Origin of the sequence: Paenibacillus sp. FSL M7-1046 (assembly GCF_038007405.1) — a bacterium.
Classification (GTDB): domain Bacteria; phylum Bacillota; class Bacilli; order Paenibacillales; family Paenibacillaceae; genus Paenibacillus_AQ.
Window position 1 is genome coordinate 288,357 of the sequence record NZ_JBBOXB010000001.1, and the last position, 461,373, is coordinate 749,729.

At 49.8% G+C, this 461,373-nt stretch carries 386 protein-coding genes, 1 tRNA gene, 7 pseudogenes and 1 riboswitch (2 of these 395 running past the window's edge); of the genes and pseudogenes, 101 read left to right on the forward strand and 293 right to left on the reverse strand.

Annotated features, from left to right (window positions below; all coding sequences use genetic code 11):
* Nucleotides 1-985, forward strand: the final stretch of a protein-coding gene (locus tag NYE29_RS01055; RefSeq protein ID WP_340893922.1) for a beta-galactosidase trimerization domain-containing protein. 1,001 nt of this gene lie to the left of the window's left edge; 985 of the gene's 1,986 nt are visible here — the last part of the coding sequence; its start codon lies off the left edge, out of view; it ends in the stop codon at nt 983-985.
* Between the two features lie 215 nt (nt 986-1,200).
* On the forward strand, nt 1,201-2,754 hold the full coding sequence (locus NYE29_RS01060; protein ID WP_340893923.1) for a diguanylate cyclase: 1,554 nt from the start codon (nt 1,201-1,203) through the stop codon (nt 2,752-2,754).
* A gap of 121 nt (nt 2,755-2,875) precedes the next feature.
* On the opposite strand, the gene NYE29_RS01065 is transcribed toward NYE29_RS01060, so the two are convergent.
* From NYE29_RS01065 to NYE29_RS01130, 14 genes and pseudogenes are all read right to left on the reverse strand, one after another.
* Nucleotides 2,876-4,267 carry an MATE family efflux transporter gene (locus tag NYE29_RS01065; RefSeq protein ID WP_340893924.1) on the reverse strand — a complete coding sequence of 464 codons (1,392 nt, stop codon included), beginning with the start codon at nt 4,265-4,267 and terminating at the stop codon, nt 2,876-2,878.
* A 199-nt stretch (nt 4,268-4,466) separates the two neighbouring features.
* Entirely contained in the window at nt 4,467-5,627 is a 1,161-nt protein-coding gene (locus NYE29_RS01070) for an amidohydrolase family protein (RefSeq protein WP_340893926.1), read from the reverse strand.
* The gene (locus tag NYE29_RS01075; RefSeq protein WP_038588051.1) at nt 5,617-6,687 is read right to left on the reverse strand and encodes an aminotransferase class V-fold PLP-dependent enzyme; all 1,071 of its coding nucleotides are present in this window, start codon (nt 6,685-6,687) and stop codon (nt 5,617-5,619) included. Before NYE29_RS01075 ends, NYE29_RS01070 begins: the two co-directional genes overlap by 11 nt.
* A pseudogene (locus NYE29_RS01080) lies at nt 6,671-7,366 on the reverse strand (ATP-binding cassette domain-containing protein); the annotation flags it as partial. The pseudogene NYE29_RS01080 and the gene NYE29_RS01075, both read right to left, overlap by 17 nt.
* A gap of 80 nt (nt 7,367-7,446) precedes the next feature.
* A complete protein-coding gene (locus NYE29_RS01085; protein WP_038588045.1) occupies nt 7,447-8,214 on the reverse strand; it encodes an ABC transporter ATP-binding protein in 768 nt (255 codons plus the stop codon).
* Nucleotides 8,211-9,077: an ABC transporter permease subunit gene (locus NYE29_RS01090; protein WP_081965743.1), complete on the reverse strand. Its 867-nt coding sequence runs from the start codon at nt 9,075-9,077 to the stop codon at nt 8,211-8,213. The genes NYE29_RS01085 and NYE29_RS01090 overlap by 4 nt, the downstream gene beginning before the upstream one ends.
* Nucleotides 9,074-10,063 (reverse strand): ABC transporter permease, encoded by a 990-nt coding sequence (locus NYE29_RS01095; protein WP_038588039.1) that lies wholly within the window; start codon nt 10,061-10,063, stop codon nt 9,074-9,076. Before NYE29_RS01095 ends, NYE29_RS01090 begins: the two co-directional genes overlap by 4 nt.
* Nucleotides 10,060-11,676, reverse strand: coding sequence for an ABC transporter substrate-binding protein (locus NYE29_RS01100; protein WP_340893930.1), 1,617 nt, complete (start codon nt 11,674-11,676; stop codon nt 10,060-10,062). The genes NYE29_RS01095 and NYE29_RS01100 overlap by 4 nt, the downstream gene beginning before the upstream one ends.
* Before the next feature lie 198 nt (nt 11,677-11,874).
* Nucleotides 11,875-13,896, reverse strand: a complete 2,022-nt coding sequence (locus tag NYE29_RS01105) for a sucrose-specific PTS transporter subunit IIBC (protein ID WP_340893931.1) — start codon at nt 13,894-13,896, stop codon at nt 11,875-11,877.
* Between the two features lie 4 nt (nt 13,897-13,900).
* Entirely contained in the window at nt 13,901-15,394 is a 1,494-nt protein-coding gene (locus NYE29_RS01110) for a glycoside hydrolase family 32 protein (RefSeq protein WP_340899576.1), read from the reverse strand.
* Nucleotides 15,395-15,515: 121 nt separating this feature from the next.
* Nucleotides 15,516-16,514: a LacI family DNA-binding transcriptional regulator gene (locus NYE29_RS01115; protein ID WP_340893932.1), complete on the reverse strand. Its 999-nt coding sequence runs from the start codon at nt 16,512-16,514 to the stop codon at nt 15,516-15,518.
* A 67-nt stretch (nt 16,515-16,581) separates the two neighbouring features.
* Nucleotides 16,582-18,462, reverse strand: coding sequence for a serine hydrolase domain-containing protein (locus NYE29_RS01120; protein ID WP_340893933.1), 1,881 nt, complete (start codon nt 18,460-18,462; stop codon nt 16,582-16,584).
* 174 nt (nt 18,463-18,636) lie between these two features.
* Nucleotides 18,637-21,021: a phosphoketolase family protein gene (locus NYE29_RS01125; RefSeq protein ID WP_340893934.1), complete on the reverse strand. Its 2,385-nt coding sequence runs from the start codon at nt 21,019-21,021 to the stop codon at nt 18,637-18,639.
* A gap of 264 nt (nt 21,022-21,285) precedes the next feature.
* Nucleotides 21,286-22,008, reverse strand: coding sequence for a GntR family transcriptional regulator (locus NYE29_RS01130; RefSeq protein ID WP_038588026.1), 723 nt, complete (start codon nt 22,006-22,008; stop codon nt 21,286-21,288).
* 235 nt (nt 22,009-22,243) lie between these two features.
* On the opposite strand from NYE29_RS01130, the gene NYE29_RS01135 reads away from it, so the two are divergent.
* Nucleotides 22,244-22,423, forward strand: coding sequence for a hypothetical protein (locus tag NYE29_RS01135; protein ID WP_038588023.1), 180 nt, complete (start codon nt 22,244-22,246; stop codon nt 22,421-22,423).
* A 154-nt stretch (nt 22,424-22,577) separates the two neighbouring features.
* Here the strand turns inward: NYE29_RS01135 and NYE29_RS01140 are convergent, their stop codons facing one another.
* Both NYE29_RS01140 and NYE29_RS01145 read right to left on the reverse strand, forming a co-directional pair.
* Nucleotides 22,578-23,642 (reverse strand): methyl-accepting chemotaxis protein, encoded by a 1,065-nt coding sequence (locus NYE29_RS01140; RefSeq protein ID WP_340893935.1) that lies wholly within the window; start codon nt 23,640-23,642, stop codon nt 22,578-22,580.
* A 12-nt stretch (nt 23,643-23,654) separates the two neighbouring features.
* A complete protein-coding gene (locus NYE29_RS01145) occupies nt 23,655-24,686 on the reverse strand; it encodes an FIST signal transduction protein (protein ID WP_076113611.1) in 1,032 nt (343 codons plus the stop codon).
* A 252-nt stretch (nt 24,687-24,938) separates the two neighbouring features.
* Here NYE29_RS01145 and NYE29_RS01150 point away from each other — a divergent pair, with 252 nt between their 5' ends.
* Nucleotides 24,939-25,229: a hypothetical protein gene (locus tag NYE29_RS01150; protein WP_340893936.1), complete on the forward strand. Its 291-nt coding sequence runs from the start codon at nt 24,939-24,941 to the stop codon at nt 25,227-25,229.
* A 130-nt stretch (nt 25,230-25,359) separates the two neighbouring features.
* Here the strand turns inward: NYE29_RS01150 and tyrS are convergent, their stop codons facing one another.
* The 5 genes from tyrS to NYE29_RS01175 all read right to left on the reverse strand — a co-directional run bounded on the left by tyrS (nt 25,360) and on the right by NYE29_RS01175 (nt 29,129).
* Nucleotides 25,360-26,625 carry a tyrosine--tRNA ligase gene (gene tyrS / locus NYE29_RS01155; protein WP_340899577.1) on the reverse strand — a complete coding sequence of 422 codons (1,266 nt, stop codon included), beginning with the start codon at nt 26,623-26,625 and terminating at the stop codon, nt 25,360-25,362.
* A gap of 490 nt (nt 26,626-27,115) precedes the next feature.
* A complete protein-coding gene (locus NYE29_RS01160) occupies nt 27,116-27,790 on the reverse strand; it encodes an SdpI family protein (protein ID WP_340893939.1) in 675 nt (224 codons plus the stop codon).
* Nucleotides 27,791-27,792: 2 nt separating this feature from the next.
* The gene (locus NYE29_RS01165; RefSeq protein ID WP_076110556.1) at nt 27,793-28,059 is read right to left on the reverse strand and encodes an autorepressor SdpR family transcription factor; all 267 of its coding nucleotides are present in this window, start codon (nt 28,057-28,059) and stop codon (nt 27,793-27,795) included.
* A 187-nt stretch (nt 28,060-28,246) separates the two neighbouring features.
* A complete protein-coding gene (locus NYE29_RS01170) occupies nt 28,247-28,732 on the reverse strand; it encodes a MarR family winged helix-turn-helix transcriptional regulator (protein WP_340893941.1) in 486 nt (161 codons plus the stop codon).
* Nucleotides 28,733-28,763: 31 nt separating this feature from the next.
* Complete coding sequence (locus tag NYE29_RS01175) at nt 28,764-29,129, reverse strand: MarR family winged helix-turn-helix transcriptional regulator (protein WP_339225807.1); 366 nt, start codon at nt 29,127-29,129, stop codon at nt 28,764-28,766.
* 240 nt (nt 29,130-29,369) lie between these two features.
* Here NYE29_RS01175 and NYE29_RS01180 point away from each other — a divergent pair, with 240 nt between their 5' ends.
* A complete protein-coding gene (locus NYE29_RS01180; RefSeq protein WP_340893942.1) occupies nt 29,370-29,825 on the forward strand; it encodes a CBS domain-containing protein in 456 nt (151 codons plus the stop codon).
* A 74-nt stretch (nt 29,826-29,899) separates the two neighbouring features.
* Here NYE29_RS01180 and NYE29_RS01185 read toward each other — a convergent pair whose 3' ends face one another.
* Complete coding sequence (locus NYE29_RS01185) at nt 29,900-30,568, reverse strand: TetR/AcrR family transcriptional regulator (RefSeq protein ID WP_340893944.1); 669 nt, start codon at nt 30,566-30,568, stop codon at nt 29,900-29,902.
* A gap of 99 nt (nt 30,569-30,667) precedes the next feature.
* On the opposite strand from NYE29_RS01185, the gene NYE29_RS01190 reads away from it, so the two are divergent.
* Both NYE29_RS01190 and NYE29_RS01195 read left to right on the forward strand, forming a co-directional pair.
* Nucleotides 30,668-31,555, forward strand: a complete 888-nt coding sequence (locus NYE29_RS01190; protein ID WP_340893946.1) for an ABC transporter ATP-binding protein — start codon at nt 30,668-30,670, stop codon at nt 31,553-31,555.
* Nucleotides 31,552-32,364, forward strand: coding sequence for an ABC transporter permease subunit (locus NYE29_RS01195; protein WP_340893949.1), 813 nt, complete (start codon nt 31,552-31,554; stop codon nt 32,362-32,364). Before NYE29_RS01190 ends, NYE29_RS01195 begins: the two co-directional genes overlap by 4 nt.
* 168 nt (nt 32,365-32,532) lie before the next feature.
* Here NYE29_RS01195 and NYE29_RS01200 read toward each other — a convergent pair whose 3' ends face one another.
* Together NYE29_RS01200 and NYE29_RS01205 are read right to left on the reverse strand one after the other, a co-directional pair.
* Nucleotides 32,533-32,958 (reverse strand): GDSL-type esterase/lipase family protein, encoded by a 426-nt coding sequence (locus NYE29_RS01200; RefSeq protein ID WP_340893951.1) that lies wholly within the window; start codon nt 32,956-32,958, stop codon nt 32,533-32,535.
* 877 nt (nt 32,959-33,835) lie between these two features.
* Nucleotides 33,836-35,122 (reverse strand): Gfo/Idh/MocA family protein, encoded by a 1,287-nt coding sequence (locus tag NYE29_RS01205; protein WP_340893952.1) that lies wholly within the window; start codon nt 35,120-35,122, stop codon nt 33,836-33,838.
* 144 nt (nt 35,123-35,266) lie between these two features.
* Here NYE29_RS01205 and NYE29_RS01210 point away from each other — a divergent pair, with 144 nt between their 5' ends.
* Nucleotides 35,267-35,980 (forward strand): AraC family transcriptional regulator, encoded by a 714-nt coding sequence (locus tag NYE29_RS01210; RefSeq protein ID WP_340893953.1) that lies wholly within the window; start codon nt 35,267-35,269, stop codon nt 35,978-35,980.
* Here the strand turns inward: NYE29_RS01210 and NYE29_RS01215 are convergent.
* From NYE29_RS01215 to NYE29_RS01260, 10 genes are all read right to left on the reverse strand, one after another.
* Nucleotides 35,928-39,095, reverse strand: a complete 3,168-nt coding sequence (locus NYE29_RS01215) for a glycosyl hydrolase (RefSeq protein ID WP_340893954.1) — start codon at nt 39,093-39,095, stop codon at nt 35,928-35,930. The two genes, NYE29_RS01210 and NYE29_RS01215, sit on opposite strands and share 53 nt — an antisense overlap.
* Nucleotides 39,096-39,102: 7 nt before the next feature.
* Complete coding sequence (locus NYE29_RS01220; RefSeq protein ID WP_038587980.1) at nt 39,103-40,104, reverse strand: glycoside hydrolase family 130 protein; 1,002 nt, start codon at nt 40,102-40,104, stop codon at nt 39,103-39,105.
* Between the two features lie 102 nt (nt 40,105-40,206).
* On the reverse strand, nt 40,207-41,043 hold the full coding sequence (locus NYE29_RS01225; RefSeq protein WP_038587977.1) for a carbohydrate ABC transporter permease: 837 nt from the start codon (nt 41,041-41,043) through the stop codon (nt 40,207-40,209).
* Nucleotides 41,044-41,056: 13 nt separating this feature from the next.
* A complete protein-coding gene (locus tag NYE29_RS01230) occupies nt 41,057-41,959 on the reverse strand; it encodes a carbohydrate ABC transporter permease (protein ID WP_038587974.1) in 903 nt (300 codons plus the stop codon).
* Nucleotides 41,960-42,059: 100 nt separating this feature from the next.
* The gene (locus NYE29_RS01235) at nt 42,060-43,433 is read right to left on the reverse strand and encodes an ABC transporter substrate-binding protein (RefSeq protein ID WP_340893956.1); all 1,374 of its coding nucleotides are present in this window, start codon (nt 43,431-43,433) and stop codon (nt 42,060-42,062) included.
* A 222-nt stretch (nt 43,434-43,655) separates the two neighbouring features.
* Nucleotides 43,656-45,284, reverse strand: a complete 1,629-nt coding sequence (locus NYE29_RS01240) for a response regulator (protein ID WP_340893958.1) — start codon at nt 45,282-45,284, stop codon at nt 43,656-43,658.
* The gene (locus NYE29_RS01245; protein ID WP_052091918.1) at nt 45,274-47,100 is read right to left on the reverse strand and encodes a sensor histidine kinase; all 1,827 of its coding nucleotides are present in this window, start codon (nt 47,098-47,100) and stop codon (nt 45,274-45,276) included. The genes NYE29_RS01240 and NYE29_RS01245 overlap by 11 nt, the downstream gene beginning before the upstream one ends.
* Before the next feature lie 18 nt (nt 47,101-47,118).
* Nucleotides 47,119-47,364 (reverse strand): hypothetical protein, encoded by a 246-nt coding sequence (locus NYE29_RS01250; protein WP_052091917.1) that lies wholly within the window; start codon nt 47,362-47,364, stop codon nt 47,119-47,121.
* Nucleotides 47,361-47,504: a hypothetical protein gene (locus tag NYE29_RS01255; RefSeq protein WP_156130836.1), complete on the reverse strand. Its 144-nt coding sequence runs from the start codon at nt 47,502-47,504 to the stop codon at nt 47,361-47,363. Before NYE29_RS01255 ends, NYE29_RS01250 begins: the two co-directional genes overlap by 4 nt.
* 252 nt (nt 47,505-47,756) lie before the next feature.
* Nucleotides 47,757-48,419, reverse strand: coding sequence for an SGNH/GDSL hydrolase family protein (locus NYE29_RS01260; protein ID WP_038587964.1), 663 nt, complete (start codon nt 48,417-48,419; stop codon nt 47,757-47,759).
* 147 nt (nt 48,420-48,566) lie between these two features.
* On the opposite strand from NYE29_RS01260, the gene NYE29_RS01265 reads away from it, so the two are divergent.
* Nucleotides 48,567-49,541 carry an aldo/keto reductase family protein gene (locus NYE29_RS01265; RefSeq protein ID WP_340893960.1) on the forward strand — a complete coding sequence of 325 codons (975 nt, stop codon included), beginning with the start codon at nt 48,567-48,569 and terminating at the stop codon, nt 49,539-49,541.
* 119 nt (nt 49,542-49,660) lie between these two features.
* Here the strand turns inward: NYE29_RS01265 and NYE29_RS01270 are convergent, their stop codons facing one another.
* The gene (locus tag NYE29_RS01270) at nt 49,661-51,058 is read right to left on the reverse strand and encodes a hypothetical protein (protein WP_038587961.1); all 1,398 of its coding nucleotides are present in this window, start codon (nt 51,056-51,058) and stop codon (nt 49,661-49,663) included.
* 151 nt (nt 51,059-51,209) lie between these two features.
* Nucleotides 51,210-53,885, reverse strand: coding sequence for a YhgE/Pip domain-containing protein (locus tag NYE29_RS01275; RefSeq protein ID WP_340893962.1), 2,676 nt, complete (start codon nt 53,883-53,885; stop codon nt 51,210-51,212).
* Nucleotides 53,886-54,128: 243 nt separating this feature from the next.
* Here NYE29_RS01275 and NYE29_RS01280 point away from each other — a divergent pair, with 243 nt between their 5' ends.
* Nucleotides 54,129-54,656 carry a hypothetical protein gene (locus NYE29_RS01280; RefSeq protein WP_038587957.1) on the forward strand — a complete coding sequence of 176 codons (528 nt, stop codon included), beginning with the start codon at nt 54,129-54,131 and terminating at the stop codon, nt 54,654-54,656.
* A gap of 300 nt (nt 54,657-54,956) precedes the next feature.
* Here the strand turns inward: NYE29_RS01280 and NYE29_RS01285 are convergent, their stop codons facing one another.
* From NYE29_RS01285 to NYE29_RS34485, 3 genes are all read right to left on the reverse strand, one after another.
* On the reverse strand, nt 54,957-55,427 hold the full coding sequence (locus tag NYE29_RS01285; RefSeq protein WP_038587954.1) for a hypothetical protein: 471 nt from the start codon (nt 55,425-55,427) through the stop codon (nt 54,957-54,959).
* Nucleotides 55,428-55,671: 244 nt separating this feature from the next.
* Nucleotides 55,672-57,504: a group II intron reverse transcriptase/maturase gene (gene ltrA, locus NYE29_RS01290; RefSeq protein WP_340893965.1), complete on the reverse strand. Its 1,833-nt coding sequence runs from the start codon at nt 57,502-57,504 to the stop codon at nt 55,672-55,674.
* 773 nt (nt 57,505-58,277) lie between these two features.
* Nucleotides 58,278-58,655, reverse strand: a complete 378-nt coding sequence (locus NYE29_RS34485) for a DUF4181 domain-containing protein (RefSeq protein WP_038587941.1) — start codon at nt 58,653-58,655, stop codon at nt 58,278-58,280.
* Between the two features lie 352 nt (nt 58,656-59,007).
* Between NYE29_RS34485 and NYE29_RS01295 the strand changes: the two genes are divergently transcribed.
* Nucleotides 59,008-61,533: a beta-L-arabinofuranosidase domain-containing protein gene (locus NYE29_RS01295; RefSeq protein ID WP_340893967.1), complete on the forward strand. Its 2,526-nt coding sequence runs from the start codon at nt 59,008-59,010 to the stop codon at nt 61,531-61,533.
* A gap of 126 nt (nt 61,534-61,659) precedes the next feature.
* On the opposite strand, the gene NYE29_RS01300 is transcribed toward NYE29_RS01295, so the two are convergent.
* The 3 genes from NYE29_RS01300 to NYE29_RS01310 all read right to left on the reverse strand — a co-directional run bounded on the left by NYE29_RS01300 (nt 61,660) and on the right by NYE29_RS01310 (nt 65,245).
* A complete protein-coding gene (locus NYE29_RS01300; protein WP_038587935.1) occupies nt 61,660-62,562 on the reverse strand; it encodes a carbohydrate ABC transporter permease in 903 nt (300 codons plus the stop codon).
* 28 nt (nt 62,563-62,590) lie between these two features.
* On the reverse strand, nt 62,591-63,514 hold the full coding sequence (locus tag NYE29_RS01305) for an ABC transporter permease (RefSeq protein ID WP_340893969.1): 924 nt from the start codon (nt 63,512-63,514) through the stop codon (nt 62,591-62,593).
* Between the two features lie 102 nt (nt 63,515-63,616).
* Complete coding sequence (locus NYE29_RS01310) at nt 63,617-65,245, reverse strand: extracellular solute-binding protein (RefSeq protein ID WP_340893970.1); 1,629 nt, start codon at nt 65,243-65,245, stop codon at nt 63,617-63,619.
* A gap of 365 nt (nt 65,246-65,610) precedes the next feature.
* Between NYE29_RS01310 and NYE29_RS01315 the strand changes: the two genes are divergently transcribed.
* Nucleotides 65,611-66,498: an AraC family transcriptional regulator gene (locus tag NYE29_RS01315; RefSeq protein ID WP_340893972.1), complete on the forward strand. Its 888-nt coding sequence runs from the start codon at nt 65,611-65,613 to the stop codon at nt 66,496-66,498.
* A gap of 87 nt (nt 66,499-66,585) precedes the next feature.
* Here the strand turns inward: NYE29_RS01315 and NYE29_RS01320 are convergent, their stop codons facing one another.
* The 6 genes from NYE29_RS01320 to arfA all read right to left on the reverse strand — a co-directional run bounded on the left by NYE29_RS01320 (nt 66,586) and on the right by arfA (nt 73,902).
* Nucleotides 66,586-67,548 (reverse strand): glycoside hydrolase family 43 protein, encoded by a 963-nt coding sequence (locus NYE29_RS01320; protein WP_340893973.1) that lies wholly within the window; start codon nt 67,546-67,548, stop codon nt 66,586-66,588.
* Nucleotides 67,549-67,603: 55 nt separating this feature from the next.
* On the reverse strand, nt 67,604-69,082 hold the full coding sequence (locus NYE29_RS01325) for an alpha-N-arabinofuranosidase (protein WP_340893975.1): 1,479 nt from the start codon (nt 69,080-69,082) through the stop codon (nt 67,604-67,606).
* A gap of 32 nt (nt 69,083-69,114) precedes the next feature.
* On the reverse strand, nt 69,115-70,005 hold the full coding sequence (locus NYE29_RS01330) for a carbohydrate ABC transporter permease (RefSeq protein WP_144024305.1): 891 nt from the start codon (nt 70,003-70,005) through the stop codon (nt 69,115-69,117).
* Nucleotides 70,006-70,083: 78 nt separating this feature from the next.
* Entirely contained in the window at nt 70,084-70,962 is an 879-nt protein-coding gene (locus NYE29_RS01335; protein ID WP_038587920.1) for a carbohydrate ABC transporter permease, read from the reverse strand.
* A gap of 82 nt (nt 70,963-71,044) precedes the next feature.
* Nucleotides 71,045-72,292, reverse strand: a complete 1,248-nt coding sequence (locus NYE29_RS01340; RefSeq protein WP_076110525.1) for an extracellular solute-binding protein — start codon at nt 72,290-72,292, stop codon at nt 71,045-71,047.
* Between the two features lie 92 nt (nt 72,293-72,384).
* Nucleotides 72,385-73,902, reverse strand: coding sequence for an arabinosylfuranosidase ArfA (arfA, locus tag NYE29_RS01345; protein ID WP_445322145.1), 1,518 nt, complete (start codon nt 73,900-73,902; stop codon nt 72,385-72,387).
* Nucleotides 73,903-74,261: 359 nt separating this feature from the next.
* On the opposite strand from arfA, the gene NYE29_RS01350 reads away from it, so the two are divergent.
* Together NYE29_RS01350 and NYE29_RS01355 are read left to right on the forward strand one after the other, a co-directional pair.
* Nucleotides 74,262-75,218, forward strand: a complete 957-nt coding sequence (locus NYE29_RS01350; RefSeq protein WP_076110523.1) for an ArsR/SmtB family transcription factor — start codon at nt 74,262-74,264, stop codon at nt 75,216-75,218.
* 144 nt (nt 75,219-75,362) lie between these two features.
* A complete protein-coding gene (locus NYE29_RS01355) occupies nt 75,363-75,521 on the forward strand; it encodes a hypothetical protein (protein ID WP_038587909.1) in 159 nt (52 codons plus the stop codon).
* A gap of 115 nt (nt 75,522-75,636) precedes the next feature.
* Here NYE29_RS01355 and NYE29_RS01360 read toward each other — a convergent pair whose 3' ends face one another.
* The 12 genes from NYE29_RS01360 to NYE29_RS01415 all read right to left on the reverse strand — a co-directional run bounded on the left by NYE29_RS01360 (nt 75,637) and on the right by NYE29_RS01415 (nt 86,379).
* The gene (locus NYE29_RS01360) at nt 75,637-76,407 is read right to left on the reverse strand and encodes a class I SAM-dependent DNA methyltransferase (RefSeq protein WP_038587906.1); all 771 of its coding nucleotides are present in this window, start codon (nt 76,405-76,407) and stop codon (nt 75,637-75,639) included.
* 51 nt (nt 76,408-76,458) lie between these two features.
* Nucleotides 76,459-77,391, reverse strand: coding sequence for a CvfB family protein (locus tag NYE29_RS01365; protein WP_340893978.1), 933 nt, complete (start codon nt 77,389-77,391; stop codon nt 76,459-76,461).
* The gene (gene rsfS / locus NYE29_RS01370) at nt 77,388-77,735 is read right to left on the reverse strand and encodes a ribosome silencing factor (RefSeq protein ID WP_038587902.1); all 348 of its coding nucleotides are present in this window, start codon (nt 77,733-77,735) and stop codon (nt 77,388-77,390) included. The genes NYE29_RS01365 and rsfS overlap by 4 nt, the downstream gene beginning before the upstream one ends.
* Nucleotides 77,735-78,310: a bis(5'-nucleosyl)-tetraphosphatase (symmetrical) YqeK gene (yqeK, locus tag NYE29_RS01375; protein WP_340893979.1), complete on the reverse strand. Its 576-nt coding sequence runs from the start codon at nt 78,308-78,310 to the stop codon at nt 77,735-77,737. The genes rsfS and yqeK overlap by 1 nt, the downstream gene beginning before the upstream one ends.
* On the reverse strand, nt 78,282-78,884 hold the full coding sequence (locus NYE29_RS01380; RefSeq protein ID WP_340893980.1) for a nicotinate-nucleotide adenylyltransferase: 603 nt from the start codon (nt 78,882-78,884) through the stop codon (nt 78,282-78,284). The genes yqeK and NYE29_RS01380 overlap by 29 nt, the downstream gene beginning before the upstream one ends.
* Before the next feature lie 75 nt (nt 78,885-78,959).
* On the reverse strand, nt 78,960-79,253 hold the full coding sequence (gene yhbY, locus NYE29_RS01385; RefSeq protein WP_038587894.1) for a ribosome assembly RNA-binding protein YhbY: 294 nt from the start codon (nt 79,251-79,253) through the stop codon (nt 78,960-78,962).
* 37 nt (nt 79,254-79,290) lie between these two features.
* Nucleotides 79,291-80,181 carry a shikimate dehydrogenase gene (gene aroE / locus NYE29_RS01390; protein ID WP_340893982.1) on the reverse strand — a complete coding sequence of 297 codons (891 nt, stop codon included), beginning with the start codon at nt 80,179-80,181 and terminating at the stop codon, nt 79,291-79,293.
* A gap of 20 nt (nt 80,182-80,201) precedes the next feature.
* Nucleotides 80,202-81,329, reverse strand: a complete 1,128-nt coding sequence (gene yqeH / locus NYE29_RS01395) for a ribosome biogenesis GTPase YqeH (protein ID WP_038587889.1) — start codon at nt 81,327-81,329, stop codon at nt 80,202-80,204.
* Nucleotides 81,326-81,853, reverse strand: a complete 528-nt coding sequence (locus tag NYE29_RS01400) for a YqeG family HAD IIIA-type phosphatase (protein ID WP_038587886.1) — start codon at nt 81,851-81,853, stop codon at nt 81,326-81,328. The genes yqeH and NYE29_RS01400 overlap by 4 nt, the downstream gene beginning before the upstream one ends.
* Nucleotides 81,854-81,941: 88 nt before the next feature.
* Nucleotides 81,942-84,173 carry a DUF4129 domain-containing transglutaminase family protein gene (locus NYE29_RS01405; RefSeq protein WP_340893983.1) on the reverse strand — a complete coding sequence of 744 codons (2,232 nt, stop codon included), beginning with the start codon at nt 84,171-84,173 and terminating at the stop codon, nt 81,942-81,944.
* Complete coding sequence (locus tag NYE29_RS01410) at nt 84,173-85,420, reverse strand: DUF58 domain-containing protein (RefSeq protein ID WP_340893984.1); 1,248 nt, start codon at nt 85,418-85,420, stop codon at nt 84,173-84,175. The genes NYE29_RS01405 and NYE29_RS01410 overlap by 1 nt, the downstream gene beginning before the upstream one ends.
* A 2-nt stretch (nt 85,421-85,422) precedes the next feature.
* Nucleotides 85,423-86,379: an AAA family ATPase gene (locus NYE29_RS01415; protein WP_340893985.1), complete on the reverse strand. Its 957-nt coding sequence runs from the start codon at nt 86,377-86,379 to the stop codon at nt 85,423-85,425.
* A gap of 216 nt (nt 86,380-86,595) precedes the next feature.
* Between NYE29_RS01415 and NYE29_RS01420 the strand changes: the two genes are divergently transcribed.
* Nucleotides 86,596-87,537 carry a hypothetical protein gene (locus tag NYE29_RS01420; RefSeq protein WP_340893986.1) on the forward strand — a complete coding sequence of 314 codons (942 nt, stop codon included), beginning with the start codon at nt 86,596-86,598 and terminating at the stop codon, nt 87,535-87,537.
* 59 nt (nt 87,538-87,596) lie between these two features.
* Here NYE29_RS01420 and spoVAE read toward each other — a convergent pair whose 3' ends face one another.
* The 4 genes from spoVAE to NYE29_RS01440 form a co-directional block, all read right to left on the reverse strand.
* A complete protein-coding gene (spoVAE, locus tag NYE29_RS01425) occupies nt 87,597-87,953 on the reverse strand; it encodes a stage V sporulation protein AE (protein WP_038587876.1) in 357 nt (118 codons plus the stop codon).
* The gene (gene spoVAD / locus NYE29_RS01430; RefSeq protein WP_340893988.1) at nt 87,950-88,984 is read right to left on the reverse strand and encodes a stage V sporulation protein AD; all 1,035 of its coding nucleotides are present in this window, start codon (nt 88,982-88,984) and stop codon (nt 87,950-87,952) included. The genes spoVAE and spoVAD overlap by 4 nt, the downstream gene beginning before the upstream one ends.
* Nucleotides 88,985-88,987: 3 nt before the next feature.
* Nucleotides 88,988-89,485, reverse strand: a complete 498-nt coding sequence (gene spoVAC, locus NYE29_RS01435) for a stage V sporulation protein AC (protein WP_038587871.1) — start codon at nt 89,483-89,485, stop codon at nt 88,988-88,990.
* 134 nt (nt 89,486-89,619) lie between these two features.
* Complete coding sequence (locus tag NYE29_RS01440) at nt 89,620-89,790, reverse strand: hypothetical protein (RefSeq protein WP_340893989.1); 171 nt, start codon at nt 89,788-89,790, stop codon at nt 89,620-89,622.
* 152 nt (nt 89,791-89,942) lie between these two features.
* On the opposite strand from NYE29_RS01440, the gene NYE29_RS01445 reads away from it, so the two are divergent.
* On the forward strand, nt 89,943-91,016 hold the full coding sequence (locus tag NYE29_RS01445; RefSeq protein WP_076110510.1) for a M42 family metallopeptidase: 1,074 nt from the start codon (nt 89,943-89,945) through the stop codon (nt 91,014-91,016).
* A gap of 67 nt (nt 91,017-91,083) precedes the next feature.
* Here the strand turns inward: NYE29_RS01445 and NYE29_RS01450 are convergent, their stop codons facing one another.
* From NYE29_RS01450 to NYE29_RS01525, 16 genes are all read right to left on the reverse strand, one after another.
* A complete protein-coding gene (locus NYE29_RS01450) occupies nt 91,084-92,229 on the reverse strand; it encodes a mannitol-1-phosphate 5-dehydrogenase (protein WP_340899579.1) in 1,146 nt (381 codons plus the stop codon).
* A complete protein-coding gene (locus NYE29_RS01455) occupies nt 92,229-92,663 on the reverse strand; it encodes a PTS sugar transporter subunit IIA (RefSeq protein ID WP_340893991.1) in 435 nt (144 codons plus the stop codon). Before NYE29_RS01455 ends, NYE29_RS01450 begins: the two co-directional genes overlap by 1 nt.
* A gap of 16 nt (nt 92,664-92,679) precedes the next feature.
* The gene (locus tag NYE29_RS01460; protein WP_340893992.1) at nt 92,680-94,746 is read right to left on the reverse strand and encodes a BglG family transcription antiterminator; all 2,067 of its coding nucleotides are present in this window, start codon (nt 94,744-94,746) and stop codon (nt 92,680-92,682) included.
* Between the two features lie 96 nt (nt 94,747-94,842).
* The gene (locus tag NYE29_RS01465) at nt 94,843-96,291 is read right to left on the reverse strand and encodes a PTS mannitol transporter subunit IICB (RefSeq protein ID WP_340893994.1); all 1,449 of its coding nucleotides are present in this window, start codon (nt 96,289-96,291) and stop codon (nt 94,843-94,845) included.
* 351 nt (nt 96,292-96,642) lie between these two features.
* On the reverse strand, nt 96,643-97,986 hold the full coding sequence (locus tag NYE29_RS01470; RefSeq protein ID WP_340893996.1) for a GH1 family beta-glucosidase: 1,344 nt from the start codon (nt 97,984-97,986) through the stop codon (nt 96,643-96,645).
* Between the two features lie 605 nt (nt 97,987-98,591).
* Nucleotides 98,592-99,455 (reverse strand): aldo/keto reductase, encoded by an 864-nt coding sequence (locus tag NYE29_RS01475; protein ID WP_340893998.1) that lies wholly within the window; start codon nt 99,453-99,455, stop codon nt 98,592-98,594.
* A 107-nt stretch (nt 99,456-99,562) separates the two neighbouring features.
* Nucleotides 99,563-99,877 carry a DMT family transporter gene (locus tag NYE29_RS01480; RefSeq protein WP_340894000.1) on the reverse strand — a complete coding sequence of 105 codons (315 nt, stop codon included), beginning with the start codon at nt 99,875-99,877 and terminating at the stop codon, nt 99,563-99,565.
* Nucleotide 99,878: 1 nt separating this feature from the next.
* On the reverse strand, nt 99,879-100,211 hold the full coding sequence (locus tag NYE29_RS01485) for a DMT family transporter (RefSeq protein ID WP_038599007.1): 333 nt from the start codon (nt 100,209-100,211) through the stop codon (nt 99,879-99,881).
* Between the two features lie 107 nt (nt 100,212-100,318).
* A riboswitch (guanidine-I (ykkC/yxkD leader) is annotated at nt 100,319-100,426 on the reverse strand.
* A 79-nt stretch (nt 100,427-100,505) separates the two neighbouring features.
* Entirely contained in the window at nt 100,506-102,518 is a 2,013-nt protein-coding gene (locus NYE29_RS01490; protein ID WP_340894002.1) for a beta-galactosidase, read from the reverse strand.
* Between the two features lie 21 nt (nt 102,519-102,539).
* Entirely contained in the window at nt 102,540-103,367 is an 828-nt protein-coding gene (locus tag NYE29_RS01495; RefSeq protein ID WP_038587845.1) for a carbohydrate ABC transporter permease, read from the reverse strand.
* On the reverse strand, nt 103,364-104,248 hold the full coding sequence (locus NYE29_RS01500) for a carbohydrate ABC transporter permease (RefSeq protein ID WP_076110501.1): 885 nt from the start codon (nt 104,246-104,248) through the stop codon (nt 103,364-103,366). Before NYE29_RS01500 ends, NYE29_RS01495 begins: the two co-directional genes overlap by 4 nt.
* Before the next feature lie 101 nt (nt 104,249-104,349).
* Nucleotides 104,350-105,654, reverse strand: a complete 1,305-nt coding sequence (locus NYE29_RS01505) for an ABC transporter substrate-binding protein (RefSeq protein WP_340894005.1) — start codon at nt 105,652-105,654, stop codon at nt 104,350-104,352.
* A 79-nt stretch (nt 105,655-105,733) separates the two neighbouring features.
* Complete coding sequence (locus NYE29_RS01510) at nt 105,734-106,819, reverse strand: response regulator transcription factor (protein WP_340894006.1); 1,086 nt, start codon at nt 106,817-106,819, stop codon at nt 105,734-105,736.
* A complete protein-coding gene (locus NYE29_RS01515) occupies nt 106,812-108,575 on the reverse strand; it encodes a sensor histidine kinase (protein WP_340894007.1) in 1,764 nt (587 codons plus the stop codon). Before NYE29_RS01515 ends, NYE29_RS01510 begins: the two co-directional genes overlap by 8 nt.
* Before the next feature lie 188 nt (nt 108,576-108,763).
* Nucleotides 108,764-110,113, reverse strand: coding sequence for a glycoside hydrolase family 30 protein (locus NYE29_RS01520; RefSeq protein WP_445322146.1), 1,350 nt, complete (start codon nt 110,111-110,113; stop codon nt 108,764-108,766).
* A 218-nt stretch (nt 110,114-110,331) separates the two neighbouring features.
* Nucleotides 110,332-112,602 (reverse strand): glycoside hydrolase family 3 C-terminal domain-containing protein, encoded by a 2,271-nt coding sequence (locus NYE29_RS01525; protein ID WP_340894009.1) that lies wholly within the window; start codon nt 112,600-112,602, stop codon nt 110,332-110,334.
* Nucleotides 112,603-112,714: 112 nt separating this feature from the next.
* Between NYE29_RS01525 and NYE29_RS01530 the strand changes: the two genes are divergently transcribed.
* Together NYE29_RS01530 and NYE29_RS01535 are read left to right on the forward strand one after the other, a co-directional pair.
* Nucleotides 112,715-113,992 carry a helix-turn-helix domain-containing protein gene (locus NYE29_RS01530; protein WP_340894011.1) on the forward strand — a complete coding sequence of 426 codons (1,278 nt, stop codon included), beginning with the start codon at nt 112,715-112,717 and terminating at the stop codon, nt 113,990-113,992.
* 67 nt (nt 113,993-114,059) lie between these two features.
* Nucleotides 114,060-114,491 (forward strand): hypothetical protein, encoded by a 432-nt coding sequence (locus NYE29_RS01535; protein ID WP_340894012.1) that lies wholly within the window; start codon nt 114,060-114,062, stop codon nt 114,489-114,491.
* A gap of 67 nt (nt 114,492-114,558) precedes the next feature.
* Here the strand turns inward: NYE29_RS01535 and NYE29_RS01540 are convergent, their stop codons facing one another.
* The 3 genes from NYE29_RS01540 to NYE29_RS01550 form a co-directional block, all read right to left on the reverse strand.
* Nucleotides 114,559-114,996: a DUF5680 domain-containing protein gene (locus tag NYE29_RS01540; protein ID WP_076110494.1), complete on the reverse strand. Its 438-nt coding sequence runs from the start codon at nt 114,994-114,996 to the stop codon at nt 114,559-114,561.
* Between the two features lie 204 nt (nt 114,997-115,200).
* Entirely contained in the window at nt 115,201-118,026 is a 2,826-nt protein-coding gene (locus NYE29_RS01545) for a glycoside hydrolase family 3 protein (RefSeq protein ID WP_340894013.1), read from the reverse strand.
* 165 nt (nt 118,027-118,191) lie between these two features.
* Nucleotides 118,192-119,133, reverse strand: coding sequence for an AraC family transcriptional regulator (locus NYE29_RS01550; RefSeq protein WP_340894015.1), 942 nt, complete (start codon nt 119,131-119,133; stop codon nt 118,192-118,194).
* 86 nt (nt 119,134-119,219) lie between these two features.
* Between NYE29_RS01550 and NYE29_RS01555 the strand changes: the two genes are divergently transcribed.
* A complete protein-coding gene (locus tag NYE29_RS01555; protein ID WP_340894016.1) occupies nt 119,220-120,422 on the forward strand; it encodes a sugar efflux transporter in 1,203 nt (400 codons plus the stop codon).
* A gap of 25 nt (nt 120,423-120,447) precedes the next feature.
* Nucleotides 120,448-120,813 carry a response regulator gene (locus NYE29_RS01560; RefSeq protein WP_340894017.1) on the forward strand — a complete coding sequence of 122 codons (366 nt, stop codon included), beginning with the start codon at nt 120,448-120,450 and terminating at the stop codon, nt 120,811-120,813.
* A 78-nt stretch (nt 120,814-120,891) separates the two neighbouring features.
* Here the strand turns inward: NYE29_RS01560 and NYE29_RS01565 are convergent, their stop codons facing one another.
* On the reverse strand, nt 120,892-121,395 hold the full coding sequence (locus NYE29_RS01565; protein WP_340894018.1) for a DUF1036 domain-containing protein: 504 nt from the start codon (nt 121,393-121,395) through the stop codon (nt 120,892-120,894).
* A gap of 243 nt (nt 121,396-121,638) precedes the next feature.
* Here NYE29_RS01565 and NYE29_RS01570 point away from each other — a divergent pair, with 243 nt between their 5' ends.
* Nucleotides 121,639-122,682, forward strand: a complete 1,044-nt coding sequence (locus tag NYE29_RS01570; protein ID WP_340894019.1) for a hypothetical protein — start codon at nt 121,639-121,641, stop codon at nt 122,680-122,682.
* Nucleotides 122,683-122,788: 106 nt separating this feature from the next.
* Nucleotides 122,789-123,133 carry a hypothetical protein gene (locus NYE29_RS01575; RefSeq protein WP_076110488.1) on the forward strand — a complete coding sequence of 115 codons (345 nt, stop codon included), beginning with the start codon at nt 122,789-122,791 and terminating at the stop codon, nt 123,131-123,133.
* A gap of 118 nt (nt 123,134-123,251) precedes the next feature.
* Here NYE29_RS01575 and NYE29_RS01580 read toward each other — a convergent pair whose 3' ends face one another.
* The 5 genes from NYE29_RS01580 to NYE29_RS01600 all read right to left on the reverse strand — a co-directional run bounded on the left by NYE29_RS01580 (nt 123,252) and on the right by NYE29_RS01600 (nt 127,508).
* Nucleotides 123,252-123,929: a sensor domain-containing protein gene (locus tag NYE29_RS01580; protein ID WP_076110487.1), complete on the reverse strand. Its 678-nt coding sequence runs from the start codon at nt 123,927-123,929 to the stop codon at nt 123,252-123,254.
* Between the two features lie 2 nt (nt 123,930-123,931).
* Entirely contained in the window at nt 123,932-124,573 is a 642-nt protein-coding gene (locus NYE29_RS01585; RefSeq protein WP_340894020.1) for a TetR/AcrR family transcriptional regulator, read from the reverse strand.
* Between the two features lie 234 nt (nt 124,574-124,807).
* Nucleotides 124,808-125,968 (reverse strand): serine hydrolase domain-containing protein, encoded by a 1,161-nt coding sequence (locus NYE29_RS01590; RefSeq protein ID WP_076110485.1) that lies wholly within the window; start codon nt 125,966-125,968, stop codon nt 124,808-124,810.
* A 248-nt stretch (nt 125,969-126,216) separates the two neighbouring features.
* The gene (locus tag NYE29_RS01595; RefSeq protein WP_340894021.1) at nt 126,217-126,915 is read right to left on the reverse strand and encodes an SDR family oxidoreductase; all 699 of its coding nucleotides are present in this window, start codon (nt 126,913-126,915) and stop codon (nt 126,217-126,219) included.
* Nucleotides 126,916-127,052: 137 nt separating this feature from the next.
* Nucleotides 127,053-127,508 (reverse strand): VOC family protein, encoded by a 456-nt coding sequence (locus NYE29_RS01600; RefSeq protein WP_038587744.1) that lies wholly within the window; start codon nt 127,506-127,508, stop codon nt 127,053-127,055.
* A 183-nt stretch (nt 127,509-127,691) separates the two neighbouring features.
* Here NYE29_RS01600 and NYE29_RS01605 point away from each other — a divergent pair, with 183 nt between their 5' ends.
* Nucleotides 127,692-127,862: a hypothetical protein gene (locus NYE29_RS01605; RefSeq protein WP_340894023.1), complete on the forward strand. Its 171-nt coding sequence runs from the start codon at nt 127,692-127,694 to the stop codon at nt 127,860-127,862.
* Between the two features lie 265 nt (nt 127,863-128,127).
* Here NYE29_RS01605 and NYE29_RS01610 read toward each other — a convergent pair whose 3' ends face one another.
* Entirely contained in the window at nt 128,128-128,895 is a 768-nt protein-coding gene (locus NYE29_RS01610) for a metallophosphoesterase (RefSeq protein ID WP_340894024.1), read from the reverse strand.
* A gap of 270 nt (nt 128,896-129,165) precedes the next feature.
* On the opposite strand from NYE29_RS01610, the gene NYE29_RS01615 reads away from it, so the two are divergent.
* Entirely contained in the window at nt 129,166-129,990 is an 825-nt protein-coding gene (locus tag NYE29_RS01615) for a carbonic anhydrase (RefSeq protein WP_340894026.1), read from the forward strand.
* An 86-nt stretch (nt 129,991-130,076) separates the two neighbouring features.
* Here NYE29_RS01615 and NYE29_RS01620 read toward each other — a convergent pair whose 3' ends face one another.
* The 4 genes from NYE29_RS01620 to NYE29_RS01635 all read right to left on the reverse strand — a co-directional run bounded on the left by NYE29_RS01620 (nt 130,077) and on the right by NYE29_RS01635 (nt 138,179).
* Entirely contained in the window at nt 130,077-134,639 is a 4,563-nt protein-coding gene (locus tag NYE29_RS01620) for an Ig-like domain-containing protein (protein WP_340894029.1), read from the reverse strand.
* Between the two features lie 63 nt (nt 134,640-134,702).
* Complete coding sequence (locus NYE29_RS01625; RefSeq protein ID WP_076110479.1) at nt 134,703-135,572, reverse strand: carbohydrate ABC transporter permease; 870 nt, start codon at nt 135,570-135,572, stop codon at nt 134,703-134,705.
* Nucleotides 135,573-135,591: 19 nt separating this feature from the next.
* Nucleotides 135,592-136,491 carry an ABC transporter permease gene (locus tag NYE29_RS01630; protein WP_076110478.1) on the reverse strand — a complete coding sequence of 300 codons (900 nt, stop codon included), beginning with the start codon at nt 136,489-136,491 and terminating at the stop codon, nt 135,592-135,594.
* Between the two features lie 83 nt (nt 136,492-136,574).
* Nucleotides 136,575-138,179 (reverse strand): extracellular solute-binding protein, encoded by a 1,605-nt coding sequence (locus NYE29_RS01635; protein WP_340894031.1) that lies wholly within the window; start codon nt 138,177-138,179, stop codon nt 136,575-136,577.
* A gap of 307 nt (nt 138,180-138,486) precedes the next feature.
* Here NYE29_RS01635 and NYE29_RS01640 point away from each other — a divergent pair, with 307 nt between their 5' ends.
* Complete coding sequence (locus NYE29_RS01640; RefSeq protein ID WP_340894032.1) at nt 138,487-140,808, forward strand: helix-turn-helix domain-containing protein; 2,322 nt, start codon at nt 138,487-138,489, stop codon at nt 140,806-140,808.
* Nucleotides 140,809-140,895: 87 nt separating this feature from the next.
* On the opposite strand, the gene NYE29_RS01645 is transcribed toward NYE29_RS01640, so the two are convergent.
* The 3 genes from NYE29_RS01645 to NYE29_RS01655 all read right to left on the reverse strand — a co-directional run bounded on the left by NYE29_RS01645 (nt 140,896) and on the right by NYE29_RS01655 (nt 144,718).
* Nucleotides 140,896-141,387 (reverse strand): pyridoxamine 5'-phosphate oxidase family protein, encoded by a 492-nt coding sequence (locus tag NYE29_RS01645; RefSeq protein ID WP_038587718.1) that lies wholly within the window; start codon nt 141,385-141,387, stop codon nt 140,896-140,898.
* A gap of 125 nt (nt 141,388-141,512) precedes the next feature.
* A complete protein-coding gene (locus NYE29_RS01650; protein ID WP_340894033.1) occupies nt 141,513-142,991 on the reverse strand; it encodes a response regulator transcription factor in 1,479 nt (492 codons plus the stop codon).
* Nucleotides 142,988-144,718, reverse strand: a complete 1,731-nt coding sequence (locus NYE29_RS01655) for a cache domain-containing sensor histidine kinase (RefSeq protein ID WP_340894034.1) — start codon at nt 144,716-144,718, stop codon at nt 142,988-142,990. Before NYE29_RS01655 ends, NYE29_RS01650 begins: the two co-directional genes overlap by 4 nt.
* 162 nt (nt 144,719-144,880) lie before the next feature.
* Between NYE29_RS01655 and NYE29_RS01660 the strand changes: the two genes are divergently transcribed.
* The 5 genes from NYE29_RS01660 (at nt 144,881) to gtfA (ending at nt 151,623) form a co-directional block, all read left to right on the forward strand.
* Nucleotides 144,881-146,149 carry an ABC transporter substrate-binding protein gene (locus NYE29_RS01660; protein WP_340894035.1) on the forward strand — a complete coding sequence of 423 codons (1,269 nt, stop codon included), beginning with the start codon at nt 144,881-144,883 and terminating at the stop codon, nt 146,147-146,149.
* Between the two features lie 97 nt (nt 146,150-146,246).
* Nucleotides 146,247-147,086: a carbohydrate ABC transporter permease gene (locus NYE29_RS01665; protein ID WP_052092475.1), complete on the forward strand. Its 840-nt coding sequence runs from the start codon at nt 146,247-146,249 to the stop codon at nt 147,084-147,086.
* Nucleotides 147,086-147,907: a carbohydrate ABC transporter permease gene (locus NYE29_RS01670; protein WP_340894036.1), complete on the forward strand. Its 822-nt coding sequence runs from the start codon at nt 147,086-147,088 to the stop codon at nt 147,905-147,907. Before NYE29_RS01665 ends, NYE29_RS01670 begins: the two co-directional genes overlap by 1 nt.
* 35 nt (nt 147,908-147,942) lie before the next feature.
* The gene (locus tag NYE29_RS01675; protein ID WP_340894037.1) at nt 147,943-150,144 is read left to right on the forward strand and encodes an alpha-galactosidase; all 2,202 of its coding nucleotides are present in this window, start codon (nt 147,943-147,945) and stop codon (nt 150,142-150,144) included.
* 33 nt (nt 150,145-150,177) lie between these two features.
* A complete protein-coding gene (gtfA, locus tag NYE29_RS01680) occupies nt 150,178-151,623 on the forward strand; it encodes a sucrose phosphorylase (protein WP_340894038.1) in 1,446 nt (481 codons plus the stop codon).
* Nucleotides 151,624-151,700: 77 nt separating this feature from the next.
* Here the strand turns inward: gtfA and NYE29_RS01685 are convergent, their stop codons facing one another.
* A complete protein-coding gene (locus NYE29_RS01685; protein WP_076110468.1) occupies nt 151,701-152,099 on the reverse strand; it encodes a hypothetical protein in 399 nt (132 codons plus the stop codon).
* Nucleotides 152,100-152,417: 318 nt separating this feature from the next.
* On the opposite strand from NYE29_RS01685, the gene NYE29_RS01690 reads away from it, so the two are divergent.
* The 3 genes from NYE29_RS01690 to NYE29_RS01700 are packed head-to-tail and all read left to right on the forward strand — an operon-like array spanning nt 152,418 to nt 158,096.
* Nucleotides 152,418-153,770 (forward strand): outer membrane protein assembly factor BamB family protein, encoded by a 1,353-nt coding sequence (locus tag NYE29_RS01690; protein ID WP_340894039.1) that lies wholly within the window; start codon nt 152,418-152,420, stop codon nt 153,768-153,770.
* A 52-nt stretch (nt 153,771-153,822) separates the two neighbouring features.
* A complete protein-coding gene (locus tag NYE29_RS01695; RefSeq protein ID WP_340894040.1) occupies nt 153,823-156,909 on the forward strand; it encodes an ATP-binding protein in 3,087 nt (1,028 codons plus the stop codon).
* Between the two features lie 44 nt (nt 156,910-156,953).
* The gene (locus NYE29_RS01700; protein ID WP_340894043.1) at nt 156,954-158,096 is read left to right on the forward strand and encodes a response regulator; all 1,143 of its coding nucleotides are present in this window, start codon (nt 156,954-156,956) and stop codon (nt 158,094-158,096) included.
* 77 nt (nt 158,097-158,173) lie between these two features.
* Here the strand turns inward: NYE29_RS01700 and NYE29_RS01705 are convergent, their stop codons facing one another.
* The 3 genes from NYE29_RS01705 to NYE29_RS01715 all read right to left on the reverse strand — a co-directional run bounded on the left by NYE29_RS01705 (nt 158,174) and on the right by NYE29_RS01715 (nt 164,970).
* Nucleotides 158,174-162,292: a collagen binding domain-containing protein gene (locus tag NYE29_RS01705; protein ID WP_340894044.1), complete on the reverse strand. Its 4,119-nt coding sequence runs from the start codon at nt 162,290-162,292 to the stop codon at nt 158,174-158,176.
* A 425-nt stretch (nt 162,293-162,717) separates the two neighbouring features.
* Nucleotides 162,718-163,425, reverse strand: a complete 708-nt coding sequence (locus NYE29_RS01710; RefSeq protein WP_340894046.1) for a DNA alkylation repair protein — start codon at nt 163,423-163,425, stop codon at nt 162,718-162,720.
* Between the two features lie 441 nt (nt 163,426-163,866).
* Nucleotides 163,867-164,970, reverse strand: coding sequence for a discoidin domain-containing protein (locus tag NYE29_RS01715; RefSeq protein WP_340894047.1), 1,104 nt, complete (start codon nt 164,968-164,970; stop codon nt 163,867-163,869).
* 426 nt (nt 164,971-165,396) lie between these two features.
* Here NYE29_RS01715 and NYE29_RS01720 point away from each other — a divergent pair, with 426 nt between their 5' ends.
* Nucleotides 165,397-166,590 (forward strand): transposase, encoded by a 1,194-nt coding sequence (locus tag NYE29_RS01720; RefSeq protein WP_076114670.1) that lies wholly within the window; start codon nt 165,397-165,399, stop codon nt 166,588-166,590.
* Between the two features lie 102 nt (nt 166,591-166,692).
* Nucleotides 166,693-167,523: a spermine/spermidine synthase domain-containing protein gene (locus tag NYE29_RS01725; protein ID WP_340894048.1), complete on the forward strand. Its 831-nt coding sequence runs from the start codon at nt 166,693-166,695 to the stop codon at nt 167,521-167,523.
* Between the two features lie 113 nt (nt 167,524-167,636).
* On the opposite strand, the gene NYE29_RS01730 is transcribed toward NYE29_RS01725, so the two are convergent.
* From NYE29_RS01730 to NYE29_RS01785, 12 genes are all read right to left on the reverse strand, one after another.
* Nucleotides 167,637-168,740, reverse strand: coding sequence for an efflux RND transporter periplasmic adaptor subunit (locus NYE29_RS01730; RefSeq protein ID WP_340894049.1), 1,104 nt, complete (start codon nt 168,738-168,740; stop codon nt 167,637-167,639).
* Between the two features lie 74 nt (nt 168,741-168,814).
* Nucleotides 168,815-171,409 (reverse strand): hypothetical protein, encoded by a 2,595-nt coding sequence (locus NYE29_RS01735; protein ID WP_340894050.1) that lies wholly within the window; start codon nt 171,407-171,409, stop codon nt 168,815-168,817.
* 77 nt (nt 171,410-171,486) lie between these two features.
* Complete coding sequence (locus NYE29_RS01740) at nt 171,487-172,458, reverse strand: polysaccharide deacetylase family protein (RefSeq protein ID WP_340894051.1); 972 nt, start codon at nt 172,456-172,458, stop codon at nt 171,487-171,489.
* Nucleotides 172,459-172,501: 43 nt separating this feature from the next.
* On the reverse strand, nt 172,502-173,872 hold the full coding sequence (locus NYE29_RS01745) for an ABC transporter permease (RefSeq protein WP_340894052.1): 1,371 nt from the start codon (nt 173,870-173,872) through the stop codon (nt 172,502-172,504).
* On the reverse strand, nt 173,872-174,579 hold the full coding sequence (locus NYE29_RS01750; protein WP_038587674.1) for an ABC transporter ATP-binding protein: 708 nt from the start codon (nt 174,577-174,579) through the stop codon (nt 173,872-173,874). The genes NYE29_RS01745 and NYE29_RS01750 overlap by 1 nt, the downstream gene beginning before the upstream one ends.
* A 177-nt stretch (nt 174,580-174,756) precedes the next feature.
* A complete protein-coding gene (locus tag NYE29_RS01755) occupies nt 174,757-175,905 on the reverse strand; it encodes a hypothetical protein (protein WP_340894053.1) in 1,149 nt (382 codons plus the stop codon).
* On the reverse strand, nt 175,902-177,317 hold the full coding sequence (locus NYE29_RS01760) for a sensor histidine kinase (RefSeq protein WP_038587669.1): 1,416 nt from the start codon (nt 177,315-177,317) through the stop codon (nt 175,902-175,904). The genes NYE29_RS01755 and NYE29_RS01760 overlap by 4 nt, the downstream gene beginning before the upstream one ends.
* A 4-nt stretch (nt 177,318-177,321) precedes the next feature.
* A complete protein-coding gene (locus NYE29_RS01765; RefSeq protein WP_340894054.1) occupies nt 177,322-178,023 on the reverse strand; it encodes a response regulator transcription factor in 702 nt (233 codons plus the stop codon).
* 60 nt (nt 178,024-178,083) lie between these two features.
* Complete coding sequence (locus NYE29_RS01770; RefSeq protein WP_340894055.1) at nt 178,084-179,724, reverse strand: polysaccharide deacetylase family protein; 1,641 nt, start codon at nt 179,722-179,724, stop codon at nt 178,084-178,086.
* Between the two features lie 238 nt (nt 179,725-179,962).
* Nucleotides 179,963-180,256 (reverse strand): putative quinol monooxygenase, encoded by a 294-nt coding sequence (locus NYE29_RS01775; RefSeq protein WP_340894056.1) that lies wholly within the window; start codon nt 180,254-180,256, stop codon nt 179,963-179,965.
* A gap of 39 nt (nt 180,257-180,295) precedes the next feature.
* Entirely contained in the window at nt 180,296-181,045 is a 750-nt protein-coding gene (locus NYE29_RS01780) for an SDR family NAD(P)-dependent oxidoreductase (protein ID WP_340894057.1), read from the reverse strand.
* Nucleotides 181,045-181,521 carry a heme-degrading domain-containing protein gene (locus NYE29_RS01785; protein WP_340894058.1) on the reverse strand — a complete coding sequence of 159 codons (477 nt, stop codon included), beginning with the start codon at nt 181,519-181,521 and terminating at the stop codon, nt 181,045-181,047. Before NYE29_RS01785 ends, NYE29_RS01780 begins: the two co-directional genes overlap by 1 nt.
* A 294-nt stretch (nt 181,522-181,815) precedes the next feature.
* On the opposite strand from NYE29_RS01785, the gene NYE29_RS01790 reads away from it, so the two are divergent.
* Complete coding sequence (locus tag NYE29_RS01790) at nt 181,816-182,550, forward strand: IclR family transcriptional regulator (protein WP_340894059.1); 735 nt, start codon at nt 181,816-181,818, stop codon at nt 182,548-182,550.
* 569 nt (nt 182,551-183,119) lie between these two features.
* Here the strand turns inward: NYE29_RS01790 and NYE29_RS01795 are convergent.
* Both NYE29_RS01795 and NYE29_RS01800 read right to left on the reverse strand, forming a co-directional pair.
* Entirely contained in the window at nt 183,120-183,728 is a 609-nt protein-coding gene (locus NYE29_RS01795; protein ID WP_340894060.1) for an ABC transporter ATP-binding protein, read from the reverse strand.
* The gene (locus NYE29_RS01800; RefSeq protein ID WP_340894061.1) at nt 183,725-184,312 is read right to left on the reverse strand and encodes a FecCD family ABC transporter permease; all 588 of its coding nucleotides are present in this window, start codon (nt 184,310-184,312) and stop codon (nt 183,725-183,727) included. Before NYE29_RS01800 ends, NYE29_RS01795 begins: the two co-directional genes overlap by 4 nt.
* 181 nt (nt 184,313-184,493) lie before the next feature.
* Between NYE29_RS01800 and NYE29_RS01805 the strand changes: the two genes are divergently transcribed.
* Complete coding sequence (locus NYE29_RS01805) at nt 184,494-184,967, forward strand: SDR family oxidoreductase (RefSeq protein WP_340894062.1); 474 nt, start codon at nt 184,494-184,496, stop codon at nt 184,965-184,967.
* Nucleotides 184,968-185,051: 84 nt separating this feature from the next.
* Here the strand turns inward: NYE29_RS01805 and NYE29_RS01810 are convergent, their stop codons facing one another.
* Nucleotides 185,052-189,254 (reverse strand): rhamnogalacturonan lyase family protein, encoded by a 4,203-nt coding sequence (locus NYE29_RS01810; RefSeq protein WP_340894064.1) that lies wholly within the window; start codon nt 189,252-189,254, stop codon nt 185,052-185,054.
* A gap of 288 nt (nt 189,255-189,542) precedes the next feature.
* Nucleotides 189,543-190,385 carry an AraC family transcriptional regulator gene (locus NYE29_RS01815; protein WP_340894065.1) on the reverse strand — a complete coding sequence of 281 codons (843 nt, stop codon included), beginning with the start codon at nt 190,383-190,385 and terminating at the stop codon, nt 189,543-189,545.
* Nucleotides 190,386-190,537: 152 nt separating this feature from the next.
* On the opposite strand from NYE29_RS01815, the gene NYE29_RS01820 reads away from it, so the two are divergent.
* The 3 genes from NYE29_RS01820 to NYE29_RS01830 all read left to right on the forward strand — a co-directional run bounded on the left by NYE29_RS01820 (nt 190,538) and on the right by NYE29_RS01830 (nt 193,500).
* Nucleotides 190,538-192,247: a glycoside hydrolase family 2 protein gene (locus NYE29_RS01820; protein WP_340894067.1), complete on the forward strand. Its 1,710-nt coding sequence runs from the start codon at nt 190,538-190,540 to the stop codon at nt 192,245-192,247.
* Nucleotides 192,248-192,380: 133 nt separating this feature from the next.
* Nucleotides 192,381-192,992 carry an SGNH/GDSL hydrolase family protein gene (locus tag NYE29_RS01825; RefSeq protein WP_340894068.1) on the forward strand — a complete coding sequence of 204 codons (612 nt, stop codon included), beginning with the start codon at nt 192,381-192,383 and terminating at the stop codon, nt 192,990-192,992.
* A 310-nt stretch (nt 192,993-193,302) separates the two neighbouring features.
* Nucleotides 193,303-193,500, forward strand: a complete 198-nt coding sequence (locus NYE29_RS01830; RefSeq protein WP_340894070.1) for a hypothetical protein — start codon at nt 193,303-193,305, stop codon at nt 193,498-193,500.
* A 104-nt stretch (nt 193,501-193,604) separates the two neighbouring features.
* Here NYE29_RS01830 and NYE29_RS01835 read toward each other — a convergent pair whose 3' ends face one another.
* From NYE29_RS01835 to NYE29_RS01875, 9 genes are all read right to left on the reverse strand, one after another.
* On the reverse strand, nt 193,605-194,942 hold the full coding sequence (locus tag NYE29_RS01835; RefSeq protein ID WP_340894071.1) for a glycoside hydrolase family 28 protein: 1,338 nt from the start codon (nt 194,940-194,942) through the stop codon (nt 193,605-193,607).
* Between the two features lie 4 nt (nt 194,943-194,946).
* Nucleotides 194,947-196,725, reverse strand: a complete 1,779-nt coding sequence (locus NYE29_RS01840) for a rhamnogalacturonan acetylesterase (RefSeq protein WP_340894072.1) — start codon at nt 196,723-196,725, stop codon at nt 194,947-194,949.
* A 120-nt stretch (nt 196,726-196,845) separates the two neighbouring features.
* Nucleotides 196,846-197,883 carry a glycoside hydrolase family 88/105 protein gene (locus tag NYE29_RS01845; protein WP_340894073.1) on the reverse strand — a complete coding sequence of 346 codons (1,038 nt, stop codon included), beginning with the start codon at nt 197,881-197,883 and terminating at the stop codon, nt 196,846-196,848.
* 71 nt (nt 197,884-197,954) lie between these two features.
* Entirely contained in the window at nt 197,955-199,616 is a 1,662-nt protein-coding gene (locus tag NYE29_RS01850) for an ABC transporter substrate-binding protein (protein ID WP_340894075.1), read from the reverse strand.
* A gap of 30 nt (nt 199,617-199,646) precedes the next feature.
* Nucleotides 199,647-200,546, reverse strand: a complete 900-nt coding sequence (locus NYE29_RS01855) for a carbohydrate ABC transporter permease (RefSeq protein ID WP_340894077.1) — start codon at nt 200,544-200,546, stop codon at nt 199,647-199,649.
* A gap of 9 nt (nt 200,547-200,555) precedes the next feature.
* Complete coding sequence (locus NYE29_RS01860) at nt 200,556-201,509, reverse strand: ABC transporter permease (protein ID WP_445322147.1); 954 nt, start codon at nt 201,507-201,509, stop codon at nt 200,556-200,558.
* A gap of 289 nt (nt 201,510-201,798) precedes the next feature.
* Nucleotides 201,799-204,096, reverse strand: a complete 2,298-nt coding sequence (locus NYE29_RS01865; RefSeq protein WP_340894078.1) for an AraC family transcriptional regulator — start codon at nt 204,094-204,096, stop codon at nt 201,799-201,801.
* Nucleotides 204,097-204,348: 252 nt separating this feature from the next.
* Nucleotides 204,349-205,176 (reverse strand): polysaccharide deacetylase family protein, encoded by an 828-nt coding sequence (locus NYE29_RS01870; protein ID WP_340894079.1) that lies wholly within the window; start codon nt 205,174-205,176, stop codon nt 204,349-204,351.
* An 83-nt stretch (nt 205,177-205,259) separates the two neighbouring features.
* Nucleotides 205,260-208,067, reverse strand: coding sequence for a sugar-binding domain-containing protein (locus NYE29_RS01875; RefSeq protein WP_340894080.1), 2,808 nt, complete (start codon nt 208,065-208,067; stop codon nt 205,260-205,262).
* 209 nt (nt 208,068-208,276) lie between these two features.
* On the opposite strand from NYE29_RS01875, the gene NYE29_RS01880 reads away from it, so the two are divergent.
* Complete coding sequence (locus tag NYE29_RS01880; protein WP_340894081.1) at nt 208,277-209,089, forward strand: AraC family transcriptional regulator; 813 nt, start codon at nt 208,277-208,279, stop codon at nt 209,087-209,089.
* Nucleotides 209,090-209,349: 260 nt separating this feature from the next.
* Here NYE29_RS01880 and NYE29_RS01885 read toward each other — a convergent pair whose 3' ends face one another.
* The 12 genes from NYE29_RS01885 to NYE29_RS01940 are packed head-to-tail and all read right to left on the reverse strand — an operon-like array spanning nt 209,350 to nt 239,516.
* Nucleotides 209,350-215,046: a non-ribosomal peptide synthetase gene (locus NYE29_RS01885; RefSeq protein ID WP_340894082.1), complete on the reverse strand. Its 5,697-nt coding sequence runs from the start codon at nt 215,044-215,046 to the stop codon at nt 209,350-209,352.
* Nucleotides 215,047-215,078: 32 nt separating this feature from the next.
* Entirely contained in the window at nt 215,079-215,825 is a 747-nt protein-coding gene (locus tag NYE29_RS01890) for a VOC family protein (protein WP_340894083.1), read from the reverse strand.
* Complete coding sequence (locus NYE29_RS01895; protein ID WP_340894084.1) at nt 215,788-218,154, reverse strand: bifunctional Gfo/Idh/MocA family oxidoreductase/class I SAM-dependent methyltransferase; 2,367 nt, start codon at nt 218,152-218,154, stop codon at nt 215,788-215,790. Before NYE29_RS01895 ends, NYE29_RS01890 begins: the two co-directional genes overlap by 38 nt.
* The gene (locus NYE29_RS01900; protein ID WP_340894085.1) at nt 218,135-219,274 is read right to left on the reverse strand and encodes a saccharopine dehydrogenase family protein; all 1,140 of its coding nucleotides are present in this window, start codon (nt 219,272-219,274) and stop codon (nt 218,135-218,137) included. The genes NYE29_RS01895 and NYE29_RS01900 overlap by 20 nt, the downstream gene beginning before the upstream one ends.
* 19 nt (nt 219,275-219,293) lie before the next feature.
* Entirely contained in the window at nt 219,294-228,656 is a 9,363-nt protein-coding gene (locus NYE29_RS01905) for an amino acid adenylation domain-containing protein (protein ID WP_340894086.1), read from the reverse strand.
* Between the two features lie 37 nt (nt 228,657-228,693).
* Nucleotides 228,694-231,801, reverse strand: coding sequence for a salicylate synthase (locus tag NYE29_RS01910; RefSeq protein ID WP_445322148.1), 3,108 nt, complete (start codon nt 231,799-231,801; stop codon nt 228,694-228,696).
* Between the two features lie 29 nt (nt 231,802-231,830).
* Complete coding sequence (locus tag NYE29_RS01915; RefSeq protein ID WP_340894087.1) at nt 231,831-233,228, reverse strand: MATE family efflux transporter; 1,398 nt, start codon at nt 233,226-233,228, stop codon at nt 231,831-231,833.
* Nucleotides 233,225-234,982 (reverse strand): ABC transporter ATP-binding protein, encoded by a 1,758-nt coding sequence (locus NYE29_RS01920; protein WP_340894088.1) that lies wholly within the window; start codon nt 234,980-234,982, stop codon nt 233,225-233,227. Before NYE29_RS01920 ends, NYE29_RS01915 begins: the two co-directional genes overlap by 4 nt.
* Entirely contained in the window at nt 234,979-236,688 is a 1,710-nt protein-coding gene (locus NYE29_RS01925) for an ABC transporter ATP-binding protein (protein ID WP_445322195.1), read from the reverse strand. Before NYE29_RS01925 ends, NYE29_RS01920 begins: the two co-directional genes overlap by 4 nt.
* 55 nt (nt 236,689-236,743) lie before the next feature.
* Nucleotides 236,744-238,225 carry an ABC transporter ATP-binding protein gene (locus tag NYE29_RS01930; RefSeq protein ID WP_340894091.1) on the reverse strand — a complete coding sequence of 494 codons (1,482 nt, stop codon included), beginning with the start codon at nt 238,223-238,225 and terminating at the stop codon, nt 236,744-236,746.
* Nucleotides 238,222-238,899 carry an energy-coupling factor transporter transmembrane component T family protein gene (locus NYE29_RS01935; protein WP_340894092.1) on the reverse strand — a complete coding sequence of 226 codons (678 nt, stop codon included), beginning with the start codon at nt 238,897-238,899 and terminating at the stop codon, nt 238,222-238,224. The genes NYE29_RS01930 and NYE29_RS01935 overlap by 4 nt, the downstream gene beginning before the upstream one ends.
* Complete coding sequence (locus NYE29_RS01940) at nt 238,899-239,516, reverse strand: MptD family putative ECF transporter S component (protein WP_340894093.1); 618 nt, start codon at nt 239,514-239,516, stop codon at nt 238,899-238,901. Before NYE29_RS01940 ends, NYE29_RS01935 begins: the two co-directional genes overlap by 1 nt.
* A gap of 256 nt (nt 239,517-239,772) precedes the next feature.
* On the opposite strand from NYE29_RS01940, the gene NYE29_RS01945 reads away from it, so the two are divergent.
* Genes NYE29_RS01945 through NYE29_RS01960 form a run of 4 tightly spaced genes read left to right on the forward strand, consistent with a single transcriptional unit; the run spans nt 239,773 to nt 242,038 of the window.
* Nucleotides 239,773-240,771: a helix-turn-helix transcriptional regulator gene (locus tag NYE29_RS01945; protein ID WP_340894094.1), complete on the forward strand. Its 999-nt coding sequence runs from the start codon at nt 239,773-239,775 to the stop codon at nt 240,769-240,771.
* A gap of 2 nt (nt 240,772-240,773) precedes the next feature.
* Complete coding sequence (locus tag NYE29_RS01950) at nt 240,774-241,541, forward strand: thioesterase II family protein (protein WP_340894095.1); 768 nt, start codon at nt 240,774-240,776, stop codon at nt 241,539-241,541.
* A 19-nt stretch (nt 241,542-241,560) separates the two neighbouring features.
* Nucleotides 241,561-241,788 (forward strand): hypothetical protein, encoded by a 228-nt coding sequence (locus NYE29_RS01955; RefSeq protein WP_340894097.1) that lies wholly within the window; start codon nt 241,561-241,563, stop codon nt 241,786-241,788.
* On the forward strand, nt 241,727-242,038 hold the full coding sequence (locus NYE29_RS01960) for a 4'-phosphopantetheinyl transferase family protein (protein ID WP_340894098.1): 312 nt from the start codon (nt 241,727-241,729) through the stop codon (nt 242,036-242,038). Before NYE29_RS01955 ends, NYE29_RS01960 begins: the two co-directional genes overlap by 62 nt.
* A gap of 19 nt (nt 242,039-242,057) precedes the next feature.
* Here NYE29_RS01960 and NYE29_RS01965 read toward each other — a convergent pair whose 3' ends face one another.
* The 3 genes from NYE29_RS01965 to NYE29_RS01975 are packed head-to-tail and all read right to left on the reverse strand — an operon-like array spanning nt 242,058 to nt 245,581.
* Nucleotides 242,058-242,897, reverse strand: a complete 840-nt coding sequence (locus NYE29_RS01965; RefSeq protein ID WP_052092472.1) for a carbohydrate ABC transporter permease — start codon at nt 242,895-242,897, stop codon at nt 242,058-242,060.
* A 56-nt stretch (nt 242,898-242,953) separates the two neighbouring features.
* Entirely contained in the window at nt 242,954-243,844 is an 891-nt protein-coding gene (locus NYE29_RS01970) for an ABC transporter permease (RefSeq protein ID WP_038587658.1), read from the reverse strand.
* 21 nt (nt 243,845-243,865) lie between these two features.
* The gene (locus NYE29_RS01975) at nt 243,866-245,581 is read right to left on the reverse strand and encodes an extracellular solute-binding protein (protein WP_340894101.1); all 1,716 of its coding nucleotides are present in this window, start codon (nt 245,579-245,581) and stop codon (nt 243,866-243,868) included.
* A 225-nt stretch (nt 245,582-245,806) separates the two neighbouring features.
* Here NYE29_RS01975 and NYE29_RS01980 point away from each other — a divergent pair, with 225 nt between their 5' ends.
* Together NYE29_RS01980 and NYE29_RS01985 are read left to right on the forward strand one after the other, a co-directional pair.
* Nucleotides 245,807-247,327, forward strand: coding sequence for a response regulator transcription factor (locus NYE29_RS01980; protein WP_340894103.1), 1,521 nt, complete (start codon nt 245,807-245,809; stop codon nt 247,325-247,327).
* Nucleotides 247,328-247,350: 23 nt separating this feature from the next.
* Nucleotides 247,351-249,051 (forward strand): sensor histidine kinase, encoded by a 1,701-nt coding sequence (locus NYE29_RS01985; protein WP_340894105.1) that lies wholly within the window; start codon nt 247,351-247,353, stop codon nt 249,049-249,051.
* Nucleotides 249,052-249,088: 37 nt separating this feature from the next.
* Here the strand turns inward: NYE29_RS01985 and NYE29_RS01990 are convergent, their stop codons facing one another.
* The 19 genes and pseudogenes from NYE29_RS01990 to NYE29_RS02075 all read right to left on the reverse strand — a co-directional run bounded on the left by NYE29_RS01990 (nt 249,089) and on the right by NYE29_RS02075 (nt 269,771).
* Nucleotides 249,089-249,568 carry a hypothetical protein gene (locus NYE29_RS01990; RefSeq protein ID WP_340894106.1) on the reverse strand — a complete coding sequence of 160 codons (480 nt, stop codon included), beginning with the start codon at nt 249,566-249,568 and terminating at the stop codon, nt 249,089-249,091.
* On the reverse strand, nt 249,552-250,097 hold the full coding sequence (locus NYE29_RS01995) for a PadR family transcriptional regulator (RefSeq protein WP_340894107.1): 546 nt from the start codon (nt 250,095-250,097) through the stop codon (nt 249,552-249,554). Before NYE29_RS01995 ends, NYE29_RS01990 begins: the two co-directional genes overlap by 17 nt.
* 215 nt (nt 250,098-250,312) lie before the next feature.
* Nucleotides 250,313-250,447 (reverse strand): annotated as a pseudogene (locus NYE29_RS02000) (sigma factor-like helix-turn-helix DNA-binding protein); the annotation flags it as partial.
* 94 nt (nt 250,448-250,541) lie between these two features.
* Nucleotides 250,542-251,096, reverse strand: coding sequence for a TetR/AcrR family transcriptional regulator (locus tag NYE29_RS02005; RefSeq protein ID WP_076110457.1), 555 nt, complete (start codon nt 251,094-251,096; stop codon nt 250,542-250,544).
* An 11-nt stretch (nt 251,097-251,107) separates the two neighbouring features.
* Complete coding sequence (locus tag NYE29_RS02010) at nt 251,108-252,289, reverse strand: MFS transporter (protein WP_340894109.1); 1,182 nt, start codon at nt 252,287-252,289, stop codon at nt 251,108-251,110.
* Nucleotides 252,290-252,466: 177 nt separating this feature from the next.
* A pseudogene (locus NYE29_RS34490) lies at nt 252,467-252,535 on the reverse strand (RNA polymerase subunit sigma); the annotation flags it as partial.
* A 71-nt stretch (nt 252,536-252,606) separates the two neighbouring features.
* Nucleotides 252,607-253,080 carry a hypothetical protein gene (locus NYE29_RS02015; protein ID WP_340894110.1) on the reverse strand — a complete coding sequence of 158 codons (474 nt, stop codon included), beginning with the start codon at nt 253,078-253,080 and terminating at the stop codon, nt 252,607-252,609.
* Between the two features lie 121 nt (nt 253,081-253,201).
* Nucleotides 253,202-254,962, reverse strand: a complete 1,761-nt coding sequence (locus NYE29_RS02020) for a glycoside hydrolase family 2 protein (protein ID WP_340894111.1) — start codon at nt 254,960-254,962, stop codon at nt 253,202-253,204.
* A gap of 44 nt (nt 254,963-255,006) precedes the next feature.
* Complete coding sequence (locus NYE29_RS02025) at nt 255,007-256,692, reverse strand: sensor histidine kinase (RefSeq protein ID WP_340894112.1); 1,686 nt, start codon at nt 256,690-256,692, stop codon at nt 255,007-255,009.
* Nucleotides 256,693-256,856: 164 nt separating this feature from the next.
* A complete protein-coding gene (locus NYE29_RS02030) occupies nt 256,857-258,299 on the reverse strand; it encodes a response regulator transcription factor (protein ID WP_340894114.1) in 1,443 nt (480 codons plus the stop codon).
* A gap of 112 nt (nt 258,300-258,411) precedes the next feature.
* On the reverse strand, nt 258,412-259,974 hold the full coding sequence (locus tag NYE29_RS02035; protein ID WP_340894116.1) for an extracellular solute-binding protein: 1,563 nt from the start codon (nt 259,972-259,974) through the stop codon (nt 258,412-258,414).
* A 166-nt stretch (nt 259,975-260,140) separates the two neighbouring features.
* A complete protein-coding gene (locus NYE29_RS02040; protein WP_340894117.1) occupies nt 260,141-261,016 on the reverse strand; it encodes a carbohydrate ABC transporter permease in 876 nt (291 codons plus the stop codon).
* A gap of 14 nt (nt 261,017-261,030) precedes the next feature.
* On the reverse strand, nt 261,031-261,981 hold the full coding sequence (locus tag NYE29_RS02045; RefSeq protein ID WP_340894118.1) for an ABC transporter permease: 951 nt from the start codon (nt 261,979-261,981) through the stop codon (nt 261,031-261,033).
* Nucleotides 261,982-262,099: 118 nt separating this feature from the next.
* Nucleotides 262,100-262,957 carry a helix-turn-helix domain-containing protein gene (locus NYE29_RS02050; protein ID WP_076110450.1) on the reverse strand — a complete coding sequence of 286 codons (858 nt, stop codon included), beginning with the start codon at nt 262,955-262,957 and terminating at the stop codon, nt 262,100-262,102.
* A gap of 163 nt (nt 262,958-263,120) precedes the next feature.
* Nucleotides 263,121-264,830 (reverse strand): hypothetical protein, encoded by a 1,710-nt coding sequence (locus tag NYE29_RS02055; protein WP_340894119.1) that lies wholly within the window; start codon nt 264,828-264,830, stop codon nt 263,121-263,123.
* 416 nt (nt 264,831-265,246) lie between these two features.
* The gene (locus tag NYE29_RS02060) at nt 265,247-266,305 is read right to left on the reverse strand and encodes a glycoside hydrolase family 130 protein (RefSeq protein WP_076110447.1); all 1,059 of its coding nucleotides are present in this window, start codon (nt 266,303-266,305) and stop codon (nt 265,247-265,249) included.
* 20 nt (nt 266,306-266,325) lie between these two features.
* On the reverse strand, nt 266,326-267,867 hold the full coding sequence (locus NYE29_RS02065; RefSeq protein ID WP_340894120.1) for an extracellular solute-binding protein: 1,542 nt from the start codon (nt 267,865-267,867) through the stop codon (nt 266,326-266,328).
* 74 nt (nt 267,868-267,941) lie between these two features.
* The gene (locus tag NYE29_RS02070; protein ID WP_340894122.1) at nt 267,942-268,820 is read right to left on the reverse strand and encodes a carbohydrate ABC transporter permease; all 879 of its coding nucleotides are present in this window, start codon (nt 268,818-268,820) and stop codon (nt 267,942-267,944) included.
* A 12-nt stretch (nt 268,821-268,832) separates the two neighbouring features.
* On the reverse strand, nt 268,833-269,771 hold the full coding sequence (locus NYE29_RS02075; RefSeq protein ID WP_340894123.1) for an ABC transporter permease: 939 nt from the start codon (nt 269,769-269,771) through the stop codon (nt 268,833-268,835).
* 233 nt (nt 269,772-270,004) lie between these two features.
* Between NYE29_RS02075 and NYE29_RS02080 the strand changes: the two genes are divergently transcribed.
* Nucleotides 270,005-272,332 (forward strand): AraC family transcriptional regulator, encoded by a 2,328-nt coding sequence (locus NYE29_RS02080; protein ID WP_340894124.1) that lies wholly within the window; start codon nt 270,005-270,007, stop codon nt 272,330-272,332.
* Between the two features lie 56 nt (nt 272,333-272,388).
* Here NYE29_RS02080 and NYE29_RS02085 read toward each other — a convergent pair.
* The 4 genes and pseudogenes from NYE29_RS02085 to NYE29_RS02100 all read right to left on the reverse strand — a co-directional run.
* A pseudogene (locus tag NYE29_RS02085) lies at nt 272,389-272,541 on the reverse strand (sigma factor); the annotation flags it as partial.
* A gap of 7 nt (nt 272,542-272,548) precedes the next feature.
* Nucleotides 272,549-272,830, reverse strand: a complete 282-nt coding sequence (locus NYE29_RS02090) for a hypothetical protein (RefSeq protein WP_179091730.1) — start codon at nt 272,828-272,830, stop codon at nt 272,549-272,551.
* 41 nt (nt 272,831-272,871) lie between these two features.
* Nucleotides 272,872-273,144: pseudogene (locus NYE29_RS02095) on the reverse strand (sigma factor-like helix-turn-helix DNA-binding protein); the annotation flags it as partial.
* 52 nt (nt 273,145-273,196) lie between these two features.
* Nucleotides 273,197-274,246 carry an NAD(P)-dependent alcohol dehydrogenase gene (locus NYE29_RS02100; RefSeq protein WP_038587529.1) on the reverse strand — a complete coding sequence of 350 codons (1,050 nt, stop codon included), beginning with the start codon at nt 274,244-274,246 and terminating at the stop codon, nt 273,197-273,199.
* Nucleotides 274,247-274,366: 120 nt separating this feature from the next.
* On the opposite strand from NYE29_RS02100, the gene NYE29_RS02105 reads away from it, so the two are divergent.
* The 5 genes from NYE29_RS02105 to NYE29_RS02125 all read left to right on the forward strand — a co-directional run bounded on the left by NYE29_RS02105 (nt 274,367) and on the right by NYE29_RS02125 (nt 280,028).
* On the forward strand, nt 274,367-274,783 hold the full coding sequence (locus tag NYE29_RS02105; protein WP_038587526.1) for a MerR family transcriptional regulator: 417 nt from the start codon (nt 274,367-274,369) through the stop codon (nt 274,781-274,783).
* Nucleotides 274,784-275,382: 599 nt separating this feature from the next.
* Nucleotides 275,383-276,078 (forward strand): response regulator transcription factor, encoded by a 696-nt coding sequence (locus NYE29_RS02110; RefSeq protein ID WP_340894126.1) that lies wholly within the window; start codon nt 275,383-275,385, stop codon nt 276,076-276,078.
* 1 nt (nt 276,079) lies between these two features.
* Nucleotides 276,080-277,135 (forward strand): HAMP domain-containing sensor histidine kinase, encoded by a 1,056-nt coding sequence (locus tag NYE29_RS02115; protein WP_340894127.1) that lies wholly within the window; start codon nt 276,080-276,082, stop codon nt 277,133-277,135.
* A gap of 158 nt (nt 277,136-277,293) precedes the next feature.
* Nucleotides 277,294-278,645 (forward strand): IS3 family transposase gene (locus NYE29_RS02120; RefSeq protein WP_144024538.1). Its coding sequence is split into 2 segments (ribosomal slippage): nt 277,294-277,681 and nt 277,681-278,645, totalling 1,353 coding nucleotides; the frame shifts between segments, so codons are not numbered across the junction.
* 201 nt (nt 278,646-278,846) lie between these two features.
* Nucleotides 278,847-280,028 (forward strand): alpha/beta hydrolase family protein, encoded by a 1,182-nt coding sequence (locus NYE29_RS02125; RefSeq protein ID WP_076110441.1) that lies wholly within the window; start codon nt 278,847-278,849, stop codon nt 280,026-280,028.
* Nucleotides 280,029-280,073: 45 nt separating this feature from the next.
* Here the strand turns inward: NYE29_RS02125 and NYE29_RS02130 are convergent, their stop codons facing one another.
* From NYE29_RS02130 to NYE29_RS02140, 3 genes are all read right to left on the reverse strand, one after another.
* Nucleotides 280,074-280,307: an S-layer homology domain-containing protein gene (locus NYE29_RS02130; RefSeq protein ID WP_340894133.1), complete on the reverse strand. Its 234-nt coding sequence runs from the start codon at nt 280,305-280,307 to the stop codon at nt 280,074-280,076.
* A gap of 10 nt (nt 280,308-280,317) precedes the next feature.
* Nucleotides 280,318-280,554 (reverse strand): hypothetical protein, encoded by a 237-nt coding sequence (locus tag NYE29_RS02135; RefSeq protein ID WP_340894134.1) that lies wholly within the window; start codon nt 280,552-280,554, stop codon nt 280,318-280,320.
* A gap of 156 nt (nt 280,555-280,710) precedes the next feature.
* Complete coding sequence (locus tag NYE29_RS02140; protein WP_340894137.1) at nt 280,711-283,035, reverse strand: helix-turn-helix domain-containing protein; 2,325 nt, start codon at nt 283,033-283,035, stop codon at nt 280,711-280,713.
* 244 nt (nt 283,036-283,279) lie between these two features.
* Between NYE29_RS02140 and NYE29_RS02145 the strand changes: the two genes are divergently transcribed.
* The 5 genes from NYE29_RS02145 to NYE29_RS02165 are packed head-to-tail and all read left to right on the forward strand — an operon-like array spanning nt 283,280 to nt 288,761.
* The gene (locus NYE29_RS02145) at nt 283,280-284,215 is read left to right on the forward strand and encodes an ABC transporter permease (RefSeq protein WP_340894138.1); all 936 of its coding nucleotides are present in this window, start codon (nt 283,280-283,282) and stop codon (nt 284,213-284,215) included.
* Nucleotides 284,216-284,233: 18 nt separating this feature from the next.
* Nucleotides 284,234-285,106, forward strand: coding sequence for a carbohydrate ABC transporter permease (locus NYE29_RS02150; RefSeq protein WP_340894140.1), 873 nt, complete (start codon nt 284,234-284,236; stop codon nt 285,104-285,106).
* Between the two features lie 58 nt (nt 285,107-285,164).
* Nucleotides 285,165-286,730, forward strand: coding sequence for an extracellular solute-binding protein (locus NYE29_RS02155; RefSeq protein ID WP_340894141.1), 1,566 nt, complete (start codon nt 285,165-285,167; stop codon nt 286,728-286,730).
* Nucleotides 286,731-286,763: 33 nt separating this feature from the next.
* Nucleotides 286,764-287,714, forward strand: coding sequence for an MTP-1 family protein (locus tag NYE29_RS02160; RefSeq protein ID WP_340894144.1), 951 nt, complete (start codon nt 286,764-286,766; stop codon nt 287,712-287,714).
* Between the two features lie 36 nt (nt 287,715-287,750).
* A complete protein-coding gene (locus tag NYE29_RS02165) occupies nt 287,751-288,761 on the forward strand; it encodes a glycoside hydrolase family 130 protein (RefSeq protein ID WP_340894145.1) in 1,011 nt (336 codons plus the stop codon).
* A gap of 437 nt (nt 288,762-289,198) precedes the next feature.
* Here the strand turns inward: NYE29_RS02165 and sigK are convergent, their stop codons facing one another.
* From sigK to NYE29_RS02255, 19 genes are all read right to left on the reverse strand, one after another.
* A complete protein-coding gene (gene sigK, locus NYE29_RS02170) occupies nt 289,199-289,900 on the reverse strand; it encodes an RNA polymerase sporulation sigma factor SigK (protein ID WP_038587424.1) in 702 nt (233 codons plus the stop codon).
* Between the two features lie 279 nt (nt 289,901-290,179).
* Nucleotides 290,180-290,263: a putative holin-like toxin gene (locus NYE29_RS34495; RefSeq protein WP_445322196.1), complete on the reverse strand. Its 84-nt coding sequence runs from the start codon at nt 290,261-290,263 to the stop codon at nt 290,180-290,182.
* 1,073 nt (nt 290,264-291,336) lie between these two features.
* On the reverse strand, nt 291,337-292,116 hold the full coding sequence (locus NYE29_RS02175; protein ID WP_038587416.1) for a DeoR/GlpR family DNA-binding transcription regulator: 780 nt from the start codon (nt 292,114-292,116) through the stop codon (nt 291,337-291,339).
* Between the two features lie 43 nt (nt 292,117-292,159).
* The gene (locus NYE29_RS02180; RefSeq protein WP_038587414.1) at nt 292,160-293,254 is read right to left on the reverse strand and encodes an ABC transporter ATP-binding protein; all 1,095 of its coding nucleotides are present in this window, start codon (nt 293,252-293,254) and stop codon (nt 292,160-292,162) included.
* A complete protein-coding gene (locus NYE29_RS02185) occupies nt 293,251-293,898 on the reverse strand; it encodes a carbohydrate ABC transporter permease (protein WP_340894148.1) in 648 nt (215 codons plus the stop codon). Before NYE29_RS02185 ends, NYE29_RS02180 begins: the two co-directional genes overlap by 4 nt.
* A 217-nt stretch (nt 293,899-294,115) precedes the next feature.
* A complete protein-coding gene (locus NYE29_RS02190) occupies nt 294,116-295,006 on the reverse strand; it encodes a carbohydrate ABC transporter permease (protein WP_179091882.1) in 891 nt (296 codons plus the stop codon).
* 118 nt (nt 295,007-295,124) lie between these two features.
* On the reverse strand, nt 295,125-296,537 hold the full coding sequence (locus NYE29_RS02195) for a hypothetical protein (protein WP_340894150.1): 1,413 nt from the start codon (nt 296,535-296,537) through the stop codon (nt 295,125-295,127).
* A 127-nt stretch (nt 296,538-296,664) separates the two neighbouring features.
* Nucleotides 296,665-298,023 carry an aspartate aminotransferase family protein gene (locus NYE29_RS02200; protein ID WP_340894151.1) on the reverse strand — a complete coding sequence of 453 codons (1,359 nt, stop codon included), beginning with the start codon at nt 298,021-298,023 and terminating at the stop codon, nt 296,665-296,667.
* Entirely contained in the window at nt 298,013-298,825 is an 813-nt protein-coding gene (gene phnX, locus NYE29_RS02205; protein ID WP_340894152.1) for a phosphonoacetaldehyde hydrolase, read from the reverse strand. The genes NYE29_RS02200 and phnX overlap by 11 nt, the downstream gene beginning before the upstream one ends.
* Nucleotides 298,826-298,843: 18 nt before the next feature.
* Nucleotides 298,844-299,947: a 2-aminoethylphosphonate--pyruvate transaminase gene (phnW, locus tag NYE29_RS02210; RefSeq protein ID WP_340894154.1), complete on the reverse strand. Its 1,104-nt coding sequence runs from the start codon at nt 299,945-299,947 to the stop codon at nt 298,844-298,846.
* An 11-nt stretch (nt 299,948-299,958) separates the two neighbouring features.
* Nucleotides 299,959-301,278, reverse strand: a complete 1,320-nt coding sequence (locus tag NYE29_RS02215) for an MATE family efflux transporter (protein ID WP_340894155.1) — start codon at nt 301,276-301,278, stop codon at nt 299,959-299,961.
* 41 nt (nt 301,279-301,319) lie between these two features.
* A complete protein-coding gene (locus NYE29_RS02220; RefSeq protein ID WP_340894156.1) occupies nt 301,320-302,276 on the reverse strand; it encodes a PHP domain-containing protein in 957 nt (318 codons plus the stop codon).
* A gap of 2 nt (nt 302,277-302,278) precedes the next feature.
* Nucleotides 302,279-303,256, reverse strand: coding sequence for a PHP domain-containing protein (locus tag NYE29_RS02225; RefSeq protein ID WP_340894159.1), 978 nt, complete (start codon nt 303,254-303,256; stop codon nt 302,279-302,281).
* A 378-nt stretch (nt 303,257-303,634) separates the two neighbouring features.
* The gene (locus tag NYE29_RS02230; protein ID WP_340894160.1) at nt 303,635-305,047 is read right to left on the reverse strand and encodes an ADP-ribosylglycohydrolase family protein; all 1,413 of its coding nucleotides are present in this window, start codon (nt 305,045-305,047) and stop codon (nt 303,635-303,637) included.
* Nucleotides 305,048-305,130: 83 nt separating this feature from the next.
* The gene (locus NYE29_RS02235; protein ID WP_340894162.1) at nt 305,131-305,997 is read right to left on the reverse strand and encodes an AraC family transcriptional regulator; all 867 of its coding nucleotides are present in this window, start codon (nt 305,995-305,997) and stop codon (nt 305,131-305,133) included.
* 353 nt (nt 305,998-306,350) lie between these two features.
* Nucleotides 306,351-306,857: a chloramphenicol phosphotransferase CPT family protein gene (locus NYE29_RS02240; RefSeq protein WP_340894163.1), complete on the reverse strand. Its 507-nt coding sequence runs from the start codon at nt 306,855-306,857 to the stop codon at nt 306,351-306,353.
* An 18-nt stretch (nt 306,858-306,875) separates the two neighbouring features.
* Nucleotides 306,876-307,634, reverse strand: coding sequence for a methyltransferase domain-containing protein (locus tag NYE29_RS02245; RefSeq protein ID WP_340894165.1), 759 nt, complete (start codon nt 307,632-307,634; stop codon nt 306,876-306,878).
* Nucleotides 307,635-307,708: 74 nt separating this feature from the next.
* Entirely contained in the window at nt 307,709-308,527 is an 819-nt protein-coding gene (locus NYE29_RS02250) for a protein phosphatase 2C domain-containing protein (protein ID WP_340894167.1), read from the reverse strand.
* A gap of 22 nt (nt 308,528-308,549) precedes the next feature.
* Nucleotides 308,550-308,954: a peptidase M56 gene (locus NYE29_RS02255; RefSeq protein WP_340894168.1), complete on the reverse strand. Its 405-nt coding sequence runs from the start codon at nt 308,952-308,954 to the stop codon at nt 308,550-308,552.
* Nucleotides 308,955-309,117: 163 nt separating this feature from the next.
* Between NYE29_RS02255 and NYE29_RS02260 the strand changes: the two genes are divergently transcribed.
* On the forward strand, nt 309,118-309,753 hold the full coding sequence (locus tag NYE29_RS02260; RefSeq protein WP_340899584.1) for a CPBP family intramembrane glutamic endopeptidase: 636 nt from the start codon (nt 309,118-309,120) through the stop codon (nt 309,751-309,753).
* 67 nt (nt 309,754-309,820) lie between these two features.
* On the opposite strand, the gene NYE29_RS02265 is transcribed toward NYE29_RS02260, so the two are convergent.
* On the reverse strand, nt 309,821-310,450 hold the full coding sequence (locus NYE29_RS02265) for a YfbR-like 5'-deoxynucleotidase (RefSeq protein WP_038587382.1): 630 nt from the start codon (nt 310,448-310,450) through the stop codon (nt 309,821-309,823).
* Nucleotides 310,451-310,825: 375 nt separating this feature from the next.
* Between NYE29_RS02265 and NYE29_RS02270 the strand changes: the two genes are divergently transcribed.
* Together NYE29_RS02270 and NYE29_RS02275 are read left to right on the forward strand one after the other, a co-directional pair.
* Entirely contained in the window at nt 310,826-311,044 is a 219-nt protein-coding gene (locus NYE29_RS02270; protein ID WP_038587380.1) for a PspC domain-containing protein, read from the forward strand.
* 60 nt (nt 311,045-311,104) lie between these two features.
* A complete protein-coding gene (locus tag NYE29_RS02275) occupies nt 311,105-311,791 on the forward strand; it encodes a PspA/IM30 family protein (RefSeq protein WP_076114298.1) in 687 nt (228 codons plus the stop codon).
* Between the two features lie 322 nt (nt 311,792-312,113).
* Here the strand turns inward: NYE29_RS02275 and NYE29_RS02280 are convergent, their stop codons facing one another.
* From NYE29_RS02280 to NYE29_RS02330, 11 genes are all read right to left on the reverse strand, one after another.
* Nucleotides 312,114-313,451 carry an LLM class flavin-dependent oxidoreductase gene (locus NYE29_RS02280; protein ID WP_340894170.1) on the reverse strand — a complete coding sequence of 446 codons (1,338 nt, stop codon included), beginning with the start codon at nt 313,449-313,451 and terminating at the stop codon, nt 312,114-312,116.
* A gap of 18 nt (nt 313,452-313,469) precedes the next feature.
* Nucleotides 313,470-313,949, reverse strand: a complete 480-nt coding sequence (locus tag NYE29_RS02285; RefSeq protein WP_340894171.1) for a DinB family protein — start codon at nt 313,947-313,949, stop codon at nt 313,470-313,472.
* Complete coding sequence (gene solA / locus NYE29_RS02290; RefSeq protein WP_340894172.1) at nt 313,949-315,100, reverse strand: N-methyl-L-tryptophan oxidase; 1,152 nt, start codon at nt 315,098-315,100, stop codon at nt 313,949-313,951. The genes NYE29_RS02285 and solA overlap by 1 nt, the downstream gene beginning before the upstream one ends.
* Nucleotides 315,101-315,120: 20 nt before the next feature.
* On the reverse strand, nt 315,121-316,302 hold the full coding sequence (locus NYE29_RS02295) for an amidohydrolase (protein ID WP_340894173.1): 1,182 nt from the start codon (nt 316,300-316,302) through the stop codon (nt 315,121-315,123).
* 48 nt (nt 316,303-316,350) lie between these two features.
* Nucleotides 316,351-317,367: an LLM class flavin-dependent oxidoreductase gene (locus NYE29_RS02300; protein ID WP_340894174.1), complete on the reverse strand. Its 1,017-nt coding sequence runs from the start codon at nt 317,365-317,367 to the stop codon at nt 316,351-316,353.
* Between the two features lie 11 nt (nt 317,368-317,378).
* Entirely contained in the window at nt 317,379-318,131 is a 753-nt protein-coding gene (locus tag NYE29_RS02305; protein ID WP_076114529.1) for an amino acid ABC transporter ATP-binding protein, read from the reverse strand.
* Nucleotides 318,128-318,838: an amino acid ABC transporter permease gene (locus NYE29_RS02310; protein WP_076114528.1), complete on the reverse strand. Its 711-nt coding sequence runs from the start codon at nt 318,836-318,838 to the stop codon at nt 318,128-318,130. Before NYE29_RS02310 ends, NYE29_RS02305 begins: the two co-directional genes overlap by 4 nt.
* A complete protein-coding gene (locus tag NYE29_RS02315) occupies nt 318,838-319,620 on the reverse strand; it encodes an amino acid ABC transporter permease (protein WP_340894176.1) in 783 nt (260 codons plus the stop codon). Before NYE29_RS02315 ends, NYE29_RS02310 begins: the two co-directional genes overlap by 1 nt.
* Nucleotides 319,621-319,653: 33 nt before the next feature.
* Nucleotides 319,654-320,550: a transporter substrate-binding domain-containing protein gene (locus NYE29_RS02320; RefSeq protein WP_076114527.1), complete on the reverse strand. Its 897-nt coding sequence runs from the start codon at nt 320,548-320,550 to the stop codon at nt 319,654-319,656.
* A gap of 4 nt (nt 320,551-320,554) precedes the next feature.
* Entirely contained in the window at nt 320,555-321,070 is a 516-nt protein-coding gene (locus NYE29_RS02325; protein ID WP_076114526.1) for a GNAT family N-acetyltransferase, read from the reverse strand.
* A 123-nt stretch (nt 321,071-321,193) separates the two neighbouring features.
* Nucleotides 321,194-322,087 (reverse strand): LysR family transcriptional regulator, encoded by an 894-nt coding sequence (locus NYE29_RS02330; protein ID WP_340894178.1) that lies wholly within the window; start codon nt 322,085-322,087, stop codon nt 321,194-321,196.
* Between the two features lie 234 nt (nt 322,088-322,321).
* Between NYE29_RS02330 and NYE29_RS02335 the strand changes: the two genes are divergently transcribed.
* Complete coding sequence (locus NYE29_RS02335; RefSeq protein WP_340894179.1) at nt 322,322-322,555, forward strand: hypothetical protein; 234 nt, start codon at nt 322,322-322,324, stop codon at nt 322,553-322,555.
* 999 nt (nt 322,556-323,554) lie between these two features.
* Here NYE29_RS02335 and NYE29_RS02340 read toward each other — a convergent pair.
* Entirely contained in the window at nt 323,555-323,956 is a 402-nt protein-coding gene (locus tag NYE29_RS02340) for a hypothetical protein (RefSeq protein WP_076114672.1), read from the reverse strand.
* A gap of 1,368 nt (nt 323,957-325,324) precedes the next feature.
* Here NYE29_RS02340 and NYE29_RS02345 point away from each other — a divergent pair.
* Nucleotides 325,325-325,888, forward strand: a complete 564-nt coding sequence (locus tag NYE29_RS02345; RefSeq protein WP_340894180.1) for a GNAT family N-acetyltransferase — start codon at nt 325,325-325,327, stop codon at nt 325,886-325,888.
* Between the two features lie 42 nt (nt 325,889-325,930).
* Here the strand turns inward: NYE29_RS02345 and NYE29_RS02350 are convergent, their stop codons facing one another.
* Both NYE29_RS02350 and NYE29_RS34500 read right to left on the reverse strand, forming a co-directional pair.
* Nucleotides 325,931-326,602: a vWA domain-containing protein gene (locus NYE29_RS02350; protein WP_256718270.1), complete on the reverse strand. Its 672-nt coding sequence runs from the start codon at nt 326,600-326,602 to the stop codon at nt 325,931-325,933.
* Nucleotides 326,603-326,803: 201 nt separating this feature from the next.
* Nucleotides 326,804-327,273 (reverse strand): annotated as a pseudogene (locus NYE29_RS34500) (TerD family protein); the annotation flags it as partial.
* 152 nt (nt 327,274-327,425) lie between these two features.
* Here NYE29_RS34500 and NYE29_RS02365 point away from each other — a divergent pair.
* A complete protein-coding gene (locus NYE29_RS02365; RefSeq protein WP_340894183.1) occupies nt 327,426-328,082 on the forward strand; it encodes a 3'-5' exonuclease in 657 nt (218 codons plus the stop codon).
* An 88-nt stretch (nt 328,083-328,170) separates the two neighbouring features.
* Here the strand turns inward: NYE29_RS02365 and NYE29_RS02370 are convergent, their stop codons facing one another.
* Together NYE29_RS02370 and NYE29_RS02375 are read right to left on the reverse strand one after the other, a co-directional pair.
* Complete coding sequence (locus NYE29_RS02370; RefSeq protein WP_076114174.1) at nt 328,171-329,127, reverse strand: 3'-5' exoribonuclease YhaM family protein; 957 nt, start codon at nt 329,125-329,127, stop codon at nt 328,171-328,173.
* Nucleotides 329,128-329,347: 220 nt separating this feature from the next.
* On the reverse strand, nt 329,348-331,594 hold the full coding sequence (locus tag NYE29_RS02375) for an FMN-binding protein (RefSeq protein WP_340894188.1): 2,247 nt from the start codon (nt 331,592-331,594) through the stop codon (nt 329,348-329,350).
* A gap of 487 nt (nt 331,595-332,081) precedes the next feature.
* On the opposite strand from NYE29_RS02375, the gene hemH reads away from it, so the two are divergent.
* Entirely contained in the window at nt 332,082-333,110 is a 1,029-nt protein-coding gene (hemH, locus tag NYE29_RS02380; RefSeq protein WP_340894189.1) for a ferrochelatase, read from the forward strand.
* 308 nt (nt 333,111-333,418) lie between these two features.
* On the opposite strand, the gene NYE29_RS02385 is transcribed toward hemH, so the two are convergent.
* From NYE29_RS02385 to ggt, 22 genes and pseudogenes are all read right to left on the reverse strand, one after another.
* Nucleotides 333,419-333,871 (reverse strand): IDEAL domain-containing protein, encoded by a 453-nt coding sequence (locus tag NYE29_RS02385; protein WP_038587350.1) that lies wholly within the window; start codon nt 333,869-333,871, stop codon nt 333,419-333,421.
* 380 nt (nt 333,872-334,251) lie between these two features.
* Nucleotides 334,252-336,057 (reverse strand): adenine deaminase, encoded by a 1,806-nt coding sequence (locus NYE29_RS02390; RefSeq protein ID WP_340894190.1) that lies wholly within the window; start codon nt 336,055-336,057, stop codon nt 334,252-334,254.
* A gap of 158 nt (nt 336,058-336,215) precedes the next feature.
* The gene (locus NYE29_RS02395) at nt 336,216-337,448 is read right to left on the reverse strand and encodes a pyridoxal-phosphate-dependent aminotransferase family protein (protein WP_340894191.1); all 1,233 of its coding nucleotides are present in this window, start codon (nt 337,446-337,448) and stop codon (nt 336,216-336,218) included.
* A 22-nt stretch (nt 337,449-337,470) separates the two neighbouring features.
* Nucleotides 337,471-338,766, reverse strand: a complete 1,296-nt coding sequence (locus NYE29_RS02400; protein ID WP_340894192.1) for a Zn-dependent hydrolase — start codon at nt 338,764-338,766, stop codon at nt 337,471-337,473.
* A complete protein-coding gene (locus NYE29_RS02405) occupies nt 338,763-340,157 on the reverse strand; it encodes an allantoinase (RefSeq protein WP_340894193.1) in 1,395 nt (464 codons plus the stop codon). The genes NYE29_RS02400 and NYE29_RS02405 overlap by 4 nt, the downstream gene beginning before the upstream one ends.
* A 39-nt stretch (nt 340,158-340,196) precedes the next feature.
* Nucleotides 340,197-340,586 (reverse strand): hydroxyisourate hydrolase, encoded by a 390-nt coding sequence (gene uraH / locus NYE29_RS02410; protein ID WP_340894195.1) that lies wholly within the window; start codon nt 340,584-340,586, stop codon nt 340,197-340,199.
* Nucleotides 340,583-340,909, reverse strand: a complete 327-nt coding sequence (locus NYE29_RS02415) for a hypothetical protein (RefSeq protein ID WP_340894196.1) — start codon at nt 340,907-340,909, stop codon at nt 340,583-340,585. Before NYE29_RS02415 ends, uraH begins: the two co-directional genes overlap by 4 nt.
* A gap of 82 nt (nt 340,910-340,991) precedes the next feature.
* The gene (gene uraD, locus NYE29_RS02420; RefSeq protein ID WP_340894197.1) at nt 340,992-341,513 is read right to left on the reverse strand and encodes a 2-oxo-4-hydroxy-4-carboxy-5-ureidoimidazoline decarboxylase; all 522 of its coding nucleotides are present in this window, start codon (nt 341,511-341,513) and stop codon (nt 340,992-340,994) included.
* Complete coding sequence (locus tag NYE29_RS02425) at nt 341,510-342,058, reverse strand: (2Fe-2S)-binding protein (RefSeq protein ID WP_340894199.1); 549 nt, start codon at nt 342,056-342,058, stop codon at nt 341,510-341,512. The genes uraD and NYE29_RS02425 overlap by 4 nt, the downstream gene beginning before the upstream one ends.
* Nucleotides 342,048-344,369, reverse strand: coding sequence for a xanthine dehydrogenase subunit D (pucD, locus tag NYE29_RS02430; protein ID WP_340899585.1), 2,322 nt, complete (start codon nt 344,367-344,369; stop codon nt 342,048-342,050). Before pucD ends, NYE29_RS02425 begins: the two co-directional genes overlap by 11 nt.
* Nucleotides 344,370-344,405: 36 nt before the next feature.
* On the reverse strand, nt 344,406-345,350 hold the full coding sequence (locus NYE29_RS02435; protein WP_340894200.1) for an FAD binding domain-containing protein: 945 nt from the start codon (nt 345,348-345,350) through the stop codon (nt 344,406-344,408).
* A gap of 40 nt (nt 345,351-345,390) precedes the next feature.
* Complete coding sequence (locus tag NYE29_RS02440; RefSeq protein WP_038587328.1) at nt 345,391-346,320, reverse strand: ABC transporter permease; 930 nt, start codon at nt 346,318-346,320, stop codon at nt 345,391-345,393.
* A gap of 30 nt (nt 346,321-346,350) precedes the next feature.
* Entirely contained in the window at nt 346,351-347,466 is a 1,116-nt protein-coding gene (locus NYE29_RS02445) for an ABC transporter permease (protein ID WP_076114161.1), read from the reverse strand.
* Nucleotides 347,463-348,995, reverse strand: a complete 1,533-nt coding sequence (locus NYE29_RS02450) for an ABC transporter ATP-binding protein (protein ID WP_340894201.1) — start codon at nt 348,993-348,995, stop codon at nt 347,463-347,465. The genes NYE29_RS02445 and NYE29_RS02450 overlap by 4 nt, the downstream gene beginning before the upstream one ends.
* A gap of 107 nt (nt 348,996-349,102) precedes the next feature.
* A complete protein-coding gene (locus tag NYE29_RS02455) occupies nt 349,103-350,266 on the reverse strand; it encodes a BMP family ABC transporter substrate-binding protein (protein ID WP_076114158.1) in 1,164 nt (387 codons plus the stop codon).
* Nucleotides 350,267-350,483: 217 nt separating this feature from the next.
* On the reverse strand, nt 350,484-351,044 hold the full coding sequence (locus NYE29_RS02460) for an NTP transferase domain-containing protein (protein ID WP_256718269.1): 561 nt from the start codon (nt 351,042-351,044) through the stop codon (nt 350,484-350,486).
* Entirely contained in the window at nt 350,992-352,131 is a 1,140-nt protein-coding gene (locus tag NYE29_RS02465; RefSeq protein ID WP_340894203.1) for an XdhC family protein, read from the reverse strand. The genes NYE29_RS02460 and NYE29_RS02465 overlap by 53 nt, the downstream gene beginning before the upstream one ends.
* Before the next feature lie 76 nt (nt 352,132-352,207).
* Entirely contained in the window at nt 352,208-353,785 is a 1,578-nt protein-coding gene (locus tag NYE29_RS02470; RefSeq protein ID WP_340894205.1) for a PucR family transcriptional regulator, read from the reverse strand.
* A gap of 891 nt (nt 353,786-354,676) precedes the next feature.
* Complete coding sequence (locus tag NYE29_RS02475) at nt 354,677-355,897, reverse strand: IS110 family transposase (protein ID WP_340894206.1); 1,221 nt, start codon at nt 355,895-355,897, stop codon at nt 354,677-354,679.
* A gap of 304 nt (nt 355,898-356,201) precedes the next feature.
* Nucleotides 356,202-356,861, reverse strand: a complete 660-nt coding sequence (locus NYE29_RS02480) for an amidase family protein (RefSeq protein WP_340899586.1) — start codon at nt 356,859-356,861, stop codon at nt 356,202-356,204.
* A gap of 513 nt (nt 356,862-357,374) precedes the next feature.
* Nucleotides 357,375-357,956, reverse strand: a pseudogene (locus NYE29_RS02485) (amidase family protein); the annotation flags it as partial.
* A 64-nt stretch (nt 357,957-358,020) separates the two neighbouring features.
* Complete coding sequence (ggt, locus tag NYE29_RS02490) at nt 358,021-359,598, reverse strand: gamma-glutamyltransferase (RefSeq protein WP_340899588.1); 1,578 nt, start codon at nt 359,596-359,598, stop codon at nt 358,021-358,023.
* A 224-nt stretch (nt 359,599-359,822) separates the two neighbouring features.
* On the opposite strand from ggt, the gene NYE29_RS02495 reads away from it, so the two are divergent.
* Nucleotides 359,823-360,401, forward strand: coding sequence for a chromate transporter (locus NYE29_RS02495; protein WP_340894207.1), 579 nt, complete (start codon nt 359,823-359,825; stop codon nt 360,399-360,401).
* Complete coding sequence (locus tag NYE29_RS02500) at nt 360,401-360,940, forward strand: chromate transporter (protein WP_038587315.1); 540 nt, start codon at nt 360,401-360,403, stop codon at nt 360,938-360,940. The genes NYE29_RS02495 and NYE29_RS02500 overlap by 1 nt, the downstream gene beginning before the upstream one ends.
* A 22-nt stretch (nt 360,941-360,962) precedes the next feature.
* On the opposite strand, the gene NYE29_RS02505 is transcribed toward NYE29_RS02500, so the two are convergent.
* A complete protein-coding gene (locus NYE29_RS02505) occupies nt 360,963-361,340 on the reverse strand; it encodes a PH domain-containing protein (protein ID WP_038587313.1) in 378 nt (125 codons plus the stop codon).
* A gap of 168 nt (nt 361,341-361,508) precedes the next feature.
* On the opposite strand from NYE29_RS02505, the gene NYE29_RS02510 reads away from it, so the two are divergent.
* The 3 genes from NYE29_RS02510 (at nt 361,509) to NYE29_RS02520 (ending at nt 364,320) form a co-directional block, all read left to right on the forward strand.
* On the forward strand, nt 361,509-361,676 hold the full coding sequence (locus NYE29_RS02510) for a hypothetical protein (RefSeq protein ID WP_179091806.1): 168 nt from the start codon (nt 361,509-361,511) through the stop codon (nt 361,674-361,676).
* 123 nt (nt 361,677-361,799) lie between these two features.
* The gene (abc-f, locus tag NYE29_RS02515) at nt 361,800-363,812 is read left to right on the forward strand and encodes a ribosomal protection-like ABC-F family protein (RefSeq protein WP_340894209.1); all 2,013 of its coding nucleotides are present in this window, start codon (nt 361,800-361,802) and stop codon (nt 363,810-363,812) included.
* Nucleotides 363,813-363,846: 34 nt separating this feature from the next.
* The gene (locus tag NYE29_RS02520; protein ID WP_340894210.1) at nt 363,847-364,320 is read left to right on the forward strand and encodes an ASCH domain-containing protein; all 474 of its coding nucleotides are present in this window, start codon (nt 363,847-363,849) and stop codon (nt 364,318-364,320) included.
* Between the two features lie 204 nt (nt 364,321-364,524).
* Here the strand turns inward: NYE29_RS02520 and NYE29_RS02525 are convergent, their stop codons facing one another.
* The 4 genes from NYE29_RS02525 to NYE29_RS02540 form a co-directional block, all read right to left on the reverse strand.
* A complete protein-coding gene (locus NYE29_RS02525) occupies nt 364,525-364,677 on the reverse strand; it encodes a hypothetical protein (RefSeq protein WP_179091807.1) in 153 nt (50 codons plus the stop codon).
* 202 nt (nt 364,678-364,879) lie between these two features.
* Nucleotides 364,880-365,497, reverse strand: a complete 618-nt coding sequence (locus tag NYE29_RS02530; RefSeq protein ID WP_340894212.1) for an NUDIX hydrolase — start codon at nt 365,495-365,497, stop codon at nt 364,880-364,882.
* A 34-nt stretch (nt 365,498-365,531) separates the two neighbouring features.
* Entirely contained in the window at nt 365,532-366,485 is a 954-nt protein-coding gene (locus NYE29_RS02535) for an RNA methyltransferase (RefSeq protein WP_340899590.1), read from the reverse strand.
* 43 nt (nt 366,486-366,528) lie between these two features.
* Entirely contained in the window at nt 366,529-366,984 is a 456-nt protein-coding gene (locus tag NYE29_RS02540; protein ID WP_340894213.1) for a winged helix-turn-helix transcriptional regulator, read from the reverse strand.
* Nucleotides 366,985-367,098: 114 nt separating this feature from the next.
* Here NYE29_RS02540 and NYE29_RS02545 point away from each other — a divergent pair, with 114 nt between their 5' ends.
* Entirely contained in the window at nt 367,099-367,779 is a 681-nt protein-coding gene (locus NYE29_RS02545) for an SDR family NAD(P)-dependent oxidoreductase (RefSeq protein ID WP_340894214.1), read from the forward strand.
* A 157-nt stretch (nt 367,780-367,936) separates the two neighbouring features.
* Entirely contained in the window at nt 367,937-369,292 is a 1,356-nt protein-coding gene (locus tag NYE29_RS02550; protein WP_340894215.1) for a dipeptidase, read from the forward strand.
* 421 nt (nt 369,293-369,713) lie between these two features.
* Here the strand turns inward: NYE29_RS02550 and NYE29_RS02555 are convergent, their stop codons facing one another.
* Nucleotides 369,714-370,061 (reverse strand): hypothetical protein, encoded by a 348-nt coding sequence (locus tag NYE29_RS02555; RefSeq protein ID WP_340894216.1) that lies wholly within the window; start codon nt 370,059-370,061, stop codon nt 369,714-369,716.
* Between the two features lie 280 nt (nt 370,062-370,341).
* Here NYE29_RS02555 and NYE29_RS02560 point away from each other — a divergent pair, with 280 nt between their 5' ends.
* Both NYE29_RS02560 and NYE29_RS02565 read left to right on the forward strand, forming a co-directional pair.
* A complete protein-coding gene (locus tag NYE29_RS02560) occupies nt 370,342-370,506 on the forward strand; it encodes a hypothetical protein (protein WP_340894217.1) in 165 nt (54 codons plus the stop codon).
* 469 nt (nt 370,507-370,975) lie between these two features.
* Entirely contained in the window at nt 370,976-371,116 is a 141-nt protein-coding gene (locus tag NYE29_RS02565; RefSeq protein ID WP_340894218.1) for a hypothetical protein, read from the forward strand.
* Nucleotides 371,117-371,191: 75 nt separating this feature from the next.
* On the opposite strand, the gene NYE29_RS02570 is transcribed toward NYE29_RS02565, so the two are convergent.
* From NYE29_RS02570 to NYE29_RS02580, 3 genes are all read right to left on the reverse strand, one after another.
* Nucleotides 371,192-371,265: transfer RNA gene (locus NYE29_RS02570), tRNA-Gly, on the reverse strand.
* 73 nt (nt 371,266-371,338) lie between these two features.
* A complete protein-coding gene (locus tag NYE29_RS02575) occupies nt 371,339-373,465 on the reverse strand; it encodes a putative bifunctional diguanylate cyclase/phosphodiesterase (RefSeq protein ID WP_340894219.1) in 2,127 nt (708 codons plus the stop codon).
* 180 nt (nt 373,466-373,645) lie between these two features.
* Complete coding sequence (locus NYE29_RS02580) at nt 373,646-374,635, reverse strand: aldolase catalytic domain-containing protein (RefSeq protein WP_231578387.1); 990 nt, start codon at nt 374,633-374,635, stop codon at nt 373,646-373,648.
* 211 nt (nt 374,636-374,846) lie between these two features.
* Here NYE29_RS02580 and NYE29_RS02585 point away from each other — a divergent pair, with 211 nt between their 5' ends.
* The 4 genes from NYE29_RS02585 to NYE29_RS02600 all read left to right on the forward strand — a co-directional run bounded on the left by NYE29_RS02585 (nt 374,847) and on the right by NYE29_RS02600 (nt 377,581).
* The gene (locus NYE29_RS02585; RefSeq protein WP_038587302.1) at nt 374,847-375,089 is read left to right on the forward strand and encodes a FeoA family protein; all 243 of its coding nucleotides are present in this window, start codon (nt 374,847-374,849) and stop codon (nt 375,087-375,089) included.
* Nucleotides 375,086-377,098, forward strand: a complete 2,013-nt coding sequence (gene feoB, locus NYE29_RS02590; protein WP_340894223.1) for a ferrous iron transport protein B — start codon at nt 375,086-375,088, stop codon at nt 377,096-377,098. The genes NYE29_RS02585 and feoB overlap by 4 nt, the downstream gene beginning before the upstream one ends.
* A gap of 43 nt (nt 377,099-377,141) precedes the next feature.
* A complete protein-coding gene (locus NYE29_RS02595; RefSeq protein ID WP_052091870.1) occupies nt 377,142-377,324 on the forward strand; it encodes a FeoB-associated Cys-rich membrane protein in 183 nt (60 codons plus the stop codon).
* A gap of 110 nt (nt 377,325-377,434) precedes the next feature.
* Complete coding sequence (locus tag NYE29_RS02600) at nt 377,435-377,581, forward strand: hypothetical protein (RefSeq protein ID WP_340894225.1); 147 nt, start codon at nt 377,435-377,437, stop codon at nt 377,579-377,581.
* A gap of 91 nt (nt 377,582-377,672) precedes the next feature.
* On the opposite strand, the gene NYE29_RS02605 is transcribed toward NYE29_RS02600, so the two are convergent.
* The 6 genes from NYE29_RS02605 to NYE29_RS02630 all read right to left on the reverse strand — a co-directional run bounded on the left by NYE29_RS02605 (nt 377,673) and on the right by NYE29_RS02630 (nt 383,974).
* Entirely contained in the window at nt 377,673-379,178 is a 1,506-nt protein-coding gene (locus NYE29_RS02605) for a leucyl aminopeptidase (protein WP_340894227.1), read from the reverse strand.
* 152 nt (nt 379,179-379,330) lie between these two features.
* A complete protein-coding gene (locus NYE29_RS02610) occupies nt 379,331-380,434 on the reverse strand; it encodes an ATP-binding protein (protein WP_340894229.1) in 1,104 nt (367 codons plus the stop codon).
* A gap of 369 nt (nt 380,435-380,803) precedes the next feature.
* Nucleotides 380,804-381,211, reverse strand: coding sequence for a hypothetical protein (locus tag NYE29_RS02615; protein WP_038587294.1), 408 nt, complete (start codon nt 381,209-381,211; stop codon nt 380,804-380,806).
* A 222-nt stretch (nt 381,212-381,433) separates the two neighbouring features.
* Complete coding sequence (locus tag NYE29_RS02620; protein ID WP_038587292.1) at nt 381,434-381,973, reverse strand: peroxiredoxin; 540 nt, start codon at nt 381,971-381,973, stop codon at nt 381,434-381,436.
* A gap of 248 nt (nt 381,974-382,221) precedes the next feature.
* Nucleotides 382,222-383,304, reverse strand: coding sequence for a 3-isopropylmalate dehydrogenase (gene leuB, locus NYE29_RS02625; protein WP_038587290.1), 1,083 nt, complete (start codon nt 383,302-383,304; stop codon nt 382,222-382,224).
* A 235-nt stretch (nt 383,305-383,539) separates the two neighbouring features.
* A complete protein-coding gene (locus tag NYE29_RS02630) occupies nt 383,540-383,974 on the reverse strand; it encodes a hypothetical protein (RefSeq protein ID WP_038587288.1) in 435 nt (144 codons plus the stop codon).
* A gap of 186 nt (nt 383,975-384,160) precedes the next feature.
* Here NYE29_RS02630 and NYE29_RS02635 point away from each other — a divergent pair, with 186 nt between their 5' ends.
* Nucleotides 384,161-385,141, forward strand: coding sequence for an aldo/keto reductase (locus NYE29_RS02635; RefSeq protein ID WP_340894230.1), 981 nt, complete (start codon nt 384,161-384,163; stop codon nt 385,139-385,141).
* A 122-nt stretch (nt 385,142-385,263) separates the two neighbouring features.
* Here NYE29_RS02635 and NYE29_RS02640 read toward each other — a convergent pair whose 3' ends face one another.
* The 4 genes from NYE29_RS02640 to NYE29_RS02655 are packed head-to-tail and all read right to left on the reverse strand — an operon-like array spanning nt 385,264 to nt 387,916.
* Nucleotides 385,264-386,352: a DUF4097 family beta strand repeat-containing protein gene (locus NYE29_RS02640; protein WP_340894231.1), complete on the reverse strand. Its 1,089-nt coding sequence runs from the start codon at nt 386,350-386,352 to the stop codon at nt 385,264-385,266.
* A gap of 19 nt (nt 386,353-386,371) precedes the next feature.
* Nucleotides 386,372-386,869 (reverse strand): hypothetical protein, encoded by a 498-nt coding sequence (locus tag NYE29_RS02645; protein ID WP_038587282.1) that lies wholly within the window; start codon nt 386,867-386,869, stop codon nt 386,372-386,374.
* A gap of 28 nt (nt 386,870-386,897) precedes the next feature.
* Nucleotides 386,898-387,353, reverse strand: coding sequence for an anti-sigma factor family protein (locus NYE29_RS02650; protein WP_340894233.1), 456 nt, complete (start codon nt 387,351-387,353; stop codon nt 386,898-386,900).
* Nucleotides 387,350-387,916, reverse strand: coding sequence for an RNA polymerase sigma factor (locus NYE29_RS02655; protein WP_052091868.1), 567 nt, complete (start codon nt 387,914-387,916; stop codon nt 387,350-387,352). The genes NYE29_RS02650 and NYE29_RS02655 overlap by 4 nt, the downstream gene beginning before the upstream one ends.
* Before the next feature lie 226 nt (nt 387,917-388,142).
* On the opposite strand from NYE29_RS02655, the gene NYE29_RS02660 reads away from it, so the two are divergent.
* A complete protein-coding gene (locus NYE29_RS02660) occupies nt 388,143-389,276 on the forward strand; it encodes a response regulator (RefSeq protein ID WP_340894236.1) in 1,134 nt (377 codons plus the stop codon).
* Nucleotides 389,277-389,389: 113 nt separating this feature from the next.
* Here NYE29_RS02660 and NYE29_RS02665 read toward each other — a convergent pair whose 3' ends face one another.
* The 4 genes from NYE29_RS02665 to ilvB form a co-directional block, all read right to left on the reverse strand.
* Complete coding sequence (locus NYE29_RS02665; RefSeq protein WP_038587278.1) at nt 389,390-390,931, reverse strand: 2-isopropylmalate synthase; 1,542 nt, start codon at nt 390,929-390,931, stop codon at nt 389,390-389,392.
* Between the two features lie 108 nt (nt 390,932-391,039).
* Nucleotides 391,040-392,032, reverse strand: coding sequence for a ketol-acid reductoisomerase (gene ilvC / locus NYE29_RS02670; RefSeq protein WP_038587276.1), 993 nt, complete (start codon nt 392,030-392,032; stop codon nt 391,040-391,042).
* A gap of 192 nt (nt 392,033-392,224) precedes the next feature.
* Complete coding sequence (gene ilvN / locus NYE29_RS02675; protein WP_038587274.1) at nt 392,225-392,713, reverse strand: acetolactate synthase small subunit; 489 nt, start codon at nt 392,711-392,713, stop codon at nt 392,225-392,227.
* On the reverse strand, nt 392,710-394,458 hold the full coding sequence (ilvB, locus tag NYE29_RS02680; RefSeq protein WP_340894239.1) for a biosynthetic-type acetolactate synthase large subunit: 1,749 nt from the start codon (nt 394,456-394,458) through the stop codon (nt 392,710-392,712). The genes ilvN and ilvB overlap by 4 nt, the downstream gene beginning before the upstream one ends.
* Nucleotides 394,459-395,103: 645 nt before the next feature.
* Between ilvB and NYE29_RS02685 the strand changes: the two genes are divergently transcribed.
* The gene (locus NYE29_RS02685) at nt 395,104-395,550 is read left to right on the forward strand and encodes a GNAT family N-acetyltransferase (RefSeq protein WP_038587271.1); all 447 of its coding nucleotides are present in this window, start codon (nt 395,104-395,106) and stop codon (nt 395,548-395,550) included.
* Between the two features lie 20 nt (nt 395,551-395,570).
* Here the strand turns inward: NYE29_RS02685 and NYE29_RS02690 are convergent, their stop codons facing one another.
* The 5 genes from NYE29_RS02690 to NYE29_RS02710 all read right to left on the reverse strand — a co-directional run bounded on the left by NYE29_RS02690 (nt 395,571) and on the right by NYE29_RS02710 (nt 401,003).
* The gene (locus tag NYE29_RS02690; RefSeq protein ID WP_038587269.1) at nt 395,571-395,921 is read right to left on the reverse strand and encodes a hypothetical protein; all 351 of its coding nucleotides are present in this window, start codon (nt 395,919-395,921) and stop codon (nt 395,571-395,573) included.
* Between the two features lie 346 nt (nt 395,922-396,267).
* Nucleotides 396,268-397,224, reverse strand: a complete 957-nt coding sequence (locus NYE29_RS02695) for an ABC transporter permease (protein WP_038587267.1) — start codon at nt 397,222-397,224, stop codon at nt 396,268-396,270.
* Nucleotides 397,225-398,298, reverse strand: coding sequence for an ABC transporter permease (locus NYE29_RS02700; protein WP_038587265.1), 1,074 nt, complete (start codon nt 398,296-398,298; stop codon nt 397,225-397,227).
* On the reverse strand, nt 398,291-399,829 hold the full coding sequence (locus NYE29_RS02705) for an ABC transporter ATP-binding protein (protein WP_038587263.1): 1,539 nt from the start codon (nt 399,827-399,829) through the stop codon (nt 398,291-398,293). Before NYE29_RS02705 ends, NYE29_RS02700 begins: the two co-directional genes overlap by 8 nt.
* A gap of 172 nt (nt 399,830-400,001) precedes the next feature.
* A complete protein-coding gene (locus NYE29_RS02710; protein WP_038587261.1) occupies nt 400,002-401,003 on the reverse strand; it encodes a BMP family lipoprotein in 1,002 nt (333 codons plus the stop codon).
* 309 nt (nt 401,004-401,312) lie between these two features.
* Between NYE29_RS02710 and NYE29_RS02715 the strand changes: the two genes are divergently transcribed.
* A complete protein-coding gene (locus tag NYE29_RS02715; RefSeq protein ID WP_038587259.1) occupies nt 401,313-401,855 on the forward strand; it encodes an acyl-CoA thioesterase in 543 nt (180 codons plus the stop codon).
* 117 nt (nt 401,856-401,972) lie between these two features.
* On the opposite strand, the gene rplT is transcribed toward NYE29_RS02715, so the two are convergent.
* From rplT to NYE29_RS02735, 4 genes are all read right to left on the reverse strand, one after another.
* Complete coding sequence (gene rplT, locus NYE29_RS02720; RefSeq protein WP_038587257.1) at nt 401,973-402,332, reverse strand: 50S ribosomal protein L20; 360 nt, start codon at nt 402,330-402,332, stop codon at nt 401,973-401,975.
* 32 nt (nt 402,333-402,364) lie between these two features.
* Nucleotides 402,365-402,565 (reverse strand): 50S ribosomal protein L35, encoded by a 201-nt coding sequence (rpmI, locus tag NYE29_RS02725; RefSeq protein WP_036696104.1) that lies wholly within the window; start codon nt 402,563-402,565, stop codon nt 402,365-402,367.
* 56 nt (nt 402,566-402,621) lie between these two features.
* Nucleotides 402,622-403,119 (reverse strand): translation initiation factor IF-3, encoded by a 498-nt coding sequence (gene infC / locus NYE29_RS02730; protein ID WP_038587254.1) that lies wholly within the window; start codon nt 403,117-403,119, stop codon nt 402,622-402,624.
* 281 nt (nt 403,120-403,400) lie between these two features.
* Complete coding sequence (locus tag NYE29_RS02735; protein WP_038587252.1) at nt 403,401-404,639, reverse strand: glycosyltransferase family 2 protein; 1,239 nt, start codon at nt 404,637-404,639, stop codon at nt 403,401-403,403.
* A 414-nt stretch (nt 404,640-405,053) separates the two neighbouring features.
* On the opposite strand from NYE29_RS02735, the gene NYE29_RS02740 reads away from it, so the two are divergent.
* Both NYE29_RS02740 and NYE29_RS02745 read left to right on the forward strand, forming a co-directional pair.
* Nucleotides 405,054-405,581 carry a phosphatase PAP2 family protein gene (locus NYE29_RS02740; RefSeq protein WP_038587250.1) on the forward strand — a complete coding sequence of 176 codons (528 nt, stop codon included), beginning with the start codon at nt 405,054-405,056 and terminating at the stop codon, nt 405,579-405,581.
* A 56-nt stretch (nt 405,582-405,637) separates the two neighbouring features.
* Entirely contained in the window at nt 405,638-406,753 is a 1,116-nt protein-coding gene (locus tag NYE29_RS02745) for an MGDG synthase family glycosyltransferase (RefSeq protein ID WP_340899592.1), read from the forward strand.
* Between the two features lie 111 nt (nt 406,754-406,864).
* Here the strand turns inward: NYE29_RS02745 and trmB are convergent, their stop codons facing one another.
* Together trmB and NYE29_RS02755 are read right to left on the reverse strand one after the other, a co-directional pair.
* On the reverse strand, nt 406,865-407,581 hold the full coding sequence (gene trmB, locus NYE29_RS02750) for a tRNA (guanosine(46)-N7)-methyltransferase TrmB (RefSeq protein ID WP_340894247.1): 717 nt from the start codon (nt 407,579-407,581) through the stop codon (nt 406,865-406,867).
* A gap of 229 nt (nt 407,582-407,810) precedes the next feature.
* A complete protein-coding gene (locus tag NYE29_RS02755) occupies nt 407,811-407,993 on the reverse strand; it encodes a hypothetical protein (protein WP_038587245.1) in 183 nt (60 codons plus the stop codon).
* 353 nt (nt 407,994-408,346) lie between these two features.
* On the opposite strand from NYE29_RS02755, the gene NYE29_RS02760 reads away from it, so the two are divergent.
* The 4 genes from NYE29_RS02760 (at nt 408,347) to NYE29_RS02775 (ending at nt 412,147) form a co-directional block, all read left to right on the forward strand.
* On the forward strand, nt 408,347-409,300 hold the full coding sequence (locus tag NYE29_RS02760) for a TIGR01212 family radical SAM protein (RefSeq protein ID WP_038587243.1): 954 nt from the start codon (nt 408,347-408,349) through the stop codon (nt 409,298-409,300).
* On the forward strand, nt 409,300-409,905 hold the full coding sequence (locus NYE29_RS02765) for a tRNA (mnm(5)s(2)U34)-methyltransferase (RefSeq protein ID WP_076112649.1): 606 nt from the start codon (nt 409,300-409,302) through the stop codon (nt 409,903-409,905). The genes NYE29_RS02760 and NYE29_RS02765 overlap by 1 nt, the downstream gene beginning before the upstream one ends.
* A 105-nt stretch (nt 409,906-410,010) precedes the next feature.
* Nucleotides 410,011-410,979 carry a type I phosphomannose isomerase catalytic subunit gene (locus NYE29_RS02770; protein WP_038587240.1) on the forward strand — a complete coding sequence of 323 codons (969 nt, stop codon included), beginning with the start codon at nt 410,011-410,013 and terminating at the stop codon, nt 410,977-410,979.
* A gap of 208 nt (nt 410,980-411,187) precedes the next feature.
* Nucleotides 411,188-412,147 (forward strand): serine aminopeptidase domain-containing protein, encoded by a 960-nt coding sequence (locus tag NYE29_RS02775; RefSeq protein WP_340894248.1) that lies wholly within the window; start codon nt 411,188-411,190, stop codon nt 412,145-412,147.
* A 160-nt stretch (nt 412,148-412,307) separates the two neighbouring features.
* Here NYE29_RS02775 and NYE29_RS02780 read toward each other — a convergent pair whose 3' ends face one another.
* From NYE29_RS02780 to recQ, 3 genes are read right to left on the reverse strand one after another with little or no spacing between them, the layout of a single operon-like run.
* Nucleotides 412,308-412,856, reverse strand: coding sequence for a GNAT family N-acetyltransferase (locus tag NYE29_RS02780; RefSeq protein WP_340894249.1), 549 nt, complete (start codon nt 412,854-412,856; stop codon nt 412,308-412,310).
* A 19-nt stretch (nt 412,857-412,875) separates the two neighbouring features.
* Nucleotides 412,876-414,777 carry a B12-binding domain-containing radical SAM protein gene (locus NYE29_RS02785; protein WP_038587236.1) on the reverse strand — a complete coding sequence of 634 codons (1,902 nt, stop codon included), beginning with the start codon at nt 414,775-414,777 and terminating at the stop codon, nt 412,876-412,878.
* Between the two features lie 15 nt (nt 414,778-414,792).
* Nucleotides 414,793-416,628 carry a DNA helicase RecQ gene (gene recQ, locus NYE29_RS02790; protein ID WP_038587234.1) on the reverse strand — a complete coding sequence of 612 codons (1,836 nt, stop codon included), beginning with the start codon at nt 416,626-416,628 and terminating at the stop codon, nt 414,793-414,795.
* A 314-nt stretch (nt 416,629-416,942) separates the two neighbouring features.
* Here recQ and NYE29_RS02795 point away from each other — a divergent pair, with 314 nt between their 5' ends.
* Entirely contained in the window at nt 416,943-417,968 is a 1,026-nt protein-coding gene (locus NYE29_RS02795; protein ID WP_340894252.1) for an RluA family pseudouridine synthase, read from the forward strand.
* Nucleotides 417,969-418,069: 101 nt separating this feature from the next.
* On the opposite strand, the gene NYE29_RS02800 is transcribed toward NYE29_RS02795, so the two are convergent.
* From NYE29_RS02800 to NYE29_RS02815, 4 genes are read right to left on the reverse strand one after another with little or no spacing between them, the layout of a single operon-like run.
* The gene (locus NYE29_RS02800) at nt 418,070-418,945 is read right to left on the reverse strand and encodes a cysteine ABC transporter substrate-binding protein (RefSeq protein WP_340894253.1); all 876 of its coding nucleotides are present in this window, start codon (nt 418,943-418,945) and stop codon (nt 418,070-418,072) included.
* 31 nt (nt 418,946-418,976) lie between these two features.
* A complete protein-coding gene (locus tag NYE29_RS02805; RefSeq protein ID WP_038587230.1) occupies nt 418,977-419,723 on the reverse strand; it encodes an amino acid ABC transporter ATP-binding protein in 747 nt (248 codons plus the stop codon).
* Nucleotides 419,724-419,745: 22 nt separating this feature from the next.
* Nucleotides 419,746-420,423, reverse strand: coding sequence for an amino acid ABC transporter permease (locus NYE29_RS02810; protein WP_340894256.1), 678 nt, complete (start codon nt 420,421-420,423; stop codon nt 419,746-419,748).
* Nucleotides 420,404-421,069, reverse strand: a complete 666-nt coding sequence (locus NYE29_RS02815; protein WP_038587225.1) for an amino acid ABC transporter permease — start codon at nt 421,067-421,069, stop codon at nt 420,404-420,406. The genes NYE29_RS02810 and NYE29_RS02815 overlap by 20 nt, the downstream gene beginning before the upstream one ends.
* Before the next feature lie 284 nt (nt 421,070-421,353).
* On the opposite strand from NYE29_RS02815, the gene NYE29_RS02820 reads away from it, so the two are divergent.
* The 5 genes from NYE29_RS02820 to NYE29_RS02840 all read left to right on the forward strand — a co-directional run bounded on the left by NYE29_RS02820 (nt 421,354) and on the right by NYE29_RS02840 (nt 425,224).
* A complete protein-coding gene (locus NYE29_RS02820) occupies nt 421,354-421,869 on the forward strand; it encodes a hypothetical protein (protein ID WP_340894257.1) in 516 nt (171 codons plus the stop codon).
* Nucleotides 421,870-421,889: 20 nt separating this feature from the next.
* On the forward strand, nt 421,890-422,288 hold the full coding sequence (locus tag NYE29_RS02825) for a hypothetical protein (RefSeq protein WP_340894258.1): 399 nt from the start codon (nt 421,890-421,892) through the stop codon (nt 422,286-422,288).
* Between the two features lie 62 nt (nt 422,289-422,350).
* Entirely contained in the window at nt 422,351-422,926 is a 576-nt protein-coding gene (dhaS, locus tag NYE29_RS02830; RefSeq protein WP_038587220.1) for a dihydroxyacetone kinase transcriptional activator DhaS, read from the forward strand.
* A gap of 218 nt (nt 422,927-423,144) precedes the next feature.
* On the forward strand, nt 423,145-423,501 hold the full coding sequence (locus NYE29_RS02835) for an HIT domain-containing protein (protein ID WP_076112659.1): 357 nt from the start codon (nt 423,145-423,147) through the stop codon (nt 423,499-423,501).
* A 142-nt stretch (nt 423,502-423,643) separates the two neighbouring features.
* On the forward strand, nt 423,644-425,224 hold the full coding sequence (locus NYE29_RS02840) for an oleate hydratase (RefSeq protein WP_038587216.1): 1,581 nt from the start codon (nt 423,644-423,646) through the stop codon (nt 425,222-425,224).
* Between the two features lie 103 nt (nt 425,225-425,327).
* Here the strand turns inward: NYE29_RS02840 and NYE29_RS02845 are convergent, their stop codons facing one another.
* On the reverse strand, nt 425,328-426,050 hold the full coding sequence (locus NYE29_RS02845) for a DsbA family oxidoreductase (protein WP_340894261.1): 723 nt from the start codon (nt 426,048-426,050) through the stop codon (nt 425,328-425,330).
* Nucleotides 426,051-426,287: 237 nt separating this feature from the next.
* On the opposite strand from NYE29_RS02845, the gene NYE29_RS02850 reads away from it, so the two are divergent.
* Nucleotides 426,288-427,220: a glycosyltransferase gene (locus NYE29_RS02850; RefSeq protein WP_340894262.1), complete on the forward strand. Its 933-nt coding sequence runs from the start codon at nt 426,288-426,290 to the stop codon at nt 427,218-427,220.
* A 205-nt stretch (nt 427,221-427,425) separates the two neighbouring features.
* Nucleotides 427,426-428,544, forward strand: a complete 1,119-nt coding sequence (locus NYE29_RS02855; RefSeq protein ID WP_340894263.1) for an FAD:protein FMN transferase — start codon at nt 427,426-427,428, stop codon at nt 428,542-428,544.
* A 130-nt stretch (nt 428,545-428,674) separates the two neighbouring features.
* Here the strand turns inward: NYE29_RS02855 and NYE29_RS02860 are convergent, their stop codons facing one another.
* The 8 genes from NYE29_RS02860 to NYE29_RS02895 all read right to left on the reverse strand — a co-directional run bounded on the left by NYE29_RS02860 (nt 428,675) and on the right by NYE29_RS02895 (nt 436,188).
* Complete coding sequence (locus NYE29_RS02860; protein WP_076112663.1) at nt 428,675-429,385, reverse strand: HAD family hydrolase; 711 nt, start codon at nt 429,383-429,385, stop codon at nt 428,675-428,677.
* Between the two features lie 14 nt (nt 429,386-429,399).
* Nucleotides 429,400-429,879 carry a GNAT family N-acetyltransferase gene (locus NYE29_RS02865; protein WP_445322197.1) on the reverse strand — a complete coding sequence of 160 codons (480 nt, stop codon included), beginning with the start codon at nt 429,877-429,879 and terminating at the stop codon, nt 429,400-429,402.
* Between the two features lie 119 nt (nt 429,880-429,998).
* Nucleotides 429,999-430,505, reverse strand: coding sequence for a metallophosphoesterase family protein (locus NYE29_RS02870; RefSeq protein ID WP_340894265.1), 507 nt, complete (start codon nt 430,503-430,505; stop codon nt 429,999-430,001).
* 167 nt (nt 430,506-430,672) lie between these two features.
* Nucleotides 430,673-431,887, reverse strand: coding sequence for an anti-sigma factor (locus tag NYE29_RS02875; RefSeq protein WP_340894266.1), 1,215 nt, complete (start codon nt 431,885-431,887; stop codon nt 430,673-430,675).
* Nucleotides 431,880-432,383, reverse strand: coding sequence for a sigma-70 family RNA polymerase sigma factor (locus NYE29_RS02880; RefSeq protein WP_038587195.1), 504 nt, complete (start codon nt 432,381-432,383; stop codon nt 431,880-431,882). Before NYE29_RS02880 ends, NYE29_RS02875 begins: the two co-directional genes overlap by 8 nt.
* A 272-nt stretch (nt 432,384-432,655) precedes the next feature.
* A complete protein-coding gene (locus NYE29_RS02885; protein WP_340894273.1) occupies nt 432,656-433,942 on the reverse strand; it encodes an AAA family ATPase in 1,287 nt (428 codons plus the stop codon).
* Nucleotide 433,943: 1 nt separating this feature from the next.
* Entirely contained in the window at nt 433,944-435,395 is a 1,452-nt protein-coding gene (locus NYE29_RS02890; RefSeq protein ID WP_038587190.1) for an RtcB family protein, read from the reverse strand.
* 532 nt (nt 435,396-435,927) lie between these two features.
* A complete protein-coding gene (locus tag NYE29_RS02895; RefSeq protein ID WP_038587188.1) occupies nt 435,928-436,188 on the reverse strand; it encodes a YqkE family protein in 261 nt (86 codons plus the stop codon).
* Between the two features lie 90 nt (nt 436,189-436,278).
* On the opposite strand from NYE29_RS02895, the gene NYE29_RS02900 reads away from it, so the two are divergent.
* Nucleotides 436,279-436,623 (forward strand): winged helix-turn-helix transcriptional regulator, encoded by a 345-nt coding sequence (locus NYE29_RS02900; protein ID WP_340894275.1) that lies wholly within the window; start codon nt 436,279-436,281, stop codon nt 436,621-436,623.
* Nucleotides 436,624-436,666: 43 nt separating this feature from the next.
* On the opposite strand, the gene NYE29_RS02905 is transcribed toward NYE29_RS02900, so the two are convergent.
* Nucleotides 436,667-437,170 carry a GNAT family N-acetyltransferase gene (locus tag NYE29_RS02905; RefSeq protein ID WP_340894276.1) on the reverse strand — a complete coding sequence of 168 codons (504 nt, stop codon included), beginning with the start codon at nt 437,168-437,170 and terminating at the stop codon, nt 436,667-436,669.
* A 13-nt stretch (nt 437,171-437,183) separates the two neighbouring features.
* Nucleotides 437,184-438,044, reverse strand: a complete 861-nt coding sequence (locus NYE29_RS02910; protein WP_340894277.1) for an SDR family oxidoreductase — start codon at nt 438,042-438,044, stop codon at nt 437,184-437,186.
* A gap of 918 nt (nt 438,045-438,962) precedes the next feature.
* Here NYE29_RS02910 and NYE29_RS02915 point away from each other — a divergent pair.
* Nucleotides 438,963-439,691 carry an MBL fold metallo-hydrolase gene (locus NYE29_RS02915; protein ID WP_340894278.1) on the forward strand — a complete coding sequence of 243 codons (729 nt, stop codon included), beginning with the start codon at nt 438,963-438,965 and terminating at the stop codon, nt 439,689-439,691.
* Nucleotides 439,692-439,805: 114 nt separating this feature from the next.
* Here the strand turns inward: NYE29_RS02915 and NYE29_RS02920 are convergent, their stop codons facing one another.
* Nucleotides 439,806-441,155, reverse strand: a complete 1,350-nt coding sequence (locus NYE29_RS02920; RefSeq protein ID WP_340894280.1) for a PQQ-dependent sugar dehydrogenase — start codon at nt 441,153-441,155, stop codon at nt 439,806-439,808.
* Between the two features lie 210 nt (nt 441,156-441,365).
* On the opposite strand from NYE29_RS02920, the gene NYE29_RS02925 reads away from it, so the two are divergent.
* The gene (locus NYE29_RS02925; RefSeq protein ID WP_340894282.1) at nt 441,366-442,460 is read left to right on the forward strand and encodes a M24 family metallopeptidase; all 1,095 of its coding nucleotides are present in this window, start codon (nt 441,366-441,368) and stop codon (nt 442,458-442,460) included.
* Between the two features lie 88 nt (nt 442,461-442,548).
* Here NYE29_RS02925 and NYE29_RS02930 read toward each other — a convergent pair whose 3' ends face one another.
* Entirely contained in the window at nt 442,549-443,274 is a 726-nt protein-coding gene (locus NYE29_RS02930; RefSeq protein WP_340894283.1) for a queuosine precursor transporter, read from the reverse strand.
* 388 nt (nt 443,275-443,662) lie between these two features.
* Here NYE29_RS02930 and NYE29_RS02935 point away from each other — a divergent pair, with 388 nt between their 5' ends.
* Entirely contained in the window at nt 443,663-445,351 is a 1,689-nt protein-coding gene (locus NYE29_RS02935; protein ID WP_038587176.1) for a methyl-accepting chemotaxis protein, read from the forward strand.
* A 112-nt stretch (nt 445,352-445,463) separates the two neighbouring features.
* On the opposite strand, the gene NYE29_RS02940 is transcribed toward NYE29_RS02935, so the two are convergent.
* The 13 genes from NYE29_RS02940 to cobD all read right to left on the reverse strand — a co-directional run bounded on the left by NYE29_RS02940 (nt 445,464) and on the right by cobD (nt 459,117).
* Complete coding sequence (locus tag NYE29_RS02940) at nt 445,464-445,790, reverse strand: YnfA family protein (protein ID WP_076112675.1); 327 nt, start codon at nt 445,788-445,790, stop codon at nt 445,464-445,466.
* 2 nt (nt 445,791-445,792) lie between these two features.
* Nucleotides 445,793-447,397, reverse strand: coding sequence for a cobyric acid synthase (locus tag NYE29_RS02945; RefSeq protein WP_340894285.1), 1,605 nt, complete (start codon nt 447,395-447,397; stop codon nt 445,793-445,795).
* A gap of 100 nt (nt 447,398-447,497) precedes the next feature.
* Nucleotides 447,498-448,310, reverse strand: coding sequence for an adenosylcobinamide-GDP ribazoletransferase (gene cobS, locus NYE29_RS02950; protein WP_038587170.1), 813 nt, complete (start codon nt 448,308-448,310; stop codon nt 447,498-447,500).
* Nucleotides 448,307-448,855 carry a bifunctional adenosylcobinamide kinase/adenosylcobinamide-phosphate guanylyltransferase gene (gene cobU / locus NYE29_RS02955; RefSeq protein ID WP_038587167.1) on the reverse strand — a complete coding sequence of 183 codons (549 nt, stop codon included), beginning with the start codon at nt 448,853-448,855 and terminating at the stop codon, nt 448,307-448,309. The genes cobS and cobU overlap by 4 nt, the downstream gene beginning before the upstream one ends.
* A complete protein-coding gene (cobT, locus tag NYE29_RS02960) occupies nt 448,852-449,913 on the reverse strand; it encodes a nicotinate-nucleotide--dimethylbenzimidazole phosphoribosyltransferase (protein ID WP_340894289.1) in 1,062 nt (353 codons plus the stop codon). Before cobT ends, cobU begins: the two co-directional genes overlap by 4 nt.
* A 313-nt stretch (nt 449,914-450,226) precedes the next feature.
* Nucleotides 450,227-451,411, reverse strand: coding sequence for an aminotransferase class I/II-fold pyridoxal phosphate-dependent enzyme (locus NYE29_RS02965; protein ID WP_340894290.1), 1,185 nt, complete (start codon nt 451,409-451,411; stop codon nt 450,227-450,229).
* Nucleotides 451,404-452,393, reverse strand: coding sequence for a D-alanine--D-alanine ligase (locus tag NYE29_RS02970; RefSeq protein ID WP_340894291.1), 990 nt, complete (start codon nt 452,391-452,393; stop codon nt 451,404-451,406). Before NYE29_RS02970 ends, NYE29_RS02965 begins: the two co-directional genes overlap by 8 nt.
* A gap of 15 nt (nt 452,394-452,408) precedes the next feature.
* The gene (locus tag NYE29_RS02975) at nt 452,409-453,863 is read right to left on the reverse strand and encodes an aminotransferase-like domain-containing protein (protein WP_340894294.1); all 1,455 of its coding nucleotides are present in this window, start codon (nt 453,861-453,863) and stop codon (nt 452,409-452,411) included.
* Nucleotides 453,864-454,148: 285 nt separating this feature from the next.
* A complete protein-coding gene (locus tag NYE29_RS02980) occupies nt 454,149-454,871 on the reverse strand; it encodes a histidine phosphatase family protein (RefSeq protein WP_340894296.1) in 723 nt (240 codons plus the stop codon).
* A 59-nt stretch (nt 454,872-454,930) separates the two neighbouring features.
* The gene (locus tag NYE29_RS02985; RefSeq protein ID WP_340894298.1) at nt 454,931-455,119 is read right to left on the reverse strand and encodes a hypothetical protein; all 189 of its coding nucleotides are present in this window, start codon (nt 455,117-455,119) and stop codon (nt 454,931-454,933) included.
* A gap of 25 nt (nt 455,120-455,144) precedes the next feature.
* A complete protein-coding gene (gene cbiB, locus NYE29_RS02990) occupies nt 455,145-456,104 on the reverse strand; it encodes an adenosylcobinamide-phosphate synthase CbiB (RefSeq protein ID WP_340894301.1) in 960 nt (319 codons plus the stop codon).
* 37 nt (nt 456,105-456,141) lie between these two features.
* On the reverse strand, nt 456,142-457,098 hold the full coding sequence (locus NYE29_RS02995; protein ID WP_340894302.1) for an adenosylcobinamide amidohydrolase: 957 nt from the start codon (nt 457,096-457,098) through the stop codon (nt 456,142-456,144).
* Between the two features lie 924 nt (nt 457,099-458,022).
* Nucleotides 458,023-459,117, reverse strand: a complete 1,095-nt coding sequence (gene cobD, locus NYE29_RS03000) for a threonine-phosphate decarboxylase CobD (protein WP_340899593.1) — start codon at nt 459,115-459,117, stop codon at nt 458,023-458,025.
* Between the two features lie 224 nt (nt 459,118-459,341).
* On the opposite strand from cobD, the gene NYE29_RS03005 reads away from it, so the two are divergent.
* The gene (locus NYE29_RS03005; protein WP_038587155.1) at nt 459,342-460,343 is read left to right on the forward strand and encodes a lipoate--protein ligase; all 1,002 of its coding nucleotides are present in this window, start codon (nt 459,342-459,344) and stop codon (nt 460,341-460,343) included.
* A gap of 202 nt (nt 460,344-460,545) precedes the next feature.
* On the opposite strand, the gene NYE29_RS03010 is transcribed toward NYE29_RS03005, so the two are convergent.
* Nucleotides 460,546-461,373, reverse strand: the 3' portion of a protein-coding gene (locus NYE29_RS03010) for an ABC transporter permease (protein WP_340894304.1). The gene runs 315 nt beyond the window's last position; 828 of the gene's 1,143 nt are visible here — the last part of the coding sequence; its start codon lies beyond the right edge, outside the window; the stop codon is at nt 460,546-460,548.

Consider the following 461,373-nt stretch of genomic DNA (forward strand, 5'->3'; position numbering starts at 1 on the left):
GACAGAGTCTGTCGCGGACATTGCTGTCCTATCCCTCGAAGCGGCGCGTGAGGCCTGTCCGGACGGGCAGGAGCTGAAGGGACGGCGCAATCTGGCCGATGCCGGTGTGGTGCGCATGCTGACCGAAGGCCATTATCTGTTCGACATCGTGGATACATTAAGCGATTTTGGCGCTTACAAAGTGCTGATTCTGCCGGACGAAGTGCCGGTATGGCCGGAACTAGCCAGCGCTATAGCGGAATTCACAGCAGGAGGCGGCAAAGTGCTCGCCACCGGGCGTTCGGGCCTGAACGCAGCAGGTGATGCTTTTGTCCTGGATTTGGGTCTGAACTGGAAAGGAACTAATCCGTACCAGCCGGCTTATTTCCGCCCGGACTTCACTCCCGGCGCCTTGCTGCCCGCCTCCTATGTGATGTACGGCGAAGGCCAGCTTGTGGAATTAAACGGCGGACAACCGCTGGGCTGTCTGGAGAACCCGTATTTCAACCGTGATGTCTTCACTTTTTGTTCACATCAGCATACGCCCAGCGCCAAGGAAGATAATGGGCCGGGCATGGTCGAAAGTGAAAACGGCATCTATATCGCCTGGGATGTGTTCAGCGATTACGCGGATGGCGGGCATCTCATCCTGAAGGAGATGGTACTCCATGCGCTATCCCGGCTTCTGCCGGAGCCTGCTCTGCGCACCCGGTTGCCGGCCCGTGGGATAACGACCCTGCAATACCAGCCGGCGGAACGGCGCTATGTCAACCATCTGCTCTATGCCGCCCCCGTGCTGAAGGGACGTATAGAAGTCATCGAAGATATCGTGCCGCTGCGGGACGTTTCCGTCAGCCTGCGCCTCCCGTCTCCCGCTCCTGTCCAGCGGGTCTATCTGGCCCCGTCGATGACAGAGCTGCCGTTTACGGTGGGCCATGGCGGTGAAATCGGCTACACGGTTCCTTATCTGGAGAATCACCAGATGGTAGTGCTAGAACTGGCGTAAGTAGAATTACCGGCCGGGAGGCTGGGTTAGCGGGAACAAGTCAGTGTTATCCTTCGGGACCCAAACGGTGAAACCTTTGATCATACAAGGGTTTCACCGTTTTGTGTTTTTTTTCAAATTCCGAACTGATATTTCTTAAGCCCTATAGACATAGTATAATGGGCATTATGTTTTTATCATTTACGGAAGTGGTGCCTAACCTAATGTTTCGATATATGATTGCAAACTTCGCGTTATTGACCGCGTTTCTCTTTCTCATCAACCTGCTGTTCCGCCATTCCTTAAACAAAGTATCCCATCCCCTGCTGTTCAAAGTGCTGATTGGAGTGCTGCACGGAGTGTGCGCCCTTCTTCTGCTGCTGTTTAGTTTCAAGGTTAACCCCTCTACCTTCATCGACTTCCGGCATATTATTGTGATCTGCTCCGCTTTCTATGGTGGCTTGCCGGCTTCTCTACTGACTGCTCTGTTTGTTATCATTGGCAGACTTACTTTTTTTGGATCGCTTTCCCCTACAGCTGTCGCTGCAAGTGTCAACATGCTATTATTGGGCATCGGCAGCGGTTTAATTATGCAGTATATTGACCAATATTGGCGGCGCTGGCTCCTTTCCCTGCTGCTTAGCGCAACGCTCATTTCCTTTATGTCGCTACTAATGGGCCCTACCATGGATACACTTACTTATTTAGCTCTCATTTGTTCCGGAGGGCTGTTTTCGGCTAAGCTGATTGCGTTTTTTTCTTACTCTAATCAGCTTGCGCAAGAGCTGGAGAACAGTGAGCGAAGATATCGCTCCCTGCATATGCTTCAAGAAGCCATTTTCCAGTCCTCTGTAGGCACGGTAATCACTGTTTTTGATCCTAAAGGGAGAATTACACATATTAACAAGGCCGCGGAAACAATGCTTGGCTATCAACCAAAAGATTTAATCGGCCGGGAAACGCCCCTTATTTTTCATGACCCTGAGGAAGTGGCTGCCTATGCCGAGGAACTGTCCATCATGAAGAGCAAGCCGTTCAAGGAATTGGACGTGTTCTTTTATTGCGCGATGGAAGAACCCCCGGAGGGCCGCGAATGGTCGTATATTCGAAAAGACGGCTCCCGCCTAACCATATCGCTTATCGTGTCCCCGCTTTGGCTGGACGGAGAAATAAGCGGATTCATTGGCACGGCCACAGACATTACAGAGAGAAAAAAGGTGGAGAATACGCTGCAGCAGTTGTCCTTAATGGATGGGCTTACGGAAATAGCCAACCGGCGCAATTTTGATGAAACGCTGATAAGAGAATGGAAAAGGGCTAAACGGAACGGCAGTCAGAACGGATTGTCTCTTATTATGTTTGACATCGATTATTTCAAAGCCTACAACGATTCTTATGGGCATCAGGCTGGAGATGATTGCTTGCGCAAAGTAACGGCCATTGCCAAAGGAACCGCCGGTCGTCCATCAGATACGTTGGCCCGTTACGGCGGCGAAGAATTCGCCATTATCCTGCCGGATACAAACGCCGCGGGAGCGTTGAGGCTGGCGGAAAAACTTCGCTTTGCTGTTGAGAATGAACGGATTCCCCATGTTGGCTCGAAGATTAGTGATATCGTCACCATCAGCATAGGCGTGTCCACTTACGTCCCCAATGCCGCCATTCTTCCGGAGCAGCTAATTGCGGAGGCGGATCAAGCGCTCTACTATTCCAAAGCGAATGGCCGCAACAGCGTGAAGGATTATCATGCGATAATTGATCTAAACCCCAAAGAACAACAATTGAGTTAAAATCGAGGTCAAAGCGTTGAAAACGCAGAAAATACCTTTATGGCGAGGCTTCCGAAATAATACAGTTTTACAGATTTTAAAAAGGCTGTCGGGACGTTCTCGACAGCCTTAACAGGTACATCTAAATCAGCTTATGCGCAAACCACTTCTTGCCCCGGAAGCGCCATAGAAAAACACCCCCGCGAACAGCCCACTCGCAGTTCATCGCCAGCCAGACTCCCATGACGCCATAGCCCAGCACGATCCCGAGGATATAGCCAAATACCACCCGAAACAGCCACATTGTCAGCATCGAGGTGATTGAGGTGAAGCGGGAATCTCCCGCTGCCCGCAGCGCAGACGGCAAAATAAAGCTGACGGCCCACAGCGGAACCTGGGCAATGGAATTCACCAGCAGCACCACAAACAGATCGTCAATGATCTCGGGAGGCGGAGAAAAGATCGACACCAGCGGGTGGAACAGCGGCATCAGGATCAAGGCGATCAATGCCAATGAAGCGGACCCGATCCAGAGGAAGGACTTGATGAACTTTCTGGCATCGGAGACATTCCCCCGCCCGATACATTGGCCGACTACCGTTACAATGGTTAGCGACAGCGCACTGGCTGGAATTTGAAACACCATGGCCAGCGAGCCGGCGATCGCATTGGTCGCAATGGCATAAGTACCAAGGCTGACAATAAACACCTGGGTCAGCAGTTTGCCCCCGTTGAAGAACATCTGCTCCGCTGCGAACGGCACGCCGATGAACATGATTTTCCGCAGCATGGTCAGCGGAATATGGAACAGGTCGCGAAAACGCACACGCAGGGCCGTATCCACCTTGAACAGATACACCAAGGCACAGATCATCCCCGTGTACCGTGCGATATTTACCGCAAGCGTCATCCCCAGCACGCCCATGTGCAGCAGATTAATGAAGACTACGTTCAGGATAACATACAGCAGGTTCATGATGAGCGACAGCATCAGAGAAGCCCGTGTCCTGCCCACTCCCCGCAGAGCTCCGCATACCGCCTGCACCACCGCGATGCCCAGATAAGAGATACTGCTGCCGATCAGATAGATCCGGGCATTGTCCAGCACGTCGGGCGAGGCGGTTCCGAACAGAAGGTTCAATATGGGAGTATGTAAGCCCATCATCAGAAGCCCGATTCCCAAGGCGATCAGCGACACCGAGGTGACCGAACCGGCCGTAGCCTGAGACACCATCTTGTCATTTCCGCTGCCTTTATACTGTGCGACTACCACCGTCCCCCCGGTTGCAACCGCTACAAATACATTGATCAGAAAAATATTCAGCGAGTCCACCATATTCACCGCACTGACCGCCGCCATCCCGGACGAGCTGATCATTGCGGTATTTACCAGATTAAGCCCGATGATGAAGGCCTGGTCAATCAGGATGGGAATAAATAAAGCTATAATTTGCCTATAATCCATACCTTCGCCGGAAAGATATTTCTCCAGCAATTTTTTCTTCGAAAGTCTAGCGCGAAGCTGCATAAACATATCACATCATTTTCTATATAATGGAAAAAACTCTTCATTCGAAGAGCTTTTCTACAAAATATCCCCATTGAATTATGGGCACTTTACATTCAGTTTACTATAAATGCCATCTTAAGTCTTCAATGTTTTCCCCAGCACGCACAAAAATAACCCGCAGGCCTATGCCAACGGGTTGATTATTTATGATCTTGCACAAATGTTACTGAGCCTGAATCAGCTCCGATTCCTCTGCCCCGGTAATGACGGAAACGATGCTCTTCCGCAGCTCTTCTGCATTAGATGCCTGGTACGGATCAGCATTAAAAATAATAGCATCTGCAAGATATCCGCTGGAAATCCGCCCCAGCTCATTGCCGCTTCCCAGAATCTCAGCAGCAGTTAGTGTGGCAGCCTGCCACACTTCCGCCCGGGTCATGCCGTAATCCATCAGCGTATCCAGCTCTTGAAGGTTGTACCCGTGAAGTGCAGGCGTAGCATAATCCGTACCGAATCCTATGCGGACCCCCTCCCTCTTGGCATAACCAATCGCTTTGGAGTGGGCTTCGGCAGCGCGGGCGGCCCGGTCACAAATAACCGGGTTCAGCGCCAGAACGCCTTTCGGATCTGCGGCAATGCTATAAATGGAGGTCGTAGGCACAAAAGCTGTTCCGGACTCAGCAAGTCTGCCGGCCTGATCCCCGGTCAGGAACATCCCGTGCTCTATGGATTCCACACCTGCAGCGATAGACCAGTCTACCGTTACCCCGCCCCAGGTATGCACCAGGACTTTTTTATGATGAGCATGCGCATGGCGGACAATGAAAGAGAATTCTTCCTCTGAAAAAATCGGCTCCAGCACTTTTTCAGTAGGTGCACCAAGGCCGCCTGTTGCCATAATCTTAATCCAGCCTGCTCCTGTATCAAAAATCTCGGCCAGCCGCCCCTCCAGAACCTTAAGTCCGCGGGCATCCGCCGCTCCAAGCATAGCGCTGCTGGTTTGCACCCTTAGCGGCTGCTTATAGCGCTGAACGAGATGCCGTACGGTGCTCGGCAGAATCCCGCCCGCATCACGCGCCGTTGTTACACCGGTCCGCAAAGTGGCTTCGAAGGCCGCAGCCTGCATGACTTCGAGCTCATGGCTGCCGCGTTTCAATTGATCCTCATGGTTAAAGTCCGTCCAAGCCAGATGCGTATGAAGATCAATAACCCCCGGACTGATCCATAAATCTTGGCCTGGATGAGCGGACTGATCCTTAGGCGGCTCCGTTTCAGCTATAGAGGAGAACCGGCCGTCCTTAATGTTAATATCAAAACGTTTTCCTTCGATGCCTGCTATAAAAATATGATTGAAGGCTAACGCCTCAGGATGTTTATTGATCATGTTCATTCCCCCAAAGCAGGCGGATTGCCTTGAGCGCAGGATCAGGGTCCTGATTCAGCAGCCCGGCGAGCGTCGTAATGGCTTCTTCCACGCTTTGACGGGAAGCATTTGTTCCGAAATGATTAATCCGCAGAAGCTGGCCGAAAAGCTCTCCGTCACCGGGAGCTACGATACCGATAGGCTGATTAATACGCAAGCCCGGTTCCCCGGAAATCCGCACCGTCGTAGTCAGCGTAGAATAGTGTTGGCTATCCTTCTGCCAAGGCTCCAGACCCAAGGCCTTGATACCGGCAATGGCCGAGGCCGCAGCCGATTCATGGCGCTTGATGACCTGTTCCAAGCCTTCTTCCTCAATGGCTGTCAATGCCGAGATCAAAGCTCTTGCCTCCAGCGTTGGAATGTTGGGAGGAACACGTAACGGTGTTGTCCCCTTCTGTGAGGGTTTAAGATCCAGTAAGGACAGAATGGAATTGCGCGGAGCATTGCTATTAGATTCGAGGAATTCCCAGCCGCGCGGTGAGATGCTTACGGCGCTGACGCCGTTAGGCCCGGCCAAAGCTTTCTGCGCGCCTATAGCTGCAAAATCAACGCCCCACTCATCCACCGGCAGGGCTTCTCCCCCGACCGCCGAAACGGAGTCTGTCACCGTAACGAGGTTAGCGGCGCGTGCGAGCTTAATTATTTCTTTGGCCGGATTCGATCCGCCTGTCACCACTTCTGCCTGAACAAAGGAAAGCGCACATGGTTTAAACCGTTCAATCGCCGCAGCGACTTCCTGAACAGTAACTACTTCATCAAAGGGGACCTTTACTTCAACAACCGTTGCCCCGCCGCGTTCAAGCCATTGTCCAAACAAACTTCCATAGGGGCCTGTCACTATATTTAGAATCGTACGGCCAGGCGCAGATATCCCCGCCGCTACCGCCTCGATCCCCAGAATTGCCTCTCCGGGAATGATGACCGGGGGATGACCGGTAGACAAAAGCCGGGAGAGCAAGCTTGTAAGTGTGTCAAATTCAGACAATGACAGCGGTATAAATCCTTTATGTTCTCGGCTCATATAAACCTCCTGATGTGATCGACTTCGGCATTTTCGGAACGGCGGATAAGAGCTCACGGCTGTATTCCGTTTCAGGGCGGGCGAAGAATTGATCCTTCGGACTGATCTCAACCAGCTTTCCATGCCGCATGACTGCTACCGTATCGCTGATTGCATGGATAACCCCCAAATCATGGGAGATGAACAGCATGGTAAGATTAAGCTCATCTTTGAGCGTGTTAAACAGTTCGAGCACACTCCGCTGTACAGATACATCCAAGGCGCTGGTCGGTTCATCCGCAATCAGAAGACTCGGCTCAACGCTTAATGCGCGGGCAATCGCGATCCGCTGGCGCTGACCGCCGGAGAATTCGTGAGGATACCGGTCCAATGCCTTGGCTTCCAGCTGAACACGGCTCAACAGCTCTTTACACCGCTGCTCGACCTCCGTGCGGCCGACAATTTTATGAAACAGAAGCGCTTCGGACAGAATCTGCCTGATGGAATGCTTGGGATTCAGCGAAGCGTCCGGATTTTGGAAGATCATCTGGATTCGCTTGCGCTGCTCACGGCTTCTCTTCCTGGTTAATTCTTGTGCACCCAGCAGGATCTGCCCCTCACCCGGGGTGATCAGCCCGGCAATGACCCGTGCCAGCGTGGATTTGCCCGAGCCGGACTCTCCTACAAGGCCAAGGGTGGTATGCTGCTGCAGATTCAGATGGATATGATCGAGCGCAGTAAATCCGCCGTAATGAACCGCCAGATTTTTCACTTGCAAGGCTAGCTCCATGGTTGTCCGCTCCCTTCAAGCTCCGGCAGAGGAAGCACCGAGTTAATCAACATTTGGGTATAAGGATTTTGCGGATTCTGCAAAACGCTGAGGGTATCACCCTGCTCAACAATCCGCCCCTCTTTCATCACACACAGCTTGGAGCACAGGGCAGCTGCAATCGCAAGATTATGCGTAACAAATACCATAGCAAAACCCAGCTCATTCTGCAGGCGGGTGATCGTTTCAATGATTTGCCGCTGAACGGTAACATCCAGCGCCGTTGTCGGCTCATCGCAGAGAAGAATGCCCGGCTTGCATGCCAGTGCAATGGCGATGACTACCCGTTGGCACTGACCACCCGAAAGCTGGCTCGGATAACGGTCTGCCCTCTTTAAAGAATCAGGCAGGCCAAGCATTTCGAGCAGTTCCAGCGCCACGCTGCGGGAAGCCTTCCGGCTTAATTTTTGCCTATAATATACGACTTCCGCAAGCTGCTTAACCACCGGACATAGCGGGTCCAGCGCCCCTCTCGGGTCTTGAAATACCATAGCGCTGCTTACGTCACTCTTAATGACTCCGCCTGTCTGTTCAACCCCTCGTGGAAGCAATCCCAGAATCGAACGCAGGGTCAGCGATTTTCCGGAACCCGATTCGCCTACTAATCCCAGACTCTCCCCTTTGCCCAGTGAGAAGCTTACATTGCTTACTAATTTAGTATTGGACTTGGTTCCCAGCGATAATGCTTCTATTTCCAAAACCGGACTTGTAGAAATCATTTTTTCCTCCATAAGTCTGCCAACCCATCTCCCACAAGAGACAACGCAATTCCCGTATACACCACTGCGAATCCCGGAACCGCCGAGAGCCACCAGGCTGTAGTTATGAAGGATTGTCCATCCGAAATCATGGTTCCCCAATCCGGGGTTGGCGGTGCAATGCCAATGCCAAGATAACCGAGTGTAACAATGGCCACCAGAAGTCCGACCATATCCGTCATAAGGACTACAACCGCTTGAGGCAGTACATTGGGCAGGAGATGACGAAGGATAATTTTCACTCCAGGCAGCCCTAACGTCTGAGCGGACGCCACCCATTCCTGCTCGCGAAACGATGCGCTAATACCTCTGACTACACGGGCAAACACAATCCAGCCTACAAGCATAAAGGTGATATAAATGCCCCGCTCACCTGCTCCGCTGGCAAAAGCCACGATAATCACGATCAGATAAAAAGGAAAAGCGATAAACGTATCCGTGAGCAGCGTAATGACCTTATCGGCCCATTTTCCGTAATACCCTGCAACCATTCCCAGAAATACACCGGTGCAGAATGGAACAATTTCCGCCAGAACCATGATGCTCAAATCGGTTCGCGCCGCATAGATCAGTCTCGTAAACAAATCGCGTCCCAATTGATCCGTCCCCAGCCAATGTTCGGCAGACGGAGGCTGCAAAAAGGCGCTCAAATCTTGCGCAGAAGGGTCATAAGGACTCAGAAACGGTATGAATACAGCCAAGATAATAAGCACTGCAAACATAATGCTCCCCACCAGAAGGGAAGGCGTATTCCTTATTCGATGGAGAACGTTTGTCTTCCTGGCGTCCTCAAGCAACATAGGTTCTGTTATTATACGTTTCATTGTTTTCCTTTCGTTCTGGGATCGAGCCACCACGAAATGATTTCAATCAGGAGGCTGATGATCACAACAGATATCGCACAGTAAAGCGCTATTCCTTGAATGACCGGGAAATCCCGATTCGAAATTGAAGTGAACAGCAAGCTGCCAATTCCCTTGATGCCAAACACCTGTTCAACGACCAGCGTACCACCGATCAGATAAGAAATATTAACGCCAAGCAGCATTAGCGTCGGAAGCGCAGAGTTGCGCAGCACATGCTTAAACAGGATCACCCTGCTTGGCAATCCCGCCGCCTTCAGGGTGACTACAAAATCGGATTCCAATATCTCAAGCATCTGTGCCCTTAACGAACGTACCAGCGTAGGAATCTGCGAAAAGGCGACGGTAATCGCCGGAAGTGTAAGACTGTACAAGGTTCCTAACCACCCTTCGCCTACACCCCCAACGGGAAACCAATGAAGCCGGACACTAAACAGCAGAATCAAAAGCATGCCAACCCAAAAGATTGGCATACCCAGAGTTATTGTAGGAAAAATACGGATCAGATGATCCGGCAGCTTATCCTTATGTGTGGCTGCAACCGTAGCAAGCAGAAGGGCAATAATGACTGCCAAGATACAGGCCATCACAATGAGCAGCAAAGTAACGGGAGCCCGCTCGGCAATCAGCACTCTTGTAGAGGTTCCGGTAATAATAGAATTGCCGGTATCACCATGTGTGAACAGCGTCTTCACAAACCGGACGAATTGTTCCCATAAAGGGAGATCCAGCCCGAGAGTATGATGCATACTCTCGAGGGCCTCAGGTGTGCTGTATTCTCCCAGAATCATTTTTGCGGGATCTCCCGGCACGATTCTGATGATGAAAAAAACTGCGGTCACTACAAAGAGGATCACTGCCAAAGCTCTTAATAGAGCGGTCACAAGCCAGCTGTAAGATGTATTCCTACCTGACGATTGGCTTAACGGCGTGCTACTTTTCATCATTTACCGATACGGACTTCTTCAAAGCGAACGCTGCCGTTAGGTAAAACTACGAGACCATCCACTGAAGATCCTACGCCTTTCAGGATATCCGGATAATATAGAGGAATGTACGGAACTTCATCAGCAAGAGTTTGCAGCAGCTTGGTGTAGGTTGCCTCACGTTCCTTGCCATCCGGCGTTTTTTGGCCTTCATATAGAAGTTTGGTCACTTCATCATTCGTGTAATGGGTCCAGTACGATTTACTGAAGCCTTCCGGGTCGGTCTGGAAAGCGATAATCGAGTTCGCTTCGGGAGAATCGGCTTGACCGCTGTTGAGCATTGCCGCAAAATCATAGGCGAAGAAACGCTCACGGAAAGTGGCCAGTTCAATGGATTCAATCTCAATGTTAATCCCGATCGATTTACCTGCTGCCTGGATAATTTGCGCCTCTTGTGCTCTTGTGCTGTTGCCGGAGGCTACAAGCAATTTTGTATTGAATCCATTAGGGAAGGCAGATTTGGCAAGCTCCGCCTTGGCCGCATCGAGATCGAAGTTCAGTGCCTTGATTGTCTCATTCGCATTATATGGAATGGTTGTCGGCAGCAATGAATTTGCAGTCTGTGCATATCCAAAGGTAAGCGCCTTAGTCAAGCCTTCACGATCCAGTGCCAGAGCGAGCGCACGACGGACATGCACATCAGAGAAATTCTTGTCCAGCGTATTGAAGAACAATTGCTCTGTCACCCAGCTGCCATTGGTTACTACTGTAGTGTCAGGGCCTTTTTTTATTTCATCGGCATTTTGCAACGCCAAAGATTCAATAGCATTCACTTCTCCGGCCTTCAGCTGGTTAATGGCCTGGCTGTCATCTTCAATCAGCTTGTAAACAAGCTTATCAATATAAGGTTTCCCATCTTGCCAATAGTTCGGATTCTTGGTGAACGTCAGATCGCCAGCAGCATCCCACTGTTCAACAACGAAAGGTCCTGTACCTACCGGTTTCTTGAAAAACTCTTCTTCGGATACCCCGCCGAAATTGTTCGGAATAATTCCGTTCGAGAAGTTGGACAGCTCGGAGATGAACGGTGTGTAAGGCTCTTTAAGCGTAATAACAAACGTCTGTTTATCCTTCGCTACAGTGGTATCGACCTTTGCCGCTATCGCCAGCGGTCCGCCAACCTTCAAATGCCGCTGTAAGGAGAATACCGCATCCTCTGCAGTAACTTCAGTACCGTTCGAAAACTTCAAGCCGTCACGCAATACAAACGTATACGTCAAGCCGTCTTCACTGATGCTATGGGACTTGGCGAGCCAGTCCACAATTTCACCCTTGCTGTCAAAAGCAACCAAAGATTCAAATACTTTATCAATGGCAAAGGCGTTATTCGATGTAATCTGATTATGCAAATCAAGTGAGGTTACGGAAGCAGGCCGTCCATAGACGAAGGTTCCTCCCGCCGCAGGCTCCTCCGGAGTTGCGCTCTGGTTTGCCCCTTGATTCGTGTTCTGCTGGGCGTTCTTATTTGACTCAGAATTATTCTTGGAATCAGAGCATCCTGCAACCACCACTAATAATAGAAGTGCTACGGTTCCTATCCAAAATGACTTTCTAAATGCTTTAAGCTGTGACATGTCTGACTCTCCCCTCTTATAAATCATATATGTTTAGTATGGATTGTATTATGGCGTAAACCGCCTTCTCTGTCAAACAAAATATCATGGTTACGGAAGGTCAGCCCCGATTAAAACAAAACGGGACGAAGCCGGAAATCCGCTGCTTCGTCCCGTTTACTATATTGCGATAACGTGCCTAAGTCAAACATTCCGGGATCATAAAATTTCCTGGAGCGCAACTTTCACTTGCATGGCCTTGTCAATGCCGGCGGTTACTGTTCCTGGCGAAGCGGGGTTCACCTCAAGTACGTTGTCAATCCCCCCCGGAACGATAACCGGAGTGACCGTAGACAGCCCGGCAGCGCGGATCACGTCAAGATCGAATTCAATCAGCAATTGCCCGGCCTTCACCTGCTCACCGGTCTCCACATGAAGCACGAAGCCTTCTCCCTTCAGCGAGACTGTGTCAATACCTACATGAATAAGCACCTGTGCTCCACTGGCATGCTCCAGAATGACGGCATGTTTGCTTTTCTTGATCACATGGGCCACGGTACCGCCGAACGGCGCGTAGACCTTGCCTTCGCTGGGTTCAATGGCGATGCCATCTCCCAATTGTTTGCCGGCAAACCCGGGGTCCGGCACCTGATCCAGAGCCACCAGTGTTCCTGTAAGGGGTACCAGGAATGTAAGGGTTCCCGGCTCATCTGACGCCTCAACCAGATTCGGAGCGAAGAACGGGGAGGCCGTGCGTACGCTCACGTCTGCGGTATTCTCCGGCCGTATCTCTTCAGACTGAGGAAGCGCTGACGCTGTTCCCCCTGAGCCTGCCGTCTGCTCTGCCGGACCTGCGGACATCTCATCACGATAGCCGAACAGCCAGGTAAGCACGAAGGCTACAGCCATCGCAACCAGATTGACCAAAATGTACAGCGGAAGTTGGCCGTTCAGATACAGCAGGGTTCCGGGAATCACCGTAATGGCCATGCCGTTGCCGGCCAGTTGGAACAGCGAAGCCAGGAAACCGCCGGCCGCGCCGCCGATGAGCCCCATTACAAAAGGTTTCATATACCGGAGGTTGACCCCGAATATCGCCGGTTCGGTAATACCGAGCAGAGCGGACAGTGAGGACGGCAATGCCAGCGCCTTCAGCTTGGTATTCTTCGTCTTCAGTCCCACAGCGAGACAAGCTGCGCCCTGAGCAGCCATTGCGCAGGTAATAATCGCATTGAACGGGTTGGCACCCGTACGCTCCACCAGCTGAATCTCCAGAAAATTAAAGATGTGATGCACGCCGGTCACGACCACAATCTGGTGCAGCGCCCCGATCAATAGCCCTGCAATGCCCAAGGGCAAATCAAGCACATAAGTGGTTGCATTCAGTACGCCCGTCTCCAAGGAATGGAACAGAGGACCGATGGCGAACAAGCCAAGCGTGATCATGAGCAGCAGAGTCAGGAATGGCGTCAAAATCAAATCAAGCGCTTCTGGAATGCGCTTACGTAATGCCTTTTCCAGCTTCGCCCCGATCAGTCCCATAATAAATGCCGGCAGTACCGACCCCTGATAACCTACAATCGGGATGAATCCGAACATAATCAGCGGCTCCGCCGTCCCTCCGGCAACTGCATAGGCATTGGGCAAAGCCGGATTGACAAGCATCAGCCCAAGCACAATCCCAAGAATGGGACTGCCGCCGAATACCCGGAAGGCCGACCAGGCCACAAGTGCAGGCAGGAAAGCAAAAGCGGTGTCCGTGAGCACTTGGGTGAACAGCAGAAAATTGGCTGAGATATCCTCAGGCACGAGCCCGAACAAAGAAAGAATCTGTGGCTGGGTCAGCAAACCGCGCAGTCCCATAAATAACCCGGTGGCTACCAGGACCGGAATGATAGGAACGAATACGTCCCCGAAAGTGCGAATTGACCGCTGGAACACATTCCCCGCCTTTTTGCCCTGATCTTTCAGATCTTCCTTGGAGGTGCTCTGAAGGCCCAGCTTCTCTACTTCTTCAAAAATACGGTTGACGGTGCCGGTGCCGAAAATAATCTGATACTGTCCGGAGTTAAAAAATGCCCCTTTGACTTTGTCGATGCCTTCGACCTGCTCTTGGTTAATGCTATCCTTGTCCCGCACCATAATACGCAGCCGGGTAGCGCAGTGCGCGAAGGAGATGATGTTGTCTTCTCCTCCTATAGCCTGCACAACCTGCTTGGCGATCATTTGATTTTCATTCATAACGCTATTCCTCCCCGTTGTATTCAATCTCCCATTGGACAACCCGGAACTCCGCGCTGCCGCCTTCGGTATAAAGGCGGATGCCTGTGCTTACCTGTTCAGGAAAAATTCTCGCCGAAAATACCGTTTCTCCGTCATTCACAAACACTTCAACCGATGATGTATCCACAAACAGTTGCAGGGTTAGCATGCGATCCCGAAGATCGGCCGTGCAGCTCCGCTCCCTCCCGAACTCCAGGGCCAGAGCTTGACCTGACTCGGAACGGTCCAGTACCACTTTCCCCGCTGCGGTATCGTAATAGATGACCGTTCTCTCATTGGGGCCGACACGGAACTCAATGCCGAAGCGTTCTGCTCCATCCTCACGGATCTGGGCTAGCAGCTCATAGACGGTGCCCCCAAGCTCCTTCATCTCAGCTGTCCCGCTGTGTATTACCGTGTGGGCCTCTGTCATCCGCCCCCGGTGTTTGACCAGTTCTCTGGCCGGACGCTGGATCAGACGGCCGTTCTCCAAGGTCAGCTCGCGGGGCAAAGTCAGACAATGCGCCCAGCCATGCTGATCCGTAGGATAATCAATCTCCGGCAGCCCCATCCATCCGACCAGCAAACGTCTGCCGTCGGGTGCCTGGGTTGTCTGTGGCGCATAAAAATCAAAGCCATAGTCAAGCTCCCGAAATTCACCATGACGGAAATCCCTGTCCGGCAAGCGCAACGGATCGCCAGTGAGATACCCTGACTGATAGATATTCGGGAATTTGTCGCCCTCCGGCGAAAGACCTTGCGGGGAAAACAGCAGCACCCCTGCTCCGTCCAGTTCAAAGTAATCGGGGCATTCCCACATATATCCAAAATTCATCAACCGGGTGCCCAGCTCCCCTTCAAAACGCCAATTGTGCAAATCCGGCGAGCTGTACAGCACCACGCAGCCGGTATGATCAGTGCGCTGTGCACCGATGACACAGTAGTAGCCCTCCGCTGCCTTCCACACTTTCGGATCACGATAATGATCTGTATAGCCAGGCGGCACATCGAATATCACCGGACGCTCGAGCTTTATAACCGTTCCGTCCCGTTCCATTACAGCCAGGCACTGATAGGGCAGTCTGATCCAGTCCTCGGTGCGGGTATTCCCCGTATACATCAGGAACAGCTTGCCATCCTTCTCAATCGCACTGCCCGAGAACACCCCGTGTGAATCGTATTGCCCGCCCGGAGCAATGCCGATGCCAAGGTTCTTCCAGTGCACCAGATCGGAAGAAGAAGTATGATACCAATATTTCATGCCATGCTGCGTCCCCAAAGGAAACCACTGGTAAAACAAGTGGTATTCGCCTCCGTAGTAGGAGAAGCCGTTAGGGTCATTCAGTAATCCCGCTTCCGGCTGGATATGAAATTGTTGTCTCCATGGGCTGCGTGCGACCAGCCGCTCAAGCGCTTCCCGTTCACCCGGCTCTGCTTCTTCGATAAGACGGTACAGCTGTTTTCTATCCATTTTTATCATCGGACTCTCCACTATCTATTTGGTCTAGTTCTCTTTAACGGAACCGGTTCCAAGTATCTTAAAAAGAAAACCTCTTTCCAACATCGCTGTGAAAAAAGGTCCGGAACCGGTTCCAATATTATTGTATGCTGAGTCCAGTCAAATTGTCAACGCTTTCTCGCTGAATAATTTCGCAGCCGGAGACGGAGACTTTGGCGACCTCTTCTCCATTCACCAAGGCTATGATGTTCTCCGCAGCCAATTGCCCGGCTTCTCTGTAATAAAATCTCATAGTCGTCAACGCCGGATGAACAATCTCAGTAACCTCGTAATCGCCGAATCCCGTCACCGACACTCCGGAAGGAATTAGTATATGTCTGAGCGAGGCTGCTTTCATCACACCGAGTGCAATATTGTCGGTCGCGCACACGATGACTGTAGGCACCCTGTCCTCAAACAGCAAATCGGCCGCCGTCACAGCCTCGTTCATTCTGAATCCAGAGGTATAAAACCTTGCATCGCAATTCCCGTATTCGCGAAGAGCCCTTTGGAAGCCTTGCTTCCGCCTTACACCTACCGCGATGTCCTGTTCCGTAACACCAAGATAAGCGATGTGGCGATGTCCTTTTTCAAGAATGTGCTTGCCCATCAGATAACCGGCCGTTACATCATCATGAATCACGCTATGCAGGTCTGCATGCTGCTGCCCGATCAGTATAACCGGAATTTTGCAGTCCCGGACCGCCTTCAGGTGCCGCTCCGTTACTTGCGCCGCCAGCAGCAGCAGACCGGAAACTTTTTGCCTCGCCATCTCATAAATGAATTCAATTTCCCGCTCCAAGTCCTGATTGGTGTTGGCAATGAGCAGCTGATACTGGCGTCCCCGCAACTCATCGTCTATGCCCATCAAGGTCTGCGAGACTGCATAGGAGTCCAAGCGCGGAACGATTGTGCCGATAATGCTGGTCCGCTTTGCCTTCAGGCTTTGGGCGAATGTGTTGGGCACATACTGGTTCTGTTTGATGATGCGTTCGATTTTCTCTCTCGTCGCATCGCTGACAGAACCGCCGTTCAAATATCTTGAGACCGTACTTTTAGCCACACCCGCCGCCCGGGCGATATCAATGATAGTTTTCATTCTCAGGGCTCCTAGCTGAATTTTTCTTTGCGTATCCCTCTATTTTACCACATGGATACCAGTCAGCTTAATAGAACAAATCCCAGCCCGCTATAATAGCGCTAAATATCAGTGCCGAAACACCAGATAACACGTACATGATTTTCCCCTTTTTACCACTCTGCGTACGCCGCAGCCACATTAGTAACAGAACGATATAACTCCCTGCCAGCAGAACATATAGGAGGTTACCTATAAAATGAATACGAATGGAAGAGTACGTGGTGTAATTTATCAATCTATAGCCTAAAATCGCATTGTTTACTATTAACAAAAGTCCGGCAGTATTCACCCATAGATGATATTTGTAGAATTCGGAGGCCGCCTTCGTCTGCCGCTTGATTCTGCGGAAGATAAATCCGGCAAGACCGCTGATCAGTGCAACGATAGTGAACAATGCAGCGATGCCAAGTAGGGTCAGGGAAATGGTTACGCTGTATGCAGTTAAGCCCGAGACTGGAAAAGCATCATTGTAGACAGTGGACTTTTTGGTAACCGTGCCATGATCGTGTATAAAATACTCCAGTCCCGATTGATGTACCGGAGCATACATATAAGGTGCGATCTGCTTAAAGGGGAGGCCGTTAGCGCTATAAGTGCGGTTGTTAATTGCTGTGATCTTTTCGCCGTTAAGGTAACCCAGGATTTTGGTGAATCCATGGACCCCTCTTCGTGCTGACAGGTATTGGCCCTCCACCTCTGAACTCTCTGGCATATCGCCGCTATAGGCTTCCGGTTTGTATTCGCCAAACACCTTATCGGTCAGACCGGTGGTATACTCCCACTCATTGGCCTGGTTAGTCAACACGACCATCCCAAAGCCGGAAGCCGGATCCAAGGTAAACTTGCTGGAAAAGGCTGCAGTATTGCCGCCATGCTCCAATGCAGGAAGGGTATGGTTGATCTCAAAAAAACCGTGGGCAATCCTTGGAATGGCGGTTCCCTCGTAATTCAGGCTTGGGGACAGCATTTCTTTTAAAGCTGCTTGGCTTTGGAACAGCGGACTGCTGCTGCCGGCTGCCGGCATCAGAGCTGCCAGGAATTTCGTTGCATCTTCTGCGGTTCCCATAGCGCTTCCTGCCGGATAAATTCCCATATACCCTCTATTCTTTTTGATTAGCTTCAGGCTGGTTGTATATCCTTGGATGTTGTTCCTGAGCTGCGCAACAGCCGGATTATCCTGCTGCGCCGGGTGTATGGACGTATTGTCCATGCCCAGCACCTCAAAGATATTTTGTTTCACATATGTATAAAATGGCTCACCGCTCTGCAATTCCACTATATAGGCAGCCAAAGCCGCACCAAAATTGGAATACGCCACCACCGTTCCCGGTTGATAAACCTGCCGCGGTTCAAAAGTCTGCAGCGCCTCCCCCAGCTCAGGAATATCTTCCTCTGCAAAATAGTACAAATCGGTTATCCGATCCTGCCAGCCGGCATTGTGATTCATAAGGTTCAAGAGCGTGACAGGTTTTTCATATTTCAGTTTTTTGAGAAAGCCCTGAGGAAGATATTCACGGATATCTGTCTCCAGATCAAGCTTGCCCTGCTCTGCCAGTTGCATCACACTGGTCCAGACCAGCAGCTTCGTAGTCGAGCCCCATTCAAAAACAGTGTCTGTATCAGCTGCGACCTGGCGCTCGATATCCGCGAAGCCATATGCTTTATCGAAGACGGTCTGGCCGTCCTTGATAACAACAACCGAAACCGCTGCTGTTGTCCGCTGACGGGCAGCGACATAAGTATCTATAATGGTCCCGAGCGAAGACAGCGGTGAGCCTGAGGGAGTCGTATCCCCTTTCCCTCCAGCACCCTGGACTGGAAGAGCCAGTGACAGCAGCAGCAGCATAACAGACAGCATTGCGACACCTAATTTTGTAAACCTATAACTTTCGTGTTGTCTTCTCATGCATTACTTCCTTTTCTCATGTTCTGAAATTCAATATAACAATTCCTTAATATTCCACAAGGTGGCACTTAAATCCTACTATAGAATACGATTCAAAAAAAGTGCCTGCCCCTAATGCACACTGGGACAGGCACTTTCAACTTCATCATACATTTACAAGCGGATTTCTCCAACTTATTTCAAACTCTTCCAGACCCAATTCTCCACTTCAGGCAGGTCAATGCCCTCTTCACGGATATACTCATAATGCTTCTTAACCATAGCATCCATCTCATCCGCGATGGCAGTGTGTTTGTCAGCTGCAGGCAAGCTCAGAACAGCTTCCTTCGTCAGATCGAAACGGTCCATCTGATTCAGTACACGCATATCGAACGGAGTCGTGATGTCGCCGTTCTCACGGTAGCCATGTACATGCAGGTTATGATTGTGGCGGTCGAAGAACAAGTCTTTAATCAGGCCTTCATAACCGTGGAAAGCGAAGATGACCGGTTTATCCTTTGTGAAAAATTGATCAAACTCATCGTCGGATAAACCACGCGGATCAAGTTTCTGGCTTCTCAGCTTAAGCAGATCGACCACGTTGATATAACGGATTTTCAGCTCAGGCAATTTCTCATGCAGGATAGAGATGGCAGCCAAAGCTTCAATCGTAGGTTCGGTACCTGCAGAAGCGAATACAACATCAGGCTCTCCGCCTTTGTCTGTGCTGGCCCAGTCAATGATCTTGAGTCCTTTATCAACCAATTCCTGCGCCTCTTGAGCCGAGAACCACTGTGGACGCGGATGTTTGGACGACACAATCAGGTTGATCTTTTGACGGTCGTTCAGGATGGTGTCAAATACAGCCAGCAGGGAGTTGGCATCAGCCGGCAAATATTCCCGGATGAATTCCGGTTTTTTGTCTGCCAGGTGACCCAGCAAACCCGGATCCTGGTGCGTATAACCGTTATGGTCCTGCTGGAACACGGTTGATGTTGCGACAACATTGAGTGAAGGGATATCAGCGCGCCAGCCTTGATCGGTTGCTTTACGCAGCCATTTGAAGTGCTGGGTAATCATCGAATCCACAACGCGCAGGAAAGCTTCATAACTTGCAAAGAAGCCATGACGTCCGGTTAATACATAACCTTCCAGCAGTCCTTCCGCCTGATGCTCCGATAATTGGGAATCAATTACACGGCCATACGAAGCGAGGAATTCGTCATTAGGTTCATTAATTTGATCCAGCCATTGGCGTTTGGTCACTTCAAACACAGGTCCCAGACGGTTGGACATCGTTTCATCTGGTCCGAAAATCCGGAAATTGCGGTTATCTTCATTGAGCAGGACAACCTCTTTCAGGTATTTTCCGAGAACGGCCATATCCTGGGCTACTACTTTACCTGGAACGGAGTTATCAAGCACATAGTCGCGGAAATCCGGCAGACGCAAATCTTTGATAAGGTTGCCAGCGTTAGTAACAGGATTCATCCCCATACGTCTGTCGCCTGTAGGCAGGATTTCGGCAAGCTCTGCGTTCAAGCGGCCGTTCTCATCAAATAATTCTTCCGGTCTGTAGCTGTTCATCCATTCAAGCAAAGCTGGAGCATGCTTCATATTTTTCTGGTCAACCGGAATTGGAACCTGGTGGGCACGGAACGAACCGGTATTCGGCACACCGTCCCATGCTGCCGGTCCAGTCCAGCCTTTCGGGGAACGGAAGACGAGCATCGGCCATACCGGGCGGGTAAGGTCGTTATTTTCACGCGCATTTTTTTGAATGGCTGCAATTCTTTCGACGATAGTATCGAGTACCTTCGCCATTTCCGGATGCATATGTTCAGGGTCTTCACCTTCAACAAAGAACGGCTCCCAGCCCATGCCTGTAAAGTAAGCGGTGATTTCTTCTTTCGATTGACGGGACAGAATCGTCGGGTTGCTGATTTTAAATCCGTTCAAGTGCAGAATCGGCAAAACAGCGCCATCTGTAACAGGGTTGATGAAGCGGTTGGAGAACCATGATGCGGCCAGTGGTCCGGTTTCAGCCTCACCATCTCCAACGACAACAGCCGAAATCAAATCAGGGTTATCCAGAATAGCGCCAGCGCCGTGGGATAAAGAATAACCCAGCTCGCCGCCTTCATGGATGGATCCCGGAGTTTCAGGTGCAGCATGGGAAGCAACGCCGCCCGGGAACGAGAATTGTTTGAACAGTTTTTTGAGACCCGGGATATCCTGCGTAATTTCCGGATAAATCTCAGTATAGCTTCCGTCCAGATAGGAATTCGAAACCATAACCTGACCGCCATGACCCGGACCTTCAACATAGAACATGTTCAAATCATATTTAGTAATTACACGATTCAAATGGGCATAAATAAAGTTCTGGCCGGGAATGGTACCCCAGTGTCCGATAGGTTTAATCTTAACGTCAGCATCTTTCAAAGGTTCTCTTAACAACGGGTTGTCTTTCAAATACAGCTGACCTACCGAAATGTAGTTGGTTGCACGCCAATAAGCGTCAAGCTTTTCCAGATACGTTTTAGACGAATAATCGACTTTCATGGTTGATAATCCCATTTCATCCACTCCTATATATATATTGTTGCTTATTGCCATCCTTTTTCTCTACAAATACATCATACCTCTGCTCAAAATAAATACAACCTTTTTGACAAGTGATACGGTCCAATTTTGTGAAAATTTGAACATAGTATGAAGAACTCAGGAAAAACGCTGTCAAAACACGGTTATATTGAAATTTATGTAAATACGTTACATCCACAAAAAAGTAAAGTATACAAAAAAATAAGACCGGGAAAGTTCCCGGTCTTATTCTGCTCCTTAATGAACAGATACAAACGTATTAAATTTCAAATATTGATAATGAAACCGCATATGGGAAAATTCAAAGGGAGTACCATTGTCCAAAAAGAAAATCCCCTCCATAATGCCAACAGGTTCATTTTCTTTCAAGTGCAGCAGCTCCTGATCCGTGGACAAGGACGGCTCGGCAAAAATAGATAAAAATGATTTGGTTACGGCCAGGTTGCGCGAGTCTTCCAGATAATTAAAAATGGAGCCCTCGATAATCGTCTGGTTTAAATCCTGGACGATTTTTATCGGGATATAACCCGTCTCTATCATAAAGGGATCATCATCGAACAGGCGCAAGCGGACGATTTTATATACAAAATCATGAGGCCCCAGGAACAAATCCCGCTGCAATTCTTTTGTTGGCGGAATGACCTCGAAATTCAATACTTTGACTTTAGGTTTCTTGCCATGCATCTGGAAATTGTCGGTGACGCCCAGATTAGATCCTTCATAATTAAAAATGGATTCGTTTTTTATGTATAAGGGGTTAATAAAAGTGCCTGAACCTCGTTTTTTGAAAATGATTCCGACGCTTTCCATTTTGGTTAATGCGCGCTTGATGGAGCTGCGGCTAACCTGGTACGTTTCGCTAAGACTGCGTTCATCGGGTAATCTCATATCCGCAAACTGTCCAGCAAAGATTTTCATTTTAAGGTCATCAATTATTTGCTTGTAGACAAATTGTGTCATGGAGTACTCCCTCTCAGGTCTTCTGTAACAATTGTTATGTATTCAAACAACCTCTTCGGTACTAACGAAAGGGTATGGATTAAAAATCAATATTAACTATATCATAATAACGTCATGGTTTATACTTTTCTCCACCCGATTTCTGCTAATTGAGGAAGGTTTATTTCAAAGAAAAACCTGATGATCTGCCGAAATATAAGAATGTGGCTATTTTTCCGGAGAGGGGGAGTTTATTATGCATATTGAAATCGTCAAAAGTCTGATCAGCCAAGTAACTGAAGAAGTCTTCTCAGAGAACAAGGATGCTATTGAGAAGGACGGGATTCAAAAAGAAAGCGTTGAATTAGCCGTTCAGTTATCCGCCTTAACAACAATAAAGATCCTTGAAAAACTTGAACTCATTGATAAAAACTAAACGTCTGTCTATCTATATTACATACACACTGACATAGACAAGAACGCAAGCAACCCGCAGCAAGGGAATAATCCTTACTGCGGGTTTTTTATTGCTCTCTTTTAAGCGGCAGACCTTTTTACTTACCATTAAAGCCGCTCTTTACAAACCGGCCTTATTCACGCCGGGCGGCTGCATCTCCCTCTTCATCAAGCTTCCTTAGCTCGGCTATCTGATGCAAGTGATTCAGCATCTGCTGAAAATGATCAGCTTTTTTCTGAATCGTAAGGACAAGCATCTCAAACTGTTCGGAATCCTGTCCTGATTTCTCTATGACATGCAGCAGATCGGCATTGATGCGTTCCACATCTTCAAGGCTGCTGTCCTGGGAAACCTGTATTTTCTCCAGATGCTGGAATACTTCTTCCTCCGCTTCGACGATCTCGTTCATATAAACGGTCGATTGGCCGATCCGCTCGTTCGTCTCTGCCATGGCCCGTGTTCCATCACTGGACTTGTCGTGTAGCTGTTCTATCACGCCTGTCATCCCCGACAGCGAACCCATAATTTCTTCCACGTGGCTGCGGGTCCGGTCGGCAAGATTGCGGATTTCTGAAGAAACGACCGCGAACCCCCGTCCATGCTCACCAGCCCTTGCCGCCTCGATGGCTGCGTTCAGGGACAGCAGATTGGTCTGCTCGGCGATTTCCGTAATAATGCCCGCCAGCTGCCCAATACTCTGAAAATGCTGGCTTAGCTCTTGATTTAAAGATACAAACTGGGTGAATATCGCCGAGGCTTTTTGCATTTCAGCAGATATCTGTACGTTGGCTTCCTTCGCATATTCAATTTTGTTTGAGGAAAACGCGAGACTGCCATACATTTCATTGATAAGCCTTTCAGTTTGCTCGCTGTTGGCCTTTAAATGCTCCAGCAGCCGCTGCGTTCCGCCGATCTGGCTAATCATCTCTCCGCTTCCCGCGCGCAGAGCTGCGAAATCCTCTACCATCCGTCCCTCTTCCTGGAGGATGAACCCGGTTTCGCGGCTGATCTGCTCCGCCAAGGAATAGGCATGAATGCCATAGGATAATGGCTTGGAGACGGGATTCGAATCATTCCAGGTGCTTGATTGGCCGGGCATACTGTCCTTTTCTGTCTGGATGACGCTGCCATGAGTTTCTATATCCGCGTCACGGCTGCTTTTCCCCCATGAAGCGCGCAGCTTGTTGATCCATTGCATAATGAGTCCCCCTTATCCGACCAGCAGTAATACCATTGTCTGGTTGGCATGCTTTTTGTAATATTGCTCCCCGTAGCTGATGAAGCCGGCGGTGTTCCCGCAGAACCCGATCATCTTGTCGTCAAATCCTGCCCACAAGCCATCCCGGAGGAACAGCCGGTCGCGCAGCGTACAATTGATGTTCAGTACAAAAGCAGGCTTAAACGGAATCTCACGCAGTGTCTGCTCCAGCACCACAAGCGGGTCAGCCGCGCTAAGCACCTCCAGATAAGTGCTCGGCATCAATTGGCTGTAGAAGGTAATAGACTTGTCCGGATTGATGACCATCGGAGATGCGATAATCAGATCGTCTTCGTATCTTTTGCCTAGCGGGTTGCTCAGGAAATGCCCGGCTAACAGGTCTTCCTTCACATCCAGCACACGCGCATATTCCTCTGCCGCCGGGCGGCCGTTAAACGAATATACCGTTCGTCCAAACACATCCGCTTCTGTTACCAGCAGTTTCGTTCCGGTCGGAACGTATATGTTCTCTTTGATCAATGCGGTACGGGCGGTCAAGTTGAAAAAGATTCCCAGGTTGCGCACCCGGCGGCTTCCGATATAAAGATAGGTCTCTCCGCTCTCATCATCCGCTGCGCTTCCGCCAAGCACCTTGAACTCTTGATCGATGAAATAAAGCGAGGAGAGAATCGTCTCCTCCATTGCAGCCCTTCCGTCGCACAGCAGCAGCAGAAACGCATTCACGTTGTCTTTTACTTTATGGTACGAGGCCTTGAGGTTATCGCCGCTGAGCACAGGCGGGTGCAGAATTTCCACAATATCGGCGATATCTGCATCGTATTCAAACCCCGAAACCACGCCGTTCCGGTAACCCTTCGGGGTATATTCACCTTTGGTCGAACATAACACGGCATTTGCAGGCGCATGCGGGGACAGTTCCCTGACAGCACCAGCGGAGGCGAACAGCACGAGACCACGGCTGCTTGGCTTTTCCCCCAGGTAACGTTTGACTTCGTCCAATGTGTCAAAAGATAAAGCTTTCATTATGTATAACAACCTTCTTTCGCGGGAAGCTTCCCTTGTAAACTGTTATTGAAAAATTTAGCTTTTATTTTCAATTCTCTAATGGTAAAACGAGAATGGGGATTGTTGTCTGTGAGCAATGTCGCAGGCAGCTTGAAGAGACCGCAATTCCATGGCTGAAAAGGCATACGCCTATAGGTCAGTTGAGGTCATGCCCGAAAACTTGTATGATGAACATACAGTTACCCGAAAGGACAGGAAAGAAGGTGCATCATGACTTATTCACAGCGTTCAACCCACAGCGCAGCCTCATCTGACTTCACGTATCTGGAGTACCAAATTGGCATTGCCGGGGAAGAATTGAAGCAAGCTGAACATGCCGGAAAAGCTTGTGAGGCAGATTTGAACCGGTTAAGAACCTCTCCGACGTATGACCCGGTGACTGATGCCTCCGAGGAGGAGAAACTGCTGGAGCAGGCAGCCAGACAACATGCCTTAGCCGAAGCTATCCGCACAAGTCTCGCCGGACTTGAGGATGAGCTTGCAAAGCTTGAGGATGAATAATATCTGATCAACCAAGCGGAAACGGATATTTTATAGCGTGAAGCATATAAATACTATATATACAAAAAGCCGCCGAACCTCTCAGGGTTCGGCGGCTTTTGTGTTGAGCATCGCGTAGCGCGATATTAGGTCAGTTTTGGGTCAGTTTTACCAGACTGTAATTTTTCTTGCCCTTGCGGATGATGATGAATCGTCCGCCGATAGCATGATCAGCTGTAATCTCCACTTCAAGCTCACTTACACGTTCACCGTTAATGGAAATTGCCCCTTTGGTGATATCCTCACGCGCCTGGCGTTTGGACGGCTCAATCCCTAAGTCCACCAGCCATTCCACGATATTTTTCGATTCAGCGGCTGCGGTATAGGTCGGCATTTCCTTGAAGCCTTCCTCAATTTCTTCTGCGGTCAGAGAGCGGATATCCCCGCTGAACAGGGCAGCGGTGATACGTTTTGCCTGCTCCAGCAGCTCTTCGCCATGAACAAACCGGGTCATCTCTTCGGCCAGTGCTTTCTGAGCTTCCCGTTTATGCGGTTCGGTTTGTACTTTTTCGGCAAGTGCTTCGATTTCCGTCTTACTCAGGAACGTGAAGTATTTGAGGTATTTCACCACATCGCGGTCATCGGTGTTAGCCCAGAACTGGTAGAACTCATACGGCGTCGTTTTCTTAGGATCAAGCCACACGGCGCCCCCGGCGGTTTTTCCGAATTTGGTGCCGTCCGATTTGAGCATCAGCGGGATGGTAAGGCCGAACACCTTGGCTTCGCTGCCTTCTTTTTTACGGATAAGATCCAGTCCGCTTGTAATATTGCCCCATTGGTCAGAGCCGCCGATCTGCAGCTGCACATCCTCATGCTGGTACAGATGCAGGTAATCAATCGACTGCAGAATCTGGTAGGCGAATTCGGTGAACGAAATCCCGCTGTCGAGCCGGCTGGAAACAACATCTTTGGCCAGCATCGTGTTGATGCTGAAGTTTTTGCCGTAGTCCCGCAGGAATTCGATCACGTTAATGTTCTTCGTCCAGTCGTAGTTGTTGACCATGCGCACCTGGTTGTCACCGTCGGTAACAAACAATCTCTTCATTTGAGCAGTCAGCGCTGCAACATTCTCCTGCACCTGCTCCATCGTCTGCAGCGAACGCTCACTCTGGCGGCCGCTTGGATCGCCGATTGTGCCGGTTGCCCCGCCGATCAGAATTACCGGACGGTGTCCGGCGAGCTGGAAACGCTTCAGCATCATAAAGGGAATCAAATGGCCGATATGCATGCTGTCGCCTGTTGGGTCCACGCCGCAATAGAGCGAAATCGCCTTCGTATTCGTTAGTTCCCGCAGTCCTTCCGCATCCGTCTGCTGATTAATGGCGTCGCGCCATTCCAGTTCATCAATAATGTTCAACATGATACAGCCCCTTTTGTGTGATTATTAGTGTTCTTTAGATTTACGTTGAAGCAAGCACAGCGGCTGGGTTTCGGAGGATTCGGCCAACAAAAAAATCGCCCCCTTGTCTATGAAGACACAGGGACGACTATAATTAACCGTGTTACCACCCAAATTGCACGAACACTTAACAGCTGTGTCCGTACCACTTTCAGCGAGTTATCGTTCGCTTCCTTCCGCTTGGCATTACCCAAGATACTCCGGAGTGTAATTCGCAGTCCATGTGTGTGCCGGGTTCCATCACCCCCGGCTTTCTGTGACAGGGACAAAGGCTGCTACTGTCTCGTTCAACGTATACCAACTATAAGATTACAGAAAGTATAGCCAATTCCAAATTTGTTGTCAATGCAGCGGCTGTGTGTAAACCCAATCTGTGTTTCACTTTTGTTTCATTCATAAGACACGTTGCAGGCTATGACCAATATTCTACCAGTCCTCACAGTTACCCTTACTCTGGTTTCAGCTTTGCTTTCACATAAACGATTGGCACTATATTCACCACTGCGAAAATCGCAATTGCCGCATATAGCGCCCACCAGCCCGGCAGCAGGCAGCCCAGTACCATTGCCGCACCCCCGGTGACGTACCATTTCCCAGCGAAGCGCTGAGCCCTGAACCATGCCTGTTCATCTCTCATTGTCTCTTTGGTCCGCAGGCCCGCCAGGGAATTCCGTCTCAGCTTGGGCATCCGGTTGCCGGTTAGCAGCATAATCAGTCCGAGCATCCCTGCAGCAACCCGCATAAGATCCATTCTTGAAAAATCAAAACTTCCCGCCTGCACAAATAATGCCTGAACCGATATTCCCGCAAACAGCACGGTGCAGCACAAGGTAGTAATATCCAATATTTTGGCGATGGATCTTGCGTTGTCTTCGCCTTTACGTGCGGCGCTTCGAATGATGAAAAAGAATATCAGCTTAAAGAATACGAACCCCATCAGGCCTAAAGCGGCCAGAAAGGGTACCTCCGAGCTGGATTTGGGTACAAAGCGGTCGGCATTCCCTTTGATGTCGAAATGCATCGGTACCATGTCCGGCATTTGCGGGTACAGATAGAGATATAAACCCATCGGAATTAAGGCAACAAGCAGGGCAATGATGCTGGTCATCTTGAATTTGAGCATCTTCATTCCTCCTCTTTGAACGCTAGAATCCACTTCATTACATCGTCAAATACACTGGTGTTCAGTTCATAATAAATAAACTTTCCGTCCCGCTCGGTGCGGACCAGATCGGCCTCCCGGAGTACGGACAGATGATGCGACACGGTCGCCTGCGTCATCTCAAAGCGTTCGCCGATGCTTCCTGCAGTCATCCTTCCGCCCTTCAGCATTTCGAGAATCTCTCTGCGGTATTCATCCGACAGAGCTTTGAACGTATCCTTGATTCCCATGCGCACCTCCCGTTAACATTTAGATCAAAATCATTTCGAAATATTTCTATATGTAGGATATTCCATTTTCACTAAAATTACAATAGGGGAGCTCCCGATTATCCATGAACGTAGAACAAGCCCTGGAAGATATTCCAAGGCCCGTTTTTTTCTATTTTTAAGATTTCCCCATTGGAGCGAGGACGTATTAACTGGACACCAGCTGCTCTCTCACCTCATCCACCACATTCCGCAGGCGTTCACAAGTGTCAATCAACTGGTTGACCTCTTCCCGGCCCACCTTCTCAATAATCTCGTTCATGACGCAGGAATACCGCTCCATCTTCTTGTTGAATTCCGTCTGTCCCTGTTCCGTAAGGCTGATATAGATCACTCTGCGGTCTGTTACAGACATGGCGCGTTCAATGTACCCCTTCTCTTCCAGAGAGCTGACAACCTGCGAGGCGGTGGGTCTGCTGATTTGCAGCAGCTCGCTTAATTTGGAGATCATGACTCCCGGACACTCCGGCGCCTCCGGTTCTCTACTTTCTTTCTTCATCATGACATTGATGGCGAACATCATAAGAAATTCCCCGTGGGGAATCGAATCATTCCATTTGGTGCGGGTGGTCAAGCGTTTGATGTTCTCGAATACCATTAGCAGCTTTTCTTCTTGACTATCCTGGGGATTCATAAGACACCTCCGGTTATAGTAGGCCATACCCTTACATTTCTCGAAAAATAGCGTCGTTCAGCTTCTGCAGCAGCTGCCCGAAATTCTCCCGTTCTTCTTCGGTCCAGTCCTCCAGCATTTTGCCGACCTTATCCTGGCGGATATCCATGTTCTGTTTCAGCATGTTAAGTCCAAGTTCAGAAATCTGCAGCGTATAAGCCCTTCCGTCCTGCGGGTCCGGTTCACGGAACAGATAACCCTTCTGCTCCAGCGTTGACGCCTGTCTGCTGATCGTAGAGATATCCAGCCGGAATTCCTCGGACAGCGCCTTAACACCGGCCGAGCCGTGCGAGGCGATTTGACGCAGCAGCAGATACGCGGAGAAGTCCAGCATACCGAGTTTTTTATAAGTGCTCATTGAAGTCAAACGGCGGCTGAGAATTGACATTTCCAGTTCTATGGTTTCTATCGGACGTTTCTCCATGGCAGGTTGTGACCTCTCTCTCAGCTGAAGCATATTATAGTGATACGAGTAATTTTCATAGGAATACACGGATGATTATTGACATCATCATGGCAACTTGTATAATACAAGTATATAGTTTCATTATACAAGTTATTCTTATAAAAGCTAGTGAATTGTTACTGGGGGAACTTTATGAAAGCTCATGAATTTATGATCACGCAGGTCTACAAGGTCAAAGAATATGATACCGTACAGACCTTTATTGAGAAATGCATCCAGCACCGGATCAGCGGCATGCCGGTCATCAACGACAGAAACGAAATTGTCGCTTATTTAAGCGACGGAGACATTATGCGCTATATCGGCAAACATGATGATGTCATCGTTGATTCCTTTTTCCAATTGAATGTGATTAAAGGCGATGAGGATGAGTACGAAGAACGGACCCGGAAGCTGCTGAATCTAAATGTGATGGCAATTGCCAAAAAGAAAGTCATCACGGTATCCTGGGACGAAGACATCGAACGGATCGCCGCCATTCTGGGCAAAAAACAGATCAAAAAGGTTCCGGTTGAACGCGGACGTGTGCTCGTAGGCATTATCAGCCGCGGCGACGTCATCCGCCATTCCTTCAAATCACTGCTCTAGCCGCACATCGCTTCGAAAAGATAGACATCTTCCGGCTGTCCTCCCCAGTTGCGGACAGGTGACAGGACAGCCGGTTATACCCCGGGAAGCTCCTGCCCGCAAAGCCCATAAAAGAAAAGATGCAGCAGCTCATCCAGAAAAGCAGCTTTATCCTCGTGTTTTTCCATCGCCCCAAGCATTTCCTCGGAACTCTTCATGTAGACTTGAATAAGCATCAGGAACGCCTCTACAGAGACCTTATCCGAAATCTCACCGCTCGCTTTTCCGTCCTCCAGCATTTTGACCATCAGTGGAATTATCTTGGTATCATTCTGCTCCTGAATGTACGCATACATCTCCGGATCATTAAACAAGATCTCCTTGATCAGCGCCGGGGACAGGTTGTAATACGTTTCTTTCTCCTTAAAAATAGTGTAGCTGATCAGTTCCCTCAGCGACTGTTTCTTCAGCATTTCTTCCTCGAATTCACGGATGGCCCGCTGAATAAAATCCTTGAAAGACTCCTTAAGCAGCTCTTCCTTGCTGCCAAAATAATTATAAATCGTGACCTGCGAGACTTCCGCCTCCTTGGCAATATCAGCAATCCGCAGCCGCTTCGGCTCCCAGGTCCTCAGCATGACCATGGTTGTCTTCATAATATTCCCCTTGATCATTGCCTTTCTCTTCTCGAAGCCGTTCATGTCCTTCACCCTAACTTGACGATTTAGTGTACTGTCCGAAAAATAATGAAATATATTATTCATATGAGTTCATAATTATATTGACTTAGGTAATTCCCGGGACTATTATAACATATGAAATATACAGCCACTAATATTTCATTATTACGGCGGGGGTGCAGCATGCTGAAGGTAGAGGGCTTAACCAAACGGTTTTCAAACGGCAGAGGGATTGAAGAAGTAACGTTCACGGTAGCGAGAGGCGAGGTTTTCGGTTTCCTGGGGCCTAACGGAGCAGGGAAATCGACAACGATCCGGCATATTATGGGATTCATGAAGCCGGACCGGGGTTCTGTCACGATTAACGGGCTGGATGTCTGGAAGGGACAGGGAACGGTGCAGAGGTACACCGGGTATTTGCCGGGAGAGATCAACTTTATTGACGGCATGACCGGTAAAGGTTTTCTTGATTTCATGGCTTCGATGCAGGGCGTGAAAAACTCCGCCAAACGTGAACAGCTGATCGACCGGCTGCAATTTGATGCCGCTACCCCGATCCGCAAGATGTCAAAGGGCATGAAGCAGAAGGTTGGAATTGTTGCCGCCTTCATGCACAGCCCCGACGTTATTATTCTCGATGAACCGACCTCAGGCCTGGACCCGCTGATGCAGAAGGTATTTATTGAACTCGTGCTGGAGGAAAAAGCAGCGGGAACCACCTTCCTGATGTCTTCCCACAGCTTCCAGGAGATCGAACGCACCTGTGACCGGGCAGCAATTATCAAGGACGGGAAGATCATCGCTGTCAAAAACATTCATGAGCTGCAGTCGATGCAGCGCAAGCTGTTTGAGATCATTTTCGAAACAGCCGAAGAAGCGGAGCGTTTCGCCCCCTCCGGCCTGCAGGTGCTTACCCGTGAAGGAAACCTGGTGCGGATTGCCGTACAGGGAAATTACAATGAATTCACCCGGGAGATCGCCAATTTCCGGATTCGAAGTCTCGATGTATCGACGCAGAATCTGGAGGATATTTTCATGAATTATTATGATCGTGAGGCGGGTGTCCAATGAATCTTCCACTCTATAAAGAAATGATGCGGGTCAATTTGAAAGGCATTATGAATTACGCCTTTGGTTCCGCCTTCTATATCGTGTTTATGATCTGGCTGTATCCGGGACTTGCGGACAATACGAAAGCCATTGATGATCTTGTAAAAGCCATGCCCGAGGGGGTCAGCAACGCCTTTGGACTAAGCAACGGCTTCGCCAATGCCGAAGCCTTCATTTCGGGAGAATATTACGGGCTTATCCTGGTGCTGATCCTGTCCATCGTTTGTGTGCAGATGTCTACCCAACTGGTAGCAAGGTTAGTGGACCGCGGCTCCATGGCCTATCTGCTGGCCACGCCGACTACACGCCGCAAGGTTGCCTTTACGCAGGCACTCGTGCTGGTCACTTCACTGTTCATTATTATGGCTGTAACCACACTGGCCGGATTCGCCGGCAAGCTCTGGTTTCTTGGTACGGAATATGAATTCGGCATGGGCCGGTTTACCCAGCTTAACACCGTTGCGTTCCTGTTGTTTTTTGCCATTGGCGGCCTTGTCTTTCTGGTCTCCTGTGTATGCAATGACGAGAAGAAAGCGCTCGGGATTTCCGGAAGCATCACCTTCGGTTTCTTCACAATCGATATTCTCGCGAAAATTACAGATAAGCTGGATGTGCTGCGCTACTTCACGTTGTTCAGCTTCTACCGCCCCGGCGATATTGTGCAAGGCACGGCGGATGTCGCCTGGATTTCCTTCTGGCTGCTGCTGACCGGTCTGCTGGCCTTCGCCGCAGGCATACAGATTTTCCGGCAGCGCGACCTGCCGTTGTAAGCCTGGGGAATCAAAGGAGCCTTTGCGAGAGCGCTGCAATTTTTCACATTGCAGCAGCTCTATACAATAAGAAGAACCGACTTTGCCGTCCTTAGCAAAGGACGGCAAAAAGGGCATCCCCGCGGCAGATTATCCTGCCGGCAAGGATGCCCTTTGCTGCTATGCGGATTACCGCAGAATCCGCTCCGCAAACCGGGCGCCGAGCAGCTCATAGCCCTCGGCGTCGGGATGCAGGCCGTCCGGCAGACGTACACTGTCGGACGCGCCGAACCAGGACAGGCCGTCGCGGTAGTGCACACGGCTGTCCCCCCGGGCCCGGAACACTTCGACGGTCCGGGCTATTTCTTCACGCATCATCGGGAGCGTGAAGCCCAGCTTGTTCGGCTCGGTCTCACGCTCCGAGCCGTAGATCGGCGAGATCACGAACAGCTGAGTGAGCGGATGCCGCTCGCGAATCGACAGCAGCATGCCGATGAGCGCCGGAGCGAAGACACGCGGGCTCAGCGTGGCGGCGCCGTAGACGTTCACGCCGACACAGAGCGTGATCAGATCGGCGGGAAGGCTGGCGATCAGCCGACCCGCCATCGAGCGCATTTTTCTCCAGAATCGCCGCCGATATGGAGTAGGACAGTCCTCCGGTCATCAGCACCGACAGCAGGATTACAGCCAGAAATGCGGTTTTGAGCTTGCTGCGGAATGATTGCTTGCGGAAAACTCCCAATTGTCTTCACGCCTTCCTGTAGATTCGTTGCCAGAGTTGTTTCTGTATGCTTTGATTATGTCACCCGGGGCCCTAATTCGACAATGACCGGCCGTTAGAATAGTGACTTTACCGCCTGTCGACAATTGGTTGACCGCCCCTCGCAGAAAGGCGCACAAAAAGCCAGCAGGAAACCGCGTTTCACGCGTTCCTGCTGGCTGTGTTGTTGTTATAGGCGGTTATAGGATCATCTGTGATGCACCTGCGAAAGTCTGGCGGTAAAGCAACATTTCAGTAGCGGGAATTACACCCGGTAAATCACTCTAATTCGATGTTAATATACCATTAAAAGGAAATTATCCCTCTAATTTTTGGCGAATTAGCTTTACTTCTTCTAACGCCAGATTTAGCGGGCGCATTTCCCTATAATGTCTCCCGTTATGTGATGGGCGTAAAATCAGCGGGCGTATTTCCCGTTATGGCTCTTAATACCTATTATATGCGCCAGGATCCAGGAGCCAGCCGCCAGGCGTCAGAGGCCAGAAGTCAGAAGTCAGAAGCCAGGAGCCAATTCGGTGCGATCCCGCAAGCCTCATCAGATTACCAAAGTAGTCGCATTAGAAATCACTAGAGGTTTAAGGTGAACCTGCCATGAACCTACAGCTGAATCAGTTGATCCACCTTCATCCAGCAACCTACAGCTGAATCAGTTGATCTACCTTCACCGGGGAACCTACAGCTTGATCAATTGATCCACCTTCACCGGGGAACCTACAGCTGAATCAATTGATCCACCTTCACTGGCAGCCCGGTGGCCATGGAGCGGTTGGCGGCGATTCCTGTCATGATCGACCAGGCTCCATCCATATGGGAGGCTGCACGCCGAAACCGGTCTTCGGCAGGCCGTTCAAAAATATCCCGCAGCATCACCGGGTCGCCTCCCCCGTGACCGCCGATGCCTTCCTCAATCTCCACTTCATACGGTGCGGCAAATTGCGGATAGACAGTAATCTGCTTATCTTTTACCGCCCCCTCCAGTTCCTTGCCGCCTCCGGCATTGACATAGGATTGTTCTACGACCTTGACCTCCAGCCGCCCCTTGGTGCCGTTGAACACTACATTGAAGCCCTCCCACGGCAGATAAGCATTAAGCGAATAGTTCATAATCGTCTTATTCTTGTATTTGACCATTACACCCATCGTATCCTCAATGCTGATGTTATCGCCGAACACGCTCTGGTCACGCAAATACCCGTCTTCCTGCTCGGTATCCAAATACATCCGTTTCAGCTGCTCGTTATCTTTGAGATGGAGGGCAAACGGATCATTCTGCGCTGCTGCGCTGCCGTGCACCCGCTGATAAAATTCGGTTACTCCCCGGTTCTCGGCATTTTCCCGGCCATAAAAGCGCAAATCGCCCATTGCAAATACTGTATCCGGCTTAGAGTCCAGCCAAAAGTTCATGAGATCGAAATGGTGGGTGGACTTGTGAACCAGCAGGCCTCCGCTGTTGCGCTTATCGCGGTGCCATCTGCGGAAATAGTCCGCACCATGCTGTGTATTCAGCAGCCACTCGAAGTTGACGGACAGCACTTCTCCAATAGTCCCTTCCATCAAGAGCTCGCGGATTTTGGTATTATGCGGTGCATAGCGGTAGTTGAAGGTCACCCGCAGCTTCTGCCCGGTGCGTTCGATCGCCTCAAGAATCTCCTGGCATTTCTCTACGTCCGTCGTCATCGGCTTCTCGGAGATCACATCACAGCCAAGCTCCATCGCCCGGATGATATAGCGGTGATGTGTGCGGTCAATGCTGGTTACAATCACGGCATCGGGCTGCGTTTCCGCAATCATCCGGTCAAAATCATGCGCCTTGTAGACAGGAACCTCATGGTATCCGTATTTCTCCACCAGCAGGGTGTTGGCATAAGCCATTCTTGCTCCATTCACATCACAAAAGCCTACAATTTCAGAGGTTTCACGATAATTCGTGGTGATCTCACCATAAAAAAACTCCGCCCGGCCGCCGGTTCCTACGAAAGCATATTTCTTTTTGGACATAAGGATCACTCCATCACTTATTGATTTAAAAGCGTTTTCTTCTTATAGTGTATAGTATAAAATACATCTATTTCTAAGCATTATTTAGCGTTTTTTAGTGATACTATGCATATTTTAGCTTCTTATAGAGGAGGCGCGTGAAAAATGGAACCCCCGTTCATGATTGAACAAATTAAAAGGGCCGGAACCTTCAGTATGGATTCCGACCATTATCACGACAGCTATGAAATTTATTATCTGCTTGCAGGAGAGCGCAATTATTACATCAACAATCTGGTATATGCGCTGCGCAGCGGCGATCTGATCTTTATTAACCGCAACGAGCTTCACCGGACTGTAGCCAAAGGAACAAGCCGCCATGAGCGGATCCTGATCAATTTCCGGCATGACTTTCTTAACAGGCTGATGGAGCAACTCCCGCTGGAGCTTCCCTTTCTCAGTGGACAATGCCTGCTGCTGCGCCCGGATGCGCATGAACAGGGGATGATCGAGAACCTTCTCTTCGCCATGCTGGAGGAACAGAAGGCGGAGCGGGCGCAGCACATCCCCTTTATGCAGACCCTGCTGGTGCAGTTGCTCATCGGGATGAACCGGATACGGGAAAGGGCTCCGGACAGCATCGTTCCGGTGAACAATGACAAACAGCGCAAAACCTATGAGATTATCGAATATTTACAGACCCATTACGCCGAGAAGCTGACGATAACGGAGCTGTCGGATACCTTTTTTATCAGCAGCACCTATCTCTGCCGCCTATTTAAGCAAACCACCGGCTTTGACAGCATCGCCCATTTTGGACGTGTGTTTAAGGCAATCGCCCGGCGTTCGCCCCTGCAATACCGCAAGCAGAACCGCTGATGTCATTTGCATCCCCAAGAATAGCGGGAGCTGCCGCCAATCCAAAACGCACAAAACAATATCTGTCCTGATACACATGGATGTCCGGTTTCAAATCCTTGTCTGTCCAGCCCGGCTTATCCCTGTAGCTGTCCGGCCCTACCTTGTATACTTCGCCTTTAATATGATGGTGGGGTCCCAGCAGATTGCGGCAGCTGCCGGTCAGCACCAGTACAATTTCATTTACTCCGGGCTGCAAATAAGCGGTAATATCAGCTTCATACGGTTCCCACAGGAAGATTCGCACCTCGGCCCTGTTAATGAACAGCTTGGTTACAACCGCATCCGGTGCAGAGTGAAACTGAAAGGTCCATTGAGCTCCGGTTGTTTCTTCTCCCCCCAGTTCAAACGTCTGAAATAAATGAATGCTTCCCGCGAAGAACGGAAATCCCTGCTGTGCGAGATCGCCGGTGCATGCCCGCTCTGGAGCTTCAGTCAGTGTAAAGGGTCCTCCGGTCCATAGCGACCTGCGTTCGGTCTCTTCAAAAAGCTCCGCAGCTTCCACACCGAAGGAGCCCAGCAGATAGATGCTTTCTATTTCCTGGTCCAGCGTCAGATTGTTCCCTTCGGCTTCAAATTGCTTGGCCCGCTCCAGCTTGTCGTTGAGCTCGGCAGAATGCCTGAACATCCCCTTCAGGGTAATGACATTGCTGCCCCGGATGGCCAACCCTACTATATCAATCTTCTGCAGGGAAGAATCCCTCCACCAGCCGCAGCTTGCACTGGAGACTGCACTTCCGTTCAACAGGATTTCCAGTTCCTCAGGCTGTTCAAGCACCAGATACAGCTCCCGCGGACGCTTAGGATCAAAGGCCACCTGAAAAACAAATTCCAATTCAAACGCAACAGACCGGCCATAAGCCAACAATTGCTCCTGAATGAAAATCACCGGCTGCGTTTTCGACCATGCTCCGCCTTCCACCCGCAGCCGGGCGGAGTCCAGCGTTAAGCTGTTAAGATCCGCATAGGCAATGTCCCACTCCGGGGCGAGTTCCAGCCGTGTGCATGCCTCCACTCTGCTAGGCGGATACGGCAGCTCTGTTTCTTCTGTTATTTCCTCTTCCACCGTTGAACCTAACTTCCCAGCTGCAACAGTTGCTTCCGGCAACGGATCGAGCTTCAGCATGTAGGAACCTCCGGCATACAGCGGTAGCCGCAGCCGGACACCATCCTCCCGGATCTCCTGTCTGAGCGCGTGAAGGCTCCCCGTCTCCAGATCAATCAGTGAAACGGTGCCGGGCCTGGACACTTCCATATGCAACATCGGATAGGACTTCTCACCGGAATTCACGATATAACAGAGCACCGCGCCCTCCAGTTCCAGTGTCCGCACATTAAGCGTATCCTCCGCAATTGCCGTTCCGTCTTCCTCCGTAATGTGCAGGAACGGCCGGGAAGCAGCGGATACGGCGTGGCCTATCTCATCACTGCTCCATTCGGGATGGACCGCAGCCCGCATGAGGTCTGCAAGTCCGCCATCATGCTCCCCGTTCACCAGCACAGGATAGGGGTCGAAGGCTATCAAGTGGCCGCCTTGGGAGACGAACTGCTCCAGCAGCTGAGCAGTTGCCGTATCCAGCGTGAGGCTTGGCGGAACAATAACCACGCGGTATGCTGCCTCACCAACCCACAAACAGCCGCCGCTGACCCGGCCATGGCCGGCAAGGATGCTTTCGCTGCCGTAATCATGCTCGATCAGGCTCTGGCACAGCCACCGGGACAGCTGCGCGAACGCCTCATGAAAGGGAACCACCGCCGAAGAGTCAGCACCGCGCTGCAGGGTCCAGGCTGTGCGCACCGGATGCAGCAGCAGCACCTCCGCCCGGCCTTTGCCCTCCGCCAGCAGCAGGGACAGCCGGGCGAAGTAGTCATTAAAGCCTTTGTAGTCCTCCCACCAGGGCTGCTGGTAGTACAAGGAAGGCGGGTAGTCCCGCTTCCGCAGGCCCCGCAGCGTATAGCCCTGCAAATGCTGGCACATCAGATTGATGCCGTGCACGAACTGCCACTCCCCGATCTTCCGCAGATCGGCGAAGCTGATGTTCCAGCCCGAGCACCCGTAGCTCTCGGTGATCGCGCGTTTCTTGCCCAGCTGGCGGGCCGCCGAGCTCACCTGCTTCGGCACCAGGGCATCACTGCCGACGAACCGGCCCAGCCAGTCGCATCCGGGAATTTGCAAATGCTCATAGAAGGCCATGGGATCGCCGACAGAGGTCACCTGATGCATCAGTTCCTGCTCATCGACAACATGTCCCGTCGCTGACCAGCCTTTATCCGCACACCAATCGCCGATTTGTTTAGCATACGCCTGGGTGAACATAAAGGTCACAGTCTCCCAATAGTCATAGCGGGCTTTGCGGCAGCCTTCCGTTTCCAGGAACAAGGCGGGAAGAATCTCCTTCACATCATAACCCCAGCGGGAGGCGAAGCGCTCCTCCAGCTCGAAGGACCAGGGAAGTCCGCCGCGTCCAAACTGCGGTTCATCGGTGAACACACCGTGTAGCTCCGCCCCGTAATCTGCGCCAAATTGCTCCCAATACCGTTCGTAGGTCGTCGTGATAAATTCCTGTACAGCCATTTCACTAAGCGTATCTGTATAATACGGATTCACCTCATAGCAGATGCGCAGATCGGCATTCGCCTCCTCATCCGCAGCCAGAAGAATGTACCCCTGCCCTTCTGCTCCACGGGCATAGCATGCAATCATCCGCTCCGCCGCACTCTGGAAGGGAGCCTGCTCATAAACCAGCCTCTTCTGCTGGTAAGGCAGTCCCTTAGCTGGAACCTCTCCCCCCGCGAAGCCGCTGGGCCAGCCGTTCTCATCATAGAACCAGGCGTGCATCCCCAGCTCAAGGCTCTTCTCAATGGAGATACGGATGGCGTCCATCCATTCCTCACTCATGTAAGGCGACTGCAGCCCGCCGCGGGCATGCATGAAAAAACCGCCAATGCCGACTTTATGCATCTCTTCAATCTGCCGCTCCAACTCATTCTTCTCCAGCCTGTCATTCCAGGACCAGAGGGGAAGCGGGCGGTACTCCGCCGGCGGATTCTCCAGATGATTCCATATCTTCGTCATCGGACAATCAGCCTTTCAAGCAGAGCGCGATCAGATCATCCACATGCGCGGTTGCCAAACATTCAATCGTGTCCGCTGAGCCGTAGTAGATTTTGACCTCGCCGCTCTCTTCCAGAATCATCCCGCCCGGAAAAATAACATTATTGCGGAAACCTCCGTCGGTTTCATAACTGGCCTCCGGCGCCAGCAAAGGTTCCTTGCTCATGCCGATAATCCGCTTCGGGTTCTCCAGATCAAGCAGCATGATGCCTGCCGTATACCGTTTCTTCCAGGTAGGCTCCCAGCCATGCTTTCCGCGGGAAGGATCTACATCCACCGCATGGAAGGTCGTCAGCCAGCCTTTGTCCGTCTTCACCGGAGGCGCAGCCGGTCCCACCTTGTCATTGGCGAATGGCACATGCTCTACCCCAAAGAGCAGATCGGCATTCCCCCAGTATTTCAAATCGGGGGATTCAGCAATCCAGGTGTCAAAACGATCCTTGCCGCCCCGGCTGTACACGGTGAAGGGGCGTTCCAGACGGACATAGTTTCCGCCGATCTTCTCGGGGAACAGCACCATATTGCGCAAATCCGGCGACGACAGGCTGAGGATCTCAAATTCCTCAAAGTCATCCGTCACCGCAATACCGCCGCGGATGCCATGCTTCGTATCCACTGCAAAACACATATAGCAGCGTCCGTCAATGACGGTTAACCGGGGATCATAGGCCCGGATGATTTCCTCATCATGCAGCCTGAAGCATTTCTTCGGACTGGCCTCCCAGTGGATGCCGTCCTCGCTGAAAGCAATCCCGAGGTCTGTCGTATGATGCGGCTCAATGGTCTGATTGCTCAGGGAACCATAGTCATTTCGGAAGACCATCACATACTTGCCTTTGAATTTGGTCACTCCAGCGTTGAATACAAGTGCGGTAGGATAAGGTACGCGCGCAGCATCGAGCACCGGATTGCCGGGGTAGCGCTGAATCAGCGGACTGGATGTAAGGATTGTTGGTACCTGAACTGTCATAATATAAACCTCCTGGTTGTTGCTTGAAGTATTAAAAGTAGTATCAAACTCATTGTTAGACGTATTTTCGAGATAGTTCCACGCTGTCCGGAAGGAATGCTCCTATCCTTTCAGGGACCCTGCCGTCATCTGCATAAAGGACTTGTTGGCGAACACATAAGCCACCAGAATTGGTAGAATGGACAAGCAGGCCCCCGCCATCATATAGTGGGTCTGCGAAGCGGCGGAAATGCCGTATTTCAGATTAGCCAGGCCGACAGTCAACGTTTGCAGCTCCGGCTTCGTCATCGTGAATACAAGCGGCAGCAGATATTCATTCCAGGCACCGCGGAAGGTGAACAACGCGCCGACGCCGAGGCCGGGGCCAAGCAGCGGCAGGATGATGGTCCAGAAGGTGCGGCCAAGCGAGCTGCCGTCGATCCGCGCGGCCTCATCCAGCTCCCGGGGAATGCCCTTCATAAAGCTGAGCAGGATAAAGAAGATTGAGGCATGCGCGGAAATCAGGATCAGTATGACTCCCCATAAGGAGCTGTGCAGATGCAGCTTCACCATCAGATCGAACTGCGGGCGCAGCACTACCGCGCCGACGGCAACAAACATCGTGAAGGACTGCATACCGATATAGATCCTCTTGCCGAAAAACTCCAGACGGTCCACCACATAAGCTGCCATGGAGGAGACCACCAGAGTGCCCACTACCACCGAGAGGGACACAATTAGACTGTTCATCGTATATGTGGAGAAATTAGCTTGCTTCCAGGCCTCCAGGTAGTTAGAAAACTGCCATTTGCTTGGCAGGAAGGTCGCACCCGTAGTCAGCTCACTGTTCGTTTTGAACGAGCCGAGAATAGTGATTACGACAGGAATTAAAGTAATAAAGGCGAACACCAGCAAAAAGCACCATAATGACGTCTTTCCCAATACCGTTTTGGTTCTCATGTCACATCTCTCCTCAATCGATCCGATTCATTCGCCGGGACGCATAGAAATAAATGATGGAAATCATCCCTACGATAAGCGCAGAAACGAACGCGACCGCACTGCCGTATCCAAACTCCTGCACCTGGGTTGAGGCTGCGCCGCCGCCGACAGGAAAGAACAGCTTATACAAGTACAGGAACATCACTTCCGTCTTGCCCGCAGGTCCGCCTTCCGTCAGCACCATAATGCTCTCATAGCCCTTCAGTGCGTTGATGATTGCCAGCATAATGACCATCTGCAGGACCGGACCGAGCATCGGCAGAGTAATGAACCGGAACTGCTGTATTTTATTGGCTCCATCCAAAGCGGAGCTCTCATAAACATCCTCGGGTATATTCTGCAGTCCGGCTAGAAACAGCAGCATGTAATTGCCCACCGCGCCCCACACAGCGACAAGAATGACCGTAAGCATGGCATGTTTCGGACCGAGCCAGTCAATGCCGGAGGATGTAATGTTAAATTTGATCAGGAACTGGTTAAGAATTCCGTTGTAAGAATTAAATATGGTAAAAAAGACCACGGCCATGACAGCCGTACTGATCACCGTAGGCATGAAAAAGATAGCCCGCAGCACCTGTCTGCCTCTGAGTTTACGGTTCAGAATCGCAGCCAGCAGCAATGAAAGCGGGATGGAGAGCAGTAGCTTGCCTCCCGCATATACAAAAGTGTTGACAACCGAGTCCCAAAACTGGGTATCCTGCAGAATCCGGGTAAAATTATCTAAACCGATGAAGCGGGCCGTTCCATAGCCTTTGTAATTGTAGAACATGTAGCGGAATGCCCAGGCAATCGGATAGATGCCCAGCACCAGTGTGAGCAGTGCGCTGGGCAGCAGATAGCTGTAAGCAAAAACAGCGTTTTTGGTTTTGCGCATAGGATCTCTCCAGACTCCTTTCCTGTCTTGCTGTATATAGATAAGGATGGGGAGAGCCTCCCCCTCCTTATCCGATCTCTACATCATCGTGGCAGTGAACTTACTTGGCGAATTTCCCGCCAAGCTTAGCCGGGTCAAAACCAGCGTCCGGTTCGGCTTTCAGACCGTCGTTCTTCATCGCATCGTCAAGCGCCGCATTGTACCGTTTGTTCAGATCTGTGATGATAGCATCCAGATCGCCGCCGTTTAGCATGTACTTGAAGAACGCGTCATCCGATTTCATACCCTCCGGCGCAACAGTAGGATAGACCGGCCATACGCCGTCATATTTGTTTGGCAGGAAGCCTTCGATTCCGTTGACCTCCGGCGTCTTTGCTGCGGCGCTGATGGAAGGCACCATCGAGATGCCGTAGCCTTTTTCCTGATACGCTGTAAGCATCTGATCGCTGTACATGAATTCCATGAACTTCCATGCGGCATCCTTATGCTCCGATTTGGAGCTCAGCGCAAGCCATTGTCCACCGAGGAAACCGGAAGCCCCCTTCACATTGCCGTCAATCGTTGGAGCGGGAGCCGCAGCCCAGTCGATTTTGGCCGGAAACTGTGTGCTGTATACGCCAGGCTCCGAGGAGAAGCTCAGATACATTCCGATCTTGCCTTCGGCAAACTGTGCCCGCAGCGGGTCAATATCCAGCGACTCAACACCCGGCAGCATGCTCCCGTTATCCTTGATCTGCTTGAAAGCTTCAATGATCGGCTTGAAGCCGCTGAAGTCAAACCTGGCCGTCTTGAAGTCATACCCGAAACCGCCATAACCGCTCATTTCAGCAATGACCCGTGAAGAGCGCCCAAGCGCACTGGGCGGATTCTTAAAGTTCTGGGCGAAGCCATACGCACCATCCGCTTTCCCCGCTTCGGTCAGCTTTTTGGCGGTGTCCACCAATTCCTTCAGGGTCGTTGGCGGGTTCTGGATGCCCGCTTTGGCGAACAGGTCTTTGTTATAGATGAGACGCATCGTCGTTCCATAGTTGGGAAGGCTGTAGCGCTTGCCGTCAAATGTGTTCAGATCGACCATTTCCGGAAATTTCGCTTTCAGCTCCTCACTCAGGTACTCGTCAATCGGAGCCAGATACTCCTTTTTATAAAAGGTGCCAATCGTATTCTCCTTCACCCGGATGATGTCCGGGGCGTCGGAGGTCTGGAATGAAAGATCTAGTGCGGTATCGAAATCATCACCCTTGACGACCAGTTCCACCTCGATGCCGTCGGTGTTCGTTTCATTGAACTCGGCCACCTTTTCTTTCACAAATTCGGCGTCATGGCGGTCTCCCGTCCAATAGCTGATTTTGGTCTTTTCTCCCGGTGCTGATCCGCCTGGCTCTCCGGATTTATCCGTAGTATCGGAATTGCCGCATGCGGTCAGGCCGAATGCCAATACTACGCTTGATGCAGTCAGAAGCAGTTGTTTCCTCATTGCTGTTAGCCCCCTTATATTTCAATACTGATTCCCTACACCTTGATTATAGGGCAGCTCCATAATCTGCATAATGCGGGTAATCCCACATTAAGGGCAGCTTTCTGCTGAAATAATGCCAAACGGGGATGAATCTCCGCTGTATAAGCAGATCGTTCATCCCCGTGGTTTTGACAAATATGTTGAGGCCAGGTTACGCAAGCAGACGCGATTCACCCGGCATCAACCTTTGCCCAGATAAGATATTTTAAACTCCGAAGGTGTCATATCGGTGGACTTCTTGAACACCTCACTGAAATAGCGGCGGTGCTCGTAGCCCAGCTCTATGGCGATTTCCTGCACCTGCATGCCTTCAATCAGCATACTTTTAGCCTTCTCCATCTTTTCATGCGTGACAAACTGCTGAAAGGAAATGCCCGCTACCTTCTTGAACAGGTTAGAGAAATATCCCTGGCTCAAATTGATCTGCTTCGCCACCTGCTCCAGTGTCAGGCTGGTATGGAGATTTGCACAGATATACGCTTTTGCCCGATGAATAATCAGAGTGGACTCCATGGAACGCTCCTCTTCAATCCAGCGGCAGCCTTCCGCACACAACCCTTCCAGCAGCGTGCGTATCTCCTGCAGAGAAGGGGAATGCTGGTTCCTCAGCCGGTTCACCTGCTGCTCTAGTGGCTGAACCTTCTCGTAGGGGAACAATTCCAGCATAACCCGGCAGATTTTGAACGCCAGCTCATAACCGATGTTCTCTACGTACTGCGGCTCGGGCAGCGGGTCCAACTGCAGCAGCTCGTCAAAAATATGCCGCAGCACCTGCTGGCTTTTGTCGCGGTTGCCCGAACGGAGCGCGAACAGAAATTCCTGTTCAGCAGCAACGGAATAATTGTTCACGGACCGGGGTTTATGGACGATACTGGAATAACTGTACACAGCATTTCCGTCTGTATAGAAATGATAAGCCAGCGCGCTGAGCGCCTGTGCGTAGGAATCCGCAAGCTCATGTACCGTTGATACGCAAAGTCCCGTTCCTACCGAGATCGTACACCGGGAATATCGGCTGATATTGGCACAGCAAGCCTCCGCAATCTGCTCGGCAGTACCGGGATGCTCCCCGTTCATCACACAAACGTAACGGTTCGTTGCCTCCCGGAAGATAATCCCCCGCGTCCGGGAGCGTATCGTCTCCTCCAGTATATTTTGCAGGCTGAAGCGGACAAGCTCGATCTCCTGCACCGGCTGGCTGCCGAACTTCTCAGAAAAATGATCAATCTCCGCGATAAATACGATGAAATTCTCCTGATTCAGCGGAATCCCTAAATACTCCCAGCGGGATTTCGCGCTATGTTCCGTGGTCTGATGCTGCATCAGAAAGGTCAGATACTCCTGGCGGAGAATCGGCAGACTTTCTTTGATTTTGGCTTCCATTTCCCTGACTTTCTCCTGCTCCTCACGCTCCTGCAAGCATATCGCCTTGGCCTTCAGCACCACATTCACAATCTCTTCGAGTGAAAACGGCTTTTTGACAAAATCCATCGCCCCGAGGCGGATCGCCTGCTGCGCATAAGAAAACTCTGAATATGCGCTGAGGATAATGATTTTGCACTGGGGCGCAAATTCAAGAATTGCCCGGGTCATCTCAAGCCCGTCCATGCGCGGCATCCGGATGTCCGTAAGCACGATATCAGGCTTGCACCCGCGGATCATCTGCAGTCCTTCTTCGCCATCGAGCGCTGTCCCTGCCACTTCAATGCCGTGCTTTTGCCAGTCCGGCTTGCGGGCAATCATATCCACCACACTTCGGATATCATCGATAACACAAATTTTGAGCAGCCTAGGCACTCTAAATTCCATAGCTTCCTCCCTCCCCCCTCAGCGGGCTGAGCGGTATCCATAAATCAGTGCGGGAGCCAGCGCCCGGTTCACCGGACAGCTCCATCCGCGCCTCACCGCCGTAATATAACATCAGCCTATGCCTGATATTGACCAGTGCATAGCCTTTTTTGGAAACTTCACGTTTGTGCATTCCTTGCTCCACCTTCACAACATCCATTCCCTTGCCGTTGTCCTCCACCACAATATGCAGCATGGAATGCTCCGTGGAAATCCGCACTTGAATGACACCGCCCCTTCGGCGGTCCGCAAAGCCGTGCTGGATGCTGTTCTCCACAATCGGCTGCAGCAGGATCTTGGGGACCGGGAAGGACAACAGCTCTTCTTCTCCGATATCAACATTGTACTGGAACAGATCTTCATAGCACTTTTGCTGGATGGCGCAATACTGCTGCACATGGGAAAGCTCGTCCTCCAGCGGAATCAGATCCTTGCCGCCGCTGAGGCCCAGCTGGAACATTTGCGACAAGGCCAGAATCATCTCGTTTACATCGTCATTTTCACCCATCACCGATTTGCAGTAGATCGTATTCAGCGTATTGTAGAGAAAATGCGGTTCCATCTGGGCTGTCAGCGCCCGGATTTCGGCATGGCGTTTGCCCTCCTCGTTCTGTCGCACATCCTCGATCAGGCTTTTGATTTCGGTCATCATCCGGTTAAACTGGAAGCCAACCTGGGCAATCTCGTCATTATATTTGCTCTCATAAGACACACTTAGCTGGTTCTCCTCCACCCTGCGCATCAGTCTGCTCAGCTTGAAGAGCGGCTTAAGGAGGGCGGCTGTCAGTTTGTTCGAGAAAAACCATGTGGTCAGCAGAAACACCAGAATGACATATAGAATTGTCCGCTGCACACCCTTCAGCTGTCCGAGAAGCTGATCCTTGGACTGTATCCCGGCCAGGATCCAGTTCGGCGCAATTGTCGATTGCTTATAATTGACCAGATAATCTTCTCCGTCAAAAGGGTAAAAGAAATTCCCCTCGCTACCAGTGGTGCTGTCACGCAGAAATGCCGGGTCCTTCGGCGGCTCCTCGCGGGTGAACCCGCCGCTCTGCACCACCGCTTCGCCTTCCTTGTTCAGCAGCAGGTATTCCCGGTCATTGCCGGAGCTGTTCTGATTCAGCAGCGACGTAATCCGGTTCTCCCGGAGGTTGACGACGATGAACACATTCGTAATCGGCGTATGCTCATATATTCCCCGCACCACAAAAGAAACGACACGCTGGTTGCCTGTAAACAGCCGGTCGTAATGGGCTTTGGCCCAATAACCGCCGGGATTTTTTTTACTGTTGTCGTACAGCTCCGAGCCGTAAAATGAATGATCTTGCGCCCGCACCTGCGTTGTCGAGTAGAAATCGCCGATTGGCGTTGCAATAAGAACGTTCTCAATAATCGGTTCATTGAAGGTGGCCTGGGAGAGAACATACTGCATTTCCGACAAATGGACATAGTAATTTTTCACATCATGAGCCTGAACATCGATCATCATCTGCCTGTAGGCATCACTCAGCATCAGCGATTGTACCGACATGGCCACATCATTCAGTCTGTAATCGAGCAGTTGCATGGTCTTGTCCACCGTTTCCCTGCTGGTCTCAAAGGCGTTGTTCTGAATTTCCTTCCCGGCAATCCGGTAGGTTAACAATCCCATCGCACTGATTGATAGCGTTATCAACAGAATGAAAGAGAACAGCACTCTCTGTTTGATGGATATCTGATAAAATCTGTCGCTAAGCTTCTCCCGGATCAGCCCGCCCCACCTTCTCGGGGATTTCATGGAGGCACCCGCCCCTTCCTACAGCAGAAATTTCGCCAGTTCGCCGGCTACCAGCCGGTGCCCCTGTTCATTGGGATGATTCACATAGGACAGCAGATCTTCGAGTTCGCCTCCACCGTCGATGTAGGTCTGGAAGGCGGCGAAGCTGTCACATAATCCGACCTTGTATTCTTCAGCGAGCTGCCGGATCTGCCCGGCGTGCTCCAGCAAGGAATGCCAAGCTTCGTTTCCTGTACCATACGACCGATCCCAGGTAGGTGTCAACAGGATGACTTGGTTCCTTGTTCAAGAGAGGCTTGTCCATGGCATACAATATTTAAAGTCCGGTTCTCCGGCCATTGCCGTTTCAGTTCCTTCTTCAATTCCTTTAAATAGTTGTCCGGGCTAGTAGTGTTACTCTCCACATCTGTTCCTCCTTCAGTAATAACAACCTGGAAAATCAGTGATTTCTCGCATTTCCCATCTTACTCCACATTCTTTTGAAGTCAACATAAAAAGAATACCATTGTTGTTTTCTCTTTATTTCATACAAGTGGAAATTGCTGCGCCTATTGAACGTTGAGCCAAATAAATGTCCAGCTTCCCAAAAAAATAGAGCATACCGTCCTATGCGGACAGCAGCTCTATTTCATGGGCAAAACTTCTTCTGAGCAGCCTTAGCATATCCCGCTCTTCTCCACAACACTCAGCCATTCCTTGGCGATCAGATCATGCCCGGCAGTCGTCGGGTGAACGCCATCCCACAGCCAGTAGGCTGCCTCTGCTCTCTCCACAGCTGCGTTGAAAGCATCCTGCAGCGGAACATGCACGGTGCCGAATTGCTGCGAAAGCTCGCGGACAACCCCCTGATAATGGCTGATCCATTTGGACCATCCACTCCAGTCTTCCGCGGGTGCTCCGGTATTCAGGATAAACGGCTCGACCAGCACCAGCTTCGTATCCGGCAGCACTTCGCGCGTCTCTTCCAGCACATGGCGGTAAGCACGTTCGTAACGGTCGGTGCAGCCGCCCGGCTCGCCCTTCATCATTCTCCAAATATCGTTGACCCCGATCAGGATGCTGAGAATATCCGGCTGCAGATAGATCGCATCCTCATTCCAACGGGCATACAGATCGGAGATCCGGTCACCGCTCACTCCGCGGTTGTAGAACATAGGCTGCTGCTCAGCCAGCTCATTGCCCAGCTTGCCGCCAATGATGTAGGCATAGCCATGCCCCAGAATATGATTGGGATCGTTATCGCGGCCACGGTTGCCGTCGGTGATGGAATCTCCCTGAAACAGAATAACTTTGTTTGGCTTAGCAAATGAAATAGACATCCAGCTCACCCTTCAACTATTATAATTAGATAGATTTGGCACTATCTATAATTTTACCGTAATTGCGGCCGATCCTTCAATGATTTGTGATGCTGCTATGCAATGTGATAGGATTTAGCAAATGACATGGAAGGGAATGGAACAAGAATGAAGTATAGAAGATTAGGCAATACAGGCCTTAAGGTCAGTGAGATCGGCCTGGGCAGCTGGCTTACTTACGGAACAGCCGCAGAGCAGAAAGCAGCGGACGCCTGCGTGGCCAAAGCTTTTGAATGCGGTATCAATTTCTTCGATACCGCCAATGCCTACAACCGCGGGGAAGGCGAGAAGGCGATTGGCGCAGCTCTCCGCTCCTACCAGCGGTCGGATTATGTGCTCAGCACCAAGGTGTTTTTCCCGATGGGAGACGGGGTGAACGACCGGGGGCTTTCCCGCAAGCATATTATGGAGCAATGCGAGGCCAGCCTGAAGCGTCTCGGAACCGATTACATTGATGTGTATTTCTGCCACCGCTTTGACAAGGATACGCCGGTTGAAGAAACCTTGCGCGCGCTGGATGACCTTACAGCCCAAGGTAAAATCCTCTATTCCGCAGTCAGCGAATGGAGCGCGGCGCAAATCGCCCGTGCCGGAGGCACCAGCCGCAGGCTGAATCTCCGCCCGCTGGCCTCCAATCAGCCGATCTACAATATGTTCGAGCGTTATATCGAAGAAGAGGTGCTTGAGGTATCGGGGCAGGAAGGACTGGGACAAGTCGTCTTCTCGCCGCTCGCCCAGGGCATTCTGACCGGCAAATACAAGCCGGGACAACAGCCTCCGGCCGGGACACGCGGCGCAGACGATTCAGTGAACGGCGTTATCCGCAGCTATCTGCGCGACGATGTCCTTGGCGTCGTTGCCCAGTTGGATGACCTGGCGGCCAGCCTCGGCCTGAAGCTCTCACAGCTGGCGCTGGCCTGGGTACTCCGCCAGCCAGGTGTCAGCTCTGCACTGATCGGAGCCAGCAAGCCCGGCCAGGTTGAAGAGAATGCACAGGCCTCCGGCATTCTCCTCCAGCAGGAAACGCTGGAGACCATCGACGGCCTGCTCCGCCAGGTGGCCGATTTCGCACCGGCGAGATAGGGAAGCTGAGCGAGAAAGAGAAGGATCATTTATAGCGTGAAGCATATAAATGCTTATCTTTACAAAAAGGACTGTCTTACCCGCAGAGGTTATCTACGGGTGAGACGGTCCTTTCCATACTAATAATGGCCAGGCATCAGGCTGTCTTTCTTTTCATTCATCCGCCCAGCCCCGCCGATTAGTGTTTTATACTTCTTTTGATCCTCTATAGTGGCCAGATGCCTGCATTCTTCAAATAATCTCACGCACCGGAGTACACATGCATCACCATTTATTTTGGCGGAATACTCCAATGCCTTTAACGTATAATGAATAGCCGCCTCATATCGTTGTGCATTAAAGTAATAGGCGGCCACCTCACAGAGAAGGTCTGTATATTCATCCCAGGTAACCCGGGAATTAATGATGCCGATTCGGCTCCGCTGCTCTTTGAAATCCAGCTGATCCTGAAAACGTTCGATAATTCCATCCACATTGAACTGATAGCGGTTGGCGGCCTGCATAATTTTCATTAAAGCCGGAAGAATTTCATTTTCCCGGGCCGCAATGAACTCGGCATACTCTGTAAGCACATCCATTTGACCGGCCATTAACCGATGGAGATAGGAATTGGCAATCGCCCATTCCTGAAACTGCGCCTTCACCTCCCGGACCTTCTCCGTGTCCTCACGCACCCAGCCGGAGTCCGCGTAGAGTGAAGCATAATGCAAAGCCCGTTCGTATTCGCCACGTTCATGGCATACCGCCGAATGGAGCAGATAAGCGTAAAGGATGTAGAAGCAGATTGGTCTTGCCGGCTCCTTACGCGTCTCACGCTGTTTGGTCACCAGGTACTGATTCTGATATTGGATGGAGGCTTTGCGCTCCATTTCTTCAGCCAGAATATTCACTTTGCTCCAGCGGTGCAGGGAAATATAAATATTCGCCAGCGCGTGCAGCGCATCAAGCTGATCGGCCTCATCCAGCCGTTCGACAAAATATTCAAATTGCGTAGCAGCCTGCAGGTTATTATCCTGATTATCACCCAAAGCGATCGTGAACAAGCGGTATTGGCAGAGCGCCAGCCGTTCGGAATGCTGATACTTCTCGCTCTCCGCTACGCCTTCATACAGCAGCGCCGCAGCTTCTTTTTTGTTATTCCTGTAAAATTCCTCTGCCGTGTCAAACAGCGCTTGAGCATAGGAGATATTATCCATCAGATTATGTACCACTTGCCGGATGCATTCCAGCTTGTCCAGCTCGGCGCAGCGGTGCAGAAACGGGCCCAGCCGCCGCCAGTCCGGCGTGGAATGAATAATGCATTCATCTATATACATTTCATAAAACGCACCTTCAGGCAGACCCATTCCGGCGGTTATCCGGTCCAGCTGCTGCATTGCAATCGGGCGGTTGCCATTGATAATGCTGCTGAGCGTTCCGGAGTTGACAGCGGATATTCCAGCAAATTGATTAATGGTTTTGCCTTCCCTTTTGAGAAAAGCGTCCAGTTCCCCTTGGATCGTAGTCTTAGGCTCCAAACAAACTCCACCTCTCAAATCCAAATATTTGAACAATAATCCAGATATTCCTACATAATAGGTGTAAATATTACACAGGTCAACATCCATTGGCACGTTCAAAAGTGGTTGACAGATGGAAATAAAAGCTCTTATCTTCTAATTCCTTACATCAAGAGATCAGCTTGGACTTCTCAGCCTGTTCTGCGGCTTTGCGGATGAAGCGTTCAAGCGGTTTCTGCAGCGTAAGCCCCAGCAGCAGCGCCAGCACGCCGAAAAGCAGCAGAGCCAACACATCGCGGAAGACCACCTCCGGCAGAATCCCCCCTACCGCTTCCCGTAGCAGACTGATCGCATAGGTAAACGGCATAAAAGGATTCAGGATCTGAAAGAAATGCCCGGTGGTACTGATGGGAAATGTGCCTCCGGAGCTGGAGAACTGCAGCACCATAAATACAATCGCAATTCCTTTTCCCAGATTGCCGAAGACCGAAACGAGGGTGAACACAATCGTCACAAATACGATGCTGATTAACACAGCAAACAGCACAAACCAGCCTTTATCCGCGACATAACAGTTCAGGATATAAATATTGCCAAACACCGCTACCAGTGCCTGAAGGATTCCGATGGTCAGAAAGGTCAGCAGCCGCCCGAAATACAGCTGGTGGCCGGTATATGTGATGCCTCCTGTATCGACTCCCGTTCGCAGCAGGGAGATCATCAGGGTTCCCCCCACCCATAAGGAGAGCACGACATAAAAAGGAGTCATCGCCGAGCCGTAATTCGGAATCGGGTAGAGCGTCTTCTCCTTCAGGACGACCGGACTGGCGAGAAAATCGCTTTTGCTCTTGATATCTCCGCCCAAGAGCTGCGCGATATCTTCCAAATTCACTTCACTTTTGATTTGCCGGATGGTCGCTGCCGCTTTGCGGACTGCGGCTTCAAGCGTGGGAAGATCCTCACGCACCAGCTGTGCAGCGCGCTCCACGCCCTGATCAGCACGCGGAAGTCCGGTGGTGATCAGCGCCGCTGCCCTGCGGAATTTCTCCTCTGCGGCAGGCAGATCATTGCGGGCAAATTCAGCGGCTCCATGGATCGCTACTCCGGCAGCGGGGAGTCCGCTCTCGATCTGCGGAAGAACATCCGTGACGAAATGATTGAACGTAGCCATCTTGTCCTCAAGGCCGCTGGCTGCCGCATGCACATCTTCGCGGATTGCAGGCAGGTTCTGCCGCAGCGAAGCAAGGCCCGACTCTCCGTATCCGATTGCCGCCGCTGCCTCATCCAGAACTGTATTCAGTGCGTCAAGGCGCTGTGGAACATTCTGCAGTGCCTTGGCGGCAGTCCCTGCGGTGCTGGTTAGCTGCTTCATGGAGTCCGTTACCGCCGGCATGCCTTCTGCATTGTAGCGCGCAACAATTCTATTCAGCGCCGTTTGGCTCTGCCCGGCGGCCAGACTAAACTGCTCAAGCGCGCCGGCGTCCGGGCCGCCTCCGGCCTGCAGCGCCGACGCAAGCTTGTCCGCCCGGGAAGCAGCGGATGTGAACTGCTCCTGCACTTCACTTAAAGCATTGATGTCGCCGGTACGCACCGCCCCGGGCGACAGGCTGTTCACCGCGCCAAGCAAAGCCGCGGTGTGGCCCAGTGTCCCGCTTCCGGCCGACAGCCGGGCTGAAGCGAGCTGCAGCTGCCGGGCTGCCGCCGGCTGCTGTTCCTTGCTGTTCTGCAGCTCTTCGGCAAGCTGCACAGCGGCATCCCCGGTCTGCTGCAGCAGATAGAAATTCTGCTGCATAATCAGGGGAATGCTCTCGAAGGCCGCGCCGTTCTGTTCCAGAAACTGCTGCAGCTCCTGCCCAAAGCTGCTTCCGGCCGCAGCCAGCCGGTCCGCCTGAGGCAATGCCTTGGCCGCAGCATTTACCACTGCTCCGGCTTCCGACAACCGCTCGGAAGCCCGGTCCAGCATCTCGTCCACCTTGCCGAAATTGTCATCCAGCCCGGTGACCAGAAGAGCAGCCCGCTCCAGCTCAGGAAGCTTGCTGCTCAGCGTCTGCAGCTGCCCGGCGGCTTCACTGATCTGGGACCAGTGCTCGTCGATCGTCTCCGCCGCCGCTCCAGCCTGTTCCACCTCCGGCAGCTTGCTGGTAAGGGAAGCGATCCTCCCGGCGGAAGAGGAGATCTCCGGCCAGTTCTGCTGCAGCTTGAGCACCAGCTTGCCCGCCTTGTCTATTTCCGGCAAGCTGGCCTCCAGCTTGAACAGCCCCTGCTCCACCTTGCGGATTACCGGCAGCTCGGATTGAAATTCCTCATCAATGTGACGGAGGGCGTTAAGCACCGTGCTGCTGAGTGTTTCGATAAAATGCTCACTGATTTGCGACGTGATCGTCGAAGCACCCTTCGCAGTGATTTTGGGCGCGATGGCATTGATCTTTTCGTTAACGGTATATTCTACCTCGGGCTTCACCAGGTTGCCCTCAACGATTCCGGCCATCCGCTGCGAGAACTCTGCGGGAATGACGATGCTCGCATAATAGTCTCCGCGCCGAACCCCAATTTCAGCGGCCCGGGCATCCGTAAAGGTCCAGCCCAGTGTCTTATTGTTATACAGGCTGTCCAGCACCTGGTCACCGATATTGAAGCTTTTTCCCTGCAGCTCCGCCCCTTTGTCCAGACTGGCCACGGCGATTTTGATGCCGGAGGTGTTGCTGTATGGATCCCATACTGCGGCCACATTTACCCAATCATACACAGAGGGCAGCACAATAAGCGCTGCAATCAGCAGCACCGCCACCGGAATCCTGAACAGGTTGCGCCAATCGTTCAGATAGATCCGCCATATTTCCGCCATCCGCCAGTCACCCCCAAGCCGTTATTTGGATATTTTAATATGCCCCGGCATGAAGCTTTTTACAAATCTGCTGCCGTTTATCACATCTTCGGCAGTTCTGATAGACCTCAGCAAAATTTTTGCAACATTTCTTGCTAATTTACGTTAATAGAGGTACATACCCCGTTTGAGAACTATAGCGAAGGGTAAAGAGGTATATAGGCTATTCACAAGCCATATTTAAGCCAAGGGGGAAATGAAAAGATGTTATTGAAAAACTCCAAGTATGTACTGCCTTTGCTGGTCCTGCTGTTTCTTTCCCTCGCAACAACGGCAAGCACAGCGGGAACACGTGCGGAAGCGCAAAGCGGCGGGCAGATTCAGCATCTCACAGCATATATTCACGATCTACAAATCGTAGACGGCAAGCTGATGCTTAATGCGGACGATATCGAATGGTTTGAAGGCGCGGACGCCAACCGGGTGTTTGCCGAGCGGGAGCCAGATGACGCGGCAGAGCTGGGAGGCGCACCAGACGGATATTATATCGTTAACGACAGCGATTTGCTAACCTCTTATCCGGTTGCCGATAATGCCGGTGTAACCATGCAAATCTATGATCATACTGGAACGATCGAGGATCTGGATATCAACTGGAACGAGGGAATTTCTCTACCACAGTTCCAGAAGGAATTCGCCAAGACCGATATTATCGACTTAAGCCAATTTCCATACCATCTCACGATCGAAGATGGTCAAGTAACTTCAATTGTGCAGCAATACATTCCATAACCATTGTTATAGTCGTACAAATTAAGACGGTGTCTGCCCATCCGGGCAAACACCGTCTTTTTGGTACGCCTTCTTAGCGCGCGCCCCATAGTTTTAAGTTGAGAGTTGCCAAGGGTGGAAAAACTAAAGCATTAGACTAGAAATGCTGCTGCCAAGCGGCTTTCAAAAATAATACCTGCAGTGTCCATGAAATAAGTACTAGACTGGCCCAACAATAAAAACAGCGGTAAGCCTTAAAATATAGTCCTAGTCTGCCGCTGTTTATTGAGCTATCGTTTTCCTTTAGCTGAATTGAAAGACTTATTTAAAGCTTTCTTTAAGCGTCCAAGGAATAATGCCCTCAAACTCTAATTGCAGAGTAGGGTTAGGGAACCCATCAGGGAGTGAACTGACTCCATTGGTGAATCCAAATTTAAAACCATTGATCTCAATCATATTATTCGTGGCTAAATGACTGACTTCTTCACTCGTTTCAATCCAACAATCAGGACCGCTTATTAACTCTCCTACTATATGAAAAAAACCGCCGTATAAATGCATACCATCTTTTATTTCACAATATTCCGAGACCTCACCTTCTTTGGTTGGGTCTATTCCTAAACTTCGAAAAAAATCTAAAACTGGCTTAGGTATTAGTTCAATAGCACTTACAAAATTCTTACAGAAGATACAATCACATCTTTCAGTGATTTGATGATAGGCTTGGTAAAAATCTTTAGTTTTCTCAACATCTACTTCAAGATTCCAATCCCCAATTTTCATCTGCTTCATGGAAATATCCCCTTATAAAGAGTTCTTAAAACAGTCATATACTAAGGGTCGAGTTCCTACACCGTCATGCTCAATAACTTAACGACAGAAGGAGTAGTTGCGGCGGCGGCAAACTGCTCCTGGATCGCTGAACTAACGGTTGCAATAGGTAAGCGTTTGATATAATCTCCGGCTTTTCCCCTGCGCCACACCGGACGTGCCAGTTTCCCGGCATCCGGCGTTCCATCTAATGAAAGCTACTTGATCATTGGTTCCCCGTTACTCTAGGTTCTGGAAAAAAAAAACTGATCGGTTCCAATCCGCATTTAGTGCGGTATTGGTTGATCAGGCTCTGCATGGATTCAGTTATTCCAAGCTTAGCCATGAGCCCGTCAATTGTCTGCTTGCATGTAGAATGGATTAACCGATGAACCTCCTTTTGGAGGATACGAAGATTAGAGAATTTATCGTTGCCGCCCAGATGAAGCGGTACAAAATGATGGCAGTGAACATCTGCCGCAGAAAGATACATGCCTGTAACTTCGCATTTCCCCATTTTCATACTGTAGCGACTGATTCGGTTATCCATGTACTCTACACTTCGACTTGGGATATGGGATTTCATTAATGAAGCAATTTCGTGTTGCAAATCTGACCGTAGCTTTTGGTGGATTTGCTCTCTTCCTTCTGCTGTATAAAGGGTCAGCTGTTGACTGAAGCTCATGGTATTTCTTGTCTTCACATCAGCAAGAGGATATAAATACACGTTTGCCAATTTAAATGTCCTGAAGCCGCGACTGTAGAATTTCTTGTACGTTGGCGGCGGGTTTTCAGGGTGTTCGTATTTCCCAATCTGTTTGAGACGATTGAACATGAAGGCACGTAGATCGTAGGCAAGACGTGAGAACTCGGGGTTGACGTGGGTTGCCCATTTGAAATAGTTATGAATCCCTAGAACAAAGCTATTGAACAGCAGTGCATTCTGTGCGGTTGGGGAAGCTCTAAGTTTCTTGATGCGCGCTTTGGCTTCTTCTTTGATCTTCCGCTTGTTTTTGGCTTTAATGCCGGTATGCGCCACTCGTTTGTTGCCCTTTTTAGTCGCACGGATGGTGAAACCGAGGAATTCGGACTCCCGTTTGCGCAGATTCACAATCTGCGATTTCTCCGGGGAGATGTCCAGTTTCAGGCGTTCCTTCAGGTACAGTTTAACAGCATGATACCACTTGTGGGCAGTTCTCCAGTCTCGGCAGAGAACTTTGAAGTCGTCCGCATAGCGGACAATGTATCCTTCTTTCAGAGTAGATCGCTTTTTCGCGTACAATTCTCCTGTTCTCGTCTTGTATGACTCGTTCATGGGAAACAGTTCCCACTGCCCAGCAATCCATTGATCCAGATCGTTCAAGACAATATTGGATAGAAGAGGAGAGAGGATTCCGCCTTGTGGAACTCCTTTGAAAGGTACACCTTCTCCATCAATTTCTGCCTTTAGCATCTTCGAGATGCATGCTAATGTTCGCCTGTCCTGAATGCCAAGGTTCCATAGCTGCTTGATCAGCAATCCGTGATTTACATTGTCAAAGAAGCCTTGAATATCGATGTCGACAACATAGTGGAGTTGCGAATGATTCACTAGAAATTGCACTCTAGCCATAGCATGGTGAGTTGACCGCAACGGTCTGAAACCATAGCTATGGTTATAAAAGTGAGCTTCCGCGATTGGCTCAAGCACCTGCTTAAAGCACTGCTGAATGATACGGTCCAAAATACACGGAATTCCGAGAGGTCTCCATTTGCCGTTATCCTTTTCAATGCGCTTCCGTCTGACTTTGTTGGGGCGGTAGTTCTTTAACTTGTATTGGATATCAAGGACTAGTTCGTCTTCGGATAGCTTTTGGATATCCGTAATGGTTTTCCCATCGGTTCCAGGTGTCCGCGATCCTTTATTCGATTTCATCATTCGATAGGCGAGGAGGATGTTTTTTCTGGATGTGATGATGTCGTAGAGTTGCGGGAAAACTTCCTTTTTCGAGGCACTATCGTATAACGCTGTGAATGTGTCCGTCATGCCGTAGTAATCCCAGTATCGAAGAGCTTGCACTGTGGCATCCCTCCTTGTAGAGGTGATGTTCCCACGTTCCTACCCGATCGGTGCAATTCACGTTGGAGAATGATCGTTCTTTCCATTAGACTTGGGGCTGTTCCTCCACTCCCATTACAGAAGATTCATCAGTCGTGCCCCTGCCCTCACAAGGCTTAATGCATTTCGGCATGTGCCTTATTGCAACCGTCTTGGGTAACAGCCCTTGTTGCGACGTGCCTTGCTTTCCAAGTCCCTTACAACCTAGCTATCTCAGGACGTAGGTGCTTCCTCTAAGCCTGTGAGCTGGAAGCTGCCATTGTTCAGCATAGCGTATTTCATAGGGAAAATTATTACTTTACGCCACTCACACCATCGCTTGATGGCCCGCATGTTTCCATACGTTCTAACTTTAGACCCGTACATTCGGAAGTTCGTCAGTTCAAAAAAAAAAGAATGAACATTCTCACCATATCCAGTTTTTCAGCCGCGCGGCATATCCATTGGCATACCTTTCCGTGAGGAGGCTTCAGCCTCTGTTCTGCCGACTCCACCTGTACTTCACACCCCATGCTCTGTCAGGCATGATGCATGCAGGAGTATTGGCGGGATGGTTTCGGGAAACATGGTTCCGTCATTCCCATCCTCGGTTATAAAGTTGAGATTCCTAATTTTGAATCTCCTGCTTTTCACACCGCCGGGTGCTTATAGCAGAACTTGTCGTACTTACCCGTTAGTTGAATCAATTTTCACTAAAGTAAGCCATCTTAATAAACGCTAAAAAACCAATAATTTTAGAAAATAAAAATTAAAATGTATATTATTCCGACTGCTAATTTAATAAGTGAAATAACGTATTCTTTTGAGCCTTTCAAATACCTCCATTCGATAAAGGCATGTTGTCCCATGGCAACTATAAAAAATATTAACAAGAACCACTTAAGTGAGTTGATATTTGTTGTATCCAAAATGAAGAAGAAAATACAAAAACTAATGACAGCAAGTAGTCCTTTTACCCACCTATTGATATTCTTTCCAATAGTATCTGAAATTTTATTTAATTCTTCTACAATGAAATACTTCTTTATAGTTAGATCTATTAAGGCTAAAAGTATCACTAATAATGAAATTGATAAACTCGTGGATTGTATATTTGAAATTGAATACGTCATAAACCACCCCTTTTAGTATGCTTAATAAACATTACTCTAAAGCCTTTTAAGACATGAAAATCATACCATTAATTAGGACGTTGAAATAAATGAATATTGCGCTAAACTGCCCGTTAGCTTCATGAAGCAACGACAGTCCAATGCTTTATTCCCCTTAGACATCCAATAAATCCAACCTTTTCACACATATTCGAACGTTGCACTATTTACCCGAAAACACTATACCTATAAGCTTATTTATGAATCAAGCTTCGTGTATCATACTTTATAGATTATAGGATTGGTGATAAATATGACTGTTGGAACAACACCGCACACTGCGGCAAATAAACCTGTACTACACGATTTCCGGATGGATCAGGTCAGCATTACCGATCCCTATTTCATGAATGCGTTCGCTAAAGAAATTCAATATCTCAAAAGCTACGATTCCGACAGGCTGCTCGCAGGCTTCCGGGAGAACAAGGGACTGGCTCCCAAAGCCAATAAATATCCCGGCTGGGAAAATACAGAGATTCGCGGCCACACGCTGGGGCATTACCTAGCCGCCTTGGCCCAGGCCTATCAGAGCACCAAAGATGATGAAATCGGCCTGAGGCTGAAGTATATTGTCTCGGAGCTTGCACTCTGCCAGCTGGAGAGCGGATATCTTTCGGCTTTTTCCGAGCAGCTGTTTGACAATGTGGAGAATAAACAGCCCGCCTGGGTACCCTGGTACACCATGCACAAGATTATCTCCGGTCTGACAGCCGTTTACTCCGCCACCGGAAATGAAACAGCTTATGCCGTTGTAACAAAACTGGGCGAATGGGTGTACCGCCGCACCTCCTCCTGGTCTCCCGGGATCCAGCAGATTGTCTTATCCGTGGAATACGGGGGAATGAACGATTGCCTGTATGAGCTGTACAAAATCACCGGAGATGAGCATCATTTGAACGCAGCCCATCAATTCGATGAGCTGACCTTGTTCACACCGGTCCGTGAAGGCAAGGATATTCTCAAAGGCAAACATGCCAATACTACCATTCCAAAATTCCTCGGGGCCCTGAACCGCTATCTGGCGCTCGGCGCGAGCGAACAGTTTTACCTGGAGGCTGCCGCACAGTTCTGGGAAATGGTTGTGCATCACCATAGCTATATTACCGGAGGCAACAGCGAATGGGAGCATTTCGGCGATCCGGATATGCTGGACCGGGAACGCTCCAATTTCACTGCGGAGACCTGCAACAGCTACAATATGCTGAAGCTCTCGCGCGAGTTGTTCAAGATTACCGGTGACGTCAAATATGCCGATTTTTACGAAAACACCTTTTTAAACGCGATTGTCTCTTCACAGCACCCGCACACCGGGATGACAATGTATTTTCAGCCGATGGCAACAGGCTATTTCAAGGTATATAGCTCACCCTTCGAGGATTTCTGGTGCTGCACCGGAACGGGCATGGAGAGCTTCACCAAGCTGAATGACAGCATTTACTTCCACAATTCCGGCAGCATTTATGTGAACCAATATTTAAGCTCGACGCTGCTTTCTGAAGAACATGGCCTTAAGCTGACGCAAACCGCCGCCCTTCCGTACAGCGATACCGTGCAGTTCACGGTGCAGACCCTGCAGAATAAAGATACCTCTCTATCGCTCAAGCTGCGGCTGCCGGACTGGATTGCCGGTGAACCCGTGCTGAGCCTGAACGGACAATCCGTCAGCTTCGTGACTGAAGAGGGATATGCCGTACTGGACAGGGTTTGGGCGGACGGGGATATCCTGAAGCTTAAAGTGCCCATGAAGCTTAACTATTTCAACCTGCCGGATGCACAGCATGTGGTTGCCTTCAAATATGGCCCGGTGGTGCTGAGCGCCGCCTTGGGACAGGACGATATGTCACAGTCGGCGACAGGAGTAGCCGTCAGTGTGCCGACCCGAAATATGCTGGTCAAGGATTTCATTACTACGGTTAATGCCAGCCCTGAGGAATGGCTGAACGGTTTCACTGACCATTTTGAGACTCTGGAGGATGGCCTGGCCTTTGCCCTGCGTGGTACTGACGAAGACAACCGCCTGGTATTCACTCCTCACTATAAGCAACACAGTGAACGTTACGGAATCTATTGGCGCCTTGTTGAAGCAGACTCTGCGGAGCTGCAGGCCCATATTCTGCAGGCCAAGCTGCATCAGAGAGTGCAGGATGCCACCATCGACAGCCTGCCGGTCGGCAATGACCAGTACGAGCTGGAGCATGGGATACAAGGCGAGAATACCTCTGTAGCCACCTGGGACGGATATAACATCCGCAAATCGGAGAATAACGGCTGGTTCAGCTATAGACTGAAGGTTATGCCGCAGATCGACAACTACTTGTCGGTTACGTATTTCTCCGGCAGCAACGGCAAGGAGATCGCCATTTATGTGGACGGCGAACTGCTGGCCAGCGAGACGCTGCACACGGATAAGCCGCGCAGCTTCTATAACAAGCGGTATCTTATCCCGGCCGCAAGTGTACAGGACAAGACAGAAGCGGAAATCAAGTTCGTGATCCCGGGTCAGGAGAACGGCATCTTCGACCTGCTGCGCATGATGACAGGCTTTGACGCCGATGCCCGGCTGCAGGAACTGAGCTTTAGCAGAGGGGTCTTATCCGATCCGTTCAGCAGCGATATCCTTTCGTACACGCTGACTGTTCCGCAGGGGACAGAGCTTCTTGAGATGAAGGCGGTGCCGAAGCACAAGAACGCTCTGATCTATGTGGGCGATGTTATGGTCGAGGATACGTCACCTAGGGAAATTGCACTGGAAGGCAGCTGTACAGAATTGACCCTCACCGTCAAAGCGGAAGATCATTCCACGGTTCAAGAATACAAGGTTACTGTATTGAAAAAATAATGCTCAACCCCATTCCAAGCAAAAAACCAGCCGCAGAAGCGGCTGGTTTTTTGCTTACACATATAGTCTACCTTGTAATAAGGGGCGGAAGACCGGATGATTCAATCATGTAATTGGACCACATCATTACCCTTTGACAGAACCGATCATGACCCCTTTATCGAAATATTTCTGGATAAACGGATATACAATCAGAATCGGCAGCGTAGAAACGATGATGACCCCATACTTGACCTGATCCGCATACTGCTGGGCATAACCTCCGGCCGAACCACCCGCGCCCGCGCCTTGCGAGAACACCTGATTGGACAGCAGGATATCTCTTAATACAATCTGCAGCGGCTGCAGGTTGTTACTGCGGATGTAAATCAGGCCGGTGAAGAAATCATTCCAGTGTGCAACCAGATAATATAGACCGATGACCGATACTACCGCCTTCGACAAAGGCAGGGCTACCTTAAGAAAAAATTTAAAATGCGTACACCCGTCCATGGAAGCGGCCTCGAACAGCTCCTTGGGGATGGAATTCTCAAAGAATGAACGGGCAATGATCAGATTGTAGACGTTCACGCAAAACGGAAAAATAAAGACCCACATCGTATTGGTCATATGCAGATCCTTCATCAGCAGATAAGTCGGAATCAGTCCGCCGTTAAAAAAGAGGGTGATTACAAACGTCAGCATCAGGAACCGTCTGGCCCGGAATTCCTGTCTGGACAGCACATAAGCCGCAGGCAGCGTGAATAGCAGGTTCACCGCCGTTCCGAGAACCGTATACAGCAGGGTATTTCCGTACCCCGTCCAAATCCGCGAGTCCTTGAAGATTTCACTATAGCCAAAGAAGCTGATATTTTTCGGGAAAATCGTTACCTGCCCTGTCGACACCAGCGTGGAGTCACTGACAGAGGCGATAATTACAAAATACAGCGGGTACACAATGCTCAGAAAGATAAGCAGGCACACTGCATATACGACGGCATCAAAGAGGACATCCGTCAACTTTTTACCCTTTTGGTTAATAAGCTGCATGAACACTTCACTCCTTCCCTAAGTGCTGCTACCACAGGCTGATGTCTGAGGATTTCCGGGCAACCAGATTCATCGCATACAAGAAAATAAAGTTGATCACGGTATTAAACAGGCCAATCGCCGCTGAATAGCTGAACTGATTGCTGATAATCCCGATTTTGTAGACATAGGTGGCAATGACCTCAGATACCGGAAGGTTGAGGGCGTTCTGCATCAGGAAAACCTTCTCGAAGCCGGTACTGAGCACGTTCCCCATACTAAGCACGAACAAAATGATAATCGTAGGGATCAGCGCCGGAATATCGACATGCTTGATCGTCTGCCAGCGGCTGGCTCCATCAATTTTGGAAGAGTCGTAGAGCTGCGGGTCCACCGTGGAAAGTGCGGCCAAATAAATGATGCTGTTCCAGCCGCAATGCTGCCAAATCTCCGATAACACATACACGGGAACAAAGGTTTTGGTTGAGCCCAGCAGATTGATATCACCCAGACCGACCGAACTCAGGATATGGCCGATAACCCCGGAGTTCGGGGAGAGCAGCACATTCAGCAGTCCCACCATCACGACAATGGAGATAAAATGGGGCAGATAAACGGTCGTCTGCAGCGTTTTTTTCGCCCGCTTCCAGCGCACCTGGTTAATCAGAAGGGCAAGAATAACCGGTGCGGGAAAACTCAGGATAACGGTTGCCAGACTGATGGCTATCGTATTCTTCATCAGGTCCGGAAACATATAGCTGTCGAAAAACTGCCGAAAATAAAACAGCCCTCTCCATGCGCCTCCCGTCAAGCCCTTGGAGAAGTCATAGTCACGGAACGCCAGCTGGATGCCGTACATCGGAATGTAGTTGAAAATAAAGATCACAACGATTGCCGGAAAAATCATAATCCACAGCTGATAATCCCGTCTGAAGGTATTCACCACGGTGGGCTTTTTATGAGCCGATTTCATCAGAACCATCACTCCCATTAAGGAGCCGGAAGAACGGATGCCTTAAGTCCCCCGGCACGGCTTCTTCCGGACTCAGTTTCTCTTAGGGTCTGCGCTTGCTGCTTATTGATTGCTCTTGTAATCATCGTAATATTTCTGTATGATCCCAATATTTTTGGAGACACCGGTCTTCTCAATGTTTTTCACATAAGCATCCCATTCCGAATCAATGCCGCCCTTGGTGATCCATTGCGACCACTTCGAGAGGGCCAGAGACATCATGCTCGTATTGTTAAGACTCATCGCGTTGTTGTCCGCTGCACTGTATTTGATAAACATGCTTGGCAGCACATCCGTATCCTTGTTGATGGCGTCTAGAGCCGCCTTAAGCGGTTCGGTCTGTTTACCGACGGACTGCATATCCGTCCCCAGCGTCAGCTTCAGGGAATCCGCAATATACATTGCCCCGTTATCCGCCCAGGATGAGGTCCACTTCCAGGTGCCCGGGTCCATCGCCGTATCTGTTGGAGGCAAAATAGTGTAGGTTCCGTCCCTGTTGTCGCCAATGTTAGTGCCAAGCGAGCCGAACAGTACCTGCATACTTACCGTAGGATCATACAGCTCATTAATGAACTTCATGGCCGCTTCCTTGTGTTTGGATTTGGCGGACATTTGCACAGTGTTGACCCCATAGTTCAGCGAATTATAGTCATAGCTCCAGGAAATCTTGCTGGTTGAACCGGCTGACACTTTCAGAGGTGACATCGAAGTATACTGCGGAGCCAGCGCATTGCCGACTCTGTCGGTCACTTCCCAGCCCCAGGTGAAGCCGACAGCCGCCGTGTCCCCGTTGCCCCGGGCGACGGATTGGAATTTGGTGTAGTCCTGGGTGAACACCTCGGGATTGATAAGTCCTGCGCTGAAGCATTTATTCAGGAAAGTTACCAGCGTTTTGTAGCGTTCATCCGTGAAGAAGTTCTTCACCTGTCCGTCCTCCACAAAATAGCCGAGTCCGCTGTTATCCGTCAGTGTAATACCTTCACTGCCCAGCAGCACCGTAGGCATGAAAGCTCCAAACGCTACAGTTCCTGTAGGCGCAAAGTCCATAGGAATTTCGTCGCCCGGATCGCCGTTTCCGTTGGCGTCTTCATCCTTGAACGCTTTCAATACATCGTATAATTCATCCCAGTTGGTCGGCATTTGCAGGCCCAGGTTATCCAGCCACTTTTGGTTGATGAACTGGCGTGTGGTCGTTTCCGGCCAGAATCTTTGATATTTAGGCAGGCCGTAGATTTTACCATCGAGCTGTGTGGCAATTACCTTGGTCTCCGGCTTGGCGTCGAACATGGCCTGCACGTTAGGGCCGTATTCTTTGATCAGCCCGGTCATGTCCTCGAACAACCCCGGGAACTGCGAGAAATCGGCATCGGTGATGGAGTTGACGCCTACGATCAGGTCGGGAATATCTCCGCTGGCCAGCAGCGTGCCTTTTTTCTGATCCCAGTCCGCCGTGACCTCCTGCCACTCAATTTCAACCCCGGCCCGTTCTTGGGCTTCCTGCAGCCATTTCATTTTGGAGAATTCCTGAGTTAACGGATGTTTGGTCATGATGGCGGTAAGCTTAACCTTCTTGCCTGTGTTGCCTGTACCGGCAGCCTCTGTATTTGTATTTGTATTGTTGCCGCCTGAGCACCCGGACACCGTTGCTGCACTGAACAGCAGCACGAGCAGACCCACTAGAATTTTTTTCATTTTGTATCCTCCCTTTTTCTGTTCGATCATAGCAGGAAAAAGATGATATACTTCATGAATATCTAAAATTAACCAAATGAAACTGAAATCCAAATACACATATCATCATATTGTATCCGCTTTCAAATGCAATTTTAAAAATAGAGATCAGAATCTCCGGGAATCTAAGCAGATTTATGAGACTTTCCATCCCTCTCCTTCCTTTGGAACGTCGTTTTGTTATCTCTAGCTTACGCTTGTTTTAAATTTGGATAAATAGTTTAAAGTTCGAATATGTGTGAAAAGGTTATCAATTATCTAAACATTTTTAAGTGGTAAGCGCTTTACTTCGGGGCAGCTTTCCTTAATAATAAGAGTACGCGAGAGTGTACAAAAGTCAGATTAAAGGGGACAAGCGGATGATTGCTTTCGAGCTGATCGTAGATACGCCGGTCGATTTGGAGATCACAGGCAAATTTATCGCCCCCTCCTCCGATTGGATTCACTTAAGCAGAATTTTGCAGGATTACGAGCTTATCGTCATGACCGAGGGGGTATTGTACCTGGCGGGAGACCAGCAGCATTTTGTTGTCTCCAAGGGAGAGTATCTGCTTCTGCCCCCCTCTACCAAACAGTACGGATATAAGGCTTCGGAATGCAGCTTTTACTGGCTTCACTTCAAGTCCCAGGACGGGATCAGCATTACCGACATCTCCACCCATCCCCGAAACAGGGAGGACAACAAACTGCTGCTTCCCCAGTACGGAACCTTGAAAAGTCTCGAGAAAATCATTGTCATGATGAAGCAGCTTCAGGATTCGGTCCGGGGCTACAATCAAAAGACACTCAATAACTATATGTCCACGGTCATTTTGTGCGAGCTGTACAACCAGGTCTTTCACACTGAACATAATCCCGCCAAAAAAAACAAGCAGGAACAGCTGTACAATGACATCGTGGACTATATCAAGTGGAGCAGAAGTGAGCATATTAAGGTATCGCAGATCGCCACCTACTTCGGTTATAACGAAAAGTATTTATCCCATCTCTTCACCCGGATTTCGGGCATCTCCCTGAAGCAGTATATTTTGCAGCAAAAGATGGAGCTGGCCAAATTCCTCCTGTCGGACACCAACCAGAATGTAAGCGAGGTCTCACAGCAGCTTGGCTACAAGGACTGCCATAACTTCATGAAGTCCTTCAAGAAGATCGTAGGCTTAACGCCCACGGATTTCCGGAACGCCTACGCCAAACGGCTGCTTTTTTATGAGTGAACACACCAACAGCAAAGAGTCCAGGCACCCATGGTTATACGGGATTCCTGGACTCTTTGTTGGTTTGCAGTTGCTCAGTTCAGAACCTTACTTACTGCTGTCCTTCACGGGCAGGCCGAAGTTAGGTGTGCCGTCTTCGTTCCAATACAGCACCTGTGCACGGGTATGACGGTTCGGGTCATAAAGCGGATCGCCGGTAATTTCTTTATAATTGCGGGCATGGTAGATCAGCACATCTTCACCTTGCTCATTCACAGTGAAGCTGTTGTGTCCCGGACCGTATTGTCCGTTCTCTTCACTGGTCTTGAACACAGGCTCGGGATGTTTAGTCCAAGATGCAGCATCCAGCAGATCGCTGTCTTCATCGGCATCCAGCAGGCCCATGCAGTAATTGTAATCGGTAGCACTGGCCGAGAAGCTCATGAATATGCGGCCGTTACGTTTCAGTACCGCTGCGCCTTCATTTACACTGAAGCCAATTTTCTCCCAGGAATACTCAGGTGTCGCAATCATGGTCTGGGGGCCGGTCAAGGTCCAGGGGTTGCTCATTTCGGAAATATACAGGTTGGAGTTCCCTGGAATTTCAGGGTCCTTCTGCGCCCATACATAATACAGCACTCCCTTGTGCTGGAACGTAGTCGCGTCCAGGGCAAAGGACTCCCAGGCTGTTTTCACCTGGCCTTTCTCTACCCATGTGCCTTCGAGCGGATTGGCCGATTCGTTCTCCAGGGCAAACATACGGTGATCGAACAAGCCCTCGTTCGTTTCGGTTGTACGGGCAGCGGCAAAATAAATGTACCATTTCCCGTCAATATAATGAATTTCAGGCGCCCATATATTCGCGCTTAGCGGTCCCGTCTCATATTTCCGCCAGGCTACAACCGGCACGGCTTCAGTAAGTCCTTCAATGGTCTCCGACCGGCGCACCTCGATCCGGTCATATTCCGGCACGGAGGCGGTGAAGTAATAATAGCCATCAGCATGTTTATACACCCATGGATCAGCGCGCTGTTCCACAAGCGGATTGCTGTATTCTCTATTTGTGTTCATAATGGTTTCTCCTTTGATCTGATCAGTAAATATAAAGAATGAATTCGCTGCTTCTCTACTCCAAAGTAAGTACAACTACAGACGCAGGCGGAAGGACACAGTTCAGTACTCCATCCTCCAAAGCTGCAGCTTCATAGACAGACGGCGCTACCTTGTCTGGCGTCTGGAACGTGTTATGTGCACCAAGCTCCGTATGCGTCAGAATTTGCCCGGTTACCCGGGTTGGCGCCGCGCCACCGATACCAAAGCTGAGAGTTGCACCGTCCTCATGGCTCAAGTTGCAGATCGACACATAGATCTTGCCTTCCCCGTCACGTGAAGCAGATACGCTAAGCTGTGAAATAGCAACCCCGCCGCTGGTGTATTGCGGACTCTCAAAGGCAACCTCGAGCAATTCATTATCCTGATGCACCTTATACATCTCAAACACATGATACGTAGGGGTTAGCAGTAATTTATCGCCTTCGGTCAGGACCAGCGCCTGCAGGACATTTACCATCTGTGCAATATTGGCCATCTGCACCCGGCTGCTGTGATTCTGAAAAATATTGAGATGGATGCCTGCTACCAGCGCATCTCTCAAAGTGTTCTGCTGGTACAGGAACCCCGGGTTCGTTCCGGGCTCGCTCAGGAACCAGGTCCCCCACTCATCTATAATTAATCCTACCCGCTTCTCCGGGTCATACTGATCCATAATGGCCGAATGTCGGGTAATGAGCTCATCCATATGAAGTGACTTCTGCATCGTTTCGAACCATTCAGCTTCGTCGAACCCGAGCGCCTGGCGTTTCTCTTCCCAACTGCCGGGGATCGTATAGGAATGCAGGCTGAGGCCATCCATGAAACGGCCGGCTTCCCGCATTAATACTTCCGTCCAGTTGTAGTCGTCCACATTCGCTCCACCGGCAATTTTGTACAGCCGGTTATCCCCGTAATTTCTGGAATAGGTCTGATAGCGCCGGTACAGGTCCGCATAGTATTCGGGACGCATATTGCCGCCGCAGCCCCAATTCTCATTGCCGACGCCGAAGTATTTAAGTTTCCAGGGCTGTTCTCTTCCGTTCTCCCTGCGCCAGTCCGCCATTGGCGATTCGCCGTCAAAGGTCATATACTCGACCCATTCCGACATTTCCTGAACCGTACCGCTGCCTACGTTGCCGCAAATGTACGGTTCGCATTCCAGCAGCTCACACAGGCGGAAAAATTCATGGGTACCGAAATGATTATTCTCCACTACACCGCCCCAGTGCGTATTAACCATCCGCTTGCGGCCTTCCCTCGGTCCAATTCCGTCTTTCCAATGATATTCATCGGCAAAACAGCCACCCGGCCAGCGCAGCACCGGAATGTCCAGTTTCTTCAGCGCTTCGATGACGTCATTGCGGATGCCGTCCGTATTGGGAATCGGCGAATCCTCGCCTACCCACAGACCTTCGTAAATGCATCTGCCCAAATGTTCTGCGAAATGCCCATATATATTTTTGTTGATTTTGCTTTTGGGCAGGTCAGCGTGAATCACAAGCTTTGCAGTCATAGTTTCTCTCTCCTTGGCTAATGTTTTTTTATTTAGCCCTTTATCCCTGAATTCAAATTAATCGATTGTACAAAGTATTTCTGCGCGAACACGAACAGCAGCAGCGTAGGAATGATAGCGAGAATCGCCGAACCCATGAGCTGTCCGATCATCCGGTAATTTCCATAAATATCCTGCAGCAACAACAGTCCGGCAGTAACCGGCATTTTGTCAACATCCGTGAATACGATTACCGGCCACAGGAAGTCATTCCAGGATCCGGTGAACGAGAACAGGGCACACACGATCAATACCGGCTTGATCAGCGGCACGATAATCGACATGTAAATTCTGTAATGGCTCGCACCATCGACATGGGCCGATTCGTCGAGTTCCTTCGGAATGCCGTTCATAAACTGTCTGACCAAAAAGATATTCCCCATACCCGCGAGTCCGGGGATTACCATTGCCCAGGAGGTATTAACCCAGCCCAGAGCATCAATAATTTTGTAGGAAGGAATCAGATTCACGACACCCGGGAAGAACGAAATACCGAGCAGGGTGAAAAAGAGCGTGTCTCTGCCTTTAAATTTCATCCGCGAATAGCCATATCCGGTAATGGAGATTACCACAACCACCAAAAGAGTATGCATTGTGGCAATAAGCAGTGAGTTCATCAGCCAGCGCAAGATTGGTGCGGTAGAGGTGTTTTCCAAAATCGCAATATAGTTGTCAAAAATCCACTCTTTCGGGAACATTCTGAACCCGGAGCTGACCACCTCGGTTTGCGACCGGAAGGAGGTAGTGATTCCGAAAATAACAGGAACGATCCAAATAATGCAGAGAATAATTAAGAAGAGATAGGAGAGATATTTAGAGATACTGATGCCGGAGCCTTTTCTTTTCCCTGCGTTTTGTCCATTAAGAAGCGGACTATTATCCATTTGTTGTGCCGCTTGGTTTGACATACGGGTACACCTGCCTTTTCAATTTCCATTGCTGGTCCATTGTCTTATCGAGTGTTAAGCTGCATTCCGGTTCATCACATAATATTGCAGAGCCGAGATGACCAGGATTATAAGTCCCAGCAACACCGCCATCGCCGATGCCATTCCCGCAATGGATTCCCCGTTGCCGAACGCCAGTTGACGAATATACATCATGAGTACATGCGTGCTCTGCCGTGGTCCGCCGTCGGTCATCATGAGCGGCTGCCCGAATACGTTAAAGGCTCCGGCAGTAGTCATGACAAAGGTATAGATGAGCGGAAAACGAATGGAAGGCAATGTAATACTCGTGAATCTGCGGACGGGTCCTGCCCCGTCTATTTCCGCCGATTCATACAGATCCTGTGCCACACCGCTTATGGAGGCACGGTAAATAATCATATTGCCCCCGACGCCGCCCCAGACTGTAATGATAATAATGATAATCCACGCATATGGCTGATTGGCCGGCCAGGATACGTCTGAGCCGAACACATTCCCCGCCATTCCGAGCTGCTTGTTAAAGAGCAGCAGCCAAATCAGCGCGCCTGCAGATATGGAAATAAGGCCCGGAATGTAGATGATGGACTGGATCAGGCTTTTCCCTTTGACTTTCTTATGTTCCAGTGCAACGGCAACAAGCAGCGGAATCACAATCAACAGCGGAACACTGAGCAGCACAAAAATCAATGTGTTCTTAAGCCCGTTGTTGAATTGGGTATGAAAGGTGGAACTGTTGTCAAACAAAATGGTCTTGTAGTTGTCTAAACCTACCCAGACCGGATCATTCATCAGATTCCATTTAGTAAAGGAAGCGTAAATCCCGTAGATCGTGGGCAGTAAAATAAATACAGCAAATAAGATGACATGTGGACCTACAAAGAAAACAGGCGCCAAATTAAGTTTCTTTTTCATAGGCATTCTTTTCTCCTTTGGCATAAAGCAATGTGCCGTATTCCGGCACATTGCTTTATGCAATCATTTCCGCTTCCTTTTATTACTTCGCTGCTCCGCTTGTGCCCTCAGCGATTTTATCTTCTACAAATTTCTGCATGGTCTGAAGAGTTTCATCAATATCTACGTTGCCGCGGACGATATCTCCGCAATACGTATCCACTGCTTCTGCAATATATGGATAGTATTCATAAGTGTAGATGTAGAGGGATTCAATCTCTTTCTCATTCGAAGTAAAGAAGGACTGCATGTAATCCTTATACTCAGGGCTCTCAATAACTTTTTTACTTGCTACGGTCTGTCCGGCTTTGGCCCATTCAATGGAATTCTGACGGATGAACTCCAGGAAATTACCGATTCCGGCTACCTTTTCTTCAGATCTGTCTTTATTCTTGAACATGGAGAACAAGTGCGAAGAGGATCTGTTCGTGAACTTGTCAGCCGTGTTGGAATATACGTTGGTTACTCCGAAATTGAGGCCTTCAACTCCGGCATGCGCTGTGGAGCTCCATGTGCCGTCTGTGGAGAACAATACATTGCCCGATTGGAACATCAGGTATCCGTCTTCACCAAACGGTGTCATCAGACCGGCATCGTTGATCTTTTTAACATTTTCAAAAGCTTGTTTCATCACCGGTGTGTTTACAGCAGGTTTTCCGTTCTCCTGGATATCTCCGCCAAGGTTCTGAACTTGCCCGAGGATAACCCAGCCCAGCAGGGCATCGTTGACCACAAAGTCGCCTTCAGCCAATTTGCCTTTCAGCGACAGCATTTCATCTATCGTCACCACATTGTCGTCAAGGAAGGATTCCGCACCATATTTCTTAAGCAAATCTTTATTGTAGTACATAACATTACTGTGAATATCGAGAGGCACTGTATATTGAGTTCCATCTATTGTACCTGTTGACCACGCTTGCGGCAGGTAATTGTCTTGTTTAATTTCAGGCTGAGCAGTTGTTACTGCAGTCATTGGCTCAAGTGTTCCTTGCTTCACATAACCCGGTACACGGTCAGCGTGGATAATAGCCAAGTCAGGCACGCCTTTGCCGGAGTTCAGAACCGTCGAAATTTTGGTATACATATCCGCGGTAATTACATGCTTCACCTTTATCTCTGGATTGGTAGCATTGTAATCTTTAACAAGCTGGTCCATATAGGCACCGTCATCACCGGTCAGCGGCGTCCAGAAGGTTATTGTCTTTGAATCATCTTTCCCGCAGCCTGCCAATACCGTCGATAATGATAGAACAAGTGCTAATGCCGAAAAACCCCACTTTTTCTTCAACACTTTCTCCTCCTAATAATTAAATTAGTAAATCATCTACAAAAATGTTTTTGCAAACAATGAACTCAGTTTGTTGCCTGCCAGGGAACCCAAGATCAGTTCACCTTGCCTAAACGAATCACATTCCATGAGGCCTTGGACAGCAGAGTCTCTACAAAACCATCCTTGCATTCGGTTCCGGTTGCTTGTCTTGGTTTCACATGTTCTTCCTTGGCTGTATTAACCGCTTTCAGATCCTCATGCTGGAGCTCAATATGTTCGATTAACCGGTAGCCCTCAAATCCGCGCACATCGCATTTTAAATGCAGTGCTTCTTCCAAATGCCGGTTAATGGCGAAGATCGTTAGCTCATCGGCTTCCTCATTATACACAAGGGCACTGTCGAGATATGGAACATCGGTATAGTCCTGAGCGTCATATTTCGGCGAATTGACAATCGGCTGAAGCGAAACGCCGCGCCCGTATTTGGAGGTATGCAGGTATGGATAGAAGATTGTCTGCTTCCAGGCTGCTCCACCCGCTTCTGTCATAATGGGTGCAATTACGTTTACAAGCTGTGCCAGACAAGCCATCTTCACACGGTCCGCATGTCTGAGGAAGGTAATGAGCATACTGCCGATCAGCAGGGCATCTTCAAAATTATAATGATCCTCAAGCTGCGGCGGACCTACTGTCCAAGGCTCAATCTTCGTATCCGACTCATTGGAGTGGTACCAGACATTCCATTCGTCAAAGCTGAGATACATCGTTTTCTTGCTGCGCTTCTTGGCTTTGATGTAATCGCAGGTGGCCGTTACGGTGCGGATGAAATGCTCCAGGTCCATGCTGCGTGCCAGGAAATTGGCAGAATCGTTGTCCCGGTTTCCATAATATTGATGAAGGGAAACATAATCGGCAACATCATAAGTATGTTCTAGAGTTACCGCTTCCCATTCAGGGAAAGTCGGCATCGCTGAGCTTGAGCTTCCACAGGAAACCAGCTCTATCTCCGGATCAACCAGGCGCATCGCCTTGCCGGTTTCATAAGCCAGTCTGCCATATTCGGCAGCTGTCTTCTGGCCGATCTGCCACGGTCCATCCATTTCATTGCCGAGGCACCAGGTTCTGATCTTATGCGGCTGCTCCACACCATGATTGCGGCGCAAATCACTCCAGTAGGTTCCGCCGGGATGATTGCAGTACTCCAGCAAGTTACGTGCGGCATCAATACCTCTCGTACCCAAATTGACAGCCATCATCACCTCTGAGCCTACTTCCTTGGCCCAGCTCATGAATTCATTCGTACCTACCTCATTAGGTTCAATAGTTCTCCAGGCCAGCTCCAGCCGCTTCGGACGCTGTTCTACCGGACCTACGCCATCTTCCCAATTGTAGCCGGATACAAAATTCCCTCCGGGATAACGGATAATCGGTACACCCAGTTCCTTGACCAGTGATTTCACATCACCTCTGAAGCCAAGCGAATTGGAGCTGGGATGACCAGGCTCATAAATTCCGCCATATACTGCACGGCCTAAATGTTCAATAAAGGAGCCGTAAATCCGTTTATCCACTTCAGCGATAACAAAGGACTTATCGGCGATAAGCGTCGCTCTTAATGTGTCTGCCGACAATCTCATCACTTCCATTTCACATTTTTATTAATTAATTAAAAAACATTTGAATGTATTCGCTTACAGATATAAAATAACATATATAAGCCTTCATGTAAATATAAAAGTATAAACCTTTTTATATGTATTCAAAACAAAATGAATTTAAGGCTGTTTTCAGAAAATAATAGGTCTTTTTCATCTTATTTCACTAAAGTATATTTATAATTATATGAATCAAAGGACTTATTAGCTTAAAAAATGACTTAAATTTAATTGTATTACACAAATAAAGGAAGAAGTCTTTCCTTTTTACCTCAATTAGTTTATAATTTTATAAAACAGTCTTTCATGACGTCCGCGGAGGAAGGTATTGTACAATGATTTATATTAAAGATCTAATGAGTGGCATTGATATTTTCAAGGCACTGAGCTCCGAGATTCGCATCCAGATCCTTGAGCTGCTTGCCACCAATCAGGCACTCAACCTGAATGAAATCGCCAAGAAGCTGAATCTCAGCAATGGCGCCATCACGATGCATATCAAGAAGCTGGAAGAGAGCGGCCTGATCGAAATTAATACTTCTGTAGGCAAACATGGCATTCAGAAAGTCTGTTACCTTAATAAAGATAAGCTGATGGTTGATCTCCGCAGCAAGGATGTCGACAACCTGTATGAAGTTGAGATTCAGGTTGGCCATTACAGCAACTATCAGGCTGTTCCTACCTGCGGGCTGGCCACCAAGGACAGCATTATCGGTGACTTCGACGAGCCGCGCTATTTCGCAGATCCCCAGCGGATTGATTCGGAGATTATCTGGATGGCTGAAGGATTCCTGGAATACCGCATTCCGAACTATCTTAAGGCCAATCAGACCTTCCGTGAAATTCAGTTCTCCATGGAAATTGGCTCAGAGGCTCCCGGTTTCAGCGATAACTATCCTTCAGACCTCTACTTTTATGTAAACGGCATCGAAATCGGTTACTGGACCAGTCCCGGAGACTTTGGGGATCAGCGCGGTACCTTTAATCCAGACTGGTGGCCTCCTCACCTGAATCAATACGGCATGCTCAAACTGATCCGGATCAACAATGAAGGAAGCTTTATCGACGGCTGCCGCATTTCGGACATTACCCTTGATGATATTAAGCTGGACTACAAAAGCGAGCTGACCTTCCGCATTGCCGTTACCGACAAGCCGGTCAACAAACGCGGACTGACCATTTACGGCAAGCATTTCGGCAATTACAGCCAGGATCTGATGGCCCGCGTGCTTTATAATGTACATGAGGTTGAAGAAGTTGGCAGCTGTGTTTCCATGACAATAAGCGAGTAAGCACATAAGGACCATCCCGGGCGGCTAGCCCAGAAGATGGTCTTTTTTTCATGTCTATGTGAAGCATTTCCTGCCTGTATAATTGTTATCGGCTTAACCCACACTAACCGATGTCTCCCATACAACCGAGAAGGAGTGTTTCATATGCGTGAAGGTCTGATCCCTGCCGTTCTTGGTACCGTAGTTTCCGCTTCCGGCGCAGCTTTTCTGGGAAGCAAATACAAGCTGGCCGCAACCGGCGTGCTTGGCTTTGGTCTGGCGCATATTGTCTTAGGCGCGATCGATTTGTTTGAGCACCGGTAAAAGGTTGGAAGATGCCGGCCCTTGCTTAAGTACGGGCCGGTTCCTTATCGGAACAATCGGATTAGACGCAAAAAGGCCCTCACCCTCCAGGCAAGGACCCACATAAGCATATAGTTTATTTCACTGCTACATAAAACAGCCGCTGGGCACTGTCATCCGCCTCTACCCATTCGAAGTCGGCATAGGTCTTCACATCACTGAACCCAGCTTTCAGCAGTTCCGCTGTCATCCACTCCGGATCATAAGCCCGCTGAACATGAGTCTCCTCAAAACGGCGGTACAGATCCCCCCGTTCCTCTTCACGAACAAAGATAGACAGATGATGCTCAATTTCCCGCCGCGGCACATCCAGCTCACTGGTCCAAATATACGATATGGAGGGCTCATTCATGAAAAAGGGCTGCTCTTCCTCGTAACGGATCAATGTATTGGGATGATGCACGTCAAACAGAAAGGTTCCTCCCGGCTTAAGACCGGCAAAGGTGCTGGCGAAAACCGCCTGAACGTCCTGCTCTTCCAGTACATAGTTGAGGCAATCACAGAAAGAAATAACGGAATCCACCGGTTCCGGCAGCTCCCATTCCTTCATATTTTGCCTTACCCAGCGCACACTGCCCTCCCGCAAGAACCTGCGGCCCTGCGGATGCTCCTCCAGCTTCTTTTGCGCCACAGACAGCATGTCGGAAGAGAGATCAATGCCCGTCATATGATACCCTGATGCGGCAAGCGGAATGGTAATGCTGCCGGTTCCGCAGCCGAGTTCCGCCACGGTGAGCGGCTTTCCGTGCAGCTTCCAGGCGGTTTCCGCAAACTCCAGCCAATCCGGATATGGCATATCGGCCATAAGCTCGTCGTATACATATGCAAATTTCCCATAGGAAGACACTGCGCACACCGCTTTCTATAATTACCTGTAATCAAATGCTGTCATAACCGCTTAATTCTCCGTTGTTCCTTCATCGCCCTGATTCTCATCCGGAGCTGTGTCTTCCTTGCCTGCAAGGTAGGTCCAATTCTCCTTCTGGGTAATAAGGCCTTCCTTCATCAGCTTGCCCATCGCCCGTTTGAAGGCTGACTTGCTGATGCCGAAGCGCTGCTTGATAATATCCGGAGGCGTGGCATCCGAATACGGCATGGCACCGCCCGGTCGGGAATTCAGAAAGTCCAGCAAGGCAGCGGAATCCACATCACGTCCCACTTCCTTCCGGTGGGTCATGGAAAGGTTGACCCGGCCATCCTCGCGGATATGTGAGACCCGGGCTTCAAACTGCTCGCCCAGACGCAGCAGACGGCTGCGTTCCGAGGAATGAACCATTCCGATAATGCCGAAGCCCAGCACTCCGCCGTCCACAAGCACGAAGGTGCCCATTTGCAGCGGCTTGTATGCTCTTGCGGTCACCATTTGCCCCATCCATGAGGTTGGCGCAGGAAGCGCCAGCGGAGCAAGCTCCTGTTCACCGGCCAGCTTGGCACGTAGACGCCCCTGCTTATCGTGCTCCATCATGACAAATACTTTGTCACCAACCTGCGGGCGCAGCTCGATCAGTTCAGGAAGCTCGCGGATCGGCAGCAGGAGCTGGCGTCCAAGTCCCATTTCCAGAAAGCAGCCGAGACGGGGATGAATATCGGCGACTTCCAGCAATGCCATTTCACCAAGTGTCAGAAATGGCTTCTTCATTGTTGCCGCGAGCCGGTCTTCCGTATCGAAGAAGATGAATACTTCCACTTTATCGCCCGGCTTGGGCTTGCTGCCAACCAGCTCCGTATAATGCAGCATAACATCCTGATCACCGGCACCCAGGAAGTAGCCGTAAGGCGATACTTCCCGGAGTACATCCAGTTTAACTACAGTTCCGGCAATCAGACTCATACGTTCTCCACAATCTTGGCGTCAGACCACAGGCGCTCAATGTTGTAATATTCGCGTTCATCGCGGTGGAACACATGCACAACAACATCGCCAAGATCCATCAGCACCCAGCGCGCCGCGTCCATGCCTTCGATTCCGCGGATCATACCACCTGCTTCATGAACAACCTTACGTACTTCGGTGGCAATCGCTTGCACCTGGGTATCGGAATTACCGTGACAGATCACGAAATAATCACTGATTGGGGAAACATTGCGCAGATCCAGCGCGACAACATTCATCGCTTTTTTATCTTCCACAGCTTTTAAAGTCAGTTCCAGCAGCTTGCTTGATTGTACACTCATTATTTATCCTCCAGTATTCTTACTAAATCATTACGCGCCAGCACCGTTAACGGAAACACAATCCGGCGCTTCTGCAGCAGCAGGCTGATCGTCGAATCAAATCCGGCTATCAGCCCTTCCTCCAGACTTACTTTGGAAAGCCTGCGTATTTCATCCACACCGGGAAAATCCCGTCCGGGCTCGATATAATCGGCCAGGCAGACAATCTTCTCCAGCAGGCTCATGCCTACACGGCCCGAAGTATGATAGCGTATGGCTCCCAGCACTTCTGCATCGGTAATTTCATAATCCCGTTCCGCTACAAATGCCCCCACTTCCGCATGCCACAGCTGCTTATCGTAGGATAACAGCTCGGAGGGCAGACCATTCTGCTCAATAATTTCCTTCATTCTCTCCACAGGCCAATATTTGGCCACATCATGCAGAATCGCCGCTGTCTCCGCACGGGCAGGATCGGCACCATAGCGCTCAGCCAGCTTCACTGAGGATTCCATTACGCCAAGGGTATGCTGCCAGCGCTTATCAGGCATCTGCGAAGAGACCGCTTCAATCAGCGCTTCCCGGCTGTAGGCCATACAATCCACTCCTTTGCACATAATCGAAAACCTTGTCCGGTACCATATAACGGATCGATTTCCCTTCAGCGGAGCGCGCCCGGAGCATCGTGGACGAAATATCCACCAGCGGCATGTCCGCCAGCAGCACCTTGTCGGCGATATAGCCGGGCAGCGCTGCCAGATCCAGCGGAGTGCCAGGACGGCCCACACCGATAAAGGCCAGACGCTGCACAAGCTCTTCAATCCCCTGCCATTTCGGCAAATATTGCACCATATCCGCACCAATGATGAAATAAAACTCATGGTGCGGGTATTCCTCCTGCAGGCTGCGCACGGTCTCGAGTGTATAGGAAACGCCGCCTCTGAGGACTTCCCAATCCAGCGTGCGGAAAGACTCATTGTCCTCGACCGCACACTGCACCATCGCCAGCCGGTCTGTACCCGAAGCTCCGGCTTCATGCTTATGGGGCGGGATATGCGAAGGCATAAACCAGACCTCTTCCAGCAAATAGGTATCCCTCGCAGTTTCCGCCGCCATCATATGTCCTATGTGAAGAGGATCAAAGGTTCCTCCCATTATTCCAATTTTCAAGAGAGGCCTACCTCCTCTTATCTTCCTGCGAAATGACTCCATGTGACTGCAAGGCAGCCGCAAGGTGCAGCTTTCCTAGCGTGGAAGCTCAATCGTTTTGTTGTCGCGTGACTCTTTGTAAAGAACGATGGTTTTGCCGATAACCTGCACCAGCTCGGAGCCGGACTGCTCAGCCAGAGCTGCACCGATTTCCTTCGGGTCATCCGCATTATTGTTAAGCACGCTGATCTTCATCAGCTCGCGTTTTTCAATAGCTTCTTCAATGTGACGGACCAGGTGGTCGTTCACACCGCCTTTGCCGACCTGAAAGACAGCGTCAAGATGATGAGCCAAAGAGCGGAGATAGCGTTTTTGTTTTCCAGTTAACATAAATGAACAAACCCCTTAATTAACATATATTATTACCCTAAACTTGCGGTTCCATTTCACTGGCACTGCCGCCGAGGCAGTCGATAATCGTCTGCCGCATAATATCCACGGGTGCAGCCTGCCCTGTCCAATACTCCAGCGCATAGGCGCCCTGATATACGAACATTCCCAGACCCCCATGAATTGTGCAGCCCCGCTTCAAGCCCTCGAGCAGCAGCCGGGTACGTAGCGGATTGTAGATAAGATCGCTTACGACCATCCCTTCACGCAGCAGTCCGGGATCCATCGGCAGGCCATCCGGATGGGGAAACATTCCAACAGATGTGGTATTGATTACAATATCCGCATCCTTAGCCGCTTCCGTGATTTCATCCATGCCCACTCCGGCAACCTTGCCCCGGCCCTGGAATAATGCCGCCAGTTCCCCGGCCTTCCCGGCAGTACGGTTAGCGATCTTAACCGAATATGGCTTCTCGGCCAGCAGAGCGCTGACAATTCCTCTAGCCGCGCCCCCGGCACCGATTACCAGAATACGGGTTCCGGACAGATCGGGGACCGCTTCCGCCTTCAGTGAACGGACATAACCGATGCCGTCCGTATTGAATCCTGTGAGTACCCCGTTGTCATTGACAATCGTATTCACTGCACCGACAGCAACCGCACTTTCATCCAGCTTGTCCAGATACTCCATCACCGCAACCTTATGCGGTATGGTTACGTTGACTCCGCGAAAGCCGAGGGTCTTGATGGCCTGCACCGCATCGCCAAGCTGATCTCCGGTAATATGAAGCGGGACATAAGCCCCTTGTATGCCCAGCGCTTTCAGCGCGGCCCCGTGCATGATCGGGGATTTGGACTGGGCAATCGGATCACCCATCACCCCAAGCAGCAGATCCGTATTTCTGTCATTTCCGTTTGCACTTGTCACAGGCAATGTCCCTCCCTTCGTCAGATCAGCGAAGGGCGGGTAACCACCTTCACGCCGCGCGGAACGTGAACTGCCACAACAGCACCTTCGGTTCCGTTCACCTTGATCCAGCCCAAGCCGGAGATGAACAGATCGGTCTGGCTGCCCCGGCTGATCCGGAATTCATGACGCTGCCACTGCGGCAGCTTGTCCATGTCGGCAGTTACCGGTGGAGCCAGCATCACACCGCGGTGATCCTGATACAGGGAATCCGCACGTTCCAGCTTCGTACGGTGAATCTTGAGCGTAGTGCTGATGAAGCAGGTGAAGGATTGCCGGGCACCCTGAATGAAATCAAAACGCCCCAGACCGCCGAAGAACAGCGTCTGGCCTTCATTCAGCTGATATACCGCAGGTTTGAGCGGATTCTCCGGCATAACGGCACCGAGGTCCTTGCGCTCCACCAGTTCACTGTACCGCCAAGGATATACAATTCCCGGAGTATCAATGATATAGTGGCCGTCATCCAGCGGGATTTTGACCGTATCCAGAGTCGTTCCCGGATAACGCGAGGTCGTCAATTCCTGCTCGAGATCGCTGTAATCGGAAATAAGCCGGTTAATCAGCGTGGATTTGCCTACGTTGGTTGCCCCAACGACATAGACATCACGCTGTCCGCGAAGCTCATTCACCGCTTCCAGCAAACGTTCGAACCCTTGATTGCGCTTCGCGCTGCAGAGTATAATCTCCGCAGTCCGCAGTCCATGCTCCTTGCAGCGCTGCTGCATCCAGTTACGCAGCTTGTTCCAGTTCGTTACCTTGGGCAGCAAATCACATTTGTTCACTGCAAGAATAACCGGATTATTGCCGACAAAACGCTGCAGGCCGGAAATCAGGCTGCCTTCGAAATCGAAGAGATCGACAATATGCACAACAAGCGCGTTCTTCTCGCCCACTCCGCTGAGCAGGTGAAGAAATTCATCCTGATCGACGGATACCGAAGAAGCTTCATTATAGTTTTTGATGCGGAAACAGCGCTGGCAGATAACCGGTTCCCGTTCAAATGCAACCTCCGGAATATAACCCGGGAGATCCTTCTTTTCGGTCTGCAGCTTAATACCGCAGCCGCTACATTTTACAGGGCGCTGTGTTTCATTCTGTTGATTCATTGGGGTTTATCCTCCTCATGCCACAATCCTTGCTTGCGAAGCCGTGTCAGGGCAATCTGCTCGATCCGGCGGTTAATTCTTGTTCCAATGCCTTCATCCTTCACGGAGATGGGCAGTACCAGTACCGTATACAGGCCGAGCCGGTTGCCGCCGAATACATCCGTAAGCATCTGATCGCCAACTACGATCGTCTGTTCCGGCTTCAGATCCATCAGCTTCATCGCCTTCACGAAAGGCGTATTGATCGGCTTGCGGGCCTGATGTACAAATTCAATATTAAGCGGCGTTGCAAAGCGTGACACCCGGTCCATGTTATTGTTCGACACAATGATCAGCTTGAAGCCCAGCTCTTTCACCTTCTCGAACCATAACAGCAGCTCCGGAGTGGCCAGAGGCGCTTTGGCGCCGACTAGCGTGTTATCCAGATCCGTAATGATACCGCGGTATCCCCGGCTGTACAGCTCTTCCAGCCCAATATCAAATACCGTATTCACCCGGAGTTTTGGAACCAACCTTTCAAACAATACGTTCACCTCGATTTCATACGAAAAACTATATCATACTCTTTGCGCTTCGCAAATGAATCTGCGACCGATGTTAGGACTGCCACGTTTATTTATCTGATTTCAAGAGACTGTGCAGCCGCAAAGCTTCAGTATACACGCTGCGCCAATCTTTGTCTTCTATAACATCCGGGCTGTATTTCGCCTTCTCGAACATTTGCAGCAGCGACGCCAGACTTTCTGCAGCCGCCGGACGTTCACGGCTCCAGCGGGCCACCGATTCACGAAGCGTTTCGTGCTCTTCTTTAAGCATGCCCTTTCTGCGGGCATACTTTACCCACCGCTCGGTTTCAGCCACAACTTTTTGCACCGGAGACAATGGTTTGCCGTTGCGCAGCCGCCCAAGCAGGAACCGGAGACTGAAGCGGTAATGCCAGAGCAGATAACCTCCCCACAGCAGCAGCACTGCCGCAGCGGCCGATACGGCCCAGACGCCCACATGAAGGCTTCCACCGGTTTTGCCGGGATCTGCCACCTCTTGTTCAGGCTCAGGTTTATCCTTTTCCGGCTGTGTATCTTCCTTACTCTCAGGCTCTTCGCTCTGTGTCAGAAGAGGGACATTAAAGCCCGGGGTCGCTTCCACCGGAATCCAGCCGTATTCACCGAAATAGATTTCCGCCCAGGAATGGGCATCGGCATTCGTAATCGTATAATTATTATTGGATAATCCCTGCTGGGCCAGACTGTCCGGCAGCTGTGCCTGTTCACCGGGTGCATATCCCTTGACCCAGCGTGCCGGAATATCCAGCGAACGCGCCATGGTCACGAGTGCGGTGGAATAGTAGTCGCAGTAGCCTTCCATAATCTCGAACAGGAAACTCTCCACGAAATCCTTGCTTTTGCCGCGTGACAGATCCGGCTGATTCGAGTATGGATAGGTTTGCTGCAGATATTGCTGGAGCAGCACAATTTTGTCATAAGGGGTCTTCGCGCTTGCGGTTATTGTCTCTGCCAGCTCTGTGACCCGCTCTGGAAAATTGTCGGGCAGTTGCAGGTATTGCGTATTATTCTGGCCGGTGTACAGCTGATCGAAAGTCTGTTTGCTCAGCTCCTGCACGGATACGACAGGGACCTCCGAAGTAAGCACGTAAGTCTGGGGATAGTTTCCGCTGTTCCCATCCGTATCCCACAGCATTTCGCTGTCTGCGCTTCTCCATAATAAGCGGCTGCTCTGTTCCTTGCCGTCTATGGAATCGACCTTCGCAATGGAATAGGCTCCGAACAATACCGGATAATCAATGTTCCCAAGCAGCTTTACCGTCTGCTTCAGGGTCTGCGTCTCCACCTTGGAGCCGGGTTCCCTGTCCAGCTCTTTGCCTACCGCTGCCCCGGACAGCGGACCGCGTGTAAGCCGGTCGTCATCACTCCATCCTTTTCCGGAATATACGCTGCGGGTTTCCCCCCGCATGTAGGAACGTATATCCGAGGTCACTGTCATGACTGGCGAATAATCATAGTTAAAGCCCCCGCCCAGATTATCGTCGTTCATACTGTAACCCGAAGTAGTCCTTCCTGCAGAAGAATCACTGGTTCCGGCATTTGTTGTTCCCGATGTGCCGGAGCTTGCCGATAATCCGGTGCCGTTCCATTTATGCCAGGCGGTATAAGGATCTGTCAGTGTCGGCCGCACCTCTGGCATGTTCACACCTGTAATAATGACAAAGGAGAAAATGATGGCGATATTAATAAAGATCTTGAAAGGATATTTCAGCAGATAAGTCCAGCCGCGGGGATAATGCAATTGAAAGCTTCTCAAATGCTGGGTAACAAGCCAGCCCATCCCCGCGAACACCGTCCAGGCGACCTCCTGCCAGAGTACGGCCGAAGTGAAGGAATCCAGTGCCGCAAAGGCTACAATATTCGTGGTGATAAACAGCAGAATCCGCGCCTTGGAGGAGACCCACCACGATGACAGGAGCAGCAAGGCCAGCGCACCCGCTGTAAACCATAGATATGGAGCCATATTTATGGCGATGTCAGGCAGACGGTCGCGCAGTGAAGGCAGCAATGGATCAGGAACATAGAGTTCGTAGCGCAGAATTACCCTGTACACGAAATAAAGCATGGTGCAAACTTCAAGAATCAGCCGGTATCCCCGTTTAACAGGTAAAAGAATTTCAATAACCCCCGCCGCAGCCAAGGTCAGCAGTACGGCGGCAGTGGTCGCCTTCAGCCAGAAGGGCTCTGTATACGTGAGCCATTGCAGGGCGATAATCATCAGCCATAGCAGACTGAAGGAGTAATGCCATGAGGACTTCATCCCGCTCCACCAGCGTCTCATCATACTTTATCACCTCCGAGCACTGAGGGCAGCTCCTGAAGCGAACTTACGCTATAGCCGGTTGCCCCGCGGGATTTCAGCACATCCATCCATTCTCCGCCGCGGTTGACCGCTGCAGGATTGCGCACATGAATATGGGAAGGCGTCATTCCCCGGCTCTCCGCCCAGCGCATCACATCCAGTACAGGCTGTCCGCTCTGCGGACTGATCAATACCAGATAGGAGCCTTTGGGAAACATACGGTGTCCCTTTTCCAGCCTGGGAACCAGCGGCCCCCGGCCTTCCGCATTAATGTCAATCAAATATTGGATCATCTTCTGCCGCTCCGCAGCGCCCTCGGCAGGCATGAATATCTTGGTGTTCTTGTCCAGACAGCATAAACCTATGCCGATCCGGTCGCGGATCCCAAAGCCGAGCAGGGAGGCGGCAATGGACACCGCCAGCTCAAACTGGTTCGAGCCGGCATATACCATGGCGCTGCCGTCCAGCACAATCATCGTCTTGGGTACGGATTCATGCTCAAATTCCTTGGATTTCCAGTTACCTGTCTTGGCGGTGGCATTCCAGTGGATTCGCGTCAACCGGTCGCCATAGACGTAATCGCGGACCCCGTTGATCTGCGTTGTCTCTCTCCGGGAATGGAGCAGCGAGGCTTGCTGCCCCGCCAGCCGTGACTTCCGCTCATAGAGCTGCCAGCGCGGCACGAATACCGCACGGGGCAGTACACGGAATTGTCCTTCGGCCATAAAGGTGCCCTTATGCTCCACCAGGCCAAAGATATCCTCACTCAGGATATCTGTTCCTTCGAACGAATAGCGGCCGCGCTCCAGTGCCGGCGTCTGAAACAGCAGTTCCCCCTGCCCTCTCAGGCTGGGAACCATGCTCTCCTCAAATACCCAGGATTCGCCGTTATGGCGCTTCAGAATTTCTCTCACCACCACATACGGCAGAGGCAAAAAGCCCGGAATCGTAACGTCCAGCTTCACCCGCAGAAAGCCGCCCGCATAGAGCAGATCAGGCTTGTCCAATTCGGAATACAGGCTGCGCGTGCCTTTGGCCCGCCGTACTCCGCCTAAGCCTCCAATCATCAGATATATCATTAGTACCGATACCATTATAAACAGCATGAATGATGTTTTGCCGCCCTGAAACAGTACGTAGAGCAGCGTGATGCCCCAGATCGCAAGGATGCCGGCGAATTTCCCCGGCTGAATGACAGCTGCCGCTCCGGACAAATACCTTTTCATCATTATTGCCTCATCGTCACAGGCACATGTATGCTCTGGAGCAGCTTCTGAAGCAAGGAATCTACACTGATATTATCCAGCCGCGACTCCGGACGCAGCAGAATCCGGTGTCCCAGCGCATACGGGGCAAGAATCTTCACATCATCCGGAAGAACATAATCGCGCTCCTGCAGGAAAGCATAGGCTTTGCAGGCCATCATGAATGAAAGCGAAGCACGGGGGCTGGCACCAAGCAGGACTAGCGGATGCTCTCTGGTCTGGCGGACAACATCCAGCAAATAGTTCAGGACAGGATCGCTGATATAAATCTCGCGGATTTCTTCCTGGATAGCCGCAATTTGTTCCATGCCTGTTACCGGGGTAAGCCTGTCCACCGGTTGTCCCTCCTGATGGCTCATCAGAAGATTCTTCTCGGTAACCGCATCGGGATAGCCAAGGCTGATACGCAGCATGAAACGGTCAAGCTGTGCTTCAGGCAGCGTGTAGGTGCCTTCGAAATCAATCGGGTTCTGCGTCGCACAGAGCATAAACGGATGCGGCAGCGGATACGTCTCTCCGTCGACGGTTACATTCCGTTCTTCCATCACTTCAAGCAGCGCAGATTGCGTCTTGGTTGTCGCACGGTTGATCTCGTCGGCGAGCAGAATATTCGTCATCACGGGACCGGGACGGAAATGGAACATCTCATCGCGCGGATGATAGACCGATACCCCCGTTATATCACTTGGGAGAATATCGGGATTGCACTGAATCCGGCGGTACTCCCCGGACATTGATCTGGAGAGCGCCCGAATGAGCTGGGTTTTGCCCGTTCCCGGAACATCCTCGATCAGGACATGCCCACCGGCCAGCAGCGCCGTAAGCAGCAGCTCTATTTCAAATGTTTTGCCGAGTATACAGGATTCCAAATTATGGCGAACAGCCTTCATGATGTGAATTGATTCTTGACGTACGGGCATATATAGTAAACCTCCTATGTCAGAATAAGCGTAATACTTATATTTTACATGATTATGGGTCCCAAAGTACATTATTGCAGCCCGTGAAATTAAAGATACACCAAACAATGGACAAGGAAATCTCTCTATTATATAGAAGGAAAATTATTGTTCCTATAGAAATGATTATAAAACGAATCCGTTTTTCTATTCTGGCAGGCGAAAAGAGGGTCATCCATGGACAAGTTTTATGCCCTATGTCTTCAAGGAGACATTAACCCGGCAATGGCGTATTTGCGTTCAATCCAGCCCAAAACCGAGCAAATCGAAAAGATTGAGGCATTGTATATCAACAGATTTTTCAACAAGCATAACGAGGTAACACTCAAGGAAGAAGATCCTTGGGTTAGACGGGTAATTTCGGCCTACCACGCCTACTTCCGCATGGTGCTGACCCGTCCCGATGCAGCGGATGATGCTGAGGTTAAGCTCATGGAGGCACTCCGCAATTTGATTGAGATTGAGCAGCCCGCCGCCCTTGATTGCATTGAAGATCATCTGAAGGAAGTATTTGCACAAAAGGGCTATTATTTTTGGGGCGGAGTCACCCCTCCGTACAGAGGACCTTATATATGGCGAAAGATGGAGACGTTAAATTTCACTGTGGAGCTCCCCTCCATCAGCCAGCCCGTAACCGTACATATGATGAAGGACTTTATTCTGGAAAGCTGGATCAGTTTCGCTACGTGTGAACAGAGAAGCGTCGGGGGCTGGGCTGTGAAGGATAGCCTGTATTGCAATGCCAAACGTTATGAAGATATCGAAGGCGCAGAGTTTCGAATTTCTTACCTGAAGCACGAAGCACAGCATTTGTATGACTTCAACCAATTTCCCGGGCTTGAGTCCAGGGATTTGGAATACCGGGCTAAATTAGTTGAGCTTATCTATTACAGCGATCATTCCGTGCTCACCAAATTTTTGCTTCAGGCCAAAAATGCCCCCAAGCTGCCCCATCCGTATGCTTCCTATCACATCATCAGGAATTTATCGGCGCTAATCTTCGAGAAGGATTACGAGCCCGGCATAAAGCAATGGCTTGAACAGGAGTACTCTCTAATTTCCGCTGCGGCGGAGAAACTTCTTGAGCAGAGCACGCAGGAATTAAGGAAGGTTATGTAGACAAAACAATAAAGACCGCCAAGTGGCGGCCGGAAAAGAAACCTATAGTTTTCAGCTGATCAATGCGTTCCCTTAGGCCGTACAAGCAGGGCTGCCAGAAACGAGAATACAATGGCTGACGAGATCCCGGCACTGGTCACGTCGAAAATCCCCGTCACCACGCCGACCCAGCCGTCCCGTTCCAGTTCCGTAAGCGCTCCGTGCACCAGCGAGTTGCCGAAGCTGGTAATCGGGACGCTAGCCCCTGCCCCGGCAAATTTCACCAGCGGGTCATACAGTCCAAACGCGTCAGCGATCGCTCCGGCAACGACAAGCGTGCTCATCGTGTGAGCGGGCGTCAGCTTCAGTACGTCGAACATGAGCTGCCCGATGACACAGATGGCGCCTCCAATCAAAAATGCCCATACATAAATCATGCTCCTTCACCTCCGCTCTCCAGAGCTACAGCATGTGCCACGCACGGTATGCTTTCTCCCTGCTGGTATGACAGCGGTGAAAGCAGCGCTCCGGTTGCCACGATCAGCACCCGCTTCAGCTCGCCTTTTTTCATCCGTTTGAGAATATGTCCATAGGTGACCACAGCCGAGCAGCCGCAGCCGCTCCCTCCGGCGATGACATATTTCTGCTTGTCGAGATTATAAATGAGCATCCCGCAGTCATCGAATGTCGTCTGCTCCATAGGAATGCCTTCTTTGGCCAGGAGATCTTTGGCAATGGGCAGGCCGATGGAAGCCAGATCGCCGGTTACAATTAAATCGTAATGGCCGGGGGACAAGCCCGTATCGCGGAAATGTGCAGTTATCGTATCCGCGGCGGCCGGAGCCATGGCTGTGCCCATATTAAAAGGATCCGTCAGTCCCATATCCATAATGCGTCCGAGGGTTGCCGACACGACATAGGGGCCTGCAGCGGAGCCGTCATTGCGGCCGACAATGGCACAGCCCGAACCGGTTACGGTATACTGGGCAGTCGGCGGCTTTTGGGAGCCGTATTCAACTGGATAGCGGAATTGCTTCTCCACGGTACAGTTATGGCTGGAGGTTCCCGCGAGCGCGTATTTGCCCCCGCCGGAATCCACAATCATCGAAGCGATGGCGAGACTCTCCATGGAAGTGGAACATGCGCCAAAGACGCCAAGATAAGGCACACCAAGCTTTCTCGCCGCGAACGAGCTGCTGATAATCTGATTCATTAAATCCCCGCCGACGAAAAACTCCAGCTTCTCCTGCTCGAGTCCCGCATGCATCAGTGCCAGCTTGGACGATTTCTCGAAAAGGGCCCGTTCTGCCTTCTCCCATGTCTGTTCGCCCATTTTGAGCGAGTCATAGATAAAATCAAAATCGGAAACCAAAGGGCCTTCCCCTTCTTCCGGCCCTACTACTGCGGAAGAACCGAGAATGACAGGACGGGTTGTGAATTGCCAGGTCTGGCTGCCAAGCTGCTTCATAGTTTAGTGAGAACCTCCCCAGCCCATAATGGCATATACTACCCCGACTATAAAGGCCGCGACGACACCGAATACAATGACGGAGCCGGCCAGCTTGAACATATTGCCGCCAACTCCGAGCACAAGACCTTCGGCACGGTGTTCAAGCGCTGCGGAGCACATACTGTTGGCAAAACCCGTGACGGGAACAGCAGTGCCTGCTCCTGACCATTGGGCCAATTTGTCATATACACCGAAGCTGGTCAGGATGACGGAGATAAGGATCAGAACCGCAACGGTAGGGCTTGAGGCTTCCCTGGAGGTCATATCGAATATCGCCATAAATGCCTCCTGGATGCCTTGTCCGATCACGCAGATCAACCCTCCGGACAGAAAAGCCCGGATGCAGTTTTTGAACACAGGGCGGCTGGGCACATAGGGCTTGGACAATTTCTCATAATCCTGTGGGGTCATGGTGTCAAGCCGAAGCTTGACACCGGACTTTCTAGTTTTGGCCGGCAAATGAGGACACCTCCTGGAATGTATGCGAGGGGAGGGCTGGACCAGTGAGTGCGGACATTTCCCCTCGGACTTTTCTTCGCTTAGAAGTTTTTCCTTATTGTTCGCCGTAAGCCGCTTCGTTATGTCTCCCCAGTTCAGGAAAAATACAGCAGTATTACAATCAGCAGTATAAACAGAATCAAAATCAGCACAGCATCGCGCTCCGGCCCATACCGGCGGAGGTATCTTTTTGGCACCCCACGGGCATTCACTTTACCGTAGAAGCCCTGCGGGTTGTCCGCGGACCTGCTTCCAGCCACCCTCATCTTCCTCGCTTCCTTTCCCGGCTCCTGCCTGCAGAGCCACTACTGCATAATATTCGCAAAGGTAGCGCCCAGTGTTCATTTCTCCCTTTGAAGACATGGACAAGTAGCGCGACAATGTTCATACTAGACAATAGTAAAGGAGCGATATGTATATGAATCAAGAAACGACTAATCTGTTCAAAACATTGACTGAATTCCCCGCAGCTCCGGGCTTTGAGCGCGAGTTGCGTGCCTATGTCAAGGATGCTATGACACCGTATACCGAAGAGTTCGTCCAGGACCGGCTAGGCAGCCTGTTCGGAGTACTGCGCGGTGAAGAGAACGGCCCCAAGATTATGGTAGCCGGACACTTTGATGAGGTGGGCTTTATGGTCACCGGCATCACCGACAACGGAATGATCCGCTTTCAGCCGCTCGGCGGCTGGCTGGCTTCGGCTGTAGCCTCACAGCGGCTGCAGATCATTACCCCTAAGGGAACATTAACGGGTGTTGTCGGCAGTACGCCGATCCATCTGCTGAGTGATGACGAACGCAACAAAACCGGTGATATCCGCAGAATGTACATAGATATCGGTGCCGACAGCCGGGAAGAAGCACAGGGCTACGGCGTAGCTCCGGGACAACAGATTCTGCCGATCTGTCCGTTCACCCCGCTGGCCAATCCGAAGAAAATCATGGCCAAAGCGTGGGACAACCGCTATGGCTTAGGCCTTGCCATTGAGCTGGTCAAAGCGCTGCACGGCAAAAAACTGCCAAACACCGTGTTCGCCGGCGCTACGGTACAGGAAGAGGTCGGCCTGCGCGGTGCCCGCACAGCAGCTAACCTGCTGTCGCCGGACATCTTCTTCGGCCTGGACGCCAGTGCCGCCGCCGACATGACCGGCGACCGCCAGGCCTTCGGCCAGTTGGGCCAAGGAGCGCTGCTGCGCATTTACGATCCGACGATGATTACCCACCGCGGCCTGCTCGAATACGTTCAGGATACGGCAGATACCCACCGGATCAAATACCAGTATTTTGTCTCCCAAGGCGGAACCGATGCCGGGCAGGTGCATGTCAGCGGAATTGGCGTGCCGTCCACAGTGATTGGAATCTGCTCGCGCTACATCCACACATCCTCTTCCATCATTCACAGCGATGATTATGATGCCGCCAAAGAGCTGCTGATCAAGCTTGTGGAAGGGCTGGACCGCACGACGCTGCAGACCATTATTGAGAACAGCTAAGCTACGCTATTCGAAGAGCCGCAGGGGACAGAATCTCCCCTGCGGCTCTTTATGATGCCCTGCATCGTTATTTCAGTTTGTCATACTCTGCCATCACCGACCGGTGCACCGCATGATCTGCGGCCAGGCCGCTATATTTCGTAACTGCCGCTGCGGCACCAAGCTCTGCGACAGCCGCCTGAAGCTCAACCGCTTCCGGATCATCGCTCACGTTGAACAGCAGTGCTGCCGCCATGGAGCGGCTCAGGGCCGTGTACCCAAGCCCTCTGTCAAAAGCCTGGAGCGCCGGCGATACCAGCCGGTCATTCGGCGACAGCTTGCGGATCGGTGAACGTCCTACACGGGTAACTTCATCTGTCAGGGCCGGATTGCGAAAGCGCTCCAGTATTTTGTCGATATACTTGCTGTGCTGCTCCGCGTCGAACCCGTGCTTCTGAACCAGCACCGTCCCTGTCTCCTCCAGCACTTCGCGCACAAGCGCGGTCAAACCCTCATCCGCCATGGCCTGCTGGATCGTCCCGTAACCGCGCAGGTACCCTAGATACGCTGCCGAACAGTGCCCGGTATTCACCGTGAACAACTTGCGTTCAATATAAGGTTCAAGATTATCTACATAGTGAACACCTTCTACCGGACGGTAACCCGGAAGCATCTGAGAAGCGTCTACCACCCACTCATAGAATGGCTCTACCATTACCTTGAGGATATCCTCATGCTGCTGCAAGGGAACAATCCGGTCTACAGCCGCGTTCGGAAAAGCTACGGATATATCCGCTTTGGCCCGGACTTCTGAATCCAGCTTGGCATATACGAGCTCTTTCAATTGCGCACTCCCGCCGATGGCATTCTCGCAGGCGATGACATGCAGCGGAGCGGTGGAACCCGCAAGCCGTCTGCCGATCCCCTCAGCCAGCACCCCTGCAATATGCTTCAGGATGGATACACCGACCGCTGTCGTAACAAGATCCGCTCCGGCAATGGCCGCCGCAACTTCTTCGGCATGGGTTACACTGCTTAGTGCAGTCACGTTCTTCACGATCACCGTTTCCTGACCCTCGCTGGCCAGCGTCACCGGATATTCCCCGCGTTTTTGAAGCTGTGTCACGAAGGTTTCATTCACATCGACGAAGGTGACCTCATAGCCCGCCTGCGACAGAAGCAGACCGATAAAACCTCTGCCGATATTGCCGGCACCAAAATGAACAGCCTTCATCATTCCAGGCCTCCTTCGAAGATGGAGATCACATCGGCCGGGGTTGGCGCATTCATAACCCGCTCAATAGCATCCTCTTCCGAGAAGATCATCGCCACATTCGTCAATACTTCCATGTGCCCGTCACCTGCCGCTGCAATGCCAATCACAACAAAGGCCGGTTCATCTCCGCCAAAATCAACACCATCCGGAAAGCGGATAATGGACAATCCGGTAGATTTAATGAAAGGTCTGGCTTCTTTGGTTCCGTGGGGAATGGCCAGTCCTTCGCCCATATAAGTGGAAACGACCTCTTCGCGCTCAAGCATCTTCGGCACATATTCTTCTGTTACATGTCCGGCATCCACAAGCAGCTTTCCGGCCATGGCGATCGCCTCGTATTTATCTTTGGCAGCACCGTTCATAATCACTTTATTCTCTGACAGTATACTCATATGGTTTCTCTCGCTTTCACATTTTATTTTCGAAAAAACGCAGTAGCTCTGACGACAGATATCGCCTGATCTCGGACTCCGTACGCTCCTCAAGCAGCTTCACCAGCTCGGAATTAAGCAGCATTGCACTGATTTCACTCAGCACTTCCAGGCTTTCCTTGGACAGCTTGCGCGGTGCAAGCATCAGCAGGATGACCCTGACCTCGGTATCCCCATCCAGCACAACCGGCTGGCGCAGACGGTACAGCGTCAGGGAAGACATCAGGATGTGGCTGCTTCTTGCATGAAACAGCGCAAGCCCAGTGTCCGGAATGACCTGGCTGGCCATCCTTTCCCGTTCCAGCAGCCGCTCCAGCAGGATATCTGCATCGCCGACCACCCCGCTGCCATCCAGAAAATCGAGCATCGCCGAAATCGTTGCGGGCAGCGTTATCCCGCTGTTATCAAGCGGATAGAAGCGGAACCGCTCCAGCAGGCTGACCGTTTCATCCAACATGCCCTGGTAGCTTTTCAACCGCTCCAGGGAATGCTCTTCACTCGCTGTTCTGTCGTACTCGCCTTGCGGAACGCTCTCCCGTTCTCTCAGCGTGGTGTTCTGGATATAACTCAGCAGTTTATCTATTTCTTCCCCTGTCAACAGAGGACTGATTTTGATATAGCGGTCTTTGTCGAGCGGCAAATCAATCGTTGAAATAATCAGATCGTAGTCAACCGCAGGCAGTCGCGCCGCTTCGTACCAGGAAATATTGCCGAGAATTTCAATCTGCGGCATTTCTTTGGCCAGCCGGGTAGCCAGCAGCCGGGAAGAACTGAGACCGCTGGCGCAGACCAGAATTGCCCGGACGCCCCGCCTGAGCTGATTCAGACGTTCGACAGAAGCGCCGAAATGCATGACCAGAAATCCGATTTCCTCATCGGGGATGTCCAGTTCCAGCTCCAGCTCCTCCACCGCGGCCCTCACAATCTGGAACAAATATTCATAATCCTTACGGATGGGACCCAGCAGCGGATTGCGGATACGGGTTCCCTCCCGGAGCCGCTTGAATGCCGGATCCATATGCTCCAGCAACCCTTCCCGCAGGGAGCGGTCGCTTTGAAACGGAACTCCGGTCCGTTTGACCACGCTTTCCGTCAGCTTATATACAATCTCCATCAGCTCAATGTCACCGGAGGCGAATCCGGCAGAGGAGAATGATTCCTGGACCCTGTCAAACAGACCGGCTATATATAGAATCTCTGCCCGCGGAATCTCAGCTCCCAGCGCCTGGCCCAGCCGCTGCCCAAATTGCTCGGCAGCGGTAATATGGCGGTGATCTGACATTCGGGGATATCCCGCTTCTCCGCCGTTGTCGATACTCCGGCCAATCTCAATCCGTCTGGTGGTTACAGCGAGGCCAAGCAGCATTTCCATATAAACGATCTCCGGCAGTTCCGCCGTCCATTTCCATTCCATATCCCACAGCGTGTTCTCCACGTCCATCAGATTGGTTTTGCCTACCGTATCCAGAAGAATCCGGAAGACCGGACTGCTCGCAGGCTGCGGATTATGACCCACCAGATCTGAAAGATCCAGATGCTCGGCGGCCAGCCGGCCAATCGCCCTGCGCTTGTCAATCTCGCTGCCGGTAATCTCAACGCCGTAACCCCGCCTGCGGACCAGCTGCAGGCCGAACTTGCGGACCCAGGGCTCCAGTTCATCCAAGTCATAGCTCACGGTAGCCACCGTAACTTTGAGCCAGTGGGCCAGTGTGAACAGCTTCACCGGCTCTTCTGCCTCCAGCAAGGAGCAGAGCTCATACACCTTGCGGTCCTCGCTGGAATGTTCCGCTGGCTTCTCTTCCCGCAAAAACAGGCGCAGCTCGGCAAGACCGGCCGCCGGGCCGCTCAGCTGAATCCCTTTTCCTGATTTCCGGATCAAATCCAGACCGAAATCCGCCAGCGTAAGCTCGATGTCCTCCATCTCCCGGTGAACCGTTCTTACACTCACACCGGTGCTCTCGGCGATTTCGGCGGCAGTAATCTCTTCACTGACCCCTAAGAGAAGCCAGATGATTTGACGCTGCCTCGCGGTAACTTTTCTCATAACCGTGTACCCCCGCCCTAAATGGAGACAAACGCCGGCTTTGCGGGCCAGCGTCTCCTGAGTTAGCGTTATACATCATTTCTATGCTTGTTCCACTTACTTTAAACGTTCCACAAGCTCATCATATTTAGGGCTCTTCAGGAAATTGTCGATGGAGATATGCTCTGCTGTCGGATTGCTGGCAATCGCCCGGTCCGTCAGTGTTTTCTGGGTAACCACGATATCAGCATCCGCAGGAATTTCGCTGACTGCGGAATTGACAACCGTAATATTGACTCCGGCAGCCTGCAGTTTTTTTCTGAGCACGGATGCGCCCATCGCGCTGGACCCCATACCTGCATCACAAGCGAAGACGATTTTGTTCACATCAGCCTTGCCGCGGACATTTGCCGCTGTAGTTACAGTTGCGGCAGCAGCAGCGGTTTGCGCTGCAGTCCCTGCCGACTTCATGTCCTTCACTTTTGCCGCAGCTTCTTCCAGATCCATCTCTTCTTCGTTGTTCTTCTTCACGGTCTTAAGGAGCAGTGTAGCCAGCACGAAGGATACGGCTGTGGCAACAATGACTCCGGCAAGCATTGGCACATATCCGCCCTTAGGTGTCATGGCGAAGTAAGCAAAGATACTGCCTGGCGATGGAGAAGCTACCAGACCTGCGCCCAGCAATTGCAATGTGAACGTTCCAGACACGCCGCCGCCGATAACAGCAAGGATCAGACGTGGATTCATCAGAATGTACGGGAAGTAAATTTCATGAATACCCCCCAGGAAGTGAATGATAACCGCACCCGGTGCGGAGGCCTTCGCCGAACCGCGTCCTACCAGCCAGTAAGCAAGCAGGATACCCAGCCCTGGTCCCGGATTCGATTCCAGCATGAACAGTACCGATTGTCCCAATCTCTGTGATTCTTCCAGCGCAATCGGTCCGAGTACGCCGTGGTTGATTGCATTGTTCAGGAACAATACTTTTGCCGGCTCAATGATGATGTTGACAAGCGGCAGCAGGTTATGGTTGACCAGAAACTCCACACCACTCGAAAGGATGTTGGTCAAACCTTCGACCAGAGGTCCGATTCCCTTCAGCGCAGCAATGGACAAGCCGCCGCCGATGATGCCGAGCGAGAAGTTGTTGACAAGCATTTCGAACCCGGCTTTGATCTTGCCGTCAACCGCACGGTCGAATTGCTTCAGAACCCAGCCGGCCAGCGGGCCGACAATCATGGCGCCGAGGAACATCGGAATTGAAGAACCGACGATAACCCCCATCGTGACTACCGCCCCGATAACACCGCCGCGTTTACCGTGTACCATCTGTCCGCCCGTATACCCGATGAGCAGCGGAAGCAGAAATTTGATCATTGGATCTACTAGAGCTGCAAGGCTTTCATTTGGAAACCAGCCTGTTGGAATGAATAAAGCCGTGATTAAACCCCATGCGATAAAAGCGCCGATATTCGGCATAACCATACCGCTGAGCATGCGGCCGAATTGTTGAACTCTCACCCTTGTACCACCGGATGAAGTTTGCGTTGTTGCCGTTGTGGCCATTTAAAATGCCCCCTTAATAAATTAAATGGGATGCCTTTGTTTAAGCTTTCTTTAAAGGATATCCCTTATGCACACAGCGTAAATCAAAGCGCTTTCTTTGTCATCAAATTAAAAACACGGTTTCGTCATGAACGTTGTTGACAACATTTAAGAGCTGTTGCCACAGGCTTTTGGACATGCATCCGGCTTATGGACACAAGAAAAAACGGTCCTGCCATCCCTATGGGATGAGGTCCGTTTCTTTAGCAAAAACAAAAATAATTTATGGCGTGAAGCCTAAACATCCTTATATTTACAAAAAAAACGGAAGTCTGCATTGGCTGCAAGACTCCCGTTTAGGATGTGCTTTATTTAGATTTCCACTCCGTTATTTTCAATCGTATTCTGATACCAATAAAAGCTGTCTTTTTTCGTTCTTGCCAGTGTATTGTAGTCGACATGAATTAATCCGAACCGCATCGTATAGCCGTAAGCCCACTCAAAATTGTCCATCAGCGACCAGGAATAATACCCCTTGACCGGAATGCCCGAAGAGATGCAGCGCTCTAATTGAATCAGGTGCTTATGAATATAGCTGATCCGTTTCTGGTCCGCCACTACACCCTCTATCGGCTCATCGTTATAACAGGCTCCATTCTCCGTGATATAGATCGGAAGATCACCGTACAGTTCATGAATGCGGCTGAGCACATTGTAAAAACCCTGCGGATAGATCGGCCAGCCGATGTCCGTATGCTCATAGCCCACATCGAGGGTTTCGATCTGCATAAGTCCGCCTTCGCTGTTATGGCGGGCCACGCTTCCGTTGTAATAGTTAATGCCTAAGATGTCTATCGGCTCGCTGATCAGTTCCATGTCGCCTTCGGCAATATGCAGCTCCGCACCGGCAGCCTTGAACCACTCTACCAGGAAGGAAGGGTACTGCCCTTTGAACACCGGGTCCATAAACCATTCCAGGAACCAGCCGATCTGCCGTCGGCAGGCATCCACATCCTCCTGCCGGGTGGTGTACGGCTCCATCCAGGTGACGTTCGGCGCATAGCCGATCAGCCCCTCGAACCCAAGCTCCCGGAATTTCCGGACGGCTCGGCCATGGGCAACCATCAGATGATGGGCAACATCAAGTCCGGTCTGGAGATCCTTGTTGCCCGGCGCATGCTCGCCGTAATAGTTGGACAGAAATGAAGCACACCAAGGCTCGTTGATGGTGTACCACTGCTTGATTTTGCCATGGAACTCACGGAACACCGTTTCGCAATATCCGGCAAATGCGTCAATCGTGCTGCGGTTGCTCCAGCCGCCCTGATCCTGCAGCACCTGCGGCAGATCCCAGTGATAGAGTGTACAGACCGGCTCAATGCCGTTCGCAAGCAGCGTGTCCACGAAAGAATGGTAGAATTCCAGACCCTGCGGATTTACAGCTCCGGTTCCTTCCGGATAAATTCGCGGCCAGGCCATCGAGAAGCGGTAGGCTTTAATCCCCAGCTCCTTCATCAGTGCGATATCCTCCGGGTAGCGGTGGTAGCTGTCACAGGCTGTATCTCCGTTGTCGCCATTGATCACTTTGCCCGGGATGCGGGAAAATGTATCCCAGATGGATAAACCCCGCCCGTCCTCCTGATAGGCTCCCTCAATTTGATAGGAGGCTGTGGCAGCGCCCCAAGTGAAATCCTGCGGAAATTGAATCTTAGTCATGTAATGATTTCTCCCCTGCAATTCCTGTTAGTATGTTGTTATCTATATTTTATTTATTATATCAAACTTTACAGTAGTTTTTGATAACAAAAATTCGGACACCTTCCTTAGCGGTGAAAATCCGGAGACCAAGGTGACCGCTGCTGCTTTTCCGCGGGTCTGTCCGTTCTCTCCACTGTTTAAGCGGAAACACACTTACAATCTTTATGAAGCGTCTTCTGAGATGAGCAGTGAAAAACTCGAACAAGTGGTGCGGCAGCTGGAGGCTCAACTGCTGACCCAACCTAAAAATAACTCCTTAAAGAAAGCTGTTCGGAAGCTTCGTAAGGACCTACTTCCCCGGCTATAAAAATACGAGAACTACCAGAAACTGCTAGGGGAGCCCAATTATCTTAGCCTGCAGTTTTCACCATAGACCTAAGGATACCCGCTGCTTGCAGCTGCTACATAGTTCAGTAGATCCTGGCTGTTGACCCAAACGCAAAGCAGCGATCCTCCAATAACAGGAGAATCGCTGCTCTGTTGACTATTACGGTTTTGAGAATGAATGTGGTCTGTCCCCGCTCGTAGAAAATCCACTTTCAGGTCAGCCTCTTTAGATGATTTTAGATCATATCCAGCGGAACTCTCCAGGCGGGCTGCGGAAAAGCCTCATCCAGCTGCCACAGCTCATCGGTACTGAGCTTGATTCCCCCTGCTGCCGCGTTCTCGGCTACATGCCGCGGGGTCGATGCTTTGGGAATAGCGATTACGTCGCCTTCCCGGATGCTCCAGGCCAGCAGAATTTGCAGTGGTGTCGCTCCGTGTCTAAGGGCAACCTCCTGCACCGCAGCATTCTCCGTCAGCCCTTTTCTCAAGGTGCCTGCCTGTGCCAGCGGAGAGTAGGCCATTACAGGTATTTTGTGGCTCCGCTGCCAGGACAGCAGCTCATGCTCAATACCTCTGGAACCCAGGTGGTAGAGGACCTGATTAACAGCGCAGCGGTTGCCTCCGGGGATGCGCAGCAATTCCCGCATATCGTCCGTGTCCAGATTGGACACGCCCCAGCGGGCTATTTTTCCGGCGGCCACCAGTTCCTCCATGCCTTCCACCGTCTCCTCCAGCGGAATCTTCCCCCGCCAGTGCAGCAGATATAGATCCAGATGGTCCGTACGGAGCCGCTTCAGACTGTCCTCACAGCTGCGGGCCAGCTGTTTCTTGCCTGCATTTTGCGGATACACCTTGGAGACCAGGAATACGCTGTCGCGGATTCCCCGGATCGCTTCGCCAACAAGCTCTTCCGAGCGGCCGTCTCCGTACATTTCTGCCGTATCTATCACACTAAGACCCAACTCTACTCCATGCCTCAGGGCAGCTATCTCCTCAGAACGTCTGGAAGCATCATCACCCATACACCAGGTTCCCTGCCCGATTCTCGGCAAGTCTGTTCCGTCCGGAAGTTTAATCCGCTCGGGTATATTTTCATTCATAGTGGAAGTCTCCTTATACGATGGATTAAGTACTACTTACTATACTTACCATGTTACATCATTCGAAACATCGTACAGGTGTCTATTTCTTTAACATCTCAGCGTCGTCAGCCTACCATTCTCAAACCGACGGCAGCTCCGAGAATCACCACAATACAGATGATCCGCCGCAGATCCCGGGCTTCACCATACAGGACCATGCCCAGAATCGCACCTCCGGAAGCACCAATTCCTGTCCATACCGCATAGGAAGTGCCCATCGGGAGACTTTCCATGGCGAGCGACAGCAGCAGAAAGCTGCCTCCGAATCCGAGAACCAGCAGGGCAATCGCCTGCCAATTGCGGTCCCGGTGCAGCTTGCCTATCATCGCCACCCCGAACATTTCACAACAGCCGGCAGCAATCAGCATTAACCAAGCCATTTTAGGACACCTCCTTCTCTTTAGAATCACCAGTCACAAGCTTCAGCCCGATAACACCCGCCAGCAGAACCAAGACCAGCACCAGCTTCAGCGGCTTGAACGGCTCACCGAACCAGAGGATATCCGCCAGGACGGTCCCGGCTGTGCCGAGTCCGACAAATACAGAATAGACTGTACCTACGGGCAGCTTGCTGCTCGCCGAGATGATCGTATAAAAACTGATGATAATGGCCACTACCGTAACGAGCCACTCCCACGGAGCCGAAGCGTGCTTCAGCCCGATGACCCACACGACCTCGAAGCAGGCAGCGCCTGCGATCTTAACCCATGCCATACTGTTATTCACTGCCATTTCCTCCTCTTCCCCTAAATAAGTTATGGTACAAACCTCTTAACCGCGGAAACAAAATAAGCCCGGAAGGCCATCGTCTAATTGACGATACCTCCCGGGCTTTTATCCCTCCGTGTAGACATGTACATCGCAGTACATGCGTTTTCCCTCGGACCAGCCCAGCCTGTAGCAGCTGCGGAACCCTAGAAAACAGAACAACTGATTAAGTTACATTGTATGTTAGCAAATACCGCCGATAAAAGCAACCCTCTATTATTCCTGGGGCTGCTTCCGGTCTCAATGTCCGCTTGAATGCTCCAGCAGGATGCGCACACCCCAAGGCTCAAGTTCAAGTTTTTCCTCAGGCTGAACCTCTCTTCCGGACAACAGCTCTGCTGCCGCGCCATGCCGGTACACCATAGACACCGGTTCATCGCTATAATTAAAATAATAGCGTACCCTCTGCTGCTGCCGGTTCACTCCAGTCTTCACAATCAGCGGAAAAGCCAGCTCCTGATCGTGCCCCCATAACCCGGCCTCCTGCGCAGCGGATTTCAGGATGCTGCCGGCCAGCCCGCTGCTTGTCATGCAGCCGATATAGGTTGCCGTACCGTTTCCGAACCTGTTGCGGGTGACGGCCGCATATTCGCCCCAATGAGGATGCTCATAACGGAACAGCACCTCCGCCGTATCCGGTGTAATCAGCTCCATCCATGTATTCACTGCAGGATCTGCCGCACCGGTATCCAGAGCTTCGCTGCGCAGTGTCACCTCATGCGGAGTCACAAACATGCTGTAGCTGATTCCGCAGGCCTCGCTGATGATCCCCGGCTGCTCTGCCGTGCGCACTTTGAGATCTTCATCCGCGAAGCCGGATTTGAAGGAATAGACGGCGTGGCCTCCCTCGCGCACATATTCATTTAAGCGCAGCAGTGCTTCATCCGGAACGGCATAAAGTGCCGGAACAATAATGAGGTTATATCTCGAAAGCCCGGTACAGCCGGGCTGAATGAAGTCGCATTCGATATTCATCCGGTACAGCTCATCGTAAAGCCAGCGAACCACATCATTGTAGTTCCTGCCATCCGGCAGCTTGAACCATTCCATCGCAGTCAGGGCTTCATTGCTGACCATTACCGCAGCCTTGTTATCCTTGCACAGGTCAACCAGCGCCTGGCTTAAGCGGGCAAAATCCCGGCCGATAGTCTTGGCCTCGTTGTATACCGGATTCGGCTTAAAGTCGTGGCTGAGCAGCCCCTTCCAGTAGGTCTCAAACGAATTATGAATGGAATGCCAATGCCAGTAAGCCACCATATTTGCCCCGGAGGCGAGATGGCTGAAGGCCTGGAGCCGCAGCTGGCCCGGATAGGGTGTCCAGTGGGGAAACGCCTGGGCCTGTGTCTCCAATACAAGATAATTGCTGCGCTTCAGGGAACGGGCGATATCCCCTCCGAAGGAGATTTCCGTTCCGGTCAGCTCATGCTGCGAGGGATGGTAAATATCCACTCCGGCGATGTCGAAGGCTTCAGCTGCGGCAAAATGATCCACGGACGGCTGTACGCCATACGAATAGCCGCGCCATTCAAAATCAAAATTCTGTGTGACGAATTGTCCCGGCTGCTTGTACTCGTTCACCAGCGACACCTGCCAGGCAAGAAATTCCGTCACCAGACCGCGCTGGAAACGGGCGAATTCCGCACCCAGGCTGCCGTTGATCGTGCCGACAGCGGACGGAAAGTCCTCCCAGCTGTTAATCCGGTTGCTCCAGTAATCCAGCCCGAACCGGTCATTGATTTCATCCAGTGTTCCATACTTCTGCCGCATATGCTTAACAAACAGCAGCTGCACATTCTCTCCGGCTGTCCCGTAGTGCTTCGTCTCGTTGTCCGTCTGGTAGCCAATGACCGCCGGATGCTTGCTGACCCTGCCGATCAGCTTGCGGATGATCCGCTCCGCATGGAACAGGTAGACCGGGTTCGTTATATCCATGATCTGCCGTGCGCCATACCGGCCGGGACCGTCCGCCGTTACAGCCAGCACTCCGGGATGCTCTTTGACCAGCCATGTGGGAACGGCATAGGTTGGGGTCCCGACAATCACGGAGATTCCTGCGGCATGCATCGCATCCAGCACCCGGTCGACGGAAGTGAAGTCGAATATCCCGTTCTGCGGCTCATGCGTGCTCCAGGTCGATTCGGCGATGCGGACGGTATTGATCCCGGCCTCCAGCATCATAGCAATATCCTCATTCAGCCTCTCATAAGGCATATATTCATCGTAGTAGGCGACGCCGTAACGTAATTGACTCATTACTCTGTTGCTCCTCTCGCTTTAGCCTTTTATTGCCCCTTCGGCAATGCCCTGCATAATAAACTTTTGGAAGAATCCATAGATAACGATCACAGGAAGCGCAGTCAGCACCAGCGCCGCCAGAATCAGCGACCACTCCTTATTGTACTCTCCGAACAGTGTGTTGGTCGATAGAATCAGCGTATATTTGGTAGAGTCGGTGAGCATCAGCAGCGGCAGCAGGAAGTCATTCCAGATCCACAGGAAGTCCAGAATCGCAATGGTTACCGTAATCGGCAGCAAGAGCGGAAAGATGATGCGGAAGAAGGTCTGGAACTCGCCGCAGCCGTCAATCCGTGCCGCTTCCTCAAGCTCGCGGGGGATCGACTTCACAAAGCCGTGGTACAGGAAGATCGCCATGTTCACTCCAAGACCAATGTAGATCACAGCAAGACCGTAGGTGCTGCCGCTGACATGCAGTGCTTTGGCCATCCGTGTAAGCGGAATCATAATCGAATGAAACGGTACCAGCATGGAAGCAATGAATAGCGAGAAGATCGCCGCGCTAAGTCTGCCGGAGGTCCGGGATAATTTGTAACCGGCCAGGGCAGCACAGAAAATGATGCCTCCAATACCAATGACCGAGACAATAACCGAGTTCAGGGTGCTGCTTAGCAGGTTGATTTTGCTAAAAGCCTGGCTGTAGTTCTCAAAGTGCAGCTTGGTCGGCAGCGCCGTGAAGGAAGCGAACATCTCGCCTTGGGTTTTCACGGAATTGATAATCGCCAGATAAATCGGGAAAAAGGACAGGACAGCACCGATACAGAGAAACAGCGTGATGAATAGGTTGGCTCCCTTTCTCAGTCTCATGCTTCCACCTCTTTTCTCTTCATGACACCGATCTGGATAAAGGTGAAGAGCAGGATAATTACGAACAGAATCACCGATTTGGCGCTGGCATATCCGTAGCGGAAGTTGTTGGAGAACGCCTCCTCGTAGATATTCATCGTAATGACCTGTGTACTGCGTCCCGGACCGCCGCCGGTAAGCCCGTATACCACCTCAAATACCTTGAATGCCCCGTTCAACGTAAGGAAAAAACAGATCGTAACCGCATGCGTAATCATCGGCATCGTCACCTTGCGGAACGTCTGGAACGGGCTGGCCCCGTCAATGACGGCAGCTTCCTTCAGGCTTTGCGGCACCCCCTGCAGGGCGGCCAAATATATAATCATCATATAGCCGACGCCATTCCACAGCGATACGATAATGATCGAATAGAAAGAAACGTTGGGATCTCCGATCCACAGCTGGTCCAGGAACGACGCTGCCGTCTTCTCGGCAAGCTGCGGCAGCACTTGGGAGAACACGAAGGTCCACATAAAAGCGCTGATGATGGTGCTGATCATATTCGGCATGAAGAAGATCGTCCGGAAAAAGCCTTTGGTTCTTGTTTTTGTCTCAATGAACACGGCAAGCACAAGTGCGAATACATTTTGCAATACGATCATGAACAGCACGTATTTCAGTGTAAAGAGCAAGGCGTGCACGAAATCCGGGTCCTCGCGCAGCGCTTCAATGAAATTGCCGAGGCCGATAAAAGAATAGTCGCGGTTCAGCCCGTTCCAGTCCGTGAAGCTGTAGTACATGCCGCCGATGGTCGGAATCAGCAGAAACAATGAATAAATGATAAATGCGGGTGCAACGAAAGCAAGCAGCGAAACAACACTCTTATAGCGCTTGACCGGCATAGTATCCGCCCCTCTCCCTCTGTGGTGTGCAAAGCAAACGGGATGGAGGAAGGAGGGCCAGCGCCCCCGGTTTCTTCCATCCCGGACTGTAAAGCTGTTGCTTATTTGTTTACCTTATTGTAGGATTTCCAGGCTTTGTCGAGCGCCTTGAGCACATCATCCTGGCTCATTTGTCCGGCATAATATGCCTGCAGCCCTTTGCCCACCTCATCCTTGACGGATTGCGGAATGGCCGGGTCCTGCACCGACTTGCCAGCTTTGACATAGGTGGTCGCTTCGGTGATCCAAGGATAGCTCTCATAGGTGTGCACCGTGGACACCGGATTGAATTTCATTGCCTGGAATAAGCCGTTGGAGGCTTGATCATCCAGTACATAATTGAGGAAATCAAGCGCAACCTCCTTGTTCTTGCTGGTCGGGGATACCGCGAGCGAAGTCGAGGCGCTGAGATTGATCAGGGTCGCATCCGCATTGTCGCTGATCGGCAGCGGAGCAACACCAAAATCCAGATCCGGGTTCGACTTCAGAATGGTTTCCGCATACCACGGTCCCATCAGCCACATAGCTCCTTTGCCAGCGGCAAATGCCGCCGCACCGTCATCGCCGCCGACTTCGGTGGCCTTCGCCGTGCCGTTTGCGTTGATGAGATCAAACACACCAAAGATCGCGGATTTCATCTCGGTAAAGGAGCCCTCATCCTTGTTCATCTTGTTGACGAATTCAGGGTCCGCAGTTTTCATCATCCCCCCTACAGCCAGCGGAAGCACCAGCTGCGGAATCCATGATTCCTTATAAGAGAGCACGAACGGCGTTATGTTCTTCGCCTTCAGCTTCTCGGTGACGGCCTTCATCTCTGTCAGCGTTGTCGGCGGGGTCAGGCCATTCTCGGCAAATATGGTCTTGTTATAGAGGTAGCCCCAAGACAGGGTTTCCAGCGGAAGCGCCACAACCTTGCCGTCCGTAGTGGTTACAGAGGGCTTCACGCTGTCCAGCAGCTTGCCGACAAAGGGCTGATCTGTCAGGTCTTCGAGGTATCCGGCCTTGTAATAGGATGGAATTTCGTTCACAGCATGGATAGCGAATATATCCGGTGCATCATTGGAGGCCAGGCGCGTCTTCAGAATTTGCGAGGCATTGTCTGCTGTCGGCATTTCGAGCTGTACGGAAACATCAATATTTTTGTCCGCTTTCTCTTTCTTCACGAACTCGGCAATATAATTATCATATTGTTCCTTAAAGCGCGGCTGCGCGATGAACATCTTCAGGGTAACGCTTTTGGCTGTACCGCTGCCTGTATTTCCTTCTTCCGCAGCATTGCTGTTGTTTGTACCGTTGTTGCTGCCGCAGCCGGCCAGCAGTGTGGCGGTGAGGAATGTACAGAGTACACCTTTGGTCATCTTGTTCATGTTGTAAGACCTCCCAATGTCTATGTTTTGTTTACGCTTTCATTGTATCTTTATTATGAAAGCGGTTAATTGGACGGAATTACCCTTTCGGATTGGACATTTTTAAACCGGCTGCTTGCTTGCGCATTTCACCGGGGGCAACGCCGTAATGCTTCTTGAACACTCTGTAGAAATAGCCGACATCCTCATATCCGGCCAGCTCTGCCACCGTCTTGATCGGAATGCTCTCCTCAGCCAGCCATTCCTTTGCCTTCTCCATCCGCAGCTGTAGGATATAATCCGTAACATTACAGCCATACTCCAGCTTGAACACCTTGCTCAAATATTCCTTGCTGACGAAAAAAGCTCTGGCCAGCCCTTCCAGCGTTACCACTTCGGCAAAGTGGGCATTGATATACTGCCGGACCTCATCCAAGTTCAGCTTATTCTTGAACTTGCGCTGTCCGATCAGCTGCTCCAGACTTGTCCCGTAGAGCTGTTTCAGATACGCTGCGGTGTTGCTCCCGGACATCAAAACCTCACGGGGGATCTCCGCCTTCAGGACATCCTCCTCCAGTGTGTTGCTCCGCATAAGCTCCTTCAGCAGCAGCAGCATTTCACTTGCCGCCTGCCGCAGCATCCCCGGTCTGCCAGAGCCTCCCTGCACCAGTTCCTTCTCTATGCCTTCAAGAACAGCATTGACCCCTTCGGGATTCAGCTCATTGAAATGCACCCTCATCAGCTGCTTGTAAGAAGACAGCGAGAAGGATACCTCAATATCGAGGGCATACGGCTCCCGGGCATGGGAGTTCTCCTCCAGCTCCTTCCGGCATTTGCGCAGCACGTCATTCAGTTCCCCCGGATCAATCGGCTTCAGCAAATAATCCACCGCACCGTAGCGGATGGCATTCTGGGCATATTTGAAATCGTCGTAGCCGCTCACTACAATCACTTTAATCTCTGGATAACACTCATGAAGCTGATTCATCAGCTTGACACCGTCCGCACCAGGCATCCGCATATCGGTAATGACAATCTGCGGGGACAGCTCACCGGCCAGGCGCAACGCCTCGCTCCCGTCCTCTGCTTCTCCGGCAATCTCCATGCCCAGTTCATCCCATAAGCCAAACGTCCGCACAATGTCACGGTTCCAGCTCTCATCATCCACCAGCAGCACTTTAAGCATGGTTCGCACCGTCCCTTTCCAGTGGTATTGTTACAGTCACCTTTGTGCCTTGCCCCTGAATGCTATCTAGACCAATCCCGTATTTCCCGCCAAAATGCATCTGAATCCGTGAAGCAACATTGCTTAGGCCAATCCGCTCCCCATGCGTCCATAAATCGCCGCTGCGCCGCTCCAGTCTTCCCCGCAGCTCCGCCAGCTTATCCGGCTGCAGCCCGATCCCGTTGTCACAGATGGTAATGACCGTGTCCTCCCCTTCACAAGTTACCTTGACCTCCAGCACCCAGGGACCCGACTGCTGTTCCAGCCCATGAAAAAAAGCATTCTCGACAATCGGCTGCAGGCTCAGCTTCGGAATCAGACTGTCCGTCGCCTGCTCATCCACTTCGATCGCATAGCTGAGCCGGGCCGCGAAGCGCTGCTGCTGGATCTGCATATAATTGTTCAGATGGTTCAGCTCCGCCTGCAACGGGGCCAAGTCCTCAGGCTCGCGGATGATGTAGCGGAACATGTCGCTGAGCGATCTCAGCACCCCGTAGCTTTCCGCCGGGCTGTTCTTGAACAGCATGCTGCCGATCATCTGCAAGGTGTTCTGCAGGAAATGCGGATTAATCTGCGCCTGCAGTGCTTTAAGCTCGGCACTCTTTTTCTCCAGGCCGATAACATATTCCGTCCGGATATGCTCGCGGATGCGGTACGACATCTGGTACAGCTTCGTCTCCAGAAGGCCAATTTCATCGACCCGGTTGCTGAGCCGCACTTCACGCTCCTTCATTAAGCCGAAGCCCTGGATGGACCGGGCCAGACTGACGATTGGCGTCGCCAGCCTCCAGGCCAGAATGACGGCGAGCAATATCGCCACGACCACGGTAATGGCGCCTACAATCAATCCAAAGTTCATGGTCGCCAGCGCACTCTGGTTAATGAAGCTGTTCGGAATAACGGTGACCAGCTTGAGACCCACTGGATCAATCGTATTGTAGAACACATAGGCCTGGTCACCGCGGAAAAAGCCCTGTGCCTCACCGGTGCCAGCAACCCGGTCCAGAATGGCTTCCGAAGGAGTCACTCCCCAGGGCTGGTACAGCACCTTGCCGTCGCTACTAGCGATAAATACCGTATGATCGTTGCCCCGGCCTAATAGATTCAGCGTCTGATCCAGTACACCCCAGCGGATTTCCAGGGAGATGCCTCCGAGCTTCTCCTGGTTCTCAAACCGGTTAATGCTGCGGATCAGCTGGAATTTCCCGTTGTCGTTGCCGCCAACGGCTATTGTGAAATCCTTGTTTTGCTCAAAAAGCAGCTTATACGGAGCAGGAATTCCGGCTGTTGAGGCAATGTCACTCTGCGAGGCGTTGATAGTAAACAGCTTGTTATATTCTTTCAGATACAGTTCCACCCCCACCACATGATTGCCCGCAGAGTAGAACAGATTCGTCAGCGTATCAATAATGTTCCGCTGTGCGGCAAATTGGCTGGACAGGCTGGACTCCTCTACATTCGCAAGGTATTCGCTCAGGTGGGGGCTGATCAGCACGGTATAGATCAGATTATTAAGCTGGGCGAACTGGTCACCCAGATAGACACCGGTCCATTTCATATTGGAAAGATTCGTGCTGATGACCTCGGCCTCCATTGACCGGCGGCTGTTCTCGGCTGCCAGTGCTGTAATCGTCACAATCGGCACAACAGCGAGGATAATCATAGTCAGAATAAGCTTATTGCGGATACTGCGGCGGAAAGACTCAGTAAGTTTCATGATCCAACCGGCAACCCTCATTGCTGCACCAACCTCCAAGTTTCACTTGCCATAGTTTGCCCAAGTCAGAATGGAATTTTCTTGGGTTCAACAATTCATGTTAAGTGTTGAATGCTTTAAATTATTTTATCTTAACAAAAAACTAACGCCCCGCGAAGAATGGACGTTAGTTTAAGGAGAATGCCCCGTTAACTAAGGACAAACGTATGGAAGGATTCCGGTTCAAGCTCCAGGGAGTACGACGAGGAACCACTATGCAAGTGCAGCATCCGCCGTTCCTTGAATGGATTGGTCAGAACGAGCGTGATCCCGCCCAGCGGTGTCCGGAAAGCAACGGCATGGCCGCTCCACGGACCTTTAAGCCCTACTCTTACTGAACCAGGGACGGCAAAACGGGAGAAATGCTTCATCACGTAATACTCCGGATTCACGGTCGCTTGTCTTTGGCCGGGGTCAATGGTCAGCAGGGAATTCTGCTCCCAGCCCCAAGTGCTCCTTCCCTTGGGTTCAAGCACCATGTTCCAATAGATATAAGCGTTCACACCGTTCATGAAATAATGCTGGTACAGGTTAAATACATATCTCGCATAAAACCACGTGTTTTTGCCATCGCCGCATTCATTTTCGGTCTGCATATACCGCAGCTCCGGGTAACTCTGCACGGTGCGTTGGATGGCATATTTGCCGGCCCATTGATAACCTACGCCCTTGATATATTTATAGGCTTCGGGATCACCGAGCACCACCCCGGCGAAGGCATCATGATCGCTTGATTTAGCTTTAAGCCACTCATCCCATGGCTCCGGGGCATTGATCGTCCCCAGCCAAATTTCCGTCTCCAGCCCATGCTTCTCGAATGCCGGGCCAAGGTAGTCGCGGATGAAGATCCTCAGCTGCTCCCCGGTCCAGACGCAGGAAGGAAACTTCTGGTCGGCAACCACCTCATTCTGCACATGCACCTGATGAATCGTTATGCCTTCTGCACGGTAGGCTTCCACGAACTTCACGAAATAAAGGGCGTATGCTTCAAGAACTTGCGGCTCCCAGCGTAGTGTTCCATAGTTATACGCTTTGGGGAACTTCATCCATGTCGGCGGGCTCCAGGGGGACGCGAACAGCTTGAGGTCCGGGTTCAGCTGCAGGGCTTCCTTGATGTAGGGAATCAGCATCTGCCGGTCACGCTCAATGGAGAAATGCTCCATGGCGTAGTCTCCGTCATACTCGTTCAGGCTGTACCATTCCAGCGCATAATCGCTGGCTCCAATCGGCAGGCGGCAGATGCTGAACCGCTGCTCCCCTTCGGGATGGAACAACTCATGCATCAGCACCGCCCGTTCTTCCTCCGGCAGATGCCCCAGCGCCACAAAGCCCAATTCGTTAAAGCAGCCGCCGAAGCCTTCCAGCGTCTGGAACGTCTCTGCGGTAACGGTCAGATTCGCGGCCGTCCCGGCTTGTTCTGGACCAGGACCAGGGATGTTTTGGGCCATCCAAGGTGCTTTTTCCGTGCTGGCAAACCATTTCTGAATTGTATCAGCCATATTATAAGTTCCTCCATTGGTGTAGTTTGGAGCTGTATTTGTTTTTAAATGATTACGCTTTCATTATATCTCGGGTCATTCATAATGGAATTGGATAATCCGGCAATCACGGATTGGATTATTTTAACCTGTCAAAAGGCAGCGGCCTCATAACGGGGCGCTGCCTTTTCTATTCCTAACAGGTTATGTCTTCCTGCCAGTGATTCGGCAGGCGGCGATTATTGCTCTGCAACCAGCGCGTTCAATTCCCGCAAATCTTCGGCCAAATCAGCCTCGGTATATTTCCCTTGGCCAAAGCCGATCATCGCACGCAGCGGCATATATTTCATCATGGCAAGGAACATTTCCGGATTATCATCCATTGCATCTTCCAGGCCAAAGATACTGCTGTAATTCTTTGCTTTTTCCGCAGTCAACGGATTTTCCAGCAAATCGCCTACCGTGGTGTTGCGGTGGAAACTTACCGTAATCTTCGTTGTCGAAGTTACCGTAAGTGGAGCGGAGAGCCGGATATCCCGCGATGAAGAGCCTACGGCAATATTGAACGTTCCGCTTTCCACATGCCAGTCCGCCAGCTTCACGTTGTAATAGGCAAAAGCACGCTTATTCAGGGTGAAGGAGACTTCACGCTGTTCCCCCGGCTGCAGCTCCAGCTTCTGGAAGCCTTTAAGCTCCTGCAGCGGGCGGATGACACTGCTCTCCACGTCACTGACATAGAGCTGAACCACCTCTTTGCCTGTCCGGCTGCCTGTATTTTTGACATTGACCGTCACCTGGACAACATCCGTATCCCTGATACTGCTCTTGTCCAGTTTCAGACCGCTGTACTCGAATTGCGTATAGCTGAGTCCAAAGCCGAACGGGAACAGCGGCTCGATTTCTTTTTTATCATAATAGCGGTAGCCGACGAACAGACCTTCCTTATATTCCACCGTATCGCCTTCACCGGGGAAATTGAGGAAGGAAGGATTGTCGCTCAGCTTCTGCGGGAAGGTCTCGGCCAGTTTGCCGCTTGGGCTTACTTCACCGAAGAGCAGATCGGCAATTGCACCGCCAAAAGCCTGCCCGCCCAGATAACCTTCCAGAACGGCCTTCGTATGATTCAGCCAAGGCATCTCAATCGGGGAGCCGTTGCTCAGCACCACGATAATTTGGTCTTGAACTTCAGCCACCGCCTTGATCAGCGCCTTATGGCTCTCAGGCAGCGACAGATGACTGCGGTCATACCCCTCCGATTCATAGCTGTCAGGCAGTCCAAGGAACAACACCGCAGCATCTGCGCCTTGCGCCGTTTCCTGTGCTTCCTTCAGCAGAGCACTATTGATTTCATCGCTGTTCAAATCATATCCCTGTGCATACAGGAAGCTTGCAGAATCGCCCGCCACCGCCTGCATTTCGGCAAAAGCATCATCCAGCCTCGTCGGATTGACATGCGAGCTGCCTCCGCCCTGGTAACGCGGCTTTTTGGCGAATTCGCCGATAATGGCAAGCGTTCCGCTCTTGGCAAGCGGCAGAATATTGTCTTCGTTTCTCAGCAGCACCATACTTTCCCGGGCCACCTTCCGCGCCAGCGCATGATGCTGCTCCAGATCGAACGTTGCATTCTCCTTGCGGTTCTCCACTCTTTTGAAAATAAAGGACAGCAGCCGCTCCACAGCTTTATCCAGCGTTTCCATGGACAGCTCCCCGCTGTTCACTGCGGCCACGATTTTGGCATCACCAATGCCTCCGCTTGACGGCATCTCCAACTCAAGCCCGGCCTGCAGCGCCTTCACCCGTTCATTGACCGCTCCCCAGTCGGACACGACGAAGCCCTCAAAGCCCCATTCCTCTCTAAGCACCTTCGTCAGCAGTGTTTCACTTTCGGAAGCGTATTCACCATTCAGCTGATTATAAGAGCACATTACACTCCATGGCTGACTTTGTGTCACTGCGCCTTCGAAGCTGGCCAGGTAAATTTCCCGCAGCGTCCGCTCATCAATGATGGCATTCGTAGACATTCTGCGGTGCTCCTGATTGTTGGCGGCAAAATACTTCAGCGAGGTGCCCACGCCCTGGCTTTGCACTCCTTGGATATGGCTGGCGCCCATTTCCGATGATAGATAAGGGTCTTCCGAGAAATATTCGAAGTTTCGCCCGTTCAGCGGGGAACGTTTAATATTGGTTCCCGGTCCAAGCAGGACCGCTACATCCTCCGCCTGGCATTCCTCGCCGAGCGCCTTGCCGACCTCATGAATCAGCTCACGGTCCCAGGAAGATGCAAGCCCGGCTGCGGATGGAAAACAGGTTGCCGGTACACTATTATGAAGTCCGAGATGGTCGGCGCTCCCTTGTTGCTTCCGCAGTCCATGGGGACCGTCGGTTAGCATCAAAGAGGGAATGCCCAGCCGCCCGATGCCTTTCGTGTGCCAAAAATCCAGCCCGGAGCAAAGTCCGGCCTTTTCTTCCAGTGTCATTTGCGAAATGAGGTTTGAAATGTGAGTTGTCATCATATGCCTCCTCGAAATAGGTTTTTCTACTCCCATTCTAATATACTTCAACCCGCATTTATGGTATTACTATTGTATTATTGGTATTTTCATTGGATCAGGAGGTGGATGGATGAAGATGTTTGACTACCTGGAGGAAACAGAGGGATTGCAATACATCTGCAAATTAATCTACGAAGCTTACCGGATTCCGGTCTGCTGGCTGGACACTGCAGGCAACCTTCAACTGGCGCTCCCTCCTTCTATGGAAGAACGGCCGGCTGCGCCCACCCACACCGGTATGCTGGCCGAAATTGCGGAGTTCGTCTCTGGACTAGAGCACAACCATCCCCGAAACACCGGGGGGACTTCCTTTTTGCCGTATCTGCACACTACCGGTTTTCTGGAAAATTTCATTATGCTTAAGCTGCCTGCAGAGCTTGGGACTGGCGGAACGATAATACTCGGCCCTTCACTGGCCGCTTCAATGACCGAGGCTACTGTAGCCAGCCTGATGAATGACCACAACCTCCCGCTTAGCCATGTGGAAGAGTGGCTTCAGTATTACCGCGGCCTGCCGGTGCTGAGCCGGACGAGATGGTACCATGCCGCCCTGCTGCTGTACTCACTGGTCAACGGACAAGCCCTTTCGGTCACGGATTTGCTGCTTGCCTCTACTCATCATGAGCCTGTGCAGCATACGGAAAGCCGTTCGGATCTCAATCACTCCTACCGGCGCGAGAACACCTGGCTGCATCATGAGCCGATGCTCGAACAGGAGATGTTCCGCCATATCGCAATCGGAGACAAAGCAGGACTCCTGCGCTCCCAAGCCTCCTTCTCCGAGGAAAGCTTCGGGCGGCTCTCCAAGAAAAGCCAGCTGCGCAGCAAAAAAAATCTGGCCATCTCCTCCATCACACTGGCAACCCGGGCCGCGATCGACGGGGGCCTGTTCTGGGAAATCGCCTATACGCTGAGCGACTTCCACATTCAGCATATCGAAGAACTGAAGGATATTCCCGCCGTTGACAAAGCCCAGCTCGCGGCTCTGTGCGATTTCGCCGATCATGTGCGCGACAACCGCCGATCAAAGCTGTCCCGCACTTCTGCACTATGCCAGAACTATATTTTCAACCACATGTACGAGGAGCTTACTCTGAACAAATTAGCTGAGGTGGCCGGGCTGAATGCCAGCTATCTCTCTCAGCTGTTCAAGAAGGAGAATGGAATTTCTGTCAGCGATTATATCCAGCGGGAGCGGATTGAGGAGGCCAAGCGGCTGATCGAGCTGCCCGGGGTCACGTTGTCGGATATCGCCACCCGGCTTCATTTCAACGACCAGAGCTATTTCACGAAAGTCTTTAAGAAATATACCGGAGTAACACCCAGGCAGTTCCGGCATGACCGCTGAATTATCTACTAGATGTGCCATTCTCTTGTGCAATTAAGGTGCAGAGCTGCAATAATATGGTACAATCTTGGTAAGAAACCTTGAAGGAGCGATTACTTTGGGCATCGGCATTGTTTTTATTGGTGTGTTAGTGTATATCGTCGTCCAGGCGGTTATCCGTGATAACGGCAGGAAACACGGCGGCAGCAACCGGCTGCGGAACCGAAACAACTCGGCTGACAATTATTTCTTCCCCGGCGCGGATCCAAATCTCTTTACGGGCGACAACGACAACAACAATCACACCCGCAATCACCATGACGGAAACAGCGGGAACGGCGGTCATCACGATCGCAGTCATGGCGGCAGCAGCTGGGACAGTCATCATGGCGGGCATGGAGGCTGGGATGGCGGCGGTCATAGTCACGGCGGAGGCTGGGATGGCGGCGGCCATAGCAGCGGTGGCGATTCCGGCGGTGGTGGCGATTCTGGCGGTGGCGGCGGTGGTGGGGGCGATTAAGCTTGCCTCCAACTACATAATGTGCAAAAAGAACCCACAGGCGTTAGCCGTGGGTTCTTTTTTTACCCTATTGAATTACACCGCCATGAAACATACATTCATAGACTTTAATGTCTCCTGCCCATATTTCCTCGTAACCGCTGAACCATCCGAAATCACCATCAACCTTACAGTTATAAGTGAACCTGTCCTTTGAATAACTATCAGGTCCCCTGAAAGGTTTATTCTGGGGTACTTGCAGCAGTGCTTCCTTCAAGAAATCTCCACTAAAGCCCTCAGCGATTATGCGGCCAGCATAATTCATCGCCCAAATAGGAGTGCCGTCTTCCCATAACGCTTCTTCCCCAGCGAACTTTTCGGAACCCAGGTAGGTATCAATATACCGCAAATTCCCTCTAGCAAACTCCAAATCATGTGATTCTGGACGGGACGGGGATAATTCCGGGCCCTTTCCTGCGTACGTTGCTTTCTTAGCCTCCAATAGAAAATCAATCATTCCTGTCATTCAGATCAACCTCCTCCGACTCATTATTCCAACCTCCTCATAATAGAACACAAGTTCCCATTTAACAACCTATATTTTTACACTTACTCAAGCTTAACTTGCCTTCCGCAGCAGTAAAAAGCCCCGAGTTTCTGAAATTCAGAAACTCGGGGCCTTTGCATACCCGATATAAGATTATACCCAATTACGTTTTGTTAGCTGGAGCTACACGGAAAAATGGAAGCGGCTGAGCAGCACCTCGCCTTTAAAGACCAGATACACATCGTTTCCGCCAGCTTCAATTTCAGCTTGCACAGATAATGTTTGCCACTGTTGCAGGCTTTCGCCCGCCGGAACCTCAAGGGTCGCCGCCAGTTGTCCTGCCGGGCCTTCTGTTCTGACCTCAATGCTGCCGCCGGTCACGGAGGATACGAGCGCGTGGAACGTTGCGGTACCTTGACCGAACTCCACATCTTTGAAGGCGATCCATGCTCCTTCACCTGCCGGATGGACAGAAGCGCCGCCCGCCTTGCATTCATCCAGATATACCGCTTCATAGTCGTCATAGTTCTCGGCTTTGACCGTCGCATAGAGATTGCGGGCCGGAATCGTTTCGCCATGCACTTTGATCTGGGCGGTCAATTGAATATCACTTGAAGAGCGGCCGATCATGACGGCATATTCGCCGTTTTCAACACAGTATTGTTCACGCGTTACATCCCAGAAAGCCAGCTCGGCAACCGGCAACGTGAATTCCACTGTTTGCGTATGTCCTGCGGCAAGCCGGATCTTTTGGAACCCCTTCAGCTGCTTCAGTGGACGTTTGACTCTGGAAGACAAGGACTGCACGTATAATTGAACGACCTCGTCGCCATCCACGGAACCGGTATTCTCAAGCTGAACGGACAGGCTGATCGTTCCGTCCTGCTCCACTTCCCTGGCAGCCAGCGACAGGCTGTTATAAGATACCTGTGCGTAGCTCAGGCCATGGCCGAACGGATACAGCGGCTCACCATCGAAGTACATGTACGTTCTTTTGCCTTTAATAATGTCGTAATCCATCAGCGGAGGAAGCTGATCCACCGACCGGTACCAGGTCATATTCAGCTTACCGGACGGGCTGTAGTCGCCGAACAGCACATCGGCTACCGCGTTGCCCAGCTCTTGCCCGCTGTGGGAAGTATAGAGGACCGCCGGGATATGCTCATCAATCCATGTGGAAGTAATCGGATAACTTCCGACAATAACCACCACTGTATTAGGATTGGCTTCATACACAGCCTTAACCAGATTCTCCTGCTCTTCCGGCAGGACGATATCCGGTCTGTCGATCTCTTCCTTGCCGTTCAGGAGCGGATGATTGCCGACGAATACAACGGCAACTTCTGCGGCTTTCGCGGCTTCAACCGCAGCCTCAACTCCGTTTACAACGATATTTTTGCGGAATGTATTGTCCAGCGCTACGGTATCCTGATCGGCCACACGGAGGGTTCCGTCTTCGGCATGGATCGAGATCGGCTTGTCATTCCAGGTCCGCAGGCTGACTGTACCTTCGGCTTCCGGTACAACATTCAGTGCTTCCTTCACATACCAGCCATAGATTTCATCCGCGGAAGCCGTCAGTGTATCGGCGTCGCTAAGGGTGACATATTGTCCCCGGCTTGTAGCTTCAAGAGTGTTGCTCGTCCAGCCCCAGGCCGTATGGCGGAACAATTCTCCGCGCTCCTTAGTCTCATGTTGCACTGCCAGTCTGCCGTCCTCGCCGGTGATTCCTACGGCTTGGCCTGTTGCCGCCGAAGTCAGGATGATCCGGTCATCGCCGCTTTCGAACGATACCTGTTTGCCTGCAAGCTTCTTGGTTACTCCCTGCAGAGGTGTGACAGCATAAGGCTGGGTGCCGGAATACCAGTCTCTGAAAGCTTCGTCCCCGAGCGGACCGATGACCGCAACTTTGGACAACTCTTTCGGGTTCAGCGGAAGCGTACTGTTCTCATTCTTCAGCAGTACAATAGACTGCTTCGCAGCTTCCAGCGACAACTCGCCATGCTCCTTGCTGAGGATGACGGAATCGTCGATTGCCGCATACGGATTGCCTTCTTCAGGATCGAACTCACCCAGAAGGAACCGGACACGGAATGTGTTGAACAGCGCACGGTCCAGATCTTCCTCGGCAAGCAGCCCTTCAGCCAGTGCTTCATGAATAACCTTGATCGTCTCCGCCGTTTCTTCTGTCACGCTGTCGATCCCGTTTTTGATCGATTCAGCCATTGACTGGGCGAATGACTCATAATATTTATGATCCTTCACAATACCGAACAAATCCCCGGCATCGCTTACAATAAAGCCGTCCATTTCCCATTCGCCTTTGACAATATCCATCACCGCAGGATGCAGGATGACCGGTACGCCATTAAGCGAGTTGTAGGCGGTCATCATGGACTTAGCGCCGCCTTCCTTGAAGGCAGGCTTAAAGGCTTCCAGATAATATTCACGCATATTTCTCGGATCAATGCTCGACGAGTCAACGCCGCGGTTGATTTCATTATTATTGCCGAGGAAATGCTTAAGTGTTGCTACCGCTTTCAAATACTTGGGATGATCGCCTTGGATCCCCTGCACCAGTGAGGTACTGAGGCGTCCGGTTAATTCCGGATCTTCTCCGTATGCCTCTTCCGTGCGGCCCCAGCGCGGATCACGTTCCATATCCACCGTAGGTGCCCATAGTGTCAATCCGTTAACGGTCGGATTCTTCTTGTAGAACGCTCTCGCCTCGTCACCGATGGCTGAGCCGATCTTTTTCAAGAGTTCCGGATTCCAGGTGCAGGCCAATCCGCTGACCTGAGGAAAAGCAGTTGCCTTGCCCAGCCACGAAATCCCGTGTGCCCCTTCCGTACCATGTTTATAGGCTCCTACGCCCAAGCGCTCTACAGCGGCTTGATATTGCGGCATCAGGTTTACCTTTTCATCCAGAGTCAATCTGGAGATCAGATCTTGCACGCGTTCATTTACAGGTAAATCCGTCTGCTGATATGGGTATGTAGCTGTTTCCATTAGTAGTTCACTCCTTCAATCTTTGTGATAACGGTTTCATCGTAGCGCATGGATAGCCGATTAAGGCGCTTCCACAGGACTCTCCTTCACCATCATAAAAGATTACCGTGAGCAGCAACACCTTAACAATTATAATAAAAATCAGTTCATAATTAGAGATTCTAATCATGAACTGAGAAAACGCCGGGCATCTGGAGAGATGCCTGACAGATTACCATCCGGGTGATGGATAACAAACCTGCTGTCCTGGTAGTTCAGCTCTGCCGAAGCCGGCCGGCTGCGGATTTCCTTGGGAGAAAGGCCATACCTGGCTTTGAATACCTTGTGAAAATAGGAATACGTCCCGAAGCCGCAGCTCCCGGCAATATTCTCCAGGCTTAAGTCGGTAAACCGGATCCGCTCCAGGGCGTTGGACAGGCGAATCTCCTGTGTATACTGGATAATGGTATAACCTGTCAGCTCTTTAAAAAGATGTACGGCTCTGGATACACTCAGTCCGGCAAACCTGGCAACTTCCTCCACTCTTAGCGGATTCAGCGCATTTTTGTTAATATAGCGTCTCATCCGCAAAACCAGTTCATTCGAGCGTCCCTGCGGGTTATGCCCCGAGACAGCTTCACCCGACAAACGGTCTAAAGATAGGCATAGCGCACACAATAAATGCCGGATCAGCTCGGGGTTACCTTGTGCGATACGGTGCTGCTCGATGCTGAGCTGCTGCCATAACGAGAGCATGCCTTCATCCAGATGAACTCTCTGCTGAGTCAGCCGGGGCTGGGATTCCCACCATTCTTCGATCCAAGAACCTTCACACAGTAAATAATAGTCGCCGCTTTCGATCTTTCCGTCAATTGCATCCACCGCTAAATGATATGGCTCTCCAGGACGATAGATTAATAAGTCGCCTGGCTGGACAAGACTCATTTTGCCGCCTACAAGCGCCCGGCAGCTGCCCACCACCTGCAGCCGGAACAGGAAAAACGGTGGCGGCGTAAAGGAAGATTTAAACGGAAGTGTATGAAAAGAATAGGCGCAGGCATGCAGCCTCAGGTCCATATCGTTCACCGCCTCAGCCAAATAGTAGAGCTTTTCAATCAGATAAAACATTCAATAATCGCAAGCCATTATCTATACTATAACCAAATCAAAGAGAAAGCCGCAAGGCTAGAAAGTGAAGGAGAAACTTTACGTACATGTTGACGCGAACCCGCCAGCTTTTCCTGATTCCAAGCTACTCCCTGTTTATGATCTGCATGATGCTGCAGGGGATGGCCATTTCCATCAGTTCTCCCTTTTTGGCTGTTTATTTCACAACAAAGCTGGGGGTTTCCGCAGGAACCTTCGGAATCTTTACCGCAGTGACCTTAATCAGCGGGGTCTGGCTCAGCTCGATCATCGCCAAACGCTCCGATTCCGGACTGAACCGTAAAACACTCATGGTCACAGCCATGCTGTTCAACGCACTGGCTTTTGCCGGTTATTTATTCATCCACGAATTTTATGCGCTGCTGCTGTACATGACGGTCTTCACTGCCATTGGCGCTCCGGCCATGCCGCAATTGTTCGCCAGTGCGCGGGAAGCGGTAAATGCCAGTCCGTCCGCCGATCATGCCTTTGCCAATTCAAGTCTGCGCTCGATGTTCTCCCTGGGGTTTATTACCGGCCCGCTGATCGGCTCCATCCTCCTTAATCACTTGGGGTTCCAGGGTATTTTCATGAGCACCTCACTGATCTTCCTGCTTAATGCCTTGCTGGTCTGCTTTTTCGTGAAACGTCCCGTATCAACGAAGCCAGCCGGTATTCAAGCCGCAATGCAGATGAAGCTGCATCAGAACGCCAGAGTGCTTATCCCGTTTCTGGTGCTGACCCAGTTATATGCCGGACACTGGCTTAACAATCTGAATATCTCATTGTTCATCATTAACACCTTGGGCGGCAGTACGCAGAATGTAGCCACGGTCTCAAGTATTTGTGCGCTGCTGGAGATTCCATTCATGCTCGTATTAGGGGTATTGTCTGCCAAAACCTCCAATCGGGTGTTGATGTTCTGGGGAATACTACTGGGAGCGGCTTATTATATTTTGGTGCTTGCCTCGACACAATTGTGGCATCTCTTGGCCGGACAGGTGCTGCTGGCTTTCTTTGTTGCCGTGATTTCGGCCATCGGAATCAGCTACATTCAGGATTTGCTCCCTGATCTGCCCGGATATGCTTCAACGTTATATACCAATGCCACTACCATCGGACGGCTGGTCGGAAGTCTGGCCGGAGGGGCCGCTGCTGAGTGGGTCGGATACCGCAATGCTTACTGGGGCTGCTTGCTGCTTGTTGTATTCTCCCTTGCACTTATGTTGCTTCCCCAGCGCTACTCCGCACAAAAGGTGTATGAATCCTAAATGCAACCAGACAGGAGGCCATATTATGAAAATCATGCTTGTTGACGACAAACCTCATGTACGCAATCACCTGAAGCTGATGCTGAAACAGCTCCATTTTACAGAGGATGTTATTCTTGAGGCTAATTGCGATCAGGAAGCCATTCGGCTGATTACCGAACATGAACCGGATATTATTGTGACCGATGCCAAACTGCTGCTGCTCGGAGAAGCGCCTTTATCTGAACGCCTTGCCAATGCCCAATATCCGCAGAGTACAATTATTGTCACCAGTAGCCATCCGTTTGTCCTCGAAGCTTTCAGCAAAGGGGGCATTGTTTCCCTGCTGAAGCCTATTGCTAGAGGCGAGCTGGAAGGCGCGTTAATGAGAGCCTTTGCCGTCACCGGATAATTCGGATAATACATGCTTTGATTTAGAAAAAAAGAGTGCCCTATCCAATGATAGGTGCACTCTTTTTGCATTCATCCACTATCTTCTCCGTTTTTTAGGCACGGCTCTGCGGTTGACCGAAACCGGTCTTCCCGGGGTCAGCTTTCTGGCCTTCAGTGGAACTCTCCGCACAATCGGTTTTCCAGGCTTTGTAGGCAATGCTGTCCGAAGATGAGGTAATCCTTTTTTGCTTCGGCTGCTGCTGGAGATTAACACAACTGTAAAGTTGCGGACGCTGGATCCGACAGGAATTCTGCGAAAGCCAAGTTCTCTGCAATCGTTGCAGTCGCTGTCCCAGCACTGATGGAAGGCTTCATAAGGGATCTCTGTATAGTAGTCCCCTGACCAAGTATAGCTGTCACTCTCTGCATAGTAAAAGAATGTGTTGCCTCCGGCATGCCCTCTCCACACTTCTCTCGTCTGGCCCGGTTCGATCCGGTAGTAGCCAATTGTGGCGTAGTTAATTGGAGTACAGTTGAAATTCGGGTAAGCATAGGCAACAAATACCGTCTCACTTGTACTGTTGCGAAATCTAAGTCCCATTGTCATCATTCCCTTCATCACTTTTTTCCTTACCCTGCATCATATGAAAATAGTGAATAAAGGGGCTGGACAATGGTTTATTATTAGACAAATAGGGCATATAGTCATTCCAGTCATTGTGCGGCATGTAAGACGAAATAAATAAATCGCCTCTGGACTTCAAAAAAGAGCGGATAATCGCCCATGCCTTTTACACCTCAGGATAATATACTATCTTATTCTAATGAGGTTAGGTGATGAACAGTGGCAACATTTGCTGAAGCTCTTGTGATAAAGGAAAACATAGCAAGTACCGTGCTCAAGAACCGGAAAATTCATGGAGTCGGGATAGGGTATTACGACCCCAAACATCCCAAAAAAGGTGCAGCCGTGATCCTCTACGCCAATGCCGTGAGCAGCACCGCCCTGGGTTTGGGCGCAAAATTCTCCTCGCAGGTCAAAGGCAAACCTATAAATGTCCCCATCCGGGTAGTAAAGACCAAAAAAATACGCAGCAATGCAAGTTACCAGGACCGGATTCGCCCAGTCGTAGCAGGCTACAGTATTGGTACGACCGGCGGTTCAGGAACCGCAGGCTTAATTGTCAGCAGCGGCAATCAGCTGTATGTGCTCAGCAATAACCACGTGCTTACCAATCCGACCAACTCCAACAACCGGGCGGAAACGCTGCAGCCGGGCGGTGCGGATGAAGGACGGACCGTAAGGGATCGGGTCGGGCATTTATCGCGTTTTGTAACTTTGAAGACAAATGGTACTAACCGCATAGATGCGGCCTTGTCCCGCCCTGTAAGAAACAGCATTCTCAGTCCGAAATATGCAACGGTAGGCAACATTCCCGGTCATGTCACTTCCTACCGTGTAGGGGAGCGTTTCAAAAAGGTAGGGCGGACAACAGGTCTGACCAGGGGAAGAGTCGATTCGGTGAATACGGATGTACAGGTGGATTATGGTAGGAATGTAGGCGTGCTAACCTTCCGCAATCAATCGATAATTCTGAGTGATACACCGGTATCGCTTCCCGGAGACTCCGGTTCTGTCTGGCTCAGAAGCGCGGATAATTTCGCGGCGGCTGTGAATTACGCCGGTACAGAGGACGGAAAGACTTCGGTTGCCTTTCCCGTCGATTGGGCACTCCGGGCACTCCGGGTGCGTGTAGCACGTCCTGCGGGACAGAGAGCGGGCCGGGTAAAGGTTGTAGATACCCATAACGGCAATGCTGCTTATACCCGCCGCCTCACTCCGAAAGAGCTTTCCATGCTTAAGGTAATCCGGCCAAAATCTAAATAAGCAATTATAGAATAATTTGGATTAATTTCCATGTACATTCATACAAGCTCACAACCCTCTTTTCTCGTAAGATAATCTATCCTACGAAGAAAGAGGCGAGCAGCAAATGGTAATAAAAAAACTATCACTTAGAAATAAAGCCAAAGGTAAAGGTAAAAGAGTCACCCTGCGGCCAAACAGAGCGCGCTCCACGCAAAACCTTGGGAATGGTTTCCGCCGTATTCAGTTTCCCGCTGTAACCATCGGAGCCAACGACTTTCTTTTCCTCTTCTTATCTGCTGGAAGAGGCAGAGCTGTCGTTAGTGCGGGATGGACAATTTCCAATTTGACTTCCGCCTGGCCAACAGACAGCTTCCCGAACAGCGACTCGGAGTGGGTTATCATCCTTGAAAACCCGACTGGCGTTGCAAGAAGCGTCATTCCGTTCCTGATTACCAAGTCACGCCGCTAATAGCAGAGGGTGCAAAAAGAAACGGCGGCTCCCCCTTTGAGGGGAGCCGTTGCATTTAAAAGAGACACGATATCCCTAGGGTATCGTGTCTCTTTTTATTAGAGATTACACTGGCCTGCTATACTCTCGACCCTGCATCCTTGTTAACAGACGCTGGTTTCACTCCATAGGTGAAGTCACCGGCTATCCCCCGAATCCAGGCGGAATACAATCTCCCCAAACCTCTCAGGGTCATAGGCAGCAACAGGGCCAGCACTATGCCGATTGCAGCCGCTACCCAGGAACGCTGATATACATTGAGCCACGGCAAGAAAAGACTCATCGTCCCGTCAAAGGAATACAGATTAAAAGAAAGGGATAAGACCTTGCTTAACTTGTAAGCTGCCGGTGACAATATAATCGCAATAACAACGGCGGGAAGCGTGACAGCAAGGGTAAACCCGGCAATGCCTACGGGAAGCTGGGCTATACTATAGAGGATCCCCCGGTAGCTCTTACTATTTAAAAGGATAGACAGCATGGAACGCCAATCCTTCCAATCCGCAACGGATCGGGAGTTCTCAGCTTGAAGCGGTTGCTCTTCTCCCTGCATCCACCCTGTTACCGCCTGCTCTTCCTTGGCCATCATCCAGCGGCATACGGTAAATGTTGCAGCCAGCAAAGGCAGCCCAATCCATACAATAAGCAGCGGCAAGCCGGCACATATGCCTGTAACGGCAATTACAAACGCTGCGATCCCCTTCGGAAGGGACAGGATGAGCAGGAGCCAGGACCTTAGCGCGCTTGGTTTACGCATAATTAAAAGCCTCCTAATAAGGTCATTGTAGAAATGTACAAGCTGTCCATCAGCCGATCCACACTCTGCCGCACACTTAATTCAGCAGGGAGCTCATCACCGGCAAAACACAGCTCCAGCGTAGCATCGCGGATGATTCCATCCACAGTTACCTGAATGAGCATCAGAATGTCGGTTAAGGGAACAAGGGGCCGGAACTGGCCTTTAGCTTCACCTTCTGCACAATAATTCATCAATTGCTGAAAGAAATAGTTGTAGCCATGCCCGGACTCGGCTTCTGCTTCCGCAGCCTGCTCAGCAAGCTGCTTCTTAACCAGCTCCGGCTGACTGGCATAGATTGCATTTAGCTCAAAGGCCAATTTGCTGTAGCCACTCTCCATAGAAGCCGTAATCTCTTGCCCGATGAAGGTAAAGATTGCGCGGAGGGTCTGGTCAGGTGAAAGGCTGGCCGCAAAAAGCTGCGTTAAAAAACCTTTGAAATCTATCTCAAGATCAAAACGGTTGGACAACGCAAACCACACCTCTTCAATATTAGCAAAATACTTATATACGCCCCCTTGGCTTAGTCCGGTCTGCCTCACGATATCCTTCATTGTTACTTTATGCAGCGGTTTACGCGCGCTAACCTCCAGCGCTGCATCCAAAATTTCATTGATTCTATTCTCTGTGTATGCTTCGCTAACCTTTGGAATACATTGTCCCCCCATACTCAAAATAACGACACATTGTCGTTTTATTTATTCTCATCTTACGCAGCATCAGGATCATTGTCAATATTTTGAAATTGAAGTTTTTTACCGGTCACGCAAAAAAAGCAGCCTGTCCTTAGACAAGCTGCATATAAGCTTCAATTTGACGAGATGCCGAAACGACTACCCTTACAGGTCTGTTATTGCCGCAAGAACGGTATTGTTGAAGTAATCAACGTACATATTTTTAAATGGCTTCCGGTGATCTAGCTCCACAGAAAAATGAACGGTTACTGTCTGAAAGACCGGATCGACGCAGAGAAAAGGACCCGCTGCACCCCAATGTGAATAGGCTTCCGGTGAGAATAGGTCTCCGCCATCACGTTTTGTCCCGTTAATCGCCCAGCCGTATCCCCAATACGCTTCAGGAAATACTTCATCCCGATATTGCGAGGATACACCGGGAATTTGATTACGTGTCATTTCTTTTACAGTTACCGGGCTGAGCAGACGTGTCCCGTTATAAATTCCGCCGTTCAGAAACATTTGGCCAAATACAGCCAGATCCAGGGCAGTGGAGTAAGCACCGCTCCCGGCTGATACAGAATTTAATTGATCTTCGGTTTCTATCCACTCTGCACAAGCTGCCTCCGGTATGCGTCTAACGACTCTGCTGCGTGCTTCCTGCGGAACCCGATAATATGTATTTTCCATTCCAAGCGGTTCAAAAATGCTTTCCTTTACGAACTCATCATACGCTTGACCGCTGGTGCGCCGGATAATTTCACCCAACAGCTCATAACCATACCCGCAATAAGACATGACAGTCCCTGGCTCGAAGCTAAGCGGTGCATCATACCCGCCGTACAAGTATTGATGAATTTCCGGGTCCTGATTGGGTTCGCTTGCAGGGAACTCTTCTTTTGCCAGTTTCGCAGTTCCATTCAACCGGATCACCTCAACATCCAGACCAGAGGTGTGTGTCAACAAATGATGCACGCAAACCTTTGTTTTTCCTTCTCCTGTAAACTCGGGGATATAATCCGAAACAGGTCTATTCAGTCCGATCTTCCCTTGTTCAACCAACATCATAACAGCTGTTGCGGTAAACAGCTTCGTGATGGAGCAGAGTGGAAATAACGCGTCAACAGCTAATTCGGCTGCGTCTGGCTCAGGTCCGAGGGTTCCATTCGCTTGATGGACAATTACAATTCCCCTTCTCGCGGCCACAATCACTTGTGCGGGCGTAATGTTGTCCTTAACCATTTGCGCTGCAGCTGTCTGAATGCGTTGAACACCGCAAGCTGAAACACCCGCCTGTTCTAACGAACTCAACGATAGTTTTTTCATAAATATTCCTCCATTAAGCACTCATTAATATATGTGTTAAGTACTATGTAAATATATTAACATCTCCATTTTCTGGAGTACATGGTTTGTTTCTATAATATTAGCTGCCAGAAAAATAAAAAAAGCTGACTCCGGATTTTCCGGAAAATCAGCTTTACCTTCCCCGATTGTCTTCCCGCCTTATAAAACTCACAAATACAGCCTTATCCGCATACGCTTCCGGGACCGCAGCACCTGGCTGCGGCTGATTATATCTTCATATCTTTGCCGGTATAATCCACGAACATGAAATGCCCTTCCGGAACGCGGCGTTGCTCGATCAGGCTGATAATGCCCTCGGCACTGCTGCGCGGGTTCGTCGGCGCCTCTTCCCCGCCCATATCCGTATGCATCCAGCCGGGATGTACGCTCAGCACCTGTACGCCGCGTTCTTGCAAATACACATGCAGCTGCTGCGAGAACATATTGAGTGCTGTTTTGGAGATGGCATAAGGATAATCGCCCGGATAAGCATTGGTGATGCTGCCCGCTTCCGAAGAGATGTTGATGATTGAACGGTCCGGCTCGGTGAGCAGCGGCAGGAAATGCTTGACCACCCGCATCGGCCCGTACAGATTAATATCCATTGTTGTCAGCATGTCCTTCAGATCCAGCTCTTCAACCGGCGTATTCCGGGCGGTCAGGATCGCCGCATTGTTGATGATCGCACCGAGCGTCCGCCCTTGCCCTTTCAGACTAGCAGCCAGCTCCGCGATTCCCTCTTCGTTCGTCACATCCAGCGCGGCCACGGTCAGCTTGGTTCCATAGGCTGCAGCAAGCTGCGACAGTGCGGTCTGTTCTTGATCGGGATAGCGAACTCCGGCAATCACTCCATGCCCGCGCTTCAGTGCTTCGGCCGCCAGCTCAACACCCAGCCCGCGTCCCGCACCGGTAATTAGAATGTTCATCTTTCGCTCCTCCTCTATTGCATAATTTCCCCAAGCGCCGCTGTTCTGTTCATGAATAGTCAGAATTCACGGCGGGAGAATATCCATTTGTATGGGTGTATTCTGCTATTGCACTCTATTGCTGATTTATTGCTAATTTATTGCTTATCGTTCTCCAACAGCTCCACGAGCACCTTCAATTCCTTGAACGTATCCATATAAGCATAACGTCCCCCGTCATACTCGCCCTTCTGCTGCAGCGGGAACCCTCTGCCTTCGAGCAGCATAATCTTTTCCTGCATTCCTTCGATTACAAAAGCGATATGATGAGGCCCTTCCCCATGCTCATTCAAGTAATCACGCCAAGTGCTCGGCTGATGATCCGGCTCAATCAGTTCCAGCTGCAAGGAGCCCATGTCAAAAAAAGCAAGCTTGGCCCGCGCCTCCGTCGCCCCGCCGTTATACCGGGTCTGGGCAATATCTGCCGTATCGGTAATGATAATTTCCGGCACCGCAAGTCCAAAAAAGTCCGCATACGCCCGGCTTACCTTCTCAATATCATTCACCAAAATTCCAATCTGCGTAACGAAATGATTGCCGAGAACTCCTGACATGTGCCTCAACCTCCTTCTAGTGTGACCAATCTACCATACCCACACTATGAAAGGGCTGTCAAGCCTGAGCTGAAATCGCTCCTGGTGAGGGAATCCGCGTACAAACCACCTTACTCTCCACGAGAGGAGTGATAATAGAGGCACATTTACAGTTAGCATAGAAAGTGGACACCGAATAAAAACATGAAGAGGATCTCGGTGCACTTGGCGCTGACTTGGAACTGGTCGCGTCTGCCGAACGGAATGCCGCAGGAGTTATCCAGCAGCATTCAAGGTTATCTCGGCGGCAAGCTGACTAAAGAAGGCATGCTGAAGGAGTTCCAGATCAATTGGGATAATCTTAGTGTGCAGTAATTGCATGAGGACTTTTTCATATGAGTGCACTTTATACAGCAGAATGCTCATTATTCTCCGGTAAATCGCATTCTGCTGTATTTCGTGCAATAGAATTATTGGTTTTTAGTCAAAACCACCTTTCCCGCAAAATTCTGCTGTACAGAGTGCAATAGATTCTGCTTTCCGGCTATTTTAAAAAGATTCTGTTGTAGAAAGTACAATAGAATGCGTCTCGGCCTGAACTTGATAGGGTTCGGGTTTTAGAATTTAAATCCAAAGCGAGCTACATAACCGGCACCTTATAAGCATTCACAGTGACAGCAGACCCATTAATGGTCAATGTGGCGTTGTAATACCCCCGGTCACCATTTGGCTTGCATTTATAATCCCCTGAACATCCGCACACGAAGAATTTAGTTGTAGGGAACCCCGGATAAATATTGGCCAGCTTCCGATAAAACAAATGTCCGTGGTGTGTAAATATGGCCAGCACTTTATCTCTCACTTTCGCTGGAATCGCCGTAAAAAACTTATTCGTCTCTGCCCCGCTTAACACATGACTGGGAGCAACCGTAATCCCGCTCACTTTCAATGGCCAATGAAAATCAATAATATAATAATAACGGTCGTCTAAATTTTTCAGAATATTTAGGCTTTCCGGTGTGAATGCCCCTAGCGCACAATCCAGCCATACATACTTCACCTTTGCCTGCGTACCCGGGAAATTCATTTGCCCGGCAACCGCACCTAAATATTGTTTGAACAAGGACTGAGTGCTTGCCTCCCAATTTCCTATCGATGCTTTATAAGGAATACTCCCGAGCGTGCTGGTAACCGTATCCTTGAAGTCCTTGTAGAAGGCATCGGCATTATTTCCATGATTGGCTCCTGCCTGGGCATTATCCCCGCCAAAAATCACAAACTTCTTATTCCCGCTGCTCACTGATTTTGGCAAAAGCTTTCTAAAAATAGCCGAGCTGTTCCCATACCCCACATGACTATCTCCGATCACGGCAAAGTTAATGATCTGTGCCTGCACCTTAAGCTTCAAGCTGTCTTTGGGTCGGGGTCTGGGTGAAAGGTTCCGTTTTTTAGCTGTCCCTGCCTGCCTTCTCACTTGGAAACCACCTCTTCGAACTGGATTAGAATATCTGGTTATATTTATATTCGATTCGGATAGCAAGTTCTTGGATTCGCTGGCGGCCTAGATAGATAGAACCATTTTGAGAACTTTGAGCCTTTTTTCACTTGATGCTGAACGTGCCAATATTTACAATATAAATTAAAATGTTCCACTATCCAAAAGGAAGAAGGATGACGTATGCGTATCAACAAAAAGGTGTCCCGAATACTGTTTCCCATCATGGTCTTGTCTGTGATGGCGGGATGCGGAAGCAACGAACAGAAGAACGAGGCAGAAGCGAATAAGGAACCCGCTACCACAGTAAGCGCCCACCCTGCGCATTGGTCCTATGAAGGTGAAACGTCCCCGGAACACTGGGCTGAACTGGATAAACTGTTCACAACCTGCAGTACAGGTACGGCCCAGTCGCCGATTAACATTCTTCATGAGAAAGTGCAGGATGATGAGAGCCTGTCCCCTATCAAGGTTGAGTATGCGCCGTCCCCGGTGTCTATCATTAACAACGGCCACACGATCCAGGTTAATCTTAAAAATCAGGACAACCGTATCACCCTTGAAGGAAAGACGTATATCTTGCAGCAGTTTCATTTCCACCTGCCCAGCGAACATGAGGTAGATGGCAAACATGCCGATATGGAGCTTCATTTTGTCCATAAAAGTGAAGACGAGACGCTTGCTGTACTGAGTGTCCTAATCACTAAAGGCTCCGAAAATGTTGAGCTGAAAAAGCTTTGGTCCGTGCTCCCCTCCGAGGAGAGCGAACAGGAAGTCCCGGTTGAGGGCGTCTTCGACATGAACCAGCTGCTTCCAACAGACCTTCATTCGTTCCGCTATCAAGGATCACTCACCACACCTCCATGTACCGAAGGGGTACAGTGGATTGTCCTGGAAAATCCCGTTCAATGGTCTGATGAGCAAATCGGCAAATTCGAAGGCATTTTCCCGCATGACAATCGTCCCGTACAAGCGCTCGGCTCCCGGGAGATAGATAGCGATAAATAGGCTGCTGTTCTCTTAAAAATGAACAAGCAGCCAAACACAAAAGCCTTGGACAACTTCGTCCAAGGCTTTATTTTGTTTAATTCCCTTTACCCGGGAATCCCATCCTGTAGTTTATCTTGCGCTCCCATCCCTTGCAGGATATGGTTGGCATCCCGCAGCAGATAGGAGGCCGCTTCAGCCTGGATATGCTTGCCGCTTTGGGCTTGAACCTCATGAACGAACGCTTCCACTTGACCGTGTACCAGTTTCACGAGCAGACTGTTCGCAATCCCGTGATTGTCTATCCAAGACTTCTCTTTGAACAGGCCAACGAGTGCTTTCAGCGAGCTTACATCGGCATACGTTGAGAAAGTCACTGTGCTCTCCTGCCTGTTCCCCGCGCTGTCGCTGACGGATACCGCGAACGTGTGAGAGCCGATATCCAGCGTGTACAGTGGAATCTGCGTTCCCGGCTCTACGGCTTGCTCATCCAGCCGTGCGACGGTTTTGGCGGAATCCACCCCGGACATCGCATCGATGGCCGCCCAAGACAAGGTTAGCGATTCTGTCCCCGCATAGACTTTCGGGGCCGGCTCTGCCACAGTTAACTCAGGGGCACTGCTATCCAGCTTGAAGCTCAAGGTTTTCGATTCCTCGCTGTTTCCGGCGTAGTCAACCGAGCGGTAAAGCAGCGAATACTGGCCGTCTTGGCTAAAGGTCAGCGGTCCCTGGTAAGGCAGCCATGTGTCTCCGCCATTTATGCTGTATACGGTGTCCGTTACACTGGTACCGGTATCTGCAGTATTCAATTGGACCGTAACGGGCTGAGTATACCAGCCGTCCGCACCATCAGGCAGCGCCGGAGTCAAGACGGCTGTGCTAACAGGTGCGGTCTTGTCAATCCTCGTAAACTTCACGTCGTCGAACCACATTTCACTGAAACCGCCCACATAGAAACCTACCGTTCCCGAAGCATTATGTTTGGGATCGGAACCATCCAGTCTCAGCTCTCCGTTCACATAGACGCGGATGCTGGCACCATCCACCAGAATACGAAGATTATAGTCGGTATCCGGCTGCAAGTCTTGGGTTGGAAGATTCTTCGTCTGAAGCACCGTCCAGGTTGGACCGTAGAGAATCCACTGTGAAGTGCCGTCCGCCAATTTCTTGTATGCGATCTTGCCTGAATTGCTGGCGACAGAACGGTCATACACATAGAGGGTCCCAAGATCCGGCATCACAGCAGGCGTTCTCAGCTTGAAGGTCAGTTCATAGTCCGTGAACAGCTTCGGATGAAGCGCAGAGGCGCCCTTCAGAATTTGGTACATCTTGTTTCCGTTCACCGCTACAATGCTGCGGTTCGGATCCACCGGCCACCCGTTCGCTCCCGAATCGTAATCTGTGTAATGAAGAATATCAGACACGATAATCCGGGCAGAAGCGTTGGCCTCCGGGTTGGCAACGGAGGCTACCTTGACAACAGTCTCCCCCTTAGCGTGGGCGGTGACTGTTCCGTTCTCATCGACAGAGGCAATTTCCGGGTTAAGAGACTGCCAGACGACGGAACGATTCTCGGCATCCGACGGATCGAACTGGACCTGCAGTGGCGTCTGTTCATCAATTACCATATTGACGCTGCTCTTGTCGAGCATAAGCCCGGAGACATTTTTTGTCGGGACCATAAAATTGATGTCATCGAACAAGAGATAGTCAAAGCCGCCGGCGTAGAACCCGACTTTGCCGGAAGGATTAAAGGTCGGATCAGTGGCCTTCAGCTTGAGTTTGCTGTCAGCATAGACGCTAATCTCCGAACCCTTGACGATGATCTTCATGTTGTAGACGGTATCCGGCAGCAGGTCCGGGGCAGACAGTGCATTCTGCTTAACGGTTCCCCAGGCTGCATTGTAGAGAATCCAGGAAGAAGTTCCGTCAGCATACTTCCGGTATCCGATTCTTCCTCCGTTGCCGCCCGGATTCAGCCGGTCGAATATATAGAATGTGGCCGATTCCGGAATCACTGGAGGCGTCTTCAGCTTGAAGCTCAACTCGTAATTATTGAAGTCGTTCTCATTCAGCGTGGTCGCACCTTTGAGCAGCTTATACATGTGATTGCCGCCGTCGGCCTCCACGATACTCCGGTTGGCATCGGCCGGCCAGCCATTCCGGCCGTTCTCGAAATTCGTTTCATCTATAATCCCGTCACCGACTTCGACCGTCACCTGAACCTCATCCTTTAAGAGCGGGTTGTCGGCGGATACTGCTGTAACAACTGCGGTCCCAAGGTTAACCCCTCTCAACTTGCCGGTGGCATCTACGGTCACCACGGAAGGATCACTGGAGGTATACTGCAGTTTATTGTTGGTGGCGTTCCAGGGAAGAACCGCCGAGTACAGGGTATGTGTTTTCCCGATGCCAAGGGTAAGGCTATCGTCATACAGCACGACACCTTGGACGGGAATATTAACCGGTGCGAGATAAGGGCCTGCCTTACCTGAGATTCCCATCTCACTGAAGGGGATCGCCTGGAAGCCCGGTATCTGCTCAAACACCGCTGCATCCGATTTCAGATTCAGATCGCCGCCCGCCAGATTCACGAAGCCGGGATCCTGTTTCGTTACCCAGTTGTTTGCGTATTGGAGCAGATTGAACTTATCATAAGCTCCATTCGCATTCGTCGTGCTGCTTATCGTTTTTGTCGGATTGTAGATCACATTCTTCTGGAACGTGTTCGTGTCCGGATAATACCGGTTCTCTGTGAAGAAGTCCGCCAGCTCCGGGTATTTGACCAGATGCGGCATGCCGGCGAAGTTATTGTATTTTTCGAACAAAGCGTGCCATGGCTGCATATAGTTTTTGGAGATTTGCTGCTCCGGACCGTCACCCAAATACAGATCCGCATAATCATACGGAACCTTGGCATCGACAAAAATGTTGTTCTTCGTGCGGACATGAGCGCCCCCGTTGTTCAGAATGGCTGAATTGCCCATCTTGTAAAAAATATTTTCTTCAATTGTGATTCCCATGGTGAAGTTATCCGGATAGATCCCCTGAACCCCGGCTTTGCCTTCTCCAATGTTATGGAAGTAATTCCTCCAGATGACCGTTCCCCGCTCCTGCGGTGCAGCCCCCAGATTCATGTAGATGGCTCCGAGATCCGAGAACGTCTTGCACACATCATAGATGTTGTTGTATTCCACAACATGGTCGTTGCCGAAGATCAGAATCCCCGGATGCGGGGCGTCATGAATTTCACTGTGTGATATGCGGTTCCCTGCTCCCGTCAGAATTACGGCCGGGTTATACGCTTTATGATAATAAGCAAAGTCATGGATGTGGCTGTTCTCCACCACATTGTTGCCCGGCTCAAGCGTCAGCCTGTCGCCGCCGTTCAGAATGACTCCTGTTCCCCCTACATGATGGATATGCGTATTCACGATGGCATGGTTGACCCCTGTGCCCTTGGCAAAGTCATTGTACAACCAGCGGCTCTGGGTATTGATCCGTACGCCTCCTTCGGTGAAATTGCGGATCTCAGAGTGCACCAGCCGGACATGGCTGCCGCCCATGATGACCGCCCCGGAATCCCTGCCGTTCTCCAGAATCAGGTCCTCGAAAGTTACATACGACGTATTGGCCGTATTGATCATGGGTGTCTTCAGCATGGATACGGTGATCTCCGGATTGTCTGCCTGGAAGGCGGCTGTCGGCATGAAATACAGGATGCCTTGGCTCCGGTCAATGTAGTACTCCCCTGGCATGTCGATTTCTTCCAGCAGGTTCTGGGCGAAATGGAAGTCCGGATACCAGTTTTTAAAGAGGCCGCTCATTTCTCCATAAGCTAATGTGATCGACTTGTTCTCGGTATCAATAGAAGCAATTTTATTGTACGACCATTCCCAGCTGTAGCCGAAAATCCCGTCAAGCCATATATCATCCGCCTGGGTCCAGAGCTCAGGCCGATCATAGGTATAGTTGAACGTGCCTCCCCGGGTCTGCAGATCGGCATCCTTGCGGGTGGGTCCCGGATCAAGAATATTGCCCATTTGGACCGTACCCTTATTGGGCCATCTCGCCAGAGTCATCCCTTCACCTTCAATGTACAGCTCCATGGGGGGAGTCTGGCTTACGTCATTGGCTTTGTAGTAGCCATGACGGCTCATGACTCCGTAATCGGTAATGCCATGCCCCGGCAGCTCCACCTGCAGAACCTTGGATCTTGCATCGGGACTGATGATCCGGTTCAGAACCGCCGTATCTGTTACCGGGGCGAACCATGACTTCTCCAATTGCCGGCCGCCGCTCAGCCGCACGGATTCACCCGGATATGCCTTGTAGGTGACCGGTTTGTCTGCCGTCCCCGAATCCTGCTCCTCCAGCAGGAAGCTTGCGGTACGGCTGTATGTGCCGCCTCTCAAATAAACCGTAACGCCGCCGTCAGGCAGACCCGTGCCCTGCTTCAGCTGGCGGATGGTGTCCCTGGCCTTCTCCAGGGTACGGAAAGGAGCCACCTCCACACCAGAGTTGGAATCGCTTCCATTTTCCGCTACGAAATAGACTGCTCCGGGACTTGGGGCTTCCTCCGCTTGAATCTCCGTACCCGGTACAAACCCCGGGGTCAAACCTACTATCAAGGCAATAATCCAGAAGACAATGACCGCTTTTCTCTTCATGTCAGTACAGGCCTCCTTGTTATCGGTTTTAATTCGAAAGGGAACCGTGAGGTTCCCCGGAACTTACCCTTTCACCGACCCGATCATTGTTCCTTTCTCAAAGTACTTGAGCAAGAAAGGATAAATGATGAGCACAGGCAAAGAACATACGATTACTGACGCCATCTTCAGGCTCTCTGGTGCAGGAGGCACCAGATTGGTTGCCGTAGTGAACGGATCGAGCTTGTTCTCAATGAGGATTTGCCTTATGACTTGCTGCAGGACAAATTTCGATTGGTCGGTAACGTACAGCAAATTGTCCATGAACGCGTTGATATGATGAACCAGCGACCACAGCCCGATCGTCACGAGGGACGGAATGGAGAGTGGCAGCACGATACGGAACAAGATCCTAATGTCTCTGGCTCCGTCGATACGGGCCGCTTCAATCAGCGCATCCGGAATGGAGCGGAAGAACGAAAGCATGACCAGAACCTGGAAGGCGTTAGCTGCCGAAGGCAGCACATACACCCAGCGTGAGTTCAGCAGATGCAGCTCCTTAATGAGCAGATAATTCGGCACAATGCCCCCGTCGAAGATCATGGTGAACAACAGGAGCATGACCAGGACACGCTTCATCGGAAAATCCGGGCGCGACAGCGGATAAGCAGCGCAGACGGTAACCAGAAGCGTCAGGAAGGTGCCTACGATCATGCGGAATATAGTATTCGCATAGCCCGACCAGATGAATGGATACTCCAGCAATTCCTTGTAAGCTCTCCATTCAAAGTCCCTTGGGATGAAATGGAATCCGCTGCGGAGTGCCTCCCCGCGGCCGCTGAAGGATACTGCGATAACATGGATGAACGGGTAAACGACGATAAGCGCGAGTAGCGATAATACAAAATAGATCATTGCCGGGGCAATAAGATCCTGCCATTTTTTCACCTTCATGACTGACTTCCTCCTGCTTCTACCATAATCCGTTCTCCCCTTGGCTCATTTTCCTCACGGTCAGATTGGCGCCCAGAATGAGCAGCAGCCCCACAAATGATTTGAACAGACCGATAGCCGCCGTATAGCTGTATTGGAACTGCTGCAGCCCCACCCGATAGACATAAGTGTCGATGACATCGCCGGTTTCGAAAGTGACCGGATTCAGCAGGTTAATGATTTGTTCAAAATTTGCACTTAAGAACCCGCCGAGACTCAAGATGAACATGATCGAAATGGTAGGCATGATCGAAGGAATATTGATCCGGATGATCCGCTGCCAGCGGTTAGCTCCGTCAATAATGGCTGATTCCTGAATTTCAGGGTTGATCCCCGACAAAGCTGCAAAATAAATGATTGAACCCCAGCCCAGATCCTTCAGGATGGAGGAACCTACGATGATGCTCCGGAAGTATTCCTTCTTGCCCATGAAGAAGACGGGCTCCATTCCGAACCAGCCCACGATTTGAGCTACAACTCCGGTAGTTGGCGATAGAAAATAGATAAGAAGGCCCGACATGATTACCCAAGATACGAAATGGGGCAGATACATAGTCGTCTGAATAAATCTCTGGAAGCCGCGGGAGCGGACTTCGTTCAGGAGTATTGCCAGAATAATCGGTGCAGGAAAAGCAAAGATCAGCTGGTACATGTTCAGAAGGAGCGTATTTTTAAGCAGACGGTAAAAGTCGCTGCTATGAAACAATTCCTGAAAGTGATGGAAGCCCACCCAGGGACTTCCCCATATTCCATCCACAACCCGGAAATCCTTGAAGGCAATGATCACGCCGTAGAGCGGACCATATTTAAAGATGACGAAGAAGATAAAGGCAAACAGAAACAACGCCATTAGTTCTCCATGCTTTCTTATGGTTTTCATACTGCACTCCCCTGAAACCCCGACCGGCTCATTTCCGCAAGAACCCTTTTTTGCCCTTGCGGAACCACCGTAACCGGATTTATTTATTTTTTAAATTGAGCCTGGTACATCTCATTAGCTTCCTTGGTCAACTCATCGCCGCCTCTGGATTTCCACTCTGTAACGAACTTATCGAAATCATCGAGTGGAATTTCACCGCTGATGATTTGGGCGAAATATTTTTGCATCAGCGAAGTCAGGTCATTCTTGTATTTGCCATCGGAAGGCAGCGCCGAGAAGAGCAGCGCATCCGTCATATTTGGAGCGGAGGAATAGGTTTTGATGGCTTCATTCAAGTCCGGATTTGAGTATTTCTCACGGTAGGCCTGCGTCGTGATGTTACCGAATGAGAAGAGTCTAACGCCGATCTGATCGCGTGCTTCCTGCTTATCGAAACCAGTCAGGAACGTAGTGGCTCCAGAGGCGGCTCCGCTCTCAACGAAGTCCCAATGAGTGCCCTTCACCCCGAGGCTGGTCATGTTGATGGTTTCTTCGTCACTGCTTTCTGCTCTCAGTATTTCGAACAGCTTCTCAAGCTTTTCCGGTTGATCCTTCACTTTGTTGCTGATGACGACAAAGTTGCTCTTCACTCCCCAGTCCCAGGAGCCGTCACCACCAGGTCCCTTAGGATTCTTAGCAAAGACCAGCTCCGAATTAGGATTCAAAGACTTCATTTCCGTCACGGTTCCCGAAGTCGGGAGCGCACCTTTGGCAATCTGCTCCTCAATGACACCAATCCGGTTATTGTAAAGCTTCTTGCGGTAGGAATCCTGTGTATCCGTGATAAACTCAGGGTCAATGACCCCGTCGGCATACCACTGCCGAAGTTTGGCCAGCGCTTCCTTCGTTTCCGGCATCACGGAGCCGTTCATCAGTTCTCCGTTCTTCTCGTGCCACATGGTCGGTTCCACGCCGAACGCACCGAAGATGGAATAGAAGCCGGATGACCAGGTGGACGTCGCCGTACCCGTCAAGCCGTAGGTATCTTTTTTTCCATTTCCGTCCGGATCCTTCTCAGCAAATGCATAGACTGCCTTCTCGAACTCATCCAGTGTCTCCGGTGCCTTTGTGATGCCTACCTTATCCAGCCAATCCTTGCGCCAGAGCATCGCCAGATCATACGGCTTCAGATCAATAAACATTGGGATGGCCCATAACTTGTCGTCTACAGTAACGGTTTGAAACAGCGCGTTGTTTTTTTCAATATCTTTGGAATACTCCGGCATTTTTTCCTTCAGCATGTTCGGATCAATATCCATCAGAACACCCTGATTCATATACGCCGACACGTTGGAGGGATCGCCCAGCATGAAGATATCAGGAATCTCTCCGGATGCGATGCTGGCATCGGTCACTTTCACCGGTTTGATCTTTACATTGAATTTCTCTTCAAGCCACTTCTGAACGGCGGAGTCCTCTACAACTCCCTGAGCCTGGAAGTGAATCCCCCATGTAATCTCCACCGGCTTTGCTGCCGCCTTTTCGGTGTTTGCAGTGTTTGCGCTCTTGCTTGCTTCTGGCGAAGCCGCGTTTTTTCCGTTGTTCGCGTTGTTCCCGTTATCTCCGCCATTGCCGCACCCGGCAAGCAGGCCTGCCACAACGATCACCGGCATAATGGCATTGCCTAGTTTCTTAAGTTTAGTCTGCACAAGAATGTCCCCCTAATCGAAACTGTATTAGACCGCATCCTCACGATAGCTCCCGGCCGGGGTTATGGTAGCGGTTACAACATTTAAGATAGCCTGCTCTGACCAAGTACACAATCCTCTCTTTCGCTTCTTTTTATGTTTTTGGCCATTTCTGTCCCGGAAACCGGATTATGTTTTTCTTTTTTTTATATGTTTTTCGGTCTTCCCCTTGCCGGAAAAGCCATCTGTGATATAATCCCCCTGTACCTCGCTGTGTCGCTGGTTAAATATGTAAGCGTAATCATCTTAGAGAAGTGGAGTGAGTACCTTGCTGAGAAACCGCTCGATCAAACATAATACAATGTTCGTCAAGCTGCTTCTATCCTTCACTGCCATTGCCGTGATCACCGTCATTCTCATTTCCACCATTACTTACTCCATTTCGGCGGACAATAACATTCAGAACGCCATTGCGTACAACGAATCCATATTGACACAGCAGCAGGAGCTCATCCACAAGGAACTGACCGCCATCAAATATGCCGCCACCGGCATGATTACGACCCAATCCTACCTGTATCATACAAACGGCAGCAAGTTAAGCGTCAGCTCCCTCATTGATCTCACCGGCTTCGTGGAAGAACAGAAGAAGGTCAGCCCCTACATCGATTCCATCTATTTATATTACGCCCCCTTGGAGCTTATCCTGACCTCGCGTCCCGAGATCAAGGCATCACCCATCTCCACCTTCGTGGACACCTCCTGGATTGAGGTCTGGAATCAGCCTTCTGACAGCCGCACAATCTGGGTTACCGGACGGCAAGACGGTTTCTCACCAGATCATCCTGCCGCCAGTCTGCTTCAAAAAATGCCTTTAATCGGTCAAGTCGACGGTGCCATCGTCATGAATTTGAAGCTTCAGCTGCTATTCGACGACTATTTAAGCCATTATCATAATAAAAAAGGCAACACCCTTGTTTTAGGGCCGGATTCTGAGCTGCTCTATTCCGATGCTGCTGCCGGGGAATCCCTGCTTCAACAGCTGGACCCCGGCCGGCTGACCGGGGCAAGCGGCTTCTACATTGATGATTCCGACCGGATCGTCTCCTATACAACCTCAGAGCTGACCGGCTGGAGATTCGTGGACATTACCAAACGTTCCGCTCTTCTGCAAGGAATGGACCGGATCAAGGTCATTGTCATCACGGTTGCGGCGGCATATCTGATAGCCGCGTTCACCTTATCCTTTTTCCTGTCCAGAAGATTGTACCGGCCGCTCCAGAGTGTAATTTCCTATATCGGCGGCTCCCAGGCCGGTCAGAAGGACGGAGAAGCCTCCCAACTGCCTGCCGGTGACGAAGCCGGCTTCATCCGTCATATCTTCGATCAGCTGGCCCGCAACTGGGAGACGCTGATGACGGAGAAGGGGAAGGTAGATTCCCTTCTTACCGATAACCGGACAGCGATCAAGGAGAAGTATTTGAACGACCTCATCCAGGGCGGCAGTACAGATCAGGCAGCGGAGCTGCTGGGGCTCCGGCTGGACTTTACCCGGTTTGCTGTGCTGACTCTTGAGCTGGAGGAGCCTTACCCGTTGAACGGACCGGATGGCAACCTCCAATTCCACCTGTTCCGCTACGGGCTGATGGAAGAGCTGGGAGGCGACATCAATGGTGAAATTTTCGCCAAGGATGAGAAGCGGACGGTGATTCTTCTGACCGTTCCTCCGGGCGACGACGAATTCCCGCTGGAGCAAGCCAAGAAGCTGAAGCAGCTTCTGCTGACCCGGTACAGCATGAACGCGACCTTCGCCGTCAGTCCAATTTACAAGGGGGAAGAAAAGGTCCGTTTGGCGTACGAGAATACTTTGGAAGCTCTGAATCTGAAAATGTACATCGGCAAAGGGGAAATTCTGTCCTATGACATTCTCGCCGACTGGAAATCAGAAGAGGAGGCTTATTATTATCAGTACGAGCTGGAAACAAAACTGCTGCAGTCGCTGCTGCAGACGGATAAAGAGGAATGCTTCAATGCCATTCGGCAGATCACCCGGACCGTGATTGACAAGAAGCTGGGGAAGGCCAATATCCAGCAGCTGTTCTTCCAGCTGAGCGGGGAAATTATGAAGACGCTTGTCCAGACCCGGGGCGATATGTCCGCAGTGTTCGGGGACAGACCGGCTTACGCAGATGTGCTGGCGCGTGCCGAGACCCTGTCCGATATGGAAGAGTGCCTGCTGGACATGTGCAGCCGGATCATCACCTACCACAAGGAGAAACGTTCCAAGATGACGGATGTGACCCTGCAGCTGGCGACGGACTATATGGATGCGAACTTCAATAATAATATTTCTGTGGACACGGTAGCCGAATATGTTCAGCGCAGCTCATCCTACTTAAGCCGTATCTTCAAGGAGTCCACAGGGATGACCGTCAACGATTATTTGATCCAGCTTCGCATGAAGCGGGCTATGGAGCTATTGAAGCAGCTCGACCTTTCCATTGAGGAGATCTGCCGGGAAATCGGATATGCGAACGTAAGTTATTTCAATAAGATGTTTAAGACCCGGACGGGGCTGACTCCCGGACAATACCGGCAGCAGCAGGCGGCCGACAAGCTTCTCGCTCAAGGAAAGGAAAAGGCGGAATAATCCGGCGAAAAGCCGCCGGGAAAATTCCCGGCGGCTTTTCTTGCGGATCAGGCTATTTATGCATTGTGTGATAATCGTTACGGACTCCTACTTCAAATCAATCGTCTCATTGAGATTCGATTGCTCCGTATCCTGCTTCGTTAGCCGCTTAAACAGGTAAGTCACTTTCTCGGCCAGGTTGCCGCTTTTCCAATATTCCGCCGCTTCGGCCTGGACCCGGATCAGAATTACGTCGGGGTCATCATAGCTGGTCTGCAGAAAAGCATCGTAGCCTGGATTCCAAAATTCTTTTTTCTTCTCCACATCCTGGACGAGCTTGGCCGTTCCACGGATGGAGACATAGGATTTATCAGCGTATATGACATTAACCCTCGGGTCATGAAGAATTTCCTCGAATTTGCTGGTATCCTTCTTGGTAAGAAACCATAAATCTCCGTCGAACTCGACTTCCTGTGTCTTCATGGGACGGGATACCAGTCCTTCGGCCGAAATCGTTGTTAACATGGCCGTATCAATGCCTTTGATCAAATCTCTAACCGTCTCGACAGCTTCCTGATGACTGTTGTTCAATTTGGACATGCTAATCGCCTCGTTTCTTCCGGGTTATGGATAGGTTATCCAAATGCATATCAATTATTACCCAGAAAGCACAAAACATTACCTGTTCATTTCAGTTCAGCGGCGTGATGGTGTGTAATGCTAACCTATAGCCGAGCCTGCTTCTTGTATTCTGTCGGATAGCAGCCTTCGGATTCAATAAATAATTTGACGAAATGTCTGGTGCTGTAATATCCCACTTGCAGGGCGATATCTTTTACCGGAAGGTTGGTCGTACTTAAAAGCTCCTTGGCCCGGTGAATCCGCAGACGGGTCAAATATTTCGTAAATGTGATCCCTGTCTTTTTGTGGAAGGTAGAGCTCAGATAATTAGGTGTGATTCTCAGCCTCTCCGCCAACTGGGCAATGGAGATATTGCTGGCATAATGTTGTTCAATAGAATAGATCACTTCTGAGATCATATCCGGAGGCTCGCCCTCCAGTTTTTTCTTGTCAGTTAGCAGCTTATCCGCATGGCGGGTAAGTAGGGTTGTCAGCTCAACAGTTTCAAGCTCAGCATTATCATTCATTCCATATTGAATAAAACTCCGCATATGCTTTATTTGTTGCTTGGAATGTTGTTCCGTCCTTAACAGGGTCGTAATTTCTTCCAGCTCCCTGCAGTAATCCATATAGAGATGATGATGGTAATCATCGACCAGCTTGGTCATTACAAGTCCCATATGAGCTGCCGCAGGAGGCTGCTTCTGGAGCTCTTCAAGCGAAAATCTGTGGTTAATTCCTATAACGGCACGCAGCGGCAGCAACCGGCGAATGTCCTGCAGACCTGCCAGCATGCCGCCAATATTTGTATATATGCTGCTATCAACCTGAGTATAGGCAATCCTTTGGTCTGTCAGACGGTTTATTCGGTGATATATGCTGTCCGTCATAACTTCCATCTGCAGATCGTCCTTCGGCTCCCCCTCCTGCCAACACATCGCCACCGCTGTTTCCCCGCTAGTCAGCGTAAATATTGCCACACGGCAAGTTAAAGAGGACCATCCACTGACAGCTTCCTGTATTGCCCTGTATAAACAGTGCTTGGCTTGTTCCATTTGTCCCGGGAATGCATGCGTATCTGTCGCAATCAGTAATACCTTATATTTCGTATAACGGGCTTCGGAGACGAATTCTGCCAGGCCGGGGGACTGCCCGTTATTCAAAGCTGCCAGTATGTAGTGCTCAAACTCGTCGTCAAGCCTTTGGTAGGTCTGATCAATCTTAGTAAAAAGTGAATCCAGGACCGCTCCCAGCTCCTCCATTCCCAGAGGCTTTAATAAATACATAAAGGCTCCCAGGCTAAGCGCCTTGCGGGCATAATCAAACTCGGAAAACCCCGACAAAATGACCCATTGGGTATAGGGAGAAAGCTTGCGGCCGCGTTCAATCGCTTCCAGTCCGTTCATTTTGGGCATTCGGATATCGACAAAAGCTACATCGGGCTGCATTTTTGACAAAGCATTCAGCAGGTCCTCCCCGTTAGTTGCCTCACCGGCAATTGAAATGTCACGCTCACATTCCTCCAGCATGCTGATCAATGAGACTCTGGATAGCTTTTCATCATCTGCAACAAGCACTCTCATTTCTCCACATCCTTAAGCGGTATTCGAATGGTCACGGTGGTCCCTATTCCGGGCGAGCTGTGAATATTAAAGGCAGCGGACGGATAAGCAAATTTCAATCGCTCCTGCACATTACGCAGTCCAATGCTATCCTCTAATTCAGCGGCTGGTTCCAGGAACCCGACTCCGCTATCTTCTATTTTTATGTACAAGCAATCTTCGCCCTTCTGTTCAAGTCCCGCATCGACAACAAGGCGGCAGGGCAGGGCTGAAGGTTCAATCCCGTGAATAATCGCATTCTCGACCAGTGGCTGGAGCAGCAGTTTGGGAATTTTAAATTCTGTAATCCGGGGATCGAACTGCAGGCTGAACTCCAAACGGTCATCAAAACGCAATTGCTGCAAGCCGCAATATTTGCGCAGAAAAGTAAAGGTTTCCCCTATGGTAGTCCAATTCTCCTGAACAAGCGTATATCGCAGCAGCGAGCTGAGAGAAAGGATGGCCTCCTCCAGCTTTTTCTTTTCACCGATCCTGTTCAGCGCGAAAAATCCATTTAACGTATTGAACAGAAAATGAGGCTCAATCTGGGCTTGCAACGCCCGGAATCTCATCTCCTTTTCATTTAAGACGGCGACGTATTCTTTTTGGATCAGCTCGTTGATAGTATCAATCATATGGTTGAAGGAGTATCCCAGACTGGCGATTTCATCTTTGCCGACGGGCTCCAGCCGGACCTGGAAATTCCCCCTTTCCACCTGCTTCATCGCCTGTTTCATTTGAAGAAAGGGACCCACAATCCAGCGCGAAACATAACGCAACAGCAGCAGTGTGAGCAGCAGGCCGATAAAGGCAAACAGCAGCCCTACGATATACATCCATTCTACCTTTTCCCTCAACTCTGATTTCGAAAGCAGCGCAACCATTTTCCAATTGGCCTGGCGAATCGGTTTGGAGATGACGACATAAGATTCTCCGGAATCTTTAACCTGGGATACCCCTGCACTGGAGATCTCTTTGATAATATGCTCTGACAAAGGGGCCGTGGAATAAAAGACCTCTCCCTTTTCATTGAGAATCGCACTAATGGACCGCACGCCAAAATCTTTGATCACAATCTCGTCCAGCAAGCTTGTCTGCGCATCAGCCATAATGACAGCCAGCGGACGAAGGGATTCAGGATCTTTAATAACGCGGGCTACGGAAAATACACGTTTGGTCAGCGGGGCTGTAAAATAATCCTGATGGTGGGTGCTTATAAAGGTTGCTTTGCCATCGGCCTGCACCGTTTGAAGATACCACGGCTGTTCAAAAAACGGATAATCTTCAACGACATCCGACAGGCCGTTGGTCTGACTGTAGACGTCACCATTTTGAGTCAGCAGCAAGGCGGCTGATAAATTGTTGCCGTAGGTCAGCAGAAATGCCGGCAGGAAGGTATTTAAGGACAGCTCCACCGGGTATTTGACGAAATCGGTGTTGGAAGAATAATCAGAAGTATTCTTAGTAATCAATGCTTGCATTAATTCCGGGCTAAAATAGGGAAGATAAGTGATTTGCTCTAATTGTTCCAGATAGGTCACAATATGTTCGGTCATGGAGGTAAGCGTGTTCCGCGTCAGCGCTTCGGTCTCCCGTTCCAAAAGATACTGATAATAAGCCGGCATGCAAACCATAATAATCGCCACGGGTATGGCTATGATCAATGCGTAAGAAAGGGTTAATTTGGATCGCAGCGTATGCAGTTTCATTGGAAGCCCCTCCTTTACTACAACAAGAATAAGGAAAGTACACCCAGAAGTCAATTCGAGAAATGAGCGCATAAATCGTAGAATGGTGTCATTTGATAGCGCTTTTATAAATGCTATTCTTTTGTATGTAAGCGCGTTAATTAATAATTGGGGGATGACAAAATGAAGAAGAAATATCTAAGTTCTGTACTGGCTGCCAGTCTCTGTCTCGGACTTGCTGCCTGCAGCAATAACGAAAAGAAGAATGTGGAAGGTGCAGCAGAGAACGTCAAGCTGACCATGATGCTGACCGTAGGTGAACAGGGTGTACGGGATGTCATCCAGGAAATTGTAGCGAACTATCAAACGGAGCATCCGGGGACACAAATCGAGGTTCAGTTCCCAGGCTCCAACTATGAAAGTATTATGAAAATGAAAATGGCCTCCAACGAATTGCCGGATATTTTCGATACCCATGGCTGGGCCAAGCTCCGTTACGGTGATTACACCATGGATCTGAAAAACGAACCTTGGGCAGCAAAAATGTCGGACACGATCAAACCGACGCTTACTGATGAAAGCGGTAAAGTCTATGCACTGCCGCTCAACGAAGCGAAAGACGGCCTTTTCTATAATGTTAAAGTACTTGAAAAATACGGTGTGACGCCGCCGGCTACCCTGGATGAGCTGCTGGCTTCCGCTGAAAAAATCAAAACAGAAAGCAAAGGCGAAGTCATTCCGATGTTCTTCTCCGGGCTTGATCCTTGGACCATCGGCCAGTTCTTTGATATGATGGCAAATCCGCTTCTGATTACTCCGCCGCAGAATGAAGCCCAGGCACTTCTTGATGGCACCTTCGACTGGAATAAATGGACCTATCTGCCTGAGAAATTCAAGGAAATATATGATAAGGGCTATACAAACAACGACTTGCTGACGGCAAAATATGCGGATGAAGCCCGCCTTTTCGCTGAAGACAAGCTGGCATTTGCGTTCCATACTCCTTCGTCCTATGCAGATATCCAAAAGATCAATCCTGATGTGAAAATGGGAATCGCTCCGCTGCCGGCTATTGTTGCAGGCGACGAGCCTACCTTTGCCGGAGGCGAGCGGCTTGCACTCGGGGTATGGAAGGACACCAATTATCCTGAACAAACGAAAGATTTCCTGAATTATATGGCGCAGCCGGATAATGTCAAGAAAGTATCCGATGCAACCCTTTCACCAGCCGCTCTCAAGGATGTATCCGGCGGTGGCGCTTTCAGTGAGTACTATGATCAATATAAGGATACCAAAGTACTGCCTTATTTTGACCGGATATACCTCCCTAACGGCATGTGGGATGTAATGATTACGAACGCCCAGGAATTGTTGGCCGGAAATATCACCGCTAAGAAATACAGCGAGAATATGAAGTCAGAAGTAGAACGGCTAAAAGCTCAGCAGAAATAGATATAGAGCAGGAACAGAGAGTCCTCACTGAAGAGAGGGCTCTCTGTTCCTCATATTAGGAGGGAATTGTGTGAAGAAATCATTACTCGGAATCAATATGATGTATTTGCCGGCATTGATTTTGTTTGCTGCATTTATTTTTTACCCGTTTATGAACGGCATACGGATCTCTTTTACAAACTGGGACGGCTATTCGCAAAATTCCGCCTGGGTTGGTTTAGCCAACTATAAACGCTTATTTACAGATCCGAATATAGGAACGGTTGTCAAAAATACATTAACCTATGGTTTGGGCAGCACTATTCTGCAAAACTTGTTTGGCTTGCTGTACGCGCTTTTGTTGAACCAGAGCATTAAAGGCAGAGGGATCGTCAGAACAATCATCTATCTGCCGGTCATTATCAGCCCTTTGATCATGGGTTACATATGGTATTTCATCTTCCAGATGAACGGCGGCGCCTTGAACGATCTGGTTAAGCTGTTCGGCGGAGATCCGGTTAATTTCCTGGCCAATCCGCAGCTGAATGTCTGGCTGATTACGCTGGTCAACACCTTTCAATTTGTCGGTACGGCCATGATTATTTATTTGGCAGGCCTGCAGTCCATTTCAGCCGATTATTATGAAGCAGCTTCATTGGACGGCGCGTCCGCTTGGCAGCGTTTCAAGAATGTCACCTTCCCTCTGCTAGCCCCGTCAATCACTATCAATGTGGTCATTAATATCATTGGCGGACTGAAGCTGTTTGACGTAATCATCGCTCTAACCAACGGAGGTCCCGGCTACGCCTCACAGTCTCTGTCAACGATGATGTACCAAATGTATTTTGCCAGACAGGACGCTGGATACGCAGCATCTATGGGTAACTTAATGTTCTTTATTACTAGCATTATCGGCATAGCTGCGTTGATTCTGCTGCGGAGAAAGGAGAATGCATAATGGCAACCCCCAAAATAAATAAGTGGCAAATCGCGTTGATGGCGCTGATTGGCGTAGTTCATATTGTTCCGCTGTACCTATTAGTCAGCACCGCGTTCAAAAAGGAAAGTGATTTAAGTTCGAAGTGGGTTCTTCCGGGTTATTTCAATCTGGAAAATTTCAAGAATGCTTGGCAATATGCCAATCTAGACCGTGCCTTTATTAATAATATAATCATAACGTTTTTTGCCGTTCTCCTTATTCTGGTTGTCGGTTCGCTTGCCTCCTATCCGTTGTCCCGTTTTCAGACACGCTTGAATAAATTCGTTTATATTCTGTTCATTTCCGCGCTGATCGTTCCCCCCTTAACCGTATTGGTACCGCTATACCAGTTCATCGTGGATTTGAATGGTCTGAATACGTATTGGGGTGTGATCCTGCTCAATGTAACCTTCAATCTTCCGATGACCATTTTCTTGTACACCGGTTTTATCGGCACCATCCCCAAAGAACTGGATGAAGCCGGGATGATTGACGGAACCTCCAGAGTAGGACTATTCTTCAAAATCATTTTGCCGCTGCTGCAGCCCGTAACGGTGACGGCGATTATTTTGTCAGGCGTTTCGATCTGGAATGACTATCAGTTCTCTCTGTTCTTTCTGCAAACAACAAGCATGCATACGCTGACAGTGGCCTTATCCGCATTCTTCTCCCAGTTTACCAGCAATCTGAGCTGGGTAGCCGCCGGATCTCTGATGTCCATGCTGCCGCTTACGCTGTTGTATCTTTTCCTCCAGCGTTTTTTCATTGCCGGTTTATCCGCCGGGGCTGTAAAAAGCTGAACCTTGTTAATTAACCGTTATAGGAGTGAGCACAGATGAGTATACAATTCGATGCCGAATCCCGTACGTTCCATTTAACAGCGGGTGAGACCAGCTACATACTGCGAATTATTGATGGGGACTATCTGGCCCATCTCTATTGGGGCAAACGTCTTCGCCGATATGAAGGCAGTAATGCACTGCAATATTTGGACCGGGGATTCTCTCCTAACCCCAACCCGGAGGACCGCACATTCTCTCTTGACACTCTTCCGCAGGAATACCCGGCTTATGGAGGCACTGATTTCCGCAATCCGGCCTATCAAATCCAGACCACAGATGGTACAACCATCTCCGATCTGCGGGTGATCTCCCATCAGATCGTTCAGGGAAAACCGTCCTTAGACGGTCTTCCCGCTACTTACGTGGAAGACGAACACGAAGCGCAGACCCTGCAAATCCATCTGCTGGATTCCCTCCTTGGTCTCTCCGTTACGTTGTCTTATACCGTTTACGAAAGACGAAATGTAATTGCCCGCTCCGTCCGGCTGCTGAATAAAGGAGCCGAGCCCTTGCAGGTCCTGCGGGCTTTCAGCGCCAATGTCGATTTCCGCGATGACAATTTTGATATGGTACATCTTCCCGGCGCCTGGGCCAGAGAACGGCATATTGAACGCCAACCGCTGCATAAGGGAATCCAGTCTATTGAGAGCCGCAGGGGCGCCAGCAGCCACCAGCACAATCCCTTTCTTGCCTTGGCACGAAAAGGAGCTACAGAAGAATGCGGTGAGATCTTTGCATTCAGCCTGGTGTACAGCGGAAGCTTTACAGCCTCAGCGGAAGTGGATCAGTTCTCGACCACGAGGGTCTCTATGGGGATCAATGATTTTGACTTCAGCTGGAGTCTTGAGCCTGGCGGGGCATTTCAATGTCCTGAAGCAATCCTTGTCTACTCACCGAATGGGCTGGGAGGAATGTCCCGGACGTTTCACGGATTGTTCAGAGAACGTTTATGCCGCGGGGAATACCGCGACCAGGTCCGCCCCATTCTGATTAACAACTGGGAAGGAACCTACTTTGACTTTAATGCAGACAGTATCGAACGGATCGCAGAAGCCGGCAGCTCACTTGGCATGGAGCTGTTTGTCTTGGATGACGGCTGGTTTGGCAAACGCGATGATGATAAATCTTCTCTCGGAGACTGGTTTGTCAATGAGAACAAGCTGGAGGGCGGATTGAACAGGCTGGCCGGGCGAATCGTGGACAAGGATATGCAATTCGGCTTATGGTTTGAGCCGGAAATGGTCTCCCAGGAAAGTGAGCTGTACCGCAAGCATCCTGACTGGTGTCTGCATGTTCCCGGCCGCAACCGTTCAGAGGGACGCAACCAGCTGGTTCTTGACTTCTCGCGGACGGAAGTATGCGGCGAAATCATCTCCATGGTTTCGGGGATCCTGTCGTCCGCCCCGATTACCTATGTCAAATGGGATATGAATAGACATATGACAGAGATTGGCTCGGCGACCCTTCCGCCGGTGAGACAACGCGAAACCGCTCACCGCTATATCCTTGGCTTGTATAGAGTAATGGAGGAACTGACGACAATGTTCCCGCATGTCCTATTCGAAAGCTGTTCAGGCGGAGGCGGGCGTTTTGATCCAGGTATGCTGTATTATATGCCTCAGACCTGGACAAGCGATAACACGGATGCCGTGTCCCGCTTGAAGATTCAATATGGAACAAGCCTTGTCTATCCGATTATCACCATGGGTGCCCATGTTTCCGCTGTTCCGAATCATCAAGTGCACCGCAGCACTTCACTGGACATCCGCGGGCATGTCGCCATGAGCGGGAACTTCGGATACGAGCTTGACGTAACCGCGTTAAGCGAAGAAGAAAAAACTGAGATTCGGAGGCAGATTGAGCTTTATAAAACAAACCGGATGCTGATCCAATTTGGCGGTTTTTACCGGCTGCTCAGCCCGTTTGAAGGTAATGAGACCGCATGGATGTTTGTTTCCGCCGACCAAAGCGAAGCGCTAGTCTTTTATTTTAGAACCGGAGCGGAGGCAAACAGCCGGGTGAGCTCGGTTCGGCTGCAAGGTCTGGATGAAGGCAGCGATTACTTCTGCGACAAAGGCGGAGTCTATGGCGCGGATGAACTGATGAACAGCGGACTTGCCGTTCCCGCACTATGGAAGGGCGATTATGAAAGCATCATGTGGAAATTAACACGAGAAACGAACATCACCCACTAATAAAACTTACAGGGCAGAGAGGAACATTTTATTATGCAAATTAAAAATGAAGCCATGCTGATCACCTATGCCGATAGCTTGGGACGCAATTTACAAGAATTGAATGAAATATTGGACAAACATTTGAAAGGAGTGGTCGGCGGGGTCCATTTACTGCCCTTCTATCCTTCGTCCGGCGACCGCGGATTTGCACCCATGGATTATACCCAAGTGGATGAATCCTTTGGATCATGGTCTGAGGTTGAAGAGATGAGCAGGAAATTCTATATGATGTACGACTTTATGATCAATCACATTTCCAGACAGTCGCCTTATTTCCAGGATTTCCTGGATAAAAAAGAGGATTCGGATTATGCTGATCTGTTCATCCGGTATAAGGACTTCTGGCCGGGCGGCGAACCCACAGATGCGGATGTCGATCTGATCTATAAACGCAAACCCCGTGCACCGTACGTTGAAGTCACATTTAAAGACGGAACTACGGAGAAAGTCTGGTGCACCTTTGATGAGCAGCAAATTGACCTGGATGTGACAACAGAAACCACGAAGAAGTTTGTCCGGGACAATCTGACTTTTCTCGCCGGAAAGGGAGCCTCGATTATCCGCCTGGATGCTTTCGCTTATGCTAACAAAAAGCTTGGAACGAACTGCTTTTTTGTAGAGCCGGAGATCTGGGAAATGCTTAAGTATTCCGAAGATATTGTAAATCCTACCGGTATCACCGTGCTGCCTGAAATTCACGAACATTACAGCATTCAGCTGAAGATTGCCGAGCAGGGTTATTATGTCTACGATTTTGCGCTCCCGATGCTTGTGCTGCATGCGCTGTTCAGCGGGAAGGCCCATCGTCTGGCCCACTGGCTGCAGATTTGTCCGCGCAAACAATTTACCACCCTGGATACTCATGACGGCATCGGAGTCGTTGATGTGAAGGACTTATTATCAGATGAGGAAGCGGAAATGACCCGTGAACATCTCTACAGCCAAGGCGCCAATGTTAAGAAAATTTACAGTACGGAAGCTTACAACAATCTCGATATTTATCAGATTAATTGCACTTATTATTCTGCACTTGGAAACGACGATCAGGCCTATCTTCTGGCAAGGGCTCTTCAGTGCTTTGCACCGGGTATCCCGCAAATCTATTACGTAGGCTTGCTGGCCGGAGAGAATGATATTGAACTGCTGGAGAGCACGAAGGAAGGACGCAATATCAACCGGCACTATTACACCAAGGAAGAAATTGAGGTTGAGACCAAACGCCCCGTTGTACAAAAGTTGTTCCAGTTGCTGAAATTCAGAAACAGCTGCCCTGCCTTCAGTGGCGATATTACAATTCAAGAGAAGAGCAGTCATGAGCTGGAAATCACGTGGAAACATCAAGCTAGTGAGGCAAAGCTTGCAGCGAATCTACTGACCAAGCAATTTACCATTCTGGCTAGAGAACAGGCAGGAGAGTGGACTGAGGTATTTGGGTAGGGTAGAATATAAACAACCAGCGCGCACGGATGCGATCCGTGCGCGCTGGTTTTATTTTTATATCCGATAAAATAAAATCAACTATCATACATCATGGAGCAGATGATAGAACGTTGAAGATCTATTTCTCTTTTTACAATCTTAAAAACTTCTTCCAGCGATGAGACAAACACTAAATCTTCTTGAGCGAAATAAGCTAGTGTTACTTTTACGCTCTCTTCATACGTTATAAAATAAGGACTATCCTTACTTTGCAGGGTCTCTCGTGCAACTTTAATTAAGTCTATGTAATCAGCATATAGGCGCTCTTGGATTGATGCTGCATCTGCACTTAGGGGACTCCAAGAATAAGCTCCTCCTTCAACAACTGCAGTTGAACCTTCAAGAAAAGTTAATCCCGAATATTGGTTAACAAGTTCTTCATAACGTTTTTCAATCCCCAAATATGCCTGTACAAGGATGCTTACAGTACTCAAACAAACTTGCCTCCTATCTTAATAATTATATGAAGACAAGATTCTATTTCTTTTTTAAAAATGATCTCAAGAGCTTCATTTTAGCTGACTCAAGTATATATGTATTTAAAGTTTCTGTATATATATATGAATATTTTAATATTTGAAAAATAAGCTTTTTCCTCGGACCGTTGTTCCAATTGAATCTCTGCTCCCTGCAGAATTCAAATTTAACTCCCCCTCTATTTCAATGTAACTTTTTAACAAATAATAAGTCTATATAATAGAAGTTCCAGAATATGCACCGGTTACAATACAATTGAGGATGGAGGATTCACAATGAGAAAGGAACAATATTTCATGAAACTTAGCTGTGCCGTCTGTGCTGCTCTGATGCTGCCACTCGGAGCGGGTGGTGGAACAGCTCAGGCAGAAGAGGCAGCAGTAAGCACAAGCAACATCTATTACCAGCAAATACAGGCACCGGTGGTACAACCTGCTTGGTCCCTGTCGATCGCAAAGCCCAAAGTGGCAGATAACCCTGACCCGGTGACAGCCATCGCAGAGAACGGCAAGGTATTTATGCTGCAACCAAACGGCAAGCTGGCCGCATTGAAGGCAGTAACCGGCACCAAGCTCTGGGAATATGGCAGCCAGTTGGCTCAGCGAATGGTGTACAACAATGGCGCCCTTTACGGAATGACCCAAGCGGGTGCGCTCTATAAGGTGAAAGAAGAAAATGGAAGCAAAGTTTGGTCCGCCACACTCGGCTACTCGGCTGCGGATAGCATTACGGTAACCGGAGGAACCGTGTATGTGACCCAAGGGCAAAAAATGGCGGCCGTAGATACCGCAACCGGCAAAATCAAATGGCAGATTGCCGAAGATCCAAATAATTACTACTCTGGCTCAAAACCGCTGGAGGCTGAGAGTGTTGTCACTAGAAATTATGCCGTATCCGGCGCACTCACCATGCCTCTGATCGCCGTATACGATAAATTGACCGGCACCAAGCTATGGGAGGCTTCCAGGCAGTTCTCCCCGCTGGCCATAAAGGATGGCATTCTTTATTCGGTGTGTGAATTATTCATGCTGGATGATGACCCGGTGAACCGCAAAATCAAAATCGCCGCCTTCAATCTCCGAACCGGAGCACCCAAAGGAGAGCGGACCTACGGTTGGACGGACAATGCCGTAACGGACGGAATATATCACGGAGGCGGCTCTTATGGCTCCGCATTTCTTAACGGGAACGATCTGTACATTCACCAAGGGCAGCGCCTCGCTCTATACGATTTCAATAACTATGTGCCCGGCGCAGAGCCGGTGAAGAAATGGGCACAGGAGAGATATGATCAGCGCTCCCCGCTGGGCCTGGTGCATCAGGACCGGGTCTATTTCACCGATTACAACAGCCATGGCCTAATTGCCATGAAACTGAATACCGGACATTATATACACTTCGATGGGGGAGAGAACGCTACGGTGCAAGCGGCTATATTCGGCAAGGGGGTTTATGTCGGACAGTCCGACGGACTGCTGCATGCCTATGACCTTATAAGCTCGAAGCCCGTATTCACCGTCCGTACCGGATCACGAGAATTCGCCCCCCTGCTGAAGACCGGCGGCATGCTGCTGGTTCAATCCGGCGGCAAGCTGCATGGGATTAAACTGCCCGCTTCACTGAATTAGCCGGAGAACAAGAAGGTTCAGGCATATTGTCATGTCGAATGAGAGGTTCATTATGAAGAAAACTAAAATATGGATAATATCCACAATATTTATGGTCGTCTTAACCGGTTTACGTCTGGAATGGCTGCAATATAATCTGGCTGCAGACTATCCTCTTGCGGAACAAGGGGTACTGGATCTGCGGGGATGGGATTCTCTGACCGAACACTCTCTGCCGCTGAATGGCGAATGGGAATTCTATCCCGGTGTGCTCCCATTCAGGAATGGCAGTTCATTATCTGAACTCCAACCACCAAGCCAATGGATCCAAGTTCCGGCTACTTGGAATTTAAAGGATGATTTATATGGCAAGGGCAAGTATGGTTCCGGTACTTACCGCTTGAGGATTCTTCTGGACCCCGACAAGGGAGAGTCTTACGGCGTCCACATCACGAGGATAAAAAGCTCGTCAGAAGTATACATAAACCGTCAGCTGCTAGGTCACTCAGGACAGCCGGGAATGACCAAAGACAACTACACACCACTAGAAAAACCGTATACAATGTATTTTACAATAAAAGATCAGAGCGAAATTGAACTTATCATACAAGTCTCTAATTTTGACGGAATTCGTAGTGGCGGGATTGTTCATTCCGTTGAATTCGGACTGGAAAACGCTCTTAGAAAAAACATAAAAATAAAAGAAAATGTGCTCTGGATTGCCTGTGTGGCTTATGCCCTTCATGCCCTCTACGGATTTTTGTTATATGTTTTAGGAGCCCGGAACAAGCAACTGATTTCTTTCTCAATGATGATGGTTTGTATTATTTTCGCAACGCTGCTAACCGATGCAAGGTTATTGTATAAGTGGCTTCCCTTCACCTATATCTGGGGACAAAAAATTGTCTATATCGTTATGCTGTCAGGTGCGTTCTTTTTGCAGCAATTGATTAAGGACAAGCTTCCTTCTTGGGTGCCCCACCGGGCGGTTCGAGTCTACAAGCTCCTGTGCTGCGTTGCAATTCTGGCGGTGTGCCTTCTGCCTTTACATCTTGTGAAGGGTCATGAAACCCTATATTTCGCTCTAATGTTCATTCCTTGCCTGCTTACTCCTTATGTGATGTACAGATCGACGGTCAAGCAGGTTTCGGATAATATTTTTCTGTTCCTAGCGACTCTTGCTGCTGTCAGCAGTATGATTTGGCTTGTTATTTACGAAAAGGCCCGGATTGAGGTGCCCTCATATCCTTTCGACCTTATTATTGCGATGATTTGTATTGCAGCCTTTTGGTTCAAGCGCTTTATCGGGGTGTCACGGGACTCTCAGGAGCTGGCAGGTATACTGCAAAAGGCGGACAAACAAAAGGATGAGTTTCTGTTTACTGTAGCCCATGAACTACGTAATCCACTGCACGGTATGATTAACCTCTCAGAGTCGGTATTCGACAGAGAACAGAACAAGCTGGGGATAAACAGTGCTAACGACCTTCATTTGCTGGTCAAGGTTGGCCGGCGTATGTCTTATATGCTGAACGATCTGCTGGATATAGCCAGACTGAAGGAAAATCAGATTCATTTAAACTTTGAGGCTATTTCCGTACATGGCGTTGCTTCAAGTGTTCTCGATATGCTTCGCTTTATGATAGAGGGCAAGCCTATTCAGTTGGTCAACTGTATACCGGCGGATTTCCCTTCAGTATTTGCTGATGAGTACAGATTGAATCAAATTCTGTTCAATCTTTTACATAACGCTATAAAGTACTCCGAAGCAGGCGAGGTTTCAGTGTATGCCGAAATTAAAGGCGAATGGGCGAGCATTTCGGTTGCAGATACGGGGATGGGGATGGATTCGGAAACAATGAGTAGAGTATTCGAGGCGTACGTTCAGGCACCTTTAGACTCGGCTTCATTCAGGGGGGGAGTTGGCCTGGGGCTTAACATATGCAAACAGCTTGTTGAAATGCATGGTGGAACGATAGAGGTACGATCGGAGATCAATATCGGCTCTATTTTCACTTTCACATTAAAACTTGATGGAGATAGAGCTGATGGAAAGCTACCTGAGCTGGTACCTGAAGCTCCAGATAATACAGCTGTAAACAATGATGTTAGAGCTTCTCTCGACACGAGCTCTCCTTACACAGAGCTAAATCTCACTTCACCTACTGACAGGATACAATTGATGGTTGTTGATGATGATCCTGTTAATCTAAATGTGCTAAAGTCAATTTTTGCGAATGAACATTATGATCTGTTTTCAGCAATCAACGGCGTAGAAGCACTAGCGCTGCTGGAAACAGGCGTATGGGACCTAATCATTTCCGATGTAACCATGCCGATAATGTCCGGTTACGAACTGACTGCACGAATTCGCGAACGTTTTTCTATCGCAGAGCTTCCAGTCCTTCTCTTGACGGCCAGTAATCGAGAAAAGGATATTGAAGCAGGATTCCGGTCCGGGGCAAATGACTATGTAACCAAACCAGTGAATGCAACCGAACTGAAATCCAGAGTAAGATCGCTGACAAATCTCAAAAAATCGGTAAATGAAGGATTGCGTATGGAAGCAGCATTGCTGCAGGCTCAAATCAAACCTCATTTCCTGATCAATACGTTTAATGCAGTATCTGCCCTCAGTAAGATCGACCGGGGAAAAATGGATGATTTAATTGATGAACTCACCAACTATTTTAGGCTTGGCATAGATTTTCAAAACTCTGACCGTCTAGTAACACTTGATCGGGAGCTTAGTCTTATTCGTTCCTATCTGTATATCCAACAAAAGAGATTCCAGGATAGGCTTCAGGTGGTATGGGAGATCGACGATAACATACAAGTCCAAATTCCTCCTTTGACTATTCAACCGCTTGTAGATAATGCCGTTACCCATGGCATATTAAAGAGGCCTGAGGGCGGGGAAGTACGAATTAGAGTAGCCGATATTGGCCAGGCTGTCGAGATTTCCGTTTCCGATAATGGTATGGGGATTGATGAAGAAACCCTCAAACATATTCTAGATATAAAGACAAACAGCCGAACGGGTATTGGTCTGTTAAATACCGACCGGCGGTTAAAACGATTTTGTGGGAGTACGCTGAAAGTGCAGAGCGTAGTCGAATCAGGGACTGTAGTCTCTTTCAGTGTGGCGAAAAAACTTTAAGTTAGCTGAAATAACTTATTTTGTAAATAGGTGGTGGAATGACAATGATTCAAGCTTTGCTTGTTGACGATGAGCAGCTGGCCCTAATGAATCTGGAACTGATGCTGAAGGAAATGCCCATGGTTAACGTTATCGGTGCTTACACTGATCCGGCCAAGGCTGTACAAGCATCTGCACAGTTGAATCCAGACGTCATATTTCTGGATATCGAAATGCCGGGACTGAACGGCATGATGGCTGCAGAGCTGCTGCAAATACAGTGTCCGCGAACCAAGATAGTCTTTTTGACCGCCTATAATAACTATGCTGTGGGTGCTTTTGAGCTGAATGCGCTGGATTATTTGTTGAAGCCTGTAAAGCTGGAGCGATTGATCAAAACCATTCAGCGTCTTGAGGAGCAAAAGGTCGAGGAATCTGCCGATAAGCACGAAAATAAAACCGTGATCCGTAGTTTTCAGTCGCTCCGGTTCGAACGTTGCGGACAGCCGCTTCTAAATATCCGCTGGCGCACCTCAAAGTCTCAGGAATTATTCGCCTATTTACTACATAACCGCAACCGTTTCGTCGGAAAAAATCATCTCATTGAGATGTTATGGCCCAATATCTCATATAAGAAGGCTTCCACTTTACTGTACACAACAATTTACCAGGTTCGGAATTGTTTGAAACAAGCTGAAATTGATCTGCAAATCAACAGTGTCAGTACCGAAGGAGGATATATCCTAGAGACAGACAACTTACTTATCGACGTTATGGAATGGGAAAAAGGTATTCAGGCGCTCCCCGCCATTAATCACGATAATTATGCGGAACATCAGCGGTTATTTGATTTTTATGCAGGAGACTATCTGGGGGATTATGATTATTTATGGGCGGAAAGTGAACGGCAGCGATTAAGATCCATCTGGCTGCATCATGCAATGGGCATGGCGGAGTTCTGCACCAGTAGCGATAAAATCCCCGAGGCGCTTACTGTATACCAGCGGGTTGTTCAGATGTATCCCTATTTCGAGCAGGCCCATTTCGGACTAATGAAAGTTTATAACAGCATTGGAGAACGCGCGGCAGTCGAGGAGCGCTACAACCTGCTAGCAGAGCTGCTTAACAGAGATCTCAGCATCGGCCCCCCGGCAGAAATAACAAACTGGTATGAAGAATGGAAGCAGCTTAATTTAAGAAAGCTATAGTCTTCTTTGCCTCACAAAACATACAAAGACACCCGCTCTTCAGTTGGGTGTCTTCGTATGTTCCAATGAGTTCTCGATTATTTATTGCGTGTCTTATATCTTCTGGAGAGTCCTGCACCCAGAATAACCAAGACAACTCCGGTTAAATAAAACAATAGCGGACTTTCTTCTCCGGTCTGAGGCAGCCTGTTTGGCACGTCTTGATTTTCAGGTTTTTGCAGTGTGCCTGTAGGCACTTCATCGACCAGAATCTCAATCTCGACCTCCTCGGAGTTCCCATCCTCATCGGTAATGATAATCGTAAACTTGTCTTTTCCGGTAAAGCCGTTGTCAGGCACATATTTCCACTTGCCATCAGGTTTAAGCACTATTGTCCCATGTTCAGGATCACTTCCGATACTTGGTACGCCGCCAAGCGGAATTTCCCCTTCAATCGGTATTTCTTTCAATGTGCTGACCTCGGTCCGCTGCGGAGCAGGCGTGATGGCAGGTTGGGTCGGAGCCGCTGACGGTACTGCAGTAGGTACGACCGACGGGGTCGCCGTTGATGTCGGCGGAGCCAGTTCCGTTGGCGTTGGCGCTACCGTTGGTGTTGGTGTCACGGTCGGTGTCGGCGTCTGTGGTTCTGCCGGTGTCGACGGTTCCGTTGGCGATGGTGCTACCGTTGGTGTCGGTGTCGGCGTTGGTGTCGGCGTCGGCGTTGGTGTCGGCGTCGGTGTCGGTGTCGGCGTCGGTGTCGGCGTTGGTTTCGGCGTCGGTGTTGGTGTCGGCGTCGGTGTTGGTGTCGGCGTTGGTGTCGGCGTCGGTGTCGGCGTCGGCGTCGGCGTCGGCGTCGGTGTTGGTGTCGGTGTTGGTGTCGGCGTCGGTGTTGGTGTCGGTGTTGGTGTCGGTGTCGGCGTCGGTGTCGGTGTCGGTGTCGGTGTCGGCGTCGGTGTCGGTGTCGGTGTTGGTGTCGGCGTCGGTGTCGGCGTCGGTGTCGGCGTCGGTGTTGGTGTCGGCGTCGGTGTCGGCGTTGGTGTCGGTGTCGGTGTTGGTGTTGGTGTTGGTGTCGGCGTCGGTGTTGGTGTCGGCGTCGGTGTTGGTGTTGGTGTCGGCGTCGGCGTCGGTGTTGGTGTCGGTGTCGGCGTCGGTGTTGGTGTCGGCGTCGGTGTTGGTGTCGGTGTCGGTGTTGGTGTCGGTGTCGGCGTCGGCGTTGGTGTCGGTGTCGGCGTCGGCGTCGCAGCTTTTTTGTTGGTAATCTGTTGCTCTACGCCTGTTGTCGAATTAATCGTGACCCTATGAGGTTTGGTATCCAGCAGATAGCCACCGGGTGCTGTTTTTTCGATCACAGCATAATTCCCCCCGATCAGTTTAGTGAATTCCAGCTTACCCTCTGCGTCCGTTACACCCTCACTGATCCAAACCATCTCATCATCAAATACACGGAACAGATCAAAGGCTGCACCGCTTAACTTCTTGCCAGGATCACTGTAATCTATTTTAATGATGCGTAAAGGTCCTCTGACACCGTTGCCTGTGCCGGAGCCGCTTGAAAGCTTGACCGTGATTTCCTGGTTACTCTCATTCGTAATTTCTTTTACATTTTTACCTTCGAAGCTTACTTTGTTGCTGACTTTTTCATTGTTTTGTGCAGTGATCAGCGACTGGTATTTCAGAATGTACGCCTCCGAAATATCCTTCTCAAACTTCAGTGTGAAACTTTCCTTCCCGTCGCTGTCTTTTAGAAGAGCCAGCGTATAATCCGAATCCTTCTCCAGTTCCTCCCCGGTTGGGTTAATCGTTCCATCGCTGGAAACCGTTGTTTTGTAGAGATGAAATGTGCTGCTGAGCAGGATTTGATTTTCACTCGGGATGTCCTTAATCACAGCATCTTTAACAAATGATTGGTTGCGGTTGATGTTGATGGACCAGTCAATTTTATTGCCGTTTTGGGTCCCCTTCTTGTTGATATATTCTCCCCCTTGAGGGATATTGACGGAGGCGCTCAAGTCTGCGGACTCCTTCGTTGTGCCGTTATACAATACAGCCGTATTGTCAACCTTATTCAGATCAATAGCCTGGTCGGCAAACGATGTTTGGAAGGAAACATAAAACGCATAACCGATCTCCTTGTTAAAGCTTATTTTCAGCTTGCCACTATCCATTACTACTGCATAGTCATCTTTACTTACATTGGAGCTTGTGGATGGATTCCCATTCGCACCGTAAACCCATTTGAAGACCTTAACCGATCCCATATCGACGATCTGTCCGCCGGCAATGGTATCCTCCAAAACGGCGTTAGCCAGCGTCTTCATATTGTAGTTAGCACCAATATTCCAGGTAATTCTCTTCGTAGTTGCATCATAAGAACCGTTCTTGAGTCCGTTGTTCTTCACTTCACCTCTTGGGTTCAAGGTAGAAGTTACCGTTTTCCCGCTTGGAGTCGCTGCTCCATTCTCGTACCATTCCAGCCCGGCAGTGTTGATAAATCTGTCTTTGCCTGCGGACAGCCAATCATAATTGAATGTTGTGGTATAAGAAATTACATAGGGTTCGGAGATCGGATCATCAAAGGTAATGGTAAAGCCGTCATTCGCAGCTGCAGGATCATGTGCTGTGTAGACCACATCATTGCTGACTGCAGCGCCGCCGCCAATAGGTTGAATCACAAGCGAACCCTTAACAAGCTTTAGCCCCGCATTGCTGAACGTATCCTTAACAATCAGGTCGTTCATAATTTTGGAATCCTTGTTAACGGTAATCGTCCATTTTACAGTCTTGTTCAAATAATCAATATTGCTGTAGTTCTTAAATAGAATTTGCTGACTTATACCTTGCGAGGCCGATACAGTTTCTCCATTGTAAGTCACTTTATTGGTAATCGTATCATTGTCAAAGACACGATTCTTCGCTTTCGTCTGATACTCGATCCGGTAGGCAGACTTAACGTTATTGTTAAATTTCATTTCAATATCATAGGTGCTTGCAGTTACAGAGGTGGTTATCGTGTAATCAGTATCAGGAAGCGGCGTACCACCCTTTACTACCTTTCCATTAGGCTCAATCGTAACCGGGAATACCTTTAGCGAGCTTGGGATGAGCTCCTGGGTAGCATTCAAGGAATCCTTCAGTACTGCATTGCTTGCCGGAATCAATTTTTGATTGTAATTGTATTCTATCGCCCAGGAAATAGTCTGACTGGCCTCATCGTAGCCTGCTGCCATTTTGTTCAGTGGTTTGCCCCTTCCCGCCGTTACAGTGACCGTAGATTCCTTGGAGAATCCGTTACCTCCACTAAAAACTGCAGTATTGGCATAGCTGGTAGCATCGGCACCCGCACTTGTAATATCCGTAACGAATTCAATTCGGTATGCCTTGGTCATCGGACTCTCTGTGAATTTCAAGTTCAATTCATCCGGAGTTGAAGATGTAAGATCATATTTGCTGCTGTCAAGTATATTGCCCGCTGTGACCGAACCATCCAGATTCACATCAAGTTCATGTACCAGGATTGAAGCCGTATCCAGCGACAACCCGTCCGGAATGTCATCCTTCACAGCTGCATTTCCCACACGATCCAATGCCTTGTTCACATCCACGGTCCAGGCAATTTGCGTCGGATTGTAGAACTGCGGAAGAGGAGTGCCTTTCTTCTCTATAGTTGAACCGGCTTTCGGCTTGAACTGGAGTTCAATGATCTGAGTACCGCCATGGATCGGAAAAGTCAGAATCTGCTTAGAAGAGCCATGGATTTTCTTTGAGCTTAGAAGGGATCGGACCGTAAACGTTCCACCCACTTGGTCATGTTTCTCAATATAATCATTGAATGTGAAGATAACATGATTGTTGTCTTTATTGACCGTATAAGTGCCGACGGATTCGCCTTCTAACAGAAGATCTCCGTTCAGATCGTTGTAAAGTTCAAACTGCCCGGGAAGATCAAATTCAAATGTCGATCCCGCCCCGTACCCATGTCCATCAGCAAGCGCCCATGTATAGTTCAGCTCGCTAAAGGAGTCAAGCTGATATACATTTCCCGTCACGGTCTCCGTGTAATTATCATCGGTGTACACGGCCAGAGTAACGCTTGTGATCAAATGATCTGCAATATTTTTTGGCTCTGCGTATACGCGGTCATTAAACCCAAAGCTGTAGGTCCACTGCGTTAACAGTAGAATAACAATTAGCCAGATATTTAACTTCCTTCTTCTCACTTGTGAACTGTCCTCCATTTCGTAAAGTCTCTCTTTTACTATTAGCCGCGTCTCAATGAGACGATTCATTCCCGTGATTCCCCCGTTACACTCCATCCCCCCTTGTCCCTTTGACCTCCACAAGTACCCAACTGCATAGATGCCTGGTACTGTAATAGTAAATTCCCGGTATGGACAATTTCTGAACATTTCACCAAAATACAATTAAAAACTTTCATTTTCCGACAAATGCCAACCATTCATCTTTACATCGCTTCCTTCCGAAACGACAAATAACCGTATAAAAGGGATGCCTCCGCGCCATTTCATAGTACGCGGGGCATCCCTTTCAACGGTGAATGATACATAGCCATAAATCTGTCGGTGTACAGTTCAGACTGGTCAAGGAAACTAGCCTGCAATTCCTTTTCCGGTGAGACGGACGGTCAGCATCTTACATGCTTGCGTTTAAACCCAACCCGGCCTTTGCCGACTGCCTTTTGAATATTTTCATAAGCGTGAATAAATTTGCTTTTGGCCTTATCCTTATTGACTTCTACCGGGCCTACGGCTCTTGCGGTCTCGCACGCCTGATCATGAAGCGGCAGATAGGATACCGCCACGGTGTATAAAAAGTTATTCATCGCGTATTTGGTGCGTTCCGGCGATTCATGAATCGTTTTTTTCACAAGCTCAAGCATACCGGCAATTTTGCTTTCGGAAAATTCATCGTCCGGCCGGTTGCCGAGCAGCCAGCAGTAACAGTTCCAGCCCCCTGACATTCTCAGCTCCTCACCGCTCGCGATCCATTTATCGGCAACCTCTTGTGCAATATCCGCTTCTGCCAAAGTTACTGCAACTACAAAATCGGACAACATATAAAAATAAGCCGCATCCATCCACCGGTCATAATCCGCTTCTGTCATTGCATTGGGGTCGGCAATAATGCCGGCAAAATACATGGCGTCGTAGTTCCCTGTCGCGTATAGCTGCTCAGCCAGTGGCTGATTTATTTTGGTTTTCTTAAAGATAGGCTTCATTGCGCCGGTGGCCACGCCAAAAAGCGGTTCCTGTGCGCCATTCGAGCTGTATATTTTCTTGGTTCGTTCCTTGCCTAGCGCCTCAAGCTCCTGCATGACCATCTCTACATTCATTGTTTAACACTTCCTTTTTTACTGGATACAGAAAGTGTACTTCACAGATTCCTCTATCGCAAGCTTGTTCATACTATTGTGGTTAAGCTGCTTATTGGTTGTAATTCCTTACAAAAGAACCGGACAGATAAATCTGTCCGGGGAGGTCTTGTTGTAAAGTAAGTTATTTAGTTGACGCTGCCGTAAACTATTCTGTAAAGTTATATAATGTGATTAATTGTAAATTAGGACGGTGTATCTTAATGAAAAAGGATCGTTGGGGAATATTTATATGTATAGTAATCATCTTAGAAATTATTGATGTGTTCTATAGTTTAATATTTAAACAATCTATAGAATGGTTTTCTTTGATTGTCTTAACTCTCCTTTTATTTTTTATTCTTACCTCTTATAAAAGTAAAGACAGAAAAAATGATTAGACATCACTGCCCAGTGATACTCTTATGAGATGGTAAATTCCGAGACACAAGTGTCGTTATACTTAGAGCCTAGGTTGACTTCTAATATGGTGAACGTAATGCTGGTTGTTGCTTTAACTTTTGGCAGATCCCATACAGCTTCCTTCGTGAAGTCAGCAATGACAGAAGTTCCATCGGAGAAGGTTATTTTTGCTTTACGCACACTGTTGTTCTCCAGATATGCGGAGACGGATTTACCATACCCCGGAAAAACCTTCAAGCTGCTAACCTCAGTTTTTTGGGGGAAGCTAACCGTAAAGCTTTGTCCTATTCCACTCCCTTTAACCCCTTCGCACCAGCATGTGGCTGTATCCCCATCGATTACTTGATTTGCACTATAAGAGCCGGCCTTCGATTTAGGTAATGTGGATGATGCTGTGATTTTTGAAACCTTAACTTTGTTGGCAAAATGAGAGGATTGCGACCATAAATCCTTGATTTCTGTTGCCTTATAGGTGTGCAAATTCACTTTATATTCGGTTAAGAGAATTCCTCTTACATACACTTCGACATAAGCAATCCAATTTTTATTGCTTTCATTGTCTGCAACGGGGTAAGTAAATTTCACCAGATTGGACTCTTTGCATTTGCAGTATTGGGATACAACAGCTATGGCATCCTCAGGCTTTGGAACCCGGTTCGCATAAGGATCACGAATGAAGGTCCGCGGCTGAGCAAAAATTTTGTTTATGTCCGGGGGAAGTCCTCCCATTTTAATCACAATTGTGCCAGTTTTAAATTCAATGATACCCTCTCCTCGCATAGTTCTTGGATTTTCATGCTCGGTATAGTCCAGGTATTCGTAGGTGAATTTCACGGGTTTCTGTTCATTAACAGTAATAGGTGCCGTTGATTGAAAGGTATAATTTTCTTCGTCCCAGACTGAATACTCTAAAGCAGCCTTGCCCGTATTCTTATCAAATGTAAGATTTATCGTACCGTCGAGATCCTCGACCTCAACCAATGCTTTGTCAACCCATTCACCTCCGTAAGACGCCCCCAATGAACTGGAAGTTGGAGACGCCGCATACAAACTGAAGGTGAATAGGGAGTTAACAACCATAAAGATAATCAAAACATTAATCATTAGTTTTCGAATTGCCATCGCATCCTCGCTTCTTTTCTTATAAATTACTATATGATGAACAAATACTCAGTTAATATAGTCGCTTTACAAACTCATGTACAAGCTTAGAAATAAAGTGAAGGTTCAAAGCATTACCCAAAAATAAAGCTATTGACTTCCACCCCCATATACACTAGTACTTGACAGCCATATGCTATAGTAAAAATAAAAGGTGAAGGTATGGAACGTAATAAAGCAATAAAAGACAAAGTTAATGAAGAGGATAACAAAGTATTTGCTTTATTAAGCAATTATTTAAATGAGCATTTTGCATTAATCTAAGCCCTTGGTACACAAAGAGATTTTGAGCATAAAAAAGGACTTCACCCCAACTTGGAGAAGTTTTTTGGTAACGACACCAAAACACTCAAGAGGAGGAAGTCCCCTTTGTATATTCTCCAAGAAAGTCTATTTTCCTTTGAGGAGCTTCAAAAAATCGAATCAAAAGAGCGATTGCCCATCTTTTTCAGCGCACTGGACCTGCGACCTTACGCGAGACAATTGAGAAATCCTTCACCCCGAGGAGCGGACGGGCACTGCCGTCAAGGCATTCTTCGCGCATTACTCGCGGCTCCCTTAGAGAACATCGATACGTTCACCGGCCTAGCGCGCAGACTGGAGTTTGACCTTCGTTTCCGTTACCAATGTGGACTTCGGCTGGACATCCCCGCCCCTTCAATTTCCACGTTAAGCCGGGTTTTTGCCGAGTTGACTCGCAAAAGCCTTGCCAAGCAGTTGTTTGAGGATCTTGTGGCTCAGTGCCAAGAAGCTGGAATCATCGACGGCACTCATGTCGCCATCGACAGCGCAGCCATTCACGCCTACGAGAAAAAAGAACCCAAGCGAAAAAGCGAGCTCACTGGCCATGCCAACTGGGGTGCAAAGTTCGACACCTTCGGCAACAAAGTCAAGTGGTTTGGCTATAAGCTGCATCTGGCCGTCGATGCCAAGAGTGAACTTCCTATGGTGCTCCAGGTGACTCCTGCCCATGTGAACGACGGAGACGAAGGGCCTGCACTCATGACGATTGTCGCTGCAAAATCCAAAGTGAAATTCTTCATGCTGGATGCGGGCTACGACCAAATGAAAAACTACGAGGCGGCCCGGAACGTCAAGGCGCAAGCCATTATTCCGCTGAATCCACGAAATGAAAAGGAACCGCCAGCGGGGATCACCCGCAAAGGCACGCCTTGTTGTTCGATGGGATTTCCTATGACGTATTGGGGACAGGAAAAGGTACATTTGAAATTTCGTTGTCCACATGCGACAGGTCAAGTGGATTGTCCTTTGGGTATGGTCACTTGTTCGTCGTCCAATTATGGAATGGTGGTTAAAATCAACAGTCAAACGGATCTCCGGCGTTACGCGTTGCCGCATCGGGAAAGCCGAGGCTGGAAGGAACTTTACAATAAACGAACCAGTGTAGAACGCTGCAACTCTCGAATGAAGACCTATTTAACTGCAGACCAGCTTCACGTCTGGGGGATTCAAAAAGTGACAACACACCAATATTTGAATGCGATTGTGTTACTTGCCTCTGCACTTGCCATCGTCAAGCAACGAGTCCAAAACGCCGCTTGAAATTTCAAATTCATTGAAATTCTGCCCGTCTGTCCATTTATCGCTCCGCTCTCACAACACTGAGATTTCGCTGTGGCCTAACCATGGACTCTCAATCGAAATATGAATTATGCAAAATGCTCAAATAATAAACCTGACTTCATAAGCAAAGAAGAAATTGATGAGATTGTTAAATATGGTGTATCTATCGAATATGCGTTTAATGTAATATTTGCAGCTGCTTTAGGACTAGATATTGTTGATAAGGTTGATGATGCAGACTTATTCAACAAATATTTCAATAAGATGTCTCATAAACTGGATGCCAATGAGTATTATAACAATTCGTATTTTAAGAACATTAAGATACCAACAATAAAAAAAGGCAATAGTGAACTAAAATATGAAAAATACAAACCTTACGAGGTCTTTGTTTGTAATGACATAATCACAACACGCGAAGGAAGACAAATTCCACAGATTGGTTTCTTTGAAACTGAATTCATATTCCCGGCAATTCTAGAGAATAATAGAATCTGGATGACCATTACACCGAATGAAATAGAAACCATGAAAGAAGCTGTTGCCAAGGCATTTGGTAATGTGCTTACTTTTGGACTGGGGCTTGGTTATTATGCCTATATGATCTCAGAAAAAGATCAGGTTGAAAGTATTACGATTGTTGAAAGCAATGAAGATGTTATTCAATTATTTAGCAAATGTATATTACCACAATTCAAAAACACTCAAAAAATAAAGATTATCAAAGCAGATGCCTTTGAATATGCACAAGAAGATATGTCTAAGGGGAATTATGATTTTGTCTTTACGGATTTATGGCATGATGTTTCTGATGGAATTGATATGTATTTAAGTATGAAAGAGCATGAAAAACAAAGTCCATCAACTGTATTTATGTATTGGATAGAAAAATCTATTTTGTGCTATCTATAACTATGTAACTTGATTCTAACGCAGCATCAGCGTCCGACGACGGCTACCTTTTCACGTTCATCCAAAATGTCCAGGTTAGACGTCGTCGGCTTCCGAGCCGAGGATTTCTCAATCTACTGAAGAACTACATTGTCTCCAGCCTTCAGTCCAGACAGCACTTCAACCTTATCCGTTGTTTCCAATCCGATTTTTATTTCTTTTCGTTCTATTTGCCCGTTACCATTATCCAACATAACATAAGAAAGGTCTCCTTCATGAATGACAGCAATGTTGGAAAGCACAGTGACATTTTCTTTACGTATGATCTCAATCTCGCCGTTTAAGCTAAGACCGCCGATCAGGAGCTCATTCGGCTCGAGCGAAATGACTACTTCGAACTGAGGAGGTTGAGTAGAAGCACTTTCTTTACCCGATGTAGCTGTTGCGAATTTTGAAATTTTCTCCACCTTTCCAGCCAGCTTAACATCCTTGGAAGCGGTCATTTTGACCGTTACCTTCATGCCAGCCTTAATGCGGAATACATCCTGTTCCCCCACAAGAGCTATAAACGCCAGTTTGTTCAAATCCACAATTTTCCCAATATACTGGTTATCCGTAACTAATTGTGGGAGTTCACTATTGTTGTCGAACAAGAATATCCCAGAAGAAGGGGCCTGATAACTCGCCGATTGGATCTTTTTCTTCTTCTCTGCTATCTCCCGCGCTTGAATATCTCCATTCACATTATTTAGATCTTCGCTAATTCGTCCTGTCTCCTGTGTAGCCAAACTCTTTAACCGTTCTGCTTCGGATGCACCTACTGTGATCGTCTCATCATTCTGCTGGCTTACAAATGAATTTAGTTCAGCTTCCAGCTTCGCCTTGCGAATAGCCGCCTCTTGGGTTGCGATTTCATTCTTGAGTGTGCTGGTATCAAGGGTATACAGCAGCTCCCCCTTCTTCACTTGATCACCGTTCTTTACTTTCCAGCTTGTCACCTTGGAGGCAAAGGGAGCATACACAAGGGTCTCGTGCTCATATTTGGATGTCCCTTTAACTTGTATGGATTGAGTAATCGTTTCTTGAGTGACCGGAAAAGTAATAGCCTCCATCGGCGGTAATTCGCCCACTACTTCCTCCGCCTTGTTAAGAACCTTTGCATACAACAAGTAACCTGCGGCAGCGATGACCGCTATGATAATAACCCACTTTATAATTTTCTTAATGGTACTCTTCATCACTTTGGCTTCCTTTCAATTAACAGTGGATAATTATATTTAATGGTGAACAGCACATTTCCCTTCTTCCATTGTCATTTAGCGTTGGTATCTTTCACATTAGTTATCAGCTGGCGGTCGATGAACAGGTTGAAAACCTGACCTCCAAGCTCCTGCCGCTCGCCTTGGAATTCATCAAACAAAGTTAATTTGTAAGTGCCGCTCTTGAGCTTCATGTACAGATTTTTGCTGAAGGACATCGAGAAGGTATTGCTCTTTCCTTCTGTCAGATCTGTGCCTATAGTCAGCACTTTATCCTGTGTTACGCCAAAGGGATCAGTCATTCTAAGCACAAGCTTATGTTCCAAATCGCCACTGTCGATGCTGTTATCCCGGGTCAGATCATAGGTCATTACGATGTTGATGGTGTCGTTTAGTTCCAAAAGTCTGCCTTCCGAGTTGATGACCGATAAATTATAGGGGAAGAACGTGATCTTCGTTAAATTGCTTGCCGGTGCAGTGGTTTTAGGTGTGAGCAGCAGGGCGCTTGCATTCATAAAGCCGGTAGCCTCTTGTCCGCTTTCACTTAACTTGTTTCCTGTCACCCCGGAGCCTAATACCAGTGAGATGTCATCGGCACTTACCGTCTTCGGCAGCTTCGCCCAGAATGAAACCAACTGCATACCGCCAGGTGTTGCAGCATTGTCGGGTTGATTAGGTTTGGCATCAAAGAACTGCCCGTCCTTCGTTCTGTAATACGCCTGCAGACGCGCCATCTTGCTTTGTCTTTTCTCCTGGCTGCTTATGAGCAGTTCCGTGTACACAATTTTGGAATTGGTCCCCTCATAAACAGTCGTACGGCTCTCCTGAACATTGGCATTTTTACCTTTACCGCTGATTTTGTAGGTGCCCCCGCGGTCAATATTATCTATTGCATTCAGTGAATTACTCATGCTGAGGTCCAGGAACGGCACCTTTTCGGTATTCACCGTACTGAATAAATTGATTCGTACATCTTCGAATTCCTCGGTATACGGAACTTTGGACATCACTACGATCTCGGCGGACTTGCCCGGAGCCAGCGTTGCGGCCTCTTTATCGATCAGCAGATTCGTAGTCGCCGCTAAATCATTGCTATCCAGCTTAATCGCTCCTGTAAGTTCGGGAAGCGTAAGGGTTACGGACTGGGTGTTGGTGATGTTCAGCTTGGCCATGACGATATCATCATCCTTCCAAGGATACCGTTGTAATGACGTCAAGTTGTAAGAGAAGGAGCCAAATTGATTCGTCCGATTATAGACCTCCCCCCTTTGCACATCAGCACGAAGCGCATAAGGAATGGTAAAGTAGGCTACCGGAAAAATCAGTTTGGGAGCCGCCGCCGCTACCGTTCCAGGTGTACCAGCGGTTTCGCCAGTGGTTGGGCCGGCCGTTTCTGTTGCACTGACAGCTTCAATCATCTGCAGCTGCAGCCCGGCTTGCTCGACCTCAAGGGGTACCTGCACCGTCAGTGGAACAACCTTTGTTTCCAACGGTTTTAGCGTGAGACCACTGAGCGCTTTAGCGTTCACCGGGAAAGCTGTCCCTTTGGTCGACTTCACGGCAAGCTCGTAGCTCGGCAGGGTCACCGCCTTGTTGCCGGCATTCTTCAGACGTAACTGAAAGGACCATACTCCATGGGCGTCTTCTGAATAAACCGAAGCATTCACCAGCTGCATTTCCACTGTATTGCTGTTAATACCGACTTTTTTGACAGCACCTGGATTCACAACAAAATTAGGAGTAGACGCAACTGGAAGCTTGAAAGACATTTTGGGAAGCTCAAGCTTCAGGGTCTCATCCTTTTGGGTAAACTGCAGCTTCATGTTGTTGGTATTCAGGGCTGCGGGAATTTCCGCCAAATAGTAAATGCTCTTTTTCTCCTGCGGTTGAATCTTGTAACCTGCCTGTGCGCTGTTCACCGTCAATTCGAAAGAGGTGCCGCTTGCCGTTTGGAGATACGGAGTGTATCCGGCTTCATTCAGAACTTTACTACCCTTATTGGTAATGCTCACTCCTACCTTGGCGTACACTTTACCGCTAAACTTGTAGAGCTGCAGGGAATCCGCACTTGCTGTAACTGGAATGTCATTCATGGTGGAGCTCAGAATCTTGCCGCGTTCAGCGGCCGTGGAATAGCCCGCCGGAATCGCCAGAGCTCCCGCATTCTTTAGATACCCCTTGGCTTTGGCGTCCCATACGTACATGGCTATCTTCATCCCCTGCAGCGAAGTCGTTTGACCGACATTCACATAGTAGGTCACACGCAGGCTGTCCTTGGCTCCGACCTTTTTCTTAAGCGCATCGGCGGTTACAGGGTTAGCGGGAATGGCTGAACCCCCCGGCGTGACTACACGCGGAAAATAATGCACCAGATTGGCACTAGAACTGCCGTTGTTAGAGAGCTTAAGCGTATAGGCCAGAATATTGCCACCGGTTTGCGGCCAAATATTAACATCCTCTACGGTAGCTTTTACATTCGCTCCCAGCAGGATGGCCCCTAGATTCTTTGCTGTGACGCTTTCTCCTGCGGACATCTTATAGGCACTACCTACTGTTGCCGGAGCAGCTGAAACAGTATATCCAGACAATTGGCTGATAAGAAGAATACTTAGCAACAGAGCAACACTTTTACTTCTATGTAATCTCATGGTTTCCTCCTCAAAATCTATACAACATTTACAGATAACAAATTTAGTCATCTATAGCTGATATCGCATTTTTTAGATTACTTCATTGTTCTAAATTTATAGTCATGTTCTTTCAGATACTTTATCATTTCCGGCAAAGCCTTTGCGGTTTCTTCCTTGTTATAAGTATCGTGCATTAATATCACTGCTTTTTCTCTGCCTGCTACTGTATTCGTGAATTCTCGCATTAATTCTTCTGCGTTCTTGGGTGCACCTTCTGCATCTTTCGGCAATACATTCCAATCCACATGGTGATAACCCTTGGCATATAGAGCTTTATCCAGTGAAGCCACACCTGTGGGATCACTTTTAGCCCATGTCATATGACCGCCAGGATATCTGACTGCCCTGGTAGTGAAGTCTTCTCCTAATACTGTTTTTAAGGAGTTGTTAGTCTTTTCGATGTCACTCATAAAATGGTCTAGACTCACCTTCTTATTAGGATACAAATAATCATAGTTATGCGAATATGAATGATTGGCTATAGCATGTCCTTCTTCAATCATTCTTTTGATTAAATTTTTAGTAATATCACTTTTATCTACTTCCTGGCCTAGCACAAAAAAGGTTGCAGGTACCTTTTCTTCCTTTAGGACATCCAGTATTTTTGGAGTTACGGTTTCGGAGGGCCCGTCATCAAATGATAAATAAGCAATTTTTTCTCCATTCGCCCCATCAGGCATATCCCCCGAAATTTGCTGCTTCAGATACTTCTCAACGAAGGCGATGTCTTCAACTTCATAAACGCTTTTTAATGAAGCCGTCACATCTTCTGCTCCCTTTTGAAGCCCATTCTTTTGCTTAAAAATCACCTTTTGGACTGCTGTCACTTCTTCTTTATTTGCAGTGGAGGTTTGAACTTTATGTTTGTCAACCGTTGGCTTCTTTACGATCATCATATTAAAACCAACTATAAACAACAAAATCACAATAAACAGCAATCCTCTCCGGTTCCTCTTTATACGTTGTTTTCTTCTTTTATCATGTGCAAAATCCTTATACTCTGCCATCGGCTTTTTCACCTCATTGCTGACTTATTATTTTCTGTAAAGCCTAGTCTTTCTTGATCGCTACCAGAGCATTAGTATTGGAAGCACTGATTGCCGGATATATCCCCGATAGAACACCTGTCATTACTGCAAATGCAATACCTAGCGGGATATTTTTTAAAGATATAGAAATCGTCATCCCCGTCGTTGACTCTCCAAGGGGGATAATAGATGTTGTTGTTAGCAACTCATTCACTCCAGATAGGGTTAAATAAGAAATCAACACCCCGATCCCCCCGCCGAGCAATCCTAGCAATGCAGCCTCAGCGATAAACATATTACGTATTTGCCATAAATTAGACCCCAAAACTTTCATAATACCGATTTGTCTGCGCCGCTGATGGGTGGACATGGTCATCGCTACAATGATAGATATAGAAGCAATCACAAGAATGAACAAGCCAATTCCGAGGGCCGTCTTTTTGATCATGTTGAACTTCTCATTCACTTCGGCTTGATGGTGTAAGTTTGTTTCTGTAGACAAGATCAGCTTTTGAATTTGCCCTTCTACTTGTGCAACATAATCCTGACTGTCTACCTTAACCAGCATTGAATCGTAGCCTTGTATTTCTGAAGAGTCTGTTCTTAAACCAAACTCTTCCGAAAGCAATTGTGCAGTTTCCAGCGAAACATAGGCTTTTTTATCATAAGCAGCCTCCTCCTTCCTAACTCCACTTGGCTGTTTTAGTATCCCAATGATGCGAAGAGAAGAACTGAGGGTGTTCTGCTGTAATTCCGCATTATAATACCGATATTGAATTTGCTGCTGATATAATTTTGAAGACTTCATATTTAGATTATTGAATTGTTGGATTAAACTATCATTATAAGGATCCTCTTGTAGTCGCTCCATCATTTTATTGACCGTAACAACATCCATCAAGCCAATAGTCGCCCCGTAGTTTAATACAACCGTGCCCACCGCATCTGAAGGTCCCCCCTGTTCAAAAGATTTGTCAAAGCTTGTGAGCGACTGAAGATCCGTGCCAAGGACCTCAACATAGTTAATGTTATTGTCTATCGTGACCATCTCAAAGCTTTCAACCTGCATAAAAGGTGCTACTGCTGTAACATGCGGGAGATTCTTAATAAGCTCTATCTTCTGCTCGGTCAGCTTTCCTCTATCAAAGTTTCCTTTTTTCGAAGTGCCGCTGCCTTTTGTAGATATCCCTACATTTGGTTTAACGGTGATTTCATTCATCTTGAAGTTCCTGTTCATCTCATCTAAGGAATATTGCTGGGCAGATTCTCCAACACTCATGGCGACTATAAGAGAGGCACAACCTATCGAAATCCCTGTCATACACAATGCCGTGACTACTTTACGTCTTTTAATTTGATCCCAGGCCAAGCTTGTAATGTCGCGAATCCGCACTAAGCCCCCCTCCCTGCAGGCATACTTTCACTATCAGCTTGTTCTGTTACCAGATATCCGTTCCGCAGTGTAATCACACTTTGCATCTGCTCCGCAACCTCGGCTTCATGCGTTACAATGACAAAGGTTGTATTCCTTGCCTTGTTTAGCCGCTGCAGAATTCCGATGATCTCTTCCTCTGTTTTGGTATCCAAATTCCCGGTAGGTTCATCAGCAAAAATGATAGAAGGCTCTGTAATAAGAGACCTTGCAATACTTACGCGCTGTTGCTGGCCACCCGATAGTTGTGAAGGGAAGAGATCAGATTTCCCCGGCAGCCCCACTTCCTCAAGTAAAGCAAGTGCCTTCTTTCTGCGCACAGAGGGGCGGACCGATTGAAAAACAAGGGGTAATTCCACATTTTCACGTACCGTCATTGTGGCGATCAATTCATAGGATTGAAAAACAAAACCGATATGTCCACGCCGGAATTCGGCCAGTTTATTCTCACTCATCTTGACGATATCCTGGTCCGCAATATAAATTTGGCCATCTGTTGGCTTCATTAAGCCTGCCATAAGATTTAACATGGTCGATTTACCTGATCCTGAGCTCCCCAGCAGAGCAACCATCTCTCCCGGCTTCACTCGAAAGCTGACTTGATGCAGCACCGGCACTAACTCTGTGCTGTTTCTAAAAGCATGTGATAAATTCTCTACTCGAAGCATGTTAAGAACTCCCTTAATATAATGACTTGTGTTTCTTGTGTTTCGTTATCTCCATTATAAAAAGTGATTGTATCGGTCTTTGGCAGACTTGTATCCAAGTTGTAAATCATTCACTGCTGCGCACAAATAAGACCAGCGCAATTAGATATACGCTGGTCTTATCTGCAGTTGCCTTGTCTAAAACGAAAAACGGTAAATTTCGCTTTTACTTAATTGGCTACCGATAATGAATAGATCATCCTCATGCCATTTCATCGTTTGTGCAGAATGGATATTTTGATATATCACTGTATCTGAATCCAGGCTCCCATTGTCCAAATAAGCAGCATGCAGATCCCCTATTTGATTGCTGTTTACCATAAAGTAAGCGATTCGGCTTTCATCGGACTGCAACGCATAATTTGTTATGATACCTTCCTTCAATAGCTTGAATTGACTGGTACCTCGGTTGTACTGAAAGAGTCCATCTGTATTATTTATTTTCCCCTGTAGCACAAAATCGCCATTATTCATTACTAAAAATTGATTGATTTGTTCACTTTTGGCCACTAACTTTACCTTACTTGTATTCTTCAAGTCCATTTCAAATATACCGTAGCTGCTGTTAATTTCCGCTAAAAAACAAACCTTATTTTGTCCTGACTTCTGGATGATATCCCATCTAATTGTAATTCCGTTCAGATTGCTGGAGCCAATGGCAGTTCCTATTAATTCCAGTAATTGATCATACGTGATCAACTGCTGAACTTCGCCCGTCGAGACATTAGTTAGTATAACGTCGCTCCCGGAGAAGCCTAAATAACGTTCATGATCAATGAACATGTTGGAATATGAATTATCATTCTTCAACTGTTTCAGATCCTTATTCAACTCCAGGCTGTACACATTAGTTCTTAAGCTCTCTCCCCCATTTTCAAACTTCGAATAGATTAGCTGTTTCCCATCGGGAGTCAAGGTAATTCCATATTCAACATTCTCAGCAATATCAGACATTTGATTATTATCCAGATGCAATACTGCTATTTTTAATCCACTTAAAGAGTTGTCTGGCACAGTAATAATAATATTATTGTGATCTCGCACTTCAAGATCATATATAGGATAATTATTAGTCAGCTTGGTTACAGCTTTAATCTCAAAAGCCTCAGCATTGCTTGAAATAAGAGTCGTATTGAACTGACTATTTTTAAGAACCACCGTTCTAGAGTCAATACTGCTTAGGGCATAGATGCTGCCAAGTCCATAAAACCCCAATATAAAGACAAGCAGTAACAGGCCCAAGATCATGTAGTGCCGGTAATTCCCCAACAAACTCACCTTCTTCATTTCCAATCCTCCGGCAAGCTGATTTTGATTTCTGTGCCCTCGTTCAAGATGCTCTGTAGTTTAATGGCTCCGTGATGATCCTCGATAATATTTTTTACAATACTTAATCCAAGCCCGGCACTTCCTTTCTCTTTGAGCATGTTCTTCTTCGCTCTGTAGAACGGTTCGAACACATGGGTGATATCCTCTGCAGGAATCCCCTCCCCCTCGTCTTTGACCTTAACCACTACCACGTCTCTTTCCTTGAAGGATTCCACGTAAATTACAGAGTTTACATCCCCATACTTAATGGAGTTGTCTAATAAATTTAGAAATACCTCTTTCAGTTTATCCCGGTCCCCTAAAACGAATAATCCTTCTTGAAGCTCGAAATGAATATTAATGTTATATTTTCTAGCTTTAATCCTCATATCCTCACATGCTTCTTTAGCAATTTCCGACAAATTAACCTTCTTAAAGTGATAGGTGGTACTCAATGTTGCCGATTGGGATAGTTCCAGTATTTCAACGACCGCCCGGTTTAACCGCTGACTTTCATGAATGATATAATTCATTCCCTTTTCAAAAAAGGGAGCGTCTGTAAATCCGTTATCCTTCACAATCTGTGCATAACCGAGAATGGTCGTTAAGGGGGTCTTTAGCTCATGCGTAACATTGTCAAAAAAAACTTTACTTTGGGCCTGAGCCTGTTTAACTTCATCCCGTTCTTGTTTAATAATTTCGATCTGATCTTTAATGTGTTTAATCATGATCTGAAATCTGCGGGCTAACTCGCCAACCTCGTCGCTGGATGAGATTGGAATGTCTATATCAAAATTACCTAAAGTAACCTGATTGGAACGTTCGGTCAGCTCACGGATCGGTTTGGTGATTTTTCTGGAAATTAAGATGGAAGCAATAAAGATAAAGCTGAAAATGATAGAGGCAAACATTTTGATGATGGATTGAAAACGGGCATTCCTTTGATAAAGCTGGCTGTAATCTTTCTGATAATTCAAAAATCCAATAGGCGACTGCTTCTGCAGGATAGGGAAGGACAAAGTAACAATCACTTGGTGGTCAACCCTATTAATCGTGTAAGCAATTTGGGAGTGCGAGGCAGATTCACTCTTAACTTCATCCCCATTTATATAAGAAATTGTCACAGGTCCGCCAATTCCAGCCGATAATTCCTGAGAGAGTCTATTTTTTTCCGTGACTAATGTTTTTCTGCTCATCCTTTTTTTATGGACCAGAAAATATTGATTGATATAAATATCCAAATTTGTTTTCGTATTAATCATGTCCTCATTAATGATCCGATACATATTTTGTTCCGTAACTCTGTAGGATACAAACAGCATTGCAGAAAGCCCCACAAAAATAACAATTGAAAAAACAACCACAATTTTAAATTGAATTGGAAATTTCATGGTCTCACCTCGATACCAGCTTATACCCGATACCAAATATCGTCTCTATCATGGATAGGCTGTTTTCAGCATCCAGTTTTTTACGGATTCTTTGCACGTGGATATCTACAGTCCTGGTATCTCCAGCAAAATCAAAATCCCATACCTTATCTAAGAGATCCGATCTGCTGAATACTCTTCCCTTATGCTCTGCAAAAAATAACAGAAGATCATATTCTTTATTGGTGAGTCCGACTTTCATTCCGCTTTTCAGCACTTCCCTCTTACCTTTATGAATCTGTACCTCTGACCCTACATTGATAACTTCAGAGGTTTGGTTCTCCAAAGAATCTCCTATTAAATCGATTCTGCGGAAAATCGCCCGGATTCGGGCGATCACTTCTCTAATATCAAAAGGTTTGGTGATATAATCATCGGCTCCAAGTTCCATGCCCAGAACTTTGTCTATCGTGTCGGACTTGGCTGTAATCATGATAACCGGGATCGCGGAGTCCAAAGAAACTTGTTTACAAATATCAAAACCGCTCATGTCCGGCAACATCAAGTCCAGTAAAAGCAAATCTGGTTTGAAATGCTTCAGAATTTCCAGACCCTGCGTTCCTGTAGCCGCTCCTTTGATAACAAATCCTTCTTTGCGAAGGGAGTACGCAAGTAAATCACGTATGGGGTCTTCATCTTCAATTAATAATATCGTTTTCTGATTCATGGCTGCGTTAATCTCCCTAATTCCAATATCTAAAACCGTCTCTTTATCTTCTTTATTTTATCAGAATTTCAGTTCTAACATCATATTTACAATTTCCACACCATATGATGGGCTGCCTGCCCACGCTCCGCCTAATGCTTCAACTGTAACGGCCTTACCCATTAAATGCGGAAAATGCCTTGGGTCAGTGGTATCCAGTTTAGGATAACCAAAGGCGCCCGCGTACAACGCTAAATGATCGATCTGCGCCTTAACTCCTTCCTCCCAACTGAAAAATCGTTGGTGTGCTCCCTCATCTATATCAGAACCACCGGACTGTGTTTTTAAGCCCGCAGGATTCAAAAATGTTTCATCAAGTACGCCTCCAAATTTTCCATAACCGGTTTCTTTTGCAGACTGACTATATACAACAACGGGGTCGACCCCGGCTTTTGGAGCCTCATTCCAGATAATATCCGCCAGATCAATAAATACATCTGTTGCCCCCTTGGATTTCGCCCAATTTTTAGCTTGTTGAACATTAGCTCTTGGTGCAGACAATATAGGAGTTTCGCTGGTCTGATTCCCTTCATCAGTATTGTTATTTATAGCATTCTTGTAAGATAGCGTAACCGTATTATTGACAGAGTCCCACTTAATATCCATGCCGATAAGTTCACCTAAAAACCTTAACGGGACATATGTATTATCATGAAGTATCGTTGCGGCTGTATCCATTTCTAAAGGTATTCCATCAACAACAGCAGATTGATCCCCAATATTCAATTCTACATTTAAATTATCTTTGGTAAGGGTAATCGTTTTAGCACTGCCACTTTGTTTCCAATTGACATTAAAGTTCAAGAACTCGGCTATGAATCTTAAAGGCGCCAGCACCCTGTTATTCTTATCTACATACGGCTTCGCATCCGGGAAACTGACTTTCATTTGATTGAATATTAAGAAAACATCTTTCTCACTAGCAGAATTCACAGCACTGGACTGGGATGAATCACCGCTGTCTTCTGTCGGTGACTCGATTTTGTCATCCAAACCATTAAGTACAGACATCGTAACAAAGGTGTAGCCTTGAGATTTATAATAATCAATGATTTGGGGAAGCGCCTTGATCGTATTATCCCGATTCCCGCCGCCTGAATGCATCAGCAGAGTGATCTTGTTGCTAGAGTTTGACTTCACCGTTTTGAGAATCTCAGCAACTGAGTTGCCCGTCCAGTCACGGGTATCTACATTCCATAGGGCCTGCACATATCCAGACGCATTAATTTCTTTCTTCACCTGATCTGATATAGCACCGTAGGGAGGGCGCATTAGTACTGGTGTAATACCCGTACTATCGCGAATCGCCTTAGTTGTGGTTAATAGTTCCTGATGAATCTCTTCTTTGTTAAGCTTAGTTAGATAGGGGTGGCTCCAAGAATGGTTGCCCAATTCATGCCCCTCCCTTGCGATACGTTTCATAACATCGGGATACTGTTTGACCTGTTTTCCTATTACAAAGAAAGTTCCCTTGACTTGGTTATCTTTCAGAATATCAAGCACTTTCCCGGTATACTTTTTTTCAGGTCCATCATCAAAGGTTAACGCTACCATTTTTTCAGACGAACTGGCTACCGACTTGCCGGTCCCAACTGTGGCAATCGAGGCTACTACCATTATAGTAAGGATAATGCGCCTTGCTAGATCATGTTGTTGTTTCATAATATACTTACCTACTTTCAGTACCCATCATTGGATTAGTGTACTTATGAGTATAGGTAGTAATTATTTCGGAATTTAGAGAACTTGTATCCAAATTGTAACTTTCACTAGAAAAAAAGACCGCTTCTTTACGAGCGGCCTTTTAATGAGAAAACTATGGCAGATTTATGCATTGCGATATTTATCCTATAGTTCAACTGAAAGGGTACAATTCTAAATAAGAATCCACCTTGAACATTTATTTCGTATCTGTTGTTGTAAGAACTTTCATCGTTTTTCCACTTGTTAAAGATGGTACCAACTTATCGAAGGTTATAAAGTGATCGGTCGCGTTGTGGAAATCGAGAGCCGCTTGATCCTTCCACTCCTCCACAAATGTGTAAATAAGCTTTTCTTCTCCAACTTCATGCATAAGCGTGTAACGAATGCAACCATTTTCCGCTTGAGAAGCACGAATTAACGGTTTAACCGCCTCTAAAAAAGCCTCTTTCTTGTCTGGAAGTACATTCAAATCAGCATGAATAATAATCATGTTCTGTTCTCCTTCAACTTAATGGATTGGTTTACATTTCTATTGAAGCGGCTGTCCCGTGTGCACTTCCAAACCTCCGGAAACGGTCAGGTTCAAACCATTCGTTGAGCTTGATTCATCAGAGGCCAAGAAATACATGGCTTTTGCCACTTCCTCCGGTGTACAAATTCGTCTTAACGGATTGGCTTGATTAAACGATTCAATAACTTCCGGTGGATTCGACAAAAACATAGGCGTCGCGCAAGCCGCAGGGCAGACGTTGTTTACCCGAATATTATACTTTCCGTAATCCAGTGCCATAGCTCTGGCCAGATTAACGACAGCCCCTTTTGCGGCATTGTAAGCAGCCATATCGTAATCTCCGACCATGCCGGATACAGATGCGGTGTTCACAATCGTCCCTCCGCCATTCTGGATGAGGTAAGGCACAAAGTACTTAGAGGTGTAATAAATAGATTTAACATCAACATTAAACAATCGATCCCAATCATCTTCTTTCGTTTCGTGCAGCATCCCGCCGGCCCAAATACCTGCGTTATTTATGATGCTGTCAGTACCACCCATGGTTTTCATTGTATAGTCATATAAGTTTTGTATATCCGCTTCAACAGCTACGTTGCATTTGAAAAAGTACACCTCTTTATACCCCAAATCTTGTAGTTCCTCCATTACAGCAGCGCCGCGCACTTCGTTGAGATCAGCCAGCAACACTTTCCAGCCTCTTTCAAGAAAGAGCTTTGCCGCACTTAAGCCCATGCCCGATGTCCCGCCTGTTATAACCACCCGCATTAGTTGTTCCCCTTCTTTCCCAGATATTTTCGAATGCCTTCCACACAGATTTGATGGTCAAGTTCACCCGTTAGCCCGCACACTGTAATTGAACCCACAACACCTGCGTTTTGAATGCGAAGCGGATAAGAGCCGCCTACAGCTTGAAACTCTCCAGGATCAAGAAGACTGCTTTCGCTAAAAGTACTTCCTGAAGCTTTAAACATTTCTTCTGCGAATTTCGAAGAATGAAAATAACGGTCAACGACGTTCTTTTTCCGATCATACCAGTATGAATTTTCTGGCATTGTCCCATCCATGAGATGTGTGAATAAGACATGTCTATTTTTTTCGATTTTAACGCCAATCCCTCCCATGTTCATCTCCTCTGCAATTTCAATAAATAGTAGTCCAAGCTGTATTGCGTCTTTGCTGGTAAAGGAAGAAAACTGAAGCTCATCTTCTTCAGCTAGCAAATTTTCCATTATTTCATTCATTATGAATCATCTCCTCAATTCATTTACGACATTGTCGAATCCATTTCACTAATATCGTATAAAAAGATTATCATGGGCACTGAGCGAAGTCAAATGAATTCGGTAATGTCATATTGATTTCGCTATAATTGAAGTGTTGACAAGCAACTGTTATAATTTGTCCATAAAAGACATCAGCTTGAATATTCATACCTAGATATCCCATTGTTTATGGGCATTGATCTTTGATCTACAACTTTGTTGTTTGTGTTCGACCAAATACATTACAAAATATAAATAGTTTATGGGGGTACTATGAAAACGATTCAATCCATAGATAAAGCCATTTTCGTGCTGGAACATGTTTCGAAACACAACGGAAAACTATCTTTGACGGACTTAAGCCATTTGCTAGGTATGAAAATTACTACATTACACGGGATCGTCTCCACTTTGGAATACGGAAAACTGCTCTACAAAAATCCGAGCAGCGGGAAATACTCATTGGGGTTGAAATTGTTTGAATGGGGGAAACAGTTCGAAGCCGATTTTTCAATCACAGAAATTGCACACCCTTACATGGAGGAACTTGCAGAACAATATAATGAAACCGTTCATCTGGCTGTGCCCTTTGAAAATAAAATTTTATATATCGACAAAGTTGAATCCGTTCACAAATTCAGATTTACGTCTATGGTTGGGACGACTGAGGAAGCCTTCCGCTCCGCTATCGGACTTGTTATCCTGGCCAATCTTCCAGCCCCCCATCTACCAGAATTTCTTGGAGGCATTGATGAATACCATGAAAAGCAACATTTCGAAACTCCGCTCCCAGCATTATTGTCTTCAATAAAGCAGGATGGTTATTACACTCAATTCGAGTCTCCAGATGATTATTATTGCATCGCGGCTCCTATCGTAAAGGCAGACGCTACCGTAGCTGGTGCAATCAGTATTGTGCTTCCTAGCCATCGATATCAGGAAGACTTGTGTCATCAGATTGTAGAGCAGTTAAAGCGAGTTGTTTCCGAAATCGCTTCTAATATTTAACAATCGGCTAGGATAGGAGGGCATGCCCGTTCGTTACTTTCACTTTAGAGTTGGCGTACAAAACAAAAAGCAACTCATCCGCAGACAAGTCGCTTTTTGAACGCTGTATTCTTCTCTATTCATCACTCTTTAAGAGAACCTACTACAATTCCTGTAACAAAATATTTTTGCATAAAAGGGTAAATTAAGAGCAGCGGGTAGGCTTAGTGGAGAGACAATACAGCTTGGGTACAGCCATCGGACTCTTGCGGTCTGTTGTCGGAATCGTCCTCATTCTTTCTGCCAATAAGCTAGCTCAAAAGTTAGCAGATTACCGAATTTTCTAAAGAGGGAGGTGTTTTCCATTTATGTCTGTAACTTTACCTGACATAAGTCAGAACATCAATCCTTATTTTATATTTAAATTATCATTATTTTGTCTGACTAAGGTAAAAAATATATCAATTCTACCTAAACAATGAACAACCGAACGATAAGCAATTTAATCAGACAACTGCTTTTTGTGCATCTGAGTCCCTGTACGGTCACAATCAGCCCTTAAGGAACCACACAGTTTATTCAAAGAATACTCAAGATACGGCATCTGTCTCCAATTCCATTCCCCTAATGGTAATACCATACTTCTGGTTTAACCGTTGGATCAGGTCTATAATCTGAATCTGGTAACGAATATCGAGGTGTGTGGTGGGCTCGTCCAACAGCAGAATACCAGTCTTCTGTGCCAAAGCCATTGCAATCCAAGCGCGCTGCTTCTGTCCACCGGAAAGCGTATGAAACGGCTGATCTTTAAATGTCAGCAATTCCGTCACCTCCATCGCCCATTCCACAGCCTGCTCATCTTCCTCGCTGTTACTGCTTAAAAAGGCTGTATATGGCGTGCGGCCATTTGCGATAAGTGACTTTACGGTTAGGTCCTGAGGGGCGGAATTGACTTGATGCACAATGGCAACACGTTGAGAAAATTCCTTCAAGCGAATGCTCCGAATATTCAGACCGTTTAAATAGACTCCACCGTCTAAAGGCTTCAAATTTTTAGTCATCAGCCCGAACAGAGTGGATTTACCGCATCCATTCGGACCCAGGACAGCCGTTATTTTCTGCATGCTGATTGAAGCTGAAATGGATTTCAGGATATCCCGTTCTCCATACCGGAAAGATAAATTATTGATTTTGATCAAGGTTTATCACTCCTTCTGAGCAAAACAATGAAGAATGGTCCGCCAATGACGGCCATAACTACAGCAGCAGGAATCTCGTAAGGCTGAGCAATCGCCCTGCCTACCGTATCCGCAAACAGGACGGTAAAGCCTCCTAACAGAATAGAAAAAGGAATCAGTACCTTATGATTGGAGCCAACCATGATTCTGGCTATGTGGGGGGCTATCAAACCGACAAAGCTGATTGTTCCGGCAACAGCCGTGGAGATGCTGACCAATAAGACAGCAATGCAGGAAACAGCCAGCCGCAATGCGATTACATTCACTCCTAAATTTCTTACCGTCTTATCTTCCATTGCCAGCAAATTACTCTTCCCCGCTGCCAGTACTGCCGCTGTCAGGCCGATAAGAACATAAATCAGAAGATTATATACATCGTCCCATGTTTTCATGGAAATATTAGCATTGACTATCGCCATGACGCCGCTTTGCTTACTTCCGGTTATAGATCCCAACGCGCTTATGAGACCGGTAAATACGGCATTTATTGCAACGCCAATCAGAATAATTCTTACAGGGCTAAGTCCCGATCTCCATGAGAGCAAATATATTGCCCCACAGTCCAGAAGTCCGCCAAGAAATGCAAATCAAAAATAATGTCTACCTTATCGTTGTATTCAACAAACAAACCCCGCAGCAATGCAGGAAAGCCTACACGAATACTTCCAAGATTCACAGCGGCAAAAAATAGAATAGCTAGCATTAGCTCCCTTTCTGCTAACCCATTTGTTGCTTGATCAATTAAAGCCTTCTGGTGCTGGTCGTATTATCAATGTTGCCTCTAGCGCCCAAACGAAGCAATGGGACATTGAACAACTCAGCCAGCAGCAACGCAAATTTTCAAGTATGGATGCATACAAGGAAGCCAAAACAGCTGTTCTAATGATGACATACTACATGGCTAAGCAAGTATCAGATATGAAAGTGACTGTTAACGCACTCCATCCCGGAGTTATATATACCCCACAGTCGTCAAGAACAGCTCCTGCATTTGCAAAACCTCTGCTCAAATTATTCATGAAAAGTCCGGAACAAGGGGCAGAAACTTCAGTTCATCTAGCTTCATCTCCTGATCTAACCAATGTTACCGGCACATACTTTGTTGGAAAGCAACCCACGAAAACTGTTACAGTTTCTTATGATACTGTTCTTCAGAAAAAACTATATGAACAGAGTCTTCAATGGACCGGGTTATCCTAATCCAGCTCTGAATGCTAAAGACCTCAGATATCTACTAATACCTGAGGTCTTTTCCTTCTATTCCATCGCTAGAATCGTAGTCCTTTACTTCACCGTTACTTTCATTATTGCGCTTTCAGTTATACCTGTATTATTCACCAGCTCCACCCGGTATTCATATACTCCGCTTGACCGATTCGAAATTACAGTCACAGCAGACTGTGAATTAGATGAATTAACGGAAAATATCTGTGTGTCGACCAGCACATCATTTTCATACAACCGATAGGTCGTGCCGTTCGTCCCCCACCACATATTCATCGTTATCTTATAGTTGCCGTCCCCGTCCCAGTTGTCATTCGACAAGACAGGCTTGGAGGGAGATGCATCTTTAACTGTCACTACAAGTGGGACGGAGACGGTCGTGCCAAAAGAATTACTGAGCTCAGCTGTGTAGGTATATGTGCCATTAGCTTTTCCGGTAACGTTGGTCAGCAGTGTCTGCTCCGATGGAGAATCATCTGTAATAGCGCGGCTGTCGATAAGCTTGCCATTCTCATACAGCTTATAGCCGGTACCATTGCTGCCCCACCACATATTCATTGTAATCTGGTAATCCCCGTCAAGCAGCCCTGTATCCTGTCCATTGTTATTGGATAGAACCGGCTGTCCAGGCGCATCCGTCGCCTTCATAACGCCGCCGACAATCTGTATAGCCGGTGCTTGAGGTGGTTCCATTCCGCTACCCAGATAAAAGCCAGGGTGCGGCGGCTGATTGTAACCTACGTTCTGCCACGCCACTGCCAGGCGGTAGATTGGATCATGCATGAGTGTGCGGATACGGATATCTGTCAGATCCGTTGTGGTGTAAATCCGCATTTCACTGCTGTCCGTGGAGCGCCACATAATTTCCTCGCGCCAGTCTCCAAACAAATCGGCCTGCAGGCTCGGGTTAGCTTTAGTTGAGTTATTTGAAGATGCCCCAGCTGCTGTTAACAAATTGACAGTAGTCTGGTTTTCATAGTCCCACTTGTCGACCCGGTTATTATCCATAAGCTCCCTCAACAGGTCACCGTCCCACCACACGCCAAAATTCGTTGAGGACGGCAGCTTTGTGGTAATTAACTCTCCCTTAGCGCTGTAAATGCCCGTTACAGGGATATGCTGGCCGTCTGTGATCGTTGCCGCCCATGCTTCTTCACCCACATAATTCGGATCAATGTCAGCGGACATTCCACGTCCGGTATCAAGACCAGTATAGATCCCCCAGATTGCCTCACCAGTCTCAGCATCCCGCATTTCCAGGCCGTATTTGGCGTTCGTATGCTCATGCACATCGACTACTTCCAGTCCTGGTCTTGATGGATCCAGATCTCCGAAATGAATGGCATCACCATGTCCGAGCCCTGTGTTGTATAACGGCAGTCCGTCATCATCAATTGCCATTGCTCCAAAGGTAATTTCATCCTTGCCATCCTGGTCAACATCGCCTACCGAGAGATTATGATTACCTTGGCCGCTGTACTCCTCATATCCTTCCTCACTGGAATCAAATCGCCACACCTTGCTCAATTTCCCATCCTTATAATCAAAAGCAGCGAGTACAGTACGAGTGTAATAACCTCGGCTGAAGATAGCGCTTGGATGTTCGCCGTCCAGGTAAGCTACTGCAGCCAGGAAGCGGTCAACACGGTTTCCGTAGCTATCTCCCCAAGATCCTACATCTCCACGCGGAGGATCATAATCGACAGTATCTATGGCCTTGCCGGTCAGCCCGTCAAAGACAGTCAAATACTCATCTCCCAGCAATATATAACCTGAGCTGTTACGATGATCTGCACTGGCATCACCAATTACATTGCCTTGACCGTCAACCGTTCCATCTGCTGTTTTTAACATAATCTCCGCCCGTCCATCACTGTCAAAGTCATAGACCAGGTAAGGAGAGTAGTGGGCTCCTGCGCGGATATTCGGTCCGAGTGTAATCCGCCAGAGCCGCGTCCCATCCAGCTTATAAGCATCCATGTACACAATGCCGGTATATCCGGAATGTGAATTGTCCTTGCTCTTTGAAGGCGACCACAACATCACTATCTCATACTTCCCGTCTCCGTCCAGATCGCCTACACTGGCATCACCTGCACTGTAGGTATACGGCTGACCATCTTTGGTATAGCTGTCGGCAGGCTTCTGCAGCGGAACTGACAGATATTGCTGCTGCCACACGCCAAATGCTTCTGATGCAAGCTGTTCTGAACCGTTTATTACAGACTTAATCGTATATTCGGAGCTATCTGTGCCTTTAGCATCCAGCAGATTCGTACTTCCAGTCAGCGGTGAAGCATTAAGCTTAATCCCGTCACGGTATACATTGAAGGCAATGAAATCAGGATCAAGCCCCAACATACGCCAGCTGATATAGTTACCGCCGCTTGTTGTAACAGCTACCGGCGCCCGGTCAAGCCTTTCCATGTTACGGAATAATGATGTAACAACGGGAGTATCCAGAACCGGTGAGGAATCGGATATCCCACCCGTATTGACGGAAGCTACTTTGTAATAATAAGGAATCGTACTCAGAATGGTACTGTCTGTGTAGGATGACTCCTTTGTTTTACCAATCAGTGTATAATCACCATCCGCCGACTTAGAGCGGTAAATATTATACATTTTTGCAGAAGAATTATTATTCCAGCTGAAGCTGACATCATTTTTGTGAATAGAGTCCAGCTTCAAACCGCTTGGTACTGCGGCTTTAGCAACGGAAGGATCAATCATGGATATCAAGAGCACATTGGATGAGACGGACTCCTGTCCGGTACTGTCCACCCCAGTCACCCAGTAATGGTAATCAATCCCGAGATCTGCTGTTACATCTGTATAATTGGTTTCAGATGATTCACCTAGTATCTCAGCCTTCAGGGCTACACTAGCCTGACGGTATACTTTATACTTTGCCGCTCCCTCAAGCTCATCCCAGGATAAGGAAGCCGTTACAGGCTCGCTGTTTAAATCGAGTTGATTCAGCTTCAGATTAGAGGGTGCCAGCATAAGCGGTGTAATCTCTATTCCGTTCAGATGAGCAGTTGTGCCGCTGAATACCATATTTATCTGCCCATCCTTCACCGGAAGCTGACTATATTCTTTCTCTGAAATTTCCCCTTTATTAGAGGAAATGGTGCCGTAGTCCTTACCTTCAATCGCAACATTTGTTTTGGTAGCGCCAGACCAGTCCCCGGCATAGATCTTGGCCGAATAATAACCATTCGGCAAATCAACCTTGAATTCATAAGACCCGCCATAATCCATGACAAAATCCCGGCGTAATGCATCCGTACCATTACCGCGGTCACGGTCACTCATTCCAGCACTGGATACAAGCCCGTAACCCAACTCCGGTGTATAAATAACATTACGCGTTACTTCAGTGAAGCCTTCGGCAACTGGAGCGCCGACAGGGCCAAAGTCAAAACGATATTGAGATTGCTTGGTTGTAAAGTCTTTAACTTTTACAACCACGGGGGTGCTTAAGCCTGATTCTGTATCCTCCAAATTGATAGCGGTTACATAGTAGGAGTAATTAATATTTTGGGTTACTTGTTCATCCGTATAATACGTGGCATCAGTTACTCCTAGTAATAAAGTATCCTCAACTTCAGCACTGCGATACACTTTGTAATATACTGCATCAGTCACTGTACTCCATTTAAGCGATACACTGTTATCTTTAACGGCAGTAACAGCAAGTCCCTCAGGTGCTGCAGGTGGTGCCGCCAATACTCTTTGAACAACCAGTGCATTTAAATATCCGCTGCTGTCATTTCCGGAAATGTCTACAGTAAGTTGGCCATCGCTTACCTTAGTATGATACGTAGCCTGATTGACCTGTTGTTTGCTGGTAATCATGCCGGCTGGTATGCCTTCAAGTGAAACCTTTGTTTTGGTTGTACTTGTTCCCGTAAGCAGATCCCCTGAATAGACCGTAATGTCATAATTGCCGTTTGGCAGGTCTACCAGGAACTTATAGGATGAGCCAAGCACAAAATCATTAGTAAGCTCATCGCCTCCTGAGCGATTTCTGGATCCTATGCCCTGGTCTAACCCGTAGCCAAGCTCACCCGTGTACAGCAAAGATTCATGCACACCGGTATAGCCCTCCATAACGGCGCCCGAAACTGTTCCGAAATCATATTTAAGCGACAGTAGTGAAGGCTGTGCCTGAGTAATTTCCACCTGCTCAGCGCCATATGCGAATGCGGGAAACAATGTTGAAACAATGATTAAACACGACAGTACAACCTTTGTCATTGCGCATTTCTTTACAAAGTTCATTTTTTGTGCCTCACCTGCTTTCAAAGTTTAAAAACATTTAACAGCACATAGCAGAAAACGCTTACATTTATACTCATTTATAATTTTTTTTATTTTCCACACTCCCTCCACATAGTAAGCTGACATGGATAACCTTTTCAGTTCCAATGTCAACTCTTATAAATGAGATAATATCATGCAGGGTGTTGGTTTAAAATGGAAAAAAACATCGAGAAATTGTATGTTTCGATGCTTTAACACCGTCTATGGTTCTTTTGAGAGTATTTATGTCTCCTCCCTCTGTCTGCTCCGATATACCGTTGGCGGGATTCCGTTCATTTGTTTAAATATTTTGCTAAAATGATATTCCTCGTAATATCCGCATAACTTGGCAATTTCCTTAATTGTATAATCCGTGAATACGAGATAACGGCAAGCCTGTTCGTTTTGAATGTGCATATGATATTCCTTAGGACCCCTGCCTGTATATTTTAAGAATAGTTTTCTCAAGTGAGAGGCTGAAATTCCGTACTCATTGGCCAGTTTTGCAATCCTGTGGTGGATCATATATGAATTCTCAAGCTTATTCTTAATCTGTTCAAAGGCGGCCATAGCTCCAGAACCTGCTAAATTCCAATCCGCCTGCAAAGTCTGGTGAAGCTTATACAGTAAAATCTGTAATTTCGCCTGGGATACAGCTGCACCAGCAGTCATTCCCGGCATCCATTCCTGGTGAATATCGCGGAACAAATACCCTAATTCTCCAGCTTCATTTTGGGAGTAATGGCTTAAAAAGGGGATATTCAAGGCCTCAATTTGAACTATGTCCTTCCATACCGCATCATACGGCAGCTCCGCGCAATCAAATAAAAGCATCGTCATTCGAAGCGGATCATCCGACTTTGAGCGCATAGACATTTGAAGGCCAGGCTTTAAGTAAATCAGCATTCCTGCTTCTACCTTGTGTTCAATATTGGTCTTAAATATGCCCTCACCCTCGTGAACCCAATACAAGCTATGAACATTCACCAGATTACGGATATCCTCCCAGCCTGGATATGTATTTTTATTTAACACAAAATGAATGTGTACGGTGAGATTATTCAGATTATAGCCGTGTGTTTTCAATAGACATCCTCCTCTTTCTGTTCCAAAGCGCGTTTTTTACAAGCTATTAGCTATTTTTTCTATTCAATGCCTGCACTCTTAATGTTACTATCCATACTATCATGATATCTGCAATTCGCAATTAATAAACGTAATAATGAGGAGGAACACAATTGGTAAGAACTTTTCGTGAGCATCACACCCGGAGAACAGAGCTGCTGGACGGACCTTGGGATTTTGTAAAAGATCCATTAAATATAGGTGTCCAAGATAAATGGTATAATCGATTTCCACATCCCTCACAATCTGTTTATGTACCCTCATGCTGGAATAACGAGCTTGGCTTATACGAATATGAAGGGATAGGCTGGTATAGAAAAACAATCCATATCGAGAACACACATAACATTAGACTAATCTTTCATGCCGTGCTTGGGCATTCCGATGTATATCTGGATGGGCAGCATCTTGGATATCACTATGGCGGATATACTCCATTTGAATTTATAGTTCCCTCCATGGCAGCAGGAGAGCACGAGCTTGTGATCCGGACAAACAGCACGCTGGACCGTGTTACGATTCCGACCGAGCAGGTAGACTGGTTCCATTACGGCGGCATCATCCGGTCGGTGGAGCTGCAACACTTGCCTGATCTTTATATTGAACAGCTGAAGATTGCCTATGAGCTGAAAGGTACAGCTGCAGCTGTGTCTGTTCATATACAGCTCCGCTCCTTCCTCCAAACCGCACATACCACGAAACTGGCATTCAGTGAAGGTGGACAAGAATTGCATTCGGAAGAAGTACAGATTGAAGCAGGTCAGACCTTAAGCCATACGTTCAAGTTGCTGTTGCCGGAGGTTCGTCTATGGAATATCGGCCGTCCGGAATTGTATACCTTCCAGTTACGGACAGAGGAAGACGACAAGATTGAGCGGACCGGCTTCCGCCATATTGAGACAAAAGACCACCGAATTCTGATTAACGGCGCTCCTGTTTATCTTAAGGGTGTAAATCGTCATGAGGAGCATCCCGAATGGGGCTTTGCCTTCCCTCCGAAGCTCATGCATAAGGAACTAAGTATCCTCCTTGAGCTTGGCTGTAATTCCGTCCGTGGCTCACATTATCCCCAAAGCCCCTATTGGCTTGACCTGCTCGATGAGCATGGCATCGTCTTTTGGAGCGAAATTCCAATTTGGGGAGCTTTCCTGCCGAACGAAACGGTAAGTGAGCCACTTTTCCAGGAGCGCGCGCTAACTATGATCGAAGAAATGATCGGCTTGCATGTTCATCATCCGAGTGTGGTATTCTGGTCTGTTCATAATGAAATTGATACCCGTACACAGGAAGCTTTCGCATTTACACAGGCTCTGGTCGAACGGGTGAAGACATTAGACACCTCTAGACTCATCGCCTATGCTACAATGCACCCGCTTGAGGATATTGTGATGCCTCTATTCGATGTTATCGGCATAAACAAATATTTGGGCTGGTATGAAGGAGAAGTTAGCGGATTCGAAGGGTTGTTGGAACAATTCCATAAGCGGGCAGAGCAGTTAGGCGCCGGTGACAAGGTGGTGCTTATGACTGAATTTGGCGGCGCCGGGCTGTTCGGAGACGTAGGCTGGGAACCAAGGTTATTCAGTGAAGATTATCAGGCCTATATCGTCACCGAAGCATTACGTATCTTTAAGAATGACCCAAAAATTGGCGGTACTTACATTTGGCAGTTTGCAGATATCCGTGGCGATCTGAAGAGCAGCAGCAAACATTTCCGTGATCGTGCCCGCAGTTTTAACAACAAGGGTCTGGTTAACGAGTATCGTAAGCCTAAGCAGTCCTTCCGCGAAGTACGCAGGATCTACCGCTCCTGGACGGAATAATTCTTTTACATTGTAACTCGAGGCGCTGTCCCTCTATTGAGACAGACCCATTATGCTGTTGGCCTTCATGTTTGCATATGGTAATTTATGTTTTTATCTGATCGATAAGATATGTCTAAGGAGACGTGATTACATGAGAAAACTCTTTGTTGTGGGAGATAGCATTTCCATCAAGTATGGCCCCTACTTAAAAGTAATGGTCGGAGCGCGCTTTTTTTATGACCGGAAACGGGGAGAAGATCAAGCTTTGGCTGATCTAGACAAAGCTGTAGGATCTAATGGAGGAGATAGTGGAATGGTACTGGATTACCTCCTCTCGGAACAGAAAAATGGGGTGAAGTATGATGTGCTGCTCATTAATTGTGGCTTGCATGATATCAAAACCGATCCTCTTACGGGACAAAAACAGGTACCTACTCCCCAATATAAATATAATATAGAAAATATTTCTGAATTAGTTAAGAAAATAGCAACAGTGCCGATTTGGGTCAGGACCACGGACGCAATAGAGTCCATTCATAATTCAAGATCCACCATCTCTTTTCACCGCTACCATGAGGATGTGGAGGCTTACAACGCCATCGCCGATGAAATTATGGCTGCCGGCGGGATTTCCATCCTCGACCTATATTCGTTTACTAAAGTGTTTGGTGACGAAGCATACATCGATCATGTGCATTTTAACCAGGATGTTCAACGTATGCAGGCAGCGTTTATTGCCGGATTCCTGGATAACAGGATTTAGATATTGGCGTAAAGTTGAAAGAGTACCTCAAGGCCTCTTTGCTTTGATGTAGTCGTATATTGCAGTCACGCTGTCAATGAATTGATCCATATCCATCGAACTTGTCGTTGTCCCGGCTGCCATAATACACCCCTTCGCAGTTTTTTGCGGGAGGATATGACGTTATCTGACATGTCAATCCTCCTTTATGAGTCACATTTTTCCGCTCAATTGATGACATTGGCAACCAGTTACAGTCAAAGGCTGATCTGGCTTTATTCAGTCATTTCAAGTCCAATCCATAGAAACCATCCTTAATTCCAGCATGGGCATGCGCGGGATTAAGGATAGCGGATTCAAGACCCAGGCCATTAATGAGGATATGTCCTTGTCCGAAGGTGAGAAGGTGGACGCCAAGGTCCGGCTTATGGGCCAGGTGATTCGTGATCAGAAGCAGATTCTTGCGGATGTGCTGGGGATGGGACAAGCTTTTTATTCAAAGCGATATCCCCCCTCAGTTTGCTGCTAAAATATCCTTCTTACTAACAAATGGTAAGGAGACCTAATTACTTAGGCCTCCAAGTATCCCTCGTCCGTAATGAAATCTACGTCACATCTCTTGTGGTTATTAGATTACTTCACTGAAAACCCTTGAACCTTCAAGCTATTGATATTCACAAATTCCGTACTCTTATTGACGTTTGCATGGATATCGATTTCCCGGAGTTCTATAGTTTCCACGTCGGTGCAGACTATTGCCGTTTCAGCACTTAGTTTGATATTCTCAAGGCAGATATCCTTTAGTCGGTGTTCAGGTAACCCTCTAATTTCTACTGCGATCTTGGCACCTGTTCCCGTAATATGTTTGATTGTTATGTTTTTGAAATCTGAAGGTGTAGCCGTTTTGGGAACTACCGTACTATAGGGATAGTACATATTGATCTGTACTGCCTCTTCCCTTACGTCGCTAATGTCTATATGTTCAAACCAGACATTTTCAACGAAGCCGCCCCTGCCACGCATTGACTTCAGACGAATGCCCCGATCTCCCCCGCCAATCTGGCAATGCGTCGCATAAATATTCCTCACTCCCCCGGACATGCCACTGCCGATGACTAATCCTCCATGACCTTCCTTCATCACGCAGTTCCTGATTACAATATTCTCGCAAGGCTTATTCACCCGCCAGCCATCCTCATTCATGCCGGAATTGATCGCGATGCAGTCATCCCCAGTCTCAAAGCTGCAATCCTCAATCAGCACATTTCTGCAAGAGTCAGGGTTAAGCCCATCGGTATTGGGGCCACAGCTGACAATATCAATCCCGCGGATAATCACATTCTCGCAATACACCGGATGTACAGTCCATTGAGGGCCGTTATGAATGGAAACTCCTTCAATTAGCACATTCCGGCAGTTGACAGGTTGAATGAAAGAGGGTCTTAATGCAGCCTCCTCCGTACCATATACTCTCTCCTGTACAGGGATTCCGTCTCTCTCGGCATAGCACAGCTTATCTGCTGCGGTCTGCTGCAGCTGCTTCCAATGCCACCAGGCTTCTCCGCTTCCGTTCAGCGTGCCTTCACCTGTAACCGCAATATTCACACAATCAATGGCGTAGATCAGCGGAGAATAATTGTAGCATTCCATACCTTCCCATCTCGTAAAAACTGCCGGAAGATAGTCGGTGAAGATATCGCTGAAATGGATAACGGTATCCTTCTCAAGTGACAGGTGAACATGACTTCTTAAATGGATTGGACCTGATTTCCAGTCTCCCCGGGATACAATTACTGTACCGCCTCCTTGAGCGGAACAAGCATCAACCGCCCTTTGAATTGCTTGATAATCATCAGATTGCCCCTTAGCAGAGAGCCGGTAATCCTCAGCACGGAAATATTGCCCCGGAAAACACGGTTCCAGTATTTCTTCCATTTCAAAAGGGGTTCCATAAAAATTATTTTTTAGCATTGTTTTAATTCTCCCTTCCAATTTTGTATAGCTTGATCATTTGCACCAAGGCAGTTACGCAATCTGCCCGGTTGACCTTCTTAGAGGGCCCGTAACCCTCCCATATTAGACCTATACTCCGTGCCTGCATCTCGCAATCTTCAAGACTGTAATTCCGGCCATCTTCTCTGTAAAGATGACGGATGATAAAGCTAAGTAATTCTTCACCAGTCAGTGCATCGTCAGGTCTGAACCGTTCCCCGGGAGTAGTCCGCTCATCGATAAGCCCTCCGTCAATCAAGGCTTGTATATTGGGGGCATCAAACTCATATTTGTACAGATCACAATACCGGCCCTGATAAGGCCGCTTAGGGTAAGGCGCCGCTTTAAGAAATACAAAGGCGAATTGTCCCCTTGGCATCTCGGCATAGGGATGAAAATATTTCAGTGTTGGATCAAGTAATCCATTAGCCAATGCTTCCTTTAATCCATCCAGCTCCTTGATGCCTATACAGTCTGCATAAGGCAGCTCAGGCAAATCTGTAGGAAGGATAGGCAGTTCGGGCTGCTCAAGAGGTGACAGCTGTTCAGGAGGCCTTAAGGACTCATCTGGTACCCAGGGCAACGGGCTGAATCCATTCATATACCTGCATAGAGGCTCAATTTTCTGACGTTTGATCTCTGAGGCAATAAATTCTGCCATCAGCATAGCACCATAATCATTTGTATGTGCCTGATCTTTAAAGTACCCTTTAAGGTTGTTCCTTCCCATCTGGCAGAATAACCGGAAGCTGTACTCATGCAGATCAATAACAGGTACCTGCCACTCCCTTCCTACTCTACGGCAGGCTTCAGCATGATCTTCAAGCAGATCATACCAGCCTTGATCATCCTGTCCGGGAATTCGGCTAAGAGATGTAACAATCAAAGGAGTTGCGCCCTTGCTTCTTACTTGGTGGACATACCAGCGTAAACTTGCAGAATATCCAGTAAAGGCGGCTAGTCCTCTTCTTTTTTGATCATTGTGGCCGAATTGAAACATGAAGACATCTCCTGGACGGATACACTGGCTGACAATCTCCCAATGGCCATCATCCCGGAAACAGTTCGTCGTCATTCCGCCATGCGCCTGATTGTCGATTGCGGCCCTATTAAAATATTGAAGCAGATGCTGCCCCCATGATCCACCTGATGTAAGCGGATTGTAGGGATACTGGGTGACATAATCCGCCACAATAGAATCTCCGCCCAGAAATAACGTCGGAGCCTCGGATTTCTCGATTATGATTTCACTTATACGGGCTATAGTGCCTGTAGCTGTGATATAAACAGACAAGTCATCTCGTGGTGGCTGTCCGACAACCGGTATATAATCGCAAAGATGTACCCTGTATTGATAAGTGAAGATCTCTCCGTGAGCAATCTGAATATCACGTCTGACCAGATTACGGCGACCAGAGTACAGATTCAGCTTTGATATTCCTTCTTCTCCTCCAGCAATCTGGATCTTCACTGAGTATATTCCCGGTTCTGGAACGACCGCTCTGAAACGCAGAGGCCACCCCTCCTCATGCAGTTCAACCCCATATTCTGTCTGAAGCAGTTCGATTTGTTCTCTTGCTTGTTCTACTTCCGGGTTAGGGTACCAGCCTGCATACCCTTTAAATCTGTCCTTTCCTTTACCAACTGGCTCAATATATGGAATGAATCCGCTACCAGCTTCTTCCTGAAACATATATTCAGCTGGTAATTGAATCATTCTGTCACTGAGATGTCCAGAGAACGTATACGTCCTTGAATACATGTTCCTGCCTCCTCTTAAATCTTTTGGGCTAATCACTATAAATGACGCCTTCTTCCTTTAGGGGAGTGGCGTCATTTATAACTTAATAATCATTTGTCTAGTGATGGCCCTGTCAATGTTCTACTTATTTATGTCCGTTTTTTCAATGACAGCGGACAAAAAGGCAAGCGCCAATCCTTGCCCCCATCCTTGTGCCCACTTCCTGTCAATATTCAGATAGCCGGAAAGATCATTCATAACAGCTGTACCGCCTGATACATTCAGTACACGCCCGTTATCAGCAATATTATCTAACAAACCTTGCAATGACCGGTTAACATATTGATAATGCAAAGGATTTCCCTGCATAACCATTGCCGCAGCAATCCCCGCTGTAGCTGATACCTCACCGTAGGCTCCAGGGTAATCGAGTACTGTACCCCAGAGTCCATCAGGTTTCTGGAGCTTTTTGACGGCAGCTAACTGGTCACGCAGTGAGCTGGAAATATGCATATACGGTGGATACAGGTAGGATTCTGGCAAAACCTTGTTTACTCTAGACATCGTATAGGCCGCCCAGGCGTTGGCGCGTGCCCAGTAAATACCAGACATATGGTCCTGCATAATATGATTGTATCCGTGATACCACAGGCTGGTGCCTTCATCCTGCAAATAGTTGATATGCCAGAAGAATTGATGAAGTGCATCTTCAATCAGCTTCTTCTCTCCAAGCAGCACACCTGCACGCAATTCAAAATATGCTGCCATAAAGAGAGTGTCTGCCCACGCCTGTTCCGGAAAATCATTTTTTTCTGATACAGTATGCTGGAACACCCGGTCTGCGAAACGCAAAGCCTTGTTATCCAAAAAGTCCAGCTTGCTTACGATAAGATCAAGAAACTTCTGTTCCTTGGTCTGTTCATACAGAGTTAGCAGCATATGACCCATGGCACAAGTGTTGACTGTCCATTGCGCCGGGAGTCCCGCCATAGAATATTCGTCACACCAGTCAGCCATTCGTTCAAGATAACGCTGCTCTCCTGTCACTTCAAATGCGCGACTGACTCCATAGTAGGCAACTCCGCAAGGCCAGTTCCAGGTCATATCCATGCCAAGCGTGTAATCAACCACGCTGTCTACAACCTTCTTGAGATTCACATCTGTCGTTTCTAATTTCAAAACGGTGTAATCCTCCTTTTAGCAAAACCCTCCTGAAAGGTGAGGTTCTACTGGTCCTCATTTATAGATTTCTAATTGAATAGTCCTGTATCAATTGCTTGCTGCTTCTCATCCAGAATTTCCTGGTAGCCTGCATCCAGATATGTTTTCTTAGCAGCCTCATAGACAGCGTCGAACTGATCTTCTGGAGCAAGAGCACACTTGATATACAGCTCTTGGAAAAGTGTGTTCAGGTCTGTCTTATACTCATTCACTTTTTCCAGCACAACACTGAACAGCGCATCCGGTGTACGGTACTCGGCAGTCTCTGCATAATTTTCGAGCATATCCTCAGCCAGATACTCGTAGCCTGGAGGCGCCCACTGACGAATATAGGCTTTGCGCGTTGTTTCTGGGTCGTCATACTGTACCATCTCAGTAATAAGCGCCCAATAGTCCTTGTTGTTATTTTGAGCCAGTACAGAGTCTCCCTTGAAATCCGAATTGACAACAGGGATTCCCTCAGTATCCAGCGTATAATTCTGGCCTTCAACACCGTTCTGCATAAAGAACAGGTTCTCCGGCTGGCTTAGCCAGTCTAAATACATCCACACGGCAATGCGCTCCAGATCCGTGGAATCATAGTTAATTCCCATAATAAGACCAAACGGCCAATAGGCCCGTGCCTGCGGTTTATAGCCTTCTGGTACCAATGACGCACGAGGCAATACGGCAAAATCAGCCTTCGGATCATTTTTCAGCGTTGCCTCAATGACATCTGTATTGTTGGTTAAATAAAGATTGAAAGTGCCCGTATTTCCGGCTACAAACTGTGCTTTGGTCTTTTCCGCATCACCACGCAGATAGAACTCTTTATCAATCAAACCGTTGTTGTATTGGTAATTCAGATTGCGCAAATACCGTTCTGTAGCAGGAGTCGTCAGATCCGCAACTCCCAGATCGGAGTAAAGAGCTCGTTCTTCTTTAATAATCGGCCAATCCCGGAAGTTATAGTTAAAGTTATAGTTGTTTTGCTTCAGGCCCTCAGCTCCTGTTCCGATACCGGCTTCTTTCCATTTCATAAGTAATTCATTGTATTTCTCCATGGAGGTGATATCCTCCACTTTCATTCCAACCTTCTCCACCCAGTCTTTGCGGATTAGAAGCACAGAATTATCTGCATCCGGACGGGCTGCGAAGAAGAAGGTATTCTTGCCATCGACTTGGCCATACTGCTTGATGGTATCTTGCATATTGTTCCAGTAAGCCGGAGCATAGTAAGCGATTTCATTAAGATCCAACTCTTGCATGACATCTTCACTATAGTAGGCCAGAGCCTGAGGCATATCATAGTGAAAAATTATATCTGGAGCATTGTGGGAAGCCAGCAGCTGCTCGTAATCTGTTACTTCACCTTTGCGTGTAATCGGAACAAATTTTACATTAATATTATATTTGTCACCGAATTCCTTCTGAATCCAACGTGTATAATAATTATCGGTCACATTCCAACCTTCGAAGGCACGCTCATAGACAGGAAGCTCAAGGGTGACCTTCTCGCTGAACCCTTTGGAATAATCAGCATATTCTCCTTCTGCAGCACTGTTTGTTTTGCTTTCTGAATTTGTAGGAGCAGCCGATTCTTTAGTGCCTGAGTTACTGCTTTTTGAGCTGTTGTTGTTCGAACAGGCAGCCAAGAGACTGCTTACCATCATTAACGCAAGTACAACAAGAGATACTTTCTTTAGATTCATTCAAATTCCCCCTACGATAATTTGCTTGATTTACTCCTTGATCGCTCCCAGCATAGAACCTTGAACAAAATATTTCTGGATAAACGGATACACACAGAGAATGGGCAGGGTGGCGAACACCACGCACGAGGCCTTCAGGATTTCAGGGTTGCTCAATGACACCTGCGTAGCTTCCAGTTGGAAGCTTTCACTCGCCTGGATAATCAGGTAATATAACTTAAGCTGTAAGGGCCGTAAATCCGTATTCTGCTTAATATAGAACAAAGCATCCTGATAGGAATTCCATCGACCCACGGCATAGAATAGGGACAGCGTCGCAATAATCGGTTTGGATAAGGGGAGCACAATGCTCCACAGTATCCGGAAGTGTCCGGCACCGTCAATTCGGGCTGACTCCTCGAGACTTATAGGAATAGTGTTCTTGAGTGCACTTTTCATAATAATCAGGTTAAACGAACTGAACGCCAGCGGCAAAATGAGTGACCATACGGTGTCCAGCATCCCCAGGTTATTGATCATCATATATTCGGGAATGATTCCCCCATGGAAAAACAACGGGAATGTAAATATCATTGTAAGTACCGCGCGCCATCTCAACTGCGGACGTGATAGGGCGTATGCTGCCAAAATGGTAATAACCATCCCAATAAGTGTGAACAGCACAGTTATAGTTACTGAAATATAGAAGGATCTGAGAATGCTTTGATCGGCAAATATTTTCTTATAAGCTTCTGTATTGAACCCCAGGGGCCACAAGAAAACCTTGTTGGCTATAACATACGCATCTTGGCTGAACGATTTTGCGACTACATGTACAAAAGGCAGCAAACAGATTAGAGAAAAGACAATAAGTGCAAATCCGATTAAAATCCCCCAGATATCAATCTGCTTTTTAGAGTGTACGGCCAATCCGCCGTTAAATGATTCCATGTTGCCCTCCTAAAATATTCCGTCTTCACCGAGCTTTTTGGCAACACGATCAGCCAGTAGTACCATTGTCAGCCCAATGATTGCCTGAAATAACCCGAGTGCCGTGGCGCGGCTAAAGTTGCCGCTTTCTATCCCCCAGCGATACACCAGTACCGGTATTGTCGTAGTGAACTCCGTTGTGGCTTTATTCTGAAGGGAATATATTCGCTCGAATGAGCCCTCCATTACTTTACCTAGGTTCATAATAAGCAAGGTGATAATGGTAAACCGGATCGAGGGAATTGTGATGTTCCACATTTTGCGAAACCGTCCTGCTCCATCAACAATAGCCGCCTCGTACAATTCCGGATTAATTCCGCTGATTGCTGCAAGATATAGAATAGTTCCCCACCCCATGCTATGCCAGACACCTATAAACAGATAGCTGAACAACCAGTGAGTATCCTCCTGCAGAAATGGAATTCTATTTCCTCCTAAGCCAGAAATCGCATTATTAATTGCACCGCTTCCTTCTCCAAGAAGCTGGTAGGCTATCGCACCGATAATAACCCAGGAGAGAAAGTGAGGCAGATACAGCAATGTCTGATTCACTCGTTTGAATTTTACATTTTTGATCTCATTAAGCATTAGTGCAAGAATAATGGGCATTGTAAAGCTGAAAACAAGATCGAGCAGATTCAGCATTACTGTATTGCGGAGCGCACGGGCAAAATCGGGTTTTGAGAAAATTTCACGGAATATCTCAAAACCAACCCAATCACTACCCCAGAAACCTTGCGCAATCTTATAGTCCTTAAAGGCGAGTATCAAACCGGTCAATGGAGCATATTTAAAGAGGATAACAAAGCACAATGGAATGACCAGAATCAGATATAGCTGCCAATCCTGCCGCAGGCTATTAGCAATGCTATGTTGTGATTTTAAACCCGGACTTTTCTTTTTTGTAGCGCTTTCAACTTTCACCTTTTTGCCTCCTTAACTGTAGACGTTCAGCTTACCCTGACGTCATTTGATTATCATACTCACCTCCAGTTAATGACATCTGATTTTCCTTAGAGTTTCTTAACTCCAGCCACCGCTGCTGTTTCAGAATCGGGTTTCGGCTTGTCGCAATCATCATATCCCTGCCTTTCACAGACCGTAAATCCTGAGTATTCGTTTAGACGTTCATTTTTGAGCATTAGGACGCCTATAACTGATTATTCAAATGAAAGGAGGCAATTCTGAGTCAAAAAAACAAAAGTGAACGTTTTCATTCCTCTTTTTCTTGGCTCAGGTCTGCGCTCTTTGCATGCTTAAATGCTTTATAACTGCCTGGAGACATTCCTTCATACTTTCGAAAAAAGCGATTCAAGCTTTGCACATTATAATAGCCTACCTGCTCTGCAACTTGGGTCATGGTTAGACGGGGCTCCTCCCACAGAATCTCCTTAGCCTTCTCGATGCGCAGCAGATTGGTGTAATCAATCAACGTTTTCCCTGTCAACTCATAGACAATTTTGCGCATATAAGAATAGCTGATGCCAATCTCTCTGGCTAAATCCTGAAAAACAATGTCTTCACAGAAATGTTCCTGAAGATATCCAATGATTCGTTCACCATAACTGTCCTGAGCACAAAAATGAGTGAGATACCGGCCGATTTCTGTAAAAAATCCGTTTAAATAGTCCTCCATTTCATCAAGAGTATCTATGGAGGCGATCGCACTGTAAATGTCCCTCCGGCCAGCAAATATACGTGCCGTATTGATGTTGTTCTCTCTAAGATATTTAATCGTTAAACCTATTAACTGGTTATAGATGAACAATATATTGTCGTAAGAGATGTACTCTGTTGATTGAATCTCTTGCCTGATGACCTGCAGCTCCTTCAAAATACTTGGAACATCCCCCGTTGTCAGATAGTTAACGATCCGTCTTTCGCTATTGGTAGGATACATGTATTTATTATCCTCATCAGCTTCTTTTGCCCAGAAAAAGATGCAACCGCTGCCTTCGGTCATCCTCTTTTTAATGACTTCCATCGCTTCACCGACCTGGTTTAAGACCCCGGAGCCAAATTCTCCTCGGCTGCTGACCCCGAGGGTTACTGTATGTCCAAAGACCTCTATGGCACTCTCCTGGATTGCACTCAGTGATGCCCTAAGCTCTGTAAGGCTGTGGTTGAAATCATCACAGCTGTCATTTATCACAATGACAAAACAGCCTTCCCCCTGATAGACTGTCCGCAGATGGACCATATCCGGGAATAGAGTATCGCATTGAGAGATAAATACGTAGCGATGATAGCTCCGTGCCTCTGGATTGGTCTGGCTGATATACTCTCTGTACTGATCAATGGAGACAATGACAACACTAAGATAGGGCAATGGAAACAGTTCATAAATCTGTTTGGTGACTTCTCCGCGTAACAGGTTGTGAACTGCAAGACTACGGGTATCGACTTCCCGCTCCTTCAGCAGGTTAAAAAGCTCTTCCTCTTCCTTTTGCATTCTCTTAAAAGCCGTATCCAGGAAGACCAGCTCATTTCTATTTGATACTCCGATGTTACTTCGTGTACGTACTGTTCTCGCCAACTCACGTACCGGTCTGGAAAACCAATTCGCAATTAAAAAAGTTAACACGGCACCTATAAAAATAATTATGACTGTAAGCAAAATTATGCTTCGTTGCAGCATATGCGCCTTTGTCATTAGATCATCCATTGAATAAATATTTACATTCCACCACCCGAGCTGTTCTGATCTTGACCAGGTGTACATTAACCGTTCACCGCCTGCATCATGAAAGGTGTAGCCCTCTTTAGCGTCATTCTGTACAATCTCTCCAATAAAAGGCTGCTGTTCACCATCAGTCAGCAGCAGACTCTTATCCGTATGAGATATAATCGTGCCGTCAGCCTCCATTAAAAAAGACCCCTGCTTACCTCCTCCTGAAGAGGTGAAGTGATCAGCGATATGACTTTCCTGGAGGTTGACCACAATTATTCCACGTGTAGGTGTCGACAGGCGGTTAAGTGGGAGCACATAGGATACTACGGTGTTTCCTGAATTCAACTTCCGGGGATACCATACTCCGCCAATCCCTTTCCTTCTGGCAAGAGCGTCCTCCATCCAGTCGATGGATTCATAGTGTTCAAGTGGAGTAATGCCCTTATCCGTTGAAATCACATAATCGGAATCTTTAAGATAGAAATAGGAAGAATAGACCCCTGCCGTTTTCTGATTCAGGCTTAGAAGCTCATGCTGGACAACAAGTGCATTGCTTACATTATCGTAATTGGCATTCAATTCATTATAAGTTTCGAAATAACGAATTAGATCAAATACCTTAGTTACGTTAAGACCCGCTACAACTTGTGACAAATTTTTCAGTGCTGTCTCATTCAGCCTCCTGTTCGCGTTTAGTTCTGCTAGTGAAGATTCTGCAATTACATTCTCTGAATTGTGCAAAATCTCTTTATCGCTATACCAGGTAAGTATGGTGATTGGAACAGCCATCACACAGAACAAAATCAGTGACATCTGAAGAATGATCGGCACTCGCTTCATGTATTCCACTCCTTTTCATAAAATCACAGTAATTATCTTAACTCCAAACCATTTTTAATGGCGCTTACATCTTTGAGCATTATTGTATAACAAAAAGATAGTATCATGATGAAATTCAGGCATGAATAGAAAAAGAGATAGCATCACTTGTAAAATTCGAGCTTGCCGCAGATAAAAGAAGAATAAAAAAGCAGCCTGCGTCAAGCAGACTACTTCACTTTAACCGTTATAGAAGTTTGCGGATCTGAACCGTTACTTTATCCCGCCGCCATCCCCTTTATTATCAAAAAATACCTGACTTTCTCCCTTCACTTCAACAGTTCTGCTATCTACACTGAGCCATACCGATGCTGCTCCCGGGTTCCAGACAAATTGGCCCGAGGCAGCAAACTTAAGCTGCCGGTATGCGCTTAGATAGTCGACAATCTCCATGTTGGTGGCATACCAGATATCCTCCCTTCCACCGGCCAGCCTGCAGAACTCTTCGATTACTTCCCAGTTATCATCCTGTTCGAACTCGTAGCTATGGCCCCAAACGTACATCATGTATAGATACTGCTGCTTGTTAAGCGAGAGGAATTTCCGCCCAAGCTCCAGCAGATTCTCCTTGTGATGACAAGTCGGCTTCCATTCGAAGAGATCCTCCGGCATAGTGAACTGTCCGGTGCTTGGAACCACTCTGGCATATTCAATGCCCAGATGCGGTAGCATCTCCTTGATCTCCCGGCTGTAGGATCCGTTGGGATAGGACATTCCGCGCACAGTATAACAAGTTAAAGCTTCCAGCCGTTCACGGTCTTCCAGAACCTCCCGGACTACCAGCTCCTTTGGACATCTGGCTATCGTAGGGTGCGTAACTGTATGAGCGGAAATTTCATGTCCCAGGTATAACTCTGCCGCTTCTTCCCCGGAGATCCGGTCCCCCTCACCAAGTAATCCTGAGTTAAGATGAAATGTCCCCTTGATTCTGTAATGGTTAAATATAGAGATCAGCCGCCTGTCGAATTCTCTGCCATCATCGTAGCTCATAGTCAGCACCTTATGTTTACCTTCCGGAAAAGCCATATATATCTTTGGCATTCCACTGCCTCCTCAGCTGATTATTAATTTCGATCATACCTGTCTAATACAAGATAGTTTTATCCAACTCGATATCCTCCTTTCTACAACTGATTTACATGTCCACCGTTGTCGTATCCTTCATCAGTGGAAAAATCGACGTGAAATTTTCGCGATGAATTTAACCTTTTAACTAGTTGTTCGGGAGTTATCGAAGTCTTGGGTGAAAAACCATCTGATTCAAGGTACGTTAACATCTGTTGTTTGAGATAGTTGGCTCCAGGATCGGATGGTTCAAGATTCAATGTACAGACGAGCAATCCACCTTTTCGAATACGTAATTCAAACAAACTTGCCTGCTTGCGTATCATTTTATAGCTGCTGACAACTTCTACAATGGGCTCGAACGGAATGTCCAAATCGTTAAAAACGACAGTACTTGCTCCTTCAATCATAGAAAAAAACTGCCAGTCGCAATATCCTTCATTCGGGAATGCGCTCATTATCGGATGCTCGTAAATAACTGTCGCATTATTCCCTTGAACCCGGCCTCCCGACATAATTTGATAGGTGGTGGCCAATGTAGGAAACGGTCCCCCTCCTAACAGCAGTACTCTTCCTCCATCAACCATGTAGCTTAAGAGATCGGGATCCAGTTCTCTCACAATCTTTATTTTGTTTGTCTGGCCGGGGTCGGATAAGCTAGGGAGCGTAAGGTCGGGAAACACCCAATAATCCCATTGGTTTGTAATCTCATATATGCCTCCCGACAATCGCGCCTGAAGTGTCAGGTGCTCAGCTGTCATACGGTGAGGGACGTCCACTTCTAGAGAATCTAGGTACGTCACCTTTCCATTGCAGACCTTATTTACTTCCTTCACTCCGCGGGAGTATACCACCTGTCGGTCATCGACCAGCTGCCAGTGCAGGGTCCCCTGTTCCATGTCGCAGCCACCATATAATGAAACTGACATCCTAACCGTCAGTCTTTCACCACTGCTTAAATTTCTATGTGTACCACCGTCGGTAAGGAGCACACTTTCTCCGTTATAATGAATCACATCTTGCTCGGTAATGCCTGCCTTTAACTCATAAAACTCATTAAGCAAACCAACGGCATAACCTGTCCGGTGCCAATGGCAGTCTATTGCTCCTAAAAGATCGTATCCTGATACATAGTCACTGCGGCGTGCCTGCTCAATGCTGTATTTAACAATTTGGTGCATCCATTTGCATGAGTTTTTATAATAAATTGGAGCGTTTTTAAGCAGTCCCATTTCATTTAGATAAGCACGCGCAGCGGAGAAGAGGCCTGGACCGGTGCGTGTACCTACATAGCGGTGTTCAAGATCTAGGTTGAGATAACTGTCGTTAATCCCCACCTCATGCATCAAACAAGGCTTATTCAATATCGATAGTCTTTGCTCCATCAGGCCATCATCCGTTGCCAGAGAGTGGTAGCTATAAATCGAACCATGAGGCGCATACACATCACTGAAAGTATCCAACCGGCTCAGCCTGGCTGCGTTATGAGGATACGGCTCCTGAACGTAGCCCGGAAGATTCTCGTCAAGGTCATACTCAACAGCACGAAGTCCTTCCATCGGATTAAACAGGCAATCCGGTGCAAGACGCTTGCAGTGTTGTCCCATATGCTCCAAATGAGCAAGCATGGGCTCATCCAATGCAACCTCATTGCCGCAGCAGTAAACAACAACGGAAGGATGTTTCCGGCAAGCAGCCAAAATATCAAGCCAGTCACACTCTTGAAAGCCGTTCGGCGCTTCTACTTGAAGCATCATTCCCAACTCGTCCGCAGCAACCAGACATTCCTCTTGCGGCGTCCAGGTATGGAATCGAATCCAATTGAAACCGAGCCGTTTTAGAATTTTAAAGGTATCCATATAAAAGGCTTGAGATGTCGGGACCGTACAGGTCTCTGGAAAATATGCATGGTCGGTTAATCCGCGAAGCAGCACTGGATCCCCATTTAATAACATCTTTCGTTCATGCGCTTCCATATATCTTAACCCGAAAGATTGCTCATGCTGATCCAGGACGCAGTCGCCATTATGCAGGGTGAACCTCAACTGATATAACCTTGGATGACGATCCGACCATTCTTCCAGTCCGTACACTTGCGTCGTCCATTGAGTCTGGGGATACTGAGCTTGGGTAGAACCTTTTGCAACGATCTGTCCGGTTAACGGATCTGCAATTTCCCAGTACATACTGACGGGTTTTTCCTCCGTGTTGTGTGAAATCCCGACCTCCCAGACAAGCTCAGTTCGTGCAGCGTTTGTCCTGATATAGCAATCCTTAATTCTCGATTTTCCGGTAACCTGCAAATAGACCGAACGTGTAATCCCTGCACTTTTGCCCATATATCCTCTAATACTACATCCGATCCGGTCCGTTCTTGTATTGGCTACCGCAATAATCAATTCGTTTGATCCTCCAGACAATAGAGCTTCATCTAGATTAAATTCAAACTCAGTCAAATGACCCAAATGATAACCAATAAAGTGACCATTCAACCAAGCCCACGCCTCCAGCGTTACCCCGCCGACGTGCAGCGTAACGGATTGCTTATTCCAATCTTTATCTGCCTTGAATTGCTTCTTGTACCAGCCAGCACCTACTAAAAAGGGAAGCGATGCATCCGGGGGCTTTGCTGCTCCCAATGGGAATGTCCCAATCGGTCTGTACTCCGGATTGAATTTACAGTCTCTTGACCAAAATTCAGCATATCTTAGTCGCTCCGTGTAATCATCCCAGTAACCCGGAACTGGCATTTTAACTTCGTACTCTTTATCTGACGGAAATTCAATCCGACTCATGTCAGGGGCCTGCTCTTGATATGCAAAATCCCATTCTCCATCTAATTGTATTGTTTTCCTAATTCCACTCAAATGCTTCACCCTCCAGTGAGTTTGTATAGTTCTAATTATAGAAGGAGGGTTGAAAAGTAGAATATTGGATAGTATGAAATACATGTCAAATAGTATGATAATATATAAGAAGGAAATTCAATAACATACTGAACCAAGACTTAGAATGCCCTACGGTTAAGAAATGAGTGATAGTTACGAATACTATAGACATGGTCATACTAAATGAATTGTCAGAGTATATCTCACTTCGCATGAAATCCTATTTTGAGCCTTCCCACGAGGGAAATTGGATCGAGCACAAAGCTCATATCGATTATGACCTTTGGTTCATTCAATCCGGTATCGTTAACATTACGATCGACGGTGTTATACATACTGCAAATCCAGGAGACGTTATCTTCTTGTATCCTGGTGTTCCCTACAGAGCATCAACCAGCGATATGGGATGCCGATTTATATACATCCATTTCGATTTTGAGATCGGCAAACAGCAACGCATTCTTAACGATTTCCCACTCTCGGGAGTCATATCGAAAGATATGATTCAAGAAGAATTTATTAGGTTGGGAAACGCCTTTTATCAATTAAAGCTGCTAACCAGCTTACCAGGCAATCGTTTATATTTGAAATCTTGCTTAATGGCCGTTATTGCGAAAATCATTGAACTCTACGGACAAGGCCAGTATATTGGCCAATTTCTGAACGAGAAAAAATTCAGAAAACCCACAACGAATCTGGATGTCTTAAAACCGGTATTCAATTACATTAATGACAATCTGCAAAAATCAATTAAAATGAATGAACTTGCAGCACTCGTAGGCATTTCCGAAAAATACTTCATTTCATATTTCAAGAAAGCTTTGGGCATTACTCCAGGACAATATATCTACCAAATTAAAATGAATCGGGCAAGAGAGTATCTATACTCAAAGAAATATACGGTTCAAGAAATATCTAACCTTCTAGGATATCCTGATCCATTTACGTTTTCGAAGGCTTTTAAAAAATACTACAATGTTCCCCCGTCAAAATTTGAGTAATGATTAGCTTCTCGTTTTCTTCAATACATTGCAGACCGATTAACCTGTTGTGAAATCCCCCACTCTATCACTCATCAACCGTTCTTATTATGTTAAATACCGCCTTCAATATTCGGGGCTCAAATCTTATAGATAGCGCCCATGCTGGGCGCACTAAAAGATCAGCCAGAGCGTTATGGCTGATCTAATAATACAAAAGGCATCTCACATTTCTAAGCTGTTCAACTAATTGGCTCCCTTCAACTCTACCTTACCACTCTCTAATTCTTAAAAAACGGCGCCAGAATAAGCTTCGCCAGCTCAGCTGCATGCGGTTCCTCCTCGATGCAGCTGAAATGATTGCCTTCTATCTCCGTAACCTCGAAATCGCCAATACACAGTTCCTGCCAAAAATCGAGCGTCATTTGCCCGGTGCCCGGCAAAAAAGTGAACGGCTCCTTGGCCAGCAAAAACCGGATATCCCCGACATAAGGCGGCGGAGTAAATTGCGCGGCCTTGAAACTCTGGCGGTAAAGCCTGAACAGCCCCTCGGCCATTTCGGCCGGCATCCGCTCTCCGGTCGTCCGTGCCACAGCATCGACATAAGCGGCGAACCGTTCTCTCAGGCTGAGCGCGGACAACGTGCGGAACAGCCGTCCGGTCCGCTCCAGCCCATCGTCTCCGCCAAGACTGCAAGCGGAGCCCTCCGGTATCGTCCTGTTGTTATGCTCATAAATATGGAGCAGCCCGCGCGTAAGCTCCTCCGGATGAACATCGCCAAAGCCCACTCCGGTAAATGAAATATTCATATTCGGTACAAACAGCGATTCAATAACAAGCTCATCATCAATGGCAAACCGCACAGGATGGCTGTCGATCAGCACAAGATCGGCTACGCGCACACCTTTTTCCACCAGACGCCGCGCTACCTCTACCGCAATCAGCCCGCCGAGGCAGTAACCGACGAGCTGCATCTCCCGATGCCCCGTATCTATCAACTGCGCAGCATAATCTTCGGCAATCTGTTCGATGAGCTCTGAGGGCTCATGCGCGCAAAATTGCTCCGTATCCGCAACTGTTATGCCGATAATCGGTCCAGCCTCCTGCGCCTTCATATGCTCAAGCAGGAAACGGAAGCAGTTCATTGTCCCAAGCCCGGCATGGAAAACAACGCGCAGCGGTCCGTCTTCCCCGCCTCCGTATGGCGTCAGCACCGCGTTGCTGCCCCGGCCCGTTCCGGCGGCAGTACTCGTCTCGGCTTGCCCGGAGTAACCCGCTTCACGGCTAGGCCCCGTCAGCGCATTACTCGGCAGCCACTCCGCCTCCAGGCTGCGCTCGCGGATAAACGCCACAAGTGCCACAATCGTCGGATGATTGAGCATTTGCCGAAGGAGCGTGTCAAACGGGATGGCCGCATGCCGGCCGCCCGCAGCCAAAGCATCGCGAAGCTTGCCTGCCACCTGGGCCATAATAAGCGAATCGGCCCCGAACGTATAGAAGCTTTGCGTTCTGCCAATGGCGGGCACGCCGAGCGCATCCGCCCAGAGTGCGGAAAGCTGTGCCTCCAGCTCATCTGCGCCCTGCACTTCGGCTTCCGCTACAACGTGCTCTGCGGCCGGCTTGGGCCGCCAGGCCGCCAGCTCGCGGCGGTCCACCTTGCCGTTCGCTGTAAGCGGGAGTGCATCGGCAATTTGTAAGTGGGACGGCAGCATTGCCGCCGGGAGCCGCTGAGCCAGAAAATCGTTCAGCTCCGCTGCCGTCACGGCAGCTCTGTGCTGCTTGAAGCGCCTCGCATACAAATGGAAGCCAAGCGCTTCAAGGCGATCTCCCTCCCCGGGCAGCACCAGCACCCCTTCGTCGCCGTACTCTCTCAGCAGGTGCAGCCACTCGCCGCGCTCCAGATAGGACGAATGCCCGCGTAGCTTGTCCCCCGGCTCCATCATCATAAAGGCCTGCGAGGCCAAAATCCAGGCGTGCTCACCAGTCGGCTCGGTGAAAATAAACCAGCCGCCGGGACAGATCAGCTCCGACACCCGGAGCATGCTGGCCGGAATATCCTTGGCGTTCTCCAGCACACCGGCCGCAAGCACAACATCGAAGCTGTTAGGAGCAAAACCTTGCCCGCGGCAGTCCTGGTCGATGTCTAGCAGACCGAAGCGCAGGCCCGCCCGGCTTCCGAAACGCGCTTTGGCGCCCGGGATAAAAAAGGATGAAACATCGGTGAACGTATACTCCGCCTCGACGCCATCAAGGGCGGCGAGCGCATGCTCCGTTGTCGCGCCCGTTCCGGCGCCGATCTCCAGCACCCGCAGCTTACGACCCGTATGTTTCCCGGCAATCCGCTTCAGCAAGCTGCTGATGCCGCGATTGAGATAGCCGGCCATCAGATGGTCAACATACAGGGAGCGGACAAAATCATCGCGCCCTTCCGGGAACAGCAGCTCAACCGGGTCCTGCGTACCAAGCAGCAGTTCCGGAAGCCGGTCCGCGCTGCTCCGCACATAAGCAACGAAGCCCGCCGAGCTCAGCTTGCCTGTCCAAGCCGCTTCCGCCTGCTGCCACTGCTCGGCCAGCCGGTCCGGCTCCGGCCCCCGCGGGCAGGTGTACTGCCGTTCGCCATGAACGGCGAGCAGCCCGGCGTCCGTCAGCCGCGCTGCCCAACGCCTCACAAGCCAATGATGCGCGGGAGCGATGCCGGCCCGCTGCAGCCACGCTTCCAGATCCGCCGGTTCCCCGCCGGCAAACAGGCCCAGCGTATGCAGCGCCCGCAGCATAGAGCCGTACACGGCTTGATCCAGCTTCTCCACCGCTGCCTCCAGCTCGGCTCGATCCGGGGCGGCGGAATCCGCCACGCTGGCGATGCCACTCGTCAGCTTGGCAAAGGATTCTTGATTTGCTTTTAAGTTCACCGCTTGCTCCCTTGCCGGCTCGACGACAGCGAGCAGCGCTTTGTCCTCTCCCGCTCCGTCAACAACGACGGCGGCCGCAGCCACAGCAGGATGCTTGAGCAACACGGCTTCGATCTCGCCAAGCTCGATCCGGTGTCCTCTGATTTTGACCTGATGGTCCTCGCGCCCAAGAAACTCCAACTCGCCGCCGGGCATGTAGCGCCCCAAATCGCCGGTGCGATAGAGGCGCTGCCCGTCCTCAGGATGGAAAATGAAGCGGCTTGCCGTTTTTTCACAATCACCCAAATACCCCTCGGCCAAGCCGCGACCGCCGATATACAGCTCACCTGGCGTCCATACCGGGCAGTCTCGCATTTGCTCGTCAAGCACCCGGAAGCTTTGATTCGCCAGCGGTTTGCCGTAGGGAATACTTTCCCATCCCGGCTGAAGCCCTTGGTACACATGGCAGTTCGACCAGATCGCCGCCTCTGTTGCACCTCCAAGAGCAACCGTCTGCACGGAAGGCAGACGCAGCAGCATATTATCCGGCAACGAAAGCGGAATCCAGTCGCCGGACAGCAGCGCCAAGCGCAGCTTTGGCAGCCGGATGCCCGGCTCGGACTGTAAATAGCCCATCATCATCTGCATCGGAGCCGGTGCGGAATTCCAAATCGTAACGTCGTGCCGCGCCATGCATTGCGCCCACTGCGACGGATCAGCCAAGCCGTCATCCGGCGGATACACGAGAGTTCCCCCAACGGACAACGGTCCAAACAGGTCGAAGACGGACAAGTCGAAGCCGAGCTGCGCCAGAGCAAGCACACGGTCGTTCTCGCCGATTGCAAAGCGGCGATTGATGTCCGTTATCGTGTTGGCGGCGGCGCGGTGGCTGACGACGACCCCCTTTGGTTCCCCGGTGGAACCTGATGTATAAATGACATAAGCAGGCAGATCAGGATCAAGGCATCTGTCCCCCTCACCAGACAGCGTCACTTCCGGATGCGGCGTCAACCGGTCAACCTCAATGGCGGATACGCCCTCCGGCCATCGCAAATTCATTTGCGAGTGCGTCAGAATGAAGCGGATGCCCGCCTGCTCCAGCATTGCCCGGCGGCGCAGCTCCGGCTGCTTCATATCCAGCGGCACATAGACGGCGCCTGCCAGCATCACACCGAGCACCGCCGCGGCCTGATGAATGCTTTTGTCCATCACGATCGCCACATGCTCTCCTGCAACGCATCCGGATGACTTCAACCGCCGCGCCGCCGCCGCCGCGCGTTCTGCCAGTTCCCGGTATGTTGCCGATTCCCCGCCGTCAATTACCGCAATGCGGCCAGGCGCCGTCCGGGCCTGCGCCAGCACCGCCTCATGCAGCTGCCGCTCCGGCAAAGGGTACTGCACGGTGTTCACTTGCCGCCGTTCCTCAAGCTGCCACTGCGGCAGTTCCACCGCTTCGGTGGCGTACAAGAGGTAATCGCCATGAGCGAGCCCTTGCAGCAGCTTGCTGAAGCTGTCAAACATATCGTCGATCATGCCATCCGGAAACACGCCCTCACGCACATCCCAATTGACCTGCAAGCCGTGGCGGTTGTCCATCGCTTGGCAATCAATGAACACCTGCGGTGTTTGGCTGATGCCATAGCCGCCGATTGTGCCTTCAAGCCGCCCTTCTTCACCGCTTTCAACCAAACCGATGGAGCTGGTAAACACGATCGGCATCAAAGCGGCTTCCCTGCCCCGCCGGCGGGCCATTTCCCGCATCACCTCGACCCCGGTGAACAAGCGATGGTCCAAATCCTCGAACAGCTGCTTTTGCAGCGCTTTCGCCTGTTCGACAAACGGCTTGCCTTCGCCCCATTCGACCGCTAGCAGATTTACCGACGTGAAATCACCGACAATGTGCCGGATTTTCGGATGCAACGGCAACCGGTTAAGCATTGTCAAATTGAGACAGAACGAACGGCTGCGGCTCCATCGCTTCAATACGGCCGCATAGGCGGTCATGACGACTGCAGTCGGCGTCAGCCCCTGTTTCTGCGCCTGCCGCTTGAGCATCGCCCACTCCTGCGCATCCAGCTTCAGAAGGCGGCGCCGGAAGCGGGCCTCTTTTTCATCTCCCTGCCGCTTAACCAGCGGCAAGTCGGGGGCAGTCGGGAGCTCACCCACACGCTCCAGCCAGTAAGCACGATCTCCCGCATAAGCCGGGGTATCGCACAAAGAACGCTCGGCGAGCACATAGTCGCGGAAGCTCAGCTCAAGTTCGGGCAAACTTCCCTCTGCCCCGCCCTCCGCTATCTTCGTTTCGCCAAGGGCTGTTGCGGCTCCGGGATGATGATCACCTTGCTTGTAAATCGCCTCAAACTCGGCCAGCAACAGCCAAATACTCATCCAATCGGCAATCAAAAAATCCATGGAAACATGCAATATCGCGCCATCCCCCGTGTTGGTCACAGCCAGGTCAAACAAGGGCCACTTGGCCGCATCGTAAATGCGATGGCCCATGTCCTGGCGAATGGAATCCAGCCGTTTCGCCGACAGGTCCTTATCCTTCCAAGCGCCAATATCGGTATAGGGCACCTTTAGCAGCGCCACACTTTCGCTAACGCGCTGCTGACCGTTTTCGTCTATGGTCGCCCTGAGCATGTCATGGCGGGATACCAGCTGGTTCCAGACCGCCTCTGTCCGTTTACCATCAAGCTGCGGGTAACACACCTCCAAATAGACATGGCAGGCTACGCCGCCATAGTCAAACAAATGCTGGCGGCCAAGCAGGTAGGCTGACTGCACATCAGTGAGCGGAAACGGTTCAAATCGCGCCGACTGATCCACAGCGATCGACGCCGGGCCTGCATGGGCAACCGCTGTTGCCAGCGTCTCTTCTTCTTCAACTGCCGAAGCCGCTGCGGCCTCGGCACGCAATACCTCAAGCAGTTCCGACTTATATTGTCTGAGCAGATTCTTGTGCATATCGGTCAATTGCCCTTTGGGCGCGCGAAAGCGCAGACCGCCCTGTTCCTCCCACACGGTAACCCCGTCCCGGCGTAGCTGTTCCAGCTGTTCTGCCGCCTGCAACGACAATGGTTGCGACATCATAACCCCTCCTCTTCCCCGTTTATCAGCTGTCAGATTCGAACCAGCTCTTGTCCAGCTGGCTTCAATACGGCACCATGCATCCGGCTGGCGTCCAGCAAATCGTCAAGACCGGAAAGTCCCACCTCCAGCACCTTCGTTTGCGGTGCGTCTTCGAACCGAAGCCATCTATCCCCAGCGGCAAGCAGCTTCATTGCCGGCAAATGTTCGGCGGCAACTCCCATTCGCACCCATCCGATGCCGGTGGCACCATTGGGATGCCGGATCATCTCCGGCCGTTGGGGCGGATCGTAGACCGACACAATAAAAGGAAGGCCAAGCGGTTCCGTCGTGAACAGACTGTACTTCACCTTGGTGCGGTCCGGACGCGTCCGGTTCCCATGAATCACCCGCGAAGTCGCAAGACCCGCCTCCCGCAACGATTGCCGGATGGCAGCCAACTGTTCCACACGTCCTACATTCTGCGGCTGCCCCTGTACGGCTGCCCGCTCATCCGGCTCCAGCGCCACATCACACCAGCCTTCCTTCGCTTTCGCCCAGTAGGTCCAGCGCCTGCCGGCAGCGCGTCCGAACAGCAGGCCAAGCGGCGGTATGAGAAACGTCAACGATTTGGGAACCTGAAACAATTCGATAAACGGCCCTTCCTCAAACCAGATCAAGGCATTGAGCGCCCGTTCCGGCGCACTGCCCCACTGGACGCTGAAGCCCAGCGCTTCATAATTCCGCACGACTTCAGCAATATCATTTACTCTGCACAAAATGTGGCTGCACTTCAGCATCGGTTCCCTTCCTCACTATAAATAGTTTTTGCCCCAGCGGCGCAAGCGCATGCCGCCCGCCAGGCAGCGATGTCACATGGAGGACTTGCGCTTTGCGGAACACCTCCAGCCACTGTTCAACAGACATGAAGGTCGTATCCGAATTTTTCCGGTCATCCTCCGGCCTTGTCATCATAAAAGCTTGTGAAATCAACATTTCCGTGTACTCCCGGGTAGGTTCGGTAATCAGCATCCAGCCGCCTGGAGCAAGGCAGCCCGTCAGTTCACGGACAACGGCGTCTGTATCGCGGGCATTGTTGAGCATGCCGGCGGCGATGACAACATCGGCGCCGGCAGCGGCCAGCCCTTGCGCGGTCAGGCTTTGGTCGATATCGGCAAGCTGATATTTCATCCACGGGCAATGCTTGTACCGCTCCCGGGCACCGGAGATGAAAAACCACGATATGTCGGTAAAGGTGTATTCGACCCGCAAGCCTTCGGCCACAGCAGGTTGGAGCACACGCACAACCTCGTCGGTCGTTGCGCCGGTGCCTGCGCCCAGCTCCAAAATCCGCAGCACAGACGCGGCGGCTGAACCGGCTGTAGCGCCCGCCTGCTTCCGCCTTTGCTCGGACAAGCCCAGCACCGCTCCCGCCACCGCCTTGTTCAGGTAGCGTGCCATGGCCGTATCGCGATAAAGGACTCCGGCAAGCTCCATCCGGCCTTCCGGGAACAGCAGGTGCGCCGCCTGCTGCTCATCCCGCAGCAGCTCGGGCAGCCGCTGCGCGTTGGCGATAAAATAATCTGTTATGCTGCGGGGGCCAAGCTTATTTTCCCACGCGGCTCCGGCCGCCTCCCAGCATGCATCAACCCGGGCCATTTCCGCCTTTTCGACACTGGCGTAGCTGTCTCCTCGCCGTTCCAAATACCCCCGGCTTGCCAACAGCCGTAACCAGCGCCCGACAAGATAGCGGTGGCGCGGCGCCGCTTGGACAGCGGTGCAAATATCTTCGTCCCGCCTAAACCCGCCTTCTGCCGGCAGCCCCCCAAGTGATTGCAGCGTATGCAGCATCGACAGCAGCGCTGCACGGTCCAACCGATCTACGCAATCGCTGACCTGCTGCGCGGTCAAATGGCGGATTTCCGCCTCTGCGTCTGCCGTGTACTCCAATATCCCGCTTACCGAAGCTTCGTCCTTAGACAAATCAGCCGATATTCCGGACTGGAGGGACGCCGCCCCTGCCGCTCCCGCACTGCCAGCCGCGCACTGCAGCGCCGCTTCTTTTAGTTTGCTCACAGGAAACGGCCGATGATCGTGCTGCGGCCGCAGTACCGGGTAGCCGAGCACCTGGGTCAGCTCCTGCCATTGACGGGCGCACAGCAATTCCAGTTGCGCCCTCGTATCCGAAGTATCCGCCCCAAGCCATTTGTCCCTTACCGCCAGCAAGTCCTGCCCGATCGCTTCAGCCCATTGTTTCAACAGAATATCGCTGTAGCAGTCCAAATCCGGCGTACCAAGTACCTCGGCGCTGCGTTCCGTCATGCGGGCCTCCGCCAGCAGCTCAGCCGGCAAATCGGGCACATCAGGCACATGAAGACGGGGGTGCCACAGAACGGGACCGTGGGTGTCCACCAGCGACAGCCGGCCACCGTTCGTGCCGATGGTTATACTGTGCAGCAAATGCAAGTGATTGTCCGAATCATCAGGGTCTACCTCGTTATGCGCCCGCAGTGTAATCGGAACGCCGCCGAGCAGACCGCTCACCAGTTGAAATGGCCCTTCGTCCTTGACAACGTGATTGATTTTCCAAGGACGGATCGAAGGCAATGCCTCCATCAACATATGCACCAGCGGGTAAGAAACCTGTGTTGCACAAGCAGCGTCAATATACAGCGGTTCTTGCAGGGCTAACAGCGCCCGGGCGCAAACTGCGAAGCGGCGCACTGCCGGCAGATGCGCGTATAAATCGCCGATCGCGTAATGCACGTTGCATTGCCGGGCTTTTTTCATACAGGCAGCCATATCCTTGTGATGTACCGGATGCTCTTGCAGGACGGAAATGCCTCTCTCCAGCAGCGCAAGCGCAAGCTCGCTGCCGCCCCCACCCATGACGCCGGAACGCAATACAACGCAGGCCAGATCAATTCCGCCGGGAAGCTGCGCGGCGTCGGTGTATAACGGTACACCGAAACGCGCCGCGCATTGCCGCGATCGCTCACTGCCCTTCGCCAGCAGGCCGACCAGTTCAAACTGCTCCGGCAGCGCTTTTACGGCTTCCAGATAAAACTGTCCGAACCGCGAGCCGCACACCAGTGTTCTGATTTTTCCTTTATGGCCGTTGCTGTTCATGCCTGCCTCCTTCCGGTTCGAATATAGAACAGGTAAACACCGCATTTTGCAGACGAAGCGCCTCGATCATTCTGCCCGGATTCACCCCTTGCGAGGCAAAAAAGCAGCCTGGCTCTGCGCCGCCGTCCTCCAGCACCAGTTGAGCGGTACTGGCCGCAACAATGCCGGAGAGCCGGTTCCAGTCACCGCTATACAGCAGTTGACTGGAAAGCTCCAGCTTTCGGCCGTCCTTCGTGCCCTTAGCCAGCAACTGATACTGCGCATAACTTCGGCCGGAACTTCCGCTTGCAGCATAATGCTCCGACAACATCCGGGCAGAGGTCATTTTTTGCTCTTCCGTCTTATACTGCTGCAGCGCTTTGATGGTCATGAACTTAGCTAGCATGGCCCGGTCCGGGTACGTATTGTAAAACCAGGCGGAACGCAGCCTATTGCGGCGGGCCATCTCCAGAAACTCAAGGTTCAGCACGGGATAGGCGTCGCGCTTGCCTGCGGGTAAGGGAAACGTGTACGTCTGCCGGAACGGCCCGCTGATTTTACTCGCCTCTCCATTTAGACAATAGGCCATCCCCATCCCGGTCCCCTCCTCAATGCTGCATACGATGTCATAAGCTGCACTGACTGAAAAATCACCGGCCCCCGCAAAAAACAGCTCCAACTGTTCCACTTCATTAAAATAGGTCTGCGAGACATACGCCGGCAGCACTTCTGACAGGCCGGGATAGATGCCGGCCGATACGATAAAGCTCAGCCGCTTGGCCTCCAGCTCCGGCAGATGCTCCATTAGCTGCCGGTAAAGCCGCTCATCCCCAGCGGCATCCACATAATGCGCCTTTTGCCGCAGTGCCGCAAGCGCCACTCGGTCTTGTATTCGCTTGGCCGGCCCTGCGCAATTGATAACGACATCACACTCGCCGCAGAAAGCCAGCAGCGCTTCATCGTCAAAGATATCCACCTTTATCAAATGGGCAGATTTCGCCAGTTCTCCGTACTGCCCGCGAAGCTTGTCCGTGTCTCTTCCGCCCAGCACCAGCCGGCAACCGGAGGCACCTAGCAGCAGTTCCGCCGCCCCCTGTCCTACTTTGCCGGAGGCCCCAAGCAAGCCGATTGTTCCGGTCATTGTCAATACCCCCTTCGCTTTAAATAAAGCCCTCTTCATACTCGTCCTCGCCGTCCTCCGCATTATGCTGCACTTCAAGCAGACCGGCGAGACTGCCGATTGTTGGCGCTTCAAACCATTGCTGCAGCGTCACCTCAATGGCAAAGCGCTCCTTCAGTATGTTGACGCATTGGATGGCACGCAGGGAATCGCCGCCCTGTTCGAAAAAACTGTCGGCCAGACCGGGCTTTCGGCAGCCAAGTACTTCTTCCCACACAGTGGCAATTTGTTGTTGCAATTCCGTTGCGGGCGCAGCGCCCGGGTGTACCTCCGGCCGTTCCGCCGCTTGGGCAAGGGCAGCTAGTGCCTTGCGGTCCACTTTGCCGTTTGCGGACAATGGCAGCTCATCCAGCAGCACATAAGCTGTTGGAACCATATAGTCCGGCAGCTGCCGCCGGAGTACTTCCGCCAGCCGCCCCGGCTCGAAGTACGCCGCCGTCCCGGGCGCCTGTGCCACAAACAGCTGCTGGCCGAATACCGCTGCGGCGCGAAGGACTTCAGGACAGCCGCCAATGATGTTAAAGCCAGCCGCCCTCAGCAGCTCCTGCCACCGCTCTCCCGCCAGCAGCGGAAGCTTGCTCTCCTTCCGCTCATCCGCAAAGCGGCTGAAGCCATCCTCGAAAAAGCCGGCCGTCGTCAGCAGCAGGCGGCTGCCCCTTGTAGCTTCTGTAAATAAAAGGAGGCCTCCGGGCGCCAGCAGTTGCCGCAAATACTCCAGCGTCACTTCTATATTTCTGGCGCGGTGCAGTGTATTGTCCGCAACGATGACATCGTACACATGCGGCCTGTAGCCTTGAGCCAGCGGCTTTTCGTTCATATCGAACCGTCCGTACTCCAGCGCGGCGGCATGCGTATGTTCTTCCCTTGCCCGTTCCGTGAAAAAGTCGGATTCATCCGCATAGCGGTAATGTCCGCGCCCCGCAGACAACAACGGTGCCAGGCCATCGGCAAAGCCACCCGATCGCGTTCCGATCTCCAGCACATGCAGCGGTCTGTCCAGCGGATGTGCCAGTACGATTGCGCGCATTAGCGCCTGTGACAAATCATTGTAGAACGGCCCGGCGATGTTAAACGGGCGAAGCGCATCCGGCGTCAGAAAAGCATCCTTCGCCAAAAACAGCTGCAGCGGTTCAATGCTGCCTTGCAGCAGCCCGGCAATGATTGCCTGTGATTGACGGAAAAGTTCTTGCAGCTGCCGGATTTTTTGACGCAGCTCGGGGGCGCTCTTCAGCACAGCGCTGAATTGTCCATCCCGCTGCTGCCCCATAAGCGGCTGAAGCGATGTATAGGCGGCGTTCGCCTCTTGCCGAAGCCAGCCCTCTTCCGCCAGCGCCTCCAGCCAGTGAGCCAAAAGCGTCTCATAGCGTGGTTGTACCTGCATCAGTTGCATCAGCTCATGCTGCGAATGGTGCTCCCCTTCGCGTTTGTACAGGCCGAAGGCGGTAAGAGCTGCGCGAATCGCGTACATGCCGGCATTGTCCAGCTCCTGCAAAAACGCGGCTGTCGCCTCTGCATCAACGGCTGCCATCAGCTTCATTGATTGCAGCTGTTCTGCCGCCGCAAGCTCCTGCCGGCAATACCGCGCCGCATCGGCATCGGCGAACTTCACTTCGAACAGATCTGATCGCTCGTCGTCTTGCGGAACGACAAAACCAATCAACTGCTTCTCGCCTTCTGCTTCACCGGTGACAAGGACGACTGCCTCCTTCACTCCTGCCATCTGTTTCATCGTTGCTTCGATTTCGCCAAGTTCGATGCGGTGTCCGCGGATTTTAACCTGGAAATCCTCACGCCCCAGAAATTCAAGGCCGCCGTCAGGCATATAACGGCCGTTGTCACCCGTATGATACAACCGCTCTCCGGTCCGGGGGTGGCGGATAAACCGCTCGTTCGTCTTCTCCTCGTCCCGCCAATAACCTTGGGCAAGTCCGATTCCGCCAATGAACAACCCGCCCGGCACCCACACGGGACAATCCTCCAGCAGCTCATTCAGCACGTAGTAGCGCTGATTCGCCATCGGATAACCGTAGGGAATGCTTTTCCAGTCGGGATCAACAGTTTCAACGGTAAACAGATTTGACCATATCGAAGCCTCAGTCGCCCCGCCGAGTCCGACCACCTTCGCGCCGGAACAGTGCTCCCGAATGCGGTCCGGCAGATCCAGCGGAATCCAGTCGCCGCTAAGCAGCACAAGCCGAAGCGCTTTCGGCAGCGTCTGCCCGGAAGTTCGGGCAGACGGCGCCCCGGCCGACCGTCCGCCAACATGCTCCAGCAGCATTTGCATAAAGGCTGGAACCGTATTCCACAGTGTCACCTGCGCCCGCTCCATCCAGGAAAGCCAGCAAGCCGGATCTCTTGTGCTGTCCGGTTCGGGAATGACGACAGTACCTCCCGCCGCAAGCGTTCCGAACAGGTCGTACACCGAAAGATCGAAGTTCAAATTGGATAATGCCAGCACACGGTCCTCCGGCCCCACTTCAAATCGCCGATTGATATCAAGCACCGTATTGACCGCTCCGCGATGGTCGATCATGACCCCTTTCGGCTTGCCCGTCGATCCTGACGTGTAAATGACGTAAGCCAGATGCTCCGGCTTGGCCGCAGATTCCGGTATAGCGTATTCCCCGTGTTCCTGCCCGCCGGGCATAATTTCGTCAACAACCAACCGCTCTACATCCTCTGGCCAGGCGAGCCGTCCATCGATTTGGGATTGCGTCAGCACAACGGCCACCCGGCCGTCCGCAAGCAGTTCCTGAAGCCGTGACTGAGGATGGGACAGATCAAGCGGCAAATACGCGGCCCCTGCCTTCAAAATGCCGAGCGCCGCCACCGCCTGCTCCCAGCCCTTCTCCATGACAATCGCCACAAGCGTATCCGGCAGAACGTTCCTACTGCGCAGCAGTACCGCCACCTCATTAGACAGATGGTTCAACTCGCCGTAGGTAAGCGTACGCTTCGCGCTAATAATCGCCTGTTGTCCGGGACGCAATGCAGCCTGTCGTGTGAACAGCCGGTCAAGTGTATCGGGCGATACGGACATTTCCGTCGCATTCGCTTTACGTCTTGGCCCAAGGCGCGGGACCTCAATGAGGCTGGGCCTAACCGCCTGCCATGTCCCCTCGTCTGCTGCCAATTTATGAAGCAACTGGCGATAGGCTCCAAACATATCCTCCAGCAGCCCCTCAGGAAAAAGCCCTTCCACTGCGTCCCAGATAAGCAGCAGTTGACCATCCTGCTCAACAACCTGATGATCGAGCCATACTTGGGGAGTCTGGGTAATGTTGTACACCAACTTGCCCAGCCATTTTTCGCCGGAGCCGTCCTCATTCCAGTCATCAACGCCAAGGGCGCTTGTGAAGACGATCGGCATGCTGCCGCCCGCATGGCTGCCGCTGCGCTTCGCCAACTCGCGCTGAACCTGAACCCCGCCTACGAGCGGATGGTCCAAATCTGCCCACAACTGCTGCTGGATGTTCCGTGCCCGGTCCATAAACGTGCGGCCGGACGCCTGATTGACGGCAAGCAGCGTAAGCGAGGTGAAATCGCCTACGATGTTGCCAACCTGCGGATGAAGCGGAAGCCGGTTGAACTGGGTTAAATTGATCGTGAAGGCCGGGTGTCTGCTCCATGCCGCAAGCGCCTCGGCATAAGCCGCCAGCAGCAAACCGGACGGCGACAAGCCCGCCTCTGCCGCCCGCTTGCGGAGCCGGACCCAGGTCTCGCCGTCCAGCCGGGCGTCAAGGCGGCAAAACCGCTGCTGCACGATAGACTCCGGACTCTGAGCCAACTGCAGTTCGGGAGCGGGCGGCAAAGCATCCAGACGGCCCAGCCAGTATTGCATATCCCTCTCATACTGCTTGCTGCTTTTGAGCTGTTCCAGCGCCAGCACATAATCGCGAAAGGTCAGCTCAAGCTCCGGCAAAAGCGCTGCGGGATTTCGATACAATCTCCCCCATTCGCTCAGCAGGTGAAACATGCTCCAACCGTCAAACAGCAAATTGTCAAAGCTGATATGCAGCCGCAACCGGTTGCCGGGCAGCAGCGAAGCTCGCACTTCGTACAGCGGCCAGCGGTCGGCGGCGAGCACCTGATGCGACATTTCCTCGCGGACGGCCATAAGCCGGGCTTTGGCTGCTTCCGGACTCAGTTCACGCCAATCGGCAGCTTGAATCCGGTAGGCGGGCGGCTCCTGCAATATTTGCTGCTGCTGCCCATCTGACAGCACAACCGCACGCATCATGCCATGCTGCTGGATCAGGCGCTGCCATGCCTGTTCAATTCGCCTGATATCAAGGTCATGGCCTTCGATTTCAAAATAGCAATGTGTTGAAACATTCCCCAGCGCATATACGCCTTCCCGCCCCAGCCAATAGGCCTGTTGAATGTCGGTCAGCGGGAACGGACGCTGTTCCTGCCCTGCGGAAGGCACAATCTGCGGCAGTTCGGCAGCACCAGCAGCACGCTGCCCTCCCTTATGAAGCAGCGTCTCAGTACACTCAGCAAGCCCGGCAATCGTCGGGGCTTCAAACAGGCTACCAAGCGGCACCTGGACCTTCAGCCGCTCGCGCACTTCAGCAATCAGCTTCGTCGCCAGCAGCGAATCACCGCCAAGCGTAAAGAAATTTTCATTGATTCCAATTTCCTCCTTTCTGAGAATACCGCACCAAATGTCGCCAAGTTTGCGCTCTACCGGCGTGCGCGGCAGCCCGTCGGCTTCCTTCGGCTTCATAGCCTGACACTCTGCAGGAGCGGGCAGCGCCTGCCGGTTCACCTTGCCGTTCGAAGTCAGCGGCAGCCGATCCAGCGGGATCAGTGCTGCTGGAACCATATACTCCGGCAGCCTGCTGCTCAAATAACCTGCCAGCAGTTCCGGATTAAAACGCCGGATACAGGACGGAGCCTGCGCGGCAATAACATGCATGCCGTAAACACTTTCCGGCTCCTCCGGCCCGGGAAACGACGCAGCCGCCGTATATTGATTCTCCAGCAGCAGCTCCCGCCACTTCTCCGCTCCGTGCAGAGGCTGTTGCGCAGTCAGCCGCTCATCAGTAAAGCGCGTAAAGCCATCCTCCAAAAAGGCGGTCGTGATTTGCTGCAGACGGCTGTTTTGGGTCATCTCAAGCGCCAGCAGCAGCCCGCCGGGGGCCAGCAGCAAACGGACATTGGCAAGAGCAGATTCGATATTGCGGGCACGGTGCAATGAATCCGTGGCAAGAACAATGTCATAGCTGTGCGCCATATAACCCTGTTCCAAGGGGGAGCGCTCGATATCGAGCAGCCCGTATTGGAGGCCGACGCCACGGCTTTCGAGCTTATTTTCCGCTGTCTGGAGAAAATAAGCGGAGGGATCAGTCATTGTATACGCGGTCTCATTTCCGTTCCACCGCTCAAGGCATGAGAGTATGGTATGCGTGAAGCTGCCGCTTCGCGCTCCGAGTTCGATAATGCGCAGCGGGCCTTGTCCGGCACGCTGCCGCAAAACGGCCTCGACCAGCTTCTGTGCAAGATCAAGGCGCATATCCGCGCCGGGCATCAGCCGCATCAGCCGATCCGGCGACAAGCCGTTATCCTCGGCAAAAAACAGCGTCAGCGGATCGGCATTCCCCTGCAGCAGTTCGGCGCTGCTGCGGCTGACCTCTAGTAAATACGGCAAAATTTTACCTACCGGATTGTCTGCGGCATGCAATTCGCTTTCGTTTTCCGGGAACTCCCTGCGCTTTGCTTGATCCGGCTTGCCCGGCTTCTGAGCCAGGTGCGGCCATTCCAGTTCTGTTGCTGTCGCCAGTTCTTGTTCTGTTGCGAGTTTACTTGACGCCGCTATTTCTGTTGATGTTGACAGTTCTGTAAATGCCGACAGTTCTGCCGATAGCCCGGCAACTGATGTCAGTTCATTCGCTTCCATCGGCTCTGCCGCTACCGCAACGGGCTGTACAAGCGCAATTTCGCCCGACTCCAGCCGGCTCAGGCAGCCGCTCGCCTCCAGTTCAATAAGCCAGCGCTCCATCATGGCGTGGTATCTCGGCACAATCCGGCCTTTCTGCAAGAGCGTCTCCAGCGTACACACCTCGTCAGGCCGAATGAAAACACCCGTCCTTTGCAGCGCCAACAGCATGTGCTGCGCGCTCAACCGCTCCATTTGCTCCCGGAAAAGCAGGAAATCACCCGCGGGAACCCCTGGCGCAGCGCTCCGATGAGCCCGCCCTTGGACCGCCTCCGTTGCATCGGCCCACAACGCTTCCGCCTGTTCGGCATCTACAGCTTGACTCTCCATCAGGACGGACTCGCCCTCCGTCTCCGGCACGATATAGCCGGTCAGGCGTTTTGTTCCCTGCTGCTCCGTTACCGTTACGACGGCGTCGCGTACACCGGGATGCTCCTTCAGCGCTGTTTCGATTTCGCCAAGCTCAATGCGGTGGCCGCGGATTTTGACCTGAAAATCCTTGCGGCCCAAAAATTCAATAATATGCTCCGGCCAGTACCGTCCCAAATCGCCTGTCCGAAACCAACGTGAGCCGTTCCATATGACAAAACGCTCTGCAGTCAGCTCCGGGTCGCCCCGATAACCAAGCGCAACACCGGCGCCGCCGATCCATAACTCGCCGGCCACCCATTCTGGACAATCTCTTCCCTTCCTGTCCACGATGCGGTAGAACTGCTTGGAGAGCGCATGCCCGTACGGAATGGACGTCCAATGCTTGGGCAGCGGCAAATCCACCCCGAAATAATTGGACCATATCGACGCTTCCGTCGCTCCTCCCATTGCGACAAGCCTGCTGTTCCCGGCAGATTGCCGCAGCCGCGGGGGCAAATCCAGACCGATCCAATCACCGGACAAGAGCGCAAGGCGCAGCAACGGAAGCGGTTGCCCCGCGCTATCCGCTGCTACAAGCAGCATGTCCAGCAGCACCGGCACCGAGTTCCAAATCGTTACTTCATGGCGCAGGCACTGCTCCAGCCAATAGTCTGCATCACGGTTTTTTTCCTCCGGCACAAGCACAAGCGTGCCGCCGGCACCGAGCAAACCGAATATATCGTAAACAGAAAGGTCAAAATCAAGTGCGGATACAGCCAGCATTTTATCGGACGGGCCCACGCTGTAGCGGCGATTAATGTCCGCAAGCGTATTCCATGCACCGGCATGGCTGATTTCAACCCCCTTGGGTTCTCCTGTGGAGCCCGAGGTGAAAATAATGTATGCGGGCTGCTGCACATCAGCCTCAAACGGCTCCACAAGCGGAGCGGTGGCTGCGGCATCTGCTATATCGAGCACGCCGCCCACGCCTTCCCAGCCCGATGCGGAATGTTCGGCCTGCGAGCTGGCAAGAATGAAGCGGACACCCGACTTCCGATGAATCGCTTTCCGCCTGGCGGGCGGCTGCTGAATGCCGATCGGCACGTAGCTGGCTCCGGCCGCCAAAATGCCAAGCACCGCCGCGATTTGATCGGCTCCGCGCGGCAGCGTAACGGCAACCGCATCCCCTTCCTGCACCCCCTGCTCAAGCAAAAAGGCCGCAATCCTCAAGGCATGCCCAGACAGCTCGCCATATGACCTCATCGCTCCTGAGCCGCTGTCGATCAGCGCCGGGTGCTCCGGCTGCGCAGCAGCCGCCCGGAAAAAGGGCGTATGCACGCAGTTCACCGGCCCGGCAAAACAATCTGAACTATCCACCGTCTCCGTGATACCTGCTTTGTCTGCCTGTTCCGTCTCCCATACCTCATCAACTGAAGCGCACCAATCATTAGAGAGGTCAGAGAGCCAGTCCATCAGACGGGTAAGCGCAGTAAACATGTCGTCAATCAGCCCCTCGGGGAACAATTCGTCGACCGCATCCCATGCGAGCAGCAAACCGCCGTCCATTTCATAGATTTGAAAATCAAGCCACACCTGGGGGGTCTGCGAAATCATATAGGCCAGCTCGCCAAGCGTATTCCGGCACTCCCCGCCGAGCAGCGGCGTTCCCAAATTACAAGCGAACACTACTGGAGCAAAATCCCGCTCTCCCGGGCGGTGATGCGCCAAATCCCTCTGCAGCTGAACGCCGGAATAGGCGGCATGCGCCACATCTTCATGGAAGCGGGCCTGAATATCCATCACGCGCTGAACAAAAGACTGCGGTGCTTCACAATCGACGGCAAGCAGCAGCAAATTGGTAAAATCGGCCACCGCCTCCTCAATTCCCGGCTCATCGCTTTGCCGGTCAAAGAGCGGAATATTGATGAGAAACCGGGAGTGGGTACTCCAGCGGTCCAGCACTTCCGCGTAGGCAGTCAGCAGCACCATGGCCGGCGTTACTCCGTTTGCTGCCGCCCGTTGTTGCAGCAATTTCCATTTGTCCGCCTCCACCATTAACGTGCGTCTTGCAAAAACAGGCTGTTTTACTGCCTCCGGCCTCACTTTTAACGGCAGGCCCGGCGCTGCCGGCAGCGTCGAAATCCGCTGCTGCCAATACGCCGCCGCTCTTTCCTTCTCTGCAGCGCGGCACTCTGCCTCCCGCTTGAGATAGGCGGCAAAGCTCCAGTGCTCCGGTGCAGCCGGTTCACTTCCCCGCGCATACGCTGCGGCCAAATCACGCAGCAAAATATGCAGGCTCTGCACATCCGCCGCGAGCAGATCGACATCCATATGGATGCGGGTATAGCCTTCCGGCAGCAAGCTCAGCGACAGCCCAGACATCTGTCCCTTCTCCACATCAAGCAGGCGGTGCGACAACCGTTTCCGTATGGCTGACAGTTCCCGTTCCAGCTCCTCCGCCGGGCATGACTGCAAATCATACACTTCCAGCGCATCTGCATAAGGCTGGTCCATCAGTTCCTGCCGCCCGTCCGGCAAATACCTCGTGCGAAGACTGCCGTGATGCATCTGAACTTGCTGCCAGGCCCGCTGCAGCCTCCCGGCAGCCACGCCACTGCCGTTCAGTTCCAGATACGCGTGGCAGCCCACGCCGCCGAGCGGCTGATCGTCGCGGCGGCCGATCCAGTACGCGTGCTGCACATCGGTCAGCAAAAATGGCTCATTTGACGGAAGCCGGGCTGTCGTCTCCTGGCACAACGATTCGCTTTGCTCTGCAGCGGCCGTTCGCATGTCCCTCCCCAACAGCTTCCACCAGTCGCAAAGCCGGGGAGAAGCTATCAGTTCGGCGAAAGTAACAGAACTGCCCAAACGCCGCCAACTGCTGACCATTCGCATCATTTGTAATGAATCCAGACCCAGTTCGATCAGATTTTGTTCATCGTCGAAATCGGAGAATGCCGGTAGTAGACTTTGAATCTGCCGGCGTACCTCCTCATAACGCAAGGAAGCATTGACTGCCTTAGCGGCAGCCGGTTGCAGCTTCTCATTCATGATGTCATTTCCCCCTTTCTTTGCAGAAAAAGTAAATTTATTGACGTGCGTCTTCCTCGCGATCGTCTGAAGCAGCTATCAGCTGCGCCGAGAAGCTGCTCAACTTCTCCCTCGTCTCCTCCAGTTCCCGGGACGGTGAAGACATACTCACAATACCTGCACCAGCCTGGAGCCAAGCTGCACCATTTTGCTGAAAAATCGTCCGCAGCACCAGAGCCGCATCAAGGGCGCCGCTGCTGTCGACCGTCATGACCGAACCGCTGTAGAGGTTCCGGGGCTGCCCTTCGATTTTGCCTATGGCTTCGATTGATTCCCGCTTCGGAATGCCGGATGCGGTCACCGCCGGAAACAGCGCTTGCAGCGCGTGCCATGCCCCGCATTCCTGCTTCAGCTTGCCTCTCAGGCGTGAAGCCAGATGCTGCACCGTCCCCCGGTTGGCCACGGACATAAAGTCATTGACGACGATCGTGTCACTCTCGCATACCTGCTGCAGCTCCTCAAATGCCAGTTTGACGGATACTGCATGCTCGGCAATCTCTTTCGGATCGTTCAGCAGTTCGGCTTTCAGCCTGCCTTCCTCACTGCTGCTTGCCCCGGCAGAGCGCGTACCGGCCAATGGAAACGTACTAGCCCATCCATGGGCATCCACCTCGACGATAGTTTCCGGGCTGAACCCGGCTGCCTGCAAGCCTTCCAGATTCAGCAAATACGATCTCGCCGGACAATTGACCCGCCGCCCTGCCACGTAGCTCGCAACCATGTCAAGCTCCCGGTCGAGTGGAATTTTCCGGGACAAAATTACCTTCCGGTAGCGGTGCTGCCGAATATCCCCCACCGCCTGCCCCACCCGGTTCATGTAAGCTTCGGCATCGTAAACGCCGACTTCAGGAAATACCGCTCTGGCTTGCTCCAGCCTGCCCGAAAGCCGCTGTGCCGAATCGCCGACCAGCAACCGCTTCACCAGCCGCTTCAGCGTCTCCAGCCGTTCCGGGGTAAGCGCCCGGAGCAAAATTTCACCTTCCCGGAAACGCACCTCGGCTTCGGGTATAAACAGCTTCAACAGGCAGGGGTTCTCATCAAGTATAGGCAGCTGCTGATAATGGCGGGCCAGCCCGAAGTTCGCAATGCCGTAAGCCCGCCAGTCGGCAAGCCTCACCTGGGACAAAGCCTGCTGCACTCCTCCGCTCAAGTCAATATTCGGCCATTTCCGTGTATGGGGACCGGATTGCAGAACAATATATTCACTGTCCACAGTCAACAAGACATGAATTCCCAGTCCGAGCGACAGCTCGGCTCCGTTTTCATAAAGTACATAGTTGTCAAACAGGCCAAAATCGATAAGCTGCGCTGCCGCAAAATGGACGTCTCCGGCAAAGACCAGCTTCCATTCCAAATAACATGTCTCGGCACACCATGCTGCCACGCTTTCCAGCGCACCGCTGTGCGCTGCGGCGCTCTCTACTGCCGCACTCTCCGGCACGCCGTTTTGCGCTGCCGTCTGACCGGCCGCAGCGACGCCAGAGCACCTTCCCTCCTCCGCGGCAAAATGAGATTCGGCGGCTATGAGCTTCAATTTTGTTTTGTCGATTTTTCCGACGCTTGTCAGCGGCCAATAGGAAACGCATAACAACTGGTCCGGCATTTTATACCGGGACACGCCTTTTTCACGGAGGAAACGGTGCAATTCAACCAGACCGGGCTCCTCCGCTACGGCAATAATGCATACACAGCTTCGTTCACCCAGCCGTTCGTCAGGCAGGCCGATCAGAACAGCATCCTTGACACCCGGATGCTCGCTCAAATAGGCTTCTATTTCGACCGGATCGATTTTTTCGCCCGCGCGGTTAATCTGCTCCTTCATCCGTCCGCCAAGCTGTATATCACCTTCCGGCGTCAGTCTTGCGCGGTCACCGGAGCAGTAATAGCCGTCTGCTGTAAAGGATTTTCGGTTTTGCTCAGGCGCCTTGTAGTAGCCGGCAATTGTATACGGGCCCCGTACCATCAGTTCACCGAACTGCCCCGGGGCAGCGTCACGGCCGCACTCGTCGACGATTTTAATTTCGTCTTGCTCCGACAAAGGCTTGCCCTGGCAACTCATAATCATTTCATCGGCGTCATCCAGAGAGGTGCAGCAAATCAGCCCTTCCGCCATACCGAAAACCTGCTGCAGCTTGCAGCCGAACTCCGGCATAATCCGCCGCACAAGTGCCTCCTCCAGCATTGCGCCGCCGACTTGGAGCACCTCCAGGCTGGAGAGGTCGCTCGACCTGTCCCATTCCAACTCCTCAAGCCACAGCTTTACCAAGGCCGGCACAAGCGCAGTTATAGTGACGCGCTCGCGGGCAATCAGCGGAAATGCCTCGTCACAGCTTGTCGTCGCACACATGACCACCTTGCCACCGGCGGCAAGGGTCCCGAGCATGCCGGGACAGCATAACGGGAAATTGTGGGCGATCGGCAGCACAGCCAAGTACACACTCTGCTCCTTAAGCCCGGCACGCCTTGCCGCAGCCTCAGCGTTGAAAGCATAGTCCGCATGCGTGCGCGGAATAAGCTTCGGCGTGCCGGTTGTCCCGCCGGACAGCAGCAGCAGTGCAGTATCCGCAGGCGCAGGCCCATTCAGCGGCACTGGCGGTTTGCCTGCATCGGCAAGGCAAATACCAGCCGCATTTTCCCCGTCAATGATCAGATTTTTGACACAAGGATGGCAATTCAATAGCCGCCGGGCCATTTTTGTATACTCAAATCCCATAAAGGTATCCGGAATAATGTAAGCAACCGGCTGAGCAAGGCGAAAAATCCCGTCCAACTCAGCTTCCCTGTGGGCGGGCAAGGCAAGTACGGGCAGCGCTCCGATTCGGAACAAGGCAAAGCAGGCAGCCGCAAAAGCTGCACAATTAGGGAGCTGCACAACTACGTTGTCCCCTCTCTCGATGCCCAAATGAACAAAACCAGCCGCCAGTTCATCCGCCCGGCGATCCAACTCTCTGTAGGAGATTCTCTTGCCTCCCTCTACGATTGCGGTGTTGTCGCCATACCGGTCGGCCCATTCTCTCAAATGCTGTCCCAGCGTCAATTGCCGGTGAATACCGATCCGCTCATCTCGATCGAGGTTACTGTCATGCCCCATTTTGCTATTCAGCATATCAACCCTCCTCGTTATTCAACCTGTTCTTAGTGCACTGCGATACCTTCATCCGCCAAATACTTCTCCCGCTTACGGAGCGCAGTGAACGCTTTCTTGACCAGAACAACCGTCCACAGCACAATTAGCGCATCGATTGCAAGAGAACCGTAATATACGCCGGCCACGCCCATTACCCGAGGCAAAAGCAGCATCACCGGCACATAAAAGACAAGCTGTCTCGCCATGCCGATCAGGGCGGCGGGCTTCCCCCGGTCAATCGACGGGAAAAACGTCATCGCCATAAAAATCGCAGACAGCAGCGGTAGAATCGCCATATACAGCCGGAAATAGAGCAGCTGATCCGCCGCAAACGGCTGATTTGGCATCATTAAGCCCATGACAAATTGCGGTACAGCCATTGACACGATCCAGAAAGGCAGCGTCAGCAGTAGGGAGGCAATGGTAAAGATTTTATAGGCTCCGATCACCCGCTCTTGCTGCCCGGCTCCATAGTTGATGCCAATGACAGGCTGCAGGGCCCGCATGAGGCCAAAAATCGGTGTCAGCAAAAAAGTGAAGACACGATAAACAACGCCGTAAAAAGCGATATCCTGTACGGTACCGTAGCGGGCCAGCGCGTTGAAGACGACGATTCCCTGCACAAGGCTCATGACGACCATAATCAGGGAAGACAGGCCGAGGCCCAAAATTGATTTAATAATGGTGGTATCCCAATAAAAGGCGGAAGCTCTTGTCTTAAACGAAGAGAACCCCCGGCCGAAATAAAGCCAGCCCAGCAGAGCATAGACGAACATCCCTCCATTTGTAGCCCAAGCCGCACCTTCAATACCCAGATCCAGCAGGACGACCAGTACGTAATTAAAAAGCACATCGGCAGCAAGCCCGATACCCATCACCAGCGCGGCGGCTTTCATTTTGCCTTCGGCTCTGACAATCATGTTCGTAGCCAACCCGTAAATCCAGAACAAGGCGCCAAGGACAGTAATGCTGAAATAACGTTCACCCAGCAGCAGCGCCTCTCCTTCTCCTCCCATTAATTGAATCAGCCTGCCAGAAAACAGCAGTCCGCCAATCATGTACACAGCGGTAAAAACAAGCGAAAGGCTGTTCACATGACCCAACAGTCTTTCCTGCTTCGCTTGGTCCTTGCTGCCGATGGCAATGCTTAGCACGGCTCCTGCCCCTACGCCGATCAGCGAGCCGATGCCGGTGCTGATCTGAGTGAGCGGATAGGCGACCGATACGCCGGCAAGTGCCGTCTCCCCGATATAGCGGCCAACGAATACAGCAGCGATGACCGCATTAAGCCCGTACAGCACCATCGCAATTATTGCCGGCCAGGACAGGCGCACCATCACCTTCCACAAATCTCCGTTTAGAATAAATTGCTGCTCCACTCTCTCGACATTGCTCCCCTTACTCACAGTCTCGCCTCCTTTACGGCGGCTATTTTCCAGCCGCTGGTTCTACTTTGAATCTCCCAAAGCTTGGCGTAAAGGCCGCAGGTCTGAAGCAGTTCCTCATGCCGCCCTTGACTGACCACCCTACCTTTGTCCAGCACGATAATGTTGTCCGAACGGACAACCGTCTTCAGCCGATGGGCAATCATGACGACAGTGCGGCCCTTGACCAGACGGCCGATAGCCCGCTGCATGTCGGCTTCATTCTCCGGATCGAGTGAGGAGGTCGCCTCATCGAGCAAAATAACCGGCGCATTCTTTAAAATTGCCCGGGCAATGGAGATACGCTGCTTCTCGCCGCCCGACAATGTAGAGCCCCCCTCTCCTACGATCGTGTCGTAACCGAGCGGCAGCTTCATAATGAAATTGTGACAGCAGGCTTCCCGCGCCGCGGCTTCGATTTCCTCCTGTGAGGCGTCCTCCCGGCCATAGCGGATATTGTTGCGAATCGTATCCTGAAACAGGTAGACATCCTGAAACACCATGGAAATCTTTTTCATCAGCTGCTCAGGCTCCACTTTACTGTGGTCCATGCCGCCAAACTCTACCCTGCCGCTTTGCGGATCGTAAAAACGTGCAATTAGACGCAGCATCGTGCTTTTCCCGCTACCAGACGGGCCGACGATCGCAGTCAGCGTTCCCTCCCGCATTTCTGCCGACACATCCTGCAGGACAGGTTGCCGGCCATAGCCGAAGGTGACATGCTCAAAACGGATATGATGGCCCGCTCCCGTCTCCTGTCCTCCGCCCATAACGGGTTGCTCCAGCAGGCTTACAATCCGCTCTCCCGCCATGGCATCGTATTTGAAGGCCGGCAGACGCATAATCGCAACCGACAGCGGATCAAAAACACGGGTGCCGACAAGCAAAAACATCGCGAAGGGCGGCACTGTCATATCTCCACCTACAATGTGATACACTCCGACCATTGTGATGAGCGACAGGCCGGTCTCCAGAAAGGCGATCGCAACGAGGAAAAATGGCCCCAGTGCACCTTCCAGCTTTATGCTCTCCCGCATATAGTGGTGGAACGCCCGCTCCAGCCTTTTGAAATTGACGCCGCGCAAATTGTACGCTTTAATCACCTTCATACCGAGCAAATATTCATGCAGACGATTCGACTGCATGATCCGCGCATCGGAATGGCTTTGCCCCAGCTTGCGCTCCAGGCGGGCCACGCCCCATAAGATGAGCAGCGTGACGGGAAAGCCCGCCAGCATCGCGGCCGTCAAGCGCCAGTCGATAAACACCAGTCCGACAAACGCCATCAGCGGAATGACGATGCCGCTAACGAGCTGCGGAAGCACATGAGTCGCCGCATTTTCGGTCTGGGTAAAATCGTTCATCATCGTATGGCCGAGCTCACCGGAGTCCTTCTTGAGCAGAAAGCCAAGCGGCAGCTTGCGGATATGCTCGGCCAGCTCAGTTCGGCCGTCTGCCGATGCCTCATAGGCCCCGCGAAAGACTGCCCGGTATGCTTGCCGTTCAGCGGCAAACACAAGTCCCAGGAGCAACAGCATCCCTCCCCAGGCAAGCCATAGCCCCTGCATAGGTAGTGCGGTGTTCCCGTCCGCAAAGCTCTCGTAGATCATTCTGACCGCCAGCGTCATGCAGCCGAAGGGAAACAGATTGGCCAGGTTGGCGAGTACGGTCCAGATAATCGGCTTGAGCATTTTCCCCGGATTGCCTGCCGTAATGGCATGCAGCCGCTTCATCATCGCGCCCGTACCTCCTCTCTATGCTGTGGTTGATCGATTTCCCAGCCAACAGCCATGGTATAGGCATCCCACATGTTGCGATACAGGCCTCCGCGGCCAAGCAGTTCAGCATGCGTACCGGTATCGCTGATTTCGCCGTCCTTCAACACGATAATCCGGTTCGCCTCACAAATGGTCATCAAACGATGGGCGATGATGAGTACCGTCTTCCCGGCAATGAGCTGCTGAAGAGCAAGCTGCATCTGATATTCATTTTCCGGGTCGGCATAAGCCGTCGCTTCGTCCAGTACAAGAATAGGCGCATTTTTCAAAATCGCCCGCGCCACCGACACCCGCTGCTCCTCCCCGCCGGACAGATACACCCCGCCTTCGCCGATCAGCGTATCATACCCTTGTGGCAGATCCTCGATAAAGCTGTGACACTGGGCCGCCCGTGCCGCAGCCTTCACCTCCTCCGCCGTCGCCGACGGACACCCGACCAGAATGTTGTTGTACAGCGTATCCGAGAACAGGAAGGTATCCTGAAACACGAACGACATCTTGTCCATCAATTTCTCCGTTGGGATAGACCGCACATCCACCCCGCCGAGAGAGATGCTACCCTGCTGGACATCCCAGAAACGCGGGATGAGCTGGGCCACGGTCGATTTACCGGAGCCGGACGGACCGACAAGAGCTGTGATTTCTCCCTGATGGGCCGTAAAGCTAAGCCCTCTCAGCACATTCACTCCGCCTCCACCACCATACGAAAAAGTAACGTCACGAAACTGCACATCATAGGAAGCCGGAGTCTGCGGCGCATCCGGCTCAGCCACAGCCTGTTCCGCCAAAATACCGTCAATGCGTCTGACCCCTTCGGCAATGACGTTCATCGTCGAAGCCATATTGTTCAGCTTGAAAATCGGGGTGGAAATCCCCGGCGCCATCACAAGAAACAGCATCAGCGTGGCTGCAAATGCAACGCTGTCCGGCTGCCCATCAATAAGAAACAAGCCGACCGGCAATATAAAGGTGGCCAGCGACAGCACGATGACCTTGAACGAGACGTAGCCGTTTTGAAACTGGTCGGTATACTCAAGACTGAAATCACGGTAGCGAACGATATCCTCATGAAACTTCTGGAAGGAGCGCACCGTCTGCCCGAAAATTTTGATCGACGGCATCCCCTTCACATACTGGATCGAGGAAGCATTGATATTTTCCAGCGCGTCAAAATACTCCTTGAGCCCCCGTTTCGCATTCTCTCCCGCCATCATGGAATATTGCGCCGCAAAGCCGATGATCATCGGGATCGTACAGGCCAGAGCGAACCAGACGTTCAGGGAAAACATGACGATGATCATCGCCGCAATCATTACGGCGGTGCTGATCAGATCAGGCAGCTGATGGGCGATGAACAGTTCGATTTTTTCGACATCCTGCTCGATGTTTTTTTTGATTTTGCCGCTTGCATTTTTGTTGAAATAGCCAAGCGGGAGGCGGCCGATATGCTCGGACAGCTTCACCCGGATGCCATATAAAATGCGGAAGGCGGCGATGTGCGACAGCATGCCGCCGACATACATAAAGAAGTAGCCGAGCAGCATGCCGCTTCCTCCGTAAATCGCCCAGCGTATCATAAACGGCCCGTTTACGGCCGAAATGTCCGCCGCATGGCGCAGCAGCTCGCTCATCACCATGTAGACCGATACGTACGGCACCAGCATCATCATGACGCTGACCGCTGATAAAATCCCCGACCAAGCGAGCAGCGATTTTTTCTCACCAGCCAGCTCCAATAACCTGGGTATCCCCTGCTTTGCCCGTTTGCTCAACGCGACCCTCCCCCTTTCTGTTTAATTCCAGCACATAATCACAGGCCAGCCGGGTTAGAAGCGGGTCATGGGTAATCAGAATGACCGTTTTGTCCGACCAGGCCAGTTTTCTGACCCAGGAGACCACATGAAGCACGCTGTCGCCGTCAAGTCCGCTGGTCGGCTCATCCAGAATAATCAGCTCCGCATCCGAGCAGTAGGCCGCCGCCATCGTTACCCGCTGCTTCTCACCGCCGGACAGGGAGGCCGGATGCCGATCGCGTAATGCGCTTAAGCCAAACGCCTCCATTGCCGCGTACGCCTTACGGCGCAGCGTCTCATCGAGCCGTCGGCCCAGCACCAGCTCATTGCCTACACTGTCGGCATAAAGCTGGTAATCGGCGTCCTGCATGACCAGATAGCTCATCGCACGCCGCCGGCCAGCCGACAATACGGCGCCGTTCTGGGCAATCTTTCCGCTGCGCTGGTGCAACAGGCCGCTCAATATTTTGCCCAGCGTCGTCTTGCCCGCCCCGTTCTCTCCCGTCAATGCGGTTACACTGCCTTTCGGAAGCACAAGATCAATGCCGGCGAGTCCTTCGTCACTGCGATTGTGGCGAAACGAGAGACTGTGCCCCGTCAGGACGGGGGCTGAAGGGGTATCCTGCAACGCCTTGCCTGCAATGTAGGTTTTCACCATATCGGGATGGCGCAGGCCATAAGGCTGCACCTCTTCGTAAGAAAGTGCTGCAAACTGCTGCTTCGTCCATGTTTGCGAAATCCTCCCCTGCTCCATACAGACAAAGGAATCAGCGATTGGCAGCAAGGTGTGCAGCCGATGCTCGCTGATGACGATCGTCGTCCCTTCCCGCTTGAGCGTATCAAGCAGCTCGACAATCGCTATTGTCGCTTGCTCATCCAGATTGGCGGTCGGCTCATCCAAAATAAGCAGAGGCGGAGAAAGCACCGAAGCGGCGGCGATCGCCACCCTCTGCTTCTGTCCGCTGGACAGCCGGGCCAGCTTTCGCTCCAGCAAATGCGCAATGCCGAGCAGCTCAGCTTGCCGTTCAATGCGCTCTAGAATCATCTCCGGCGGCAAACCCAGATTCTCTGCGGAAAAAGCGAGTTCATCCCGGACGTTGTCCATAAAAAACTGGCTGCGCGGGTCCTGAAAGACAACGCCCAGCTTTCGCGTTCGCTCCTCTGGCGGCATCACAGCCGGATTGCTCCCGTCCACAAGCACCTCTCCCATTAATTTGCCCGGATAACAGCTCGGAGCAAGCCCGTTCATCAGCCGCAAAACCGTGCTTTTGCCGCAGCCTGAGCGCCCGCAAAGCACAACACATTGCCCGGAAGAGACTGACAGGGAAATATTCTTTACACCCGACTCCGTCTCAGACTCGCCATCATCCTGACCGTACAGAAACGTTACATTGTTCAGCGTAATCATAGAATACTCCCCCCTGCGGCAACCGTCAGCGCGCCCAGCAGGGCGTAAAGCCCAATCGCCGCAGCATCCATTCCCCGCAGCTTGGCCCGGTGAGTGGTCGAACGATTGTTGACGCATTCGATTCCCCGCAGCTCAGCCGAGGAAGCCAGCTCGGACGACAGCTTCAGACATCTCACCATCAATGGCACAAAATAGCACTCATAGATGACAAGTGGCTGCCTCAAGGCGCTGTGCCAGTGCGGAAAAATACCTCTGGCCCTGATGCCGTCCCGGATTGCGAAAATTTCCATAAGCAGTACGGGGAAGAACCGGATCAGAATGCACAGCATTACCGTAATCGGCTTGGGGCACTTAGCCCGCTCCAGTGCATACATAATACGGCTGGGAGACGTATGTACCAGTACCGCACCAATCATCGCAACCGGAATCATGCGTGAGAAGGTATAAAAAATCAGGCCAAAGCCGGCAGACCGGCCTGCCAGAACGTCTAGCAATACCAATATCGCCAGGTACGCCAGTACAAAATAAACCGCCTTCCTCAGAATGCCGTGACCGAGCATGTAAAATGCACTGAGGCCAACCAAAGCGTGCAGCTGCCAGGGATCGCTCGTCAGTACTAGGAACAGGGTAGCTGCAAATAAAATAATTACATGCGTTCGCGGATCGAGCTGCATTAGACTAATCTCGCCTTTTTAACATGTTTACGGAGCAGCGCATGGCCTAGCAGGCACCCTCCCACAGCCCCGGCGATTGTAATCGCGGACATAATCAGAACCATATAGGGGGTCTCATAGTAATAAAGCATGTCGGCCAGTGCTTCCGGCGAATAGCTTTTCTCAAGTCCGGCTACATACTGCTTCCTGAAAAAGATCAAAGGCACTACGCCGCACATCATGTAGCCCACATAAAACAGGCTGTAGGCGACGGCATTACGCACCGGTTGTCTGTACCCGGCACCTCCCCGGATAATCAGTTCACACAGCAAGCCCGTTATCGCAAAGACAAGCAAATAATAGACTTGGCCAAACGCTACGAAGAATAGTCCGGTTAGCAAGGCACTGAAAAATAGAACTCCCCTTTTGTTGATTTTGCTGGCCATAACCATGTAGATCGGACCGTTGATCAGCGCAATTACGCCGGCACCGATCAAATAATTGATTGGATAGGCAAACATTCCGTTGACTGTAATCACGATCAGCATAACTACATTGAAAATGGCCAGAGTGATAAAGTCCCTCATTTTCCAATTGTTTCTTGCAACATTCCCTTGAGCCTGCAACCCTGTTTGCATAACAATTCCCCCTGAATAGTTGTATAAAATTAGCAAATCCAATATAATCGTAATGATTACGATTATATTCCTTCGTTGATAACCGTAATCATTTCCATTATGATAGTTTTAATGATTATGATTATCATTATCAATTGTATACCAGCCTGCTTTTTACTTTAATTTCTTCTAAGATGCTTGGTCAATAGAATTGGTTCAATCTCGTCTTTTCCAGATATGTTTTCGTCCGATCCTATTAAAAAAGGGGTATCGTACAATGAAGGATATAATTACAGAAGTTTATCTGCCCTGCTTGGCGGAGACTGGCTTCTGCTTCGATGAAAGATGCAGGCATGGCTGTAAAGCGGGGATTTGCTACACACTTGCCCCTGAAAAGGGGAACGGTTACTTTTGGGCGTATTGCCATCATAATTTGTTTTCTGTATTTGTTCAGGATTTTGTATTTTTTGAAGACCTGCACTTGAAATACCTGCAGCCCGAATATATTTGCCTCAGTTGCTATGATTCGATTTCCGGCGAAGAGCTGGAGCCGGGTGGTCAGCTAACATGCAATCATGTTAAGGGGCATATGAGCAGCGGCAAGCTCTATCAAGCGGTCTATCGCAAAAACGTTCCCATCCGTTCGGTAGGAATCGTCATCATCCCCGAGTATTATGAAAATTACATAAATGCAAAATATCCGGGGGAGTACAGAGATTTGCGTACCGCGTTTACCGGGGTGGACGGCATGACCGATTTTCCCGAACTCGCCGTTCTTTTTCGCCAGCTTCGAAACTACCGGGGCTCAGGCATATCGGCCAAGCTGTATTATGAAGGTAAGGTCGCTGAGGCCCTGGCGCTCGTTGTTGAACAAACCCTGCAGGCGAAAGCTGAGCATTCAGCATCAAGCTTATCCAGTCAGGATTTAACCAATTTATCGGCAGTTATGTCTTATATCAACGGAAACTACGCAGCTGATATTCACTTGAATCAACTGGCGAGAATCGCCTGCATGGGCACGACCAAGTTGAAGACTGCATTTAAGCAGGCCAATCATTGCACAATTACGGAGTATATTCAGAAAACGAGAATGAATCATGCCGAAAACCTGCTGACAAATACAGAATATAAAATCAGTCAAATTGCCCAAATGGTCAGCTACAAAAATGCCAGCCGTTTTTGCGAGCTGTTTCGTAAAAGCACAGGGCTGACTCCAAAAGATTACCGCAGAAAAACCCGATCCTACGCTCTGCTGAATATGAATGGAGGAATATAATTATGGCTTCTGTCAAAAAAACGGCATTTCCATGGCTTCTATCCGAACCCGATCATCAAGATACCCTGCGTATATTCTGTTTGCCGTATGCGGGCGGAGGCGCGTCGATGTACCGTGGCTGGGAGCAGGAACTGCCCGCACGGGCAGGCATGTATCCGATTCAACTTCCCGGACGGGAACAGCGGATGGCTGAAATACCCTATACTGAAATGGCCGCACTTACTCAAGCAATTGCTGAAGCGATTGCTCCTTATCTGCAAACTCCATTTATATTGTTCGGGCACAGCCTGGGCGCCCGGATCTCATTTGAGCTTGCCTGCCTGCTACGGCGCAATCCGGGCCTTCAGCCTTGCTGCCTTATTGTTTCAGGCAGCCGCGCTCCGCACCTCCCTGAACCAAGGCCTCTCCACAAGCTGCCGGATGAAGCGTTTGTGCAGGAGCTGCGCCGCTTTTCCGGTACGCCGGAGACACTGCTCCAAAACAAGGAGCTCATGGACCTGTTTCTACCGACCTTGCGTGCGGACTTCACGCTGGACGAGACATACAACTATTCGGAAGAAGCCAAGCTGGACTGTCCCATTTTGGCATTTGCCGGTACAAAGGATCCTGAAGCGAGCCGGGAAGAAATGGAGGCGTGGAGCGGCTGTACCCATGGAGCGTTTACACTTGACATGATCGAAGGCGATCATTTTTTTATCAAATCGAATAAAGCTCCCCTGCTGACCACGCTGGCCGCTATCATTCGGGACCATATGGAGTCAGAGGCATGAGCTTGCAGTCATTTCGATCTTGAAAGCTGATCAAGCCTTTGGGGTAGACGGGCCTTCTCTGTTACCGTTCGTGCCGCCGCTGCGCAGTGATGAAATCCATGTCTGGAACGCCTCCGTAGGGCCGCTTCGGTATCACTTTGAGCAATGGGAGCAAATCCTTTCGCCGGAGGTTATCTCCTTTAAGCTTGCTGCCTACGGAAAACCCGAGCTGCAAGGCCCTGGAACAGGGCGGCGCCCTCCAGTTTAACCTGTCCCATTCGCAGGACATCATAGTTGCCGCCTTCTGCCCCTCGCACCAGCTCGGTGTTGATGTGGAGCAGATTCGGCCTATAGCTGATTACGAGCAGCTGACAAGCCATTTTTCTCACCCGCTGGAAATGGCGGCTTTACAGCGGCTGCCCCCCCTTCTAATAACATTTTTCTTTAATCTCAAATTCCCAGATGTATCCTACAAAAAAGTCAAAAAGCAACTTATCCGCAGACAAGTCGCTTTTTGAACGCTGTATTCTCTATACATCACTCTTTAAGAGAACCTACTACAATTCCTGTAACAAAATATTTTTGCATAAAAGGGTAAATTAAGAGCAGCGGCAATGTTGAGACAACGATTTTGGCGGCATTTAGTGTCCGGTTCGAAATCTTAGCGTATTCGATCAGCTTTTGCGGATCGGTTATATTTTGCGCGTCTACGCTGAGCTGCTGGATATAAGTCTGCAACGGATAATTTGACGTTTTATTTATATACACCAGAGCACCGAAATAATCATTCCAATGCCCAACAATCGTGAACAGCGTTACTGTAGCAATTGTAGGCAACACCACAGGCACATATATGGTTGAGAGAATTCTCCACTGCGAAGCCCCATCAATGGTTGCAGCTTCCTCCAAGGATTTGGGCACTGCCCGGAACGCGTTCATCAATAGAATGACATTCCCGACCGCCACGGCTCCCGGCAGAATTAGAGCCCAGATAGAATCCAGGAGATGAAGCCCTTTGACTACCATAAAGGTTGGAATTAGCCCCCCGGAGAACAGCATGGCGATAATCACAATATTCATGTACACCTTCTGCGCCCGGAATTGTTTTGAGCTTTTGGATAACGGATAAGCGGCCAGAATCATCAGACTCATGTTGACGATCAAACCAAGGACAACCCGCTCTACCGAAATCATAAATGAGCGCCAAAACTGGCTGTCCGAGAATAGCTTCTCATAGGAACTGAACGTAGGATGAACCGGAAAAATACTTACCATGTTTGCAGAAACCGCCGCGTTATCACTGAACGAAATAGCAACCAGATTAATTAAAGGGATCAGGCAGGACAAAGTGAGAGCTAACAGCAATATCCAGATCATGATGTCCGCAATTCGGCTTTTTATGGAATGCGCGTAAATGGAAAACACCTCCCTCTTTAGAAAATTCGGTAATCCGTTAACTTTTGAGCTAGCTTATTGGCAGAAAGAATGAGGACGATTCCGACAACAGACCGCAAGAGCCCGATGGCTGTACCCAAGCTGTATTGTCTCTCCACTAGGCCTACCCGGTATACATAAGTGTCAATAATATCGGAAGTTGCGTAAACCAAGGGATTATAAAGATTGAAAATTTGGTCAAAACCGGCATTAAGTACATTAGGCAAATTCAAAGTCGTAACAAGTAATATGGTAGGCATCAAGCCGGGCAAAGTCACATACCACAGCTGTTTAAAACGATTGGCTCCATCGATGGAAGACGCCTCATAAAGTCCCGGATCAATAGCCGTCAATGAGGCTAAGTATATGATGGAGCCATATCCAAACCCTTTCCACACATCAGTCAGCACCAGCATAGGTCTAAACCAATGATTGCTGGCCATAAACAAAACCGGATCAATGCCAAGCCAGCCCAATAATGCGTTGACCGGTCCTTCGTACGAAAAAATATTCATCACGACTGTAGCCAATACGGCCCAGGAAAGAAAATTGGGCAAATAAACAACGGTCTGCATAAACTTTTTGGCAAAACGTACGCGGATTTCATTTAACAATAAGGCGAATACAATCGAAACAAAGGTTCCCACAATAATTTTCCAAATGGCGATTACCATTGTGTTGATTAAAATCTGCCTGCTGTCGGGAATTTGAAACATAAACTTGAAATTATCAAGTCCCACCCATGCTGATCCGCTGATACCCTTGGCCGGAATGTAATTTTGAAAAGCCATTACGATGCCGAACATCGGTATGAAGGAGAAAATAATCAAGAATACCATACTCGGTGCGAGCATAAGGTGGAACGCAGTTTGGTCTTTTTTATTTTTCATCAAGAATCATCTCTTTCAGCATCATTTGGAGGTGAGTGCTTCGTTGACTTCCTTTGTAATCGTATCGCCGCCGGTTTTTTTCCAGCTGCTCACAAAACTATCAAATGCATCAGGGGTTTGCTCTCCGGTAATGATCTTCAAATACATTTCAAGCTCCATTTTGGTCAATGTCGGCAACTTCAGCGCCATGGAAGGCGTTGTTCCAAAAAAGATAGGGTTAATCTCGTTAACTTTTGAATTCTTGACCAGGTTGGCAGTTGTGATGCTCGAAGTATACCCAGCCCACGCGGTCGGGTCCGGCTTCTCTCCGTTTTTTACACTGTCCAAATATTTTTTGTAGGAGCGATAGGAGTTCTTATCAATGTTGCTGAGCAATTTGCTGCTGTCTCCGGTCTTTAGCGCATCCTCATAAATCCCGACATTACGGTAAAATGCATCATAGTAATCGATATTCATGGCCAGCGGAGAGCCTCCGATATTATTGCTGCTGTAGTCTTCAAACTCCTTCAAAACGGTTGCGTCCTTTTCCAGATAACGCTGGTAATCAAACTGAAGGCTGGCCATTTTTACAGCAACCTCCGGATGCTCGAATCCCTTCCGAACCACAAGGTAACTGCTGGCAGGATTGCCGGTGAACATCGTAACTGAGCCATCCTCCGATAGCGGAGCCACATAGGAAACCCACTTAGCATCCGGATTCAGCTTAAGCGTATCCGCCACCGTCCAGCTTCCCCACCAGTTGTCCATGAACGAACCGCTTTTCCCGCTGGTAAGCAGCGCCTTTCGGTCGTCGGATGTCCGCACGGCAAATTGTTGGTCAATCAATTTCTTGTTGTATAGATCCGCCAGCTTTGCAAGGGCAGGTTTCATTTCAGGCTGTACGGAACCATAAGCCGCCTTACCGCTTCCATCCTTAATCCACTGTTTTGGGAAAGCGCCATACAGCGCAAAAATGTTGTTCAATTCGTACTGCCCCCCGGATATTCCGGCAACATTTTCATTATCAACCACAAGACCGACCGTTTTTCCGGCTCCATTGCCGCCGGGATCTTTCTCTAGAAATTGAGTAATAATATTTTCTACATCATCCATCGTTTTAGGCTCGGAGAGGCCCAGTTTGTCCATCCAGTCTTTACGCAACCAAAGTACACCCGGGCCGTGTGAAATTTCGGTAGTGGGCAGCGCCATTATTTTATCGTCAAATCTGGCGGTCTCCAGAACACGGCCATCATAGGAATCGTAAATCTCCTTGATCCGGTCGCTGGCACAGTTTGTATAAGCATCCGTCAAATCCGCAATCAGATCGTTCTCATAGAGCTGTTGCAGGGTGGTCTGATCGGAAACCACCATGATGTCGGGAATAGTGCCCCCTGCAATGGCCATCGAAACCTTTTGAACATAATCCGTGCCGTCATTCGCTTCAAATGCAACTTCGTTTTGCACGTTGAGCTTATTTTTAAAATATCTCGTCCACACATTGTTGGTGGAATTATCCCCCTCATAAGCTGTCCCCTCAAGCGCCGTATAGCTAGTTGCTGTCGCTCCAACCGTATAGTTAACGGTTTCAGGATAGGCTTCATAAGGTGTCGTCATGGCTTTCTTCCATGCCGGATCATTCAAATTGACCGCAGATTCTTTGGTGGTATTGTTGGAATTGGAGTTTTGACAGCCTGCGAGCGAAGCGGATAAAAGCGCTATCAACAAGATAGAAGCAGACTTTTTAACTGTCGATTTCATTACATAATCCCCCTTAATTGATAAGAACAAAAGCCCATATTGTTTTGCATCTTCATTGTAGAACTATGGCCATTTGACCGTATACGCAAATAAATTGCGTTTTACACAAATATATAACTCACTTTAAGCAACATGTTGTGCCCGCTGATTGAATTCATTTAAACCATGGTACAATCAAAATGAATTACTGGGTTTGGCATACTGCGCTTGGAGAGGACGACCGAAATGTTAAGCATATTAGTAGTAGATGACCAAAGGGAAGAACGGGAGGGTATTGAATTTCTCATTCATGAACTGGGGTTTCCCCTCCATGTCGTAACGGCGGAAAACGGACGAAAGGCTCTCGATTATTTAGAGCATAAGTCTGTAGATATCCTCTTTACTGATGTTAGAATGCCGTTAATGGATGGACTGCAGCTTTCAAAAAAAGCTTTAAGCCTTCAATTCAGCTTGAAAGTTATTCTGTTCAGCGGCTTCGCCGAATTTGAATATGCAAAAACGGCCATCTCCCTCGGTGTTTCTGATTATCTCCTCAAACCGATCAATGTTGAAGCCTTTCAAAATACCATGCAAAAAGTAATGGATCAGTTAATGGACCAAAAACAGGAAAATGCCGCTTCGCAAATTAAACAAGGTTATGTTAAGAAACATGTGCTTTTTAATCTGGTTAACGGCTTGGGAATGCCGTCCTTTATGAAGGATGTTTCGTTCGGTCTACCCGATCATTATCATGGAATGGTTTTGATGGAATTTGAAAAGAATTTTTTTGAGAATGCTGAACCGGATTTCGAGGAATTTATCTTGTCTTTGTTAGAGGGGCAGATTGATTACTTAAATCTAAATGATTGTCAAAGTCTGCTGCTGTTTTCCCAGCGCCAATCATGGTCTTTCTCTTCATCCCATGAATTAGGCATGCATATACGAGACAGCATACTAAAGAAATATAAAGTGAATTGCTACCTTGCTATTCATGATGAAATCACTTTGTTACCGGATCTTTCAACAGCTCTGATTCAATTAGATCAACTGATGGAATACCGGTTCTTCTCACCGGATTATTTTGTATTTGATGTCAAAAAAGATTTTTATTTTGCTGATGATAGGCTCCCCGAACTATCAGATAATGATTTATTAGACAAAATCAGAAGTGATTTGATGGATAGAGATTTTTTTAGTCTTAGAGCCAATACAGATTTATTGTATCAAAAATATGCAAAGCAGCTTCAATTTTCACAATTATATGTCAAGTATATGTTCTCCTCTTTGTATCAGGAAATTATGACTTATTCAGCACCTATCCCTGAAATAGAGCTCTGCCGGGGAATCGAAAAACTATACAAATCAGAAGAATTAAAGGAAATAAAAGAAATCATATTTGAAGGAATTGCCCGTCTTGAACAAGAGTACAGCAGTTCGGAATTTTTAAAGCGGGATATTGCCTATGTAAAGCAGTACATCGGGGATCATTATGGCGAGGATTTGAGTTTGGAGCTTCTTGCTGCAAAGGTACATTTGTCTCCCCATTATTTAAGTTCAATTTTCAAAAAGAATACGGGAAACGGATTAAACAAGTATATTAAAAATGTTCGTATGAAAATAGCGAAAGACTTGCTGATGCAGACACATCTAAAAGTATCGGACATTTGCTATACAGTGGGATTCCAAAACGTTTCTTATTTTTGCCAAAATTTCAGAGATTTTTTCGGGCAAACTCCTGAGAAATTTCGACAGTTGAATCAGAAATAGACTCAACTTGGGAGAGGAATAGCATGCAGATATGGCGGGCTTTTAAACAGAGAATTGGTGACTTTCGATTTCAAACCAAAATAAAGCTTTCTTTTTTACTGGTAAGTATGATTCCTGTGATTGTTCTCGGAAGTTTTTGCTTCTCAAAAACCAGGTCACTCTTAGTGCAGCAGGCAAAAGCCGATCTAAATGCCACATTAACTCAAAGTGTCTTAGCTGTAAACAATCAACTAGATGTTTATAATAAATTCATGAACTTTCTGAGCTTCAATCAAGAAATTGTAAATGCTGCCAACAACACTTATACCAGTGAATATGAAATGTATGATCAGTTAACTAACGTAATCGATCAAAACTTCTATACCGCACGTTACTTAAATCCTGGAGTAGAACAAATCACGCTTTATACCGGGACTAATTTACCTCAACACGGAAACAGCGTAATCCCTATTGATGAAATAAAGGGAATCTCCTGGTATCCGAAGGTAATGAAATCGGTTGATGTTCTTTGGTCTGCCAGTGAAAAAAACATATACAGTGTCCGCAGAATCCTTAGCACGAAACACAGAAATCCTAAAGATAATATTCTATTTGCACGGGTTAACTATGATAAACTATTCAAAACTTTTGAGCCCCTCCAATCTCACGGCTCGGAGATTATTATATTGGACTCCAGCGGAAATACTGTCTATTCCTCGAGAGCCAACCGTGAAAACCCGGATTTTCCGGTTACCGCTAAGCTGCATTGGCATGGTGAGAGCTACACCGTCTTGTCTTCTACTGTCCAGCTTGCGGGATGGAACGTATATTTATATAAGCCGACAAGTCTAATCACAAAGTCCGCATGGTGGATTGCCTTGATCGTCCTGTTGATGATTGCCGCCTGCATCGCGGCAGTTGTCGTGGCGGGCACTCTCTTTTCTCGTAGAATTATGTTGCCTATTCATCGGCTGCATAAAAGCATGAAGCTTGTTGGAGAAGGAAATTTGGATATTAAAGTCTCTAGCGAGTCTAAAGATGAAATTGGTGATCTGATCAGAGGATTTGGAAATATGGTGGGGAAAACCAAAACTCTTATTGATACTGTGTATGTGGCAGAAATCGCACGCAAGGAATATGAGATGAAAGCTCTGCAGGCGCAAATCAACCCTCATTTCCTTTACAATTCCCTCTCTATAATTAATTGGAGAGCACTGCGAATCCATGCGACGGATATTAGTGAAATGGCACAGCTTTTATCAACATTTTATCGTACAACTCTCAATAAGGGGGAGAATCTTATATTGGTTTCGGATGAAATTCTTAATGTGCAGTCCTATATTAATATCCAATTGATTATGCACAGCAATAATTTCAAAGTGGACTATCAGATTGATGACTCCATTCTTTCTTGCCTTATGCCCAATTTGATGCTCCAACCTTTAGTTGAAAATGCGATCATTCATGGAATTGAAAACCGTGGAGACGGTGATGGAATAATACACCTCTCAGCCAAGAAAGAAGAGCAAAGTATTGTTCTGCAGATCACTGACAATGGGGTTGGAGTGGAGCAAGAGCAGCTTGTTCTTTTGCTTAAATCTCAATCTAAAGGGTATGGACTTAAAAATGTAAATGATCGGGCGGTTCTAATGTACGGCGAGCAGTATGGACTAACGATCCATAGTATTGTCGGGGAAGGGACTCAAATTACACTCAAAATTCCTTATGGCGAACTTAAAGTATAACCCTGGCTCAAAGTATCTTCCCCGGTGTTATGAGAAACTATTTATTAAATTTATTTTCTATATCTTTAGCAAATTTCTCACCCTCATCGGCTAAATGTTTTCTCATAAAGAATCCGCCAAAACCATTTATCCATGCTGCAAAAGCCAGTAGCCGGGATGGAAAGTCCGCTCCAATCGTACAACTAAGTTCGCAAGAGTAGTTATCAATTGGAGTGACCTTCATTTCCCATGGAACTCCAACAACGGCTGGTATCCATCGGTATATATATGCTTTTGTCCTGTCAGAGTAGAAACGCAAATGATCCTCTGTGTGGTCTTTTAATTGATAGTGCTGAACAATCATTTCATTCCCCATATTTTCCACATTAACCATATAGAATTCCCCATCTTCAAAATAACTGCCCATTGCCTTGTGACCTTTTGAAAATGATTCATATTCAGCTGGAGTCATCTCAGTCACCCATTTGTACAAATCCACATTTTTAGCAGCAATCTGCAATTTAAATTTCTTTGTCATTCGCATGTTCATTAGCCTTCTTTCCTGTGATTTTTCCTGTGAGTTCATCATGCCAGTTCATAATCATTTGATAATATTCTTTGCCAAACATCAGCGTAGCGTGCTCATATCCCCCCATCTCATGACCGTGTTGCTCTTCTATCAAGGCAAGCTTGTTATATTCACTGTTGACAGTGGTTTGAAAGCTGGCAATCAATGTAACAACCTCAAGATCGTCAAGATATTTATAGAAGAAAAGCTTATTCAAATACTCATAATTAAAAGGGGAAAAAGTACAGGGTGTTTTTAACCATTCTATAAATTCACTCTTCCCTCTTTCCGTGATACCATATGATTTTTTGAATCTGCCTTCCTCTACCACTTCTTCAAACTTGATAAGCTCCCCTTTTTCCATTTTTTTCAGCATAGGATATATGCTTCCGAAGCTGGCATCAATAAAGTTGGAAGTACTTAACGTCATCTTCTGCTTGATTTCATATCCTGTCATATCCTTTTCGCAGAGAAACCCAAGTATTACGTAAATCAACATAAAATCCATCCCTTCTTAAAAAACTTATATATACAAGCGATATATATCGTTTCGATACATTAAACTTAAAGGTTGATGATCGATTTGTCAATAGGGTATGCGGAATTTTATTTAGTAAGCTTATTTTAGCTACGCTGGACAAGAAACAAAGAATGACGTACTACGCTTTCAATCTAAACAAAAAAATCCAAAAGGATGTTATCCCTTTAGATTTCTCAAAGTAAACTGCAATTTTCAACATCTCTATCGCTTCGCTTTATAAACTCATGGTACATCAGCGCCCGCTTCTCTATCCGTGACACATAACTGCGACTAGTGCCGAGATCCTTGGCGATCTCCCGGTACATCCTCGATCACAAGCAAAACAAGAGGTTTCATATGAACTGGATATTCCTGGCATTAAACCCACCATTAGAAGAACCAACATCACTATTAAAAATCCACTTAAGAAATCCCTCTCCAAAAAATTGTAAAAGTAGTGTCAAGTAATTCTTCGTAAGCTTGATTCGGCTCATATATTATTTTCGCTAAGAGACCATCCCAAATAATGAGAAAAGCCATCGAACTTTCTTCTGTGGAAAAGGTAGTATCTACTTGACTAAAAGCTGATAAAATCTCCCTCTTAACAACATGTAGATACTTGTTGTACTCAGAAGCTACAAAATTCTTCAATTCAAATGGTGCCATATAGGCAGTCATCTGCAAAAATACCACATGGGCTTGTTGTTGAGACCGCACTTTGAATTCTGATAAAAATTTATATAGTTGCTCTTTGATCGAAAGATCTTTGTGCTGTTGAAAAAATGCTTCTACGTACTTTATTTCCTTTTCCACGACTTCAGTATAGAGTTCAATAACTAACTCTTTCTTTGATGGATAGTAATAAGATAGTGACTGCTTTTTTATACATGCTTCTGTTGCAATATGTGCCATTTTGACACCTTCATAGCCAAATTTATTTAAGTGTAAAATTGCTATTTCTTTAATCTGATCCTTCATAGTGCTCACCTTTATTTGATCATATTTTTTCTGAATTTATAAACAGTATACATCATTAAGAAAAAAATATAACAAATCATTGCTACTAGAAATACCGCCTGATAGGAATATTTCGCCGCTAATAATCCAAGTAATACTGCTCCACCGCCAATACCAATATCAAAAAAATTATAGAAACTAGCCATCGCATCTTCATGCTGGTGCTCTTCTACTAAATTCAAGCACCATGTTTGAATGGCCGGAAAAATTGCTCCAAATCCAAAACCATATAGAAATGCAGCAATAAAGAATGAGGGATTAGAATCAGCATTAAATAGTACAAAGAAACCTAAGAGACTTAGAATTGCACCAGGTATCAAAATAATACTTGGACCATATTTATCAAATAAACTGCCCGAGAAGAAGCGTACAATAAAACTAGCTATTGCTATTGTAAAGAAAAATAAACCGACCTGTTCAAAATTTTTATCAAGTGCATAAAGTGATAAATAAGACATTATACCCGATGCTGCAAACCCAGTGAAAAACACCAAAAAAGAAGGAAAAAACACACGTTTTTCGAATAACTTCACACGCACCCCTTGTAATGGCACTTCTTCTGTTACTTTTCGTTTCACTAAAAATATCGACATGATGGATAGTAACAGAATAGCCATCCCTCCTAAAAATAGACGCTGATAACCATAGAGATCAAGTAACATAATACCAATCATGGGACCAATTGATATCGCAACAGTTTCACCTACACCAAAGTAACCAATACCCTCTCCACGGCGTTCCTTTGGAATAACTTCGGCTACAATTGTTGCAAAATAGGTTGATGCTAGTCCAAATCCGGCACCATTCACTAAACGGATCGCCACTAATATCGACACATTTGGAGCAAGATAATAAGCCCCCGTAGTTAGTGTGCAAATCGCTACACCAATAATGAGTAAATACTTCTTGTTTATTTTTGTAGCAAGTACCCCAGCAAAAATACGTACCAAAATAGCAGACAGGGTGAAGCTACCCGTTACAAGTCCAATTTGAGCTGCATCTCCACCAATCGTTCTAACAAACAGTGGCAATGTTGGAAGCATCATCTCAAATACCATAAAGAGTAAAGCATTTGAAACCATAAGAAAAACATAAGGTAATGACCAGAGCTTTTCCGAACTCATTTTTTTATAAGTTTGGACTTCTTGTTGCATAGTATTTTCAAACCTCCAATTATAAGAATGTCTGTAATTTTACCTGATCGCGGTCAGAATATCAATGCTTATTATACAAGGTAATAATTAATTATTTGTCTGACCATGGTAACAAATCTTCTTAATCGATACTTTAAGAAGCGCTGGAACAATCAAGAATCACAATTTTCAACATCTCTATCGCTTCAGCTTATAAAACTCATGATAAAACTTCATCAGCGCCCTTTTTTCTATTCTTGAAACATACCTAAATACACTTAAAACCCTACCTTCACCTGTAACAGGTAATGGTAGGGTGTTGTGCAGCAGGTCTGATGTTATTGTTCCGGTCTCATGCTGCGCTGCAGCAATTGGGCTATGACCAGCAGAAGAGCTCCACCCCCTGCTACAGTAGGCTTTACTAGAAGCATCGTCTGTTCCACTGGTTCATTTAAGAAATCCCCTACTGCGTAATCAATCCCGATCATCAGTGCTGCCAATACTATTAAGGCAAAACGCCACTCCACCGTTCCGCCTATGTTGATGCCTAGAACCTTAGCGGTCCGTTCAGAGAGCACAATTCCGCTGGCAGGCAGCTTCATCGGTTCCCTGTTGTCCATGTCGAGATTGATGTAGTCACCCGTATCAGCAATCTTGACCGGCTGATTACGGCGCACCTCACCGTTGCGAAGTTCTAGTTCCCCTTCCTGAATATACTGGTAGTCATTGCCCGAGATTAGCTCAGTATTTGGAGCCACTACGCGGTTAAGCTCCGCTTTATAAGTATAGAGGTACTGGTTCTCATAACGCATCAAGGTTCTGAAGATGGTGGCCCAACTTTCAAAAAAGGCCTTGTAGTCCGCTTCAGTCCACCATTCACGCAGACTACCGTACTGGTCAACTTCGCTCTATAGTGTTGTGCGATCTATTTCCCTATACCTTCCCGGCAACGCTTTGTCTTATTTTTTCCAACGGAACCTTGAGGGCCCGGTCATAGGTCAACAAACCGTTGATCTCCTGTTCCACATCGGTCAGTTGAGTATAACAAAAGCCTTGGACATGAGGCGATTGCAGCAGCGGCTCTATCACGCCGGCCAGCTTAGCCAGGAAATCCTCATCGTTGTCTGCACCGGAATAGCCCCAGCCCTCCCACTCGCTTTTCTTATAGGCAATCCCCCCGAACTCCGTCACCAGAACCGGTTGGCCCGTATATGCGGTTCCCCCTACAAACAGCTCCCTGCTGTGCGGCTTTCCTTCCAACGTCCGCTCCAAGGTGCTGTAGCGCTCCGTCAAATCCTCCCGCCTCCACTCATAGTCATGGATGGTGACCAGATCCGTGGTCATCTGCTCCCAACCGTCATTGGAGATAACCAGCCTGCTGTCATCCAGGGATTTGGTCAGATAATACATCGCCATGGCATGGCGCTGCTGCCGCTTATCGATTAAGATGTTAGGCACCCCCCAGCTTTCGTTAAGGGGAACCCACACCACCAGAGACGGATGGTTATAGTCCCGCTCCACCGCCTCCTGCCATTCCGCCGTTACCTTGCGCACATATTCCTCCGAATAGGCATAGGCATTGGCCATCTCCCCCCATACCAGATAACCGAGCCGGTCCGCCCAATACAAGAAGCGGGGGTCCTCTATCTTCTGGTGCTTGCGTGCGCCGTTAAAGCCCATTTGTTTAGCCAATTCAATGTCCTGCTTCAATGCCTCATCACTGGGAGCCGTCAGAATCCCGTCCGGGAAGTACCCCTGATCCAGCACCAGCCGCATAAAATAGACCCGGTTATTCAGCATCAGCTTGCCGGCTTCCACCGCTATTTTGCGCATGCCGAAGTAGCTTTCCGCTTGGTCCTCCTGAATGCCGTCCACGAAGAGCGTAACGGTTACGTCGTACAGATTCGGATGCTCCGGTGACCACCAGCGCCCTAACCCGTGATCGTTAAAATCATGGAGTCCGATGGTGCGGGCTTCTTCCGCATGATCCATCGAGAAGCTGGTAGTAGCCAGATATTCGTCCTTGAAGCGGATGCCGATGGTGACTTCCGCCTTGCAGCCAACCGGAGCTTTATTAAGAAACGTACGGATTTGGATTTCATTGCGGTCAATGTCCGGCGTGAGCTTCAGCTTCTTGATATGAAGCTCCGCAACAGGCTCCAGCCATACGGTCTGCCAGATTCCCGTTGTCCGGGTATAGAAGATAGAAGCCGAATCCTCCTTCCAATATTGCTTCCCCCGTGGCAAGGTCACATCCCTGCTGAAATCCTCGGCCCGCACCACCACAGTGTTCTCTCCATCCAGCAGAGCGAACGTGATATCCGCCTGGAACGGCGTATGGCCGCCTTCGTGATAGGCTGCTTGCCTGCCGTTTACCCAGACTGTAGTCTGATAATCCACTGCGCCGAAGTGCAGGATAACCCGCCGCCCCGCCCATTCCGCCGGAATCGCGAAGCTGCGCTTGTACCACACCAGATCATGGAAAGCCGTTTCTCCAATGCCGCTCAATTTGCTTTGGTAAGTGAAGGGGACCTGAATCTGACGGCTGAAGGCTTGCTGGCCGCTGCTCCATTGCGCGGTATCGCCGACACGTTCGTCATCAAATTCAAACCCCCATGTTCCATTCAAATGCTGCCAGTCTGGTCTTACGAATTGAGGACGCGGATATTCTGTCCGCAGGATGGATGAAGTCATAGCTCACATTCCCTTCTTTTATGTTATACAAAACAAATTCCCTGCTACTCTTCCAAAAGTTTGCGGTCGTTTAACAGCTGCGGAATCTTCACGGTCACTGTCGTCCCATGGCCGACCCGGCTCTCTATGGTGATCCCGTAACCCTCTCCGAACAGCAGCCGGAGCCTGTTATGGATATTGGTTAGCCCAATGCCTTTTGTTGGTTGACCGTCTGACGCATGCTCCGGGTACTCCATGCCCAGCTTGGCTTGGAGGGCGGCCAGCACCTCCGGCTCCATTCCCTTCCCTGTATCTGTAATACAGAAGCACACATCCCCATGCGCATCCACGCTTCCGGTAACCTGGAGCCGCCCCCCTTGGTCCATCCGCTCCAGCCCGTGGTAGACGGAATTCTCCACAATGGGCTGGAGTATCATTTTGGGCGTTTTCATTTTGAGCAGCCTGTCCTCCACATCAAGCTCCATGGAGAATTTATTCTCGTACCGAATTAAGATAATCTTCATATAAGCCTGAATACAGTCAACTTCTTCCCTGATCTGTACAAGATCATCCTTTTTGATGCTGTAACGGAATATCTTAGACATGCAAAATGTAATTTGCGCAATCTCTCTGCTTCCGTATTCCAATCCGATGCTGCTGATACAGTTCAGCGTATTATAGAGGAAATGGGGATTGATCTGGCTTTGCAGGGCAGAAAACTCCGCCTGCTTCTGGCTCAGCTCGGATTCATATAATCTGGCCTGGGTATTGAACATGTCTCTTGCCATTTCCTCCATTTCATCCATCATCCGGTTAATGTCGCAGGCCAGCAAGCCCACCTCATTGGTGAACCGGACTTTAATGCGGAAGCCCATGTCCCGCCTCCCCACCCTCTTCATATCCATAACAAGTCCCATCAGCGGACGCATCAAATTGTTCATGAAAAAACTGCCTGTGATGATCATAGTTAGAATAATGCCAATTCCCACGATAATGCTGACCTTCCGCATGGGGGTCATGTCCGCAGTCAGTTCATTCACCGGAATCATACTGACGATTCTCCACCCGTCTGCCTGCTCCAAACCCTTGACCTGGACAAGAATTTCTTCCCCGTCGATGGTTTCTTTTACACCGTTAAGCAAGATGTCCTTATCCATAGATAGCACATCCCTGAACAATGTGCCGCGGGCATTGGAATTCGTGGAGGCAATCACCTCGTCCCGGCTATTTAGAATGTACAAGGTGGAGCTCTGCGTTAATTCCGTATTTTCCACAAGCCCCTGCATCTTTTCCATATTGACCATCACTGTGCAGTAACCCGTAATTTGAGAGAAATAGATTCCCCCGATAGCCTCCACAATCGGCGCGATATAAAAAAACTGTTCCGTTTCTGTTCTGTCGTCTTTTAAAATCGTAGTGAACATTCCCTTCTCCCGAAGCGAAGGATCATCCTTATACTTGCGAATAAAGGTTTCATAACGATTGATAAAAAAAATATCGCCGCTTGCGGACGCCAGACTGTAAAGCCGCCTTCCCCGGATGTCATTAATTACAATTCCGTTCACATACGAATTAAAGGATCTCATATATTCCATGAGATCCAGTGCATATGGACCACTATCAAACGCCCTTTTGTAATCATCATCCACTACGGAAAATTCCTGAATCAGTTTACTATTGACGGCAATACTGGTGCTGACCCTGATATCATTAAACACGGAATCAATCTTGCGGCGTGTTTGCTCAATCATCTGGTTGCCGTAAGTGGCGGCTCTCTTCTGGGTTAAATTAGAGAAACTATAAAAAAAATAAAATTCCATGACTGTGAATATAACGATAGAGAAAAAAAAGATAAGCCATATCTGATGTTTCAATTTCAGTTTACTGGTCTTCATGGCCCACCGCTCCGTTCATATTAACTTTTTCTGAATTTGGTGGGCGTCATCCCGCAATGCTTCTTGAAAACTTTATTGAAATAATAATAATCCACATACCCGGACTTAATGGCAATTTTCTCAATGGACAGGCCAGTTTGCTTCAGAAGCTCACGGGCTTTCTTGATCCTGAGTTCCGACACATATTCGGAGAAGGTTTTGCCCAGATTTTTTTTGAATAATTGACAGCAATACACCTGATTGATGAAGAATTGGGCGGACAAATCCTTCAAATACAATTTCTGCTCAAAGTGCCGGTCGATATAGGCTATCATCCGGTTGAAGCAGGACAGGATATCCCCTTCCTGCAAGGAGCGGCTGTTCTCTTGCCTGATGGAGGCGAGGACGTCATGCAGAAAGCTGCACATAGATTCAAAGTGTTCAAATCGTTCCTTGATCTCGGAATAATTCAGGAATTCCAGTTCCATGTCCTTCAATTCCTCGGAATATGCGTTTACAAGTATCCCCACTGCCTGATTCCACAAGTAGACAACCTCACACATGCCCAGATGATGATCCCTAAAGTATTCCTGCAGCCCTTTGATGTACACACCCACGTTGTCAAATTGATTCTCCTGAATGATACTATAGAGCCCATCAATACATGGTTTCACCAGATGAAGCTTCGGCTCGTAGTGAACGGCGCCTGCAGCTTCCTCCAGAAAAACTTGGGAGGCGGACAGGTCTGCTTCTTTAATCAGCTTGCTCATATGCTTAAGCTGGCTGGAGATGCTGCTAATGCCCACAACATGGATGCCAGTCTTATTCAGAACCAATTCATCCCAATTCCCTTCCAAACAAGCCGTATGCTCCGTCGTCAGAACAACCAACATTTTTCTGGTTCCGGCTTCAACTTCCACAGCATAAACAGGCCTTCCCTCCAAAGACAGCAGCTTTCTGAAATCCTTGTTCTCGCCCTCGAAATAAAGAGTAAGCACCTGGTAATAGCATACAGCCGCGCAATCGGAAAGCGGCAGGAAGCGCTTTATCTCGTCCTGATCCGCTGAGGTCAGCGCATCCAGAAGGAGGTGATTGCGTGCAGCGCTTCTCCGGGAGAAGTGCATGGCGAGCTTCGCAATGAACTGATCAGCCATATCAACATCCAAAGGCTTCAGGAAATAATCCAGCGCGCCGTAGCGCATCGCTTCCTGGGCGTATTCAAATTCCGCATATCCGCTTACGATGACAAACTCAATGTTCATACCATGTGCTTTGGCCCTCTTCATCAGATCCAGTCCGGAAATGTCCGGCATACGGATATCAGTAAACACCAAATCCGGTTCCTTCGCTCTTATGGCATCCCACGCTTTGTAAGCGCTTGTAAACTGTCCAACGATTTCAAAACCATACTTATCCCAGTCAAAGGCGTTGCGGATTCCTCTAATCGCCCACGACTCATCATCTACAATCATGACCTTGTACATGGGTATCCTCTCCTGCACATATGGATTAATAGAATAACTGTTCGAGAATAGCAAACGAAATACGGATAAACCACGGTGAAGAATAATAGATGGCTTATCCGTATACAATGAATTACTTTTTGTTGGCTATGACTTCTCTGTAGTTCTTCACATTCTCATCTTGAACAGCCTTACCGCCGGCGTCCATATATTCTTTCACCAGCTTGTCATACAAGGCATCGAACTCTGCCGGCTTGGCAACGACCAGCCTGTCAATCATTTGCTTGTTCATGTCACCGAGCGTTTTGCCGTACTTGATATTAGCTTCGTTCGGGACGCCATAGTAGAAGCCGGTATAGCCGTCTGTCGTATTGATCTTGTACGAATCGATAGCCAGCTTCTCATAGTTCTTATCTCCGGCTGCCAAAGCTGCTGCATATGTTCTGACATTCTTTTCGGTATCGCCCAGCTCTGCGCCGTTTACAACCAGAGTATAATCCAGATTCAGATTGCTCATTTGCATATTTTCTCCGGTTTGGGCAATCCCCTGGGGGATGCCGTCTACCAGCTTGTGGTTGATGCCTTCTTGGCCGAACTGCAGGAAGAACAATACTTCCGGGTTAGCCATCCAGTTCAGATACTTCATGGCCAGCTCCGCATTCTTGCTGCTTTTCGGGATAAAGGAGAACAGCCCGTTCTCATTATATACCTCTTTCAGGTACTTCCCCTCATAGTTCTTGAAGGTATCTACAGGCACATAGTTGGCATCCGGCGCATTTTGCAGCAGCGGATCACGAATTTTCTGCAGCAGCGGATAATCCCAGTTGGCAGCGTAGAAGCCTACCTTGCCGTTGCTCACATCGGCATCCGCTTGCTTGGTTGTTTTGTCCAGCGCAAAATCGGGGCTGATCAGCTTCTCTTTGTACAGCTTGTTCAGCCATTCGAATGCCTCCTTGTTGCCGGGCTTCAGCCAGTTGGTGGTGGTAACGAATTCCTCCTCCGACATGTCACCCCAAAAGGATTGTACCAGGTTGCCGAAAGTGTAATTCATGCCCGCAGCCGCTGTGGCCCACGGAATGACACCATTTACATTGCCGGGGTTCTTGTCGCGGAAGGCAACCAGCACCTCATACAATTCATCCCGGGTAGTCGGAACAGGCATGCCCAGACTATCCAGCCAATCCTTGCGGATAAACATACCGTTCCAGGCAATCAGCGTCCGCTTGCCCGGGATGGAGACTTGTTTACCATCATATTTCCCGTAGGAAAGAACTTTCTCGCCTAAGTAAGACTTCAATTGCTGGCCCTCTTTCTCAAGCAATTCATCCAGTGTATAGAGGCCATTGCTTTTGGCGTAGCGGGTTACTAAAGTCCCGTCATAGGTGAAGGAAATATCCGGCGCCTGGTTGGCAGCCATCAACACATTCAGCTTGTCTACCTCCTGGGAGCGGGGTACAGAAACATATTCTACAATGGCGTTATTAGGCTTGCCGAATTGTTCATTGACGTATTTGGTCCACATGTTGTTGTTGAGGTCCGGTTGTCCCTGAACACCTCTGTCGAACACTTCCACAGTCAAGGTTACAGGAGGATCAGAAGGTGATGCGGATGCCGCGGTTGACGCCTCTGGTGATGCCGTCTCTCCACTCTTCTTGTCATTACCTCCACAGCCTGCCGCAACACTGGCCAGAAGCATTATACTAAACATAATTGATGTTGTCTTCTTCATACCCGTATTCACTATAAACCACCCTTTCATGCCCCGTATTTATTGAAATCGTCCACGCTGTAAATCCCTTGCATCTTTACATCCATCATCCGCCAGCCCGGGAATCCCTCCCTTCAATCTGAACAGTTTATCCTCAGCCCTTGATCGCTCCGGTCATCACACCATCTACGAAATACTTCTGCAGTTTGGGATAGATCAATAGAATCGGGACGGTTGTAAACATAACGCTGGCCGCTTTCAATGACTCAGGCACGATGTAGGAGCCGATACTTCCTTCTCCTCCTTGTTGGCTGTCGAGCTGCTGATTGGCCGAAATGATCTGGTACAGCTTCAACTGCATAGGATACAGTTCTTTTTTCGTAATGTAGAACAGAGCATCCTGGAATCCGTTCCATCTGTCCACCGAATAGAAAAGGCTTAATGTGGCAATCGAAGGCAACGAGAGGGGGAGCACAATCTTGATGAGAATGCCCAGATCCGAACACCCGTCAATAGCAGCCGATTCCTCCAGACTCTCTGGAAGAGAAGTGAAGAAGGTCTTCAGGATAATCAAGTTAAACACGCTCATGGCGCCCGGCAGCACCAGACTCCACACCGTATTCATCATGCCCAGGTTTTTAACCAGAATATAGGAAGGAATCAAACCACCGCTGAAATACATGGTGAAGACCAGGGCTGACAAAATAAAGTTTCTTCCCCACAGCCGCTTCTTCGTTAACGGATACGCTGCACAAATGGTCAGGAACATACACACGATGGTGTAGAAAATCGTAAGCACGATACTGTATCCAAGCGTATACAGCATATCCACATCGCTCAAGATGGTTTTGTACGTTTCTGTTGTGAAGCCTACCGGCCACAGTCCTACTTTTTGCGAAACAATCGCTTCGTTGGAGCTGAAAGAAAGCGCTATCATGTACAGGAACGGAACGATACATGTGAAGGATAATGCCACGATAAATACAATAATCGCAATATCCGCTACACTCATTTTTTTCTTTTTGCGCATAGTGTCCGCCATCCTCACCATATCCCATCCTCACCTAATTTCTTCGCGATATAGTTGGCAGAAACCAGCAAAGTCAGGCCGACCACGGACTGGAACAATCCTACCGCTGTTGCCTGGGAGAAATCTCCCGAGCTAATCCCCACTCTGTACACGAAAGTACTGATCACATCGGAGTATTCGCTAACCAGTGAATTCCCCATCACAAAGGGACGATCGAACCCGATGGAAACCATCCTGCCAATTTGGAGAATCAGCAAAATATTGATGGTTGGCTTTATGCTGGGCAGTGTAATATGCCACATTTTACGAAGCCTGGTACAGCCGTCCATATCGGAGGCCTCATACAATTCCTTATTGATTCCGGTAATGGCCGCCAGATAAATGATGGTCCCCCATCCGACATTCTGCCATACGCCAACGGAGATATAAGTGATCAGCCATGGTGTTTTTTGCGACAGAAACTCGATCTTCTCCAAACCAAGACTAGCCATGAAATGATTGACCATACCGCTATTGGAGAACATCAGGTATACGATACCCCCAATAATAACCCAGGACATAAAGTGAGGCAGATAAAGCACGGTCTGGGTCAATTTCTTGAATTTTACCTGTCGCACTTCATTGAGCACAATCGCCAGCAAAATAGGCGCCGGGAATCCCGCGATCAAATCCAGAACATTCAGAACAAGCGTATTCTTCAGTGCACGATAGAAGCTGTCCTGCTGGAAAATAAACCGGAACACATCCAGCCCCACCCATTCGCTCCCTCCGATTCCTGCGAAAATGTTGTAATCCTGGAATGCCATAATCAAGCCATAGATGGGAGCATATTTAAAAATGGCAATGTACGACAGAGGCAGCAGCAAAAGGGCATACAGGATAGCATCTCTTTTTATTCTGAACCAAAAAGTATTTCTCTTTTTTATTCCGACATGATTTCGTTGACTGTCTAAAACCGCTTTCATTTCTCTCATCCCTCCGGCTGTATTAAGGAGCTCTCATGTCCTTCATTATAGCTTCCGGGGCAAATAAGAAAATGTACTCCCTTAAATGAATTTGGTAATAACTTAAAATGTGGGAGGGCTACAGCAATTTTTTTCTAAATTCCTTTGGGGAGCATTGGTTGTATTTATAGAAGATTTTATAAAAATTCGCCATGTTGGGCATGCCGACCAAAGATGCCGTTTCCAATACGGAAACATCCCGCGTTAATAAAATCAGCTCCGCATTCACGATTTTTTTGTAATTTACATATTCGATAAATGTTTTTCCCATGATTTTTTTGAAGACCTTGCCGAAGTAAAAGTAATCCAGATTCATGATTTGGGCCGCTTCCTTCATATCGACCTTGTAATGGATGTTCTTTTCAATGTAGTCCAGAGCCGGCAGCAATTTCAACAGTTCAGCGTCCTTCTTGACATCCATCAAAGCACTCCTGTCGCTGCGCAACAGAGTCAATATAATTTTATAAAGAAGGCTGTGGATGGCGATTTCATAACCCTTTTGTCTTTGGGCATACTCCATTGCAATTTCATGGATATAATCGAAAATCCGCCGTTTCACCTCAGGACTCTCCACAAATATATCATTGAGGCTGCTGTACAGCCGGCCGGCTTCCGTAACATATTTCATATATGGGATGAGATCCTGCCCCAGATACTTGAGAATGTCGAACTGGAGAACAATATAATCCATTACACCCTCATCCTTATATGAGTGATGGGGCTCGAAGGACCCGATGATGGCAACATCGCCGGCAGACAGCTTGAACACCCTGTCTTTGGTATATATACTGAATTCGCCTCTGACGACAGCTATAAGCTCCAGCTCATGATGGTAATGCCATTTGCCTACAGCCCTTTCATTCCGGTGCTGGTGCAAAATCCTCACTGGCTGCAGAGGATTTTCATATACAATTTGCTCACTGATATGATTGGCCATCTTATTCTCCCTGCCATTTCGGCTATGATGATTTTGCTCCTATTATAACAATCAATCTGCACAAAACTATCCCCCCAAGTGGAAATGGACACAGAAAAAAGCCATAGCCCGCAATATCACTTTTGCAAGTTGTGGCTTTTGCGGTTTGTGATTTTTCGGGTTATTATTTTGTTTGCGCCTGCTGGGTGGGGCCATAATTGGCGGCGCCGGTAAATTGGACATCTTCCGTAGAGGGGTAGGTTTTGGGCACACGCAAATCCCGCTGATACAGCCTCAAATGCTCGCCTCGCGGGAATATGTCGACCACATCACAGCCTCGCCACGAAATCGAATATTCCTCGCCACGCGCCGTTTCTGTTACAACCACAGTCTCTAAGGAATGCTCCAGTTCCACTTTTGCCCCTGCCGCTACATTCCTGAAGACGGCAAGCTTGCCCTCCATTGCGGGAGTATAGGCTGTTCCATTGATTTTGGCCCGGATATCCTTACCCATCCATTCATACATCCGTATGGCAACATGGCAATGCTGCTTAGGCGTGACGGACATATAGCCTGATTCGGGATAATCCATGGTCACCGAGGCTTGTTCGGTTTCCTTATCAACGGGAATATTGACGAAGAGCGTTCCATTATGAAATTCAACGGACCTGTTCCACACAATCTCCAACGCTACAGGCGCCATTCCTACACAGCAGCCTGCAATGGAGCGGAACTTGGACAACGATATGGAGTTAACCAATGCACCTCCGGTAAAGCCTCCAATCATTCTCTTGTCAATGTCTCTGTACGTAATTCCGTTGGCGTCAGGTCTTGTATTGTCTGTAACCACATAGGAGGAAACCTTCACCTGATTTTCCACCAGTTGGTTTCGCGCAAACAGGGTCATATCCTTCCAGTATTCCTCGTAACCCGCAAGAATCAACTCATTGGCGCATTCGATCATATCTTTGATGCAGCAGGTTTCACAGTGTTCCTCGTTCAGGGGATGCCATTGTGCATACTCGGGAACCCACCCGAAGGAAGAGGACAGGGAACGGATATAGTCATAGATCCCTTTGCCGGCAAGGATGTACCGCTGCTTGCCAGTGGTACGGCCAAGCCGGACGAGTCCGGATGCAACCCAGCCCGCCGAATGGATATGGCCGAAAAATTCCATTTTATAATTAAAGTAACGCGAGGGTCCCAAAAGATGGTTGGCAATGCCAATGGCCAAATCAAGAGAGACCTCGTCCTTCGTGATCTCATACCTCCGTACCAGAGAATGAAGCACGATTGCATTGCGGATAGCCTGCTCGCCCCGCCCGCTGTGTCTGGTCATATCAAAGCCGTCGTCTTTCAGATAGACATCATTGGGGAATTCGTAGACCGGCTCCTTCTCTTCATTATCGCCTGACCAGAAGGTTCTCACCTTCCGCTCTATCACCAGCGAACGCAGCCCTCGTATAAGTTCAGAGGCCCTCTTCTCCGCCTCCTGATCCCCGGGATGATTCTCTATCATCTTGTTCAGCGCCGGAAGAATATAACCCATTTCGTGAAAGGAGCTGTGATTCGTATGGGTCCAGGGATACTGTTCATGGAAGCGAAGTCCATGCTCTCCCCAAGATTTCATGACATGCCGGTAAAAGGATTGCTGAACCGAAGCACCCTCTTCTGTCTTCAGCATTTTCCGGACAGCATCAATGGCTTCATACCAGGAGCCAACCAGCTCCGCATCGTCCACCCGGCAGTGGGCCGCTTCAGCAGGCTTTTTATGAGGCAACACAAGCCAGTACGGAAGGTTGTCCGCCTTCTCATCCACCATGGACGTCAAATACCCCAGCACAAGCCTCGCATTTTTTAAAGGCTCGAATTTTTCATATATCTGTTTTGACATATTCATCCCTCCAAGATTTCCGCAGGTTTATCATACCGATCATACCGCTCGGGGTCCCTGGAATGAAATCAGCCTTTTAGTGAGGTTTGTATGCTTTTTTGTCTTCACTCATTAGCAGGCAATGGCATTGGAGTTGGCCTTGGTTACCACATCCATTCCCCCTTGGAGGAATTCTCGGATGATAGAAGTAAGGCTCAAGTTGTCGAAGCGCAACATCAGGCCGATGACGACCACGACGAACCAATGAAAAGCGGCTCCTTCTCTTCAGTAGCCGTGTTCACTCCTCCCTCCGCCTGCCGGGGACAGGCTGCGCTCAAGCGGCTGGAGGAATTAAGGTAAGCAAGCAAAGGGAGCACCGATTATGGCGCTCCCTTTGCTGAACTATTGCGGTAAATACGATATGCCGGATAGACTAATTAATTCTCTTCATATAACAGGGTATCAAAAATATCATTCAGCTGAATATCGGCAACTGCCATGACTTCGTCAGCAGCCCCATAATACATCCGGACGGTATCCCCGATTAACAGGGCGCCGCATGAGAAGACCACGCCGCCGAAGAAACCGTTCACTTCATAATCCGCCTCCGGCTCCATGAACGGCCGGGTCGAACGTGCCAGGACTTTGCCAGGATCTTCGAGATCCAGCAGTACGGCTCCCATACAATACCGGTGTTTGGTATCGGCACCGTGGTACAGCGTCAGCCAGCCCCGCTCAGTCCTGAGCGGTACGGCTCCGCCGCCCATTCTGCCACCGTCCCAGGACGCCTTGCGGAGTCCCATCAGGAAACGGTGATTGCCCCAATGCAGCAGGTCCGGCGATTCTGCGATCCACATTTCCGGCGCACCGAAGGAATGCGGTACCGGACGGGTTAAGGCATAATATTTGCCGCCAATCCTCTCAGGAAACAGCATCACGTCCTTGTTCTCCGGAGCCAGGATTATTCCGTGGCGCTTGTAGGTTACAAAGTCGTATGTCTCAGCCAAGCCTACGCCTACCCCGCGGGAAGAAGCCGCACTGTATGTGATGTAATACTTATCTCCGATCTGCGTGATGCGGGGGTCCTCCACTCCCCAGGCTTCAAGCGCCGTCTGCGGGAAGATCGCCGGCTGATCCTCCACAGTGAAATGGATGCCATCCTTGCTGCGTGCCACGCGAAGATGGGACATGGAGGTCAGCATCACCATTTGACCCTTCTCCGCAACAAAGCGGGTATCGCTGAGATCATACCGTTCATCGTTTGATGACAAACGTTCTACCATAATCTCTCCTGTAGCATCATTCAGCTTCGGGACCGGTACCTCTCCTTCTGCGCTGCGGACCGGCGCTTCGGCCACACGGAGCAGCAAAATGGTTTCTTCTCCATAAACAGCAACTCCAGCATTGAAGGCTCCAAGCACTTTGAAGTCCGGCCGTGAAGGCTTCACATCAGTCGTCCTGACGATAGGATTATGTTCTGAACGTATTACTGTCATTCATATCTCCTCTTTCTGCTCTATTTGGCTACTACCGCATCGATTTGCTTCTGAATCTCGTCCATTACCTTTTGACCGCCGACACCGAGAATCTTGTCTTTCAGCATTTCTTTGCCTTTATCTGCCGGCAGTACACCTTGGGACAGCGGCAGGAACACAGAATCGAAGAATGGCGTGGTCTTGGCATATTCGGTCTTCACCTGTTCGGCGTCAAAGCTGAATCCGGTGATGGGGCTTATGTTGAAGAAATCAGCTGCGCCGGCCTTTTCAACCCATTCCTTGTCACCGGCCAGCATGTTGTCCGGAGTACGCTCCAGTGTTGGACGCCAGGTGAGCACAAACCCGGGGAATACATACGCAGAAAGCTGTTTGTAACTCGAATCGCCCACAGATTCCCAGTCTTTTCCTTCAACACCATACTCCAGCAGATCGTGATTTTCTTTAACCGACAGCCAATTGGCTACATCCATGACCAGCTCGGCATGCTTCGAAGCTTTCGGAATCGTGAGGAAGTTCCACTGCTGGTAATTGGAATACGGCTTGGAGGTCTCATCGTGGGGAACCACCACTTCAAGCTCGGCTCCATCAATCTTGAGCGCGTCCAGATACTTCAGACCTTCTACGCCATCAGCCGCATAATAGGTTGCCGCATATTTACCCTGGTTGAATAAGGTCTGGGCATTCTGCTCCTGGGCAATATTCTTGGATAGGATGCCATCCTCATAATACTTAGTCGCCCGTTCAAAGGATTGGTCAAGCGTCTTGGCATCCCATGCTCCTACAACCTTCTTATTTTCAAGTGAATAATAGAACATAGGCACTAAGGTCTCAATATAGCTTACTTTCCCAGTATTTAAGGTGTCATTAAATAATGCCGGAAGCTTGTCTGCTTTGCGTCCGTCGATTACAAACGGCTTAATCGTAGTTTCCTTTTCTTTGACGGTATACAGGAATTTCTCCACATCAGCTACTGTCTTCAGCTCGGGCATCCCGTATTTCTCACGCAGATCCTTGCGGATAACGAAGCCGTACAAGGTTCCCTGCACAGTCCCGAGTGGAATACCCATGATCTTCCCGCCAAATTTGTTGGCATCCCACATTTGATCGGGAATGGACTCCTTCAATTCCTTGCGCGAAGCTACCATATCATCCAGCGGAATAATCGAGCCGCTGGCAATCATCTGTGACATCGATAACCACGGCGCATCCAGATACATGTCAAATTCCTCGCCTGCCGACATTTTAACCGAGACCGAATTACCATAATCGGACCAAGGGAGAAAATTGATATTTAACGAAGCGCCTACGTTGTCCGCTTTCAGCTTTTCATTGACTGCCTTGAGCACACCCTCGAAGCCAGAAGGCTTATCACCCGGGAAATATGCTTTTAATTCCACTGTCTCCTTCGGGCTGTCCGCTGAATTGCTCTGACCCTTGCCCTCTCCGTTATTCGGAGTGTTTGCTCCGGTATTATTGTTTCCGTTTCCCCCGCAGCCGGATACAAGCATGGATAGTGACAGTACCGCAGCTATAGTGATGCTGAGCATTTTCTTTGATCTCATTTTAATAACCCTCCCCAATTCATAATAATGCTTATATGCAATAACCGGAAATCCGGTTGATGCCAGAAACTGGCTTACCCTTTGACTGCCCCTACCGTCAGCCCTTTGACAAAATATTTCTGCAGCATGGGATAGAGCAGGATAATCGGACCGATAGTCAGCACTGTCGTTGCCATGCGGACCCCGTAAGTCGGCGCCACGGTAGAGATTGCAGCGGAAGCCGGAATCAGATTTTTGGCCGCTTCCATATTAGAGACCATCCGGCGCAGTATCAGCTGCAGCGGGAACAGCTTCTCGTTATCGATAAACATCAGTCCCATGTACCAGTCATTCCAATAATAAAGCGCGTAGAACAGTCCCACTGAGGCCAGAATCGGCTTGGAGATCGGAAGTATAATCTGAAAGAATACTCTCATTTCATTGGCGCCGTCTATACGTGCCGCTTCCTCCAGCTCCTCCGGAACCGTTCTGAAGAAGCTTACTAGAAGGAATACAAGGAAAGGCTGGCAGAGCAGCGGAAGAATCAGCACCCAGATTGTATTTTGCAAATGCAGCCATTGGCTGACCACGATATAGAAGGGAATGATTCCTCCCGAGAACAGCATGGGCAGATAGCAGAAAAGTAAAAATGGAGTTTGCAGCACATTGCGCTTATTGGCCAGTGAATAGGCCAGCATGGCCGAAATGCAGAGTGCAGTGATCGTACCCGCAACTGTAATGATTATGGTTATGCCATATCCATTGTACAAGGCGTCTGAATGCAGGAGCGCTCTGTATGCGGCAACCGAGAATGCTTTAGGGAAGAGCGTATAGCCGTTCACAATCAGCTCACTCTCCTCTGTGAATGAACCGATGACCATCAACAGAAATGGAAGAATGCAGAATAGGGTGAACAAGATGAGGACAACATAGGCAAAAATGCTAAATAAACGGTCGGACAACGTCTGTTTCAAGTGTTTTCCCTCCTAGAACAAAGCGGATTCTTTGGACATTTTGCGCGTAACCGCATTGGCGATAATCACGAAGATAAGACCCATCACCGACTGGAACAAGCCCACCGCGGAGGACATCCCGAAATCATGAAGCTGCCGCATGGAACGGAATACGAAGGTATCAATCACATCCGTCGTCGGGTACAGCAGAGAGTTATCACCGATAATCGCATAGATCATGGCAAAGTCGCCGTTGAAGATTCTGCCTACCGACAGAAGGGTCATAATGGAAATGGTCGGAACAAGCAGAGGTAAGGTAATCCTCAGCATAATCTGCATTTTGGAGGCGCCGTCTATCCGCGCTGCTTCATATAAATCCTCGGAGATACCCGTAATGGCCGCCAAAAAGATAATTGACAAGTAGCCGGCTCCCTGCCACACACGGATAATCGTAAGGATCCATGGCCATAAGGCAGATTCAAACATCCAGTTGACCGGCTCAAAGCCCAAATTCTGAATCCACGCATTGACAGGCGGAGATTCACCTCCCAGGAAAGATTGAACCAGCATGCCGATCACAATCCATGACATGAAGTAAGGAAGAAAAATCAGCGACTGCGAAATCCGTTTGAAATACTTATTGCGGATCTCATTGAACATCAGAGCAATAAGAACCGCTGCAAGTGTTGTAAAAACAATGAACAGCACATTCAGCAGCAGGGTATTGCGCAGGATGACCCAGAAGTCGTCCGATGTAAAGAAATAATTGAAGTTGCGGAAGCCTACCCACTCACTTCCGGTAATCCCTTTGGAAAAGTCATAATTCTTAAACGCAATAAGGATTCCGTAAATCGGAAAATAACTGAAGATAAGAAAGAAGAGCAATCCTGGCACCGCCATCCCGTATAAAAAAGGATTACGTGCAATTTGCTGCAGTTTGTAGCCTGCCCCGCGTTTCCGGACATTTGGCATTTCTGTGTACCCCCTCGTGAATAATTCGTTACAAGCTTTGTCTGGGAAAAACATACCAGGCTTTGATATTCCAGACCATTGCGGGAATTAACGATGTCTACTGTATGCATGAAACGGCGGACTTCCCAAAAGCATCACAGTTTCAGGAACCATCGATTGTCTTTATCAAAAGCAGCGATATGATACAATAAATCTGCCTTATCAATCCACAGAGATACAGACGGGGGTACAACATGCCTAGATTAAAACTATCCCGGTTGAATTTTTTGAAGCAACGCTCCACTTTTATCAAAATCATCATTTATTTTGTCAGCGCCAATATTATCGTACTGGCGGTTTCATTCATTGCCCTCTACTCTCTATCCTCAAAGACCCTGCTCAAGGAAATCGGCGACCACTCCGAGTCTCTGTTAGTCAATGGAGCCAAGAATACAGCGCAGCTCATGGAATGGTCTATCAATTATGCTTATTCCTCGAGCTCCGATGTCCAGATCGAGTCTTATGCGCTCTCAGAGCAGCACAGCGACCTGGACACCTATGCGGTTTGGAGCCGGCTGATGAACATCAAGAAGGGAAATCCATCCATCGATTCGGTCTATCTGATTAATGATTATACGCATCAAATTATCGATTCCCGGCTGGGCGTGAATGAATTTGACAGCTTCTATGACCAGGAAGTATTACAGCGGCTGCGGACCCGGAAACTGACTGACGGAGCCTTTCTTATTCCCCGGACCCTTATGCTGCCGCTGGAATCCGGCAAGGAGAAGAAAGTGATTACGGCTATCGTCCCCTATGAGACCGGAAAATCTATTTCCGCTTTCGTACTGAACGTCGATGCTGACAATATCATGACGCTGCTGCAGAATAACAGCAATGTTCTGGAGACCAGCGTCTTTGTGCTCAATGACAAAAAAGAGCTTGTCTTCAGCACCGTGAAGCTGGACGCAGAACAGATACAAGAGTTCAGCCAGGCCGTGGAAAAGGAGGCGAACGGCTGGAAGATCGTTAAGCCGCAGAAATCCCCGGAGCAAATGCTGGTCTACGCCAATACCTCCATTAATGGCATCCAAAACTGGAGATTTATCGAGACGATTCCCAAATCGATAATCTTAAGCAAAATCACATGGCTGCGGAATTTGACACTGCTACTGTTTGCAGGACTGTTTGCCGCTTCCCTGTGGGTGATCATTCTATTGTCGAAACGGGTGTATTCGCCAATCCAGGAGCTTGTTCACAATGTTATGGAGCAGCATCATGCGGAGCAGCTGGACGGGCAGAACGAAGCCAATGAGCTGGTGTATTTATCCCAGGTATTTGTCTCCCAGAATGAGCGGATCCATGAGCTGACCGAGCATGGGCGGAAGAACAAGTTTCTGGCCCGGGAGCGGTTTATACGTGAATTATTGGGGGGGCTTACCTTATCCATTGCGGAAATCCGCAACAATTGCAGCGAGCTTGGCATTGAACTGTCTGAGGAGGGAGTATCTGTAGCTATCTTCCGGATAGACCAGTTTGCTTCCTTTACAGTGCGGTATTCGGAGAAAGACCAGCGGCTGTTGCGCTTCGCCATGGCTAATATTATCCAGGAATCCCTGCAGACAGACGTTATGAAAGGGATTCTTACCGTCGATATGGGCAAAGATCATGTTGCAGTGATTCTCCCGGTTGGCAGGGGGCAATCTGCGGTTATGTATGCCGGGAAGCTTCAGCAGGCGCAGCGGCTGGTAGCACAATTTCTATCCATCGGAACCACAGTAGCCTGCGGCAAGCATTTGGAGGGGTTGAACGAACTTCATGAGGGTTATATGGAGGCCTATGAGATGACCCAGGAGCGTTTCCGTTTAGGGCAAGGAGCCTTTGTAATAGAGGAGTATGCAGATGCAAGTCCTGCCGAGCTGTATCATATGCCGCTGGAGCTGGAAAGGCAAATGGTACAGGCCATTCATAGAGCGGATGCTTCCGCCTTCCTTAACAGCCTGTATATGGCTATTTCCTCGCTTAGAGAACGGCCATACTTCGAATGCAAAATGTCATTAATCACTTTATTCATGGAAATCCGCCGCTCGATGCAGGAGATCACCCATCAACCCGTGCTGCCCAGCTCCTGGAGTCTGACCTCGGTAGAGAATCAGATTATTAAGCTCGAAACGCTTGAAGCCGTTGTGGAGTGGATGGCAGGAGTATCCGCCAAATTTCTGGATGAGATCGCAGCCGTCCGCAGTGTCTCAAGAAATGCCGGTCTGGTCGGGCAGGTTGAACAGCTCATCGAAGCACATCTGACCGATGCTAATTTGTCCGTTAAGATGCTCTCCGATGAGCTTGGCCTGTCGGTAAATTATATTAGAAATTTGTACAAGAACGAGACGAACCGCTCCATTACGGAAACGATATCCGAGAAGCGTCTGAGCATCATCTGCGAGGAACTGATATCCAGCGAAGCGCCGATTGAACCAATCGTACTGAAATATGGCTTTTCTTCATTAAATACCTTCTATATTGCTTTCAAAAAAAGATATGGCGTTACTCCGGCAGTTTACAGGAAATCCAATCAGAAATAGATCCGGGCCGTCTGTAGTGAAATCTAGCTCACTCCCCAAGAGAAGAATTCCCACCTGGAACGGTAACTTTCAATGGCCTTGATCAGTCCGATCCTGCCGATGGAAATCAGATCCTCCATATCCTCGCCTGTGTTATCGAACTTTTTGAGGTTATGGACACGATACGATGTCAAAAAAATAAACCAATTACGATCGATCCCGATTCTAATTGGTTTACTATTGCGTTTTATATTTAATCTGTAATTTCAGATCAATTATTTGTGCCCATTCAGGCAATCCATCTGAATAATATTTCATTCCGCTTTTATCCGCTCCAAGAATAATTTCACCATCTGCTTTACTATTATCAATAACAACTAATTGATCTATTTGGTCTAAGTGAGACAACAGATTATTCATACTCGTTACATTACGTCTAATAATATCCTCTGTTTCAATATGATGACCACCCATTTTCCACACGCGCAGCAACGCAAATAACCTGTAGGATTGAGACATTAATATCTCATCCCTACAGGTTATTATTCTAAATTTTCAAGTTATCTTTTCGCCTTATAAAACTCATGATATGGCTTCATCAGCGCCCGTTTCTCAATCCGCGATACATAACTCCGGCTGATGCCAAGTTCTTTGGCTATCTCCCGCTGCGTCCGCTCCCCGCCCCCAGTGTCCAGAACGAACCGGCCGACTACTACCTCCTTCTCCCGGTTATCTAAAATGTCGAGGATGCAGTAGATTTTGCTCTTCTCGATCTTCAGATCGACCTCTTTAATGACATCATCGGTCTCGGAGCCAAGGATATCTATAAGAGTGTGAATTTTTTGGAATTATGGACACGATATAATGTCAAAAAGAGAACAATCCTTATTCATTCCCCATCGTGCTGATATCGATTACAAACCGGTAACGGACATCTGAAGCGAGTACACGCTCCCAGGCTTCATCAATCCGGTCGGCAGAAATAACCTCGATCTCAGATGCAATATTGTGTTCAGCACAGAAATTAAGCATTTCCTGCGTTTCACGGATTCCGCCAATCATTGATCCGGCAAACGAGCGGCGGTGGCCGATCAGCGAGAATACGTTAACTGCCAATGGATCAGCGGGTGCACCGACATTGACTAATGTACCATCCAGCGCCAGAAGCGAAAGATAGGCATCAATATTAATCTGCGCACTTACTGTATTTACGATCAGGTCGAACGAACCGGCAAGCTGCTTAAATGTCTCCGGATCGCTAGTCGCATAATAATGGTCCGCCCCTAATTGCAGACCGTCTTCCTTCTTTTTCAGTGACTGTGATAAAACAGTAACCTCAGCCCCCATGGCATGAGCGATCTTCACAGCCATGTGTCCAAGTCCGCCAAGACCCACCACAGCTACTTTTTTGCCTGGAGCGGCCCCCCAATGGCGCAGCGGTGAATAGGTTGTGATTCCGGCACACAAAAGTGGTGCAGCAGCATCAAGCGGAATAGCGTCAGGAATCCGCACCACGAAGTCTTCTGTTACAACAATGTGAGTGGAATACCCGCCCTGGGTATAGTGCCCGTACCGGTCAATAGCTCCATAGGTACCTGTACTTCCATTAAGGCAATATTGCTCCTCACCTTTATGGCAATTGCTGCACTCTCCGCAGGAGTCAACCAAGCACCCTACCCCTACCCGGTCACCTACTGAATACTTTGTGACTTCGGAACCGACCTGGCTAACAATTCCGGCGATCTCATGCCCTGGAACGAGTGGATAGGTGACCGGCCCCCACTCCCCGCGGGCTGTATGAATGTCCGAGTGGCAGATCCCAGCGTACTTAATCTCAATAAGAACATCGTGCGGCTGAAGATTCCGGCGCTCAATGGTGGTTAGCTTGAACGGACCTTCCTGGCTGAATGTAGCGCGTGCATTAACTTTTATCATAGTGTAACCTCTCTTCTAGTTAATATTAAAATCTGTAACACCGGCTTTACAAAACATATGTTATTACTTAAAGTTAACTCTAAGTCAAGCAAAAAATACAATTGAGACTGGAGATACATAATGAAGACATACTCCATAAGTGAAGTTGCAGAACACTTTAACATGACACCACATACCCTGCGTTACTATGACAAGGAAGGTCTTATGCCCTTTATAGAAAGGACCTCCAGCGGGAAACGCGTTTTCAAGGAATCGGATATGGACGCTTTAAAAGTCATTGAATGCTTGAAGTCATCCGGGATGCCGATTAAGGAAATTAAACATTTTATTGAGTGGTGCTCTGAGGGGGATTCCACCTTGCAGCAAAGATATGACATGTTCCTTGAGCGGAAAGCATCCGTAGAAGCACAGATGGAAGAATTAAAAAAAACGATGGAAGTCATAGAACATAAATGTTTATATTACAAGACCGCCTTGGATAGCGGTACGGAAGATGTTCATAAAAACAATAAAATAAAAAGTTCATCCGCTCATTAGAAATGGACTTTCAAATTCGTAAGCTTCTTGATTGAGGCTGCCATCTTTAACCGCTTCGCCTTATAAAACTCATGATACAGCTTCATCAGCGCCCTTTTCTCTATTCTTGAAACGTAGCTGCGGCTGATTCCACTATCAATAAATTTAAAGATAGCGAAGATATTTCATTAAGAGCATTAACAAAGTTTATTTCCCCTAGTGATTTTGTGCTGATTGGTGCTTTAAAGAGACAGGTTTACGAAGTGGAGAATTGCATCAACAAGATTATGGAATTATTATTTATATCAGATCCGGTTGCGTAATTCTGATCATCAATTGTTTAAAAATAAAGGGCAGACCAGCTTGTTGAATCCAGAATTCCCCAAGGCGTTGCTCAAGCTCTTATTCCAGCGTATCCGGAACTGGAGAGGCGCTTTGAGCGCGACTTTTTTTGAAATATAAGCGTTATATGTTTCACACGATAACTTATCCTTCTATTTCTCGCTGAAACGGTACCGTCCTTAAAAAGGACGGCAAAGCCGTTTCCACTTGTCAATTCGAGTCCATGCGGCTCTTGTGTTATAAATGCAGTCTATTTAAAGAGGTTGGGAGGTATAAAGATGCCAAAAACGATATTAGTTGTAGACGACGATGAAGAAATCGTAAAACTCATCACAAAGAGTTTAAGGTACGAGCAATTTGCAATAATTCCGGCATGTTCCGGGAAAGAAGCCTTATCTGCATTGGAAGAAAACCACATTGATTTCATCGTTCTTGATATAGTGATGCCTGATATGGATGGACATGATGTCTGCAGAAGTATCCGAAAATCTTATAATGTTCCAATTCTTTTTTTAAGTGCGCGTGATAAGGACATTGATAAAATCGTCGGGCTCGAAATAGGAGCAGACGATTACATGACCAAACCTTTCAGTATTCAGGAGCTTGCCTCCAGGATAAAGGCCCACTTCAGAAAAGTGGACAGGCTGTTTAAAGAGTGGGATGAACTTAGTCCCGGTAACGAAAAGGCGGATGCTCCGCTCATTTTGAACGATAAGACGTTTGAAGCATTCCTGCATAGCAGGAAGCTCGACTTATCAACGAAGGAATTTCAAATTTTGTCTATCCTTATGCGTCACCCCAATCATGTATTGACTCGTGAGCAGATATATGAAAACGTCTGGGGAGACGAATACGGAGAACTAAATACCGTAACGGTCCATATAAAAAATATCCGTAAGAAACTTGGTCCTGAAAATGACTTTATTAAAACCATATGGGGCATAGGATATAAATATACGGAAAGAGAGCAATAGTATGAAACTGAAAATAAAACTTCCCCTCTTATTCCTGCTGATGCTTATAATTTTTATGTTTTCAATTGGAATGTACCTGAAGCTTGTCTTTGCAGTATATTCCCCTATACGCAGTTCATTGCTGGACTCGCGATATATAGCATTGCTCCTGCCCATATTTGCCATTGCCTTTTTCATATTTATTATTCTGATTATCTATATTCATTTTTGCATAGAGAAACCCATTCAGCTTCTGAATACCAGGCTGGAAGAAGTAAATAGTGTACATCCAATGCCTCCGCTAGCTTTGAGGAGTAATGACGAGATCGGAGAACTTTATAAGCACTTCAATAAGATGGAGCATAGGCTTCAACTCGCCCACAGAGAGCAATCCGATATGATTGCCGCAATCGCCCACGATTTGAAAACACCCCTGACATCTATTAACGGTTTTACTGAACTGCTGGCTGCACACAAGGACTTACCAGAAACTGAAAAGCAGGAATATTATGAATTGATTCAAAGGAAGTCAGAATATATGGTCGAACTCATCAATGATTTCTCCAGCTTCACCAAAGAAAAACTGGAGTTGGAGTCCATGGTAGCTAAACCTGTAAAAGCATCAAAATTATTCGAAAAAATTGCCCTTGAATATGAGTACGAGCTGGCGGGACTTGACAACGAGCTTACTTGCCGCCATTCATTCACGGAAAATATATTGCTAATGGTCAATGAACCGATGATCCGTCGGGTTTTCGGCAACCTCTTTAGCAATGCTGTAAGATATGGAGGGAAGAATAAGCTGAAAGTGTATATGACGGGATACCCGCTAGGACATTATGCCTATTTCCAAATCGAAGATAATGGAATTGGAGTGCCGGATAAGGATATTTCTTCTCTGTTCCTCAAATTTTTCACTGTGGATAAATCGCGGCAAATTCAAAAGGGCGGGCTGGGGCTGGGGCTTGCAAGCTGTAAATCCATTATTGAGCATCACGGGGGCGAAATTGTTGCCTACCCTTCCGAATATGGCGGTTTGGGGATAAGATTCAGCCTTCCCCGGGCGGCACAACGCTGACTTTATTTTTGCACATCTTCTTTTACAACAAAGTTAAAGGCTGCTGCCAGGTGTGAACACTGAACTGTGACCCGTAAGATGGAAACTTTGAAAAAAGTGACCCTCTTATGGGTCATTTGTGTTTTAATCGAAATAGCGAAATAGCGGAGGAAGCCTTCATGAATAATAAAACAAGAGGAAGCTCAAAAATATTCAACGAAAAAGAGATTAAACTACTAGAGAACAATCCAAATGTAGAGAACGTGACGGAAAAGAGTATCACCTATTCGTCAACGTTTAAGTTGGCTGCGGTTAAGGCCTATAAGGAGGGTCAAACTCCAATGGAAATCTTCCTTAGTGCGGGATTTGACGTAGATATTATCGGTCGCAAGAAGCCTAAGCATTGCCTAACCCGTTGGCGTAATACGTACAATGCTCTGGGAGATGCTGGATTACTAGAGGAACAACGAGGAAAGGGATCCCCGGGCAGACGACCAGCTGGAGAACTTTCTATCGAGGAAAAGTTCAAACGTGCAGAGGCACGAATCAAGCTTTTGGAGATGGAGAACGATTTTTTAAAAAAGCTAGAGGCGCTCGAAAAGCAGAAGATGCAGAGGGAACATTGACACCCTCCGAGCGCTTTGAAATTATTAACCAAACGATACGTAAGCACGGTTTGCAGCGAGTGACGCGTTATTTGTGCAGGCTAGCCAGTGTGAGCTTAAGCGGATATTACCGTTGGCAAGCTGTTGAGGAAGCCAGACAGTTGCGAGAGGAAGCGGACGAGCGTGACGCTTTCCTCATCAAGAAACACTATGATGCTTTAAATGGTAGAGCAGGAGCATTGGTCGTGAAGATGAGGCTGGAACGGGAGAACGGTATCATCATGAATCATAAGAAAATTCGAAGATTAATGCGAAAATATAAGCTCATTGCTACGATCCGGCAAGCCAATCCCTATCGGAAGATGGCAAAAGCCACACAAGAGCACCAAACGTGTCCCAACTTACTCAAGCGTCAGTTTGACCAAAGAGAGCCCGAGAAAGTGCTACTGACGGATATTACCTATATGCATTATGGCGATGGACAATGTGCTTATTTATCCGTGGTGAAAGACGGGGCTACGAGACAGATTCTAGCTCACTACCTCTCTTCGTCATTGGCCATGCCAATTGTAGAACGAACACTGGAGAAACTACTTGAACGACTGGATGGCAATATTCATCCAGAAGCTCTGTTACACTCGGATCAAGGAATGCACTATACTCATCCTAGATTCCGCCTTCTCGTACACAAAGCTGGGTTTACACAGTCCATGTCACGGAAAGGAAACTGCTGGGATAACGCCGCCATCGAGAGCTTCTTTGGCCATATGAAGGATGATTTGGAGTACAAGTCATGTATGACTCTCGTGGAATTACGAACAAGGGTGGATGACTATATCGCCTACTATAACTCCGAGCGATATCAATGGGCATTAAAAAAAATGACTCCCGATGAATTCAGGAGTCACCTATTAACCGCTTCTTAAAGGTCTTCTTTTTTAAACTTTCCACAAATACGGTCACAGTTCACACCCAGGCAGCAGCCTTTTTTTTCAGCGGTTTATAGTTTTTTATATTCTCTTTATAAACATTTATTTTTCTTTTAAAGAAGCTTTATCTTTGTGTTGTAAAAATTAATTGTAGTAAAAAAACTACAATCACTAGAACTGGAAAAGGAGGATGTTGCAATGTCAATTGAGTTCAGCCGTTGGCCCAGTAACTACATGATGTCATACCAAGTCACCAAAGCTTTGGGTATGGCAAGCCTCGGTGCTACGGATGTCACCGAGATCTACGAGGCCTGCAAAAAAATCGACCCCGATGACAAGGATACGTGGCACAGGGAATGGCTCATAACCGCTCAGGCATTGGAAAGACACGGCAAGGAGGCCGAAACGGCTGGAAACTGGTATACAGCACGAAACTGCTACATTCGTGCCTGCAATTACTACAGAATCGCAGAGTATGCGGTGATGGATGATGACATCGAGAAAATCCGTATCTTTAAGAAGGTAAATGAACTCTTCGAAGCTGCCGGAAAGTACTTCGATGTCCGCCCGGAGAAGATCCAAGTCGATTACGAGGATGTCAAGCTGGAGGGGTACTTCTTCTCCCCTTCCTGGATAAAAGGTCCAAAGCCGACCCTTTTTGCGCTTAACGGTGGCGACGAGTGGTCAATTGAAAATTATTTCTGGCTAGGTCCCGCCTTCATTTCGTGTGGATATAACTTTCTGGTCTATGACCAGCCTGGCACCGGCCTCTCGCTGTACGAAAAGGGAAAGGGGAGACGGGCGGACAGTGAGGCTTTCCATTCCCGAGCAATCGACTTTCTTCTAACACGGCCGGAAGTCGATCCCGATAAGATTATCGTGCACGGGGAGAGTTTTGCGGCTTACGACTCGCTGCGATTCGCTTCGTTCGATCACAGGGTTGCTGCCGTCATCTCCGACGGCGGTACGCACGCCTTCGACTGGGATGCCATGCTTAAATGGATGCCGCCGAGTCTGGCCGCACACGGCATGAGAATTCTGGGGGCAAAAAGCTTGGAGGATTTTGCGGGGAATCCGCGTTTTGCCTATGATCTTGAGGGCGTGCTCCACCAGATAGAATGTCCGCTTCTTGTAATGCATGGAGCGGAAGAGATATTGGTTCAGCCAAATCCGCTGACACAAGCCTTGAAGAATTACGAGCAAGCGGGTTCGAAAAACAAGACGTTCTACCCGATAGAGGATAGACGACTTGGCGGATTAGAACACTGTCAGGTAGACAACATCAACGTGCTGCATGAGGTAGCGCTGAATTGGCTCTGCTCAATTGGGCTTGGGCCAGCCTCGCCTCGCTTAAGCGATTGCCAGGACATCATAAAGTAGATTTATTGAAAGATTTCTGATTGAGCTTGTTCAGGAGTGTCGTACTTAGAATCCTGAATAAGCTCTCTCTTTATGGAGGAGTTGAAGAAATGGCGAAACGCCCGCCTTGAAGGAAAGCCCGGATTGATCAAGATTGACATTTAAGGCGCGGCCCAAAATTACCGCAAATTCACTGCGGGTAATCTTTCCGTCAGGACGGAAGGTGCCATCCTCATATCCCTTCACGATGTTACGTTCCGCTGCTGTGATGATATGTTCTTTAGCCCAATGCATACCCACATCTTTAAACTCAGGGATCCTTATCCAGATTCACATCCAGGGGCTTTGGCAAATCGCCTAAAGTTACCGTTACCGAGGCTGTATTCAACGGAACGGTAACGATACCTTTTTCGTTATCCACTATTCCTGTGGACACCTTAATGATGTTGTTTACTATACTTGGTAATTGGATGCTAAAACTGGCCTTGCTGGCCTCGATCTTAGCTTGACTTAGGTCGCGGTTAAAGGTAACGACAAGGCTTATCACTGTATGATTATTCTGCACAGCGTTTACGACCCACTCCTTAGGTACCCCGTTATTTAATAACTTCCGGTGCTAACTCCAAAAGGACAATTAAATCCTCCAATATGGAATAGTTCTCTTTATTAGGTTTTGTTCTCAAAACCTAAAGTTCTTAATATATCACGTTTCCTCATTCACAGTGCTTTTCATCGCCTCCTGCTCGCGGAAGGCAGAAGGTGTCAGCCCATATTTTTTCTTGAACAAGGTAGAAAAGTAAGTTATGTTGTATATCCCTACAGACTCACTAATTTTGGCGGCTGTCTCGTGGGTAGTAGCAAGCAAATCTTTTGCTTTCTCCAGCCGGATGTTGTTCAAGTATTCACTGAATGATTGCTGGATCGCTCCTTTGAACAGTTTCCCCAGATAGCTGGGTGACAGTCCGGCGATGTTGGACACCAGATCGAGCGATATGTTAGGCTCGGCATAATGTTCATGAATGTAATTCTGTACTTTTTCAATTAGAATATTATGCTTTTGAGCGTTCATCCAGTGATTTTTTTCTTCAATTAAAATGCAAATTTTGCAGCAATACCGGTTGAATATATTGCAGATCTCCGTCAAATCTTCTGCCCGTTCAATATCGGTTACCGCTTGCAGGTAATCATTAAAATTGGAATCCGGCACATGCTGTAAATAGTCAAAATGCTTAAGTAAAGACAACATGAGCTGAGTGCTATAGGTGATGACCTGATGAACTGAACCGCCAGATATTTTATCAATAATTTCTTCGACTGCGCTTACAATGGGTTCCGGCTTGCCGTGCTGCACAGCATCAATCAGTTGCTTCTCGTAGGAGCCGGGATAGCTCAAGGCCGTCAACACATGGTGGCGTGTCGCTATAGCGTCCAGAATCGCTTCTTTCCCATAGATGAGCCGGTATTTCACATACTGCTGCGCTGAAGTATACGAGGACGGAATATGACTTTTACCAAAGGATATATCTCCTATCCCTATAGATACCGTTACCTTGAAGTAACGGTTTAGAAAGCTTTGAATATTACGTAAGGCAGGCTTCAGTTCCTCCGACTGTTGATTTTTCGTATATTGAAGGATGGCGACGGCTTCATTTCCTCCCATAATGAGATAATCACATGTGCCAATATGCTCCAGCATCTCTTTTGCGATATTTCCCAAAGCGAAGCGCAGCAAGGACTGATGTTTCCCTTCCATCCTCTCCCCTATAGGCTCAAGCTCATTGATTTTGAACACTATTACGCCAAAAAATGGCCCCGCTACCTCCTCGCCGATCTCCTTAATGATCTTGTTCGAAACAGAGTGCTCCAGTGAATGACCGCGAAGCAATGCATGCAGATAATGCTCACGGACGGTTCGCGAAGAGTGGGTGATTACAAACTGCATGGATTTCTCACGTTCATGATAGGAATGGAAAACCTCGGTCATCATCTTGTATTCATCGATATGCGCCAAGCCGGATGCGGGATTGGTCGTGTTTGGCATGACTTTTTCAAGCAGCGCCGATAAGGGTTTATTCATGTTCGAGGTTAAAAGGATAGAGATCAATAGGCCTGCCAATACAATTCCGGCTGTAAATAGCAGCGTAATCCTCCGGAGTTGGTCAATGTTAGAAATGAGATCGGAATACGGTGAAACGCTTACAAAATACCAGTCCAGTTCCTCCGACTTTACATAAGTGACCAGATTCCTTTGTTTTGAAATAGTTGTGGTGAAGCTGCTCTCATTTTTGTTCTCAATTAATATCGTCCGCACGTACTCTTCTTCAAATAAATCATCCATAAATAGATTGGAATCGGTATGAGACAACACTTTACCTTCATTATTCATTACGAAAACGTTATTAGCGGAGTCCGCTTTGCTGATCTTGCGGATTGTCGTCAGAATCGACTGCTCCTCCACATTGATATAGATCAACGGATTGCCTGTGGTCTGGTATGAGAAATTCGGGTACAGCAAGAAGGTCAGGAACTGTAATGATCTACCGTTGTTGCGGCCCGCAGCCTTCAGGCTGCGCGGCTTGAATTCCATGTACCGCTTCGCGCTGAGGGTGGTGAGCGAAGAGTCAAACGGAAGCCCGGCTGTATCAATGGTTGTTCCTGTAGAAGGCCGATGGATCCCGATACTGTGGATATAAGGGTTCACGTTGGTAATTTGTTCGATCTGTTGAAAAATATGATAATTACTTACCTTGTCCTCCACCTTCTCATCCAGGAAGGAAAGGATTTCCGGTTGAATCAGCAGTGTATTTCCTATAGTGATGACCTGGTTATAGACTACATCGGAGGCGTAAGTAATCTGGGACAACATCGCCCGGGAATTACGTTCGATCTCCTTGATGGCGCTTCTGGAGAACAGGGAGAAGAGTACACCCGATAGCACGCTTACGGTTAGAAGAACGAGAAGGAAATATGATATGGTGAGTTTTTGAAATGCCTTGTATCGAACAAGCCGGTTGATGGTTGTCCGCATGCTGAATTCCTCCCAATGCTGCCCGTTATAATTTCTAAACTATAGTACATTTTCGGCCGAAAAGGTACCGGATCAGGCGAAAATGAAAGCCATTCCGTTTTTTTGAAAGCCTTGTGATCTAATTTGAAAGCGTTTCCCCGGTTTCGAAATAGACACTTTGGGGTGCCATGGATAATCTGGAATCAAGGCACTCGCTGCTGGCAGCAAGGCGGCAGAAGAAATTCAACAGTGGGAGGAAGAGGAATTGAAAAAGAAACGGCGTCCAGGATTGAGCATGCTGTCTGACATCCGCAGGAATAGAACATCCTATTTGTTGGTTCTACCGGCAATGGCATACACTTTTATTTTCGGGTATATGACGTATCCCTATATGGTCATTGCCTTCCAGCGCTTTAATTATACAAAAGGAATCTTCCATAGCGAATGGGTGGGATTTAAAAACTTTGAGTTTTTCTTCCGGTCAAACAAAGCGCTTACGGTCACCTTTAACACCATTTACCTAAATTTACTCTTTATTATTTTCGGTACTCTGATGGCGCTGGCAATTTCACTGGTTCTCAACGAGCTGCGTAAGAAGCTATTTGTCAAGATCAGTCAATCCCTGATGTTATTCCCGAATTTCATCTCATGGATCGTCATTAGTTATGTGTTGTATGCGCTTTTTTCTATGGATATGGGGATCGTCAACCAAATGATGAACAAGCTCGGTATGGCCTCAGTGAACTGGTATACCGATACACAGTCATGGCCGGCGATTCTTACCGTCATGCATGTGTGGAAGGGAGCCGGAATGAGTGCCATTATTTACTTGGCAACCATTACCGGTATCGACGAGACCTTGTATGAAGCTGCAGAGATTGATGGGGCTAACCGCTGGCAGATGTGCCTCCGCATTACGATTCCGCTAATGATGCCAACTGTGATTATCCTGACGATGCTCTCGGTCGGCAAAATTATGTACGGCGATTTCGGGATGATCTATGCGCTGATCGGTGACAACGGCACCCTATATTCGACCACGGATATCATTGATACGTATGTATTCCGTTCCTTGCGTCAGATCGGCGACCCCTCCGAAGCTATGGCTGTTGGACTTTTCCAGTCGGTCATCGGATTTATCCTTGTCTTTGGCACCAATGCCATTACCCGCAAGTTCTTTAAAGATGGCGCATTATATTAAATCCGGGGAGGCATATAAATGAAAAAAATTTCAATCAGCAAGACGGTCATGTACACGCTGACTGCGGTGTATTCGGCGCTGTGCCTGCTTCCGATGCTGCTCGTGCTGATGATCTCCATCACGGATGAGGATGCGATTCTGAAGAACGGCTACAGCCTCTTTCCGGAGAAATTCTCTCTATATGCCTATAAGCTGATCTTTACGGGCGGCTCCCAAGTCATTAAGAGCTACGGAATTTCTATCTTTGTCACGGTCGTCGGTACCACGCTGGCCATTCTAATTACTTCTATGGCTGGCTATACCCTAGCGAACAAAAATGTGAAGCACCGCAATCTGCTGGCCCTTTACTTCTTTATCACGATGATTTTTTCAGCCGGAATTGTGCCCTGGTATTTGATGAACCGGTCGCTCGGATTAACCAATAATATTTTTGCTCTGATTATTCCGTCGCTCCTGTTCAGCCCGTTCAACCTCTTTCTTGTACGCAATTTCATGAACGGCATTCCCGACTCGCTGAGAGAATCGGCCACCATAGACGGAGCAAGTGATCTTGTCATTGCTTTTAAGATTTACCTTCCGTTATGTAAACCGGTACTCGCGACGATCGCCCTCTTCTATGGACTGGATTATTGGAACAACTGGTGGAATGCGATCATGCTGATTGACACGAAAGATTTGTACCCGCTGCAGTTTATGCTTCTTCAGATGCAATCGGAGATCAGTATGCTGAACGAGATGGCGATGCTGGCCGGAACAAGCGACATTACGCTTCCTTCGGAGTCGGTCAAGATGGCGACAGCCATTGTGACGATCGGGCCGATCATCTTCCTCTACCCTTATCTGCAAAAATACTTCGTGAAAGGATTGGTTATAGGTTCAGTTAAAGGCTGATGTCATCCCTTAGGGGTTAACATAAATAAGGCATAATAAGAGGAGGTCAATATTATTCATGAAAAAACACTACGCAATTCTATTAGCTGTGGTGCTTGCCCTTTCTACACTGATTGGGTGCGGCAAGGCGTCTGATAATGCCGGCTCTGCCGGAGATGGGGGAAGTAATGCTTCATCTTCAAATTCGGAGAATAATAATTCTTCTGAGGTCGTCCGGATCAAATACGTGGTTCCCGGCACCGAGCCCAAAGACTACCAAAAGGTGTTTGAAAAAGTCAATGAGAAACTGGCTGCAGACGGTATCGGCGTTGAAGTGGAGAAAATCTTCATCCCATGGGATGCATGGGACCAGAAGCTGAACCTGATGCTGTCCACCGGTGAAGATTTCGATCTGTTTCATGTCATGCAGGACCGCACTCCGTTCTCCAACTACTATACCCGGGGTGCCCTGGCAGATATCTCAGATGAAATAGACAAGTATGGAGCAAACCTGAAAAAGTATATCCCGGAGGATATCTTCAACGGTGCAACCATCGGCGGAAAGTATTATATCGTCCCCTCCTATTGGGTTGAAATGGCGAGCGAGGGAGAGTTCAATATCCGCCGCGACATTCTCCGCGAGAACAATCTGGAAGAGCCGGCAACTCCGGCTGAATTGATTAGCGCCTGGGAGATTATTATGAAGAACTGGAAGGGAAAGAACAAGCCTTATCTGGGCACCCGGGCAGATTTTGACCCGATATCCCTGCATACCTCCATCTTACACCGGAGCTATGACACCTTCCCGTTTACCGTCAAGGATAAGTTCTTTTATGTCAATCAGAACGGAGAAATCAAGTCCTGGATTGAGACCGGGGAATTCAAGAAGGATGCAGCCTTCATGCACGAGCTGTACACCAAGGGAATTACGAATCCTGATATCTTAGTCATGAAGCAGGAGCAAGTAGATGCGCAGCTCGACAGCGGGGAATGGTTCGTACGGCTGGGAACCGGCGGAAGCTTGAACGGGCTCCAGAAATACAATCCAGCAGCTACAGTAGACGATATCGGAGTGGTATGGTTTAACCCGGAGAAAGAATATCTGCGTCCCCTGTCCTTCAAGAACGGAAATGCCGTACCGGTGAACAGCAAACATCCGGAGGCCGCCGTTAAATTTATGGATTGGATGCTGGCCAGCCAGGATAATTATGATCTGGTTCAATATGGCATAGAGGGCGAGCACTACACCAAAGATGGCGAAAAAGGCTTAAAGCCGATCAAAGATCCGAATAACAATAACAATCCAAGGTACAGGGGCTCCGATTCGCAGAACGGGAATGTGAACTTTATGCGCTTTGACCCGGAGAACAGTATTCCTGACAATAACAAAGTCTTATTTGAGCCCAATCCCAAAGCGGTCAATAGTATTGCAGCCAACTTTATTTTTGATCCAACGAATGTAAGAACCGAATATACCAATATTCTCTCGGAAGCCTCAGCCAGCATCACTCCGATCTATATGGGTGTTCTGGACTACGATCAGGCATTCCCCGAAGCACTGGACAAGATGAAGAAAGCGGGTCTGGACAAGGTGGTTGCGGAATACCAAAAGCAGTTCCAGGAATATCAATCTTCTCTTAAATAAAAAGGGCTGCTACAATAAAGGAGTGGAAAAATTTTGAACCTGCATCAGCAAAAAAAAGAATTTGAAGTCGCAAAAACCGTTTATGAAAGCGCAACCTTAACATTTAAAAACGTAGAAGGGTTGGATGTCTATAATATTTCGATTCCTTTTGAACGGGATGGGAAACGTTACTTGTTCGGCCGGGTAGAGCGCCGCGAAGAATGGGCCCGCTCTTGGGTCCGCCTGTTCGAGGAGACAGGTCAGGATGAGTGGACCGTGGTAGATAATAGCATGATCTATACGCTGGAGGACCCGTTTATCAGTGAAATGGGTGATGAGCTTATCCTGGGCGGAACGCATGTGCAATATCAAAGCGGCAAATACAGCACGTTTTTCGGATATTTTTACCGGGGGACTGACCTCCACAATTTGTACTACTTTACTACCGGTCCTAACAAAATGAAGGATATTCGCCTTGTTTCACTGCCGGACGGCAAGATTGGCGTCTTCTCGCGTCCGCGGGGCAACGAGATGAGAGGCCAATATGGCAGCGAATCCATGATCGGCTTCACGGTCATTGACAAGCTGGAAGAGTTGACTGCAGACGTCATTGAGAATGCACCTTACATTCATGGTATTTTTGGGGCAGGCGAATGGGGAGGCGTCAATCAGGCTTACCTGCTGAGCAGCGGCAAGATCGGGATTATCGGTCATATTTGTTATCAGGACAAGGATGAGAATGAACAGGAAATAAAGGTATATTTGAACATGGCCTTCATCTTCGATCCCATTACCCGGGAATCCTATGACCTGCATTTGATTGGAAGCCGTTCCTGCTACCCGCCCGGCCCCGCCAAGGCACCGTATTTGGCTGACTGCGTCTTTTCTTCGGGTATCGTGATGCGCAAGGACGGCAAGGCCGATCTGTACAGCGGCATTGGCGATTGCCAGGCTGGGCGTATTACGATCGACTATCCGTTCGCACCCTATGGACACATTGTCTAGAATACAGTTCATACTCACAAGGAGGATATTCAAACGATGAATCATACAAATACACCCGTCATAGGAGCTTTGGCATCCAGTCCGCTCATTCGCCGTCACCCGGCCAACCCCGTGCTGGATGCGGCCCGAGTCCCTTATCCCGCCGCACTTGTGTTCAATGCGGGAGTGGTTAAGTTTAATGGCCGGTATGTTATGGTTTTCCGCAATGACTATGGCTCACTGGAGAAGCAGACCCTTGAACCTTCTTATACAACAGATCTGGGTATCGCTTTCAGTGAAGACGGCATTCACTGGACAGCTGGGCCCAAGCCGGTTTTCAAGCTGCACGACGAAGAGATGATGCGCGCTTACGATCCGCGTCTGTCGGTGATCGGCGGCCGCTGCTATATGTGCTTCGCTGTAGATACGCGGCATGGCATCCGGGGAGGGATCGCCGTAACCGATGACTTTGAATCCTTTGAAATATTGAGCTTGTCTACGCCGGACCTGCGAAATATGGTGCTGTTCCCGGAGCGGATCAACGGCAATTATGTGCGGCTGGAACGGCCGTTCACTGTTTACAGCCGCGGAGGAGTGGACCGGTTCGACACATGGATTTCGGAGTCACCGGATCTGATCTATTGGGGACGTTCTGAGCTGTTGCTGGCGGTAGAGCAGGTGCCGTTCGCCAATGATAAGATCGGTCCGGCAGCACCTCCGGTGAAGACGGATAAAGGCTGGCTCACCACATTCCATGCGGTGGATATCGATCCCGCCAGAGGGAAGAACGGCTGGGAGCCGTCTTGGAAGAAACGGTATACTGCAGGTATTATGCTGCTTGACCTAAACAATCCGAAGAAAATCCTTGGGATGAGTGCATCACCGTTGCTTGCACCTGAAGCACCATACGAAATAGACGGAGGCTTCCGCAATGATGTCATTTTTCCTGGCGGCATGGTGTTGGAAGAAGATGGAGAAGTAAAGATTTATTACGGAGCCGCCGATACAGTGGAATGTTTGGCTACCGCTCATGTAGATGATCTGATTAGACTTTGCTTGGGGCAGTGAAGTTAGGATGTACAGAAAAAGGCACGGAATATCAATTTATGTATTGATCTTCCGTGCTTTATACTTTCCAGTCTTCCACTCCGCTAACCGTAAGACCGCCAACTAAATACTTTTGCAGGGACAGAAACGCGACTTTCCCCCTCATATTAATTTTTTCAGAATTCCTCATTCTATCTTCCTTAGATTTCATTAAAATGTACTATTATAAACAGTTTTAGTATCCGTTTTATAAGATAAAAATGGACACCCTCCCGTTTAAAGGATTAGCGCTGGCCTTGATACTGTCCATGTTTCTTATAGATATGTAGCAATTGAACATGGAGATCATACATTTCTTTGTAGCTCATTGTAGTGCAGCTCTCCATTTTATAGAACTACTCGCTCTGCATATATTAAAATAAAAAGCAACTCATCCGTAGACAAGTTGCTCTTAAAACTTACCGCTTAGCCTTATAAAACTCATGATACAGCTTCATCAGCGCCCGCTTCTCTATCCGTGACACATAACTGCGACTAATGCCGAGATCCTTGGCGATCTCCCGCTGCGTCCGTTCTTCACCGCCTGTGTCGAGGCCAAAACGTCCGACAACTACTTCCTTCTCCCTCTCGTCCAAAATGTCGAGGTTGCGGTAAATCTTGCTCTTTTCAATCTTCAGATCGACTTCTTTAATGACATCATCAGCTTCGGAGCCAAGGATATCGATAAGTGTAATTTCATTACCTTCTTTGTCAGTCCCAATTGGATCGTGTAGGGATACGTCTTTACGTGTTTTCTTGAGCGAACGTAGGTGCATCAGGATTTCGTTTTCAATACAACGAGCAGCAAAGGTTGCGAGCTTCGTACCCTTGTTCGGACGGTAACTTTCGATGGCCTTGATCAGTCCGATCGTGCCGATGGAAATCAGATCCTCCATATCCTCGCCGGTGTTATCGAATTTTTTTACTATGTGGGCAACTAAGCGCAAATTGTGTTCGATTAGCAAGTTACGAGCCTTAGCGTCGCCCTCAGCCATCATCCCTAAGTATTTGCTTTCATCCTGCTCCGAGAGCGGCTGGGGAAAAGCGTTGTTTCTTACGTACGATACCAGCAGCGTCAGTTCTTTGATCAGTAGCGCTATCGTGCTTATGATTCCTGGCAACTTGGCGACACCTCCCGCACATGTACAATGAAACCGATCAGCAATGAGAACTACGGGTTCATGGTCCTTTTATTGTATGTGGGTAGATGCCTAGAAGTGCCTGTACGGGAGAAATAGGTACGGGCTATTATAACAGGGTTTGAGGTATACTCTTTGGTGTGATAAGATAAGAATATAAAAGGAGCCGTGCGTCAACACGACTCCCGTGTACAATCCGCATTAAGAGCGGCGGCTTACGGAATGGGCCAGAGATAGACCGTTATCCTTCGTCGGGGCGGTCTATTTCTTTTTGTGGAATGAAAGGATCAACACAATCAGCGTCGCAAATGAAATCATTAGCGTCAGTGCTTGGTATACCTCCACTTGCCATATTTGCAATCAGTTTTTGAGCATTTTTTTGCCGACAGTAAATTCGATGAACCCCAACAATAATCCCATGATCATAATGTACCAGTAATCACTGATTGAAGGTGATAATGTCACCAGAGTGAAAATAATTGTATATAAGCCGTATAAAAGAATAGACCCACTTAACAATTTGTAAAACCTATTTCTTTTTGTAATAAAAAATAAAGCAATAAAAAAGATTAAACACACTGATAGCAGAATAGATGGGAAGTAGTAGAAAGAGGTTGTTAATGAAGTGTTGAACCCGATTGCTGGGGTTTCACTTGTTAAATTATAAAAATTTTTAAATCCATCTGTTATTATTAAGATTACTATGATGATCTGAACCGCTTTCCAATCCTTTTTCATATTAAACTCCTTTCGTTGAAACTCACACCATAACCCTCTTTATGTAATTATAGGTAAGATGAAGAAGAAATTAAAGGTGGATTTCTCGTGATAGATTAGAGCGTGTCTTCAAACCGCTTCCCCGCCAAAACCTGCTGCTGTATGCCCTAAGGAATCATGGGTACAGTAGCACTTTCTGATCACACGCGGAGAAAGGCGTTTCGCCACTAGGCAGTTTTTTCGGTGGAGGCTTACGTCTCGGTGTTTCTAAGACTTCGTTCTTTTTCAGAAGGCGTGTGTGCGTCCGGAAAGTGTGTTCCTGGCTCTGAGTACAAACGGACCGAGTTGCACTTATTTGGGGCTTTTAGCCTGTTACAGGAGGACAACGGACTCCAGCGCAGTTATTTCTCCCTGCTGGCCGATTTTAGATAGAATGCAGAGCAGATAAGGTCACCTGGGTCCGCATAAGAGAATAAACAAGTGTTTTACTCTCTATAGCGCCTCCTGAGTCCGTCCCTCGAGTAAACGAACCCGCTGCGGACTTTTAGGTCCCCTACTTTCAATACTAAATCCCTGCTTCCCCAGAGCTCTTCCAGTTTGAAGACATGCTCTAGAAAGGCCAAAAAAAATGACCTCAAACCACAATCTGTTACAGATCGTAATTTAAGGTTTCATTCATTAAAAACTTATGATTTTCAGCCCTAAGGATGTATCCATCTGACGTCGCTATCCTTAAGCTTCGGAATCCAACCGTTTGGAGGCGCTTGATCGGAAACGATAACATGCACCTCATGAAAATCAACAATTTTGGCCAATGTTCGTTTAGCGATTTTCGACTCATCTGCAACTACAATCACCGTCTCTGAACAACGAATTAATTCCCTGGTCAGTACCGCCTGCTCGTAGTCATAGCTTGTTATCCCATACTCCAAGGAAACACCATCCACAGAAATAAAGGATTTATTGACATAGAAATCCTCCATAATTTTCTCAGCAATCGGACCGGATACCCGCAAGTGTTTTACGTTGACTTCTCCGCCTATCAAAATAATTTTACCGTCGAAGGCCCCGCGTTTTTTATTTTCAATCAGTAACATCATCGCTGGTATAGAGTTGGTCAATATCGTTACATTATGCTTGCCCTCTAAAAAATGAATAATTTGCAGAGCCGTACTTCCTTCATCTATTATAATCACATCGTTGTGATCAATTAACTCCGCAGCGAGAAGCCCGATCTTGCTCTTAGCCTCAGCGTTTAATAATTCTCTTTCATATAGCGGAGGCTCCATTCCCACCTTGAACTTAACCGCACCGCCATATATTTTTTTCAATTTATTTTCTTTTTCCAGCTCATCGAGATCTCTTCGTATCGTTTCCGTTGAAACTTCAAAGAGCAAAGAAAGCTCTCTGGCAATCACTTTGCCCTTCTCATTAAGCAGATTCATAATACTGATCTTTCTATCCTCCCCAGCAAGCGACAACTTGCTCCCTCCCTTAACATAGTTTCAAAATCCATCCTGCGTATTAGGTGATGACCTTGCCGGTTTCTTCATCGAAAATATGAATAGCCTCAGAGTCTAGTGTAAGATAAATACGTTCATTATACGACACATTCAGATCCGAAGGGCTTAAAATACGAATAAAATTCGTCGTGTTTTCATTATCGCCCAACATGACCTTGATCAATTTCTCCCGCCCAAGCTGTTCGACCAGCACGACCTTTGCCGGAATACTATTCTCCAGCTGTACTTTGGAAATCTGAAGATGATGAGGCCTTGCCCCTAGGGCTACCCTGGTTCCTTTAAATTCAGCGTTCAATTTTTTAGTCGATAAAAGCTTATAGTCAAAGCCGTCTCCACGTAATATACGTTCATTTCCGTTGCGGAGCAAATCACATTTCAGGATGTTCATTGGCGGATTCCCCATAAAGTGTGCGACAAACAAATTAACAGGCTTCATAAATAACTCGTCCGGTGTACCGTACTGCTGAATTTTCCCATTTTGCAGGATCGCGATTTTATCAGCCACTGCCATCGCTTCTTCCTGGTCATGGGTCACAATAATTGTTGTAATTCCCAGTTTCAGCTGCAGGCGCCGGATTTCGTCGCGGACATCAACCTTTAAGCGGGCATCCAGATTTGACATAGGTTCATCCAGCAGCAGGAACAAGGGGTCTTTAGCAAGTGCCCGGGCCATCGCTACCCGCTGTTGCTGTCCGCCTGAGAGCTGGCTTGGCATCCGGTCTGTCAATTGATCAATTTGCAGCATTGCAGCAATCTCTTGGGCTTTTTGATGACGTTCTTTTTTCTTCACTTTCCGTTGCTTTAATGGAAATGCAATATTATCAAGGACAGTCATATGCGGATAAAGCGCGTAACTTTGAAATACCATCCCGATATCCCTGTCCTTAGGCTCCACATGATTTACAATCTTCCCGTCAAAATACACCTTTCCGCTCGTAGGCTGCAGAAGTCCGGCCAGAATCATTAACGTGGTTGACTTGCCGCAGCCGGATGGCCCTAGAAGCGCGACAAATTCTCCCCGCTTAATATCCAAGCTGACATTTTCCAGCGCTGTTGAATCGCCAAATTTCTTCGATATTCCCTCTAGTTTTATCATACGCCTTTGGAACCTCCTATGGTCACCTTCATCATCGTCCGTTGGGTGAATAGATAAAATATGCCGATTGGAATGGTATAGAAGAGTCCAATAGCTGTAATTAGCCCAATATTTGTAACCTTATCATCATCTGTAAAAATAAGTTTGGCCAGGTAACCGGCAAGCGTCAATTTGGTGTTATCGAAAATAAACAGCTTGATTAGCAGCCATTCCCCGTAAGCCCCCATAAAAGCATAGATGGCGATCGCTGAAATACCCGACAGCATATTCGGCAGAATAATCTGATAAAGACATTTGAATCGGCTGCACCCGTCAATCATGCCGGAGAATTCCAAGTCCCAGGAGACCTCATCAAAAAATCCCTTCAGAATATACACATGCCAAGGAATCATTCCTGCTGCCGACAGCACAACAACTGCAAATACGGTGTTGAGCAGCCCTAAGTACATCATTATAAAAAAGCTTGTAATCAATAATGTAATCCCGGGAAAGGACCCCATAATAAACAGAAATTTCAAAGCAAATCCTTTGCCCACAAAATTCAATCTGGAAAAGGCATACGCTGCTGGAACAGAGACCAGAAGGTCAATCACCGTGATGAGCAGCCCAAACACAACCGTATTCATCACAATCGGCCAAATCATCGGAAAACTTATTCCTTCAAGTACAAAAGATCTCCTTAAAAACTGCCAATTCTCCCAAGACAATCTCCCTGAATTATAGTTGTATACCGACGATACAAATAACCAAATGATCATAAAAATGATAGGCAGCATTAACAGGACCATGAAGAAATGAATCATATTCCGTTTGCTGAATTTCCATAAGCTCACAGGGTTTCACCACTCTTATCTAGTATGGTTAGTCTTCTATCCGGGGAGGTCGAATCAGTTTATTGAAATCAAATATCCGAAATAACAGCAGGGTTAGCAGAAGTGAAATAATGACCACTATGACCGATATAGCAGCGCCATATCCATATTCCAACCGATTAAAGGCCTGCTGATAACCATAAAGAGCCAACGTTGTGGTATCAAACACGGGACCGCCTCCCGTAGCAAGCAAAATAAAATTATAGCTTGCAAACAATCCGATCGTCGAAGTCACCGTAACGTACATAATCGGCCATTTTAATGCAGGAAGTATGATGTCCTTAATAATAGAACGGTCTTTGGCTCCATCCACCCTTGCTGCTTTATATATATCTTCGGGAATTGAATTGATCGAAGCCGAGAACAGAATCATACCCCCCGAGGCACCTGAGATGACTCCGGCAACAATAATAATTAATAGTCCTGCTTCATTGAACCAGGATACCGGTTGTTCCAGACCAAAGTACATGATGACTTTATTCGCAAATCCTCCTGGTGTCGGGTTGAATATATATTTCCAGAATACAACATAGACTAAGCCAGGCATGGTGCTCGGAATGAGCCATATGACACGATAAAGGGCACCTATTCTTTTATTTTTCACCAGATACTGTGTGCAAATCGCCAAGAGCAAGCTGAAAGCGACGGTAAGGATTAAGGAGAAAAATACATAAATCAGGGTTATCTTAATGATCGGCAATAAATTAATGTCTGCAAGGATTTGCCGGAAATTCCCCAGCCCGATGAAATCCGCCTTCATCTTACGATCTAGATTTGTTGTGGACATCCATATAGTCGCAAATGCAGGAATGACAAAGAATAATAAAGTTAAGATCGCAAACGGCGCCAAAAACAGATAGGGGTAAGATTTTTTCTTCAATCTGGCTAAATTCATTGGCCCCTTCCTCTCTCATATGTACGGCTTGCCATAGGAGGACTTTACAATCCTGCACTATGCAAGCCGTTGTTTCTTCTATTATCGAAAGTGTTGCTGCAGGCTATCTGAAAATGACTTGGTCCTGATCCACATTTTGCTTATAGTTTTCTTCGAATAACTTATAGGCTTCTGCTGCCGATGCACCATTAACCATGATTGCTTCAAGACCTTTAATTTGCTGCTTCAAATAATCAGGGTAGGCAAGATGCGGCGGACGTACCTTGGTATAATCCAGCATGTACGCTACGTCATGTAAAAATCTTAAATCACTAAACCGTGGATCTTCTTGTCCCGATTTTGTTACCGGCAGTTTGCCTGAGGCTATGGTGTGGTCCATTTGTAAATTTGGAGCCATTGCCAATTCAATGATTCGTTGAACATAAGGCATTTTCTGCTCATCTACCTTGGAGCTGACATAATACAGACGCGGATTGGCCAGTGAACCCGGCTCCCCGCCCTTACTTCCAGCCGGAATTAGAGTAAAGGTACTGTTTGCATAAAACCAATCCTCGAATTCCTTATCCGTTTTCCCGTAAGCTTCCTTCATACTATTGTATGATCCGGTACCTCCAATGAAAAACATGACATCACCGTTAACATAATATCCGAAGCCCACATCTTCCAATGCAGCAAAGTCCTTTGTAATGGCACCACTCTTAATCCCTTTCTCCCAAAAACTATAAGTATCTGTAATGCCCTTTTTATCGAAAATCACTTTACTTTGTTCCTGATCGTAAGGCTCAAAGCCCATCATTTGGTTGTTGATGTCCTGAACACTGATGTTGTCGAGCCCATCACTCACCAAGCCGTACTTCGTCACCTTTTTCTCAACAGCTTCAGTAGCAATGTTCAGCATATCCTCCATCGTCCAATCCCCTTTAAGCACCCGATCCGGAAGTCCTTCAATATCCGCATCAGACCAACCCAGTGTTTTTAAAGCTGTTTTGTTTATATACAGAGGGGAAGCGTCCATATCCTGAATTGCACCGTATACATGCCCTTGGTATTCCATGATATCCCATAGATTTTGTGGAAGAGTTTTGAATACCTCCGACTCCTTCAGCCAATCAATGGGTTGAATAAGTCCTGCATCCAGTTCCCAGCCAATATCCAGGCTTGAATTCATAGAAATATCGCGGTATTGGCCGGCTTGGGCTTGTAGAACAAGTTCATCATCACCAACAGCCGGCAAAATGTCGGCAACTACTTCTACATTTTTGCCTTGTGCCGTCAACTCTTCATTCAAGGCTTTAAAAGCAGCTGTATAGTTTGACATCCGGGCACCGTAATCGTCCTCACCTACACTGATTTTAATAATTGCTTTCGTCTTGGCATCCTTCGATGCATCAGATTTATTCTGAACATCTGCCGCAGAAGCTGCTTCTTTCCCCGTATTATTCTTCGCACTACATGCTCCCAATACGACGGTCAATCCTAGCAATACTACAAATAGCATGGATAATTTGGTCCGCATCTCCATTTCCCCTCATCCCATTTTTTATAATCTAGTACAATATTAGTATAAGATTAGAGTGTAATAAGAGGATTAATTCCACGTTAAATATATGTTTTCATGTTGTTTTATTATGCTTTCATGTTGTTTACTGTGGAAACACTTGCGAGATCGCCGTTTCAATACACTGGAGGGCATGCTGCAGCTGCTCTTGAGTTGTAATTAAGGGCGGTACCAAGGTTAACACGTTGCCATTAGAAACCTTAAAGCTCAGTCCCATCTCCATACAGCGGTACATGACCTTTTCTGCCCCTTCTACCGCCTCTTTCTTCGTTTGGCGATCGGTAACCAGCTCAATCGCAGCGAGCATTCCAATCACCCGGACATCCCCAATGACTTCATGTCTATTCATCATGGCCATCAGCTCCCGCTCCAGATAAACTCCCATTCGCTCCGCATGTTCGAGCAATCCATGCTGTTCAATATATTCGATTGTCGCCAAAGCAGCGGCACAACCTACTGAGCTCTTCTCATGGGTATAATGCCCGAGGGATATATCATGAGCCACATCCAAGCCTTCACGTGCAATGATGCCCGCCATTGGAAATAATCCGCCCCCAAGCCCTTTGCCAATAACCACAATATCCGGAACAATATCGTAATGCTCGTGAACGAACATTTTGCCGGTTCTCCCGAGGGCTGTTGGAATTTCATCCAGCACAAGCAGAACACCGGATTGATCGCATATTTGACGTAATCTTTGGAAATACGCTTTCGGCGGAATCTGCACATCTGTGCTGCGTACCGGCTCCATGATAACTGCCCCGACATCTGCCTCCCGCTTCAACATGTATTCCAGATAATCAAGGGTTTTCGAGCCGTCAGGATCGGAATCCCCATAGAAGCTGCGATAGGAATTATAAGGCATCATATGCTCTGTTCCCGGCAGCAAGGGTCCCATATGATTTCGGAATACACCTTCTCCTCCTATAGAAATCGCATCTAGGCTTGCCCCGTGGAAAGAGTCCCAAGTAGAAATTGTCTTGAAGTTTCCCGTCGCTTTACGAACAAGCTTCATCGCGATTCCAATGGCACTAGTACCCCCAGGTGTGAATAGCACCTTATTCAGATCACCAGGTGCCAGCTCTACGAGCTTGCGTGCTAATTGAACTGCAACCGGACTCGTATAACGCCGCGGCAGAAAAGGCAGCTCGTCCAATTGCTTCTTGACCGCATCAATAACATAACTGTTCTTATGCCCAACCTGATGTACGCTGTTACCGTGAAAATCCATATATTTGCGGCCATCCAGATCTTCTAAATAGATGCCTTCGGCATTTGTAATTACGTTCAAACAAGGCGTTGACATCGATTGATGCAGAAAGTAGCGGCTGTCTTCTTCTAGAACTTCTCTAGTGTGGCGGCTTAAATTCGTTTCTTGCCATTGCTCGCGTTCTGCCGATAGATTAATGTCTCCTTCACTTCTCTGATAAGGCTTAATATCCATGAGGGCTGTCCCCTCCCAGCAAACGGCTGTTAATCGTTTCAATGAGAGCAGGCAGCTGAGACATATCCTCAATAACATCATGCGCTCCATACTCGATAAATTGCTGCTTAGCCGCTTCAACTAGAAGCTTCAAAGCCGCCGGCTCCATCTCATTCACTTCTTCCTGCGTCAAACCTAATATGGAGCTGCCTTTAACGATGCCAACCGCCCATACTCCGGCATTTCTCGCCTCTTGCATATCTGATTTCGTATCCCCAACTTTTACAATTTGAGAAGTCATGCCCATATCCAGATGAATCATGTTCGCGTAGATCATATAAGGATACGGACGCCCTCTGCCATGGACAGAATCAGGAGTCAGCCAATAATCTGGTGCGTAACCGTTCATCTCTGCCCTGCTTGCGACAATTTGCATCATGGTGTCGTTATATCCTGTCGTCCCGCCAATTCGTAACCCTAACTCTCTAAGCTTCTGCACGGTATCGACAACATGCTCAATAGGTTCAGCAAAACGATGTAAGATTCCTAGCAGCTTCGGTTCAAAAGCATCATGCAGCTGATCCACATCGCTGTCGGTGAATGGACGCCCCATCTTTTCTTCAAATTGGCTGCGAATCCGCGGCATTTCCAGCATCATCTTGATATGATCCCGTTTTAAGCAACCCATTGGAGCTCTGACTTCTTCCATCGTCGGTTCGATCCCAATCATCCGGAAGATATCGAAGAACACATGCACGGGAGCCATACATCCATAATCGACCGTCGTTCCTGCCCAGTCTAATATTATTCCTTGTACTTTCATAAACGAATCGCTCTCCATTCATTCCCCAATGTTTGTCGCATAGGACAATATTGCCGCACACAAACCCACCATATCTTCTAGATGCACATCGCCAATTGAACCGATCCGGAATACTTGTACGTCGCTTAATTTACCTGGATAGATTACATATCCTCGCCCTTTCAGAAAGAGATACATAGACTCAAAGCTGAAATGCTCAAAGTCAGGATACCTGAACGTGGTAATAATCGGCGACTGCAGCGCTTCGGGAAGGTATGTTTTAAATCCCGCACTTTCCATTAAATGAACTAATATTTGTTGATTCTCAAGATATCTGACATAACGCCGCTCGACTCCGCCTTCTGCCTCTAATTCAAGCAAGGCCTGAGAGAAGGCCCGTACCACATGCGTCGGAGAGGTGAACCGCCACTTCCCCTCCTCCTGCTCCATCACTTGCCATTGATCATACAGATCTAATGATAATGACCTTGCATTATGCTTACACTTTGCCAATTCATCCTTGTTACAGAGAACAAAGCTGAAGCCAGGTACGCCATGAATACATTTATTTGAGCTGCTGACTAAGTAATCAATGCCCCACTTCTCAACTTCTACCGGTATCCCTCCAAAGCTGCTCATGGCATCGACAATAGCTATTTTCCCGTGTCTCTTAATCGCCTGTACCAGCTGTTCGAGCGGATTAAGAATACCTGTCGTTGTCTCACAATGTACGAACGCAACATGGGTTATCGCTGGATCTTGCTTCATCAAGGTATCCACTTGCTCTACATCAATAATTTGGTTCGGGGCGAATTCTAAAGTTCGGTAACCAATTCCGAGTATCCGCGCAATTTGCTCAATTCGTTTGCCATACGCTCCATTAGCCAGAATAAGGAGTTTGCCATCCTGGGGGATAACCGTTCCAATCGTTGCTTCGATTCCGAAGGTTCCACTTCCTTGCATTAACACTGACGTATAACGGGCTACCGATGCTCTGCCTATATGAAGCAGCTTGCTCCGAATCAACTGAACGATATGTTTATAACTGTCATCCCAGGTACACCAGTCCTTCAGCATCACTGCTTTGACGGAAGGTGTTGTGGATAACGGTCCCGGTGTTAATAATAAATAGTGGTCTCCCATCGTAGTACCTCCTACATATTTCGAACAAGATTTCTTGCCCATTTATTTGATCTGTATCTGAAATAGCCAAAACCTGCCTTCGCAACTTCCTCGAAAACGAACAGCATATACACGATCTCGACGGGCAGGTGAAAGACATACACCCCAACAAACACTAACGGAAGAGCAATAAGCCAGGTCGTGACTAAAACTAGCTTCATTGTGTACAGATTATCGCCGCCCGCTCTGAACATGCCGACAATCCACAGGTTATTTAAGAAGAACATGATCATCACTACAGCTTGAATGACCATCACATGCCGGAAGGAGGTTCGCACCTCAATGCTAATGTTGGGGAATAGATGTACAATGTACGGATTTAGCAGCAGTATAAGAGCTCCAACGACTACACCCGAATAGAGGGCAATCCGCGTGAATTTACGGGCATAAATAAGGTATTCACCCGATTCGACTTGACTTAACTTCTCGCCAATCATGACTCTGGCTGCGTACGCAAACCCGAAAATTCCCATCATGAAATATCGGTTAAACGTGAGCGCTAATTGGTAAGTTGCTAGAGCAGCCACTCCTAAATGACCAAAGGCTACCGCATATAACATATTGCCAACCGACCACATCCCTTCATGGAACAAGAGCGGCAGTGTGGTTATGTATATTTTTCGGGCAAAATCCCAGCGCAGAGAAAGAATTTCTTTCAGCGTGACATTGAAATAATATTTGTTCCAATAGACATAACCTAGTAGAATAACCGCGCTGAGCATAGAGGATACTAAGGTTGACCAGGCCGCTCCAACAATACCGTACACAGGAAAACCAAGCTTCCCGTAAATAAGCGCATAGTCCAGTAAAATATTGACGAACATAGCCATAACCCCAACAATCAGAGTCAGCTTCACCTTACCTATCGAACCCAATGCGTTGCTAAAAACATCTTTGATAGAATTAATTAAGAAAACGAATACGATCACAGATAAATATTGAACGCCATATGCGATTGCCGATTCATCCTGGATAAAAAGTGAGATTAACGGCGCTTTAAACATAGAAACTAGAATAAATACAACTAATGAAAGGAGGATGCTTGAGATCAGCATAAGAGCAAATGCTTTTTTAACATTTACAAAGTCTTTTACTCCATAAAATTGTGTAATGTAAGCTGAAATACCATAAATCGCTGCAAGAAGCATTCCAAGAATAAAGCTGATTTGACCCACAGCAGCCGTTATGGCAATCGCCGTATCCCCTAATCCTCCGACCATTAATGTATTGATCAAAGAAAATGAATTCCCGAGTAGCATTTGAAGTACGGAAGGGATGACTAACCTCTTCATGTCTTTACGAAATTGCATATCAGAACCGTTCATCTCTGCCCCTATTGCAGTTCATCCGGAAAAATTGGATTTGACCATGCAATATTCCCTTCGAAATCAATGCATTCCACGCGAATATACTGCTCTGTACCCTCTACCTTGAACTCGCCGCTGGTAATGGGAGAAGCATCTTTGTTATATAACGCACGCCCATTACTGGGATGTGTAATAAACTTAATAAATTTTACCGGTGAGCATTTGATTTGCAAGAAGCCATTCTCTACCCGCAGATCCAAAATTTCCGGCCCCTGTGAAGAGTAGAACTGTCCGCTCTTTAGCGCCGTGATCAACGTTTGCTGCTCCAGCTTGTCCGCATCGACCGAAATCCATCCACCGAAAAATTCCGACATTACCTCATCTATACGCCCACCATGGGCATCATCGGCAGCCACGCCGAACACTTTACGCCCGTTCTTCAGTAAATAATCCCAATGGCGAACGCCGTACCCGACAGCTTCGTCGATTTCGGACTGGTGATTATAGATTTCTACCGCAAAATAGTTCTCTAGCTTCAGCAAATCCTCAGCGCGGTTTCTGGACCATTCCGGATGATTCATAATAATTAAATTCCCTTTATGCCTCATCTCTTCAATCAGGGCCTGGATCGTATCCAAGCTTTTATATTCCGGCTTCGCATGTTCTTCGTCGTGCTCGAATCCGTATTCTGAGCCTAGCGATTTATCGAAAAGCCCGTGTATATGGTATTGCTGGCCCGTTTCTTTCCTGCTCATTTCACATGCCATTTCATAACCATCCAGCATGATAAATTTTTCGTCGTCATAGCTATCGGATTTGAAATAAATTTCATGATCGCTTAAACACATGAAGTCATAACCCTTATTCTTATAAGCTTCGATTACAACCTCAGGAGCATATTGCCCATCACTGCGAGTTGAATGGGTATGGAGATTCCCTTTAAATTTGCGCTTACTCTCGTCTAAATAGATTTTTGACTTCATAGCTATTCTCCTCCCTGCAGCAAATCGGATACAAATACAGGGTTGGACCATGCCACCTTCCCTGCGAAGTCAATACATTCCACGCGAATATATTGCATATCCTTATCGACTTCCATGGACGCTTGAGTCAATGGCTCACCGCTCTCAAAATCCCCTATAAAAGCTCCTCTTTGGGGAAATGATTTAAACATAATAAATTTACAGGGAGAGCACTCGATCGTGAGTTTGCCGTCCATCACCCGCAGATCGTAAATTTCCGGACCGCTGCTGGAATAAAATTCACCTTGCTTCAAGCTTTTCACAAGGTCCACTGGGTTCAGCGCTGCCGATTGTACCTGTACCCAGCCTCCTCCGTACTCAGGAATTCTCCAATTCGGATCATGTTCGTGAGAATCATCCGCGGAAATACCGAATACTCGTTTGCCATTCTGCAACGCATGATCCCAGTAAGCTGCGCCATAAGAGCTTGTGGTCGACCACTCCGTAGCGTGGTTGTAAATCTCAATCGCGAAAAACCCATCATATTTAACCATGTCTTCAAATCGAGTCAAGTGCCACTCCGGATGGTTGAAGATGACCAAATTCCCGTGCGCCCGCATTTCGTCAATGAGCAGTTGGGGCGAGTGGTCCCCTACCCATGGAATCGGCACCGGGAACTGCTCTAAATGTTCGAATCTTTCCAGCTCTGAATCTGCAGTAGGATCATTTAACACACCGAAATGGTAGCCTGGATTTTTATCTGCAACCTGGTTTAATCCCCCTCTTTCCATCCCTGGGAGAGTGACGAAGTCAACCGTATTGAATTCTTCCGTTCTGGCATAAATATCGTGGTCGGTAATCGAAATGAAATGATAGCCCTTGGCTTTAAAAGCTTCTACTACTTGTACTGCAGGTAAACTGCCATCCGACCAAGTGGTATGAAGATGCAGGTTGCCTTTATATTTAGTCTTTTCCCGGTCTAAATAAACTCTATTATTCATAACTTGCCCTCCTAATAATTTAAGTTGCTTTCATGTGTTTTTATTTTGTTTTCTGTTGTTGTTTTGATCATACAACCTGGAGTAAGAGCCTTTCAAGCCATTCGCTTATAATTAACAGTGGGCTAACAAAATTCATCATCCGTTAATAAAATTGCAGCTTACGGACATCAAAAACGGACATAAAAATAGAAACGGAAGAGTTCTTTTATGGACGTCTCCCGTTTCTCAGAGCAATAAATATTATATTTTCAATCATACCCTGCTTTTGTTAGTCCAATATTATGCGTAATCATAAATACAGCAAGCAGCCATACCTTTGTACAAACTAAAGAAACCTAAAAGTTTGCTAGACCTTTTAGGTTTCCATGTTATTCTTTATTAGCAACAGGAGTCAGGGTTCAGCTTCTTAAACACCTCAAAGCTCCGGGCCGCACATTCAGAAATCGGGATGGGATGGAAACCATTGATTTCTGCATACAGGATATCATTTAATGGTGCAGTCCATGAGCTAGGGATTGCCTCTGCTCCCAACATAGCTCCCATAATAGAGCCGACTGTGGCCCCGTTGCAATCTGTATCCCAGCCACCCAGAACCGCTGTGGTAATGGATTTTTCAAAGTCCCCTTGACCGAAGATCAGTGAAGCCGCCACCAAAGCCGCATTGTTGTTGGTATGAACCGGATTATAGTGTTTGAAGGCTTCCCATATCCGGTCAACCAACTCCACTTGATCCTTCGTGCTACGTGCAATCGCAACAGCCTCCCTAACATCCTTCGCCAATCTGCTGGCAGCAGGAATCTCGCTTAAGCCGATTTCGACGATCCGCTCAGGATCGCGTTCCGAGAATGCAGCAGCAATCATGGCTGCTACAAACATTTCTCCATATATGCCGTTCTTTACATGAGAGAAAGAAGCATCACGCCAAGCCAGTTCAGCCGCTAGCTCCGGTTTTCCGGCTGCGCCATAGGCTAATCCGTCTGCCCGGATCTGGGCACCGATCCATTCGCGATAAGGATTCAGATAGGTACGGACCCAATCCTTCTGCTGTTCCCAGTCTGAATTCCGGGCATTCCCTTCATTTTTCAATAAATTGTTAAGATGTGAAGTTACCTGCGCAAAGTTTAAATATGCCTGCGTCTCAGCTGTACATACCTGAGAATAAGACAAAACTCTATGCCATAACAGACCCACATCCCAAGAATCCCACTCCAGCCCTTTTTCTTCCAGCATAATGAGGCCAAGGACCGTATACCGGATATCATCGTCGCTCTCCATGTAGCGGATGTTTTCACGCAGGCTCTTAGGGGAGACATTAGCAATCTTCAGGCCAACTTCCTTTTGTGCACGGGATTGGGCAGGTACGTAAGTCGTTATTGGCCATGCGTCTGCACCTTGGAACCAAAGTTGAACATTCTTCCAGCCTGGATTGCCGAAGCTGCCGGCCATATATTCCCACTGCTCAAGGGGTTTGCCAAGTGCACAACCAACACTCCGTCCAAGCCATGCTCCATAAAATTTGTCCCGCCAGACTGACTCGGAATGTTGCGGATGAAGCACTCTCGGCCCTTCTGGACGCTTTTCACGGATTTCTTCCAATTCAGATGGCTCAACAAACGGGAAATCCGGTCTAATCGGAAGCCTCATCAATTGTTCATATATTGCCATCAATTGCTCACGATCATTGCCTGCCGCCTCTATCTTTTCAATAAAGCCTTCTGTATTGCAGCCCTCATCTCTGCGCTGAATAACCTCTTCTTTCACCAAGCGCTCTAAACTATCCCATCCTGCCATGATACGCACCCCAAACTTTGTATTTTATATTCATTATAGAACCCGTTTGGAGGAGAGGCTTCTCAATAACTATAGGAAAATTCTCAAATATTGCGAAATGTTTGATATTGCTGCCGGTATTCAATAGGAGAAAGCCCAATGATTGACCCAAATAAACGGTAGAACGTCGATACGCTTTGAAACCCACTTGAGAAGCATACTTCTGTGACATCCAGGCTGGTATTCACGAGTAAACGCTTCGCCTCGTTCAATCGGGCCTGCAGGAGGCAATCCTTGAAATGGCGCCCGGTTGCTTCTAGAAATACATGGCTTGCACGTGAGGGGCTGACTCCCAGATATTTAGCAACCTCCTGAAGGGTTAAAGCTTCCGTGTAATGTTCCTTAATGTAATCCATCAGTTTCCGGTACTCCCTGATCGTACGTGTCAGCTTCTGCCAATCCTTCTGTTGCAGTGGGATCGAGCGATTCCGAAGCAGGAGGGTACATATATGCAGCAAGGTTGCTTTTACCATGCTGGAGTAACCCTCCTGTTTATCGACAAGCTCGGATCGGACCCGTTCGATGAGTTGTCTTAATTCAATGGCTAGGGGTTCGCTGTGTGGAATCCGGTTCTGATAGAGTCCGTTAGAATAACAAAAAGGAATCAGGAGCCTCTCGTCCTCTGTAAGCAACAACCCTGGATCGAAATTCAGAAAGATATATGTACTTGGGTCCTCTTCATCAGACCAGGCAATGTGCAGCTCCGAATGGTTAACTATGAATACATCCCCAACCTGAACAGGGTACGTGTTTTCTCCGAAATGAAACCATCCCTTTCCCGAAATACAACAGCCGATCTCTAGACTGGAATGGTAGTGCAGGGGCTGCATGAATGTGTTCGGTGACCAAACAAAAGCATTTACGGGTATTTCATGCTCATACTGTATGTTTAATTGTTCTCCGTCGCTCATGCATTCACCCTCCTATCGTCCAATATTCATAGAGTAGCATAAGCGGAGTAAATAGGGATATAACGTGTTACTCCATGAAGTTAGTAACTCCATCCATCCGCTGACCGAAATATCAGGATTAAATTGTAAATACACCCTTCAAAAATCATTATCGGAATATTATATTAGTACATGTAGGTCTCTTTTGTTTTAAATGAAATCGTTGATTTCCCTCCTTTAAGATTGGTTGGCACGACGCCCTGCACCTATCTTTTGAAGAGCAAAATTCCGCCGCATGCAAAGAGGGCTCAAGCTTGTCCGCTTGAGCCCTTTACGTGTTATTTACGGTTTCATGAATAGCTATGCCATAGGTACTATTCCAGCTCTGCTTGCATCTGCTGAAGGATTTTCTCCACACAACCTTCCAAACCATTCCTAAATGTATCGACCTCCAGGTCATACACCTCTTCCTTATGGACAAACTCCAGCTGCTCTTTGGCTTGCCCGATTCTGCGGTCTCCTCTTTCCTTTTCCCTGCGCTCAAGCTCATCTAGCGGGCAAAACACGCCCACAGACATCACCGGATATCCGGACAGGCTTTTTTGCCAGTCCTCTCTTGTAAAGGCGTCATGGATCACATGATCCACGATAAGATTAACCCCGGTATCCGCGAACATCGCGATCGTCCGGTGGAAATAATACTCTGTTGCAACAGGAATTAGCCGATTATTGTCCCGGTCCTCCATCTGTTCGATGACAAGGTCGAAACTATCTAGACTATAATGGAAGTAATCCGGCAGTTTGTTTAATAATGCCTTGGCTACCGTTGTCTTGCCGGAGCTTGAAACTCCATTTAATAAAATGATATTTCCCTTTTTCATGCTTAACTCCTCCGGCAATTAATTGCTTTTCTTAGCGATAATATGTGTAAATATGGCTATATCCCTGTATGGACTGTGATTGCCGATTTCAAGCTCCAGCCGCATGGTCTGGTTATGCCATTCTTCAGTCTGCTTAAGCTCATTGTCAGCGATATATCCGTACAGATTATGTATTCCAAAATGACCTTCAATCTCATAACCCGCTTCGTTGAGCCATTCCACTAACTGAGAGTAAGGATATACTGTGATATCCGTTTGAATAATTCCGCTATACTCCCGGCTGCTGCCTATACTTGCAAGCGCATCTTCAGGATCTTTATTGAGAATTGCCTTTTTCATTACCTTCGCCACCGGATTATGAGCGATCAGTGACAAGTAGCCATTTGTGGCCTGGCAGTTGCTGATCTGCTGGATAAAAGGCTGGGGATCCTCCGTATATTCAAGAATGTTATGGCAAAAGATCCAATCGTATTTCCCCAAACTCCCGGATGCCTTTTCAAAAGAATTCTCCAAATAAGACACTTCCGGTCCAGCCTTTTTGGCGAGCTCGATCATCTCATGGGCAGGCTCTACCGCAGTTACCCGATGCCCTTTCCTGCTGTACTCATTACTGGAAATACCGAAACCGCAGCCGATGTCCAATATAGCTTGTGCTTGCTCACCTAAGAACCGGTCTATTTGATCCCAAGCCGTCTGATAAAATAATCGGCCCCAAGGCATTTGCGTATAATGCCAATAGGAATCCAATGCCGCTGCAAAAGCTCCCGCCTTACTCATCGTTTATCCCTCTTTTCAACTTAGATAATGTTACTTAACATCATTGGTGTTGTGGATCAAGTCTCCAACAGAATTCACTGGTCACTTGGCATTGTTGCTGTCATCTTATTATCGAAGCTCCAGGCAATGACAGTTGCACTGTCACGGCCTTTTTCCTGATGTACCTCCATTAGCGCAGCACCGATGCACTCCTTCATATCCTTTGCCGAATAGAAAGCATCAAACAGCTTTTGCGGATTTGCATAGGACTGTGCCCCATATTCCAGAAGACCGTCAGTCGTCATGACGAGCACTTGATGTCCTTCTCTCAGTTCTCTGACTCCAGTTGAATAGCAGGGAACAGGCTGGGCAAAGGTGTTGGCATACCCGATCCATTCATAATAATTCCGCTGGTTCAATAAGAATTGCCCCCGGGCAGCGAGGTCCGGATGAAGCAGGTAGAGTGAGTTGTCACCGACCGACAGCCACCATATGTAATTCTCTTTGCGGGCGCAGAGCAGGCATGCCGTTTCACCGGTCACTTCCCTGCATCTGTTAATGAAGGCTTCCGAGGTAAAGAGGGATAATAGATACTCCTGTAAAGCATCCAAAGCCTGTGATATGGGCTGTGATAGATGTCCGGTAATTTCACTGGCTGCACTGTCAACGGTGCTAACCAGCAGCTCTGCACTTTCTGCCGTTTTATGGGCATCCAGCAACATAACGAACTCCCAGCTTCCGTCCGGGTCAAGCAATACAAAGAGGCCGTCTTCGTTTTTGTCCGCACCTGCTGCAGTATTTCCGCCATAACAGCCGATAGCCATATTACCAAAATTCATGGCCGCAGGATCGTCAAGGTACATTGCGTGACTGCCTACCCAGCTAAACTTAATCTTATCCCGTTCCATTTCCATCTCTATCTCCTATCAATTCACTTTAATACCTCTCTACAATGGACCAGACAATCTTATCGTCCGGGGCATTTTTAGGATACACGAAGCTTGCTTTGATCCGGTTTTCTTTGTCGTAATACACCCTTGCTTTTAGGCCCTGGGCGGAGTCGTAGCTTTGAACCTTGTATTGGTCTCCCAGTTTGCTTTCCACCTCGTTCAGCACTGTCAGCTCGTCACCGGCTTGGCTCATTATTCCATGCTCAGACAAGGTTTTTAATTTGATAATGGCTCCGTCACTTTCATAGACAACGAGGAAATCCTCATAATATCTGTATTCAGCAGCTTTAGTGCTTTTATCCACAAAACTTGGATTCTTCTTGTACGCATCCCACTGCACATCCGCGATATTCTCGCTTACAGCGATTCCATTGATCGTCAGTGAAGACAAGTCCGTAGATTCAACACCGAACGCCGCCACCTGATCTCTTCAGCCCCGTTTTTTCATATACCCACACGCTTTCTTCATGTTATATTTGTAATATCTATCCAAACCGTAAAGCAAGAAAATCAAATTAACTATGCTATAAACCGCCGGGAGGACTGAAGTGCAAATGCTGTGGTCTTTGTTCATTGTGATTCTATTATCGTTTTCGTTCAGGATTGTTCAAAGCGTAATTGGGCTTATCTATAAGCAGCATCTACGGTTCTCTGTCTATTATTGGGGAATTATGGTTATCATTGCAAGCTTATTAATAAAAAACACTTATATCTACAGCTTCCCGAAGAATCTATCTACGGTGCTGCCTTTGTTCTTTATCATTCTGATTATCAATTGCCTCATCTCGAGATCCTCCGGCTATTCTCCCGCAGGCAGGTTTGACCGGTTCAACTTCGTGATTATCTATCCCGTGCTCGAAGAGATTGCCTTCCGAGGGCTGGCTCTGCCTGTTCTCACCCGTCATCACAGCCTCGGCCAAATTCATCATACGCCTGTAATCGAACTCAGCTTCGCTGTCGTAATCACAGCTGCGCTGTTTGCAGTCTCCCATTTGCAATATTATAAGCTGAACAGCCAGAGCATCAGATTTATGATATTCGCATTTGCCGGCGGGCTGTTCTTTGGGCTAATCGCCCAGGTGACAGAGTCTATTGCGCTCACTGTCCCACTGCATATCGCTTTTAACGGTTCAGCGGCCTTTTATGTATATTTGATCGCTAAGAAACAATCCAACTCTATGTATAGCTGATCTCTGCTGCCCAGTTTCGCTCTTCATTTATTTCTATGTATACAAAAAAAAAGCCCCCGACCCTAAACTACAGAGCCAGTGCCTCTTCCGTGATCCGTTTGATATCAATGGAGGACAGTGTTTCCTCATTGACCATATCCGGCAAAATCTCAGCCAGGAAATATTCCACGCATTTCAGGTCTATGTTCTTGATCTTGATCAGGGCATTGCGGTACATAACCACAAATTCCTTTTCCGTATTACCTCTTTGCAGTTCGGCGAATGCCTCGTAGACCTGATCCATCTTGTCGGCTACCTCCAGAATCAGCCCCTCCAGCGATTCATCCTTGCCTTCACGCAATTGATGGAAGAAGATGCTTTTGAAATCCTCGGGAATATGCTCTTCAATGAAATTGTGGACCATACCTTCCTCGACCTGCTGGATTAAAGAACGCAGCTGCAGCGAGGAATGTTTGACCGGTGTTTTAATATCGCCGATAAAGATTTCACCGTAATCGTGGCTGCTCGTAATCTCGTATAGCTTCTTCCAGTCAATAACTGCACCATGCTTTTCTTCGATATCTGCCAAGGTTTTGGCGTACTGCACGACCTTCCAGGAATGGGCCGCTACACTGTGCTCCTCGAATTTGAATTTCCCCGGACAGCGGATGATCCGTTCCAGTTCGTTCAGAGAGCGGAAATATTTATGAATACCCATGGGGCCAGTCCTCCCTTATCTTCATCATATGATCCGGCTGTTTACAATCTCTTAAGCTATTGGAGGAATAGAGATAATAACAGTATAGGTCCCCATTGTTAAATGCGGATTAATCAGTTGACGTCTTATGTTAAAAGAGAGAAAGGCGTTCTCCCGGCACAACATATTACAAATGGCAGAAGGCCTTCCGTTCCCCGTTGTACTCGTTCATCCCCGCCTTACTGCGGAACCTTTCCCCGCCTCAGGTCTGGATTGAAAAACAGTCTTCAGGCCGTTTTGCCGAACTTCATATAGCCTTACAATAAGTACATAGACACCGGATATTAAAAAAAGATTCATTCTGGTAAATCCCAATGGAGAGGACGCGATTCAACCATGACAAAACTATTCCGTTCCGAAAGAGACAAAAAGCTAACCGGCTTATGCGGAGGATTGGCCCGTACACTGAACATTGACGCCACACTTATTAGACTGCTTGTTGCGGTCACTGCCGTCTTCAGCTTCGGCACCGTTGCTCTCATTTATATAGTGGCCAGCCTCATTGTCCCTAAAGAGCCTATTACTAGCTTCACGGATGACTACCATTCTTTTTAATCAATTTAAATTAAACCATTGAAACCATTAAATTCATCCAAACCTAAAGGAGAAATGAACATGAGCATATTCCAAAGAATCACCACCCTGACAAAGGCAGCAATTCACGAAGGTCTGAATAAACTGGAGGATCCGATTCTGCTGACTGGACAATATTTGCGGGAACTCGATGATAAAATTACAGGCGCTGAAAATAAACAACGCGAATTCAAGGCAGCTGCCAATGTGCTGGAGCGTCGTATCTCCGAATATCAAATCCTTGCGGAACGCAGTGAAGCGGATGCGGTCAAAGCAATGAGCGAAGGAAATGAGCCTGCAGCCAGAGCCGCAGTAATGGCTAAGCTGCGCTATCTGGAAAGCGAAGCAGAATGCACGGCAGGTCTGGAAGAAACCCGGCAGACTCTGGCTGCCCTGGAAGTCAGCATCCAAAGTGCCAAAGCAGAGCATGAGCGCCTGAAAGCCAAAAGAACCGAGCTGGCTGCCCGTGCGCGCAAAGCGGAGGAACTGGCGAGACAGCAGGCTCAGAACAGCGGTCACCCTGCTTATCCCGGAACCCGGGGCCATGTTATCAACGCCGGTACAGCATCACGCGGTTTTGAACGCATGGAAGACAAAATCAGCGAATGGGAAGCACTTGCGGAAACCTCCGCACACCAATCTGCTGAGGCAGCTGATTCCCCGGTTAACAGTGCAGTAGAAGCCGAGCTGGAACGGCTCCGCAGCAAGAAAACGGACAGCAGCAAGTAACCAAAATACACAAAAAGGATACTTCCCTTTCAAGGGGGAGTATCCTTTTTGTGTACTATATAGATTGAACTTAAGGTTATAGAGTACAGGATCAGTCGCAACTACGGTGAATATTTGGACTTCCGGCCGCTGTTGTCCCCAAATTTCTTGATTTTAACCGCTATTAACGGTAGAAATCCGAAGACAAAGGCGGACGCTACCACTCCTCCAGTTCCAAAATCCCCCTCCGTTGCTCCTTTCCCTTATCTCAAGTTTTTAAGTTCAATCTCTATAATCAGGGACATCAGGCTTAAACTGCCTGTTAAACCAGCTGGCCTTATCCTCAAACTCTCCCTGCGGGCTCCGTCGACTTGGAATAACGGTTCTCCGGTACCGGTATACCGAGATTTCCGCGCAGTGTATCGCTTTCGTATTCGTTACGGAACAGTCCCCGTTCCTGCAAAATCGGCACCACCCGGTCCACGAATTCCTCCAGTCCGCTCGGTACAGCGGCAGCTATCATAAAGCCGTCTGCCCCACCGGACTCAAACCAGTGCTGGATTTGATCCGCCACCTGCTCCGGTGTGCCAATAAAGCTGCTGCGCGGGGTAGCGGATTGCAGAGCGACCTGGCGCAGTGTCAAGCCTTGCTCCTTGGCATTTTTCTTGATTTTGTCCGTTCCGCTCTGGAAGCTGTTTCGGCCCAATTCGCCAAGCTCCGGAAACGGCTCATCCAGCGGATACTGTGAGAAATCATGATGTTCAAAGAATCTGCCCAGATAGTTCAGCGCGTTCTCAATCGTCACGAGGCCGGCAACCTCCTGGTATTTGCGCTCCGCTTCCTCCGGGGTATCGCCAATGATAGGCGCAATGCCCGGGAAGATCAGCACCTCATCAGGATTCCGGCCGAACGAAGCAATCCGTGCCTTCACATCCCGGTAGAATGCCTGTGCTTCCTCCAGCGTGTCATGTCCGGTAAAGATGGCATCGGCCTCTTTCGAGGCGTAATTCTTGCCGACCTCTGAAGAACCTGCCTGGAACACAACCGGCTGTCCCTGCTTCGAGCGGGCAATATTCAGCGGTCCTTTTACAGAGAAGAATTCTCCTTGATGATCCAGCGTGTGCATCTTGTCCGGATCAAAAAAGACACCGCTCTCCTTATCGCGTACAAACGCGTCATCCTCCCAGGAATCCCATAATCCGCGCGCCACCTCCAAATATTCCGCGGCGATGCGGTAGCGTTTGCCATGGTCAGGATGCTCTTTCTTGCTGTAATTTAAAGCAGAGCCTTCCAGCGGAGAAGTTACAACATTCCAGCCTGCCCGTCCGCCGCTGATCACATCCAGAGATCCGAACTGGCGGGCCACGGTAAAGGGCTCACTGTAGGAGGTGGACAAGGTGCCTACCAGGCCTATTTTGCTGCTGACGGCAGCCAAGGCGCTGAGAATGGTCAATGGCTCGAACCGGTTCAGGAAATGGGGAATGGATTTCTCATTAATATATAAACCGTCAGCTATAAAGATCAGATCCAGCTTGCCTTCCTCGGCCTTTTGCACCCACTTCTTGTATAGCTCAAAGTTCACACTCGCATCAGGCTGGGCTTCAGGATGACGCCACATCGAGGTGCTTCCTCCTACCCCGTGCAGCAGCGCCCCCAGTTTCAGTTGTCTTGGCTTGGTCATATCCATTCCTCCTCTTAATTATTGAATATAAGAAGCTGCGTTAGCACTCTGCTTGATGCGTTCGATCTGGCCAAGGTGGGTCTGTACATGTGCGGCAAACAAACGTACGATGTCCGTAATCCTGACCGTTTCCCCTTTGAAGTTAATGCCGCTTTTCTCCCAGTCTTCCGGGTTGAGCCGTCCGAGGAGCAGGCTGTTGTAGTGAAGCAGGCTGCGGAACAACTCCAGGCTGTCGGCGGCATTCCCGCTGTTGGCATACTGGCCGCTGACCCAGGCATCCTGATTAAAGACCGGCAGCTGCACTTCGGTACCCGCCAGAATATCGCGGATGCGGAATGAAACCACTATGCTGTGATCGGCCAGATGAGCCAGCACCTCGGTTACACTCCAGCTGGCCGGCCCGGCCCTCCATTTTAATTGCTCCTCCGTCAAATCCTCCAGTGCCTGAACCAGCTGCTGATGCGTATTCAAATAATCCCTGATTTGCACATTGCCCATTAGATCCCCTCCAAAAGTTGTCCGGCTTGCGATTGACCCGGTGTCTCAAAGCGTGCTAACGAAAACGGCCGGATATTGTGGCGGGTCTGTCCGTCTGCCGCTAAGTCAGCCAGGATTTCCCCCACAACACTGGAAAATTTGAAGCCATGTCCCGAAAAGCCGCCGGCCAGAAGTACATTCGGATGAAGAGGATGACGGTCGATAATAAAATCCTCATCCGGTGTATGCTCATATTTGCAGACTGCCCCCTTCAGCAGCCGTCCGGCTGCGCCGGGCATATACGCCTCCAGGACACGGCGGAGATCCCCTTCGTCACTCTCTTCAGTGCCGAAAGGAGCCAGCTTCTCACCCGGCTTCCATTCCAGGCCCGTGTCATGCCGCCCGATCTTCAGGCCGGCTCCGCCAATACCGGGAAAGCCGTAATATCCGCCTTCCTCGGTGCCCAGTGTAAATCCGGGGAAGTTTCCGCTGTCAAAGGCAGGCGCACTCTGAAACCAGCCGACAACCTTGCGGATCGCCTTAATCGGCAGTGTGATGAATGGCGACAACGCGCCAAACCAGGCCCCGGCACTCAGAATGGCCGCCCCTCCATGAACCTCCCCGTTCTTAGTGTGGACCGTGACACTTCCTTCGCGCGCAGTCACATGAAGTACTGCTGTATTTGTCAGCAGCTCTGCACCATGAGCCAATGCCAGCCCGCGGTAAGCGGCGATACATCTCTCACTGTAGAGATATCCGGCATCCGGCTCATACATGGCTTCGAACGAATCCGGGAGGGTCAAGGCAGGCCACCTCCGGCGGATTTCCTGCGCATTCAGCTGCTCCACCCTTACCTTACGCTTCCCGGCTTCCGCCAGCTGGCTGCGGAAAGAATATACTGCGCTGTCTGCCAGATTCAGGACTCCCGAAGGTACAAGCAGCTCGGTTCCGCTTTGCTGCTCCGCTTCTTTCCACAGCACATGGGCACGCAGGGCCAAGTCAGTATAGGCGGGGTCACCGCTGTAGGCATGCCTGATCAACCGCGGCTCTCCGTGATGGCTTCCTTCCGTATGCGGCGGATCGAAAGCATCGATCAGCAATGTCTTGATCCCCCGCCGGGCGAGATGATAACCGGCACTCATGCCCATTGAACCCGCCCCGACGATAATCACGTCATAAACAGAGTGGTTCGTTATGTCACTGCACCTCCCTCCGAGGAGAACTGTTCCAAATAACGTACAGCCAGATTGCTGAAGAATGCGGCGCCTACCGGCAGTGCACGTTCATCGAGATTGAAGGAAGGATGATGCCACTCCCGGCTTCCGGCGGTGCCCATAAAGACGAACAATCCGGGAACTACCCGCTGATAAAAGGCGAAATCTTCACCAGCCGGTGAAGGCACCGGCTTCACGGAGGTGTAGCCCAGCTCCTCTGCCGTCTGCTCTCCAAGCCGTGCAAGCGCGGCATCATTGACTACCGGCGGCGGGCCTTCGATCCAGCGAACAGCCGCTTCTGCTCCTAAAGCAGCAGCTACACCGGTCGCCACCTGACTGAATCGCTCAAGCACCTCACCGTGAACCTGTTCATTGAAGGTACGAATCGTGCCTTCCAGCACTGCAGACTCGGGGATAATATTCCATGAGTTCCCGCTGTGAAGTTGCGTCACACTGATCACTGCACTGTGCAATGCGCTGACATTGCGGCTGACGATAGACTGGAGTGCAGTCACCACGTGTGAAGCTGTCACGATAGGGTCGACTCCGGCCTCCGGCACAGCAGCATGTGATCCTGCTCCTTTGATCTCAACCACAAAACCATCCGCAGCAGCCATCAACGGGCCGCTTGTAATGCCGATAGTTCCGACCGGCAGATCTGGCTTATTGTGCATTCCAATGACTGCACGGACATCTTTCAGCACCCCGCTGGCTATCAGCTGCTGCGCCCCCTTCGCCTTCTCCTCCGCAGGCTGGAACAGCAGGCGTACGGTTCCCTTCAATTCCTTCTCCCGTTCTTTAAGCTGATAAGCAGCGCCGATCAGTGCCGCGGTATGAAAATCATGTCCGCAGGCGTGCATTTTACCGGGATGTTGTGAGGCATAGGGTAATCCGGTTTCCTCCTGAATCGGCAAGGCATCAATATCGGCACGCAGGGCGATTACCGGCCCCTCTTGCAGTCCGCCGATCTCCGCGACAACGCCGGTCTTTAGCCCATAATCCAGGGTAGTTACTCCGGCCTGCTCCAGCAGGGCAGTAATATATTTCGTGGTTTCATACTCTTCGTTGGACAGCTCCGGGTAACGGTGCAAATGGCGCCGGATCCCGGTTATGATTTCATAGAACGCCTCCGCGCTGGGCTCGACGGTTTTGCTAGTCATGAAAGCCCTCCTTCCCTTCGATAATGTTTATCGGACTAGCCCTTCTTGTCAGGTCTCCGCAGGCACTTCGGCCAGTGCTTCATGCAGTAGTTCAAAGGAACGGAGCCGCTTATCGAAGGGCTGCACATTGGTCGTGACGATAAACTCGTCGACACCTGATGCTGAGGACAACGCCAGCAATTGTTGCCGTACGCTGGCTTTTGTCCCCTTTGTAATTTCCGGCTCCCGCTCTTCTATGGTGTAATCTTCCGTACTCTGCCGGGTAAATTCCTCTGCCTGCTCCCGGGTAGCAACCGTCAGTGTTTTGCCGCTGGCCAGATTAATCCGGATCAGCTTATGCGCTCCGGCCAGTTCTTTGGCCTCCTCCTCGGTTTCGGCAGCCAGGACAGACAGCGCAATAATTGCCCGGGGTTCTTTTCCCGGCGAAGTCTCGAAGTTGTTGCGGTAAGTCTCGATCGCTTCCAACGCTATCGCCTGATCCCCATTGATGAATAAAGAGAATACGTACGGCAACCCCAGTCCGGCAGCGATTTCCGCACTGGCTACACTCGCGCCAAGCACATAAATTTCGGGAGGTGTCCCTGGAATCGGGCCTGCTTTCAGCCCCGCCAGCGGATGGTCTTCCTCCAGCCGGTTATGTACATACTTTTCGAGTTCGATAATCTTGTCCGTCAGGCTGGAGGGTTCAAAGCTGCCCTGCTGCAATGCCTGTGTGCTCCTCGGCAGTCCCCCGGGAGCACGGCCAACCCCCAGATCCACCCGCCCCGGTGCAAGCGAAGCCAGCACGTTAAAGTTCTCCGCTACCTTATAAGGGCTGTAATGCTGAAGCATAATGCCGCCAGAGCCGATCCGGATGCTTTCTGTCTTGGCGAGCAGATGAGAAATCAATACCTCCGGGGAAGAACCCGCTACCTGCCCGGAGTCATGATGCTCTGAAACCCAGAAACGGCGGAATCCCAGCTGCTCGGATAATTGCGCCAGCTTAATCGTATGCAAGAAGGCTTCTTCCGGCGTTTCCCCCGGATAAATTGGACTTTGGTCGAGGACACTTATTGTAATCGCCATATTTTGGCCTCCTAAATGGAATAGTTCAGTTCCGGTGTAATCCGCTTCAGGAACTGCTTCGTTCTTTCTTCGCGCGGATGATTGAATAACTCTGTCGGTGTCCCTTCCTCAACAATCACACCGCCATCCATGAACACGACATGATTGGCGACATCCCGGGCAAAGCCCATTTCATGCGTCACGACAATCATTGTGATGCCTTCCTTGGCGATTTTGCGGATGACGGCCAGCACCTCGCCCACCAGCTCCGGGTCCAGCGCCGACGTAGGCTCGTCGAACAGAATCACTTCCGGCTCCAGCGCCAGGGCGCGGGCAATGCCTACCCGCTGCTGCTGCCCGCCTGACAGCTGGCTTGGATAGGCGTCCAGCTTGGCTCCAAGCCCCACCTTCTCCAGCAAAGCGATACTCCGTTTTTTCGCTTCCTCCTTCGGAAGCTTTTTGACGATAAGCAGCCCTTCCATCACATTTTCCAGCGCGGTTTTATGCCGGAAAAGATTATACTGCTGGAAGACCATCGCCGTTTTTTGCCGCAGCTGATGAATCTCTTTTTTGCGTGCATGCCTGCAGTTCACTTTGAAATCGCCGATGGCAATCTCCCCGTCACTGGGCTTCTCCAGATAGTTCACGCAGCGCAGTAGGGTAGTTTTGCCTGAGCCGCTGGGGCCAAGGATGACAACAACCTCGCCTTTGGTGACGGTTAAATCAATATTGTTCAGCACCTGATTCCGTCCAAACGACTTCGAAATACGCTCCAGCTTGATCATGCCACTCCACCTCGATTGTAAAGATTGATCCGTTTCTCGATCAGGGACGTCAGCCGCTCGATCAGGAATGTAAGCCCCCAGAAGATCAGCGCCGCCGCCAGGTACGCCTCAAAGAACTTCCAGTTCGTCGAAGCCACAATCTGCGCCTTGGCGTTGATATCCACTACGGAAACGGTAAAAGCAAGCGTTGACCCATGCAGCATACCAATAACGGAATTGGACAGATTGGGCAGACTTGCCGCCAGCGCCTGGGGAAAGACAATCCGCCGCAGGGCCTGAGGGGTGGTCATGCCTATGGAATGTGCAGCTTCCAGCTGGCCCCGGTCCACGGCAAGCAGACCGGAACGGACGACCTCGGACATATAAGCACCAGCTGTAATTGAGAACGAAATATAGGCAAAACCGATCATCGGAACCGACACCGACCTGAACCCCCAGCCAAAGTGGGCGGCCAGTCCGTCAATAAGGACAGGAAGTCCGAAATAAATCAGCAGCAGATGCGTCAGCATCGGAGTGCCCCGGATAAAGGTGACATACCCGACCGCCAGCGGATACAGGACAGGCACTCTGTAAATCCGGATCAATGCGACACAAATGCCGATAAGAAGGCCCACTGACACGGAGACAACTGTAATATATAGGGTGGTAGGAATGGCGCTCAAGATTTGCAGGAACGCCGTCCAGATAAATGATGGATCCAGTTTCATTATCCTGCGCCTCCTTTACCCGATCCCATTTCCGCAATAATCCGCCGGTAGGACCAGTTTTTGTGGACTCTAAACGATTTTTTCTCAGGGGTGCTCCGCTTTTCATGCCGCAGCAGCCGGTGCTCCGCCACAAGCAGCAGCTTCTCAATTGTATAGCTGATGACCAGATAGATCAGGGCAAGGGCAATGTAGGTTTCGATAAAATGCTGTGTCAAGCTGCCAAGCGTCTGTGCTTTGCCCGTCATTTCCATCACACCAAGCGTGAAGGCCAGCGATGTATCTTTCAGCAGCGCAATCACCAGATTGGAGAATACCGGAATCGCGATGCCGAGCGCCTGCGGCAATACGATCCGCGTAAAAGCCTGGAACCCCGTCATTCCCGTAGCATAGGCAGCCTCCACCTGCCCCTTATCCACCGCCATCACAGAAGCCCGGATCATTTCGGACATGTATGCCCCCGTATGCAGGCCGTAGGTTAGAATCACAAAGACAAGCACCGGCGTCCGGGTCATATCCACATGAACCAGTTTTAGGATTTCAGGCAGCCCGTAATAGAACAGGAAGAGCTGGATCAGAATCGGCGTTCCCCGAAAAAAAGAAATATAGATTTCAGAGAAGGTTTCCAGCACCGGCACTTTGTACAGGCGGGGCAGAGCCACGAGAAAACCGACTATAATTCCTGCCAGCAGCGAGCAGGCGACAATCAGCAGTGTGGTGTTTAACGTCCCCAGCAGTTTAGGCAAAAATGAAAATACATAGCTGATATCAAATGGTTCGCCCATAAACTCCCTCCCTTCCCACACTCACAGGCTTAATCATTGAACCGAATTCGCTGTAACATCCCCACCCAGCCATTCCGTGCTCAGCTTGCCCAGTGTACCGTCTGTCTTAAGCTCCTTGATCGCACCGTCAATCGCATCCGATAGCTTCTGCGAATCAGCATCATCCTTGCGCAGCACATAGAGAATATCTGCCGATGACAGCTCGTCGCCCGTTGCCTTCAGCTGGCTCTGCGGATCAATGATCGGAAGGACAAAATCGGCAGCCAGCGTGGCGTCTACACGGCCGGAGCTGATCTGGGCAGCTGTATCGTTAGCCGTACCGTTTTGGTACACGATGTTAATCGCATTGTCATGCTCTTTATTGTAGTTCTCAAGAATTTGCGCCTGTGCACTGGTTGCACCCGTCAGCACCTTTTTACCTTTCAGATCATCCAGCGAATGAATCGACTCATTGTCCTTAGCCACCACAATGCGGTTTCTCCAGTGGGCGTAAGCTTCTTTGTTAAAAGAATACTTCAGCTCCCGCTCCGGATTTTTTTCCATAACATGGGCGACCAGGTCGATTTTTTTGGTTTCCAGACTCAGCAGCAGGTTGCTGAAATCCATCGTCTGCAGTTCGAATTCATATTCCGGCAGGCGATTGTCAATTTCTTTAATCAGCTCCACATCAAACCCGGTCAGCTTGCCGTTCTCGTCGATGTAGCAGACTTTTGGAAAACCTGTGCCTGTGCCCACGATGATCTTCGTTACCTTGGCCGGCTCTGCCGAAGCATTACCCCCTTGCGCATTAGCCGGTGCTGCAGCTTCTGCCACATTCCCGCTCTTGCTGCTGTCCGTGTTGTTGCCGCCAGCACTATTGCTGTTATTTCCGCAGCCGGCAATCGCCAGCGTGAGTATTGATGCAAATACCAGTGAGATTGACTTCTTCATGTTTCTATCCCCTTTGAATGAAATGTGGTTTGTTTATAAGTGTCTTTTTCAGCAGATACATGATGCCGTCGCCATTTTGCAGGTCAAGCTCCAGGAACCTTTCATAACCCCGCCGCTCATACATCTCAACCAGCCACGGATGTTTTTTCGCCGTTGCCAGAGTGACTTCGGGTGAGCCCAATTGTCCGAGAATAATATGCTCCTCTACCCAATCCAGCAGCTTTCCGCCATAACCCTTGTTGCTGTATTCCGGACTCACGGCGAACCATTTGATAAAAGGCAGCGAGCTGAGCTTCTTGACCTCTTCTTCTTTTGACAAAGTGATTGTCGCAATAATCGTTCCGCTGACTTCAAGCACATAACATTCATTGGTTGAAATATTGTCTTCAACCAGCGCCAGATCAGCGTTTGCCGCTGGCCAATGCAGCCCCAGTTCACGAATCAGCTGATAGGCACGATATGTAATATCCAGTAATTGCTCCGCATCCTTCTGTTCTGCCAGCCGGTATACTTCACCCATCGCATGCCCTCCAACCTTTCGAATTTTAATTTTATAATCCCTATCGAATTAGTCGTGATTATGATTATGCAATTAACTTTATCACCGCAGGTATCCATGCGCTAATAGAGTTTTTTAATACATCTATACAAGAAGTCGATCGCCGGCTTTACCTATGCTAAGTTCCAGCAGGGTTTCGATAAACTCCGCATTTTCCCCGTTCAGGGAAATCAGGCTGGTCCGCAGCGAAATCCCTTCCGTCTCCGCGATATCTACCCGGATCAGCGTCCCTGCCGCCACTTCCTCCTGCACACTGAGTGCCGGTAGAAAGCAAATCCCCGCTTGTTTCAGCACCAGCTTCTTGGCCGTCTCCAGGTTATCCACCTGATATTCAATATTCGGCGGCTGCTCCATACTCTCAAATACACGGTGCAGCCGCATCCAGTCCAAAGAGCCGCATTCAAAGAAAACCAGCGTCTCCTGACGGATATCCTGTATTGAAGCACGGCCTCCCTTGGCCAGGCGATGCCCCTTGTGCACATACAGCGAAATAGGGTCCTCGCAGAATGGAAAAGCCTGAATCGCCGGATTTACGACTTTACGGATAAAAGCCAGATCGAGCTCCTTCGACTTCAGCTTGCTGATCAGCACTTCCGTAGACGCTGTCGTTAGCTTGATCGTGATATGCGGATACCTGCGCTTCAGATGAAACAGCAGATGGGGCATCAAATAATTGGACACCGAGACAGTGCTGCCGATTCTCAGCTCATTGGGAATATGTCCTTTCGATTGTATTTGATGCTTGCCGGTTTGATAGACCTGGAGAATCTGCTGGGCATAGGGGAGGAACTGCTTGCCTTTATCGGTGAGATTAATCTGCTTGCCCAGCCGGTCAAATACCCGGCAATCCAGCTCCCGTTCGAGCGATTGTATACGGGCGGTAACTGTCGGCTGCGAGATATACAGGACTTCGGCCGCTTTATTGAAGCTTCCATAATGGTTGATGTACACAAAGGCCTCAATATTTTCAATGTTCACACCTAGCCCCCCTTAGTTGGATTTAATTTTACTATTCCGATGAATTAACAATGAATTATGGCGATGCGTTCTTATAGATTTTGTATATATCTTATTCACGGCATATTTTTTTGTCAACACATATTCCGTGTATTTCAGTCGGATTTCCATTAAATGCTAGGTCTGCCCGTTTGACTAACGGTGTGGAAATATTCTCCTAAGGGGTAATAAAGGGTAAGGAAGGAGGAGGTATTCATGCCTTCAACTAAAAACCGGATTACCCCGAAAAAAAGAATGTATTTCCATAGCGAACTGCGGCAATGTCCGCACTGCGGAACGAAATTGAAGCGGCACCATACTGCTTGGCATAAATACGTCAATACCCTGAACGGAATCTTCGATATCTGGAATATGGCATACGCCTGCCCGAATTTGGAGTGCCCGTATCCGGGATCCTATTTCGATCCGCCGAGGCCGATGCGCTCGTGATTAAACATACTTCTTACGGATTCGATGTTCTTGCCCTCGTCGGAGAGCTTCGGTTCAAGCAGCATTACACACTTTCCGAACTGCACGAGGAGCTCAATCAACGGGGAGTCATTACTTCCGAGCGGAATTGTGAACAACTGTACGAGCGATATCTGACGCTACTTCGCGCATCGGTCACCGACCATCTCCGCGAAGTCTTGGCGGGGGTGGCGCGCCGTTTTGCTCGAAGATGGGAATCCACCGCTCGATCTTCCAGGGATTCGCGTATACGAAGAAGCCTTAGCGATTCAAGGTTCGCTTCAACGAAGCGCTAAAAAAGGGGGTTCGCCTACAGTGAGAAACTCCTGAAGTTGTTTGAAACATTGGATAGCTTCTGCTCCTCATACCACAAAGTAAAGCATTGGCTGAAGCCTCTTCAAGATGCTGCCCATATTTTGAGTGCGCACGCACCGCAACCCGCAGAATGCGTTCGTGTGCAAATGCAGTGGCTCCGCACCGAATTGAGACGGTCCTATACCCGAAAGAAGATACCGAAATGGTCGGGAATTTTGAGCGATATAGCACCGGATTTTGGCAAGGATTGTTTGCGTGTTACGATACGCCGTACCTACCAAGGACAAATAATGACCATGAACGATTTTTCCGTCGGACCAAGATGCGTCACCGCCGAATGACGGGGCTGCGCAGTTGGAATCGCTACATCTGGCGAAATGAAGAATTTGTTGTTTGGGTCGAGGATGCCTTGAAACAAGAGAATCTCTTGAATCGGCTGAGCTGTGTGGAATATGAGTGTTACCTTCGCGAACGTAAGGGATGGGAATCCCGACTTCTCGAAGGTAACAAACGCCTTCGCTTCCGCCGAGACCCTAACCGTTATTTACAGTGTCTCGAAAACCGTGTTTGTTTGTTAATTGGGCAGACCTAGAAAAAAAACAACAGGGCAATTTTAATCGCCTGTTGTTTTTTTATATAGACAAATGCAGGAGGTATACAAAGTTACTAATAGATGACGTAGAAGGTTGATCCAGTTGATTGATTAGAACTAATTAAATTTAATTCAATCTTGTAGTAACCATATAGTTTAGTTATTAAGGATTCCTTATTGTTCAATTGTCCTAAGTAAGTTCGGTTATTATATTGATCAATAGCATGTACAGTGCAAATATCTCCAAATTGACCATTTAACACGACTTTTATTTGCCCATTCATGTAAATAGGTACGGTTTGCTGTCCAACCTGTGCCCATTCTGTTCCTTGTAAAGTAACATTGCCTAAGGGTTGCGTTTCTTGTGACAGCAACGTGTTGTTTGTAACAGCTTCTTCAGCGAAAATTGCACTTGTAGGTGCTAGAACCATCATTAGAGTAGCTAAAGATACTGATATTTTTTTTATATGATTCAACGTAAACATCTCCTTTAGATATATATTGAATTAAATAATTTAGCCATCATTAGTATGTGTTTTTTTTCACGAGTGATTATAAAAAAATATTTAGTTATCGTTTAATCGAACTCAAACTTTCAATTAAACTAATTCCGAGAAAAAACTTAAATACCAAAAAAAATCAAAGTAAGTTAGATGCTACTAAACTTTATTTTTCATGTCACACGCCCCTTTGGGAAACATGAGTTATATTACATTTAAATACTAGCATATATTGCAAAAAAATTCAATATTATTCCACTTAATTTAGAATGGTAAGCGTTATGTCAGAGTGCTAGTAAATGATGTTGAGCAACATGTTAAGCGTAATGGAAATCTTATAAACACACTTTCCGAACTGCACGAGGAGCTCAATCGACGGGGAGTCATTACTTCCGAGCGGAATTGTGAACGACTGTACGAGCGATATCTGACGCTACTTCGCGCATCGGTCACCGACCATCTCCGCGAAGTCTTGGCGGGGGTGGCGCGCCGTTTTTGCTCGAAGATGGGAATCCACCGCTCGATCTTCCGGGGATTCGCGTATACGAAGAAGCCTTAGCGATTCAAGGTTCGCTTCAACGAAGCGCTAAAAAAGGTGGTTCGCCTACAGTGAGAAACTCCTGAAGTTGTTTGAAACATTGGATAGATTCTGCTCCTCATACCACATAGTAAAGCATTGGCTGAAGCCTCTTCAAGATGCTGCCCATATTTTGAGTGCGCCCGCACCGTAAACCGCAGAATGCGTTCGTGTGCAAATGCAGTGGCTCCGCACCGAATTGAGACGGTCCTATACCCGAAAAGAAGATACCGAAATGGTCGAGAATTTGAGCGATATAGCACCGGATTTTGGCAAAGATTGTTTGCGTGTTACGATACGCCGTACCTACCAAGGACAAATAATGACCATGAACGATTTTTCCGCCGGACCAAGATGCGTCACCGCCGAATGACGGGGCTGCGCAGTTGGAATCGCTACATCTGGCGAAATGGAGAATTTATTGTTTGGGTCGAGGATGCCTTGAAACAAGAGAATCTCTTGAATCAGCTGAGCTGTGTGGAATATGAGTGTTACCTTCGCGAACGTAAGGGATGGGAATCCCGACTTCTCGAAGGTAACAAACGCCTTCGCTTCCGCCGAGACCCTAACCGTTATTTACAGTGTCTCGAAAACCGTGTTTGTTTGTTAATTGGGCAGACCTAGTTAAATAAGTCACAAAGATGGATAGAACTTTTCTATTCATTTATCAGAATCATTAAATTCCTCTTATGTCTATGCGATTTGTCAGTTATAATAATGTCACTCGCCTGATCTTTCTACCTGACTTATGTAAGGGAGGTATAATCGTGAATATGTCAAAAGAGATCATTATTCGTGACGCTGCAGATAATGAGCGCGAAGCCATCGCCGAAGTGCTGCTGTCCGCATACAGCCAATATTCTGCCGACATGCCTGAGCCGCAGTGGGAAGCGTACCGGAATTCAATCCTTGATTCCGTACACGGTGATGCCCCGTTCGCGCGCATTATCGCTGAAACCGGCCAGCAGATTGTCGGCAGCGCATTGTTGTTCACCTCCTCGGAAACGGCTTACGGCAAGCCGGAGCTTGGCATCCACTCCCCTGTACTGCGCCTGCTTGCCGTCTCCCCTGACGTACGCGGCCGCGGCGTTGCTGCACTCCTGATTCGGGAAGCCGCCCGGAGATCCCGTGAGTTGGGCGCCTCCACCCTGAACCTGCACACCTCGGATATGATGGTCTCGGCGATCAGGCTCTACGAACGGCTGGGCTTCAAACGGCATTTCGAGACCGATATTATGAACGGGAATACTCTGGTTAAAGGTTTCCGGCTGGATCTGCAATCCTTCCCCGGTGCTGAGAGGGAACAACCCCTAACCACAAGAATAGGCTAGCCCATGGGCCAGCCTATTCTTGCAAAAATGTTGAACTTCCTCTTACGTCGTGAGAATCCGTTTGTCCTTGGCCGCCTTCAGCCAGTGCGGAAATTCATTGAGCAGCCTGTCGTACAGCTCGTCATCCGATACTCCTTCAATCCGGTCCAAGTGAACAAAGTCCGCATTGTCCACGACTCTGCCGGTCATGTTGTCCAATCCTTCCAGCACTTCGAAATCCGAATTGCCGATCCCGACAAACTGCCAGAATATCGGCTGGACGGCTGCCTTCATAATCACCTTCTTGGTTAATTTCAAGACGCCTCCGTCATTGATAAATATGATAAATACCGGAGTAGAATCCTTATCTTCTTTGGTATACTTGCGGATCACATCCTCCATCACCGGAGGTTCATTGTTCCGCCCGAATTTATGAATCGAAGGATTTTTTAGAATATGTCTTTGTACATATTGTTCAAAGTCCCGTTCCGTAACCGAAGGGAGCCGGCTGAATTCGTTATCGTACACCCAGACATCCAGCGAACCATTGTCGTCAAATTTGCAGGCAACGGCCAATATCCGTTCCACGACTTCCTGCACGATGCCTCGGGCATACAGATCTCTCATGGAGCCGCTGATATCCAGCACAACCCCAACCCGGGCCGTTACTCCGGTCAACTGCTTCTTTTCGAGTGTGAACTGAACTATTTTTTTGCGCAGGTCAATGGTAGACAGGACAGAATTCTTTACAGGTTCCGGTGGAGCGGACGGCTCGGCTGGTGCTGGCGTCAGCGTTGGTGAAGGCGGTTCAAGCGGTGCCAGCACTTCAGCCGCAGCAGCAACCTCCGCAGAACCCGCCTCTTCCACCTCAAGTCCGAAATTGACGCATAGTGCAGCCAAGCCTCCATTAAAACCGCTGCCGATGGCGTTAAATTTCCACTCCCCGTTATGGCGGTATAATTCTCCCGCTACGATCGCTGTCTCATCGGATAAATCAGAGCCATACTCAAAACGGAGCAGTTCCTCGCCGCTCTGACGATCCTGGAGCTTCAGATAAAGGCCGGATACATCTTTCATGCGGTGATTCAGCTGTTCGCCTTCATAGATAGTCAATGTCAAGGCGATCCGGGCAACCTGCTGCGGCAGACGGGACAATGAAACCGAGAGACTTTCCTTACTCCCTGCTTCAAGACTGTGTGTGTTACAGCTCCATCCTGTGATACCGGATTTCCATAGAAAATAAAGTCCTCATCACGTTCGCAGCGTCCCCGCTCTGACAACAAAAATGCAGCGGCATCTATCCCCATCTCTTGATTAGCGGTTGACCATTCGAAGGATAACGTAATCTCATTTACGTTTTTCCCTTTTGTTACATCTACCTTTTGACCCTTTAGCAGCTGCAGCATAGCCTCATCTCCTCATCCCTCGATGTACTCTTCCAATTTTTCATATATAAGGAATATCATACTCACAAGGTTTTGTAAAATTGCTAGATTGTATTTACCCCCTCACTACTTTAGTATTAATGATATACCTGATAGATAAGGGGCTTTACCAAATGAACTTTACAGCAATTGACTTTGAGACGGCTAATTCCAGCCGCTCCAGCGCCTGCTCCCTGGGTCTTGTCCAGGTTAGAGAAGGCGTTATTACAGCCGAGCATGTCTGGCTGATTGACCCGCGCCAGCGGTTTGACGGGATGAACATTGCTATTCACGGGATCACGCCGTCAATGGTCCAGGGGCAGCCTACTTTTACTGAGCTGTGGCCATTGCTCGAACCGCTGCTGCAAGGCGAAATCGTCGTGGCGCATAATGCCGCCTTCGATATGAGCGTGCTCCGTTATTGTCTGGACGCCTCAGGGACCAGCTACCCGAATTTTCAATATATGTGCACCTATCTGCTTGGAAAAAAAATGCTCCAGGAGTTGCCTTCCCATAAATTGAATGTAATCTCACAGCATTTCGGCATCCGTCTGAAGCATCATGACGCACTCGATGATGCCCGGGCTGCGGCTATCATCTTATTGAAGCTGATGGAACAGCAGCAGCAATTCGAACCGCTGCTGCTCGCGGACAGCCAAGGCTATAAAGCCGGAACGATGTATTCAGGCGGGTATACTCCTTTTAAATCGCCGCCCAAAAAAGCAGCAAAGAAACCCGGCAAAAAGCGGGTTCCGCTGCTCCCTGCAGCACCTTTTGAGCAGCGCTTCTGAGACAGCCCTGCAACCCGCTGTGGATCAAAATAAAGAGCAGGTCTTCTCCGTTACTCAAGAAGACCTGCTCTTTGCGTTTTTGACGATTCTAGATTTTCGACCGGTAAACCGCCTTGTTCTCCAGTCCCCGGATAAACGGTGTCCATTCTTCGGTTTCCGGGGTCGTATCCAGCGCATCCTCCACCATCTGCAGTTTGGCATCCATCGCATCGATATGATGCAGCGCCACCGCTTCCGCCGTTTGCGGCTGAACAGGGCTTCCCCATTCGCCCAGATTATGATGGGATAAGACCAAATGCTGCAGCGCGATAACCTTTTCCGAATCCAGAGTAAAACCTAAACGAATCGCGGCCTCGGTAATCCAGTTCGACGCCATCGAGATATGGCCGATTAGCTTCCCCTGCACACTGTAATCCGACACAATGCCAAACTGGGAAATCATCTCCTCCGGCTTGGCGATATCATGCAGAATGATCCCCGCCTTCATCAGATCAGGGTTCAGGAACGGACGCTGTTTGCAGAGAAAATCACCAATCTCCAGCATCCGCACCATATGATAGGCAAGTCCGGCAAAATAAGCATGGTGATAGGTCTTGGCTGCGGGATAATGCATCAGCTTCTCTTCCACCTTACCGACACAGAAGGAGACGATAGCGGAAATCTCCTGATCGGCAATGCTGCTCATCACCCCTTTAATCGTATGGATAAGATCAACGGGACGGATTGGAGCAGACCGGATAAAATCAGTGAGTGATACACCGTCCGTCTCATTAGCCAGCCTGATCTTGGTAATCTTGACCTGCAGCTTCTCACGGTAGGTATGTGCTATGCCGCGCACCTTCACCAGAGCCATGGGGAAAAAGGTTTCTTTATCAGTTGTGCTGACATCCCAATATTTGGATGTTATCTGACCGCTTGAATCACCGAGTACAATATCAAAATAATCCTTTGGAGGAGTACCGTTTGTCTGTTTGAGCGTCAGCTCCCGTAACAGATAGAACCCGACAAATTCGTCCTGCGGAGATAGCTGTTTAATTAGTGTCATGTTGGAGCCTCCCATTACTAGCAGGTATTATATCCTGCTGTGTATATTAAACTTTTGACATTCACCTTCGAAATCCCTTTAAATTACTATACGATAACGATTCATAATTATGCCCGGGCCTGTACCAAGCTGATCAATAGCCTTTGCTTACAGCATAAAAAGAGGCTATCCAGAGCCATTTGCAGGGCCCTGAATAACCTCCTCTATAGACGTTGCTGAATTATTTGCCTGCTGCTTCCAGGGCAGCTTTGATTGCTTCTACTGCTTTGGCGGAAACATCCTTCTCAGCATCATTGGCTCCGAAGGCTGCCGGGCGGTATCCGTATTTATGCAGGCCATTGTTGCTGGAAGTGGACTCAATTTCTGTCTTCACCGCAAGCTCAGCCGGTGTTAATAGATATGGGGTCTTCACTTTTCCGGCACCGTCGAGATAATAGACCAGCATCAACACAGGAATATTATTTTTGACAGTAACCATAACATTGACGGATTTGTCGGCACTTGCTCCAATGAAAATTCCATCGAAGTAAGCTGCTTTGTCGGTTTCTACAACTTCAGCTTTACCATAAGCTCTGTCTACGGCAGCTTTCAGTGCATTGCTGCTGCTTGTAGCGCCGGAGATGGCATCTACTGATTGCACACCTTCTCTTGTTCCTGCAGCAAGGAAACTGGTAGTCAGCTGCGGAATTGCTTTTTGAACTTCAGCATAAGCCGCTTTACCTAAATCCACCATATTCATACCTACACGGGAAAGAGCAACATTCACAATCTTGCCGTTGCGCAGAGTAACGTCTGCTTTATTGGTTCCTTTATCATAAGCATCACCGAAAGCGGTGAAAGTGCCGTCTTTATAAGTGCCCTGTACTTTGGAACCATTGGTCAAAGCGTCTGTCAGAGCTGCTTTTGCCGCTTTGGACAAAACTTCTTGACCCGGAACATCCGTCAAATCCACGCCTTGTTCAAGCAAACCTGCAGTCAGCAGTCCAACTACAGTTTTTTGTTCAGGTGTCAGCTTGTCATCGGCAATAATTTTGCCGTCAGCTGCAAAGAGGCTTACTTTAATGCCGCTTACTTTGTCGGGAGCAATGTCGACCAGCAGCAGGACTTTGTTCTGGTTGTCTACGCCGGCGAATTTGCCTTCAAAATATTGGCCTTCTGCAGGAACTTTCAGTGCCTTCTCGTAAGCTCTTTCTACAGCTTGGTTCCAGCCATGACTGCTTTCGGTAGCGCCGGAAATACCGTCTACCTTTTCATCATAATTGGCCAAATAAGAACCGTTGGCAAGTAATTTGGCTGTCATTGGTGCATTTGCTTTCACAACTTCTGCATAAGCAGTTGCGCCTCTGTCTACCAGATTGGAACCCAGTCTGTACAGCTTCACATCTACCAGCTTGCCGTTGCGGATAACGATATCGGCTCTTTCCACGCCTACGCTTCTTGCAGTACCGTAGGAAGAGTAGAATCCGTCAACATAAGCGGAAGTATTGTTGATAAGGGCGTTTTGCTCTGCATCCCAGAATGCCTGGATTGCAGCTTTGGATTCAGCTTCAAATCCGGCTACAGGTTGTGCGGACGAACCGTTTGCGAGCAGTACAGGTGTGATTGCCGCAATCGCTGCAGTTTGCTCTGCAGTGTAGGTTTTTTCATCCACGAAATCTCCGCTTGTTGTCAGCGGATACAGTTTAACCGCAGTCAGCTTGGCAGCATCGTAGGTTGCGAATACCGCATATTTACCTTGAGGATCAATACCCATGATGTCGCCTTCAAAATAAGTGGCGTCAGCCGGTTTTACTTTCAGCGCTCTTTCAAACGCTCTGTCTACCGACAATTTCCAGCCGTTGCTCGAGCGGGTTGCGCCGGAAACGGCATCCACTGCAGCAGCTCCGACTCTTGTCTTGCCGAGCAGTCTGTCTTTCATCAGACCATATGCCGCCCAGAGGCCGCTGTAATTCTCACGGACATTTCTGTCGATCAGCTTCGGAGATGTTCTCAGCAGATCAATGGAAGCGATTTTGCCGTCTTTAATCGTTACTTTCGCGCCTTCGGTACCTTTGGAGTAAGCATCGCCGTAAGCTACATATACCCCGTCTTGATACACATCTTGTTGAACCGTTACAGGCTTAGCAGTAGCGGCTGGTTTAGCCGTTGCAGCTGGTTTAGCTGTGGTAGCTGGTTTGGCTGTTGCAGCTGGTTTGGCTGTTGCAGCTGGCTTCGCTGTTGCAGCTGGCTTCGCAGTCGCTTTGGGCGTTGCAGCCGGTTTCTTTGTTGCTGCTGGTTTTTCAGTCGCTTTGGGCGTTGCAGCCGGTTTGGCTGTTGCCTTTGGTGTTGCTTCCGGTTTAGCCGTTGCTTCTTCCGAAGCGGCAGAAACCGCATCCACCTTCAAATTCAGTGCAGGTGCATTAATTGTGTAAGCGATTGGCGCAAGCAACAAGGCTGCGCTTACAGTCAAAGAAATCAGTTTTTTCAATGAGTATTCTCCTTTACCATATCCCCAGTAGTATGTAGCACTTTACAGCTGATCTTCCATTTGGCCATCTCTCATCCCTTCTTAAGAAGAAGATCCTGCTTCCTCCTAAGAGGTCATCCCCCCTTTCCCGTCCCCCGTCAGCTATCCCATGCACCATAGAAGAGCTCTTACGAATATCCCATTCAAAAGGTGAAACAATTCACATATATAGGTGAATTAATTCACATTTATTAGTTCATGTCTGCTAGAGGCAATTTCTGGCTTGATGGTATCAAATCAAAGCTTGGCTTCTCTGTACATAAAATCACACACCCTATTAGAAACATCACTATTTTCATTTTATTTTAATTCAATAAATTTTTTATCTCTCAAATACTCCCATTTACTCCGTCATATGATAATAATGTGATGTCCTGTATTGTACTTACTAAGAGGATTATGATACTTTATAACGATGTCATGTTAATGTAAAGGAGCGTTCACTACGTTGAATCAGCCCTCTATCGGCGTCATTCTCGCCCAAATCGGAACACCTGACGCCCCCACCGCCAAGTCGGTACGCCCTTATCTGCGGAGGTTCCTGTCCGACCGCCGGATCATTGATTATCCCCCTCTGCTGTGGCAGCCGCTGCTGCGCGGAATTATTTTACGTGTAAGGCCACGCCGGTCTGCCAAGCTCTACAGCGAAATCTGGCTCAAAGAAGGTTCCCCACTGCTGCTTCATTCACAGGCCCAGGTGGCCGGACTGCAAAAGCTGCTCGGCAGCCATTATCAGGTGGAGCTGGGTCTTGCCTACAGTGAGCCCGGCATGGAACAGGCATTTGCCAAACTGGAGTCCTCCGGAGTGACCCGGATCATCGTGGTCCCCTTGTTTCCGCAATATTCTTCTACTACCACAGCATCCGTCTACGACGCCGCCTGCTTTGCCGCTCTCGGACGCCGCAGCGCTGCCGGACCGGTATCCAAACGTTTTGTACCCGCACTCCGGTTTATGGAAGCCTACTATAATGCACCGGGGTATATCCTTGCCATGAAAGAGCTTTTACTGCGAGAACTACGTAAAATAAACACCAAACCGGATTACTTCGTGCTGACCTTTCACGGGATTCCCAGCAGGTATGCAGAGACCGGAGACCCCTACCCGGAGCAGTGTCTGGAAACGGCCCGCCTGCTCGCAGAAGCGATGAATTGGGCGTCCGGGGATTGGCAAATCTCATTTCAATCCCGTTTTGGCCGCGAGGAATGGATCGGGCCATCTACAGAGGAAGTCCTGAAGGGGCTGGCCGGACGCGGGATTCAGCGGCCGATGATTTTTTCGCCCGGACTTGTGACCGATTGCCTGGAAACATTGCATGAGCTTGCTGTGGAAGGAAGAGAGCAATTTGCTGCCGGAGGTGGACAAGCAGACTCCTTCCTTGCCGCCCCCTGTTTGAACGACAGTGAAGAATGGCTGGACTTTCTGGCACAAAAGGTCAGTGAGAATGCTCAAGGCTGGCTGAAGGAAGCTGTTTTATAGTGCATTTGAACCCATAGTAAAGGGAAAAGTAGCAGAGGGGAATTTTGGAACTGGAGGAGCGATAGCGTCCGCCTGAAAGCTTTCCGCAGGAAAGCTCACTTCGGAAGCATGGGCAAGGTTTGGATTTCTACAGCGATTCGCGGTTAATTTCAGGAAATCCAAATATTCTCTGGAGTCACGGCAATCCCAAAATAGAAGAATTATAAGTTCAATCTATATATCAAAGAAATAAGCCGCCCCTTGCGCAGATGAACCCTGCGGAGAGGGCGGCTTATTAAATGCGGGTATGATAGAACTGTGCACCAATCTCATGCAGTCAGTTGTTTGTATTTGGAGGTCAGTTCCTCAAACCATTGTTTGTCCTGGAGGGACAGTGCAAAATCAATCAGTTCGGCAATTTCTCCCGGCTGCAGTTCCGGTGAATCATTAAAGCTGACTTCCGCAGATACCGTTGCCGCTCCGTCTGCACCTTCGGCAAAATCATAGGAGAAGCTGAGCTTGATGTCGCTCTCCAGAAATTCATTGCGCAGGAAGTAGAGCACTTCACACATCAGAACCGGTCTGACATGATTGTCGAAAACACATTCCATAACTTTTGCCCAGTAATGCTGGTTGTTGAGATGCAGCTTGTCATTCGTTAAGAGATATTGTTCTCCTTGAAAATCATTCACAAATCTCAACTCAAGCGGCTCCATTTTAAAAATACCGGCAATTTGCTTTATAGTAATATTCACGATATCCTGCGTTTCTAATTTGATCATCTCATCCACCCCGTTCCATATATTTGAGCTTTCAATCATTTTGTCTGATAATCACGATTTGGCAATAATTTTAATTAATTTATAGGTATTATCGTCTATTTTCATTATTTTGTTAATGTTTTTCATTAAAATTTTATAATAATTAGTTTCAATATGTGATGAAATGGTTAAATATATGCCCTAAAATCTAAGAGGATACCTTTCTTCTGCGACTTCCGACTCAAAAAAAGAACTTCACCACATGTTGCCACGCCGCCATATAAGGACCAATTTCATAGCGAAATGGGGTGTCTCTGTCTGCATTCAGACTAAGAGACACCCCATTTAAGTAGAGAGCATTCTATTTAATTCAAACTTGTCACTGTAAGACTAAGACAGCCTTAGCAAAATAATGTTACCAGCTGGATTCCCTCTTCCGGAGAGATGCGTACCAGTCCTTTATCCGAAATGCGCAAGGTCGGAATTACCGCAAGCGCAAGCAGTGACAGCGTCATAAAAGCATAATTCAGTGTGCAGCCCGCATCGTACAGAGCTTTGCTGATAGCAGCGGACTGGGCGGCAGCGGTCTCAAATGGTTCCGCGGACATAAGTCCGGCAATCGCAAGCGGGAACAAGGTCGTGCCGCCGCCGGTAATTACAGCCACTCCACCCTGCGCTTCAGCTACAGCCCGGGCAGCCTTGGCCATCAGTTCATCATCGTTGCCGATGATCAGCACATTGTGGCTGTCGTGGGCAACGGTCATGGCGATTGCCGCCGGTTCATGGAAGCCAATTCCCTCCACAAGCCCGACCGATTTGTTGCCGGTTCCTTTATGCCGTTCGAATACAGCGATTTTGCATAGGCCGTCTCCCACCTGCAGCTTGCCGTCCTTCACAGGACGCTGCACAATGAGTTCACCGGTCTCCACATGGTTCTCGATGACCTTAATGACCCGGACAGCAACACTGCCCGACTCCACGGGAGCATGGATAATAAAATCATCCGGAACCGGAAGCTGCGGCAAATGAACGGACGCCAGCACTTCCTGCGGGTAGGTGAATGCCGGCAGCGAGGCCGTCATGATGCCATTCTCGGCCACGACCACACCTGCAGCAATGGTCATAACGACGTTGACATCGGCCAGATTTCCGTCCAGCAAAATAATATCTGCGCAGGAGCCCGGAGTAATTGAGCCGATATCGCGGGCTACCCCGAAGCGCTCGGCGGTATTGATCGTTGCCATCTGGAAGGCAGTGACAGGCTTCACACCCTGGGAAATGGCATGGCGCACCACAAAATCCATATGTCCTTCATCCCGCAGTGATTCCGAGCTGCGGTCATCGGTAACGAGCATCATCCGGCGCGTGTCCAGCCCGTGTTCGGTATGCGCTGTGATCGTCTTCGCCACATCATGCCAGGCGGAACCGCGGCGCATTTTGGCATACATCCCCAGACGGACACGCTCGATCACATCTTCTGCGGTAACACACTCATGGTCACCGGTTACACCCGCTGCCGCATAGACCGGAAGCCTCCAGTCACTGGACGGCCAGGTAAAATGCCCATCCACATATCTGCCGGCCCGCAGCGTAGCCTGGATCTCGCCGAGCATTTTCTCATCGCCGTAGACTACACCCGGAAAGTTCATCACCTCACCGAGGGCAATAACATCCGGCCCCCAGGTATAAGCCTCCGCCACTTCCTCCGGTCCAATAGAAGCGCCGGTTGTTTCGAATTCAGCTCCCGCCGAAGGCACACAGGAAGCTACCTGCATATAAGCGGCAAGCGGTGTGCCGCGCATCTCATCCAGCATCAGCTTGATGCCCTTCAGTCCGAACACATTGGCAATCTCATGTGCGTCGAAGAACCCGCCAGTTGTCCCTAGCGGCAAGACCGCACGGGCAAATTCCGTTGCTGTCAGCTGTGTGCTCTCAATATGACAATGTCCGTCAAGCAGTCCCGGAGCGATATATCTGCCGGCTGCATCAATGATCTGTGTGCCTGCTCCTATCGTGTGCGAAACATCCTTACCGACATAGGCGATGCGCCCCCCCTGTACCGCAACAGACATTCCCTCCAGAATTTCACCGGAGATTACATTGACCAGCTTCCCGCCGGTTATTACCAAAGATGCCGGCTGATCGCCGCGGGCTGTAGCCACAAGCTCAGGCACACAATCCGCCAAAGGTTTTCTAATATAAGTCATGACTTCCACTCCCCTCCGATATCTTGCATATATTTTAAGAAAAACGGCCTTACTGCCCTTTGCAGGACGCAAGCCGTTTCTTGGTTAAAGCGCGGGCCGTCCGCTTCATCCGGACAGCACCTGTTCCCTACATTCGACCGGCTGCAGTATTCAACCGATTATCTTACTTTTGCATCATATACGTCAAGTGCCGCCTGAACACCAAGCCCGGCGGGAACAGCATGCCCATGCCGCAGCAGCGCCCCCTCCAGCGCACCGAGCAGGCGTAGCACATTATTCTCCCGGCAGCTGAAGCCCATCGTGCCGATGCGCCAGATCCGCCCTTTTAACGGCCCGAAAGAACTGGCAATCTCAATGCCGAAGCGTTCCAGCAGCATCGTCCGCACGGCTTCCCCGTCAACGCCCTCCGGAATAAGCACACAGGTCACCACCGTCAGTTTGCTCTGAGGATCTCCGTACAGCTTCAGCCCCATTGCCGTAAGTCCGGCTACTAGCGCCTCTTCATGCAGCGCATGCCGGGCATGCCGGGCCTCCAGCCCTTCCTCAAGCACCAGCCGCAGCCCTTCGCGCAGCGCATAAAGCATGGAGGTCATCTCTGTATGATGATTCAGCCGCTGGGGGCTCCAGTAATCCTGAAGCATTCCCAGGTCAAAATAATTGCTGCGCACAAAATCCAGCGCTTCAGCCTGCACCTCACCAGTCCTCAGGCCACGCTCCACCCGCTTGCGCTTCAGTAGCTTGGCCTCCGCCCGTGCATTGTACGTAACCGGGGCCATGCCCGAAGGAATGGACAGGCATTTCTGCGTGCCGCCGATCACGGCATCCAGCAGCCAGGCATCTGTCTCCACAGGCACACCTCCGATCGTCGCCACCGCATCCACAATCAGCAGGGCATCCTGCTCACGGCAGGCCCGCCCGATGCCGGCCAGCGGCTGCACACGTCCCGTGGAGGTCTCTCCATGTACGATTGCCACGATATCAGGCTTGAAGCTCTTCATGGCTGCAATCACTTCCTCGGGGTCAAACACGCACCCCCATTCCTTCTCAAGCGTCAGCACCTCTGCCCCGCAGCGTTCGGCGATTTCATGCAGCAAATGGCCGAAGCGGCCAAAAATCGGAATCAGCACCCGGTCCCCCGGAGCAATCAAACTGACCATTGCCGCTTCAATTCCGGAGCGTGAAGTGCCGTCCACAGGGAAAGCCCATTGATTGTCCGTAACGAACAGTTCCCGCAGCATCTCCATCGTTTCATTCATAATACCCGTAAATTCGGGATCGAACTGTCCCAATACCGGAAAAGACATGGCCCGCAGCACGCGCGGATCGACTTCCACCGGACCCGGGGTCATAATGCACCGCAGAGACGGCGACAAATCTTCGTACCGCTTCATAATCATCTCTCCCTAGGCTAACTCAGCTCTCTTTATAGGCTAATTCATATAACATAGCTGTTAAGACATCCAACCCGGCTGCCAGCTCCTCCGGCGACGAGTATTCATCCGGGGAATGGCTGATTCCCGCCCGGCTGGGCACAAAAATCATGGCTGTCCGGCATCCGGACGCAAACAGCTGGGCATCATGCCCTGCTCCGCTGATCATGGTGCGGAAGGTTTTCCCCTGAATCAGGCAGATCTGTTCCAGCGTCCTGCTCAGGCCTTGATCCATAGGCGCAGGCGCTGTGGACAACGTCATGACCACTTCCAGCGCTAGTCCCCGCCTGGCTGCAATGTCCTCAAATCCGGCCATCACTCCAGAGCAGAAGCTCTCCAGCCTTTTCGCCTCACTGTGGCGGATGTCCAGCGTAAACTGCACGTCCCCCGGAATAACATTTGATGTGCCCGGGTAAACCTCAAGCCTGCCTGAAGTGGCTACCAGCGGATCTCCGGCTTCCACCGCAGAGCGTTCCAGCTCCAGCAGCATTTCCGCTGCACCGGCAAGCGCATCCCGCCGGTGCAGCATCGGTGTTGTGCCGGCATGATTGGCAGTTCCGCCGACCTTAACGGTAAAGCGCCTCTGTCCGGCGATGGCCTGCACGACCCCAATCTGCAGCGCGGATTGTTCCAGCACAATCCCCTGTTCAATATGCAATTCGACAAAAACGCCGATATCTGTTCTGGCTGCCGTTTGTCCTGCCGCAACTGCTCTATGATCTCCCAGATCCCGGAAATCTCCTAGCGGGTGCTCCGAGCTTAAGCCGCAGGCTTCCATCGCTGATTTTATCGTTACACCCTCTGAATCGGCGGCTGTCTCGGCTTCGCTTCCATCATACAGGCCCGTAACATGGCCCGAGCCCCAGAAGGTCAAGGGAAACCTGCTGCCTTCTTCTTCGCTGAAGGATACAACCTCCAGGGTCCGCAGCGGCTGCCCGAAGTTCTGCTGCAAATAATTCAGAGCCGTCATGGCGGCGGCTATTCCATAAGCGCCGTCATATTTGCCGCCGTTCAGAACCGTATCAATATGAGATCCGGTTAATATCACTTTACTGTCCGGTTGTGATCCGCCGAGCCGTCCATAAACATTCCCCACCCTGTCTGTCCTGACCGCCAGGCCCATCCCGGCCATCCGCTCCTGCAGAAACTGCTGGGCCTGAAGCCATTCCGGTGTGTACAGCAGCCTGGTAACCCCGGGTCCGGGGGCGCTGAAAGCGGCAAGCTCCTCCAGCAGCATCAGCATCTCCCGGGCCGGTGCCTGAATCAGCGGCGTATTCATATAGAGGGCTGCCCTTCATAGGTCCGCAGCCATTCCCCGCCGCCTTCGGCCACCACACCTTGTTCCGCGTTGTAGACAACCGTACCCCGGCTGAGCGTTGCCATTACCTTGCAGGACAAGGTCATTCCGGTATAAGGACTATGTTTATGACGGTATAACAGATCTTCTGCCGCCAAGGTATAGGAGTGATCCGGATTCAGCAGTACCAGATCGGCATCCAACCCGGGTGCGATCGAACCTTTACGGTGATCCAGCCCGAATCGCCGCGCCGGAAGTCCTGACAGCAGCGCAGAAATCTGCGTAACTGGCAGCCCACGCACATTCACCCCTTCGTGGAACATCAGCTCCAGGCTGCTCTGTGCGCCGGAAATACCGCCCCACGCTTCAAAAAAAGACAATCCGGGAGCAAGCTTAAGCTCTGTCGGACAAGGCGAATGGTCTGAGGCGATGAGATCGATTTTACCGTCTGCGAGTACCTTCCACAAGCTTTCTTGTTCCTCCAGGCTGCGCAGCGGGGGTGCACATTTGGCCAGCGGTCCCAGTTCCTCCATGTTATCCTCATTCAGGATGAGATAGTGGGGGCAGGTTTCCGCAGTAACATCAAGGCCGCGCAGCTTGGCAGCATGAATCATTTCAATCGCGGCAGAAGTGCTGATATGCACGAAGTGCAGCCGGCAGCCGGTTCGCTCACTGTATAGCAGCGCTTTGGCTACCGCTTCCAGCTCGGCTTCCGCCGGGCGGGAAGCGGCAAAATCGCGCGCTCCGGTCCGCCCGCTGCGCAGGGCGTCGGCCGACAACGCCGCCGTCAACTCCTCGCTCTCTGCATGCAGTGCAAGAATGCCGCCGAGCGCAGCAATTTTCTTCATCCCTTGATAGAGGGTATCATCGTCCACCTCGCGGAATCTCCCTTCCCCTTCACCGCCGGGGTTGGAGATAAAGGCCTTAAAGCCTGTAACCCCGGCTGCCGCAAGATGCTCCAAATCTTCCAGATTGCCGGGAACGAGTCCGCCCCACAGCACATAATCCACTGCAGAGTTCCCGGATGCGGCTTCTGCCTTGAGCTGCAGTGCGGCTTGATTGACCGTTGGCGGGTTGCCGTTCAGCGGCATATCTGCATAACAGGTGATGCCTCCTGCCGCCAGCGCCGCCGAACCGGTACGGAAGCCTTCCCAATGGCCCAGTGCCGGTTCATTAAAGTGGACATGCATGTCAATCATGCCCGGCAGCACATATAGTCCTTCCGCATCAAGGATGCGGGTATCCGCTCCTGCCGCAAGCTGCTTGCCGAGGGCAGCGATCTTGCCGTCCTTCACCCCGATATCCAGCTTAAGCACTTCCCCGGGGAGCACTACATCTCCATTTGTGATGATAAGCTCATAGGTTTCTTCCATGAATCGGTCACCTCCGGTCATCTGATCTTTATGATTTCATTAGCTTCCCCGGTACGTGCTGTACCCTCCGGGAGCCACCAGTAACGGAACATGATAATGGGCGGACGAATCAGTTATATTGAAGCGGATCGGGATTTGTTCGAGAAAGAATGGAGCGGCTCCATCAGCACTGCCCCCTTCTCCGGAGGCTTCAAACGGCAAACTGCTGCTGCGAAAATAATCTCCGGCCATAAACAGCAGCTCGTAGGTGCCGGCTGCCAGTTCTGCACCTTCCAGCAGCGGAGCGTCCAATCTGCCATCGGCATTCGTTAGAGCTTCGCGCAGCAGTGAAGCTGCCCCGTCTTCCAGCCTCCATAGCTGAAGTGCCATGCCGGCAGCGGGGATGCCCCCGGACAGGTCGAGAACGTGGGTAGTCAGCCGCCCGCTCATGCCGGAATCCCTCCGGGAACCACGGTACTAACTATAATCCGGCATGGCAGGCCAACCCGCAGATATATCCTGCGGAGCATGCACCGGCACCCGTCCTTCCAACCTGACTTCAGCAAGAGAGATATATCCATCACACGGATGCCCGCCCACTGCCAAGCTTTTTCCGTTGAATTTTCAAAGTTGAAGTTATCTAAACCTTTCGTTCCATGCTTTATCAGTTCAATCCGATGTTTAATCCAATGTCCGTTCAGTGGTCTGTTCAGTTGCTCATCCAATTGCTCATTCTGCCGTCTTTTGGCGTGTACCTTCATCCGTTCCGGCATGGCTATCCCTCCTGCGGGGTTGTGTAGTGAATGCAGCATTAATTCTCAAAGATGCAGTTTTAGCTGCATCGTTTTAAATGCATCATTTTTCTTCCGTTATCAGGTCGCGGAGCCGGAAGCTGGTGATTTTGCCGATTTCATAGAGCGCCTGCTCCCATTCTTCCGCCAATGAACGGTCGACCCGTTCCCCGATCGCTTTGATAATGTCATCCTTGTTTTTACCGCGTACAGCGAGAATAAAAGGGAAATGAAACTTCTCCGTATACGCCGCATTCAACCCGGTCAAACGCTCGAACTCAGCAGGTGTCAGCTGATCCAGACCTGCCCCCTGCTGTTCTGCCGCCGACAGCGGCGTGACCTGCAGCCGCGTGGCCAGATCAGGATGGGACCTCAGCAGCTCCTCAATCCGGCTTCGCTCCGCACTTTGTGCCGTTTCCAGCATGACACCGTGCAGCTGTTCCACGGACTGAAAAGGAATGTACCCGTAAGCCCCCTCCGCCACCCAGGGTGAATGCTCAAATATCCCTCCAAGGGTTCTCACGAATTCCTCCTTACCTAGCCCATTGATCTTATCCAGCGTTAAAAAATCATCCGGCACAGTCATCGGCCCACCCCGCTTTCTATCGCTTTGTTTACCGCACGCAAGATCCCGCCATAACCGGTGCAGCGGCAAATATTCCCCGACAGCGCTTCTTCCACTTCCTCCTGCGAAGGCGACGGATTCTCCTCCAGCAGGGCGACTACCGAGATCACCATCCCCGGTGTGCAGTAGCCGCACTGAAATCCTCCCTCTTCCAGAAAAGCACGCTGCACAGGATGCAGCCCCGCTTCACTGAGCCCTTCAATGGTTGTAATCTCCGTTCCCTCGCATTGATAAGCCATCGTCAGGCAAGAGTTGACCGGCCGGCCGTCGATCAGAACCATGCAGGCTCCGCAGCGGCCAATTTCGCAGGATCTTTTGGTTCCGGTAAGCTCCAAATCCTCGCGCAGAATGCTCAGCAGCCGGCGGGCCGGCGGAACCTCCGTAGACACCTCTTGGCCGTTGATGTTGCAGCTCAGTGTGAACCCCGCCCCGGTATCCCTCGCTGCCTGCTGTGGTGCAAGTCCGCTTTGATTCTCCTTAATGTCCAATTCGTAGTTATCCGACATGCGTCTTCACCGCCTTCTGCGGAATAAACGGCGTAGCCTGCAGCCATTCGGGTTCGATCGGCAGCCGGTTGACCCGTTTGTGAACCGCCTGGAATACAGCAGAAGCGACTGCGGGGGCCAGATTGACCGAACCGACTTCCCCAATGCCGCGGGGGCCGTAAGTATCATGCTCCGGTAAATCTTCAATCGGCTGCACCTGGATGCTGCCGTTCATATCGACAATCGTAGGAACCAGATACGTATCCATGTTCTTCGTTACATAGCTGCCGCCAGCCATCACCGCATCTTCCGTTAATGTAAAGCCGATGGCCATACTGCTGCCGCCTTCAATCTGTCCCAGATAGCCTTGCGGATTGGCAACGGGACCGGCCGCTACCGCATGATACTGATCGGTCACGCGGACCCGGCCGGTCAGCAGATTGACCTCCACCTTGACCGCGATGGCGGAATACGTGTACAGAAAATGGGCACCCACCCGTTCCAGCTTGGTGGTCGGATATTTGAACACTGTCTCACAGACAATCGGCTCTGTGATGCTGCGCGCAAGCTCCGTATAGGACAGCAGCAGCCCGCCATCCTTATGCCGGATTCCTCCGGGGCCGGGCTTCAAGCCTTCAACCGCTGCTCCCGTCCTGGCCGCTGCAGCTTCCAGCAGCCGGGCTGTAAAATCCGGATGCAGCCGCTTCAGCGCCATCCACATCATGCTTGTGGAGCGGGAAGCAGTGCTGGAGCCGCTGTCCGGCACTACATCCGTATCGCCAATGACGATCCTAAGGTCATCTGCAGCAAATCCGTACTGCTCGATCAGCATCTGCTCCATTGTCGCTATCAGCCCTTGGCCGAATTCCTCGTAGCCGAAGACCGCCTCGATCTTGCCGTCCAGTGCCAGCGACAGCCGTCCGCCTCCCGGATCGGGAATACCATAACCGAGGCCTGCACCGTGCATGGCAATCGCCGCGCCGGTTCCGGTCACAATCCACGGCTCCTTCGGCATCGCAGCCGGAGTACCCGGAGCCTCTGAATCATCAGCTCCAGTATGAGGCAACTCCGCTTCCTGCATCAGCGGAGATGCCGCCAGCGCCTCCCACACCTGCATCGCCCCATGCGTCTGGGCGATCTCCTGCCCAAGCGGCCCTGGATCGCCGTAGCGCCGCAAGTTCCGGCGGCGCAGCTCCCACGGATGCAGATTCAGCCGTTCAGCGAGGCGGTCTACCTGCCCTTCCAGGGCAAAGATCGCCTGATTGCCGCCAAAGCCGCGGAATTCACCGGATACACCATTGTTCGTATACACCGCAAAGCCCTCCACCTCCACATGGCGGATCTGATAGGGACCTACCACATGCTCCGTGGCAAAATTCAGCACTTCCGCCCCCAGTGTCGCATAGGCCCCGGTATCGGAAATAATCCGCACCTGATGGGCCATGATCGTCCCCTCGCCGTCGCAGCCAGTCTTCATTGTAATCTTCATGGGATGGCGCTTCAGCCCGGCGCGCAGCGATTCCGCGCGGGAATTATGCAGCCGGACCGGACGCCGGGTCCGCAGTGCGAGCAGCGCTCCATACGGCTGGACATTCAATTCGTCTTTGCCGCCGAATGAACCGCCGATCGGACTGGAAATGACCCGGATATCCGCCTCCGGGAGGTTCAGTATCCGCGACAGCTGCCTGCGATCCATCAGACCATGCTGTGTTGCTGAGTAGACTGTTAGCCTTCCGTTTGACTCTGGGATAAACAATCCGCCTTCGGTCTCCATGTACGTATGCATCTGGCGCGGCGTCCAGTAGGTCTCTTCCACAACATGGGCACAGCCTGCGAACGCCGCTGCCGGTTCGCCCTTGCGGTATTCCGTATGATGAAGCACATTGCCCTCTTCATGCAGCAGGATCGCCTCGGGCTTCATGGCTTCCTCAGCATCCTCCAGCAGCGGCAGCTGCTCATAGTCCACATCAATCAGCGATAGCGCATATTCGGCAATTTCATCGCTGTCCGCAGCTACAGCGGCAATCGCGTCGCCGGTATAACGCACCCGGTCGCTGCAGAAGACCGGCTGATGCGGCAGGGCAATACCGAAGCCGTTCAGCCCGGGCACATCCTCATGGGTAATGACCGCATGTACTCCAGGAACCTCAAGTGCCTTTGCCGTGCGGATAGACAGAATGCGGGCATGGGCCTGATGGCTGCGCAGCACCCGTCCGGTCAGCATCCCTTCGGCGCTCATATCGGTTAAATACTGCAGCTTGCCGGATACTTTCCCCTGCCCGTCGGGCCGTGTACGCCAGCGGCCTCCGCTGGATTCCTTGTTCAGCAGCATTCCCCTCACCCCAATCCACCTAATTTTCTATAACGTTTACTCTCCTCCGCCTGCATTCAAGCCCTTCCACAATTCAGAAACGATGAGATTGCCCGCGGTTTTCCGCTTATAGGCTTCGGTGGAAAAAGGATCACTATATGTGTCAAAACTGCTCTCCACCGCCTCGTACACTGCAGCCATCAGACTGTCGCTGTAGACAGCACCTTCCAGAAGCGCTTCAGCCGCCGGAAGCCGCTGTGGTCTGCCGGTACCTCCGCCTGCTGCAATGCGGACACCACTCAGGCTGCAGCTTGCGGCATCGAGACTTGCTGCAACAGCTATGGTAACGAGCGAGGCTGTAAAGGCATCCCGCCGCCCCACCTTGCGAAAGATCTCCAGCTTACTCTGCTCCCCATGTTCATGCCCTGCCGAAGGAAAGCGGATCCCGGCAAGAAGTTCAGCTGCCGGCTTCTCCCCGCTCCAGCGGCGTTTCAGCCAGGCCTCAACAGGCTGCACCGAAAGGAATTTGCCGTCGAAGGAGGCCACTTCGGCATCGTAAACCAGCAGCGCCGGGAGAATATCTCCATAACCGGAAGATATATTGCCGCCAAGTGTAGCCAGATTGCGCACTGCGGGTGCGGCAATGTTGCGGACCGCCTCCTGCACCGCCGGAGCGATCTCACGCAAATCCCTGTTCCCGCGGCATTGCGACAGCGAAACCAGAGAACCTATGGTTAAATAATCTTCAGCGAGTCCGATTTCACCCATCCCGGCGATATTCCGTAAATCGATCATCTGCTGCGGCAGAGGAGCCGTCCCCGCTTCCCATTGTGTCCGCAGCAGCGTTCCGCCGGATACATATACAGCTCCTTCGCCTAATATCGTCTTCAGCTCCCATGCCTCCTGCAGGCTGCGGGGCTGATGCACTGCCGGGGGAGCCGGCTTTTCACTCCATATAGCTCCCATCACTTCCGCCTCCTCACCAGTTGGCATTTCTTCCATGCATTATATTCATCTCGCTGATTCAATCAGCGCCGCTGCGTCAAAAACGCTGCTCGCGGATATAAGGTGTACCCAGTGACTCCGGCGTGCCGGATGGTTTGTTGCGGTTGCGGTAACCGAGGTACATCAGCACGAGAATCGTTACGACGTACGGAATCATCTTAAGGAAATAAGGCGGAATTGCGCTGCCGAGCAGCTGGAGGCGGAAACCAAGCGAATCCAGTGCACCGAAGAAGTAAGCGCAAAAGAGGGCACGCAGCGGATTCCATCTGGCGAAGATCACCAGCCCGACGGCAATCCAGCCGCGTCCTGCCGTGAGGCCTTCATTCCAGGTCGGCGCGTATGCCAGCACCATATCCGCACCCGCAAGGCCGATCAATGCCGCACCGGCTGTCACGTAGCTGTAACGGATCAGCTGTACGCGGATCCCCATAACATCCGCCGTGGCCGGACTGTCCCCGACCGCACGTAAATGCAGTCCCCAGGAGGTATGGTGAATCAGCAGATGCAGCACCAGAACGAGCAGCAGGCTGAACCAGGTCAGGTAATCCAACCTGCCAAAGAGATCTCCTATCACCGGGACTGACTTAACCCAGCCGAGATCCAGCTTCGGCGAAGTTCCCGGCAGCGGCAATCCGCTGATGGACTTGCCCAGATAAGCGCTGAGCCCGCTGCCGAACAAGGTCATGGCCAGACCTGACATCGTCTGGTTCGCCCGGAGTGTGACGGTGAGAAACGAATGCACCAGGCCTAGCAAGGCGGTGACGGCCACCGCTGCGAGCAGAGCCAGCAGCAGGCTGCCGCTGCGGATGTAGATGATACAGGTGGTTACCGCCCCCATCAGCATCAGCCCTTCAGCGCCAAGCTGGATAATCCCTGCACGCTCATTCAGGATGCCTCCCAGTGTAGCCAGCAGCAGCGGCGTTCCGGCGGAAATGGCGGCGATTAATAACTGTGTAGTGAAATCCATGGTTTAACTCCCTTCTCTCAGCAGAAACAGCTATGCGCTCCGGCGGAAGCGGAAACGGTGAATCATATCCCCTGCAATCAGGAAGAACAGGATCGAGCCCTGCAGCATTTCTGAAATGGACGAAGGCAGCCCGATGGTCTGCACACTATAGCCGCCGACAATCAGGCCGCCGAACAGAATCGAAGTGACAATCAGTCCGAGCGGATTCAGCTTGGCAAGCCAGGCGACAATGATCGCAGTATATCCGTAACCCGGAGAAATCCCCTGCATCAGCTTATGTGTAACTCCGGAAACCTCCGCCATTCCGGCAATTCCGGCAAGACCGCCGCTAATCAGCATTACGACAATAATATGGCGTTTGATATGGATACCTGCATAACGGGCAGCCGTCGGATTGGCACCAATCAGCCGCAGCTCATAACCCCAGCGGGTGAACTTAATCATCAGATAATAGATAGCCACAGCGACAAGGCCGAAGATCAGCCCGATGTGCAGCCTTGTGGTGCCGAGAACCGGCAGGGACTGGGCGGCGGTAAACATCGGAGAGCCCGGGAAGTTAAAGCCCTTCGGATCTTTCCAGGGCCCGAATACCACATAATCAAGAGCAAGCAGGGCCACGTAGTTCAGCATCAGGGATGTAATCAGCTCATTGACCCCGAAATGCGTCCGCGGAATTGCCGTCATCAGTCCCCAGAGCGCACCTGCGGCAGTGCCGAACACTAGCATCAAAGAAATGGACCAGAACGAAGGCAAATCGGGAAAATAAATCGTCACTGCCGTAGCTGCCATCGCTCCGACCGTCAATTGTCCTTCCGCGCCGATGTTCCAGACGGAAATCCGGTAGGCTACAGCAATGCCAAGTCCGCAGAGCAGCAGCGGAATGGCTTTGACCATCGTTTCGGTAAGACCGTAAGAGGTGCCAAAAGCACCGCGGAACATCTTCTCGTATACGACCACTGGACTCATGCCGTTGGCGGCAATAAACACCGCGCAAAGCAGCAGGGCCAGAATGACAGACAGAACGGGAGTCCACCACGGAGAGCGGGTTCGGCTTGAATCATACTCCAGCCGCAGCTTGGACCGGTTGCCCGGTTTGGCCGGAACAGGATCAAGCGCTGCAGCATTGCTTATATTCTTCGGACTCATACGGCGCTCTCCTCCCTGTTCTGAATCCCGGCCATCAGCAAGCCAATTCTCTCTCTATCTGCATTCTCATGGTCACTTTCCCCAAGGATCGAACCGTTATAAATCACCAATATCCGGTCGGATAATTGCAGCAGTTCATCCAGATCCTCCGAGATGAGCAGCACTCCGCTGCCTGAGCCGCGCAGCTCCATCAGCAGTTCATGGACACCGGCTGCCGCGCCTACATCCAGACCTTGCGTCGGGTGAACCGCCACCATCAGCTTAGGGTTGTGGCTGACCTCCCGGGCAAACAGCAGCTTCTGCTGATTGCCGCCCGACATTTGCTGGACTGGCGTATCCAGCTCGGGAGTTTTCACATTGAAGCGCTCAACCAGCTCCCGCGACCAGGAACGGTTCTTCGCTGCCTTCAGAAAGCCGAGTTTGGAGTGCTCTTCACTGCGGTAGGACTTGAACAGCAGATTGTCCACTGAGCCCAGCCGTCCGGCAAGGCCGCTCTTCATCCGGTTCTCCGGCACATGAGATATTCCCGAATCAATTGCGCCCCGCACCGAAGCCGCTTTTACCGGACTGCCGTCAAATATAATCTCGCCGCTCCGCCAAGTCCTAAGCCCCGTAAGCACTTCCGCCAGCTCCTTTTGTCCATTGCCGGCAACACCTGCGACCCCTACGATCTCCCCTTCGTTTACAGTCAGGGACAAGCCGTCCAGGGCTTTACGGCCTTGATCGGCAGCGACGTCCAAATTCCGTACAACCAGCAGTGCCTCACCTTGGGTAGCTTCCCGCTCCTGGCGGCTGATCGTAACCTCCCGGCCTACCATCAGCCGGGCAAGCTCCAGTTCATCTGTCTGCGCCGTGTTCAGCGTAGCGATCATTTTCCCTTTGCGCATAACGGAAATACGGTCGGAAGAAGCCATAACTTCCTTCATTTTATGTGTGGTCATGATCACCGTCTTACCCGCCTGCTTCATCGCCTTCAGCGTTTCGAACAGCTGCTCCGCCTCACCCGGGGTTAACACGGAGGTTGGCTCATCCAGAATGATGATATCCGCGCCGCGGTACAGCGTTTTGACGATTTCCACACGTTGCTGTTCACCGACAGACAGCTGCCAGATCGGGCAGTCTACCGGAAACATCAGACCGAAGCGCTCAGCCAGCGCCTCAATCTCCAAATGCTTATTTTTCATCCATTTGCTTCCACGCCAGAAAGACGACTTTTCGCCAAGCACGATGTTCTCCGCTGCCGTGAGACTTTGCACCAGTCTGAAATTTTGAAATACCATGCCTACGCCGAGGGATGCTGCATCCTTGGGGGAACGGATTTTGGCCAGTTTACCGTGAATGAAAAGTTCGCCTTCATCCGCCCGGTATACCCCTGACAGCATGCTCATGACCGTGCTTTTTCCTGCTCCGTTCTCACCAAGCAACGCATGAACTTCACCCGCATTTGCCGAAAAATCGACTTGATCGCTTGCCGTTACAGCTCCGAACCTCTTCACAATTCCGCGCATTTCAACTGAATGATTCTGCATTATGGGACGCTCCTTTCCTTATACTTGTAGGACGGGTGGGGAAGGTTCCCCTTCCCGGAACCCGCCCCACCCATAAGGCCATACTGTATGCAATTGTAGAAAACGAATTATTTCGAGATCGTGCCTATTACGCCTTTGGCCAGCCATTCCATGGAGAGGACTTCCTCAAGCGTCAGCTTTTGGCCCTCCTGAACCACAACATTGCCTTTGTTATCGGAGATCGGTCCTGTGAACACATCCAGCTCGCCGCTGATGATCTTGGCTTTGGCAGCTTCCACCAGCTGCTTCACATCCTCAGGAACCTTGTTGCCAAACGGCGCAAGCTCTACCATGCCGTCCGCCATATCCCCGGAGTATTGCCCGCTCTTCCACGTTCCATCCATTACGGACTGGACAGCCTTCACGTAGTAAGGACCCCAGTTCCATACAGGATTGGTCAAATAATTGTCCGGTGCGTACTTACTCATGTCGGAGTCATTGCCTCCGGCAAATGCACCACGTTCTTTGGCCGCCTGCAATGTGGCCGGAGAATCCTGATACGCCAGCAGCACATCCGCGCCTTTATCCAGAAGACTGATCGCCGCCTGGCGTTCGGTTGCCGGGTCATACCAAGTATTCGTCCACACTACATCCACTTTAATGTCCGGGTTGACACTCTGTGCTCCCAGCGTGAATGCATTAAGATTATAGATAACTTCACTGATCGGAAAAGCTCCTACGTAGCCAAGATGATTGTTCTTGGTCATTTTGCCTGCCGCGATACCGCTCAGATAACTCGCTTGATAATTTTTTCCGAAGTAAGTGCCCATGTTCTCCGCTGTTTTGTAGCCGGAGGCATGGAGGAATTTCACATTGGGGAACTTGCCCGCTACACTCAGTGTGAAGTCCATATATCCAAAACTTGTAGTAAATACGATGTCATGGGACTGTGCAAGCTCCGTGATGATACGCTCTGCATCGGCACTTTCCGGAACATTCTCTACGAAGTCCGCTTTGATGCCGAGCTCTTTCTCCATGTACAAACGGCCTTGATCATGCTGATACGTATAACCGCCGTCACCCGGAGGCCCGATATAGACAAAAGCAACCGTCGGCTTCTCTGCTGCCGGCTCTGTTGTTGCCGCCTCTGATGTTGTACCCGCATTGGTTGCCGCCGGTGCTTCTGTTGCATTTGAAGCCGCATTGTTGTTGCTTCCGCAGCCTGCCAGAACTAACGCCATGAGGAACATTAGCACGAAGCTGAAAGTAAATCCCTGACCCCTTTTTTTCATAACTCTCCTCCTCCAGGAAATCTCTCCTAATGACCGAAGCCATTAATGTATCTCTACTATACTGAGACCTGAAGACTACGTAAATTTATATAACATACGTTTGTGTCATTTTATAAGAAGTTTAGCTTTTTTTGTGCTTTATGCACTATAAAGGGGTCGAAGAAGCTTAAAATATGTGATTATTTCTAACATCAATCTATAAACTGCTCAAACCATGTCAGCTTCCACTCCTAAGGCTCCATTCCTTGCGGATCTCCCCAAAATCCACTTCTGTGTCAGCATCCATAAAGCAATGGGCGGAATCTGTCTCCAGCACCATCCCCTTGTAATCGGGCGAGCGCAAAATCCCCGCCGCGCCTTTGTCGCCGTCCAGTCCCTGAAGCACCGTGAACATCTCTTTGGAAAAGAGCGCCGGCGGCATGGCCAGACCTTTATGGGTGCTGGCTATATAGTCCAGCCCCGGATTCCGCTCATAAGTGTCTATCAGCCGCTTCACCAATGACGCAGTAATAAACGGCTGGTCAGCCAAAGCCACGATAGCAGCATCAGGCTGCATAGGCAGGATCGCATTCAACCCGCAGCGCAGGGAAAAGGATAAGCCCAAGTGGGCGGTCAGGCAGGTTTCCGTACGCCTAGTGCTCCGCTCACCGGCTGGAGGCAGCCATTTGAGGTCATCATCGGCCCGCACGACAACGATTAACGGCGAAAGGGCACAGCGGTCCAGTTCACTGAGCGCGACGCTCCCGAGTGACACCTCTTGCGACAGCTGAAGTGACACCTTGGATACTCCCATTCGTCTGCTCTGCCCTGCTGCCAGATAGATACCGGCTACTTTCAACGCTCTCCACTCCTTTCGGCAGCTCATGCAAGCCTGCCCTTCTGATTTGAATAATCTCGGCCACAATACTGACTGCAATTTCCTCCGGCCCTTCCGCGCCGATAGACAGCCCTACAGGAGCGTGCAGCGATGCAGGCGGCTCCAATCCCTCTACCAACAGCGCAATCCGGGCCTTGGAGCCGATGATTCCGATATAACGCGGAGACACTGGCAGCAGGCTTTCCAGAAACTGCCGGTCGCGCTGAGATTGATGGCTGCAGATCAGCACATAATCCTCCCGGGTTATTCTAAGACGTGCTGCTGCCTCGGACGGGGAACAAATCACTCGTTCGGCCCCGGGAAATTCATGCTGCAGGCTGCCTTCCCGCCAGTCGGCGACGGCAATCCGAAATCCGGATTTTGCCGCAAGGTCCGCCACGGGACGGGAATCCAGTCCACCGCCAAAGATAATAAGCCGCGGCTTCGGCACGAATAGAGTGTTGAAGAGTTCGAGGGGCGGACCGGCCGCTGCCGTTGTTCCGGGAAGCAGACTCCGCCCTTTTTTCACCAGACAGCTCCCCCCTGCACTTCTCTGATTAGAAAAAGATTGTTGTTCAGCGCCGAAAGTTTCGACAGTATACCGGTATCCTGCAACGGCGGCAGCTTCACGAAAAAGCATCAGGCCCTCACCTGCGGCCATCCGCACATATACTTCTTCCAATAGCCGGCGCAGCTCTCCACGGACCGGTTCAAGAATCACTTTGATTTTGCCGCCGCAGCCGACAGCCTCCCCCCAGGAAAAATCATCGGGAGACAGCATGTCATACTCCACCAGTTCCGGAAGGCCGCGATCCCAAACCTCCTGCGTACGAAGCTCCAGGTCGCTCTCCAGGCAACCCGGACTAAGACTCCCCAGTGTTCCTCCTGCAAAAAACAGCATAGCCGCTCCCGGTTTCCGGTAAGAATGACCTTCCACCCCAATCAGGGTTGCAAGCACCGCAGGGGCAGCATTGTCGTGGATGTGCAGTACAATATCATGTGTACTCATAAAGCTCGCTCCCTCCTCCGTATTTCCGCCCCGTTCAGGGTGGCGGCTCTTGCGCCATACAATTCGCAACAGCCGCTCAGGTTTCGCGCTCCAGCATTTTGCGGAACAGGAATACCAGCTTCAGCCTCATCAAATCATTGATCTTCTTGAAATCGACATCCAGCAGCTCGCTGAGCTTCTCGATCCGGTAGGTAGCGGTATTGCGGTGAATAAACAGCTTTTTGGCTGTCTCGTTTACATGGCCGTCATTGTCCAGATAGACCTCCAGCGTGTGCAGCATTTCCTTGATATATTCCGGCTCCCGGCTCAACAGCCCGCGCAGACTGCCGTTGCAATACTTCTCCATCGTTTCTGCCGGTATCTGGCTCAGCAGAAGATTCAGCTCAAGCTGTCTGTAATGCACCACATTTCCGTGCGCACCCCAGTACTGCACCATACCCATACATTCCTTGACCTCTGCAAAAGCTTCCTTCAGCCCTTCCGGCTTAACCTTGGTGCTGCTCACAGCTGCCCGCGGATAATTACCCTTGCCGAACTTGAGATTATGAAAACAATCATTGATCAGCTCACGGAACTGATCGGGACTGTGCTGACCCGCAGGGTACAGCGAGAGCAGACCTTCATCCACAACGACATGAATAGCTTTCATTTCCCTCAGTACCGGATGCTCAATGAACTCTTCCTTAAGGCGGAGCAATTCGCCTTGTCTGGATTCCCCGGTGGCGGCCGTATCGGTTAGCAGCAGCTGGAAAGGGGATTGCAGCAGCATCACCTCAAGCCTGGCGGCAGCCTGGGACAGATCGTTACACGACAATCCGCCGCTCAGGCAACGGCGGAGCAGTCCACTGAACTCCCGGTGCTCGGCATGCTCGAAATAGTCCTCATAACCCGCATGAATATGATAAGAAATCAGTTCAGCTCCTTGAACAAACAAGCTTTCTTCCACAGGCAGCAGCAGAGGATCAATAGAACAATATAAAAGATAACCTGTGCATTTCTCCCCTTGCAGCAGCGGGATACGGAAACCAACCTTGTCACCGATGCGGAAGCGCCCATTGCGGTTCTGCCAAGGCCAGCCCTCCAGCAGCAACGCCGCTGAATACTCCGAATTGTTGTAAATAGCGTCGCCCCGGGCACTGATGACCGCCAGCGGGTAACCGATCACCTCGGATACGGAGTCAAATAACGGACCGCAACGTCCTGAGCGGAGCGCAAACCGCATCAGCTTCCGCTGCTTCTCCATCATGCTCTGCAGCACGCTTGTGCTGCGCGACAGCTCGGCGCGAAACAGGCCGTTCATCTGGTCCGAGAACGTAAATTGGAACGGCAGCTCGATCAGCGGAAAGTTCAGCATTTCCGCTTCGGCTACGAGCTTCTCCGGAACAGCGTCCCAGAAACGGCCCAGCTTGATGCCAAGGCCAGCTGAGCCGCGGCGGTTCAGCGTCTGCAGCAGTGCGGAGGCATCCTGGGGACTATCCTTGATCAGATAAGCTGTTGTAAGCAGCATTTCTCCTTCTTTGATCCAATCTGAGATATCAGGGGCATCCATCACATTAATCGACTTGATAATCCGGTGTTTCCCCTTGGAGCCGGCAATCAGTCTGGCTTCAGATAAAGGATAAATGGACAACGCTTCTTCAACCGTAAGATGCATGCCACCCCTCCTTATACAAGTTCATAGATAATGAATTCCGTATTTATGTTACTTTATGTAACATTATAAATAAAATGAACCGTTATGGAAAGATAAAAGTGAAAATTTAGATTATATATGTAATGAAAAATAACACGGATCGCAAAGTTTCAACTATTGCTTATGGACCGTCTGCAAAATCATGAGACAGCAGCCTGTGTATTATGCGTTTATCGCATCAGTATGAGCATGCCAACAATGAGATTTGCAGCAGCTGACTGGCCTTCGACTCCTCAACGTTCGATAATTGCACTCTGTACAGTTACTGTGTATTATGCGTTTTATCGCATCAGCATGGGTACGGCAACCATGAGATTTGCAGCAGCTGACTGCCCTTCGGCTCCTCAACGTTCGATAATTGCACTCTGTACAGTTACTGTGCATTATGCGTTTTATCGCATCAGCAGGGGTACGGCAACCATGAGATTTGCAGCAGCTGACTGCCCTTCGACTCCTCAATGTTCGATAATTGCACTCTGTACAGTTAAATAGTGAATTTCTCCCGCCACGCAGCCTTTAATTGTATTCCGTACATCTATTTGAGCTGATTTTAGCCGAAAGACTCAAATTCACTGTTTTTAGTTGTACAGACTACATCTATTCTCTGGTTTCCGGCTGAATTAGCTCCAATAGTTGCAGAGAATACACCTAAATCATTCATTGTCCAATATGCATACAAGTGGAAACGGCTTCGCCGTCCTCAAAAGGACGGTATCCGTTTCAGCGAGAAATAGAAAGATAATATATAGCGTGCAGCATATAAATTCTGCCCTGAAAATAAAGTTTCTTCAGAACACCAAAGTACACATACCAAAACAAACCCCATGTTTTTTATTTTTTTGAAATCGGCTGTCAGGCCAATTGTTCACTCAGGTTTACTTGATACCCCAACGATTCCAAGCATTTTATGGATCGGTTCATCACCATCTCGTGGTTTCGTTGGTCGAAGTAGTCAAACCCTAATTCTTTATATGCCTGTCTTCGCGTTAACAAGACATAGACTATCGCTAAAATGCTGTGCCCGACGGCTACGGCCGCTCTGTTTTTTCCTCGCCTGCCTGCGATCCGGTGATATTGGGCCGACAGGTAGGCATTCTTTTTTCGTCCTGCCACGCGCGCGGATTCTACGAGTGCGCTTCGCAGCTTTTTATTTCCTTTTCGCGTCCTCGCCGATCGCTTCTTTCCCGCACTTTCATCGTGACCTGGAGTCATTCCTGCCCATGAGCACAAGTGCCCCGCGCTTGGAAACCGTGTCATGTCCGTTCCGATTTCTGCCAGAATCTGCTCCGCAGTTCGTTTACCAACACCGGGAATGGTATCCAATAACTTCAGGTCCTCCGCAAAAGGAGACATCCGGCGTTCCACTTCTTCATCCAGTTCTGTGATGAGCTCATTCAGTTGGTCGATATGCGACAACTGTTTTTCCAGCATGAGCAGTTGATGTGGACCCAGGCTACCCTCAAGGGCAAGCTTCAATTGCTCTTTTTTCGCCTTCAGCTTCTTTTGTGCAAAATTCGCCAAAGTCGATGGATCCGTTTCGCCCTGAATCATGGCTTCCAGCATGCTCCGTCCAGACACCCCCAGCACATTGGACGCCACCGATGAGAGCTTGATATTCCCACCCTCCAGCACCTTCTGCAGACGATTCACTTCCCGGCTCCGTTCTTCAATTATACTTCGCCGGTAGCGAATGATTTCCCGAAGCTCACGTTGCTCCCGACCCGGAATATAGCTCCCCTGCACCAGTCCATGCCGGAGCAACTTTGCAATCCACTCCGCATCCTTCACATCCGTTTTCCGCCCGGGTACTGCTTTGATATGCTGCGCGTTTACCACGACCGGCTTGACGTCTTCCAGTTCAAGCAGGTTATCAATCGGTTTCCAGTAATCCCCCGTGCTCTCCATCGCGACATGGCTGCACCGCTCGCTTTTGATCCAATCCACCAGATCGACCAGCCGACGAGTCAGTGTTTCAAAACTTCGAATCTCCTTTCCTTTCGGCGTAATGATACATGCTGTGATGCTTTTCTTGTGTACATCCAGTCCACAGCAACGTTCAATGAGTACTTCCATCTTTGCTTCTCCTACCTGCTGGCCGTGATTAAGGCTGGTGCAAAGACCAATGCTAAGGTTATTCTGCCCTGCGTGCTTCCCCATGGGAGCAACAATCTGTGATGCACCGGGTCGTTGGGGTCCGTCTTATATGCGGGTTCGTATCACCAAGAATTTCCGACCTACCTTCGCCAGCCCACTACCCAGTATCGCCCATATTTTCATTCCTCAGTGGTGCCGCGCAGCAGCATGGGGGTCTTATATTTGCAAAAAAACTCCCGCTCTCCGCCAACAGCGGAGCCGGAAGTTCTATGTTCCCATGCGCTCATTGCCATAACCGCCGGACCCATGAGAGCAGGCGGAGATCCTGTCCATGTCCGCCGATCACTGACAATCCCAGCGGCAGCCCGCCGGGACCCGCCACAGGCAGCGTTACCTGCGGCAACCCTGCCAGCCCGGCAATGCAGCTGAGCATCATCGCCCCGCTGCGGTTCAATTCCAGCTGCCGCAGGTCCCCGCCGCGCAGCGGGGCGGGTCCAGGCACGGTAGGGATGACGAGACAGCCGTCCTCTCCGAGCAAATGACGCAGCCGGGCCGTTATATCGTCACGTTGGGACTGCGCCCAACTGTGATCCTGCCCGGCCACACTTGCCGCCCAAGCGAAGCGGGCAGCAATGTCAGGCCCAAAAACCGGCTGCTCCCGCTCGATCCAGGCTCCATGGGTTGCCCAAATTTCAGCACCCTGCAGCTCGCGGAACACATCCATCCAGTTTGTTAATCCTTCCGGCGAAACTTTAGTTTCCAGCGTTTGCCCCACTCCTGCCTGGAGAAGGCCCAAACCTTGCTTCAGGCTGGCCGAAATCTCCGGCTCAGCCAAGGCCCAGCCATCCATGCCGATGAACAGCTTGGCCATTCTGCTTCCCTCCGGCACATTGTGGGCGAATGAAGCAGGGACGGCAGTTGCCTTCAGGAAGGAATGTTGCATGACCGGCTCCCCGGGATGTTCTGGTTTACGTCCCCTGGCATGCTCTTGAATATGTCCTCCGGTATGCCCCTGTACATGTCCTCCGGTATACTCCTGTACATGTCCTCCGGTATGCCCCTGTACTTGTCTCCCAGTGTGTCCCTGCTCATGTCCTCCGGTGTGCCTCTGTACATGTCTCCCAGTATGCCCCTGCTCATGTCCTCCGGTGTGCCTCTGTACATGTCTCCCGGTATGCCCCTGCTCATGTCTCCCAGTATGCCCCTGCTCATGTCCCCCAGTATGCCCCTGCTCATGTCCCCCAGTATGCCCCTGCTCATGTCCCCTGGCATGCTCTTGAATATGTCCCCCGGTATACTCCTGTACTTGTCCTCCGGCAGACTCACCGTTACGCTCCGGGCCGTCCCCTCCATAAATCACCCGGCCATATTCCGGGTGCTGTCCTAAACCCGCGCCATCCCGCTCCACACTTTGCTGCAGGCTATTACTCTTCCCGGAGGAATCCTCCGGTTTTCCCGCTCCGCCTTCCACTCTCCCGAGCAGAACCTCGCCAACATGGAGCAGCATTCCGGTGCTGTCTGCGATCCAGCCCACAGTATCAAAACCCGGCGCCAGAGGGATTACGCCGTCAATCTCCACCGTCCCGTGGGTCGGGCGGAAGCCGTAAACGCCGCAGTACGCCGAAGGCACACGGATGGACCCGCCTGTATCGGTTCCCAAGGCAAATTCCACGCTTCCGGAGGCTACGGCCACCGCCGAGCCGCTGGAGGAGCCTCCGGGAATACGCCCCTCCGCACGCGGGTTGACTGGCGTACCGTAATGATAATTCTCCCCGCCCAGGCTGTACATCAGCTCATCGGTATGGGCGGCACCGCGCAAGGAGGCACCCGACTGCAGCAATTTCAATACGGCTGCGGCATGCGCCGATGAAGGCTCATGACTGCGCAGCCAATGCGGATTGCCTGCGGAAGAGCGGTGCCCGGAGACCGCGAACACATCCTTAACGGCGAAGCTCAGCCCATTCAGCTTGCCACTCACAAGGTTCGGCACCTCCAGCTCCGGGTCAATATATGCGCCGAAACGGTTATTAAGGACCATCTCTTCCCTCCTCCTCCCGGACTGTCCGGGGAGCTTCATTGTTTACTCTTACTTGTTGGCTGCTCTACCAGCCGATGGCTGCTCCGTCGCAGCGAGGATCAGTGCCGCCGCTGCGGAAGCCGTTGCCGCCTATGGCAATCGCATGGGCATGCCCCATGATTCCGTCATAGTCTGCGGCTTGGCGGACCAGATGACCGGCCCCGGCCAGCTCTTCGAGCACTTGCGGAGCTACCCGCTTCTCCACCTTCAGTTCCTGGGTCGGTTCCCCCCAGGTTCTGCCCCAGACGAACCGCGGCGCATTCACCGCCTCCTGCGGATTCATGCCATAATGCAGCATCCGTGTCAGCAGCAGACTCTGCGTCTGCGGTTGCCCTTCCCCGCCTTGCGTGCCGTAGAGAATGGCCGGCTTGCCGTCTTGGCAGGCCATGGCCGGCATCAGCGTGTGGAACGTGCGCTTATGCGGTTCAAGCGTATTGATATGCGAAGGGTCCAGCGAGAAGAAGGAGCCTCTATTCTGCAGCAGAATCCCTGTATCCCCGGCGACCCTTCCCGAACCGAATTCAAAATACAGGCTTTGGATAAACGAGACGGCATTCCCCTCCCCGTCAACTACAGCGGCATAAGCCGTATCCCGGCCAACCGGCTCACTGCCAAGCGCAGCCGCCCGGCGGAGCGAAATGGAATCTGCCAGCTCCATGGCATACTGCTTATCCAATAGCCGCTCCAGCGGAATCGAGCTGAATTCAGGATCAGTCAGCACCTGATCCCGGTCCCTGAAGCTCAGCTTCAGCGCTTCAACCAGCAGATGATAGTACTCGAAGGACCCATGCTCAATCTCTGCGAGATTAAACCGCTCCAGTATGTTCAGCGCCATCAGCGCAGTGAAGCCCTGCGAATTCGGCGGCACCTGATACACCTGATGCCCGTGGTAATCCGTGGAGATCGGCTCCACCCAATTGCCCTGATGGTCGGCAAAATCATCACGGGTGAGATATCCCCCGGAAGCCAGCATATCCTTGCTTATCTCCTCTGCGATCCCGCCCTTGTAAAAAGCATCACGCCCTCCCGCCGCCAGCGTCCGCAGCGTCCGGGCCAGCTGCTTCTGCACGAACTTCCCGCCGGCCCTCGGAACCTTGCCGCCGGGCAGATACACCGCCGCCGCGCCGGGGGACAGCGCGGCTCCCGCCAGTATGCTGTTGCCGTGCTGATCCGGCGACAGCGGAAACCCATCGGTGGCGTAGCCGATTCCCGGCTCCAGCACCTCCGCCAGGGTCAGGCGGCCATACTGGCGCTGGACCGCCTCCCAGCTGTCCGCCATTCCGGGCACCGTAATGGCGCTGCGCACACCCCGCCGGGGAATGGCACTTTCCCCGGCATAGCAGTCCCTGCGGACGCCGTAGCCGGATCGTCCGCTGCCGTTGTAGGCCCGGACGCGCCCTTCACCGGCGCTGTAGGTCAACCAAAAAGCATCGCCGCCAAGGCCCGTCATATGCGGATAGACCACCGCAAGCGTGGCGCTGACCGCTACCGCAGCGTCAAAGGCATTGCCGCCGCGCTGCAAAATACGCGCTCCGGCGGCAGAGGCCAGATAATGGGGACTGACCACCATCGTTTTCGTACCGATTACCGGCCCTATTGTCATGACTCCCAGCTCCATTCCCATGTCAATCAAGTTAGTGCCATTTAACAGCAGATCAAAAACCCCTGTCAATCGGTTACGCACAAACTCAAATTCCCCGGCATTATTTTGTGAACGGTGCACAAAGATTAATCGAAATACACCCTATCCTGTAGTTGCAGTCATACAAATTGATATAGAATGGGCACAAAAAAGCTAAAGTCTGTTTATCCCGGAGGAGGAATCCCGTGAAATCCATCAGTAACGAATATGTACAGATAGCAGCCGCGATGTTCAGGACGGGAATTCTCGGCTATGGCGGGGGCCCCTCCGTAATTCCACTGATCCGGCATGATGCTGTAACCCGCTATTCCTGGCTGAGTGATGATGAATTCGGGGAGACGCTGGCCATCGCAAATGCCTTGCCCGGGCCCATCGCCACCAAGATGGCGGCATATCTCGGCTACAAGCTTAAAGGGGTAAAAGGTGCGCTGCTTTCCGTACTGGCGCATATTCTGCCTAGCTGTATTGCGATGATTGCCCTGTTATCCGCGGTGAATTATTTAAGCGGCTCCAAGGTAGTGGCAGGCATGATTGCTGCTGTCTCTCCCGTGATTGCAGTGATGCTGGGAATGATGGCTTACGAGTTCGCGCAAAAAGCGTTCAAAGGATTGGGGAAATGGATCGGGGGTGTTTTCCTGCTGCTGGCACTGGTACTGCTTGAGGGGCTTCACCTGCATCCTGCCATCGTGATCGTACTTTTTCTTGGCTATGGAACGGTTCATTACCGGATAATGGCAAAGAAAAATAAAGGAGGAACCGCCTGATGGAATGGCTCAAACTGATTTACGGCTTTTTTATGGCCAATCTGCTGGGCTACGGCGGCGGCCCTTCCTCCATTCCGCTCATGTACGAAGAGATCGTGCCGCATTACGGATGGCTGAACGATGAAGAATTCTCCAATATGCTGGCGCTCGGCAACGCTCTGCCCGGACCGATTGCGACCAAAATCGCCGCTTACGTCGGCTATGACGTCTATGGCTGGTTGGGACTGAGCGCTGCTCTCGCTGCTACGGTTCTGCCCTCCGCTGCCGCACTGATCATCCTGCTCGGCGTGATGCAGAAATACAAGCAGTCGCCCGTCGTTAAAGGAATGACCTTGCTTGTACAGCCGGTGATTGCCATGATGATGGCCGTCCTGACTTTCAAAATGGCCAAAGGTCCGGCGGACGTTATCGGCATCTGGCAGACGCTGATCATTGCCGCAATTGCCTTTTGGGCTATGAAGCGGCTGAAGCTGCATCCCGCACTCGTGATTCTTGCCGCTTTTGCTTATGGAGGGCTGGTACTCCGGTATACAGTCTAGCGGCGGCTGCCGCAAGGACCTCCTATTTCAAAATGTACTGCGAAAGCACCGACTGAACCTCATAGATATTGACGGATTTATTGAACGTCTTCTTCAGCGGCAGTGAGCTGCCGGATACATAAAGACACAGCTCTGCATCCAGATCAAAGTGCCCCGCCGTCTCCACCGAATAATGGGAGATGTTTTGGTAGGGAATGGAGTGATATTGCGTTTTTTTGCCGGTGATCCCCTGCTTGTCAACGAGAATCAGCCGCTTGTCCGTAAAAATGAACATATCCCTGATCAGCTTGTAGGCCCGCTCAATTTTTTCATGGGGGGTCAAAATCCGCGCGTATTCACGCTGCACTGCCGCCAGATCAACCTGCGTTGCATTGCCCAGCAGTCCATTAAAAAGTGCCATCACTGTTCCTCTTTCCTGTTGCTGATTTGGTGAGCTGCCTCAGCCATATAACATCCTATTGTGCAATTCCAATTATATGCTGTGGTTCATTCCGCTTTTTTTCTATTGCTATTATTGCGAATATTAGGTAAACTACTGTTAAATTTGTATCGAAGGAGGTGTAGAGGAATGGATCGCAATTGGACCAACAGTGTTATTAGCCGGCTGCCTATCGCTATGGCTGGCATCGTTCATGTAAATGCCGACAACGGGAGAAGTCTGTCCATTTACAAGAATTTAATAACACTACACAATTGTGAAATGCCTTTCCTGCCTACACTTCAACGGATCTCATAAACCGGAGAACAAACAGGCCGCGGGGAAATTTCCCTGCGGTCTTTTTTTGTTCCATGATGTCCTCCTGGAGGCATCCCCTTTGAAAGACAGCGGAGACAGGGCATTCTTAAAAGGAGAATACCTATGATCATTTCATGTCAAAACGTCCAAAAATACCACGGTGCCCAGCTTGTGCTGAGCGATATCACCTTCGATATCCGCCAAGGTGAGAAAATTGGCCTGATCGGCCGCAACGGCTGCGGCAAAACCACCCTCTTCCGTCTGCTGAGCAGTGAAGAACGTCCCGATCAAGGGCAAATCTCCATCCGCAGAAACAGCATCATTGGCCTGCTCTCACAGATCCAGGAAGCGGACGGCGACGAGACGGTATATGCCGTGCTCCAGCGCAGCTTCGCGAAACCCCTGGAGTGGCAGCAGCGCCTGCGGGAACTGGAGCAGGAAATGTCCGGACTGAACGCCGGAACGGACGAACAGGACTGGAACAGGCTGCTCAAGGAATACGGCAGTCTGCAGGAGAAGTTCGAAGCAGCCGGAGGTTATGAGATTGAAGCCTCAATCCAGCGTGTAGCGGCAGGCCTTGGAATTGGAACCGGGCAATACGACCGCCGGTTCGCTTCCCTCTCCGGCGGGGAGAAGACAAAGGTCGGCCTCGCCGAGCTGCTGCTGCGCCGTCCCGATATCCTGCTGCTGGATGAGCCGACCAACCATCTGGATATGGAGGCCATAGAATGGCTGGAGCAGTTCCTCCAGACTTATGACGGCACAGTCCTTGCAATCTCTCATGACCGTTATTTCCTGGATGCCGTAGTGAAGAAGGTCATCGAGATTGAAGATGGCGAAGCCATCACGTATAACACGAATTACAGCGGATACCAAGTGGAGAAAGAAACCCGTCTACTTCAGCAGTTCGCCGATTACCAGGAACAGCAGAAGAAAATCAAGCAGATGCAGGAGAGCATCAAACGGCTGATTGAATGGGGCAACCGTTCCAATCCGCCGAACCCTTCCTTCCACCGCCGGGCGGCCTCGATGCAGAAGGCGCTGGACCGGATGGTCAAGGTCAAACGTCCAATTTTGGAGCGCAAATCGATGGATTTGCAGCTGCAGCAGGATGACCGGACCGGCAACCAGGTCGTCATCCTCGACCGGATCACCAAAGGTTATGGTAACCGCAGGCTGTTCTCAGAGGCCAGTGATATCCTGCGATATGGCGAGACTACCGCACTGATCGGCGGCAACGGTGCGGGTAAGAGTACGCTGCTGCGGATGATACTCGGCCAGGAGTCCCCGGATAGCGGAAGCTGCACCCTTGGATCAAGGGCTGTCGTTGGTTATCTTGCCCAGGAGGCAGTACCGGAGGGCGGCGGACAATCGGTGCTGCGCTATTTCCGGGAGGAGGCCGGGCTTGAGGAAGGCGAAGCCCGCGGGCAGCTTGCCCGGTTCCTGTTCTACGGCAGCGATGTGTTCAAGGACATCACCAATCTCTCCGGAGGCGAATGGACACGGCTGCGTTTCGCGATACTGATGCACCGCCGTCCAAATCTGCTTATTCTGGATGAGCCGACCAACCATCTGGATATTGATTCCCGTGAAGCACTGGAAGAAGCGCTGGAGGAATTCCCCGGTACGGTGCTGGCGGTCTCCCATGACCGTTATTTCATCAACCGCTGCTTCGGCAAGCTCTGGGCGATTGATCAAGGCCGCTTCACCTCCTTCTCTGGAAATTACGAATATTATAAAGAAAAGCAGGCTGAAAAGGCTGCCACTGCAAGGCTGCAAACCGAAATGAGCGGCCAAAGCGGCAAACAAGTGCCGAAGCCGGATACATTGCCCAAATCCAAAGTCCCTGCTGAACTAGCTGAGGCTGCGGATTCACGATCCGGCCTCCCGGCAAAAAGCGGGTCCAAACCTGAACGTTCCACCGATTCCCGCAAGCAGCGCTCCAGTATCTCCCGGGAGCAGGAAATAGCCGCAGCGGAGGCGCAATTAGGCCTTATTGATGCTGAGATGCTGAATCCCGTTATCGCCAGCGATGCGGAAAAACTGGCTGAGCTTCAGCATACTAGAGATGCCGCACAGGAGAAGCTGGATGACCTCTATGCGTCCTGGTTGAGCGAAGCAGAGACACACCAATAGCATATTAAGCATAGAGAAAGCAAAGGTGATAACCATGACAAACATTCCGGCCGTGGAGGCCTATTGGAATACTTATATTAAAGCCCATCCCGAAGCTGCAGAACTGTATGACAGCGCGTGGTCCTTCGGCGACAATCCCCGGCTTGCCAACGAATTGCTTGAGCTGGTGCTGAAAGGAATTAAGACAGGAACCGCCTCCGATTTTGATTTGAACGAAATCCGCGGACTCACCCAGCCCTTTGCCCACGGCCACTCCATCCTTCTGGATGCCAGCGGCGAACCACGGGCAATCATCGAAACTATAAAGGTAGAAGTCATTCCTTTTGACAAGGTAACTGCGGAGTTTGCCTATTCCGAAGGCGAGGATGACCGCAGCCTGGAATCATGGCGCTACAATCATGAGCTGTATTTTACGAGGGAACGCAAAGCCTATGACAAACCCTTTGATCTTCAGATGAAGGTGGTCTGCGAGAATTTTCAGATTGTCGATATCAGACAGCTTCAGTAATTCTTATATTTTCAAAAATGGCTGGCCTTCCTTATGTTAAGGAGGCACAGCCATTTTTTGTTCATTGCTTATGTATACACCCTTGTATCGTTCCGAAGTTGAAATAAGTTTTGATCCATTAAAAAAGGCCGCTTCCTCATGACGAAGAGACAGCCTTCATTGTATAGTTACAATTAGTGTAAGTTGTATCCTTAGGATTAAGGTTTAGTGCCAGATCCCCATGATCCAGCCAACCACCGAGATCCATAAAGGAATGCTAATCAGAATGCCCCAGACCAGTCCGGTGGCAATATTACCTTCTGCAGGACGTGTTGCATTCTCCTGCGTTAGCGGAAGTCTTAACTCTTCTTGTTCCATGCGATCCCCTCCTAAATTTCTTATCGACACAGTAGAGGAAAAAATGTAGACCGCCTGACCCAAAAAGTTGTGTTTCCAAATATTTTTTAGATACAAAGGCTCAGCGGTCATTCTATGGAAAGGCTTACATAATTAATATTAACCAATTTTTGTCTCAATTAAAACTTATATTTTATCTATTTCGTACATTATATGCAATTAACTAGTCCAAAATTACCGGCTTCTGCGGATCGTGCAAGAATTGAAACATGGTTCGCAGCTGCTCCGCCGTATTCCGCTCCACAGACAGCTCAGGCAGCTCATCCTCAGCGAAAAAATCCACCTCGCTGGTCTCCACGCCTTCCGCTGCCTCCCCGCCGACAATTGTGCACAGGATAAACATTTTGTAGACATGATAAGGCTCCGGGGGATGATTATGGAATTTCTTATCCAGCACGGCCAGCAGACGGACTGCTTCCGCTTGAAAACCCGATTCCTCGGAAATTTCCTTGACGACTACCTCGCTCGGAGACAATCCAATATCGGCCCAGCCGCCGGGAAGCGCCCAATTGCCGTCCAGCTTCTCGCGGACCAGCAGAATTTTCCCCTCACGGAAAATAACGCCGCGCACATCTACCTTCGGTGTGCTGTACCCGCCTTCACCTGCAAAAGAGAGCCGGATCCGCTCCTTGCTCTCAAACGTATAATTCGCCAGAATGTCCACGCTCAGCTCACGCAGTGCTTCATAACGTTCGATGTCGTACACGTCTTTGGCGTAGGTAAGACCTGTCTGGGCAATTCCCTGAATCTCCTTCGCCCAAGTTAACCATTTCTGTTCCATAGTTTTATCGCCTCCATTAACATATCGAAAAGGATTATTGGCATAGCATTAAATGACGGGAGAACATCCCCTTTTTAGCAACACAGCGGTCGATAATTTCAAATCCTGCTGTCTCTATCATCTCATCCATCGCTTCGATAGCCACGATGACAACCCTGTCTGCAATCCGGCGGGCGTTCACGAGTATGGCATACTGTTCCTCAGGGGTAATGCTGGAATATAGATTGTAAGGCATGTCCACGATGGCTGTGTCATAATGTTCCTTAATGTCTGCAATGTCTCCCAGCGCCACTTCAGCCTCGAAGCCAAAATGGGCAATATTCGTCCGCGCTCCCGCCGCAATAAAGGGATTGATATCGCGGCCAACGATATTGATACCCATCGACAGCGCCTCTACCATTACTGTCCCGATGCCGCAGCAGGGATCAATGACTTTGACACCTGCCGGAGTTGGGACCGCCATATTGACAGCCGCACGGGCCACTCTTGTGCTGAGCGCAATGGAATAGCTGCGCGGTTTTTTCATCTGCCGGAACCAGGTTGCCTTGTTCTTGTGATAAGCCCCGAAGTACCAGCGGCCGCCTAGCGTTACTATACCGTATACAAGCTCCGGATGGTTCACATCCGCTTCTCCCTCAATCCGTAGGCCGATCTCCCGCTCAATAATTCTGCGTTCATCATACTCTATTTTATCCGCAGGGGACAAATCATTGGTCTTCACAAAAATCACCTTGAAGGTTTTGCCGTTCAACTCCACCTGCTCGGTCTGCTTATAAATTTCCTGCAGGCTGTCCCCCCCGTACATCACATCAATCCGTTCCTTAATAAAAGGGCTGCGGCTGACATCCGCTTCAATCTCACTTGCAAAAAGGGCAGGCGGAATCTCCCGGCCAAACAGGCAGCGCAACTCCATTCCGCATAAAGAAAGCTCGTCCTCCGAGCATGCGTAAGTATAGATATACGCGGGATTACCGCCCTTATTAGGCATGTTTGCTTCTTCTTTCAGATCTGTATATGAATTCAATGACACGTTATTCCGCTCCTATCGCTCCCGCTGCTGGCGGGGCTTCTGTTTCATTTAGAAATTCTGCTGTATCGGCACCGGTATGCCCGTTGTCATAGCTGATCCTCGCCCCGGCGATTTCTTCACGATTTCCGTTAACCCATTCAACAAGGGCGGTCAGCGGTTCCAGCAAGGACTCACCCAATGCTGTAAGACCATATTCAACGGTCAGAGGCACGGTAGGCGTCGCTTTGCGCCAGACTATTCCGTCCCGCTCCAGATGGCGGAGCGTTTGGGTAAGCATACGCTGCGAAATTCCGCCTGAGCGCCGCTGCAGCTCCTTGAACCGCAAAGATTCCACACCTAAATTCACGATAATCAGCACACTCCACTTATCTCCAACCCGGTCCAGAATCTGCCGGGCTATGGTGCAGTCCTCAAGCTTCGGCAGCTGACCGTCTTGCTGAGTCAATAATCGATCCATTATGGTTACCTCCATGTAACTTGAGCATAGAATAGTGCCTTCTTGCTGCACAAGCCAACTAAGTTTATCATGGTTACTGTTAGTAATCAACAACCGGAAGGGAACTGGTATCAAGTGAAAACAATCGCTATCGTAGGGGCCGGTCCGGGACTCGGACTCTCCCTTGCCAAGAAATTTGGTACAAACGGCTTTCAAGTCGCTTTAATTTCCCGCAATGCGGACAAGTTAAATCATCTGGTGGACGAATTAAAGGGGCTGGGAATCGAAGCGGCCGCCTTCCCTGCTGATCTTTACAATAAAGAACAATTGACTGCCGCTTTCCAGGGGATCAAAGAAAAGTATGGCTTCATCAACGTGCTGGAATTCAGTCCAACCAGCGGCAATTATCCGCCTACTCCGGCATCACAGGTTACGGAAGAAAATGCACTTGATGCGTTCCAGGCACTGGTAGTAGGCGCTATCCGCAGTGTGGAGCAGGTCTTACCGGAAATGCTGGCCAAAAAAGACGGGGCTATCCTATTCACAACCGGCCTCTCTTCCCTCTATCCCATACCGATGATGGGCAATATCGGTATTGCGCTAAGCGGGCTGCGCAACTATGCCAACAACCTGCATACCGACCTTGCTCCTCAAGGGATCTACGTTGCTCACTTAGCGCTCGGTGTATTCATTAAGCCAGGTACAGCTACAGACCCGGGTCTTATCGCTGATGCATGGTATGATTTATACACCAGCAAGTCACAAGCCGAGGATACCTTCCCGCAAGGCGTCACTCCGGCCACAATTATCTGGTAATCCATTTCACCAATCCATTTTGATCCATAGTGAGTTCTCCAGTATAATGGAAGCATTACACTGCCAAACCATGACGGCGGTGCATTGCCCTGAGCTCTAGGCTCAGGGCTTGTACTGCCTGTTTTGCGCAGCGAACTCCAAGGAGGTACATATCACTATGTCTTATGAAACTTATTTTCAGACTGAGCGTGAAGCTCAGCTTGCCGAATTGAAGGAATGGCTGGCCATTCCCAGCATTTCCGCCCTGTCCGTGCACAAGGAAGACGTCAATTCAGCCGCACATTGGCTGATGGACACACTGAAGCGCGCCGGGCTGGAGAATATCGAAATCCATCCCACTGCGGGCCATCCAGTAATCTATGCCGATTATCTTCACGCGCCGGGCAAGCCGACCATTCTGGTATACGGCCACTATGATGTCCAGCCGGTGGATCCGCTTCATTTGTGGACAACCCCGCCGTTTGAACCGGAAATCCGTGACAGCAAGCTGTACGCACGCGGAGCAACAGACGATAAGGGCCAGGTCTTCATGCACATCAAAGCGATCGAAGCTATTCTTAAGCAGGAAGGCACCTTGCCGATCAATATCAAGCTGTGCATTGAAGGCGAGGAAGAAATCGGTAGCGTGAATCTGCCGCCATTCCTGGAAGCAAGCAAGGACAAACTGGCTGCGGATGCCGTGCTTGTCTCCGATACAGCCCTGCTGGAACGCGGACGCCCTGCCATCTGCACCGGGCTGCGCGGATTGTGCTCACTCGAAGTCAGCGTAAACACCGCATTGACAGACCTTCATTCCGGCTCCTACGGCGGCGGTGTGCCAAATGCACTGCATGCACTCGTTTCCCTGCTGAGCTCGCTGCATGATAGCAACGGCCGTGTTGCCGTCGATGGTTTTTACGATGGCGTCCCTGAGCTTTCTCCTCTGCTGCGTGAGGAGTTCGCCAAACAGGGTGTGAATGAAGAGAAGATCAGAGAAGCCCTCGGCCTTGAACAGCTGTACGGCGAAGAAGGCTACAGTTTTGTAGAGCGTGTCGGCGCCCGTCCAACCCTTGAACTTAATGGGGTTTACGGCGGTTTCCAGGGTGAAGGCAGCAAGACGGTCATCCCTAAGGAAGCCCATGCCAAGATCACCTGCCGCCTTGTCGGCGACCAGGATCCGCAGCATATTCTGGATGTTGTTGAAGCTCATCTGAAAGCGAATATCCAAGCCGGAGCGAAACTGCATGTGAAACAAATGGAAAAAGCGCGCGCCTTCAACATCGACCCGTCGAATCCGATTCTGCAGACTGCGGCAGACGCTTTTGGCAAGGTATACGGCACTCGTGCACTCTTCACCAAAGACGGCGGATCCATTCCAATCATGGAAAGTTTCTCGCGTATCCTCCAAGCACCGGTTGTTCTGATGGGCTTTGGACTGGATGATGAAAACCTGCACGCTCCGGATGAGCATTTCAATCTGGAGAATTTCGATAAGGGACTGCTTACGATTGTCGAGTTCCTGAAGACAGTTTAAACAAGAAGCCATTCTCCGCTGAGAGTTGTTTATCTAAAAAGGCCGGATTTCCCGTTATTGAGGGAAATCCGGCCTTTTTTTTCTGATTCGTTAATAGCCATTAAGTAGAACAATCCCAACCCGCTGTGCAAAATAAAAAACCTGTTCCTAAACTGCGCCTAAAGACGCTAGCCTGACCAAAAATCTGTTCAGGCTCAATGTAATTAGTCACTTCCACTTACCCGTTAAACGGGTTTAATTCTATTTTCTCCTTTTGTCGTGAATGGATCTTCATACTCTTTTACACTCAGTTTATCGATTGCTTGGTCAAACCCTCGATCCTCCACCCGCATAGCGGGTGGTTTTTTGTTTCGCGCGTTTCACGCACTCAAATGGCTAAAGCCATAAGAAAAGAGCCGCTTTTCAGCGAATCTAAAATTCTTTATTGTTGGTTACCATCATTTGTATAGCCATTTCCTGCTGCAGTTGGTCCATTATCTCTACTATAGTTGGAAATTTGAATTTTATACCATCCAGCAGCTACGTTAGAAAAAGAGATAGTAACATTGTGGTCGACGAGATTATCCTTAACTCCAAGTTCAGATGTATCCGTTCCACTTTCTTGTTTTATTAGTTTGTAGAAAAGGTGTGCTGTTCCTGATTGGCCTGAATAAGGATACTGAACTAAAGTCAAATTCACTGTCTTCTTTGCACTTAAATAAACTTGGGCATCAGATATGATGTAGTGAGCAGGTTCTAGTTTTGTTATTGTATACCCCGTATAGTACATCGGAGTAATAATACCATCTGAGTTTGCACTCTTTTTAAAGTTATTAGTAGTATCAAAGGTAACGGTTGGTGGATTGCTGAGGAGATGAAGGGCTTCTTGTTCAGGTGTAATTAAATGCTGCTCCGAGAAGCCTCCATTTAAAGTTATATTCTGGACATCAGCTGATTTTTCTGTGCTACCAACTGTACCTTCACTTGAGTTAATGGCTACAGTAGGCGTAATGCTTTCTTCATGAAGAGCTTCTTGCTCAGGGCTGATTACGAAAGGTCCTGATACTGAATTGGATTTACTTGGAACCTGGTCGGATGCCTATGCATTAGCTGCTATTGCCCCTACACCGACAAGAGATAATGATAATGCAACTGATAGTGCTCCTTTTTTAATACTCATCTTCATTCCACCTTTTATTTTTTTAATTTATAAAAAAACAAAATTAACAGTTTAATCCTTTCTATAGTTTTTTTACCACAAGGAATATTATACACGAATAATTTTTTTTGGTTTATTAAACCCATTTTTCGACATTTTTTGGTTCTTTTTTTACTATTAGGCAGACTATTTTATCTAATTTTTTCACAATAGACCAGGATAGGCATAAGGCTGAAACCGAGGTTAAAACGGTAGAGTCTGAAGGTTGGGTGCCTATGCGAAATGGTACATGGAAGAACTAAGGGCATACGAAAGGCAGTGGAAAAAGGAAAAGCTGCTTTGTAGAAAGTGGTTAGGCGTTGAAGGAAAACAGCAGTATATATTCCACGGTGGAAAAGGCGTTATGTATTTTCCGAGTACAGCGACGAACACATGGGCCAAATTTTTGAAGTAGCACGGTTTTCCTCACGTCAAGCTTCACGGGCTCCGGCACACAGCCGCTGACACTGCTACGAGAACATGGAGCTGCTCAAAGGAACATGCAGATGTTTTTAAGACATGCAAAGCTTGAGACTACTAACCGGTACACGCATGAGACCGTTGCAGTCAACCTCACTCTGATTGATCCACTTGAAGCAATGAATCAAATAGCACAGAATTTGCCCCATGAACTGCCCCATGAATGAACTGTCACCTATCGTATGTCGAAAATTCCGCAAATAAAAAACCCTTGCATGACAAGGATTTCGAAGTTAAGTGTATGGAGCGGGTGATGGGAATCGAACCCACGCTATCAGCTTGGAAGGCTGAAGTTCTACCATTGAACTACACCCGCAATGAGAAGTGAAGACAAAAAGTATTGTATCATTCCTATGAATAAAATGCAACCCTATCGGCTCACGGAAGTGCTACGAAGACGGTGATGGGATTAAGGGTGTGAGGAAAGCCTGTTCAAATTCGGCCGCCTTGATTGGCTTGCTGAATAGGAAGCCTTGCGCTTCATGACAATGCTGCTGGCGTAAAAATTGCAGCTGCTCCTTGTTCTCGACACCCTCAGCGGTTACCTTCAGCTTCAGGTGATGCGCCATGGATGTGATCGTCGATACAATCGCTGCGTTGTTGCTGTCTTCCATAACTTCTGAAACAAAGGACCGGTCGATCTTAAGCCGGTCGATCGGCATATTCTTCAGGTAGTGCAGCGAGCTATAGCCTGTACCAAAATCATCTATGCTGATGAACAGCCCCAGCCGTTTCAGACGGTTAAGCTGATCAAAGGCAGTTTCTTTGTCGAGAGTCATGCTTTCGGTAATTTCCAGATCAACATAACAAGGATCAAGCCCGATCTCCTGCAAAATGGCAGCAATTTTGCCGTCCAGGTTCGGTTGAAGAAACTGACGCATGGACAAGTTGATCGAGACACATATCGGCCGGTACCCTGCTGTCTGCCACTGTTTGTTCTGGAGGCAGGCCGTTCTAAGGACCCATTCACCGATTGGAACAATCAGCCCGCTCTCTTCGGCAATCGGAATGAAATCGATTGGCGAAACAAGTCCGCGCTTGGGATGATCCCAGCGCAGCAGTGCTTCCATCCCGACAATTTCTTCGGTATCCAGCTGCACCTGCGGCTGATAGACGAGATAGAACTCATTGCGTTCAAGCGCTCTGCGCAGATCATTCTCCAGCTTGAAGCGTTCCTTGGCCTTCATCTGCATGGCCGGGATGTAGCGGCGGATTTCTACGCCCTGTTCTTTAGCATTATGAACAGCGGTATCCGCGTTCTGAATCAGTTCTTCTGCTGTATCCCCGTCTCCAGGGTAAATGCTCATTCCGAGACTTAGTGAAATGTGATATTCTCCCGACTCCAGCTTTACCGGTGTTTCGAATAACCGCAAAAGCTCTGTTGCCCGGACCAGACAGTTTTCCACACCGGTGCGGTCTGTCATCAGAAAAGCGAACTCATCGCCACCCATGCTGTACATTTCTTCGTTTGACTTCACTTCATTTCCTATGCGCTCTGCAACCCTCTGCAGCAGCAGGTCCCCTGCGTAATGGCCAAGAGAATCATTGATGTTCTTAAAGTGGTTGATATTCATAATCAAAAACGCTGAGAACCCCTGAGTCTTGTCTTTTTCACCGCGTTGAACGATTTCTTCGGTGCGCTGCATCAGACACCTTCTATTCGGCAGTCCTGTTAATTCATCATGATACGCTAAATAATTGATCCGCGCTTCCGCCTGTTGGTTCTCATGAAAAGGCTCTTCAATTGTCAGCCGGTAGACGCCGGTAAGCAAAAGGTAATAGGCTACTCCGCTGCTAAGCATTCCAAAGAGATAATCCATCTCGCCGATACTGAACAGATTCATAAAAAAGACCTGGCCCATGGCGAAGAAGATCAGCGCACGGATAATAATGAGCAATGACGCCGATTTTTCAATCTTGCCCGGGTACACGATAATAGCTACTCCAAGCAGATAAACAAAAAGCACGGCCATATCCACAACATGCTTTAGTGTGTTAATCCATGAATAACCCCACTGTTCCGCAGCAATAGAGTGGCTGAAGATTACTCCCCCCAAAGAGAGCACAATCAGCAATATAGCAACACTGAAGACCTTCTTCTTGCCTCTAACAGATACCGGCTGGTCCTCTCTGCTAAAAATAACTAGGATTCCAAGTGCACTTGCCAAACGGGAGAAGGTGAGCAGCCAAAGCGATTGTTCTGAAGTAATATACGAAGAAATCCCGGGAATACCTGCAAAGCTTAACGTGTGTAAGAAATCAAAAATACATACTCCAAAAAATAAAGCAGAGGTGTAAAGTCTTGCCTTGGATAATTTATCGGAGAAAAACAGCCAGCCCTGAGCAAAAATTGCGAAACCAAAAGCAATATTGCAACAGCCAATCATAAGATAGAGGGCCGAAAGCCAATTCTGATTCTCAATATTACTGAGCGGTGTACGAAAAATCTGAATTAGAAGGAACAGCACAGCTCCTACTATAGCCGCTTGAATGGTCTTTCTCTCTTCTTGTCTCATAAGTCCCTCGCGTCTGAAATGATATCTATTTTAAAATATACGGATATATTAAGTCCTATGTATAAATATCGGCTTGGCTACCCCATAAAGTTACATTCAGCTTTCTGCATTATAAAAAGAAAAAACAGCAAAAAAGCACCTTCCCCTGGCGTAGAGGTCAGTGCTTCTGCATGTAGTCAATTATTTATCTCCGAAGTTCACCTCAGGAGTTGTAAGCTTGTCATAAAATTCTACAGCCTTATCTTTGTCTTCCGAAGAACGCAGCGCCATTGCAGAGCGCGGATGTTCATCCAGTGTTCCGGTGATCATGTAAGGAATAATATATCCCCATTCTTCCTTCTCGCGCAGAGGAATCATCAACCGCTCAACGATATCCAGAACAGGCCGCAGCGTATATTTTGTATTTTTCAGATGGGTAACCAGCAGCTCGGTCGGGCAGTTGCCTGCGGCGCGGCCCATGCCGTAACAGGAAGCATCAAGCAGTTCTACACCCTTCTCGGATGCAATAAGAGTATTGGAGAAGGCCAATTGCAGATTGTTGTGGGTATGTACGCCCAAACGTTTATTCGGCAAATGCGTTCTGAACTTTTCCACCAGATAATGAATATCATTATGATCCAGGCTACCGTAAGAATCTACAATATATACAACGTCAACCACGCTCTCGCGGATTTGTTCAAATGCCTCCAGCAGCTCATTCTCCATCACATTCGACAAAGCCATAATATTGATCGTTGTCTCATACCCAAGATCATGGAAGGTCTGCACCAGCTGCAAGGCCTTGTCCACATCCTTGCTATAGCAGGCTACACGGATGAGATCCAGCATGCTCTCACTGCGCGGCAGAATATCATTAACATCCACGCGGCCGATATCTACAAGCGCGGAAAGTTTGGTGTTCCCCTTTTGCGGGATGACCTTGCGCAGGAAATCATCGTTCAGAAAACGCCACGGGCCTGCTCCCTCCGCTCCCTTAAGCAGCTTCGGCGAATTTTTATATCCGATTTCCATATACTCAACACCGGCCTCGTTCAATCCGGCGTACAGATTCTGCACAAATTCAACACTAAAATCCCAGTTGTTCACCAGTCCTCCGTCACGAATGGTGCAATCTACAATTTTACTCTGATTACTCTTCACTATTTGTTCTCCCTTCCACATATCCTTCATTATTGCCGCCACCATAGACTTACTATGCAATCATTATCGTACAATCATACTTTAGTGAAGAAGAAGTTGTAAAGAAAATTCCAGGTTTCTTTCATATCCTTTTTCACAACAACGTGACAATGACATATATCACAGTAAATCTCTATGCGAAATGCTACAGTACAAGAAAATGAATGAGATTGATTATCAGTCTCTCTCGGAGGGATAGAAAATGGCTTCTACATCCTGCTCCTTACTGCGTTTACAACCGGGCTCTACAGGCTCCATCCATAAAATAGAAGGAATGAACCCCATATTACGGCGCCGTCTGGCTGATCTAGGGGTGTCCGAAGGCGTTAATATCCGGCTCAAGGGAAAAGGACCTTTCTGGGGGCCTGTTACTCTGGAGTGCAACGGCCAGCTGTTTGCCATTCGGCGGAAGGAAGCCTCCCGCATTGAGGTGAATGTATCATGAGTTCAATAGCACTTTTGGGAAATCCCAATACAGGGAAAACCTCACTTTTTAATACACTTACTTCTTCCTATGAATATGTAGGGAACTGGGCCGGTGTAACCGTGGAGAAAAAAGTCGGCAGCCTGAAAAACGGTGCAGGAAAGCTGATCGACTTGCCCGGAATCTATTCGCTGCATCCGCTCTCCCGGGATGAGGGGGTAGCTGCCCAATACCTGATCGATGAATCGCCGGAGGCCCTGATCAATATTGTGGATGCCTCCCAGCTGGAACGGAACCTGCTGCTTACCCTGCAATTGCTGGAATACGGCAAACCTACCGTGCTCGGTCTGAATATGATCGACGTCGCCAAAGCACGGGGCATTGTTGTAGATCATGAAATATTGCAAGAGCGTCTCGGCATTACCGTGCTGCCCCTGATCGCCAGAACCGGCAAAGGAAGCGGACAAGTGCTCAGTGTTCTGGAGAAAAGAACGACAATTCCCCCGGTCAACTTCAAACTTGATTATGGTGAATTGGCTGAAGCGGCCATTTCTTCGATTGAGCAGGAATTACAGCATACCCCGGGTTTACCAAACCGCCGCTGGGTCGCGCTCCAGCTGATGGAACAAAATCCTGTCGTCCTTGAACTGCTCAAGAAACGTGTAAATACGGACCGCCTGCTGATGATTTGCGACAACTGTCAAAGCGAACTACAGAACAAGAAGCTGGCGTTGACCCTTCCGCAATGGATTCGTTCAATCCGTATGGATTATATTCGTGCCGTATGTCTGGCGGCGATGGATACAACAGCACAGAAACCGCATAATCTGACGGAAAGACTCGACTCCATTTTGACACACCGTTTCTTGGGATTACCTCTGTTTATCGCCTTTATGTACGCGATGTTCAAAACAACCTTTGACTGGGTAGGCGGACCTTTATCGGATATTGTAGACGGATGGATTTCCGGTCCGATCAGTGAAGGCGCCACTTCCCTGCTTCAAACGATTGGAGCTTCCGGCTTCACGCATGCGCTTATTGTAGACGGTATTATCGGCGGTGTTGGTGGTGTAGTTGTTTTCGTTCCACAGATCTTCATCCTGTTCCTGATGATCTCCTTCCTCGAGGACTCCGGTTACATGGCGCGTGTCTGCCTGTTGATGGACAGCACGATGGAGCGGATGGGTCTTAACGGCAAAGCCTTCATCCCGTTCATTATCGGCTTCGGCTGCAATGTGCCGGCCATTATGGCTGCGCGCAGTATTGAACAGCCCAAAGACCGTATGCTGACCACACTGCTGATGCCGCTCATGTCCTGCTCAGCAAGACTTCCGGTATACCTGCTGTTTGCAGCGGTTTTCTTTCCGGCCCAGCAGGCCACTGCCGTACTGGCAATGTATGTTATGGGTGTCGTATTTGCCCTAATCCTATGTAAGCTGTTCTCCAAACATCTGTTTAAGAATGAATCGTCCATCTTTATTATCGAACTTCCTCCTTACCGGATGCCGCAGCTCAAAGCGCTTGGCCGCAGTACCTGGGAGAAGGGCAAGGGCTTTCTGCGCAAGGCGGGAACTATTATCCTCGCCGGCTCGGTAATTATTTGGCTGATGTCTTACGCAGGTCCCGGCGGATTCAACGTTGAAATGGATCACAGTTTCCTGGCAAAATTCGGGGGAATGATTGCACCACTGCTATCCCCGCTTGGCTTTGGGACCTGGCAGGCAGGCTCAACGCTTGTACCCGGATTCCTGGCCAAAGAGGTCGTAGTATCTACCATGAACATCATTTATCATGCTCCGGATGCTGCTGGACTGGAAGGACAAATTTCCCAAGTCTTTACTCCGCTAAGCTCAATCAGCTTCATGGCCTTTATCCTGTTGTATATTCCTTGTCTGGCTACTGTAGGGGTTATTAAGAAGGAAACAGCGTCCTGGAAGTGGACCTTCTTCTCCATGGGCTACTCCCTCGTACTGGCATATATCGTATCTCTGGTTATTTTCCAGGGCGGACGTTTATTGGGATGGTCGTAGAATCTGCAACAAACAGATTTCTTGATGAAAGCGGGGCTTGGCAATGATAATAAATATTTTAATTATAGCGGCTGTGTTTGGTTACTCCGGCTGGATGATTTACCGGCATGTTCAAAAGGGCAAACAGGGGGCTTGTGCTGGCTGTGACAAGGGAAAAACCTGCTCGGCAGCATCCCTGGACTCTCCGTTCTCCTGCGGTGGAGGAGCAGCCAATAACAAGCTTTAACCGTAAGCACGGACGGACAGGAAGAAATATACGGGTTTGAATTCCCCGCCATACGGGTATGTTTGTTATAAGCAACTGCAACGAAGACCAATACCCAAGGAGGAATAACCATGAACACCAAAAAAACGTTATTTACCACGGTAGCATTGGGAGCAGCCTATTTACTGAAAAATAAAAATACCCGTGGCAAAATCATGAACGGTATACAGTCCTTTACTTCTCAAGTAAAAGCCAAAAAATCCAGCAGAACCGTATAGGCCGCTCTGCCGGATGAATGATCAGCATTGGAAAAGCCGTAAAGCTCCGTATGATGGAGTTTTACGGCTTTTTGTTTGATGAGATCATCCTCTAGGAATGGGGCTGCTGACTTATTCCCAGCAGATATTCCAGCAACGTCCGGACCATTACACCCGTGGCACCTTTCGGATTAACCCCCCGCTCCCTGGAGAGGAATGCCGTTCCGGCAATGTCCAAGTGAATCCAGGGCAGGCCTTCAGCGAACTCGCCGATAAATAATCCGGCTGTTGTAGCCCCCCCGAATCTCCCGGCAGCATTGCGGACATCCGCGACCTCGCTTTTCAGCATCTCACGGAACTCGGGATACACCGGCAGCTGCCATATCTTCTCCCCGGACAACCTGGAAGCCTCCAGGAGCTCCTGCATAAAGGTCTGGTCATTGGTAACGGCTGCTGTGGCAACATCCCCCAGTATGGACAACACAGCCCCTGTGAGGGTAGCTACGTCTATAAACCGCTCCGCTCCCCACTCCCGGGCATAGGTAAGTCCGTCTCCCAGTACTATCCGGCCTTCGGCATCGGTATTTAGCACTTCAATGGTTCTTCCACTGAGAGAGGTCACAACATCACCTGGCTTAAAAGCACTGGCTGAAGGCATATTTTCGGCAGAAGGAATCACTATTACGGCATTGAGCTTCGGGCGCAACCTGCCCAGCGCCTCTGTGACCCCAAGCACGGCTGCCGCACCGCCCATATCGCTGATCATCTCTTCCATGCCTGGTGCTCTCTTTAGTGAAATGCCGCCGGTATCGAAAGTGATGCCCTTGCCGACAATTCCCACGACGTCCTTCCACTCGTTTGTTCCCTGATAACGAATGACGATCATCCGCGGCGGATGAATGCTGCCTTTGCCGACAGCAAGCAAGCCTCCCATGCCCTTCTGTTCAATCTCCCGTTCATCCAGCACTTCAGCGGGAAATCCATAACGTTCAGCCACATCAATCGCCGCGGCCGCAAGCGCAGACGGTGTCAGCTGATTGCCGGGAAGGTTAGTTAGGTCCCGGGCCAAATTGGTTGCTTCGCCAAAGGCCAGCCCCCGCTCGATCCCCTGACTCCAGCTATTCCCCTCAGCTTCTTCCACCTTAAGCTCACTATGGAATGTAATGGAGGTCAACCCTGCAAACGGAGGCTGCTCCTGCTTATAATGTTTGCGCCGGTACGCCCCCAGTACAAAGCCCTCTGTAAGCGCCTGAGCAGTCATTTCCGGCTCTTTCACCTTTAAGCCGGCAGGTAACTGGATCACGAGTGTTGCCGCCTTTAACCGTAATACAGCCCGGGATACTTGGGCCGCCAGCACCCTGATCTCCTCTGCATCCAAATCTCCGCTGCCGCTCCCCGCCAGCAGAATGACAGGAATTTCAAATGCCTCCCCTGCAGGCAGTGTATAGGTCTGATTCAGCTTGCCCGTAAAAATCCCGGCTTTGACCAGAGGATTCATTCGCTCCTTCCACTCTGTTGCAAGACTGCCCGCCTCAATTTCAGTTTGTGAGACTATATAGCAAAGAACATCGCCCTTTATGGCAGCTATTGAACCGCCGCAGCTCCATTCAATATTCAATAGAACCCCTCCAATCATCTTCCATTTTAATAATCCGTCTAATAACGCAGATAAGGCTGATTCCTGCACTAAGCTGTGCAATGCAGGAATCAGCCTCTTTCGCTTATTAAGTATAACTCAGTATTGTCCAAAAATCCGCCCAGAACCCCCTTTTACTGAATAAGCGGCAAAGAAATGACAAACCGGGTGCCTTCGTTGACTCTGCTGCTGACAGAGATGCAGCCGCCATGATTTTTGATGATCCTGTCACTTACGGACAGCCCAAGCCCCGTCCCGTTTTCCTTCGTCGTAAAGAAAGGGTTGAACAACCTGTCCAGTGTTAAGATATCCATCCCTTTGCCATTGTCGGAAATAAAGATACGGACCTCCGCCCCTTCCCGGCGTGCCCCTACCTCAATCTTTCCAATTTGGTCATCCTCTCGCTCTGTAATCGCTTCCATTGCATTTCTAATCATATTCAGCACCACCTGCTTCATTTGCTTGACATCGCCGGAGATGATCATATCGCCATGTAGCGGGTGGAGATTAATCTGGCAGCCTTTCATCAAGGCTTCGCTCTCTGTAAGCAGGACAACCTCTTTAAGTAATGCCGATACAGGAATCATGCTGACCTGCGGGACCGAAGGTTTGGAAGAAGTCAGGAATTCATGAATAATGTCATTGGCGCGGTCAATTTCAGCCAGTATAATTCTGCCGTATTCTTCTTTGCCCAGTTGATGCAGATGAGGATGCAGCAATTGAATAAATCCGCGGATCGCTGTGAGCGGATTACGAATCTCATGGGCGATGGAAGCAGACAGCTTGCCCAGCATAGCCAGGCTGTCATTCTGGTAAGCAGTTTGCTCAATCAGCTTGTAATCGGAGATTTCTTTGACCGTAAACAAATAACTGCCCTTCATTTGCTCTCCGCAGCATAATGAAACCCGCCAGTAACGGCCGTATTCATCTACGAATTCATAGCTCTGCTTCCCCTTTTGCACCATCTCCCGATAACTCCGCAGTACCTGCTTCTTCTTAAAGCGGCCGAGCTGGATGTGGGATAACAGATGGGCCATCGTGCAGCCCAATAGAGAATGGCGGTTCAGTTCAAGCATGCCATACATTTGTTTATTAACAAAAGTTAGAACTCCCTCTTCATCAAAAAGTAATATCCCACTGTCAACGTGCTCCAGAACATCCTCATATGTAGTGTCCATTGATCCGGATTGAAACGTTCTTGCCGGTAAAAGCAAGCTTTCTTGATATTGGCTTATCACGATACGAAGTTCCCCCTTTTACTGCATTTGACGAAGACGCTTAAGCGACATCAAATTACTATGTATTTGAGTATATGACGAAGCCGCCAGAACATTCGGAAATCGTATTATATTATCCAACCGTTTCAACTATATTCCAATCATATCCAAGAGAAGAAGACAACGCAATCGGAGAAACTGTCGAATCCTAAAAATATTTCTAAAATGATTCTTAAGACACATTAAATATCGATCCAAAACAAAATTCCGCTCTTTTTCCGTACCAAAGGTTGTCCATTATTAAGGAATACTACAAAAAAAAGCCTTCGCTGCCGCGAAGGCTTCCGTAATGAAATATTCCAGGGCTATCCCATCGTATTCTTGGTGACCTTATGCTTTCTGCTGCAAGCGATGGCGCCGCTGGCTCATTACGGCCAGGCGCTTCTTAAGCTCACGTTCCCATTTGGTATCTTCGATCTGCTTGGCAACAGCCAGCAGGTCAAGCGCCATATCGATCTGATTCCGCACAATGGCGAGAGGATCTTCACTCTCCACATTAATGACGTTTTCGAAGATCGCTTCCTCGTCTTCCATCACATAGTCCTGAAAATCAACATCGGTTACCCCGTCGCCATGAGCATACTCTGCCAGAATCTCATACTCGTTTTCGACTTTGTAATGTACCTCTACCCGGTGGCATACCGGACAAAAAAGCAGGGGAACATTATGGACTTGCGTGCGATAATGTTTTAGGGTTCCCTTAGTTCCAACCATACTCGCTCCACAGCAAAAGCTCATACTTGTTCACCCTCCTTGGTAAGTTCCATTGATTTGGTATTATTGTATTACAAGATGCGTGGAGAGATTCCTCTCCTTCAGGCTATATATTAACCTCTGCGCCCGTTTTAAAACGAAATACCGTTAAATGAGGGCTCTTTGTTGCAAAAAACCCCCTTTCCGGGAATTGCTCCCGCAAGGAGGTTCTCATTAGTATATCAAAGAACGCTTAAAGACATAGGCTTACAGGTTCTTGTCGCCTGGTTTCCAGTTCATAGCGCACAGTCCGCCGGATTGCAAGGCTTGCAGAACACGAAGCGTTTCTTCCACGCTGCGGCCTACATCATTGTGGTTAACCACTTGATATTTCAATTCACCTTCAGGATCGATGATGAACAGTCCACGAAGCGCCACGCCTTCTTCTTCGATCAGGACGCCATAGTCACTGGCAACTTTCTTCGTGATGTCCGAAGCAAGCGGGAAGTTGACTTGTCCAAGACCATTCATATCTTTTGGTGTTGTAAGCCATGCTTTGTGGCTGTGGATCGAGTCGATGCTCACACCCAGAATTTCTGTATCGAGTGCTGCAAAATCAGCAGCAGCATCGCTCAATGCTGTAATTTCCGTCGGGCACACAAAAGTGAAGTCAAGCGGATAAAAGAAGAATACAAGCCATTTGCCGCGATAGTCGGACAAGCTTACCTTACCAAAATCTTTACCGTCGCCCGTTACTGTTTCCATAGTGAAATCAGGGGCTGGTTTACCTACCAAACGTTCTGCCATTGCTTAAATCCTCCTTTGATTATGTAAGAAAAACAACCACTTGTGACAGCTCCGTGAGGAAACCGGCGCAATATGCTTTTCTTGAATTATGATGGTTGGTCAATTTCTTATTGCTATAGACCAAATGGTATCATCGTACAAAATCAAAGTCAATATTACATTCATTACTTTTTTATAATTATTATAAATAAGCAACTTTCTGTGAAGTTTTTTGTTTTTCTGAGTCAAAGGAGGTAAGCTGTGGTACCTTACGCTTTGCGGATCGCCGCAACAATCAGATCGCCCATTTCGGTTGTGCTGATCGCTTTGCTCTTGTCTACTGCAATATCGCTCGTACGGTGTCCTGCATCCAGCACTTCAGCCACAGCGGTCTCAATTGCAGCTGCTGCCTCCTCGTAGCCAAAGGTCGTGCGGAACATCAGCGCAAGAGACAGGATGGTCGCGATAGGATTGGCCAGACCTTGGCCGGCAATGTCAGGCGCGGAGCCATGGACCGGCTCATACAGGCCATAGCTGCCCTCACCCAGTGAAGCTGAAGCCAGCATACCGATGGAACCGGTCAGCATAGCCGCTTCATCACTCAGGATATCTCCGAACATGTTCTCGGTAACAATTACATCGAAGCTGGAAGGACGGCGCAGCAGCTGCATTGCACAGTTGTCCACGAGCACATGCTCCAATTCCACCTGCGGATATTCCGGAGCAATTCTGTTCACAACCTCACGCCATAAGCGGGATGTTTCCAGGACATTCGCTTTATCGACACTCGCCAGCTTATTTCGGCGTTTACCGGCAATTTCAAAGGCCTGGCGGACAATACGTTCCACTTCCGTTACGTTATATACGCAGGTATCAACAGCTTCTTCCCCATGCTCACCTTGGCGGCGCAGCTTCTCTCCGAAATAAATGCCGCCCGTCAGTTCGCGCACAACCATGAGGTCAGTGCCTTCCAGCACTTCCGGTTTCAGCGTTGACGCATCCTTCAGGCAATCGAATACAACAGCCGGACGCAGGTTGGAGAACAGCCCCAGTGCTTTGCGGATACCTAGCAATCCTGTTTCCGGACGCAGCTCCTTCGGATTGTTGTCCCATTTCGGTCCGCCGACGGCTCCGAGCAGCACTGCATCTGCACTGCGGCAAATTTCCAGTGTATCTTCCGGCAGCGGGGTTCCCCGTTCATCAATCGCAATGCCGCCGAACAGCGCATGCTCAGTTTCAAAGGTGTACCCAAATACCTCTTCCGCTTTCTTGAGTACTTTTTCAGCTTCAGCTACAACTTCAGGTCCGATACCGTCCCCGGCAATTACGGCAATTTTTTTAACCTCGCTCATTCCAGTCACTCCTTAGATTGCCTGCTGCACGCAGACATAGTTCTTCTTAATATTGTTGTATCATACCGCCGGGAAAAGGACAAAGATATAGATTCTATGGAAGTGATAGGTATCTCCTATAAGTCAACCAGACTTGAAGTAAGTGCTGTATCCACAAGTTCGCACAAAAGGCTCCCCAGTCATCTTCTTGCGTCTGACCGGAGAGCCCTTTTACCACAAGCTTGTCATTGATAGATTAATGATTATCAAATCTGATCTTAAAAGCATTCTGCGAATTGGCATTGGCGTTCTTTACGGTGACTACCAGAGAGGCATTCGGAGCCAGATAATTGTTGAGTCCGCCGGACAGGCTGGAACCCCCAATCGTTCCCAGGTTTATTGTTTGTCCGTTGGCATAAACAAGAGAATAGCTGCCTTGAAATTTACCCGTTACCTGGTCGGTTCCCGTATCCAAAGGACCTACGTTGGTAATTCTGAAAATTGCAGTTTGCGTTGTACTCGAAGTATTTTTGTACTTGAAGGTGACTGTATCATCATTCTTCAGGCTGTGCTGGACAAAATAATCCAGGTTGGGAATAAGAACGGTGGAAGAGACAGCGAAAACGGAAGACACCATACTGAACATCATTACTAATGCGACTACAGCAGATAAAAAGCCTTTTCTTCTCATAATCTTCCTCCTTTAGAAAATGTAAGCGTATTTATACGCTTGTCTCCATTCTACCATTATGGTTAAATTTGTATATATATTTATTACTGATTTCTGCAAGTGCTGCTGTGTTTGCTCTTGTTTCTTAAGTTGTTTACAATTAGTATGCAGTTGTTCGTCAAAATGGATTGAGGGAGTGGTTGCGGAGTGCAATACACGAAGCTTGGCAAGTCCGGTCTGAAGGTCAGCCGCCTATGTCTGGGAACGATGAACTTTGGTCCGATTACGGATGAGAAGGAAGCCTTCCGCATTATGGATGCTGCGCTGGATGCCGGGGTCAACTTTTTTGATACCGCTAACATTTATGGATGGGGTGAAAACTCCGGACTGACGGAGACGATCATCGGCCGCTGGTTCAAGCAGGGCGGCGGCCGGCGTGAAAAGGTTGTGCTGGCCACCAAGGTCTACGGAGCAATGAGCGACAAATTGGACGGACCCAACGATGAAGCAGGCCTGTCCTCCTATATTATCCGCCGCCATCTGGAAGGCTCACTACAGCGCCTGCAGACCGATCACATCGAGTTGTACCAGATGCACCATATCGACCGTAAGGTTTCCTGGGGCGAGCTGTGGGGTGCATTTGAGCTCGCTGTAAGCCAAGGCAAAATCGGCTATGTCGGCTCCAGTAACTTTGCCGGATGGGATATTGCCGTGGCGCAGATGGAAGCGAAAGCACGCGGTTTCGTAGGTCTCGTATCGGAGCAGCATAAATACAGTCTGACCTGCCGTCTCCCTGAGCTTGAGGTGCTGCCTGCCTCGAAGAATCTCGGCCTCGGCATTATTCCGTGGAGCCCGCTCGACGGCGGACTTCTTGGCCGCAATGCGCTCAAGAAGATTGAGGGCAGCCGCAGCGGCGGCAACTCTGAACGTGTAGAGCAATACAAGAGCCAGCTTACGGCTTTTGCCGATTTAAGCCGTGAGCTCGGAGAGCCACAGGATAATATCGCTCTGGCCTGGCTGCTGGCCAACCCTGCTGTAACGGCGCCGATTATCGGGCCGCGGACGCTAGAGCAGTTCGAAAGCGCCCTGCGCTGCCTGGAGATTGTGCTGGAGGAATCCGTGCTGAAGCGTCTGGATGAAATCTTCCCGGGACCCGGTGGGGAAGCCCCGAAAGCCTACGCCTGGTAGACGCAGCGGGCCGTTAACTTCAGCCAATCGGCAGAAGCAGACCGGCAGAACCCTGTCCTTCTATTGATCTTATAAAGCAATAAGGAGCTGCCCCCTTACTGGGGAACAGCTCCTTATTTTTGTTATTCAGTCGTATCCACGGTCACTGCACCGTTGCTGGTTGATAAAGATACCTTATGAGTTCCGTTGCCAAGTACGGCGGTTCCATGGTTATCGCCGTCGCGCTGCCAATTGATATTCCCCTTCAGCGCACCGTTGCTGGTGTCGGCAGTAATCTTTGCATCGCTTGCTGCCGGCAGGCTAGCGGTAATTTTGCCGTTGCTGGATTTGAGATCCCAGTCGCCTGTAGCCGCCGAGTCAATGGTAATCCTGCCGTTGCTGCTCTTGGCCGTTAAGGAGCCGTCTATATTCCCCAGGGTGATAGCTCCATTGGAACTGACAAGCTTCACTTCCCCCTGGACCTCCTTCACCACCATCGTGCCGTTACTCGTGTGGGCATCTACGCCTCCGGCAACATCATGAATATCCAGGGTGCCGTTGCTGGTATCGATTTCAATGCCGGCCTTCAGGTCTGAAGCCTCAACTGAACCATCGCCGGTGTCAACCTCCACAGCCAGATTCATAGGAAGATTGACGTTCAGGTACGGATCCTTGAAATTAAATCCGATTTGAATATCGAGCCAAGTCGTTTCTTCGTCCAGCTCCAGAGTTAGGGTGTCTCCTTCCGTCGTCACCTTCCACTTCTTTTCCAGCGCACTTGCTGCTTCACTTGCCGATTTACCCGGAAGCTCCAGGCTGCCTTCATAATCAAGCGTGCTGCCTTCCACACCTTGAACCTTAACCTTCCCGTTCGGCAATTCAATCTTAATTTTCTTGATTTCCGGCTTTACCTCCACGGTTCCGCTGAGCGGAGCCAACTGTGTCTTGCCGAGAATGCGGCTTATTGAGCCGCCGGCCAGCACAGTCTGTGCTCCACTGGCTGCGACCAGCACAATGATCAGGACAACTGCCCAACCGCTGACACGGCTCTTAACCTCTGATCTGATGAAAAGCCTGAGCAGCATTTCCAGGCCGAACAGAATGAGCAACGCAGGCCAGATAAAACCCAGTGCGTCATACGTTACCACATCAAATTGGGCAAGTACAATAATGACACCCAGCACGATGCAGCCAATTGCGGCCGTGAAACTGCCGATTTTCCATCTCCCCATGGATCATTTCCCCATTTCTCTATACTTTAGGATTTTTTCTAAGCATACTAAGCCCGTACCCGATTAAACCAAGCGACAGCAGAATTGCCCCGATGTTCATATCTGTGAGAATGTGCCAGAGCCACGGGAAAGCAGTAATCAATAGCAGCAAGAAACCCACTACTACACAGCCGATCCCCACCCAGACCGGATTCAGATCGTCATGCGGATAATCTGGAGCCGCAGGCATCCCCATCGTCCACGGCGCTCCGAAACTGTCTGGATGAAACATCATCCGCTCATGCTCAGCGGCGGATACTTTCATCCAGGCCGCTTTCTGCAGCGCATCAAACAGCTGGTAGAACCATAAGGCCGCGAGGGCGAATGGAAATACCGTCGGCATGGAAGGAATAAGTATGATGCAGAGCGATGCTCCAATCATATACTGAAGGCCCAACTTTTTGAATCCCAGATATAAGTGGCCAATCCCTGGAACCATCGCGAGCAGAAACGTCAGCCAGCGTCTTTTTTTAATCATCTAATATGCTCCTTTAGTGTTAATTTTTCTATTTAGCGCTTCCCTGAGCATTAAACCAGGAAGTGACTGAAGTTGACATATGCCCGTTAATTTCATTGATGCCATAAGCCAGATTCTCAAATACTCCAAGTTGCAGCAGCAGGAAGGTTAAGCAAGCAGCAAGTCCATAATGCATCCATGAGGTTCCCGGTGCAGTCCGGCGTCTGGACATAGTCGATTTAACGGTACGCTCTCTGCGCCCGGTTTCAAGCTGTTCAATACGTGACATCACATCAGCAGTAAAATCGGGATACTCGGGAAGATCCACCGGCTCACCGCCCGTCTCCATCTCGCTCCACAGTGCCGCCAGCCCTCTGGCTTCTTCCAGCCATTGCGCGCAGTCGGAACAAGATTCAATGTGCAGACGAACATTCAGCTCCACTTCTGGAGATAGCAAGCCTTCGATATAATGTGGCATCCATTCTTTTACTGTTGCACAATTCATCGCCATTCCTCCCCGCTTTTACGCATCATCTGTCTGGCCCTGTAGAGCTGCGATTCCACTGTTTTGACTGAAATCCCTTTTTGATCAGCAATTTCCTGATAGGAGTGACGCTGAAAATAATACAACTGCACGACCGACCGGTACGGTTCTGTGAGGTTGTTCAAATTCTCGTCCAGCTCCTGCGAGGCTTCCTTGCGCAGCACCGCAGATTCAGGTGTTTGCGTCGTTACCCAGTCATTCTCCGTGTAATCCGCCATACTGCGGTGCCGCCACTCCCTGTCATTTGCCCGTTTCCAGTCGAGACAGGTCCGGTAAGCAATCCGGTACAGCCAGGTGGAGAATGAAGACTGCCCCCTGAAGGAGGGAAGTGCCTTGTAGGCTTTTATGAAGACTTCCTGGGCCATATCCTTGGCCGACTCGGCTTCTCCCGTAATTTTGATACATACTCTGTACACCATGCCTTGATAACGATTGACCAGATGCCCAAAGGCTTGGTGCTCGCCGCTTAGCACAGCAGAAATCCACTCCGTCTCTTCCAGTATTCTCCCCTCCTTCAGCTTCATAGAGTTAGACGCCGGGCAACCGGAGTTCCCTGCAACGTTTTTAAATTTTTTTTGTCGTGGACATTCAAGCCCATTATGTATATCTTACAACAGGATAAATTCCTTTTTGAAGGATTAATGCCTTTTCTTGTCGAAATCACCTCATTATTATGGCAAAAGCAAACTTATTCTAGGGATTGCCTTAACAACCCGAACTAAAAACTCATAGTAAATTGGCGGTGATTCAATGATTCGCGCAGTGCTTGTGGATGATGAGCGGCTTGCTCTCATGAACTTGAAGATGATACTGGAGGAGCTGGAGACTGTTGCGATTGTAGCTACCTTCACAGATTCAAGGAAAGCCGTCAGCGAAGCTGCTTACCTGAACCCTGACGTTATCTTTCTCGACATCGATATGCCCGAATTAAACGGACTGCAGGCAGCAGAAATCATTCAAATTCACTGCCCCCGGACGAGCATTGTCTTTGTGACTGCTTATAACAGCTATGCAGTGGATGCCTTTGAGCTTCATGCCCTTGACTATGTTCTGAAGCCTGTGCGAAGGGAACGGCTGATAAAGACCCTCTCGCGCGTAGAGGAAAAAATGCACCAGGAGCCGCAAGAAAACAACGGGAGTGAAATAATGATCCGTTGTTTTCAATGTCTCCGGTTCGAACGGAACGGACTGCAGCTGCACGACATCCGCTGGCGCACCGCAAAGGGGCAGGAATTATTCGCCTATTTATTTCATCACCGAAACCGCTTCATCAGTAAAGACACACTGATTGATCTGCTGTGGCCTGATTTCAATTTAAAGAAGGCTTCCAACCATCTGTATACAACTATTTATCAGGTGCGTCAATGCCTAAAGCAAGGGAAGACAGATCTGCGGATCAGCAATCTAAGCGGCGGGGAAGGTTATAAGCTGGAAACAGGAAGCAAGCTGGTAGACAGTGCAGAATGGGAAAAAGGAATCCTCTCCCTTGAGCCGATAAATGCTGGCAACTATGGGCAGTACCAGTATTGGTTTGGCTTTTACTCGGGCGATTATTTGGCCGACTATGATTATTTGTGGGCAGAAAGTGAACGCCAGCGCCTGCGAAGCATTTGGCTGCATCATGCGATGGAGATGGCCGAGTTCTATATCGGCTGCGGAAAAATCCCGGAGGCGGTGACCGTGTATCAGCGGATTGTACAGCTGCAGCCTTATTTTGAGCAAGGCCATTTAGGACTCATGAAGGTCTATGACCGCATAGGAGAACGTTCGGCGGTAGAGGAGCAATACAACATCCTCACGGATTTGCTGAACAGGGAGCTCAGCATTGAGCTGCCCGTAAATATTGAGCGCTGGTATCATAATTGGAAGCAGCACATTCACTGAATCTTCTAGAATGCCCCTTCCTTTTTTGCAATCAAAAAAGCTGCCGGTACAGCAGACATTATTCCACTGTACTGACAGCTCGATAAGAACTTGTTTAGAGACACTGGACTTCTTTACAGCTGGGCGTGATCACGCTGCGTGTAGGTTTTGCGTTTCTCCAGCAGCTTGTTGAGCGCATCCAAATAGGCTCTGGCACTGGCTTCCAGAATATCCGTGCTCAGTCCGCGGCCCTGTGCGGCCACTTCACCCTGCGACAGTACGACATGCACCTCGCCCTGCGCGTCTTTGCCCCGGCTGACCGCTTTAATTGAATAATCTCCGAGTGTCACTTCCTCGCCCGTAGCCTGATCAATGGCATTATAAATCGCATCCACCGAGCCGTTGCCTTCGGCCACCGCCACAATCGGCTGCGCCTCCTGGCTTTTAATAACCACCTTGGCGGTTGGCGTAGCTTCATTGCCATAGGTAACGTAAATCGTCTGCAGGCTGAAAATTTCCGGCGTATCAATCAGCCTCTCTTCCAGCAGCGCCATAATGTCCTCATCGGACACTTCCTTCTTCTTATCCGCAAGATCCTTGAACCTTGCGAAGGCAACGTTCAACTCTTCTTCAGAAACATCGTATCCCAGATCGCTAAGCTTATCGCGGAAGGCATGACGTCCGGAGTGCTTGCCAAGCACTAGCTTGCTCTCTTTGAGGCCGATGGTCTCAGGTGTCATGATTTCGTAGGTAGTTTTCTCCTTCAGCATGCCATCCTGATGAATACCCGATTCATGGGCAAAGGCGTTGGCACCAACAATCGCCTTGTTACCCGGTACCACCATCCCGGTCAGCTTGCTGACCAGACGGCTTGTGCGTGAAATTTCCGACAGCACCAGCGAAGTTTTAGCATCAAAAAACTCACTGCGCGTCTCCAGCGCCAGCGCGACCTCTTCAATCGCCGTATTTCCGGCACGCTCACCAATACCGTTGATTGTGCCTTCGATTTGATCCGCACCATTCTGGATCGCAGCAAGCGTATTGGCAGTAGCCATACCCAGGTCATTATGACAGTGGGCGCTAAGCTGAACCCGCTCGATGTCCGGTACATTGTCCTTCAGGAATTTGAAAATAGCCCCGTATTCCGAAGGATTCAAATAACCTACCGTATCAGGAATATTCACTACATTGGCACCCTCACGGATGGCCATAGCCACCATCTCAGCCATGAAGTCACGCTCTGTACGCCCCGCATCTTCCAGTGAAAACTCCAGCTTGGAAAAATATTTCTTGGCATAGCGGATAGCGGACTGCGCGGTCTCCAGCACCTGTGCTTTATCCATGCGCAACTTGTGCTGGCGGTGGATGGGTGACGTGGCAAGAAAAATATGAATGCAGGGGTCCTGCGCTCCCTTCAGCGCTTCTTTCACCGCATCAATGTCACTCTCTCTGGAGCGGGAAAGACCGATCAGTGTAACATTCTTCACGGCTTTTGCCACTGCGTTTACCGCTGCCAGATCACCCGGTGAAGCCGCAGGGAATCCCGCCTCCATCCGGTCAATGCCCAGCTTTTCCAGCTGGTAAGCGATTTCGACTTTCTCTCGTGTGTTGAGGTTCACACCCGGCGACTGCTCTCCGTCACGCAGCGTCGTGTCGAACACATAAATTTTCCGCATGCTGAGCACCTCCTGAAAATTGTGCTTAAACCCTCAAATGCGGCCCGCAAAAGTTACGGCCGCATCTGAGGATTGCACTATAGTTTCAATAATCTTAAGTATATGAGCCTATTTCTTAATCCAGTGCATCATTTCACGCAGCTGGCTGCCTACTACTTCTACCGGATGAGCAGCTTCGTTGCGGCGGGTAGCTGTAAGGAAAGCACGGCCGGACTGGTTCTCAAGGATAAAGTCACGGGCAAATTTACCTTGTTGAATATCGGTAAGCACAGCCTTCATTGCTTTTTTGGTTTCATCCGTAACAATGCGTGGGCCGGTTACATAGTCGCCGTATTCAGCAGTGTTGCTGATGGAATCGCGCATAGTGGCAAGTCCGCCTTCATACACGAGGTCAACGATCAGTTTAAGTTCATGCAGACATTCAAAGTATGCCATTTCTGGAGCATATCCTGCTTCTGTAAGAGTTTCGAAGCCGGCTTTGATCAGAGCGGATACACCGCCGCAAAGTACAGCCTGCTCGCCGAACAGATCGGTTTCGGTTTCTTCACGGAATGAGGTTTCGATAACCCCTGCACGGGTACAGCCAATGCCTTTGGCATAAGCAAGGCCGATTGCTTTAGCATTTCCGGTTGCATCCTGCTCGATGGCGATCAGGCCAGGAACGCCGAAGCCTTCAACATAAGTACGGCGAACCATGTGACCCGGGGATTTCGGTGCTACCAGCAGCACATCTGCATCCTTAGGAGCAACGATTTGGCCGAAATGCACATTGAAGCCGTGGGAGAACATCAACGCTGCGCCGCTTTTGAGGTTCGGTTCAATTTCATTCTTATATACGGATGCCTGTGTTTCGTCCGGCATGAGAATTTGCACTACATCTGCACGGGATACTGCTTCAGCTACCGGCAATACTTCAAATCCGTCATTTTTGGCGGTTTCGAAGGATTTACCTTCGCGCAGGCCGATGACAACCTGAAGCCCGCTGTCGCGCAGGTTTTGCGCCTGGGCATGCCCTTGGCTACCGTACCCGATTACTGCAATTGTCTTCCCTTTTAACACACTAAGTTCTGCATCCTGTTCATAGTACGTTGTCACTGCCATTGTCAATATCCTCCTTTAATTTGGGACCCATCGTAAAGAGCGGGTACTTCAAGAGCGCCAACTCGCGGTGGTGATCCGAATTGAGATTCAGGCTGCTCCTCAAGTCCCCGCTCTTTAGCGGGGAAATTCAAAATGATCTTATCAAATTAATGCAAACCAGCAGTAATCCGTTAAAGCCGTAAATTATGACAATTAGGCATTGCCGCGAATCATCGCTGTAACTCCTGTACGGGAAAGCTCCTTGATGCCGTATGGCTTGAGAAGTTCAATCATTGCATCAATCTTCTGAGTGTCTCCCACAACCTGCACCAACACGCTTGTTGTACCGATATCGACTACAGACGCACGGAAGGTTTCGACTACGCCCATAATTTCTGGACGTTCAGCCGGATCAGCTTTGACCTTAATCAGCGCCAATTCACGGGCAACCATCGGTTTAGCGCCAAGATCCACTACCTTAATAACATCAATCAGCTTATAGAGCTGCTTCTCAATCTGCTCCAGAGTATGCTGGTCACCAAGTGTAACAATAACCATCCGGGATAATCCAACCTCCTCGGATTGACCCACGGTAATACTCTCAATATTGAACCCCCGGCGGCCGAACAACCCTGAAACCCGCTGCAGCACACCTGGCTGGTCATTCACAAGCACAGCAATCGTATGTCTCATCACTGTCATTCATCCCCCATCAGCATTTGATCAATGGTTGACCCTTGAGTTACCATCGGGTAGACATTTTCGTCTTTGGGAACAACGAATTCTACCAGAACAGGTCCCGGCGTTTCCAAAGCTTCCTTCCATGCTGCGCCAGCCTCTTCCTTGTTCGTGGCCCGCAGTCCCTTAACGCCATAGGCTTCAGCCAGCTTTACGAAATCCGGGCTGCCGGCGAGGTCGGTATAGCTGTAACGCTTCTCATAGATCAGATTCTGCCACTGCCGGACCATACCAAGCACCTGATTGTTAATAACTACAATCTTGACCGGAATGTTATTGATAGCACAGATGGCGAGCTCCTGGGAACACATCTGCATGCCGCCGTCCCCATTGATCGAGACAACCAGCCGGTCCGGATGCGCCATTTGCGCTCCGATGGCTGACGGAAATCCGAAGCCCATTGTTCCAAGTCCCCCGGAGGTGATCCATGAGCGGGGATGATTAAATTTATAATATTGTGCAGCCCACATCTGATGCTGCCCTACATCTGTAGTAACGATAGCTTCACCTTTGGTGGTGTCGTTTATCATTTCAATAACCCATTGCGGTTTAAGCTCAGTCTCCGAATCCTTGTAGCGAAGCGGCTGATCCAGCTTCCACTGGGCAATTTGTGTTCTCCAGGCATCGGCACCTGCTGCCCGGCGTGCATCGGGAATCAGCATCTCCAGCACTGTCTTCACGTCGCCAACGATCGGAATGTCAGGCGATACATTTTTGCCGATTTCTGCCGGATCGATATCAATATGAACAATCTTGGCTTTTGGCGCGAAGCCGTCCAGCTTGCCGGTAACACGGTCGTCAAACCGGGCACCGATATTAATCAGCAGATCACACTGTTGAATAGCATTGTTTGCGGTATATGTGCCATGCATGCCCGGCATTCCCATCCATAGCTCATCCGCACTCGGGAAACAGCCCAGTCCCAGCAGAGTTGTCGTAATCGGAATTTCCGTCCGTTTTACGAATTCATACATCTCTTCATGCGCTCCGGAGTAGATGACACCGCCGCCTGCAATAATAATCGGACGTTCTGCAGCATCAATGGCCCGGATCAGCTTATCGAGTTGAAGTTTGTTCGGAACGGTCCGCGGGTTATAACCACGAAGGTTAACGCCTTGCAGCTGCACCGGATTGAATAACATTTTGGCTGCCGAGACATCTTTGGGAATATCAATCAGCACCGGACCTTTACGTCCTGTATTGGCAATATGGAACGCCTCATGAATGATTCGCGGCAGATCCTCAACATCACGTACCAGATAGCTATGCTTCGTAATCGGCATTGTGATGCCTGTAATATCCGCTTCCTGGAAAGCGTCGGTTCCAATCAGGCTGGAGAAGACGTTCCCGGTGATGACCACCAGCGGAACAGAATCCATAAAGGCGGTGGCAATGCCGGTTACAAGGTTGGTAGCTCCGGGTCCGGAGGTAGCGATGCATACTCCCGCTTTGCCGCTCGCTCTGGCATATCCGTCAGCCGCGTGAATAGCGCCCTGCTCATGCCGGGTCAGAATATGTTTGAAATCATCGAAGCCATGAAGCGCATCGTAGATGTACAGCACAGCCCCGCCCGGGTATCCGAATACAGTATCAACACCTTCCAGTACTAGACTGCGCAGCAGGACTTCGGATCCCGTAATCACCTCGGGATTCTTCCATTTCTCACGTAACTGCTCTGTAGACCGCACTTCCGGTATATTCGCGCTCATCAGTATTCCTCCCTTCGATATTTAACATTCATTATGCAAATGACAGACCGTCTTTTATACAGCTGTAAGAATTGGCTATGCTCCTTGAAAGTTAGTGTTCACCAACCCAGTGCAGCTAACCATCATCTTATGGGCAACAAAAAAACCTTCCGCCACCCACGCGCAAAATAGAAGCGCGTGAGGGACGAAAGGTTGATCTTCCGTGGTACCACCCATGTTTGCATTACATCTCGCGATGTAACGCCTTATCAGGTAACAAAAATCCATCGATGTAGGCAGGGCCCAAATCTTTGTAACCTGAAGTCCCTAACGCGGACTAAACGATTCCCCCTAATAATTCCACCACTGTTGCCGATGGACCTTTCAGGAAAACAGCTCCGAGGTGAGCTCGTATATAAGGGATTCTGGTGGAGGTTGCAGCAATTCCTCTCACTCTCTGAGCAAAAGAGCCCTTAAAACTTCGTCCTCATCATTGCCGATGCATGTATGTTCGATAAAATGTTTAGACACATTATATGATTCCTCACACGGTTAAGTCAATACCCTTATTTCCGTAACTGACACAAATTGTTGTTCTGTTCTACCGTAACGCCCACACCACCCTGGGCATATGATGTACGACAATGCGTGGAAAGGAGGCGCTCTATGATTCGTTACCGTAGACCCAAGCAGGACGACACCGTCATTCTGGATCTGATTGAAAAGCAGCTCGTCCCTTTATCCCATCTCCCCCAAACCGTAATTAATCAGGTCAGAAAAGATCTGCCCCGCCGCTTGGGGCAAGGAGTTACACTGGTAGCCTGCCCAGACTATGAGAGCGATCCGCTGGGGTTTGTCCACTTTATGCTGCACGGTGATCTGCTGTATATTGATATGCTAGCCGTAGCCCCTGCAGCTAGGCGCAAACATTGGGGGAATATGCTCATGGACCGCGCAGAGCGATTTGCATTATCTCGCGGTTGTCAGCGGGCCAAGGTTGCTGTTGATACTGGAAATACTGCCGGTATTTCCTTTTATCAAAAAATGGGCTACAGAGTAGCCCGTTATCAGGCGCAAAACTACTGTTATGAGTTTGAAAAGCAGTTCAATTGACTCTGCTGCTTATAAACTTCTTAGAAAAAGCCAATCGGAGGTACCAGAGCTCCGCCATAAGGTCCAGGAGCATATCCTCCATACTTGTTATAACCGTATCCACCATATGGATTGCCTCCATACGGGGAGCCTCCATAACCTGGGCCATATCCGCCAGCATAAGGGGCCGTACCTATGGCAAGCAAATCAAACAGCACCAGCGGAATCAATGCTTTGGTTTGTACTTTCTTACCGCTGACACGCTGTAGGATCAGACGGTTTCCAGAAATGCGGAGCAGCTTGCCCGTCACTTTAGAACCATCTTTTTTCACTGCAACGATATTTCTGCCCACCAGCTTCATTACCTGTTTCTTTGTAACCGGCTGTGCCATAATATCCCTCCTAAAATTTTATAAGCATCTGCTTACACACCTGTCTCATATGCATTCGCATAAGTTTCAACACAGTTTATTCGGCGCGTCTGCCGTTCGCCTGTACACATGCCCTGTCCAGCGAAAGAGTAGCAATAACTTGCGGTTTAGCCACACTGCATCCTCTGCAGATATGGCTCAAAGCCAAGTGGAAACGGCTTTGCCGTCCTCAAAAGGACGGTATCCGTTTCAGCGAGATTTATAGCGTGAAGCATATAAATTCTTATATTCGCACAAAAAAACGCATTTTCAGCAACAGCCGGAAATGCGTTTTTGAATAATACTGCTATTCAAATCAACTGCGGGTCTAACGTTTGCTGGGATCGTATGGCTCACCGAGCGCTTTTGGCGCCGAAGAGCGGCCGACAGCACTTACCAGTACTATAATCGTCAATACATAAGGAATCATAAAGATAAATTCCTGAGGGATACTATTGGACCATTCAAACAACTGCACATAGTTGCGGATAGCCTGGGAGAATCCGAAGAATACTGCGGCTGCAAATGCACCAAGCGGATTCCATTTGCCGAAGATCATCGCTGCAATGGCGATAAAACCTTGACCGGAGATCGTATTGTGCCCAAAGGTACCTGTAGTCGTCAGCGTAATTGTCGCTCCGCCGATACCGGCCAGCAGGCCACTCAGCATAACTCCGATATATCTCATCCGCTTTACATTGACACCCAGCGTATCTGCAGCACTCGGATGTTCGCCAACTGCGCGCAAGCGAAGGCCAAACGGAGTCTTAAACAGCACAAAGTAAATGACAATAACCAGCACAATCGCCAAATAGGTTGTTGGATAGGAATTAAAAATCCCTTCGCCAATAACCGGAATCTTCGAAAGACCTGGCACCGGTATTTTTTTGAAGCCATCCAGCAGCGGTGTTTCACCAGCGCCGTCAAAAAGCAGCTTAACTATATAAAGCGTGCTGCCGGCAGCAAGGAAGTTAATTACCGTACCGCTGATCGTCTGATCGGCTTTAAAGGTAATTGCGGCCACCGCATGAATCAATGAGCCAATCACACCCACAGCCATAGCGCAAATCACACCAACCCACGGAGCCCATGCCCCCATTCCGGCATCCTGGGCATAATATCCGCCCACGGCTGCCGCAAAGGCACCAAACATCATCAAACCTTCAAGACCGATATTAACTACCCCGGAGCGTTCAGAGAAGATGCCGCCCAGCGCGGCAAAAATGAGCGCTGTGGAGAATACAAGCGTTGTATTGAGCAGTTGTCCTAACGTCTGCAGATCCATCTATAACACCTTCTCTTTCTTGCGCTTGAAGTAAAACGGTTTAAGCACCCAGCGGACAATTCCTTGTGCCGCAATAAAGAATATAATTGAACCGATTACGATACGGATTAGGTCCGGTGGAACATCTGCTCCAAAGCTCATGCCTGCCGAACCATACGTCAGTATTCCATATAGGATAGCGGCCAATACGACTCCAAGCGGATGAGTCAGTCCAAGAAGCGCGACGGCGATGCCGTCAAATCCATAACCCGGCGAGGCTGCGAAGACAGATTGATAGTGGAATACGCCCAGCACCTCACCTGCTCCCGCCAGCCCGGCGAAGGCGCCACTGATGAACATCGCCTTCACTACATTGCGTCCAACATTCATCCCGGCATATTCTGCGGCATGCGGATTGAGTCCAACCGCACGCATTTCATATCCCTGTTTGGTCTTCCATAAGTACACGTAGAAGAACAGCGCTGCAGCAAGCGCAATAACTGTACCCCAGTGCAGACGGGCGTTATCAAACAGAGAATTCAAGAAGTTCATGGAAAGCGAAGCGGGAATATCCTCCGAACGGTTTTGCTTTGGAAGGAGCAAAAATGTTTTGACAATGTAATTTGCCAGATAGAGCGCGATCCAGTTCAGCATAATGGTAGTGATAACTTCATTAATGCCGCGTTTCGCCTTAAGGAATCCGGCTATTCCGGCCCACAGACCGCCGCAGAGCCCTGCAGCGATAACAGCAAGCGGGACCAGCAAGAACGGCGGCAGGCCAGCCAGCTTAATACCGATCACTGAAGCGGCGGTCATACCGATAAGCACTTGACCATCCGCACCAATGTTAAACATTCCTGAGCGGAAGGCAAATGCTACGGCAAGCCCGGTAAACATCAGCGGCGTCATTTCACGTATTGCCTCACCGAAATCATAAGCACTGCCAAATACACGCTGGAACAGGGATGAATAAGCGAGGATAGGGTCATATCCGCCGACCAGCATCACGACAGCTCCTACCAGGAAACCCATTATTATTGCAACAATCGGCACAATATAGCTGTCTGTCGCAAATATTTTTTTCAGTCTATGCACCCGCTTTTCCCCCCCGCTTCAAGCTGCCCGCCATCATCAGACCCAGTTCCTGGTCATTCGTATCCTGCGGCAATACTTCGCCGACGATTTGCCCTTCATAGATAACGGCTATTCTGTCGGAAACATTCATAATCTCATCCAGCTCGAAAGAAATCAGCAGCACAGCTTTGCCCTGATCACGCTGGGCAATCAGTTGCTTCTGAACGAACTCAATCGCTCCGACATCAAGACCACGTGTCGGCTGAGCCGCAATCAGGAGTGTCGGATTTTTGTCTATTTCCCGCGCAATAATCGCTTTTTGCTGATTACCGCCTGACAAAGAGCGGGCTTTGTTCTCAATGGAAGGCGTACGCACATCAAACTGTTTGACCAAATCTTCGGCATGCTGATTGATTACGTCTTTCTTCAGGAAGCCAGACTGGTTATACGGACTCTTGTAGTACGTTTCCAATACCATATTTTCACTTACACTGAAATCGAGCACAAGCCCGTGTTTATGACGGTCTTCCGGAATATGGGATACATTCATTTCCGAGATTTTGCGTGGAGACAGGTTGGAAATTTCTTTGCCGGATACGGTAATAGAACCGGAATCAATTTTGCGGAGTCCCGTGATGGCCTGGATCAGCTCACTTTGTCCGTTGCCGTCAACGCCTGCAATCCCAAGGATTTCACCGGCCTTCACTTCAAAGCTGAGGCCATTCAGCACAGATACGCCTTCCTTGCTCTTGCTGCTGACATTGGACAGCTTAAGGACGCTGGATCCCACATGCGGAGCCTGCTTGTCCACTTTGAATGTCACGCCGCGTCCGACCATTTTTTCGGCCAGCTCATTCGGATTCGTCCCGGCAGTCTTAACGGTATCAATCACCTTACCACGACGGATGATTGTAACCCGATCGGAAATCTGCATGATTTCTTTAAGCTTATGTGTAATTAGAATAATGGATTTGCCCTCTGCAACGAGCCGCTTCATGATCGCCATAAGCTCAGTAATCTCCTGCGGCGTCAATACAGCGGTAGGCTCGTCGAATATAAGTATATCCGCTCCGCGATACAGGGTTTTCATAATCTCTACCCGCTGCTGCATGCCGACCGAAATGTCATGAATTTTGGCATTCGGATTGACCTGCAGGCCATATTGCTCCGATAGTTTGCGAACCTGCTCAGAAGCGGATTTATAGTCGATTTTAAGTCCTTTTTTCGGTTCCATGCCCAGAACAATGTTCTCGGTGACCGTAAAAGGCTCTACAAGCTTGAAATGTTGGTGGACCATACCAATGCCAAGCTCAATAGCTTTATTAGGGCTATCGATAATAACCGGTTTCCCGTCGATTTCGATGCTGCCTTCATCGGGCTGGTATAGTCCGAATACGATATTCATCAAGGTGGACTTGCCTGCACCGTTCTCACCGAGCAGCGCATGGATCTCCCCTTTTTCCAGCGTCAGACTTATAGAGTCGTTCGCTACAATACCGGGAAAGCGTTTTGTGATTTGCTTCAACTCTACGACAGGAGCCGCAGCACTCATGGAATCACCCTCATCACAGAATATATAATAGACATACAGACACGGCTGTACCGCCCCTTGCGAGGCGGCACTGCTGTGTTCACGTATAACTTTTAACAGGGAACAAGGCCAGCTTTAGAACCGGCCTTGTTCCTTATTACGTTATTGTAAAGCTGTAAGAATGACTCAACGCTTACTCGGATGGAACAGTAATCTTGCCATCGATGATTTGTTTTTTGAAATCCTCAACTTTAGCCAGAATTTCTTCGGATACGTTGGCTTTTGATGTTTCAGGAAGGCCCACGCCGTTGTCTTTCAGACCCAGTACGGTTGTAGTGCCGCCTTTGAATGTTCCGTCAACTACTTGTTGGGAAACCTTCTTAACTGCTTCGTCAACACGTTTGATCATGGAAGTCAAAGTTACATCGTCGCCAAATTCTATGGATTGGTCTTTGTCTACACCGATTACCCATACTTTATCGCCGCCTGCATCATTGCGGGATTTAGCTTCATTGAACACGCCGTTGCCAGTTGCGCCGGCAGCAGGGAAGATGATGTCGTTACCGGCATCGTACAGGGTAGCAGCCAGGGATTTACCTGTATCAGGCTTGTCATAAGCACCTGCATAAGTATTCGTTACTGTTGCTTCAGGATTAACTGCTTCTACGCCAGCCGTGAAGCCAACTTCAAAACGTTTGATAACCGGGCTGTCCATACCGCCTATAAAGGCCACTTTGTTAGTTTTAGTTGTCAAACCGGCAACAACACCCACCAGGAAGGAACCTTCATTCTCAGAGAAAGTAACGGACTCAACATTTGGAGCGTCTACAACGCTATCGATGATTGCCAGTTTGGCATCTGGATTGGCTTTAGCTACTTCCAGCAAAGCGTCTCCAAGGTCAAAGCCGATCCCCCAAGTCAGATCGTAGCCGCCTTTTACGAATTGGTTAAGGTTTGGCACATAGTCTGCGTTGGCTTTACTTTGCAGATATTTAATTTCCACACCGGATTCTTTATTAAGAGCTTCCAGGGCTTCCCAGGCAGATTGGTTAAACGATTTATCGTTTACCCCGCCTACGTCTGTAACCAGCCCTACCTTAACGTCGGATGCGCCGTCCTTTTTGTTACCGCAACCTGCCAAAATGACACTGGTTGCCATCAACATAACGAGCGACAATTTGAAAACCTTTTTCATCGAATGTGATCCCCCTTAAGAAATTGGATGTCTTCTGTGTTCTGCTTGGACATACCATTAGATCAAATTATAACTGTAAAAAAACCTAAAATCCAGTCTATAAATGACCTCAGGTCAATAATAATTTGCATTTTTCACCAAGAAAACGCTTACCCTGACACAAAGTGTTATACTTATGTCTATTTGATGTTAGGAAAGCTCGAAACAGTTAAACATATTCCTAAAACCTTATAATTATTATTGCACACAAATGTATTTTCTATTATCATGATTGTTTATATCTTGCATGAAAAGGGAGTACTGAAAAATATGGATGAACAAAACACCCCACAAGTCGCGCCCGCCTTTAAATACAGCCGTGAATCCCGCGTGTTCAAAACCGGCCGCGTCTTCCCGAATGATGTCAACAACCACAAAACCCTGTTTGGCGGCAAGCTGATGAGCACCATTGATGAAGTTGCCTCCATCTCGGCTATGCGCCATTGCCGCACGAATGTGGTAACCGCCTCTGCTGACTCCGTTGACTTTCTTCTCCCAATCAGACCTACGGACTCCGTGTGCTTCGAATCCTTCGTCTCCTGGACAGGACGCACAAGTATCGAGGTGTTTGTGAAGATTATCTCGGAGAACTTATACACAGGCGAGCGCGTTGTCGCCGCTACGTCATTCCTGACCTTTGTAGCGGTGCACGAGGATGGCACACCTGCTCCAGTTCCGGCTATTATCCCCGAGACCGATGAAGAGAAGCTGATCAGCGAATCTGCCAATGAACGTTCAGAGCTGCGCAAACTAAGACGGACAAACAGCAAAAAGCTGGCTTCACAATTGAGCACCACCAAGTACTGGGAATAAAATTTCAGCTGCAAGCCCCCTCCCTTACAGAATCTGGCCGGCAGGGGGCTTCTCTGAATGTCACCGCGCAAAAAAAGCACCACCCGCAGGTGGTGCTTTTCGGTTTATTTATCCCTCTTACGCGTTAATCTTCTCTTTGGCTACAACAGCCAGGGAGTTGAATGCGTTAAGATCGTTTACTGCCAGGTCAGCCAGCATTTTACGGTTCACTTCTACGCCAGCCAATTTAAGGCCGAATACAAGCTTGCTGTAGGACAGGCCGTTCAAACGAGCTGCTGCGTTAATACGAACGATCCACAGTCTGCGGAAGTTACGTTTAGTTTGACGACGGTCACGGTATGCGTAAACCATCGATTTCATTACTTGCTCGTTAGCTGTTTTGAAAATGCGGTGCTTGGAACCGAAATAACCCTTTGCCAATTTCAACACTTTTTTATGTCTACGACGAACTACAAATCCGCCTTTAACTCTTGCCATATTAATAAACCTCCCAAAAATGTGTGATAAAACTATTTCAAGTTAGCGAGTCCTTGTTTCAAACGTCTTACATCCCCAGGGGCCATTACTGGATTGCCGTTCAATACGCGTTTAGCGCGTTTCGATTTGTGGGACAGCAAGTGGTTCTTGTGAGCTTTGTAACGCAGTACTTTACCAGTTCCGGTAATTTTGAAGCGGCCTTTCAGGCTGCTATGTGTTTTCATTTTAGGCATGGTGTTTCCTCCTTGAATATTATGCGGCGCCAAATTGCTGTGCAAGTGACTCCAAATTATTGGGCTTTAGGAGCCAGAATCATAATCATGCTGCGGCCTTCCAGCTTAGGCTGGCGCTCAACAACAGAGATATCTTCCACTTCGGTCTTAACACGTTCCAGGATTTTCTGGCCGATGCTAGCGTGGGTAATCTCACGTCCGCGGAAACGAACGGAGCACTTCACTTTATCGCCTTCGCCCAGGAACTTAATCACATTGCGGAACTTGGTTTGGTAATCATGTTCCTCAATGTTGGCACGGAACCATACTTCTTTAAGATCCACGATCTTCTGGTTCTTGCGTGCTTCCTTCTCTTTCTTCTGTGTTTCATAACGGAACTTGCCGTAATCCATGATGCGGCATACCGGCGGTTTCGCCTGCGGTGCTACGTTGACTAAATCAAGATTAAGATCAATCGCCATTTGCAACGCTTCGCGGATCGGCTTAATTCCGATTTGCTCGCCTTCCGCTCCAACCAACCGAACCTCTTTGGCCCGAATTTCATCATTGATCATATGTTCCTTACTGATAATACTCCACCTCCGGATCTACTTTACAATTATTTTATTTACGGTTCTCCATAAAAAAGGGATGCCGGTAACTCCCCGACACCCCGTTTGATCAACGTTCATGAATTATAACCATTCATAAAGCATTGAGATCAAAACCAGCTGGCGTATTTGCCAGTCAGGTGAGAAGCCGGTGCTTCTGCTTGCAATCCCTATGTTTTGCATACTTGAATACTATACAATACTCCGCAAGGAGTGTCAACATGTTCTTTTGTGAAAATCCGGGCTTATCCTTGCTTGCTCTGAACTTCCTCAAGCCGCACGACACGCGTATGCTTGGTATGGCTCCATTGCTTGTTGTTCTGCGTGAAGAAGGCATAGAACGTAATTGGATACCAGGAAAGCAGATACACCGGAAAGACCAGCAGGTAAAGATACACTTTTTTGAACTTGACCTTCTCCAGCGCCATGGCCAGCAGGAAGGTGATAATATTGGCGCCGACTGCAAAGAAGCTGAGCCACAACGGCAAATAACCATAAATATTGGCAATATGCGGACCATTAAGCAGCGAAGTATCTACCCACATTACAGCAGTCATCAGGAACGTCAGCAGCACGATGTAGACATTCACCCCATACAGCGCGAGATCCAGCTTCGTCAGGCTGCGTTCTTTAATGGCTTGCCACAGCAAAGGGAAGAAGTAGCGGCGGGCCACTGTAAAGTGTCCCTGCATCCAGCGCAGCCGCTGTCTGGAGGATGCTTTGAACGTGAGCGGCTTCTCATCAAATACCTTGGCGTCATAGTTGAATTTTGGAAATACGCCTTTGGATGCGCTGCGCATCGTAAACTCCAAATCCTCGACAAGGCTTGTTGCTCCCCAGCCCATCTCTTTAAGCAGATTGGTTTCGAAGCACATGCCGGTTCCGCCCAGGAAGTTGGCCATGTTCAAATTATGGCGCGACAGCTGCCACAAGCGGTTGATGTACCAGTAGGATACGCCGTATGCAGCAGTAATCCATGAATCCTCCGGATTCTTCGTATCAATATAGCCTTGAATTACGCGCCCGCCTGCGCAGAGATCATTATTCATCTCTGTGAGGAATTCAGTATGCGCAAGGTTGTCGGCGTCGAACATGACAACTGCATCATACTGTCTCGGCATCGCCCATAGTTCCTTGAGCATCCATTCGATTGCGTAACCCTTGCCCCGAAGGTTGGTATTGGTGCGGACACAGGCATTCATTCCGTGCTCGCGCACAATTCTTGCGGTGCCGTCTGTACAATTGTCGCAGATGACAAATACATCGTACAACTCTTGGGGATAATTAAGCTGTTTCAAATTCTCCATCAATGCGCCGACGACTTCTTCCTCGTTGTGCGCGGCAACCAATACAGCAAATGATTTTTCCGGCCCGAACTGTACCTTATTCTTTTTCTTGCGCAGTCCAAACAACGATAATGTGAACTGATAGACTGCGATTGCCGCCAAGATCACTTGGAGCGTAACAAACAATGCGTCTGTCATGATCTTTTGATGCCCCCTTTTTCACTCTTGGTGTGCTTTTTTCTTTTTTTCTCTCTCTGTCTTATTAAACGTTCTTTCTGACCCTTTTGTTGCATTCCTTACAGTAGACCAAGAGTTTCCCCTTTTTGTGGAGTAGGCTTCAATTTATATCTATCCCGTTTATAAAGATGTTATAGAGATACCAAATGGCGGACTCCTCAATTCTCTGTAACCTTATAAACATGTTTAGCCTACTTGAATCATTGTAAGGTGTAAGGGGTTGTTAAGTCAAAACTGGCATTTTCCGACCTTAACCGAGCTTTTTCTTGAAATGGACTGCTTTAAAAACGTATGATAAAGACAGCTTTCAGGTCTTGGATCGAGTGGCTGCTGCTGCGTTTATTATCCTCAGCCGGACTATCGGAGGGACAAAGTATGAAACATTTATTCATGAAACTACATCTCTGGGAACGGCAAGTTTTCAAGTGGATCAACGGACGATTGCACAACCCTTTTTTGAACTTTTGGCTTTTCTATCTTACCCATCTGGGCGGAGCAACAAGCGCCATCGGTATCAATGTGCTGATCTGGGCGCTCTCACCCCAGCCTTTGAGAACAACGGGACTCCAGGCTCTCACGGCTCTGGCTGTCAGCCACCTGCCCGTCGCTGTTGCTAAAAAGTTATACCCGCGCATGCGTCCTTATCTGGCGCTGCCGGGAACGAATACGTTTCACAATCCGCTTAAAGATCATTCTTTTCCATCAGGTCATACTACAGCTATCTTCGCCTCAACGGTACCTTATATGGCGGCTTACCCTGCCTTGACCGTTTTCCTGCTGCCGCTGGCCGCTATTGTCGGTTTCTCCCGCATTTATTTGGGACTGCATTACCCTTCTGACGTTCTTGCAGGAGCAGTTATCGGCACTGGCGTTGCGGCAGGCACCGTTGTTTTATGGATCTGAAGCCTGCATCACAAGTCATATCGGCGAAATCCATCCGGGAACAGGTGAATCCAACATTGCGCAAAAAAAGAGTTTTATTGCTGTCGGAAGGTTTTGGCGCAGGACATACGCAGGCAGCTTACGCGCTGTCGAGCAGCCTGCGCAAGTTATCGCCCCAAGTGCAAACGAAGGTGCTGGAGCTAGGAAATTTCCTGAATCCAAAGCTGGCGCCTCTTGTTGTGTCGGCATACCGCAAAACAGTGACGACCCAGCCCCGCTTGATGGGGTACGTGTACCGTCACCAGAAATCATTTAATCGTCTTACCACGCTTGCCTTGCACCGCTTATTTTATACACATACGAAAAATATTGTGAAGCAGCTGAGGCCCGATATTATCGTCTGCACCCACTTTATTCCCAGCGCTGTGGTGTCCCGCCTGAAACGGCTGGATCCGGCCTTCAAAGCGCCGCTCGTTACGGTGATCACGGATTATGATGCCCATGCCACCTGGATCAGCCCTGAGGTAGACCGGTATCTGGTGTCCACTCCGGAGGTCAAAGCCAAGCTGCGCCGGCGAAACGTATCCGCCGCCAAAATCCAGGTTACCGGCATGCCGGTTCACCCCAACTTCTGGGAGCATCCCGGAAGAGCGGAAATTCTGGAGCAATTCGGCCTGCAGGACTTGCCGACGGTTATGGTTATGGGCGGGGGCTGGGGCATGATGAACGATGAGGTCGTGAACGAAGCGCTGGCGAGCTGGCGGGAGAAAGTCCAGATTGTCTTTTGTCTCGGCACGAATGATAAACTGCTGAGCGAGATGAACGAGGACCACCGGTACATTCATCCCAATATCTCCCTGATCGGGTTTACCCGCGAGATTGACAAGCTGATGGAGGTATCCGATCTGCTCGTTACCAAGCCAGGAGGAATGACCTGCAGCGAAGGGCTGGCCAAGGGTATCCCCATGCTCTTCCATCACCCCCTGCCAGGTCAGGAAGAGGAGAACTGCCGCTACTTCACGGCTGCAGGTCTTGGAGAACCGATTTCATCGCTGGATGTAGTCGACAAATGGATGGAGCGGCTGCTCTACAACTATGAGGACGTGCAGGCCAAACGAAAAAGCCATCTGGAAGAGATCGCCAGGTTTCATCCGCTGCAAAGCGCCCAAAGCATTATTGATATGCTCGAATAACGCCCACAAGAACAAGGGGACATATAAAAATGGCAGTCCGGGAATTTCTCCTTGGACTGCCATTTTTATATACTTCTGCTTTGGTGGAGACATAAATCGGCATTAACTGTTCTACAGCCGGTATTTATCCAGCCGGGCGGCCTGATACCGCTCCAGCGCCTCTGCCCCGACAATCGCTTCGCAGCGCTGGATATTAACGCCACGGCCGTAAAATTTGGTCTCATATTCCGTCATGACATGCTCCTCATTAATGACACCGTCCGCATGCAGGTCAAGAGAGATATTCTTCATTTGCAGCCCATAGTCGGCAAACGCATTAAGGGAGTACTCAAACAGGCTCCGGGAATCCGTCTTCAGATGAATTTCCCCCAGCGGACTGAGTAACCCGCGGTATTTGTCAAGAAAACGCGGATGCGTCAGGCGGCGGCGGGCATGCTTGCTCTTCGGCCAAGGGTCGCTGAAGTTCAGATATATACGTTCCAGCTCTCCTGGAGCAAACACTTCCTCCGCGTAGTTAATATTGGCGAGTGCCACTCTGAGGTTAGGCGGCGTCTCATGTCCTGCCGGCTCCCACACCAAACGGGCTTTCTCAGCCGCGCGGCGGATCAACTCATCGTACATATCAACGCCGATAAAATTAATATCGGGATATTTGAAGCTCATTTGACTAATGAACTGTCCTTTGCCCATTCCGAATTCCACATGAATCGGATGATCGTTGCCGAACAATTCAGACCACCGCCCCTTGAGGCTGCGTGGATCGAGGATTACCAGATCGGTCTGTTCCTCCAGGCTTTCACGTATTCCTTTTCTTCCGCGTAAACGCATAGGTATTCCTCCGCTTATTCACTTATTACAATAACTATCACTTGCAATATTGTGCCGAACTTATCTGCAAAAGTAAAGGGATTTCAGTGAAGAGATGCTGATTCCGTCATTTTCTACATATATTTGCCAAAAGGAAAAGGGAATTCTCCGACGGGGGCAAAAAATCCGCCGGAGAATTCCCTTTATGTTGTATTTGGAATTGGGGTCCACTAGTTCAACAGTTCATAGTCTACCTTGCCGGTGTATTAAAATCAAATTTCTTCTCGAACGCATTTCTGATCTTGCGCTGCGCTTCTGTCTTAATCTTATGGTTGCCATTAAACTCCACGCCCGTAAGCGCAAGCGCTTCATCAGGAGTCAATTGCACATCAATGGAGCCTTTGCCTTCGGCATATGATGTTTGAGAATTCATCGTGATCACCTCTTGGGTTTTATTATGGATCGGACGACACGAAATTATGAATTCAATAAATGAAAATTATGCTTGCTGTATCAGGTTTTTTACAATTTAAATATAACATAATGTGTAAGCATTAACAAGTGAAAACCCTTTATTTTTAGCCTTTTTTTCACAGATTCCGCAGGCGCCAATGTTACGCTGGGTGCTGTTTTTTGATACAATGGATAGGTTAAAATAAAATGGCTCTACGTTGCCTTTCCGGAACACCGTCATTTTAGCGACAATATAAGGATAACTTCGGGGGGGAAGCAGTCATTCAGCCCTAAAAATAAACGTTCTTATATTTAAGAGAGGAGCTGCACCTGTTGAGTCTTCTAGAGACCTCTTCTCCACTGCTGTGGGGAGATAAACGATTTCATACCTGGAACTACGAAATGCGCGAACAGATGGATACCAAGGTATTCAAAGTAATGCTCGACGCCGGTTTTACCTGCCCTAACCGTGACGGCTCTATCGCCAAAGGAGGCTGCACCTTCTGCAGCGCCAGAGGATCAGGCGATTTCGCCGGAAGCCGCCGCGATGATCTGGTTACCCAGTTCAACAATGTGCGCGACAGACAGCATCTGAAATGGCCGAATGCAAAGTATATCGGTTATTTCCAGGCCTACACCAATACGTACGCTCCGGTCGAGGAGCTGAGAGAATATTATGAAGTGATTCTGCAGCAGCCGGGTGTGGTCGGACTTGCCATCGCCACACGTCCGGATTGCCTGCCGGATGATGTCGTCGAATATCTCGCCGAGCTGAACCAGCGTACGTACCTGTGGGTGGAGATGGGTCTGCAGACCATTCATGATTCCACTTCCGAACTGATCAACCGCGCCCATGATACCAAGTGTTATGTCGAGGCTGTCGAGAAGCTGCGCCGTCACGGCATCCGCGTCTGTACCCATATTATCCACGGGCTTCCGCAGGAAACTCATGAAATGATGCTGGAAACTGTTTCGGCTGTTGCCCGCATGGGTGTTCAGGGCATCAAAATCCATCTGCTGCATCTCATGCGCAAAACGCCGATGGTCAAGCAATATGAGGCTGGCCTGCTGCGGTTTTTGGAGCAGGACGAATATGTCAAGCTGATTGCCGACTCGCTGGAAATTCTGCCGCCGGAGATGATTGTTCATCGTCTGACCGGGGATGCCCCGCGCGACCTGCTGATCGGGCCTATGTGGAGCCTTAAGAAATGGGAAGTGCTGAACGCAATTGATGATGAGCTGGTTGCACGCGACACCTGGCAGGGTAAGTACTGGAGGAAGAGCTAATGGGCTTCATGTCCGTCCTTAGTTTTGCTCATAAATTAACCGCCGAACGCCTAATGTCCGGCGGCAGAGCCATTGACGCCACCGTGGGCACCGGTGCCGATACGCTGTTCCTCGCCAAGGCGGCAGGGCCGCGAGGCGGGGTGTACGGCTTCGACATTCAGCCTGCGGCGCTGAAGCTTGCGGAAGAGCGCCTGCGGCTGGCCCGGGAGGAAGCGCCGTCAGCGCTTTCTCCCGTAACACTGCTGCAGCGCAGCCATGCAGCGATGGCGGATGCCGTTCCGCCGGAGTGGCGCGGAACGGTGTCGGCGGTGATGTTCAACCTCGGCTACCTGCCTTCCGGCGATGCCGACAAGACCATCATCACCGAGCCGGAGAGCACGCTGGCCGCCTTGGAGGCCGCGCTCTCGCTGCTGCGCCCGGGCGGCATCGTCACGGCGGTGCTCTACCCGGGCCATGACGGCGGAGACCGCGAAGCCTCCGCCGTTGAGTCATGGGCGGCAGGGCTTGCCCAGCAGGAGGCGCAGAGCATTGTGTACCGCCAGCTGCAGCGGTCTTCCGCTCCCTACGTAGTAGCCGTAGAGAAGAAAAAAGGAACTGAAGCCTAAATAGCAATGAGTAAAATCGGGCATTTTGGCATTCAGCTCACAAAATTGACACGCTGTAAGTAACAGAAGCAAGTAAATATTACAAATTGGAAGGAAGATGTTGTGATGACAAAACCATATCCTTTAAAATTTCAGCCGGAGTTTAAAGAACGCGTCTGGGGCGGCCGCGCACTGGAGAAATTCGGGCTCGAACTGCCGGAGGGCCATATTGGCGAAGGCTGGATGATCGCCGATCACCCGAACGGCACCTCTTCCGTCGTAAACGGCGAACTCGCCGGACAAGGGCTCGATCAAATCCGTGAGCAGTTTGGACAGGAATGGTTCGGCAGCAAAGGCATCAGCGAAGAAGGCGGAAGATTCCCCCTGCTGATCAAGCTGCTGGACTGCAATGACAACCTTTCCGTGCAAGTGCATCCTACAGATGACTATGAAGGATTGCCGAAGGGTGAACTGGGCAAGACAGAAATGTGGTACGTGCTGGACGCCAAGCCGGGTGCCAAGATTATTTACGGCCTGAAAGAAAATGTCACCAGGGAGACACTGCGAGATGCACTGGAGAATGGAACCGTTATGGACAGTCTTCAGGAGATTACCGTCTCTGCCGGAGATTCCTTCTATATTCCTGCGGGCACCGTTCACGCTCTCTGCGCAGGAGTCGTTGTTGCCGAAATCCAGCAAAACTCTGACACTACATACCGGATTTATGATTATGACCGTCCGGGACTGGACGGCAAGCCGCGCGAGCTTCATATTGAGGATTCATTGAATGTAACCGCCTATGAAGGTGCGGGAGCCACCTCGATGAAGACAGATGGCGCCGTTCCCGGAGAATGGCTGCAAATCGCCTCCTCTCCTTATTTCATCGTTGAAAAAGGCCTTGTAAACGGACAATGGGAGCTTGCCACGACTCCGGACAGCTTCACCATTCTCGTCATCTGCGAAGGCAGCGGACACCTGACGTGGGAGGGCGGTTCCCAGCCTTATGCCGCAGGAGAATGTTATCTGCTTCCGGCAACCCTTGGCTCTTACGGAATCGAAGGCCACTCTACCGTGTTGCGTTCTTATTTGCCCTGAAATTCATACTTATAAGGCAAACCCGCAGCAGGGAATCAGTGTAAAGCGGGGTTTTCTCTCGTTACTCTTTCCGATAAAGAGCTGTATCAGCGATTCCTACAATACTCAGATGTATCACTCACAAAACAAGCTAATGCTTCAGAGCGGAGTGGGTACGGCGTATGATCAAGGAAGCAGATGTTTTACAAACTTTTAGGAGGGCAGGATAATGCAGGAAAACAGCTTTACAATGACCGATCCCCTCGGCGTGAATATTCATGTGTACGAATGGCTGCCGGAGCCAGAAGCTCCGGTCAGGGGCATCGTGCAAATTGCACATGGCATGTGTGAGACGGCTGCACGTTATACCCGCTTCGCATTAGCGCTCACCGGGGCCGGATATGCAGTTTATGCCAATGATCACCGTGGGCACGGCAAAACTGCCGGGAAGGTCAACCTGCTTGGCGATACCGGGGAGAACGGATTCTACTGGATGCGGCGCGATATGCTCCAGCTTGCCGGGATTGCCTCTTCCCGGCATGAAGGTCTGCCGATCTTCCTGCTCGCCCACAGCATGAGCTCCTTCCTGGCACAGAAGCTGATGTGTGAGCATGGCAATGAAATATACACCGGCTTTATTCTCAGCGGCACCAATGGTCCGCGCAATATGCTGAGAGCCGGGGAAACACTGGCCGGGATGCAGTTCAGATTGCAGGGAGCCCTTCATCGCAGCGTAATGCTGAACGGCCTCGTATTCGGCCCTTACAACCGTTCCTTCTCTCCGGTAAGAACGGCTTTTGACTGGCTAAGCAGTGACACGCAGGAGGTGGACCGTTACATCGCCGATCCTTTCTGCGGTGCGATCTGCACCACCCGCTTCTTCCGGGATTTCTTCCGGCTGCTGCGCGAAATCCAGTCCCGCGAAACACTGCTGACATTATGCAAGAATAAGCCGGTGTATCTGTTCTCCGGGGCCAAGGACCCTGTGGGCATGCAGGGGCAAGGTGTGCTGCGATTGGCCAGCATCTACAAGGAGCAAGGATTAAGCGATGTGGAGTACAGGCTGTATCCGGAAGGCAGACATGAAATGCTGAACGAAGTGAATCATAACGAGGTCACAGCCGACGTGTTAGACTGGCTGGTCCGGCACCTCCCTGCCGAGTCTCTGCTTCAATCGAATCCAATATAAAAGCGAACAAAAACAGGCATTCCAGAAATAATGGAATGCCTGTTTTTTTGAACAAACTTTTAGTCAAGCCGTCGAAAGTCCAGCATATAAACAAACAGAATAATGTAACTGACACTCCGTTGAGAACGTTGCAAACAGCGGACTGCGGGTCATGCTCTGATTAGCCGCTCCCGCAGCCGTCCCCGTTGTTCATGCCCCCGCCAGAACCTGCGCTGAATTCCTCAAGCGAATACTGCAGAATCATCTGCGATCCTTTTGCACCGCTCCTGCGCAGACCGTAATCCCGAAAACCAGCACGCAGATAGAGATTTCCTGCCGGGAGATTGCGCTCATTCACAGCCAGCACCACCTCACGGACTGCCGGAAAATGAATACGGACAAAACCCGGCAGCAAAGCCATTGCAGCCTTGGCAAACCCTTGCCCCTGGCTGGCATAGTCAACAAGGAACGCACGCAGCAGCAACGCTTCAGACCAATGGTTGTAGAAGTCGGCGATACCCGCTCCGGTATGCAGGATAAAAAATCCTACCGGCTTTTCTCCAACCACAATAACAACCGGAACCTTCCCCTCGTCCTGCAAGGCACCATCTATAGTCTCCTCAGGCAAGCCGGTGAATTCCGCCTGCTCCGCAGGAAGCTGAAACGCCAGCAGCCCTTCCCGCAGCTTCTCTTCATACAAAGTCAATCTGACCAGAGGTTGATTGCTCATAGCCGGAAGAATCCTCCTTCTACAAAGGCAGTGTATAATACTGTGCCCGCTGGCTGTCATCCTGCTGGTACAGCACAATCAGCAGCGTGTTTCCTCCCACTCCTGCCTCAGCTTCGGCCACAGCCGTGGCCCTGTCATTTACCGCTACGGCCGCCGCTGCTGCGTTCGCTTCACCGATATTGCCAGACACACCACTCATCTCCACATTCGGTTCTGTATTCGCTTCTGCATCAGCCAAGCCTTCATCGGCCCGCAGGCCGCTGATCGAATCCAGTACCGTCTCCAAACGGAAAGGCAGCACTTCCAGCATCATGAACTTCTGCAGTTCACGTTCACTGTATCCGGCCTCCGCCAGCTGCGGGGATATCAATCCCGGATGAGCAGCGATATCCTTCATATGTTTGGACCAATCCGCTTTATCCAGCAAGACATCCCACCAGATTTTGCGCGGCTTATATTTGTGCCCCAGGAAATAATCAAGCTTCATCAGCCCGGTAATGATGTTCATGGCATCTGTCCCGCGATCTGTAAGGAAGGCATGCAGACGGGTGAACAAATCCTCCAGCTGGTGGCCGATCTTCTGCCAGCCCCGATCTTCCCAGTAATCCCCGAATTCCTGAAAGAAATCAAACGGCGACTGGAACACATGGCGGATCAGGTATTTCACAGTATGGTCGAGCCGATGGCTGTTCCAGTATTTCTCCAGCACATCCTCCAGCCGTTTGAGCCGGATAATATCGGAGAACGGCATCACATGGCTGCTGAGAATCTCATACGGGGCATGTTCCATATAGGTATAGTCATATTTGGCTGCCTGGGCACGCAGACCGGTGCCGCGCAGCATTTTCAGGAACCCAAGCTGCAGCTCCTCCGGCTCCATGGCAAATACATCGTTGAAGGTTTTACGGAAAGTGGAATAATCCTCCATGGGCAGTCCGGCAATTAAATCGAGATGCTGATCGATATTGCCGCTGGCCTTAATCTTCATCACCGTACGCGATAGCTTCGTGAAATTCTGGCGGCGTTTGACCAGCTCGTTGGTCTCGTCATTGGTTGACTGCACGCCAATCTCGAATCTAAAGACGCCGGGAGGAGCGTTCTGGGCCAGAAAATCCAGGACCTCGGGCCGCATGATGTCCGCGGTAATCTCGAACTGGAACACGCAGCCCTGGTGGTTATCAATCAGAAACTGGAACATCTCCATGGCATAGCTGCGGTTGATATTAAAGGTACGGTCAAGAAACTTGATAACCTTGGCTCCGTTCTCGATCAGATACAGCAAATCGGATTTGACCCGTTCGATATCATAATAGCGTACGCCTACCTCAATGCTGGACAAGCAGAATTGACAGTTGAAGGGACAGCCCCTGCTGGTCTCAAAATAAACGATCCGCTTGCTGAGATCCGGCAGATCATCCGGAAACCGGTGCGGTGTCGGCAGTGTATTCAGATCCGTCTTCGGACGCGGCGGATTGACAATCAGCTCTTCGCCCTTACGGTAAGCCGCACCGTATACAAAATGGAACTTGCGCTCATCCCGCAATTCCTGCAGCAGATGGTGGAAGGTCTCTTCCCCATCGCCGTTTACAACAAAATCAATCCCGGCTTCCCGCTTCATCCAGTACAGCGGCTCGTAAGACACCTCCGGCCCGCCTAGCACGATAGTGACCTCCGGCATCACCTGTTTGAGTATGCCAATCAGCTTGACGGTCTCCTCGATGTTCCATATATAACAGGAAAAGCCGATAACATCGGGCTTCTTCTGGAATAGGTCTGACACGATATTCATCACGGGATCTTTGATAGTGTATTCCGCCAGAAGGATATCTTCGAATTCATGCTCGCTGTACGCCTTCAGAAGACGGATGGCAAGCGAGGTGTGGATATACTTGGCGTTTAATGTGGCCAGGACGATTCTCATGCCTCATAACCTTCTTTACATTTCATTTTGAAAAAACTCCAGAAACGGCTTGCCGTATTTCCGGTACTTCACTTCCCCGACACCCTTCACCCTCAGCATCTCCGCTTCGGTCTGCGGGCAAACCACACTCATCTCACGCAGGGTCGCATCATTAAAAATGATATAGGACGGGACATGCTCGCGTCCCGCCAGCTCGCGGCGGATCAGGCGCAGCTGCTCGAAGACCGTCTCATTGACGGCCGACGGCGAAAGATCCCGCGACCGGCTGCGGTCCCGCCCGCCGGAGGCTCCGCCGGTGCGTGAAGGACGGGCCACACGCTGCTGCACCTCACGCTGGCCGCGCAGTACCTCGGCAGCCAGCGGCTGCAGCCGCACCACAGGATATTGGCCTTCTGTCAGGGCCAGATATCCCTCCGAGATCAGCACATTGATGCTCTCGGTAATCTCTTTCTCCGTACGGCTCGACATCGCGCCATGAGTCGGCAGCTGCTCGAAGCCGTATTGCAGCACCTTCTGGTTGCGTGAGCCCTTGAGCACCGAAGCAACCAGCGCCACACCATAACGTTCACGCATGCGGTGGATGCAGGAGAAAATCTTCTGCGCATCCACTGTCATGTCTACCAGTTCCCGTTCATCCGTACAGGAGCTGCAGATGCCGCAGGGCTTGTCCCCGTGATCTTCACCGAAATAATTCAGCTGTGCGCTGCGCAGGCAGCGGGTGGTGTAGCAGTAATCGATCATCTGCTGCAGCTTGCGGTATTCATTCGCCTTGCGCTCCGGGTCCTGCGGATTCTGTTCAATCAGAAATTTCTGCGTCATAATGTCCTGCGCGCTGAAGAGCAGGATACACTCACTCGGCTCACCATCCCGTCCGGCACGTCCGGCTTCCTGAACATAAGCTTCCATATTCTTCGGCATATTGTAATGGATAACATAACGTACGTTGGACTTGTCGATCCCCATCCCGAAGGCATTGGTAGCGACCATCACACGGATGTCGTCATACAGGAAACCTTCCTGGCTCTCTGCCCGTTCCTGGTCATTCATTCCGGCATGATAGCGTCCGGCAGCGATTCCCGACGCCTGCAGTCTTTGATAGAGATCATCAACCTCTTTGCGGGTAGCCGCATATACAATACCCGGCTGATGGGAATGAGTAGCGGTATAATCCAGAACGAATTCGCGTTTGTTCTCCCCGCGCAGCACAGACATCGCCAGATTATCCCGGCCAAGCCCGGTCATGAAGACGCCCGGCTGGCGCAGACGCAGCAGCCGGACCATATCCTCCATGACCTCCGGGGTAGCAGTCGCGGTAAATGCGGCAAGAATCGGCCGCTGCGGCAGTTCCTCTACAAAAGGGGATACCGCGAGGTAGCTTGTACGGAAATCATGGCCCCACTGGGATACACAGTGCGCTTCATCCACAGCCACGCATGAGATGGATAACCCGGCCATCTCTAACCGGAACCAGTCCAGCTCCAGCCGCTCGGGTGCAACATAAAGCAGCTTCAGCTCGCCGCGGCGCGCAGCCCGGATGCGCTCATTCACTTCCTTGCCGCTTAAGGTGCTGTTGATATAGGCAGCAGGTATCCCCGCAGTGGTCAGTGCATCCACCTGATCCTTCATCAGCGAGATCAGAGGCGAGATGACCAGCGTCAGCCCCGGCTGCAGCAGCGCCGGAACCTGATAGCAGATCGATTTTCCGCCTCCGGTTGGCATGATGCCCAGCGTATCATGACCCTCCAGCAAGCTCTCGACAATCTTTTTCTGGCCCTCCCGGAAGTCGGGATAGCCGTAATATTTTTGCAGTTCAGCCTGCGCCTGTTCCATAGTAGGTGCTTGCATCTTCATATCTCTCAAAACTCCTTAGAACTTTCTCTCTTTAGTTTACCGGGCAAAAGACTAATGAGCAACAACCGGAGTGGTAAAACCGGAGGTTCATATTCAAATCATTACATAAAAATCACCGTTCAAAGCAACACTTGATAGATATCCGCAATTTTCCTTTCCAGAAAATTGGCCTTTGTGCTGGCTGGATCTATGGAGCCCTCTCTATCCTCATTATTGTCGGGCTGATTAGTGTTATGTAGGGACCCCTCCATAGTATTTCTTCACGGCCCATGGTATATTGAGGAATACAATATTAGAGGACGGAGAATGCAGGCATGAACACCAGACGAAATCCCAAAGAGGCAAGCAAACGGGGCGGCAAGCCCGGAGGCCCCTCCCAATCACAGCCAAAATCAGGGGCAAGAAACCATAAATCAGGCGCTAAGCCTGGCATCACTGCCAAAGCGAAGGGACAGGCTGCCGTCAAAAGCTATTCCATAACTGAGCCCGCAGAGCTGCTGCCTTTTTTGCTTAGCGTAATCACAAACAAGGGACGGAACTCCGTCAAGTCACTGCTCGCCCGCGGACAGGTCTCCGTAAACGGCAAACCAATAACCCGGCACAATTTCCAGCTGCATCCGGGTCAGACTGTAACCATAGACCAAGAGAAGCAAGTACAGGCCAAAGAGATGACCCTGCTGACCATCGTTCATGAGGACGATGATCTGATTATTATCCAGAAGGATGCAGGACTGCTGTCCATTGCCACCGGGGAAGACAATGAATTAACGGCATACCGCCAGCTGATGGAGCATGTCCGCCTCACCAATCCGCGCAACCGTATTTATGTCGTTCACCGGCTGGACCGTGATACTTCAGGCGTGATGATGTTTGCCAAGAGTGAAGCCATTCAGCAGAAGCTGCAAAATACGTGGAAGGAAACTGTAAAGGAACGTTCCTACGTGGCACTCGTGGAAGGGGCCGTCAAAAAGGCCGAAGGGACCATCAGCTCCTGGCTGAAGGAAACTTCGACCCTCAAAATGTATTCCAGTCCCCATGAAGGCGACGGGCTTCATGCCATAACTCATTACAAGCTTATTCAAGCCAACCGCCATTTCTCTCTGCTGGAGGTACAACTGGAAACCGGACGCAAAAATCAAATCCGTGTGCATATGGCTGACATCGGCCACCCTATCGCCGGTGATAAGAAATACGGCGCAGAGACTAAGGCCGTAGGCCGCCTTGGCCTTCATGCCCGCGTGCTTTCCTTCGTTCATCCGACTTCAGGAGAACTGCTGACCTTTGAAAGCGCCATTCCCAAGACGTTCCTGAAATACACAGCCCCTGCGCCAACCAACTGATTCCTGATCACACCAAGCACCTGTATTTCAGACCCGTTATCGTTATTTCGGTGGCCCCGCATGGATGCAAAAAGACACCCTCCAGGGTGTCTTTCTCTGTGCTACTCGATCTTTCCGCCTTCAACGACCAAATCATCGGTGTAGCCTTCCCCATATACTTCATTTAATGTTTCTTTATACGCCTGATGAATAAACTGCTCTTTCCCCAGCGTCTCAAGTTCGGTGTTGATCCAGTTCAGCAATTCCGTATTGCCCTTGGCAACTGCCGGTGCTATCGTATCCTGGCCGCCAAAAGCCGGGATGCTTACGGTAAAGCCGGGGTTGGATTTAGCCCACGCGATCAGTTCCGTATTATCATTGGCAATAGCTGCGCCGCGTCCGTCTTTAAGTGCCGCAAAAATCTCTGTGTACTGGTCGAATTTAAGCAGCTCGATTTCCGGATGTTCTTTTGTGAAGTAGGTTTCGGCAGTTGTACCTTTGGCTACGATCAGCTTTTGGCCCTTTTCTTTCAGCTGGTCAATGGAAGTGATTGGCGCGCTGTCAGGAGAAACGATCCCAAAGGACAACTTCATGTAAGGAGCGGCAAAATCCACTTTTTCTTTGCGTTCATCGGTTACTGTGAAGTTAGCCATAATGATATCAACCTTATTGGATTCCAGATAGGCCACACGGCTGGCTGCATCCACAAGCACAAACTCTGCCTTGGATTCATCCCCCAGCAAATCCTTGGCAAATCTTTTGGCGACATAAACGTCGAACCCCTGGTTTTTGCCTTCGGAGTCCACATAACCAAACGGCGGCTTGTCGGCGAACACACCGATCCGGATCTTGTCGTTTTTCTTAAGCTCTTCAATAGAAGCAAACTTTGAAGAAGCGGCCCCTTCCTTGTTGTTCCCCGAATTGCCGCATGCGGTCAAACCCAGCAAAAGCATTCCAGTTGCCATAACCGATACTGCAAATTTCAAACTCTTTTTCATCCCTCTTCATCCCCAATTTCTATATAGTTTGTTAATACTGAAATATATCCAGAAAGTGCTGGGCACGCTCTGTCGCCGGTTTGGTGAAAAATTGCTGCGGAGCCGCAGTTTCGCAAATTTTACCTTGGTCCATAAATATGACCCGGTCTCCAACAGACTTGGCAAAACCCATTTCATGGGTCACAATGATCATGGTCATTCCCTGCTGGGCCAGACCCAGAATGACATCCAGCACTTCCCGCACCATCTCGGGATCAAGAGAGGCCGTCACTTCATCGAACAGCATAATTTCCGGATTCATGCATAACGCTCTGACAATCGCGATTCTCTGCTTCTGCCCCCCGGACAATTGACGGGGATACGCATCCTTGCGGTCCAGCAGTCCAACCCTGCTAAGCAGCTCTTCTGCCTGCTTCAGCGCTTCCTTGCCGTCTCTCTTCTGTACCTTAAGCGGGCCGAGCAGAATGTTGTCTATAACCGTCATGTGGGGAAACAGCTCATAATTTTGAAAAACCATGCCGATATGCTGCCTTACTTCACGCCAATCTACAGCGTTCCCGGCAAGATTCTGCCCCCGGTACCGAATTTCTCCCCCCTGAATCGGCTCCAGGCCGTTTAGACATCGCAGGAAGGTACTCTTCCCGCAGCCCGACGGACCCAGAATAACTGTAACTTCCCCCTTCGCCACCTGCAGCTCTATATTATTCAGAACCTTCCGGTCTCCAAAGCTTTTCTCCAGCCCTTTTACCTCCAGCAAAATCTCTCTGGAATCTGCCATCGCCCTTCTTCCTTCCTGAATGCTAATTTTGCCATCTGCGCTCTATTCTCTTGGAAATCCTGGACAACGGAAAACATACGGCGAAATAAAGAATGAATATAAAGCCGTAGACCCAAAAGGAAGCATTCGGCGCCTTGATCACGCCAAGCTCAATAATCTGCTGTCCGATCTTCACCACCTCGATCACTCCGATCAGCACAACAAGCGAGGTAGTTTTTACCATGCGTGTGGCCAGATTGATCGAACCCGGCACCATTCTGCGGACCGCTTGCGGAATCAGAATATACCGGTACAGCTGCCCTTTGCTGAGGCCCAGCGCTTTGCCGGATTCGTCCTGATGTTTTGGCATCGATTCCAATGCCCCGCGTACGATATCTCCGATTTCGGCTGCTCCCCATAAACTAAATACCAGGATAGAGGTAGCCTCTCCGCTGATATCGATATCGAGCAGGGGAGTAAAACTAAAATGTACCACGTAGAGCCAGACCAGAATCGGGATGATTCTGAAGGCCTCCAGATAGAGCCGCAGGACAAATCTTAGCGGTTTCGAATTCAGGGTTCTCAAGAGCCCCATCACAATGCCAAGCACCATTGCAATTGCAATGGAAATGAACGAAATCTCTATCGTGACCAGCAGACCGCCCAGCAGCCGCTCAAAATTCGATCCATCAAACAGCACCTCAATCCCCGAATTCTGCATATCTTACCTTCCTTTCCAGCCATGTCAGGACCAGCGACAGTGGAAGCACAAGGACAAGATAGGACAACACCAGAAGCGATAGGGATTCCGCTGTTTTGTAATGCATGCCGATCAGATCCTTCGCCACATTCATCAGGTCCATTAAAGCAATGGCGCCGACAATCGAGGTTTCCTTCAGCAAAAATATCACGTTGGCTCCCAGAGAAGGAATGCTGATTGCAAACGCCTGCGGAAAAATCACATACCTGGCGAGCTGAAATTTGGATAGCCCGATGCTGAGCCCTGATTCCAGCTGCGTTCGGCTTACCGCTTCAATTCCGCTGCGGAACGCCTCGGTCATATAGCTGCCGCCCAAAAAGGTCAGGCCGACAATGGCACAGGTCACTTCGCTCAGGCGAAGGCCTACCTTGGGCAAGCCATAATAGAGAAAGAACAGCTGGACCAGCAGAGGGGTATTTCTCGACAGCTCGACGTAGGCATGAATCACCATCCGGAGCCCCCGTACCTTGTAATACAAAATAATGCTGAACAGCAGTCCCAGAACGGTGGAGAACAGAATCGCCCAGAATGCCAGCTTCACTGTCAGCCACATCGCGTCCCCGTAAAGCGGCAAGCTCTCCAGTATAAAATCCCAATCCAAATTCATAAGTGCACAACCTTCTGTCGTAAAATCAACCCATAATATACAACTATATAAATGTGTATAGTCGGCTATATAATCGGCCATGAGTATCAGCTGACACTCAAAGGACTGCAGCCCTTTCAATGGCTATTCTAGCTTATTGTAAATATTTAAAATTTAACCAAAAACCTCACATAATGTGGTAATCATCTTATTCTCATAATGCCTACTTGTCAACTGTGTTTTGTGAATTTTCACTCTCATTCCCCACATGGTACAATGTAGAGAAAATCAAGAAGGTGCTTTCAGTGTTCCACCCTACTGTCTTTGAGAATATTAAGGTTTCCTTAGAGAATCAGATCTATGACTATGATAATCTGGATGGAATTCTGGTAGTCACGAACCGTTCCGATCTGCTGGACCTGGCGTTGATGTCCAGGGAATTCACCCTCTCCTTCAAGCTGGCCGGCAGCAGCAAGGTAACAAGTGAACTGGTTCTCCACTCGTTGGTGAAGGATCTCAGTGATGAAATACTGGAAGTCCCGGATTCCGTTCCCGGCTGTAATCTACTGCTGCGTTTTCATTTGGAAATCGGGGATATCCCCACCCAATGCTCTGCTATCGAACAGATTCTCACCGGGATTTGGGGCCCGGAGCTTACTCCCGTGCAATCGCTAAGCTTCCCCTTCGGCAGCAATAGCGGCCTATACACCTGCTGCGTCTCTCTCGCATTCAAGAGACAAATTAATGAAGAGCAAATGGACGATCTGCCGGAGCTGCTCGAGTTTCTGCTTAGAAGCGCTGAGGAACTGGAGAAGGTCTAATATCACAGTGAGGTGAAGCCATGTTAAAGTTCCTGCCTCCCGCCAAAAGCAATCGCTGGTTCGTCTGGTACCTGATTTATACCTTGATTCTCTGGCTGCTGCTGGCTCTGCACCGGTTTCTGCTGCTCGGGGAAAACTTCGACCTTCCGGTCTTTGCCCGTTTTGCGGCGCTCGCCCTTGTAGTCTCCGGAATTCTGCACAGCTTCGGGTGGTTTGGCGCCAAGCTGGTATGGCTGATCAGCACCATTGGCATTGTTTTCGGACTGGGCACCATGTATCAATACACTTACCAGGACATGTCCGGCTGGGAGGATCTTGCGGGATTTCTGTCTTTGATCGTGTTTACAGCGGGCGGCTTCGTTCTGGGTCTTATCGTCGAAGGCAGTTATCTGCTGATCAGGAAGCTGCGGAAACCTTAGATCCACGGGGTCCACAGGCGAAACAATTGAATAATCCGAACAAATGATGAGGTGATATTGCCATGTCCACTTCCTATTTGACCAAAAAAGCGCTGGCTCAGTCGTTAAAGCACTTAATGGAGCACACCCCGCTCAATAAAATCTCGGTAAAGCATCTTGTCGACGATTGCGGGCTGAACAGGCAGACGTTCTACTATCATTTTCAGGATATTTTTGAGCTGCTGGGCTGGATTTACAAGACGGAGGCAGTAGAGAGCATTGCTGAGTACCGGAGCTACAACACATGGACGGACGGGTTCTACAGAATCTTTTGTTATATTGAGAGCAATAGAACCTTCTGCTGCAATACGCTGGATTCTCTCGGCAGATCCCACCTTGATGCTTATCTGTACGACGTGACCAACGGCCTGGTTATGGGCGTCATTCAGGAGCTGTCAAGCGGAATGGAGGTTAGTGCCGAAGACAAGCGGTTCATCGCCAACTTCTACACTCTCGCCTTTACCGGGCTTATCATTCAGTGGATGCGCGACGGGATGAAGGATCAGCCGAAGCATATGATTGAGCAGCTCAGTGTGCTGATTGAAGGGAATTTTCTGAAGGCGCTGCATAAATACGAGAAGAAGCTGTCGTTACCTTAGGGTGCGCAGCTTTTTTGGAAATATAAGAATTTATATGTTTCACACGATAACTTATCCTTCTATTTCTCGCTGAAACGGATACCGTCCTTTTGAGGACGGCAAAGCCGTTTCCACTTGGCTAATTGGATCCAGTTGGCAATCTATTGGGCAAGAATTGCAGAATCGATGTGGAATTTAAGACTTTGAAGTGAAAAATATGCAAAAATCAGGAGGCCACCATGACAGAGGACTTTTATTGCGATGAGGTATTGAACGGCAAAACCCAGGTACATAAAGTGCTGGAGACAGAAAATGTGCTAGCCTATTATCATACGAAACCTTTTTATCCCGTGCATATTGTAGCTATCCCCAAAAAGCATATCTCCTCACTTCTCACCCTTGAAGAAGAGGACACTGAATTATTTCTTGAGTTATTTGGCGTTATCAAGCAGGTCGCCGCCATGGTAACGCAAGAGCACGGAGCTTGCAGAGTTCTCACGAACTTAGGCAATTATCAGGATTCCAAGCACCTGCATTGGCATATTGCCTTTGGCAACCCGCTCAGATCACCTTCCTTCCCTGTAGAACCTTGTTAATTACTGTAAAAAAACTATACACTTTGCCTAAAGTGACCAAAATCCATACACTCTGGCGGTTTTGATTATACCTTCTGGACCGGCCTAGGGTTACATTAGGGTTAGCAACAGCAATCAGCAACCCTATGGAGGCGAGTATTCAGTGAAAAGAGAGTACGGTAACCAACAGGTTTATTTTGTCGGCGGCGGGATTGCATCCCTTGCGGGTGCGGCATACCTCGTCAGAGACTGCGATTTTCCGGGAAAGAACATCCACATTATTGAAGAGATGAAGATCCTCGGCGGCAGCAATGACGGCGCAGGCAGTGTAGAGCATGGATATGTCATTCGCGGCGGACGGATGCTCAACGATGAAGCCTATGAGAATTTATGGGAGCTTCTCAACACCATCCCTTCGATCGACCATCCGGGAAAGTCCGTCCGGGAAGAAATTACCGAATTCGACGACGCCAACCCCACCCATTCCAACGCCAGACTGGTGAACAGCAAGGGTGAAGTTGAAGACGTATTGTCGATGGGGTTCGATATGGCCGACCGGCTGGCAATGGGCAAGCTGATTATTACACCAGAGGAAAAGATGGGCAAGGCCCGGATTAACGACTGGTTCGCTCCGCACTTTTTCGAGACGAATTTCTGGTATATGTGGGCGACCACCTTCGCCTTCCAGCCTTGGCACAGCGCCATTGAGTTCAAAAGATACATGCTGCGCTTTATTCACGAATTCCCAAGAATTCAAACGCTCGAAGGTGTCACCCGCACACCTTATAATCAATACGATTCGATCATCCTTCCGCTGCACAAATATCTGGAGCCGTTCGGTGTAGACTTTACGCTGAAATGTACAGTAACTGACCTACAGTTCAAAGACGGCGACGGCATCACCGTCACGAAGATGAACGTGCTGCGTCAAGGCGTGGAAGATGTCATTGAAGTGAAAGACGGCGATCTGGTTATCGTCACTAACGGCTCCATGACCGAAGGCTCCAGCCTCGGTTCGATGAGCACCGCACCGCGTCTTAACGGCAAAGGCAGCTCGTGGAAGCTCTGGGAGAACATTGCCGCTAAAAAGCCAGGCCTCGGCAATCCATCTTCCTTCGACGATCATGTCGACGGCTCTAAGTGGGAATCGTTCACTGTTACGTTCGAAGACTCCAAATTCTTTGATCTGATGGAGAAATTCACACGCAACCGGGCCGGCACCGGCGCACTCGTCACCTTCAAGGATTCGAGCTGGTTCATGTCCGTAGTGCTGGCGTTCCAGCCGCATTTCCGCGATCAGCCTGAGCATGTTACGGTATTCTGGGGCTATGGGCTGTATCCGGACAAGGTAGGCGATTTCGTCAAGAAGAAAATGAGCGACTGTACCGGGGCAGAAATCATGGAAGAGCTGATCGGACATCTGCACTTTGAAGAGCATAAAGCTGAGATTATGGCAACCGCCAACTGTATCCCGTGCATGATGCCGTATATTACTTCCCAATTCATGCCGAGACTCGGCAGCGACAGACCGCTGGTCGTGCCAGAGGGCTCTACCAACCTCGCATTCGTCGGCCAATATTGCGAAATTCCGGACGATGTGGTGTTCACCGAGGAATATTCCGTCAGAGCGGCCAGAATCGCCGTCTACACCCTGCTCGGCATCAACCGTCCGGTTGAGCCAATCAATCAGTACCAGTATGATGTGCGGACATTGCTTTCGAGCCTTGTGACTTCATTAAGATAATAAAATCATAGATAATCAAGAAACCTCTCCCTTGATCACGCAAGGGAGAGGTTTCTTTGTGCATTGACTAACTATGGGGTTATATGGACCCTAACGAGCTCAATCAGATGCTGCAAGAACCGTCATCGCAGCCTTCGGCATCCGGTGCCTGAGACTGTGGTTTGCCGACAACCTGCAGTACCGGAGTGTTCTTCTCCTCCGCCCATACTGTCTCCAGCACCTCGGAGAATACCGGGCCGGGCTGTGCACCGGATACCGCATATTTATTGTTGAAGACGAAGAAGGGGACGCCGGTAATGTTCAGGCGTTGCCCTTCTTCAATATCTTCATTCACTTCAGCCGCGTAGGCATCGCTTTCCAGCATCGCTGCGGTTTCGGCAGCGTCCAGTCCAACCTCGCCGGCCAGCGAAACCAGAACATTGCGCTCTCCAATATTAACCGTATCGGTAAAATAAGCGCGCAGCAGCCGCTCGGTCATTGCCGCTGCCTTTCCTTGAGCAGCGGCATAATGACTCAATCGGTGGCTGTCGAAGGTACTGGTATGCACCACCGTATCGAAGTTGAACTCCAGGCCGACACCTCTGGCTTGCTCCGCCAGCTGTTCGTTCATCGCTTTGGCCTTCTCGCGGGTCATGCCATATTTGGCGGCCAGCTGATCATGAATATCCCTGCTTGCATCTGCACGGGCATTCGGATCCAGCTGAAAGCTGCGGTACACCACTTCCACCTTGTCGCGGTCAGGAAATTGGCTCAGCGCGTGTTCAAGCCGTCTTTTGCCGATATAACAGAACGGGCAGGCGTAATCGGACCATAAATCTATTCTCACATTAAATTCCTCCTAATGGGATTGTGAATACATTGATATTACCATTAACAAATAATACGTCACTTACAATTATATAGTTAAAAACCAAAAAAAACAAATGCTAAATAAAAGTAAACGAAAGTGGTATATACGCCCTACTTATGGGGGAGTAAAATTAGATCAACACGTACTTTCGGTGCTTTACATCATTACTACTATTACTAGCGGACGATAGGCGTCCCAGAAGGAGCCAGCGGCATGCATGATGTGTCTATAGTAATTCCCACGCGCAACCGGATCAGCGATCTTACGCTGTGTATTGAATCCATCGGCAGGCAGACAGAGCTGGAAGACGTCTCGATCGAGCTATTGATTGTTGATGATGGCGATATTGAGGAGAATGTCCTGGACTATTTGCGCAAGGTGCTGGCGCAGATGCCAAGTGCTGAGCTGCGTTATTACCGCAAAACCAAACCTGGCGTCTGGCTCTCCCGTTACGAAGCGCTGAACCTGATCGACGGAGACATTGTGCTCAGCTTCGATGATGACGCCGAGCTGGATGATCCGCTGTATATCCGCCGGATGCTGGACACCTATGCGGCCGATCCGGCGATTGTCGGAGTAGGCGGCATCGCCAAAGGCCTCTCCAGCAGCAAATCCGGCAAGCTGCTCGGCGTGCTTACCTGCCAAATGTCGGCTTCGCCCGGCAGACTGTCGGCCAGCACGCTGGCAGGCTCACTGCTGCTCTGGGGAGAAACGGAGGATACCTTTGAAACGGATTTCTTCCACGGCTGCAATATGTCTTTCAAACGTGAGGCGTTGAGGGATATGAAACCTTACCCCTGGATGACCAGCTATGCCGTGGCTGATGATATTTATATGTGCCATCTGGCCAGCAAATACGGCAAGCTTGTAATCAACCCGGATATGAAGATTACCCATCATGAATCCCCAAGCTCCCGCGATAAAGCGGGACGCGTCGCCCGTGCAACCGCGGTGAACCATTATTACCTGCTCAATCTGCGCAAAGCCCCGGTGAAGAACTACGCTGCCCTGCTGTGGACGCTGACTTATTTGACCGGCAAATCAACTCTGAAGCGCAACTTCAATGCGGTTTCAGGCTATATCAGCGGCATCCTCTTTGTACTCAATCCCCGCAAGAATAAATACAGCGAATATATGCTGGACTAACGCTCTCCACACAAACTTCATAATGGACAACAGCAGAAACACCTGCCTGCCCTTTCGGGAAGCGGGTGTTTCTGCTGTTTCTGCGGACTGCTTCTTCCGGTCATCTTAATCCGCAAAATGTCATGAAATTAGTATCCATTGCCATTCTATCTGGGGTATGATAGTAAAGATGAGTTCAAGAAACTACTTTTATGGATGGTGGAATATGTTCAAAAACAAAAAAACGGCGATAATTCTGGTCGCTCTCGTCATCATTATCGTTGCCGTTGCCGGCATATGGATGCTTACAGGCAACAAGGATAAAGACGCTGCCAGTACTTCCGATACCCCAGGCGGTGCAAAAGTTTCGGAACAAGGCGGAACGAAATCCCTTGAGCAGACTTTTTACATTTATGATACGGTCGTTAACATTAAGGTCTTCGGCGATCATGCCGAGCAGAAAAATATGGACGACATTCAGGCCATGCTGGAACGGATGGATATAGAGTTCAGCCGCACTAAGGAAAATGGAGAAATCTACGCGGTCAACCAGGCAGCAGGTAAGGAAGCTGTTACTGTCTCAGACGAAACTCTGGACATCGTCAAGCTTTCGATTAAATATGCCGAAGAGATGGACGGGCTGTTCGATCCGACGATTGGGCCGCTAGTGGATCTGTGGAATATCGGCAACGGCGGCGAGCAGGTTCCTCCGCAAGCAGATATCGAACAAGCCAAGAGCCTGACCAATTACAAGGACATTATTGTTGATGAAGCCGCGAAGACCGTGAAGCTGGCTAAAGAAGGCATGGTGCTCGATATGGGCGGAATCGGCAAAGGTTATGCCGCTGACCGGATCGCCGATTATTTGAAGGAGCAAGGTCTGGACAGTGCGATGATCAACCTCGGCGGCAGCAGCATCATTGCCCTCGGCAACAAGCCGAATGGATCGCAGTGGAACATCGGCCTGCAGGACCCCGATAAGACCCGCGGCACACAGCTGGGCACTATCAAGATTTCTAATGAGGTCATCGATGCTTCCGGCGTTTATGAGCGTTACTTCACGCAGGATAATATTCGCTATCACCATATACTTGACCCGCGTACAGGATTCCCTTCCCAGAACGGCTTAAAGAGCATTACGATTATGAGCCCGAACGCAACGGATGCGGATGCCTTGTCCACCGGCGTATTCCTGATGGGGCTTGAGGAAGGCATGGCCTACCTTGAAGCTCTGCCGGAGGACGTGGAAGCCTTCTTCATTACCGATGACAACAAAATCTATGCCACTTCAGGCATTAGAGAGAGACTGCAGCTCACGGATCCAACGTATAGCTTTGCGGAGTAACTAAGAAGAAGAAGATAAGGGACAATCATTATCCGAAGCCTATACACTCTTGTCTTTCGGAACCATAGAACGAATAAGCGGCGGAGCTGAGGCTCCGCCGCTTATTTATTTTCGTTATGAGTACGTGTCCTCAGATCAGCGGAAGCTCGCTGAATTCTTGGTAACTGGCAAAGGTGAAGCTTGGACTATGACCGGTTCCCGGCTGTCTGCCGCGCGGATTGTACCAGCATACTTTCCAGCCTGCTGCAAGCGCGCCAACTACATCATTGTTCCAGGTATCTCCGACATACAGCGAGTTCTCTGCTGTTGTTCCGCTCACGCGGTTAACATGGGCAAATATCTCCGGGTCCGGCTTGGCCAGCCCAACGGCATCCGAGATGAAGATCATCTCTTCCGGAATCAGCTTGTCGATGCCAAGTCCACGCAGCTTGCTCATCTGGTGAGCCTTCGGGCCATTGGTGATAATCCCCACCTTGTGCCCAAGAGCGATGAACCGCCGCAGCTGCTCTTCTACACCGTCTATGAACTGAATGGAATACTGCCGGCCAATGTAGGACGCCTGAACTTGGGCTGCCTGCTCCCGGCTAAGGTCCATCCCGTATTCGGCAAAAGCCAGCTCCAGACGCTGCACCCGCGTCTCCTCCAGCTCAAGCTCGCCCCGCAAATACTTTGGCCAGAGCTGGTCACTGTGATGCCTCACTTTATAAAATAGCTCCGCATAGTCCAGACTGTCCTCATCCGGGGCCAAAACCTCGCGTACCGCTTCCCGGAAAGGCACCAAATGATCGTACAAAGTATCATCCAAATCAAAAAAAACCGCCAGTTTATTACTGTTATCCACATTAACGCCCCTTACTATTCCTGCTTGGTATTCAAAAATAGATTATAAGTGTAGAACTCATCATCCCGGACATAGCCTTTCGCAACGTATAGACGCTGCGCAGTAGTATTATCTGTCATCGTAGTCAAGGTCAGCCCTTTGCTTCCAGTGCTCAAAGCGAACTCCCGGGCACCGTCCAGCAGTAAGGAGCCCAAACCCTGTCCGCGCAGCTCCGCGGCCACATACAGATCATTCAGTATCCAGAGCCGCTGCATGCTCACCGAGGAGAAGGATGGATAGAGCTGGGCAAACCCTCCGGCCTCCTTATTAGCGCCGTTCCCCGTTACAGCCATCCAAATTGCGGACTCATCCGCCTCCAGTCTGGCTTTCAGGAAAAACCGGACGCCTTGAAGATCGGAAACCTGACCATAATACACGCGATATTCATCAAACAACAGAGCAATCTGTTCAAGGTCTTCAAGGCCAGCACGTTCCAAACGATACTCCGGCATCATCATTCCAACTTTCCGGCAACAGCCAATAATAAGATGTATACATTATTTTAAAAGTTCAGCTGCCAGGTGAACATGGAGAGAATGCATTTTAGTTTGGACAATGCTTCCTATTTCCTTACTTAGTCCCTGGAGTCATAGAAGACATGCCGGGCACTGATTATGCCTTCTTCGATGTCCAGGAGCCCGAATGAATACTGCTTCTCCCGCCGCTTATCGGTCGGTGATCCGGGATTAAACAGCAGAATGCCGTTTTCCCTGCGCATCAGCGGCTGATGAGAATGACCGAATAGAATGCAGTCCACCTCATCACCTTCAAAAGCGAGCAGTGCATTCCCGTCCGTACCTTTGCGCGAATACGGGGCATGTCCGTGGATCATCCCGATACGCACACCATCCAGCGTAATGATCTTGCGCTCCCCGAACCGCTGAATAATCTCGGCTCCATCATTATTGCCGGCAATTCCCTCGACCGGCGCGAGCTGCGACAGCATTTCATAGATCTCCAGCGCCACCCAATCGCCGAGATGCAGAATCTGGTCAACATGGCGGAATTCCGCCACAAGCGCCTGCGGCAGCGACTTCGCGTTCCGTGACATATGCGTATCCGATACAACTCCTATTTTCATCAGCTTCAGCTCCTAATCCCCATATTGCCCGCGCAAGTATCGCAAGCAGCCATAATCATTAATATTCTGCTAATTGTACGATTTGCGCGTGGGAGAAGCAAGTAAACCGGTTGTTTCCCTTAAGCGATCGAGTCCAAAATGCATGATTGCCTCTATAGTTCAGTTCCCTATTCCCGCCAGTTCCACAGCCGAACTTCCCCAATCCGGATATTGCTGATCCATGTATCCTCCCGGAGCTTCAGGAGCTCCTTTACCGGACCCGTAACAACAACTCCATACAGCTTAACGCCGTGCTCCCCGAGATAACTTATGGATTCATCCAGATTAATGAATGGGGCTACGTTGTTTGATATTTTTTTATGCTGCTGCATTAGCCGCAAGGTATCCATGAAGTTCTCCTCACGCAAAGCGCCGTCCCCGTAGGATTCAACAGGTGGAGAGACCGAACTGCTTGAAGTCACCTTGCTGAACCAGCCCGATTTCTCTTCCGAGATCTTTGTTACCTTCATGTCATCGGCATGCCACAGCGGTGTATAAGGAAATCCAAGGGGAGTGCCGGCAAAGCGTTCACGCAAGAATTGACCGGCATCTGCAGCGAACCACACAGGCAGCAGATTCAATGGCTCCAGCTTCTTCAGCAGCTCATCCGTTGTGTATAACCGGTCTAAAGACAGATAAGCCTCAGCCACGGTGCCCTCGTGAAGCTTCTCCAGCATCCGCCACTCCACCCCGTCGCTGCGCAGACTGCCTGAGTTCTTCCCTGTTTCCGGGTATTGAAAGTAATAATTCCCGCCACTCCGTTCATCCGTCCAGGAGAACTTGCCTACACCGCCCAGCCCCAGCAGAAACGGAGTGGAGTAGCTTCCCACATCCACCGTTTCCCCGCCGATTTGCTTCAGCAGCTTACCTGACATTTCCATTCTGAAAAAGAACTTCGTGTTGCTGCTCAAATGGACAATCGTATTCGGGCGGGAGACAGCTACCGCTGATGATACTACATCACTGTAAGTCTCCCCCCGGCCACCGGTACTATAGAACACTGCAGTGATAATACCGCTGATGATCCAAAATGCCAGAAATGCCGCCAGTACAGTAAACGTATTGGCTATTCGCGCCCTCCATTTGCCGCGGCGTATAATGCCCTTTTCCCTGCCGGACGCAGATTTCCTCTTTCTTTTTCCCTTTCCCTTACCCTTGCTCTTGCCGTCGGAGAGATCTACCTCCTGATGTTCAGACATGTGGTCTTCCCGTTCCATCAGCTCATCCACATAGACCTGATAGGCCTCCAGCTTCTCCAGCTCTTGCTCCAGTTCAGTCCGTTCCTCTTCCGGCAGCGTCCCCTCGCTGTACTTCCGCAGCTTCTCCTTGAACTCCTCACTCATGCCTGCTCCTCCTCCGCTCTGCCTCCCGCAGCCGCTGTCTGGCGCGGAATAACAATATTTTATATTGAGACAGCCCCACATCCATGATCTCCGCCGCTTCCTTGTAAGACATTCCGTGAAAATCGTACAACAGCAGCGCGTGGCGCTGCCCCTCCGGCAGGCTGTCTACAGACAGGGCCATCTCTTCCAGACGTTCCTGCCGCAGCAGGGTGCCTTCGGTCGTATCCGGATGGGCCAGCTCATTGAAATAACCCGCTTCTTTGGTGACACTCCGGCTCTCTTTCCGCTTGTAATCCACAAAAGCATTATAGGCAACGCGGAACAGCCACGGCTTGATGGTGTCTTCACGGCAATTCTCCAGGTACAGATAAGCCCGGTAAAAAGTCTCCTGCATTAAATCTTCGGCCACATGGTGATCATGACAGAGGGAGCGCAAATAGCGGTAAATATCCTGAACATAACTCTCATAAAGATCATCCAGCGAATTTGGCTTCATTCCCTCCCCCCTTACTCTAACCACGTATAAGATTGGAAAAAGTTACATGGTCAGGATAATAATTTTTTTTGCTTATTAAACAGGTGAAGAGCAAAAGGCCAATCAGATATTCATCCAAGATGAATCAATCACGATAACCCGGTCCATCGATGCAAAAAATACCGCGTACCATCTTTCGGTAGGCAGACGGGTGCCCTAACCAAGATAATGAAACGTAAATACAAAAAGATAGCCCGGTGTCTCCAGGACCCGGGCTTCTTTGCCAAATAAAATCAGTAAAATCCAATCGTGGACGAGCCGTCCTTCATCCATTCGCGCTTGCGTCCTTTGTCCAGCTCCCCGCGCATTCCGCGGACAAGCGCCTCCACATCGGCTCTGCCGTTCTCATGCCATTCCAGTGCCGCACTGACATACAGCTCGCCAAGCTGGGTCAGGGAGAAATCTCCGGTCAAGCGTACGGCCAGGTCAACTCCCTCATCACCGGCAAAGGTGGAGAAGCCGCGCAGCCGCAAATACTCCAGCCTTAGCTCCTCATTCGGCATTTTGATCTCATAGGCCCGGTCAAAACGTCCGGCGCGGTTCATCAGTCCGGGATCTATCTTCTCCGGATAGTTGGTCGTGCCAATCAGAAAGATACCTTCCTTGGAGGTCGCCCCGTCCAAAGTGTTCAGGAAAAAGGATCTGACCTCCTGTGGCATGGAGTCGATGTCCTCAATCACCAGCACCATCGGTGCCAGCCGGGCTGCGGCTTCAAACACCTCGCCTACCGACTCGCTGCTTGTATATTCGGTGATCTGCCAATAGATCACCGGTCCGGGCACACTTCCGGCGATGGACTTGACGAGCGTCGTCTTGCCGTTGCCCGGATGCCCGTAGAGCAGAATCCCCCGTTTATAAGGGATGTCATAGGTCACATAGAAGCTGCGGTCCGAATCGAAAAACTGGTCGAGCGAGCGGTAGATTTCCTTTTTGATCGCGACATCCAGCACCACTTCCTCCCGTCCGACAGAACGGGTGATTGGCTCATCTTCCCGGAAAATACCATTGCGCCGATCGGTGAACACTGTCACCTTATTGATATTCTGCTCCCGCTGCCGCGTGCGCACATTGCTCAGGAAAGCCTGCAGCTGCGCGTCGGAGGCGGCAAATACAAAATCCTGAAAGTTGATGCCGTTCTCCTGAAATACGGGCACGCGTGCCAGCGCCACGCCCATGGCAGGATAAGCCAGCACATTGTTGCGGATCGACAGGTGAATATTATATTCCGGCTGCTCCTTGTCATCGTCGTAGACAAAGGTACGGTCCTCCAGCCGGTCAAATATCCGCGCCACATGCTCTACTCCGGGATTGCCGGACTGCACATCATTCTCCAGCAGCTTCCAATACTCACTATTGGGGTCGTCGCTGGCGTACAGCTCATAGCGGACACCATAGCGGGCATAAAGAGCTTCAAGGATACCGTCTACTAGGCGGGCGTAGACGTCGTACCCTTTGATCATGCCACTCGTGCCTCCATCGTATTCGTAAATCACAGCCTGTTTCTTGCACTCCTGCTCCATCCTATTTGGTCCCCTTTATCGCTGCGAGCGGCTTGCACTTGGCCACAACGGCAGCCAGGCCGGCGCCCGTAACGCTTTCTATGATCTCATCTACATTCTTATAGGCTTGGGGAGATTCGTCAATGATAGATTCCAGGGAATGCTGGTTTACTACAATCTCATCTTCTTTGCCTACCTTTAACGACTGGGAAAATTCATGAACAGACACCAGCCGTTTCGTTGCCGTGCGTGAACGGATCCGCCCTGCACCGTGGCAGATGGAATAAAAGTTCTCTTCCCCGCCGGGCTGACCGACCATGATATAAGAGGCGGTGCCCATTGAGCCGGGAATCAGCGCCGGGTGGCCGGTCGCGGCATAGGGCCGCGGATTGTCCGGATGCTGAGCCGGCAAGGCACGGGTTGCCCCCTTGCGGTGCACAAATTTGGTCCCCGAAGAGGTCTCTTCCTTCCAGGCATAATTGTGCATCAGGTCATACAGGGTGCGCAGCTCACATTTCGTGCCGAACACCTCACGGAACGCTTCGCGGACACCGTAGGCGATCAGATGCCGGTTCACGACAGCGTAGTTCAAGGCGGAGTACATCAGATTAACATAACGCTGGCCTTGCGGATGTTCCAGCGGGGCAAAGATCAGGCGCGGATCGGCGCTGCCAAGTCCTAGCTGCCCCATCACCTTGGCGAAGGCCGGAGTGCAGAACTGGTTGACCATGCCGCCCCAGGCCCGTGAGCCGGAATGGATCATCACGGCAACCTGCCCGTCCTGCAGCCCCCAGGCTTCCGCCACCTCCCGCTGTTCCTCCGCAATCTCAATCGCCTGAATCTCGACGAAATGATTGCCTCCTCCAAGGGTACCCAGCTGGCGGTGTCCGCGGTGCCAGGCCATATCGGGCAGCTCATTCAGGATCTCCTCGTCAAACGCCAGCTTGCTGATCTCCACATGGGAAAGCGCGCTTGATTTCTTCGGAGTGTAGCTGTCGGGCACATATTTATTCGGCAGCCCGTGTAGCCCCTTGCGGACCACATTCTCCAGCCGGATATCGCTGTAATGGCCCCGCTGCTGCGCCTCCATCGGCAAATATTTCTCGATGGCGCGGACCAGCTTTCTCCGCAGCTTAACCTCACGCAGATCATCCTTGTGCAGATTGGTGAGATGCACGCGCATTCCGCAGCCGATGTCGCTGCCCACGATAGAGGGCGACACATATCCTCCTGCCGCATCCCATACCGCAGTTGTGCCGATGCAGGTGCCGACGCCTACATGTACATCCGGTGTGTAGCTCATATATTCAATATTCGGGATTTGCAGGTTGTTGTTCGCCATTTCCATGACCTTATAGTCCAGTGTGGCAAATAATTGCCCGCTGGCATAGACCTTCAGGTCGCCTCCCGGAAGAGCCACCCGGTGTTTATATTGCGGCTCATCGAAGCCCGCTTGTTGTGAATTACTATTCATAAGTTATTTTCAATTCCTCTCAAGTTCGTTAATAAGTTAAATTAAATTATCTTTCCGTTCGTGAAATTTTTAGTGTTTCAGGTACGCAAAAAAAGCCGCAGATCAGTTCTGATCCACGGCTCCCGAAGAGCTAATCATTGCTTCAAAATTACCTAACATAATTTAAAGCTTACCCATGTGTGCAAGAATGCGACAGGATGAGCCAAGGGCACATCATGTCTCCCGGACGAAGGCGATGAGATCAGATGGTTCATATGCGGTTGTAATGTGGCAAGGCAACAATTCCAGTACAATAGTTCCAATCATGGCCCATCGGCCTCCCTTCTCTAAATGATAAACCCAATAATATATGGGTCTGCTGCAGATTGTCAACCCTAATATTGGAAGTCCTGTCCGCCAGGCTGCAAAAAAATCCGCAGAATCTACTGAATTCTGCGGCTCGCCTGCGCAAAAAATACATCAAAAGGACTATTTCCCCTGCACGCAAAAAAAGAAGACACCCTCTCAGGCGCCCTCTTCATAGGTTATTTGTTTATTTGAATTTATGCCAATCCTGTTTGCTGTTCTCCAGCAAATGGGCAAAATCATTCTCCAGCCGCTTCTGCTCGGCTTTCCGCTGATCCTCTACCGCTTTGCGGGCTGCCTCTTTCTTGTCATTCTCCTCGGCTTTGAGCGCATCGGACTGCGCCTTCAGCTTGTCAAGCACATCACTGCTAAGGAGATCCCGGAGTGTTGCCGGAGCATCCGATGCAGCGGGACGTGGAGCAGGGGTTATTTTCTTTTTTTTGGCCATGTAGCTCATCCTTTCGGGTATTGCATGTAGTTCAAATTTGTTTTAGTTATAGGTCTTTTCGTTTATAATGTTCAGTAAGAGGTGAGCCTTATGAAATCCATAGATTTGTGTCCAAAGTTACAGAAAAGCATGGATATCATCGGCAGACGTTGGACAGGCTTAATCATCTATCAGCTCCTTCAGGGACCACAGCGCTTCAGTGTTATCGAGTCTTCTCTGCCCGTCAGCGGCAGACTCTTGTCCGAACGGCTTAAGGAACTGGAGCTGGAAGGCATTGTCCTCCGCGAAGTATTTCCCGAGACACCCGTAAGAATTCAATACTCCTTGACGGATAAAGGGCGGGCGCTGGAATCGGTCATCCGTGATCTGCAGGAATGGTCGGAATCCTGGATTGAACCGGAAGGCTGCGGGCCTGAAGGAATTCCTCCAGAGTAAGGGTTAGCCTTCTCATAGTGCACAAACAATCGTGCGCTGTTCCTTACAGCTTGCGGCCGATAATGACCAGATCACGTTGAATGCCGTCCATTTCAGCAACTCCAGGCAGCAGCCCCCATTGTTCAAAACCAAATTTCCGCAGCAGAGCCAGGCTTGGCTCGTTGTGGCCGAATACAAAACCAACTAAATTCTGAAGACCAAGGCGCGGGCATTCTTCCAGTGCCTTGGTCAGCAGGATACTCCCGGCACCGCTGCCGCGGAACTTCCCGCTTACATATACACTGACTTCTGCGGTTCCATTATAGGCGGGACGGCCATAGAACGACTGGAAGCTGAACCAGGCGGCAACCTCGCCGTCCTGCTTCAGTACCCACAGCGGACGATGATGGCTGTTATGCTCATGGAACCAGTGCAAACGGTCCTCCACCCGAACCGGCTCCAGGTCGGCAGTAACCATCCGTCCGGCTACCGTTGAATTATAAATCTCCACAATTGCCCCTAAATCCTCTAGTGTTGCATCTTCAATGCTGTAATTGTGCCAAGCCATTCTTCAGATCCTCCTAAAAGTTGTGTAAGCCCTTAGCTGCTCCGGTCTGTTCCAGGCTCCACTGCCACAAACGTTCGGCATCTTCCTGATTCAGTGCCCGCGGTGACAGCTCTTTGATCTTTCGGCGGTAATAATATTGTCCGGTCACTCCCAGCAGTTCCGGCGCCGTCGCGAGATAGATTGCCGTGTCCGCCCCCTGCTCGGGTGTCAGGAAGAAATAGGATAACAGCTTCAGCACCGAGCGGCCAAAGCCTGTCTCCCGGTTAACCCCGATACTGGTCCCCACAGCACCCGGATGTACAGCATTGACCGTAACTTCCGTGCCCTGCAGGCGCTTGGACAGCTCTCTCGTAAAAAGGATATTGGCCAGCTTGGAACGCGCGTAAGCCTTGGCCGGATTGAAACCGCGTGACAGAGTGTGATCATTCAAATACAGCTTTCCGATCTTGTAGGCCCCGGAAGCAACGACCACGATCCTGCCTTGCTCTGCCGCCTTTAGCTGATCCAGCAGCAGACGGGTCAGCAAGAAGTGTCCCAAATGGTTCACGCCGAAGTCCTGCTCGAAGCCGTCCGCCGTAAGCTCACGTCTAACGGCCACTACACCGGCATTGTTAATCAATACGTCGAGTATGGGGTGGCTCGCCTTGAATTCCGCTGCAAACCCGCGGATACTCTGAAACGAAGCCAAATCGCATAACATCAGCGTGATATGGTCAGATCCGCTCTCCCGCTTGGCTTCCGCCAGCGCCTCTTCCCCGCGCTTGCGGCTGCGGCAGGCCATCACCACCGTTGCTCCCTGGCGGGCCATTTCAATCGTCGTTGCCAATCCCATCCCGGAGTTACCTCCGGTTATAAGCACCGTCTTTCCATTCATGGCCAATCCCCTCTCTAGCAACCTGCCAATTACAACTGCCAGCCTGGCCTTTCCACAGCATATGTTTTAAGATTATGTTACATCAAATCAGGTGCACAAGAAAAGCCTTTCAGTACATATGGCTATCAAGCTCTATGAATCGCTCATCCTGATTGCTGCATTCCTGTAATTGTATCATTATTTGAATAGGATACGGCGTCAAACGAATGGAGTACAGGATACATCAGCTGGCAATCAGCATCTAGCGGCTCGGACTGTCTCGCGGACTCAGGAGACGTTATTTTGTACAAAAAGGACTCCTCACTCTTCGAACGGACACCAGCGCCGCTATCTCATTGAAAATGGGTTGTTTAGCCTGTTTTCCAGGCAAATAAGGGCTATGCAGTCCGCGTGGAGTGTTGATCACGGGATTTGAGCCAAATAAAGAACATACAGTCCGCCGAGCAGAAACAGCACCAAAACCATGCTCACGGATATACGTTTGGCGGGTTACCCATCGCATGCTCAAAGGTTCACGTTTGGCGGGTTACGCAACGCATGCTCAAAGTTTCACGTTTGGCGGGTTACGCAACGCATGCTCAAAGTTTCACGATTGGCGGGTTACCCATCGCATGCTCAAAGATACACGTTTGCGGATTAGCAACGCATGCTCACGGATATACGTTTGGCGGGTTACCCATCGCATGCTCAGAGATTCACGTTTGGCGGGTTACGCAACGTAGGCTCAAAGATACACGTTTGGCGGGTTACCCATCGCATGCTCAAAGATACATGTTTGCGGGTTACGCATCGCATGCGGAGGAAGGCGAGGTCATCCTGCTGGCTCCGGACCGCAAGGTCCCGAACGGAACGCCGATTGCTAACTGAGAAAACTTATATGGAGGTGAATTCCGGGAATCCTGTTCCCGGAGCTGAACTATGAATATTGGCCCAAATGTTATCGTACTGACTGTCCCCATGATCTCTCCCGTAATGGGTCCTACCAAGATTTATCCGGTGCTGCTGAAAGATGGGGAGGACTTGACCCTCATAGACACCGGCATGTTAGGCCAATACGATGCTCTGCTGCAAGCTATAGAGCAAGCGGGCGAACAGCTTTCCAGCATTAAACGCATCATCCTCACCCATCAGGATATTGATCATATCGGCAATCTCCCTTTGCTCGTCCAGAAGCTCCCCGGCGTTGAGCTGTTCGCCCATCCGGGCGATATTCCGGCAATCACGAACCGCCAGCCGATGCTGAAGATGAATCCGCAGCGGGTCGCGCAGATGCCGCAGGCATTTCAGGAGCAGTTCCATGCGTTTCTGGAGCAGCTGGCGCAGCTCGGCAGCTTCACGGAGCTGCATGACGGCCAGCAGCTGCCGTGGGGCGGCGGCATCGAAATTATTCATACCCCCGGCCATACGCCGGGGCATATCTGCCTTTATGTGCAGGAACAAGCGCTGCTGCTGGCAGTCGATGAGCTGCTCGTCGTAGACGGACAGCTGACCGGACCGGCAGAGTCGGCCACACCGGACATGCCGCAGGCGCTGCGCAGCCTGCACAAGCTGGAAGGACGGTTAATCCAGTCCGTCCTCTGTTACCACGGCGGACTCTACGACGGCAGTCCGCAGGAGCTTATCAACCAATTGACGGATGCGCTCTAACAGAGCATGTCCGGCTTATAGTCCAGACATAAATCAGGCCCGCAAGTAGAGTAATCTACGAGCAGGCCTGGTTTTTTATCATGATGGGATATCAAACGAGGAGCGGTACTAGGCTCATTTCCAGTTTGGCTTCAGGGCAATCAGCTTGTCGTCATTGTTTCCGGGCTCCCCCCTGCCATCCCGGTTATTCGTCATTACATATAAGGTACCATCCGGCCCCTCGGCCACATTGCGGAGCCGTCCCCATTTCTCCTGGAACAATGCTGTTGCCTTAGCCTTCCCGCCTCCGGATGACGGGGAGATCCACAGCAGCTGTTCTCCGGCCAGCCCGGCAACCAGCAGTTCGCCGCTCCATGGACCCTGTGTAATAAAAGCCATTCCCGACGGTGCCCAGGTTTGGCTGCCGCTATGCAGCAGCGGAAGCCTCAGACTCAACTCACCTTTGCCTGCGGTTTCATCGCCCTCAATAAGCGGCCAGCCGTAATTGGCGCCTGCTTCAATGATATTGATTTCGTCATGGCTGGACTGGCCATGCTCAGAGCTGTAAAGCACTCCAGTGTCCGGCTGCCAGGCCAACCCTTGCGGGTTGCGGTGGCCCCAGCTGTAGACGGGAGAATCCGGCCAAGGGTTATCCTGCGGGATGGACCCGTCAAGGGAGATTCGCAGGATTTTTCCGCCCAGACTGTCCTTATCCTGTGCCAGCTCCGGCTTATAACGTTCACCGGCAGTGACGTACAGATATCCGTCCGGTCCTACTTTAATCCTGCCGCCGTTATGATTGGTGTCTCCAGGGATGCCATCCAGCATCACCTTGTTAATCTCCGCTTTGCCGCTGCTGATCTTGAGCCGCAGTACGCGGTTCTGCACTCCGCCGTCTGTATGAAGATAGGAATGGTAGACGTAGGCATATCCGCTTTTTTCAAACGCCGGATCCAGCGCAAGTCCCAAGAGACCGCCCTCCCCCTTGCTGACAAACGGCGCAAGAAGCTCCAGCAGCGGAGCCTTTCTCAGTTTACCGTTCTCAATCACCCGCAGGCTGCCGGGCCGTTCGGTAAAAAAAATCCGCCCATCCGGAGCAAATACCATTTCCCAAGGGACATTCAGCCCCGTTGCTACTATTTGAGCTGTATAGGGGAAGGATGCTTTGGACTTTACAGAAGCTGTTGTTGCAGGATCCCCAGGCACTGGAAGTGGAGTTGGTTCTGCAGAGGGAGCGGGACTCGGTGAGACCTGCGTCTCTGCCTGCTGATCCTGATTGCCATCCGATGTATAATTTGACGGAGAAACCAAGGATGGATCTGCGCTCTCTGCAGGGTTTCCCGCGAGGTACGGCCCTGCACTCTTCAGCGGTTCCCCCGCATTACTGATTTCGGAAGAAGCTGTGCAGGCTGACAACCCTCCTGTCAGCAGGATCAACATACAGCACCCTAGAAGGCTGTGGTGGACTTTTCTTTTGCCGGACATGGCTGTCACCTCCTGAAAGAATATATGAACACTGGCTTCAAAGCTTGTTATGTTCAGTCTGCAATCAATTTGGGCAACTATTACCCGGCCTTGCGGTTCGCTAAACCCTTTGGGCAAGCAAATCTACAGAGACGTGCACCCTGCCGGCTAATGATCTATAATGAAAACATTGCTTTTTTTTATCGTGATCACGAAAGGGGAACACCTGAAATGAATGAGGCTCTACAAAGCTTGGCTGGGGGAATGGCGGGAGAAGGGCTGGACGCTCTGCTCGTCACCGATCCCAAACATGTCTACTACTTGACCGGGTTTGCCAGCAATCCGCATGAACGTTTTCTTGGCCTGCTGCTGATTCGCGGAGAGGAGCCCGTCCTGATTGTTCCGGCACTGGATGCCGAAGCAGCTCATGCGGCTTCCTCCGTCACGACGATCCTGACACACAGCGATACCGATAATCCGTATGAGCTGCTAAAGTCGCAATTTGGCGGCAAAACACCTGGAACACTCGGCATAGAGAAAGAGCATTTCTCCGTAAGCCGGTATGAGCTGCTCGCCGATTCTGTGCCTGCAGCGCAATTTAGCGATATCGGTCCCCTGCTCCGGGCGATGCGCGCCAAGAAGACACCGGAGGAAGTCAGCCGGATGAAACATGCCGCCGAGCTGGTGGAGGAGGTTCTGCGCCGCGGTCTAAATCATGTGAAAAGCGGAGTCAGCGAAATTGAGCTGGTAGCCGAGCTGGAATATCTGATGAAAAAGGTCGGCGCCTCCGGTCCTTCCTTCGACACTATGGTCCTCAGTGGTTCTAACACTGCCCTTCCGCATGGTGTGCCGGGAGACCGCATCATCCAGCCGGGTGATTTCCTGATGTTCGACCTTGGCGTATATGCCGCCGGGTATGCTTCCGACATCACACGGACCTTTGCCGTGGAGGAAGCGGACAGCAAGCTGACCGAAATCTACAACACGGTGCTGGCCGCTAACCTGGCAGGCATTGCCGCTTCCCGAGCAGGAGCTACCTTCGGCTCAGTGGACCGGGCAGCGCGTGAAGTGATCGAAAATGCGGGGTACGGGGAATATTTCATGCACCGTGTCGGCCATGGACTTGGCATGGATACCCATGAGTATCCTTCCCTTCACGGTTTAAATACGGATATTATCGAGAACGGCAACGTATTCACCGTGGAACCGGGCATCTATGTGCCGGGCGTAGGTGGTGTACGTATTGAAGATGATGTCTTTATTACAGCAGAAGGTCCCGTAACGCTGACCAGCTTCCCGAAAGAGCTGACTATCCTCCATTTGTAACAGCATTCCAATATAAGATATGTCCATCAAAAAAAGCAGTGAGCCGACCCCATAACGGGAGACTCACTGCTTTTTTTATGGTCACAATCTATGAAATGCTGCGGCTTTCCGCATCCTTCAGGGCCGGCTCTTCCTCTTCAGCAAACTTAAAGGAGCGGGCAATGTAAAGGATTGGCGTGCCTGCACCGGTCAGCAGGAATTTCACTACGTAGGTAGTCAGCAAAATTTCGATCCACACCTGCATATCGAATCTGCCGGCAAACGCAATGGTGCAAAAAATCAGTGTATCAACAAATGAGCTGATCATCGTACTGCCGTTGGAGCGGATCCAAAGCTGGCGCGAGGTGCTGTAGTATTTGCGGATCCACGAATACAGGCGCACGTCGAGGAACTGGCTGATGAAATAGGCAGCAAGGCTTCCCAGCGCCAGACGCGGCATCAGTCCAAAGATCGTTTCCAGCGAGGTCTGGAAAATGGGATCTCCCTGCGGTTTGAACACCAGCGCCATCTGCATAATCACCGTAGTCATCAGCAGGGTGAAAAAGCCGAACCATACGGCATTGCGCGCTTCCTTCCGCCCGTACCGTTCATTAAGCAAATCGCTGGTCATATACAGCGTTACATACATCGTATTGCCCAGCGTCATCACGATGTCCAGCGGCATAGCAATCGTCTTGGCCACTTGAATATTGGCGATGACCGTAGCAACTCCAACCCAGGCATACAGCCCCTTTTTACCAAAGAGACGGTAACAGAGCAGAAATAGGCCGAAGTTGACAATAACGAACAAAATTCCCCACAACAAATTAAACATTTTTCTATACTTCCTCCTAGTTTTGGTTACGCGGGATGGTTACGAACCGCGGATATTTTGTTTATTGGAACAAAACATTAATACTCTACCATATAAAAAGCTAACATTCTATGAGAATTTTAAATTTTCAGAAAAGAAGAATGTTGTCACTTATTTTCGGTAAATAAATGGTTCATTCGACAATTATTCATATTTTTCTGAAAATATGCGTTATAATTCAATTTTTTCACTATTCAACCGGAGGTTAATTCTATAGAATAGTTATCAATCATATCCCCGGAACGATAGCCTGATATATGACCAACATCAATGGAGTATATAGCTGTGTGCCCGCTTATAAGCGTTGGCATGGGATCGATGCATTCAAATAGAAAAGGAGAGAATGGATATGTCACGCTTTAAGAATTCAATCAGCCGCAAATTTACACTTTTGTTGTTTGTCGTCCTATTGCTCACATCTCTTGTGTTAAGTATCAGCTTCTACTTTATATCAATGAGTACCATCGACGGCTACGTAATGCCGCAAATTAACAAGCTTCTGACCGGGGCCGCTCAGGATGTCTACAAGAATTTGAACGCAACCCACGCCCAGCAGACCCTGAGTAAGAGTGCACAGGCCACCACGAATGTCGAATACTATTTCCAGGAAAAAAGAAAGCTGCATGATGTGGAGACCATTTTCCTCATCGAAATGAAAGATGGAAAGGCCACCGTACTGGCCGCAGATCACGGCTCAAAGCTGAAGGCTGAAGAAAGCCTTAAGGTATTGCCCGCTATGGAACAAGCCGCTAAAGGAAAAACGGGGCTTAGTGAAATCTATAGTGACAGTCACGGTATACATAAGACCGCCTATGTCAGTGTTCCTGGCAGCAAGATGGTCATCGGAGTAAGTTCTGACGTTGGTTTTGTTGAAGACAAGATAAACAGCATCGTTTGGGCAAGTATAGGAATTACACTGCTGTCGCTGATCATTGGAACCGCCGCCGCGACCTTTATGAGCCGGAAAATCACACGGCCGCTCTCTCAGCTTACCGCTTATAGCAATAAGCTCGCTGCCGGTGATTTCACGCAGAATCTGGTTATCAAGGGCAACGATGAGGTCGGCCAGTTGTCGGTGAGCTTCCAAAGTATGGGACAACGGCTTAAGGAAATGATCGGGCAGGTGCTCGATACTTCAGGCAGTGTCGTCGCCGATGCCAATGATCTGAAAGCGCGTGTTGAAGTGCTGGGCGAAATGGCCGAGCGTTCGGCGCTATCCGTTACGGAGATCGGCAAAGGCAGTACAACTATTGCCAGCAGCGCACTGGAGAACTCCAGAGCCATGGAAGAAATCAATTTCGGCATTCAGCATATCGCATCCGCAGCCGGTGAAGTCACCGAGCAGATCAGTGAAGCTGCAGCGGAAGCTATGGGCGGCAATGAGGTTGCCCAGAGTGCCGTACAGCAAATGCGTCAGGTGGAGCATGCCTCTCAGAAGTCGCTGGAGCAGTTCCGCATCATGAATGAACGTTCCCTGATGATTGGCGGGGTTGTCCAGGGCATCACCGAAATAACCAAGCAGATTCAGATGCTGTCGCTGAATGCTTCCATTGAAGCGGCACGCGCAGGCGAGCATGGCCGCGGTTTTGCTGTTGTAGCCGGAGAAGTCCGCAAGTTGTCCGAGCAGTCCAAGGAATCCAATGAGCAGATCCGTGACTTCCTGCTTAGCCTGCAGGAGGATATGAACCGTTCGGTGGAAGAAATGAATCATGTGAACTCGGAAGTAGCCTCGGGCGTAGGCAAAGCGGTGGAAGCCGGCAATGCCTTTAATCAACTGCTTATTCTTATTCAAAGCATCAATCACAGCATTCAGTCCGTATCTGCCGCCACCCAGCAGATTTCGGCCGGCACCGAAGAAGTAAGCGCCTCGGTGGAGGAAACCGCACAAATCACCGGCAAATCGCAAGCCAGTGCAGAATTGCTTGCTGAGAACTCCTCACGGCAGCATGAGGAGCTGGATGGCCACTCCCTGACCGTGGAGCATCTGCATGAACAAGCGGTGAAGCTGCAGGAAGCTGTGAAACAGTTCAAGATTTAAAGAGAACCCGCTTCTTTCGAACCATATCAAAAGGCAGTCCACAGCTTATCAAAGCTTGGACTGCCTTTTTGTTAGATTGCGCTGCAATTTAATAACGCTCTTCCCCTCCAGATCAGTGTCTCGGTGCCCACAGGATAACCGATACCCCAATCACACAAATACCTGCACCGATCCAGTCATACAGATCCGGTGTCTTCTTGTCCACCAGCCAGCCCCAAAGAACGGCAAGCACGATGAACACACCGCCATAGGCGGCGTACACCCTGCCGAAAGAAGGGAACTTCTGCAAGGTGGGGATGATGCCGTACGCAATCAGAATTAGTGCACCAACGAGGCCGTACCAGAGCGGCCGCGACTCCCGCAGCCACAGCCAGATCAAATAACCGCCGCCGATTTCAGCCAGACCGGCAACAATAAACAGCAGAACCGCCAGCACCATTCTTACCCCTCTTCTCCGGGAAGACCCATTATTCTGTAAACTGCCTCCATATCAAGGCTGGCTCTTACGGCATCTGCCAGGCGGTCGAATTCCTGCTCGCGGAGCGCTGCCGACGAGAAGGTCCTGGCCAGCGGGGCAAGACCTTTGGCCTGCCGTATTCCGTCAAGCCAGGCTCTGCGCAGGCTATCATTATGAAACAAACCATGCAGATAAGTTCCCCATATTTTGCCGTCCGGCGTACCCCAACCTTCAGGCAACGTCTCCCCATCCGGTCCCGTCAGGTGGAACAGGCTTCTGACGCCTGCACCTTCATGTTTTGTCGTGGTACCCATATGAATCTCATATCCGGCAACAGTAATTTCCTCAGCCGCTCCGGGGTCAAGGCCGCATAATTGCAGCGGATGATTACCAGCCAGCGTGCCGCTCACACGCACCGTCGTCTTATGCGGCAGAAATTCCGTGGACAGGGGCAGATAGCCCAGCCCGTCACTATCCCCCGGCTCCGCATTTTCAACAGCATGCGGATCGAGCAGCTTCCGCCCCAGCATCTGGTAACCTCCGCAAATCCCGGTAAGCTGCAGTGTTCCGTGCTCCAGCGCATCCGTTATTGCTTCAGGGAAGCCCTGCTCCCGCAAATAATTCAGGTCTGCCGCCGTATTCTTCGTGCCCGGCAGAATGATGGCATCCGGTGTGCCCAGCTCCTCTACGGAGGTCACATAACGCACGGCGGTATCCGGCTCGTCCTCCAGCGGATCGAAGTCGGTGAAGTTCGATATTCTCGGGTAGCGGATGACCGCAATATCCAGCTCCTTCGCGCTGCCGGGCTGCATACGGCCCGAAGTCCCTTCCAGTACTACGGAATCCTCCGCCTCTATCCGCAGCTGCGGCAGAAACGGCAGCACACCAAGCACCGGGATCCCGGTGCGCTGCTCCAGCCAATCCAGACCGGGCTGCAGCAAGGAGAGATCGCCGCGGAATTTATTGATAATGAAGCCTTTGACACGCGCCCGCTCATGCGGCTCCAAGAGTTCGAGTGTACCCACCAGAAAGGCGAATACGCCGCCTCTGTCAATGTCTGCGATCAGCAGCACCGGCGCATCCGCCCAGCCTGCGAGATTCATATTGACGATATCCCGCGCCTTCAGGTTGATCTCGGCCGGACTTCCCGCCCCTTCCATCAGCACGATATCATAAGCCGCCCGCAGACGATCCAGCGCGTCCAGCACCGTCCCTTTGGCTTCCGGCAGAAACTTCTCGCGGTATTCCCGCGCGCTCAGCGCCGTGTGCGGTACGCCATGGACGACGATTTGCGCGCTCATCTCGCCCGATGGCTTCAGCAGAATCGGATTCATGTCGCTGGTAGCCGTAATGCCGAATGCTTCGGCCTGCATGCCCTGGGCACGCCCGATTTCTTTTCCGTCCACGGTGACATAGGAATTCAGCGCCATATTCTGCGACTTGAAGGGCGCCGTCCGGTAGCCGTCCTGTGTCATAATCCGCCCGATGGCTGCAGTAACGAGGCTCTTGCCGACATCCGAAGCCGTTCCCTGCATCATCAGCACGGCCGCCCGCTGTTTCTTCTCTTGTGTGTCCGCTTGGTTCTTCATGCTCTTCTCCCCGCTTTCTTCCTGCTGCCGGAGTACTGGCGAAGCAGTTGTTCTTGTTCTAGCATACGCCGGAAATGTAGCTCTCCGCAGAGCCTTCCGGCTACATCAGGTTGTGCTGCAGCAGCACCAGCAGGAGCAGCAGCGCTACCTCCAGCAGCTCGTTCAGCGCGCCGTATACATCGCCGGTGAGCCCGCCGAGCCGGCTGCTGATCCGCCGCGCCGCGAGATGGCCGCAGAGCACTGCGGCCACCGGGGCAAGGCAGGCCGCCGCCAGATGCTGCGGCCAGGTGCCGCTTGCCGCGCCGAGCGCAAGTGGCGCAGCGGCAGCGGCCAGTGAGAGCAGCGCGGCGGTGAGCAGCGCGCGCCGCTCCTGCCGGGGCTGCAGCTCTGCGAAGCTGGCTGCCAACCCCTCATTGCCGCGGGCAACAGGATAGCGGGCCATCGCCCGCACCATATACCAGCGGCTCCAGACCGGCGGCAATAACAGCAGCGGCAGCTCGTAATAGGTGCCGCCTTCAATAAATGCCGCCAGCAAGGCGGCCTTCAGCAGCAATAGCAGCACGCAGGCCAGGACGCCCATCGCTCCTACGCGGCTGTCCTTCATGATCTCCAGCATCCGCTCCCGCGAGCGGTAGCTGAGCAGTGCGTCGGCGCTGTCCATCCAGCCGTCCAGGTGCAGCCCGCCGGTCAGCCCTACCCACAGGATGAGGGTGATTACAGCGGCAGGCCATGCCGGCAGCAGCCAAGCCGCTCCAGCGGCGCATAGCGCAGCACTCCCCCCGATCGCCGCACCGACGAGCGGATAATAGACCACGCTGCGCCGCAGCAAATCACGGGAAAAGTCACCGCCGCCCTTTACCGGAAAACGCGACAGGAACTGAAAAGCGGCGGCGGCATCCTCCCGCGCACTCATAGCAGATACTCCCTGCTCTTCAGCTCAACCGGTATACCGGCAGTGACGAGAAAGACCTGCTGGCACTGCCGGGCCAGCAGCGCATTCATCCGTCCGGCGAGATCACGGTACAGCCGTCCCAGTGCATATTCCGGCACGATGCCGTCACCAACCTCGTTCGTAACCAGAACGAGCGTCCCCTGGAAAGACGCCACACTGTGCTCCAGCCTGGCGATTTCCTGCTCCATCCGCTCTTGTCTGTCCGCCTGCCCTTCCACGGCCAGCAGTACATTGGAGAGCCACAGGGTCAGGCAGTCTACAAGCACCGCCTTTCCCCCGGAGAGACGCTCCAGCAGAGCCGGCAAATCCAGCGGCTCCTCCAGCGTCTCCCACTGGCCGCCGCTTTCTTCGCGCTGCTGCCGGTGCAGGGCAATCCGCGCCTTCATCTCTTCATCGAACGCTTGCCCGGTCGCCACATAGAAAGCCTGACCGGCCAGCGACAGTGTCAGGCGTTCGGCAAAGCTGCTTTTGCCGCTGCGCGCGCCGCCTGTTACAAGGATGCTCATCGGTTCTCCGCCCCGGATACCCCTGCGCTTTCGAAGGTGGCCATTTCGCGCATAATCCGGCACACCGCCTCAATCAGATGAAGGCAGAGGGCGCCCCCTGTTCCTTCGCCAAGACGCAGCCCAAGGTCGAGCAGCGCTTCCAGCCCCAGCCGCTCCAGCATCAGCTTATGCCCCTGCTCCCCTGAGACATGCGAGGCAATCATATAATGGATGGACTCCGGTGCAAGTGCTTTGGCCGCAAGCGCTGCGGCGCCGGAGATGAAGCCGTCAAGTACAACGGGAACCCGTGCAGCGGCTGCGCCCAGAATAAGACCGGCCAGACCGGCGATTTCAAGGCCCCCTACCTTAGCCAACACGTCGATAGCATCGTCCGGATCCGGTGTATTGATCTGCAGCGCCCGTTCCACCACTGTGATTTTATGGCGCAGCCGCTCATCATCAATGCCAGTGCCCCGGCCTACAGCGATCTCTGCGGGAATGCCTTCCAGTGCACACAGCACCGCAGCGCTGGCTGTCGTATTGCCGATGCCCATTTCGCCGGTGATAAGTATCTCCGTTCCACTCTTCACCGCTTCCTCCGCCACGTTCACCCCGGCCAAAATGGCTCTCAGCGCTTCCTCCCGGCTCATCGCCGGTCCCTGCGCCATATTGCAGGTTCCACGCCGCACCTTGCGGTCAATCAGCTCCGGATGGCTCAGGTCACCGCCTATTCCGATATCCACCAGCTTCACTTCTGCCCCGCCTTGGCGGGCCAGCACATTCACCGCCGCGCCGCCGCTGAGGAAATTATGGGCCATCTGCACCGTAACCTCCTGCGGAAATGCGCTGACTCCCTCACTGCAGACACCATGGTCTGCAGCCATAACCACTACGGTGCGTTTGCCGTAGCTTGGCTGTTCCACACCGGAGATTCCCGCCAGCCGGACGGCCAATGCCTCCAGCCGGCCAAGGCTTCCCGGCGGCTTAGTCAGACTGTTCAGCCGGTCCCCGGCGCGCAGTATCGCTTGTTCATCGGCGGGGACAATCCGCCCGATCACTTCTTCCAATGCTGAAATCATAGTTACTCCTCCTGTTTCTTCTATTACAACTCTATTTGAATAACCGTAGCTCCACGGCACAAAGCCCCCTTCTCCAAAGAAGGGGGCTTTGTGCTGCCACTGCTGCTGCCGCGAACTATTTTAGTGCATACCCCTATTTCTTCCTTAAGGATTATAGGTGATATAGCAGGATCATACAATTACATTTTTACCTTCATGCGCTTGGAAAGCTGTCTATACCGCTGCTTCCGGGTGCAGAGCTTCAATACTGTCTTGCGGAGAACTTCTTCACACGTATGATCATTTGCATTTACGCTTGCATTTTCGTTTACATTCATATTCTTACTTTCATAAACCCTTCCATCCGCTCCAGCGCTTCGGTCAGCCTCTCTGTGGATGTCGCATAGGAGCAGCGGATATGCCCCTCGCCGCCGCTTCCGAACACATGTCCCGGAACTGCGGCGACTCCAGCCTCCCGCAGGAGGCGCAAAGCAAATTCTTCCGATTTCAGTCCGGTATGAGCGATCGACGGGAAGGCATAGAACGCACCTTGCGGCTGATGGCAGTGAAGTCCGATGGTTCTGAGGCCCTCCACAAACAGGGTTCTGCGCTGGCGGAAGCATGCCTTCATCCGGTCTTTGTCGGGCAGCCCGCTGCGCAGGGATTCGATGGCGGCAATCTGTCCCAGCACCGGCGCGCACATCGCGGTATACTGATGTATCTTCAGCATCGCTGCCAGCAGCTCATGGTTCCCGCAGACATAACCGACGCGCCAGCCGGTCATGGCGAATGCCTTCGAGAAGCCGCTGATCACTATCGTCCGCTCCTGCATGCCGGGGAGCGAAGCGATACTAACATGAGTGCTGTCATAGGTAAGCTCCGCATAGATTTCATCCGAAAGCACGAGCAGATTATGCTCTTTTACAACTTCTGCAATCGGCAGCCAGTCCTCATAGGACATGACTGCTCCCGTAGGATTATTCGGGAAATTCACTACCAGCAGCTTCGAGCGTGGGGTGATGGCCTTACGCAGCGCTTCCGCTGTAAGCTTGAAGCCCTGTTCTGCCGTAGCTTCCACCTCAACCAGCGCCCCTCCGTTTAAGTGGGCAATCGGCGAATAGGCAATATAACTGGGAGAAGGGATGATGATCTCATCACCCGGAGCCGTGAAAGCGCGCAGTGCCAGATCAAGGGCTTCGCTGCTGCCCACCGTAACCATGATCTCGTCCGCCGGATGATACTGCAGTCCAAAGCTGCTCCCCAGATATTGGGCGATCTCTTCTCTAAGCTCCAGCAGTCCGGCATTCGGGGTGTACATCGTTTCCCCGCGGTTCAAAGCGCGGACGCAGGCAGCTCTTACATGCTCAGGTGTAGCGAAATCCGGTTCACCTACGCCCAGTGATATAATATCGTTGTTACCGGCAGTGAGATCAAAAAAAGCCCGGATGCCCGAAGGCGCAATCTCCCGCACACGGGGAGCTATCCAATCCTCTGCCATCTTGCGGTTCTCCTTAAGCATGACCTGCTACCTCTTGCCTTTCTTCTTCCATCTTCGTCTCCGTTACCTCTTGTGTTACTTGGACTGCCTGATTCGCTCGCCGTTCCTTCAGAGAACCCGCGATAATCTCATCCAGCAGACTGCTGAAGGTGAATCCGGCCGCAAGTGCGCTTTTGGGCAGCAGGCTCGTTTCGGTCATGCCCGGCAGCGTATTGACCTCAAGTACGTAGGGAATCCCATTCTTCAGCAGCATATCCACCCGTGCATATACCGAGCATTTCAGCGCATGATAACAGGCCAGCGCTGCCGTTTGCACCCGTTCCAGGATCTCGGCAGGCAGCTGAATTACCCGTTCGTCGGCTCCGCCCTGCTCATATTTGGAGCTGTAATCGAACCAGTCCGCGCCCAGCGCATGGATGCCGATAACGGGCAGAAGAGTTCCGCCGAGGATCGGGCAGGTAATCTCCTGACCTTCGGTATACGATTCGACGAGTACCGACTGGTCTGCGGCAAAAGCTTTCTCCACCGCGCTCCGCAGCTCCTGCGAGCTATTCACTTTGGTCATCCCGATGCTGGAACCGCCTGAGTTCGGCTTCACCATCACCGGGTAACCGAGCCGTTCCACGGCTTCCGGCGCAACATCCTCCGTCCGGTCCCAGCACAGCCAGTCAGGCGTAGGAACACCTTTGCTGCGGAGAATTGTTTTGGACAGATGTTTATCCATGCACAGGCTGCTGGACAGCACGCCACTCCCGGAATATGGGATGCCAAGCGTCTCCAGCGTCCCCTGAACCGTTCCATCCTCACCATAGGTTCCATGAAGGGCCAGCAGCGCGAAATCCAGACCTTTTACCTGTCCGATCAGCTGTTCACGCTCTGTAATAACCACCGGGACAACCTCATATTTGCTCCGGTCCAGGTGCTTCAGCATTTCTCTGCCGGTATTCAGCGACACTTCATATTCAGAGGAAACCCCGCCCATTATTACGCCTACTTTTATCATCCCCATAACCCCTTTTCATCCCAGTAGTTGCCGCGCTGCCCTGCCGATAATCTCAATTCCCCTACGGATATCCCCGTCAGCCACCCTGGAGAAGCCCAGGCGCAGCGTATTTTGTCCTGTTCCATTCGTGAAGAAGATATCCCCCGCTGTAAAAATAACCCCCCGCTCACGGCAGGCATCCAACAGCTCTCTTGTACTAAAGCCTTCGGGAAATGTTACAAAAAGATGCAGTCCGCCGTCTCCGCTTAGCCCAACATACGGCAAATACTCCTTGCAGCATTCCAGCGTCAGCTCGTATTTCCGTTTATATTCCGTTCGCGCTCGTTTGAGGTATTTTTCCAGATGGCCGCCGAGCAGATATTGATACAGAATGGATTGATCCAGCGTTGAAGTATGAATACTGCGGGCTCTTTTGACACTTTCCAGATAGTAGATCAGCTCCTGATCAGCCAGCACCCAGCCTACACGCAGTCCGGGAAACAACACCTTGGAGAAGCTTCCAAGATAGACGACGCTGTTCCCGCCGCCCGCGGCCGCGATTAACGGGGCTACATGTGAGCCCGAATAGCGCAGCTCTTCGTTGAAGCCGTCCTCGATGACCGGCACCTTGTACTCCGCCATCAGCTTCATCAGCCCTTGTCTTTTTTCGGGGGACATGACGATGCCGGTGGGATTGTGATAGGAAGGCACAAAATACGCGCAGTCATACTCCCGCTCCTCCAGCGCCCGTTTCAGTTCACCGAGGTAGATGCCGTCCCGCTCCATGGTTACTCCAGTGATATCAAATCCATTCAGCCGCATATTTTTGATCGCCGTATGATGGGTCGGATTCTCGCAGAGCACATGCCCGTGCTTCTGGCCAAGTGCGGACAGCACCAAATCGAAGCCTTCCGTAAAACCATTCGTAATCAGCATATCCTTGCCGCGCATATCCACGCCCTTATGCTCCATATATTGCCGCAAATAGTCTATTAAAGGCTTATACCCCTTGGCATAGCCATAGTTCAGCAGAACGTTGCCCTCTACGGACATGCGGTCCAGAAAGGCCCGCTTTACATTATCCAGATCAAACAGGCTCTCATCGGGCGCAATACTGGTAAAAGAAATCGTGCCCTTCTCCGCGCGGATTCCGCGCTTCATTATATCCAGTTCCTCCGCCAGCAGCGCGCGGCTGTTCATCCGCTCTTTCCAGTCCACGGTCCAGGAGGGGGCCGCTGCACTCTCAGTAGAGGCAGCAAGCGAAACATAACTTCCTTGACCCTGCACCGTATACGCAAAGCCGTCATCCGTAAGCCCCGCATAGGCGGAAATAATCGAATTGCGGCTGACTTTCAGCAGTGTGCTTAGCTCGCGTGTCGACGGAAGCTTCTGGCCGCCTTGGAGGGCGCCTTTTAGAATGAGATGCTTCAAATAATCCTTCACCTGAATATATACCGGACGTCCGGCAATGAGCTTGAAATCCTTAAACATGCTTCAATCGCCCCCATAGCTATCATGGCACAGTCGCCAGCGTAAAAAAAGAACCACAACCCCGGGATTTTCTTCCGGTGTGGTTCTATGACGGGATAACCCATGCGTCCCGCGGTGATATAGCTTTTTAATTACATAATGTGGGTACTTTTCTGGGCACCGAGTCTCTGCAGACCCACAGCTTCCCAGCTGTATACACGGCACACGGACTAATCAACGCCTGCATTATGGGATTCCTTCTAGTGCTTACACTTGTCTTAGGCTGAACGGTCTATTGAAAAAGGATTACCACTGCCACTTGCCTCCGCTCCGTACCAGTGTAAGTACTGCCGCCGTTCCAGGCGGCGGAGCGGCGGCAGTACGGAAAGTCACGTCCTCCAAAGCCCGTGCCAGCAGCTGGCGGATTACACCGCCGTGGGTCACCAGCAGCACACGCAAATGCAGCGGCTCTTCACTAGGGTGGTGGTCCGGAGCGGCAGTTTGGACGGCACTGTCTTCAGGGAGCAGGCTTAATTCAGCCTCATCCCCGCTTGCTTCGGCTGCCTGCCTTAGTTCCTTTAAAAACGAGTTCAGCCGCGCTTCGAACGCCTGCCAGGATTCCCCGTCAGGCGGCGTGACTTCGGCAGGATCATCAATCCAGCTTCGATAATCGAGATTATTCTGCAGCTGCTCATAAGTACAGCCCTCCCACGCGCCGAAGCTCATCTCACGCAAACGGGAATCATAAAGGGCCGACGCCTCAAGACCTGGTGCGATGCAAGCCAATGTCTCCCGGCATCTGCGCAAATCGCTGCAATATACCCGCCAGAAATCTCCGCGCAGTTCAGGCTGCTCCCTGAGCGCAGTCAACTCCTCCTGTGCTCCGGGCAGCAGAGGAAGATCTGTACTCCCCAGATAACGGCATTCCTTATTCCACTGTGTATGGCCATGGCGGAGAAGAACTAACTGGAGCTTGAGTACTTTGGGCAGTACTTTGGGCAGTACTTGATCCAGTTTTGGAGCCAGCACCAGTGCTTTCTCATCCCTCGGCCTTGGCTCTTTCCTTATCTCCTGCTCTAGCACTTGTTTTAGTTTTGACTCTTTTCCGTGCTTTTGCCTTTGCTGTTGTTCTTGCTTTTGCTCTTGCTCTTGCCTTTGTTCTTGCCCTTGCCTTTGTTCTTGCTCTTGCCTTTGTTCTTGCTCTTGCCTTTGTTCTTGCTCTTGCCTTTGTTCGCGCACATGCTCATGCTCATGCTCTTGTCCATGTCTTTGTCCATGTGTTAGATCTGTCATGCTCGCCGCTTAGCCTCCGATCCAAATCCATGCCAATGCTGCGCAGAAGCAGACGAATATTGCCGAAGAGAGCAGCATCAGCCGGGAGGTCACAATAATATCCTCCGGTTCCATAGCACGCAGCGGGTCCCCCATGTAAGCCCGGAACGAAGTGATGCCGTGATAGACATTTTCGCCTCCCAGCCGAATGCCCAGTGCTCCGGCAACTGCCGACTCCGGGTAGCCGCTGTTCGGACTGGGATGAAGGCGGGCATCGCGCAGTACGGTGCGCCAGCAGCCCCGCCAATCCAGCCGCAGCAGCCAGGCGCATAAGGTTAACAACAGCGCAGTGATTCGCGCCGGTATGTAATTGACCACATCATCGAGCCGGGCGGATGCCCAGCCGAGGTCGCGGTATTTGTCGTTCTTGTAGCCGACCATGGAATCCAGCGTGTTCACTGCACGGTAAGCCATAGCCAGCGGTGCACCGCCCAGCAGGGCGAAGAACAGAGGGGAAATAATCGCATCGACGATATTCTCCGCTACGGTTTCCACAGTGCCGCGGACAATCTCCGGGCTGTCCAGCCCAGCCGTATCGCGGCCGACGATCATCCCCAGCGCCCTGCGCGCTGCGGGATGATCACCCTTGCGCAGCTCGACGTATACGGCAAGCCCTGCCTCCTTCAATCCTTTGGCGGCAACCGTTGTGGAGAGCAGCCAAGCCCCGGCTGCCCAGCCGAGCCAAGGAGATACCCAGGATAGGAGTCCGACAAGGAGTGCTGTCAGCCCCCAGGCTCCGCCCGCCACCAGCAGCGGCAGCAGGACCCCGGCCCGCTTCAGACTCCGCGGCTGCGAGACAAAGCGGCGGATCAGCCGCTCGATCGCAGAAATCGCCTTCCCCATATACACTACGGGATGGGGAAAACTCCTTGGATCGCCTACGATCAGGTCCAGCACATAGGCTGCCAGCAATATTAAGGCAAGACTCACGGGCGCTCACCCCGCCGGGTTATCAGGAATTGGCTGCTCATTGCCCGCCCTTCCTAGCCTGCTCCTGTAGAGCAGATGGCACAGCTTGGGTCAGTCGAGCGGATGACACAGTTTGAGCCAGTGGAGCAGGTGGCACAGCTTGAGCCATGGAGGCGCTTTGGATGGCTTGCGCCTTGGAATCGTGCTGCACAACTTGATCTGTTTGAGCCGATATTACTGGTTCAGCCAATTGTTCCACCTTGGCTGGCTGCGCAGATTGCGCCGGCTGCACGGATTTCACCGACTGCAAGCTGCCTGTAACAGCGGCATACACTAGCCGGCCAATGGCGCCGCCAAGATCAGTCGCTGTTCCTGCGTAGACATGCTCCGCACCGTAGCGCACGCTTTGGCTCACGGCAAGCACAATCGCATCCGTGGTTGTGCCGGTTGCAATCAGGCCGTTCTCGGGATCGGTGACGCCGAGATCGGCCAGGGCGGCAGCTTTGGCTTCGGCTGCCGTCATTACAGCATTGACCATCGCCGCCGGAGTCAGCCGCCCGTCAATGCCGACCATAATATTGATCGTGCCGGGGCGGTAAGCCGCCAGCATGGGACGCTCCACCCCGGCACGCGCGGCATTGCCCGAAGCGGCCGTCACACAGCAAAAGATGCCTGCCGAGCCGGTATCTTCTTCTATCACAGCTGCGTGCTCCAGCGGCACAGCAGTCATAAGGCCCGCACAGCCTTCTTGCGGGTAGCCCCATTCGTGCAATTTAAGCTCCATATCCCGCACAGGATCGCTGCACTCGTAATCACGGCTGACAAATTGGTTGACGGCCCGCTGTAGACGCCCCATTCCCCCGCCGTACACCGCACTCGAAATCCCATCCGCCTCAGCCGGGAACTCCAGCAGCAGATGTCCTTCCTTCCATTCCAGCACAAGCCCCGGCCATACCCTGCTCAGGTACACAGTTTCCCCGCCGGTAAGATTAAAAGGGATTTTCACTTCATCCATCTTCTATCCGTCTCCCCTCACAGTTCTTTTCCAAACTCTATGTACAGCATCAGCCTTGTTTGCAGTTTCAACCTCGTTTACACTTCAGCTCCTTGTTCACAGCTTACTGCGGCTCCGTAACTCCTACTGTAATTGTACTCAAAAAGCGGGCAAGAAGAAGCGTGCCATCCAACCGATCTCCCTAAACATTGCCACACAAGGAGTGAATAACATAAAACTCTCATCGACGTTGGATTCTTGCTAAGTATTGAAGGACAGCCAGATCACTATGACTATGACTTTTATAAAAATAACCTTGCCTCTCAAACAAACCTTTTCTCCTCTAACCTGCCTCTTCTCAGCTAACCTACTTCTTCTCAACTAACATACTACTTCTCCTTTTACCTGCTTCTTCTTAGCTAACCTGCCTCTTCTCAGCTAACTTACTTCTTCCCCTCTAACCTACCTCTTCTCAGCTAACCTACTTCTTCTCTTCTAACCTACTTCTTCTCTTCTAACCTGCCTCTTCTCAGCTAACCTACTTCTTCCCCTCTAACCTGCTTCTTCTCATCCTCAGCTATAGGGATAACTGCATTCTGTACAACTAAAAGCACTCATTTCAGGAGGAAATTTGATTTAGTTGCACTCCGTACATCTAAAAAGCCCGGTTTCAGCAGAAATGTCCATTTCAGCTACTCTTAATTGCACAAAATACAAGTAACTCTCAAACTACCCTGCAGCCGCACCTGATAGTTGCAGAAAATACATCTATTCCTTAATCTCATCACACTCATATTAGCTTCTACAACCAGTAGATCCGCAAGCACATTGCAAATAGTTGCAGCTCGGATCGCTATGACTGCCCCCTCTGCTATTCTCTGTAGATTGTTAATGTTCGCAGCTTATGCCTCCTGCATATATCTGTCTAAGATGCAGCTCAGCCAATCATAAAAATTCCCCCTGCATAATCTCCGCCATCTGCCGGAGCAGCCGGGAATTGTCCTCGCGCCCCCGGACCGCGACGCGGATATGGCCGGGCCCCAGGCCGGCATACATGGCGCAGCTGCGCACCAGGATGCCACTGCGGCCCAGCCTGGCCTGCATTTCCTGCGCGGTCCATGGCGCAGGCAAGCCGGCGAGCAGGAAGTTGGCCTCGCCCGGCGGCACAGCGCAGCCGAGGTGCAGCAGACCCTGCCGCAGCACCTCCCGCTCCCCCGCGATTAACTCGCGGGTGCGTGCTTCATAGGCTTGCCCGCTACGCAGGCAAGCTTCCCCGGCCAGCAGCGCCAGGCCGTTCACGCTCCACGTCACCTGCTTGGCGGTCATTGCCGCCGCAAGCTCGGGATGCGCGACCGTGAATCCCAGGCGCAGCCCCGGGATGGCATAGAACTTCGTCATCGAGCGGATCAGCACCGACTGACGGTACTCCGCCAGCTCCGGCAGCAAAGATTGCCGCCGCTCCCCGGGAATGAAGTCGATGAACGCTTCATCGACCGCAAGAATGGCCCCGCAGCGCTCCGCCTTGCGTGCCAGCAGCCGGAGGTCGTCCAGCGAATACTGGACGCCGTTCGGATTGTTCGGCTGGCCGAGGAACAGCAGATCGACCTGCTCCAGCAGTCCGGCGATGCTCTGCACACCGGCCCGGTAATCCTGCTCCTTCGTTCCCTGAACGGACAAGACCTCCGCACCGAATTGCTCGGCAAGCTGGCGGTACTCGGAGAAGCAAGGCTCAATGATCCCTACCTTGCGCGGTGCTGCAGCCAGCAGTAGCAGCGCCATTGACTCTGCTGCCCCGTTGCCCACCGTAATCCAGCTGCTGTCCACTCCAAGACTCTCCGCCAGCAGCGACTTTAATCTGCGGTGTCCGGGATCGGGATAAGCCGTGACGGCTTGCCTGGAATCACGCAGCAGTTCAAGCACGCCGGGCGGCGGGCCCAGCGGGTTAATATTGGCGCTGAAATCAAGAAACAGGCCGTCCCCTACCCCATAGAGTTCCGCTGCTGTCAGCAAATCACCGCCGTGGCCATATTTTTCAAGCATAGTTCTGCACTCCCTCTGATCTTCCTCGCGGGTATGTTCTTCATTGACCCAATTATTGCCCCTTTGCCAAGAGTACGTCAATGCCCCGGCATCAGTGAATGCGCAGTTGGGCACTTCAGCACACACGGCTGCTTATATGAAGAATGTTTTCTATTTTGTGAAATGCAAGCTTTTAGTTTAGAATAAATGCAGTAGTTAATCATGCCTAAGCGGAGGAATACACTATGCTTTTTATCGATAACACAGGAATCACAGACGCATCGATTAATCTGGCGATTGAAGAGTTTGCGCTTAAAAACCTGCCGATGGACGAAAGCTATCTGCTCTTTTATATCAACAGTCCGTCCATCATCATCGGCAAACACCAGAATACGATTGAAGAGATCAACCAGGAGTATGTAAAAGACAACAACATCCAGGTCGTGCGGCGGTTGTCCGGCGGCGGGGCTGTCTATCATGACCTCGGCAATCTCAACTTCAGCTTCATTACCAAAGACGACGGGCAGTCGTTTCATAACTTTCTCAAATTCACCCAGCCGGTCATCGACTATCTGCAGTCCATGGGTGTAAATGCCGAGCTTAGCGGGCGCAATGACCTTCAGGTCGGCGAGCAAAAAATCTCCGGAAATGCCCAATTCTCCACACGCGGACGGATGTTCAGCCATGGAACCTTGATGTTCAACCTCAATTTGGATGATGTGCAGGCTTCGCTCAATGTCAATCCGGAGAAATTCAAATCCAAGAGCACCAAATCCGTGCGCAGCCGTGTAGCCAACATTAAGGAGCTGCTCGGCACTGAAATGACGATTGAGGAATTCCGCGAAGGCCTGCTGCGTTCCATCTTTGGCATGGAGCCTTCCGAGGTTCCACAGTACAAGCTGACCATGGACGACTGGGTACGGATCAATGAAATTTCCAAGGAGCATTACCAGAACTGGGATTGGAACTATGGCTTGTCGCCGAAGAGCAATGTGAAGCATACCCGCAAATTCCCGGCAGGACTTGTCGATATCCGCATGGATATTGAAGACTCCATTATTCAAGAGATCAAAATTTATGGTGACTTCTTCGGCGTCGGCGATGTGGCAGACGTAGAGAACGCGCTGCGCGGCAAACGTTATGAGCAAGCTGAGGTCAGAGACGCTCTGTCCGGGCTCGATCTGAAGCATTATTTCGGCCGCATTGAGCCGGAGGACTTTATCGGGCTTATTTTCCTGGAAGAATAGCTTTTCGCAAGTGGAAACGGCTTTGCCGTCCTTTTTAAGGACGGTACCGTTTCAGCGAGAAATAGAAGGATAAGTTATCGTGTGAAACATATAAATTCTTATATTTGAACAAGAACCAGCCAAGCTCCATTAACCGGAGTCTGGCTGGTTTTTTAATGAAACAGCGGTTTCCAGCGCCGTTCCTTCCTCTCTTCACATTCAGCTATGCTTTGGAAAGCTTGCGCTTCTGGTACAGCAAAAGTCCTGTTACAAAATATATTACGGTGAGCAGCGCAATCATTATGAAATCAAACCATACCTCATGTAAGCCTGCTCCATCGTTCAAAATGTGATTAAAAGCATTGGCGGTATGCGTAAGCGGCAATAAATCTGTGATCCCAAAGGAATGCCCGTGAATTGTAAATATACTCATCTTCGGCAGGGGGAACATGCTCCCTGAAAAAAACATTAGAATAAAGAAAGGAAAACAGCCGACAGTTAAAACATCAAAAACAGTATTCAGGAAGCTTGCTACCACTAAGCTTATAGCAACCATGGAGAAGCTCGACAGGATCCCAACGACAAGGATGGCGCCAAATCCTCCTGCCGGTCTGTAGCCTAACCCAAGCGCCGTCCAGTAGGACAGAACAATGGCCCCTGCTGCTACGATGGCTTGCGTAATACATATACCGGCAAGGAAATTGAAGGCTCCAAGACGGCTGAGCTTCAACCTTATAAGTGTCTTCTTATCATTTTCCTTTACAATGGAAGCTGTGGCTGTAAACAGGATCATTAAAACAGCCAAAGAGATTAAACCCGGAACATAACCTTCAAATTCGTTCAACGGCTGTTTTTTCTCCAGAAAAGTTTCATTTATACTTGCGGGCAATATTATTTTCGCTGCATCCATCCCCTGTTTGCTTACAGCATCTGCCACCCATACCGCCGCAACCGGATATCGCATATTCCCCATACTTCCATAAAAGTTTATTTGAGCAGGGTCTGCATTGTTCCCGGCAGCCTTGCCGGCTGATTTGTCAGAATAATCTTC

Excerpts from the sequence above, each read along its gene's own strand:
- NYE29_RS01060 (WP_340893923.1), top strand. The coding sequence starts at position 1,201 with ATGATTGCAAACTTCGCGTTATTGACCGCGTTTCTCTTTCTCATCAAC.
- NYE29_RS01065 (WP_340893924.1), bottom strand. The coding sequence starts at position 4,267 with ATGTTTATGCAGCTTCGCGCTAGACTTTCGAAGAAAAAATTGCTGGAG.
- NYE29_RS01070 (WP_340893926.1), bottom strand. The coding sequence starts at position 5,627 with ATGATCAATAAACATCCTGAGGCGTTAGCCTTCAATCATATTTTTATA.
- NYE29_RS01075 (WP_038588051.1), bottom strand. The coding sequence starts at position 6,687 with ATGAGCCGAGAACATAAAGGATTTATACCGCTGTCATTGTCTGAATTT.
- NYE29_RS01085 (WP_038588045.1), bottom strand. The coding sequence starts at position 8,214 with ATGATTTCTACAAGTCCGGTTTTGGAAATAGAAGCATTATCGCTGGGA.
- NYE29_RS01090 (WP_081965743.1), bottom strand. The coding sequence starts at position 9,077 with ATGAAACGTATAATAACAGAACCTATGTTGCTTGAGGACGCCAGGAAG.
- NYE29_RS01095 (WP_038588039.1), bottom strand. The coding sequence starts at position 10,063 with ATGATGAAAAGTAGCACGCCGTTAAGCCAATCGTCAGGTAGGAATACA.
- NYE29_RS01100 (WP_340893930.1), bottom strand. The coding sequence starts at position 11,676 with ATGTCACAGCTTAAAGCATTTAGAAAGTCATTTTGGATAGGAACCGTA.
- NYE29_RS01105 (WP_340893931.1), bottom strand. The coding sequence starts at position 13,896 with ATGAATGAAAATCAAATGATCGCCAAGCAGGTTGTGCAGGCTATAGGA.
- NYE29_RS01115 (WP_340893932.1), bottom strand. The coding sequence starts at position 16,514 with ATGAAAACTATCATTGATATCGCCCGGGCGGCGGGTGTGGCTAAAAGT.
- NYE29_RS01120 (WP_340893933.1), bottom strand. The coding sequence starts at position 18,462 with ATGAGAAGACAACACGAAAGTTATAGGTTTACAAAATTAGGTGTCGCA.
- NYE29_RS01125 (WP_340893934.1), bottom strand. The coding sequence starts at position 21,021 with ATGGGATTATCAACCATGAAAGTCGATTATTCGTCTAAAACGTATCTG.
- NYE29_RS01130 (WP_038588026.1), bottom strand. The coding sequence starts at position 22,008 with ATGACACAATTTGTCTACAAGCAAATAATTGATGACCTTAAAATGAAA.
- NYE29_RS01135 (WP_038588023.1), top strand. The coding sequence starts at position 22,244 with ATGCATATTGAAATCGTCAAAAGTCTGATCAGCCAAGTAACTGAAGAA.
- NYE29_RS01140 (WP_340893935.1), bottom strand. The coding sequence starts at position 23,642 with ATGCAATGGATCAACAAGCTGCGCGCTTCATGGGGGAAAAGCAGCCGT.
- NYE29_RS01145 (WP_076113611.1), bottom strand. The coding sequence starts at position 24,686 with ATGAAAGCTTTATCTTTTGACACATTGGACGAAGTCAAACGTTACCTG.
- NYE29_RS01150 (WP_340893936.1), top strand. The coding sequence starts at position 24,939 with ATGACTTATTCACAGCGTTCAACCCACAGCGCAGCCTCATCTGACTTC.
- NYE29_RS01160 (WP_340893939.1), bottom strand. The coding sequence starts at position 27,790 with ATGCTCAAATTCAAGATGACCAGCATCATTGCCCTGCTTGTTGCCTTA.
- NYE29_RS01165 (WP_076110556.1), bottom strand. The coding sequence starts at position 28,059 with ATGGGAATCAAGGATACGTTCAAAGCTCTGTCGGATGAATACCGCAGA.
- NYE29_RS01170 (WP_340893941.1), bottom strand. The coding sequence starts at position 28,732 with ATGAATCCCCAGGATAGTCAAGAAGAAAAGCTGCTAATGGTATTCGAG.
- NYE29_RS01175 (WP_339225807.1), bottom strand. The coding sequence starts at position 29,129 with ATGAGCACTTATAAAAAACTCGGTATGCTGGACTTCTCCGCGTATCTG.
- NYE29_RS01180 (WP_340893942.1), top strand. The coding sequence starts at position 29,370 with ATGAAAGCTCATGAATTTATGATCACGCAGGTCTACAAGGTCAAAGAA.
- NYE29_RS01185 (WP_340893944.1), bottom strand. The coding sequence starts at position 30,568 with ATGAATAATATATTTCATTATTTTTCGGACAGTACACTAAATCGTCAA.
- NYE29_RS01190 (WP_340893946.1), top strand. The coding sequence starts at position 30,668 with ATGCTGAAGGTAGAGGGCTTAACCAAACGGTTTTCAAACGGCAGAGGG.
- NYE29_RS01195 (WP_340893949.1), top strand. The coding sequence starts at position 31,552 with ATGAATCTTCCACTCTATAAAGAAATGATGCGGGTCAATTTGAAAGGC.
- NYE29_RS01200 (WP_340893951.1), bottom strand. The coding sequence starts at position 32,958 with ATGCGCTCGATGGCGGGTCGGCTGATCGCCAGCCTTCCCGCCGATCTG.
- NYE29_RS01205 (WP_340893952.1), bottom strand. The coding sequence starts at position 35,122 with ATGTCCAAAAAGAAATATGCTTTCGTAGGAACCGGCGGCCGGGCGGAG.
- NYE29_RS01210 (WP_340893953.1), top strand. The coding sequence starts at position 35,267 with ATGGAACCCCCGTTCATGATTGAACAAATTAAAAGGGCCGGAACCTTC.
- NYE29_RS01215 (WP_340893954.1), bottom strand. The coding sequence starts at position 39,095 with ATGACGAAGATATGGAATCATCTGGAGAATCCGCCGGCGGAGTACCGC.
- NYE29_RS01220 (WP_038587980.1), bottom strand. The coding sequence starts at position 40,104 with ATGACAGTTCAGGTACCAACAATCCTTACATCCAGTCCGCTGATTCAG.
- NYE29_RS01225 (WP_038587977.1), bottom strand. The coding sequence starts at position 41,043 with ATGAGAACCAAAACGGTATTGGGAAAGACGTCATTATGGTGCTTTTTG.
- NYE29_RS01230 (WP_038587974.1), bottom strand. The coding sequence starts at position 41,959 with ATGCGCAAAACCAAAAACGCTGTTTTTGCTTACAGCTATCTGCTGCCC.
- NYE29_RS01235 (WP_340893956.1), bottom strand. The coding sequence starts at position 43,433 with ATGAGGAAACAACTGCTTCTGACTGCATCAAGCGTAGTATTGGCATTC.
- NYE29_RS01240 (WP_340893958.1), bottom strand. The coding sequence starts at position 45,284 with ATGGAATTTAGAGTGCCTAGGCTGCTCAAAATTTGTGTTATCGATGAT.
- NYE29_RS01245 (WP_052091918.1), bottom strand. The coding sequence starts at position 47,100 with ATGAAATCCCCGAGAAGGTGGGGCGGGCTGATCCGGGAGAAGCTTAGC.
- NYE29_RS01260 (WP_038587964.1), bottom strand. The coding sequence starts at position 48,419 with ATGTCTATTTCATTTGCTAAGCCAAACAAAGTTATTCTGTTTCAGGGA.
- NYE29_RS01265 (WP_340893960.1), top strand. The coding sequence starts at position 48,567 with ATGAAGTATAGAAGATTAGGCAATACAGGCCTTAAGGTCAGTGAGATC.
- NYE29_RS01275 (WP_340893962.1), bottom strand. The coding sequence starts at position 53,885 with ATGGCGGAAATATGGCGGATCTATCTGAACGATTGGCGCAACCTGTTC.
- NYE29_RS01280 (WP_038587957.1), top strand. The coding sequence starts at position 54,129 with ATGTTATTGAAAAACTCCAAGTATGTACTGCCTTTGCTGGTCCTGCTG.
- NYE29_RS01285 (WP_038587954.1), bottom strand. The coding sequence starts at position 55,427 with ATGAAGCAGATGAAAATTGGGGATTGGAATCTTGAAGTAGATGTTGAG.
- NYE29_RS34485 (WP_038587941.1), bottom strand. The coding sequence starts at position 58,655 with ATGACGTATTCAATTTCAAATATACAATCCACGAGTTTATCAATTTCA.
- NYE29_RS01295 (WP_340893967.1), top strand. The coding sequence starts at position 59,008 with ATGGATCAGGTCAGCATTACCGATCCCTATTTCATGAATGCGTTCGCT.
- NYE29_RS01300 (WP_038587935.1), bottom strand. The coding sequence starts at position 62,562 with ATGCAGCTTATTAACCAAAAGGGTAAAAAGTTGACGGATGTCCTCTTT.
- NYE29_RS01305 (WP_340893969.1), bottom strand. The coding sequence starts at position 63,514 with ATGAAATCGGCTCATAAAAAGCCCACCGTGGTGAATACCTTCAGACGG.
- NYE29_RS01310 (WP_340893970.1), bottom strand. The coding sequence starts at position 65,245 with ATGAAAAAAATTCTAGTGGGTCTGCTCGTGCTGCTGTTCAGTGCAGCA.
- NYE29_RS01320 (WP_340893973.1), bottom strand. The coding sequence starts at position 67,548 with ATGAACACAAATAGAGAATACAGCAATCCGCTTGTGGAACAGCGCGCT.
- NYE29_RS01325 (WP_340893975.1), bottom strand. The coding sequence starts at position 69,082 with ATGACTGCAAAGCTTGTGATTCACGCTGACCTGCCCAAAAGCAAAATC.
- NYE29_RS01330 (WP_144024305.1), bottom strand. The coding sequence starts at position 70,005 with ATGGATAATAGTCCGCTTCTTAATGGACAAAACGCAGGGAAAAGAAAA.
- NYE29_RS01335 (WP_038587920.1), bottom strand. The coding sequence starts at position 70,962 with ATGAAAAAGAAACTTAATTTGGCGCCTGTTTTCTTTGTAGGTCCACAT.
- NYE29_RS01350 (WP_076110523.1), top strand. The coding sequence starts at position 74,262 with ATGATTTATATTAAAGATCTAATGAGTGGCATTGATATTTTCAAGGCA.
- NYE29_RS01355 (WP_038587909.1), top strand. The coding sequence starts at position 75,363 with ATGCGTGAAGGTCTGATCCCTGCCGTTCTTGGTACCGTAGTTTCCGCT.
- NYE29_RS01365 (WP_340893978.1), bottom strand. The coding sequence starts at position 77,391 with ATGAGTCTGATTGCCGGAACTGTAGTTAAACTGGATGTACTCCGGGAA.
- rsfS (WP_038587902.1), bottom strand. The coding sequence starts at position 77,735 with ATGAGTGTACAATCAAGCAAGCTGCTGGAACTGACTTTAAAAGCTGTG.
- yqeK (WP_340893979.1), bottom strand. The coding sequence starts at position 78,310 with ATGGCCTACAGCCGGGAAGCGCTGATTGAAGCGGTCTCTTCGCAGATG.
- yhbY (WP_038587894.1), bottom strand. The coding sequence starts at position 79,253 with ATGTTAACTGGAAAACAAAAACGCTATCTCCGCTCTTTGGCTCATCAT.
- yqeH (WP_038587889.1), bottom strand. The coding sequence starts at position 81,329 with ATGAATCAACAGAATGAAACACAGCGCCCTGTAAAATGTAGCGGCTGC.
- NYE29_RS01405 (WP_340893983.1), bottom strand. The coding sequence starts at position 84,173 with ATGAGACGCTGGTGGAGCGGGATGAAGTCCTCATGGCATTACTCCTTC.
- NYE29_RS01410 (WP_340893984.1), bottom strand. The coding sequence starts at position 85,420 with ATGAAAAGGTATTTGTCCGGAGCGGCAGCTGTCATTCAGCCGGGGAAA.
- NYE29_RS01415 (WP_340893985.1), bottom strand. The coding sequence starts at position 86,379 with ATGCCCGTACGTCAAGAATCAATTCACATCATGAAGGCTGTTCGCCAT.
- NYE29_RS01420 (WP_340893986.1), top strand. The coding sequence starts at position 86,596 with ATGGACAAGTTTTATGCCCTATGTCTTCAAGGAGACATTAACCCGGCA.
- spoVAE (WP_038587876.1), bottom strand. The coding sequence starts at position 87,953 with ATGATTTATGTATGGGCATTTTTGATTGGAGGCGCCATCTGTGTCATC.
- spoVAD (WP_340893988.1), bottom strand. The coding sequence starts at position 88,984 with ATGAAGCAGCTTGGCAGCCAGACCTGGCAATTCACAACCCGTCCTGTC.
- NYE29_RS01440 (WP_340893989.1), bottom strand. The coding sequence starts at position 89,790 with ATGAGGGTGGCTGGAAGCAGGTCCGCGGACAACCCGCAGGGCTTCTAC.
- NYE29_RS01445 (WP_076110510.1), top strand. The coding sequence starts at position 89,943 with ATGAATCAAGAAACGACTAATCTGTTCAAAACATTGACTGAATTCCCC.
- NYE29_RS01450 (WP_340899579.1), bottom strand. The coding sequence starts at position 92,229 with ATGAAGGCTGTTCATTTTGGTGCCGGCAATATCGGCAGAGGTTTTATC.
- NYE29_RS01455 (WP_340893991.1), bottom strand. The coding sequence starts at position 92,663 with ATGAGTATACTGTCAGAGAATAAAGTGATTATGAACGGTGCTGCCAAA.
- NYE29_RS01460 (WP_340893992.1), bottom strand. The coding sequence starts at position 94,746 with ATGAGAAAAGTTACCGCGAGGCAGCGTCAAATCATCTGGCTTCTCTTA.
- NYE29_RS01465 (WP_340893994.1), bottom strand. The coding sequence starts at position 96,291 with ATGGCCACAACGGCAACAACGCAAACTTCATCCGGTGGTACAAGGGTG.
- NYE29_RS01470 (WP_340893996.1), bottom strand. The coding sequence starts at position 97,986 with ATGACTAAGATTCAATTTCCGCAGGATTTCACTTGGGGCGCTGCCACA.
- NYE29_RS01475 (WP_340893998.1), bottom strand. The coding sequence starts at position 99,455 with ATGAATGAAAATATACCCGAGCGGATTAAACTTCCGGACGGAACAGAC.
- NYE29_RS01480 (WP_340894000.1), bottom strand. The coding sequence starts at position 99,877 with ATGGCTTGGTTAATGCTGATTGCTGCCGGCTGTTGTGAAATGTTCGGG.
- NYE29_RS01485 (WP_038599007.1), bottom strand. The coding sequence starts at position 100,211 with ATGGCATGGGTTAAGATCGCAGGCGCTGCCTGCTTCGAGGTCGTGTGG.
- NYE29_RS01490 (WP_340894002.1), bottom strand. The coding sequence starts at position 102,518 with ATGAGTCAATTACGTTACGGCGTCGCCTACTACGATGAATATATGCCT.
- NYE29_RS01495 (WP_038587845.1), bottom strand. The coding sequence starts at position 103,367 with ATGAGACTGAGAAAGGGAGCCAACCTATTCATCACGCTGTTTCTCTGT.
- NYE29_RS01500 (WP_076110501.1), bottom strand. The coding sequence starts at position 104,248 with ATGCCGGTCAAGCGCTATAAGAGTGTTGTTTCGCTGCTTGCTTTCGTT.
- NYE29_RS01505 (WP_340894005.1), bottom strand. The coding sequence starts at position 105,654 with ATGAACAAGATGACCAAAGGTGTACTCTGTACATTCCTCACCGCCACA.
- NYE29_RS01510 (WP_340894006.1), bottom strand. The coding sequence starts at position 106,819 with ATGCTTAAAGTGCTGCTGGTGGATGATGAGAGCTGGAACCGTGACATT.
- NYE29_RS01515 (WP_340894007.1), bottom strand. The coding sequence starts at position 108,575 with ATGAAACTTACTGAGTCTTTCCGCCGCAGTATCCGCAATAAGCTTATT.
- NYE29_RS01520 (WP_445322146.1), bottom strand. The coding sequence starts at position 110,113 with ATGGCTGATACAATTCAGAAATGGTTTGCCAGCACGGAAAAAGCACCT.
- NYE29_RS01525 (WP_340894009.1), bottom strand. The coding sequence starts at position 112,602 with ATGACAACTCACATTTCAAACCTCATTTCGCAAATGACACTGGAAGAA.
- NYE29_RS01530 (WP_340894011.1), top strand. The coding sequence starts at position 112,715 with ATGAAGATGTTTGACTACCTGGAGGAAACAGAGGGATTGCAATACATC.
- NYE29_RS01540 (WP_076110494.1), bottom strand. The coding sequence starts at position 114,996 with ATGACAGGAATGATTGATTTTCTATTGGAGGCTAAGAAAGCAACGTAC.
- NYE29_RS01545 (WP_340894013.1), bottom strand. The coding sequence starts at position 118,026 with ATGGAAACAGCTACATACCCATATCAGCAGACGGATTTACCTGTAAAT.
- NYE29_RS01550 (WP_340894015.1), bottom strand. The coding sequence starts at position 119,133 with ATGTTTTATCTGATTGAAAAGCTCTACTATTTGGCTGAGGCGGTGAAC.
- NYE29_RS01555 (WP_340894016.1), top strand. The coding sequence starts at position 119,220 with ATGTTGACGCGAACCCGCCAGCTTTTCCTGATTCCAAGCTACTCCCTG.
- NYE29_RS01560 (WP_340894017.1), top strand. The coding sequence starts at position 120,448 with ATGAAAATCATGCTTGTTGACGACAAACCTCATGTACGCAATCACCTG.
- NYE29_RS01565 (WP_340894018.1), bottom strand. The coding sequence starts at position 121,395 with ATGGGACTTAGATTTCGCAACAGTACAAGTGAGACGGTATTTGTTGCC.
- NYE29_RS01575 (WP_076110488.1), top strand. The coding sequence starts at position 122,789 with ATGGTAATAAAAAAACTATCACTTAGAAATAAAGCCAAAGGTAAAGGT.
- NYE29_RS01580 (WP_076110487.1), bottom strand. The coding sequence starts at position 123,929 with ATGCGTAAACCAAGCGCGCTAAGGTCCTGGCTCCTGCTCATCCTGTCC.
- NYE29_RS01590 (WP_076110485.1), bottom strand. The coding sequence starts at position 125,968 with ATGAAAAAACTATCGTTGAGTTCGTTAGAACAGGCGGGTGTTTCAGCT.
- NYE29_RS01595 (WP_340894021.1), bottom strand. The coding sequence starts at position 126,915 with ATGAACATTCTAATTACCGGTGCGGGACGCGGGCTGGGTGTTGAGCTG.
- NYE29_RS01600 (WP_038587744.1), bottom strand. The coding sequence starts at position 127,508 with ATGTCAGGAGTTCTCGGCAATCATTTCGTTACGCAGATTGGAATTTTG.
- NYE29_RS01605 (WP_340894023.1), top strand. The coding sequence starts at position 127,692 with ATGAAGAGGATCTCGGTGCACTTGGCGCTGACTTGGAACTGGTCGCGT.
- NYE29_RS01615 (WP_340894026.1), top strand. The coding sequence starts at position 129,166 with ATGCGTATCAACAAAAAGGTGTCCCGAATACTGTTTCCCATCATGGTC.
- NYE29_RS01620 (WP_340894029.1), bottom strand. The coding sequence starts at position 134,639 with ATGAAGAGAAAAGCGGTCATTGTCTTCTGGATTATTGCCTTGATAGTA.
- NYE29_RS01625 (WP_076110479.1), bottom strand. The coding sequence starts at position 135,572 with ATGAAGGTGAAAAAATGGCAGGATCTTATTGCCCCGGCAATGATCTAT.
- NYE29_RS01630 (WP_076110478.1), bottom strand. The coding sequence starts at position 136,491 with ATGAAAACCATAAGAAAGCATGGAGAACTAATGGCGTTGTTTCTGTTT.
- NYE29_RS01645 (WP_038587718.1), bottom strand. The coding sequence starts at position 141,387 with ATGTCCAAATTGAACAACAGTCATCAGGAAGCTGTCGAGACGGTTAGA.
- NYE29_RS01650 (WP_340894033.1), bottom strand. The coding sequence starts at position 142,991 with ATGAGAGTGCTTGTTGCAGATGATGAAAAGCTATCCAGAGTCTCATTG.
- NYE29_RS01655 (WP_340894034.1), bottom strand. The coding sequence starts at position 144,718 with ATGAAACTGCATACGCTGCGATCCAAATTAACCCTTTCTTACGCATTG.
- NYE29_RS01660 (WP_340894035.1), top strand. The coding sequence starts at position 144,881 with ATGAAGAAGAAATATCTAAGTTCTGTACTGGCTGCCAGTCTCTGTCTC.
- NYE29_RS01665 (WP_052092475.1), top strand. The coding sequence starts at position 146,247 with ATGATGTATTTGCCGGCATTGATTTTGTTTGCTGCATTTATTTTTTAC.
- NYE29_RS01670 (WP_340894036.1), top strand. The coding sequence starts at position 147,086 with ATGGCAACCCCCAAAATAAATAAGTGGCAAATCGCGTTGATGGCGCTG.
- NYE29_RS01675 (WP_340894037.1), top strand. The coding sequence starts at position 147,943 with ATGAGTATACAATTCGATGCCGAATCCCGTACGTTCCATTTAACAGCG.
- gtfA (WP_340894038.1), top strand. The coding sequence starts at position 150,178 with ATGCAAATTAAAAATGAAGCCATGCTGATCACCTATGCCGATAGCTTG.
- NYE29_RS01690 (WP_340894039.1), top strand. The coding sequence starts at position 152,418 with ATGAGAAAGGAACAATATTTCATGAAACTTAGCTGTGCCGTCTGTGCT.
- NYE29_RS01695 (WP_340894040.1), top strand. The coding sequence starts at position 153,823 with ATGAAGAAAACTAAAATATGGATAATATCCACAATATTTATGGTCGTC.
- NYE29_RS01700 (WP_340894043.1), top strand. The coding sequence starts at position 156,954 with ATGATTCAAGCTTTGCTTGTTGACGATGAGCAGCTGGCCCTAATGAAT.
- NYE29_RS01710 (WP_340894046.1), bottom strand. The coding sequence starts at position 163,425 with ATGAATGTAGAGATGGTCATGCAGGAGCTTGAGGCGCTAGGCAAGGAA.
- NYE29_RS01715 (WP_340894047.1), bottom strand. The coding sequence starts at position 164,970 with ATGATTAATGTTTTGATTATCTTTATGGTTGTTAACTCCCTATTCACC.
- NYE29_RS01725 (WP_340894048.1), top strand. The coding sequence starts at position 166,693 with ATGAATTATGCAAAATGCTCAAATAATAAACCTGACTTCATAAGCAAA.
- NYE29_RS01730 (WP_340894049.1), bottom strand. The coding sequence starts at position 168,740 with ATGAAGAGTACCATTAAGAAAATTATAAAGTGGGTTATTATCATAGCG.
- NYE29_RS01735 (WP_340894050.1), bottom strand. The coding sequence starts at position 171,409 with ATGAGATTACATAGAAGTAAAAGTGTTGCTCTGTTGCTAAGTATTCTT.
- NYE29_RS01740 (WP_340894051.1), bottom strand. The coding sequence starts at position 172,458 with ATGGCAGAGTATAAGGATTTTGCACATGATAAAAGAAGAAAACAACGT.
- NYE29_RS01750 (WP_038587674.1), bottom strand. The coding sequence starts at position 174,579 with ATGCTTCGAGTAGAGAATTTATCACATGCTTTTAGAAACAGCACAGAG.
- NYE29_RS01755 (WP_340894053.1), bottom strand. The coding sequence starts at position 175,905 with ATGAAGAAGGTGAGTTTGTTGGGGAATTACCGGCACTACATGATCTTG.
- NYE29_RS01760 (WP_038587669.1), bottom strand. The coding sequence starts at position 177,317 with ATGAAATTTCCAATTCAATTTAAAATTGTGGTTGTTTTTTCAATTGTT.
- NYE29_RS01765 (WP_340894054.1), bottom strand. The coding sequence starts at position 178,023 with ATGAATCAGAAAACGATATTATTAATTGAAGATGAAGACCCCATACGT.
- NYE29_RS01770 (WP_340894055.1), bottom strand. The coding sequence starts at position 179,724 with ATGAAACAACAACATGATCTAGCAAGGCGCATTATCCTTACTATAATG.
- NYE29_RS01775 (WP_340894056.1), bottom strand. The coding sequence starts at position 180,256 with ATGATTATTATTCATGCTGATTTGAATGTACTTCCAGACAAGAAAGAG.
- NYE29_RS01780 (WP_340894057.1), bottom strand. The coding sequence starts at position 181,045 with ATGCGGGTGGTTATAACAGGCGGGACATCGGGCATGGGCTTAAGTGCG.
- NYE29_RS01785 (WP_340894058.1), bottom strand. The coding sequence starts at position 181,521 with ATGAATGAAATAATGGAAAATTTGCTAGCTGAAGAAGATGAGCTTCAG.
- NYE29_RS01790 (WP_340894059.1), top strand. The coding sequence starts at position 181,816 with ATGAAAACGATTCAATCCATAGATAAAGCCATTTTCGTGCTGGAACAT.
- NYE29_RS01810 (WP_340894064.1), bottom strand. The coding sequence starts at position 189,254 with ATGACAAAGGTTGTACTGTCGTGTTTAATCATTGTTTCAACATTGTTT.
- NYE29_RS01825 (WP_340894068.1), top strand. The coding sequence starts at position 192,381 with ATGAGAAAACTCTTTGTTGTGGGAGATAGCATTTCCATCAAGTATGGC.
- NYE29_RS01830 (WP_340894070.1), top strand. The coding sequence starts at position 193,303 with ATGCGCGGGATTAAGGATAGCGGATTCAAGACCCAGGCCATTAATGAG.
- NYE29_RS01835 (WP_340894071.1), bottom strand. The coding sequence starts at position 194,942 with ATGCTAAAAAATAATTTTTATGGAACCCCTTTTGAAATGGAAGAAATA.
- NYE29_RS01840 (WP_340894072.1), bottom strand. The coding sequence starts at position 196,725 with ATGTATTCAAGGACGTATACGTTCTCTGGACATCTCAGTGACAGAATG.
- NYE29_RS01850 (WP_340894075.1), bottom strand. The coding sequence starts at position 199,616 with ATGAATCTAAAGAAAGTATCTCTTGTTGTACTTGCGTTAATGATGGTA.
- NYE29_RS01855 (WP_340894077.1), bottom strand. The coding sequence starts at position 200,546 with ATGGAATCATTTAACGGCGGATTGGCCGTACACTCTAAAAAGCAGATT.
- NYE29_RS01865 (WP_340894078.1), bottom strand. The coding sequence starts at position 204,096 with ATGAAGCGAGTGCCGATCATTCTTCAGATGTCACTGATTTTGTTCTGT.
- NYE29_RS01870 (WP_340894079.1), bottom strand. The coding sequence starts at position 205,176 with ATGCCAAAGATATATATGGCTTTTCCGGAAGGTAAACATAAGGTGCTG.
- NYE29_RS01885 (WP_340894082.1), bottom strand. The coding sequence starts at position 215,046 with ATGTCGCAACCATTGTCGTTGCAGGCGGCAGAACAGCTGGAACAGCTA.
- NYE29_RS01890 (WP_340894083.1), bottom strand. The coding sequence starts at position 215,825 with ATGCTGAAGTGCAGCCACATTTTGTGCAGAGTAAATGATATTGCTGAA.
- NYE29_RS01895 (WP_340894084.1), bottom strand. The coding sequence starts at position 218,154 with ATGAACAGCAACGGCCATAAAGGAAAAATCAGAACACTGGTGTGCGGC.
- NYE29_RS01900 (WP_340894085.1), bottom strand. The coding sequence starts at position 219,274 with ATGACCGGAACAATCGGCTTGCTTGGGGCCTCCGGCAAAGTAGGACAG.
- NYE29_RS01905 (WP_340894086.1), bottom strand. The coding sequence starts at position 228,656 with ATGAATGAGAAGCTGCAACCGGCTGCCGCTAAGGCAGTCAATGCTTCC.
- NYE29_RS01910 (WP_445322148.1), bottom strand. The coding sequence starts at position 231,801 with ATGCTGAATAGCAAAATGGGGCATGACAGTAACCTCGATCGAGATGAG.
- NYE29_RS01920 (WP_340894088.1), bottom strand. The coding sequence starts at position 234,982 with ATGATGAAGCGGCTGCATGCCATTACGGCAGGCAATCCGGGGAAAATG.
- NYE29_RS01925 (WP_445322195.1), bottom strand. The coding sequence starts at position 236,688 with ATGCTGGTGCCGTACGTATCGGTCTACATGGTGATGAGCGAGCTGCTG.
- NYE29_RS01930 (WP_340894091.1), bottom strand. The coding sequence starts at position 238,225 with ATGATTACGCTGAACAATGTAACGTTTCTGTACGGTCAGGATGATGGC.
- NYE29_RS01935 (WP_340894092.1), bottom strand. The coding sequence starts at position 238,899 with ATGCAGCTCGATCCGCGAACGCATGTAATTATTTTATTTGCAGCTACC.
- NYE29_RS01940 (WP_340894093.1), bottom strand. The coding sequence starts at position 239,516 with ATGCAAACAGGGTTGCAGGCTCAAGGGAATGTTGCAAGAAACAATTGG.
- NYE29_RS01945 (WP_340894094.1), top strand. The coding sequence starts at position 239,773 with ATGAAGGATATAATTACAGAAGTTTATCTGCCCTGCTTGGCGGAGACT.
- NYE29_RS01950 (WP_340894095.1), top strand. The coding sequence starts at position 240,774 with ATGGCTTCTGTCAAAAAAACGGCATTTCCATGGCTTCTATCCGAACCC.
- NYE29_RS01965 (WP_052092472.1), bottom strand. The coding sequence starts at position 242,897 with ATGATCTGGATATTGCTGTTAGCTCTCACTTTGTCCTGCCTGATCCCT.
- NYE29_RS01970 (WP_038587658.1), bottom strand. The coding sequence starts at position 243,844 with ATGAAAAATAAAAAAGACCAAACTGCGTTCCACCTTATGCTCGCACCG.
- NYE29_RS01975 (WP_340894101.1), bottom strand. The coding sequence starts at position 245,581 with ATGAAATCGACAGTTAAAAAGTCTGCTTCTATCTTGTTGATAGCGCTT.
- NYE29_RS01980 (WP_340894103.1), top strand. The coding sequence starts at position 245,807 with ATGTTAAGCATATTAGTAGTAGATGACCAAAGGGAAGAACGGGAGGGT.
- NYE29_RS01985 (WP_340894105.1), top strand. The coding sequence starts at position 247,351 with ATGCAGATATGGCGGGCTTTTAAACAGAGAATTGGTGACTTTCGATTT.
- NYE29_RS01990 (WP_340894106.1), bottom strand. The coding sequence starts at position 249,568 with ATGACAAAGAAATTTAAATTGCAGATTGCTGCTAAAAATGTGGATTTG.
- NYE29_RS01995 (WP_340894107.1), bottom strand. The coding sequence starts at position 250,097 with ATGTTGATTTACGTAATACTTGGGTTTCTCTGCGAAAAGGATATGACA.
- NYE29_RS02005 (WP_076110457.1), bottom strand. The coding sequence starts at position 251,096 with ATGAAGGATCAGATTAAAGAAATAGCAATTTTACACTTAAATAAATTT.
- NYE29_RS02010 (WP_340894109.1), bottom strand. The coding sequence starts at position 252,289 with ATGCAACAAGAAGTCCAAACTTATAAAAAAATGAGTTCGGAAAAGCTC.
- NYE29_RS02015 (WP_340894110.1), bottom strand. The coding sequence starts at position 253,080 with ATGCGTTATGAGAACCAGTACCTCTATACTTATAAAGCGGAGCTTAAC.
- NYE29_RS02020 (WP_340894111.1), bottom strand. The coding sequence starts at position 254,962 with ATGACTTCATCCATCCTGCGGACAGAATATCCGCGTCCTCAATTCGTA.
- NYE29_RS02025 (WP_340894112.1), bottom strand. The coding sequence starts at position 256,692 with ATGATTGAGCAAACACGCCGCAAGATTGATTCCGTGTTTAATGATATC.
- NYE29_RS02030 (WP_340894114.1), bottom strand. The coding sequence starts at position 258,299 with ATGTACAAGGTCATGATTGTAGATGATGAGTCGTGGGCGATTAGAGGA.
- NYE29_RS02035 (WP_340894116.1), bottom strand. The coding sequence starts at position 259,974 with ATGCTTCTGGCCAGTGTTGCGGCAGGCTGTGGAGGTAATGACAAGAAG.
- NYE29_RS02040 (WP_340894117.1), bottom strand. The coding sequence starts at position 261,016 with ATGCGCAAAAAGAAAAAAATGAGTGTAGCGGATATTGCGATTATTGTA.
- NYE29_RS02045 (WP_340894118.1), bottom strand. The coding sequence starts at position 261,981 with ATGAAAGCGGTTTTAGACAGTCAACGAAATCATGTCGGAATAAAAAAG.
- NYE29_RS02050 (WP_076110450.1), bottom strand. The coding sequence starts at position 262,957 with ATGGCCAATCATATCAGTGAGCAAATTGTATATGAAAATCCTCTGCAG.
- NYE29_RS02055 (WP_340894119.1), bottom strand. The coding sequence starts at position 264,830 with ATGTCAAAACAGATATATGAAAAATTCGAGCCTTTAAAAAATGCGAGG.
- NYE29_RS02060 (WP_076110447.1), bottom strand. The coding sequence starts at position 266,305 with ATGACAGTAATACGTTCAGAACATAATCCTATCGTCAGGACGACTGAT.
- NYE29_RS02065 (WP_340894120.1), bottom strand. The coding sequence starts at position 267,867 with ATGAGATCAAAGAAAATGCTCAGCATCACTATAGCTGCGGTACTGTCA.
- NYE29_RS02075 (WP_340894123.1), bottom strand. The coding sequence starts at position 269,771 with ATGCCAAATGTCCGGAAACGCGGGGCAGGCTACAAACTGCAGCAAATT.
- NYE29_RS02080 (WP_340894124.1), top strand. The coding sequence starts at position 270,005 with ATGCCTAGATTAAAACTATCCCGGTTGAATTTTTTGAAGCAACGCTCC.
- NYE29_RS02090 (WP_179091730.1), bottom strand. The coding sequence starts at position 272,830 with ATGTCTCAATCCTACAGGTTATTTGCGTTGCTGCGCGTGTGGAAAATG.
- NYE29_RS02100 (WP_038587529.1), bottom strand. The coding sequence starts at position 274,246 with ATGATAAAAGTTAATGCACGCGCTACATTCAGCCAGGAAGGTCCGTTC.
- NYE29_RS02105 (WP_038587526.1), top strand. The coding sequence starts at position 274,367 with ATGAAGACATACTCCATAAGTGAAGTTGCAGAACACTTTAACATGACA.
- NYE29_RS02110 (WP_340894126.1), top strand. The coding sequence starts at position 275,383 with ATGCCAAAAACGATATTAGTTGTAGACGACGATGAAGAAATCGTAAAA.
- NYE29_RS02115 (WP_340894127.1), top strand. The coding sequence starts at position 276,080 with ATGAAACTGAAAATAAAACTTCCCCTCTTATTCCTGCTGATGCTTATA.
- NYE29_RS02125 (WP_076110441.1), top strand. The coding sequence starts at position 278,847 with ATGTCAATTGAGTTCAGCCGTTGGCCCAGTAACTACATGATGTCATAC.
- NYE29_RS02140 (WP_340894137.1), bottom strand. The coding sequence starts at position 283,035 with ATGCGGACAACCATCAACCGGCTTGTTCGATACAAGGCATTTCAAAAA.
- NYE29_RS02150 (WP_340894140.1), top strand. The coding sequence starts at position 284,234 with ATGAAAAAAATTTCAATCAGCAAGACGGTCATGTACACGCTGACTGCG.
- NYE29_RS02155 (WP_340894141.1), top strand. The coding sequence starts at position 285,165 with ATGAAAAAACACTACGCAATTCTATTAGCTGTGGTGCTTGCCCTTTCT.
- NYE29_RS02165 (WP_340894145.1), top strand. The coding sequence starts at position 287,751 with ATGAATCATACAAATACACCCGTCATAGGAGCTTTGGCATCCAGTCCG.
- NYE29_RS02180 (WP_038587414.1), bottom strand. The coding sequence starts at position 293,254 with ATGATAAAACTAGAGGGAATATCGAAGAAATTTGGCGATTCAACAGCG.
- NYE29_RS02185 (WP_340894148.1), bottom strand. The coding sequence starts at position 293,898 with ATGATTTGGCCGATTGTGATGAATACGGTTGTGTTTGGGCTGCTCATC.
- NYE29_RS02195 (WP_340894150.1), bottom strand. The coding sequence starts at position 296,537 with ATGCGGACCAAATTATCCATGCTATTTGTAGTATTGCTAGGATTGACC.
- NYE29_RS02200 (WP_340894151.1), bottom strand. The coding sequence starts at position 298,023 with ATGGATATTAAGCCTTATCAGAGAAGTGAAGGAGACATTAATCTATCG.
- phnX (WP_340894152.1), bottom strand. The coding sequence starts at position 298,825 with ATGAAAGTACAAGGAATAATATTAGACTGGGCAGGAACGACGGTCGAT.
- phnW (WP_340894154.1), bottom strand. The coding sequence starts at position 299,947 with ATGGGAGACCACTATTTATTATTAACACCGGGACCGTTATCCACAACA.
- NYE29_RS02215 (WP_340894155.1), bottom strand. The coding sequence starts at position 301,278 with ATGAAGAGGTTAGTCATCCCTTCCGTACTTCAAATGCTACTCGGGAAT.
- NYE29_RS02220 (WP_340894156.1), bottom strand. The coding sequence starts at position 302,276 with ATGAAGTCAAAAATCTATTTAGACGAGAGTAAGCGCAAATTTAAAGGG.
- NYE29_RS02225 (WP_340894159.1), bottom strand. The coding sequence starts at position 303,256 with ATGAATAATAGAGTTTATTTAGACCGGGAAAAGACTAAATATAAAGGC.
- NYE29_RS02230 (WP_340894160.1), bottom strand. The coding sequence starts at position 305,047 with ATGGCAGGATGGGATAGTTTAGAGCGCTTGGTGAAAGAAGAGGTTATT.
- NYE29_RS02235 (WP_340894162.1), bottom strand. The coding sequence starts at position 305,997 with ATGAGCGACGGAGAACAATTAAACATACAGTATGAGCATGAAATACCC.
- NYE29_RS02240 (WP_340894163.1), bottom strand. The coding sequence starts at position 306,857 with ATGAAAAAGGGAAATATCATTTTATTAAATGGAGTTTCAAGCTCCGGC.
- NYE29_RS02245 (WP_340894165.1), bottom strand. The coding sequence starts at position 307,634 with ATGAGTAAGGCGGGAGCTTTTGCAGCGGCATTGGATTCCTATTGGCAT.
- NYE29_RS02250 (WP_340894167.1), bottom strand. The coding sequence starts at position 308,527 with ATGGAAATGGAACGGGATAAGATTAAGTTTAGCTGGGTAGGCAGTCAC.
- NYE29_RS02260 (WP_340899584.1), top strand. The coding sequence starts at position 309,118 with ATGCTGTGGTCTTTGTTCATTGTGATTCTATTATCGTTTTCGTTCAGG.
- NYE29_RS02265 (WP_038587382.1), bottom strand. The coding sequence starts at position 310,450 with ATGGGTATTCATAAATATTTCCGCTCTCTGAACGAACTGGAACGGATC.
- NYE29_RS02270 (WP_038587380.1), top strand. The coding sequence starts at position 310,826 with ATGACAAAACTATTCCGTTCCGAAAGAGACAAAAAGCTAACCGGCTTA.
- NYE29_RS02275 (WP_076114298.1), top strand. The coding sequence starts at position 311,105 with ATGAGCATATTCCAAAGAATCACCACCCTGACAAAGGCAGCAATTCAC.
- NYE29_RS02280 (WP_340894170.1), bottom strand. The coding sequence starts at position 313,451 with ATGACCAAGCCAAGACAACTGAAACTGGGGGCGCTGCTGCACGGGGTA.
- NYE29_RS02285 (WP_340894171.1), bottom strand. The coding sequence starts at position 313,949 with ATGGGCAATGTGCAAATCAGGGATTATTTGAATACGCATCAGCAGCTG.
- NYE29_RS02295 (WP_340894173.1), bottom strand. The coding sequence starts at position 316,302 with ATGACTAGCAAAACCGTCGAGCCCAGCGCGGAGGCGTTCTATGAAATC.
- NYE29_RS02300 (WP_340894174.1), bottom strand. The coding sequence starts at position 317,367 with ATGGCGATTACAATAAGTGTCCTCGACCAAAGTCCAATTTATCCGGGG.
- NYE29_RS02305 (WP_076114529.1), bottom strand. The coding sequence starts at position 318,131 with ATGATCAAGCTGGAGCGTATTTCGAAGTCGTTTGGACGGAATCAGGTG.
- NYE29_RS02310 (WP_076114528.1), bottom strand. The coding sequence starts at position 318,838 with ATGAAACTGGATCCATCATTTATCTGGACGGCGTTCCTGCAAATCTTG.
- NYE29_RS02315 (WP_340894176.1), bottom strand. The coding sequence starts at position 319,620 with ATGGGCGAACCATTTGATATCAGCTATGTATTTTCATTTTTGCCTAAA.
- NYE29_RS02320 (WP_076114527.1), bottom strand. The coding sequence starts at position 320,550 with ATGAAGAAGTCAATCTCACTGGTATTTGCATCAATACTCACGCTGGCG.
- NYE29_RS02325 (WP_076114526.1), bottom strand. The coding sequence starts at position 321,070 with ATGGGTGAAGTATACCGGCTGGCAGAACAGAAGGATGCGGAGCAATTA.
- NYE29_RS02335 (WP_340894179.1), top strand. The coding sequence starts at position 322,322 with ATGCCTTCAACTAAAAACCGGATTACCCCGAAAAAAAGAATGTATTTC.
- NYE29_RS02365 (WP_340894183.1), top strand. The coding sequence starts at position 327,426 with ATGAACTTTACAGCAATTGACTTTGAGACGGCTAATTCCAGCCGCTCC.
- NYE29_RS02370 (WP_076114174.1), bottom strand. The coding sequence starts at position 329,127 with ATGACACTAATTAAACAGCTATCTCCGCAGGACGAATTTGTCGGGTTC.
- NYE29_RS02385 (WP_038587350.1), bottom strand. The coding sequence starts at position 333,871 with ATGATCAAATTAGAAACGCAGGATATCGTGAATATTACTATAAAGCAA.
- NYE29_RS02390 (WP_340894190.1), bottom strand. The coding sequence starts at position 336,057 with ATGACTTATATTAGAAAACCTTTGGCGGATTGTGTGCCTGAGCTTGTG.
- NYE29_RS02395 (WP_340894191.1), bottom strand. The coding sequence starts at position 337,448 with ATGAAGCGGTACGAAGATTTGTCGCCGTCTCTGCGGTGCATTATGACC.
- NYE29_RS02400 (WP_340894192.1), bottom strand. The coding sequence starts at position 338,766 with ATGAATACGCCGCTGATTCAGGCACCGGCCCGGGAGATGCTGATGCTG.
- NYE29_RS02405 (WP_340894193.1), bottom strand. The coding sequence starts at position 340,157 with ATGGAAGAAACCTATGAGCTTATCATCACAAATGGAGATGTAGTGCTC.
- uraH (WP_340894195.1), bottom strand. The coding sequence starts at position 340,586 with ATGAGCGGGCGGCTGACTACCCACGTTCTCGACCTGTCCGGGGGCATC.
- NYE29_RS02415 (WP_340894196.1), bottom strand. The coding sequence starts at position 340,909 with ATGCCGGAACGGATGAAGGTACACGCCAAAAGACGGCAGAATGAGCAA.
- uraD (WP_340894197.1), bottom strand. The coding sequence starts at position 341,513 with ATGACTGTGCCGGATGATTTTTTAACGCTGGATAAGATCAATGGGCTA.
- NYE29_RS02425 (WP_340894199.1), bottom strand. The coding sequence starts at position 342,058 with ATGTCGGATAACTACGAATTGGACATTAAGGAGAATCAAAGCGGACTT.
- pucD (WP_340899585.1), bottom strand. The coding sequence starts at position 344,369 with ATGCTGCTGAACAAGGAATCCAGCGGAGGCCGCTGGCGTACACGGCCC.
- NYE29_RS02435 (WP_340894200.1), bottom strand. The coding sequence starts at position 345,350 with ATGGAAGAAATGCCAACTGGTGAGGAGGCGGAAGTGATGGGAGCTATA.
- NYE29_RS02440 (WP_038587328.1), bottom strand. The coding sequence starts at position 346,320 with ATGGATTTCACTACACAGTTATTAATCGCCGCCATTTCCGCCGGAACG.
- NYE29_RS02445 (WP_076114161.1), bottom strand. The coding sequence starts at position 347,466 with ATGAGTCCGAAGAATATAAGCAATGCTGCAGCGCTTGATCCTGTTCCG.
- NYE29_RS02450 (WP_340894201.1), bottom strand. The coding sequence starts at position 348,995 with ATGCAGAATCATTCAGTTGAAATGCGCGGAATTGTGAAGAGGTTCGGA.
- NYE29_RS02455 (WP_076114158.1), bottom strand. The coding sequence starts at position 350,266 with ATGAAAAAAAGGGGTCAGGGATTTACTTTCAGCTTCGTGCTAATGTTC.
- NYE29_RS02465 (WP_340894203.1), bottom strand. The coding sequence starts at position 352,131 with ATGAGTACACATGATATTGTACTGCACATCCACGACAATGCTGCCCCT.
- NYE29_RS02470 (WP_340894205.1), bottom strand. The coding sequence starts at position 353,785 with ATGCATCTTACGGTTGAAGAAGCGTTGTCCATTTATCCTTTATCTGAA.
- NYE29_RS02475 (WP_340894206.1), bottom strand. The coding sequence starts at position 355,897 with ATGGAAGTACTCATTGAACGTTGCTGTGGACTGGATGTACACAAGAAA.
- NYE29_RS02480 (WP_340899586.1), bottom strand. The coding sequence starts at position 356,861 with ATGCAACATTCCTTCCTGAAGGCAACTGCCGTCCCTGCTTCATTCGCC.
- ggt (WP_340899588.1), bottom strand. The coding sequence starts at position 359,598 with ATGACAATAGGGCCGGTAATCGGTACGAAAACGATGGTGGTCAGTCCC.
- NYE29_RS02500 (WP_038587315.1), top strand. The coding sequence starts at position 360,401 with ATGGAATGGCTCAAACTGATTTACGGCTTTTTTATGGCCAATCTGCTG.
- NYE29_RS02505 (WP_038587313.1), bottom strand. The coding sequence starts at position 361,340 with ATGGCACTTTTTAATGGACTGCTGGGCAATGCAACGCAGGTTGATCTG.
- NYE29_RS02510 (WP_179091806.1), top strand. The coding sequence starts at position 361,509 with ATGGATCGCAATTGGACCAACAGTGTTATTAGCCGGCTGCCTATCGCT.
- abc-f (WP_340894209.1), top strand. The coding sequence starts at position 361,800 with ATGATCATTTCATGTCAAAACGTCCAAAAATACCACGGTGCCCAGCTT.
- NYE29_RS02520 (WP_340894210.1), top strand. The coding sequence starts at position 363,847 with ATGACAAACATTCCGGCCGTGGAGGCCTATTGGAATACTTATATTAAA.
- NYE29_RS02525 (WP_179091807.1), bottom strand. The coding sequence starts at position 364,677 with ATGGAACAAGAAGAGTTAAGACTTCCGCTAACGCAGGAGAATGCAACA.
- NYE29_RS02530 (WP_340894212.1), bottom strand. The coding sequence starts at position 365,497 with ATGGAACAGAAATGGTTAACTTGGGCGAAGGAGATTCAGGGAATTGCC.
- NYE29_RS02535 (WP_340899590.1), bottom strand. The coding sequence starts at position 366,485 with ATGCCTAATAAGGGCGGTAATCCCGCGTATATCTATACTTACGCATGC.
- NYE29_RS02540 (WP_340894213.1), bottom strand. The coding sequence starts at position 366,984 with ATGGATCGATTATTGACTCAGCAAGACGGTCAGCTGCCGAAGCTTGAG.
- NYE29_RS02550 (WP_340894215.1), top strand. The coding sequence starts at position 367,937 with ATGTCTTATGAAACTTATTTTCAGACTGAGCGTGAAGCTCAGCTTGCC.
- NYE29_RS02555 (WP_340894216.1), bottom strand. The coding sequence starts at position 370,061 with ATGTACTATACGGGGTATACAATAACAAAACTAGAACCTGCTCACTAC.
- NYE29_RS02565 (WP_340894218.1), top strand. The coding sequence starts at position 370,976 with ATGTTTTTAAGACATGCAAAGCTTGAGACTACTAACCGGTACACGCAT.
- NYE29_RS02575 (WP_340894219.1), bottom strand. The coding sequence starts at position 373,465 with ATGAGACAAGAAGAGAGAAAGACCATTCAAGCGGCTATAGTAGGAGCT.
- NYE29_RS02580 (WP_231578387.1), bottom strand. The coding sequence starts at position 374,635 with ATGAAGGATATGTGGAAGGGAGAACAAATAGTGAAGAGTAATCAGAGT.
- NYE29_RS02585 (WP_038587302.1), top strand. The coding sequence starts at position 374,847 with ATGGCTTCTACATCCTGCTCCTTACTGCGTTTACAACCGGGCTCTACA.
- feoB (WP_340894223.1), top strand. The coding sequence starts at position 375,086 with ATGAGTTCAATAGCACTTTTGGGAAATCCCAATACAGGGAAAACCTCA.
- NYE29_RS02595 (WP_052091870.1), top strand. The coding sequence starts at position 377,142 with ATGATAATAAATATTTTAATTATAGCGGCTGTGTTTGGTTACTCCGGC.
- NYE29_RS02600 (WP_340894225.1), top strand. The coding sequence starts at position 377,435 with ATGAACACCAAAAAAACGTTATTTACCACGGTAGCATTGGGAGCAGCC.
- NYE29_RS02615 (WP_038587294.1), bottom strand. The coding sequence starts at position 381,211 with ATGAGCTTTTGCTGTGGAGCGAGTATGGTTGGAACTAAGGGAACCCTA.
- NYE29_RS02620 (WP_038587292.1), bottom strand. The coding sequence starts at position 381,973 with ATGGCAGAACGTTTGGTAGGTAAACCAGCCCCTGATTTCACTATGGAA.
- leuB (WP_038587290.1), bottom strand. The coding sequence starts at position 383,304 with ATGAGCGAGGTTAAAAAAATTGCCGTAATTGCCGGGGACGGTATCGGA.
- NYE29_RS02630 (WP_038587288.1), bottom strand. The coding sequence starts at position 383,974 with ATGAGAAGAAAAGGCTTTTTATCTGCTGTAGTCGCATTAGTAATGATG.
- NYE29_RS02640 (WP_340894231.1), bottom strand. The coding sequence starts at position 386,352 with ATGGGGAGATGGAAAATCGGCAGTTTCACGGCCGCAATTGGCTGCATC.
- NYE29_RS02645 (WP_038587282.1), bottom strand. The coding sequence starts at position 386,869 with ATGATTAAAAAAAGACGCTGGCTGACGTTTCTGCTCGCGATGGTTCCA.
- NYE29_RS02650 (WP_340894233.1), bottom strand. The coding sequence starts at position 387,353 with ATGAATTGTGCAACAGTAAAAGAATGGATGCCACATTATATCGAAGGC.
- NYE29_RS02655 (WP_052091868.1), bottom strand. The coding sequence starts at position 387,916 with ATGAAGCTGAAGGAGGGGAGAATACTGGAAGAGACGGAGTGGATTTCT.
- NYE29_RS02660 (WP_340894236.1), top strand. The coding sequence starts at position 388,143 with ATGATTCGCGCAGTGCTTGTGGATGATGAGCGGCTTGCTCTCATGAAC.
- NYE29_RS02665 (WP_038587278.1), bottom strand. The coding sequence starts at position 390,931 with ATGCGGAAAATTTATGTGTTCGACACGACGCTGCGTGACGGAGAGCAG.
- ilvC (WP_038587276.1), bottom strand. The coding sequence starts at position 392,032 with ATGGCAGTGACAACGTACTATGAACAGGATGCAGAACTTAGTGTGTTA.
- ilvN (WP_038587274.1), bottom strand. The coding sequence starts at position 392,713 with ATGACAGTGATGAGACATACGATTGCTGTGCTTGTGAATGACCAGCCA.
- ilvB (WP_340894239.1), bottom strand. The coding sequence starts at position 394,458 with ATGAGCGCGAATATACCGGAAGTGCGGTCTACAGAGCAGTTACGTGAG.
- NYE29_RS02685 (WP_038587271.1), top strand. The coding sequence starts at position 395,104 with ATGATTCGTTACCGTAGACCCAAGCAGGACGACACCGTCATTCTGGAT.
- NYE29_RS02690 (WP_038587269.1), bottom strand. The coding sequence starts at position 395,921 with ATGGCACAGCCGGTTACAAAGAAACAGGTAATGAAGCTGGTGGGCAGA.
- NYE29_RS02695 (WP_038587267.1), bottom strand. The coding sequence starts at position 397,224 with ATGGATCTGCAGACGTTAGGACAACTGCTCAATACAACGCTTGTATTC.
- NYE29_RS02705 (WP_038587263.1), bottom strand. The coding sequence starts at position 399,829 with ATGAGTGCTGCGGCTCCTGTCGTAGAGTTGAAGCAAATCACAAAACGC.
- NYE29_RS02710 (WP_038587261.1), bottom strand. The coding sequence starts at position 401,003 with ATGAAAAAGGTTTTCAAATTGTCGCTCGTTATGTTGATGGCAACCAGT.
- NYE29_RS02715 (WP_038587259.1), top strand. The coding sequence starts at position 401,313 with ATGGATGAACAAAACACCCCACAAGTCGCGCCCGCCTTTAAATACAGC.
- rplT (WP_038587257.1), bottom strand. The coding sequence starts at position 402,332 with ATGGCAAGAGTTAAAGGCGGATTTGTAGTTCGTCGTAGACATAAAAAA.
- rpmI (WP_036696104.1), bottom strand. The coding sequence starts at position 402,565 with ATGCCTAAAATGAAAACACATAGCAGCCTGAAAGGCCGCTTCAAAATT.
- infC (WP_038587254.1), bottom strand. The coding sequence starts at position 403,119 with ATGATCAATGATGAAATTCGGGCCAAAGAGGTTCGGTTGGTTGGAGCG.
- NYE29_RS02735 (WP_038587252.1), bottom strand. The coding sequence starts at position 404,639 with ATGACAGACGCATTGTTTGTTACGCTCCAAGTGATCTTGGCGGCAATC.
- NYE29_RS02740 (WP_038587250.1), top strand. The coding sequence starts at position 405,054 with ATGAAACATTTATTCATGAAACTACATCTCTGGGAACGGCAAGTTTTC.
- trmB (WP_340894247.1), bottom strand. The coding sequence starts at position 407,581 with ATGCGTTTACGCGGAAGAAAAGGAATACGTGAAAGCCTGGAGGAACAG.
- NYE29_RS02755 (WP_038587245.1), bottom strand. The coding sequence starts at position 407,993 with ATGAATTCTCAAACATCATATGCCGAAGGCAAAGGCTCCATTGATGTG.
- NYE29_RS02765 (WP_076112649.1), top strand. The coding sequence starts at position 409,300 with ATGGGCTTCATGTCCGTCCTTAGTTTTGCTCATAAATTAACCGCCGAA.
- NYE29_RS02770 (WP_038587240.1), top strand. The coding sequence starts at position 410,011 with ATGACAAAACCATATCCTTTAAAATTTCAGCCGGAGTTTAAAGAACGC.
- NYE29_RS02775 (WP_340894248.1), top strand. The coding sequence starts at position 411,188 with ATGCAGGAAAACAGCTTTACAATGACCGATCCCCTCGGCGTGAATATT.
- NYE29_RS02780 (WP_340894249.1), bottom strand. The coding sequence starts at position 412,856 with ATGAGCAATCAACCTCTGGTCAGATTGACTTTGTATGAAGAGAAGCTG.
- NYE29_RS02785 (WP_038587236.1), bottom strand. The coding sequence starts at position 414,777 with ATGAGAATCGTCCTGGCCACATTAAACGCCAAGTATATCCACACCTCG.
- recQ (WP_038587234.1), bottom strand. The coding sequence starts at position 416,628 with ATGAAGATGCAAGCACCTACTATGGAACAGGCGCAGGCTGAACTGCAA.
- NYE29_RS02795 (WP_340894252.1), top strand. The coding sequence starts at position 416,943 with ATGAACACCAGACGAAATCCCAAAGAGGCAAGCAAACGGGGCGGCAAG.
- NYE29_RS02800 (WP_340894253.1), bottom strand. The coding sequence starts at position 418,945 with ATGAAAAAGAGTTTGAAATTTGCAGTATCGGTTATGGCAACTGGAATG.
- NYE29_RS02805 (WP_038587230.1), bottom strand. The coding sequence starts at position 419,723 with ATGGCAGATTCCAGAGAGATTTTGCTGGAGGTAAAAGGGCTGGAGAAA.
- NYE29_RS02810 (WP_340894256.1), bottom strand. The coding sequence starts at position 420,423 with ATGCAGAATTCGGGGATTGAGGTGCTGTTTGATGGATCGAATTTTGAG.
- NYE29_RS02815 (WP_038587225.1), bottom strand. The coding sequence starts at position 421,069 with ATGAATTTGGATTGGGATTTTATACTGGAGAGCTTGCCGCTTTACGGG.
- NYE29_RS02825 (WP_340894258.1), top strand. The coding sequence starts at position 421,890 with ATGTTAAAGTTCCTGCCTCCCGCCAAAAGCAATCGCTGGTTCGTCTGG.
- dhaS (WP_038587220.1), top strand. The coding sequence starts at position 422,351 with ATGTCCACTTCCTATTTGACCAAAAAAGCGCTGGCTCAGTCGTTAAAG.
- NYE29_RS02835 (WP_076112659.1), top strand. The coding sequence starts at position 423,145 with ATGACAGAGGACTTTTATTGCGATGAGGTATTGAACGGCAAAACCCAG.
- NYE29_RS02850 (WP_340894262.1), top strand. The coding sequence starts at position 426,288 with ATGCATGATGTGTCTATAGTAATTCCCACGCGCAACCGGATCAGCGAT.
- NYE29_RS02855 (WP_340894263.1), top strand. The coding sequence starts at position 427,426 with ATGTTCAAAAACAAAAAAACGGCGATAATTCTGGTCGCTCTCGTCATC.
- NYE29_RS02865 (WP_445322197.1), bottom strand. The coding sequence starts at position 429,879 with ATGATGCCGGAGTATCGTTTGGAACGTGCTGGCCTTGAAGACCTTGAA.
- NYE29_RS02870 (WP_340894265.1), bottom strand. The coding sequence starts at position 430,505 with ATGAAAATAGGAGTTGTATCGGATACGCATATGTCACGGAACGCGAAG.
- NYE29_RS02875 (WP_340894266.1), bottom strand. The coding sequence starts at position 431,887 with ATGAGTGAGGAGTTCAAGGAGAAGCTGCGGAAGTACAGCGAGGGGACG.
- NYE29_RS02880 (WP_038587195.1), bottom strand. The coding sequence starts at position 432,383 with ATGAAGCCAAATTCGCTGGATGATCTTTATGAGAGTTATGTTCAGGAT.
- NYE29_RS02885 (WP_340894273.1), bottom strand. The coding sequence starts at position 433,942 with ATGGAGCAGGAGTGCAAGAAACAGGCTGTGATTTACGAATACGATGGA.
- NYE29_RS02890 (WP_038587190.1), bottom strand. The coding sequence starts at position 435,395 with ATGAATAGTAATTCACAACAAGCGGGCTTCGATGAGCCGCAATATAAA.
- NYE29_RS02895 (WP_038587188.1), bottom strand. The coding sequence starts at position 436,188 with ATGGCCAAAAAAAAGAAAATAACCCCTGCTCCACGTCCCGCTGCATCG.
- NYE29_RS02900 (WP_340894275.1), top strand. The coding sequence starts at position 436,279 with ATGAAATCCATAGATTTGTGTCCAAAGTTACAGAAAAGCATGGATATC.
- NYE29_RS02905 (WP_340894276.1), bottom strand. The coding sequence starts at position 437,170 with ATGGCTTGGCACAATTACAGCATTGAAGATGCAACACTAGAGGATTTA.
- NYE29_RS02910 (WP_340894277.1), bottom strand. The coding sequence starts at position 438,044 with ATGAATGGAAAGACGGTGCTTATAACCGGAGGTAACTCCGGGATGGGA.
- NYE29_RS02915 (WP_340894278.1), top strand. The coding sequence starts at position 438,963 with ATGAATATTGGCCCAAATGTTATCGTACTGACTGTCCCCATGATCTCT.
- NYE29_RS02920 (WP_340894280.1), bottom strand. The coding sequence starts at position 441,155 with ATGTCCGGCAAAAGAAAAGTCCACCACAGCCTTCTAGGGTGCTGTATG.
- NYE29_RS02925 (WP_340894282.1), top strand. The coding sequence starts at position 441,366 with ATGAATGAGGCTCTACAAAGCTTGGCTGGGGGAATGGCGGGAGAAGGG.
- NYE29_RS02930 (WP_340894283.1), bottom strand. The coding sequence starts at position 443,274 with ATGTTTAATTTGTTGTGGGGAATTTTGTTCGTTATTGTCAACTTCGGC.
- NYE29_RS02935 (WP_038587176.1), top strand. The coding sequence starts at position 443,663 with ATGTCACGCTTTAAGAATTCAATCAGCCGCAAATTTACACTTTTGTTG.
- NYE29_RS02940 (WP_076112675.1), bottom strand. The coding sequence starts at position 445,790 with ATGGTGCTGGCGGTTCTGCTGTTTATTGTTGCCGGTCTGGCTGAAATC.
- NYE29_RS02945 (WP_340894285.1), bottom strand. The coding sequence starts at position 447,397 with ATGAAGAACCAAGCGGACACACAAGAGAAGAAACAGCGGGCGGCCGTG.
- cobS (WP_038587170.1), bottom strand. The coding sequence starts at position 448,310 with ATGAGTGCGCGGGAGGATGCCGCCGCCGCTTTTCAGTTCCTGTCGCGT.
- cobU (WP_038587167.1), bottom strand. The coding sequence starts at position 448,855 with ATGAGCATCCTTGTAACAGGCGGCGCGCGCAGCGGCAAAAGCAGCTTT.
- cobT (WP_340894289.1), bottom strand. The coding sequence starts at position 449,913 with ATGATTTCAGCATTGGAAGAAGTGATCGGGCGGATTGTCCCCGCCGAT.
- NYE29_RS02965 (WP_340894290.1), bottom strand. The coding sequence starts at position 451,411 with ATGCTTAAGGAGAACCGCAAGATGGCAGAGGATTGGATAGCTCCCCGT.
- NYE29_RS02970 (WP_340894291.1), bottom strand. The coding sequence starts at position 452,393 with ATGATAAAAGTAGGCGTAATAATGGGCGGGGTTTCCTCTGAATATGAA.
- NYE29_RS02975 (WP_340894294.1), bottom strand. The coding sequence starts at position 453,863 with ATGTTTAAGGATTTCAAGCTCATTGCCGGACGTCCGGTATATATTCAG.
- NYE29_RS02985 (WP_340894298.1), bottom strand. The coding sequence starts at position 455,119 with ATGGACAAAGACATGGACAAGAGCATGAGCATGAGCATGTGCGCGAAC.
- NYE29_RS02995 (WP_340894302.1), bottom strand. The coding sequence starts at position 457,098 with ATGGATGAAGTGAAAATCCCTTTTAATCTTACCGGCGGGGAAACTGTG.
- cobD (WP_340899593.1), bottom strand. The coding sequence starts at position 459,117 with ATGCTTGAAAAATATGGCCACGGCGGTGATTTGCTGACAGCAGCGGAA.
- NYE29_RS03005 (WP_038587155.1), top strand. The coding sequence starts at position 459,342 with ATGCTTTTTATCGATAACACAGGAATCACAGACGCATCGATTAATCTG.